Source organism: Actinoplanes sp. CA-030573 (assembly GCF_050951115.1).
In the GTDB taxonomy this organism is placed as follows: Bacteria; Actinomycetota; Actinomycetes; order Mycobacteriales; family Micromonosporaceae; genus Actinoplanes.
Genome location: NZ_CP192038.1, coordinates 2861740 through 3323112, shown reverse-complemented (window position 1 = coordinate 3323112; position 461373 = coordinate 2861740). Strand labels below are relative to the sequence as shown.

Below are 461373 nucleotides of genomic sequence, written 5' to 3'. Positions count from 1 at the left end.
CAAACGCCAGCGGTTCATGGAGTTGCGCGAGCGGGGTTGGAGTGTCCGGGCGGCTACCCGGGAGGTGGGGTGAGCCGCACGACAGGTGCCAACTGGTCTCGCGGCTACAAGACCTACCGCAACGGTGTCGTGGTTGGGTTTGTCGCGCCGCTGGATCGGTTGGCGGAGCGCCAGATCAGCGCTCGGTTCCTGTCGCAGGACGAGCGGATCGTGATCGCGGACCTGCGTCAGGCCGGTTGCACGATCCGACAGTTTGCCGACCAGCTGGGCGGGGCACCGTCGACCATCTCGAGGGAACTGCGCCGCAATACTCCCGGCGCTGCCTACCGTCCGTTCGAGGCGCACCGTCTGGCGACCATCCGCCGTGCCCGGCCTCATCGCCGCCGCATTGAGACCAGCCATGAGCTCCGCGACGTCATCTGCGAACTGCTCGAGCAGCGGTGGAGCCCGCAGCAGATCAGCCGTCACCTACGGCTGCGGTTCCCCGGCGAGCCGGGGATGTGGCTGTGCCATGACAGCATCTGCGAACTGCGCGAGCAGCGGTGGAGCCCGCAGCAGATCAGCCGTCACCTACGGCTGCGGTTCCCCGGCGAGCCGGGGATGTGGCTGTGCCATGACAGCATCTGCGAACTGCGCGAGCAGCGGTGGAGCCCGCAGCAGATCAGCCGTCACCTACGGCTGCGGTTCCCCGGCGAGCCGGGGATGTGGCTGTGCCATGACAGCATCTACAAAGCGATCTACCAGCCCGGATCCGGCTTGATGCGACCGACAAAGCTTGCGCCTCATCGGCGTTCGCCGCTGCGGACCGGCCGCGACCATCGCCGCGCGCATCAGCGCGTCGAGCGACGCCGGCCACGCTTCCAGCAACCGATGTGCACCAGCCACCAGCGGCCGTTCCAGCCCGAGGACCGGTCCCAAGCGGGCACTGGGAAGGAGATTCCATCGTCGGCAAAGACCAACGCTCCGCGATCGGCACGCTGGTCGAACGCACCACCCGACTCGTTCGGCTACTGCACCTGCCACTGCGCGACGGCGACGCACTGCACCAGGCGCTCATCGCCCGCCTGGCCGACCTGTCACCTGGACTGTTACGCTCCATCACCTGGGATCAGGGCACCGAGATGGCTCGACACAGATCAATCACCAAGTCGCTCGGCGCACCGGTCTACTTCTGCTGCTCCCACTCGCCCCGGCAGCGCGGATCCAACGAGAACGCCAACGGCCTGCTGCGCGACTACTTCCCCAAAGGCACCGACCTCAGCGCCCACTCACCCGAACACCTTGCCGCAGTCGAACACCAACTCAACCACCGCCCCCGCATGGTGCTCAACGACCAGGCGCCAGCAGACCTCTTCGCGACGCTGCTAGCCTCGAGCGACCCGTCCGTGTTGCAACGTCGACTAGAACCCGCCGCGCCCGCAGGGGGTCCAGATTCGGCCGCCGTTGACACGTCCATCGCGCAGGCCGTAGTAGACGTACGTGAGCAGCTTGCGGGCCACCGCGACGGTGGCGAGGTTGCGGCCCCGGCGTTCGGCGATGCGGGTGCGGGTGCGGGTGCGGGTCTGGTTGAGTTGGTCGGCGTAGCGGGCACCTTGGGCAGCTTCGGCCGCCGCCCACCGCACCGGCGTCGAGCCCTGTTCGGTGCTCGGGCCGCGCCGCACGACGGTATCGGACGCGTGGTGCTAAGGCGTCAGCCCGGCCCACGAGCTCAAATGCGCGGGGCTGGCCAAGCGGGTGACGTCGCCGAGCTCTGCGACGAAGATCGCCGCCAGCGTCGGTCCGACGCCGGGAACCTTTTGCACCGCCCGGAAGCCGGCGTGACCGTTAAGGCGGCGCGTAATGGTCCGGCGACCGAGGCTTTCAGCCCGCTACGCCAGGACACTGCTTTCAGCCCGCTGCACCAGGCCACCAGCTTCGCTCGGCGCCTGACCATCTGTCAGAGCTGCCGGACCGCGGGCGGAGCGATCCACCCTCCCGGCAAGCACCCATGCGCAGCAAATCCGCGAGATCAGCGGCGTCACGGACGTCGTTCTTCACCCGACGGTAGTCGAACCTTCCACCCCGAACGGATGCGCCCGGTGAACCTCGGCGCCGGATCCTGCAGCACGTCGACGGCCCAGTACTAGCCATACGTGGCCCCAGCACGATCTGCGGAGGCTCGCACGCCAGCGCGATCTGCGTTGCCAGAGCCATCCGGCCGTTGTCGATTCGGACCGTGCCCAGCCGATTCCCGGTCTCGTCCCTGCGCACGATCACCGACCGGCAACGACGCAGGTCGATACCACAATCTGCGGGCCGTCGTACTCTGCTGACACGCGGGGCCTCCTTCGTCGTTTGACATGAGCACCCCCGACCATCCCGCCGGGAGTTACGAGCAGCAAGGCCCTCTCCTCCATGCCATCAAGGGGGTCGGGGCCATTCGAGCCGGCGGTTAACCCGCCGACGAGGAACCGAAGGCCCGCTGCGCCGACGTCGCCGGTTTACGGCGCTCGCCCGGAGGCGCTTCATCACACGCGCTTCGCTCATCGAACACGCCAGCGATCGTTGTGTAAACGTTGGAGAGCTATTCGGGCGTGGCGGCAAAGTCCTCTACGCGTCGCCGGGCGGCGGGCCGCCCGCTGTCGAGGCAGCTGGCCACGGTGTCGATGACAGCCAGCGGATGACCTTTTCGGAGACGGCGAGCTCACGTTCGTAGGCTTGAGCCGGGCGATGCGCGGTGAGCCAGGCAGCGCTGCGTTCGACGATCCAGCGCTTTGGGTGCACAGCGAAGCCACGCTGCTCGGTGGCTGACATTGAACGGGCATGCAAAGCAGTCGCCCAGGGACCTGACCATCGCGATCCTATCCCTCGATGCGCGGCTGGAAGCAAGCACCAAAGCCGCCGCCGCACTCCACGACGAATCCGGCGGCATCTTGACCGAGATCGTCGTTATCGGCCCGATCACGGCCGACGCGGATGCCGGGGCGGTGGCGGCGATCCGAGGCTCCTCGGCATAACCGGCCGACCCCGCCGATTGACCACGCCGGCCGCCTACGCCAACTAAGTCGGCACCGCGCCCGTTGAGGCACCCAGCGCCAACGTCGACCAGGCGCGCCATTGGCTGTCACACAACGGCGATCGCCAACTCAACTCCGCATAGCATTGCCCAAGTCCGAAAACCTTGCCGCCGCGGCAGTCATTCCCCGGGCCCGCCGCCCTCGACTGTACGACACTGCACTCCACAACTTGGCGGACAGGCGCGCGCAACAGCCACCCGGCAATCACTTGCGCTGCTTCCGGAGGAAGCGTTCGCGTGATCTCGCTCAAGACGACTTGTTCCCATTCGCTAATCGATACCCTTCTGAGTAACAACGCCTCGATGAGTACCAACTCGCCGACAATTTCTTGTGCCCTGTCAAAGAAAGAGATCTCGTGCATCATCGCCATCAGCTGGGCTAGAGCCTGTTCGACCGACTCATAAGGACCAGCGTCACGATGCTCCGCCATCTCCCGACCGCCGTTGGCAGGTGTCATGGCCGTCAGCTTACGGACTCAACCGTCGCCCTAATGAGTGACATCGCGCTCAGTTTGTCGTTTGCCCCCGGTTTGATCCAGCGTCGCTACTGGCCAGACCCTTCCGTGCCCAAGAGTCGCCGCTATCGGTGTCAGGAGAACGCCCGCCGCGGGTCCCAGGTTGAGCCGACGCGCGGAGTAAATCGACTGTGACCAGCCGCTGCCGATCATTGACTGCACGGGTCATCCGGCTCACCGTCGACCGCCTGCCCAGCCGCGACGAGCCGGAGCCGTTCTGGCGGTGGTGGTCCAAGGTCGACGCCACGGCCGGCGATTTTGACGGGGGCTGGCAGACGTTCGAGCGCCGCTTCGACATCGCGCGCCGCTTCCGCCAATACATCCCGACGCTGGGTTGAACCGCTCCGCTCCGCGCTGCCCGAACCAGCCGCCGCGGACCGCGGGATGTGGAGTACTGGCGTCGCCCATATAGAGCGGCGTCGCGCCTCGCCCTGGCGCAGGACCACGCCACCCGAGACGCCTCATGGAGCCGGGCGCTCTACGAGCCGGTGATCCATCGGCCCGGGGAGGCGTATCGCTGCCCGCGTGCGACGGGGACTGCCGAACTTCCCATGCGACCAGTCCGTCGCCAGCGCAGCCACCGAAGCCCCTTCCACGCTGCCGGGACGCCAGCTCAGCTCCCGCCAAACGGCAAATCAATTGCCCGCCACGACATCGGACTCCCCTTGATCACCGGCACGACACCGGGGACCGGCTCGGCACCGAATGGGCACCAAACCTCGCATAGTTGCTTTAGCGACAAGGTAGGGCGGCGCCGACCTGTCCGAACTCAAGCAGTACTCGCACACGCGTTACCCCATGCTTGCGGCACGTTTGGCGCCGACGCAGCCGAGCAGACTACACTTCTCGATCACATCTTCGCCAACAGTAGAAGGATGGCTTACGCGGTCCCATGGTCGACTTGAAGCCCCGGTGTGACCAGGCGACAAGTGGCACGCGCTATCGCTGACTGTCACCGCCTACCTGTTCAACAAACCTTTGCCCGCGTACGGGCGGTGACACGTACCTAAACGTGAGTGAATGCGCTAGCCTCCCAAAGAGTTTCCCGTGGCGGTGCCGACGAACGTGCGCTCGTAAAGGATGGAGGACACCCATGACGGAGGAGAGCGAGATCGGCGTACGGCCCGACGGGCTACGCGACGTGGCGGATGTCCTGCTGGCCACTCACTACGCAATCCGGAGTATGGCCGAGCAGGTGGTAACAGCACATGTCACGGCCCAGCAATGCGGCGACGAGACAGCCGCCGCGGCGATCAACTCCTTTGTGACCCGGTGCGAGGCTGGGCTGTCCTTGCGTGCCACCCGGGTTCAACAGGTGGCGGAACAAATTCAGGCGTATGTCCTGGACGTCGTAGGAGCCGACGAACGGGTGGCCGACAATTACGCTGACATTATTGGACGGCTGCCAGGCGGACGCGTACGGATGAGGCCGTGAGCTCCCGTGATCCCGCCGGCGCGGCACTGCTGGCCGGCAGTGACCCGGCGGCCGTGGATGCAGTCGGCGTCAAGCTAGTCGATTGCAGTCTCGACTTCGCCGATACGACCGGCCGGGTGGCAGCCTCAGTCCCCGATGACGATATCTGGAAAGGGCCAACGAAGGACCAGCATGTGATCGGGACCGCGCAGCAGCTCGACCACATGGACGCCGAGCGACTCGCGATTTCCACGGCGGTGCAGGCCATCGAGGCTTACGCGGTGGTGCTCAAAGCCGAAAAGAAGCGAATCCTGCAGGCACGGAGCCTGTTCGACCAGGGCCGACAGGGACTTCAGCAGGCCAGCGTGAACCCGCCACCAGCCGCCGCACGCATAGCCTGGTCTCAGAAGGCCGCCCTCTGCATCAGCGCGTGCGAGCAGGCTGACAGGATCGCGCAGGCGTCCGTGGCGACGGTGCGGTCCGCCGCCGTCGAGCTGCACAGGAAACTGGATAAGGCCGCCGACGTCTTCGAGCGCGGGTTGGCGTTCTCCACTATCGTTACCTCACCGATCCGATTGCTCGGCGGGATGATCGGCGGCGGGCTGCGTCAAGGAGCTGAGATTGCGCACGGACTAGCATCTCTGACCGCGGAGGTGGCAACAGATCCCAGCGGGCTCGCCCAAGAGCTTGGCACCTACGTTGCCTTCGGGGCCACTCCGAGGGAGAGCATCGACAAATGGGGCGCAGCCATCGGCGGCGTCACTGGCTATACAGCTGTCGCCGAAGGCCTACGAAACGGCAACGCCGACGGGGTTACCGGCGGGCTGGGCGCGGCGTTGCTGGGCGGCTCGGTGTTCGACGTAGGGATGCGCGCTGTTCGGGCACTGCCGGATTGGTTGGGCATGCACGTACCTGATCCGGACATCTCGAGCCTCGGTCCCCGGGACGCCACTACCCAGGCAGCAGTGCCGGGCGGCGCCGAGCGAGTGCCGAGCCCGCCGCCCGAAAACCAGCTAGGTCCCCGACAGATGAGTCGGCAGGAGGCGTTGGACGCCTTCTATCACGAGTCAACGGAGTACCGGGCCCGACAAGATCACATGCACGGCGTCCTGGCGAAAACCAACCCTGGATACAGCCGTAACAACCTTGAAACCGACTGGAACTGCGTGAACGCGTGCGTAGCGTTTGACCTGAATATGCGACAAGACTTCAGCCTCGATGTGATTGCGAAGCGCGCCATGGACGATCCGCGGGATTCCATCATGTATCACGGCGATCTCCAGTCTATGCCGGCTACGGGACAACCCAGCGCTATAGAGCAGCTGTATGGTCGGCCGTTTCAGCCGGTCACCACCGATGAACTTTTCAAGGCATTAGAGGGCGGCGGTCCCGGCACTCGAGGCATCGTCTCCATCCGCACCATGACAGGCGGCGACGGCCACGTGTTCATGGGCGTTAACCTCGGTGACGAAAAGCTGGGCCCCGCAGTTGCCCTCGTAGACCCACAGACTGGCAGTCGATCGGCATTCGATCAACTGGACCACAACTTGAAGATCTATTTTCTGCGCACGGACGATGCTGAGATCCGGCCTAACGCTTTCGAATTCGTCACCCCGGCACCCCGGCCGAACGCGGCCCGCTAGATCCGCTACGGGCGAGATCTACTTTCCGGAGTCATACCTGTCGTTTAGTACGACAACCAATTGAACGTCGGCGGACCCGACTCTGACGTGTCCGATTTGCATAGTGCGGACAGGATTGGGTAGCGTTCCGAAATGATCACCTCCCATTGCGCACGGCTTACTAAAAACCACTGCCCCGGCATGCAGGAGAAGCGGGAGTCAATTGACTTTCCGACCTCCAATATTCGGCAATGAAGCACGACCACAAAGCGGTCGCACGGTTTGTTCGATGAACACCATGCCCCTCGCCGAGTCACGTAGACGTCCGCCAGCAAAATTCGTCCACCCGGACAGGCGCAACTTCAGTTGGAAAACTTCCGTCTATTACTAAAACTGCATTTTCCGGATCGCCGGTAGCGGTTTCGCGACCTATCGTAGTCTACTAGCGGGCATGGAACTTACTCCTGAGGAGAATGACCTGCTGGTCGGGGGACTTACCGCCTTGGGTAAGAGGAGCAAGCCAGGCGCTGGAGCGGGGGCGGCCTACGCGGCCCGGCGCATGCGAGCTGATATCTTCGAGACTACGTTGGAACTTCCGCTGTCGTTGCCAGCCGCTACCGAACTGATCGGCCGAACCTTGGCTTTCTTGGGTACGAAAACAGCCGATTCGCAGGTCCTGATGGGCGCTGGCGCGATCAAGCTGAACCCGGCCGTCGTTACGGTGACGGCATCGGAGCAGAATGGCTCGGTTCACGCCACCGTCCGCGGCGTGGCGAAGGAGGGCTTGATCCGTCAGCGAGCGGGCGAGAAGGCGGCCCGCCTAGTTGTTCAGCACCTGACAGCCGCCATTCGATGAGCACGGGCACCGATGGACCGGTTGAGCTGAGGGCAAAACGGCCACAAAGCGGTGTTCAGAAGGCCCCCGCAGACGGCAGAGGTCCACCGACCAGCTGCCGCGAGGCTGACGCGGCCAACGTGCCCGGGACCCAGTCGGCTGCCGTTCTGACCGCCGTCGGACGCCGCGGCCGGGCAGCTACCGGGCCGTTGAGGCCTGGCACGCCGCTCCCGAACCGCGCGGGGCATTGCGGTAACCGCTGGCGGAGGTGTGAGGACCGGCCGATGCCCTCGCTCGAGAGGTCCCGCCTAACCGTCCGGCCGATTGCCCCTACTTTTGCGAGCCGTCTGCCATCCCTCTCGGAGCAGCCCGCTCGTGCCGGCGAGTAACTGGTCCAGGTAGGATCCCGGCTGCCTGTCGTTGACCATGTCAATACAGGTTGCGCTGGGACGCTGCAAGCCGAGATTCTTGGGGGTGTCCAGTTTGAGTCAGACAGGTCGAAGCCGGCGAAGGTTTCCGCACAGCGCCGCTCCACCTTCTCGGGAACAAGCCCTCGGAAGGCGGGGATCGCCGCGCGGTGAAGCTTAGTCAACGGATCGAGATTTCCGAAGGCGTGCAGATGGATGCTCTCGCGGATTTCTCCCAGAACCCCAAGGTATTCGGCCCAGGCAATGTCCAGGTGGTAGAGGACGATGGGCCGCCCCGCGAAGCCATGCGGTCCCTGCCGTGCGCCTGCACTAGCCGGGCACGGTCGGCCGGACAGTCCTGTTCGATCATCCGGTCGGCCCGGAACCTCATCAGCAGATCCTCGCGCACTCGTCGAGTGCGGTCCGGTGCTGGTCCCAGCAGGTAGTAGTAAACGCCAGGAAGCAATGCTCGAATTTGTGGGTTCGCGTTGGGGGCGTCCCTTCCCGGCGAGTTCCAGCCAGCAATCGAGTGGAGCTCGCGGTAACGCGGGTGGGAGGGGGCGCCCGTGTTTGCCGTAGTCAGCCGGCAAGACCAGACGCCGGCGACCGTGGCCGAGCCGGTATCCGGGGGCTCGCTGATTGATGAGATCGTGCGGGACGGTGCCTGCCGGATGCTCGCCGCCGCGCACGAGGCCGAGGTCGCCGACTGCATCGCCGCACACGCCGGCGGGCTCGGCGACGATAGCCGCCGCCTCGTCGTGCGCCACGGGCTCACGCGGCCGCGGCTGGTGCCGACCAGCTCCGGCGGGGTCGAGGTCTCGGTGCCGCGGGTCAGCGACAAGCCCCTCGACGAGCAGACCGGCGAAAGCAATCGGTTCGCGTCGGCGATCCTGCCCGCCTGGTGCGTAAGTCGCCGCAGATGGAAATCCTCGGCTCGCGCAAGCGCTTCGAGTTGGCTCCGGTGATAGACGGGCGCCTCCGAGCTACGATCAGCGCTGGCATGCGCCGCGTTTGATTTGCGGAAACGGCGAGCGGGCATGAACCACTCAGATTTGATCGTCAAGTCCATGAACCATCACGATGACGTAGAGAGGTCATGCCCGCTGCGCCGCCCGGTCAGCGACCGCGGTCTGCGTGTCGCAGCATGCTGCTTAGCCCAGCTTCGAACAGCGAACAGTCACCGTTCCCGAATAATAATGGGTGGCCGCGCTCCCCGAAATGTTCGTGAAAACGATGTTGCAGTTGCTGTACCCTTGGGCGCGCCCGCTCGCTGTCGCATTTGCCGACGCGGCAGACTGCGCCAAGCTGTAGGTGCTTCCTGAGCCAGAGCTGACGAAGTCCTTGTAGACGATGTGCTGCGCGGGCGGGGTCGCAGCTGGGCCGTACTTGCTAGACCACTTTGCTGGGCCGTTGTTGGCCGCGTAGACCACAACGTTGCCGTCATCCTGAACGGCCAATTTCGCGTTGGGATTTCCCCAAGTTTGCGTATCGAACTTGGCGGAATTTGGGGCATAGACGACGAAGTTGCCATCCGGTTGCATGATGGCGAGGTTTGCTCCAGATCCCCAGGTTCCCGTTGACCATTCCGCCCCTCGCGGGCCGTAGAGGACGAGATTGCCATCGGTCTGCATGATGAGGTTGTAGGTTTTGCTGGGCGACTGCACCTGCTGGTTGGGGCTAAGTGATTCCCCCGGCAAAAGCCAGCCAACCTGGCTAACTGCGGCTGAGGCAGAGACGCCGGTGCCCGCGAGGACGCCCAGGCTGATCACCAGCCCGGAAAGTGCTGCGCCGATGCTTCTTACTCGCATACAGACTCCTCGATAAAAGGCGCTCGACTTTGATGAGCGCAAAAGCTAATCGACGTCCACTGCATGATCAAGGTTTCGGCATCCCCGCCAACAATTTATACTATTCCATTAGTAGTCGACCACCAAAAGGCAGACTAATTTTACGGTCGCTCCGACTCAGAGCAACAAAGGGAGAGTCGCGTCGCACAGGCGCATAGGCGAAGCGCCGGGCAGACCGAAGTCGGCGTCAGAGGCTTTATTCAGGGCCCAATCAATGCGTAAAATGCCGACGGCTGCGCATCGTGGCCCTCGGAATACCGAAAATTGATTTTTCGAGAAATGGCTCGGCGTCAAACAGCCGGTATTAAAAGCAGAATGCATCGTACCCCAGTCGCGGCATACGCCGATTTTGCAGTATCCGACCTTATCCTCGTTGCGCCATTCTCATCGGTCTTATCTTCGGTGAGCTGGAAGGTAGCTTCACCAACCCAGTCCGCCTTCAGCTGGGCCGGCTTAGACCTGATCGGCGGCACGCCGATCACCTGTATCGCCTCGGCGCAAGGCAGTTAGGTGCTGTCGACGCAAAGATGGGGCTAGGATCCCCCTTTAACAGACGGGAAAACGACGATTTGCCGACTGCGGGCTGAAGATGGATCTCTTGTGGGCGCGCAAGCTGTCGACTTTCGCCGCCACATCCATGATCATATCTGGTATTGCTCATGGCAGACGTGCCGAAAAATTGAAAGACACCGAAATGCCGTATTGGGAGATCGGTCCGGCCGGCGCAACGGTTCACTCGGCGGGCCGCTGACCGTACGTGGGGCCGGCTCAAGGCCGCAGTCATCGTCCTGGCCGATCTCGACGACGACATCGGCTTGAGCGCCGAGGTGGATGCCACCATCTTGCGAACTCATCAGGACGCTGCTGGAGCTGCCAAAGGGCCGACCATCCAGGAAACGCAGGCAGAAGGCATTGGCTACTCCCGTGGCGGGCTGACCACGAAGATTTACACCCTTGCCGACGGCCGCGGTCGACCCCTGGTTACACTCATCAGAGGGCCAGGCGGCCGACACCTTGGGTGCTCGGGACAATTCGGTCGAAGGCCTACTTGTCACTCCTTGACCGGTACCGGATCTCGTTACTGCGACAGCAGGGCTCGGACATGCCAGCGATCGCCTAGCAGCTCGGCCGAGCCCCATCGGCAATCAAATGGGAGCTGCGCCGCTACGTTATTCCCCACGCCGTCGACCGCACCGGCGACGTCAGACACGATCGACCGGTCCCCTCCGACCGGCGCTGCTGGGTAGAGCGGCTGAACCGTCTATCAATCTCGGGAATGAGTGCGGCAGGCGAACGCCGCAGCCGTTGAAATCCATCTTCTAGCACTCATAAGATGGTGCATCGATCTTCATTTGACAAACGGCCTTTCAGCAGTCCCATCGAGAGACTAGCGCTGAACCCGACGAACGATGCGCACGGAAGGGCGACAGTGCAAATCCCCCCACTTCCCGAAGGACTCGATCTTCTGGAACTTAAGCTCGGAGCCGTCGGTCGAAATTCCACCATATTTAGCGGCAAGGACAGCACTGACGGAGCCATTGTCGCACTGAAAGTCTTTAAAGAGAAGGCGAAGGACGAGCACAGAAGGGAAATTTTCGAACGCCACGCGGCCGCTCTCACCAGGCTAACACATCCCAACATAGCGAGGCTGCGCAGAAGCGGCTTTACATTAGACCATTATCCTTTTCACCTCTCCGAGATATCTAAGTCGAATAGCACCGAAGTGACTACTATATTGAGTTCCTGGACCGGCAACTACGCCGAGCTCGGAAGTCGCCTTGCGGCAGCACTGGCTCACGCCCACGATCTGAATGTAGTGCACGGCGCAGTAACCCCTGGAAATGTTCTTATCGCCCCGACTGGCCCCGTCCTCATTGATTTTCAGCCACCCCTGGCGTGCGGAATTAACAAGCATGGTCCCGATCTGGCCTTCGATCCGCCCGAATTCATGTGGGCAGTCCCCCCTTCGCCGGCGTCAGACATTTATCAGTTGTGCGCAACGCTCACGTGGCTCATCTCGCATCGCCCAGCCCGCACAGTCCAGCCAAATGTTTCACTGGCAGAGCTGCATGACGCCTACGTCGCGCCGCTCGAGGATTGGCCCGGAGTCGCGCCAAACATGGTGAAGATCCTCCAACTTGGCTTGAGCTTCGAACCGGCATCCAGGCCATCCATCGGTGACATCGCGGCGAAACTCTCCCAAACGGTCGACGCGACGGGCACGGCGGCCCATCGCCGACTCCTGATCGGTGGCCTCGAGCCTCTGGCCAAGCAACCGGGCGCCGAGGCGCCGATACGACGCGACGCTGCCACTGAACGCGCCGCGTCCGTTGACGGCAGTGGAGCCGTTGACGCAGTAGCCAACGTGCACAGCGGCGAACGACCGGATGCGGCTGCTGCCGAGCCTTCGGACCAGGGCCATGCTGTTGAGCTTGCCGCCGATCCGCCGCTTCGCGAGAACGGCCAGGCTATCCCGACCGAGGTCAGCGATGTCACTCGATCGGAATCGAGTGTCCAACCTCAAGCGCAGACTGCGCCGGCCACGCCGCAACGACCTAAGGGCAGCGTGGCCGCGAAGGACATTCTCAAGGGCGACGCTGCGGAAACAGCAATCCTCGGGCAGCCAGGACCGCAAGACATCAGCAGACGTCGCCGGATACGCCGGCTGGGGGTAGTCGCTGCAGTAGTCATGGCATTGTCGCTCCTGAGTCTAGTGCTCTGGCCCCCAACGCAGGACGCATCGCCTCGCTCCTCGGGCAGCGTTTCGCCCGCGACGCCCCCGCCGTCTTCCAACCGGGTCGATCCAGCGGTTGCCCCGCCGCGATCGCCGTCGACGCTGCCGGTTACCGCCCCAACATCCAGAACACCACAGTGGCGCCCTCGTCCACGGACTTCCGAAGCGGCTCGATCAGAACCGAGAAAGACGCAGGGCGAACGAAACTCGCTCGTAAAATCTACGCCACCTGCCCGGCTGCGGTGGGAAAGTGAACGCCTCCCGAGTCATCTCGTCGGCCGTCTCGACGGCGACGGGTGGTCCGCTACCGTAAAGGACGGACCAGGATTTCTCAGCTATGGTCCTTATACCACGAAGGTGACGGCGGGATCGCACGCCGGCTCCGTGGCGCTGGCTATCGACAACAACACGGCAGACGACGCTGTCGTGGCAACACTTGATGTCTTCGACTCTACCGCCGGGATGCGACTAGCCGTACGCCAAGTGCACCGCAACGACTTCACCCGGCCTAATCACTATCAAGTCTTCACCCTCCCCTTCAGCATTGCCAAAGGAACGGCGGGCCACATGCTCGAGATACGCACATGGACAAATTCCCTTGCCTACTTACGGCAGGACTGGCAGGGATTTAGCTGACCGAGGTACGAGAGTGGCAAGGCTTCCACCGAGCAACCTCATGCCCGCTGAAGTGGCAGCTGCCGCGGCTGCTTCAGCGGCGGCATATGTCTGCGTGGCTATCGACCCACGCGAATCGCCGGATGGGTGACATTCGAACACGGTAATCTGCGTACGGCCGCTGATCCTCGAGCCGAGTTGTAGCGACGAACGTCCCAGCCAGCGGTGTCAACTTCCTTCGACCGGCTGCCAGTCGGTGATCCGGTGTACGGACCGGGTTCGCCGCTCACTTCTTCGGTTTTCTGGGCAATGGAGTTCCTCGAGCAGGCGAACGGCGACCATCCACCGGGCGCCCATGCTGACGCCGATACGCCGTCAACCACCGAGAAGTCGACCTGCAGCTGATGCCACGAACGAGCTGACGGATCACGCACAAGATCGCGTCTGCTTCCCCGGCTAAGGACGCTTCGCGATCCTCATCCGGTGACCCGGTCAGCGGAAGCATCGGATTCACAATAGCCGCTCGACGGGCAGGTCCGAGGGTTACCGCCGCTCCCAGGCTGCCGAGCCGAGCCCACTTCGTTCCGAACATCAATAGCGAAAGGCCGTGCGACACCCCTCCCATTGCCTAGAAACATATGAATGTCAGCGGTCACCGGCTCCTTCCGCGTTCGCGATGCATAGTTGCGAGAAGCGCCACGAGAGGGACTGTGCCTCCAGATGTTCGATTCATGGCTCAATCGGAACTTTTTAAGTTCGAGGCAAGTGGACTCGGGGACGGTCGCCGGACCAGCTCGGAGTCTAAAAAGTGGCGTCGAGGCGACGGTGAAGATCGCCAAGCAACACCCGGCGCCCACCGCGGCGAAGCTGGCCGCCGCCTGTGGATCATTCCTCGAGCTGGCGGAAGCGCGTTTTGCCTGGTGCAAACGCGTCAACAACCGCTCTCACCGCGAGACCAGAGCCGTTCCCGCTGGCGGCCGAACGGACGCAGCTGTCGCTCGGGGCGGTGCGGTATTCGACTCCGTCCGGGCATGTCGGCAGCAAGGTGTGGTGCCGGGTCGTCGGCGCCGAGCTGGTGATCGTGGCCCGGACTGCGGCCGGGCTGTCGGAGATCGCCCGGCATGAGTTGTCGACCCCGGGCAACCCGCGGCTGCCCGACGCCCACTATCCGCATCATCCCGGCGGGAACCTGCCCCGGCCCGCCCGGCTGCGGCCGCGCACCGAGCAGGAGATCGCGTTCCTGGCGCTCGGTGAAGGGGCCCGCCGCTGGCTGATCGAGGCCGGCGCCACCGGCGCCACGAGGGTGCGGGCGAAGATGGCCAAGGCGATCGAGCTCGCCACTGTCCTCGAGCCGGGCGCGGTTGATGAGGCGCTTGGGCTGGCCGCGATCGCCGGCCGGTTCGCCGAGGATGACCTGGTCTGGATCCTTGAGCACGTCGAACAAGCCGGGGTTCCCGGTGACGTGGTCATCGCCGACCAGAACCATTCGGTGCAGCCCGGCACCGGGTCGTGGGACCGGTTCGGCCGATGAGCAGACCCGACCCTGCCGCGATCCCGGACGAGCTCGAGCGGCTGCTGCGCCGGATGCGGCTGCCCTATCTGCGCAAAGCCGCACCCGATGTCCTGGCCACCGCCCGGGCGCAACGCTGGGACCCCGCCGAAGTCGTCCGGGTCCTGCTCGCCGAGGAAGCCGTCGGCCGCGACCACGCCACCCGGCGGATGCGGCGCAAAACCGCGAACTTCCCGACCGGTAAGACCCTCGGATCCTGGCGGCCCGTGGAATCCTCGATCCCCGAACTCACCCAGAACGCGTTGACCACCCTCGAGTGGGTAGGGCGGCACGAAAATCTGGTCGTGTCCGGGCCGTCAGGCACCGGCAAATCGCATGTCGTCGAAGCCCTCGCCCACGCCGCGATCGAATCAGACCTGCGGGTCGCCTGGTTCACCCTGGAAATCCTCACCTAGACCCTCACCAAGAGCAAAGCCGACGGATCGGTCGCCCGCACCATCACCCGGATCTGCGGCTGCGACCTGATCGTCGTCGACGACATGGGCATGCTGCCCGCCGGACAGGACGCCGCCGAAGCGTTCCACCGGATCATCGACGCCGCCTAAGAACGCCGCTCGATCGCCGTGACCAGCAACATCCACCCCTCAGGCCTCGACACCATCACACCGAAAACCCTCGCGACCGCGACGGTCGATCGGCTCCTGAACCGCGCACACCTCGTCCTGACCAAAGGCGACAGCCACCACCTCGCCGAAGCCCTCGCCGGAAAAGGAGTGATCCCCTTGATCCAACCAACCATCCGAAAGACCAGTGTCCGCGGACCCGGAGAAACCGTGACCGCGGACCCGGCGGCCAACCGTCCGCCCACCCGGGACTCCAAGTGTCCGTTGACACCCGGGCTGTGCGGCATTGCGGGCAGGTCGACGATCTTGTTCGTAATGATCAGAAGCGTAGTCGGTCAGCGGACGATCTCCGGGTCTCGCGGATACCGGGGGTGAAATTTGTCCTGCATAGCGGCTTGAATCCGCCGCTGTTGTTTTAGCTGTGCGAGCTGCTTGCGATCGACGGGGCCACGATGGGGCATCGACCATACGGAGCCCCCGATCAGCGGACTTTGCCGGCGAAGGCCGCTGGAGCCAGACGCGACCGCGTTACACAGCACCGTCGCAGCAAGGCATTTGCGACGGCACGCAGAGCGAAGCCTGCGCTTGTTCGACAGCAGCCGAGAAATGTCGACGGGGTTTGACCGTCACGGCCCGGGCGAGCGCCTAATGCGTGTCATAGAGGTCCGTCACGCGGACGCGAGTGCGGCGGTTGGCCTAGATTATCGCAGAGATGGTTTACGTACGCCGCCCTTGGTAATCCGGTCGAATTGGGGTATCAGCGGGGGTCATCCGCAGGTTGACGACCCTGCGCAGGCCGACACATCGTTCACAGCTGCCGAAGCGAATACGATCCTCACACCGCTGACACCATGTGCTGATGGCGCGCAGTCGCCAGCCGAGAAGGACGCCGCCGTTAGCAGCAATGACTATTAGGACAATCGAAGCAAACGTCACGGCCCTCCTTTCCCTGCTTCCTTGTAATGATTTGAGGCCGGTCCCGTCGGCTTGACCTCAAGCGATAGGCCGATACGAAAGTGCCATTCCGATCGGCCGACGTCCGGGCTATTTGTCGCGCTTGCTCGGCTTCGACAGATCGTATGGCTTGCTGATCCGGCGTGCTGAAGTGTAGCGGTGCGCACGCCGGCAGAGGCGATAGTGTGTGAATTCGTATGAGTTTCAAGCGTCTTGCTAAAGTTGCATTATTGTCGAGCGAGTCGCAGTTTCTCGTGCTGTTATACGAGGCGCAGCCGCCGTGGTACGTTCGGTATCGAGACCGGATGTCAGTGCTGAGGCGTCAGAGTGCATCCGCGAGCGGCGGGTTTTGCCTCCTCCGGCAGGATGACGTGCAGGTTGCGGGGGCCGTGCACCCCCTCGACCCGGTTGAGCTCGATGTCGCTGGTGGCGGACGGCCCGCTGATCCAGGTGAGCGGGCGACGCGGGTCGAGCCGGGCGACGGCCTCGGGCACGGAGGCCACCACCTGGTCCGGGCGCAGCACGCAGATGTGCAGGTCGGGCAGGAGCGAGATGATCCGGCGCCCCTGGTCGGGCGAGGCGTCGAGCACGATGGTCCCGGTCTCGGCGACCGCCACCGCCGCCGCCGTCACGACGCCGTCGGCGGCCGCGATGCGGTCGGCCGGGAGCCCGTCGTCGACGAGGGCGTCCACCGAGGACGGCAGCCATTGCTCCGGCAGTCCCGGCGGCACGACCACGGTTCCGGCCGGCACGATCTTCTCGATCGCGGCGGCCACGTCGGCTGCGCGATGAACCACCGCCTTGTAGTCCTCGAGCCGCTCCACAAGAAGGTCCAAGTCGGCCGGGACCGAGCCGCGCCGATACTCGCGCGGGATCTCGAGCGGCGCGGAGCTGTGCACCAACGCGGCCCGAACCCGGTCGAGAATGACGTCCTTCGAGCTCATCGCCCTCGCCACCAATCGCGGAACGTCTCCTCCGGCGGCGCCGGCAGATCGCGGCTCGCCGACCACCCGTTCAGCGGCGGTGGCAACCCGCGGCCCTTGCGGCCCGCCAGCCGGGCCAGCTTGGCGGCGTGCTGGGCCTTCTCGTAGAGCCGGGGACGGTCCATCGTGTACGCCGCCGCTGCCATCACCGCCGCCTCCGACCGTGGGTGCGGCGCCTGGTCGCGCAGGTGGACGAGGATCGACGGGATGTCGATCTTCACCGGGCAGGCGTCGAAGCAGGCGCCGCACAGCGATGACGCGTACGGCAGCGTGGCGTTGTCGTCCACGCCGGTGAGCTGCGGCGACAGCACCGCTCCGATCGGGCCGGGATAGACCGACCCGTACGCGTGCCCGCCCGTCCGCTCGTAGACCGGGCACACGTTGAGGCAGGCCGAGCACCGGATGCAGTGCAGCGCCTGCCGGCCCACCTCGTCGGCCAGCACCGCGCTGCGCCCGTTGTCCAGCAGCACCAGGTGGAAGCTCTGCGGCCCGTCCCCCGGCGTCACCCCGTGCCACATCGAGGTGTACGGGTTCATCCGCTCCCCGGTCGACGCCCGCGGCAGCAGTTGCAGGAACACCTCGAGGTCCTGCCAGGCCGGCACCAGCTTCTCGATGCCCATCACGGTGATCAGCGTTTCCGGCAGGGTCAGGCACATCCGCCCGTTCCCCTCCGACTCCACCACCGCCAGCGTCCCGGTCTCGGCGATCGCGAAGTTGGCCCCCGAGACCGCCACCTTCGTCGACAGGAACGTCTCGCGGAGGTAGCGCCGGGCCGCCGCGGCCAGCACCGGCGGATCGTCGGTCAGCCCCGGGTCGACGTCCGGCATCGCGGACAGGAAGATCTCCCGGATCTCCGAGCGGTTCCGGTGGATCGCCGGCACCAGGATGTGGCTCGGCTTGTCGTTCCCGAGCTGCACGATGAGCTCGGCCAGGTCGGTCTCGACCGGCGCGATCCCGGCCGCCTCGAGCGCCTCGTTGAGCCCGATCTCCTGGGTCGCCATCGACTTGACCTTGATGACCCGCTTCTCGCCGGTCCGTCGCACCAGGTCGGTGACGATGGCGTTGGCCTCGTTGGCGTCGGCCGCCCAGTGCACGACCCCACCGGCGGCGGTCACCTTCTCCTCGAGCTGCTCCAACAGCAAGGGCAAGTTCGCCATCGTGTACGCCTTGAGCGCCGATCCCGCCGCCCGCAGCTCCTGCCAGTCCGGCAGTTCGGCGATGACCCGCCCCGACTTCCCGCGGATCGTCGTGGTGGCGTGCTGCAGGTTGCGCCGCAGCTGCGCGTTCGCGAGCGCCTCCCGAGCCGCCACCGGGAACGGCTCGTCCCCCCGCAGCTGTCCCACCCCACGCGGCGCCCGCGCCGGCATCCCCAGGAACGTCATGCCGCCGCCTCCATCCATGCCGGGCGCACGTGCGCCGAGCGGACCCGCGTCCTCCGGATCGTCATGCCGCCGCCTCCGTCGATGCCAGGATCTCGGCCAGATGGACGGTGCGGACGCCGGTGCGCAGCCGCGACAGCCCGCCGCCGATGTGCATGAGGCACGACGCGTCGCCGGCCGTGCACACATCCGCACCCGTGTCGAGCACGTGCCGCATCTTGTCCGCCAGCATCGCGGTCGACGTATCCGCATTTTTCACGCTGAAGGTTCCGCCGAACCCACAGCATTGCTCCGCCGCCGGCAGCTCCACCAGGTCGAGCCCCCGCACCTTCCGCAACAACCGCAGCGGCTTGTCCCCGACCCGGAGCACCCGCAGCGAGTGGCACGTCGGGTGATATGTCACCCGGTGCGGGAAATAGGCGCCAACGTCCTCGACCCCGAGCACGTCGACCAGCAATTCCGACAGCTCATAGGTCCGGGACGCCACCGCCTCGGCCCGCGACGCCAGCCGTGTGTCGCCGCCCGCGACCATCGCATGCTGGTGCCGCACCGATCCGACGCAGCTCCCGGACGGGGCGACCACCACGTCGAACTTCTCGAAGGTCCGGATATGTCGCCGGACGAGCGGCAAAGCATCCTTCTGGTACCCGGTGTTGATGTGCATCTGGCCGCAACAGGTCTGCTCCTCGGGGAACACGACCTCGTGACCGAGCCGCTCGAGCAGCAGCACGGTCGCCTTGGCCGCGGCCGGGAACAGGGTGTCGGCCAGGCAGGTCGCGAACAATGCGATCCGCATTCGCACACCTCCCTTCAGAAGCCGGCGGTCAGAGCCGTTCGGCGGCGGCGCGCCACGCCGCCGGATCGCCGCCCGGCTCGTACCCCACGATCTGCTGAGTCTGTCGCAAAACCGACTTCGTCGCGTCGCCACGACGCCGTCGACCGACGTCAGCTGCGTGCCTTCCCGACGCCGGTACGTCCGAGCAAGCGTCACCGCAGCGAGACGACGGCACGGCCACCGGCACCTCGCAAGTGATGGACGCCAACTGCAGGGCAACATCGCTGGGTAACCCGCGGATGATTTGCCACTGTCGCGGAGCGTGGCTACGGCCTTACAGCACCATTGCAGCAAGATGGCGGCGCAGACCGTCCGGGGCATAAGGCGACCTGAGCGTCATCACAAGTTGGGAATCAAACTGCTTCCGCTCGGACAACCAGATACCGGCTTCTTGGTGCCGCGGTGACGAGCCCGTGAGGCGCACCGCGCCTCACGGGCTGAAGGATCAAATGGTTGGAGCGTTGAACAGGTCCCACTGCTGGCTAGGTACCGTGTATTTCTTCGTGGCGGAATCGTATTGGACCTTGCAGGTGCTGATGGTCACCGTCGACTTGTCTTGCGTGCCGCCGGCCGTCAGGCACTTCCCCAATGCCTTCAGGGTTCTGGAGTTCGAGTCGTAGCTCCACTTCTGTGCAGCGGTGGAGTTACAGCTGAACAGCTGCACCGGGGTGCCGTCAGCGCTGATGCCTTGCTGGACGTCGAGACACTTGCCGAGCGAGCGCATGGTGCCGGCGCTGCGATTGAATGTCCATTGCTGGTTCGTTTTCCCGTGGCAGCCGTAGAGCAACACCTCATTGCCGTTCGCCGCGTTGGCTCCCGGAACGTCGACGCAGCGCGTACTTTCGACCCCTCGAATCGCTCCGGGGAGTTTGCCGAGGCCCTGTCCCACCTTCTTCATCTGCTGCAAAGCCACCTCGGAAAGCAGGCCGGTGTCGCGGTGATAGCCGACATCCCAGGTCATTGCGCCGCCTACCTCAGTGACCTGTTGTGAATATTTGACGATTTCTGCGTCGCTGTGTTTGAGACCAGCGTTGTAGGCAGCACCCCACCTGCTCTGCGACTCCGCGAGCAGGTGATAACGCAGGGACGTGCCCCGGTCATCGATGAATTCCTTGCGCATACTGAGCCGGCTCGCCCAAAGCGCGTCGGTTGTCTCACCTGGAAGAAAGTCCGACACTGGCTTGTCGCTTCTCGGCAGCGGTCCTCCCCCCGGGTTGAGGGCTACGAGCGCTGCCGGGTTCTTGATGCGGACAGCTGCCGCAACCGCCGTGTAATAGGCGCCGAGTGTCGGGTACGGGCAGGCCGTGGTGGGAGTTGCCGGGCAGTACACCGGGTCTGCACCGTTACCACCCGGAGCTAGGATTGATCTGGTAGTTCCTGCTTTGGCTCCGTCCACAAAGAAGCCGTCGACCTTGTCACCCCATCGGGTCGCCCACTCTTTAAGCACGTTGATCCAATTTTTCTGGTATGCGGGCGCAGTGGGTATTCCTCGTGTCTTGGGGTCACCTCCGAGATGGTCCCAGGCCCAGGGGTCCAGACTCGGCCCGTCGAGGTTGACATAGACGATGAATTTCAGACCATTGGCGTGCAACGCGGTGCCCATGTCGGCGATCAGGTCGCGCGTGCTCAGTCGACTAGGGTGCCCCGACGCCGCCACCAGCTTGTCGTAGGTGGTATTGGGCGAAGCCCAAAAGCCGTCATTCTGCCCGACGGCCAAAATGAAATAGCCTGCACCAACCGACTTGAGCTGGCCAACCACTCCTGCCACCTGGTAGGCGTTGACGCGCTGGTTCCAAGAGGCGGGGGTGGGAACGGGGTCTCCGCAGCTTGACGAGGTGGGGGTTGGCAAGTTGCCAGGGCAGCCCTGAGCCAGCCAGTGCTCCATCAGGCCGAAGTTGCCGCGCATCCAGCCGGTTCGTTCCGCGCCACCGTATGCTGCCTGCGCGGGGGATGCGGGTCCGGCGGCGAGGCAGATGCCGAGCAGAAGAACAACTGCTCCGGCCACTTTCGTTCGAAGACTTCTCACTTGACTCCCTTCCCTGTTTTATAAGATCGTGATCTGGTGAAGCGCTGTGGTGCCGGCAGCGCCTTTCGGCGTCAGGTCTTGCTGGCGCCAGCGGTCAATCCTTTGACGAAATACTTCTGGAAGATCAGGTAGAAGGCGAGAATCGGTACCGTAGCAAGGAACATGAGGGCGAAGACAGATCCGTAGTCCTGCTGATGCTCGCCGACCGCCCGGTAGATTCCGACCGTGACGGTTGTCCCGGCGGCCGGGCCCAAGATGATCAGTGGGTTGAGGAAGTCGTTCCAGATCCACACACCCAGGAAGATCAACACGCTCGCTGCCGCCGGTCGCAAAAGCGGGAAAACGATCTGCCAGAACACCCGCATGCGGCTGGCCCCGTCGATGACGGCCGCTTCCTCGATCGTTATCGGGATGGTTCTGACGAAGCCCGCGAAAACAAAGACGCCGAACGGGACGTAGTATCCGACGTTGACCAGCACCAGACCCACGACCGAGTTCATCTGCCCGATCGAACGCAGGACTTCGGTGATCGGCGCGATGATGACGGCAGGGGGAATCATCAGGCCGGCGAGCATGACGACGAGCATGATTTTGGCGGCGGCGCCCTTACTGCGGGCCAGCCAGTAGCCGCACATCGCTGACAGCACCGTCAGCACGACGATCGAGACTGCGGTGACTTCCACGCTGTTGACGAGGCCGTACCAGAACAGGTGATCGGGACGGTTGAGAACCTGCTTGATGTTGTCGAAGGTGGCAGGGAACGGCAGACCAGCCGGCTGCCCGATGATCTTGTCTCCGGGCTTGAAGACGTTGACGAGCACCAGGTAGAGGGGCAGGAAGAAGATGGCAGTGACGAAGGTTGCCACCACGGGCCGCAGCCACGCGGGAGCGTACCCGTTGCGGCTGGTCATGCGCTCAGCTCCCGGCGTTGCAGGACATTGAGAACCAGGATCGACGCGCATGCTACGACGACGAGCATGACGACGGCGACAGCCGAGGCGTAGCCGCTACGGTTTCCGGCCAGGCCGGTCTGGATGACGTCGAACGCGATGGTGCTGGTGGTCCCGTCTCCGGGTCCCCCGTTGGTGATCACCTGTACGTGGTCGTAGATCTTGAAGGTGCTGATCAGCAGCATGACGGTATTGATGGTCAGCGACGGGGCGAGCAGCGGCCAGGTGATGCTACAGAAGCGTTGCACCGGTCCGGCCCCGTCGACGGCAGCCGCTTCCTGCAGTTCCGAGGGCACGGCTTGCAGTCCGGCCAGGTAGACCACGACGCAGAAGCCGACCATCTGCCAGGTCACAATTCCGCTGAGCGTGTACAACGCGATCGACGGATCGGAGAGCCAACCGGGCGGGTGCTCGACCCCCAGGCGCCGCAGTGTCGCGTTGAGCAAGCCGTCGTCGGTCAAGATTGCTTGCCAGATCACACTGACCACGACACCGCTGAGGACAACGGGGACGAAATAGACGCTGCGCAGGGTGTTGTAGAGCCAGCCGCGGCGATCCAGCATGACCGCGACCGCGAGACCGATCGCGTTTGCGCCGACCGTGACGATTACGGTAATGACGAAGGTGTTGAGCAGAACGCGCCAGAAGGCCGAGTCCTGCACCAGTGTCGCGTAGTTGTGAAGGCCGACCCAGCGCGTCGGCGGATTCAGCAGATTCCGGTTGGTCAGGCTGTAGGCGGCGGCCATTCCGATCGGGATCAGCACAAAGCCCGCGTACAGGGCGAGAGACGGCAGCCCGAACGCACCGAAGTGGAGCAGTTTCGCGTCCCTGACCCTGCTGCCGGGTCTGCGGGCGGGCGGCGGTTTCCTTGCCCGATGGGTCGCGACGGGCGCGACCTTGGTTGCGGTCATACCAGACCGTCCTCGACGAGAACGACGGATGCGGCGGTCGCCGAGGCGTTCGCGGGCCGGCACGTTGTCACGGCTTGGCCTTAGCCCACTCGGCGTCCAGGAACTTCGCGAACGCCGGGGCGTCCTTCTTACCGGTCAGCAGATCCTGAACGCCGAGAGCCGCCTTGTCCGCGACGCCGGGAAGCAGCGCCGCGTCGCCGTTCTCCTGGGAGAAGGCCGTGGTCACCTTCCCGGACTTGAGCGCTTCGTCGTACACGGCGACGGTCGCCTTGTACACCGGCCCCATGTCGGTCGGCGGTTGGTACCCCTTGATCGCGATGATGGCGCCGTCACCCTTGACGATGGCGTCGAGGTTAGTCTTGTCCGACTGGAAAGCCAGCGCCCACTTCTTGGCCAGTTCGACATTCTTGGCTTTGGCGCTGACACTCAGTCCTCCACCGGTGTAGGCGGGCACGAGCAGGGACCCGTCGTCGGTGGGCCAGGCGAACACGCCGATGTCGAATCCGGGCTTCTTGCCGTCGGCGGCCGCGGTGAACCACGACCCCATCGGGTACATGGCACCCTTGCCGTCGAGAAAGGCCTTTTCGGTGTCGGGGTACGAGCGGCTCAGTCCCGCCTTGTCGATGTAGCCGTTGTTGGCCAGCGCGGCGACCTTGGCAACAGCCTTGACGAACGTGGGGTCGGTGAAGGTGACCTTGCCGGCGACCCGGTCGGCCAGCCAGGCCTCGTTGGTGTTGTAGACGTCGGTGGCGACGGTGGCGATAAGCGGGTACATGTCGGCCCAGGTGTCTTTGCCGCCACCGCCGAGAACGATCGGGTTGATCCCGGCGTTCTTGAGCTTGGCCCCGACGTCGAGGAATTCGCTGTAGGTCTTGGGCGGCGCCGTGATACCGGCCCTGGCGAACATGGTTTTGTTGTAGTACACCATCGGGATGGTCTGGGTGTTGTAAGGCAGCTGGTAGATCTTGCCGTTGACAGCGTTTGCCTGCGGAAAGACGTAGTCCTTGAGCTCATCGGGAGTGAAATCGGCGAGCTTTCCCGACTGCGCGAATCCCGCAACGGTGATCGCGGGCATGATGTCGGGCATCTGACCGGAAGAGTCCAGCTGCTTGACGTAGGCGGTGCGGTCGACGATCGGCGACACCAGCTTCTTGATCGTGATGCCGGGGACCTTGGCGGACGCACGCGCGATCGCGCCGTCCCAGTACGCCGCGTCGAGGTTCGGGGTCTCAAAGGTCAAAAAGGTCAACTCTACGGAGCTGTCGCCCGGGGAGGACTTGCCGGAGTCACCGCCCGCGGTGCATCCGGCGGTGGCTGCGGCGGCGACAGCACCGGCCGCGGCGAGAAAGGATCGACGATTCACGTGGTTCTCCTCAAGGTGTGTTGTCAGCGTGGCGCTGTTGAGATCTCGAAGATTCCGTACGAAAAGCCTTGCGCTCGGGTCTGTCCATCAATCACCTCAACACCGTTGACGGCCAGCGGCCGGACGGTTCGTATTTCCGGCAGAGGCGCCATGGCCGGCTTCTCCGCCCCGTTGATGACGACTAGGTGATCGGTGCCCCGGGTGTAGACAAAGGGATAGTCACGGTGCAGGACGTGCACGGGCGCGTGCGCTCCTAGCGCCGACTGATGGCGGCGCAAGGTGATGAGGTTGCGGACCTGATGCAACAACGAGGCATCGTCGGCCATGTCGGAAGCGACGGTCGGCCGATGCGGATCGGGGTCGATCGGCAGGTAGAGGTCTTCGGCGCGGCCGGACGAGAACCCTGCGTTGGGCCCATCATCCCATTGCATCGGCGTTCGGGAGCCCTGCCGGGCTTGGGTATCGAGTTGACTGCCTTCTTTGTCGGGCAGTCCGGGCACGTACCGCATACCGATTTCGTCGCCGTAGTAGATGACCGGCAGGGACGGCCAGGTTAGCTGGAGAGCGAAGGCGGCGGCCACCATCTCGCGCGTGCGGGGACCGCAGGTCAATCTTGAGAAATCGTGGTTAGCGGTCGGCAAGGCGGTGATACCGCGGCCGCGTCCCGCGGCCTCCGCCTCCTGCCAGGCGTCCAGGAACTCCCGTACCGTCCCGAGACCCTCAGGATCGAAATAGCAGGCTCGACCATCGCTCCACGGCCCGATGCTTCCGGCGTTGTTGTCCCACAACGACCGCAGCGCGGCCCCCTCGAAGTGCAAGAAGAAGTCGGAGTGAAACCCGGCGGGAATCGCGACCTGGGGCCTACCCCATTCCGCGAGCAGGGCGCAGTGCGGGTAGTGACGATCGATCCACTCCCGCATCTCCGCCCAGAGGCGGCTCGTCTGCGTCGCATCGGGGTCGTCCTTGACCAAGGAGTACGCCATGTCAACGCGGAAACCCGACACGCCGCGGTCGAACCAGAACCGCATGATGTCGCGCAACGCGGCCCGGTTGGCTCGAGGACCTTCCGCGTCAACGGGCTGACGCCACGGCTCGGCCGGGTTCGGCCGCGCGTAGCCGAAGTTCAGCGCCGGTTGGATTGGGTAGAAGTTGGCCCGATAGAAGCCTCCACGAGCGCCCAGGTTCGGTACCCATTCCCGCATTGGTGAAGGCACCTCCTGAGACCAAATGTATCGATCGTCGCCAGGCGTGTTGGCCGACTCCCGGAACCACGGATGGCGATGCGAGGTGTGCCCGGGCACCAGGTCGAGCAGAATCCGAATGCCTCGACGGCGCGCCGCGTCGATGAGTGTGTCCAAATCTTCGTTCGTTCCGTACCGGGGTGCGATGCGGAAGTAGTCGGTCACGTCGTAGCCGGCGTCGCCGAACTCTGAGGCGAAGCAGGGGCTCAGCCAGACTGCAGTGACGCCGAGCCACTGCAAATAGTCCAGACGTTCGGTGATGCCGACCAGATCGCCGACGCCGTCGCCGTTGGCATCAGCGAAGGTCTGGGGATAGATCTGGTACAGCACCGCCTCGGACAGCCAAGATAGTGCGGACGAGGTCTTCAACATAAGCGCGTGGTAGCCGATCGTTCGTAGGCCGCTTGCATGGCCCTGACCTGCAGAGGTGAGATCAACAGATCTTGCATTATTATCGCAGATGGATTTAATATTTCGAGGGGGTTAAGATGCTTGCACCCGCCCGGCACAGCGTCAAGACCCCGGAGATCACATGGATGCAACGGCACCCCGTGCCAGGCCCGCACTGCCGCTCACCCGTGCTTCAGCGGTGGCGGTTCTGCAAGTACTGCGACACGAGGCGGCCAACACCACCGCTGCGGCCACCGGTCTGACCCTGACCGAGATAACTCAACGGACAGGGATGTCTAGGCCCTCGTGCGAGGACGCCGTCTCCGAACTGGTCGAGCGCGAGTTGGTCACCGAGGTGACGGTGAACCCGGAGGTACCGCGGCCGGTCGGACGACCGGCCAAGCGCTTCCGATTTCGATCGGAGTACGGGTTTGTCCTCGGCGTGGACATCGGGATCCATAAGGTTTTGGCGCTATGTACCGATCTTGCAGGGGGCATCCTGGGAAGTCACCGCGTCGACGTGTCGGCAGATCACAGCAACCCCGAACGCTTAGACGCGACACGCACGGCACTCAAACGAGCCGCTCGTTCCGCCTCCGTTCGGCTCGAGGACGTACTTGCCATCGGCGTAGGGTCGACTGGCATGCTCGACCCCGCGACCGGAACGGTCATCCGCTCCCCTGCCCTGCGCCGGTGGGAGGGGGTGAACCTGAGGAAGGAACTGTCCGGTATCGGCCGCGGGACAGTACTGGTCGGCAACGATGCCAATGTGGGTGCACTAGCAGAACATTGGTGCGGAGTCGCCGGGGACACCGCGGACGTGGTGTACATCCTGGCCGGTCACCAGTTCTCAGTCGGCATCCTCATCGACGGACGAGTCCGCGAAGGCAGCCACGGCGCCGCCGGTGAGATAGGCGTTCTGCGGGCCGCGCGCTGGTACGAAGGACGCGACGCCCTCGCAGCGGGCAAGCCGGTCGACGACCCGGAGTTTATCGACGACCTGGCCACCGGCATCGCGGCCTCGTGCCTTGTCATCGACCCCGACAAGGTCGTCATCGGCGGCGGATTGTCCTACGCAGGCGACATCCTGATCAAACCACTCAAACAGCGCCTGGACGAGCTATGCCTGTTCCCGATACCGGTGCAGGCATCGTTCCTGGGCGAGCAGAACGTTGCTCTTGGCGCTGTCCGGCTGGCTCTCGACCATTTGGAGGAAGAGTACTTCGGTGCCCCGTGAAGGCCCAGAAGAACCCACGCCTCCCAGTTGCATCCGACGTCGCCCGCGGACCCGCCCATCGCCGCCGCTGACGCGCCCGATACGCATCTTTCGCGCGTCGCGGCTCGGTGCCGGTGCGGCGCGGCCGGTTCCCGGCAACACCCGTTCTCTGACCGACTTGACAATCAATGGGCGGTTGACCAATTCTTCGAGGATTGGTGCGGCGCATCGTTCGGGCCGGCTAGTCCGAGATTGCGGTTCGACCTGGGCTCGATCGCCGCCGCCTACTCTGGCCCAAGCCGCTGCACCTCACCCTCATATGCCTTTTGGGCACTCGCGGCGTCCGTGTCGCCTAGGCCAGCGTTCATCAAACGGTGTGGCTGACACTGAGCCCAGCAGCGAGGGCTCTGCAGTTTGGAGCTCACTGACGGTGCCTTGGTCGTGTTGCCGGCGGCGCGACAGCCGGCCAGCAACAGGATTGGCTGGTCCAAGGCTCCAGTCACCACTACGCAAGATGTGCTAAGGCTTTTAGGAACCGGGTACCGCCTATCAACGCTTCACCTAGCGGGCCACCAGCGTGGCCCGAATCCGGCCGGCGGCTACGGTCGCCCGGCCGAATGCCACGACCATTCGTACAGCCGTCGCCCTCCGGTCGCCTATGACAATGCGGGCTCGAACAGCGACCTCACCATTCGCTGCCAGTGAGGGCATTTTCGTGGCGCACGCCTGGCGTTGGACGCTGTACTGTCAATCTCCAAGACCCGCAGAGCGGATAAGCATGAGAATTCATCATTTGAATTGCGGTAGCATGAGGTTGCTGTCGGTCCAGTTGGTCTGCCACGTGCTGCTGCTGGAGACCGAACGTGGCCTGGTGCTCGTCGATTCTGGATACGGGCTGCACGACATAGTGACTCCGTCCAAACGTGTGGGACCCTCGAGACACATACTGAAACCGACGCTCGACGTCAAGGAAACAGCCGCCCGGCAGGTCGAGCACCTCGGATACCGGCGCAGCGACGTGCGGCACATCATCGTCACGCATTTCGACGTCGATCACATCGGCGGGATTGCCGACTTTCCCGAGGCTGCCATCCATGTAACGGTCGACGAGATCGATGCCGCCATGAGGGCGCCCACAGGCTTCGAACGACTACGTTACAGAGCGTCCCAGTGGTCTCATCGGCCGCGAATAGTCGAGCACCGTCGCGAGGGAGAAGCATGGCGAGGTTTCACCGCCGCGAACGTCATGGTGGACATCAGCCACGACATAGTCCTCATTCCCATGCCCGGCCACACGCGCGGACACGCCTGTGTGGCGATAAGGAACGGCGACAGGTGGCTGCTGCACGCTGGTGACGCCTTCTACCACCCCGCGAGCATCGAAGCACGCGGCGCTGACGTTCCCCGCGTGCTGCGCGTGATGGAAAGCCTATTGGCTTTCGACAAAAGGCAAGTTATCGACAACCACGCCAGGCTCCGCGATCTGCGCGCTCAACCCAATCCACCCTGGGACATCTTTTGCGCGCACGATGCAGACACGTTCGAAAAGCTGCGCCGCCAGTCGGCGGAGTAGCATCTCGACCATGGTTTAGACGATTCGCACAAGAACAGCGGCAGGCCGTTCGGATATCACGCCATCAAAGAGTTGGGCCCCGTCACTCCGGATGGCCGAAAAGTGTCCTTGATCCATCAGGGAAGGAAGTGACGGGAGGGTCTGCTCTCGCCCCTCAGAGATGGGTAAAAGCGTGATGGCGATGAGTGCTTGCCCGTCAGCACTGCAGAAGGGTTGCCCCATACATACATACGTGGGCGTCGCACGCGTAGCACAAGCCTTCTTTCCAACACCACGTGACCCATAGCCCGCAGAAGTGTCACCCGAGAAGGATGAACATTTAGGGTAAGGGAACTTGTCAAGATGCCGGACCGGGTATGACCCGATTTTGACCGACAGGACCTTCATACCGCTAGGGGCTTTGCGCCTGCCAGGTGAACGTCGCGCTCGCCGACTGATCTTGGAGATACTCGGGGGTGCCGGGGCGCACGGAGGTGGCGATGCGGTAGACCTTGAACCGATTCGCCCCTGATGCCGGTGGGGTGAAATTGCCGAAACCATTTGCCGCCGTGTCGAAGGTGGCGGCGAACGAAGCCAAGGTGCCGGTGAAGGTTGCTCCGCTGGCGCTGAATCCCGTGCAGTCGCCGTCGCCACCGGCATCACCCTCATCGACGCTAAACTGGACGTACTCGGCCAGCACGCCGCTTGCGGCAGCGAATAGCCGAACTCGGGCGCCGAGCGAGCCGGTGTAGGTGATCCGAATGCACGACGCCTGAGCCGCCGACCGCGGTGTCAACCCGACAAGCTGGAAAACGCTGGACGTGGTGTCACCGCTAAGTGTCACGGTTCCGGACGACCAACCGTTGGACATATTCTGTGTACTCGCGGTGAATGCGGCCCGGGCCGGCTCCCACAGTCGCAGCCCGCCGACTGCAAGCAGACCAACGAGCATAATCAACCGTGCACGGTTAGGGCGTCGAGCGAGGCGCCGGTGACGTCCGGGTTGAGCCTGGCGTGAAGTGTTGTTCACGCCCATCCGGGTGTCACCTTCTTCCAGCACAGGTCGCGGTAGTTGACTCGGCTGTCAAGATCGGCCAATACGCGTCGATCCTGAGCGCCGCGAAAGACTCGGCTCAACTCGCGGTGACGCGTCCTCGTCATGCCATCGGCTTCGCCCGATCGGCACCGTGGCACGACCCGGCAAGTGGCCGGATCGGCTCAGTCTTGCCGGCGTGGGGCCGATAAGGGCTGCAGGGGCACCGATCAAAAGAGTGCCCCACGAAGTGAGGACTTGATGGAGATCGCAGTGCCGGGCTCGGGATGGCCGTCTTCCCCTGGGGGCGATCGCGGGGCGCGGGTGGCGCGGCAGACCAGGCGGTCGTGGCGATGGGTAGCGTCGGTGGTCGTGGTGGTGCTGGCGGTGGTGGGGGTGCCGGTGGCGGCGGTCGCGGTGTTCACCGCGGCGGTGTCCCGGCCCGCGTCGGTGGGTACCGCCTTGTTTTTCGCGACCGGGCCGATCGTGGGGTGGGGGGCGAGCGGGGACGGGCAGACCGGTCTGGTAGCTGCTGCCCCGCAGACCACGCCGGTGCAGGTCGGGTCGGTGACGACCTGGACGCAAGTATCCGCCGGCTACAACCACACGTGCGGGATCCGGTCGGACGGGACGTGGTGGTGCTGGGGCAACAACGACAATGCTCAGCTGGCCGGCTATAACCAGGTCGAGCAAGCCACGCCGGTGCAGATGGACACGTCGAGGACCTGGTCGGCGGTGAGCTTAGGCTTCGAGTTCACGTGCGCGATCGCCACGGCCGGCACGTTGTGGTGCATCGGTAAGAACAGCCAGGGGCAGTTGGGCGTTGGCAACACCAACAATGCAGGCTTGATCGTCCAGGAGGCGACCGGGGCGAGCACGTGGGCGTCGCTCAGCGCTGGCGAATCGCACACCTGCGCGATACGCACCGACGGCACGCTGTGGTGCTGGGGCGACAACTGGGCCGGGCAGCTCGGGCTGGGTGACTACACCCAACGCACCAGCCCGACCCAGGTCGGGTCGGGCACCGGCTGGACCGCAGTCGGCGCGGGTTTCGGGCACACCTGCGCCGTGAACACCGGCAAACTGTACTGCTGGGGAGCCAACTACGACGGTCAGCTTGGGCTCAACACCACCACGAGCACCCTCACCCCGGCCCAGGTCGGCGCGGCGAACACCTGGACAGCCGTTGCCGCCGGCCTTACCCACACCTGCGCGCTGCGTACCGACCACACCCTGTGGTGCTGGGGAGGAAACGACGCCGGGCAACTGGGCTCGAACACTAACACCACCGCGCTGGCCCCGCAGCAGGAGGTCACCGCGGCCACGACATGGGCAACGGTCAGCACCTACGGCCAGACCACCTGCGCGCGGCGCACCGACAACACCCTGCAGTGTTGGGGCGCTAACGGCTACGGGCAGGTCGGTGAGGGCAACCGCTACAACCACTCCTACCCGGCGCCGGTCAGCGGTGCTTACACCAGTATCAGCGCCGGGCGGTACCATGTCTGCGCGATCACCACGACCGGCGCCCTCTACTGCTGGGGACGCAACACCTGGGGTCAGCTCGGCACCGGCGCGCCGACCAGCGTGACCACCCCCGGCCAGCTGGGCGCGGTGACCACCTGGACCGGGCCGGTCGCCGCCGGTCAGAGCCACTCCTGCGCGATCCGCACCGACTACACCCTGTGGTGCTGGGGCGACAACAGCTCGGGCCAGCTCGGCACCGGTGACTGGATCGAACACGCCAACCCCACCCAGGTCGGTACCGCCACCACCTGGCGGCGCGTGTACGCCGGCTCCCTACACACGTGCGCCATCCGCGCCGACGCCAGCCTGTGGTGCTGGGGCGACACCGGCAACGGCCGGCTCGGCACCTCCACCAGCAACTCAAACGTTCCGACCCAGGTCGGCACCGCCACCTGGTGGACCGTCGCCCTCGGCGGCCGTCACAGCTGCGGCATCCGCACCGACGGCACCCTCTGGTGATGGGGCGACAACAGCAACGGCCAACTGGGCACCGCCACCAACACCAGCAGCAGCACCCCGGTCCAGGTCGGCACTGCCACCACATGGCGGACAGTGTCCGCCGGCAGCGAATACACCTGCGCGCTACGCTCCAACGGCACCCTCTGGTGCTGGGGCGCGAACTGGGACGGCTGGCTCGGCCAAGGCAACTGGAACGACACCAACACCCCTCTGCAGGTCGGCACCACCACCACCTGGGCCACCGTCAGCACCGGCGGCTACCACACCTGCGCGACCCGCACCGACGGCACCCTCTGGTGCTGGGGCGCCAACTGGTCTCACCAAGCCGGCCAACCCGGCACCACCGGCGACCAAACCACCCCCACACAGGTCGGCACCAACAACACCTGGGCCACCGTCAGCGCCGGCGAGCAACACACCTGCGCCCGACGCACCGACGACACCATCTGGTGCTTCGGCCTCAACGCACACGGACAGACCGGGCAAGGCGACACCACCCCACGCGCCGGCCTCACCCAAGTCCCCGGCGGCACAGGCAAAGCCCTCAGCGTCGGCTACGCCGCCAACCACATCATGATCATCTCTTGACGAACGCTTCGAACATTGGCGTCGGGAGCACGCCCGGAAGAAATGATCCTTCGCGATCACGGGCACGTTGCCGAGGATTGTCGTGTGGCGATCGGGGCAGCGAAACACGGGATGCGCGGAAGCCGCTGATGCCGAAGGAGACCGTCCGTAGCAACCAGCGGCGCAATCGCCGGCAATGGCCGGCGGGTGCGGTCATCGGCGCCTCCGTAAGTTGGCGCCAGGTGATGCAGCGCTAGTGACAGATCCTCCCGACCGGTCTCGCCGCTGATCGTCTCGAGATGGCCGCTCTCAGTCAGGTATTAGTGCAGCTTGACCAGCGATTAGCCGGAGAACGGCCACCCCAGCAATAGGCGTTCTCTATTGGCGAACACCCCGGTCCAATCGCCGATCTGCTCATTGATTTTGTCCATTGGACTCTGCATTTCCGCTCCGGCGTGTCGAACGCACGCTCGTTGAAAACGTGGATCACGTCATGGACAAAGTCCTCGGTGGCTTTGAGTAGAGTGCGATGTCCGGCACCGGCTGACCCCGGCCGGGCATCGAGACAACCCATCGCCCCGCGCAGCCCTAGGTTCTGTCTCTTAGATCAAGTCTGTCGGGTACGGCTCGGAGCCAGTCGAGCATTTCGACGAGGTCGAGGGTGGCTTGAAAGTGGGCGCCGAGCTTGTCGTAACGGGTGGCCAGTCCGCGCCAGTGTTTGCGCCGGTTGAAGCCGCGTTCGACCTGGTTGCGCCGCTTGTAGGCGTGCGGGTCGAACGCGGGTGGCCGGCCGCCGTTGCGGCCCTTGCGCAGCCGGTTGGCGACCTGGTCACGCGGCTGCGGGATCGTGGTGGCGATGTGTTTGTCCCGCAAGGCCTTGCGGTTGGCCCGTGACGAGTACGCCCGGTCGCCGGTTAACGAGTTCGGACGCACACGCGGGCGCCCAGGTCCGGGTGTGGCCACCCGAACCTGGTTGAGCAGCGGGATCAGCTGCTGGGTGTCGGCGGCTTGCCCGGGCGTGATCAGCGATGCCAGCGACCGGCCCCGGCCGTCGGCCAGGGTGTGGATTTTCGTGGTCAGCCCGCCGCGGGAGCGTCCGATGCCTTCGCGTGCCTGCGTCGCGGCGACGTCGAGCCCCTTTTTGCGGCCCCGGCAGCATGCTGATGGGTGCGCACGATCGTGGCGTCGACCTGGGCGTCCCAGTCGATGTCGTCGTCGAGTTCGGCAAGCGTGACGACCTGGGCTTTCAACCGCGCCCAGGTGCCATCGGCCGCCCACCGGCGGAAACGTTGGTACGGCGTCTTCCACGGCCCGTACCGTTCGGGCAGGTCCCGCCAGGGTGAACCGGTGCGCTTGACCCAGCAGATCGCGTTGATCACCTGCCGGTGATCACGCCACCGCCGGCCCTGAACCGGCTGCGCCGGCAGCAACGGCGCCAGCACAGCCCATTCCTGGTTCGTCAAATCACCACGCGCCACACCCGATCCAACGATCGACGCCCATGATCGCCACGATGATCTAAGAGACAGAACCTAGCGGAGTTTTCGCCGTCCGAGTGATCTGCTAGAGCCGCTGGCTGTCACCATTGACAGCGCCCGCAGAAGCTCCTCCGGGCGTCGGTCCACACGGCACCACCTGCCACAACAACGATGGAGACAACCTGCTCGAGCGACCTCCGAATCCATGGATCATCCGGCCGGCGTTCAATGGCGAGGCACTAGATTTCGCCTAGCTCAAGGCTACCGGCGATGCCCTCACCAGGCACCGCAACCGCCGCTGATTCGTCGCCCGTTCTCGGCGCGGGGAGGGCCCACTGCGGACCGGTAATCCAGATGAAGCGCCCCGAGTTGGCGGAAGTAACGCTCCCTGCTTTTGTAAGCCGTGACAACCGGGTCTATCCGGCTAGCGGCGGCGTGGGCCCTCCTGCGCTCGATGGTCGTGAACGCTCGGCTGTTACTTTAACGGTTAAAGCCGCTATCACGATCTCTGATCAGTCCATTTGATCAAGCGGGCGCCAGCAGATGAGGGCGCAGGCGAGGCTGACGAGACCATCGTGGATGTCGAGGCGGCGTTCCCAGCGCACGGCGAGTCGGCGGAACTGGTGCAGCAGGGCGAACGTCTGTTCGACGACGTAGCGCAGCTTTCCCAGGCCTTTGATCCCGGGCGTTTTGGGCTTCGGGATGATCGGTTCGGTACCCCGCTCGCGGCAGGCATGGCGGAATGCTTCGCTGCTGTATCCCTTGTCGGCGAGCAGGACCTCGAAGCGGCGCTGTGGCCGTCCCGGACGGCCGGCGATCGCCGGGTAGCCGTCGAGCAGGTCGACGGCACGGCTGATGTCGGGCACGTTCGCGCCGCTGGTCAGGACATAGATCGGGGTGCCGTTACCGTCGCAGAGCAGGTGGTGTTTGGAGCCGGGCTTGGCGCGGTTGACCGGTGACGGGCCGGTTCCAGCGCCCCCTTTTTCGCGTCGATGTGGCTGCCGTCCATCGCCGCCCTGCTCCAGTCGATCCGGTTCGCCGCGTTCAACTTGGCGAGCAGGAGGTGGTGCACCTGGTCGAACACGCCTGCTTCGGTCCAGCGGTGCAGCCGCCGCCAGCAGGTCATCCCGAACCCGAAGCCGAGTTCCTGCGGCAGGTCTTCCCAGCCGATCCCGGTGTGCAGCACGAACAAGATGCCCTGCAAACACTGCCGGTCCGGGACCGGCCGCGGCCCCGGAGACCTGTCCGGCCACGGCGGCAGCAACGGCTCGATCACTCCCACAACCGGTCATCAACATCCCACGGCCTGCCCACGACCAGCGAAACGAGAACGATCTCTACCTCGCAGCGCTGATCACCATCGATTCAGCAGATCGTGTTAGGGGTTTTTAGTTGTAGAGAAAAATTTCAGGCAGGAATCGTCACGCTTCCCCACCAAGGCCTGGTGGTATCACACCTGGAACGGAAAACGGACGTTGACCCTGGGTCTTGCCTCGTACTGGTCGTGAGTTCTGCGACCGCACTTGAATTGAGTCGGCAATTGCGACTCTGGTCGCCTTCAACCGACTGTTACTTCGCGCCGTAGGGGTCCGTTGGCTGGTCGTTCCTGGCTCCAGCCCGTCCCCGGGCGACAGTACGGGACGCTTCTAGCCTGGGCTTTGTCGAGCGGGGTGGCCGTTACGTCGTCATGAACGATCGTCACGGCGCGGTCGGCCACCTCCGCGTCCGAGCCCGACCATAGTGTCTCGAGCCAGGGACCGGCGAAGACGCCGACCATGGTTGGCGTACCATCGGCGGCCGTGGCGTCCAGCCACTCGCTGACGCTGCCGGCGCCGGGTCCGTGGATGCGGTAGTAGCCGGACCGGTGCGCCGGCCAGAACTGCGCGGCGAAGCGAAGCACCACTTTCTCTACCCGCCCCGTACCGATGCGGCCCAGTGCGGCGCGGTGCTCCGCGGGCAGCGGCGGAGCGAAACCGATCGTGTCGAGCACCGTGATCGGCATCGCGACGATGACCGCGTCCGCCCCGCCGGTCGAGTCGCGGGAATGCAGCAGCACCCCGTGGTCGTGCACGCGGATCCGGTCGATCGGCTGCCGCAATCGCACCTCGACACCCTCGGCCAGATGCTCGACCAGTGGACGGTAGCTGCCGACGATTCACCGGTCGCCTTTGCTAACGCCGGGCTCGAAAACATGGCGACGCTGAGAGCCAGGACAGCGGCTTGCCCGCGTCCATCATGATCTCCGCGTCGACCAGACGCCGGATCGCGTCGGCCGGGCACGGCGCCGGATCGCGGACCCAGTTCTCGAAGACATCGGCGATGCTGGCGCCCTCCGCGGCCGGCCGGATTCGCAGCTCCCGCTCCATCCGCTCCGGATCGGGCGGCGGCGCGGCCGGCGGGCCGAGCGCAAACGGGTCGGCGAAGTCGGTCGCGACGGTGGTGAGCCCGAGCGGGGCCATCTTGGCCAGCGGATTCTCGTCGTACTGCTGTAGTCAGTTGGCGCCCAGGTCGAAGGTGAACCCGCCCACGTTGACGCCGCAGGTACGACTGCCGATGCGGCCGCGCGCCTCCCACTCGATCGCCTCGGCCCGGCGCTCGGCGAGCTCTCGGGCGGCGGTGAGCCCCGCCACCCCGGCGCCCACTACGGCGACCCGCGCATGTCCCAGGTCAGCCGTCCATCGCGCCGCGGCGACGCCCTGCTCCGCAAAGGATGCCGGTACTTGGGCGTCGAACGGTCGGCGACAGACCGCCACAGAGCAGCAAGACGGCTGGAGATGGAACATCGCGACGTCACCGACTTCGGGCAACATCCAAGCAGCGGTCCTGACCCGGACGCCGTGTATCGAATCGTGACCAAGGAAGACGGGTGAGCATCGAGCATTACTCGACCTATTCGGCGATCTGCTCCCGCTGTGTGAGCCGGTCGCCGGAGCTGTGTGCCAGGTTGAGGGGTGTATCGGAGGCGATGAAGCTCGAAACGACCTCGGTCTGCGCATCGAGAGCGGTTAACAGCGCGGCGAGCCGAAGACCCATTCGAGGCACCCGTTGCGTCTCGATCTTGGCCACACACGTTCGACTAACCGGGCCTCGAACCCTGGCCGGCCGCAGCTCCGCGACGAGATCTAGCACCGTTTAGTGCCGCACTTCGGGTCCAGCACTCGCTCCCGGGGCGGACAGGTTGAGGTTGAGCACCTCCGGGCAAGTCTCAAGCTTCGACTAGCACCGCCCACCCGGAGGTCGCAACCAACTTTAGAAATCACAGACCTGGTCACCGAGGTCCGTGGAAAACAAGCGCTTAAGGGGCGAAAAGAGCGCTCGGATCAATATAAATGAAGTAGCGTGTGAAGAACCGGCCGTCATGCTCTAGTACGTTAGAATACGGAATTGCGATGCGCCGCCCGTCCTCCTTTCGGACGTAGTTCGCCACCGCTTCATAGATGACCACGTTCTCGACTTCCCACGCTCGTTCGATTTCGTGACTTACGCCGCCGTCAAGCAGCTGGAAAAGACCGTCGACGCTACGAAGGACATGCTCTCTCCCCACCAGCTGTGGCTGGAATCCAAGGCGAAAGACGACGTCCTCCGCGAGAAATGATGCGAACAATTTCGCATCGCCAGCCGCGTCGGCACGGGTTGCCCCATCGACGAGGCGGCTGGCATCGGGGGAGAGTTGGCTCAAGATGGACTGGTTGGACACGAAATGGCTCTTTTCGCGACGAAGAGATGCGTGGCACAGCCGCGGGAGTTCTCCTCGCGGCTGAAAGATCAATATGCCAGCTCTCGGCTTCAGTAACTATAGATTCTGCGGATGGAAGATATAGAGAAGTGCTATTAGTTGGGCTTTAACACCCGCAAACACCTGCAATTCTCCGGTGGGAGTAACGGCAAACCCACACTCTTATCAAGCTTCCTGTGACGACGTTCCGGGACGGCTAATTGTCGGATGGTCAGGCGGTCATTGCGTTAACTCGAATAACCGCCTGACCCGGAGACCGGCATCAAAGGATGTCAACAGCACAGGCGGCCAGTCGGTTGCTGCAGACTCTGATGCCCGGGCGCCGAGTGACAGGGCGTATCCCACCGGCAAGCACTGCCACCTGAACTTCCCCGCGCAGCCGGCAGATAAGACACTCGGGAGAGATACGACTTGTCTGTCAGCCACCGTGGGACATGGCTCCGATCCCGGCAACGTCCCCGCACACGCTGACGATCGGCTCCAGCCAAACCCGGCGGCACGGCCTTCCAAACGCAAGGCCGTGCCGCCGGTCTGCCCCGCGTTGTATCCGAAGGCCACGGGTGCTGCAATACTGACATCCTCACAGCACCGCCGTCAGCGACATGTACGAATAATATTGAGAAGTTAAATGTCAGGCGATCATTGTTCTGGCCCCGAATGACCGCCTGGCTCCGCCGGCGCGACGTCCGACGAGGCGACGTGCCAGCTGGGCCCTTATGCCGAGAGCTACCAGCGGCGTCGGGGTGAAGGGGATATAGCGATGCTGCTTAAAGCTCCTAACACGATCTCTACGCAGTCCAGTTGATCAGTCGCCGCCAGCAGATTAGGGCGCAGGCGAGGCTGACCAGGCTGTCGTGGATGTCGAGGCGTCGTTCCCAGCGCACGGCCAGCCGGCGGAACTGGTGCAGCAGCGCGAAACTCTGTTCGACGACGTAGCGCAGCTTGCCCAGGCCCTTCACGCCAGTGCTCTTGCGCTTGGGGATGATCGGCTCGATGCCACGTCTGCGGCAGGCGTGCCGGAACGCTTCGCTGTCGTAGCCCTTGTCGGCCAGCAGCGTGTCGAACCGGCGCCGCGGCCGGCCAGGGCGTCCCGCGATCGCGGGTGCGCCGTCGAGCAGGTCGACGGCGCGGCTGATGTCGGGCACATTCGCGCCCGAGGTGAGCACGTAGATCGGGGTGCCGTTGCCGTCGCAGATCAGGTGGTGTTTGCTGCCGGGCTTGCCGCGGTTGACCGGCGACGGGCCTGTGCCGGCACCCCTTTTTCGCGTCGATGTGACTGCCATCGATCGCGGCGCGGGACCAGTCGATGCGGTTCGCGGCGTTCAGCCGGTCTAGCAGGATCTGGTGCAGCTGGTCGAACACGCCCGCGTCGGTCCACCGTTTCAGCCGCCGCCAGCAGGTCATCCCGGAGCCGAACCCGAGTTCCTGGGGCAGGTCCTCCCAGCCGATCCCGGTGTGCAGCACGAACAGGATGCCCTGCAGGGGCCCGGTTCTGCTGCCAGGAGTTGGGCACCGCGGGATCCCAGGTGCAGGAATAGGCCGTCGAACACAGTCCGGTGGGCGCCTGGATGGGGCTGAACGGGAAGGTGAACGACCCTGGCTTGCTCGGAGTGATCTCTTCGGTCTTCTGCGCCGTGTTGTCGTCGTTCCCGTCGGTGTAGACGTGGGCGACGTTCCCGGCTAGTGCCTTGACCAAGAACGTTTGAGGTGTTGAGATCAGGCCGCTCGTGTGGCGGGTTGGCCCCAGCGGCGTTGTCGTTCACTGCGGATGCGGGCGCGTTCCCGCCGTTGCGCGGCCAGGACGTCGGGGTGGCGCGCGTTCGCGCTGCGCCAGCGTAGGTATCGGTGCAGGTGAGCGATCAGCGCGGGGTGGTTGGGGTGGTTCGAGCCGGCGATCACGAAGGTGCGTAGCGGCCCGAACTGGGCCTCGATCGGGTTGGCCCAGGATGCGTAGGTCGGGGTGAAGCACAGCTCGACCTTGTTTCGCAGGGCCCAGGCGCGGATCTTGGTGCCCTTGTGCGCGGACAGGTTGTCCAGGATGACGTAGATCGGTGCCCCGTCCGGGCGTGCCCGGCGGATCGATTTGAGCGCGGCCAGGGTGTTCGCGGCGCTCTTTCGCCGGTGGACGACGCCCCAGAGCTGGTCATCACCGACCGAGTAGCAGCCGTGGAACTGCCGGACGCCGTGCAGCTTGTGATAGTTCGCGGGCAGCCGCCGTGGATGACCCTGGGGCGCCCAGCCGGCGCCTGCCTGCGGGCGGATGACGAGCGGCCCGAACTCGTCAAAGGCGAACACTCGCTGCGGAAAGTTGCTGGTGACGTAATCGATGCGGGCCAGTTTCGCGTCCCGCTGCGGGTCGTTCGACTCCTTCCACGTCTTGGTCCGCTGGAAGGTGATGCCGTGTTTGACCAGCAGTTGACGCAGCCGTTACCGCCCGACCTCGATCGGGCGGGAAGCCAGCGTGCTCAGATAGTCGGCGAGCTTGCGCACGCTCCACCGGGTGAACGGCCGCCCCCACGCTTCAGGGCGGGTATTGGCCGTCGCGACGATGAACTGCTCGTCATCGGGACTGATTCGGCGGGGACGGCCACCCGCCCACCGAGGGTCCGGACTGGCCATCCCCATCTCATTGAACCGATGGATGACCTGCCGGATCGTGTCCTCATCCGCCTGCACGAGACGGGCGATCGCCGGGACGGTGTTCCCACCGGCCGAGGCGAGCACGACCACGGCCCGCCGTAATCGGATCGGTGAACCCGTCCCTCGACGGGTGATACGCAGCAGCTGCTGACCTTCCTGGTCACTGAGCCGCCGCACGCGTACAGGATCTGCCACCAGCACAGCCTGACCGCCGCGACGCCGTCCGGCCGACAGGCCCGACGGCGTGTCATCCAACACCGTAAACGTTCGTGGTCACGGCACTAGTCGCGGTGAATTCTGCGGGAGCCATCCGGGCCCAGTCAGGTTGCGGACCTGTTGCTGGCCACCCTTGGGGCATTCGGCCGGTGTCCCAGGCGAGGTCGTTGTCGGCGTCAGTGAGGGATATCCCAAACATGACGCGGCCGTTCTTCGCGTCGACGATTTGCAAGAATAGTCGTTGACCGTCCGGGAAGCCCAGCGTCTGCCAGGCTAGGCGGGGACCGCCCACGGTCTGGAAGATGACCAGCAGCGCTCGGTCGCCGTTGCTAAAAGTGGTCGTCCTCGTGGCGCCCGTCGGTCGCGAGGCCGTGGCGGTGCGCGGGGAGACCTTGAGGTCGGCAGCGGCCCGGCGGCGGGCGAAGTCCGCGGAAATCGTGGGCGTGCCCAGTCGGGCGTCGGTGAGGCCGGCCACCGGCGAGCCGAATACGTTGATCAGCCGGCCGTCGCGCGCAACGTTGGCCTTCAGGCCGTTGCCGAACACGGGCACGCCTCGGACCGACTGCACGAAACTGAGGTGGTGGTACCCTCGATGTCGACGTATTCCTTCCGCAGGTGCAGGCCTTTGACGTCGGCGCTTGAAAGTCCAAAGGCCTGGCGGTGGGCAGTGACATAGCGCAGCGTGACCTTCGAGGCGGTGTCCGGGCTCGGTCCGGTGAGGAAGCCGTCCAGTCGGGCCACCGTACGCGGTGTCCGGGTCAATGGGTCGATGTCCAGAAGCCCTTGCGTGCCGAGTGCCTTGCGGAGCGCCTTCACCCCGGCGGACGGACGGGCGGAGAGACGGGCCGACCGGTCGGCCAGCGTCTTGCCGGTGCTGGCGTCGTCGCGGGAGTCAAAATAGTCGATGTTGTCGCCGAGGGCGTCGACATCAGGAGCGGATCGGGGGGGGGGACGGGGCGGCAGCAGGGGTTTGCGCCGAGGTCGGCGCAGCGTGGGTGCTGCCGGGAAACATGAACGCCACAGCGATGGTAAGGGCCGAGGCGGAGGCGGCCGCACGACGGTGCAGACCTGCGCTGCGGCGGGTACCGCTTGATTGCATGTGAACCTCTCCGGGATCCGGAAGATCGTCAAACGTTCCCGCAGCCTCGCTCGGCTGGCATCGATGAACAAGATTTCTTCGATGACGGTGACCATTCTTCGTCAACTCGCTTAAATACTCACTTCGATATAACGGAGCGTCACAGGGAGATGCCTGAGTGCGTCCGTTTGCCGCTAATCAAATTCAGCGCGGCGTCCAGGCTGGCAGTATGCCGGTGGAGTTCATGTATCACTGCTCGACGAAGCGGCGCCGTGCCTAGTCGTGTCTAACCCAGGCGGGGCCTGAAGAGTGAAATCGCTATACGGGCGCGGCGGCCGAGGGCCCACATCGGGACTCTATTGACGTACGGCATGACTGCCCGTTCGGGCGGGACAAACAAGATTCGCGTTCTTACGCAACAGATAGACTCCAGGGCGCGTCAGACTGCGGCAAAATCGGCGCTGAGTTCACTGATGTGACTGACTCGGGTTCGTCTCCCTTCCTCTTCCCCTCGACGCAGCCAATTGAACGACGACAGCGCAGCGATGCGCGTTGTCGCCGGCGTTTAGGGCGGCACCGGTCCTGCTCGACGAACCTCGAGTCCGGGCCGGTACTTCACCGCCCGCCGCAGGAATGCCTCGCCGACACCTTTAAGGGCTGCAGTGTGTCTGCGACCGCGGACATAGACAGTCAATACTGGTCGCGCAGTCGGTGGATCACCTATCTAGGTTTTCAATCAAACTACAGCCGATCGGAGGACTGCTCAGAGGGTGTGGCTGGGCATGATGACCTGATGTCAGCTAGCCACGCGGCTGCTTCCGCTCCCCTGCGGAGCGCCTCCGGTACTCTCTCGAACTGGTACTTGGTTGTCGGCTCGATCGCGGTGGCCATCTACTTTTGCCTGCCGATGCTCGGAGTAGGCGATGACGGCCAAACCTTCTATTATTTCGCAGTGAGCGCCGCGGCGACCGGCGCCGTGGCTGCTGGCGCCCGCAGAGCGAGCCCGTCACAGCGAGCACCATGGCTTCTGCTCGCTGCTGGGCAACTCTCATACACCGCGGGCGACCTTGCCTACTATGTGGCGCACACCGTCTATCACAGCGACATCTTCCCAGCCCCCGCGGATGCTTTCTACCTTCTGCAATATCCACTCATCTGCTGGTCTTTGGTGCTTCTTGTACGCCGTCGAACACCATCCTGGAATGCTTCAACACTGCTGGATGCAGCCATCCTTGCCATCGCGCTCGGCATGCTCTGGTGGATCTATTTGATCGAGCCGCTCGCCGCCGGTAACGACGGCTCCGAGTCATTTTTGAGCACTCTTGTCTCGGTGGCCTATCCGATGATGGATCTGATCGTCCTGGTAGTCGCTGTTCGTCTAGCGGTCGGTGCAGGTGCCAGCTCTGTCGCTTTCCGCCTTCTTCTTGCGAGTGTGGTCGCGATGCTTGTCGGCGACATGGTGTATGGGCTGCAGACGGCCAGTGATACTTACCGAGACGGCGGCATCCCGGACTTGCTGTGGCTCTGCGAATATGTCCTGCTGGGCGCTGCCGCGCTGCACCCCACGATGCGAACGCTGGATCAGCGCGCCAAAGTGGCCCTGCCGCCTGTTTCAAGCCGACGCCTGCTGGTGCTGTCTTCAGCCGCTTTGCTGCCGCTTGCACTCCTCTACCTCGATTACACCGATGAACACCGAACGACAGCGTTCGCCATCTTCATCTGCGGCGTCATCCTCTTCGCACTCATCATCACGAAAATGCGGATTCTGCTCCGTCTGCAAGGCGACGTGACACTCGTCGACGCGCTCACCGGATTCAAGGCCCGGGGAGTACTTCTGTCGCATCTCAATCTCGAGTGTGAGCGCGCCAAAAGCTGGCGTCAGGATCTAGGTATTGCCCTGGTTGAGATTGACCAGCACAAGTTGCTCGTACAGATATACGGGCAACCAGCCGGCGACGAAGTACTCATCGAGATTAGCCGCCGCTTGGCCAGTCTTTGCGGCAGCGCTGCCATTCTGGGGAAGATGGACGAAACCACCTTTGCGGCGGTCTTCCCGGGGTATGACCGAAGAAGGCTGGCATACGCGGGCGGTCGGATACAAGAGGCTGTGCAGGCGGAGAAGTTCGCAATCAACGATCATGACGCCGTCCGAGTGACCGTTTCGATCGGGATGGCGTCGCTCTTTCACGACGCCGGGGAACCTGGGACCCTGCTGCAGGGCGCGGAGCAAGCTCTGCACCGTGCCGTGAGGGCTGGCCGAAATCGCGTCTGCACCCCGCAGTCCCAGGTCGAGTACGCGCACACCGCCCAGTGAAGTGATCTCAGTAAGATTCGGGTAGGTGTTTGTATTCGAAATGGGTCAGGTCGAGCGCTGCGGCGACGATGTCGCCGATGCGGCGCGGGCTGATGGTGGCGTGTCGCAGCGTCTTCCGGCGTCCGATCAGGATGGTGAAGGCGGGTTCACCTTGCCAGTGCAGACCGCGCAGCAGCCGGCTGTAGGCGCGGTTGTCCGGGGGCGAGCCGGCTGCCGTCGGCGGGCTGCTTGACCGGGGTTTTGATGCCGTGGCCTGCGCTGTCGTCGGCCAAGGCGGGCAGGTCGAGCTCGGCCGCGGACCAGTTCAGCGCGGCGGTGGTACCCAACGCTCGGGCGCCGCTGATGTCGTGCACATGCCCGGGCAGCGCGCTCGAGGTCCAGATGGCGCGCGGGGGACGGGCTGGGATAGGTGGGCGTAGTCCGTCAGGGCGCATGACCGCTAGGATTTTTGCGCCGAAGTCGCGATGCTTTCCCGAGTACCAGGCGTCGATCATCTCGGCCTTGACCGAGACGGTGGTCCCGGTCAGCCGGTCGCAGTCGAACAGTTTACCGTCGAGGATGACGTGCGACCAGCCGTCGGCGGCGACCCGGCGCAGCGCGGTGTGCAGGTCCTGCGGCTAGGCGGTCAGGACGGCGATGCCTTCGTCGCGGTAGCGGTAGGCGGTGGGCCGGGAAACGCCGAAGCCGGCTGCCAACAGGCTCAGGTCCTCGGCCTTACGGAACCAGACGGCCCTGGTCGCTGGCATCCCGGTCTCCGCGCGCGACGTAGTGTCCCGCTTACGCGGCGAAGGACGGCGCGGACATCGACCTTCGGTGGAACTTGAGTCTTACGTCCGCCGAAACCGCTGCAACGCCAGCGGCCGTCGCACTCCGGTCAAGAACAAGATTCCGATTTGGTGGGCTTCCGACACCGCCGTACGGACCAATCTGATGGCGTATCACCGCACGAGGCGAGCATCATAAGTTCCTTCGCTCAAGGCCGCGCTCCGTGAAGTAACTCTATCGCTCGTGCCTGTATTCGCTTCCACACGGGCCGGGATGATCTTGCGTTCCTCATTCATGTTCAGGTGGATGGTTGTCGTCGAGTTCTTTCCCTGGCACCTGGCTGCTCATCACCGCGTCGATCCGACAGCTCAAGCGACTGGTCATCCCACACGGGATGTAACGGGCGCCTTCGGCGGGGTCGTGTTCACAGACGCGAGCATCAGCCGGCCCCGGGGACCGACAGCGCGATCCTTGCATTCGAACATGCCGGGCGGCGGGCCTCTCATGCCTGTCCCCCACCTCAAAGTGGCTAGCTTAACCACAGAGCCATTTCATTCTGTGTAGCGCGGTGGCTCTGCGTGGGCAGTAGTGCGGCTTGGTGAGGATTTTCCAGGTCTTGAGGGTGGCGGTCGCGCGTTCGCCCCGGGGGCGCGGATCTTCGCATGGGTGCGGTTGACCCCTTCCGCCGGCTGGACAGGTTCGGCCGCAAGCGGCGCCGCTTGAACGGCGTGCGCACGCTGGCGCGGGCGCCCTAGTCTCTTGTCGGCGAAGGTCATCACCTCCGGGCTGGTCACGGGTGTCGATGATTGCCGTGGGTGCGGGCGGCGGTCAGGTCGTGTGCCGAGCCCGGCAGGGCGGGTGAGGAGCAGCCGAGACGGCCGGCAGTGTCCGCGATGACCTGCACGTTGACACCGTGCCGCTTGTACTTGCCGGAACCGTGCCGCTTGTACTTGCCGGAGTAGCAGGCCCTACGTTTGTTTAGCTGACCTGAGCCCGCATTTCTTTAATCTTGAGCGAGTGGTCAGTTCTGACGGGTCGAGGCTGGGGTGGTGCGGATGTTCCGGTACATCGTCATCGGCGTGACGGCGCAGGAGCCGGCGATCTCGGCCATGGTGAACTGGCGGCTGTCGTACATGCGCTAGGCCTTGCCGATCAGGGGCTGGGGTCATCTTCGGATTACGGCCGCCGGTGCGGCCCCGGGCACGAGCGGCGACCAAGCCGGCGACGGTACGTTCTTTGATCAGCGCCGCTTCGTACTCGGCCATCAAGGCGAACATGCCGAAGACGAGTTTGCCGTGGGCGGTGGTGGTGTCGACGATGCCGTTGGTCAGCGACCGGACGCCGACGCCGCGGTCTGCGAGGGTGGCGATGCCCGGCGGCGGCCGACACCGGCAGGGTCTATCGGAAACGTTCGTTTGTTATAGGGCATCCGAGGCCGACTGGTGCGAACGTGCCGCTGTGGTGGCCGGGCGGTGTGGGACGGGTATGTGGTCGAGGGTGGTCAGGGCGGTGTCGACGGCGTCGGTGAGGGTGGTGCGGTCGGGTTGTACGACGCCGAGTACGCGTAGTCCCTGGATGGTCATGACGAAGAACCTGGCCAGAGCGCGGGGGTCGTGGTAGGTGTGCAGGTGTCCCTGCTGTTGGGCGGCGGCGAGGGCGTCGTGCAGGGCGTCCTCAATGGCGGTGACGGTGTCGCGTACGCGGGTGGCGACGTCGGTGTCGACCGGCAGGCGTTCCAGGGCGGCGCCGACGATGAGGCAGCAGCGGGTGCCGTTGGCGGCGACGGCGGCGTCGACCAGGGATAGCAGGGTGGCGCGCAGCAGTGGCCGGACGGGTTCGCCGGCGCGCAGTGCGTCGATCAGTGGTCGGGACAGTTGCTGTCGGTAGCGGTCCAGGGCGGCTAGGTAGAGGCCTTCCTTGCTGCCGAAGGCGGCGTACAGCGAGCCGCGTTGCACGCCGGTGGCCTCGACGAGGTCCTGGATGCTGGTGGCCTCGAAGCCGCGGCACCAGAACAGCTGCATCGCCTGCTCGACGGCGGCGTCGGTGTCGAACTCGCGGGTCCGGGCCATCCTCGCCTCCCTTGGTAGAGCGGGTGTCAGTTACGCCCCTCATCCTATCTTGACTGGCTGTTCAAGTTTCGGCTAGCGTCGGCCTCAATCTTGAACGATCAGACCAGAAAGGGATGGGTGGCATGGCACGCTTCACGGACAAAGTGGTTCTGATCACCGGGGGCAACAGCGGCATGGGCCGTGCGGTGGCCGAGCGCGTCGCCGCCGAAGGCGGCGCCGTGGTGCTCGGGGCGCGACGTAAGGACGAAGGGGAGCAGGCGGTCGCGGCGATCCGTGCCGCCGGCGGCACGGCGCTGTTCGTGCCCACCGACGTGACCGTCGAAGCCGAGGTCGCCGCGCTGGTAAGCGCGGCGGTCGACGAGTTCGGCCGCCTGGACGCGGCGTTCAACAACGCCGGTGGTGCCCGCGCGTTCGGTGCGGTTGCGTCGCTGGACACCGACGCCTGGCAGGCCGACGTCGCCCTCAACCTCGGCGGCGTCTTCTACGCCCTTAAGTACGAGGTCCCCGCGTTCTGGCCTCCGGCGGCGGCAGCATCGTCAACAACGCCAGCAACCTCGGGGTGGTCGGTATGCCCACCGTGGCGGCGTACGTCGCGGCCAAGCACGGCGTGGTCGGTTTGACCCGCTCGGCCGCCCTGGAGACCGCTCAGGCCGGTGTCCGGGTCAACGCTCTGGTCACCGGCGGTGTGGACACCCCGCTGTTTCGGTCCACGATGGGCGCCACCGCCGAAGGTGCCGCGCACATCGCCGGCCTGCACCCCGTCGGCCGCGTCGCCACCCCGCAGGAGATCGCCGGGTTCGTGGCGTACCTGCTCTCCGACGAGACCACCTTCATCGCCGGCGCGGCTCTGGCCATCGACGGCGGCTGGACCGCCCAGTAGAGGCCTCACATCGAGCGCCCACGGTAGGCGCCTTCACGTCGCCCGACCGCTTGCACCGCATTCCTGCGTCGTGCTCGATTCCCTACCCCGAGGAGACTGACATGTCCATCCTGCTCATCGGCGCCACCGGCCTGGTCGGCACCCGCCTCGCTGCCCAGCTGGCCGGCCGCGACGACGTACGCGCCCTGGCCCGCTCCGAGGCCACCGCCACCCGGCTGACCGACGCGGGCGTCACCGCAGTACGCGGCGACCTCGCCGATCCCGCCTCCCTGACCCAGGCGTTCGACGGCGTGCGCCGGCTGTTCCTGCTCACCCCCTACGGGCCGCAGCAGACCGCCCTGGAGCACGCCGCCCTCGACGCCGCCGAACGCGCAGGCGTCACCGGTGTGGTCTACCTGTCACTGATCGGCGCCGACCTGGACATCGCCTTCGCCCGTCCGCACCGGCAGGTCGAGGCACGCCTGGCCGCCTCACCGCTGGCCACCACCGTGCTGCGACCGGACTTCTTCGCCCAGAATCTGCACGGCCAGCTCGACCTGATCCGCCAAGCCAGCATCGTCTTCCCCGCCGGCGATACCGCTCTCGCCCCGATCGACGTCGAGGACATCGCCGCCGCCGCGGCGGCCGCGCTGACCGCACCGGCCCAGCCCACCGGTGCGTACACCCTCACCGGCCCGCAGCGGCTCACCTTCGCCGACATCGCGGCCCGCACCGGCGCCGCTCTGAACCGCACCGTCACCTACGTCGATGCTCCTCCGTCGGTGTGGCACCAGGGACTGCTCGACGCCGGCGTACCGCCGCTGTTCGCCGACGGCTATTCCGAAATGTTCGACGTCTACCGGCAGACCGGCGGCACCTACGTCACCCACGGCGTCCGACAACTGACCGGCACCGCGCCCCGCCCCCTCGAAGCGTTCCTCGACGCCGAACTTCTCCCCTCCATCAACCAGCAGCAGCCAGCCTGACCACCCCACGCCAACCAGCGTCCACCCACCTCAGCGGCACCCCGGGCGCTGCGATCTCGGCATTACTCGGCCGTACCGGACAGGACTGCGCCGAGTGGCGACATGCAGCGGCCGGGCCAGTAGTCAGCGCAACGACGCCAGGTCGTCGTCGTGGCTGTCACCGTCACGGCCGGGGTCACGGCGGTAGTCGATGCGCTTATCCAAGTCGAGCTCGAACGTGCCGTGCAGCGCCACGTTGGACCAGAACAGCGGGGTCAGCCCGCACAGGTCGTGCTCGGTCAGCCGGGCGGAGAAGGCCTCATCTTCGAGGACCCGGTCGACCAGGCGGGTAATGATCAGCACCAGCGCCGACTACAGCAGATGCAGGGCGAGCATGGAGATTTCCTGCGCTTCGCGGTCGGCGCCGGGCAGTTCAGCCTCGCGCCCGTAGTGGATGGCCACGTTCGCCGAGTTCTACTGCTCGACCACCTGCAGCCCTTCGTAGATCGCGCGGCGCAAGCCCGGGTCGGCGAGGTAGTCGGCTATGAACGCGGTCCTGACCGTACGGCCCAACTCCTCGATCGCCGCGAGGGTGGGGGGTTTCGGACCGCGGGAGTGGAAGCGGCGCAGGATCTGCTCGGCCTCGGCGGTGCCCAGCTGCAACGCCCGCGCGTACTTGATCATCTGGTCGTACTGCTGGGTGATCAGATCCCAATTGATCGCCCGGGTCAGCACCGGCTCCAGGCTCAGGTAGGTTGCGCCGTCGTGCGGGCGATACAGCCTCGCGGAGCCAATGTTCTTCAACCGCGGCAGCAGCCGGTAGCCCAGCAAATGGGTGAACGCGAACCCCACTTCCGGGGCGCCGTGCGTGTCGGTGTAGTTGGTCCGGATCTGCGAATCGGTGTCCGCGGCGTGCCGGATCAGGCCCTCCATCATCGCCGCAACCTCGCTGGAGAAACACTTCTTGAGCTGCGAATACACGCACACGCTCTTGCGTTCGACGTGCCAGTAGATCATCACTCCGAGCCCGCCGTAGCGGGCGGTTCTGCTCACCAGCCGCCGGATAAACCACCTCGCGGACCCGGCCGTCCGGGTGCGCCACCGACACCCCCGCCAGCTTCAACAACACGTTCTCCTTATCGGCGACCCGGCGGAACTCCGCAGCTGCGCCTTGTCGACGCGCCGCTCCGCCCTCGTATTGATCACCCGCACCAGGTCGACGAACGACTCGACGAGCGAATCGGTGACCTCGGTCAACCGGCACCAGCACAACACCGCCAACAGCGTCAGCATCACCCGCGGGCTATGGTCGCGGCGCAGCGTCGACGGGAACAACCCGAGGCACCGCTACCGCCACCGGACGATGCGCTGCTGGGCCACATCGGCGAAGAGATCGTCGGGCAGCCGAAGCGCCCAGATCTGCTGCAACTTGCTGATCTCCGCCACCCCGACGACGTCCACCTCGCCTGCGACCACCGCGGCCAGTTCCTCGTCTACGACGAAAACATGGAACCCGTGCATAGCGACACCGAACACACCGCCCGAGCCGCCATCCACGTCGCCGAGGACCGCGCCGGCTGGCCCGTCACTGACAGCCTTGACTAAGAAGAAGGCCCCGACCCTCTGCGCTTCCCCGACCTCTACGACGACCCCGACGATGAGGACGAGGAGCAAGACGACATAGAACCGCTGGACCTCACTGACGAACCCGCACACACAGACTGAACCGCGCCCCACAAGATCATCAACCGCGCTCAACGAGCGCAGCTGATCAATATCCGGCACCCATTACCAAGATAAATATCTGTGGTGCTGGGGCAGCTAAACAAGTGTAGGGCCGAGTAGCGCCTGGCGAGCGGTCTCCAGGTGTCGTCAGCGGGATACGGGCTGCTTGCGGTGGTGCTGATGCGTTCGGCGAGGTGGTTCAGGGTCCGGCTGGACGACGGGATCACGGCGGGGTAGGCAAGCATGGCGAGGCTCCCGGTCGGGGCACCGGATTTTAACCGATTTGCTGTCCTACTGGAGCCTCGTGTCCATCGATCACCGGGTCTACCACACCCGCCTGAGCTGCAAACTCAGCTTGGGAAAGGCTCACTGTGCCCCGCAGGCGACATCGCGCTCATTCCGCTCGGCCATCCAGCCACGGCTTCGCCCGCCCGCGCTGCGTTTTAACAGAGCAGACAATGAGCATCCGCAGGGCAATGCGAAGCCCTGCTGTCGTTCTCGTTGTTATGTGTCGTATTATTCAGCGGGCCGGCGGGCGTTGTTCCCGCAACCGCCCGCCGGCCGCTGCACCAGAGCTGCGCCCGGTGTTTCGGCCCCGGCACCGCGCTACATCGCGGCCACATATTCTGTGATCTACGTTGGTCGACTTTTGCAGCCATCCCGAGTCGACCCGCCCTGGTGGAAGACGGGGGCCCGCAACGTCAGGGGGCGAGTACTCCATCAGGCGAGCCCCCCGGACCTGCCGAGCCTGAGGTCTCTGCCTACTGCGAGGCGCTACGTCTGATGAATGTCGTAGAGGGCCGCCAAAGGGGAAATCGCCGCAGCGGCCCCCTGGCCTCACCAGCACGAGCGCCTCTGCTGATAAGGCCAGATGGCGACGCAAAAAATCAACTCTCCTCAACCGTTGGTGTTACGAACGCCGCGGCAGCCGACTCTGTTAGGTTACGCGACGTGGAATAGATAGGCTTAACTGGCTGGCGCAGTGTCAGCGGCGACGGTTTGAGCTGCTGCCCGAAACAACTCTGCCCAAGGCGAAACCGGCTTTGGCACGGGGAGTTGGTCTTAAGCTGCTGTCATGGGTTTGCTCGGACGAAAGACCATCGGCCTTGAGGCAACGCCTCGGCACAACCCGCGCGACATAGAGGCGCTCGACAAGTTCGTAGCCAATCTCGAAGGCGCGACTGACGAGCCGAGCACCTGGCGGATCTTCGCGTCAACCTACGTCGAGTTTTACGACATGGAGTACGGCGCCATCTGGATCGTCGAGAACGAGGTGCCCCGGCTGGAGTGCGAGTTGGGCCGGATCGGCTCCTCGCTAACTGGCACGGGCTTGGAGGCGGGCCTGGTCCAACGGGCGATCCGATCGCGCCAGCCGGTATACGCCGACGACAAGTATCGCGACAGCGACGCACGGCTCGCGGCCGCTCAGCGAGCCGGCGCGGTCGCCGCGGCGGCTCTGCCAATTTGCCCCCATGGCCAAGTCACCGCGGTCATGGAGCTGTACGGCCGCACAACGGTCGCCGTTGACGGCATGCTGGTCGCTAAGTGGGACGCGATCCTGCGCGTCGCAGAGCAGGCTCGGCAGGCTGCCCTCTCGACGTTCACCGCGCGGCAACTGGCCAACGATCGGCTGGCCGTCACCAACGTGGTCAGCGCCCTCGGGCACACCAACGACTCCGCCGTCGCGTTGAAGTCCGCCCTCGATGCCGTCCGTACCGCCTTCGGCTGGGCTTACGGCTCTTACTGGGAAGTTGACGAACGGGACAACGTCCTCAAGTTTAAGGTTGAGTCGGGCTCGGCCGGCGAGGAGTTTCGTAAGGTGACCTTGGCGGCGACCTTCGCGGAGGGGGTCGGCCTGTCAGGGCGGGCTTGGCGGCAACGCGACCTGGTCTTCGTCCGCAATATCGGCGACCTCGCCGACTGCGTACGGGCGCCGGCCGCCACCCGGGCCGGGGTCCGCTCCGGGGTATGCTTCCCGATCATTAGCTCGGACCGCATCGTCGGCACCATGGATTTCTTCACCACTGAGTTCATCGAGCTGAGCGAGTCGCGGGCGTCGTCGCTGCGCAATGTTCAGCAGCTGGTTTCCCAGCGGCTCGACATCGTCCGCAATGCCGAAATTTCTGCCCAGAACGCCCGGGCACTGCTTGCCACTGTCGAGCGGCTGCGCGCGGCCACGAACGACGCGAGCCGCGTGGCTGACGAGGCAGTCGGGCGGGCCTCAGACATGACCGGCGACGTGGCCTCTTTAGGCGAGGCCTCGAGCTCGATCGGCGACGTCATTAAGGTGATCACTTCGATCGCCGACCAGACCAACCTGCTGGCGCTCAACGCCACCATTGAGGCGGCCCGGGCCGGCGAGATCGGCAAGGGCTTCGCGGTCGTCGCCGGCGAAGTCAAGGAGCTAGCCCGGGAGACAGCCGAGGCAACCAAGCGGGTCTCCGAACAGATCGCTGCGCTGCAGGCCAGCGCCGAGTCGGTGGCCGGCGGGATCCGCACCACGAGCGAGACCATCGGGCAGATGGACGCGGTGCAAGCTCGCATCGGCGAGGTTCTGGCGGAGCAGGCCACGATGGCCCACGCGTTCGAGCGCTGATCCGGTTGGCACGCTTTGTTGTCCGTCGGAGCCGCGTTCCGACTGACCAGACCTCGTAACGGCAACCACTGCCACCAGGCGGTGTCCGTCGCTCTCGGCAACTGGCAAGCCTCCCGAGTACTGGCGCATTGACGATGCGTCGATACGCCACCCGCGCTGATGGCCTTCGGCATGGCGCCGTGGCCACGACGGTGCGCCGGCACCGACGACAGCCCGACGACCGACTTGCTCTTATTCGATGATGCACTGGCGTTCGGACTGCAGTGTCGGTGTGCGGTCTCAATGACGCCTATCCGAACGCCTCCACCACGGGTCTAGGCAGCTACGACCCACGGCGATTGTTTCGATCTCGATCAGCCAATGCTCAGCAGAGTCCCCCGATACGATTCTGGTCGCGGAGACGGCTGTTAAGATACCGACTCATGCGCCGCGCTGCGGACAACCCGGCTGTCGAGCGCGATGAGCCGGGCGGCGGCGCTGGCCTCTGCCCAGTAGTGCAATGAAAGTTATCTGAGTGCTGTCAATGGCCAATCAGTTCGGGCTCTGGCGCAAAGTTGGTGAATGAGACTCGACCCCGGGTGTCGAGGGTTGTCCGGTGTGGATGATCATGTTCATCGTGCGACGATTATGTTCTTGAGCTGTTGCTGCCTCATCTTCGGTCCCTGCGGATCACGCAGGTGCATTCCGAGGGCCGGTCGGTCAGGCTGGAAGCGGACGTTTCCGCTGGTGAGGCACGGTGCCGAGAGTGCGGATTCCGGTCGTCGCGGGTCCACAGTCGTTATCAGCGAACTTTGGCGGATCCGGCGATCGGCGGGCGGCAGACGCTGCTGAAAGTGCGTGTCCGCCGGCTTTTCTGCGACAACACCGGGTGTCAGCGGCGGCCGTTTGTGGAGCAGGTGTCCGGGCTGACCACGCCGTACGCCCGACGCACTCCGCTGCTGCGCGGCATGCTGGAGAAGATCGCTGTGGCGTTGGGAGGCCGGCCGGGTAACCGGACGAGTTGGTTGCTGGCGGCCGAGGTGTCCCGCACGACGCTGTTACGACTGATCCGGGGGCTGCCGGTGCCCGAGGCCGGCATGGTGTCGGTGGTCGGCGTGGACGACTTCGCGTTCCGCAAGGGCCGCGACTACGGCAGCATCATCATCGACATGCACACGGGTCGGCCGGTTGACCTGCTGCCCGACCATCACTCGGCCAGCTTCGCCGACTGGTTACGCGCTCACCCGGGCATACAGGTGATCTGCCGCGACCGGGCCAGCGGCTACGCCGAAGGCGATCCAGGTCGCTGACCGGTTCCACTTGCTCCAGAACCTCACTCAGGCGGTCGATCGAGTCGTGCGGCCGTCGCGCCAGCGTGACTCGCCAGCGACACACCGCGATCCATGCCCTGGCCATCACCGGTGTCGGCACCACCGCGATCAGCAGAGCGTTGAACCTCGACGCCAAGACGGTGCGCCGCTACCTGCCTGCGGAAACCTTCGACGAGTTACTCGCCGAGGCCCTGCCCCAGGAGAAGCAACTCGACGAACACGCTGGCTACCTCGCGAAACGCTGGGAACAGGGCTGCACCAACGCCGTCACGCTGACCAAGGAACTACGCGAGCGAGGCTATACCGGCAGCGCGCGCACCGTGCGCCGCCTGTTGCAGACCTGGCGCGACGGCACCATCAATCCGGCCGCGGTGATCGCTGTTGCTCCCAAGCCCCGCGAGGTGACCGGGTGGATCATCCGGCCGGCCGCCGAACGCACCGAACGGGAACAAGCCGACCTGGACCGCGTTCTGCTGCGCTGTGACAGCCTGCGCACCGTCGACCGGCTGGTCAGCGACTTCGCCGGCATGCTCCGCCAGCTCCGCGGGCGGCATCTCGACTCCTGGATCGCAAAGGACCAGGCTAGTGGCCTCACGCAGCTCGCCAGCTTTGCCGCAGGCCTGCTCAAGGACTACGACGCCGTCCGCAACGGGCTCACCTTGTCCTCGAGCAGCGGCGCCGTCGAAGGCAACCCCGCAGACGCTTCTCGCTTGGGAGACGCTCGACTCCGCCGACCTGCCCAACCCCGGGCCGGCGCCCGCGACGCAAGTCTTACCGACGACGCCCAAGCTCCCGCAGCAACCGCGCTGCGCGATACTCGGCGTCGCCTTGGCGCCGACTGGCCAAGTCGGCGCCTAGGATCGCTGGTAACGTTGGCGGCTCATACTCCCCCGCGCCGCCGGTAGGTGCCGGCGAACTTCAATCGTTGCCAGAACCGCGTCGACGGGTTAATCCGGCACTAGCCACTGGCCCGTCTCCAGCAGTAATTGGTGTAGGGCCCCGGCAAAGTCCTCAGATGATGCCTAGGAGTGCGAGCGGGCGTCTGCTGTCGCGGGCGTGATGGCGGGTGCCGGCGGCGATGTTGGTGATTCCGGCGGTGCGTAGCGCGCCGATGGCAGCGTTGCGCAGGGCGGCCATGACTTCGGGCCCGGTGCCGGTGCGGATCTGGCTGCGGTCTTCGTCGTAGGTGACGTCGCGGACCCAGTGGATTTTATTCTCGATGTGCCAGTGGCCGCGGATCCAAGCGGCCAGTTGTGCCGGTCGGGCCTGGTGCACTTGTAGGTCGGTGATGGCGTATACGGTCTCGGTGGTGAAGCGTTTCGGCTGGTCGAGGCGGTGTCGGCGGCGGGGAATCTGCAGCGCTTGAATGGCGTGCGGGAAGTCGATGCCGGTGGAGATGGTCAGGACCTTCAGCGTGCGGATCTCTCGGCGGCCGTGGCCGCGGTCGGTGTCGCGGGTGGCGTCCGGGACAGCCCGCCAGGGCAGAGCGGCGAGTTGGTTGTGCAGGTGGGGCTGATTGCCTTTGACGGTCAGGATCCAGTGCGCGCCGCGTTCGGCGAGGTAGGTGACGTGCTCGCGCTGGCAGTGCAGCGCGTCGGCGGTGATCACGGTGTCGCGCAGGTCGCCGATCTGATCGAGCAGCGGCTGGAACCGGGTGATCTCGTTGGTCTTGCCGTCCACGTCGGTGTCGGCAAGGACCACGCTGGTGACTTGGTCGCAAGCAGCCATCACATGCCGGGCGGCGGTGTCGGTGGTACGAGATCCGCGCAGCGACTTGCCGTCGACGGCGATCGCCCGCCGGGCCGACGAGGCGCCGGCCGTGGCCCGCACCCGCCCGGCGAGCCAGGCCCCGATCGCCGTGTCAGTAGCTGCGGGTCCATGGCCTGCAACAGTCGGCGGATCATCGCTTCGGACGGGCGTCGATCCGGGGCGATACCCAAGGCGAGGACGGTGGTGTCGGGGGCATCGGCAACCCATTCAGCGATCGCGGTGTACGAGCGATAGCCGGCCACCACGGCGCAGACCGCGGTGGTCACCACGACCGGCAGTCGCTGTCGGACGCCTCGCCGGGCCCGTGGGTCGGGCAGATTGGCGAGTGCTGCGGGCAGCCCATCGGCGGTTTCAGGCACCGTCAGAGCCGGTGCGTAGGACAAACAGGAGATCAGCGATGATGGCAGGGCGGGCATGGCTCACTTCAGATAGATCACCGTGGCGTAGAGAACCTTGATGATCTTCTGAATCGGTCATGCCCGTCTTGCTGCCACCAACACCGGCGCTTCCACTCCGAACTGCTCAAGTCGGACACCATCACGACTTTGCCGGGGTCCTGGTAATTGGTGCCGGAGATAAATCAGCAGGTGTTGATCATCGCTGCTTAAATCGACGTACCGTCGAACAGCAGCAGCTTGGTAATCACTAGGGCCTATCAGCCGGGAGAGATTGTGCGCCTAAATCGGTATGTGCAACTGTGGAAGCTGCCCGGAGTGCCGTGGGTCCTCGGCGCAGGAATGTGTGGACGCTTGGCGACCGGGATGACAGCCCTCTCCCTGCTGCTGTTCATTCGGAAGGTCACCGGTAGCTATACCTCTGCTGGTTTTGCTGTCGCCGCCGCGTCGGTGGGCACGGCGGCGGCAGCGCCGGTGTGGGGACGGCTCATCGACTCGCGCGGACCGTCGTGGGTGCTCAGCGGGACAGCGATCATGAACGCTGCCTTGACGGTTGCCCTGGTTGGTGTGAGCGGCAGCATAAAGATGAGTAGTAGTAGTAGTAGTAGTAGTAGTAGTAGTAGCGTTCTCATCGCCATGTCGGGATTTTTGGGCGCGACCCTACCCCCGCTGACTCCCTACTTGCGTAGCATGTGGCCCCGACTGACGCCGAGGACTGAGCTTCAGCACGCGGCCGCGGCTCTCGAATCAGCTTTGATCGAAGCGATTTTCATCATCGGTCCGGTCCTGACGGCATACTTGGCGGTCATCAGCCCGGCTATGGCCGTGCTCGTCCAAGGTGTCTTTGCGGCCGGCGGAGGTCTGGGCGTGGCAGTGGCACCCTTGACCAAGCGTCTTGCCGTGAAAGTCAGGGAGAAGGCGGAAACTGTTGAATCAGTCGACCGAGCGGCGGAGAGGGCGCAACCGGCTCTCTGTAACGCCGGATTCATGATCTTGCTCACCGCGATCGGTCTAGCAGCCGCATCTTTTGGAGTCATTGAGGTAGCCGTACCTGCTTTGGCCGCAGGCGCCGCAAGCAATCGAGCAGGGTTGCTCCTGGGGGTATGGGGGGCGTCCAGCATGCTCAGCGCTACACTGGTCGGCGCCTGGGTCATATCAAGAAGCCGCGCTCGTCAACTAGTCGTGGCCTTCGGTTTGCTCGCCTTGTTGAGTGCTCCGTTGGCGGTCGCGGATGCCGGCTTACGCGGTGCGCTACTGCTGACCCTTGCCGGCCTTGCTGTCGCGCCGGTGTTCACTTTTACCTATCAGGCTGCGGCGGACCTGTCCCCGCAAGGTCGTATTGCCGAGTCGCTCACCTGGATTGGCACGGCCATTTTCGTCGGCTCGGCCGCCGGCAGCGCCACCGCAGGGATCGTCGCCGAACACTCGTCCCCACAAACGGCGCTCCTGGCCGTCTTACCGATGACCATTTCGGCCGCCGCTGTCCTAAGACTCGGCTACCGACAATTGCTTCCGCTCTTGCTTACTGCCTAACCAGTTTTACCGCAGTAGCAGCGGTCACCGTTGCCCAGATGCTTCATCGGAAGCGCCTGGTCATTCGCAGCGACCAGGGGCGTAGTCGGGCAGGATCAAGGCGTCGTGGCCGTGGACGTTGAGATGTGCGAGCTGTCGACAGACGGCCGGGTTGAGTGAGACCATGACGATGCAGCGGGGGACTTTAGGCGCTGCTTCTGGCGAGCGCCCCGACGGCCGGTGCTCAGGCGCCCAAGTACAGCAGAGACATACGTTGACCTATCAAGCACGGCGGGCCGTTGCTGCAACTCGCCGACGCAGGCGTCGATCATATAGCCCTTCAGTGTGGAAGAACAGCTTAGCGCTGAGGTCACGCGACTCGCCGCGCAGCACGACCGAATGGTGACCGGCTTCGGCGACGACTCGGATTGCCTCGGCCGCTTGACCATGCTGAGGAGCCCACCAGCACCGAGAAAATGTCTCGACGCCGAAGCAGCCGGCGGCCGAAGTCAGCACTTCGCGGGAATGGGCGAGGGATCTCCGCAGCTCGTGCATGCGCGTCCTTCGCGGGCCCCGGCGAACTCGTTGGGGCGTCGTCACTTCCCTCGGCGTAGACGGCATGGCAATTAGGTCAGCGAGTGATCACCGCAACGTATGCTGCCAGTGCCGCTCTCGGGATACTCCCCTTGATCTCCGAAGGTTGAACCGCTCTCATGCCGGCCGTCAGGGCGCCGAAGGTAGATCGTACGATTGACCGGCCGGCCCGGGAACAAATGCCTAGCACGTGTCATTTATGCCGACGACGGGTGACAAGCGGGCCGCTATCCTACATCACCGTGAATCAATCCGATCCCCTGTCCACGCCAGCCGGTACGACGTCGCCGTCACTCGTCTCACATCCCCTCCCTTTAGCCGCGTCGCCGCCCACCGAGCGACAACCATCCTTCCCGAATACGGCTGCCCTACGACATGGGTTCCCGCAAGAAGAGGGGAAGCAGAGGCTTGCCGGCCAACGGATGACTTATGGTGACGCACCTAGTTCAGCGGCGCAACAATCGGGATATGCGCACTCGGTCGGGCCCTGGTACGGCCACGCGAGCCCGAATCAACGCTTTGACGGCTTCGCGATTGCCTCGTTTGTCCTCAGCTTGGTTGGCTGTGGACTGCTCGGCTTAGTGCTCGGTATCGTGGCGCTGGTGCGCATCGAGCGCAGCGGCGCAAAGGGAAGAGTATTGGCAATTGCGGCTCTGGCAGTTTCATCCATGTCCGTGGTCGTGGTGGCGACCGTCGCCACGATTGCGCTGATTGATAGTTCAGACGCCAATTCCGACATCGCCCGACAGGTGACTCCTCAGGCCTCGTCCAGTTCGTCCAGTCCGAGCGCCTCCTCCACTGTAGCCGGCAAGCCGACCGAGGTATCGACGTACAGCCTGAAGGTTGGTGACTGCATACTGAGTGCCCGGAAGCAGGACAAGGTCGTCTCTAGCCTGCCGGTTGTACCGTGCGCAGAACAACACGAGGCCGAGGTGTTCGCCATCTTCGATTTGAAATATTCGTCATATCCTGGCGAAGGAAAGATTTACGGAGTTGCCGAACGTGATTGCACCGAACGACTCGGAAAATGGTCCCGCTCGGCAGCCGACGATGCCCATCTGGAACTCTACGTCCTTTACCCGTCACGTGATACTTGGCAGCAAAACGACCGCGAGGTTACATGCATCGCCAACCGCCCCGGCAAAAAGAGTACCGGTTCACTCAAGGATTGAATAAGCAGGGAGTAATTCAGCATCTGACTGGCGCCTGTCCCAGTCAGTTGTCTGATCTAAGGTCGCAGAAACACCCACCAGAGAACAACAAAGCGTGGGAGTGCTCCGGCTTTAGTGTACTCGGGGATTTGAGTGATTCAGGCTAGCCTCGCGCCTTCAGTAAGGGCGGCCGGCGGCGGGGTAGGGAAAGCGAAAGTGCCTTCTGATCTGGGATGATTTGGCTTGTCTAGAGTCAAGATCGTCCCGCACGGAAGGCACTTTCAGAGTGCAGGGCACTCGAACGCGTCCGAAGATCATCGTTGCTGGTGGCGGTCGCGGTGTGGTCGGTCATGCCGGCGCTCGTTTGCTGACCGATCTCGCTGACAAGACCGGGTTGACCAGTGGCTTTGTTCAAGCGCTCGGGCTGGACCGGGTGCGGCGTCCGACGCATGAGCCGGGCCGCGTCGCGGTTGATCTGGCGGTGCTGTCGGCCGACGGTGGCGAGGCCATGGCGGATTTGGCGGTGCTGCGTCAGCAGAGTGGCCTGTTCGGGCGCGTGGCGTCGGATCCGACGGCGTGGCGGGTCCTCGACGCGATCGATGTCGCGGCGCTGACCCGCTTGCGGGCGGCTCGCGCCGCGGCGCGGGAGCTGGCCTGGATGCAGCTGCTCGAGACACGCCGGTCGTTGCCGGCGACCACGGTCCTCGGGCGGGCGCTGCCCGGGTTCGTGCTGGACATCGACGCAACGATTGTGCTGGCGCACTCGGAGAAGGAAGCGGCGGCGCCGACCTGGAAACACACGTTCGGGTTCCACCCGCTGCTGTGTTTCCTCGACGCTACCGGCGAGGCCCTGGCCGGACTTCTGCGTTCGGGTAACGCCGGAAGTAACACTGCCACCGATCACGTCACCGTTCTGGATCAAGCCCTTACGCAGATTCCCGAGCAGCACCGTTATGGCAGCCCGATCCTTGTCCGATCCGATTCGGCGGGCAGCAGCTACGAGTTCCTCGCTCACCTCCACAGCATGCGCGAGTATGGCGTTCACACGCAGTTCTCGGTCGGGGTCGCGATCACCACGCCGATCCGGGCTGCGATCACCGCCGCCGACGATTGGGTGGCGGCGCGCGACGGCGACGCCAGCCTGCGTGACGGCGCGGAACTGGTCGAGCTCACCGACTATCTCGACCCAGCCGTGCTGGCCTCGTTCCCGGCCGGCACCCGGCTGATCTGCCGCCGGGAACGCCCCCGCCCCGGCGCGCAACTGTCACTGTTCGACCAGGTCAACGGGATGTCCCACCAAGTCTTCGCGACCGACACACCGCACGGTGGTGCCTCGATTCAGTTCCTGGAGGTCCGGCACCGCTGCCATGCCCGGGTCGAGGACCGCATCCGCACCGGCAAAACGACCGGCTTCGGCCGGTTCCCGTCGCGGCAGTTCGCGATCAACACCGCCTGGCTGGAACTCGCCCTGACCGGCATCGACCTGCTCAGCTGGACCCAGCACCTGCTACTGGACGGCAGCCTGGCCAGCGCCGAGCCGAAGAAGCTGCGATACCGGCTGCTGCACGTCGCCGCGAAACTGAGCCGCACCGCCCGCACCACCACTATGCGCATCGCCGCCGACTGGCCCTGGACCGACGACCTCATCCGAGCCCTCGAACGCCTCGCCGCGCTCCCCGAACCCGTTACCTGACAATGAATCCGCCGCCTCAACGACCAGGACCCACGGAGAAAACCAGCCTCCGGCCGGGCGACACCGCCTGCCCAACCACCACCATCACCAGCCACGACCGCCACGACCGCAACCCCGAGCAAACAACGGCGCTTAACGAAAGACGGAGGCTAGTGCGCTGTCCATCAACCTTCGCCGGGTGTGAGGGGTCAGGCGGCTTTGGCCCGGGTCGGCCCCAGCGATGTTGGCGTTCGCTGCGGACGCGGGCGCGTTCGCGGCGTGAACCGCCCTGGGTTTGGTGGAGGATCCATTTCGTGAGGAGATGGAGTCATGGCACGACCGAGCAAGTATTCGTCGGATTTTCCGAGCCAGGGCACGGTGCCTGGTCGAGGAGGCCCGTGCGACACACGACACCGAGTGGGCGGCGATCACGTCGGTGGCGCAGAAGCTCGGCGTCAGTACTGAGACGCTGCGTAAGTGGGTCCGGCAGGCCGAGGTCGATAGCGGCCAGCGGTCGGGCACAACCTCGGATGAGTCAGCGGAGCTCAGGCGGCTACGCCGGGAGCACGCCGAGTTGAAACGGGCTAACGAGATCCTCAAAGCGGCGTCAGCGTTTTTCGCCGCGGAGCTCGACCGCCCCGTGCCGAGATGATCCGTTTCGTCGACACACACAAGGGATCGTTTCGGGGTTGGGCCTGACCCGATTCGACGGACAAGGTCGATGTGTTGATCTTCAAGCTACCTTGAGCTCAGGTAGCGGCCGGCATATGGGTGCTGTTCTCGTAGGCGGTGGGGCTTTGGTAGCCGAGGCGGGAGTGCCGGCGGCGGGTGTTGTACCAGCCCTCGATGTACTCGAATATCGCCTGCCGGGCAGCGGTGGGGGTGGGCCAGGCCTGCCGGTGGATGAGCTCGGTCTTGATGCTGGCGAGGAACGACTCGGCGACGGCGTTGTCCCAGCACTGGCCGCGCCGGCCGACCGACAACCGCACCCGTGCCGGTGGGCGAGGCGGGCGTGCTGAGCGCTGGTGTATTGACCGCCGCGATCGGAATGGAACACGAGTCCGTCGCCGGGCTGGCGGCGCGTCAGGGCGTCGGACAACGCGGCGTCGACCAGGTCGGTCTGGAGATTGTCGGCCACGGCCCAGCCCACCACGCGGCGCGACGCCAGGTCGATGACGGTGGCCAGATACAGCCAGCCTTCCCAGGTGTTGATGTAGGTGATATCGCCACACCAGCGGGTGTTGATCGCCGCCGGATCAACGGTGAAGTCGCGCCGGATCAGGTCGGGCCGTCGCGCCGCGTTCGGGTCGGGGATCGTGGTGGCTTGCCAGCGGCGGGGGCTCTTGCCGCGGATCCCGGCCGCTTGCATCCTGCGGGCGATGCGTTTGCGGCTGTGCCGTAGCCCGGCATCGGCGAGTTTAGCGTGGATCCGCGGCGCCCCGTAGGTGCCCTTCGACGCCGCGTGCACCTCGAGGATCTTCGCGGTCAGCTGCTCGTCGACCCGCTTCCCGGGCGCTCTTGGTGTTGCGGGCGTAGTAGCCGGACCGGGAGACCTCCAGCAGCTCACACGCGCGTTTGACGCTGTGCTTGCCGGCCCGCTCCGCCTCGATGAACGGGTACACGTTCACCGGGTCTCCCGTGCGAAGAAAGCCGTCGCTCGTTTCAAGATGTCGACGTCCTGCTGCAACCTGCGGTTCTCCGAACGTAGCCGGGCCAACTCGGCCCGCTCGTCGCTGGTCAACCCGTCGTACGGGTACCGGCGTCGAGCTCGGCCTGCTAGACCCACTGCCGCACCGCCGTCTCGGTCAGGTCGAAATCCCTGGCCACCTGCCCGACCGTGCGGTCACCACGCTGACACAAATCCACGATCTCGGCCTTGAACTCAGGCGTGAACGCCCGCCGCCGCCGCGATCGCTTCCTCCCCACGCTCTCCATGATGCTCGACATCCTCCCGGAGACCCCAGGTCCCCTGATCTTGGATGTCCGCCAAAACGGGGCAGGCCCAGGTCGAGCCGCTCATCAGCGTGCTGCGCGCGACTGATGCCGGGTTCCTGTCGGTGTCGGGCTACTACGCCGCCAAGACCCGGCCGCCTTCGGCCCGGCAGGTCGCGGATACGCGTGGTGCGACCAGATCCGAGCCGTGCATGAGGCCAACTACGGTGTCTACGGCGTGCGCAAGATGCGCGACGTGTTAGGCCGGGCCGGCGTCGAGATCGGCCGGGATCATCTGGCCCGGCTGATGCGGCAGCTGGGCTTGCAGGGGGTGCGCCGCGGCCGGCCGGAAGGCACCACCATCCCCGGCAACGCGGCCCGGCCGCAGGACCTGGTGTGAGCTTCCACCCGGGATGAAAATACCGGGTTATGCAGCGGTCGGCTGGTTCACGGTAGCTGCTTGGATCCGTCGTTCGTAGTCGGCTGGGCTGTGGTGCTCGAGTGCGAAGTGGCGGCGGCGGTGGTTGTAGAACGCGATCCAGCGGAACACGTCGCGGCGGCCGTCGGTTTCGGTGGTCGAGCGCTTGTGGTGGACGTGTAGCTCGCGTTTGAGGGTGGCGAAGAATGCTTCGGCGAGGGCGTTGTCGTAGCTGGTGCCGACGCGGCCCATCGAGCGGCGGATCCGGTGGCGGTGACAGGCTTGGGCGAACTCGCTGCTGGTGTATTGCCCGGATTGCATCCGGGTTGGGTGCCGCGGTCGGAGTGGAACACCACGCGGCCACCTGCCCGCCGCGGGCGTTGACAGCGACGTCGAGGGCGTCGGTGATCAGGGTGGTCCGCAGATGCGTGTTGATCGACCAGCCGATCAACCGGCGGGAGGCGATATCGATGACCGTGGCCAGATAGAGCCAGCCATCGGCGACGGGCAGGTACGTGATATCCCCGCACCAGCGCTGATCGAGGCGGGTGGCGGTGGAATCCCGACGGAGCAGGTCCGGCACGCTCGCCGCGGCCGGGTCCGGGGTCGTGGTGCGGACCCGGCGGCGGTGATGCGCGCCGATGATCCCGCGCCGACGCATGATCCGTTCGACGCGTTTGCGGTTGACCCGTAGCCCCTGCTCGCGCGGCTCGGCGGTGACCCGCGGCGACCCGTAGGCGCCGCCGGAGCGCTGATGAGCCTGGCGGATCTGCTCCGCGAGGGCGTCCTCAGCGGCGGCACGAGCCTGCCAAGCCGGGCCGGCGTTGACCCACCGGTAAAAGCCGGACGCCGAGATGGCCAGGAGCTGGCACAGCCGCTTGGTGCCGGTGCTCGGCGCGATGGGCGGAGATGAACGGGAAGCGGCTGGTCACCGATCCATCTCCTTGGCGAAATACGCGGCCGCCTTGCGCAGGATCAGTTTCTCCTGTTGCAACTGGGTGACCTGCGCCCGCAACCGGGCGATCTCCGCGTCCTTGTCGGCCGGCGACGCCGCAACCTGCTCGTCCGCCTCGGGCTGTCGGCGGCGCTTGTTCACCCAGTTCCGCAGCGTCTCGTTACCAACGTCGAGCTCGCGGGCGACGTCATTGACCGCCCGCCCTGACGACAGGGCCAGATCAACCGCATCCCGCTTGAACTCGGGTGTGAATTTCGGTGGACGCCCCAACGGGACACCCCTTCCTCTGGACATCGACGCCCAGTCTCAAGGTGTCCACACTCCCGGGGGAAGCTCAGTTAGGTGAAGCCGTGGGTGGTGGTGTTGTGAGGGTAGTCGGGGGCGTGGAGGTCTTCTAGTTCGGTGTGCAGGTGTTGGTGGAGCCTGGTGAGGAAGTTGGTGAGGCGAGGTTGGTTGATGGCGGCGAGTGTTTGGTTGTTGGGGTTTTGGGCGTGGGTTTGGGTGGCGTAGATGTCGATGTCGAGGCGCAGGGTGAGCAGCAGGCGCGAGTTCGAGTGTGTGGCAGAGGCGGGTAGGGCAATGACGGCGAGGCTGGCTGTTTCGGGTTCGGTGTGCTCGGGTTGGTCGGGTGTGGTGGTGATGAGTAGGTCACAGGTGATGCGGATGGTGGTGAGGTCGGGGTGTTGGGTGGCGAGCTGGTTGAGGGTGCGGGTGGCTGTGTGGATGGTTACGGGGTGGAGCAATAGGTCGCCTTGTTGGTGGGTGGTGGCTTCGAGCCAGGAGGGTTCAGCGAAGCCGGGTAGGCAGTGCAGCGCGGTTGTTACTGCGGTGGTGAGTCGGGTGGTGGTGGTGGTGGTGGGGATGCCGTGTGGGGCCGGCGGTCTGATCCAGAAGGACCAGAGCGCCAGCCCCGTCTCCTTTCGCCAGGTGCGGGTCAACCGGGTAGCGCCTTTCGTGTAAGGGTTGCCCGCCTCGTGGTGTGCGGGTGGTGTCAGTGGGTTCGTCGGGTGGTGCCGTCGGGGTTTCGGACGTATTGGAATGCGAGGTTGCCGTCGCGGTAGACCGAGACCCGGTCGACGAAGATGTTCTTGTTTTTGGCGAAGGCGGTTTCTATCTGTTTGGTGATTTGGGTGTTTGCGGCTTCGCTGATTTTAGCGGCGTCGCCTTCCAGTTGCAGTTCGGCGGCGCCGACCGCACGGCCGGGCACGTAGTCGCCGGAGTCTCTGACCTGTTGATTGACGTCGTAGGTCATCTGCATGATCCACGACTCGTTCAGAGCTTTCGTGCGGGTTTTCACGTCGATCAGTTCGCCGGTGGCGTCCGCGATGAAGTCGGGATTCTTTTTGTTGATCTCCACGCCGAGAGCGTTCGTCACCTTACCGGATTTCGGCTCGTAGATGGTGACATGCCGCTTTTCCTTGATATAGCGTTCCATGGCGTTGAGCTCGCCGAGTGCACCCTGGATGTCTTTAGCTGCTTGTGCTTGGGTCGCGGGCAGGGTGTTACCGGGGTCTTTGATGTAACCGCTTCGTAGGATCGCCTCAACCCGTGACGCGGGATCACAGGACGAGTTGTGCACCAGAACAGGAGTCCGGCCGGCGAGAACGAAGTAGTCATGCAGGTCGGTGACCGACAGGTTGTACACGCTGGTGTAGTGCCGGTCGGTGACGACGCCGCTCACCGTGGCCGTACCGGTCGGGGTGAGCAGTGTCTGACCGACCTGCAAATCCTCGGCGTCGGTCCAGGTACGAGTGTCAGCGGCGTAGAAAGGATGCCTGACGGTCGCAACCACCGCGGCGCCGGCGATCCTCAACCGGGTCAGGTCCTTGACGCCGCTGCCCCGGATCACGCCGGTCACGACCTCCGACTCGAGCCTACCGCTACCCGGGTCGGCGGCCAGCACACGATCACCGTCACGGACCGATTCGATCGCCCTGGTGCTGCCGTCAGCCATCAACACCCGGGTCCCGGCCACGAAACTGTTGGCCAGACAACGCGCGGTCAACGCTTTGAGCTCCACGGTGTCCGTGACGATCTGATCGCCCCACCGCACCCCCGGCGTTTCGTTGATCAATCCCGGCAACAATTCGTTGATCTTCGTGGTGCCCTTGAACGCCCCCTGGGCGAAGGTTTCCACACCTAGATCGGTGGCCAAGCCGACCACGGTGCCGCACAGCCAACGCACCGGGTTGGTCACCGCGCCCTGATAGTCGCCCGGGTTCGCGGCGAACGACTGTGCATCCCTGGCCGCCTGAGCAACCAGCTGACTCGCTGGCACGTACGTCAACTGGGTGGACACCATCCGACCCAGCACATCCGCCGCCTGAGCCTTGACCACATTGACGTAATCGGACACACCCGTTGCGCAGTCACCTATACCCTGCTGCAAGGCAGGCCTGTTCAACGTCCGTTCGGTGACGTTGTGGATTTGCGCGGTCTTGGCGGTGGTGCCGGTGTCGGGGACTGCGGCGGTACTGGAGAGGGTGCGGCCGAGGGTTTCGGCGTTGCTGTGGCGGCTGTAGAGGAACGCTTTGACGATGTCTTTACGGGCGTTCCATTGGGGGCTGCCGTAGCAGGACGGGACGGTTTGGCCGGAGTATTCGATGGTGCCGTCACCGGTGCCGGTAGGTGGCATCGCATTGGTGGTGACGGTGATGTTGCGGGCGAACACGGTGCCGGACGCGCAGGCCAGGGTGCCGGGGTCTTGCAGGATCGCCTGGCCGTCGGCGGTGATCCGGTAGCTGGGTCCGACGTAGGCTTTCGCGGTGTCGTCCCAGTCCCGCCAGGTCCGCACGATCGGGCCGGTGAGGCTGACGATACGGCTGCCGGTGAGGGTGTGGGTGAACCCGGAGACGCTGCCGTCGGCGTTGATCCCGGCCGTGACCGCGGTGACGGTTTTCGCGCTGGTCAGGTTGGACAGTTTGTGGGCGATTTTGAAGTTGTGTTTACCGGCGACCGCAGTGCTGGCCAGATCCGCGGTCCCGGTGGCCAGGGTGGTGTTCCCGGTTTTGAGGGTGACGGTCAACGCCTTGGCGGTGTTGTCGGCGTCCACCGCGTAGCCGTAACAGAACTCGCCATCGCAGCTGGTCAAGGCACCGGTGGCTGGTTTGTCGGCGGGAATGGTCGCGGTCAGCGTGACCGTTTTGCCGGTGCCGCCAGCCAGATTGACCCCGGCGATGGTAGCGGTCAACGTGCGGGTGGTGGCGGCGGCCGGGAACCGAATGGTGAACCCGTCACTACCGGTACTGCCTCCGGTAGCAGCTCGGGTCTGGTTCGCGGTCACTGCCGGCACCGTGCTCTGACCCAGCGTGAACCCGACCGTGACCTTCGAGGCCAGAACATCCGCGTCATGCGCCCAGCCGGTCACCATGTTCGCGGCAACCGAGGTGATCTTCCCGGCGGGCGCGGTGGTGTCGGGGTCGGGGTCGGGGGTGAAGGCGGTTCCGGGGGTGTCGATGCACAGTTGTTCGGTGTTGTGCCGGTATTCGTCGCTGCCGAGGATGCCGTTGAGGACGTCTTCGCGGGTTTGGCCGCTGTCGAGTAGTTGTACCCAGTAGGTGCCGGGGAGTTGGGGGTCGTTGCGGTGTAGGGCGGCTTTGAAGATGTCGGTGGCGAAGGCGGGGTTGTTGCGGTGCCGGTTTTGGTATTCGGTCGAGGTGAAGATGCCGCGGACGGTGGTGGCGGAGGCGTCGCGGCGGGCGCCGCCGTAGTCGACGTCCAGTAGCGGGGAGGTCCAGTTCGCGATTTCGGCGGGGCTGGGTTCGCGGCGCAGCGCCGCCCGGTAGAGGGCGGTGACGAACTGGTCGGTCGATTGCCAGCAGCTGACCCCGGCGACCGGGTCGTAGCCGGTACCGGCCCGGTCCAGACAGACCTGGGTGTTGTGCCCGGTGTATTCGCCGCTGGCCAGGATGTCGGTCAGCGCCTGATCCCGGCCGGCCGCCCGGATCCGTTTCACCCAGTATCCGGAGCCGTCGTCGATGCTGCGGTGCAGCGCGGCCTGGAAAACGTCCTGGGTGAACTGGCCGTCGGTGCGGCCCCGCGCCGCGTATTCGGCGCTGGTGAACAAGCTGCGGTAGAACGATCGGATCGCGTCGCTGCGGGCGGTGCCGTAGCCGGCGGTGTTGATCTGGTCGACGAACCCGGCTGCACCGCCCGGATCAGCTTTACGACCCAGCGCCGCCAGGTAGCCGGTCGCGACGATCTGCTCGGCTGACTGCCAGCAGGGCGGGTCTTGTTCGGGGGTGTAGGCGGGACCGGTTTTCCCGCGGCACAGCCGTCCGGCTTTGCCGGTGAACTCGTCGGAGGCCAGGAAGGCGTTGAGGACGTCTACCCGCTGGTTACCGGCGTGCAGCTGCTGCACCCAATACCAGGAGCCGTCCTGAACGTCGTCGTGCATCAGGCCACGGAACAGCGCCGCGGTGAACTGCCCATCGGTCAGACCGGTGCTGCGGGCCGTGAACTCGGCAGTGGTGAACATGTCCCGCACCAGCGCCTGGGCCGCCCCGAGCCGCTGCGGGCCGGCGGGGACACCGGTCAACCGGCCGGCCCACGCGTCGTAGTCGGCCTGCGTGCCGGCGCGGCCCAAAAGCCCCTGGTAGAGACCCTGAACGAACTGGCCGGCCGACTGCCAGCAATTGTTCTCGATCAACGTCAAATGGTCCTGAGGGTCGATCACCCCCGGCGTCGACTCGTCAGCTTCGCTGAACGACGGGTTCATCGTGATGGTGGAGGTTTTCGGGCCTACCACTTTCCCGGCGGTGTTACACAGCAACTGCGAGTACGTGTAGGTCCGCTCGCCGGTCCTTCTCATCCCGAAACCGACCGTGTTACCTTTCGGTACCGGACAGTTCCCCGCGTTCTCCAGGTTCGTCACCGTGCCATCGGTATGTACCTCGTAATCGACGCCGTCGTTGCGGTCCCACTGCCCGACGATCGGATCGTCCGGATCCACCGAACCCGGCGAGGACCGCCAGATCAGCGTGTAACTGTTCGCCCGCTGATTCCCGAAGTTGTCTTTCCATACCGTGTACAGCGAGTTCGACCCACCACCCGACACATTCAGATCGATGTCCTCGTCATGACATGAAAACTTCCCGCCGTTGACCGACTGAATGAAATAGATACGGCCTTTGAACTGGGCCCCGTTCGGACGGACCGCGTCGATACCCGACTTCTCATTACAGTAACTATTCGTGATGATCTGATCACCGGTCGCGTTCGTCCACCGGCCCCGATACCCCCCCTCCTCCTGCCGCACCAACAAATACGAACCCGTCTGCCGATCAGCCCACAACCCCGCAATCGCCTCAAACCCATCCGCCGCGAACGCCGGCACCCCCGACCGCGGCACCACCAACACCAGACCCACCATCAGCAAAGCCAGCAAACCGGCCAACCAACCCCGCCGACCACCACGACCCGAGACAAAACCCACAACACACCCCAGGAAAAGCGACAGAAAAAGACATGACCCGCCGCGTCGAAACGGCCGGGGACCACACAACACATCGGACATCCCACACCGCAACCCCGGAAAGTCGTAATCTTTCCGACGCCCACACAGCCGGAGATGCGACCGAATAATCACAGGACCAGGAACAAAAATCAAATAGCAAAAAATCATAAACAGGCGCCAGGGCATGACCCATGCCTAGAAGGCCATCTACCGCGCCTTCGACCGGACTGGTTCACCGCTCCTCTGTAAAGTAAGGGACTGTGCCGGGAGCGGTGTTTTCGGCCCGACACGCCGGGCTGAAGACCTGGCGGGATGGGCACCGTGAGTGATGACATCGAACGTTGTGAGTCCACGGAAGAAGACCGGCGATGATGCGCGGCAGCTGTCGCCCGAGCAGGCCGCTGCGGCCGCGATGGTGGCCGAGGCGAAGGCCCGCGGCCTGGAGTTGACCGGCCCGGACGGCCTGCTGAAATTGTTCACCAAGAACGTCCTCGAGACCGCGTTGAACGAGGAGATGACCGAACACCTCGGTCATGAGAAGAATCAGGCCGAGCCGGGTCGCGAGTCGACGAACGTCCGCAACGGCAGCCGGGGGAAGACGGTGATCTCGGACGCGGCCGGTGAAGTGCAGATCGAGGTGCCGCGGGATCGGGAAGGGACGTTCGAGCCGCAGATCGTGAAGAAACGGCAACGCCGCCTGACCGAGGTCGACGAAGTTGTCCTGTCGTTGTATGCGAAAGGAATGACGACCGGGGAGATCTCCGCGCATTTCGCGGAGATCTACGGGGCGTCGGTGTCGAAGGAAACGATTTCCCGGATCACCGACAAAGTCGTCGCTGAGATGACCGAATGGTCGACCAGGCCACTCGACAGCGTCTACGTCGCTGTGTTCATCGACGCTATCGTCGTGAAGGTTCGCGAGGGTCAGGTCGCCAACCGGCCCATCTACGCGGCCATCGGGGTCACCGTGGACGGCCGCAAGGACGCGGACGCCTGCATCTCGACCAGAAACGTGAACTCCCGGCCCTTCCACCACGAGTCCCGGATATAGGGCATCTGCCGCTCGACCCGCGGCTTGTCCTTGGGCTTGCGGGCCCGCGCCGGGTCGACCAGCACGCCGTAGTGCGCAGCGAGCTCGGCATAGACCCGGTTGAGTTTCGGGTCGTAAAGGTCGGGCTTGTCCACCCCGGTCTTCAAGTTGTCCGGGATCAGCCGGGCCGGACTACCGCCGAAGAACGCGAACGCCTCGACGTGACTGACCGTCCACGACGCCTGGTCCATGCTGATCACTGGCCGCACGAACATGTGCCGCGAGTGCGACAAGACCATGACGAACGCCCAGATCCGCTGCGAGCGTCCCGTGCGCGGATCCATCCACGAGCCCAGCAGGCCGTAGTCGATCTGCCCTTCCAGCCCCGGCTCAGGGTCGGCGCGCAACACCGTCACCTTGTCTCGCGCCGCGTCCTCGGCCAGGTTCGCCGTGACATACCGCTTGAACGAGGCCAGCGAGCCGGCAACCCCATGCTCGTCACGCAGCCGCTGGTGGATCGTCGCCTTGGTCGCCCCGGCCCGCAGCATCTCGACGATGTAGTCGTGATGCTTCGCGAACTCCGGCCAGGTCACCTGCCGCAACCGGGTATCGGTCAAATGCAGGAACCACTGGTTGACCAGCGGCGCCCAATCGTCCTGGCTCATCGGCGGCGTCCCGCCCGGCACGAAGCCCGCCGGGATCGCCGGCTCGACATACCGCCGGATTGGCTTGCGGTCCACTCCCAGCGAGCCCGCGACGTCGTACTGAGACCGGCCCGCGTACCAGTACGCCAGGATCTCGGTTATATCGACCACGTGGACGTCCTCCTCGCCATCCGCTCCCCCAAGGGCATACCGGCGGAAACATGATCTACGCGAGAAGAAAGTGATCTTGGCACTACGGCGAAACGCTCGCTATCCCCTTCACGAACACCACGAGCGGCCCGGTGTCCATGACGAGCGCACACCAGCGGAATTACGTGAGCGGAGCACGGCCCCATAGGGGCATTACCTGAGCGCTGACACGAGCGCCGGCACCCAATCCTCGGCGGCGGTGATCGCGGCCTTTCAGGTCGACGAGAGGCCGCCATCGCAGATCCTTCATATTGTCCAGATTAAGAAGGAGGATGCCTGCGATGGCTGCAGAACAATGTCTGAGCGTCGACGGGCTGCTGCGCGAGCATCTGGAATCGGCGAGTCATGATCTGCTGCGGGCGATGGTGAAAGCCTTCGCCGACCCGCTGTTGCCGGCTGAGGCCGACGCGTTGTCGGCGGCGGCTTGAGACTGACCCTCTGGCGGGGCTGGTCAACGGCGGGTGTTGCCGGTTCTGGCGATGACGTGTGGGCACTCGCGGGTGACGGACGCGGTGATGATCCCATCTCGCAAGGGGGGGCGACATCCTGGCCGGGATGTGGGAGATCATCGGCGGGTGGGGTACGTGTCCGCGCACGCTGGTCTGGGATCGGGAATCGGCGATCGGCGGGACCGGGAAGTTGACGGTCGAGGCGACCTCGTTCGCGGGGACGCTGGGCGTGGGCATCCGCCTGGCGCCGCCACGCGATCCGGAGTCCAAGGGCTTGGTCGAGCGGCGCAACGGCTATTTCGAGACGTCGTCCCTGCCGGGCCGCACCTTCACCTCGCCGTTCGAATTCAACATCCAGATCAGTGACTGGCTGACGACCAGGGCGAACGTCCGGCACCTGCGCGCGATCGGCGCTTCCCCGGCCCAGCGGTGGGACGCCGGCCGGGCCGGCATGGTCGGCCTGCCGCCGGTGGCGCCGGCGGTCGGGTTGACCCATCGGGTTCGGCTGGGCCGCGACTACTACGTGCGTGTCGATAGCAACGACTACAGCGTGGACCCCCGCGCGATCGGCCGGTTCGTCGACGTGTTCGCCGACCCGGCTCGGGTCGTGGCCTGCTGCGCCGGTCAGGTCGTCGCTGAGCACGCCCGGTTCTGGGGAACCCGGCAGACGATCACCGATCCCGCCCATCAGGACACCGCCCGGCTGCTGCGCGCCGAGCTGGCGCAACGCCGACGCGAGATCGACCGGACCAGAACCCACGCGGACGGCCATGTTGTGGCCATCCGCGCGCTGCCGGATTACGACGACCTGTTCGGCGTCGACTTCGACCCGCACCCCGTCGAGCAGCCACCCGCACCCACCACCGCTGAAGGGATTTCATGACCACTACACGCAGCAAGATCGAGGCGCAGAACCACACTGTGACCCGGCCTGACGGGTTGACGTCGAAACTGGCCTATCTGGCCCGAGTACTGAAACCCCCACGATCGGCCGGGTCTGGGAAGACCTGGCCGACCAAGCCAGGGGACGCAAACTGGTCTCACGAGGAATACCTCGCCGCCGTCCTCGAACGCCAGGTCGCCGACCGCGAATCGGCCCGCAACATGATGCGGGTCCGGATCGCGCACTTCCCGGCCATCAAAACCCTGGACGACTTCAACCTCGAACACCGCCCAGCCTGCGCAACGACGTGCTCGCCCATTTGGCCACCGCCACGTTCGTCCCCAAAGCCGACAACGTTGTGCTGCTGGGACCGCCCGGCATCGGCAAGACCCACCTCGCGATCGGGCTGGGCATCAAAGCCGCCCAGCCCGGCAACTCCGTGCTGTTCGACACCGCCACGAACTGGATCACCCGGCTCGCCCGAGCCCACCACGCCGGGCAGCTGGAAGCCGAACTGAAAAGGATCCGCCGCTACCGGCTGATCATCATCGATGAGGCGGGATACATCCCGTTCGACACCGACGCGGCGAACCTGTTCTTCCAACTGGTCGCGTCGCGCTACGAACAAGGCTCGATCCTGGTCACCTCGAACCTGCCGTTCGGCCGCTGGGGCGAAGTCTTCGGCGACGAAGTCGTCGCCGCCGCGATGATCGACCGGCTCGTGCACCACGCCGAAGTCCTCACCCTCGCCGGCGACTCGTACCGCACCCGCGCCCGCCGCGAACTACTCGCCAAGAACCGGGACAAATAGACCAAGCCGACCTGACGGGGGGTCAATCCCAATCCGTCCAGGAGGGGACGCTCCTATGACGCGTCAAGAGTTGACGGCAGGCGGGTTTTCGAGCTGTCGGTAAGCTGGCGGGTGACGTAGCGGCCCAAGCAGCGGCGGATTCCCGATCGGTTCTGCCTTCGCCGCGTCGGCGTTCGGCGTAGGCACGGGTCGCGGGGTCGAGGCGTAGCCGCGTTAGGACGACGGTGTAGATGGCTCGGTTCAGCTGCCGGTCGCCGGAACGGTTGAGGCGATAACGGACCGTCTTGCCCGACGAAGCAGGGATCTGCGCAGTGCCCGCGAGCATCGCAAATGCCGCGTCGTTGCGCAACGCCCGGCGTGCGACCAGGCGGCGAGGACGGTAGCCGCGACGATCGGGCCAACCCCGGTCAATGCCAACAGGTCCGGCCGCCATGCCGAGACGATCTTGCGAATTGCCTTCTCGTGTTCGGCGGCCTCCTCCTCGAGCGCATGGACGCGACGAGCAATGGCTTTAAGAGTCGACATCGCGGTGAACACATGCACGTCGCCGGCGTCGTGCGCGGCTCGCAGCCGCAGCGCGTACGTGATCACGGCGCGGGTAGACAGGCCACGGAATCAAGCCCGGACCTGCTCGGGGGCAGTAACCACGAGCGCGTGCAGCTGACTTTGGCCGTCGACGGCGGCATCGACCGCGGCCCGGCGGGCTGTGAGCAGCAGCTGCAGGGCCGCACGCTCGGCACCGGCGCGCGGCTCGGACGGCGTCGATCGGATCCGACTTGGCCCCTGCCTTGCGCGCGCGACGTTTCGGACGGTCGAGCTCGACAACAAGCTCGTCGCGCTGAGCGAGATGAAGGGCCAGGCCGGCACCGTAGCCTCCCGATCCCTCCATGACCCATGCCCGCAACGTCCCGTGCCGCTCGGCGATCTCGACCAGCGCCCGATAGCCAGCCGGGTCAGCCGTCACCGTCTTCTCGGCCAGGACGGCACCCGTGGCCGCGGACACGACGGCAGCGGTGTGGGTGTTTGTGCGTGTCAACGCCGATGACGACATCGACCTGCTCTGCCAGCATGGGCAACTGCATTCTCCTCTGATCCGGACGGACGTGGTTTCGGTCCGGTGGGAGATTCGGCAGGACTGTGACGCGACACGCCAGCCGACTGACGGTCAACCTCCTGATCAAACCAGTTACCCCCGGCCGGGCCGGCATCAAGGACAGCGAGCGGAAAAGTCCCCACTAAAGGCACCAGGCCAGTCAGCTTTTGAAGTAACGCCCGCCGTCTTGCTACCAGCCCATCACGGCCGATCTAAACCGGCCCCAGCAGTCTCACAGTCAGTTCTAATCCGCCGTTGACACGCGTTGTGCGGCGCAGGCTGCGGCCAGCGCAGCCCTCGGCGGTCGGACTCACGCAAAGGCTACCGGCCTCGGGAATGGGACACCCGGCCTACACCGTCGAGCTGGCGATTCCGACACTGCGGACCGGTAGCTACTTTCCGGAATGGTTGTCGACCCACCGCCACCACGCCGAATAAGCCCTGGTATTGGTAACGGCGACCAGCTACCTGCTCGGCGTCTCCATGCGGCGAGTCGAGAAGCTGGGGGTCTGTAAAACGAACGGTGTGACTCCTGATCAAGGAGTAGCACCTGATGACGGACCCAGCGATCACCGTGGATACTGCCGCGGTGCTGAAGAAGATCAAGCCAGCCGACGAGGGTGTGGACGCCGAGCTGGTCGGCCGGCTGGTCGAGCAGGCCCGCGCAGCGGGCCTGCAACTGACCGGTGAGGGCGGGCTGCTGCAGCAGCTGACCAAGCGCGTGGTGGAAGCCGCCCTGGACGGCGAGCTCGCCGATCACCTCGGCTATGACAAGGGCGACCCGGCCGGCAACAACGGCCAGAACTCCCGTAACGGCAGCCGCGGCAAGACGGTGCTGACCGAGGTCGGCCCGATCGACATCAAGGTCCCGCGTGATCGGGACGGCAGCTTCGAGCCGCAGATCGTCAAGAAACGCCAGCGCCGGCTGTCCGGGGTCGAGGACATGGTCATCTCGCTGTCGGCGAAGGGCCTGACCATCGGCGAAATTCAAGCTCACCTGGCCGAGGTCTACGGCGCGCAGGTGTCCCGGCAGACCATCTCCACGATTACCGACAAGGTTCTCGAGGCGATGGCCGAGTGGCAGAACCGGCCGCTGGACCCGGTCTATCCGGTGATCTTCCTGGACGCGATCCACGTGAAGATCCGCGACGGCAAGGTCGCCAACCGGCCCATCTACGTGGCCTTGGCCGTCACGGTCGAGGGCACTCGCGACATCCTCGGGTTGTGGGCCGGTGACGGCGGTGAGGGCGCCAAGTTCTGGCTGCAGGTGCTCACCGAGCTCAAGAACCGCGGTGTCGCCGACGCCTGCATGGTGGTCTGCGACGGGCTGAAAGGGCTGCCGGACGCGATCGGGCAGACCTGGCCCCTCGCCGTGGTGCAGACGTGCGTGATCCACCTGCTACGCAACTCGTTCCGTTACGCCGGCCGGCAGCACTACGACGCGCTCGCCAAAGCCCTGCGACCGGTCTACACTGCAGCAACCGAAGCCGCCGCCAAGGCCAGGTTCGGCGAGTTCACCGAGGCCTGGGGCGACCGCTACCCGGCGATCGTCCGGCTCTGGGAGAACGCCTGGGCCGAGTTCGTGCCGTTCGTCGCCTTCGATGTCGAGATCCGCCAGATCGTGTGTTCCACGAACGCGATCGAGAGCGTGAACGCCCGCATCCGCCGCGCCGTGCGGGCCCGCGGGCACTTCCCGAACGAACAAGCAGCACTCAAATGCGTCTATCTGGCGATTATGAGTGTGGACCCGAGCGGCACCGGACGGCGCCGGTGGGCGATCCGCTGGAAACCCGCCCTGAACGCCTTTGAGATGACCTTCGAAGGCCGCCTCAACCCGACCAACAACTAACCGGCGTTACACCGTTCGTTTGACAGGCCCGAAGCTGGTCGAGCAACTCGGCAACAGGCAGTAGTTCAAGAACCAGGTATCGGAGATGGCCCGCCATCTTGACGCCTAAGGGTAAGCGTCCCGCAACCGGCCCCTGGACGCCAGCCCCTGCACTTTCGTTTGGCGTGCACGCGTAGGTGTGCGGACAGGTTGTCCAGGACGACATAGATGGGTGCCCCGTCCGGGCGTACTCGGCGAATGGACTTCAGCGCGGCCAGAGTGTTCGCCGCACTCTTGCGCGGCCGGATGACGCCCCAGGAGCTGGTCGTCACCGACGTTGTAGCAGCCGTGGAACTGCCGGACGTCGTGCAGCTTTTGGTAGCTCACCGGCAGCGGGTGCGGGGCGGCCTGGAGGCGTCCAACAGGAACGGCCCGAGGGCGGATGGCCAGGGGTTCGACCTCGTCGAACGCGCACACCTGCCGCGGAAAGTTGCTGTTGATGTAGTCATTGCGGGGCACCTTGGCGTCCCGGTCTGGATCAGCGGACTCCTTCCAAGTCCTGGACCGCTGAAAGCTGATGCCGTGTTCGATCAGCAGCAGACGTAGCCGTTCCCGGCCCGATTAGGAACGGGCGGCCTGCGTGCTCAGACCCGGAAAGCACACGCTCCACAGCCGTAACCTCGGGCGGGAGTGGCTGGAGAGCGGTGTCTGACATGCCAAATTTTGGTATGCCAGTTCGCGTGGCTCCAGTTCACGCTCCCTGCTTTGGCAGAACCCGCGACGCCAGTCGCAGTTCGGCAAATCCCAGCAGAAGGGTATCGCCTACGACCCAAATAGGGCGACCAAGACCACCGTGGTGTCCGAAGGGGGCCCGGCTGCAACCTTGGCGTCGAGCCGGGTGTCAGTCGAGCGTGATTACCGGCAGTTGCGGCGCGCCGTCAGCCGCTGGCCGTTGCGAGCTGGTTAATCGAAGATCGGCCAGTTCGGGGCAGCGTTCCGCAACCGACCGTCGACGCCGGTCTTAGTTCGACATACGGACGATAGAGGTACGTCAACGCGGCCGCGCGATCAACTTTCATGGCTTGGTCGCTCTTACCGTCAACGCTCACAATGCAAGGTTACGGCGCATGCGGTGCCGCCGCCGCATGCTCAAGGATACGCGACCCGCCTGTTGCCAGGTCTGCGCGCCAAACCGGAAGACGTTGAAGTGCTAAAGGAGTGAGTTGGCCTGCCGATGAACCCGCTATCGAGTCGACCGGTACGAGGAGGGCCATGTGGCGGTCGTCATTCTAGATGCGGTGGGGTTAGTGGTGGCGGCAGACTGTAGCGCTGAGCGCTTGGTGGCCGTGGATGGGCAAGCGATTCGGCCTGGTGTGGCCTTCGTCGAGCTGGAGTCCGATGCGCGTTCATGGCTGGTCGCCCGGCGGGAGATCGCAGACGCCAAGGATGGGCAGCGCATTACGTTCGCTCACCTGGCTCCGCTTAACGTCCCGGAGCGGATCAACGCGCGAGACAACAGTAGCTCAAGTAGAGCTAACGACGGCGACTATCTGTTTGCGGTGTTGGAGTGCCTCGACACGGGAGTTATGGCTCTCGATGGAGAGCTATCACCTATCGTTGTGAACGCTGCTCTACGCAACCTGCACGGCTATCCGGCTGAGGCATGTGACGGTCATTGGCCCGGCAAGCCATTGGTCTACCACACTGACGGCTCCGAACTCGCTGATGAAGAACGCTTGATAGCGATGGTTTTGCGCGACGGCCAGGTCCGCGGGCTCAGGTAGGCGGTGCGCAACGAGCGAACGGGCGAGCTGCGACAAGTATCCGTCAACGCCACGGTGGTAAAGGCCAGTGACGGCTCGTTCAACGGAGTTGTACTAGCCGTCCAGGACGTTCACAACGCAGTCGAGGCGGAGCGAGAGCTCGCCCGCCAAGCGCGACTCGATCCACTCACCCAGATTCTCAACCGTCGAGGCCTCTCTGACGCAGTTGATCGGTGGTCTGATACCCGCGGGATTCCTCCGCAAGCTGTGCTGGTGTGCGACATCAACCATTTTAAGACTCTGAATGACACCTACGGTCATGCCGCTGGGGATTCGGCGCTTCGCATACTGGCGCGGGTCCTGTCCGAATGCGCTACGGAGCATAGAATCGCGGCACGCTTGGGCGGCGACGAGTTTGTCGTGGTGGGGTGGGACCATCTCGAGGGCCTGGAATCGGAAATCCACCACGCGTTGAGCAGTGAATTCTCCGCACTTCCTATATCAGAAGTCTCTGTCAGTTGCGGTTTGACGCTCAACAAATCCGGCGTGGCGCTGGAGCAGCTTATGAATCAGGCCGACCAGTTGATGTACGAACGGAGGGCGAACAAGAGGGGCCTTCGCGTGGCGTAGAGGACCGGGATGTCGAGTGGGTAGCAGAGCGACGCAGTGAAGCGGGGTACACCGCGGCCTTAACGTCAGGTGCGATTTCGGCGCGGCCAGTCGGGTGTGGTCGTCGATCGTCGCGTGGCTGTCTTCATAGCCAATTCGCCGTCCGGCCGGCGAAGACGGCGCCGTGGTCGCCATACAGCCCAGCGGCGAAACCGCTGATCGGCGGGAACGGGCTGTTAATGGCTTCGTTGATCCAGATCTCCGGCCGTGCGCCGCCGCGGTTGCGGACGAGCCGGATGAAGCAGTAGGCAAGCCGCGAGAGGGTGTCGAGGTCCGGGCATTGCGCTGTGGCCCGGACCAAGGAGGTGCGGCAATCGTCTGTGAGCCGGGAGTCCGGCCGCATGATTCAACCAGTGAGCTGCCGGGCGGACGGAACCGGTAGCGGCCTGGGAACGTTGTGGTCGCTGCGGACCTGGATCATTGTTGCAGTGTGCGCAGGGTTTCATGGTAGCCCTTCGCGCGGACGTATAACATGGCCGTTCGTGGGTGCTGGCGGCGTTGTGCTCGCGCAGGTGGGTCATGAACGGCTCGAGGGGGCTGCCCCGCGGGGGCGGATTCGCGACGATGAGCTCGTCGGCGGTTCGAGCGTGGTTGCATCTGCGGACCGTGTTGCGGGACGGGTTGAAGCTGCCGGGCGATGGCTTTGCGACTGGATCCTTGGCGGTCAGCCTGCGCACGGCGGCGTGGCGCTCGGGGGTATTGTCCGCCCGGCGTTCCAGAGGCGGCGCCGTCGCAGGGATGGGATCATAGTCGGGGTGGTCCCGGCCGGGTGCGGCTCGGCCTGGGTGTGCGGGCAGAGGCGGTGCTGGGCGACGACTGTGTGCACGGCCTCGCTGAGGTTGTGTAGCAGGTGCCAACGGTCGGCGATCTGTCTTCGTGTCCGGGCCCCGCGGGCGGTGCCGTCGGCGTAGGCGACGGCCCGGTCCCGGCAGACCACCTCGACGCCGGGATGCTATTCGAGCCACGCGGCGAGGGTATCGGCATCGCGGTCGGGTAGCATGTCTACCGGCCGGTGGGTGTGCATGTCCACCAGGATTGTGGCGTACCGGTGGCGCTGCGCTGGGCGCAGTCGTCGACGCCGAGCACCGACGGTGTGACCAGCGACGGCTTCTCGGGCAGGCGGCGGATGACCCGCAGCAGCGTTATCCGGCTCACCGGCACCGCCAGCCGACCGGCCAGCCTCGATCCCGGTCGTCCGCCCGGCACCACCACTACCGCCTTACCAGGTCCGCGGCCAGGACGGTCCGGGGGCCGTGCCGGTTCGTCACCGGCGAGATCTCCTCCACGAACGTACGACCAGCGCAATCCGGCCCCGCGCCGAAGAATCGCCGCACATTCAGGTCCAGGCGCACCTCCAGGCCGCCGATGCCAGCAATGGTCAGCCGGCGCACGAAGCGGCTGTGCACCCGGCCCGACACATATCCGCAGCCCGGACACGTCGCCTGCTCCGATCTGGTCACAGCTCCAACCCGCAGACGGATCCCAACCAAACCCACCCGCTGCAGCCGCAGCGAAGCCAGATGCGGCAGCAGCGCCGCAGCTCTACAAAGGACACCATAACGGATCGAGCTTAGTTGATCAGGGAAGCTGTGCCAGAGCCCGAATCTTCGCGATGTCGGCTCGATGCGACGCGTCTTCGTGGTGGCGGGTTGCGGTGTTTCGAGTTAAGCCAGGGTTCCATAGCATGTGCGCAGCGCGGGCCGCCTCGAACGACGACCCTCGGCTATTCGCCAGCAAGGCACGGCGGACACCGATCCGCCCTCGCATCTCGACAAGATCTGTGGTGCGATGCTATCCTCGCGACGCCATCAGCATCAATTATCGCGCTCTATAAGGTCGTAGGTACTCAATGGTCGAGCACGCTGCGTCGGACTCAAATGTCAAGCGCGATGCCTACGCGCGAGTGCTCGCCGCATATGTAGCGGTGACGGCACAGCAACCCACCGACTTAAGGGTGGTCGCCGACAGTCTCGATGAATTATACGAGAGGCTACGCCAAAATTCGGCTTCGGCCCTTCAGGCAGCAGAAGTGGCTCCTGGAAGGAATGCCGCCAAGACTGGGCTGGAAGGCACTGTAAGGCGCGCCAACGAGGCGTTTACTGTTCACCTTCACACCTTCACGTTGGCGCGCGAGAGCCTCCAGCGGGTTTATGGTGCGATCCAGGGAGCTCACGAGGATCTCAGATCTATTGAATCATGGTTTTATGACCAGCCAGCACACTACTCAGCGGACGTCGACAGGGCGGGAAGAGTCGCTGTTAGGAGCGCTGGCAAGCGACTCAGGCGAATGAAGGCGGAGATCGCCCGAGAGACCGCGTTCTCCGATGATGCAGCGGGAGCCGAAAAGAGTCTCATAATAGCGGCGGGCGGTCCACTAGAGCGTCCTGCTGAACTTCCCCCTGGACCATGGCCCGAACAGGTGCAGTTCACAAAGGAATCGTGGGGAACCAACCGGTCCGAGACCTTTTACCTCTTCGAGGAAGAATCCAAGTATATCCTAGAATACATGAAGCAAGAGGGTTATACCTGTTATACCACTGAGCCAATATTGAATGGACATCCGGCAATTCACTTGGGTAGGCGTATTGCCGGCTGGAAGTACACGGCTAGCATTCACTGCACGAGGGACTAGAGCCGATGAGCGACACTGAGTGCGATGCCATAGTAGTTGCCGTTGAAGAACAACGCGCGACAGCCATAAGGGGAATCGGACACTGGCAGGATAACCGGGAACACATCGGTAGACTTTTAAACTTGCAACTTGCAGAAGACGCTGTTCCCTTTGGAGGATACTTCGTCAGGGAATTCAATTCCTGGCTGCGAGCGGAGCATCGTGGCCTCCTGGTGCTGGCATCGCAAACGCTGAACACTCTGGCAGCCGTGCAGGAGGCCACGGACAGCTACTGCGAAAGGGACGCCGAGTACGCCTCACATTTTCGTGCCGCTGTTGCCGCCGTGAGTGCCCCACCGCACTATCGGTAACGGTTCGTACCGGTGCTGCAACCCGACCGTGTCGATCGCTGGCACTGGCCGCGGTAGGAGTCACACCCATCCGGCGCTGGCGGGGGCTGATGCGCAAGTGCTTGGCTATTCTAATCCACGGCTAGCAGGTTGAAACTCAGCAAGCTGGCCAGACCAACCCGATCATCGGCTGCTAGTGCGGGTCGCTGGACTTCGACCCGCACATGCATCTTGGTGCCGTCGTGCGTCGCTCAGTCGACCGTCGCTGCGACTTCGAGCATGCAGCATTGAGCCGCCGAAGTGAATACCATGCTCCGGCCCGCGACTCGCCATCTTGTCAGCACAGCTTAGTACTTCTAGCGAGAGAGCCGCTCGGTAAGCAAATTCTAGTTTCCCGCGCAGAAAGTGGATCGAGTCCGACGCGACCGCGCTCGGGCCGGTGCCTCCAACAAGTCGTATGGGCATCAACAAGCGTGGGCCCGATTGAGAAATCTCCCCGAGACCGCCGCCGACCGTGCCGCGGTCGGCGGCCTCACCCGATGTTGCCGTCACCCCCGGGCGGCGTTCCGCGAAGCAGCCATTCGCGGCAGATTCCCGTGGGTCAATGCCGTGTGCCGCGGTTTCGATGTGTTATGCGGAGCCGGCCGGCCGCTAGTCGATGCTGTACGCAAGGGTGACCGCGTGCAACGCAGCTGAGGCCGAGCCGTCGATGTACACCAGGTACCGCCGGCATCGAGGCGAAAAGTTTCCCGAGGCGTTCTGCCCGCAGTGCGAGCCCAATGCCCGATTAGCCGCGTTCGTGTCGAGGCCGACCTCCTCTGCGGCTCATCACTACACCGGCTGCTGTGCCGCTCGTCGAGGCGGTCTGTACATCATGAACGCGGCCGAGAGCGCGAGTGGCGGGCCGCCGCCCGGTACGCGAGAAATGAGGGACTCAGGACAATAATTTGGTCAGTGTATGGCATTTGGGGATACTTTCGCACGGTGAGCGGATAACAGACAGGGGGTATACTCCGAGAATGTAATCGACAAACTCTCAGCACAACCATCGTGTGGCTGAGTGCCGGCAGTCCCAGTTCGGATCAGCATGCCGACAGGGTCTGCTGCACCGATAGGTGACAGGACAAGTCACGCGGCCTGACTGGCCGGTGGGCTCATGATGGTCTCGTACTCGATAGGGGTCAACCGGGACAGGCTTCGTTGGCGTCGCCGGCGGTGGTAGGTCCGTTCGATCCAGGTCACGATCGCGGTCCTCAATGCTTGTCTGGTGGGCCAGGTCCCGCGATCGAGGACGTTGTTCTGTAGTAGGCCGAAGAAGGATTCCATGGCGGCGTTGTCGCCGGCGGCGCCGACGCGGCCCATTGATCCGATCATGTGGTGACGGTGCAGTTCGAGGACGAGTTTCCGGCTGCGAAACTGCGACCCGCGGTCGGTGTGCAGCACGCAACCGGCCACCTCACCGCGGCGGGCGACGGCGTTGCGCAGGGCATTGACCGCCAGCCTAGATTTCATCCGCGAGTCGATGGAGTAGCCGACGATCCGGTTCGACCACACGTCCTTGATCGCGCACAGGTAGAGCTTGCCCTCAAGCGTGCGGTGTTCGGTGATGTCGGCCAGCCATAGCTGGTTCGGCCCGTCGGCGGTGAAGTCACGTTTGACGAGGTCGTCATGCACGGGTGGGCCCGGCCTGCCACCTTTGCCGCGCCGCCGCTTGCGGCTGAACGCGCTCCACCAGCCCATACCGGAGCAGATCCTCCAGGCGGTGCGCTCGACCATCGGCTGCCCGGCGGCGCGGGCCTCGTCGGCCAGGAACCGGTAGCCGAACTCCGGGTCGTCACGGTGGGCGTCGAACAACGCGTCCGCCCGGTACGCCTCGGCCCGCTCGGCGTCGGTGACCGGGCGGGCAAGCCACCGGTAGTAGGGCTGTCGAGCAATGGTCAGCACCCGGCACGTCACCGCGACGGGGATCCCGTCGGCGGCCAGCTCGCTCACGAGCGGGTAGAGCCTTTTCCCGGCAGATTCGCCTGCGACAGATACGCCGCAGCCCGGCGCAGGACCTCGTTCTCCTGCTCGAGGAGCTTGATCCGCTTACGCGCTTCGCGCAGCTCAGCGGAATCACTGCGGCTCACGCCGGGCTCGGCGCCGGCGTCGATGTCAGCCTGACGCAGCCACTTGAACAACGTCATCGGGTGGACCCCGAAGTCCTTCGCGATCTGCTCCACCGTCACGCCAGGATCGCGGCCTTGAGCGATCCGCACGACGTCGTCGCGGAACTCGCGGGGGTAGGGCTTGGGCACAGCAACATCCTTCCAGCCCGCCGTCACGGCAAGCCATCTCAGATGTCACCTATTGGTGCAGCAGACCCACATAGTTGCGGCTTGATAGAGCTACAATCGCGTTATGGATGCGGACCTGCGCCTGCTGCAATATTTCGTAGCAGTCGCCGAAGAGTTGCACTTCGGGCGTGCCGCGCACCGACTGTACGTCTCCCAGCCTGCTCTCTCACAACAGATTCGAAAGCTCGAGTCCGATATCGGCGTTGCGCTGTTCGTCCGGGATCGGCGCTCGGTCGCCCTGACCGATGCAGGGTCCGCCCTATTGGAGCCTGCCCGCGCCACCCTCGCGGCCGGCGCGGCGTTCAGCATCGCGGCCACCCATCAGGCCCGTGCCCAACGAAGCGAGCTAGTAGTCGGTTTTCACACTCGCTGGCCAGACAACTTCCTACCGAGGGTGTTACGTGACTACCGTGACATGTGCCCTCACGTCGCGGTGCATCTACGTCAGTTCGACTTCGGCGATACCAGTGCCGGACTGCGCACCGGTGAAACCGATGTGGCACTCATTCATCTGCCAGTCAGCGGTGAGGAAGTGCGCTACGAGCCGCTTTGGAATGAGCGCCGCGTCATCATGCTCGCCGACGATCACCCGTTAGCCGGCCGGGACGAGGTGACGATCGCCGAAGTGCTCGCCCATGCAACGTCATGGGCGGTGCCGCCCGATGACGATCCGCTGTGGCGAGACTTCTGGAGCGCCGCACCGGAGCGGGCTGCCGCTGGTGGCGCTGGAGTCATCCAGATTCAGCCCATGAGCCAGGAAGCCCTCTTCCAGGTGATTGCCGGAGGCTCGGCGGTCGCCTTGACCTACGCCGCGATGGAGCAGGTCTACTCTCCGCCGGGTCTACGCTTCGTGCCCGTGGCCAACATCGCTCCTGCAGTGATGGCAGTGGCGTGGCGGGTCGGGGACTCCCGCCCCGACGTGGGCGCTTTCGTCACCGCGGTTTGTCGTACGTTCAGTCACCCGGGCGACGAGCCATGACCTCTTTCGGCGGTCTTCTTCCGCTTTGGAAGAGTCGAGGAACCGACAACGCGGTGTAGCTTGTGGTAACCGGGGGCAGGTGGCGCGGGTGCACCGTCGGCGCCCCGAACGAGTCTGCCCGTAGACGGATCGCCAGAGGACCGGACTCGTCGAACGCCAATACCCACTAGAGGACGATGCTGGTGACGTAGGGCGATGCCGGGCAGGTTCGCGCCGCACGGGGCGGTCCAAAACTCTCACCTTTGGTCCTTGCGAACGAGATTCGGTGCACTTCCGCAAAGGCGCGGCCGTTGGCGCCTGATCGCGAGCGGGCTGGCGACCTGCGCGCGGAGGTGATCGGCGAATTTGCCGATGTTCTCCCTTTGTTTCACCGTCGCCTCTGCGCGACAGGTGGGAGATGGCGGTCGCGAGGAAGAACGGCTCGCCATTGGACGAATCAGGCGGAGCGGCCGAGTGTCCACTCTTCGCCATGCGCGCCCCGTTCAACGTGATCCGTCAGTTCGAGTTGTTGTACGCCTAAACCAGAGGGACTATCGTTTGGCACCTGAGTCCCGCCAGCTGAAGACAGCAATCTTGGTCGCTACAACCGATCGGTAAACCGGTACCGAAGGGTGAGTCAGCAGCTCCTAACCTTGCTAGTCAGGAGCTGCTGATTCCCACATGCCGTCGAAATCTGCCACCGCTGCAGCCAGACGGCCACAACGTTGCCCGTCCGACGAACCGGGGGGCACGTCATCTAACGCCGCTAACGCCCGTCGTCGCGGGTGCCTGGGGCCAGGCAGTCGGCTGCTGACGACCCGACACCTGCGGTTTGATGCCAGCCGAGGCCAGCCATCCCGCGGAGCCCGTGTGCCCGATCGCCATCACGTCGCCGGCCCCGGATACGCCTGGAAACCTCCGGGATACTGGCTCCCACGCGGCTACGAGCAGCCCGGTGGCGGGCAGCAACCGTGGGGCGCGGCCCGTGGTCTGCATCAGCTCAACGACACCTGCGGTCCATGCGCGGTAGGGGCGATGCCGAGGTGCTGTTCCAGCGCCCGGCCGAGGTACGGCCGTGTCGTGGCACCTGTGGAGGAGTACATCGCCTTCCGTTCGAATATGAGGGAGGCAATGGTTCACCTGATCGATGGCTGGATCGCGGTGGTCATCCCAGTCGGCGGCTGATTTCACAGTACGCGCGTGCTGATCAGGGGGCGTTGCGGCTCCGCCGCCGGAAGATGTGCTGCGGCATGACCCTCGACGTGAAGGTGAGGGAGGATTCGCTCGAGTAGGGGCGGCATCCACCAGGCCCGCCGCCCGAGGGCGAACATCACCGCTGGGACCAGAACCATCCGCACAATGGTGGCATCGACGAGGATAGCAGTGGCCAAGCCAACTCCGATGATCTTGAGAAAGATCTCCGGGCTGGGCACGAACGCTGCAAAGACGACGACCATGATGGCGGCGGCCGCGGTGATGACGCGGGCCGTGGCAGCCAATCCCGACGTCACTGCTGGGCCCGGACGACCCGTGCGCAGATAGGACTCCCGCATCCGGCTGATGAGGAATACCTCGTAGTCCATCGACAAACCGAACAGGATGGCAAACATCAGCACCGGAATGAACGCGGGCAGCGGTGTGGGATTGTCGATGCCGAGCAAGTGCCCGGCCCAACCACCCTCGAGCACGTACGCAACCACGCCATACGCCGCGGCAACCGACAATAGATTCAGCATCGCTGCCTTCACCGCGATCACCAGGCTCCGGAACGCCACCAGAAGCAGCAGCATCGACAACAGAACGACGCCGCCAATGAGAAGGGGCAACCGACGGACGACATTCGCGGTGCCGTCGAGAGAGATTGCGGTAACTCCGCCGACATGAACGGTCGCGCCCTCGGCTGCGGCAGGGATGACGTGATCACGAAGGACGCGGACGAGGTCACCGGTCGCTGCATCCTGCGGACCGGTCACGGGTAGGACCGTGATGACGGCGGTGTCCCCCGCCTGGTTGAGCTGCGGGGGCAGGACCGCGGCGACGCCGGGAGTGGCCGTCACACCGGTCACCAGCGCATCCAGCTGGGTCACGCCGCGCCCAGGCGACACTTCAGCAACAAGCAGCAGCGGACCGTTCGCGCCGGCGCCGAACCCGGACTCGATCATGTTGTAGGCCGCTCGAGTAGACGTGCCAGCAGGGTCGTTACCGGCATCGGGGAAACCGAAGTGGACACCGGTCATCGGAAGCGCCAGTCCCACAAGCACGGCCACACCCACCGTGGCCGCGAGAAAACGGCGCCGCTCCACCAACGCGGCCCAGCGAGCGAATCCGCGGCCGGTGGTTCGCCCAGCGCTGAAGAGATTGCCGAAGCCGGGCAGGCGCAGACGCTCCACATGACGCCCGACATAACCCAGCAGGGCCGGAAAGAGCGTGACCGCCGCCACCATGACCACGAGCACCGCCGCGATCGTGACGACGGCGGCCCCGCGCATGAAGGACAGGCCCATCGCGAACAAGCCCAGCATGCTGATCACCACAGTGCTTCCCGCGACCACAACCGCACGCCCGGCCGTATCGACGGTAGCGACCGTGGCCCGTTCGGCGCTCAGCCCCTCCGCTCGCCACTCCCGGTAGCGAGTAATCATGAGAAGCACATAGTCGATGCCGATCCCGATGCCGATCATCGCCGCCAATGAGGTCGACCAGTCCGGCACCGGCATGGCAAGTGCTACCAGGGGGATGACAGACAGGCTAACCCCGAGTCCGGCCAAAGCGACCAGGATGGGGAGGCCAGCCGCGACCACCGAACCCAATGTGATCAGCAGGATTACGGCGGCGGCCACGATACCGATGATCTCCGAATTAAGCGGAGCTTCCTCCGCTGCACTCACCGCCTGGCCGCCCAGAGCCACGGTCATTCCGTCCACCGACCTGTTCTCGGCCACACTGAGCAACTGCCGGGTGTCGGAAACCGGCATGTCTGCCGCGTCGGTCACGTCGAGGCGCAGGTGCCCCAGCAGTACTGTGCCGTCCGCCGACACGAGACCTCGTGAAGAATAAGGGCTGGAGGCCTCGACGACGTGCGGCATCCGAGCCAGTTGAGAGAAAAGAGCGGCCACCTCGGCCCGCGTGTCGGGCCGCCGCGCCGCCACCGTGACCACGACGTCGATCTCCTCACCCGACCGGGCGGCAAAGCGTTGTTGGAGCAATTGCTGGGCCGCGCTGGAGTCAGACTTCGGTGCGGAATAGTCCGCCTCGAAATCACCGCCGACTGTCATCGCGAGCCCGGTCATCGCGATCAGCGCGACAAGCCAGCCGAGTAGCACAGCACCCCGTCGCCGGTACGCAAAGCCGGCGAGCCGCCCAAGCGGACCCACCTTGACGACCGGCTCCGAGTGGGGACGCCACGCCCGAGAACTTGGATCTTCGCCGCCGTGGGGCGGACGCTCAACAGTGATGGACATGCCAACTCCCTGTTTGTTCGGCATATAACCGGCTGCTTCACCGGTGTCCATCACGTTGCTGTATGCCATGCCGAGCCGTCCAAGTCATGATCGGCGCACCGTGATAACGAGCGTCTATCACACCTCGGAGCAGGAACCGTCGAAGCGCCCCAATCGGACAAGCTCGCTCACCGCTGCTCCCGCATTACGCGCCCTCGAGCGGCGCGCGCCGATCGAGTCACGGCGCCACAACAGCCACCGGAGCCTTGCGCACCGACCAGCTGGCTACTCACCCAACCCGGATCGGCTAAGCGACGACCACCACTGTCATCGCACGGACAACCGAAGTCATGTCGCGCACCTACAACTGAGTCGGCCGGGCCGCCATGATCTGCCGGCGCACAAAATCCGCCAGCCGCACCGCACTACTGTCGACTATCTGGTGCGTTCGGCCATACGACGGATTCCCGCATGGCCGAGCCGACGCATCAACCACGCAAAATGGTCCCGGCCGATGGATACATCCGCCCGGGTCAGCGCATCGCGCAGCTTGCAGATGCCAGAGACACTGTCATTGAACCCGTGCGCTGCACTTATCGGGCGGGCACACCGCCTCGTCCGCGACCTGACGAGTTGACGGCGGTCGGGACTTGGCGGCGTAGCGACCCGACACCGACAAGAACCCGGAGTAAGTCGCGCGCAACACGCTCATGAATGGGGCCTGTCAAACGAACGGTGTAACGCCGGTTAGTTGTGGGTCGGGTTGAGGCGGCCTTCGAAGGTCATCTCAAAGGCGTTCAGGGCGGGTTTCCAGCGGATCGCCCACCGGCGCCGTCCGGTGCCGCTCGGGTCCACACTCATAATCGCCAGATAGACGCATTTGAGTGCTGCTTGTTCGTTCGGGAAGTGCCCGCGGGCCCGCACGGCGCGGCGGATGCGGGCGTTCACGCTCTCGATCGCGTTCGTGGAACACACGATCTGGCGGATCTCGACATCGAAGGCGACGAACGGCACGAACTCGGCCCAGGCGTTCTCCCAGAGCCGGACGATCGCCGGGTAGCGGTCGCCCCAGGCCTCGGTGAACTCGCCGAACCTGGCCTTGGCGGCGGCTTCGGTTGCTGCAGTGTAGACCGGTCGCAGGGCTTTGGCGAGCGCGTCGTAGTGCTGCCGGCCGGCGTAACGGAACGAGTTGCGTAGCAGGTGGATCACGCACGTCTGCACCACGGCGAGGGGCCAGGTCTGCCCGATCGCGTCCGGCAGCCCTTTCAGCCCGTCGCAGACCACCATGCAGGCGTCGGCGACACCGCGGTTCTTGAGCTCGGTGAGCACCTGCAGCCAGAACTTGGCGCCCTCACCGCCGTCACCGGCCCACAACCCGAGGATGTCGCGAGTGCCCTCGACCGTGACGGCCAAGGCCACGTAGATGGGCCGGTTGGCGACCTTGCCGTCGCGGATCTTCACGTGGATCGCGTCCAGGAAGATCACCGGATAGACCGGGTCCAGCGGCCGGTTCTGCCACTCGGCCATCGCCTCGAGAACCTTGTCGGTAATCGTGGAGATGGTCTGCCGGGACACCTGCGCGCCGTAGACCTCGGCCAGGTGAGCTTGAATTTCGCCGATGGTCAGGCCCTTCGCCGACAGCGAGATGACCATGTCCTCGACCCCGGACAGCCGGCGCTGGCGTTTCTTGACGATCTGCGGCTCGAAGCTGCCGTCCCGATCACGCGGGACCTTGATGTCGATCGGGCCGACCTCGGTCAGCACCGTCTTGCCGCGGCTGCCGTTACGGGAGTTCTGGCCGTTGTTGCCGGCCGGGTCGCCCTTGTCATAGCCGAGGTGATCGGCGAGCTCGCCGTCCAGGGCGGCTTCCACCACGCGCTTGGTCAGCTGCTGCAGCAGCCCGCCCTCACCGGTCAGTTGCAGGCCCGCTGCGCGGGCCTGCTCGACCAGCCGGCCGACCAGCTCGGCGTCCACACCCTCGTCGGCTGGCTTGATCTTCTTCAGCACCGCGGCAGTATCCACGGTGATCGCTGGGTCCGTCATCAGGTGCTACTCCTTGATCAGGAGTCACACCGTTCGTTTTACAGACCCCATGGATGGCCCGATCGGCGAACGACCCCATGGCGCTCGTCGACGAAGCGGATGATCGCTACCCGTACCGTCGAGCTCCGCGGCGAAACGCCGACTTAGATTCGCCAATTGCGCAGCCTATAGCGAACTTGCCTGGAGGGGTGGAGGCCCATTGGATCGGGTCGCGGTTCCTATACTGGTCAGTGTTGACCGTGACATGCCGCCATGCGAGGGTCGGCGAGCGCGGCCGACCAGCCGCATCGTCGTCCTGTTTCCGGCTGGTGTGTCGGAGCCGGGCGTGCTGTCAGCGACCGGTGGGCGCCGGAGCCATAGGCGTTGTCGACAGTCAGCTTATCGAGACATTGCCGGGCAGCCTCGTCCCAGCGGGTCGGGAGACGCTGAGGCGTCAAGCAACGCCACCGGTCTTTGGTGTCTGCAGCGTGGTCCGCTGCGATCCGGTGACCAGACTGCGGCCGCATCCTTCGGCGAGCAGATGCGCTCTGGTGCTCAGGCCTCGCGCGAGCGCCCAATCCGTCGGGCCGCCCGCGACGCCACGTCGCGCCGTCCTCCGTTCGTCACCAGATCCCGTTCATCATCTGCCGATGGTCACGCTGCTGGCCACTGCGCTGCGCATTTATGCCGGGCGGCAACGGCTCCAGACGTTTCCCTTTCCGATCAGTTAGAGCAGCAGCCACGCCGCCAGAACGATCGACCACAGTTGCGCGCCACGATCCGTCAGATCAACCCTAGGGTCGCCCTCCGTCGAGGTTTGTCATCGGCCCGACCAGCACCTGTGGCGGTTCACTATAAGGTCCCTGATTGGTATTATGATGGAACGTGATACGACGGCAACTGAACCGGTAATGGAAGCGGGAGTGTTCATCCATGGCGAAGCAAGTCATTACCCTCTTGACGGACGATCTTGACGGCGGCGAAGCAGATCGCACCGTGGAGTTCGGGCTCGACGGGCTGAACTACACCATCGATCTGTCAGATAAGAACGCCGGCAAACTCCGTAAGGTTCTCGACCCGTACCTCGAGAAGGCAACCAGAATCGGCCGAGGACCGGCGGCTGGCCGCGGTATCACGTCCCGCACAGGGGCAGCCCAGCCCAGCAGGTCCAGCCGTGATCAGAACCAGGCGATCCGGGAATGGGCGAAGAATAACGGCCACGAGGTGTCTGACCGGGGTCGGATCCCCAGTTCTGTGGTCGAGGCATTTCACGCTGCTCGCTGACCTGCCAGCGGGATCTCCGTTAGGAGAGGCGGCACAACGAGACGCCGTTGCGGACTTCTCGGGGGAGAAATCGCGACGGCGTCTCAACTCTGTAGCGTCTTGCTAAAGGAGAGCGGATCAACGCCGACATGCGCCTGCAGCTGCGGTCCCCGCTAGCAGCTGCCCGTTCAAAAGGCCAAAATCGGGCGAAAAATTGCGCCGGCGTCAACCGGTAATGGACCCTGAGCTGAGTCGGCGGTACCGGGCGACGACATGCGTGGCCCCACTATACTGCGAGAAGATGCGCGGCCGACCGCGAGGACTGCCATGGCCGGGACGACGATGGCGCGACCTCAAGGCAGCGCTGGATCCGCTGGTCCTCGCACTCGACATCGGATCCACCGCCACCCGGGGCGGCGTGCACCACGCCTCGGGCCGGCCGGTTCACGGCCTGTGACACAAGGTGCCGCACTGCCTTCACGGTCGCGCGGGACGGCAGCTGATCCCGACCAGGTGACCCGCGCGGAGGTCGAGCTGGGACGCCGGGACGGAGCGGGATGAGCTGCGCCGCCTGTCCGGTTACTGGGCCGACGGCTTCGACTGGCCGGCGCAGGACGCCGCGATCAATGCGCTTCCCTCCGGCTACGCGGATCTCGGCGGGACGTCCGTGCACTACGCGCGCTTCGGCGGCGAGACCACGGATGCCGTGCCGATCGTGCTCAGCCACGGCTGGCAGAGCACCTTCCTGGAGGAGGTCGAGGTCGCCCGGCGACTCTCCCGTCCGTCCGACTACGGATCCGGCCCCGGCCCCGCGTTCACCGCCATCGTCCCCGCCTTGCCCGGCTTCCCGTCCACCCCCGAGCCTCACTCAGGCAAGCCTCGACTGGTTCACCGGCGCCGTCGCCGCCACCTTCCGGCCGTACTGGGAACACCGGACGTATCCGCCCGGCCCGATCCTGGTCACGGCGCCGACCGGGGTCGCCGTCTTCCCCGGCGACCTTGTCCAACCCCCGAGGAGCTGGGCCGCCCGCAACTACAACGTCATCGCTACCCCCGGATGCCGCGCGGTGGTCACTTCGCCGCTGGGGGGGCCCGACCTGCTGGCGGCCGACATCCGGGCGTTCGCCCGCAAGCTCCGGCCATCAGGGCGACCGTAGGTCGGCGACCAGGCGCCGGGCCAGGTCGAGGCCGGCGGCGGCCGGGCCGGCCGGGCCCAGGTGCGCCGCGTTGGTGTAGACGCCGTCGACCAGGACCGCCAGCTGGTGGCCGGCGGCGGCGCCACGCTCGGGGCCGGCGGCGGCCACGCTCAGCTCGACCAGCCGGCGGGCCAGCTCGTTGCGGTACCGGCGCGCCTCGACCCGCGCGGGATGATCGGGGTCCTGGAACTCGATGCTCGCGTTGTTGAACGCGCAGCCCCGGAAGCCGTCGCGCCGCACGTCGGTCTCGATCGCGTCCAGCACCGCGCGCAAGGCGGCCCGCGGGTCGGCGCCGGCGGCCTGGCCGTCGATCTCGGCCAGGATGCGGTCGGCCATCCGGCGCAGGTACGCCGCGACCAGCACGTCCTTGGTCGGGTAGAGCCGATACACGGTCGCCTTGCCCAGCCCCGTCTCGCGGACCAGCTCGTCCATGCCGACCTCGTGCACGCCGCGCGGGTAGAACAGCCGTTCCGCGGTGTCGAGAATCCGCCTGCTGCGCTCCTCGCGCGAAAGTCGCCGCCCCGAGGTTGCCGTTCCGGTGGTCACTCCCCTACCGTACCAACATGTGACGGAGCGGTCCGTTCCGTCGGTGAAGGAGGAGCGATGACGCCCTGGACGGAGACTCCGATCTGCCTCGTCACCGGCGCCGCGCACGGGCTCGGCATCGAGGTGGCGGTCGAGCTGGCGCGACGCGGCGGCACCGTGCTCATCGCCGGGCGTGACCCGGCGGCGGCCGCGCGGGCGGCCGCCGACCGCCGCGGCGACACGGATCTGCGCGCGCTGGAAACGCCGCTGGACATCACCGACGCCGCTCAGGTGGCCGCGGCCGCCGAGGCCGTGCGCGCCGCCCACGGCCGGCTGGATGTGCTGGTCAACAACGCTGCCGGCTACGTCGACTGGACGGAGACCGCCTCCGGCGCGGACCTGGAGAAGTCGCGTGCGGTGATGGACGTCAACCTCTACGGCACCTGGCGTGTGATCCAGGCGTTCCTGCCGCTGCTCCGCGCATCCGAGCATCCCCGCGTGGTCAACGTCGCCAGCGGCGCCGGCTCGCACGGCGACCCGGACTACGGGCTCACGGCGCGAGGTGGGACCGCCGCCTCGTACGGGATCAGCAAGGCCGCCCTGCTCGCTCTCACCGCGAGTCTCGCCGCCGAATGGGCGCAGACGCCCCTCGTCGTCAACGCCGTCGACCCGGATCTGACCGCCACCTGGCCGGGCGCCGAGTCGACCGGCGCGCGCCCGGCGGCGGAGAGCGCGCCCGGCGTCGTCTGGGCCGCCACCCTTCCCGACGACGGCCCGCGGGGCGGCTTCTTCCGCGACGCCCATCCCCATCCGTGGTGAACCGGGCCGCTGCCGGACCGCCCTGACGAGCGGTGCCGGGTGACCGGTGAGATCCTGGGCGGCGTGGTAGAGCAGCAACACCCGGCGGGCGACCCGGCCGAGGTCGCCCGGGCCTTCGAACACATGCCGGCCGTCCTCTGGGCGTTCGAAGGGCCGCGGCACCGGGTCGTGGCGGCCAACCGCGCGGCGCGGGCCAGCGTCGGGGACCGGCCCGGGATCATCGGCCGCCCGATCCGGGAGGTCATTCCCGAGATGGCCGGTCAGCAGATCTTCGAGATGATCGACGAGGTCTACGCGACCGGGAATCCGGTGTCCCACGCCGACCGCCGGGTGCTCGTCGACCGCAACGGCGACGGCAACCTCGAGGAAGACTTCTACACGTACACCTTCCTGCCCACCCACGACGACGAGGGCGGCGTGACCGGCATGGTCGTGCACATCGTCGAGACCACCCACTGGGTCCGGCAGCGGCAGGCCGTCGAGGCCCGGGCCGACGACTCCGAGCGCCGTTACCGGGAAGCCCGCGACGTGGTGCTGGCCCTGCAGCGCAGCCTGTTGCCGGCCGGCGTGCCGGTGCTGCCGGGGCTGCGGCTGGCCGCCCGCTACCTGGTGTCGGGGACGGAGGCCGCGGCCGGCGGCGACTGGTTCGACGCCGTCGTGCTGCCCGACGGCCAGGTCGCGCTGCTGGTCGGGGACGTCGTCGGGCACGGCGCCGAGGCCGCCGGGGTGATGGGCCAGCTTCGCGCGGTCGCGTTGGAGGCGCTGGTCTCCGGCGCCTCGGTCCTGGACATGCTCGGCCGGTTGGACACCCTCGCCGCATCGGTGGAAGCCGCTCAGGGGGCGACCGTCGGTGTCGTCGTTCTCGACCCGCACAGCGGCGGCCTCCAGTACGCGTCGCGCGCCCACCCACCACCGCTGGTCCTCGGCCCCGACGGCGCCGGCCGGTTCCTCGACGGCGCACCCACCGGGCCGCTGGCCTCCGACGGCAAGCCGGGCCTCCTGCACACCGACGGGCTGCGCCCCGGCGAGTTCGTGCTGCTCTACTCGGACGGGCTGATCGAGCGCGCCGGGCAGACGCTGGACAGCGGCCGGTCCGACCTGGCCCGGGTCGCCGCCGCAGTGCTGTCCGAGCCGGTCGCGCCGCACAGCACGGTGCCCGAGCTGATGGTGGACCGGCTGAGCGCGCTGCTGGTCGAGCGGTTCGGGTGGGCGGGCTACCGGGACGACGTCACCGTGCTCGTCGCCGAGCTGCCGGCCGACCCGCCGGAGCCGCCCGATCTGCGGTTGCCGACCCGGCCGGAGAGCCTGGCCGCGGTCCGCGCCGCGGTCGGTCACTGGTTGACCGCGCTCGGCGTCCCGCGGCCGGAGGCGGTCGCGGTGCAGCACGCCGTCGGCGAGGCCGCCGCCAACGCCATCGAGCACGCCTACCGCGGGGACCCGTCCGGAGAGCTCACGGTCACCGGCGCGCTCGACGGGCAGGGCCGGCTACGGCTGACCGTCACCGACCAAGGCCGCTGGCGACCCGCCCCCGCCTACCCGGGCGACCGCGGGCGCGGCCTCACGATGATGCGGGCCCTCGCCGACGACGTCGAGGTGAGCACCGGCGACCCCGGCACCCGGGTCACCCTCACCCACCGGGTCCGCCGGCCGGTCGAGGTCGGCATCGCCACGGTGCCGACCGTGCCCGCCGGCCCGGCGGCGTACCCGGACGAGGTGCCGTTCCGGATCGACCGCCGCGACGGTGACCGGCCGGTCCTCGAGGTGCACGGCGCCGTCGACCCGGCCACGGTCGACCGTCTGCAGCAGGCGGTCCGGGCCGCACGGCGGGGCGGCGTCGTCCCGGTGACCGTGGACCTCACCGGGGTCACGTTGCTCTCCAGCGTCGGCGTACGGCTGCTGCACCGGATGAGCGCCGGCGCGCCGGCCGCCGGCATGCAGCTGGTCGCGCCGCCGGGCAGCCCGGCGTTCCAGGTGCTCAGCCTGACCGGCCTCGATCATCTGCTGCCCTGACGCGGCCCGGCTAGGGTGGGCGGATGGAGTCGGTCTGGGACTATCCGCGTCCGCCGCGGGTGGAGCTCACCCGGTCGCGGGTGACGGTCGTGCACGCGGGCGTCGTGATCGCCGACAGCGATCGCTGCCGGCGGGTCCTGGAGACCTCGCATCCACCGGTCTACTACGTGCCCCGCGAGGACATCGCGGCCGGCGTGCTGGAACCGGCGACGGGCCGCTCATACTGCGAGTTCAAGGGCATGGCGAGCTACTGGGACGTCGTGGTCGGTGACGTCCGGGTGCCGCGAGCCGGCTGGTCCTACGAGCGGCCTTCCTCCGCGTACGGGGAGATCGCCGGCGCCGTGGCGTTCTATCCCAGCCGGGTCGACGAATGCCGGGTCGACGGTGAGCTGGTGCGGCCGCAGGAGGGTGACTTCTACGGCGGCTGGATCACCGACGGCATCGTGGGTCCGTTCAAGGGCGGCCCGGGCACGACCGGCTGGTGAGCGACGCCGTCACTCCGTCCCCGCGAGAGCGGTGATCGCCGTGGTGACGGCCAGATGGCTCAGCGCCTGCGGTGCGTTGCCCCAGAACGAGTGGTCCTCCGCGTCGATCATCTCGGTGTACAGCCCGACGTCGTTGGCCAGCGGCAGCAGCTCGCCCATCCGCTGCTCGGCCTCGGCCCGGCGGCCGAGGCTGGCCAGGGCGGTGACGGTCCAGAAGGCGCACGCGGTGAACGTCTTCTCCTCCTTGTCGGCGCCCGAGTAGCGGTAGATCAGCGGGCCGGCCGACAGCTCCTCGAGGACGGCGTCCACGGTGGCCCGCATGCGGTCACCGGCGTCGAATCCGCCACGCCGGGCGTGCAGGAGCACCGATGTGTCGAGGGCGCGGGTGCCCGGATACCAGGTGTACGCCCGCCGTTCCGCGTTCCAGCAGTGCTCGTGCACCCAGGCGGCGATCCGGTCACGCTCGCGCCGCCACCGGTCCGGTGTGCCCGGAATGTGCCCGTCGGCGGCCAGGTCGACCGCGTGGTCCAGCGCCTGCCAGCAGGCCATCTTGGAACTGGTGTAGTGCCGATACTCGGGCAGCTCCCACATCCCGGCGTCGGGCCGGTGCCAGATGTCGCACACCCGATCGGCGGCCGAGGCGAGAAAACGCGCGCTCTCCAGATCCAAGACGTTACCGGCGCCCACGTACGTGTGGACCAGGTCGAAGAGGTCGCCGTATACGCCCAGCTGGAGTTGTTCGGCGGCGGGGTTGCCGGACACCACCGGGCCGATCCCCCGCCAGCCGGGAACGTCGTGCCGGGCCACCCCGTCCGGTTGAGCGCCGTCGAGGCGGGCCAGCACCGGCAGCTTTGCGTGCCGGGCCCGGGCCGTGCGCAGAAGCCAGGACACGCTGGCGTGCACGTCCTCGAAGTCGCCGAACGCCAGCATGCAGTGCAGCGCATAGGTCGAGTCACGCAGCCAGGCGAACCGGTAGTCCCAGTTCTTGCCGCCGGCGGCACTCTCCGGCAACGAGGTCGTGGCCGCGGCGGCGATCGCGCCGGAGGGCCCGTACGCGAGCAGCTTGAGCGCCAGCATGCTGCGCAGGGCCTCGTCGCGCCACGGCCCGTCGTAGGTGAACTGCCCGCTCCACCGGCGCCACTGCCGCCGGGTGTGCTCGACGTTCTCCTCGCTGCGGCGGACCTCCGGCAGCCGCAGCGGCTCGCCCTGGCTGGACACGAGCGCGAGCACGTGCCGGCTCCCGGCCCCGGTGGTGAACCGGCCGGACGCCGCCCGGTCGTCGTACTCGACCGGGCCGGCCCCGGCGGTCCGCAGGGCCATGGTGACCGCGTCCATCCGCAGCACGGCGCCGTGGCCGGTGTCGTGCACCCACGGCGACACGGTGTCCAGCCCGGTCCCCGGCGCGACCCGCCACGCCATGTCGACGGTGCCGGTCACGCCCTCGACCAGGCGGACCAGCTCGCTCCACGGCAGCGGCCCGGTCACCCCGACCGTGAGCGCGTCGGTGACCCGTACCGTGCCGGTGGCCGTGGTGTACGTCGTGACCAGCACGTTAGTGCCGTGCTCGTACTCGCGCCGCACCCGGTGGGCGGAGCGGGGGCACAGCTCGAACGAGCCGCCGCCGGGGCCGTCGAGCAGCCGCGCGAAGACCGGCACCGAGTGCAGGTCGGGCAGCGGCAGCCAGTCGATCGAACCGTCGCCGGCGATCAGCGCGACCGTGCGGGTGTCCCCGATGGCCGCGTAGGAGCGCAGGTCGGCGTAGCCCGCGGCGTCACGGACGGCGAGATCCACGGTTGTCCTCCTCCGTAACGACGGGCTGATTCCCCGAGGCATCATCACGAAATCGCCGAATCGGCCATTGTTGATCACGGTAACGGATGCCCGGCACCGATCCGGCGGCCCCATGGCTTGGCTCGCGACATTGATGGCACTGTGTCTAAGCCGGCGTCTTGCTGTTCGGCGACCCCACGAGCGCGGGCAGGAGGAATATGACAAGAGGATTTACGCGCCGCAAGTCGGAAACCGCCCGGTTCGGAAGATGCCGCCGATGTCCGCCCGCCGGCAGCCGTGCTCGTTACGGGCCTCGCGGATCTGCGCAAGGCTAACACCGCGTAGTCAGTCGCCAGGCCGCACAGGAGCTTGAAGATGGTGCTCGCCACCCAGATGGCGACCGACACCCCTGCCAGGTCGGCCGAACAGCAGCTGGCAGCGAACCCGTCGTGGCAGATCAGCAGTTCCCGCAACTACGCCGGGCCGGGGCAGTGGCGGGTCCGCGGCCGTCCAAGCCAGCACCGGCCGTCCCGCCGCTCTCGCCGAGCCCAGCGCGCCCGCCCGCGACACCGGGCAACACATCCAACGGAACGGCTGCCGCGACCGCCTCCACCAACGGCTGTAGCACCTGAATCCGACACCACCCACCAGCTGTACCGGACGCCGTCACGTCGGCCGCCGCCCCGCCACAATTCTGACGTCGGAAACGTACCGCCGAGGCGAACCCTGGCGCAGCCCTAACCTCGTGTCAACAGTACAGCGTCACAAGGACGAGGGCCATGATCAGCAGGTTCCCTGTGGGCTTGCGGTCGTAGTGCCGAGCGCTGTTGGATCCACGACGCACGATGGTTCGCAGAGCGGCAAGGACGCCCGGGTACGAAGTGCCTCGGCCTCATACTGCTGGCCATGTCGGCTCCCCCGGCGGTGGTGCCGCACACTCCCCCCGGACGGAAGCTTACGGCTGGTCAGCCACGGGTGACGACAGTCTTGACAATCTTGTCGGCAAGCGTCTGCTTCTTGGCGTCCCAGAGCGGGAACAGAAATCCGATGTAGAAGATAACGGCGTCCACGAAGTGAGCAAGATCGCGCACGAAAGTCATCCGGGCGCCGATCGGCTGGCCGGTCCGCTCACCGATCAACCGGAGGCCGAGCGCCTTTTTACCCCAGCTCTGCCCGGTCCCTCCCTGCCGATACCATCGGTTGTAGCCGGTCACTATCAGGCCAAGAAGCGTGAAGACCCAGTACAGCGCGTTCAAGGTGGGCTGACCGTCAGCGTCGGTACCGCGGCCCAGCACAGTTCCGAGGACGGAGAACGGCACGACTACCAGCGCGTCGATGAGGTAGGCGCCAACACGCTGGATCCAGCTGGCGTAGGCCGCTCCGGACGGCGGCGTTGATATGGAGGACACCGTGGGCGGCGTAGCGCTGTACGACTGACCGCTGGAGGCGTCCATGTGGGGCGAGTACGACATAATAGATTATCCTCAATGTGATTCGGCCCTTCTGGGCCAATGCAGTTAAACGCAAAGCAGAACGGCCGCCGCTAACCGGCACTCGAATTGACGGCGACCGCGTTTCGCGACACGGCGGCTCCGACCACGCGCAGCCATCAAGGCGGCCCGTTTCGGCCCGCTCGACAAGCTTTCATCTGGGGCCAGCACGAGATAGTAGGTGCTAGCAGACGGCGCCGCGACCCTCCCCCATGGCGAAGATGGCCGCCTTATATTGTCGACACGTATGAATCGGGTGCCGCGGCTTGCGTGAGTCCTGGTTCTTTGCGGGGATTCGACACCCGAGCTGGGGTTGCATTTTCGGACGGAAGCTTTTCTTCACCGTCGCGTGCGCAAGACGCACAAGATCGAGTCGGCTGAACTCTGAATCTGCTTGTCCCTCACTGATTGCGCGACACGACCGAACGGCCCTCAGCGCGTCTGTGACGAATAACAGACGAATAACAGCTGCGGGCTGAACGCCTGGTCCGCTGCTGCCGCCCTTTGTCGTAGCCACGGGAGATCCGTGCCCGCGTCAAACGCACAACCGCACCTTCAAGGCGAGGCAAGCCTGCTCGAGCTAGGCCGCCGGCCGGTCCGCGCGACCAAGATGTGGTGCAGCGGGAACCCTCTGCACCACATCTCAGCCGATCGCTACTTACGATGGGAAGTCTCGATGAAATCCGCGCATAGAACGAGACCTGGAAGAAGGATTTCGGCCCCACAAATCCACCGAGATCGCCGGTCAGATGCCCAGCACCTGCCTCTGCATGTCACCAACGACTCACCGCTCCGCCTGTTTAAATCCTGTTCCGGCGCACCACACCGCTGGCGGTCGCCCGTCCCGATACCTGGTTCGGCCAGTACAACTTACAACCCGAGATCAATTGGATCGCCAGAGAAGATTTCCGTTTTGCGTAGAACACGCGCGGGGATAGATGGGCGCGCCGATCCTTCCGCCTCCGTCGATGCAGAGACCGGTGGCAACGTTCTGGAGTTGACTGTGTCCGCCCCCACTTAGCAGTCGCCAGAAGGTGTTCTGGTTGTTTGCATCGCAGTCTCGGCCGTAGATGTCACCACTGTTGCCGCCGCCATCGAGACACTTCCCGTTAGCGACATTCTGCAACTGGAATGTGGGTTGCCGGAACTTGTACCTCCACTGCTGATTAATATTCGAATTGTTGCAGTTTCCGAGATAGGAGTCGGGGTAGACTGGCGAACTTCCGCCGCCGCCGTCGATGCAGCCTCCCGGTACAGCATCATTGGCGAATACAGTGATGGTGGTCGCGTTAGGGTCGCGCTTCCAGATTACGTACGTGGTTCCGCGCTGGCCGAAGATCGTTGTGCACGCGCGGGACGAGCTGACGTATTCGTCCGGGCCGAGCGCAACCGGGCCCGTCAAGCAGTCGGTGGTTCGAGAATATACGTCAGCAGCTTGCGCTGGCGCTGTCGGCGTAAACACGGTGACGCCAATGATGAGAGCCAGACTTGCTCCAACCTTTTTGGCAAGGCTGGTCCACGCGCTTCTGTCCATTATCTTCCTAACGACAAGGTTGGTGAGGTCGTCATTCTGCATGATCCACACCGCCTTCGGTCCGATCTATTAGAACTGGATATCGGTGATCGTGCCGCATCCTTAAGATATGGCGCGCCCGCTAGCGCCTTGTCTCGAAACGTTGTTCCGCATCCCTGCGTCGCTGCGCCGCGCCGTTAACGATGCCTAAAGGCTTGCAAACTTAGACATCGTTAAGTGAGGATCGTTTGGCAACGCTAGCCCCGCGACGTGTATACCGCATGTATACCGCGCGTCGTCGTCCATCGGGAATATAAGAGATGCCGGATGACTCGGTGCCGTTGGAGGTCCGCAAACACCGCGGGGTCATCGCCGAGAACTACCACGACCTGCATAGCGTCGGCGCCATTTAGGCGGCCCGGGAGGGCACACTGGTTCCGGGCGCCACGACGGAAGCGCTGCTCCTCGTGATCTCCAGCCCGCCGAGCTCGCCATGTACAACGTGGCTGACCTCCTCACCCGCGCGCGGGCGGACCTGGAGTCGCGGGATGTCAAGGCGTGCGCGAGCAAACTCTTGTGGATTCGAAGCTTTCAACGGCTGCTCGTCCGGCTGGGCAGTGGCGGCTTGCACGTGAGCAGCAACTGGCCGGCCCGCGCCACGGTGGCCGGCACAGGAAACCCCGCGTCTGCCCAGTTCAAGGCTGCACTCGAGTCCTTCGATAACACCCTGGCTGACCTCGTCGCGGTGGGCTGGCCGCGCGCACCGCCATCTCCGAGGGGTCGCTCACCGACAGCACCTATGCCGTGCTGCGCTATGTGCGAGTCGCTAACCACGACACGCGAATTTGGACCACTAACCTCGCCCGTGCAGCCGACCCGCAGCCCTCCGAACGGCCTAAGGTCGTGCTCGCCTCGGCACAACTGCGGCAGGCGGTCAACGAGCACCATCTTGCCGCCGACACCTTCTTCACCCAATTCCGGGCCCTACACCAGATTCCTGAGCTCCTTGTTCGATAGATCAACGACCGACTGGAGTTAGCGACCCGGGCGGTGCGCCAGCGCGACCTCCCTCGGGCGATCCAGTTGCTCGACGGCGCGGCGATGCTATACCCCGCCATCGAGGCGTCGCTACCGGCGATGGTGGACAACCTCAGCACCTACGACTACCACCAGATCCGCGAGACCCTCTACGAGCAGTTCGGGCGCGAGATTGTGGGCCTTGAGGAGTCCGAATCCGAGGCCGCCGAGGTCGCCCGGCTGCGGCGGCACGTCGCCGACTTGCGCGTCTTAATCTTCGCCTGGCGAGACATGCACCTCCACCTACCGCGCAACAACCTCGGCGGGTCCGGGGACAAAGTCGCTAACCGGATCGCCCGACGCAGTCCGGACGGTGGGCAAGATGCGGGGCACCGCAGTGGCCGCCGACCCGGCGCGATCCTTGCCCATGCTCGGCGTCGCAGCGGCCAGCGGACCCCTGGACGGATACCTCGACGGGCCGACATCCTCAGATCAGCTGCTCATGTCACTTATCGGCGAGGTCACGCAGGCGAACTTCCATGACGTCCAGCAGCGCCTGAACTTCTTCTCGCAGCGGTCGGCGTTCTCGCGTCCGCCCCGACGTGAGGTCTGATCAGCGGCGAGAGACTGCCTAGAATGCCGCTTTATGGGGCGCGAGAGCCCGCCGACGGACCTGAGCCCCACCCATGCCGACCGATTGGGCGCGCCAATCCCACCGCAGCCGTGAGCTGGGGCTGGTCGGCAATGACCCCGGCACCGACGTCCGGGGCCGTGTCCCGGCGATCGTGGTCGCCCACGACGTGATCCCGGGCCGTTTCCTGCTGTCCGCCTGGGCGGTGACGCTTCGGTTACTCACGGTACGGCCCACGGTAACGGTCCTCGCCTGGGACATGTCCTGCGGCGGGCCGTCGCTCAACGGCGGCGCCGAACTGGACTATCGCTAGGTTCTGCGTGCCGAGCTGCCGGGCAACCTGTCGTTCGCCGATCTATTGCTGTCAGTGCGCCATCGGGTGGCCACGGTTGAGTAGCACCGCAGGCGGCTCAATGACGTGGTCTCCGCCCTGTTCGCCAAGCTGTCAGCGCCGATCGTTCCGTAGCCCAGGTGGGCTTGGAAGGGTTCTTCCGTGTGGCCGCCACCGGGGTGGAGGCCCCGAGCCGGCCGGGCGCGATTCCGGTGGACGCCCGGGTGGTCGTGACATCCCAGGATTGAGGCGGCCTCTTTGCCGACGTCGTGTACGCCATAGACGTGCTTGACGCCAGCATGGCCCGCCGAAAGCCTCATTACCGTCGCACCCTGACACCATCCCGCTGTCCACCCGATCGCTGAACCACCTCGCTGACCTGATCCGAACCCACCGCCGGCAGCGGCGATCCCAGCGGCGTCGCCTCAATCCCGGCCGGCAGGCGCTGCTGGCCTCTGGCCCACTTGCTCAGGGCGACACGTACACCCGCCTCGCCGCCGGCTTCCAGATCGGCGTGGCCACCACCGGGCGCTACATCGCTGAGACGATAACCGTTCTCGCTGCGACCGCGACGACCCGCGAGCAGCCATGAAAAGGATCGGCCCGCTGGCCTAGACGATTCTCGACGGCACCCTGATCCGATCGACCGGGTCCACCATCAAAACAGTAGTACTCAAGAAACACCGACGGCAGGGCATCAACTGCACGTCAAGACGGACGCCGCCGGCCCGCTGGTCTAGGCGTCGGCGACACTGCCCGGCACGACGCATGATCTGACCGCAGCCGCACCTACCGCATCATCGTCGCGCTGAGCGAGGCGCAGGTGGTGACCGTCGCCGACAATGCGTCTCAACGAGCCAATCGCATTATTCATACTCCCGTTCAAACGCCACCGGTACCGGCCCGAGCCTTCGGCCCGGCAGACAGCAGTGAACACAAGGTCCACGCCCGCTTCCCCGCGGCGAACGTGCCTTCACGACCCTCAAGGCGTGGAACTGCTAGCTCGGCCGCCTCAATCAAGCGAAGACCGCGCGCTCATGTCGACTCGCCGCCGGCCGCTGGTGAGGCCCATGAGCCTTAGAATCTTCAATGTCCGGTGAGATCATCTGGGCAACCCAGAGGGGCCGGGTGTGACTTGGCCCATGACGCCGTCCGGTGGCCTGATTGGTATGGCCGCCCGGCTCCTTCTGGGCACCCTGGTCGCTGATTGAGAGCCGCGAGTCGTCGCTATCTAAGGCTGTGCTGGTGGGGTGCTCCGTGGGAACCGTGATATCGCTGTGGGGAGGAACAATTGGAACGGGCCTGGATCGGGATCGACGTCGGCAAGGCAGTGCATCACGCGACGGACGTCGATGATCACGGACGAGTGATCTGGTCCCAGCGGGTGGTGAACGACCAGGCGGCGATCGAGAACCTGATCGCCAAGGGACGCGACGCAGGCCACGACGTGACCTGGGCGGTCGACCTGGCGGGCAGTCCGGCCGCTCTGGTCATCGCGCTGCTGCTGTCGGCCGGGCAGCGTCTGGTGTACGTGCCCGGCCGGACGGTGCACCGCATGTCGGGCGCCTTCCGCGGCGAGGGGAAGACCTACGCTAAAGGACGCTTGGATTATCGCCGAGACTGCTCGGATGCGTCCGGATCTGTCGGCGTTGACACTCAAGCCGGAATTGATCGCGGAGCTGGCCGTCCTTACTGCGCACCGGGCCGATCTGACCACTGATTGGACGCGTACCAACACGCGCCTGCGCGACTACCTGACCGGCATGTTTCCGGCCTTGGAGAAGGTGTTCAACTTCGCCAAGCGGGGCCCGCTGATCCTCCTGAGCCTTTATCAGACGCCCGAGGCGATCAGGCAAGCAGGACACGAGGAGATCACCGCTCGGCTCAAGGAGCGCCGCGCCCGGCGAGCCGCGCTGCTGGCTGACAAGGCGTGCGCGGCGGCCGCCGCGCAGACCGTCGAGCTGCCCGGGCAGAGAGCTACCGCTCGGTTGGTCCAGCAGATAGCCGATTACCAGCTGGACTTTCACCGTCGGATCCAGGAACTCGACACCGAGATCGCGGAACTGTTCGGTCAGCACCCACATGCGAAGATCATCTTGTGTATGCCCGGGATGGGTCCGCTACTCGGTGCCGAGTTTCTGGCGGCTGTTGGCGACGTGCGCAACTTTCGCGACGCGGATCATCTTGCCGCGTGCGCCGGGTTGGCGCCGGTGCCGCGGGAGTCCGGCCGCAGAGTCGGCATCAGGTGCCGGCCCAAGCACTACAGCCGCGCTCTGCGCCGGGTCTTCAACATGTCGGCCCTGACCAGCCTCAAGCTGGATGGCCCGAACCGCGTACTTCGACCGTAAGAGAGCCGAGGGCCGCAAGCCGCGGCAGGCCTTGATCGCTCTGGCCCGCACACGCGTCGACGTGTTGTGGGCGCTGCTGCGCGACGGCCGGTGCTTTCAAATGGCGGCGCCAGCACGTGCGGCCTGACCTCCCCGGCATTCCCCGCGGAGCGCGTCATCGCCTCGTAAGCCAGGTTGAGCTGTGACAGCGCTGCCTATTGCGTGCTGAGATCGCCGAGGGCGTCGGCGTCGTACGTGCTGGCGACATGGAACGTGACCTGACGCAGAGTCCACGCAGCGCCTCCTGCCCGGCCGAGGCGTTCGTCATCGGCGCTGCTCAACCATATCGACCAGATCTGCGCCAGCCCAGTGAGGCGGCTGCGGGCTTCGTCGAGGTCTTCGGTGATGAAGGGGGCCAGGTCGGCCTGCGTGGTGATCGCGGATTGGTGCCAATGGTCCGGCAGCGGTGCCTGACCGGCTAGCCGGGCGTCCAACTCAGCGAGGTGATCGATGAGGTGATCGGTGATCCGCCGGATCGCCTTGTGTGGGGTGTAGATCCGCCCGTCGAGGTGCCGCGGTTCTCCGCCCCAAGCGGTCCAGGTTCTGCGCCAGGCCCAGAGCGTGCGCCACAGACTGACGGATCATTTCGGCTGGATCTCTGCCGTCGGTGTCGCGAACGTCGTCGCTCACGGCGTGCTTCACCTCTCCCCGGTCAGCTGGTCGTGGCGGGCAGCGTTCGCACGGCGGCGACGACGGCGATGGGCCGCTCAATCTGCGGGAAGTGGCCGACGTCGTCGAGCACGGTCAGCGGGATGCCGGGCAGTAGATCGCGGACGTCGTCGAGAACAGCGATCCCGATCGCCGGGTCGAGGGCACCCCACACCACGGACAGGGGCACCGGGGTGGAAGCCAGGGCGGCGCGCCAGCGTTCCCGGTTGGCTACGCCGTCGGCAATGTAATGCACGAGCTGCGGTAGCCGTGCCGTGCCGGCATCTGAGGTCAGCGCAGTCCAGTGGGCGCGCAGCTCGTTGTCGGACGGGCGCCCGGCATCGGAGAACAGCGGCCGTAGGCTGGCGATGAACCGCTGCTCGGTCATGCCACGAGCTAGCACCGGGCCGAGTAGCGGGTTCGCCAGCAGCCGGGTGATCCGGGCCGGTGTGTAGTGGTCCTGGATCAGGGATCCGTTCATCAGTACCATGCCCCGCAGGCTGACGGGCACGGTCCCCTCGGCGGCCCGGGCGAGCAGTTCCCGAGCCACAGATGTGCCGACGTCATGGCCGACCACCGCGGTGTCATCGATACCGAGGTGGCTCCATACTTGTAACAAGACGTCAGCATGTTCCGCGGTGTGATAGCGGTGCCCGCGGGGCTTGTCCGAGGCACCGTACCCGGGCAGGTCCAGACTGATGACGGTGTAGTCTCGCGCCAGCAGCGGCTCCGTGCGGGCCCAGTCCCACGACGACGTCGGAAAGCCGTGCAACAGCGTCACAGCAGGTCCGTCTCCACGGACGCGGACGAATACCTGCGCCGGTGTCCGGCCGCCCGCCAGCGCGACCCGCACCTTACGGCCACCGGCCTGCCACTGCGTTAACGTCTCCACAAAATCCTCCTGGTGCACGATGGGCGTACCTTGCGCCTGGTCACTCCATCGCACACCTTCGAGTTCACTCGAAGTCAAGCTAAGATCCGGCCATGACGTTGAGCGTGGGTGAGCTCGCGAAGCGCTCCGGGGTGCCGGCCACGACGCTGCGCTACTACGACGCGATCGGGCTGCTCGTACCGCAGCGGCTGGCGAATGGCCATCGCCGCTACCCCCAAGCCGCTGTCGGGCGACTCGAGCTGGTCCGCGCCTGCCGGTCCCTCGGGCTCAGCTTGGAGGAGGTCGCCGCCGTGCTGGGTCCCGCCGCGGGCAGCGGGCGCCGGGAGGTGGCGGAGCGTAAGCTCTCGGAGCTGGACCGCACACTGGGTCACCTCACTGCAGTCCGTGCCGTCCTGGCGCACTTTGCCCAGTGCCGGCACACCGCACCCGACGACTGCGAGGCGGACGTGCGCACCGCGTTGTCCGCGTCGAACCGCCAAGTCTGACCCGGCGGGTCAGCACGTCGGACAACGTTGGCCCAGCCGAGTACGCGATCAACCGGACGGTGTCTTCGCCGGTGGTGCCGCTCGAATACCGCTGACGGAACACCGGCCGTTACCGTGAGGCCATCTGCCTCTCGCGGTGCCGACCTTGACTCCGTCATTGAGATGCCACTAGTCACCGACCGATGGCGCTGCCACGACGTCCGCTTCTTTGGCTCGCGTCGTTGGCGCTCCGAGGCTGGTGAACGCAGTGGTCGGGGTGCTCGCGGTGAGCATGCTGTTGACCGTGGCTGCCTGTGCCGCGGACTGGGTAAACGCGCTGCACGAACACTCCCTCGGCTTCGGGCAGTGGCTCGCTGTGGGCGCCACCGCATGGATTCCTCTCGCTGCGACCATGGTCCTGCGGTTGGTGAAGGAGACTAGTTGATCGCCACACCGGGGCCGATCAGCGCCACCAAATATTGCACGACGAACGACACGTCGGTGACCGCGGTCAAGCAGAGCAGGCACAGGAAGGTGGCGAGGATCGAAACCGCCGCGACGATCAACGGCACGGCGGCGAGCAACGAGCCGAACATCGCCAGCAGCACCAGCAGGACGCCGGCCGCTCCCGGCACCACTTTAAGGAGCACGCTGCGGCGTCCGCCGCCCGAGGTCTCTTCCAGCACGGTGGTGCCGGTGACGGCCAACGGACGGCCACCGACGTCGGTGTGTGACGCGGCCGCCTCGATCGCGGGCAGCGCCGCGGCGTAGGGCTCCGGCCCGGGCAGCACGCGCGGGTAGACCAGCGCGACAAGAACCCGGCCGTCCGGCGACGCGAGCTCACGGGCGCCGGCGGGGGTGAGCACGCCGCTGCCGGGCACGGCCGCGGTGACCGGCGCCACCTGGTGCTCGAACGCCGCGCGGGCGCCGTCACCGGGTGCTGCCGGGCGGGCGACCAGGACCACCGGATCGGGCGCGCCGCCGCCGCCCGTGACGGCGGTGATGCGCTGATTCGCCTCGTAGGCCGGCTGCCCGGGAAGGGCGAGCTCGTAACTCAACCGGTCGACCGTGCGCGGTGGCCAGCGCGCCGCCGGCCACCGCGATCACCAACCAGGCAACGACCACGAGCGCGCGATGCCGCAGCATCCAGCCCGTCCACCGGCGCATGGCATCGCCCAACCATAAGCGTCCTTATCGGCCGACTCTATAGTTCTCCCATGGGAGCTGTCGAGACGCCGCGTTCCGGGTGGGCCGGAGGCGACCCCGGCGCGGTGACCGGATGGACGCTGGTGCGGGCGCATCACGCCGCCGCCCGCCTCTTCATCGAGACCCTCGGCCAGGCGCATTTGACCCCCACCCAGTTCGGTGTACTCGTCCAGGTGGCGACCGAGCCGGGGCAAAGTCAGGCCGAGCTCGCCCGCCGGGTCCTGGTGACGCCGCAGAGCATCGAGGAACTGCTCGCCTCACTGGAACGGCTCGGGCATATCAGTCGCACTCACCGGCGGCGCGGCACGGCGACGACCGTGCAACTGACCCCGTCCGAGTGGGACGCCCTCGATCGCGCGACGCCGTTGGTGCAACGGCTAAACACCCCGGAGGCACTCGGCCTGACGCCCGACGAGAGCCGGAGGCTCAACGCCCTGCTGCACAAGGTCCTGGACGCGACCAGCCGGTGACCACGAACGGCTATGACGGCCAGCAGAATCCCGCCGATCGAGTCGACGAGACCGCACGCCAGGACTCGACGATGGAAAAGGTTCCGGCCCGTTGATCGATGCCGCCGCGGATCACGTAGTCAGTGGTGGGCGGGGTCGCGTCGACGGAAGGGAATCAATGAAGTCTGTGAAGGGCCGATGGCTCCGGCGACTGGCGTGCGCCGTGCTGGCGGCTACGGCGGTCGGTCTGTTCGATCCGGGCGCTGCCCTCGCCGAACCGGGCGTACCGGCGCCTCCCAACGAGTTGCTGTCGGACAGCGGCAAGGGCGCCGTCTCGGCCGCCGACCGGGACTTCGTCGTCAAGGTACGCCTCGCCGGGCTGTGGGAGATACCGGCCGGCGAGATGGCCCAGCAGAAGTCGAAAGACCCGCGCATTCAGAACATCGGACGGCAGATCGCCGCCCAGCACGTGGTCCTCGACAAGCTGGACCGCGAGGCCGCCAAGAAGCTGAACATCGAGATACCGAAGATTCCCAACTCGGATCAGCAGGGCTGGCTCGGCGAGATGCGAGACGCGCAGGGGAAGGAGTTCGACCAGATCTACATCGACCGCCTCCGCGCGGCGCACGGCAAGATCTTCCCGGCCATCGCCACCATCCGGGCCAGCACCCGCAACGACACCGTCCGTAAGCTGGCCCAGCGCGCGAACCAGTTCGTCATGACGCACATGACTCTGCTCGAGAGCAGCGGGATCGTCGACTTCGCCGCGCTACCGACCGCGCCCGCCCCGACCTCGGCCGCACCGTCGTCCTCCGCGCGGGCGACCACGGCGACCGCCGCCGAACGTCCGGCTCCGACGGGCCTCGCGGGCGGCGTGCTGGCCGCCGTCCTGATCGCCGGACTGGCCGCCGGCTTGTTCGCCACCTGGCGCGTCGTCGCCGCTCAGGGGCGGCGCCGCCGGCGGGAGACCCGAGCGCGATACGACTACTACGAGACGGGACGACAGCCGGACTACGCCGACAGTCGTAGAGCGCGCTAGAACGGGGCGCGATGGCACAGGACAAGCGGCCGGAAGAGGATGCTCGCCCGCCCGTGCCGCCTCCGTTCGGCAGCCGCAGCCCCGCGGCGATACCGTACCGGCGCCCACCGGCCACCGGCGCCGCCGGCCCGGCGCCGGTCGGTGCGACCGGGACGGCGCCGGCGGATCCGGTCCGGACGGCCACGCCGCCGGACCGGGCCGGGCACGCCGCGCGGCCGGCGGCCCGGCCGGTGTTGATGCTCGCCCTGCTGCTCACGGTGGTGACCGCGGGCGGGTCGGTGATCCTCGTCCGATCGGGCGAGGTCCGGCACTGGTCGGCGGGCGCCTCGCGGCCGAGTCCCCCGGCTGCGTCACCGGCCGGGCCGGCGAACAGGCCGCCGCCACGATCCGGCACCCGGCAGCCGTCCTCACCCCCGGCGCGGCGGACCGCCGCCCCGCCGCCGCCCGCGCGGTCGTCGGCGCCGCCGGCGGCCGGCTCGGCGGTCACCCTGCGGGTGCGCGGCAACGCGCGGGTTCTGCGCGTGCGAGCCACGAACCTCGGCTCACTGCTCGTGCGCGTGGTCCGGCTCGATCACGGCCGGGCCCGGGCGCGGCTCGTCGACGGGCGCACCGCGGATCTTCAGCTCTCGCCGGAGCGCGGCTCGGCGCCCACGGTGGAGGTGCTGGTCGACGCGTCCGTGCGGTGGAGCGTGCGCACCGAGGGGCGGATCGGCGAGACCGACATCGACGTGTCCCGCGGCGCGGTCGGCCGGATCGACGTGCGGGGCGGGCCGACGGTGCGCCTGGCGCTGCCGGAGCCGGTCGGCGTCATCGCGGTACGCATCGACGGCGCCGTGCGGCGATGCGAGGTACGGACGCCGGCGGACGCTCCGGCCCGGATATCCGTACGCCGGGGAAACCGCGTCGTCGTCGACGGGGAGGCGCAGGACGGCGGTCGTGGCCCCCGCACCCTGTCGTTCGGCGCGACCGCCGCATCCCCGATCGTCGACTTCCGGGCGGACGCCGTCGTCTCGCTCCTGTGGAGCCGCTCGGGCAACCCGTGAGCCACACGAGACGGCTTTTCGGCCGGCTTCACCTCCTGGGACAGCTCTCCTACTCGGACCGAACGTCTGACAGGTGCGATATGGCGGGCGAGGAGTCGGCCAGAATGTCCTCGATCAGCGGTTGAAGTTGGCCGCTGGAAGGTCCGGTCAGCGGAATCGGATGCCGGTAACGGCGGCAAATCTGCATTGGGGAATCTTGGACGTATGCTTCGGATCCGGTGCCCAGGCTCCGTGGCGGACGTGAAGGCGGTGACGGGGTGGCTATCAACGCGGGCGACCCCGTCGTGCGCCGGACGCGTGGGAAGTCGAAGGCCGCCAGCTGGCGGCGGCCCAAGCATGTCCCGACGGCGGTGATCCGCCTGGAGCTCAATCTGACCGACCGGCGGGTCCGCCGCCGCGTGGAGGCCATGTTCACGGCCGAGTTTCAGCTGCGGCGAGCGTTGCAGAAACAGGCACGTTCCCGGGTGGATGCGTATTGGCGGGCGCACCGGCTACGCTCCAGGGTCGATCCGAAGCAAGCGCGCAAGCGGTACGGTCTGTCGCGTAAGGCGTTCGAGGAAGCCGCAGCGGCACATGTCGACCGGTCGGGATGGCTTCGACGGCACCTGACGAAAGCCTTAGCCATGCACCTCGCGGACGAAGTATGGGAGACCGTCGACCGGCATCTGTTCCCCGACGCCTCCGGCCGCCGCCACGGCCGCCCGAAGACCGGCGGCTGGTTCGACTCAACCCGGATCCCGGGCCGAGCCCGATCCCATACCAAGCCCCGCGTGTGGGAGTCGTTCCGTCTCTCAGGCACCCTCGAATGGCATCGGGCGGCATTCCCGCCTCGGCATCCGGGGCCAGCACTCATGCAGCCGCAACGGATGCACGCGCCGGAACCGCCGGACGGCGACTGGTGGGACCACGACGGGCAACTGGTGGTCGTGTTCACCGGCTGCGGCGACGACCTGGTCCTGCCGGTCCGGTTGCCGGAAGGCGCCTCGGCCCAGGCCCGGCTCACCCATTTTCTTGGCCGGCCGCAGCTGTGGCACAAGATTGACCTTGTCCAGGTGCAGGACCCGCATGCCCCTGGTGGGTGGCGGGTCTACGCGCACCTGATGACCCTCGGCCCCGGCTGGACGAGCCCGCAGCACGCTTCCGAACGTGCAGCCGCACCGGCCGATCGGGTCGGTGGCGTTGACGGCAACGTCTCAAATCTGTCTGTCGTCTCCATGCCAGCCGACCCACAGGAACCGGCCGGTCTGACGAGCGGCCAGGTCACGATCTCCCCTCGGCAGCGCGCCGCCGCGGACCGGGCCGCGGTGACCGCCCGGCGGCGGCAACGCGCGTTGGACCGGTCGAGGCGCAACACCAACGCTGAGCAGTACCAGCCGTCGAAACGACAGCAACGCCGCGCTGACCGGCGCGCGGGCGCGGGCCTGCCGGCGAAGATGTTGCACACGCCGCGCGGTGCCCGGTTGGCCGGCTCCGCAGGACGGCCGAAACGCGCGTACCGACGCGACCAGCTCTCCGACACCTACCGGGCGATCCGCGTCCGGCACGCCGTCGCCGGCCGGTCGGCGTCGCAGGCGAAACACGCCCGTGCGGCTGAGGTGGCTCGGCGGATCGTCGCCGCCCATGGGCCGCATCTGGTGGTCGAGCACACCGACATACGCGGCTGGGCCCGCCTCTGGGGCCGCGGAATCCGGATGTTCTCACCGGGTATGTTGATCGCCGCCTTGAAGACCGAGTGCGCTGCTGCCGGCGACAGGCTGCTGAGGGCGGGAACCTGGCAGACAGCGTTGTCGCAGCAGTGCCCGTGCACGCACCGGGCCAAGAAACCACCGTCGCAGCGCACCCACCACTGCCCCCAGTGCGGGCTGACGGGCGATCGGGACCTGGTTGCGGCGGCGATGGCCGCATGCGTCCAGCTCACCGACTCGCACGACCCGTGCACCGCCTTCATTGCTGACGACGTACGGGTTGCCCTTGCGGCCCGGCTGAACGATCCAGGGCAGCGAGAGGCCCTGACCCGGTCAACCGCATCAACCCTAGCCGGCCCCAGTGGTCGTGCGGCGGTGACTGCGGCAGCCTCCCACCATAGGCGGGCGGCCTCTGCCGGGCGAAGGAACCGACCAGACGGGCACCCGCCGATGAACCCAACGCCACACCATGGCACCACGGTCACACGACGGAACCCACCGCAAGCAACCCCACCCAGGGTTGGGCCGGACCGTGAGAAGCAACCACCATTGCGACTCAACTCTTAGGCTACGGCGGTGCCCGAAGCCACGGCCGTGCGGCGGCTGACCAAGAGAACGCTCGTGACGGTCTCGCACGCCCTCGAGCAGGCGGCGCTCGCGGCCGCCGAGGACGGGCCCATGGTGGTCTTCGCGCTGTTCCAGCGCCTGCCGTACTTCGAGCGCGAACGCCGGATCTATGAGCGCATCGCGAGCCGGGCGGCGGCGACCGTGGTCGGTCTGGTCGGCGGCGAGGCGCCCGGCATGCCGGCCGACGCGTACCCGGTGCTGCTCGACGAGAAGGAGGAGCTGGCGCGGGAGTGGACGGTGGTGGTGCTGACGCCCCGGTTCGGTGCGGTGCTGGTGGCCCACGACCTCGAGCAGGTCGAGCCCGGCGCGGCCACTTTGGAGAGCGGCCGGCTGTTCGAGGCCCGCACCGGCCTGCGCCGCGACGATGCGCTGCACGAGGTGCTCCGGCTGCGCAACCAGCTGGCCGACCGCTTGCCGGCGGACGCGCTCTCGGCGGTGGACGCGGTGGTCGACCGGGTACGCGATCTGCCGGCCACGCCGGGCGAAAGCCGCGCCGACGCGGTCCTGCACCTGCTCACCGCGCGAGCCGAACGCGACCACACCCGGCTGCGGACCGGCGCGCACCGCGCCGCCGAGGCCCCGCCGCAGCCGCAGACCGGCGACACCGACCTGGCCGGCGAGCCCGGGATGCGCAGGTGGACGGGAGCCGATGGCGTCACCGCGTCGGGCGTGCTGCCGGTGGCGGTGCTGGCCGTCCGGGTCGCCCACGCCGAGAGCGGTCAGGACGGCCCGATCGGGCGTACGGGGACCCGGCAGCAGCAGGCCGCCGTGGAGCTGCTGCTGCGGCGGTTGCGGCCGGGCGACCGCGCGACCAAAGTGGGCGACAACGACTTCCTGCTGTTCCTGCCGAGCCTGCCGCTCGACGACGCGGTGGCCTTCGCGTACGGGCTGGCCGCCGACTTCGCCGAGACCCGCGGCTCTTTCCTCGCCGCGACATTGTCCGTCGCCCTGACCGTCACCCGGACCCGGCCGCTGCCGGTGGACCAGCTCCGGCAGGCCCTGGAGTGGGCGATCGCCCGGAACGCTCCGGTGGTCACCATCGAAAGCTAGCGGCCGTCGGCAGCGGCAATGGCGTCGGCGGCGATGGCGTCGACGTGACCCACCGGGCGCACGCGCACACCCTCCCGCAGGTCCCGCTCGATCGTCAGCACCGTCCCGTCGTGTCCGACGACCACGACGGCGTCCTGCCCTCGTGCGGCGATCCCGGCGACCCCCTGCGGCAGCGTGGCGAGCACCGTCGGAGCCACCGGCCGGGCGGCGGCGTCGCGCAGGCGCCAGCCGAGGACGTCGAGGTCGTAGGAGCAGGCGATGACCACGATTCCGTCTCCGCTGCCGAGTACGGCCAGGCTGCCGACGCGCTCCGGGAGCGTCAGTGTCACGGCTTCGGCGGCGAGGAGCCGGATGTGCCGGGCGGTGGCCGTGGCTATCCGCCCGTCCCGGGAGGCGGCAATCGCCGTCACGCCGGAGGTCGAGCGCCACCGCAGCCGGGGCGGCTCGTCGCGGGCCGGGCGGCAGGTCAGCGTCCGGTTGCCGGCCGCGACGAGGAGCTCGTCGCCGAGCGCGCCGAGCGCCTGCGCCGGCTCGCCGCCGGTCTCCAGCTCCCCGCTCGCGCGCAGGGTCCGCGGATCGAGGAGCACGGGAGCTTCGGTGTCGGTCGCGGCGATCAGGACCTCGCCGAGCCGGCAGAGGGCGTGAGCGGCCGCGGGCAGCGCCGACGTCGTGGTGCGGCCGGGGGCGCAGCGGATCAGCTCACCGGTGGCGGTGCCGCAATAGACGGCCTCGTCGTCGGCGGCCAGCGACAGGACGGGACCGGTCGCCCGGGTGACCGTGCGGGCCTGCTCGAGGTTTTTGCCGGCGACGGACAGCACCAGTCCCGAGGCGCAGCCGATGACGACGGTGTCGTCCCGGGCCAGGACGGCGGTCGGCCGGTGCCGGCCGTCCGGCGATGGCTCGTGGGGCCGGCCGGTGGAGAGCTCGAAGAGCCGGGGCCGCTCCCCAGGGAGCCCACCGCGACGGCGTCACCCCGGACCGCGAGGGAGGCCGGCCACATGGTGGCGTCGGTGTGACTCCATCGCTGGTTGCTGTCGGTGTCGAAGGCCTGCACCGAGCGGGTGTAGCTGCCGACGACCAGGATCGCCCCATCGGGCGACCACGCGACGGTGCGCAGTGCGGCCTGACCGGTCCGGACGGTCCGGACCGGCTCCAGGGTGGGTGAGCAGAGCTCGACGATGCCGTCCTCACGGGCCAGGGCAAGCGTGCTGCCGTCGGGTGACCAGGCGCAGGCCTGCACGCCCTTGGCCGGCCGGCGGCCGATCGACTGCAGGTCCCCGGTCGTCTCGCCGGCGGTGACGAGCCCGTCCCGCCGGACCACGGCCAGGCGGCCGTCGGCGCTGACCGCGAAGCGGGCGCAGTCGCGCAGCTCGCGGAGGCGTTCGCCGGTCGTCGCGTTCCACACCACGAGACGGCCGTCGTCGCCGTGGCCGAGCAGGTGCCGGCCGTCGGGGAGCCACTCGACGGCGATCAGCCCGCCACCGTGGCCGCGCAGGTTACGGTACCGCTGGACGGGCCGGTCCCCGACGATGCGCCATACCGTGGCGGTGCCGTCGCCACCGGCGGTGACCAGCAGATCCGCGGCCACCGGGTTCCAGGCGGCGCCGGTCACCGCGGCCGGGTGCGGCAGGACCGCGATGGCCGACGGCCGGGCGGGATGCTCGGTGTCCCAGACGACGGCCGTGGCGTCCCGGGAGCAGCTGACCAGCCGGCGAGCGCCGTCCCGGAGCGCGACGGCGGCGATCGGCCCGTGCCGGGTGGGCACCATCACCCTTCGTGGCGACGGAGGTGGACGACGACGCTCGCGTACTCGCCCGGTGGCAGCGGCAGCGGGAGCCCGTCGCCGGTCAGGACCGCGGCGGCGTGCGTGACGCCGGTGCTCAGGTCGCGGTACCGGTCGGTCGCCCGGAGGCCGCGCAGCCGTACCCGCGCCACCGGGGGCGCGAAGTCGGCCGCGGGTCGCCAGGCGATGACGACCAGGTCGTCGCCGTGGTGGTACTGCCAGGCGCGGTGCCCGGCGGCCGGCCGCAGCCGGTGCAGGGCGCCGTGCTGCACGACCGGCCGGATGGCGCGGTACGCGTCCACGAGCTCGGCCGCCTCCGCCATCTCGGCGTCGGTCCACGCCGCGAGGTTGCCGCCGATGCCGAGTACGCCGGCCATCGCAACGTGGAAGCGGAAGCGCAGGGGCACGCGGCGCCCGGTCAAGGGATTGGGGCTGTCAGTCACCCAGCACACCATGCCGCCGGGCGCGTAGAGCTGCGTGTGCCCGTGCTGGATCGCGAGCCGGTCCACCGCGTCGGTGTTGTCGCTGGTCCAGAACTGGTCGGTGCGGGCCATGACGCCGAGGTCGACCCGTCCGCCACCGCCGGCGCACGATTCGACCCGTAGCCGCGGGTGGGCCGCGCGCAGCCGGTCGAGCACCTCGTAGACACCGTGCGCCTGCCCGGTCCACGAGTGCGGCCGGCCCTCGGTGATCGGCCGGTTGCAGTCCCACTTCAGGAACGTGGCGCCGGTCTCGCGCACCAGACGGTCCAGCCAGCCCAGCGCCCATGCCCGCACGTCCGGCCGGGTGAGGTCGAGCACCAGCTGATCGCGCAGCTCGGTGGGCGCCGGGCCGGGCCGGTGCAGAATCCAGTCGGGGTGGGCGCGGTACAGGTCGCTGTCGGCGTTGACCATCTCCGGCTCCACCCAGAGCCCGAACTCCATGCCGAGGTGGCGCACCTTGGCGGCCAGCGGCGCCAGCCCGTGCGGGAACCGCTCGGGGTTCGGCGTCCAGTCGCCGAGGCCGGCCCGGTCGCTGGTGCGGGCGCCGAACCACCCGTCGTCGACCACGAACAGCTCGGCGCCCAGCCGGGCCGCCCGCTCGGCCAGCGCCAGCTGTCCCTGCTCGTCCACGGCGAAGGAGGTCGCCTCCCAGGAGTTGTAGAGGATCGGCCGCAGCTCGTCGCCGTGCGGCAGCACGTGCCGGCGCTGGTAGTCGTGCCAGGCGCGGCTGGCGGCGCCGAAGCCGCCGCTGGTGTACGCGCCGGCGAAGACCGGACTGACCACTGTCTCGCCGGGCCGCACCGTCGTGCTCAGCCCGCCGTGCCCGGAGCCGCCGAGCACGCTGCAGCGACCCTCGGGCGTCCGCGATGTGGTGATCCACCATGACCCGCTCGCGGCGAGCGCCATCGACCACACCGGCCCGGTGTCCTCGTCGGCCGCGCCGTCGTCGAGCATCACCCACGGGTTGGTGTGGTGCCCGGTCAGGCCCTGCCGGCTGGTCAGCACGGTCTCGGCGACGGCCAGCGGCGTACGGTGCACCTGCGCCTCGCGGGACCAGTGCCCGGCGACGTGGCTGAGCCGGTAGCTGTCGCGCGGGGGGACGCACCAGGCCGCGGCGGCGTGACTGTGCAGCACCACGTCGTCCGCGTCGCCGGTGTGCCGGACCACCGACCAGCGCTCGATCACGTCGCTGCCGGGCCGGCTGCGGTAGTGCAGGTCGACGGCGAGCGGCCCGCCCGGGTCGGCCAGGGTGACGACGAGCTCCCGGTCCGCGATGCGGTGGCCGGCGATGCGGAACCGCAGCGGGGTGGCCGGCTGCGGGTCGAGCAGGCCGAGCGCCGGCGGGCCGAAGCGGGCGCCGGTCTCGATCGGGAACTCCTCGGCGCCGTCGAGCCGGCCGGCGAAGGAGTCGTGGTGCGGTGCGGTCCAGGCCGGAACGCCGGCCAGCAGGTCGACCGCGATCGGTTCGCCCCAGTGGATCGGCAGGACCGTCCCGTTGTCGTGGTCGAGCCGCACCGCGTACGTGCTCGCCTCGGTCTGCAGGGCGACGGTCCGGCCGTCGGCGGAGACCTCGATCGAAGGCAATGTGTGCTCCAGGAATGCGCCGGCTCTTCCGCCGCCACGGAGGCCGCCGCGGGGCGGAAGAGCCGGCCGACTGTGGTTACTGGCTGACCGGGATCGACTGCGACTTCAGCGTCTGTACGGTTGCCGCCTGGCCGTCCTGCAGCGCCTTGACCAGGGTGCCCTGGCCGGAGACGGCGGCCTTGAAGCCGTCACTGACGTTGGCGTACGTCTGCGTCATCGTCGGTCCCCAGGTGAAGTCGGGCTTGACCTCGGTGGCGGCCTGGGCGAAGACGTCGTAGATCTTCTGCCCGCCGTAGAAGCCGACTCCCTCGCTCAACGCCGGCAGCTTCACCCCGGCGGTGGTGGCCGGGTACAGGTTGGCCTTCTTGTTCAGCAGGGTGAGCGCCTCCTCCGAGGTGTTCAGCCACAGCGCGAACTTCGCCGCCTCGTACGGGTGCTTGGAGCTCTTGAACACGGCGGTGGAGGACCCGCCCCAGTTGCCGGCCACCGCGTCGCCCGCGCTCCACTGCGGCATCGGAGCGACCGCCCACTTGCCGGTCGTCTTCGGCGCGCCGGTCGAGATCGAGTTGGCGCCCCAGACGGCCGACACCCAGGTCCACGCCTTGCTGCTGTTGTAGGCGTTGTTCCACTCCGAGGTCCACGGCGGCACGCTCGACACGAGCTTCTTGTCGATCAGGTTCTGCCAGTACTGGGCGACCTGGGTGGTCTTGTCGTCGGTGAGGCTGACCTTCCAGGTGCTGCCGTCGTTGGCGAACCACTGCGCGCCGTTCTGCCACGCCAGCCCGGCGAACTGGTTGATGTCGCTCTGCGAGAAGTTCGTGATGTAGCCGCCGGCCGCCTTCACCTTGACCGCGGCATCGGCGTACTCCTGCCAGGTCTTGGGCACGGCGATGCCGTGCTGCTTGAACAGATCGGCCCGGTAGAACAGGGCCATCGGGCCGGTGTCCTGTGGGATGCCGTAGGCGGCGCCCTTCTCGCCGAAGCTGACCTGGTTCCACGTCCAGTCGATGAACTGGCTCTGCGCCTGGGCGACGATGTCGCAGCCGCCGAGGTTGGTCAGCCCGTCCTGGACCCGGAAGCTGGGCAGCGCGTCGTACTCGATCTGGCCGAGGTCGGGGGCGTTGCCGGCCTTGAGCTGGTTGAAGAAGTTCTGGTACGTGCCGGCGTTGCCGCTCGGGCCGGTCTGCACCTTGACCTGGATGTCGGGGTTCTTGGCGTTCCAGACGTCCACCACGGACTGGATCTCGGGAACCCACGAGGTGAAGGTCAGGGTGACCGGGCCGCCGGCCGGGGCGCAGCTGCCGGCCGCCGCGGTACCGGACGTGCCGGACGAGTCGTCGCCACCGGAGGAGCAGGCGGCCAGGAAAAGGGTGGTGGTGAGGGCCAGAGCGGTCATCGGTCTGATCAGGCGCATGTTTCCTTCTTTCGGTACGTGGTGCCGGGGAGGGCAGTCACTTGAGCGCGCCGGTGCCGAGACCGCCGCGCCAGAATCGCTGCAGGAAAAGGAAGGCGAGGATCATCGGGACCAGCGAGACGAAGGCGCCGACGAGGACCAGGCCGCGCAGTTCGGGGCGCTGGTCGACCTGCGAGTTCCAGGTGTAGAGGCCGAGCGTGACCGGGAACAGCTTCTCGTTGCCGAGCATGATCAGCGGCAGGAGGAAGTTGTTCCAGACGGCGACGAAATGGAACAGGAACACGGTGACGAAAGCGGGCAGCATGAGCCGGGCCGAAACGGTGAAGAACGTACGGATCTCGCCCGAGCCGTCGATGCGCGCCGCCTCGAGCAGGTCTTCCGGCACGCTCGCCGTCGCATAGATGCGGGCGAGGTAGACGCCGAACGGGTTGACGATGCTGGGCAGGAACACCGACCAGAAGGTGTTCGCGGCGTGCACCTTGCTGAACATCAGGAACAGCGGCAGCGCCAGCGCGGTGGCCGGGACCAGCACGCCGCCGAGCACCACGTTGAACAGCAGCTCGCGGCCGGGGAAGCGGTACTTGGCCAGCGCGTACCCGCACATGCCGGCGACCAGCGTGCCGAGCGCGGCCGCGCCGACGGTGTACCCGATGCTGTTGACCACCCAGCGCAGGAAGATGCCGTCGCGGTAGGTCAGCAGCTCGCGGATGTTGCCGGCCGGCTGGAAGTTCTCGAACCACATCGGGCTGCCGCCGACGAACTGGCCCTGCTGCTTGGTGGCGCCGACGAACAGCCACCACAGCGGCGCGAGGAAGTAGACGGTGCAGATCGCCATGACGAGCAGAACGCCGAGCCTGGATACCAGCGGCGCCTGGACGCGCCCGGCCCGCGCGGGAGCCGGAGCCGGGGTCGGCGTGGACGTTGTCCGGGTCAGCACGCTCACTGTGCACCTCGCCGCTGGGTGAACTTCAGGAACGAGAACGACAGGACGAAGGTGGCCAGCGCCAGCACCACGGAGAAGGCGGCGGCGAGGTGGAAGTTCGGCACCGAGGAGACCGAGTAGACGGTCAGGTTGGGTGTGTACGTGCTGGAGACCGCCGAGCTGAAGCTGCGGAAGACCTGCGGCTCGGCCAGCAGCTGCAGCGTGCCGATGATGGAGAACACCGTGGTCAGCACGATCGCCGGCATGACCAGCGGGATCTTGATGGACCAGGCGATCCGCCACTGGCCGGCGCCGTCGATCCGGGCCGCCTCGTAGATGTCGGTCGGCACCGCGAGCAGCGCCGAATAGATGATCAGCATGTTGTAGCCGACGTAGACCCAGGTCACGACGTTGGCCATGGCCCACAGCACGAGGTCGGCCGACAGCAGGTCGAGATGCGCGGTCACCGCCGTGAACGGCGACAGGTTGGGCGAGTAGAGGTAGCCCCACATGATCGCGGCGACCACGCCCGGCACGGCGTACGGCAGGAAGAACGCCAGCCGGAAGAAGCGCTTGCCGCGCACCAGCCCGGAGTCCAGCAGCAGCGCCAGGATCAGGGCGACGCCCAGCATCACCGGAACCTGCACCACCCCGAAGAGCAGCACGCGGGCGACCGAATGCCAGAACGGCGAATCCTGGAACACCCGCTGGTACTGCACCAGCCCGCCGAAGACGTCGCGGGCCGGGCCGAAGGTGCCGGTGCGCCGGACGGTGTACAGCGACTGGACCACCGCGTATCCGATGGGCAACAGGTAGAAGACCGTGAACAGTGCGACGAAGGGGGTCAGGAAGAACAGCAGTGCCGGCCCGTACCGGCGCGTCTGGCTCATGGCGTGGGTTCCTCTCGCAGCACGCGTACGCCGCCGCCACGAACCCGCAGGCGGCCGGTGACCGGCTCGCCGGTCAGCAGGTCCTGTCCGTGGGCGGCGAGCTCCGCTTCGTGCGGGCCGTGGTTGATGACGAACAGGTAGCTACGCCGGCCGTCGCGGCGGCGTACCGCCTCGAGGGTTCCGTCGTTCTCCGGTGCGACGGGACGCACCCCCGCGCGGTCCGCGGCATCGCCGACGAGGCGTCGCATGCCGTCCGGCGTGAGCTGGGTAGCCACGTACCAGGCCAGGCCCGAGCCGTACCGGTTGCGGGTGACCGCGGGCCCACCGGCCAGCGGGCCGTCGGCGAAGCGCCGCACCACGTCCGCGCCGGCCGCGCGCAGCCGCTCGGTCCAGAGCCGGCCGTGGTCGCCATCGTCGAGTGCCACGGCCGCGTCCGGCAGCAGCGGCCGCAGCTCCTCCCCGACGATGCCGAGCACGTCGCGGAACGCCCCCGGATAGCCGCCCAGGCGGATGCGGTCGTGCTCGTCGGCGATGCCGCTGAAGAACGTCACCACGACGTGGCCGCCGCCCTCGACGTACCGCCGGACCGCCGCCGCCTGAGCGTCGGTCACCAGGTAGTGGCACGGGATCACGACCAGGCGGTACCGCGTCAGGTCGGCCTCCGGCGCGACCACGTCGGCGGTGATGCCCAGCTCGCGCAGCGCCCGGTACGAGTGATGCACCTGGTCCAGGTAGTGGACGGCCTCCGAGGGACGCCCGTCGCCCTCGGCCGCCCACCAGCTCTCCCAGCTGAACAGGACGGCGGTGTCCGCCTCGACCGTCGTGCCCGCGACCTCGCCGATCCGGTCGAGCACGGCCGACAGCTCCATCGCCTCCCGCCACGCGGTGGTGTCCGTGCCGGCGTGCGGCAGGAGCGCCGAGTGGAACTTCTCGGCTCCCTGGGCGGAGGCCCGCCACTGGAAGAAGCAGATCGCGTCGGCGCCCCGGGCCACGTGGGCGAGGGTGTTCCGAAGCAGCTCCCCAGGGTCCTTAGCGAGATTGTGCGGCTGCCAGTTCACGGCGCCGGCCGCCTGCTCCATGAGCATCCACGAACGACCCGAGGCCAGCCCGCGGGTGAGGTCCGCGGCGAAGGACAGCTCGGCGGCCGGGTCGGCGAGCCGGTGGTCCAGGTAGTGGTCGTTGGCGACGACGTCCAGGTGCGGCGCCCACGACCAGTAGTTCAGGTTGCGGATGTGCGCGGTGACCATCAGGTTGGTGGTGATCGGCACATCGGTGTACGCCCGCAGCACCGCCACCTCACTGCGGTACTGCTCGAGGACCTGGTCGGAGCTGAACCGCTGGAAGTCCAGCGCCTGCGCCGGGTTACGCAGCGACAGCACGGCGAGCGGTGGCCCGACCTCGGTCCAGTCGCCGTAACGCTGACTCCAGAACGCGGTGCCCCAGGCCTCGTTGAGCGCGGCGATGGTGCCGTACCGGTCCCGCAGCCACCCCCGGAAGGCCTCGGCCGAGGCCGGGCAGTAGCAGAGCGCGTTGTGGCAGCCCAGCTCGTTGGAGACGTGCCAGAGCGCGACGGCGGGATGCCGGCCGTACCGCTGCGCGATCTGCTCGACCAGCGCGAGCGACCGCTCCCGGAAGATCGGCGAGCTCGGGCAGTACGCCTGCCGTCCGCCCGGGTGGCGCGTCGTGCCGTCGGCGGCGACCGGCAACACCTCGGGATGCCGGGCGGTCAGCCACGGCGGCGGCGACGCGGTGGCGGTGCCGAGATTGATCCGGATCTCGTGCTGGTGAAGCAGCTCGATGACGCTGTCGAGCCGCTTGAAGTCGTACTCCCCGGGCCGCGGCTCGACCTCGGACCAGCCGAACACATTGATGGCGACCAGGTCGACGCCGAGGGACCGCATCAACGTGACGTCCTCGCGCCACACGTCCGGCGACCACTGCTCGGGGTTGTAGTCGCACCCGAGCGCGATACCGGGGATCGGCAAAGGCCTCATCCGAGTCGGCTCCCTTCGACCTGTGCACGTGCACAGGTTTCGCTGTGCGAACGTTGCGGTTACCGATCTGTGAACGTGCACACATTAGGTTGGTCCTGGCGGAGCGGTCAATAGCCGTGACTAAAGTGTTTCCCGTGACGACCCCTCGACGCTCGGCCCGCCGAGCCACCGTGCATGACGTGGCGGCGGCGGCCGGGGTCTCGCGGGGCACCGTGAGCCGCGTGATCAACGGCGGCTACGTCTCACCCCAGGCGCGCTCGGCCATCGAGGCGGCGATCAAGCGGGTCGGCTACGTGCCCAACACGGCGGCGCGCAACCTGGTGATGCAGCGGTCCCAGGCGGTCGGCTTCATCGTTCTCGAGCCGCACATGTTGTTCCTCGAGGACCCGAACATCGGCGGCCTGATGCTGGGGGCGAACCGCACGTTGTCGGCCGCGGACTATCAGATGGTCAATCTGGTGGTCGACTCCGACCGCGACACCGCGCGCATCACCCGATATCTGAGCAGCGGTTTCGTCGACGGCGCGATCATCGTGTCGGCGCGGGCGCACGACCCGATCATCAAGGTCATCGCGGACGTGGCGCTGCCGGCGGTCTTCATCGGCCACCCTTCCGATCTCTACGCGCAGATTCCGTTCGTGGGCATCGACAACGTCGCCTCCTCCCGCGCCATCACGGAGCGGTTGATGGCCACCGGCCGGCGGCGGATCGGCATGATCGCCGCGGCGGTGGACCGCGACTCCGGAGCCGACCGGCTGACCGGGTTCCGGGAGGCGCTGGGCTCCCGCTTCGACCCCGGCCTGGTGGCCGAGGTGCCGCTGTACGACTTCTCGCACGGCGCTGAAGGCATGAACCGGCTGCTCGAGCGGACGCCGGAGCTCGACGGTGTCTTCGCGGCATCGGACGCGGTCGCGGCCGGCGCCATCGAGGCGCTGCGCTCCGCCGGGCGGACCGTGCCCGGCGACGTCGGCGTGGTCGGCTTCGACGACAGCTCGTGGGCTACGCGCACCCGTCCGCATCTGTCGACGGTGCATCAGCCGGCGGCAGACATCGGAGCACGCAGCGCCGACATGGTGATGCGCCAGATCCGCGGCGAGGAGGTCGAGCGTGGCGGAGTCATGCTCCCGACGCCGATCGTCTGGCGAGCTTCCGCCTAAGCTCGCCTGTGAGCGCGCAACCGCGACTCGCGCGGTCCTCGCCGTCGGCACATGGTCGGACCGATCCGGCCGACGCGGAGGTCACGGTGAGTCTGGAACACACCGAATGGGGCTGCAGATGATCAACATGCAGGAGTTTGCCCGGCGGCTGAGCACACTCGGGGCCGACACGTTCACCAGCGACGACGTCGTGGACCTGGCCACCGCCGCCGATGTCCGCATAAGCGCCGACCTGGAGATCGACGCCGCCGTAGCGCAGCGCCTGCTCGATCAAATCTCGCCCCCGCTGCCAGTCACCGGTGCGCAGATCGCGGCGTCGCAATGGCCGCCATCCGTGTCGTCCCGGCCAGCCGCGCCCGCGGTGTCTTTTTCCAGCCCTGGTGCCGTCGACGGTCCGGCCGATCAGCAGCGGACCCGATCGGGCAGCTCGGGGCGGGCGCGTGGCGGCCGGCGATCCGGTCCTCGACAAACCGGCAGATGAGGTGCTGTCCGGCGATCCCGGCAGGTGGGGCTGCTGGCGACAATTGACGGCTCGCGGGGTGACCAATGCCGGACGCTTGACGTGTGCGGGTATTTGCCGCGTGCGGCTCGCAGCCGGTTGGCACCTGCAGCCGGACTGCGCTGTCGCCGGAGACGGCAGCGCTGATGATGCTGGGCCGCTGACGGCCAGCCGGCCAGCCGGAGGCTTCGCCGGCCGGCGGATGCGTTCGTGACCTCGGCCGGCCAGCGCACTCGTGGCCGCTGTCGGCCGTTGCCAGGTTCAGATCCGACGGGGCCGCTGCCTTTGACCAGCTGGTGACGCCCGTGTTCAGTCCGTCGCCTGGCCCTTTTCGCTGCGTTCGGGACGCTCATTCGCGCCGGCTGGCACGGCGACGAAGGTCCTCGTTGTCCGGGTCCACGGCCAGTGCGCGCTGCAGCAGGGCAGCTCGCTGACGCGGCTCAGCGGCGTCGATCAGGGCGATGTAGGCGTCGAGGGCGTCCCGGCGTGCCACCTCGCGCCACGTCAGCACCCACGGCCACTGGTGCCGTTCGGCGATGTCCCCCGCGTAGAGGCGGATGACGGTGCGGCACGCCTCACGGCGGTCCGTCGCCGTGCTGGCGTGACGGGCGGCGTGCACGGCGCGGCGCCACGGCTGCAGGTCGGTGCCGATGACGTCGGTGTTGAGATGATAATGATCGTCCGGGTGAAGAACGGGGTCGGCCCCAAGCAGCGGCCGGAGCTGTTTGCGGAGATCGGCGAGCGTGGTGTGCAGCCGTTGAGTGATGGTGGCCGGCGGGATGCCTGGCCAGCATGCGGTGATCAGGTCCGTGCGAGTGGCGCCGCGGTCGTGGACGCCAAGGTAGGCAAGGATCTGCAGCCCGGCCCGCCGGTGCAGACGGATAGGTGTGCCGGCTATGGCAAGGTCGCAGCCGCCGATCAGGCGCAGCTGGCCGGACGCGCCGGGTGACTCGACCGGCGGTGCGGATGGGGTATCGCTCTGATCAGCGGGCATGTTCGGGCCCATGTGGTGGGCCAGACCGGCGAGGGTGATCAGGTCCAGGGCGGCTTGCAGGTCCAGGACGCACAGGCGCCGGGGAGCGCTGATGCCGGTGCCGGTGGTGAGGCCATCGATGGCTACGTGCCAGGTGATGGTGGCGTGCGTCCCGGGTTGCAGGCTCAGGCTGGTCTCCCCCACGGCAGGCGGCTGATCATCGATGCGGGCACCGGCGATGGCGGTGTCCGGGTCGGCGCCGGGCAGGATGCGCGCGGCGTCGGCAGGCCTAAGGTGCAGCCGGCGGTGACCGGCGGTGACTGCAGACAGGGCGGCGACGGCGATCAGGCCTCGGGCGGCGGACTCTGCGCCCGGCCCGCTCAGCGTCACCACGCCGGCCGGGAGCGGGTTGAGCAGCGCGGCGGGTTCGGTGTGCTGCCCGGGAGCCGTCCGCGCGAGGATCGCCTGCACTGTTGCCGGCAGCGTCGGCAGGTCCTGGTCGCGCCCCGGCCGCGGTTGCGGCGGCGCAGGGTGGTAGTGCCGCCGACGGTGCAGCCAGATCAGGGAGGTAGTCGCAGCGACCGCGAGCGCCGCCGACGGGGGGATCCAGGTGCCGCCGGGCAGGTCGATACCGGTCGGTGAGCAGGCGGGATCGTCGGCCTGCTCTAGGTCGGCGGCCTGCGGCGCGGCCGGCGCGGCGGTGGCTTCGGCGGTGATGCCGGGCAAGGTGAGGGCGGCCATGCCGGCCAGCGATCCGGCGGTCACCTGGGCCGGGGTCGGCAGTGGCAGGCGCCGTACTCGGTGCCACCAGGCACGGACCCGCTGGCGAGCCCGGATCATCAGTAGGTAGACGACGAACAGCCAGCCGAGGACGGCGACGATGCCGCATCCGGCAAGGATCATCTCGGCGGTCAGCGGCGGCTGCATCCACGCCCGGATGTCTGCCCCGCTCGGCCGGCGCCACTGAAAGTGCGCCCAGCAGGCAGCGGCCAGCACCGGCGGGCCGGTGATCACGGCGAGGGCGATCCCCGCGACGGCCAGCCGGCGCATGGCGTTCACTGTCATCACCGCCGATTCAGGCCGGCAGCGGGTCGGCGTGGGCGCGCAGGAGCAGCGAGGCTCGCTGCGCCACCCAGTACGTAACGGCGACAGCGAACAGGACGGCGCAGATGCTGGGCCCGGACCGCGAGATGATCACAGTGAAGAAGCTCAGCACGAGTGCCAGCAGCACGCGGACACCGAGGTGGCGGGCCAGGGTACAGGCGATCGCCGCGCCCAGCAGCAGACCGCCACAGAAGCCGCACGGTCCGCTCCACCCAGCCGCCCAGGCGGGCAGACCGCCGTGCCACCAGAAGCTGAGGGCGGCGATGCCCATGCTCACGGCGACCACGGCGGTGACCGGAAACGCGAGGAAGGCGTCCCAGTCTGGCTGCGCGGCGGCCGACCGGCGCCAGGCGAGCACGGCGATCACCGCGGTGACGGTGGCGATGGGGACCACCGGCAGCAGGGTCCAGCGCAGCAGTGCCCCGATCGGATACGCGAAGTACACTGCGGCGGTGATGGCGTAGAGGGCGGCAACGGCGGGTCCGGCGGCGGCGGCCAGCAGCAGACCGGCGGTGATCTGGCCCTCCGGGGTGCCGCGCGAACGCAGGTCCGGCTGCTGGTGCAGCAGGGCGGCGATGACGGCGCTGGACTGCAGGAAGGTGATCGCGGCGAGCACCGCAGCGATAACAAGTTCACCCCAGCTGGCCAGCACATAGTAGCCGGGCCCCAGCCGGTCGGGGTGGCCGTTGTTGAACTCGGCGCTGAACACGAAATGCGCATACAGGATCAGGGAGAACAGGCCGGACAGACTGAGCGCCGCCAGGCGCCGTAACGGTGGCATCGCCGCCGCTACCGCATTGCGTCCGCGGGCTGCCGGGGCGTTCGAGTGCACCTCGATGGCCCCGAGCACGGCAGCCGACTCCGGCGGGCTCGCCAGACGGGCCTTGACGCCGAGCTTCGCGCTGAGCATCGCGGTAGTCTCGGGAAGGGCGGCGCTGGCGCCGATCAGGTGCACGGCGCCGACTTGCTCGACGCTGAGGTCAGCGTTGCCCACCACCTGCTTCGCCAGATCAGCGATGTGGTCCAGGACCGGATGGGCGACGCGGGCGAGCTCGGTGGCGTCGACCACCCGAGGCACGGAGGTACCGGGCAGCACGACGGTTACCGCCGGCTGATCGGCCAGGCTGCGCTTGGCGGCACGCAGCACCGCCAGCAGGGGCCACCGTTGCGCCGGCGGGACCGCGTCGAGCTCACCGGTGAGCACGACGGCGGCCAGCGCCGCATCGACCTGGTCACCGCCGGCTTTCGCGTCGGCGAGGGTGGCCACCACCTCCGGCCCGGAGGGCCCGGCGGCCACGACGGTCACCTCGCATCCCGCGCCGACGTCGACGACCAGCACCGGCCGTTCGATACTCCCCGGATCTGCCAGCAGCCGGGCGGCGGCGACCGGAGCCTCGATCAGCTGCGGTGCCGGCAGGCCGGCTCGGTGGGCCGCATGCCGCAGCCAGGTGCGCCGGCGGGGGCCCCAGCCGGCGGGCACCGCCATCCGGACGTCGGCCGGCGGCTGCCCCGCCTGCCCGGCGGCATGCTCCATGACGTGACGCAAGGTCGCCGCGACCAGATCGGCGACCTCCACCTGCCGGCCGCCGACGGTGATCTCGCCGGTGCCCAAGCGCAGCGGCGAGACGACGAACCCGTCAGGGTCGCGGCCAGCCATGGCCCACGCCTGGGCGCCGACCGTTATCCCCGCGCCGCTGACATGCACGGCGCTGGAGAGCGGGCCGCCGGGGAAGGTCAGCGTTCGCCAGGCCCCGTCGGCCTGCACAAGCACAGCACGGGTGTACGCGGCACCATAGGCGATCGCTATCCGGGGATGCATGGCGGCCAGTGGAGCAGAGCGCCCGCGATCCGTCACGACCCGCTGGACAACTTTCGTTCTGAGTAGACGACCGTTCCGCTCTGCGGTGTGTGAGTGGCTGTGAGTGATGTGTGAGCAGCTGTTTGCGGCGGCGTGGCGGTGACAGGCCTAGCGTCGGCAGCCTCGACACGCTCGCGGTACCGGCAGATCGAGCCGGAACGGACGGAGGCAGCACCAGATGATCAGATGGGTCGCGGCAGTCCGGGCCGGTGTTCTGCTCTGCTGCTGGCTGGCCGGCGGGCCAGTCGCGTTGACCTCGATCACCGGCAATCCCCTGCCGCGGCGGCTGCCCCCCGCCGACGCGGTGCAGGCTTGGATGGACGCGCCATTCGACCCCCGTTATGCGGCAGCGACCGCCCGCACCTTCGCATGGCTGCTGTGGGCAACGGTCACACTGGTCGTGCTGGCCGTGGCCGCGGCACGCGTCCGCCGATGGCGCTGGCGAGGTTTGCGGCAGTACTTGCCGGCACCGGCGCCAGGGCTGGCGGCCACGCTCGTCGGCGCCGCGACCGTCGCCGCCGCAGGAACGGCCGCAGCCGGGGCCGCCGCGCACGCCGCACCGGCCGATGCCGCCGCCACGGGGATTGACGCTCAGCGTCCCGTCAGCGGTGCCATACCGGACCAGAACGCGCACGATCGGGCCGAGCGCACCGTCGTGGTCCTGCCCGGCGACACGCTGTCCGCCATCGCTGCCCACCAGCTCGGTGACACCGCCCGCTGGCCGGAGATCTTCCAGCTCAACCGTCACCGGCACTTTGCTGGCGTGGGCGGCACACTAACCGACCCTGACCTGATTTACCCGGGGTGGCGGCTTACCCTACCCGCAGGTCCCGGCCATGCCCGGCCGGGCAACAACGCTCACGGCGCTGCACCCGCAGGCTCGACCGCGGCTGCACAGACCGGGACGCCGTCTGCCGGCGCACCGGCAGCGACCCCCGCAGCGTCAGCCGAATGCAGCGACAGCTCCGCACCGGTCCCGCAGCGCTCCCCCAGCGCTACCGCCGTCGGCTCCGCGCCGGCGGGGCATCGCTCGCCGCCCTCCGCTCGTCACGGCGACAACACCGGACCGCTCGGAGGCTGGCTGCCGCTACCGCTGACGGCAGCGTTGGCCGGCATCGGCGCCGCCGTGTGGCTGCGCCGACGGCAGCACACCGAGAGGGGAACGACCGACGCGGACGCCGCGCGGCGGCGACCCGTCATGCCAGAGGGTGAGCGGCGCATGCGTACGGCCCGACCGGCAACACCACCGCCGACCGCAGACCCTTCGGTGACCAGCCAGCCCGGCTTGGCTGCCGCGCGCGATGCCGGTGCCGGCGGTCGCGGCCTGATCGGGCCGGGAGCTTTTGACGCTGCACGGGCCGTGCTCGTGACCGCGCTGACGGCGCCCGACGATGACCCGAATCGCGCCCCCCTGATCGTCGTGCCCGCCCCGTGGCTGACCGCCGCCATAGGGGAGATCCCCACCGGCAGGAGGCTGCGGATGCAGATCACCGCCGACCTGCCGGAGGCGATCCGGGTGCTGGACACCGCGCTGCTCGAGCGGCACCGCGTCCTGCTCGACCACGACATCGCCGAGCTGGCCCAGCTGCGCGACACGGACCCGGACCACCCGGCGCTGCCGCCCATCCTGCTGCTCGCCGACGCACCGCCTGTGCACCTGCGCGACCAGCTGCAGCAGATACTGCTGCAGGGCAGCCCGGTAGGCATCACCGCCGTTCTGCTCGGTGACTGGCCCGCCCGTACCATCACCATCGACCGCGACGGCCACACTGCCGCCGGGCGGCTCGACGTTCTCGACATGACAGCCGCCCGGCAGCTGCTGGCCGCCACCGACGATCCAGCCGTCGCCGCGTTCGCGGATTCGCACGTCGCGGCAGCTGCCGGGACCGTGACCTCGGAGCCTTCCCACCGGCCCGTCCGGCTCGCCGGCAGCGCTCCCATCGCCCACCCGCCGCCTGCCGCCGCTCCTGCCGACGAACCCACACCGGTCGCGTCCAGCCCGGTGCCGGTCCATCTGTTCGGCCCGCCCACGATCTTCCAATACGACGGATCGGCAATCACCGGATTGCGGCATCACGCCAGGGAACTGCTGGTTTATCTGGCCGTTCACCGCGGCGGCGCCAACCTGCCCGACATCATGGAAGCGTTCTGGCCGAACGCGACCATGCGCCGCGCCGCCCAGCGGCTATCCACCGAAGTCGCTGACCTGCGCCGCCACCTCCGTCAGGCCGCCGACAACCGCAGCATCCAGCCGGTGGTCAACACCGGCGGTCGCTACCACCTCGACCCTGACCTGCTCGACATCGACCTCTGGCGGTTCATCGACATCCTCCGACGCCTGCAGCACGCCGACACCGCCGCTAGGCCGGCGCTGCTGCAGCAGGCCTGTGACAGCGGCACCGCCCCGCTCGCCGACGGCTACCGCTACGAGTGGGTCGATTCCGTCCGCGAACAGCTGCGCCGCGACCGCATCCGCGTGCGGGTAGAGCTGGCCCAGCTCGTCGGCCGCGACGACCCGGCCGCCGCGGCGGACCTGCTCGCGGCGGCCGCCGCCCTCGACCCGGCCGACGAGGAACTCGCCCAGCGCCTCATGCGTGCCCTCGCGGCAGCGAACTCCTCCGCTGCGGTGCCCGGTGTGCTGGAGCAGCTACGCGCCGCCCTGCACAACATCGATGAGCAGCCGTCGGAGGCGACCGTCACACTCGCAGCCCGGCTCGCCCCATCCGCCGACCACGGACGAACCCGATGATCACCACCGGCCGGCTGACCCAGCTGCGCTGGGGCGTTCGGGCCGTGCTGGCGCTGGGGGTGGCCGCCTCCGTCACCGCCAACGTCCTGCACGCCCGCACCAACCCGGTCAGCCAGGCGATCGCCGGCTGGCCACCGATCGCGCTGCTGCTCACCGTCGAGCTGATCTCAAGGATCCCCGTCTACCGGCGCAGCCTGGCCGCAGTCCGCATCGGCGCCACCGCCATCATCGCCGGCATCGCCGCCTGGGTGTCGTACTGGCACATGGCCGGCGTCGCCGCCCGCTACGGCGAAACCGGCGCCTCCGCCTACCTGCTGCCGCTGTCGGTGGACGGGCTGGTCGTCGTCGCCAGTGTCTGCCTCGTCGAGCTGGGCAGCCGAGCCGCCGCGTCCCCGATACCGGCACCGGATGCGCGCTCGGCTGATCGGGCCGCGGCGAGCGCACCGCCGACGAACGGCACAACGGCACACCGCACCTCTTCCAGCTCGCCGGCGGCGGCCTCCACACCGGCCTCGCCGCAGCGGTCGGCGACGACAAACCGACGCGGCGACGGTCGCCGCGTCGAGGCGCCCCGCACGCCGGCGGTGAGCGGTGACAGCACCGCCTACCACCCGACCAACGACGACGACGCGGCGATGTATCGGGCCTGGCTGCAGGCCGTCGCCGACGGCAGGCACCCTTCGGGCGCCGACCTGGCACGAGCGGTCGGGCGGGCCGACGACAATACAGGCGTCGGCCGTCGCGCGGCGCGCCGCTACCGAACCGCTCACGTGTCACCGCCGATCGGAGCGGTCGGCCCCAGCGGCCCCTTAGCCGTCGGCGCATCGGCGCCGCAACAACGGGCAGACCGCGGAGCGCCGGGTACCAACCGTCAGTCCGCCGATGTGCCCTTGGCTCTGGCCGCCGATGGATCGTAAAGCGCCCTTGGCACACGGCTGACTGATCCCGTGACGTGCGAACCTCACCATGAAGGCGCGGACCGATGACCCTCAGTACTGCCGGTCTCAGCCCCCTGCGCCCGTACTCGTTGATCTCCCAGCTTTGCCGTGCGCTCAGGCTCGCCCGGCCGATATCGGGCACAACGATGCTCGAGGCAGCGGTGGGGGAAGGCTCGCCGTCGCGGCAGCGCGACCTCTGGAGAATAACGACAGGGCATCCACAGGATCGCGGACAACCGCGAGAGAGCTTGTCACGCCAGGACCCTGCATCAGGATCCTGCATTAAGGCGTGGCCGGGCAGCGAACAACCGCAGTGTCGTCCGGCCGCTCCGGCGGTGCGGGTAGCGGCGCCGGGTACGGCGGTCACCGAGTCGGCACATGCCGCACCCGCGGTGATCCGAGCGTCCGTGAACCCAAACCACACTCAGCCGGCCGTATTGCTGCCACGCGAGGAGCCAGGGCGGGCCGAGGCTGCGCATGCCGCTGAGGCGCAGCCATCCATCGCTGGGCCGACCCACTGGACGTTGGCGTACCTTCGACGAGGTGGGACGCCTTGAACGGTTGCGGCGGACCGTCCGCGTGCATCCGACAGCCGCAGATGCCGTGCTGGCCGCGGTGTTGTTCGCGGCAAGTCTGCTGCCGATACATCCGCCAGAAACACAGGCGGCGGCGCCTCTGACGGTGGGCACTGTCTTGCTGTCCGGGGCCGGAGCCGGCGCGTTGGTCCTGCGGCGCCGCTACCCGCTGCCCGTTCTCGCAGTGGTGAGTGCCGCCGCGGCCGCCGCGCTGCTGACCCAGCAGTCACGCGGGTTCTTCGTGCTCACCGTCGGCGTCGCCGCGTACACGGTAGCGACCCGGACCCCGCGGCGGACGGCCGTCGCGGTGGGTACGGCCAGTGCCCTAGCTCTCGGGGTGTGTGCCGTGGTCGCGCTCGGCATCGGCTGGCTGGATCCGGCGATCGTGGTCCTGTTGCTGTGGTTCGGGCTGGCCGTGGCGGCCGGCAGCGCGGTGCGCACCCGGCGTGCGTACATCGCGGTGCTGGAGGAGCGGGCCGAGCGGGCGGAACGGACTCGTGAGCAGGAGGCTCGCCGCCGGGTCGCGGAGGAGCGTCTGCGCATCGCGCGTGAGCTGCACGACGTGGTGGCACACCAGATAGCGGTGATCAACGTGCAGGCCGGAGTGGCCGGCCACGTGCTGCGGGAGCGGCCGGGCGCCGCGGAAGACGCTCTGGGGCATGTCCGGGCCGCCGCCCGGACCGCGCTCGAGGAACTGGCCACGCTGCTGGGAGTGCTGCGCCGCGACGACGCGCCGGATCCACCCACCGAGCCGGCGCCGAGCCTTAGCCGGCTCGAGAGCCTCATCGACAGCTTCGCCGCCACCCAGCCGATCCGGTGGACGACCGCCGGGCAACCCCGGGCGTTGCCGGGCGCGGTCGACGTGGCGGCGTACCGGATCGTGCAGGAGTCCCTGACCAACGCCTGCCGGCACGCGAACGGCGCGGCGGTCACGGTTCGCCTGACCTACCACGAGGAAGGGGTGACCATCGAGGTGTACGACGACGGTCGCACGGCGTCCGCGACCCCGGCCGCGCCGGGGGCCGGCCTCGGCCTGATCGGCATGCGGGAACGTGCCGAGTCGGTAGGCGGAGCGTTCCACGCCGGCCCGCGGCCGGAAGGCGGCTTCGAGGTCCGCGCCGAACTACCCGCCCGCGCCACGGACACGAGGCCGCGATGACCGTACGCGTCCTGCTCGCCGATGACCAGACGCTGATCCGAGCCGGTTTCCGGGTGCTGATCGACTCGGCGCCGGACCTGACCGTGGTGGGCGAGGCGGCGACCGGCGGCGAGGCCGTCGACCGGGCCCGCGACACCGCCGCCGACGTCGTCCTGATGGACATCCGGATGCCGGACATGGACGGGCTGCAGGCCACCCGGCTGATCACCGCCGACCCGCAACTGGCGGGAACTCGGGTGCTGATCCTGACCACCTTCGAGGACGAGTACGTCTTCCAGGCGCTGAGGGCCGGCGCCAGCGGCTTCCTCGGCAAAGGCGTCGAGCCGGCCGAACTACTCGCCGCCATCCGGACCGTCGCCGCCGGGGACGCGCTGCTGTCCCCGAAAGCCGTACGCGGGTTGATCAGCCGCTTTCTCGCCGAGCCCGAGCCGGAGGCCCGCGCCACACCGCAAGTGCTGCAGGTGCTCACCGACCGCGAACGGGAGGTGCTCACCCTGGTGGCGGCCGGGTTGAGCAACGAGCAGATCGCCGCGCGGCTGGTGGTATCGCCGCTGACCGCCAAGACGCACGTGAACCGGGCGATGGCCAAGCTCGGCGCCCGCGATCGCGCGCAGCTGGTGGTGATCGCCTACCAGACCGGGCTGGTCCGGGCCGATCCGCCGGCGCAGTAGGCGCCCGGTCGGCGTACCACCGCTGCGGTACGCGCAGAAGTCCACGGCTGGTGGACGCCGCGGGCACGCTACGCGGGTGACCGTGGTAGCCATGATCGAAGTAGTCGAGCTGAGCAAACGCTACGGCGACAAGCACGCCGTCGATGCGCTGTCCTTCCAGGTCAAGCCGGGCGTGGTCACCGGTTTCCTGGGACCCAACGGCGCCGGGAAATCCACCACCATGCGAATGATCCTCGGGCTGGACGCCCCGACCGGCGGGCACGCCACCGTGAACGGCCGCCGGTACGCCGACCACTCGGATCCGATCCGCCAGATCGGTGCCCTGCTGGAGGCCCGGGCGGTGCACACCGGCCGCTCCGCCCGAAACCATCTGCTGGCCCAGGCCGCGACGCACGGCATCGGCACCCGCCGGGTGGACGAGGTGATCGACATGGTCGGGCTGCGCGACGTGGCCGGGAAACGGGCGGGTGGCTTCTCCCTGGGCATGGGACAGCGGCTCGGCATCGCCGCCGCGCTGATCGGCGACCCGGCGGTGGTCATGCTCGACGAACCGGTCAACGGCCTGGACCCCGACGGCATCCGCTGGATCCGCAACCTGCTCAAAGACCTCGCGGCACAAGGCCGTACGGTATTCGTCTCCTCCCATCTGATGAGCGAGATGGCGCAGACGGCGCAGCACCTCATCGTCGTCGGCCGCGGCCGCCTGCTCGCCGACGTCCCCCTCGCCGAGTTCACGCGCCGGGCGTCCCAGGCCACCGTCCGCGTCCGCTCACCGCAGGCCGCCGCCCTGCGCGAGCTGCTGGTCGGAGCCGGGGTGACGGTCACCAGCGGTGAACCCGGCCTGCTGGAGGTAACCGGCCTGAGCTCCGAGCAGATCGGCGACCGTGCCGCCGCCGCCCATCTCACCCTGTACGAGCTCAGCACCGCCGAAACGTCATTGGAGGAGGCGTTCATGTCCATGACCCGCGACACCGTCGAGTACAGCGGCAGCGCCACGAAAGCATCGCGATGACGTCGATCACGGCCGCGGGCATCCCCGCCGACGCTCGTGTGGGCCTCAGCCGGGTGATCCGCTCCGAGTGGATCAAATTCCGGTCGCTGCGGTCGTCGCTGATCATGCTGGCCGCGACGGTGACCGTGTTCGCCGGCCTCGGCCTCGGTTTCTCGGCGTTCCTCGCCGGCACCACCGTCGAGCCCGGCACGTCGGCGCCGCCCGGCGGCCCCTCGTCGCTGGATCCTCTCGGCGCGAGCCTCGGCGGCGTCAACCTGGCGCAACTGCTGATCGGCACCCTCGGCGTGCTGCTGATCGCCGGCGAGTACTCGACCGGCATGATCCGCTTTTCGCTCACCGCCGTGCCCCGCCGCTGGCCTGTCCTCGTCGGCAAGGTGGCCGTGCTGGCCGCTGTCACGCTGGCCGCCCTGGTACCGACGGTCCTGCTAACCTTCCTCGCCGGGCAGGCCGTCCTCGGCGACAAGGGCATCTCCCTCGCCGACGACGGCGTGTTGCGGGCGGTCCTCGGCACGGCCGGCTATCTCGCCGGCGTCGGCGTACTGGGCATGGCACTCGGTTTCCTGCTACGCAACATCGCCGCCGCGCTCACCACCGTGGTCGCCATCCTGCTGATCGCGCCCGGCGTCGTGTCGCTACTGCCCGACAACTGGTCCGACACGATCGCGCCCTATCTGCCGTCCAATGCCGGACAGGCATTCATGAACCTCGGCACCGACCCCGGCCTGCTCTCGCCAGCAGTAGGGGCGGCCGTCTTTGGGAGCTGGCTGGTCGTGCTGCTGGCTGCCGCGGCCAGCCAGCTCCAGCATCGCGAAGGTTAAGGAAGAAGCCGGCGGGGCCGCACCGACGTTGGGCGGCACCGGTGCGCCCCGTGGCTGGGCTTGGCGTCTGATTTTCCTCCGCCGGCTGCTTTTGAGAACCCCACGGTTCTATCGTCTTCCGCTAACCAATGCGGAATATGTCAGCTGGCGACGGCCGCTAACCCCGTCATTGAGGAAGAAAATGAGTGTACCTTCTCGCAGCTTTCGCGATATCGCCGATACTGTGCCCTCGCCGACCTTGCGGACGGACCAGTCGACCTCCGTCGGCAGCGCGACGGGTGTAGATTTGGTCCACCGCCACCGCAGCGCTTGTATATAGCGTGTTTTAGAAGCTGTTGGGTCGATAGGCTGCCACGACTACATGGGGACATCCCCGAAGACAGCAGTGCGCCAATGTGCGATTTCTGTGACTTTGTCACCATGCCGACCGCTGCCGACGGACTCGATGAGGGGTTGCGGTCAGCAATGATGCCGCTCCACCAAATGCGTAACGTTCCAGCCATCGGTCGACAGTCGGTAACGACGTTCGAGTCAGGGCAGCGATCTCTCTCCGTGGCAAACCTTTAGCTCTTAGCAGCACTATCGCTGCCCGCGTCTTCAATTCGGGCGGGGCGTCGACTCGTTCGAGGATTCCCTGCAACTCCGCCTCAGCTTCATCTGACAGCATCCGGTCAGCATCGGGGAACTGAACGCCTTGACGCAAGTGGACGCGGAAAAGACACGTTAGGAGCGTCGGTCAACGCCGTGCGGACATACCAGCCACCGCAGGCAAGACATGAGCAAGTTTCAGGTTGAGAGCTGATTTGTGCTGTCTTCACCCCGATAGACGCCCTCCTCCGGAATGCGCCATCGTCCCGCGTGCACGAGCAAATCGATGAGGCGGCATAACAGTGCCCCGACGCCACCCCTCAGATCGTCGAGACCCTGAAGCATGATGAGGCAACTCCAGCTCGGACTACTGTTCATCGACCAACAAGGACGCCCAGATGCCACCGCCGATCCTGCAACCACAAAACGGATAAGGCCGAAAGATGATACTTTCCGGCGATGAGCTTCGTTCCCCTTGCAGGTTTCGGCACTGCCGGTTCCACAAAGCCGTTGCGCGCCTCAAGCCAGAGCGGTACGGCGTTCACTGAGCCATCAGCCGTTCACACATGCTGGGATGCCGCCCGTTCCCCGCTCGGGGGCCAATATCATGCGCTTTCGAAGGGCGACAGTCGCGGCACGGCATCTATGCCGTAACGATAATATTGACGACCGTAAGATCGGAAGCTGACATCATCGAGGAGACCTACTGCTTCGATGCGTCGAAGGATGCTCAGTGCTTACACCAATATCTCAATTCCGGCAGGCGTGGGCCATTCTTTTAGTGGCAGCTCTGCTCATATTTTATCCGACGCTTGCCCGGGCAGATACGAACCCCAGCGTCGCCGACGAGTTCGACTATAATGACGCCTTTCTCGCCCCGGACCGAGACCATGCGATCGGGGACGCGTTTCGGCTGCACTTCATATCCACGGTCACGGTAAACGGAATCATCATGGCCTACTTCGTTAAAAACAAGGGTGAAAGTTTTGCCACCGGCCTAGCGACCTCAGCCGACGGCATCAACTGGACAGATCAGGGAATCGTCTTGGATAACGGCCCTGCCGGCAGCAACGACGACCGGATTGCCAGCTTCCCAGGCATTGCTTATGCCGATGGCATCTTCTACCTCGTCTACGAAGCTGCGGGTCACGATAATGCTGGCGACGTCGCGTTGGCCACCTCTACAGACGGGCGGAAATTCACCAAGATCGGACGCATCCTCGAGCACAACACTCACGGGTGGGAACGAGTGAACATCGGCACACCAAGCCTCGTTTTAGATAATGGAGTTTGGTACTTGTACTACCACGGGTTCGATGGTCACGACGTACGAGTGGGTTACGCAAGTGGCACCGATTTGACCAAACTCACTAAGTCCATTGCCAACCCCGTGCTTGACACCGGCCTCTCGGGCACTTGGGATGCCGGCACAGTCGGCAAGCGAGACATTATCAAGCAGGGCAATTCTTATTACATGGTATACGAAGGCAGCACCGACAAGCCCTTCGACACCGCGCGATGGTCAACAGGTTTAGCTGCAGCACCCAGCCCCGCCGGACCTTGGACGAAGTTTCAACAAAATCCAGTGTTGCCATCAAGCAACGGATTCGGTAACGACGGACCAGCATTCGTCAACGTCGGTGGCCAGACCTGGGTGTATTACCGATTCGGCGGAGGAACTCGCAGAGCGGCTTTCACGGCCGTCCCGCAACACGTATGGCAAACCGAAACATTGCCATATCACCTCATCGGACGGCCAGACGGGAGCGGCTGGTCCGCCAATGTCAACGACGGATCTGGCTTCCTCAGTTACGGACCTTATACATCAGACATTAGAGCCGGACAGCATGTCGGTGTAGTCTCCCTCGCGATTGACAACAACACTGCGGACAACTTGCCGGTCGCTACAATAGACGTCTACGACGCCACAGCGGCAACGGTCATCGCGCAACGCACCATACACAGACGTGAGTTTGTTGCGAACTCCAACTACGAAAAGTTCGGCATTCCCTTTACGCTGGAAGCCGACCAACAGGGGCATCTTCTGGAGATTCGCACTCAGATAGGTGGTTCCGCTTACCTCAACGAGGACTGGCAAGCATTCTCATAATCGAAGCTACCAGTGATGGCGGAATAAAGGTGTGAACAGCGTACGATTGCCGATAAGCTCGATTCTTTCAATTGCGCTGCCCGCCTAGCCTCGCCCCTTCGTTAGGGGTGTCCAAGGATTGGGCCGGAAACGAAGAAGTGCCTTCTGATCAGGGAAAATAGGACTTGCTGAGGGTCCGATATTCCTGTCACGGAAGGCACTTGCTGGGTGCAGGCTACCGCAACACGTCCGAAGATCATGGTGTCTGGGGACGGGCGGGGCGTGGTCGGTCATGCCGGTGCCCGTCTGCTCGCTGATCTCGCCGACGCGACGGGCCTGACCAGTGCGTTCAGTCAGGCGCTGGCAGACGTGCGGCAACGGCAGGGCGGTCACGACCCGGGCCGGATCGCGGTCGATCTCGCCGTCATGCTGGCCGACGGTGGTGAGGCCATCGCCGATCTGTCGGTGCTGCGAGACCAGCCGGGCCTGTTCGGTCCGGTCGCGTCCGACCCGACCGCCTGGCGGCTGTTGTCACAGCTCAACGAGGCAGCCCTCGCCGAGCTGCGGTCCCCCCGAGCCGACGCCCGCGAAGTCGCCTGGGCCCAGCACGCCGAGGTCCGCGGCGACCTCCCGCAACCAGCAGTGGCGGGCCGCCCGGTCGACGGCTTGGTCTTGGACATCGACGCCACCATCGTGATCTGCCACTCGGAGAAGGAGTCAGCGACCCGGACCTGGAAGAAAACGTTCGGCTTCCACCCGCTGCTGTGCTTTCTGGACAACACCGGCGAAGCCCTCGCCGTGCTGCTGCGCGAAGGCCGGGCCGGCTCCAACACCACCGCCGACCACATCACCGTGCTCGACCATGCCCTCGCCCAGATCCCCGACGCACACCGTTACGGCACCCCGATCCTGATCCGTTGCGATTCGGCTGGTTCCAGCCACGGCTTCCTCGCCCAAATCCGGGCCTTGCGCGAGCGGCACCTCGCGGCGGCCTCGGCCGACATCAGCGCGTGACAGAGTGCTTGTCATCAACCACTCCTTCGAGCACAGGCTGCAGAACGCCGGTGGCCTCGACCCCTCCTTCGCTGCGCCTACACCTCGACTACTAACTCCGAGATGAAGGCGTTGACGTTCGTCGACTTGATACGCCGTACCGCCGTACCGCCGTACCGCCGTACCGCCGTACCGCCGTACCGCCGTACCGCTGCACCGCCGCACCGCCGCACCGCGGAGGTGTGGGTCGATCCGTGGACACGGTCAACGCTTGCGGCCGACAGCGCAGAACATTGCGACCTCTCGAGCAGTTGGCCGCTGCCGAGATATGGCTTTCGGGCGCCAGTCGGAGACCGGCACGATTTGAGGCTCGAGCAGTTCCAAGCCGGTGAAAAACTCGCCGAACTCGCTCGCGGACCGGGCATATCCGTCGTTCTTGCCGACGGCGACCATCGTCCGATAGAGCGCGACCTGCCCCGGCGGGCTGTAGTCGAGCGTGAAGTGGGACGCCGCCAGGTAACTCCCGGATGGGAGCGCGTCGACCAGTCGTTTCACAACCGCACTCGCCTTTTCGTGGTCCGGCAGGAAATGTAGTACCGCGGCCAGAATCAGCGCGACTGGACGATCAAGATCTAGGGTCGCCCGCAGATCGGGGTGGTTGAGAATCCTCTCCGGATCTCGGAGGTCCTCTTCGATGTAGCACGAATGACCCTGCGCTGTGCTCGTCAGCAGCGCACGGGCGTGAGTCATCACCATGGGGTCGTTGTCGACATAGACGATCGCGCTGCGCGGGTTGAGCCGTTGAGCCACCTGGTGCGTGTTGTCGGCGGTAGGCAGGCCGCTACCGATGTCCAAGAACTGGTCGATGCCGGCTTCGCTGGTCAGAAAGCCGACTACTCGCTGCAAAAACGCCCGGTTCTCGTGCGTCGAGACCCGTACGGCTGGATGTGCCCTCTCGAGAAGGTCACCGGATTCGCGGTCGACAGCGAAGTTGTCCTTGCTGCCGAGCCAGTAGTTGTAGCGCCGAGCGGGGTGCGCGGTCGACGAGTCGAGATGGCTGTTGCGCGCCTGCCCCGGTCGCTGATCGGCTTCGCATACCTCGCCAGATCCCTCAGGGTTCACGATAGCGTCGAGGAGCTTGACGGCGATCGTGCCTTGCTCCGTGAGCGTCCAGAGAAGTCGCCGCCCGTCAGGACCTTTCCGCTGCTCGATCAGTCCGAGGGAGCGTAAGGAGCTCAGGCTAGCGCTGATCTGTCCGTCGCCCGGCGCATAGTTCAAGCCCGCGAGTGCGACCCGGATCTTGGCGTATCCCCTGGGCCCTGCCGCAAGGACGCGCAGGATCGGCCCGTACGATCTGTGTCTCACGATTTCAGTGATCATGTCCTGGCGTGAAAGGCCCATGCAAGATCCCCGTCTCAGTGGCGAACATACCTCCGAATCGAAGACCACATGGTAGCGGTATGTGCCGACAATTTGTCATCGATGAAACAATTCTCAACGCCTGCTTTGCCGACGAATGCCCCCTGGCTGCTCAGCCGCATGTTAATTGATCGTCGTAATGTTGACGGCTGAAGTCAGCGAGGCCGACTGGGCTCGAGGAGCCGTCTCGAGGCGGATGAGGGGTCGCGGGACGTTATGCGCAGTTTCTCTTGCGCAACGACTGTGGCGCGGCTTCAACAGCGCTCTGCCGTCGTGGTAGCGCTGAGCCTAGCCATGCTGTAAACCGGACGGCGCACGAGCAGGTTGGGATCCTTTCTGGCCGCCGGGGGTTCGGTGGCCGGGCCGGGCTCGACGTCGTGTCCACGGAGGTGCCGCCCTATTTGTCCCAGCCGGCACGTCGTCGGCCGCCGACACCACGAGGAAGTATCAATTCTTATGGAGCATGGGCCCGTCGGTTCTGCCGACGTCAAACAGACCCCAACACAAAACTTCAGCTTCGGGCGGCGCCTTCGGCGCGCTCGGATGCAACGCGGCTGGTCGCAGGCCAAGTTGGCGCATCGCTTGGTTGAAGTCGCGGTGCGCTACCAGGGGGCGGCAAGACCCGAGTCGCTCGTGAAGATGATCAGCAAGTGGGAGGGTGATCACTTGATTCCCGACCAGTACAACCGGCACTTGCTCGCTGAAGCGCTGGACGTGACAGTGGGTGATCTCGGAATTTCTCTCGACCCAGACTTCGTCATGCTTCCCGCGCAAAGGTGATGTAGTCGCGAATTTGCTTGTCGGACGGAAAGTGTATTCAACAACTCGAAACAATCGCCGCGGCGGCATGAATCGTGACAACGTGTGTGGATGGCTGACAACTATGATTAGAACTTGTGTTTGCGCACGCTTCCCTGCATGAAAACTAACCACCTCGTCGAGCCTTGGGCGAAGAACGGCATGCCACCCGCGTCGCGCACCAGCGCAGTCAAACTGGTCGCCGCTGCCCTGACCGCCGCCATCGTGCTGATCTTGCTCCTCGGAACGCCGGCGCAGGCCGTCAGTTACCGGCATTTCAAGACGCTTGGCGCCGGCCTCTGCCTGCGGGTCAACCCGGCGGACGGGTTCGATGTCCGCGCGAACTCTTGTAGCACCACGCCGACCACCAGGCGCGACTGGCAGGTCATCACCGCTGGCTCGTTGAACGGCCATCCGCTCTGGCGGCTGAGAAATAGGGCGACCGGAAAATGCCTGGTCCGTGGTGACAACGGCGCCGAGGGCTACATTTTCCACGGGGCCTGCTCCTTGACCATGGGCAACGACCGCTGGGAGGTATTCTTCGTCAGCTCGACGCAAGTCCTCCTTAAGTCCAACGGCGCTTGGATTCAGCGGGGAAGGCACGGCTGCCTGAAATACCTGGCCGTTGGTGGCTATGCCAACACCGACATTCGCCGCTGCGACCTCAATAGCTCACTTCAACGGTGGAACCCGTGACCAGCCTGCAGTGAGCGAGGGCCAGGCAGCGGGCGGGTCCGCGGCTGAAGCTAGTGCCCTGACCAAGAAGGTTTGAGATGTTGGGGTCAGGCTGCCCGGAGGGCGGGTTGGCCCCAGCGTCTTTGTCGTTGGCTGTGGGTGCGGGCGCGTTCAGGGGTGCGTAGCGGGAGGAACTGGGCCTCGGTCGGGTGGCCCACGGTGCATGCGTCGGGGTGAATATGGCTCGACCCTGTTCCGCAGGGCTCGGGCGCGGATCTTGGCGCCCTTGTGTACGGACAGGTTGTCCAGGATCAGGTAGATGGGGGCGCCGTCTGCCAACGACGGCTGAAAACTGGATCTGACCCACTTTCCGTGATCGAGATTGACCCGTTCAGGCGAGAAGGATTTGTTTGCTTAGCAGGTCGAGGTTGGCGCGGCCGTGCATCTGGCGCTTGATTATTTTGATGCGGTTGACGTGTCCTTCGACCACGCCCGAGTTGTAGGTCATGGTCAGCCCGTTGACGACCTGGTCGTGGTCGCGGCGCAGGCCGGCGGTAAGGGAGTGCAGGTCGGGTTGGTCGTCGGCTTCGACGGCGGTGATCCGGTCGTTGAGTCGCTGTCCTTGTTGGGCGGTCAGGATTTCGGCGAAAGCGGTGACGTGGTTGGTCAGGGCGTCGAGATGTGGGTAGGCGGCACGAGCTCGGGCGAGTTGGTCGCGGTCGTCGTGGGCGAGCCGGTCGGGGTGGGTGAGCAGCCAGCTGGTCAGCTGGCGGGTCTTCGGTGGCCGTGGTGGCGTCGGTGGCCGGCCGGCGGCTGCTCGGAGCGGCCGTAGGTAGGTGCGCATGGTGGTCGGGCTGCCGCGGTAGCCGCGCTCGCGCAGCTCGGCGCGTAACGTGGCGGCGTTGGTGACACCGGCGCCCAGGCGCGCGCGTGGGTAGGCGGCGTGGTCGTCGGGGACGCGTGGGCGTCCGGGGTGGGGGCTTGGCGAGGAGTTCGTCGATGCTGGTGGCGCGGGCGAACCGGCGCACGGTTGCGCGGGCCAGGCCGAGTTTGCGGGCGATCTCCCGGATGGTGGCTCCTTGCTCGAGCAGTTGGTGGATCTGCTGGTAGCGCTTGCGGGTGCGCGGTGACAGCAGGCGGTCGGGTCTGGAGTGCGACAGCGGTCGGTCTCGACCAGGATCCCGTCGATGTTCACGTAGTCGTGGCCGGCGGCTTTCGCGGCGAGCAGGGCGCCGTGCAGGCTCGGTGCTCGGGCGGCGAGCACGTCGATGCCCTCGTGCAGATGGTCGTAGCCGGTCGACGCGCTGATCGCATTGTCGCGCGCGAGTTGCCGCGTCCGAGTGCCGTCGAGCAGCCAGCGTAGGACCAGGATCGCCTGGTCACGGCAGGTCAGCGCGCGGGTTCCCGTCCGGGTGCCCCGGCGGGCTCGTTCCATGGTCAACAGCCCGGCCAGCACGTCCACGGTGTGTTCGCGTACCGGCAGGACAGCGGAATATGTGACACTCATCGTCGGCGCAGGACCCTTATGAAGTTGAGCTGTGAGAGGCCACCCTTCTATTGGGGTTCTGCGCCACTTCCACGCAGCGAGCGCCATCTGGCGCGTCACGGGCGTTCCGGACACCAGGTCGGCTACAGCCGGCGGTTGATCGGAATGGACCAATCAACGGCCACACGCAGAACGGCTGGCCGAGGAACCGCGGGACACGCCGGGCGATCATGCAGATCTAGTTTTGGATATGCTCACCAGTCGTGCTCGATGTTCCACCGCTTCGTATTGGGCGCGGCGCGTTGGACGCCTATCGATAAATGCGCAGATCACCTCGCGTGCCTAGTGGATGGCGCCCAAAGATGATAGGTATTCGGGTCCGGCTGGCCTTGCGCCGAATCGCGCGCCACGATCCGCGGCGCAACCGCACCGGTATTTCGCCGTCGGAGTGATCCGCGTTGCCGCCGTTAATCCTCGGCCACGGAAACATCACGCACGACGCTTGCGGGTCACGAAGCACCCGACACCACCGCCCGCCTAGGTTCTGTCCCGCGGATCATGGCGGTCGGGAACGGCGCGTAGCCAATCGAGCAGTTCGACCAGGTCGAGGGTGGCCTGATAGTTGATGCCGAGTTTGTCGAACCTGGTGGCCAGTCCGCGCCAGTGTTTGCGCCTGTTGAAGCCGCGTTCAACCTGGTTGCGGTCCCGGTAGGCGACCGGATCGAACGCGCGTGGGCGGCCACCGCGTGAGCCGCGACGTTTCCGGTTGGCGATCTGGTCGTTGGGTTCCGGGATCGTCGTGCGGATCCGCTTGCCGCGCAACGCCTGGCGGTTCGCTCGTGACGAGTACGCCTTGTCACCGGTCACGGATGCGGGCCGGGAACGGGGCCGCCCGATCCCACCGGGCCGGGCGACGCGGACCTGCTCGAGCAGTGGGATCAGCTGCCGGGTGTCGGCGGCCTGGCCGGGCGTGATCAGCGTGGCCAACGACCGGCCGCGGCCATCGGCCAGGGTGTGGATTTTGGTGGTCAGCCCGCCGCGGGACCGGCCGATACTCTCGCGTGCCCGCGTTTCGGCAACGGTCAGCCCCTTTTAGCGGCTCCCGCGGCGTGCTGGTGAGTGCGCACAATCGTGGCGTCGACCTGGGCGTTCCAGTCGATATCATCGTCGAGCCCGGCCAGCCCAATGACCTGAGCCTTCATACGAGCCCAGGTACCGTCGGCCGCCCACCGGGTGAAACGTTGATGTGCGGTCTTCCACGGCCCGTAACGCTCGGGCAGGTCACGCCACGGGGACCCGGTGCGCTTAACCCAGCAGATCGCGTTGATGACCTGCCGGTGATCACGCAACTGCCCACCCCGGACGGGCTGCGCCGGCAGCAACGGCTCCAGCACAGCCCACTCCTCGCTACTCAGATCACCACGCGCCACACCGATTAAACGACAGCCAGCCATGATCGCTACGCATGATCCGCGGGACAGAACCTAGTCGAACGCGCTGTCGTCCAAGGCTGGCGACAAGCTCTCGGCGCCCTCGCCCTGCACTACCCGGACCGCATCGGGCCTTACATCAACTGACCCACATTTAAGATCATTTACACAAGATCTTGACAGGCTCGCGGTGGAGTCGACGAGGGTGAGCAGCCGTTCCCGTAAGGTTCAGGAGCGCACTAACGCGATCGTACGGTGGTCGACGCAGTACCATTTCCCGGCCGTCGCTTCACGGCGCCAACAGAGACGCGTGATAAACGTCGAAGTCCTGGCGCACGTCTGGTCGACTCACCACGATAACCTGCACTCTACGGCGCCCACTCAGTCAGAATCGATGGTGAACTCGCCAGCTCGACCACGACGGCTAACGGCCGGTGCAGCTGGACGCCGGTCTTACTCCTGCGCCGTTTCGGGCACTGCGACCGGTCCACAACCCCACCGCCAGTGTCGCGGTCTCGGTCAACAACAAGCCGCAATTCTAACGCACGCGACACCCCTCTGCTGCCGTGAACCCTCTGAGCGCTGAACTTGTTTGTACCCTGAAGTTCCGCAGTTCCTCAACATTGGGCCGGCGCAGTCGATGTGTCGCGGTGACGCGGAAAAGGAGGCGGCTACATGGATCTAGAAGTGCAGACGCTGGACACCGAGCGGCTGTCGGCCGCACTGCTCGAGCTGGAAGACGCGGTCGAGTGGGATCCGTCGACCATGCTTGACCGCGCCGTGGTTCTCGAACGGCAGGCCCGCTTGCTCGGCGACGATCTGCTGGTCACCCGCGCCCGGCTCAGCCAGGCCAACCTGCTCATGCGCTCCGGCGATCTGGCCGGTGCCGCACGCCGCATGTGGCCGGTGCACCAGTGGGCCGTCAAGAACGGCGCCCGGCAGTTGACCGCCCGCAGCCATCTGGTGTGGGCGACGATCCACCGGCACCTCGGTGACGCGGCGCAGAGCCTCGAGCATGCGGTGCTCAGCGTCGAGCTGCTCGACGACAGCGCCACAGAACACATGCAGGTGTGGCATCGAACCAGGCTCGGCGATGCTCTGGCCTTCAGCGGCTCCATCGGGGCCGCCCGACACCGGTTCGAACAGGCCGTCCGGCTCGCGGTGACGCTCGATAAGCCGTTGCTGCTGCTGTTCGTGCTGAACAACTTCGCCTACGCGGAGTACAGTGCCGGCAATTACGAGCGGGCGGAGCAGATCACCGTACGTCTGCAGGAGCATGCAGCGGCGCACGACTACCAGCTCGACGCCAGTCTGCTCGATACTATCGGCGCCATCGAGATCGGCAACGGCCGGTACGCAGAAGCCGAGAAGACCATGTTGGCCTGCATAGCCTTGCACGGCAGCGACGGCCACGACGACGCCGACGAGCTGGCGGAGTATCTGCTCAACCTGGCCCGGGCCCAGTGCGGGCTCCAGGCGTATGACCGGGCGCAGGACAGCCTTGAAGAGTCGCGCAGGTTGTGTGTCGAGCGCGGGCTCCGCGGGGTGCTCGTGCGAGTGCATCAGGAACAGGCTGATCTGCACGCCGCCCGCGGCGAGTTCGCCGAGGCGTACGCCGCGCACAAGAGTTTCTTCACCGCCTACCACGGGCTGCATTCGCAGCAGCGCGAGGCGCAGGCCCGTACCCGGCACGCGATGTTCGAGACTGCTGAGGCCCGGCAGGAAGCCGAGCGGTTCCGCGAGCAGGCCCGCCGGGACCCGTTGACCGGACTGCGCAACCGGCGCTACATAGACGAGCAACTCCCAATGCTGATTGACAACGATTCCGAGCTCACCATCGCGCTCGTTGACCTCGACCACTTCAAGCGGATCAACGACCAACTCTCGCACGACGTCGGCGATCGGGTGCTGGTGGAAGTGGCCCGGCTGCTGGAGAGCGGACTGGCTGCGGTGTCGCCGGCTGGCTTCGTCGCCCGGATGGGCGGCGAGGAGTTCCTGATGGTGCTGCCCGACCTGACCGCCACCGCGGCCGCCGACCGCCTCGACATGATCCGCCGGACGATCGCCGTGCACGACTGGGCGACACTCACCCGTGGCCTGCCGATCACGCTCAGCATCGGCGTGGCCGGCGTGGCCGACGCCAGCGAACCGACCCAGCTAGGCCTGCTGTCCGCCGCCGACCGCAACCTGTACGCGGCCAAAAACGGCGGCCGGGACCGCGTGGTCTGGCCCCTCCGGCACCGCGACCAGGCCACGGCCGCCTGACCTCCCCTTCGCGGTTCATCACAGTTAGAGCAACTGTGGGCCTGCCCCGTTTTGACGGACATGATCATGCCCCGGTTCGCTGGACCGGAACGTAGAGAGACGGTGTCCGAGGGGTGGCGGTGTTTTCGAAGTCTATGGGGCTTTGCCAGCCGAGGGCTGAGTGGCGCCGGCGTCGGTTGTGGAAACCTTCGATGTACTCGAAGATCGCGTTGGCGAGTTCGACCCGGGTGCGCCAGCGTTGCCGGTCGAGCAGCTCGGTTTGCATGCGGCCCCAGAACGACTCGACCAGGGCGTTGTCGTAGGGGTCGCCGACGCTGCCCAGAGATGGAAGCAGGCCGGCCTTGCGGGCGCGTTCGGTGGAGGCCCAAGAGGTGAACTGGACTCCGTGGTCGCCGTGAATGATGCCGCCGGCGACGGCTCCGCGGCTGTCGATGGCCATGCCCAGCGCGTTGGTGGCCAGATCGACTCGTTGGCTTGAATCGATGGCCCAGCCGACGACCCGGCGTGAGTAGGCGTCGAGGACCACGCAGCAGTAGAGCTTGCCTTCGCGGGTGGGGTGTTCGGTGATATCGGTGACCCACAGCTGGTTCGGGCCGTCGCGGCGGAAGTCACGACGCACCAGATCGGTCACGGTCGGCAGGCGCTTGATGCGTAGCCCGCGGCGGGGCCTGGGCAGGCCGGTCAAGCCGGCTCGGCGCATGAGCAGACCGACCGTGTTGTGCCCGACGACCACGCCGTGGCCGTGGACCAGCTCGGCGTGCACGCGCGGAGCCCCATAGACGGCCCGGGACGCCTGATGGATGGTGCCGATCAGATCGGTCAACCAGGCGTGACGGATCTGCCGCGCTGACGGCGGCCGGGTCTTCCAGTCGTGGTAACCCGACCGGGAGACACCCAGAGCGTGGCAGGCCCGCCCGACTCGCACGCCATCAGCGTGCAGCTCGGCGACGAGCCGGTAGCGAACTTTTGGGGGCACCACCTCCTCAACAGCGGCGGCAGCCTTGCGCAGGATCTTCAGTTCCTCTTCCAGGTCACGGATCCGGCGTCTGGCCTCAGCAAGTTCCTTGCCCTCGGTTCCGCTGAGGCCGGGCTTGATGCCTCGATCGACAAGATCCTGCTGCTTCCACCGGTACAAGCACGACTCGGCGATCTGCAAGACGGCCGCAACGTCACGAACGGTGCGCCCCGACGCAAGCAGATCCAACGCCTTCCGGCGGAACTGAGGCGGATACGGCTTGGGCATGAGCGATCCTCTCGTTGAAAGAAGGATCACCGTCTCCCAACACGCCGGTCCGGGAATCCGGGGCATGATCACCTTGTCCGTCGAATCGGGTCAGGCCCACCGACACCCAGATCACTCCTCTGCAACGCCGAGCTCGCACAGCCGACCCAGACGAATTCTCCGCCGCGATCCGCCTGTCAAGCATGTCCCGCGTGTCAACGCCGCCCGAATATTGACCATCGTGTTCCGGTCGAATCGGGACCACCCTGTTAGTTAGTCGTTGGTCTTGCCGGCCGCGGGGACGCGGCCGAGGTCGCGGTCTTTGAGTCGGTAGCTGTCGCCTTTCATGGAGATCACGTCGGCGTGGTGGACGAGGCGGTCGATCATGGCTGCGGCGACGACGTCGTCGCCGAAGACTTCACCCCACCGGCCGAACGGCTTGTTCGACGTGACGATCAGCGACGCGCGTTCGTAGCGGGATGAGACCAGTTGGGAGAACAGGTTGGCGGCTTCCGGTTCGAACGGGATGTAGCCGACCTCGCGATGATCAGCAGCGGGATCCGGCCGAGTTTGACCAGCTCGGCCTGCAGAGTGCCGGCTTGGTGAGCGTCGGCCAGCCCGGACACCCATTGCGCGGCGGTGGCGAACGCGACCCGGTGCCCGGCCTGGCAGGCCCGAATGCCCAGCCCGATCGACAGATGCGTTTTCCCGGTCCCGGGCGGTCCGAGGAACACCACGTTCTCCCGGCCGGTGACGAAGTCGAGGGTGCCCGGATGGGCGATCTGATCGCGTTTCAGTGATCGCTTAGGTCGTAGTCGAACTCCTCGAGGCTCTTGCGGGCCGGGAACCGGGCGGCCCGGATGCGGCCTTCCCCGCCGTGGGACTCGCGGGCAGCGACCTCGCGTTGCAGACAGGCGGCCAGGAACTCTTCGTGCGTCCACGACTCGGCGCGGGCCCGCTCGGCGAGGCGTTCGACGGAGGCGGCCAAAGATGGGGCTTTCATCGCGCGAGCCAGAAACGCGATCTCCGAGGCGACTTTGCGGCTGGTGGTGGCTTTGGTGGCCATCAGGCCACCTCGCTGTCGAGGCCGAACAGCCGGTCGTAGTCGGACAGATTCCGGTGCTCGACCGCGGTCCGGACCGGGCTCGCCTTGGCGGTGAGGCGGTGCGCGGCCCGCAGCAGTGTGGCGGCGTCGCGGTGCAGCGGGTCGGTGATGCTCTGATGCGCTGCCCAGCAGCGGCCATGGGCGGCGACCGGCCGTCCGTCGCAGAACACCTCGACCCGGTCGGTGTCCGCGTGGATGTCGATGCGGCGACCGATCGCCGAGGGGTGCACCGAGTAGTCGTTGGCGTCCACGCGGACGTAATGGTCTCGCGGGAGCCGGGTCGACAGCCGCCAGCCGACCACCGGGGCGACCGGCGGCAACGTCACCATGGCCTGCCGGTCCGCGGCGATCCGGTCGACCGGGCGGGCCTGCAACCGGCGGTGGACCCGCTGGTTGGCCCGGTCCAGCCACTGCTCGAGCTGAGCGTTGAAATCGGCGGGCGAGGCAAACGAGCGGCCGGGCAGAAACGACGTCTCCAGATAGCCGTTGGCACGCTCGACCAGACCTTTGGCCTCCGGGTCGGCGGGCCGGCACTGGATCACCCGGATGCCGAGGCTACCGCGGAACGCGTTCATCGTCTCGGTCAGCTGCGGCCGGCCCGCCCGCCAGGACCCGACCGCTGCCTCGTTGTCCCAGACCAATGCCTTCGGCACCGCCCCCAGCCGCCTCAGCAGCGTCCAATGCCCGGCCAGCAGGTCCGGCGATTGCCGGGTCGGAATCATCGTCGCCGCCAGCCAGCGTGAGTAGCCGCAGACCATGACCAGCACCGGCGGCCGGCCGACCTGACCGAAGCCCAACGGCACGTCCGCGGGCGGGAACCACAGATCGCATTGCGCCAGCTCGCCCGGCAGATACTCGGTGCGCTGCGCTGGATCCGGCGGCCAGAACAGCGGCCGCAGCCGCTGCACCCGATCACAGAACACGGTCTTGCCCCGGGTCCACCCGACCCGCTCCATGATCACCGTGGTCGGCATCTCCGGGAACTCAGACAGCAACGCCCGGATCCGTGGTTCGACCGCGTCCACGATCGAACCCGCCGGCGCCCGGTGATACCGCGGCGGGCTGTCACTCGCCAGGGCCCTCTTCACCGTGTTCCGAGACATCTTCAACCGCCGGGCGATGGCCTGGATCGCCATCCCTTCCGACCGCCGCAGCCGCCGGATCTCCGCCCAGTCCTCCACGCTCAGCACCTCCCGATGCTTCAGGAGGTGGTCCCGATTGAGCCGGAACCACGTGGTCAGTTTTCAGCCGGAGCCGACACCGCGGACATTCGGTCAAGCATCTCCTTCGGCCGCACTCCGACACCGCCACGGGCCTGGCCACCACCGCGCAAAATTCCAAGGCCGACCGAAGCTGAGCACGCGGCAGGAGGGGCCTCCGCTGTTCCGCAGGGCACGGCCCACTCCCAACTCGTCGGCAGGTGACTCCGCCCGGCGGCACAGCCCTAACACACCGTTTCGTGCTGTGCCGCCGGTCACCCCGGCAGGTTCCCGCCGCCGGGAGTCACACGGTGTCGGACAGGTGAGGCGTGCGCACCATTCCGACTCTTGAACGAGCGCATAGGCCGCCGCGTCGCTTCAGGCCGCTATGCCCGGTGCGCCGGGCGGCACGGCACAACCCGCCAGTCGCGCCGTGCCGCCTGGCTTTCCGGTGCTGGCAGGAAGGCACCTGGGGCGACATGTTGCCTAGCCTGCTAGCCCCCGGTCTTGACGGCGGCGCTTTCCGGCCTCGTTGCCCGAAGCATCCCCGATCGGCGCGGAGCTTAGGCCCAGCGACACGGCTCGGCGGAGTTACCGTGCCGCCGGGACTCCCGCATTGGTGCAGGAGGCCTCACGGGAGTGATCTCCACGCTGCCAGCAACACGGTGCCACCGATACCCACAGCCTCGATTCATTACCATAAATGTTCAAACGTCAGGCGGTCAGGTGCTGATCCCTGAAGGTCCGCCTGACGTCCGGTGGCACGGCTTCTGACATGAGGCGAGTGCCACCTTCCTGCTTCGCCGAGAGCTAGCGGCGCCACTACGAAGCAGGCAGAGGTCATGCTGCCAAACCCTGACACACGTTCGGGCGGCGTTGCCCAACATCCCATTGCCGACTTCGTCTGTTGTGTCCGTGGCTGCGTTCCGCGACCTAACCGGCCCCGCCTGCAGCCCAGCCAACCATTCGATTTCGGGATAGACCTACCGTGACGCCAGGACGGACGGGAGCTGGTGCGCGGCGACGCATCGCCGCTAGCTTCGAGCTGCCCTGCTGTTGTGCCCGGCGGCACAGCCATATGCCCTGTCCGCCGGCATGGCTGATGACATTGTCAGGGCCCCCTTCGTCCCGCCGATCTCCACCCTCATCGGTCCCGCCTGACCCGCCAAGAGGAGGCCCCCGTCATCGCCGACCGCCCGGGGTAGTGGTCGAGACCCCACAGCAGCCGCCCGCCGGTCGGAGTACGACGCCAGCGCCCACGCCCGTAACGTGAACGCCCGCCGCGCCGGCCGTTGCTGCTTCGGCGCTCGTGCGCGGCCTGCTCGAAGGAAACACCGATGACCAGCCCTCAGCGCCCGGTTCCCACAGTGACCACCCGTCCTGTCGTGCACCACCGCGGGCAATCCACGCCGGCATAACCTTGACTGCGGCGACTGTGTCAAATTACGCAGATGCCGCCGCACCGGTTAAAGTCAAACTAGGCCGTGCGTCGAAGTGGCGTGTTCGTGATCTCTAGACGACTACGTCTCCAGTTAAGGGTTCGTCAGCGATGAGGAACCTTAAGATCGAAGACCTCGCGGCCACTTTCGCGGTGACGAGGCGGTGTGACTTACCCGACGCTCGGTGGGTGGCGCTGGAGCCGTTACCGTCTCCGCCGGGCCCTGGGCACCGCCCGGATGCGCCGCAAATCGCGTATGCAAGCCGGTCGGTGATTCGAGTTTCGCTGCGATAGCCGGGACGATGCACGCGTCGGCCACCTGGACCGTATTGCGCTTGGCCCAACTACTTGATAGATATCCGATGTATGAAGCTACCGGTAGCGCGAGCCGCCGGACAGGAGATGCCTGCCGTACTCGAGGATGCTGACCGACTCCGCGTCGGAGCGGGGACAGGGCTTGTATCGTCTTTTAGCTGTACGAAAAGTCCTTTTTCGGCTCCGGAGTAAGAGGACGAGCGATAAAGTTTTGTAATCGGAGAGGCCGCAGATGGTGGCTCCGCCGGTGCCGGAGAAGCCGTTTTCCGGTCAAAGCTTCCGCCATATTCATCAGATGTTTCAATTGACGTAGTGGCGCCGCGGCGGAGCATAGAGACGGACAAGGAAGTGGAGCTGGCCATCGTAGTCGGCCGAACTGCGCGCTACCTCGAGTCGACCGACGAGGCGATCGGCTGTATCGGTGGCTACTCGATCTCGAACGACGGGTCTAAGCGCGGGTGTCAAGCGGAGAGCGGTGGTCAGTGGGACAACAGCAAACCGTGCGAGACGTTCAACTCGCCCGGCCCGTAGCCGGTTACCCCGGACGAGATTACCGGCCCTCAAGCGCTGTCTACCCGGCTATGGGTGAACGGAATTCTCCGGCAGCAAAGCAATGCCGGGCACGTGGCCTTCGGCCTAGCCCCGATCACCCTCTGCCTCAGCCAGTTCATGGTCCTGCACCCCACCACGTGGTCAACACCGGCACCCCGGCGGGTGTCGCGTTGGGCATGCCCGATCCGGATCCATACCTGCGGAGCGGCGACGTGGTGGAGCTCGATATCAACGGCCTAGGCCGGCAACGACAGGAGGTAAAACCCTCATGACCACATCGAGAATCACAGCGGTCGAATGCCTCGATATTCGCTTCCCAACCTCCCGAGAGCTGCTGGGATCCGACGCCATGAATCCCGATCCGGACTACTCCGCGGCCTATGTGATTATCAGTACCGACGCGCCGGATCAAGCGACGGGACACGGGTTCGCCTTCACCATCGGTCGTGGCAACGAAGTGCAAACGGCAGCCATTTCCGCGCTGCGTCCCTATCTTGTTGGCCGGAGGCTCGAACCGGCGCTGGCAGACTTGGGCGCCGTCTGGCGCGACCTGGTACATGACTCTCAGCTGCGCTGGCTGGGTCCCGAAAAGGGCGTCATCCACATGGCTGTGTCCGCCGTGATCAACGCTCTGTGGGATCTCAAGGCCAAGCGAGCCGGGCTGCCACTGTGGCAGTTGCTCGCTCGCATGCCTCCCGAGGAACTGGTCAAGCTCATCGACTTCCGATACTTGACCGATGCCCTCACACCGGCGGAAGCGTTGGACATCCTCACCAAGAATGTGCCGACCCGTGGCGAACGTGAGCAGATCCTGATCGCTGAGGGATATCCCGCTTACACCACCACTCCCGGCTGGTTGGGGTACGACGACGACAAATTGCGACGACTGTGCCGCGCCGCGGTTGACGATGGCTTCGCTCAAATCAAACTCAAGGTCGGCGCCGACCTAGAGGACGACCTCCGCAGGCTCAGGATCGCGCGGGAGGTGTGCGGACCGTCCATCCGGATAGCGGTCGACGCCAACCAACGATGGGACATCTCCCAGGCGATCGCGTGGATTGAGGCGTTGGCGCCCTATGATCCTTGGTGGGTCGAGGAGCCAACCAGTCCCGACGATGTGCTCGGCCACGGCGCCATCGCCCGCGCGGTTGCCCCGATCGCCATCGCCACCGGCGAGCACGTGCAGAACCGCATCGTCTTCAAGCAGTTACTCCAACTAGACGCGCTGTCCTACCTGCAGTTGGATGCCGCACGTGTGGGCGGCGTGAACGAGAACATCGCCATCTTGCTGCTGGCGGCCAAATTCGGGGTGCCCGTCTGCCCGCACGCGGGCGGCGTAGGGCTTTGCGAACTGGTGCAACATTTGTCCATGTTCGACTTCGTTGCGGTCTCGGCGACAATGGAGAACCGGACGATCGAGTACGTCGACCACCTGCACGAACACTTTACCGATCCGGTCATCACCCGCGGTGGCCGCTATATGGCGCCCACCGCCCCCGGTTTCAGCGCCACTATCGCACCACACGTTCTCTCGGCCTACGCCTACCCACACGGCGCTGCGTGGAAGTCACATGAGTGAGCCCACCGGCCTGCGCGCCATCGTCACCGGAGGCGCGTCAGGCATCGGATTGGCCACCGCGACCGTGCTCGCCGACCGAGGAGCACAGGTCGCGTGTCTAGATCTCAGACCCAACGACGGTCATCCCCGGCCGCTCAACTTCTCCATGGACGTGGCGGACGATTCCGTTCGAACGGCCGTAAGCGCGGCAGTAGCGAGGCTGGGTGGCCTCGATGTGCTGGTCAACAGCGCGGGAATCGGCGCTCAAGGAACGGTGGAAGACAACACCGACCGGGATTGGCTGCACGTGCTCGACGTCAATGTCATCGGCATCGCACGCGTATGCAGGGCGGCAATGCCACACCTGCAAGCGTCGGCCAGCCCATCGATCGTTAACGTCTATTCGATTGCGGCGACAGCCGGACTACCAAATCGCGCACTCTACAGCGCCAGCAAGGGCTTGGTGCTGTCGCTGACACTCGCGATGGCCGCTGACCATATCGAGGCGGGTATCCGGGTCTACCGCGTTAATCCCGGCACGGTCGACACCCCTTGGGTGCGTCGCCTCCTGGAAAGGCGATCGATCCCGCCGCCGCGCTGGCGTCGCTGCAGCATCGGCAGCCGATCGGACGACTGGTCAGTGCGACGGAAGTCGCCGCCGCCATCGTGTACTTGGCCAGCCCGGCATCGTCGGCAACGACCGGCACCGCGCTGTCAGCCGACGGAGGGATGCAAGGCCTACCAACGCGGACGGCGACTGTTCGGCGCCGAGAGGAGAAGACGTGGTCGAAGTAGCGTTACACACCCGGCTACGCCCCGGGAAAGAGGCAGACTACGACCGGTTACACGCGGCCATCCCTGCCGATCTGGATACGGCGCTGCGAGAGGCCGGTGTTCACACCTGGCGGATTTGGCGTCACGGACTCGATCTTTTCCACCTGGTGATCGTCGATGACTACTCGTCCATGCGGGCAGCGTTGCGTAACCATCCAGCGAACGTGCGATGGCAGGCACAGATGACAGAGCTACTGGAAGTCGAGGACGACTACTCGGGCGCGATCTCCGAAGTCAAGCTAGTGTGGGAGCTCCCATGAAGCTGCGGCTCGAACCTTATGGACTTGGCTGCGCACCGTTGGGGAATCTGTACACCGCGATCAGCGACCAGGACGCGGCCGATACGGTTCACGCCGCCTGGACGGCCGGCTGGCGTTACTTTGACACCGCGCCGCACTACGGCCTCGGGCTGTCCGAGCGCCGGCTCGGCACGGCGCTGTCCGGCTATCCCCGCGACTCGTATACCTTGAGTACCAAGGTCGGCCGGCGGCTCGTACCGAGCCCGGACCACGCGCATCGCCAAGATTTGGAAGGCTTTGCCGTACCGGCGGCTTACCGCCGTGTCTGGGACTTCACCGCCGACGGCGTGCGCCGGTCCTTGGACGAGAGTCTTCGCCGGCTTGAGGTAGACAGGATCGATCTCGTCCTTCTGCACGACCCCGAGGGTCACGAGCGAGACGCTGTGGAGAAGGCCTACCCAGCCCTGTGTGAGCTGCGCGACCAAGGTGTCGTGAACGCTATCGGTGCCGGCTCCAAGAACAACGAAAGCCTCTCGTGGTTCGTCGACAACACCGATCTGGACGTGGTCATGGTAGCAGGTCGATACACCCTGCTCGATCAGGCGGCGGCGGACGACCTCTTCCCGCTGTGCGCCGCACGCGGCATCCGGGTGATCAACGCCGGTGTCTTCAATAGCGGCCTGCTCGCGCAGAGTCGTCCCCACGCCGGCCTGCCATTCGAGTATGCGGCGGCACCGGCCGCCATGGTTGAGCGGGCCGCGGCTATCGCCTCGCTGTGCACCCGCCATGGGACGACGCTGCCTGCGGCGGCACTCGCTTTCGCGGCCGCTCCCCCGCCCGTGACGACCGTCGTGGTCGGTTCGCAGACGGCCGAACAGGTCCGGCGAAACGCCGCACTCATGGCCGCTCCCCCACCTGCCGACTTGTGGACCGACCTCATCGACTGCGGACTACTGCGGCCAGGCCTGCCCGTTCCGAAAGCATCCGCATGATCATCGACACGCATCATCACCTTTGGGGCATCGTCCACAGCTATCAGTGGTTGGACGGCCCGGCGTTCGCGACCATCAGGCGCAGTTTCACGTCCGTCAGTCTGCTGGCCGCGCTGGCGGGCAACGGCGTGCAACACACCGTCCTCGTGAGAGCGGGCGGGGCGGTGCCGGGGAGGCCGCCGTCCTGCTGGCCTACGCCGAAGAGCTCCCTAAGATCGCGGGCGTGGTGGCTTGGGTCGATCCGACTGCCCCGGGCATCGTCGGGACTCTGGACCGGCTCAGGGACGATCGACTTGTCGGTGCACGAGCGCAGCCCCAGGCGGAACCGGATCCCGGATACCTTCGCCGCCATGCGGTGCGGAAATGGTTGCGGGTCATCGCGGCTCACGGTCTCTCGTTCAATCTCGTCATCCGTGAGGACCAGCTACCAGGAGCGTCGAACGGGTCTGGCAGCTGCCCGAGTTTCTTTCGTCCTGAACCATCTCGCCAAACCCGACATCCGCGCCCGCGCCTTTGGTCGATGGGCGGCTGAGATGGCCGAGCCGGCCGCCGCTCCCGATGTGACCGCCAAGTAGTCGCGTCTCGTGACACAGGCCCACTGGCAGCGCTGGACCATCGACGACCTCCGCCCCTACGTCGCGGAGGCTATTCGGCTATTCAGCTGTAACCGCCTGATAATTCGTTCTGATTGGCCGGCGTGCTTGGTATTGACCATCTATTCCCGGAGCCTCGCTGCGGTCACTCAAGCGCTACCACCATTGACCGCCGCACAACGGTCGGCGGTGTTCGCCGAGACGGCGGCCCGCATTTACCACCTCCCGCTCAAGGAGCCTACGATGGCAGTCACGGACGATGCAATCGAGAAGATCAAATCGATGATCGTCACCGGGGAGCTGCGTCCCGGCGACCGGCTACCCCGGGAGACCGACCTCGCGCGGCGACTCGGCCTGTCGCGCAACTCGCTACGGGAGGCCGTGAAGGCGCTCTCCCTCGTCCGGGTGCTGGACGTGCGCCAGGGCGACGGCACCTACGTCACCAGCCTCGCGCCCCAACTTCCGGTGACGGCTCTGGAGCTAATCGTCGACCTGCACCAGGACGAAACCGTTGTGGACCTCTTCGAGGTGCGGCGCATCCTGGAGCCGGCGGCTGCGGCACTGAGCGCCCAGCGGATGACCGAGGACGACATCGTTGCCTTGGGCCGCGTGCTCGCCGGCCTCGGCGAGGAGGCGTCCATCGACGAACTCGTCGCCCAGGATGTCGACTTTCACCACCGGATCGCAGTGGGACGGGGAACGAACTGCTGTGCTCTCTGATAGGCAGCCTTTCCGGGCGCACAACCCGAGCGCGGGTCTGGCGCGGTCTCACCCTAGCGGGCGCGGTGGAGAGGACGAATAAGCAACACCAGGCCATGTATGACGCGATCGCCGCACGCCAGCCGGATCTCGCCCGGTCATGGGCTATGGTCCACGTCGCCGGAGTGGAGCAGTGGCTTCGCGTCGCCTTCGAGGGCTCCTGAAATGTCGGCTCCGATGACGATGACGTGTAGGTTGGAGACGTCGACCACTGCGACGCGGTTGAGCGTGATGTCGCTGGTTGCGTACGGTCGGCCGATCCGAGTGCGCGGCCACTCTGGCCCGAAACCTGAAGTCCCATACAGCGGGTCCTACCCGGACGGTAGGGAGCCGTGGGGAGCGCGACGGTTTCGGGCCGGCCACTTTGCGGGGTTCGTCCTGGCATCGACGCGACGATCGTGCTGTCGCATTCGGAGAAGGAAGCGGCCGCGCCGACGTGGAAGCACACGTTCGGCTTCCATCCGCTGTTGTGTTTCCTCGATGCGACCGGGGAGGCCTTGTCCGGGCTGCTGCGTGCGGGCAACGCGGGGTCGAACACCGCGGCGGGTCACGTCACTGTTCTCGATCACGCGTTGCAGCAGATCCCGAGCAGCATCGTTACGGCAAGCCGATCCTTGTTCGCTGCGATTCGGTGGGCAGCAGCCACGCGTTCCTGGCCCATATCAGCCGTCTGCGCCGGCAGGGTCTGGACACTGAGTTCTCCGTCGGTGTCGCGATCGGCGAGCAGGTGCGCACGGCAATCACCGCCGCGACCGACTGGGTTCCCGCTCCGGACGGTGATGGCAGTCTGCGTGACCAGGCGCAGGTCACGGAGCTCACAGGCCTGATCGAGGCCGCCGCGCTGGCCGAGCCGAAGAAACTGCGCTACCGGCTGCTGCACGTCGCCGCGAAGATCAGCCGCACCGCCCGGACCACCACCCTGCCAATCGCCGAAGGCTGGCCCTGGACCGAACACCTCATCCGGACGTTCCACCGGCTCAGTGAACTACCGAACCCGTTACCTGAAACAAAATCCGCCGCACCGACGACCAGGACCCACGGAGCAACCCGGCCTACGGCCGGGCAACACCGCCTGCCCACAGCCCCATCACCAAGCCCGGACAACCATGATCACTGACCACACCGAACCACGCCGCCTAATGAAAGACGGAGGCTAGCAGCACTTGACGGCTACAGAAGCACCTCAGTCAGGCGGCTTCGGGACGAAGAGCGATACTTGGCGCCCTTCAAGCAGATCAGTTAAGGCGTCCCCTACGGCGAGGAAACTGGCGACAGGTACATCCGCATTCCACAAACCGGGCAGCCCCCACGCGTTCACTCCAGGGGTCGGCGGGTAGGCATTGCTGGCCGGGTTCGCCGTAGATCATGGTGCCGTGGGGGTCGGTGTAGCAGTGCGGATAGTCTGCGCCTTGTCGAAAGCACAGGCGGCGGTCGATTTCGTGGCCGGTGGCGTCCTGGCTGACCAGTTCGGCGTTGGCGGTGAGGGTGACGTCGTGGGAGACCTGTTAAGCCCCGGGCTTAATGGAGAGTTTGAACTTCCCCGAGTTTCGTAAAGTTTACCCCATCGTTTTAGCCCGGCTGCGCTCGGGCGCCCGCACCCGCAGCTACATCGAACCGCGGTCTCTGAGGGCAAGACCCGCTGCGAAGCCAGCCGCTGCCTGAAGGGCTACGTGGCAGGCGAGCTCTATCAGCTCATTTTGGGATCAGCCGGCCCCACCACTCAACCGTCGACCACTTGATATCCATAGGGGCATCAATCGCGACCACGTCTAGCGCGGCCCCCGTCGACATCGCCGCCATCGGCATCTGGCTCCACGACCCCACCGCCTTACCTACAAGATACGCTCGAGGCGTCGGCGCGCGGCATCCCGTCGCGCCGCTCCGCGGCGAGACGGAGCGTCAGGTGAGCCGCTGGAGCACTTCGGCACGCAAAGCGGGCTCCGGCAACGCACGGCGCGGCGGCGCCGGAAAATCTTGAAAAAGCTCCAGGCCTGGCTGTCGATCCGGCGGCAGGATGTTCGTCGTCGCTAATGACGGAGCCGGACAGGCCGGCCCGCGACCCAGTGCAGGAGGCAGCTCCATGGCCAAGTACGCGATCCTCATCTACGAGGACCCGGCCTTCTACGCCGACATCTCGCCCGAGGCGTGGCCTGCGATGGTCGACGCGCACAGCAAGTTCGTCGAGCAGGTCTTCGCGCTTGGTGGATCCCTCGCGGGCGGGGAGGCGCTCGCGCCCCCGACAACGGCCACCACGGTCAAGGGTAGCGGGACGGTGACGGACGGCCCGTTCGTCGAGACCAAGGAGACCCTCAACGGCTTCTACATCGTCGACGCGCGCGACCTCGACCACGCTGTCGAGATCGCCAAGCTGTGCCCGGCCCCGGCCCCCGGCGGCGGCGTCGAGGTCCGGCCGGTCGTGGACCCGACGACGAACCCGTTCTGATCGCTCCCCGCGACGAGCCGACCGCGTCCGCCATGCCGGCGGACGCGGTCGCTGCCGCGCTGGCGCAGGCCCACCGCTCCGAGTGGGCCTTCGTGCTGTCCGCCACGGTGCGCGTCGCCGGCGACCTGGACGTCGCGGAGGAGTGCGCCCAGGAGGCGTACGTCAGCGCGCTGCAGGCCTGGACCCGGGACGGCGTCCCGCAGCGGCCCGGCGCGTGGCTGACCACGGCCGCGCGGAACCAGGCGCTGGACCGATTGCGCCGCGAGGTCACCCTCCGGCGCAAGCTCCCGCTGCTCGTGGAGCCGGCGACCGTCGATCCGCACGACCCGGCCGACCCGGACCGGCCCGACGCCGCGGTGCCGGACGACCGGCTCCGGCTGGTGTTCACCTGCTGCCACCCCACGCTCGCCCCCGAGGCCCGCGTCGCCCTCACCCTGCGCCTCGTCTGCGGCGTTCCCACGCCCGACGTCGCCCGGGCCTTCCTGGTGTCCGAGTCGACGATGGCGGCACGGATCACCCGGGCCAAGAAGAAGATCTCCGAAGCGCGGATCCCCTACCGGGTCCCGGGCCGGGCAGAGCTGCCCGAGCGCCTGGACAGCGTGCTCACCGCCGTCCACCTGCTCTACAGCACCGGCCACACGGCCGGCGCGGGCGAGGCGCTCGTCCATGAGGAGCTCTGCGACCGGGCCCTGCACCTCGCGCGCACCCTCGCCGGGCTGCTCCCCGAGCAGGCCGAGACCCGCGGCCTGCTGGGCCTGCTGCTCCTCACCGACGCGCGCCGGTCCGCCCGGACCGCCGAGCAGGGGCGGCTGCTCCCGCTCGCCGACCAGGACCGGACGCGATGGGACCAGCGCGCGATCCTGGAGGGGCTCACGGCGACCGCCGGGGCGCTGGCGTCCGGCCCACCCGGGCGATTCACCCTGCAGGCGGCGATCGCCGGCGTGCACGCGATCGCGCCGTCCCTGGAGCAAACCGACTGGCCGCGCGTCGTGCACCTCTACGACCGGCTGCTGGCGGTGTGGAACACCCCGGTGGTCGCGCTCAACCGGGCCGCCGCCGTGGCGTTCGCCGACGGTCCGGCCGCCGCTCTGCCGCTCCTGGACGAGCTGGCGACCGATCCCCGGCTCGCCGACTACCCCTACCTTCCCGCCACCCGCGCCGACCTGCTGCGCCGCCTCGGCGACGCCACCGGCGCGGCGAGCGCCTACCGGCGCGCGATGGAACTCACGGCGAACGCCGCGGAGCGCGCCTTCCTGGAGCAACGCCTGGCCGAGGTCAGCCGCGCCGCCGGCGCCGAGCCCGCACCCGGCTGAGGACGACGGGCTCGGCGGTCACCGCTGCGAGGCCTCGCCCGGGGCCCCGCGTTGCTGCCCCTGGCCCGCATTCTCCCCCGCGTTCCGGTCTTCGCCCGAGGGCTCGAAGGTGCCATGCTGATCCGTCTCGCGGTGGCGCAGGCCCAGGCCCTCGTTGTCCTCTAACCCGGCCGGCGGCCTCCTCAGCCCCGTCGATGCGATCCTCGACGGCGTCCAGCCGCTCGTTCCCCGCGATCATCTGCGCCTCCAGGGGTGCGGCCCAACGTCGGCCATCTCAGATACAGGAGCCTGCGGGGCCACTGTTATCGGAGGCGATGCCAGGGGCCGACGGCCTGCCATCCGTCCTTCCCGGCGCACTGGCCGGCCACGGCCCCGAGGTCTTCCGCGGCTGCGGTGGGTGCCGAGCTCCGGGCCGCATGCTGATGCGCCCGCACGAAGGTCGAATCGACCGCGGCCGTCCACACCTGCCCGCCCGACCGGCCATCCGGCACGTCACTGCCGGTCAGCAACGCGTCCAGGATCCGCTCCCACGTCCCCTCCGCCGACCAGCGGCGATGCCGGTTGTAGACCGTCTGCCACGGGCCCAACCGGGCCGGAGATCGCGCCACGGTGTGCCCGTCCGCGTCCGGTGGAACACCCCCGTCGATCTCCAGCCGGTCATCGGTCCACCGGTGCCCCTGCCGCCGATGCGGCGGCATCTACGGCGCCAGCAACCCCCTGCTCGTCGGTCGGGTCGTACCGGCTCAGCCGCTGTCGTTCTGCGGCGAACATCCTTGATCGAGGGAGAGTCTCGTGCTTATCGAAGCCCTTCCCAGTCGTCGTCCGTGTGCGGGTCGATGGTGGTGTGGGGTAGGTTGATCAGGCCCAGCACGTGATGAGCGATGCGGCCGGCCGGGGCGTACAAACGCAGCGGGTAGGGGCGTCCCTGACCGCGGCGTTGGGGCCGGTACAGCTCGGCGATGGCGGCGCTGCCGAGGTGGGTGACCGCGGTAAGGTCGGCGGTCAGCTCGTGGGTGCCGCCAGGGTGAGCCGGTCGAGTTCGGCCCCCAGCTCGCCGACGGTGTCGGTGTGGAGCGGTCCGTGAATGGCGATACGGCTGGTCGGAGCGTGCGGCTGGTCGAGGATGATCGTCAGTTCGGCCAGCCTGTCGGCGGCGCCCGGACGGCCGTGACTGATCTGCTCGGCCGTCAGCAGCTGGGCGGGGCGAGACAGGCGCCGCCTCACGGGGGCCGTCGTGCCGTCATCGGATCGGTCGACGTCGAGGTGGTCGGCGAAGCCTGCGGTCATGGCCAGCCCGAAGCCGTGGTCGGCGCGGAACTGCTGGTCACCGGGGCGGGCGCGTTCGTGCCAGCGGCCGTTGTCGGCGACGCACAACCGGGCTTCGCCGTGGTTGCGCAGGTGGGCCGTGACGGTCACCGTGGCGTCGCCGCTGTCCGGCCGGGCATGCTCGTAGGCATTGGTCACCAGCTCGGTGACCGCGTGCGTCAGCGCAACCCGGTCGCGTCTGCCGGTCCCTTGGAGGGCCAGCCGGCCCTGGACGGCGGTGCGAGCCATCCTCGCCGTCACTGTTTCGACCGGGCCGCTCAGGTTCAGCGGCGGAGGCGGGAGGCGCCGTTGCGCGGCGAGCAGGGTGATTTAGCCGGTGTGCCCTGATTGGCGCACCAGCAGTTCCAGAGTCGGGGTGCTGGCCCGTTCGGCCGCGGACAACGCCGGGTCGAGTCCGCGTCTAGCAACGCTGTCGATGGCGACTTGGGACAGCTCGACGGTGGCTGCGGCCGGTCCACGGCCGGGGCGTTCGATGATGCCGTCGCTGTAAAGCAGCACCATATCGTTAGGCTCGAGTCGGTCGGTGCCCAGGCGGTAGTCGGCGCCGGTGCCCAGCGGGCCCGAACCGGACAGCGGCAGGTAGCGCGCGAAGTCGGCGTTGACCACCAGTGGGGGCGGGTGCCCGGCCGAGCACCAGGTCAGCGTGCCGTCGGTGGGGTCGAGGGCGGCCACGCAGACGGTCGCGGCGTGGGCCGCCGGAACGCGGTGGGCCAGCCGGTCGGCCGCGCGGATAGCGCCGAGGACGTCGCCGGTGTCGTCGAGCCGGTCCTGCAGTACGGTGCGCAACTGCCCCATCGTGGCGGGAGCGGCCACGCCGTGGCCCACCACGTCGCCGCGCTCGCACCGAGGGCAGCACCGGAAGCCCCGGGTCCGGGCGGCCGCGGACTGGATCGAGGGTGCGGTCGCCACCGGCCAGGTCACCCCGGAGGAGGGCCTGGCCCGCCTCCTGGCCGGCGAGTAGCCCAGCCATGGGAAGGGTGCCGGCGAACGTCTCCGGTGATTTGGTCCGGGTGGCGCTGATGGAGGCCCGGCCGGCCGGGCTGACCACCCGGCAGCTGGTGACCGCGACCGAGCTCAGCGCGTATCAGGTGCAGTCCGGGCTGCGGTTCCTGCGCGAGGTCCTGGCCGCCTGCTCGTACGCAGCGCATGACCACAATCGTGGGCGAGCAACGGGTCACCTATGACCGGAGCATCGTGCGCGAGGAGATCAACCGCCTCGCCCAGCTGCTGGACACCGTGATCATCCCGCACGTCCAGGACCATCCCGGCGATGAGTGGGCGCAGTTGGTGCTCGGCCAGCTCGTCGGGGTCAAGACCGCCCTCACGGTGCTGGCTCGTGACGGATGAACGCCACGATCACGGTCCTCCCTCCGGCGGCGCCGCTACCCGTCGGACACCACCGACACCGAGTGGGAGATCCTCGCCCCGCTGCTGCCGGTCCCGGCTTGCACCACCCCGACCGGTGGGCATCCCGAGGCGCACCCGCGCCAGGAGATCGTGGACGCGATCCGCTACGTGGTCGACAACGGATGCAAGTGGCGAGCCCTGCCGTCGGACTTCCCGCCTTGGAAGACCGTCTACGGGTTCTTCGCCCGCTGGGCCAAGAACGGCGTGCTCGAGTACGTCCGCGATCAGCTGCGCCGTCAGATCCGCGTCACCGCCGGCCGGTGCGCCCGCCCGGTCACCGCCATCATCGACTCGCAGAGCGTCAAGGCCGCGGAGACCGTCAGCCGGGACACGCGCGGATTCGACGGCGCGAAGCTGATCAACGGCCGCAAGCGGCACCTGATCGTGGACGCCAAGGGTCTGCTCATGACGGTCAAGGTGGCCGCGGCGGACGTCACCGACCGCGACGCCGCCCGGAAGATGCTGCCTGAGCTGCGCGAGCGGAACCCGGAGTTGACCCTGATGTGGGCCGACAACGGCTACACCGGCCTGGCGGACTGGGCCCGCAACGACCTTGATCTCACCTTCGAGGTGGTGAAAAAGCCACCGAATCAGGTCGGCTTCAAGGTGCTGCCGCGCCGCTGGACTGTGGAACGGTCACTTTCCTGGCTGATGCGCGCCCGCCGCAACGCCCGTGACTACCAACGCCTGCCCGAGCACTCCGAAGCCCACATCACCTGGGCGAACATCACCCTAATGAGCCGTCGGCTCGCTCGGGCTCAAGAGCAGCGTCAAACCGCTGAGCCGTCGTCGCTCGCGGCCTAAAAGTCCATCTCGTCCAGGTCCTCCCTGAATTGCTCGCCCATCTGGTTCGCCGTCACCACGTGCAGGCACAACCGGGCCAGCAACGGGCTCAGCCACGCGGCGCTCACGCAGCAGCACCCCCTACCCCGGAGATCCTGACCTGCGGGCGTTCGTTCACCCGTCACAGTGACGGCAATACGAACGCCGCCAGCCCGAACGATCATCCCGAAAATCACGCTACCTGCGGAAACAGGTTGAGAGACAGCCACTCAACTTGCCGTTTAACCAGTGCGGCGGGGTTTGGTGCCCTTCTGGTGGTGAGTCGGTCGCTGGTGTGCCTTCCAGTGACCAGGATGAGTCCTACGTCGTAGCGGGTGGCGGTGTGCCGGTTGCGGGAGCCGGGCGGTCGTCCGGGACCGGACTTGCTCGGTTTGGGCACACGCGCTGGCGAGGCGCTGGTCGTGCGCAAGTTCTGAAGCCCCCGCCGCACTCGGGCTGGGGTGAGCCGCTCCGCCGTGAGTGGGCGTTCCCACGGTCGGCGCAAGTCTTGGGCGAGGGGCCGGGCCAAGCGCAGCTGGGTATGCGCGGCCAGTATCAGCCACGTCCACCGGTCCGCCGCGGCCGGCTCGCGTAGCTTCGGCGCGGACCAGCCCAGCGTCTGCTTGAGCAGCCTGAACGTGTGCTCGATGTCGAAGCGGCGCAAGAACGCCTGCCAGCACCGGTCGACATCCGCCGGGGTGGCGTCGAGCTTGGACCACCACAACCAGAGCGGCTTCGGCTCACCCCGACTGGGCTGATGGTCGACGGTGAGCCGGATGACCGTGCCGGCGATGATTGGCAACGCCCCGTCGTGGTCGGCCCAGGCGGCGCGGCGGGTCAGTCGCGGGTGCAGCCGGTCCCAGCCCTGCGCCTTCACCTGCCCGTAACGACGGGTGTCGGTGACGGTGGCCGCCTGCTCGGCATTCCAGGTGGCGGGGTCGCCGAAGACGAACTCACCGCCGTGTTTAGCGGGCCGACCACCCAATGGCTGGTAGACCCGTGGCGGGGTCGGACGGCGCAGCACCCGGTCCGAGCGCATCCGGCCGAGAATCTCGATCGGCAGGTCGCGCAGCAGCCAGGCGATGCGCGGGGCTTCGTAGCCGGCGTCGAGCACGATGAGGATGTCGCTGTCGCCGGGCTGCCACTGCCCTGCGCCGGTGAGGCGGTCGACGAGTTGGCGGATCTGCGCGCAGGTGAGCGGGGTGAGATCAGCGCCCGGTGGCAGCCGGACCGCGTCCAGCAGCGCGGTCCATGAGGTGCGTCCAGTTTCCAGGGCGGCGATGAACGAGTACGGCCAGCCGGGGATCATGCGGTGTTCGTCCTTGCCGCGCCCGTAGGTGTGGCAGAACGAGCGATCCGGGCTGGTAGCGGCGTGGGGACGAAGCCACGGCGAGACGTCCACCGCGAGCACCAGGCGGCCGTCCGCGGCGCGTGGCAACGGCGTCTCGACCAGGCGCCGGCGCAGCGGCTCTACGTCAATGCGGCCGTGGTTGAGCGCGTCGTACAGGGCGCAGTGGCCACGCGGGTGCTCTGCAGCCAGAGACAGCCCGACCAGCGTCTCGACCGGCCCGTCGGTGCACAACAGTGCATCGGTCAACTCAAACAAGGCGTCCGCACGCCGCGGCAGGCATCCATACAACTGATCCCGGAACCCAGTCAGCACATCGAGAGACTCAGATAGCACAGCCATGCCTACGACAACGATCTTCAACGGGTGATGACGCGCCCTGGCCGCCGCGTAGGCTTAAGCCGCTGCCACTCAGTACCGGCAATCTACGAGGTGGCTCGGGGCCGGAGGGAGTGCACGAACCCGCGGCCGCCGAGGTAGAGGCCGCAATCGACATTTGCACAGAGCCCGCCAGCGTACACATGTGCCGCGTCGACCTCGGTCGGCGGCTCACCGGTCTGCAACGCTATCGGGGTGTGCCCGTGCACGATCCGGGCCGCTCGACCCGCGCCGAACGCGTCCAGCATCGCCCGCGCCCGGCCACCACCGTCCTCGCCTTGGAACGCGTTACGCGCCGCGAACCTCTCGAGCAACAGATCCCAGGCGGCCGGATCCGCGCCGTGCAGGACCGCGCGCAACGACGAGTTGACGGTACGAAGGTCACGGCCGTACTCCAGATACAACAGCGCGTCCGCATGCATCAGGAGTGAATCGCCCACCACCGCGAGAGCGGGCAGGTCGCTAAGCCACGCCGCCATCTCGGGCGTCAGCCGCTGCAGGTCAGCCTGCACACCGCCGTTGGCCTGCCAGTCCCCGACGAAGGTGCCGTCCGGCCCGGTCGACAGCCCGGGCGCATCCCCGAACCGCTGAGCGGCCAGCAGCAACGGCTCGTGGTTGCCGAGCACCGAGCGCACCGCGCCTCCCGAGCGTGCCGCCTGCTGCTGCAGACGCATCACCAGCTCGACCACTCCGATCCCGTCCGGGCCGCGATCGAAGAAGTCACCCAGAAACCAAAGAACGGCGTCAGCCGCCCGCCAATCCAGACTCCCGTCGACGAACCCGTGATCACGCAGAAGAGCAACCAGCTCGGCACGGTGACCGTGGACATCGCCGACCACGAAAACCGGGCGAGCGTCATCAACCGGCATCACCGCTGGCTCCTGGCTAAACACCCAACGGAGCCTACAACCAAACAATCCCCACGAGCTTCGGAACCAACACGCGACCAGCCCTCACCACCCGGCGCGCCCAAACGCACGCACCCGGCCCCGCGACGCCCGCCCGGCTCCCGCAACCGGCCCACCACCACCCCCTACGACATGGTCTTCATGCTGATCACTGACCATACCCACCAGCGACCGGCCCACCACAAGAAGGACACCAAACCCCGCCGCACTGGTTAACCGGCAAGCTCAACCTCAGCCATGGCCGCATCACGGCAATGCAGCGGCCAGCCAGCTACGCCGTCGTTTCGTTCGACGGGATTCGGCGGCGGGTGCGGCGGTGCAGAAGGCGGATTCGCCGGTCCAGCAGGATGAGGACGGCGAAGGCCACCAGCAGGGCGCCGGCGAGTTCAGCTCGTCCGACCCAAGGCGACTGCGCCGAGAAGTGATGGACCACTTGCCGCACCCGCCCGTCGGCGACCGGTGGGCCACCATTCGGCGGCGTGAAGGCCGCGCCAGGCGCGGTGCCGGCAGTGGTGTCCGGCCGAGCAGGCCTTCGGCGTTCGCCGTTGGCGGCCGGCTTGCCGGCGGCGACGCCGTCCGGACGGTGACCGGCCGCACCAGACTGGCCGCCCGCTCCCGCGACAGCCGCGCCGCTGACCGATGTGAGCTCGGCCAGGGAGAAGTCGTCGACGGTGTAGGTTCCTGACCCCGCGACGATAACCGCAGCGCTCACCGCCATCCCCGTGCGGGCCGGCATCGGGCCGACGTCCCAGGTCGCGAGCCGCCACGTCGGGGACGCCGCGATCTCTCTGGTGGATCCCAAGGCGCGATAACCGCCGCCGGGCTGCCGTAGAAAGGTTGCGGTCCGGAAGCTGCGGCTGGCCTTGTACCAGAGGCCGAGCCGATAGGAGGCGCCGCCCACGACAGTCGGTGCGCAGCTGCCCAGGTCCTGGGTGGTGGTGAGCCGGGTGGTGGTAGTCGGATCGGTGAGGGCGGCTCGCATCGCGACGCGCCCGGTGTGCGCGTCCGGCGCCAGCGTCCAAGCCGTTGCCGAGGAATCATCCGAGGAGCCGTAGCTGAAGCAGCGCGGCGGGGCGCCGGGCTTGCTGCCGGGCTCTTCGAGGGAACGATTGGCAAACGTCGGTGGTGAGGTCGGCGCGGGAGCGGTGACCGTCGGTCGCTGCTCGGCATGCAGCGCCTGCTGAACGGTGGCGTTGGTGATCAGGCCGGCGGTGTGCCGCAACGCCAGCCACCGAACGAACGCGGCGAACTCCTCGAGCCGTACGGCGTTGCTGCCACACGTGGTGGTGCAGAACCTGTGGAAGATCAACTGAAGCCATCCCCCGGACAGCATCACACGGTTCACCGCGTTCTCCAGGTCGGCCGCGGTGGTCTGCGGGCCGAAGCCTGAAAGTGCGCGGGTGGCAAAAGGATCGCTGGCCAGCAAACTTTCGTATGTCGGGCAGCCGGCACACCCGAGGCCACCGGTGGTGCGGGCGCTCGCGTAACCGCAGGCGCGAACCAGTTGCTGCGTTGCCGGCGTAAAATCGTTGAACGGATAGGCGAAGTCAGCGGCGTGAATCCCGGCGGCGATCAACTGGTTGCGGTCAGTGCAGATCTGTCGCTGCTGTTCGGCCTCGTCCTGCTGCGAGAGTCGCAGGTGGAAAACCGTGTGACCGCCGATCTCGTGGCCCCGCTGCTGCATCTGTAGCGCCTGACCCGTGGTCAGGTAACCGGGGAGGCCAAGGCGTCCGCTGTTGACGTAGAAAACCCCGCGCAGACCCTGACCTTCCAGCAACCGCGCCGCACCGGCGTGGTCACTGGTGCCGTCGTCGAACGCCAGGGTGATGGTCGGCACTAGCAGCCGGGCCAGCTGCGACTCGAGGCGCGGTCCACCTGGTGACCGCGATGCCGAGGCGGAAGGCTGAGCAGAGACCGGCGCCGCGACAACCGGCTGCGCCCGAGCCGGCGTCGGCTCATCGGCGTGGGCCGCGACCGGTTTCACCTGACCGCTGACGAGCGCGACGGCGGTGGCTATGAGCGCGGCGGTCGGACGATGTTTACGCACGTTGGCTCCGGGGCGGTCGAGATATGGCACGTAGTCGCTGGTCACAGCAGGGTCGCGGGTGGGCTGATACGGAAACCGCGAATGATGAAGTCGCAGTTGTCGCCGCGCAAGCCGACCTGGCCCGCGACCGAGTCACCCGGGGCGGTGTGGTCGACGGCCTGCAAGGCGGCGAAGCCGTCGATTCTGACGGTCACTCGTACCGCGGCCGACCCTCGGATCGTCGCCTCGACGTGCCGCCAGACCGATCGCGGCGCGGGCAGGGGCGCGGGGGCCATCGCGAGGGTGCGGTACGTCCCACCGTTGCTCGGCCCACCCGCCGTCTTGCGTTTGATCACCAACAGCCCATCCCGCCGGCTGACCGAAACGAAGTACGCGGATCGTTCGGACGTGTAGCGCAGCATGACGTGGACGCCGTCGAAGTCGCGGGCCGGAGTACGCGCCGTCGTCGTCAGGCCGTTGACGTGCAGGTCGAAGCGCACGCTCACGTCGGTGTAGCCGCTGCCGGCTCGGACGGCGCGCAGCACGGCCGAGTCGGTGCCGCGCGCCGACGAAGGACCCGGCGGCGACGCGTCCGGGGTACCGGACCACAGGTAGTCGCCGTGGCGGTACAGCGAGCCGCTGGTCACCGTCCAGTCCGGCGAGCCGATCGCATCGGGCGTCGCGGGATGCCGGAAGGCGTATTCGTTGCTGAGCAACGTCATCTCCCGCAGGTCCGGTCGCGGGATCACGCAGGAAATGCCGGCGCCGGCGAGAGCGGCCGCCACGGCCACGCAGATGGCGATGCGGTGCATCAAGACGTCGCGAGGTTCTGGATGCGGTTGAACAGCATCTCGTCGGTGGTCGACCCGTAGATCTCCAGGCGCGGCAGAATCCTCTTCTTCAGCCATGCTTCATCGGCGGTGGTGTCGCCCGCGAGGGTGAGGGTGGCCGCGTCGAAGCTGCCGGTGACCACGCGGGTCAAGGAGGTGAGTTGATCGGGCGGGAGCGGATACCGGGGCTGGAACGGGTAGGAGAACAGCCGGGGCTCGGCGAGACCGTGCGCGACGACGGTACGGCGCTGACGGTCGATACTGGCCTGGATGCGCCCGCCGTATGCGGCTGCGGTCTCCGGACGGTTCCGGTCGGTAAGCCAGCGGCGGCCGAGCAGGGCGCTCGCCGCTCGCCCGGGACCGATCTCCACGGTGTCCTTCGTGCCGGCCACACCGACCGACCATCGACCGGAGCCGGTCATGCGTCGAAGGACACGCCAGGACAACGTCGTCCCGCGCTGGGTTAGCACCGTAGCCGGGTCGACGAAGACGGTCGCTTGGAAGCCGTAAGCCTTCAGGATGGGATCGGCGTACGACCAGTCGCGCCAGCGTGCGCCGTCGAAGGTCAGCAGCACCGCGTGCGGCGGCAGCGCACCGCGACCGTTGACGACCTCTGCCACCTCCGCGGCGGACACCGACCGGTAGCCGGCCAGGCGCAGCATCCGCAGATGGGCGGCGAACGCGGTCGCGCTGACCGAGACGCGGCGCCCGCCGGACGGCGTTGTGGCCGCGACAGAGTCCACCAGGTCGTGGTAGCCCAGCACCACGAATGACCGGCCGCTGGTCGAGGCGGCGCGGAACCGGGCCTGAGCAGCCGGTGACAGAGCAGGCGGCGAGGGCGCCGGCTGTTGCTCGCCGAGCTGGACGCGCTCCTTGACGTACAGGTAGGTGGCGGTCGGTACACCCAGCGTGGCCAGGGTGACCGTAACGGCGGCCAGCCGGCGCAACGTGACGCGCATCTGTTTGCGGACCGTCACGGTAGCCACTCCATCGGCTGGCCGCGGGTGACGATCAGCAAGTAGAGGCCGACAGTGGCCAGTAATACGATCACCTGCACCGCGGTCCCCGGCAGAGAACCGTTACCTTTGGTCATCCGCGGGACCACACACTTCTGCGCAGAGTGAGAGCCGAATAGATCAACATCCAGGAGAGCACTGTCGCGGAGAGCAGACTCATCAGCGGCCGGTAGATCCAGCGACCGTCACCGCGGTTCTGGGAGCGGTAGGCCAGACCCCAGATAGCACCTTTGAGCAGCACCCCACCCAGATACAGGGCGGTGAGGAAGAATCGTCCGTGCAGCGGCAGCCAGATCAGATGCCGGAAGGCCAGCACCGGGCCGAGCAGCACCCACAGCGCGTGGCCGTAAAACAGCGTGGCGGCCAGCACGCCCCGTCGCCAGTAGAAGCTGCCGGTGAAGAACAGGTTGCGGATGAAGCTCTTCTTCCACCGGACCTGCTGCCGGGCCATCCGGCGGAAGGTGTCCGGCACCTCGGTCCACGCGCGAGCCGACGCCACGTAGGCGACAGCCCAACGGCGTTCGGGGTAGTCGACAGTCCGCACGAATCCCGAGTCGTAATACCGGCGTTTGAGCCGGCGACCGATCCACCGTTGTCCGAGGACGTAACCGGTCAATTGGCGGTCGGTCGCGAACCGGAACTCGGCGCCTAGGAACCGGTCGCCGGCCCACGCCGGCAGATAGTTGTAGATGGCCTCCCGGCGGAACGCTGCCAGCGGCCCCGATACGCACGTGACGGACCCGAACACCGACTCCGCCGCTTTCGAGACGCCGAACTGTCCGTCGTACCAGACATCCTGAATTCTGGTCAGCAGGTTCCGGTCGCCGTTGAGCGCGCGAGCGTGGCCACTGATGGCACCGATGCCAGGATGCGCTTGAAAGGCGAGCATGCATCGTTCGACGGCGTCCTCGGCCAGGACGCAGTCGGAGTCGGTGAACACGAAGAAGTCGCCTCGACTGTGCTCCGCCGCCCGCACCAGCGCCCGCTTCTTCCCGACGTTGGCGTCCAAGGTAATCAGCGTCAAGGGCAACTGTTGCGCCAGTTCGGCGAGCAGTTCACGGGTTCCGTCGTCGGACTGGTCGTCCACCACGATCAACTCGCAATTGGGGTACGTTTGCGCCAGTAACGAACGGACCGTACGTTCGATGATGTCCACATCATTGCGGACCGCGAGCAGGCAGCTGACCAGCGGGAACGCCGCAAGTTCTCCGGTGTCGCGGGACGGGTCCCGGTAATTGCCGAACGAAACGTACATCACCAAGATCGTGGAACCGAGCACACCCATGCCGTACGCGTTGACCATGGCTTGCGTGCCCAGGCTTGCGGCCTTCACGGCCAGGATGACGGTCAGCGGCAGCAACGCCACCACAGCCACCATGCGGCGGGTCGCCTGCCGGGGACGGGGCAAGTTCCGTAACGCCTGCGGGGGCTTGACCGAGGCCGGCAGGTCACGGTCATCGGCCAACTCCCCGAGGGTGAGCTGATGCGGCGCGACACGGGTGCGCTCAGTCATTGCCACACCGCTCCCGGCGGCTGACCGAAACCCGCTCTCCCGGACGGCTTAGTGCAGTGATCGTGACGTGCGCGGCGTAGCCGGCGGAGCACACCTCGATATCGAATCGGCCGTCAGATGCGGTACCGCGCACGACGGCACGCTCGACAGCGTGCGGCCCGGAGCCGATCACGGTCAGGTATCGCGCCGCGCGGACCGGTTCCGCGGTGAAGGCCAGCACGTGGTTGGCGGTGATGGTGCCGTACTCGCTGGAGTACCAGCCCTGCATGGGATTTATCTCTCCGAAATGATCCGTGACCTGGAGTCGAGCTGTAGTTGTCGCCTGCGTGATGCGCAGGGCGGGATTGTCGAACTCGTCGTAGATCGCGGCGGTGCCGTCCGTGATCAGCGGTCGGGCCCCGGGGAACAGATGCCAGAGCTGGTCGAACCGGTGCGGGCTGGTTGCGGTCAGGTCGTCGAGCACCAAGACCAGGTCGCGCCGCAGCAGCAGCACCGATCGCCGGTGCACGACGCCGCGGTAGACGGCGGCTGTCCCGGATTGATAGGCCCAGCCCTGTCCGGCGATCGTCCTACCCGCCACAATGGGGCCGCCGTCCTGGTCACGTCCGTCGACGGTGACGGTGTTGTGGGCGCGGATGCCGTGGAAATAGTCGAAGGCGGTGCCGCGGGTGTAGGTATAGAGTCCCGAGTCGGCCAGCAGCACCCTGCCGTGCGAGTAGTAGCTGAACGCGAGTGGCTCGTCGTGTGCGTGCATCGAGGTTGCGGCGCCGACGTCCAGCAGCAACTGGGAATTGTCCCGGTAGGCGCCCGGATCGTTGACCGGTGACCGAAGAATCGCCTGCCCCGACGCCGGAAAGATGACGGCCCGCTCCGCGATCGGTTTGCCGGCGGCGCCGGCGCTTAGCGCGTAAGCGAAACGGGGGAACCGGTCCGTCAACGGACCGTACAGCGCCACCGATCGGGACGGGGTGAGTTGCACGGACGAGCCCTCGAGCGGAACTTGACCGTCGGGCCAGAGCACCAGCGTCGCGTACCGGACCATCTGGTCGACACGCTCGGCGAGACCAGGCGGCAACGCAATGTGGTTGGCTGCCGCCCACCTCACCGTCTGGGTGAGGAACTCCAGTACATAGAAGTGATAGAACGGCGACTTCTCGTTCTCCACGCCGTCGGCGTCGATCGTGGAGGTCTGCAGGCTCTTGAGCCGCTGCCGGGCGGTGGCGGCCCACTGAGCGCTGTGCGGGCCCACGGGCATATTGACGCTGACCAGCAGCAGGGCAACGGCTTGGGTGACGCCGTGGTTGTACTGGCCCTGGAAGTTGACCGGCTGCTGAAGTTTGTCGGCGAGCCTCCCGATCGAGGCGAGCAGGGCAGAATCCAACGCCGGCGGCAGGGCGCCTCGGCGGCGTAGCTTGGCCCAGATGTTGACCAGCACCATCGCCCGGAACGCCATGGCATGCGGATCGTCCATGCCGAGCCGGCTGGAGCTCGGATGACGCTCGTCGTATCGCACGTAAGACTGGATTAACGCGACCAGCTTGTCCCGATAGGTGCTCTTCCCGGTGCGGTAGTAGGCCCACAACAAGCTGGTGGTGGGCCGCAGCGAGTAGAAGTCGAATCGCCAGTACTTCTCGTGGTACGGATCCTCGGTCCACGTCGGGCCGCCAGGGAGGCGGACCGGGTCGTAGCGGGGGACGTTCCAAACGTCGTGCAGCAGGGCGTCCGCGTCGGCGAGATCGCCTTCGTTGACCACGGCATAGGCGCTCTCCTTGCCGAACGGCAGCACGTCCGCGTCGGCGATTCGCGCGGGCGTGGGCAGCCGCATCGCCGTGGTCAGGTTGGCAGAGGGCTCGGACGTGCAGCTCGACAGATTGGCGCACAGAACCAGCAGAACGGCGGGGGACCATATCCCGCGCCGCCTGAATGTCATGGGACGTCCATCCGGACGCCGGGACACGAGTCCCATTCTGCCGGATGGCGCATTAGGCGATAGCTCAGCCGCACACCACAGGAACGACGCCCGAGCGTTAACGTTACGCGCGCGACTCCGTACGTGCTACACCCATCCGAGGGACACAGAATGCATTCTTAATGGTCCGCTAGGTCAGAGGGTCTTCACACTGAAACTGTTGAAAAGAAATCGCGCATTGTCGCCGCGGATGCCCACTGGCGCCGATCCGGTGATCGGCGCACAGCCCACCCCGGTGTCGACCGCGCTGACCAAGGGGCGGCCGGCTACCGTCAGGATGAGGGTGACGGACCCGCTGGGATTGTCCTGCACGCTGGCAGACACCGCCATCCACTGGCCGAGCACCACGGGATCCGCCGGCGTTTCCTTGCCCAGCGTGTAGTAGGTGCCGTCGTTGCTCGGGCCACCGGGGCACTTCTTCTTGAGGACGACCTTGCCGTCGCGGCGCGCCACACTCGCCGAGTAAAGGTAGTACTGCGATTGGTGACGAAGCCAGATGTGCACACCGTCGTAGGAGACCGCCGGCGTTCGGCTCGTCGAACTCATTGCCTGGACGGCAAGGTTGAACGATACAGAGACGTTGTGAAAATCGCTGCGCACCGTATTCAGGCGGAAGACCGACGAGTCGGTGAAGTTACTCGAGGTGGCATTCGGTCGGCCCGCGTCGACGCGGCCCGTGTCACCATTGCCGGCGGCCGCGAACAGCGAGCCGCTGGTCACCTGCCACACGGTGGAGCGGGCCGCATCCGTCCGAGTGGGATTGACCTGGGCGTACTCATTGGTGACCAGCATCGGTGCCTGCCCGAAGGTGGCGGTGAACGGCGCCGACCGAGCGGTCGGCTTGTCCAGCAGGGACGTGGCGTCGTCCAGCGAGACATCGTCCAGGACCAGACGGGCCGAGCCATCCACCGCGAATGACAACGCCAGCTGCGTCATGCCAGCCGGGACCGCCGGCGTCGTGGCATCGATCCGGGCCCACGGGGTCGACCCCGAGTACGGCGCGGCGGCGAACCACTTCGCCCACCCGCTGGTACTGCTGTACGCCCACACGCTGGCACGCACCGCCGACGTGGCCTGGTACCAGGCGCCCACCGTATAGGCATGCCCCGCCAGAACAGGCATCGCACAAGATTGGTCCCGGATCGACGCCCACTCGACCGGCGCAAGGTTAGCCTTGGCCCCCCGCAGTTGCGGCGCCGTGCCGCCGACCCGTCCAGCGACCATCGAAACCGTCGACGCAGCGCCCGCGGCTGCCCAGCACTCCACACGGCCGGCGCTCACGCGCTCGAACGAGCCGTTGACGGCGGGGCCGGCGCTGGCGACCCCTGGCGCAACCGCTAGCAAGCCGACGACACCAAGCGCTGTCAGCAGTTCGCTGAACCACCTGTTGAGCTGGCGCACTGACGCACCTCCGACACGAAGTCACCGCGGGGCGAGCCGCGGATGGGCTCGATGTCGAAGGATCGGGCGCCGACTGGCAGAGTTGAGTCAAGCAACCCAGCCGCAACCGGAACGCTGCGAGTACACCGACCGCGGAATAGTCGGCCGACCGTCGTGGCAACGCTGCCGCGGACGACACGGCAGGTCACGCCACACACGTCGATGCGCGGCTGCTGCACCCCGCGACCTCGGTCTGAGTGAGCGGGTAGCGTCCAGTGTAACCCCGCGGGGCCCGAGACGTTCGAGCAAGGGTCAGGGATCCGAAGGGAGGGCCGCCGCGGACGTCGGAGACAACGGTCGCGTGGTCGTTACGTAGCGTATTGACCGCACGGCCTTGGTCGCTGAAGGCGATGCCTATGGTCTCGGCATCACCGACAAGCTCCGCTTGCGGCCTACGGCGGCGTCCGCTGATCACAGCGTGAAGACGACCGCCGTGCGACACCGCGATCCAGGGTGTTTCTTGCCAGTCCACTGGACATGTTCGGCCATGCGCCACTCGAATGTCAGCAACGCGGGTCGAGCGGAGCGTGAACTATCGCGAGACGGTGGGAAAGTGCAGGGGTGTCGATAATTGCCATGGTCATCGTCAGCACAATTCAGGCCACCTTGTTGCCGGCTGTAGCGCTGCTGGGGATCGCTGCCCGCCGCCAACGCGAAATCGCCGACCGGCAAGCGGAGCACGGTGAGTCGGTATTCATCACCGACGAGGTGGACGTAGTCGCTGCCGACGCCGAGTTGGCAACCGCGGCAGCACGGCAAGCTGTGGACGAGGCCGACCAAACGCAGGATAGGGCCCTGCGGGCGTCCACGACACGCGACATTGCGCAGCAGCGTCACCGGCGGGTACTCAAAGATGTCGAAGCGGCCGGCCAGCTTCATCGGCTCGTGCAGCGCGCGGCTCGAACACGTCCTCGCCGCGGCGCGGCGAGGACGTGTTCGAGCCGCCGTTCGTACGCCAGCGGCCACCGCTGCGCCACCGCCCCCGGTTCGCCGTAGCCGGTCAGGCGCGTGCCATCTGGTCGTTCGATCGCCACGTACGGCAGCCGCAGGGACGACGCCACCGCCTGCACCAGCGAGTCCAGCACGTTGCCGTGCGGCACTTCGTTGAGCCGCCGACCCAGCTCCCGCACGGTCCGGTACGGGTCGCTGCGGTCGCCGTAGAATAGCCGGTCGACGAGCCGCCGCACCCGCCGGGCCAGCGGCGCGAAGCAGACCGCCACGACCGCTGCGGCCACCGGCGCGGCGATGCGGTCCGAGGCCACGCCGGCCAGCACGGCGGTCACTGCCACGTATGCGATGCCGAGCAGGGCGGCGATCACCGCGTACGCCAGTGAGCGCCGCAGGATCGTGTCGATCGCCCACAGTCGATACCGCAACACCGGTACGACCAGCGTCAGCACGAACACCGGGGCGTCCAGTGCAATGAGGAAGCCGAGCCGACCCGTGACCGCCACCGGGAACAGCGCCACGGCAACCAGCACGCCCGCCGCCCGCCACTTCAGCTGCTGGCGTTCCAGGCCGGCCGCCCCCAGGAAGCGCCACACCACGCCGAGCCCGGCCAGCAACCCGAGGGCGATCACCACCGGCGCGACCGCGAGCAGCGCGTCGGCGGCGGCACCGACCGGCGTGCCACCGGTGAGCGGGTGCTGCAGCGGCGGTACGCCCGGCACCACGCCGGTCAGCGAGCCCCCGAGGAAACCCCCCAGCACGACCGCGGCCGCGCCGGCGACGATGGCCGCCTCCAGCAGGGTGCCGGCGCTGGTCGCCGGCCGGCCGGTGGGAAAGCGCGCGTTCACCAGACCCTGCACCGCCACCGGCAGGAAGGCGAAGGTTAGCGGGGTAAGGCCCCACCGGGCCAGCGCGCCGCGGTCGCCGTGCGCCACCGCGTCCGCCGCCGGGTATGCCACGACGACCTGCACCGCGAGCAGCACGGCGACGCCCGCGAGGAGCCAGCCGAACGGCAGGTCTGGGCGGCGGTCCACCAGGACCGCGCCGGCAGCCCCGTGCGAGACGATCGTGACCAGCGGTTCCACCCAGGGTGGCAGCGCCGAGTCGGTGGCCGGGAGCCGATGATCGCCGGCCGCCCAGGCGATCAGGAACACGACGCCGAGCAACACGGCGCTGAGTGTCGCCGCCGCCCATCGGCTGGCGTCGGTTGTCGGTGCGGAGGCTCGTGTGGCGATGCGTCGAGCATGCCCAGGCGAACTAGCGCAGAGCAACGGCCGCCGTTCCGCCGGTAAAGGTGGGCGGATCAGAATCATCAGGCAATCGCAGTAGGCACCGACGGCCATTGTCGCCAACATATCTGCGCGCGAGAAAATGCCGCAATTGCCCGGCACGCAGAAATTTTGATAATCGGTCGAGACTCGAACCCGGTGGAACCGTCGGGACTTGAACCCGGTGGACCCGTCAGCGCTTGTTCCCGCGTTTCGGGCTGGGGCTTCAGGATGAGGTCGTGGCGACGAGGACGGCGGTGTTGTTGGACGCAGGGACGAGCCGGATCTCGGCGCCTAGCTCCGCGTTCTGGGCGGTGATCGGGTCGGCGAGTTCGGCGCTGGTGTAGAAGACCCATCGTTCGGCGTTGAGGTCGATGGTCTCTCCGTTGATGCTGACTGTCATCGGCTGCACGAGCAGCAGGGCGGCCTCGGGTGCTTCGGCGGGCGGGAGATGTTCGGGGGTGCCGAGGGTCATGGTGACCTCGGTCCAGGTGACCTCGACCTTCTCGCCGCGCAGGAGCCGGGCTGCGCGGAGGATGCCGTTCAGTTCATCGAGGTCGGCGGTGTCGACGTCCGGGGATGGTGATCGCGAACGTGCATTCCCTGGTCGGTGCGTACGCGCTGGACGCGGTCGACGACCTCGAACGCATCGCGTTCGAGCGGCACCTGCGGGAGTGCGAGGACTGCGGAAACGAGATCGCCGAGCTGCGCGAGGTGGCGGCACGTCTGGCCGACGGAGCCTGGTCTTCCCCGCCGCCCCGGTTACGCGAGTCCGTCATGACCGCCGTCGCCGACACCCGGCAGCCTCCGCCGGCCGAACCGCCCGCTCCGCCGGCCGGGGCACGACCGCCACGCCGGATGCGGCTGGTCGCGGCGGCCGCGCTGGTCGCGGCAGCCGGCACCTGCACCTGCACCTGCACCTGCACGGCGGTCTACGCGGTGCAGGATCAGCGAATCGGCCACCAGCGCCAGCTCGCCGAAGCCGCGCGGGCGAGCGAGTCCCGGGTCCACGCCGTCCTCGCCGCACCGGACCTCGTCGTGCGCGAACAGCGGCTCGCCACCGGCGGCCACGTCAAGGAGGCGAGTTCGCGGCTCACCGACGCCGGTGTAATCATGCTAGCCGCGACCGGCGCTCCACCGGCCGGCCGGGTATATCAGCTGTGGACGATCCGCGCCGGCACGCCGTCCCCAGCTGGCACGCTCGCCGCGGGCCAATCCGCCATCGTGCAGATAGTCGACGGTCTGCCGGGTGCCTCCGGCGTGGGCGTCACCGTCGAACCCGCCCCGCGTTCACCCACCCGCACGCTGCCGCTGGACGCCAAGGTCACCATGACCTGATATCGGTCGCATCGCTCGCCCTGGCTCGGCCAACTTCCGCCGGAGGAAGTAGGCGGCCGTCCCGGAAAGCACGGCGTCCATCAATTCGCTCCGTTCAGCATGCGGGAAGTCCGACGCGGTATAGCAGGACGCGGCCGATGGTCGGGTTCTCCATTGGCCGCGTCGTTGCTGTTGTTGCCCCTCAGGACTGGTTGACGCTCTGCATATTCGGCCACGCGATGTACGGGAATTCCGTCTCGAACGGGTGGTCGTTGGCGTCGACGCCGTCGCCGAGGGTGTCGACTGCCGCCGGCTGCCCGGACTGCAGGACGCCCTCGGCCGCCTGCACGGTGATGTCGAGGACGTCGTCGGTGAGCCGGCGGCCGTTCGGGAAACCGGCGAGGTCACCGCCGATCACACCGAGCCGGTTGGGCGAGCCGGTCGGCGGGACTCGCAGGTTGAGCCGCAGTTCCTCGGCCGGTTTGAACGCCGAGGCCTTGACGTCGCGGTTGAGCTTCTGCGAGTTGAGGTCGGCCTGGACCGGGCCGCAGGCCTTGCAGACGCCGGTCAGGAACACCTCGATGAGGTCGTTGCGGGGCTTGGCCGGTGCCGGGATGTGGTAGATCGCCGACATCAGCTTGGGCAGCTCGGGCGTACTCACGTAGGGCAGGAACTTCGCGTCGTCCTGCGGCTTGGTCGCGTTGAACTCGTTCTTCCTGCCCAACGGGATGACGGCCTCGTTGACCAGCGGGTTCCCGAGGCGGGACACCTGCTGCCAGGTAGCCGGCTTGCCGCTCATGCTGGCGCCGTAGCGCGAGGTGGTGCTCCAGATGCCGATCACCGGGTTGGCGGCATAGTTGCTGTGCAACGCCAGGTCGGTGCGCGGAACCTGCAGGGCGATGGTGTTGACGTTGTAGCCCTTCAGGGTGTCCTGGCCGACCTCGGACAGGTCGCCGCCGTAGAGCAGGTCGAAGACCCGCAGGTCGGCGAAGAACGGGTCGTCGGCCTGCCCGGCGAACGTCTTGGCCTTACCGCCCGCGAAGGTCATGATGGCCGAGCGGGCGAGGACGCTGTAGTTCGGCATCGACGCCTTGCCGGTGAACGACGGCGCGGTGGGCGCGTTCTTCAGCAGCGTCGCGGTTCCGGCCGCGGTGATGCGCTGCAGCGTGTACTTCTGCCGGACGTTCAGGTCGGTGTCGCTGATCGAGGTGACCGGTCCGGTGTTGTACAGGAACGTGTCGAGGTGCTGGCGTGTCGTGCTGAACGTCCAGCGGTAGATGATGTCCGCTTTGCCGTCGCCGTTGTTGTCGATGTTGATGTCGTGGGCGGTCTCGGTAGCGAACGGATAGAAGTTGGGGCCGCCGTTCGGCTCCTCGAACGGCTGCCAGTTGGCGATGATCGTCGCCGTGTTGGGGGCGTCCGGGCTGACGAACGCGTAGAGGTCGGTGTTGTCGAGTTTCGGGGTGTCCGCGATCAGCGGAGCCTCGCGGTGCGAGGACGCCACGCCCTGGACCGGAGCAAGGGCGTTCGCGCCCGCCGCAGTGACTGCGACGGCGGCGACGGCGAGTAGTCGCCGTCGTCGGGTAGCTGCGACATCAAGCTTCATGGTGCTCCCGTGTTTGAACGATTCGATGCCGCTCACCGCGGCTGACAAGACGTCGTCGACGATCAGGCCAAATCCGTGTTTATCAGGAAAGTCACAGCCGAAAAGTGTTTACCGTGTTTCCGGCGGATCTGAGCGATGTCGAGAGGGCTGCGCATGAGGCGACGGTGGGGCCATCCGGCCCTTGTGGTGGCGGGGGCGGCGGCCGCCGTGCTCGGGTGCGGTGTCCTTCTCGGGCCGCTGCGGTATCACGAGTCACCGGCGGCGACCGTCGTAACCCCGGCGTCGCCCCACAACGACCTCGACAACTACGTCCGGCGCACCGTCGCCCACCTCGATCGCGTCCCCGGCGACTGGAACGCCTGGGCGAGCCTGGGCATGGCCCACGTCCAACTGGCCCGGATCGGGTTCGACCCAGCGCACTACCCGCAGGCCCAGGCGGCGCTCTACCGATCGCTCGCCGAGCAGCCCCGCGGCAACGCCGCCGCCCTGACCGGGCTCGGCGCGCTCGCCGCGGCCCGGCACCAGTTTGGCGACGCCCTGCGATACGCCCGCCGGGCCGTGGCCGCCGACGCGTACTCGGCCGACGCGTACGGCGTTCTCACCGACGCCTACGTCGAGCTCGGCCGCTATCCCGAGGCGCGGGCGGCCGTCCAGCACATGATCGATCTGCGCCCCGACACCGGATCGTTCGGCCGAGCCTCGTACCTGTTCGAGCTGGCCGGCGACCTGGCCCGGGCGAAGGAGCTGATGCAGCGCGCGCTCGAGGTCGCCGCCGACCAAGGCGACACCGCGTTCGCGCTGCAGCATCTGGGCGAGCTGGCGTGGGGCGCCGGCGACCTCAAGACAGCCGAGGCGCGTTTCGCCGACGGCCTCGCCCGCCAGCCCGGCCAGCCGGCGCTGCTCGCCGACCGGGCGAAGGTGAAAGCGGCACGCGGTGATCTGCCCGGCGCTCTCGCCGACCTGCGCGCGGCGACGGCCACCCTGCCGACGGTCGACCACCTCGCCACCCTCTCCGACGTGCTCACCGCCTCGGGCGACCACGTCGGCGCCGCACGAACCGACGAGCTGGTACGGGTGAGTGACCGGTTGACCGACCTGACCGCACCGGCGGCAACCGACATCGACCTGATCCTGTTCTACGCCGACCACGGCGACCCGGCAAAAGCCGTCGCGAAGGGGCGGGCGCTGTTCGCCGTCCGGCCGTCGATCAGTGTCGAGACGGCCTATGCCTGGGCCCTGCACGCCGCCGGGGACGACCGCGCAGCGCTCGGCCACGCCGATCGAGGGCTACGACTGCACACCCGCGACGCCAAGGCCTACTACTACCGCGGCGTCATTCGCCTGGCCCTCGGCGACCGTACGGGCGGGCAGGCCGACCTGGCCGAGGCGCTGCGCATCAACCCGTACTTCTCGCTGCGCTACGCACCGATCGCCCGGGCGGAGCTCGCCCGGTGAACCCACTGCGAATCGGAGCGGCCCTGCTGGTGACGGGCATAGCGCTGCTTGCGACGGGAACGCCCGCTGAGGCGCACCCCCTCGGCAACTTCACCACCAACCAGTACGCCGGCCTGCGGGTCACCTCCGAGGGCGTCGACGTCGACTACGTGCTCGACCTCGCCGAGCTGCCGGCCTACCAGGCGAAGCACGATGAGATCGACACTGACGGCGACGGACGGGACAGCCGGCAAGAACTCGACGCCTACACCGCCGGGACGTGCCGCAGCGTCGTCGCCGCCACCACCGTCCGCTTCGACGGACAAGACGTCCCCGTCCGGGGCGGACCGTCCGGGCTCTCCTTCCCGCCCGGCGCCGGCGGCCTGACAACCCTCCGCTTGCAATGCGCCTTGCACGCCGACGGGACGATCCGCGACGGGACCGACATCGCCTTCGAGCAGAGCTACCTGGCCGACCGGATCGGCTGGCGCGAGATCACCGCGGTCGGCGACCGGTACACGTTGACCAGCTCGAGCGTGCCGGCCCGCAGCGTCAGCGCGCGACTCACCGCGTACCCCCCAGGCGCCCCGACCCAAGATGTACGCGCCGCCGCCCTGACCGTCCGGCACGGCGGCCCGCCCGCTCCGATGTTCGCCGGCGAGCAGAACCTCGCCGTGCAGGCCCGCGGCGTCGACCGTTTCACACGATGGTTCACCGAGCTGATCGGCCATCCCCAGCTCACCTGGGGCGTCGGCGTACTCGCCGTGCTGGTCGCCTTCGTGCTCGGCGGCGCGCACGCCGCCGCACCCGGGCACGGCAAGACCATCATGGCCGCCTACCTGGTCGGCGCCCGCGGACGAATCTCGCACGCGTTGACCGTCGCGGCGACGGTGGCGGCCACGCACACCGCCGGCGTGCTGGTACTGGGCGTCATCCTCGCGACCTCGCTGCAACTGGCCCCGGAACACCTCTACGAATGGCTGCGCCTGGCCAGCGGCGTTCTCGTCGCGCTGGTCGGAGCCCAGCTGCTGCGCCGAGCCTTGGCGAACGCCCGCCGGCGAGCCGCCGCCCCCGATTCCGGCGGCCTCCTGCATCCTGGCGACCACAACCATGCGCACGCCCACAGCGGCGCTCCCGGCCACGACCACGTTCACGCTCACGCTCACGCTCACGCCGACAATCATCGGCATTCCCACCGTCACGACCATGCCTCGGGGGAGGTCCATTCGCACGGCGGTGTACCGCACACCCATGCGCTGCCCCCGGCCGACGAACCCTTCCACATGCGCACCGTGCTGGCGATGGGCTTCGCCGGCGGTCTGTCACCGAGTCCCTCAGCGGTAGTCGTCCTGCTCGGCGCCGCCGCACTCGGCCGGGCCTGGTACGGAGTCCTGCTCGTGCTCACCTACGGAATCGGCCTCGCCACCGTCCTGACCGGCATCGGCCTCGCCCTCGCCCGCTGGGGCCATCACCTGCGCCGCGCCGGGTCCGGCCGGTTCGCCGGAGTCCTCACCCACCGGCTGCCGACCGCCACCGCCGCCGCGATCCTCATCGTCGGCGTCGGCATCGCCGCATACTCCGTCAACAACCTTTACCTGAACGCCCGATAGTCCCCGCCAAGGAGGTATCCGCCTGTGCTCAGTCACGCTACCTGAATTGTTGCGCCGGGCAGTCTGGCGTTTCCGAGAGCAGTCATTGATCGGATAGTGGCATCGAGCCGCGCTTACGCCGCGGTTGAGTCGCCCATTTTCGCCGCCTGCTGACCAGCTGCTGGGAAAGATCGGCCAGGCGGGTGACATCCACGTCAAAGCCGCTGGGCTGGCTCATACACCTACGGTAGCCTCCGTCTTTCATTAAGCGCCGTTGTTTGCTCGGGGTTGCGGTCGTGGCGGTCGTGGCTGGTGATGGTGGTGGTTGGGCAGGCGGTGTCGCCCGGCCGGAGGCTGGTTTTCTCCGTGGGTCCTGGTCGTTGAGGCGGCGGATTCATTGTCAGGTAACGGGTTCGGGGAGCGCGGCGAGGCGTTCGAGGGCTCGGATGAGGTCGTCGGTCCAGGGCCAGTCGGCGGCGATGCGCATAGTGGTGGTGCGGGCGGTGCGGCTCAGTTTCGCGGCGACGTGCAGCAGCCGGTATCGCAGCTTCTTCGGCTCGGCGCTGGCCAGGCTGCCGTCCAGTAGCAGGTGCTGGGTCCAGCTGAGCAGGTCGATGCCGGTCAGGGCGAGTTCCAGCCAGGCGGTGTTGATCGCGAACTGCCGCGACGGGAACCGGCCGAAGCCGGTCGTTTTGCCGGTGCGGATGCGGTCCTCGACCCGGGCATGGCAGCGGTGCCGGACCTCCAGGAACTGAATCGAGGCACCACCGTGCGGTGTGTCGGTCGCGAAGACTTGGTGGGACATCCCGTTGACCTGGTCGAACAGTGACAGTTGCGCGCCGGGGCGGGGGCGTTCCCGGCGGCAGATCAGCCGGGTGCCGGCCGGGAACGAGGCCAGCACGGCTGGGTCGAGATAGTCGGTGAGCTCGACCAGTTCCGCGCCGTCACGCAGGCTGGCGTCGCCGTCGCGCGCCGCCACCCAATCGTCGGCGGCGGTGATCGCAGCCCGGATCGGCGTGGTGATCGCGACCCCGACCGAGAACTGCGTGTGAACGCCATACTCGCGCATGCTGTGGAGGTGAGCGAGGAACTCGTAGCTGCTGCCCGCCGAATCGGATCGGACAAGGATCGGGCTGCCATAACGGTGCTGCTCGGGAATCTGCGTAAGGGCTTGATCCAGAACGGTGACGTGATCGGTGGCAGTGTTACTTCCGGCGTTACCCGAACGCAGAAGTCCGGCCAGGGCCTCGCCGGTAGCGTCGAGGAAACACAGCAGCGGGTGGAACCCGAACGTGTGTTTCCAGGTCGGCGCCGCCGCTTCCTTCTCCGAGTGCGCCAGCACAATCGTTGCGTCGATGTCCAGCACGAACCCGGGCAGCGCCCGCCCGAGGACCGTGGTCGCCGGCAACGACCGGCGTGTCTCGAGCAGCTGCATCCAGGCCAGCTCCCGCGCCGCGGCGCGAGCCGCCCGCAAGCGGGTCAGCGCCGCGACATCGATCGCGTCGAGGACCCGCCACGCCGTCGGATCCGACGCCACGCGCCCGAACAGGCCACTCTGCTGACGCAGCACCGCCAAATCCGCCATGGCCTCGCCACCGTCGGCCGACAGCACCGCCAGATCAACCGCGACGCGGCCCGGCTCATGCGTCGGACGCCGCACCCGGTCCAGCCCGAGCGCTTGAACAAAGCCACTGGTCAACCCGGTCTTGTCAGCGAGATCGGTCAGCAAACGAGCGCCGGCATGACCGACCACACCGCGACCGCCACCAGCAACGATGATCTTCGGACGCGTTCGAGTGCCCTGCACTCTGAAAGTGCCTTCCGTGCGGGACGATCTTGACTCTAGACAAGCCAAATCATCCCAGATCAGAAGGCACTTTCGCTTTCCCTACCCCGCCGCCGGCCGCCCTTACTGAAGGCGCGAGGCTAGCGATGAAGGACTTTCTAGCCGCCTTCGAGGGCTACTTCCCGTGGGCAGTGATCTTGATCCTTGGTCTTGTCTTCCGCGGTCTGCTGATTGGCGTCGTTAAAGCATTTGGTGCCAGAGTTGCCGCCGGTTCCGAAGTTGAAGTCAACGCTCCCGGTGGGTCAATAGGTCTAGGACCCTTGGTGGCCGACACCGAAGACGCAGTCAATGTGGCAGAGCGACAGGGCAGTTCCATTGAGGTTTTCGGAAATCCCGATCAAATTGAAGTTGCTATTCAAGGTACAAGGTGACGACTGGAAGAAGAGCACCAAGGCGCTGGCGGTTCCGGGTGGGTGCGTGTTGCAGATGACTACCGAACGGCGAGGCTGGACCACAGCCGAGGCGATCGAGTTTGTTCCAGACGTCACTGTCGTACCTGACAATGAGGAAGGTCGGTTCAGGCTCGATAAATGCTCCTAACACGATCTGCTTGATCGACATCGACGAGATCACCCCTACCTGGCGATGGTGAGGCTCGTTCTGCTCAGGCGTGAGCAAGGCGTGGATCGTTGATGACCAGTTGTGGGCGGCGATCGAGCCGTTGCTGCCGCCCTGGCCGGACAAGGCGCCGGGACCGCGGCCGGTCCCGGACCGGCACTGTCTGCAGGGCATCCTGTTCGTGCTGCACACCGGGATCGGCTGGGAGGACCTGCCCCAGGAACTCGGGTTCGGCTCCGGGATGACCTGCTGGCGGCGGCTGAAACGGTGGACCGACGCGGGCGTGTTCGACCAGCTGCACCAGATCCTGCTAGACCGGCTGAACGCCGCGAACCGCATCGACTGGTCCCGCGCCGCGATCGATGGCAGTCACATCGACGCGAAAAAGGGGTGCCGGAACAGGCCCGTCGCCGGTCATCCGCGGCAAGCCCGGCTCGAAGTACCATCTGACGCTTCTATAGGTGTGCCGGTTCCGGGAGAGATCGGTTTCGGTAGGTTTCGTCGCTGGTGATCGACGAGTGACTCATCGCAGATCTGGCCACGACGGTGTGCCATTCACCTGACTCGTCCTCGTGGGTTAACGGCGCCGACCCGGCCCACCTTGCTGGCTTGATCAGAAGCCTGTCCGCTGAGGGTCTGCAGCCCAGAGCGTGACTCATCACAGATATGCCGCCGGGTGATCGTCTCCCGGGCCGACGCCGTCCGAACGTCGCCCCGTGCAGAGGAGAGTCCGTGCCACCCATCCTGGCAGAACGTTTGGCCGACCGCATCGACGCGGTCATCGGTGTGGACACCCACACCGACACGCACACCGCTGCGGTACTCACACCGGTCGGGACCGTGGTCGCCGAGTTGACCGTGGCGGCCACCGCCGAGGGCGCTGCCACTTTGCTGGCATGGGCTGAACAGCAAACCAGTGGACGCGGATCAGGCCGACGGGCTTGGGCTCTGGACAGCGCCCGCTCACACGGTGTCGGGCTGCTACGCATCAGCCCTGGCCGGCCGCGGCGCCGGTTCGACACGCTGCTGGCCGACAAGGGCTACGACAGCGAAGCGTTCCGGCACGCCTGCCGCAGACGTGGCATCGAGCCGATCATCCCCAAGCGCAAGAGCACTGGCGTGAAGGGCCTGGGCAAGCTGCGCTACGTCGTCGAACAGAGTTTCGCGCTGCTGCACCAGTTCCGCCGGCTGGCCGTGCGCTGGGAACGACGCCTCGACATCCACGACAGCCTGGTCAGCCTCGCCTGCGCCCTAATTTGCTGGCGGCGACTGATCAACTGGACTGCGTAGAGATCGTGTTAGGAGCTTTAAGGCGTTGCCGTGATCTTTATAAGCTACTCATGGCAGGACAAGAGTGCCACTAATCGCATCGTCTCCTTGATGCGACAGTAACGTCAACGGTACTGAATCGAGGACGAGCGGCTAGATCTCGGTAAGGACCTGGATGATCAGATCATATCAGGACTGGCGGGTGCAAATTGCGTACTGCTGATTGCAAGCACTGCCAGCTTACAATCACGGTGGATTCTATTCGAGTTGGCCATTGCCTCAAAATTGAGCCGCCCGGTCTTGAGTTTGTCTCTAGCCTATTAACTTAGGACGCTCCGCTAGCGGGGGTGAGCGCACTACCATCGGCATGACCGTGCGTCGTAACGATGTGCTGTATGGCGGTGCCGGAGGCTTGGGTCGGACGTAGGTGTCAGTCGGGCTCGTGGCGGTGCTGGCGGATCCCCCAGTCGATGTCCTCCTTATCCCAGACCTTGCCCTGCGGCGAGATCGGCCACAGGTTCAGGGAACCTGGCGCGGCTGGTGAGCTGGTAGGTGCGTTGCCGGCTGACTCCGCCAAGACAAAGGCGGATCTCGTGGGCGCCAACACGATGGAGCCGTGTGTGGACGTCGAAGGCACCGACGCCCGCCGGTCCTACAAGGCGCACGTCTTCACAAACACTGGGCCGGGCGCTGCCGAGCCGATGTACTACTACCATCGGGAACTCGAGTAGGCGGGCGATGCCGCGGCTATCTATGTGTGAGATTCGGCCAGGCGGATGTGGGTGCCTGCTCGTCGATTATCCAGCTTCCGCAGCTGCGACTTCCGCTGGGGAGAAGTGGCGAAGGATAGCCGGCGAGTCCTGATGCGGAACGATGACCGCATCGAAGTGGTCGTCGTGCGGGATGGGGCTGGCGTCGAGGTCGTACTCGGCGGCCGCTACGTAGGTCTGCCGGATCCCGAGCTCAACGCGGATACCGTTGATCCACAGCTCCACGGGCTGGCGAAGCAGGACGGCAAACGGCTGGTCGGAGATTTCGAGTTCCTTACCGGGGTGCAGATGGGTGACGAGCTGGGTCCAGCGCACGGTCTTCTGTGCCCCGTCAAGTAGATCGGCGTCCTCGATGAGGCGGATGGCGTCGCTGTAGTCGAGCGAGCTCAGGTCGGGAATCTGGATCTGCGTCGTGACATGTTCCTGAATCCGCGCGAGGGCGCCGATGACCCTCGCCACCAGATGCTCGCCTTCGGTGTCGCTGGGGTCGCCCTCCAGGGGCATTCCTGGGTGTGTCACCGCGCCGAACGGCAAGGCGAATCGCAGAAGGTGCGGGTGGTGGAGGTTGGCCAGGACTCGGAGACCGGGGAGAACTCGAGCCGGGACACGGCCGGTGATGTCATGGCGAGCGAAGTTGACCCGGCCTGTGCCGGCTTCGTGGTCCAGGAAGACTTCCAGGCTGAATGCTCCACCGCGATCGCGGCCCTTGGTCCAGATGCCGCTGGCACCTCTGGTGGAAAGCTCCATGTCGATCATGGTTTCGCAGAGGACGGCGCCTGCGCCGTCGAGGATCTGCAGACGCCGATCAAGACCATGGTCGGTCGCGCTGGCAACGCGCATGCTGACTGACCCGCCGGTGAGGTCCTGGTCGAGGCCATCGGGAAAGCCCACGCTGCCGTGCAATACGGACCCTTCAGGAGCGTCGAACGGACGTCCGTAGCGTTCGGAGTCACGGATATCGCGCTCCAACTCGCTTCCCCGCTCAACGTGCAGGGTGAAGGTGACCGGGATGGGCCTCTCACTGACGAATTGGCGCGAGACGGCGTAGATCTTGATGATGACCCAGGAACTACCGATCTCGCGTTGGACTGCTCCAATGAGCCGGGGTTCCTCACCGATCTCCCGGGGTTCCGAGGTGACCTCGAAGTCGTACTGGAAATGGGGATCATGGGCATTCAGCGCGGTGTGAAGGGCGCTCAGCCCGGCCATCGCTTCGGCTGGCTGGTACGGAGCCTCCACCGAGGCGGACCGGACATCGTCGCGCTGCCGTAGCAGCGCGGTTAGCGATGCGATGCTGGCTTCAAGGCGTTCGCGGCCATCGCGCAGGTAGTAGTCGATGATTTTTGGGTGATCGGCGGCGAGGGTGTCAATGAAGTGCAGCCCGCGCCACTCGCATCGGAAGTTCGCCCCGGTTTGTGCCGCGATCTCGTCGAGCCAGCCGCGGTACTCGTTGGTGCGCAGCAGCGGCATGGTCGCGTACCAGTTGCGTACTCGGTAACTACCGTCGGCGGTGAAGGAAACCAGACGCCGTAGGGACTCCTTAATCTGCCCCTTCTGGCTGCTGTCAAGATGCTCGTGAAACCTCTTCACCTGATAGACGTCGATGTGCCGATCGTCGCTGTCGACCGGCACCAAGACATCGATCCCGCCGTCGCCTTGTGACGGCCGAATGAGTTGCGCGTCGGGGTTGCTGGCGCACAGCAGCATCCCGATGACATGTTCGATATCGTCGCCGTAACGGCCCCACTCGATCCGGCTCACTCGTTCCCCCAGGCCGTCAGCATTCCGCCGAGCCTATGTCAAAACGGGCACCGGGTCGATGTGCCGACGCGCGAAGCACTCGTCCGGACAGGCGTCCCGGCAGGCACCGCGTCCGCCGCGACAGTGCCCTCGGCGCGACCGCGCACCGCCGACGTCGTGCTCGTCGTTCGTTCTCTGTCGTATACGCATACGCGGGCACGCGATGTATCGATATCAGGCCATGGCAAGGTGGGGATCCGTCCGTGCATTGCTGTGTGCTCGCGTTGTGCTCGAATGTCGACCTACCCGGCGGGCTGCGCCGAATGACGCCGCTGGACTCAGGCGCTGGAACAACCGCCTGCCGGGCCAACCCTACGACAGCCTGGGATAGAACACCTCAGTCAACTACTCCCAGTGTGAAATTGGACCCGCAGGCACTACGATTTCTGAGGTAGCTGAACACCCTGATCTCCGAGCGGGCTACCTGTTGTCACCTGACGCACTCTCCTCGGCAAATTCGGGCGTCGGCGCGGAGCCACGCGGCTCCGCCGCGGGCCGTCGGTGCGGCGCAGTTACGAGTCGGGTGTCTTCGGCGACCACCTGTCGTAGGCCGTCTCCGATCCCCACGCCCCTCAGGCGCCAGCTCGGCAGAGCGGTATGGACGCTGGCACTGGCGGACAATTGCGGCGCGCCGCGTGGCAGATGATGACGCCCCTGACGAAACTCTCGGGCATCGGTCGTGACCAGCGTACCGGCCGCGAGGTGCTGCGGCCGGTACGCTTGGCCAGCACGCCGCCACCTATCAGCAGCACCGGGTTCGTCCTGGCTTTGCCCGGTCGATCCGGGGGCACAGCGGGTTGCGGACCAGCCCAGCCGCCGCAGCAGCCCGCGCATCGCGCCCGTTCAGCAGGTGCTGTGCATGGCGTCGCCGAGGTTGCGGACGCTGGCCTGGAAGTTGTTCAGGGCCGAGCGGATGGCGCACTTGTTGGTATCGCTGGGCGTTCTCTGCTAGGCCTGGATGCTGGCCTTGAGCAGGTCGGCTGGTTGCGGACCTGGTCGGCCTGGCCGGACCTCTGGCCGGGCGAGCGGACGGGACGACGCGGCGCCGTCCGCGACCGTCCCGGCCGATCGGCCCGCCGAGCCGACGGCGAACGCGCCGCCCGCACCCGCGCCGGGCGCCACCGGGCACCCGGGGGCACCGGTCGACATGCGCACCGTGGCGCACTTGATCACGGCGGCACGGGCGGCCCGCGCCACGCTCGCCGAGACGGGCCTGTCGCTGTCGCACGATCACCTTGCCGACGTCATGCGCGACGCCGGGCACGGGGTGTCCAATGAACGGGCCTCACTTCTGCTCAAGGTCCTCAAGGCAGAACAGGACTTGACCACGATCGGCCCCGCGACCGTCGAGAGTCGGCCGGGACGCCGGAACCTCTGTCGGAGGTGGTGGCCTAGCTGCACCTGCGAAAAGGCTCTTTCGCCAGGGCCATTGCACGCGTTCAGCACGAAGGGCACCTGTCCGAAGATCGGGTGCCCTTACGTGACCGGTTGGTCAGCCTCAATCAAACTCCCCATCTTTGGCTCCCTCGATGAAAGCCGCCCACTCGTCGGGCGTGAAGACCAACGCCGGCCCCGTAGGGTCTTTGCTGTCACGCACCGCAACGGCGTTGGTGAGCTGGGCGATTTCCACGCAGTTGCCGTTTGCGCCGCTACGGGTGCTCTTGCGCCACGTTGCTGCGTCCAATTCTGGAGCGTCACCTTTCCACCTCCTCACACTTAGTTTATGTCGATCAAGCCAGCGACGAACTTTCGCGAATCGGCCACGTTCAGGGCTGCCGCTCGCAGTTGGTCGAACATCTCGGTGTAGCGGCGAACGTCGGCCTCTTTCTCCAGGTACGGCGCGCCAGCCATGTTCTCGACGAAGACAAGTTCAGGATCAGCAGCGTCGGGGAAGTCCATCACGGAGAACGCCCCTTACATGCCCGGATGCGCGCCGACCTTGTACGGCAGCATCTGGAACGTGACGTGTGGCTGCCGAGTCATGTCGAGCAGGTGCCGTAGCTGATCGGTCATCACCTCTGCGCCGCCGACCTCACGGCGTAACGCTGCATCGTCAACGATGGCCCAGAGCTTGAGCGGGTCGTCCTTGGTGATGGACGCCTGCCGCTGAGCGCGAGTTTCGACGCGCTGTTGGATCTCCGCGTCGCTGGCGTAGGGAAGACCTGCCGTGACCACGGCACGGGTGTAGCCCTCGGTTTGGAGCAGGCCGGGCACGAACAACGACTCGTAGTTGCGGACGCTGCGCGCCTCGCTCTCGAAGCTGATGTAGGTCGTGTACTCCTCGGGGAGCTCTGACTCGCCCGCGCCTAACGCGGCCGTTCATCGACGGGCTCATCGCGGCCGGCCACGCGGTGGTGTTCCGCCAACCGGACCGGGACATCAGCCGGCACAGCAGCTGACCCTCGCCAGCCGGACATCTGATCAGCGATCACGCCATGAGAGTGGAGAGATCGCGATCGCAGCTTCAGCGATCCGGCGGCTCGTTTCAAGGTGAAGGTCTTTGCGCGCTGATTCGATCCAGCCGGCGGTACGTGTCACCCCAACATCGCGGTACTCGACGGCCTGTAGCATCATCTCGAGCTTATCTGCGTCCTTGGCGCACCGGGCTTCGAGAGTCTCGCGCACTTCGTACTCGTCCACGGCCCCGCGGACCAGCTCTCGCGACCGTTCGGGAAGCCTTTCTGTCTGGTCCGCAGTGATCCGGCGTGGATCGGGCTTGGTCAGGTAGGCGGTGGCAGTGTGTGGCAGGTCGCCAGTTCGCGTCTCTTGGCTGTCATGCCAAAGCGCGAGGAAGGCGGCTCGGGCAGGATCAGCTCCCTCCTCGGCCGCGATAAGTGCGGCGAGCTGCGCCGCGCGCATCGTGTGCTCAGCAACCGACTCAGGGTCCCGTACACCCGTGTGCCACCAGCCGGAGCGCCGGACGCGCTTCAGCAGTCCGAGTTCGTAGCCGAACCCAGCGAGCCCCTCTGCGTCCTTTGCCACGGTCGGACTCCTCTACCGGTCGGCGATGCGTATGGCGTACTGGAGCCCTGCGAGCTGCTCGCGTTCGACGCGGACCAGGGCGTTACTGGATCCGAGCTTATCGAGGACCTCGGCCAAGGCAGCACGAGTGGCAGGGCGGCCGCTCAGCAGCGATGGGCGTGAGGCTACGAGTGTGTGCATGGTCGACAAGTTCAGCGGCAGATGCGGTGATGTGGGATCTAGCCGTGGCAGCAAGTGCTGCAGCATACGGACACCAGTCCAGGACCGCATATCGGCATCCAACATGAAACGGTCGCTCGTCTGTTCGTCGCTGAGTTCGCCGATCCAGTACGCCCAGTAGTTCAAATTTGCTGTCTCCGCTGCTTGCCCCGTCATGTGGCCAACGAAGTCATAGAGGTGGGTACTGTCGCCGGCCAACGCCAGGGCAACCGATGCGGAGCGGGCCTCCAGCAGCTCCGTGATGTTTCCATCTTTCGGCCGACGGCCGCCCGCCCGTTTCCATTCAGTCCGCAGCCAGTCGACCGCCGCCGCCCTGCCGTCGAAACCGAGCAGGTACACAGCCTGTCGACGCAGCAGCGCCTCGTCGGCGTGCCTGGCACGCTCCGCCGCTGTGAGCAGATGGTCGAGGAAGCGCCTTCGTTCCTCCGCGGTCAGCGTGGGGTGCATCGGCATCGGACCGCGCCGGGCGGTACGGGGCGTGAACTCGGAAAGGTGCTGCGGTGCCTTTCCCACGATCGGCCAGAGGATCAGGTTGGTGATCGTCCACCGGTGAACGCTCGCGGCCAGCGGATGGCTGTCGGGACACACCCAGACATTGCCAGCAGCGATACCCGTCGCCAGCACGTGGTCCGCCTCGATCGCTTCACGGAGGTTGCGGCCTGTCGACGCCGGTGCCCCCATTCGAGACAGCCGACCACACAACCGGAGAAAGTCGCCGGCACTGACCGCCGAGAGCGGCCTGCGCCCGGACTCCCACCCCTGGATTGTGGTGATGTCGACGCCCAAGACCTCAGCGAGTTTCTCTTGCGTCATGCCTGCGGACTGACGGGCAAGCCTCAGTATGAAACCCGAAACCAGGCCAAACTTAGGCGCACTCTGACCGCCAGTCAGGGTATTCATCCCACGCGCCATGCGATCCCCTCTCCGCGCCTCGAATTCGCCTCGCCTACGCGTACTGGCGGTCAGTTCCGCACTTCCTTCACTCATCATACCGTCGCCTAATCAATGAGCCGAATCGCCGTTTACCAGGGGAAACGAGGGGTGTGTCATGGTTGGCCCGAATGTCGATCGCGTTCCTTTGCAAAGTTGAACGACGTTCGCTACTCGGTGCGGGGAGGGGAAATGGAAGCGCCTATCTGCTACGCGATATTGGCCGAGCAGCTTCTCATTGAGGCTCATGCCATACTCGACGAGCACGTGACCTCCAGCGGAACCGGCCGGTGCTTGGCGTGTGATTCTCCCGGCCCATGTTGGCGGCGTGAGGGCGCGGTGGCGATCTTCTCGCGGAGCTTGCGTCTGCCTGTTCGTCAGCCGGGCGCGAGCCACCTCGAGTTGATCAATTCTCGGTGCGTCCCGAGCCCGCTTCCGCTGGCGTGTTAGCGGTGTTCAGCGACGGCGGCGCACCCCGGGGATCTGGTGTACGTAGGCCGCAATGCCAGCATGCTGTTCGCCGGCCGTGCTGCGATCACGTTTCGAATGATCCCGGTGGATTCGCGTCCGACGTACGAGGGTTAGGCCCGGGTGTACGGTTACGCGCTGGATCAGTCCGGTCGTGCAGTCGATCTGTATTGGATCTTCGTGCGGGCCGCCAGTGTGGTCGCGGTGGACGTGCCGCCGGTGAGTCGGCCACGGTGGAACGCTGGCCCGTCGGCGTAGGCCTCGCAACGTGCGAGAAGCCGAAGACCTCCCGGATGAGCCCGTCGGCGGGGTTCGGCGAGGCAATGAATTCCCGTCACAGAACGTATGCGGTGGTGTGGTGGGTGCGGCTGGCCATCCCCCGATCCCGGTCGCACGCGCTAGGCCTTCCGAGGGTCGGCAATCTCGTCGACCGCATCCGTATCGCTCGGCCTCCGGCGGTGACCTGATGAACGGTTCGGTACCCAAGCCTTTTGACCCGACCGTGCCGGCGGCCTCTCGCCGGTACAACGCTTGGCTGGGCGGCAAGGACAACTTTGCATCTGATCGGGCCTCCGCCGACGAGATTGCACAGGCATTCCCGTCGATCAGAGCCGCTGTCGCGCAGAATCGGCTCTGTCGAGACCGGATGGTGCGCTATCTGGCCGCTGAGCGTGGGATCAGGCAGTTCCTCGACATCGGGTGCGGGCTGCCGCTCGGCCCCCACGTGCACGAGATCGCCCAAGAGATCGTCCCCCGTATGCGGATCGTCTACGTCGACAACGACCCGCTTGTAGCGGTCCATGCCCGGGCGCTGATGCTGGTGAGCCCGGAAGGTGAAGCCGCATTCCATGACGGGGATCTGTGTGAACCTCGATCGATTTTGGAAGCAGCCCGGGACACGCTCGACTTCAGCCAGCCCATAGGGCTGCTGCTGGCTGCCGTACTGCATTTCCTACCTGACACCGCCGAGGCGCTTGCCGCTGTGCGGGACCTGGTCGAGGCGCTGCCAGCAGGTAGCCATGTCGCGTTGACCCACGCGACCTACGACCCGCTACCCGACAGCCGGCGCGCGGCCTTGGATAAGTTTGGCACGCCCGATTCCACGGCCGGACCGTTCCAGCCGCGTACACGCGAGGAAGTAGCCGCCTTCGTCGACGGCCTGGACCTACTTCCACCAGGGTTGGTCTCGACTATCCGCTGGCGGCCCGAATTGCAGCCACCTGCCGACTCGCAGCTCAGCGAGGCCGATGTGATCTGCTATGCCGTCATCGCGGTCAAATGTTGACCACAACACAGACCGCGAGTCGCCGATCCACTCCCGGATGGAGTGAATCTGTCTGGCGGCGTAATCCGGCAGTTCCGCCGCGTGTATTACTTGTGCGCTGCCAAAACAGACGCCGGTCTGATCGCGTTCGGTGGAAAGTAGAGGCGCAGGACCGGCGGGGTGAAGGTGCACCTCCGGCGAGGTATCCAGCCGGGCGACACCGCTGCGGTCAACATCGATGATTCGAAGCTGGACGCCGACTCGCCGAGGCCGCCAGAGCAATCCGACGCCCCTCCCCCCGCCAGGCGCGTTCGTCAAAGCGCCGGCAACCTCCAACATCATCAACAAAGACGGTTTGAGGCGCGAGCGACACACCGACCTTGGGCTCGGCACGGCGGGCACGTCCACCCGCAAACGCCGGCCACCTTGCGTCGTCCGAACGGGGGTAAAGAGGAGGAGCGATGGAGGAACTCCCCCAGCCAATCGCGGTGCCGCTCGGATGGACCACCCTTTGCCGGTGGCGACACCCGCCGGGACGGTCCGTGACACCGGGCGGGTGCCGTGCGAGCGCCCAGGAGTTGTAGGTTCTCATCCGAGGTGTCGTTGGCCGGGCGCTGACCAGCCGCTTCACGGTGGTGTCTCATCGACTTGTCGCCGGGTTTGTCTCATCGATCTGTCGGTTTCTTCGTCGAGACGTGCCTTACCGGCTGCTATCCAATGCCACGGAGGTCGGTCTTCTGCCATTCGGCGCAGCCCCTCCGCTGCTTTGCCACTGGATTCGTCCGCGGGAGGTCGACGACCTGATCAGGAGCGACCCTCCGTGTTTGGAGAGCCGCCGTACGGATGCCACATTGCGAACGACTCAGCCGGCGGTACGTTGCAGGTAGAGCTTTGAGCAGGGCGACGTATCCGCGGTCATCGAGCAGCACCGGTGCGGAGGGTGCCGCCCTTGCCGTGATGCGCACGTGTCCGTCGTCCAAGCGCAGGTCCACGTCCTCGATGTGTAGGCCGCGGATTTCGCCAGCGCGGACGCCGCAGACGTAGATCGTCTCGAACAACATCCGGTCGCTCGGCCGGTCCAGGGGCAGGTCCTTGCGTGGTCGGCGGGGGGAGATCGCGGCGAGGACCTTCGCGACGTCTCCGCCGGCGGCCGGGCGGGGCAGCCGCTCGGGGACCTTGGCAGTGTCGATGCGGTCCATCGGGTTGGCGTCGAGCAGCTCGTGGCGGACTTACCAACGGTAGAACGACGCGACCGAGGCACGCTTGCATTTGCGGGTGGCCAGGGCCAGCCTGGCCGTCTCGGCCAGATAGGCGCGAACCGGTGCGGCGGTCAGCTCGCTGGGACCCGCGTCGTGGTGGGCGGCGAACGCGAGGAGGTCGGCGCGGTAGGCGCGGATCCGGCTTCTTGGAAAGAGAGTTGATCGCGGAGCCGGGGTTGGCTGATAACAAAGGTTCTCCCGCGACCAGCCGCGCGATCGCCGCCTCGGTGCCTGCCGGACACTCGCCCTGCCGACGTGAGGCAGGGTTCACCTGCACAAACTCAGGAAGGCCCAAGGGCTCAAGGGGCCCGTTGGCCTTTTCGGCCGTGCCAGTGTTCCACCCCCGGTGGAACGACGGGCACCAGGACCGACACAATTGGCGGCTGTGAACCCGCGGATGCGCAAAGTGATCATCGCGGTCGCGTTGGCCGGATGCGCCGTCACGCTGATGTGGATGTACGGAGCCGACAAGCTGGACTCGAACCTGGTCGACAAGGCGAACGTGGTGGGCGGCCTCGCCGGCATCGTCGCGCTGGTCTTGGGCGTGCTGGTGTTGTGGCCGAAGCTCCCCGCGCCGGTCAGCCCCGACGCCGCGCAACTGGACGCGGCGCTGTGGTATCTGGCGCGGCAGACCCTGTCGGCCTGGCAGAGGCAGGCCAAGGAGCGGCGGATCACCACCTCCACCCCGGCACTGGTGTCCTGGCAGTGGGCCGGCGCCGAGATCGCCACCCCCGCCGCAGCCCTGACCGCCCCCGACCAGCCGGCCCTGCTGACCGCCGGAGAGATCACCCGGCTCTGGCAGCTATACGACCAGCTCCCCGCCCCGGCCGGGATGGTCATATTGGGGCGGACCCGGCGCAGGCAAAACCACCGCGATGCTGCTACTGCTGCTCGACGTCCTGGCCCACCGTGACGGCGGGAATGGTGCGGGTGAGCCGGTACCGGTATGGCTGACCCCGGGCGGATGGAACCCCACTACCACAACGCTGACCGACTGGGCCGCGAGCACCCTCAATCGTGACTACCCCGGCCTGGCCGGACACGCCAGCCCTACCATCGCCCGCACCCTGCCGGAGGCCGGCCGGATCGCCCTCTTCCTCGACGGCCTCGATGAAATGCCCGACTCGCTGCGCGGGCCTGCCCTGCACGCCATCGACCAGGCCGCTGCCGGCCTGCCGGTCGTGCTGACCAGCCGCCCCGAAGAATACCGGCACGCCACCGGCCTGCACCGGCTGTGGAACGCCGCCGTCATCAACCTGCAACCGGTCACCCTCGCCGACGCCTGCACCTTCCTACTACACGAACAGATCGGCGAACGCGCCGCCGCCTGGCGGACGGTCACCGCCCACCTCAAAACCCATCCCGACAGCGTCGCCGCCCGCACCCTGCGCGACCGCCTCGCGCTGAACCTGGCCCGCGACACCTACACCCACACCACCGCCGACCCGCTCCACCTGCTCGACCACGACAGCCCCGGCGCCCTACGCCGGGACCTGTTCACCCGACTACTCGCCCGCGCCTTCCCCGACCCCACCGAACACGCCCACGCCATCTACTGGCTCACCTGGATCGCCCAACACCTGCGCGACACCCGCGACATCCGCTGGTGGGACATCCCCACCTGGACCACCCATACCCGACTCATGCGTGGGCTCGTGTTCGGGCTCGTGGGCGGCCTTGTGTTCGGGCTGGCGGGCGGGCTGGCGGGGGGCTCTTGTTCGGGCTCGTGGGCAGTGACGAGGGGGCTGAGCCGCGGACGAGCGTTTTGCAGCGGCCGTCCCCCGCCACACTCGTTGGCGGGCTCACGGTCGGGCTCACGGTCGGGCTCACGGTCGGGCTCACAGACGGGCCCGTGTTCGGGCTCGTCGGCGGGCTCGCAATTGGGCTCGTCGGCGGGCTCACGGGCGCGCTTCCAGCGATCATCGAGGAACGGAGCAAGCCGCTACCTACCATGCTTGCTGCAAGCCCAGAAGACACCTACCGTGCCGATCTTCGCCGCCAGCTCGTGTTCGGGCTCGCAGGCGGGCTCGCGGGTGGACTCGTGGTAGGGCTCGTGGGCGGCTAATGTTCGGGCTCGCGGTCGGGCTCGTGGGCGGGCTGATGGGCGGGCTCACGGTCGGGCTCGTGAGCTCAGGTGGCGGTCGACCTGGCCATCGCCGAGGTCCGGGCGGCGACCCGCGGGCGCCGGGTGCGGTTCATCACGCTGCTACAAGCCGCCGCGGACCGGCAGGTCCTGCGTCGGGCTGGGGCCGTCTACCAGTTCCGCCACGCCGCCCTGCAAGACTTCCTCCTCACCACACCTTCCGACGGCCGCGACGCCTCCCTACCGGGTTCGGAAACACCGTGGGACAGCCAGGCAATAAAGCGGGAGGTGCAGAAGCCTACTCAGGAGGCCGATGACCTCGTTCGGCGGATGTCCGTGGCAGTCAGACGATCCGGCGACGATTCCGTCCTTAAAGCGATGTTCGACCTGCTCGCGGCTGAGGTACCGATCGCAATCGCGTCTGTCGTGGACCGGGAGGTCGGACGGTCGGCGATGCTCCTACAGCAGATCAGTCATCAGCTCAACACGCCGCTGGGTCACATCGAGGCCATGGCGCTGCTCCTGCGAAACAGCGATGATTCGCAGAGCCTGGACTTCGCCGACGGCCTCATCGGTGCGGTGCGGATGTGCAAGGCGACATTGGGCGGATTCCGCCGTGCGAGCGGGATGGGTCTGCATGAGGTGCTCTGGGCGCCCTCGTCGTTGGCGAGCTTCGTACGGGAAAGCCTCGATGTCCTCAGAACGGAACATAAGAGAGACTGCATCGTCACGGTCGACCTACCGAACTCCTTTGACGGATACCACAACAGCTTCCTGGCCTGCGTTCTGATGCCCATCATGGAGAATGCCGTCGAACCGGTACCTGACGGCGGGAACATCATCGTGCGGGCCGAAGCCGGGATGCGGGATTTCTCGCTGCTGGTGTCGAACAGCGAGGCCGGCGATGTCGACCTCTCCGACAGCATCTTCCGTCCCCACTTCACCGGGAAGGACGGCCACACTGGCCTCGGTCTGTCGGCAGTGCAGGACCTGCTCGCCACATACACCGGTTCCGAGGTCAACTGTTACGCCCGTGACGGCATGACGACGTTCACGGTAACGCTTCCCGGAAGGATCACCGCGTGAATGCTGAGCTTCTCGTCGTCGACGACAACGCAAACTTCGCCCGCCAGCTCGCGGCACTCGTCCAGACCCGGACAGGACTGGCAACGCACCATACGCATGGGGACTTTCCCAAGATCGGTGTTTTCGGCTCTTCGGTTAGTAGGTCTCGGCGGCCGGCCAGCGGTCACCGAACGTGATGGCGAAGGCGTTCAGCACAGGCTTCCAGCGCATCGTCCATCGAGCCCGGCCAGCCCCGGTCGGGTCCAAGCTGCGGGTCACAAGGTACAGGCACTTCAACGCGGCCTGCTCGCTCGGGAAATGACCCCGGGCGCGGACAGCACGCCGATAACGCGCGTTCAACGATTCAATAGCATTCGTCGAGCAGATGACCCGGCGGGTCTCGACGTCGTAGTCGAGGAATGGAATGAACTCGTTCCACGCGTTACGCCACAACCGGATCATCGCCCGGTACTTCGTTCCCCATTTCTCTTCCAGGTCGTCCGGTGCGGCCGACGCGGCGTCCGCGTTGACGGCGGTGTAGATCGGCCGGATATCTCGTTTGATCGCGTCGGCGTCCGCTCGCGACGTCAGACGGAGAGTGTTCCGGATCAAATGAATGATGCATGTCTGAACCACGGCTTCCGGCCAGACGGCCTCGACCGTGTCCGGTAGCCCTTTCAGCCCGTCGCAGACGACGAAGAAAACATCCCGCACGCCACGGTTCTTTAGATCGATCAGGACGCTCATCCAGAACTTCGCGCCCTCGCCGCCAGAGCCGGCCCACAGCCCCAGGACGTCCTTGCGGCCGTCCACGGTGACCCCGATGGCCGCGTAGATGGGCCGGTTGGCGACCTGACCCTCGCGAACCTTCACGACGATAGCGTCGATGAACACAGCGACGTAGACGCTGTCGAGTGGCCTGGTCGACCATTCGGTCATCTCAGCGACGACTTTGTCGGTGATCCGGGAAATCGTTTCCTTCGACACCGACGCCCCGTAGATCTCCGCGAAATGCGCGGAGATCTCCCCGGTCGTCATTCCTTTCGCATACAACGACAGGACAACTTCGTCGACCTCGGTCAGGCGGCGTTGCCGTTTCTTCACGATCTGCGGCTCGAACGTCCCTTCCCGATCCCGCGGCACCTCGATCTGCACTTCACCGGCCGCGTCCGAGATCACCGTCTTCCCCCGGCTGCCGTTGCGGACGTTCGTCGACTCGCGACCCGGCTCGGCCTGATTCTTCTCATGACCGAGGTGTTCGGTCATCTCCTCGTTCAACGCGGTCTCGAGGACGTTCTTGGTGAACAATTTCAGCAGGCCGTCCGGGCCGGTCAACTCCAGGCCGCGGGCCTTCGCCTCGGCCACCATCGCGGCCGCAGCGGCCTGCTCGGGCGACAGCTGCCGCGCATCATCGCCGGTCTTCTTCCGTGGACTCACAACGTTCGATGTCATCACTCACGGTGCCCATCCCGCCAGGTCTTCAGCCCGGCGTGTCGGGCCGAAAACACCGCTCCCGGCACAGTCCCTACGCATGATCCGGACACCGCTATTGAGCTGGTAAGGACGATGAAGATTCGGGTAGTCGTCCTCGACCAGCGGATGCCCCTGCGCAACGGGACAGACCTGTTCTTGAGGCTGAGAGCTGTGAACCCAGGTGTTCGCGGCATCGTGTTCAGCGGAGAGGCCGAGACCGGCGAGGTGAGCGAGGCATACGACGTCGGCTACGCCAAGTATCTTCACAAGAGCGAGGTAGAGAGGCTACCTGAGATCATCCGTGAGCAGTGGCTGAAGCGTTCGTCTTCGAAACCGAACAGAACACCCGCAGCTGCGACCAGGTCTTCTTCCGGGGCCCGCGGCGGTACGGCTTCTTCGGCCCCCGAGTGGAGGCCGTTGTGAAGACCGTGACGACGCTCGACGCCAGCCATATCAAAGTGACGAGTGGTACGCCGTGGTCACTCTGACCCCGGGCGAGGAACGGCAATACACCTATACGGTGACGGCCAAGGAGACGCTGACGTTGGAAAGTCAAAGCCAACAGGCACTCAAGGCGACGCTGAACTTCGAAGCGAAGGTGGTGTCGGCGTTCAAGTCCGGCTTGGCGGAGACACTCACGCTCAACGAGCGCAGACTTGAACAACACGAACGTTCCACCACCCGCGAGATGAGTCAGAAATACTCGCTGGTGGCCGATGACCCGAACGATCCGAACGCGGTCATGACGCGGAGCATCGAGTGTTGCCCAACCTATCGCCGGCTGCTGATCCGGGTCGAAATTCGCTGCCCTTACTGCGCCGTGTCGACCGATCTTCCCATTCTCGCCTTCCAAGAGCTTCCCAAGCTCGCGACCCGGACGATCGATACCTTGCGTAATAGGGAGACGAGGGTTGTGGTTCAGGGAGCAGAACTACCAGCCCGACGCTGACGACGTCGTGAATACCCAGCACCGTCTCCCTTCCCGGCCCTTGTTGGCCGTTGGAGTCACCGTTTGTCGTCACGCGGAGACCGGGCCCGTGGACATCAACTAACTAGATAGTGCGGCGTCTCATCGGTCTGTCGGAACCGACAAGTGCACCGACAGAACGATGAGAAACCGAAAGATCTAATGAGAACCTACAGGAGTTCAGGCAACAATCCGGCGGATGATCGAGACCTGCTCCCGCCACACGACGAGCGTGCTGATTCTGACAACGTCGCCGGTGTGCGGGGCTTGAACGAGCAGGCCATCGCCGAGATACATGCCGACGTGGCGCGGTTGCTGCGGGGTACCCAGGCTGCCGGGGATGAACAACAGGTCGCCCGGCCGGATCTGCGCGAGGCCGGCGACGGCGATACCGGCGTGCATCTGGTCGGTGGTGACACGCGGGATGTTGATCCCGGCGGCGCGGTACGCCGCCTGCACGAGTGACGAGCAGTCGCAGTGGTGGACGGCGATTGCCCCGTGCGGGTCGGCGCAGTCGCCGCCGAACTGGTACGGGGTGCCGCGCTGGGCCAGCGCCCACGCGATCGCGACGGCGACCGTCGGCGGGATATCAGGTGCCAGCGTCCATCCCGCAGGTAGCGGTACCGTGCTGGTGTCGCGCGCTCCGTCGCCGCCGGCGTCGTCGCAGTCGCTCGGCAGGACGGACGGTCCCCGGGCAGTACCGTCGGCGCCGGCGGCGACCGCGTCGACGAGCATGGTGGCGTCGGACTCCCAGCGGGCGTAGGCGCCGGGGTGGGCGCTGCGCTGGACGGCTTGGGCGGCGTCGGTCAGCGGCAGCTGCTGCCAGCCGGTCACCGTCAGCAGGGTGGTGAAGAACCGCTGGCTGGCGTAGACGGGGTCGGCCAGTTGAGCCGGATGTCCCCAGCCTTGGCTGGGGCGCTGCTGGAACACACCGACCGAATCGTGGTCGCCGCCGGGCAGGTTGCGCAGCCGCGACTTTTGTAGCGCGGTGGCGACGGCGATCACCCAGCCCCGCTGCGGAACGTGCAGTTGGGCGCCGACGGCAACGATGGTGGCGACCATCGCTACCTGCTCGCGGTCGTAGCCGCCGACGGCCGGCCGGCCCGACCCGGCGGTGCCGGGTGTGCCGACGGCCAGGGGCAGGGCGCAGCCGGGGGTGCCGGCGAGCAGGGCTGTGCCGGCACTGCTCAGCATCAGGATGCCGGCGATGACGGTGACGGTCGCGGCGGCGGCTTTGCCGGTCATGGGTGGCCTCGCCGGTCGGATCCGAGCCGGCGAGGCCGGCCGGGTAGACGAAGCATGTGGTCCTCCGGAAACGAAAAAGGGGCGCGGTGCGCGCCTCGATAGGTGGCGGAAACAGGAAAGGGCGCGGTGTGCGCCGCCGGGCGGCGTGGCGGAGCGGTCGGTGGCGAGCGTCGGTGTGACGGCGCGGGGTTGCCCGGCATGGGTGATGCCCCCGACCGGCAGGCAGCCGGCGTGCGAAGCGGCACCGGGGCGGGCCGGGGACGACCGTCGTCAGATCTGCCCGCGGCGACCCATCCGGATCGGCGTCGCAGCGGATGACAGTGGCAGCGCACCCCGCCGGTGCCGCCGCCTCGGCGGTCCGGCACCGGCGGTCGTGTCACCGCCGCCGCGGCCGGCGGCGGTGTCGTCAGTCGTGCAGCAGCCGGGCCATCGTGCTCGGGGCGATGCCGACGGCGATCGCGTCGCGCAGCACGCCCGCGACCCGGTTGCCCGGGTCGGCTTGCAGGGCACGGTCGACGGCCATGCTGGCCAGGGCGCCATGCCCGGCCTGAACGGCGGTCAGGGCGAGCAGGTTCGCCACTGGGGTGACGAACGGCGGCTGGGCGCGACGGACCAGGTCGCTCCACATCTCAATCTGCCAGGGGGCGCCGGTGCTCTGGCGGGCGGCGATCGTCCACGCGGCGGGCCAGCCGAGCAGCGCACTCAGCAGGGCCGCGTCCTCGTCGGCGGCGGAACGCCCGGCACTGTAGGCGGCCTTGAGACGCTCGAGGCGCTGCCGGGTGGCCTTGAGCAGGGTGTGCCCGATGATCTCCAGTCCGGCGGGGTCGAACCCGTCGCCGCGGTGCTGGCCGGCCGCGTACTGCCGGATCCGGGCGACGGCGGTCACGGTGGCCGCGGCCATCCGCAGCTGGGCGGCGCCGGTGACCGGCGCGAGGGTGGCGGCAAGCGCGGCCCGGTCGGGCAGTACGGCCAGCCCGGCGACGATCGCGGCAGTGGCGGCGGCGTTGACGGCCGGATCGAACGGCACCCAAGGCCGCCGGCCGCCGGTAGTGGTGGTGTCCAGGTGCCGGTAGCGGCGGTCACCGACCTGCACGGTGTCGTGGAGCGTGATGCCGGTGTCGGCGAGCGTGCCGGGCAGAACGTCCAGCAGCCGCAGGATCCGGTCGAGGGTGCCGTACCCGGCGACGACGACCGCGGTGCAACCGTGGGCGGCCAGGGTGCCGGCGACCTGGGCGAGGGTGTCCTGCACGGCTGCAGGTGGCTGTTCGCCAAGCGCGAGGTCCACCCGTACGGCGGTGATCAGCCGGGCGGCGCGTTCGTCGAGGGCCGCGATGACCAGACTGTCGTCGGGGGCGAAGCCGAGCAGGAACGGGATCAGTGCCAGCAGATCGTCCAGGCCGGTGATGCGGGCTTCGGGGCGAGGGTCGGACACGGGATTCCTCCAGGAAAGGGTGAACCCGGCCGGGTCCGCGGCGCGGCGCTCCGCCCGGCGGCGGAGGCAGGCGGTAGCCGGCCCCTGCCGGGGCGATGCGCTTCAGAGTGGGTGCGCGGCGCGCCGAGTGGTGCGCCGCGGCGGGGTCAGAGGCTGTTCTCGAGGATGGCGGTGGTGGCCAGGTGTTCGGCTTCACGGATGTCGGCGGCCTCGACCACGGTGGACCACAGGCCGTCGGCGAAGACGTGTTCGTCGCCGCCGTAGATTTCGTGGTCGCCGGCCACGACGCCGGCGACGGCGGGTTTGTCGGCGAGCCAAACGCCGATGACGGTGAAGTGCATGGTGGATCTCCTCACGGTGGATGTGCTGGTGCCCGGCGGTATCGGGGCCGGGTTCAGGTGCCGGTGGCGCCGGGCTCGGCGGCCGGGCCGCCGGTGATGTCCGGGGTGAGGTCGGCCAGGATCTCCCGGCTGACCCGCAGCACCCTCTGGGCGCACTGCTCCACCAGGTTCAGGTCACCGCCGGCCCAGCCCAGCACGTAGGCGTCGGTGAACGCGGCGGTGTCCAGGCCCAGCGCCTGGCAGATGATGTGACTGACGCTTTCCGCCTCGGTTTCCCGGCGTCCGCGGTGCAGGTCACCGTCTGCGACCGGTTCGGACAGGTGCCCGCAGCGGATGTGCGCGAGCTCGTGCAGGGTGGTCTTGACCCGATGGGCCAGGCTCAGGTCGTCGCGGACCTGGGTCAGCATCAGGCTGCCGCCGAGGGTGACACCGTTCGCGTCGCCCAGGTAGGTGCTGCCGGGCGGGGCGAGCGCGAACCGGAAACCGGCGGCGGTGATCAGCGCGACGGTGTCGTCGTAGGCGCCGGTCGGGTCGTCGCCGGCCAGCAGCGGCGGCGCCGGGCCGGCGGCCTGCCGGCGCAGGTGCTGCACGGTGAGCACGTCGAACGGTTCACCGTCGGTCTCGCTCAGTTCGAAGGTGTTGGCCAGCCGGAACCCGACGACCCGCCGCCCGGGCCGGCCGGGTCGCGGTCGACGCCGCGGCCGGTCTTCTCGGCGGCGTCGGCCTGCTCGGCGGTGGGCCGGCGGGTGATCGGCGCCCACACCTTGAACGCCCGCTCCCCCGCGCGTACGTGCCGCCCGTGCCGGAACCAGCCGGTGCGCCGCCCGGCGTTGCCGTAGGGCAGGAAGTACTGGGCGGTGATGCCCCGTTCGTCGGCCTGCATCGTCAGCAGCAGCTGGTTGGCGAAGCTGTAGCGGGTGCCGAAGACGGCGACCTGCCCGAGCAGCGCCGCCCACTGCTGCGGGTCGGCGGCCAGCGCGGCGAGCCGCTGGTTGAAGTCGGCTTTGATGGCAGCGATCAGCGTGTCGTGCTGCCCGGTGGGTGGGGCCATGGTGGTCCTCCTGTCTCCGCCGATGTGGCGGCGGGGCAGGCTGGGACCGCGGCCCAGCCTGCCCGTCGGCACACGGAAGGGGTGGGGCTCGAGCCGGGTCGCAAGGCGACGCCGGCCGTAGTGGATTGCGAGGACTGCCGGTCGCCGCCGGTGCGGCCGGTGGTGTCGGGCGGCGCAGGTCGATCAGGTGCCGTCGCCGGGTGGTCGCGGGCGGCGCCCACCAGCCGGGAAGCAGCCAGATGGCGGGGGCCGGTGGCTGATCTGCCGGTGCCGCGTTCAGCCGGGTGTGGCCCGGCGGAACACCTCGGTGCGGTGCCGAGTGGCGCAGTAGATGCCGTAGACGTCGCGGGTGAACCAGTCGCGGGTGATCGCCCGCTGGTCGATGTAGCGTTCGGGGATGCCGGCCTGCTGCAGCGCCGCGGTCCAGCCGAGGGCGGCCATCCGGTGGCGGGTGTAGGCGAGTTCGTCGGCGAACGGGCCGAGGTAGCCGGCGGTGAAGGCGGCGGCGATGCGGGACGGGTCGGGGTCGGTGGTGGCCTGCATGTCCAGCCAGTCCCCGCAGACCGGCAGGCTGACCTGGTGGCGTTCGGCGATCTGGTGCAGGGCGCACAGCGCCGGCAGCGGCAGCCGGTGCCGCTCACGGCCGTAGCGGCCGTACCCGACCGCGGTGATGATCAGCAGCTGGTCGGGGTCGAGGCCGGTGGCGGCGATCGCGGCCCGGGTGCCGGCCAGGTCGGCGGTGACGGCGACCCAGTGGGTGACGGTCGGCTCGGTGCGGGCGGCAACCTGGATCGCGCCGGTCGCGGGCGGCCGGTCTACGCCGCCGGCGGCCTGCCCGGACCGGCCGTCACGCTCGCTGCGCCGGTCGGCCAGTTCCCGCAGCAGGTGCCGGGGCAGGTCGGCCAGGGCGGCCGCGGCGGCGCGCTGATGCCGCCGCTGCACCGCCGACAACGGGTAGTCGGGCCGGATGATCCGGGCGGCGGCGGTCAGCACCGCGATCACGGTATGGTCGCTGGCGACCAGGTATTCGGCGCTGTCGGCGGTGACGGTGCCGCGGGCGCGGGCGGCCACGTCGGCCAGCAGCCGGCTGCGCCACGGCTGCGGGGTGTTGAAGAGCTGGGCGGCGACGGTGCCGGGCGCGGCGTGCCGGGTGGGCAGCCCGAGCAGCCGGCCGGTGTCGGTCGGCTGCAGCAGCCGCATATCCGCCAGAGCTTCGGTGTTGGTGGCACGGGGCATGGTGGATCTCCGTTTCTCGCAAACGAGGAGCACGCAGCGCGGCCGCGCTCCGGCTCGTGCGGCGCCGGGCGCTGCGCAGCGCGAGGGCACGGCGGCGGCCGGCCGGCCGCTACGGGCCGGGGACGCCGACGGCCGGTGGCGCGGGTCAGTAACCCCAGCTGAAGACCGTGCCGGCCAGCCACGGCAGCGTGCTGGCGGTAACGGTCAGGTCGTAGAACGCGTCGCCGTCCGGGTGGCCGGCGCCGGTGAACGGGTAGAGGTGCTGCTCCGCCCACTGCTCGAGCAGCTCCTGCTCGGCGTCGGTGGCCGGCGGGTGCGCGATCGGGCAGGCCGGCACGACCGCGTCGGCGACGGTGGTCTCGACGCTCGGATACCGCTGGTAGGTGTTGACGATGTGCAGGCTGACGGTGATGGGCGCCGGGTCCGGTACCGCGTCACGAACGCGTGGCCCCATCATCGGCTGGCCTTCCCGTCGCCGTCGGTGGCCGGGGTGATGTCGCGGCCGATCGCGCTCAGCCGCTGGTGCAGGAGCCGCTGCCGGTTGCGGCCGGGACCTTCCACGCCGGGGTCGGCCAGGGCGGCGGTGATGGTGTGCAGGTCGGCGGGCGAGAGCAGAACCGGGATCAGTTGGTCGCCGGGCTGCGGTGTCCACAGCAGGCCGCCGTCGGCGATCGGGGCGCAGTCGCGGCGGCGCAGCAGCGGCCGGATGCCGTCCGGTGACGGCTGCGGGTCGCGGGCGGCATCGAAGACCAGGATGCGGTTGCCGCCGTGGCGTTTGGCGGTGGCCAGGGCGCTGTCGGCGCGGGAGCGGGCCTGCCCGGCGGTGGTGTCCGCGCCGGCGGCGGCGATGCCGGCGCTGATCCGCGGCTGGATGCGGTAGCCGCCGATGGTGGCCGGACCGGCCAGGGCGGCGCCGATCCGCTCGGCCAGTGCCGGCTCGACCCGGCCGGGCGCCAGCAGCGTGAATTCGTCGCCGCCCTGGCGGACCAGGGTGCCGCCGGGCGGCACCGCGCGGCGCAGCCGGTCGGCGACGACCTGCAGGTAGTGGTCGCCGGCGGCGTGGCCGAGGTTGCCGTTGACCATGTGCAGGCCGTTGATGTCGATCAGGGCGACGGTGACGGCGCTGCCGGAGCGGTCGGCGTGGGCGATGAGCTCGTCGGCCAGCGCCCGGTTCGGCAGGCCGGTCAGCGGGTCGGTGCGGGCTTGGGCGACGGCGTGCTGCAGCCGCTGCCGGTGCCAGAGCAGGACGGCGGCGACGGCGGCCAGCGCGGCCGCGGCGGTGGCGGCGCGGGCGGCGGCGGGGCTGGTGCCGAACGACGCGAGCATCGCGGTGTCGACGACGAGCAGGACACTGGCGGCCAGCGGCCACCACCGCGGTCGCACCGCGGGTAGCGAAGTAGGCATGGCGGATTCCTTTCCGTGTCAGGCGCAGAGCAACGACCTGTCGCCGGCACCGGCCCGGCCGGTGACCGGCCGGGCCGGTGAAGCGGCATCGCGCAGGGCGCGCTAAGCCCGGGGCGCGGCGGGCGCCCTGAGGGGTGGTGCGCGACCAGCGGGTCAGTGCAGCAACAGCAGGCTCAGCAGTGGTGTCTTGTCGCGCAGCAGCAGCGCCGCGCAGTGCAGCGCGATCAGCCCGGCGAGATGCGCGAGCGGGTGCATCGCGTGCTTAGCCAGACGGCGGTGCAGCGGCCGCGGCGGCTCGGGAGCTCGGTGTTTACCCATGACCGGTGCTCCCCTTCTTTTCGGTGCCGGGCGCGGGCGCGGCCACTGCCGGGCCGGCGACGCGGCGCGGTGGTCGAGGCATGCGGCGCCGACGGCAGCCGTCGGGCCGCGGTGACCGCCCGGGAGATCGCCGTCAACGGCGGCCCGGTCCCGAGCGGTGCACAGCTGGCGTCTGCCCCACCCGGCGAGCGCCCGGCAGCATCCGGCGCGGGACGGGGCCGGCGGCCGGCATCACCGGCTGGTGCCGGCCGGCACCGGCGGCCGGGCCGCAGCGCGGTGGCCGAGGCCGAGCCGGGCGCCGATGGCCGGGCCGCGCTGGACCGCGGCGACGGCGGCCGGCAGTTGCCGGCGTTGCCAGCCGGCCAGCGCGGTCGTCAGGTCGGCGCCGTAGCGCACATGCTGCAGCACGGCGGTGACCAGCGCGTCGGCCTGCTCCAGACCGTTGTTCGCGCCGCGGGCGGTGTGCGCGCGCGCCGGAGCCAGGGCATCGCCGAGCAGCACGGCGTGCCCGTCACCGACCGGCCACACCATGCGGGTTGGGGCGTCGATGTCGATGACCGCGAACGCGGCCCGATCGGCGGCGGCCTGCACGATGCGGGCGAACCGGGCCGGCAGCAGGTGCGCGGCGGCGGCGTCGACGCGGTCACGGGCGGCGGCGCTGACCTGACCGGCGTGGGCGAACAGCCGCCGCTGCCAGCTCGAGCCGAACCAGTCCTGGTATTGCCGGGCGCTGCCGTTGAGGTAGAAGGTCCAGTCCAGGCCGCCGGGGACCGGGCCGAGATTGAGCTGCACTCCGGGGCCCGGTTCCAGCCGCCAGAAGTCGGTGATCCCGGGCTCGACGCCGACGGTGGTGCCGCGGTGGCCGATGTAGCCGGCGTAGCGCAGCGTGCGGCCGGGGTCGAGCAGCCGGCGGCCGGTCGAGGCCCGGCCGTCGGCGAAGATCACCAGGTCGGCGCCGCTGCCGCAGCCGTCGGCGAAGCTCAGCCACGGCCGCCCGTCGCGGGTGTCCAGGCCGGTGATCCGGCGGCGGCTGTGGAGCATGCCGGTGGGTAGCCGGCGCAGCAGCGCCTCGTGCAGGCGGGTCCAGGTGGTGCATCGGCCCGGGTAGCAGCGGCGCACCGGTGTGCCGAGCATCCGCTGGTCGACGGGGGTCTGCCAGATCGTCTCGGACGGGGTGTGGATGTACTCCGGCTGGTCGATGCCGAGCCGGTCGAGGATGCCGAGGCTGGAGTGTTCCAGTGAGATCAGGCCGCCGCCGAGCGTGACGCCGGCGGGGGTGGCCTCGTAGACGGTGACGTGCTCGATGCCGGCCTGCAGCAGCAGCAGGGCGACGGCGGGGCCGGTCAGCGAGGCGCCGATGACGGCGACGCGCGGTTGCCGCGGTGCGGCGCCGGGACCGGTGATCGGGTGTGCAGCAGCCATGTCGGGTTCCTTTCCGGTGCGGAAAATGGAGTCCGGGCACGGCCGATCGGCCGTGCCCGGGTGTGCGGAGCTCGCACGGGATGGCCGGGCATCGGCCGGTAGTGGCGTGAGGGATGGCGTGGGTGGACGGGGTGACGGTCATCGGCGGTGTCGGCGCTGCGCAGACGGCGGCGCCGGACCGCCGCCGGTCAGCGCAGGGCGTCGACGATCTGCAGCACGGCGCTCAGCTGAGCGCGGGTCAGGCCGGCGCTGTCGGCGCCGCGCCGGCCGGCGATGACGACCGGGCCGGCCAGCGGCTCGGGCGGCCTGCCGCCGAGGTGGGTGACCACCGCGGTGGCGACCGGGTTGTGCGCTCGTCCCGCCAGGTATGCGCGTGGGGCGCACCAGACGCTCAGGTGGCGGTCGGTGACGGCGATGTGCAGCGGCTCGCCGCCGAGGGCGATGCGCAGCGCCTGGACGCGCTCGCTGCCGGTGCGGGCCGTGCGGTGGTGCGGGCGGCGGTCGCCGTCTGCGGTGATCCGGAGGAACGTGAAGGTGTCGGTCATGCGGGTTCCTTCCGCGGCCCGGACGGCCACGGCCGGACGGCCGGGCCGGTCCCGTGCCGGGCGAGACGGCTGTCGGTTGACGCTCCGGAGCACGCTCGGGTGCTTGCCTTTGACGCCGAGCGGCCGCTGGTGGAGACGCCTCGTCGGCGAACACCACCGGGTGGGCGGCGGGTCAGCGGAAGTGGGCGACCATCGCGTGCAGTGCGGTCAGTTGCGCGTCGGTGAGGCTGACGGTGTCGGGTCCGCGCCGGCCGGTGATGGCGACCGGTCCGACCAGCAGTTCGGGCAGCCGGCGGTCGAGTTCGGCGACCAGCCAGGTGGCGACCGGGTTGAGCGGCCGTCCGGTAAGGCGGCCCTCGTCGTCGCACCAGACGCTCAGGTGCGGGTCGGCGACGCTGATGTGCTCCAGCCAGCCACCGAGCGCGGCGCGTAGCGCGTCGGCGAGGTCGCTGTCGGTGCGGGCCGCCGCGCGGCGCACATGGCTGTCGCCGTCCTCGGTGATCAGCAGGAACGTGAAGGTGTTGGTCATGAATTTGCCTTTCGGGCCAGCGCGGACCGGCCGTCCGGCCGTGCCCGCGAGGAGCGGAATGAGCAGGCATTGCGGGCGGGTCGCGAAGGCGCTCAGGCAGCGGGCCTGCCGCGAGCCGCCGCCGTCGATCAGCTGTCGAAGGTGACCGGACCGGTGACGGCAAGCCGCAGCACCACGGCCCCGTCGCGGCGGCGCAGCCATGCCGCGGCGGCCTCGACGTCGACGGTCAGGCCGACGATCCCGTCGGCGGTCACCGCGGCCGCGATGCGCACACCGGCGACCTCGAGCGTGGCGCCCGACCGGTCGTTGCCGGCTGCTGGCGGTGACGCGGGCGGGCTCCCGGCCGGCCCGAGGGCGAATCGGGCCCGGTGGATCTGCCGGAACTGCTCGGCCCGCTGGCGCCAACCTGCCACCTCGGTGTCGGCCGTGCCGCGCCGCGCGGCGGCCTGTTCGGCACGGTCGGCGACCAGGTCGCACTGCTGCGCGGCGGCGGCGAGCACGGTGGACTGGTCGTATGCTCCCGCCGGTTCCGGTCGGGGCTGCCCGTCGGGGCCGCGCAGCCGGAACACCCGCAACTGCATGGCGCCCGACTCGTGCAGCTCGAGGCGGTACCGGAAGTCCAGGTCACCGACGTAGGTGTCGGCGGCGGCGATGCCGGTGACCTCCTCGCGCGGCAGGGTGCCCGGGTAGGTGTCGGCGTAGGCCAGCCAGCTCTGCACCGTGTACCGGTGCGAATACTGCTCGGCCCACAGCAGGAAGTCGGCCAGGTGCGGGATGAAGAACTCGGGACTGGCCCAGGCGGACCAGAACGAGCGGGCCGGGCCGTCGCGGCCGGAGATGGTGACAACAGCGCGTGCGCCCATGGATTCCTCCTTCACGGTGGCGGGCCGGCCCGGATGGGCCGGTCCGGGACAACAGGTGGCCGGCTTCCGAGCTGGCATCCGACGGCGGGGACCGCGCCAGGGATTGCGGCTGCGGTGGCGTCGGTGTGGCTGGCGCCCGCCGGGGTCGCGGACCGGTTGGCCGCCGGGTGCCGTCGGTGAGCGGCAGCCCTGCCGTCAGGCGGTGAGGTGGGCACCGCCGCTCTCGGCCGGGGCCGACAGCCCACGACGGCACGGCGGCGTCGAGATGATGCCGACGCTCGCGGCGTGCCACGGCAGGCGTGCCGTGACCGACAGCCTGCGGCGCTGATCAGCGCGGTGAACAGGTGCGGCGGCCGCACAGGCGAGATGGTGGTGGCGACGGGCAAAGCCGCTTCGGCAACGACCGCGGCCGACCGGTCAACCGGTGAGCGATGCGGTGTGGGGTGAAGCGGTCAAGCCCGCGGTGCGGGTGGTGCACGAGAAAGGCTTCTGAGGAAGAGGTGTCACCGTAGCCGGCCAACCCCACTGGTTGGCCTGAGCGTGACTAGTTGGGCTGATCGCGGCGGCGAACACCAGCTCGAGGCTCCCTACGCCGGTGCGGAGCCGGTGGCCCCGAGCAGATACAGCGGATCTTCCTGCGGCTGCGGTGGGCCGGGGTGGTAGGCCCCGCCGGGCTCGCCGAGGGCACCCGGCAGCTCGGCCAGCGGTTGCCTCTGATCGCGGCCGACGACAGTCCAGACCGGACCGGCGGGTCCCCCATGCTCGCGGGCGTAGTCGCGGGCGGCGGTCGCGACCAGGACACCGCTGGTGCCGCCGAGCGCCAGGTGCTGCTGCAGGTGCGTTTCGACGGTGCTGCTGGGTAGCCAGAACAGCACCGGCCAGTCGATGCCGCGCCGGACCAGCACCCGGTAGCCGGCGAGTTTGCCGGAGCGCCGGGTATGGCTTTCGGTGCCGGTGTCGTGCTCGAGGAAGAACCCCACCTGACGCGCGCCGTCCTGCCAGACGCCGTGACCGTCGGGTCGGGTGTTGTGGTTGACCGTGGCGAACGTGCGGGCAGCCGACCACCAGCGCAGCAGCCGGGTGCCGCCGTGGTGGCGGGCGTGGGCCAGCAGGTCGATGAAGAACTGGTTGACGCCGTCGGTGTGCAGCAGGTGCCCGAGCCGGGTTGCCGCCGCCGGGCGGGCGTCGCGTTCGTCGCGCAGCACGCGCGCCGAGGGTGGTGGCTGGCCGCGGTAGAGGGCGACGTAGCGGGCGGACAGCGGTCCCGGCACCCAGTGCAGGGGCAGGCGCCCGTGCACCGGGTGCACGGGCGCGAACCAGTCGAGAAAGCCGAGCCGGCGCAGCACGTCCAGCCGGTTGCGGCAGGTGCGCGGCGACCGGAACAGCACGGCCGTGATCTGGTCGGTGGTCAGGTGGTGGTGCTCGGCCAGCAGGTGGGCCAAGACGTAGTCGCGTGGCCGCAGCCGCCCGGCGATCGCGGCCAGGTCCAGCGCCGGGCGCGGGCCGCGGCCGGCCGGCGGGAGCGGGCGTCGGCGGCTGCCCTGCCCCACCGGGATATCCCCCAGGAGGATATTTCGGGGTGTGCGCGGATCGGTGCTCATGTGCTCCTACCAGGGCAGTGGGGTGCTCGCTGAGGCCGGCGGAGGCTCGGCCGCGAACCCGGGGCGGGACCCGGGCCCGCGCCTGGTTCCCGCCCCGCCGCGCCGCCTGCCCCGCCGGCGGCGACGGCACAGCTGACCCGGCCCGGGTTCACGACGCCGGGCCGGCGGGTGTGCCGGGTGTGCGGCGGCGGCCACGGCGGGCCAGCTGCTCGACGCCGGTCGGCGGGTCGGCGGCGGGGCGGGCCACCGCCCGGCGCAGCTGCGCGGCGGTGCCGGCGGCGGGTGTAGGTGGCCGGGTACGCAGGGTGAACGCGGCGGTTTCCCGGTTGGCGACCACCAGCCGGGCGGCGGCGGTGTAGGCGTCCAGGTGCGACAGGTCGTGCTCGTCGAGTTCCGGCAGGGTGTGCCGGGCCAGTTGGTGCGCGTCCTCCGGCGAGCAGTTGAAGAAGATCTTGCTGCGGGCGTTGGCGGACAACGCCAGTTGGGTTTCCCGCGGCAGTTGGCTGAGGTTCTGGTGGGCCAGCTTCAGCGACAGCCGGTAGCCGCGGGCCTCGGCCAGCATGTCGCCGACCGAGCCGGCCAGGTTCAGCACGTTGTGCGCCTCGTCGATGTACACCGACGCGTCGCGGCGTTGCTCGGCCGGGGTGCCGGCGCGGGCGGTGGCGGCCTGCCAGACGCTGGCGAACAGCAGGCTGCCCATTAGTTTCGCGGTCTCCTCCCCGATCTGCCCTTTCGGCAGCCGGGCTAGCAGGATCCCGCCGTCGAGCACCGCACCCATGTCGAAGCTGGAGCGGGCGCCACCGAGGGTGGCGCGCACGAAGTCGCGCAGCAGAAAGGCCCGCAGCCGGGCGAGCACCGGGCCGATCACCTGGGCCCGCAACGGTGGCGCGATCGATTCGTACCACTCCCAGAAACCGCGCAGCCCCTCCGGATCGTCGAGGTCGGCGGTGAAGGTGGCCCGAAACTGCTTGTCGTTCAGTAGCGGCGGCACCAGCATCAGCGTCGGGTGGGCGTGGCGCATCAGTGTCAGGCACGCCACCCGTAGCACGTCGTCGATCCGCGGCCCCCAATGCCGTTGGAAGATCTTGGCGAAGATGCTGACGATGTTGTCGACGACCAGGTCGTCGTCGTCACCGAGCAGCGGGTTGAGGGTGGCCCCGCCGGGCTGGTCGGGGTCGATGAGCACCAGCCGGCCGGCGGCGGTGGCGGGAAGCCGGTCGAGCACGTCCAGCACCAGGTCGCCTTTGGGGTCGATGACCACGACACCGCGCCCGGCATGGACGTCGTCGAGGATCAGATGCGTCATCAGGGTCGACTTGCCGGATCCGGTGGCGCCGAGCAGGTGCACGTGTTCGCGGGCGTCGGCGACGCGCAGGGCGACGCTGTGCCCGCCGGCTTCGGCCCGGCCGAGCACGAGGGTGTGGCGCCCGCCGGCCGGCACGGCGATCGGGGCGGGTACCGCTTTGGCGCGGGCCCGGTCCAGCCCGGGCACGGCGACGTCGGTCGGCAGCGCGCCGATGGCGGCCAGTTCGGGCGCTGAGAGCAGGAAACCGTGCCGCATCCGGCGGGCGGCGAGCACCCGGGCGGGGTGCCGCAGACGCCGGCGGCGCAGCCGGTTGCGGCCGGCGTAGACGCCGTAGGCGGCGGCGAGCGCGTCGGCGGTGATGCCCAGCCGCCGCTGCATCCGCCGGTGGTCGCGGGCCGTGGCGGTGCTGGTGACCGCGTAGCGGATGCTGACCTGCCATTGCGGGGTCAGCGCCTTGTCGATCGCGTCGCGGGCGTCGCGGTCGCGGATCGGGTCGGCCACGGCCCGCCCGGCCGGTCGGGGTCGGGGCGGCAGCAGCAGGTCGGTGACCAGGGTGAGCCCGGCGCGGATCCAGGCGGCCGGGTCGAGTAGTCCGGCGGCCGGCGGCTGCCCGGTGCGCAGCGCTGCCGCCTGCCGGCGCAGCCGGGTGGTCTGCCGGGCGGTGGCGGGCCGGGCGACGATCTGCAGGCAGGCCTGGTCGGTGGCGGCCAGGCCGCTGCCGGCGGCCACCAGCGCCCGGGCGGGGTCGCTGTCGTGGCGGATGGCCAGCGGGTACCAGGCGGGCAGGGCCGGCGTGAGCTGGCCGCCCGCCTCGTGCCCTGGCGTGCCGCCGCCGGGTGGGGTGAGCGGTGGGCCGGCGTCGGTGATGGTGGCGGTGGCGCCGGGCCAGGCGGCACGGATCGCGGCGGCGGCCGGTCCGGCGGCGACGGTGCCGGGCAGCCACAGGTGCAGGGTCAGTTGCCGTCCGCTCCACCGGTATTCCAGCGCCCCGTGCGGCCGGATCGGCCGGCGACCGGCGGTGAGCAGCTCGTGCAGGTTGGCCCAGCAGGCCGCGGCCCCGGCCGGGTCGACCTGCGGTGGCGGCAGGATGCGGATCTCGTGGGCGTGCGCGGTCAGCCGCCGCTGGGCGGCGCGGTAGGCCAGTGTCCGGGCCGCGGCGGCGGCGGCAACGGTCAGGGCGACCGCGGCGGCCAGCCCGGGCCGCGGCCACAGCACGTCGCCGACCTGGGTGAGCAGGTCGGCGACCGGGTTGCCGCTGGGCGGGGCCGGTATCGGGGCTTTCGGCCAGGCCGGTGACGGTGCGGGTGCAGGTGTCATGAGACTCCCGGAGGGGTGCAGTGGTGGCGGTTACCAGTCGGTGTCGTCGAGGTCGGCGGCGCTGGCGCACAACGGGTGCTCCTGCGCGGAGGCGACCACCTGGAAGCTGACGCGGTGGGAGCCGGACAGCAGCAGCGCCTCGCCGCGGCCGGCGGACAGCAGCAGCCGCGCCTCACCGGCGGTGAGCCCGAAGGTGTCGGCGATGACGCCGATGGCCTGCGTGCTCTGCCGCAGCAGGATCTGGGTGGCGGCGTTGTTGACCACGGCCTGCCCGAGCTCGGAACCGAGCAGGTCGCCGGCGTCCTGGGTGACCACGGCCAGCCCGGCCCGGCGTTTGCGGGCGGATTTGGCGAGCCGGTTGAGGAACCGGGCGCCTTCGCCGTCGCGCAGCAGCGTCCACGCCTCGTCGACGACCACCAGCCGCCGCCCGCCCGCGTGGATCGGCTGGTCGACATCCCGCCAGATCGCGTCCAGCGCCAGCAGCATGCCGGCGGCGCGCAGCTCGTCGGCCAGCTGCCGGGTGGACCAGACGACCAGGTGCCCGCGCGGCGGATGCGTGGTGGGCCCGTCGAACAGGTCCTTGGACGAGCCGTCGGTCCACGGCGCCAGCCGCGCAGCCAGGGTGCGGCCGCCGGGCTGCTCGGCGGTGCGCAGGGTGGCGGCCAGGTCGCGTAGCAGCGGCGCCGGCCGCGTCCAGGTGGCCGGGTCGTGGCTGATGCCGGCCTCGGCGTAGGTGGCGGTGATGGCCGTGTCGAGCGCCGCCCGTTCCTGGGGTGCGGGCTGCTGGCCGAGCAGGACCGCGGTCAGGGTGTGCAGGAACAGCGCCCGCCGGGTCAGCGCGTCGGGTCGGCGGTCGCCGGACGGGATCTCCAGCGGGTTGACCCGGATGCCGGGGGCGCCGAGCGGGACGGCGGCACCGCCGACCGCGGCGCATAGCGGCAGGTATTCGTCCTCCGGGTCGATGACCGACACCTGCACCCCGTCGTACAGCGAGCGCAGGGTCTCCAGTTTGACCAGGTACGACTTGCCGGCACCGGAGGCGGCCAGCACGACGCTGTTGTGGTTGTCGCAGGCCCACCGGTCCCACCAGACGACGCCGTTGCTGGCGGTGTTCACCCCGTACAGCAGCCCGCCGGTGGGGACGCCGGTGCCGGGCAGCGGGGCGGGCAGGTCGGCGCCGCCGAGCGGGAACGCGGCGGCCAGAGCGTCGGTGTCGAACACCCGCCGTAGCCGCAGGCTGTCCACCCCCAGCGGCAGGGTGGAGGTCCAGCCGGGCAGCTGTCGCCAGGTGACCGGCTGGGTGTCCAATAGCACCGACGCGGCGGTGGCCCGCACGTCAGCCACCGCCTCCTGCAGCTGCGGCAGGGTGGGGGCGTGCACGCACAGGTAGTGCCCGACCTTGAACAGCCGGGCCGCGCCGCGGGCCAGACGCTCGGCCAGTTCGGTGGCGTCGTCGGCGGCCGCGTCGACCGCGGGGTCACCGAGTCGCCCGTGGCCGGCGTCGGATCGCCGGCTGGCCTCGAACCGGGCCCGCTGCTGCCGCAGCCGGGTGGCGGCGGCCGCGGCAGGGATCGGTTCGATGTGCTGCACGACATCGACGCGGCCGGGCCAGGACAGCAGCGGCTCGAGCCAGGCGAGGCCGACCTCGCTGGGGTAGCCGGTGATGGCCAGGGTGGCGGTGTAGCCGTCGCCGACCTGCAGATGCGACGGCCCGTTCTCGATGGCGGCCGGTCCGAGCGTGCTGGCCACCCCGGCCGCTGCCGCCTCGGCGGCGGCCGGCTCGTGGCCGGCCGTCTCGGGGCCGGCCGGCGCGACGCTTGCCGGCCCGGTGCCGGTCGCCCGGCGCCCCCGCCCGATTCTGCTGGCGGCGATGTTGCGTCCACGGGCCGTCATGGGCGCTGCTCCCCGAGGTATCTGCCGGTGACCGGCCGGCCGGGTGCGGTCCGCGGCCAGGAGGCGTCGGTGCTCTGGTAGGGGTCCACGGCGGCGGTCAGCACCGCGGTCGCGCTCGACCCATCCAGCACCTGGGTGGCGACGCCGAGCCCGGCCAGGGTGGCGGCGGTGTGCGCGGCCCGCCGGGCCGCCTCCGCCGCGCCGCTGCGTCCGGCGCGGGCGGTGCAAGCGATGGTGACGGTGCGCCACAGCGGTTCGCGCTGGGCGGCGAGTTCGGCCAGGAAGCCGGCGTAGTCCAGGGCCGCGTCGCCCAGGGCCGGATGCGGCAGGGCGCCGGCGGCGGCGGCGATCCGCTGAGCGTGCCCGGTCAGCTCGACCCGCCGCGACGACACGACGATCTGCACCGGCCCGGTCAGCGAATGCAGCCATCGGGCGTAGCCAGCGACCAGGGCGACCTGTTCGGCGCCGGTGCGCAGGCCGACGTTGACGGTCGAGGCCGCAACGAGCACGGCGCTGCTGTCGCCGAGCTCGAGCAGCCCGTCGTCGCGGATCGCCTGCACGGGCAGCCGCAGCACCGACAGCGGCTGCTCGCCGGCTGCCGGCGGCGCCCACGCCGGTGCAGGCGCGATGCCCTCCGGCGCGGGCACCAGCCGGCGCGGCCGGCGGCGGTAGCGCAGCGCGGCCAGCAGCCACGCGTCGAGGCTCAGCCCGTCGCGGCGGCCCAGCGCCAGCGCCACGGCGGCACCGGCGAACGGGATGCCGCCGATCAGCGTGACCTGCAGCGGTAGCCGGCCGCCGGTGGCTTTGAGCAGGAGCCAGCCGAGCGCGGCCGCAGCGGCCAGAACGGCCACCTGCCGCGCCGTCAGACCCCACACGATCTTGTCGGGTGCCTCGATGTCGGCGGGCACCTGTGCCCGGACCTGCATGTCGTCCATGGGGACGTCTCCTTCAATCGTGGGATTCAGCCGGGCCGGCCGGGCCGCGGGCCTGGCCCGCGGGTGGGCGGCACCGGCGGCCGCAGGTGGGGCGTGGCCGTGGCGGGGGTGACGCCGCCGGGGGTAGACGGTCGCGGCGGGGTCGGTTGCGGCCCGCCGGTCGGGCTTCGCCATCCGGTGTCGGGGCCCGCGCCGGCGGCGGGCTGCTGCGGTGGGGACGGCGGCACCGGCCGCCGGGCCGGCCCGGCGGTGCCGGCCTGCCCCGGTGGCGGCAGCCGCCGGCTGCCGGGTCCGGCCGGGCCGGTCGGCCACGGCCGCGGCGCCCGCACACCGCCGCTGCCACCGTCGAACGGGTACCGCGGACCGGCGGCGGCGAGGCTGCGCCCAGCACCGGTGCGGCGGCGAGGAAGCGGTAGCCGGTGCGGCAGCTGCTGCACCAGCAGCATCCGGATGATCATCCCGGCCGGATTGCGGCCGGCGCTGCCGCGGGTGACGTAGCGGCGCATCAGCGCGGGAATCTTGACGACCACCCACAGCAGGCACAGCACCAGCAGCAGGTTGATCGTGCCGGTCGGGTCGTACGGGATTCCGAGGGCGGCCAGGTTGGCGTCCGGGGCCAGGAACACCGACAGCGCGGTGTGCAGCGCCAGCGCCTGCAGCACTGCGGTCGCCAGGGTGCCCAGCAGCGCCCGCCACCACAGCCGGGCGCACGCCTCGGTGTAGGGGGTGGCATGGCAAGCCAAAGCGAGGGGGCTGATCCCGACCAGCAGCACCAGCAGACCGATGCGCACCAGCCAGAGCAGGATCAGCATCCCGGTCAGCACGGCGATGAACACCCCGACGACCGTCGCCAGCAGCGCCGACGACGGATCGCTCAGCGCCTGCACCGTGATCGCCCGGACCTGGCCCAGTGAGCCGGTGGCGGTGATCGAGTCCCCGGTGAATGCGGTGGTCAGCGCGTTCGCCGCCCGGATGAGCCATTGGCACAGCGGAACGGCGAAGGTGGCACCGAGCCAGCCGATCACCAGCCGGGGCAGCAGCTCCGAGACCGTGTACCGGTTGTGCACGCTGCCGTGGGTCATCACGGTGATCCCGGCGGCGAGCACCGCTAGCACGAAGCAGGCGTTGACGATCCCCTGCGACCGGGCGGTGATCACGGCGACCTGCGGCAGCACGGTGACGTCCGGGCTGGTGAAGGCGGTGCCTTCCAGCAGCTTCCACAGCAGCTCGACGATGTCCAGCACGGCCGAGGCGAGCCAGCCGATCACGGCGTGCAGCAGCAGCCACCCGGGCACGGTCAGGCCACCAGGATGCTGTTGAGGATGGTGACGATCACCGGCGCCAGCAGCGCCAGCGCGTAGCCGATCATTGCCGAACGCAGCGCGCCCTTGGCCCGCTCGATTTCCGACGGGTCACCGCCGGCCATCAGATACCGGAACCCGCCGATGCACAGGAACAAGGTGGCGACGGCGCCGAGGATCCCGGTGATCCAGTAACGCAGATTGGTGACGACCGTGGCCAGGTCGTTGACGGCCGGCGGCGCGCTGGGCGCTGCCGCTGCCGGCCCGGCGCACAGCAGCACGAACAGCACGACCACGCCGAGCGCCGCGGCCGGCCGGATGATGATGCGCAACATCGTGGTGACACCTCCCGCCCCCGGTGGGGCGTGCGCGACGAGACGAGAACGCGTCGCCGCCGCGACGGCAGGCAGGCCGTCAGAGCCTGACTCCTTCAGGGCCTGGAGCGGATGGGTGTGAACACGGCCGTCTCGGCCGGCCCGCCACACCGCCGGGCGGCGACGCGGGAAGCTCACGCCGCACCCTGCGGCCGGGCTGCGGTATGGCTCCTTGGCCACCGACGGTCCCGGTGGGGTACCCCACCGTGCACTGGCCGCCGGCCGGTTACCCCACTGAACCCCACGGGCCGGCGTGGCACGCCGACGCCAGCGCATCCCGCCGCTGCCATGCCACCGGCGGGCGCTGCAGCGACGTGACACCCCGCCGTGCCGACCGGGCCGGTCACCCATTCGGTCATTCCGGGTCAGCCGATGGCCGAGGTTGCCGCCAGCGACACCCACTCCAGTTCGCCGGCGTGGATGGCGGCGGCCAGCCGGTGCTCGGCCTTGCGCCGCCAGGCCGACGCGACCTCCACGCTGACGCCCAGCCGTTCGGCGATCACCGGCAGCTCGATCCGGTCGAGGCGGGTCTCGGCGATCAGCAGACACTCCTCGGGACTGATGACCGCCTCCGACACCGCCCGCGCCAGCACCCAGTCGGGGTGATCCCACGGCTGCTGCGGCGGCATCGACCGGGTGACCCGGGCCTTCACCGCTTCCGCCTCGGCGCAGCGCGCCTGCGCCTGCCTCGCCGCGCGGGCGCCGGCGTCGATCAGCTTGCCGGCGATCCGGCCGTGCTCGAGATCGAGCGTGCCCAACCGGTGGACGAAACCCAGCAGCAGCTCGCCATCACGATCACTGGAGTCGCCGTGCCAGCCGATGCTTAGCCGGCCGGCGGCGCGGCGAAGCCCAGGCAGGGCCAGCCCAGCTGCAGCGATCACCCACGCCGGACCGTCGCGGCGCGCCCGCAGCACCAGTTCCCGCCACACCTGGTCGCGCACGGCTCGCGAGGTCGCGTCGTCCAGCAGCAGCAGCTTCAGCTCATCCAGCGGCAGATCACGGTCTGGCAGGCCGTCGACGTGGCGTCCGTCGAAGCTCAGCGGTGCGGGCGGACACACCAGCAGGTCGAAAGCGCGCTGGACGGCGTCCAGCGGAGTCGACGGCCATGGGGCGGCCGGCGGCGGGGCACTGCGGGTGCGAGCGGAACGGCGCGGGGCGCCGGGCGTCGTCGCGGACATAGGTGATCACTCCCGATCAGAGTCACAGGTGCGCCACCCGAGGAGGGGTCATGCGGGAACGGGCGGCGCCAAACGCCGACCATCCATGCACGCGCACCCCACGGGTTGGCGAACCAAGCGCGGCAGGCCTCAACCGGCCGCCCCCACTGATCGGGGGGCGGGTGGACCACACCCAGCCGTCACCGGCAACGCCCGCCCGCACCGCACACGCCGGTACCGCGCGCCGACAGCGGTGACGATGCGGCCGGTAGGCAATGCCCGGGCACCTATGTAACCTGCGACATCGCGACCGGTACCGGGTCACCGCCGTCGGCCACCAGTGGTGCCATAAGCTCACCGTGTCGCATGCCGGTAGCGGTGCGCCGGTCCGCGCCCGGTGACCAGCCGCCCACCCCGCAGGTACCGACGTCTTTGCGGTGGCTACACGCCGGGGATCTGGACCGTCGTGCCGACGAGGCTGTCCGCGACGGTTACGGTTGACCAACTCACCGGCGGGTGGGACGCACCGAACTCACCTGCCATCGGCATCCAGGACCCGGTGGAGTACCGGTTGGCCCACCGGTAGCCCGATGCTGCAGTGCTGCGCCGCCGGTAGGGCCGTGCGTAGGCGTGAACACCGTCCGCCCGGCGCACGAGCCGCACCGCATTATGACCGATGACGAACTGACCGGCAGCCCGCTGCGCACCACAGCGCTCATCGCCACCGGTGATCTGCACCTGTCCCCCAGTCTTCCGCCAGTACCAATCACTGTGTCGCATCTGACCGGAACCGACGCTCGAAACGGCCGGCTAACGCCGCAGCTGGCGGCACTACTGGTCGGCGCCTACTCCGCGCCCGGCGACACGATCGTGTCCGTCGGCGCCGATCCCGCCCTTGCCGGCGCCGCCGGGGCGGGCGGGCGCATCTACCTCAGTGTCCGCGACCCGCACCAGCTCAACCAGCTCGAGCATGTGGCCGGGAAGCTGGCTATGGTCGTCGTGTCCTGGCCACCGGCCGCGGATCCCGCGGCCGACGCCGACGGCGCCGCAGCCCTGTTCCTCAGCTGCCGGCGGCTGATGCGTCGCAACGGCTGCACCATCGTCGCGATCTCGCAGCTTCCCGCAGGCGACACCTACCGCCAGCACAGCGCCGTGCTGCTTCCGGCGGCCCAGCAGGCAGGCCTGGCCTGGCAGCAACACGTCGTCGCGTTCGCTGGCCGCGCCGCGCCGCGCGCCAACACCGATCCGGCCGAGCACGTGGCCGAACCGGTAGCGATACACGTCGACCTGCTGGTCTTCAGCGTGCGAGGCCACGGTGATTAGCGGCCCCACCGTGCTGGCCGCCGCAGACACCACAGCCGCCACGACGCCGCACAGTCGTGGCATCCCCTCGGAGAGCATGTCCGGCATCTGCATCACACGCGGCCTCGCAGCACAGCGTCACGGCCGGTTCGTCTCCGGATCCAGCGGCCACCCCGACCGGATGGCACCCGACATCGCCGCCGCCCTGATCCGCCGATACACCGCGCCCGGCGATCTCGTCTTCGATCCACTAGCCGGCACCGGCACCACCCTCGTCGAAGCCATCCACGCCGACCGCAACGCCGCAGGCATCGAGTACGAGCCGGGCTGGACCGCCCTCGCCCGGGCCAACCTGGCCCTGGCCAGCCGGTCAGGCGCCCCCGGACATGCGCGGATCGTCTGCGGTGATGCCACCCGCCTGCCACGCGGCCTGCCTGCGGGGGTCCGCGGCCAGGTGCGTCTGCTGCTGACATCACCACCGAGCCGACGCACCATGCCCGGTCACGACCCGACCGCAGGCGGACTTCAGTTCACCGGCCGGAACCCTCCACCGGCCGGGCACCCAAACCGGGGACGGTTGCCGTTGATCGACGGCCTCGCCGCAGTCATGGCCGGCTCGCTGCCCCTGTTGACACCCGACGGGATCGTCGTCATTACCGCTCGGTCGCGGGACGCAGAACAGCAACTCGACATGCCGGGCACCATCATCCGAGCCGGCCTCACCGCCGGGTTGACACTAATTAATTGGTATCGCACGTGCGATGGCCGCGTCCCACGAAGGCATCCGCAAACACACAGTTCCGACTATCGGCGAGCCGCAGGCTGCCGACCATCGACGGCAGCTCCGCAACGAACGATCCGCGACCACATCGCCGTTTTCATAAGGACAACCTTGCCCCCTGCGGGAACAACATAGGCTTTGTCGCCGCGCATGGAAGGGACTGTCAAGAAAACGGTGTAACTCGATCTTGTTAAGGGGTCAGTTCCGGCCTGCGGACAGGCGGCCTTCGAAGGCGAGATCGAAGGCGTTGAGGGCGGGTTTCCAGCGGATGGTCCAGCGGCGGCGTCCGGCGCCGGTCGGGTCGAGGGCCATCACGGCGAGGTAGACGCATTTGAGGGCGGCTTGCTCGTTCGGGAAGTGCCCGCGGGCCCGGACGGCCCGGCGGATGCGGGCATTCACGCTTTCGATGGCGTTGGTGGAGCAGACGACCTTGCGGATCTCGGCGTCGAACGCAAGGAACGGTACGAACTCGGCCCAGGCGTTCTCCCAGAGCCGGACGATGGCCGGGTATCGGTCGCCCCAGGCTTCGGCAAATTCGAGGAAGCGTTGCTCGGCGGCGGCCTCGATCGGTGCGGTGTAGACCGGTTTGAGCGCCTTGGCGATGGCGTCGTAGTGCTGGCGGCCCGCGTACTTGAACGTGTTGCGCAGCAGGTGCACCACGCAGACTCCCGCTGTCAATCCCAGGTGTTCAGGGGGTGTTCTGAGGAGTTTGTTTGAGGGCATGGCGACGGCCCGCGCGGCGGGGTTGCCGGCGGGTGAGGGCGGGGTCGCTCAAGCGGTCAGCGCAGTGTCTTCGGGGTGGTGGCGGGTGGGGTCGTAGGTGGTGCGGTCGGTCCAGCCGCGCCAGAGGATGCGGGTCCAGCGGGCGCCGAGGCCGCGCAACGCCCGGTATTTGCTGTGGCCGCGGGCGCGGGCGTCGTCGTAGACGGTCTTGGACCAGTCGTCTTCGCGGGTGGCGACGAAGGTTTACCAGTCGATGGCGTGACGCATGCGCCGGTTCGCGGCGTAGCGGAAGCGGACCTGGCGGGTGCGGCCCGAGGCGCGGGTGACCGGGGGGAGACCGGTGTCGGCCAGCAGCGCGGCGGCGGTGGGAGAGCGGCTGCGGTCCTCGCCCATCTCGGTGATCAGGGTGGCGGCCACGAAGGGTCCGATGCCGGGGAAGCTGCGCAGGATCGGTGCGTCGGGATGGGCGTCGAGCAGGTCGCTGATCCGTTTGTCGTAGGCGCGTAGCTGGGTGTTGAGCAGGCGCAGCTGGTCGACGAACAGCTCTGCGCTGAACGATTTACCGGCGATGGTGCTGTTGCCGGCGGTCAGCAGGTGCGGGCGCAGCCGGTCGACGAGAACCTGGGGGTGGGTGCGGCCGGAGTAGCCGTGTCGGCGGCAGAACGCGTCCATCCGGGCGGGGCCGACCCGGCTGGCCTGTGCCGGGGTGGGGTAGTCGGCGATAAAGGCGAGGCTGATGTCGCGGTCGAGAGTGCAGAACAGGTGCAGCGGCGCCGGGTGGTAGGTCTCCAGGATGGCGCGTAGCTGCGATTCACACGCCTGCTGGGCGTAGAGGACGCGTTGCCGGTCGCGGGTCACCGCGCGCAGCTCGGCCAGCAGCGGCGACGGCGCCGCCAGCGGCCGCCAGTGCCGGTGCTCATAGCGCAGCGTGTCGGCCAGCACGAACGCGTCCAAGGCGTCGGACTTGGCGGCGGACATGCGGTAACGCTCCCGTGCCCTGGCGGAGATCTTCGGTGAGACGCAGTAGACCACGACGTTGCGGGTGTGCAGGTGCTCGACGAGCAGTCCCTCGGCCCTTTCGATCGCCAGGCGCAGGCCACCGGCATACGCGCTCAGGAGCAGGTCGAGCTCGGCCAAGCCGGCGACATCATGCATGATCCGCCGCTGCAACAGCACCGTGCCGGTCGAGTCGATCAGACACAGCTGGTGGAACGATCCGCCCCAGTCCAGGCCCGCGAACACCTCGCCGGGCTGGGCGGCGTGGTTGATGTGAGACAACAGTGGCTCCCTCGAGAATCCAGGCCACCACGCAGTGGCCGGCCTCGGCGGAACCTCATCTCGGCGCTCGTGGCGCTGCTCCTGCTGGCAGATGCGAAGCCCGCCACCGCCCGGGCGGACAGGTCTGTATCTAGACCTCGAAGGTGACGCGTCTGCACAGGTCCTGCCCGGGACGGTGCGAGTGACCACCGAGATCGTCTCGGCCGAGCCATTGTGCATAGATGAGGTCTGCACCACGGTTTTGGGCCACACGGTGTTGATCGCGTCGGGCAGGCCGGTGAGGCCATCGCACACGGCCATCAGCACATCCTCGACACCACGATTCTTGAGCTCGGTGCACACGCTGAACCAGAACTTGGCGCCCTCGCCGCCGTCGCCGGCCCACAGTAAGAGGATGTCGCGGGTGCCCTCGGCGGTGACAGCCAGGGCAACGTAGATGGGCCGGTTGGCGACCTTCCCGTCGCGGATCTTGACGTTGATCGCGTCCAGGAACACCACGGGGTAGACCCGGTCCAGCGGCCGGTTCTGCCACTCGGCCATGCCGTCCATGACCTTATCGGTGATCGTGGAGATCGTCTGGCGGGAGACGTCGGCGCCGTAGACCTCGGCCAGGTGAGCGCTGATCTCCCCGGTGGTCAGGCCTTTCGCCGACAGCGACAGGACCATGTCCTCGACCCCGGTCAGCCGCCGTTGCCGCTTACGGACGATCTGCGGCTCGAACGAGCCGTCCCGATCCCGCCAAACGGTGATCTCGACCGGGCTGACGTCGGTGAGCACCGTCTTCGCCCTCGACCCGTTGCAGGAGTTTCCGCCGTCCTTGCCGGCTGGGTCGTGTTTCTCATAGCCGAGGTGATCGGTGATCTCGCCGTCCAGGGCGGCTTCGATCACCCGCTTGGTCAGCTGCTGTAGCAGACCACCTTTACCGGTCAGCTGCAGGCCCGCTGCGCGGGCCTGCTCAACCAGCCGGCCGACCAGCTCGGCGTCCACGCCCTCCGGCGTGACCGCCGGAGTCTTCTTCTTCACCACCGCGGAAGTATCCACGGCGTCCGTCATGACGGTCATCAGGTGCGTCTCCTTGATCAGGAGTTACACCAACTTGTTTGATCGGTGGCGGTGATCGCGGTCTGCAGCCATGATCATCGAGGCCGGGGCAGGGTTTGCTCGAGTTACACCTGCAGCCTGCGGGCTGGCTCCCGAACGGCATGCGTCCCGGCCACGGCCGCCGGCGAGAGTGGCTCAAGAGAGGTCTGCTAAGCCCGAAGTTGGTCTGCCCTCCTCGCCGGATCCAAGTACTTCTTCCGGCTCTCCTGAGGAGAACACGTGCCATTTGTCCCCGACCTGGCTTCTGGCCCTGTGGTCATCGCGATTGATCCGCACAAGGCATCCTGGACCGCTGTCGCGGTCGACACCCGGCTGCAGCCAGTGGCGTCGATCCGCGTCCCGGTCAACCGCGACGGCTACCGCCAACTGTGGCGCTTCGCCCGCCGCTGGCCCGAAGCAAGCTGGGCGATTGAAGGCGCCGCCGGCCTCGGCGCTCCGCTGACCACCCGCCTGGCCGCTGACGGCGTCCAGGCCGTCAACGTGCCGGCGAAGTTGGCCCGCAGAGTCCGTTCGCTGTCCACCGGCCACGGCCGCAAAACCGATGAGGCCGACGCCCTCTCGGTCGGCACCGCCGCGCTGACCGCCACCCGGCTGAACGCGACCGTGATCGACGAAGCCCTGGCGGCGCTGCGGGCCGTGACGGAGCACCGCGACGACTTGGTCCGCACCCGCACTCAGACCGTCAAGCGCGTACACGTCCTGCTGGCTCAACTCATCCCCTCCGGCCTGCCCCGTAAGCTGACCGCCGAGACCGCGGCCGCCGCATTGCGAACCATCCGGCCCCGCACACTGCTGGCCCGCACACTGCGGCGGCTGGCCGTCGAACTGCTGACCGACCTGCGCCGGCTCGACCGGCGCATCACCGAAGCAACCGCCACGCTCAGCGCCGCCGTCACAGCCAGCGGCACCACGCTGACCCAGCTGCACGGCGTCGGCGACGTCATGGCCGCGAAGATCCTCGCCCAAACCGGCTCGGTCAGCCGGTTCCGATCTGAGTCAGCGTTCGCCTCGTTCTGCGGCGTTGCACCGATAGAGGTGTCCTCCGGTGACGTCCAACGGCATCGCCTCTCGCGAGCCGGCGACCGCCAGCTCAACTACGCCCTGCACGTCATGGCCATGACCCAGACCCAGCGACCCACCTCAGGCCGGGACTATCAGCGCAAACGAGCCGCCAGGAAAACCCACAGGGAAGCCATGCGCTGCCTGAAACGACGGCTCGCCGACGTCATCTTCCGGACCATGCTCAAGGACACGGAGACCTCTCTGTTGCCGACACCTTGACAAAGAGAGGTGCCGTTCGTTCTACAGTCCCGGTCTCGAGCCGCCCGCGATCGAGGCCGAGCCGCAGCGTCCGCCGGTCACCTGGCCGGTGAAGATCCTCTGCCTGCCCGCCTTCGTCGCGATCTGGGGCGGCTGGGTCGAGATGGGACGGCTGACCGGCTTCGGCAAGGTCACCCTCCTTCCCGGCATCGCCGACCGTTTCCAGCTCAACACCGCGATCACGCTCCCGATCGGCGTAGAGACATACGCCGCCTACGCGCTGTTCGCGTGGCTGTCCGGCCGCGCCACCGGCGACGCCCGACGCTTCGCCAAGATCTCAGCGATCGCCTCACTCGCCGTCGGTGGCCTCGGCCAGATCGCCTACCACCTAATGGCCGCCGCCGGCTGGACCACGGCCCCTTGGCCGATCACCGTCGCCGTCGCCTGCATCCCGGTCGCCGTGTCGGCATGGGCGCCGCGCTCGCGCACCTGATGCACCAGCGCTGAACAGCAAAGGAGCACCCGTCATGTCCATGTTCAACAGCAAGCCCGACAAGGGCGTCACTGGCCACAGCGGTAACGCAAGCGGGCGCGGCTGGACCCTCACCGGCACCACCCGCCAGCTCAAATGCGCGATCCGCAATGAACGGACCAGCCCCCGCAAAGGCGATCTCGCCCATTGAGCGAGCAAGCGACCCCAGTAGCGCCGCCCGGCGGCACAGCCGCATGTCTGTCAGCCACGTGCTGTGCCGCCGGTTCCACCCTCGCGAGCCACACGAGAAGACCACCATATGGCACTGGTCGCCTGACGCGCGGCGGTTTCCGCTAACGGCGACCCCGTGCAACCCCGCCCGGCGGCACGGCCCGTAAACCGCATGCCTCTGTACCGTGCCGCCGGTCAACCCGACATGTTCCCCAGAACCTTCGGGAGGCGCACAGTATCGCCGACCAGCGACGGCATCGGCTACCACCAGCGAGGCCAAGCCACACCATCCGGTAATATCGCGGCAAGGGCGTTGACAGCAGCGCTGGCTAGAACCCCGGCGGCCCGACGCACCCCCGTTTGTACGCGGTGCCGCCGGGCCCCGGGTGCTGGCAGCGACGAGGGCAGTCCGCGAGATGTCTCACGTCGCCCAGCCCCCAGCGGATCGCCACGCCGATCCTTCGACGGCTACCGCCGGCGTAGCGGTTAGATCAAGGCCCGGCGGCACGGCCCGGAGGGCGACCATGCCACCGGTGGCTCCCGTTGGCTGTCCGACGGCCACCGGGAGATGTCATAGATCTTGCCAGTCGGCTCCCCCCTTGCCACGCCGAAACGGCAGGCACGGCGCGAAAAAGTTGGGGGTGTCGGGCGGTCATTGCGTGACCTCGAATAACCGCCCGACCGGTGACACTCCCCCGGTTGCAGGAAGGCGATAGTGCCACCGGCCTCCTTCCGGGCAGAGAGCTAGCGGCGTCCTGCTGGTGGTGAAGAAGGCAGCCCTCATGCTGCCAGGCGCCGACGCCCCGCACGCCCAAAACCCGCAAACACGCACCCGCGAGCTCGACTCGACCGCTTCCCCGCCCGGCGGCACAGCCCTACGCCTGCAAGCCACGCGCTGTGCCGCCGGTCTTCACTTATATCGGTCCCGCATGACCCAAAAGGAGAGACCCCCATCAGGCAAACACCCAAAACCGGGCGGCAGACCCGGTCAAGAACCAGACCGGCAAATCCGACCGCGCCGCACGCCGCGACACCGCCGTGGCCGCCTGTCGACGATCACTTGGTCCTCCCCGCAGGCGGCCAGTAGACGTCCCCGCTGGCGGCCACGGTCCCGGGCCTGTCAAACGAACGGTGTAACGCCGGTTAGTTGTGGGTCGGGTTGAGGCGGCCTTTGAAGGTCATCTCGAAGGCGTTCAGGGCGGGTTTCCAGCGGATCGCCCACCGGCGCCGTCCGGTGCCGCTCGGGTCCACACTCATGATCGCCAGATAGACGCATTTGAGTGCTGCTTGTTCGTTCGGGAAGTGCCCGCGGGCCCGCACGGCGCGGCGGATGCGGGCGTTCACGCTCTCGATCGCGTTCGTGGAACACACGATCTGGCGGATCTCGACATCGAAGGCGACGAACGGCACGAACTCGGCCCAGGCGTTCTCCCAGAGCCGGACGATCGCCGGGTAGCGGTCGCCCCAGGCCTCGGTGAACTCGCCGAACCTGGCCTTGGCGGCGGCTTCGGTTGCTGCGGTGTAGACCGGTCGCAGGGCTTTGGCGAGCGCGTCGTAGTGCTGCCGGCCGGCGTAACGGAACGAGTTGCGTAGCAGGTGGATCACGCACGTCTGCACCACGGCGAGGGGCCAGGTCTGCCCGATCGCGTCCGGCAGCCCTTTCAGCCCGTCGCAGACCACCATGCAGGCGTCGGCGACACCGCGGTTCTTGAGCTCGGTGAGCACCTGCAGCCAGAACTTGGCGCCCTCACCGCCGTCACCGGCCCACAACCCGAGGATGTCGCGAGTGCCCTCGACCGTGACGGCCAAGGCCACGTAGATGGGCCGGTTGGCGACCTTGCCGTCGCGGATCTTCACGTGGATCGCGTCCAGGAAGATCACCGGATAGACCGGGTCCAGCGGCCGGTTCTGCCACTCGGCCATCGCCTCGAGAACCTTGTCGGTAATCGTGGAGATGGTCTGCCGGGACACCTGCGCGCCGTAGACCTCGGCCAGGTGAGCTTGAATTTCGCCGATGGTCAGGCCCTTCGCCGACAGCGAGATGACCATGTCCTCGACCCCGGACAGCCGGCGCTGGCGTTTCTTGACGATCTGCGGCTCGAAGCTGCCGTCCCGATCACGCGGGACCTTGATGTCGATCGGGCCGACCTCGGTCAGCACCGTCTTGCCGCGGCTGCCGTTACGGGAGTTCTGGCCGTTGTTGCCGGCCGGGTCGCCCTTGTCATAGCCGAGGTGATCGGCGAGCTCGCCGTCCAGGGCGGCTTCCACCACGCGCTTGGTCAGCTGCTGCAGCAGCCCGCCCTCACCGGTCAGTTGCAGGCCCGCTGCGCGGGCCTGCTCGACCAGCCGGCCGACCAGCTCGGCGTCCACACCCTCGTCGGCTGGCTTGATCTTCTTCAGCACCGCGGCAGTATCCACGGTGATCGCTGGGTCCGTCATCAGGTGCTACTCCTTGATCAGGAGTCACACCGTTCGTTTTACAGACCCTTCGGTGGCCGTGGTGCGCCCGTGGCCGACCGACGGCGGCGCGCAGTGGCCGCAGGTAGGTGCGCAGGGTGGTGGCGCTGCCGCGGTAGCCGCGCTCGCGCAGCTCGGCGCACAGCGTGACGGCGTCGGTGAAGCCAATGGCCAGGCGCTCGCGCAGGTAGTCGGCGTGCTCGTCGAGGTCGCGTGGGCGTCCGGGGTGGGGCTTCGCTAGGAGTTCATCGACGCTGCTGACGCGGGCGAACCGGCGCACAGTTCCACGGGCCAGGCCGAGTTCTCGGGAGATCGCCCGAATGGTGGCACCTTGCTCGAGCAGCTCTTTAACCTGCTGGTAGCGCTGCCGGGTGCGCGGTGCCAGCAGGCCCCGCTTGGACCGGTAGGCGGGGGTTGACGGAGCGATCGGTGCTGAGGCTGCGACCGCCGTCGCGGGTTCGGCGGGTGCGACGATCAGGCAGCGCAGGTGCCGGGCAACCGTCATGTCAGCATGCCCGCCGAGGTTCTACCACAGATGCCACCGGTCGGCGACCTGCGCGGCGTTCGGTGCGCCGGTCCAGGCGCCTTCGGCATAGCTGCCGGCGCGGCCGATCACCCGTAGTGCGGGACGCGCGGCCAGCCAACACTGCAACGTCACCGCCCCGCGGTCGGCCAGCACGTCGATCGGCCGGTGGGTATCGACGTCGACCAGCACGGTCGCGTAACGGTGGCCCCGGCGCAACGCGAAATCATCCACGCCCTGAACCACTACCTCACCGGCAGCGGAATCCGGCAGCTCCCTGACCAAACACAGCATGCTGCTGAGGCTAGCCGCAAGACCCATCAGCACGGCCAGCCGGCCGCCGGCACGCCAGGCAAGGGCGAGCGCGATCAGCTCAAGCGATCTACGCATCAGCAGACTGCGACGCGCCCATTTGCTAATTAGCCCCGGAACCTGCTCGGCGAACGTCCGAGCCGGGCAGAAGTCTACGTCGCAGAAGAACCGGCGAACCCGCAACCGCAACTCCATCTGACAGCCCGCCACCGCGGCATCAGTCAAACGGCGCTCGTATCGGCTATGCACCCGGCCCGACCGGCGGCTACACCGCGGACACGCAGCCCGCCGAGCCGGCGCTCGCACCCGTAACCCGCAGCCCAGACGCCACCCGTTCGACCTTCTCAACAACCACAGCTGCCAGATGAGGCAGAACCACAGCAAAATCAGAAACCCGCACGGCGGCCGACAATACACAGTAGACTCTGGTGCGCTCAGGTCAGTCTTCGAACACGAAAAGTGAGTCAGATCCAACATTCGGGCGGCGTTGACATGTAGCCCAATCCTTCTTCGGCGGGACCAAGACGTCTCCGCCCCGCGGCCGCACCGCGTTCATCGACCGGATCACCTACGGCGGCAACCTACCGAAGCCAGCACGCGCTCCAGCTGCCTCGCCTATGTTCAGCTGAAGGATACGGCGCATTAGGCGAGCTAAACGGGGTTGGCCGAGGTTTGCTCGACGGTCGAGGCTTGGCGCAGGACGCGGCCGAGACCGCTCACCCGAGGCGACAGGAACGCCTTGGTGTTGGCGAACATGGTCATGATCGGGTGCCGGAAGAGGAACACCACGACCAGGTCGAGCACGGTCGACAGGCCGAGCGCGAAGGCGAAGCCCTGCACCGCGCCCACTGAGACGATGTAAAGGACAACGGCGGCCATGATGGTGATGGTGTTCGCCGAGATGATCGTCCGCCGGGCCCGGACCCACGCGCGGGGCACGGCCGAGCGCGGACTACGGCCCTCGTGGGTCTCGTCTTTCAGGCGTTCGAAGTAGATCACGAACGAGTCCGCCGCGACACCCAGGGACACGATGAAGCCCGCGATGCCGGCCAGCGTCAGCGTGAAGCCCACGGTGCGGCTCAGCAAGACCAGCGCACCGAAGGTCAACAGGCCGGACAGGATCAGGCTAAAGATAATCACCGAGCCCAGCAACCGGTAGTAGAAGAACGCGTAGATCGCTACCAGGCCCATGCCGATCGCGGCGGCGAGCAGACCCGCCTTAAGCTGCTGGATGCCCAGGGTCGCCGAGACCGTCTGCGCCGGGCCGGAGGTAAAGGTCACCGGCAGGGCGCCGAAGTTGAGCTGATCGGCCAGCTGTTTGGCAGTGGCGGCGGTGAACTGGCCGGTAATCTGCGACGTGCCGGTCAGTACGCCCTCGATCTGCGGGGCCGAGACGACCGTCTTGTCCAGCACCACCGCGACCGCGCAATGCTGGGAACCACGACTCAATACCTGGGCTGCCGCATAACACGGGTCGATCGAGGTGGCCTCGAACGCCTTGCGGGTCAGCGCGGCCCACTTCGTCGAGCCGTCGCCCTTGAAATCCAGAGCAACTGCCCACCCGATTTTAGGTCGAGCTGTGGGCTGGCCTTGGCGATGTCGTCACCGACCACGGTCGCCTTATCGAGTAGGAGCTTACCGCCCTGGTAGCAGGCGACGACCTCGGTGCGGACCTCGTCGATCGAGCCGTTCGGCCGGTTGTTGAGCTGCCCACAGCCGATCGTCGGGACATAGACCTGCATCTGCGGGCTGAGCGCGGCGACCTCCGCGCCACTCAGCGTGGCGAACGCCGCGTACGGCAGCCCGGCCTCGGGGTTGCTGCTCAGGTCGACCGGCGCGGTCAGCTCGCTCGCAGCAGCCCAGACGGCGGGGCCGACCTTCTTTTGCGCCGCGGCCCGCAGCTGCTCATCGTCGGCGGACGTCGGCGCGGCCGCGGGGACGCTCGCGGACGCAGCGGGGCCGCTGGGCGTAGCGCTGGGCGCCGGCGCCTTGACGGCCTCGCCAACGCCCTGGCCGCCGGCCGACGGACCGGCGCCGGCCGTCGGGGCACCGGAGGCCGATGCACTCGCTGGCGCACGGCTAGCTGTGATGTCCAGGCAGGTTGGTTAACCGGGTGATGGGTGTGGCTTTGCCGATGGCGGTGTGGGGTCGGTGGTGGTTGTAGTCGTGCAGGAATGAAGGTAGCGCTGCGCGGCGGGCTTTCTCGGAGGAGTAGAACTTCGCGAAGGCCCAGCCGTCGGCAAGGGTGCGGTGGAATCGTTCGATCTTCCCGTTGGTTTGAGGCCGGTACGGGCGGGTCTTTTTCACCGTGATGCCGAGCGCGGCGCAAGTGTCACGCCAGAGGTGGGACTTGTAGGCGGAGCCGTTGTCCGACAACACTCGGCGGACGGTGACACCACGCTGGGCGAACCAGGCGACCGCGTTGGCCAGGACAGCGGTGGCGGTGGCGGCGGTTTCGTCGTTGTGGATCTCGGCGTAGGCGACGCGGGAGTGGTCGTCGATGACGGTGTGCACGAACGCGGTGCCGATCAACGGATTGCGGTACTTGTTCTGGCGCTTGCCCGTGGTGCGGGCCCGGTTCTTGTCGCCTTGTTGCCGGCCGAGGTAGCGCCAGCCGCCGCCGTCGGGGACGTTGCCGAGTTTCTTGACGTCGACGTGGAGCAGATCTCCGGGCGCGCGGTGTTCGTAGCGGCGTATGGGCTCGCCGGTGATCCGGTCGAGGTGGCTGAGCCGGTTCATCCGGCAGCGCACCAGCACGGCGTGCACCGTCGAGGCGGCCAGGCCGAGTTCGTCGGCGATCGCGACCGGCCCCCAGCGTCGCCTGCGGCGTAGGTGCACAATCTTGCGGACCAGCGGGGCCGCGGTGCGGTTCGGCTGTGAACGCGGCCGTGACGAGCGGTCGGTCATGCCGGCCTCGCCGTGCTCGCGGTAACGCTGCGCCCATTTCGCCGCGGTACGCCAGGACACGTCATAGCGTTCCGCCGCCCGAGAGGGTGACCAGCCGAGGTCCACGATCAGACGCGCCAGCCGCAATCGCGCTCGCGGGGTCAACGCGGCATTAGCGTGGGACATGAAGGCCTCCAGTGCTGCTCAGTGGTGTCTCGACAACCCCACTGCACCGCCGGAGGCCTTCATCTGTTCACCAGATCAGCCCGCGATCCTCAGATCGAGTGGTCGCACTTCCTCGACCAACGTCCCCGGACATCACAGCTAGCTCCGCTAGGCGCCGAGGACGGGTTCAGTGCCGCCGCCGAGACGTCGGCGGCCACTGCGGTGACCAGCCGGAAACGCATCTGCGCCGCCTGCGACAGGTCCTTGAGCTGGTCATTGGCTTCACCGGCCAGTGAGACGACGATGTTCCGGTCGCCCTGGATGATCACCTCGGCCTCGGCTACGCCCAGCGCGTTGACCCGCTGCTCGATGATGCCGCGGGCCTGCCCCATGCTTTCCTTTGACGGCACCTGGCCGCCCTGCACCGAGGCGATGAAAGTGGCCTGGGTGCCGCCGACCAGGTCGAGCCCGAGCTTGGGGTGCAGCCGGTCGGTGATCCCGCCGTTCGCACCTCCGGCGAAGAAAACCATGAGATACAACACTACGAATGTCAGGGCGAGCGCGGCAAGCTGCCGACCGGGATGCATCTTTCCCTTCGGTGATCGTGCCACGAATCTCAATCCTCCTGAAATAGCCCGCGGACCAGAATCCGCAGGCGCGACGACAGTACTCCGCCGGGTGAGGATCACCAACACGCGAATCGGACGCGCAACCCGATCGCAATATCGTGACCAAGCCGAGGGAGTGCCGACCTAAACAAAAGCAGAGGAAGGCGTCGCACTGCCTCCGCTCTCACCCTGGGCGGGCAGACCGCACGCCGTCTCGACCGGGCCACCCCAGACCGGCAGAAGCGCGGACCAGAACTTCAGGCGGTCGCGGCACCAGTCGGATGGCGGGCGGCACAGCACAAAACCAGTGGTAGGGGCTGTGCTGCCGGTCGCGTCAAACACTGGCGAAGCAAGGCACGGCCGAGTGCCAGGGAACGGTCCCGGCGGTGCAAGTGATCGCTACGTTCACCACCGCGACGCCGGCCAACTGCTGGCGGATCGGGTAAGTGGCACTCTCCTGCAAATCGGATGCCGTGCCACCCGGAGTCAGCCGGTCAATAAGGGCATACGAAATGACGACCGGCCACTTAAACCTCTTTGATATCAATCCGTGCCGCGGCTATCGGCGGCCCCGCATTGATGGCAACGTAGCGGACAGCTTCCGTTGGCACACGGGAGTACCGGCGGTACGTCGCCCCCTACCGCTGGGCAAGACCAGGACCGATCCACGGTATTCCATAGCGAAATCGGGATCGGTGCCGTGGTCGAACTGGTGCTGGCAGGCGATTAGCGTGTCGCCATGGGCCTCGCCTGCCAGCATCGCGAGAACCCCGGCGGCACGGTGCAACGGAACGGTTTGCCGTGCCGCCGGGCGGACCCAGCGGGAACGTTCGCAAGTGCGGCGCCAGCCGACGCGTCGATTCGTCATTGGGGAAGGTAGGGACGCCGTCGTAGGCAGACCGGTGAAAAATCTCCCGGCGGCTGGGGAGTCGGCCGGGGTGGCCGGCGGCACAGTGCAAGACGAGGGGTTGAGGCTGTGCCGCCGGGCGGGTCACCAGCCGGAGGGTAGCCCCGCAAACCGGGGCCCGCGACATTGGCGGCATAGCACTAGCAGTGTTAGCAGCTTCGGTCGGCCTCGGTCTTTGCGCGATGGCGGCTTGCCGTCGGCGGATTGCGGCGTCGCAGAGGTCGTCCGGTGAGCTGAGCGCGCCCAGCGCTGCAGGTCGGCCATCAGAGCGTCGGTGTGCGCTCGGGACATGGCACTTACTGGATATCCCCGCTTCTCTCCGAGAATCCGAGCCGTCACTCTGGCAGTTAAGGCGCGCGTCATTCGCTGCGGCGCAACGCTTTCGCATACGCACGCCCGTCACCGTTTGGCGCTCCGGTCTACCGACGTGCGGGTCGTCGTCCGGCCGGCCCCGAGGCGTTGCCGGTAACGGTCGCCCGGGCATGCTGGCCGATCGGGTAGCCGCTGCGCGTCGTGGCCGCAGCCGTTCTGGAATCATCGCAGGAGGCGGAACGGCGGCCCACCAGCGACCACCCCACAAGTCTGATCGAGTCGAGCAAGCCGAAGGCACGTATAGCTCCGCCCCGACATCCAGCGCGCCCTCCTTGCAGAAGATTTGCTCGATCACTCTCGGCTGGCCGTGCTTGGCGCGCCCGACCGGCTCGTACTCTTCCCACGCGCCGCAGGTCCCCCTTCCGTCGGCCCTGCCCACATCGGCTAGGCGTCTCCCGAGCGCCCGCCGGCGACTTGATAGTCCCGGCCCTGCAGCCGGTGAAGGCGCAAACGTCAACGCCCCGGCGATGCTACGGACACAACGGGTCACAGCCACGCTGGGCAACGAGCGGGAACGGCCGTGCTGGCCTCCAGTCACAAGCATGGCGGTGTGACCACCGCCGAAAACGTGAGTGAAGGATGTTTCGCTGGTGAGTCACCCTCTCAGCACCCATAATGGGCCCCTCTCCTATCGTGTGCAGCGGTGAGGGAGACCGGCGGCACAGCGCTACTCGGGGTCGGGCTGTGCCGCCGGGCGTAGTGGGGGATGCTGGTGCATCCGGTGGGACATGGCAGCGCCCATGCTTAACACAGCGACTGGAATGCAGGCGACCAGCGCGGTAATTGGCCGGGGCGCCGAAAGCCGGTTCGGGCGTTCATCTGATAGGTGACCTATCTCCGCCCACCCACGGCGAGCGAGGCGATCGCGGCCCGTTTGGCGAAACGGCAAACGTCGCCGGTCACTCGGCGCCACCGCCACACCCACGGTGCGCACGCGGCACGGGTTTTGACACCGCTGGGCAGCGTAATCGCCGTGTCGATCCGGACGTAGGTGATGCCCATCAGCAGCGCGACGTCGCCGAAGCCGGTCTTCCGTACGACCTTTTACCCGCTCAGCCCACGCGACGAACACGCGCAAGCACAGAATCACCGCCGGCCAGGTCACCGGCGCCTTCGTCGAGTGGGGATGCTCGCCGAACGTGCCGGTGATCTGTTTGTCCAGGTCCTTGATCTCCCGGTCGAGGTCGAGCAGCTGAGCGGCGAGTCGGGCGCCCGCGGCGGAAGCTGCTCAACGGCGACAGCCGGGGCTGGCGCGCACAGCTCGCATAGCGCGTGAAAGTCGCACAGCTTAGTGCCGCGGCTCCGTGCCACGCGGCAGAGGCTCGGAGTCGCCCGCTGTCGCCGAGTCCGGGATGATCGGCGGGCCTCATCAGGGCCGATGCATAGCTCGTCCATCAGCCGGTTTGCGGGCGCGTAGCTCGCTGAGTTCGCCATAAGCTGACATAGTCTTGGGTTTGAGCGCCTCAACCGCGGGCGGGAGCGCCATGCGGCTGGTCCATTGGTGACACAGCACTGCGAGAGACCTCATCGCCGCAAGCTCAAGCGCAATCGACCGTGACCGGCGGTGCACCAATCGAGTCAGCTGGTCAACCCATCATGGGAATTATTTTGTGCCGGGCGTTTTGTCGAACGCGTGCCGCAGACGCGCCTCACTTGTGACCAGAGCAGCATCATGCAGCCGCCTGGCACCCGGATCGAGGACGACGGCGTGATAACCTTCCATGCCGTCGTCCAGAGCCACCGTTTAAGAGGTCAGAAGACTCTGCAGCCTGGCATTCGCAATGTCATAGGCTTGCTTGGCCGCAATGTATCGTTCCCTAGCAGCCGCTGCCTCAGGGCTGCTTTGGTCCTTGATCGCGGCTAGGGCCCGAACGGCCGCATCTACACGGCCAGCTGCGACGCTGACCTCTCTTTGTGCCCGAATCAAGTTGGCGGCCCGAGTAGCCGCGCCGATGCGTGCACTCGCAGCCGCATCTCTAGTGCGGGCGTCTGCCGCACCCCTGATCGCACTGGTGCCTACGTTACCGGAAGAAGCTTGCCCAGCGCGTATCGGTGTCGAAGTCTCCTGGGCTGAGGCTAGTCCACCAAAAATTGCCAACAGTGCAACCGTGGACAGCGAGATTGTCGTCAGGGTGACAACGCGACGCTTCCTGCTGTTTGAGTCGGACAAGGCGATCCCTTCTCAGTCGAACGATCTGCAAGAGCACGGGAGGAAACACCCGTTGGGGCGGGACTATCCGGAAACTATTGTCCTAAGAGCCGCCAGCGTCGGCAATATGCAACGTTCCGAGGACTGATTCATAGTTGCGATTAGCGTTGTGTTGGATCGATGGCGGTCTTGCGTTCTACGAACATGATCACCGAGCCGTGACAGGGGCCGCCCTCAGTCCACCTGCCACGTGCCGACAGCTGCCGGACGGTTCTCGTCTCGGCCGTAGCCGCGGGCGCCAGCGCGGCGGGTGTCGCCAAGCACCGGATGGGTTTCTCGTTGACGTCGGGCTGGGCGGAAAGGTCGAAGTCGCTGATCGACCAAGGTTTGAGCAGGCAGGAGAACGGAGCCAGTCGGCGAGTTTGCGGGCTTCAGGGAAATCGACTGTGATGTGCAGCAGCCGTTGCACGGCGACGGCCGTTCGATGCGGGCCGCGTTCGAAGATGCGCGGCAACTCCTAGGCGGCCTCGTTGAGTTCCAGGTAGGCCCGGTTAGCGCGTAGCTGCTGATAACGGCGCGCCTCGTCTACGGCCGGGTTGGGTCCCCCACGGGTTGTTCTCCGTCGAGTTGTCACCGTCCGGGACGGCCGGGGAACTCCTGAGCCTGGCTGCGGCGAAGGTGGACAGGTCGGTCATGACCTGGGCGGCGGGGTCGGTGGCCGCCATGCCACGCAGCGAGGAGGTCCCGGCCGCCGCTTCTACGGACGGCGGACGGCGGCCGACGGATCTTGTGTTCGCGGCGGTCAGCGGTGTTGAACTGCTCGAGCACCTTCTCCTCCACGGCGATGACGTGGCCGTCGTCGCGAAACGCGCGCCCGGCGCCGTCAAGCGGCGCGCTGGCCTCTGGGTGACGACCGCGCCGAAGGCGGACACCAGGCGCGGGACATCTGAGCCGAACCGGTGTCGGCCGGTAATCCTCGCCCCCGTCATGCCCGGCCAAACGGGGTAGAAATACCGCGGGACGGCACCAGGCCCTGCGCGGTACATTCGCACGCCTCCGCCCATCCGCGATGATCAATACCGGGATCGGACCAGAGAGCGGGGCAACCGAAGCGCCCAGAGTGGGAATCGCCGTCGGCGCAACTGGGGAATTCGATTCGCGCAGTCAGTTCCGACACCCCCGCGGCGAGATCGCGGCGGATCGCCGCGCAGGTCTCAATCTTCGACGTCCGCGGCATCGGCTGGTTTCCGTGTCGGAGAAGCAAATGCTCCCACCACCACCACCACTAGAAGTGTTGCCTACCCACAAATAGATCTGGCCCGGCAGATGCGCCAAGACCTGTGGTCCGGGCCCTTGATCGCCTAGTGGAGGCGACCCGCCGTGACCGTACGCTCCCCTGCCCACCAGCGCGTCTATCCGCTCACCGCGCCGGCCGACGATCGGCGCTTCTCCCTGGGCGTCGTCTTCAACGTGGCCAAGGTCCTTGAGGAGCACGGCTTCTCGCCGATCGCCTCGGGCGGCGACCTGGTTGCCCTGCAGCAGGCCGTCTACAGCCTCCTGTACCGCGGGCCGGACGACGGCGGCTTCGCCGAGCGGTTCCTCGCCGAGCAGCAAGCCGCGCGGCAGACCGGCCGCGTCCTCGAGGTCGCGGCCGGTCACGTGGTGCACGAGTGCTGCGGGAAGCTCGACGACGGGACACACAAGAGCTTCTGTGAGCACTACCGCCGGGCGGTGCATGGTGAAGCCCCGCCGGTTCCGGCGGACGCGGCCGTTTGGCCCGAGCTGCCCGAGCTGGTGCGAGGTCGAGCACGACATCGACTTCGACCGGGCCGAGGGCCTACGGCACCACTCGCGGTGGATCAGCGAGGAGGTCGAGCTGGTCGCCACCGATGACCTGATCGGCGGCACCCGCGGCGAGACCCGCATCAGCGTCGAGGGCGCCGGCACGACCGGCCGGTGGGCGCGCCAGCTGGCGCTGTCCGCCCTCGAGGCCGTCGACCGCTTCGGGGACGGTGGCCGATGAGGGAGAGCAAGCAGCGGCGCCCGCAGGTCGTGCAGGGTCCAGGCTTGGAGGTCGCCCTGATCGCCCGCTCCGACGTCGATCGCCAGCAGCTCGGCAGGGCGCTGGCGAACATCACCAGGCGGCGCTGGACACTGGTCTCGGTGATCGAGCCGGACGCGCGGATGCAGGCCCTTCAGCTGCTGCTCGGCGGCTCCGTCGATGCCTTCGTCGTGGTGCGCCGCGAGTATCTGCCGCGGATGTACGTGACCGCCGATATCGGCAAGCCGGGCGTCGTGCGCCCGACGGCCGAGGACCTGCGAACCATGCCGGTCGAGCCGTGGCGCAACGGCAGGGAGGTCAGCCACGAGCGTGTCGCCGGCCCCGTCAGACCGCCCGAGGAGATGGCGTTCGTCCCCGGCCAGCGACGTGCCCAGCTTCTGCACGACCGGCCGGCCTCGCGCCCGGCGCCGAGCTTGGAGGACGCCAAGTGAGCGCGCGACCGATCGACGGCGTCCCGGGACGCGGCACCCGGGCGGTGCTGATCTTCCCGCGGCCCAACCCCGAGGAGCCCGGCCACGGCAGCTCGAAGCTGCTGGCGGTCGCGCTCGAGCAGTTCTCACGGCTGGGCTGGCACCTGGTCGCCACGGTGGACCCGAGCAAGTACATGGACGCCGTGCGCCTGGTGTCGCAGGGCGTGGCCGCCAGAACGTGATCACGCGGCCTGGCGACTTCCCGATGGTGCGCCTCGTCTCCAACCTCGACCCGGGCGCGGGTCCGCGCACCGAGCCACTCCCGCGGCCCGGAAGGGCGGACAGCGGCCCTACGCGGCGTCCGCAGCCCGTGCAGGCCGCACTCGGCGTCCGCTGCCCGTGCAGGCCGTAGGCGAGCCGAATCCGCCGACGGAGCGCATACGGATGCTCGACCGGTCCGAACGCGGTCAGCGAACGCCCGAAACCCGTGAGCCAGACAAGGATTTCGCTCAGCCGACCGAGCCCGGGATTCCGCAGGCGCTTGCGCGAAATACGAACTCGGGCTCGGAATTCGGCACCCCGGTGCCGCGCCAGCGGGCGTCCGATCGACGTAGACGAGTCGCTGATCGAGCCGGGCGGCGCAGGCCGCATAGCCCGTTCCGGGGACCGCGCCGCCGAGGCGGCACAGAGTACCGTCGGGGTTGGCGTGACCGGTTCTTGCGGGCCGGTCCGCCACCCCTGACCGCAAGCAGGGTGGAGCACATGACCTCGGACCGCGAGACCCCGTTCTCCCGCAAGCTGCGCCGGCTGCGCGGCGAGCATGGCCTGTCTGTGTGGCAGCTCGCCGACTTCGTCCACCACGGCAAGACGTACATCAACGAGCTCGAGCGCGGCCTCAAGCGGCCCACCGAGGACACCGCCCGTCGCCTCGACGAGGCGCTGCGCGCCGATGGCGAGTTGTTGCGGCTCGCGACGCCCCAGCCGGCCGTGACGCCCGATGCTGCGGTTCTGCGTCGCCCGGCCGAGCCGGACGCCCGATGGACGAAGACGACCTCGAGCGGCTGCACGACACGGTCCGGCACTTGGTCGCCCTCGACACCCTGCACGGCTCCGAGGGCCTGTACTCGAGCGCAGCGCGAGCCTTCCGGACCTCGCAGCGTCGCCTGGCCCAGGCCGGCGCCGAGCCGGCCGTGCGCGCCGACATCCACTCCGCGCTCGCCGAGGTCGGCGAGGTGGCCGCCTGGCTCGCCTACGACAGCGACAAGCATCAGCTCAGCCGTGACGTGGCCACCGAGGCGATGCTGGTGGCGGACCTGGCCGGCGACACCTCGATGCGCCGCTTCCTCATGTCGCACCTGGCGATGCAGGCCGTGTTCCTCGGCCGGGCCGCCGAGGCGCTGGATCTGACCGGCCGGGTGATCTCGGAGGAGCCGCGGTCGAACCGGGTCATCGGGATGATGCGGGTGCGCCGCGCCCGGGCGCTCGGCGGTCGCGGGCAAATGCCGGAGGCGCTGCGCGAGCTGGCCCTGGCGCGCGAGGAACTGGCCGGCGGCGTCGGCCCGGAGGATCCCGCGTGGACGTGGTGGTGGCACGCCGCAGAGCTGGCCGTGCACGAGGGACGGATCCGGTCGGCGGGCGGCGATCTGCGAGGCGCGGTGGCCTCCTCCGAGCAGTCGGTGCTGTTCCTGCCCGCAGGCCAGGGCCGCGACCACGCGCTGTTCCGGGCCTGGCTGCTGTCGGACCTCGTCGACATCGGGGCGTGGCACGAGGCGGACCAGGCGGCGTGGCAGCTCATGGAGCGAGCGACGATCGTGAGCTCAGCGAGGGTGCCGCGCATCATCCGGCTCGCCGAACGCCGGGCCATCCGCTCTGGCGCGCCGACCTGGCTGGTCGACGCCATGCGGGAGGCAGCTGATGCCGCCGACCCGGCCGCCTGAGCCTGTCCGCCGAAATAGCGGACTGTCCGCCGGCCTGGCGGACACGGCAGCGGACACGTCGTTACTCCACATGCGGTGATTGCCCGACCACGATCGGGGATTGAACGGTGGCGAGGGACGCAACCTGCGATTCCGTGGCCCGTCGCCGTCTGGCCTGATTCTCCGATCCGGGAGGGCGACGATGCTGCGAAGGATTCCTGGCCTGCGGGCGCTGGTCCAGCGCCGGCGGATGGCCCGACTTGTCCGCGAGACCCCGCAACGCACGGCGGCCGAGCAGGCCGCGGCGATGCGCCGGCTGATCGAGCAGGCCCGCCGATGACTGGCTCGCAGTTCGACGTCGCGGTCGAGCGTGGTCAGCGGGTAGTGCTACCCGAGGACAACTACCTGTTCGGGCAGGGGACCCTGACGCTCGACGTGACCTCGGTCGGCGAGGTATCCGAATCCGGCGGCGTTCTCTGGGTGGAGCTGCGCGGCACTCAGCAGTTCCCCGGCGGCCCGGGCCCGCACCGCACGGTGTCGGCCCGGCTCACCGCGCTGCAGGAGGCGGCAAGGAGAGCCCGGCCGTGATCAACGATGCGGGCGACATCGAAGCACAACTCGCGGTCGAGCGGCGGATCAACCAGCACCCCGACGCCGCAACGAACGGCTGGCAGGTCTATGGCGCGTCAACCGATCGCTACGGCCGCGGTCGGCGAGTGCCGACCGGAAGCTATTGGGCGGCGTTCTGGGACCCGCGGGAGCCGCTGATCGTCGCGGCCGCGCTCGACGAGCTGGAGAAGCTGATACTCGCCCGCCGCGGCGAGATGGCCGCCGAGCGCCGGTGGGTCGAGGGCTCGGCCCTCGACCGCATCCTGCCGCCGGAAGGCTGACCGCCCCCATGGCGAAATCTCGACCTTCTGGGCGTCGCCGAGCTGGCCCAGCTGCTTGGCGCCGGGGAGCGGGCCCGGACAGTCTCCCGGCGCCGCGGCTTCCCCGCGGCACGCAAGTTGACCGCGGGCCGGGTGTGGTCCGGCGAGGACGTACGAGCGTGGATGGCGGGAACACTTCCCCCGCCATCCCTGACGAGCGTCACGGCAGCACCTTGGTGCCGTTGGTCATGACCAGCGTGCCGCCGACGTTCAGGCACGAGCCGATCGCGCCGACCACGTGCCGGCCGACCTCGACCGGGTTGGCGCCGACGCAGGCGTTGACGTGACGGTGATGTTAGCCTTGCTAAGGCTGACCGCCCCGCCTCGGCCGGCCGCGGCCTCACGCGTCATGTCCGGCTGCATGGAGCCCGCGAACCGGTCGATCGACGGGATGATCGTGCCGTCCTCGTCGGGCACGAACACCTCGGGTCGCTGCTCGCCGACGATGTAGGCCTAACCCTTGGTGACCGGGCCGCCGACCGCACGGAACGCCGCGTCGCTCAGCTGCCGGTTGACCTTGTTCAGCTTGGCGTCGCGCACGACGACGTTGACGCTGATCGTCCTGGAGTGCAGCTGGTCGAGGAGCCCCCGGACCCGCTTCGCCCGGGCTTCTGCCGCTTTTCGTGTCCACAATGATGTCGGTCTCGTGGCGAGTCGGGATGAGGCCCAGCTGGCGAGCCAGGTTCCGCGCCTCGCTCGCCGAGTAGCCGGCCTTAACCACCATCGCCTGAAACGCCGCCGAGTTGCGCTGGGGGATACCCAGCGACTTCACGCCTTCGCCGTTGACCTTGACCGCGGCGTCGTGCTCGCGGTTCATGGCGTCGGCCACGCTAAGTCGAGCCTGGCGGTTCTCGCGGCCCTTCTCCGAGTTGACGCTGTGTGTCTTGCCGTTCTCCTTGAGGGTCTTCGTCGCGGCCGCGGTGGCGCCGGCCAGGGGTCGGTCGTCGCCTCGTACAGCGAGCGGGCAGAGTCGGCGGCGTCGCGGCATTCCTTGTCAAGGTCGCGCAACGGCGGGACGGCGCGTTACGCGGCCTTGCCGTTCTCGGCGATCTTGACGGCCGAGCGGGCCGCCTCGTCGGCCACGCCGCCCGCAGCCACCTTATGGCTCTGGTGCACGCCGATCAGCTCGCCGAAGCTGGTCGAGACGTCGCTGATCTTGCCGGGCACAAAGCTGATCCACCCGTAGAGGTCGGTCAGCCCGCGGACGAGAATGCCGGTCGCCTCGATCAAGGCACCCATCACCCGGGCGGTGTTCTCCAGCGCGCTCGCGGCGTTCCCGGAGCCGCCGGAGATCGTGTCGTGGGCGTCGCCGACCGAGTGGCCGAGGATGTCGAAGCTGTGGCCGAACGCGACGATCACCGTCCGGCCCTTGGTCACCAGCGAGTCGACGCCGCCGAGGATGCCGTCGATCCCGTTCAGGGCGCCGCCGACCAGCGGCTCGAGGAACCCCGAGCTGGTCGCGAAGATGTGGCCGATCCGGCTGTTCATAAACCCGAACCGGCTGACGTAGTGGTCGATCGGGTCGGCGGCTCGAGTCAGGTAGCACTCAGGGCACCGGTAGACCCGCCGCTGGTCGCCCCGGGCCTGGCTGCCTCGGTAGGTGCAGATCATCGTGACCGCTTTCGTACAGCGGCCGCAGAGGTACAGGTTCGTGCCGAGGTGGGTTAGCGCTGCCATGATGGTTCGTGCGGCGCTCCCGCGCCATCAGGAGGCCGACGGCGGCGCGGTAGATCTCCTCGCCGACGATCGGCCGCCAGGTGGCTCTGCCGATGATCTAGCACTTGTGGGCTCGAAGCGCGGCGTTCCGCGGGTTCACGAGCATGGTGCGCACCGCGTTGTGCTTCCACGGCCCGCCCATGGTCGTGGTGTGGCCGGCGCGGTTGAGCTTGGCGGCGATCCCGGAGAGCGTGCCGCCGGCGAGCAGCAACGCATACGCCTTCTTGACGGCCGCAGCCTCGCGCCGGACCTGCTTGGCTCCGGTGGCGTCGAAGCCGAACGCCCGGCGTCCGCCCGGAGGGAGGCCTCGTTCGGCGCGCTGGAGGTTCTCGCGCTCCTGCCGCTCGGCCTTGATCTCGTTCTCGCCGGTGTCGAATTCTCCGACGATGCCCGCGATCATCCGGCCCATCGCGGTGGACATGTCGACCTCGGGGCCCTTGACCTGGACGAGCGAGATACGAGCCTTGCGCAGGATCTCGAAGCCCTGGGCGCGCTCGGTCCGGTTGCGCCAGAGGCGACCCTGGACCACACGTAGATACGCTCGAGTTCGCCCCGCTCGACGGCGGCCATCAGCCGGGCGTACTCGCGGCGATCGCCGGCCGTCTTGGCACTCTCGTTGTTATCGATGTAGGTCTCGAACAACGCATCGCCGCGACGCTCCAGCAGCGCCATGCAGTCCTCGCGCTACCGGTCGACGCCCAGCTCTTGTCCCGTCCGGTCAAGGCTGATTCTTAGGTAAACGGCCGCTCTCATAGGGGATTGGCGTGCGGCACTAGCGGCATCAGTAGTGCCACGTCGCGGACATCGAATTCATCCGATTGAGTGCCCGTGTCGTCCTCGCGGCAACCGAACGGCAGCGCGGCGCTTCCTCTTCGGCCCGGCCAGGGGCCTGTCGCTTCGCGTCACGTCCGAAAAGTGGGCAGGGCGAGGTCACGGGGGGCGTTGGCATGTCGCACCGGTCATGCCGTCTTCCGGGTAGCCGCCTCAAATTGCAGATTGGGGAAGCGGGTGACCGTTGATGCCCGGCTTTGCGACGAAGAGCGCTCCAGCCGCCTTGTCCGGATCGGTCATCTCGAACCGTGACGTGGTGATGTATAGGTCGGTGAGGTCGTTTCCGCCGAACGCGCACGCGGTGACGCGGGGGGTCGGTAGCGGCAGTACCTCGTCAAGTCGGCCGTCTGAGGTGTATCGGTGAACCGCTGCACCGTCCCACAGGGCCACCCATAGCCCGCCGTCCGCATCGATCGTTATGCCGTCCGGGGTGCCGAGCGCGGGATCAATGGCGACGACGGTGCGACGCTCGATGAATGTGCCGTCGTCCGGGTCCAGCGTGAACGCGTCGATGCTGTGCACGGCGCTGTCGACGTAGTAGACGGTCGTGCCGTCCCGGCTCCAGACGAGTCCGTTAGAGACGGTGACGCCGTCGAGAACCACTCGGGCGCTACCGTCGGGGTCAAGCCGATGGATGCGGCCGGCCCCGGGAGTGGCGTCGTATGCCATCGTGCCGCAGTGGAAGCGGCCCTGCGGGTCGCAGCCACCGTCGTTCATGCGGATGCGGCGGTGGTGCCACAGCGGCGTGAGTTCGTGAACTTCGTCGAGGTTCGCGTCAGCGGTGGCGAATCCCCGCTCGACTGCCATGACGACGCCGCCGGCAGCACGCGGGCGCCAGGCCGCGAGGACTGAGGACATGTGCCGGCGCTCAACGCTGCCGTTGACTGACAGGCTCAGGAGGTCTCCGGACAACATGTCGACCCAGCGCAGCGTGGCGTGGGCAGGATCCCAGCCGGGTCCCTCGCCGTGGTAGGCGATTGCGTCGGTGATCTGAACGACGTCGATCACGACTGCAGCTCGGCGAGGGTTCGGCGGACTACGTCGGGTTCGCTGCGAGACAGGTCGCCGCCGAGGCCGACCGCTCGTGCACCGGCCGCCAACCAGTCGGGCGCGCTGGTCAGTGTTACTCCGCCAGTCGGCACGCAGGGCAGGTCGGGCAGGGCGCTGAGCAGGTCACGCAGTACGGCTGGTCGCCATGCGGAGGCCGGGTAGATCTTCACCGCCGTGGCCCCGGCGTGCATCGCTTGCACCATTTCCGTCGCGGTGGCGCATCCGGGAATCGCGGCCAGCCCGGCGGCGCGGGCGGCGGCGACAACGCGCGGGTCGAAGACCGGCGACAGCACGAATTTGGCGCCGATCTCGGCCGCGCGATGCACTGACGCCACGTCCAGCACGGTGCCGGCGCCCAGGACGACATCGTTTCGAGCGGCGGTGTCCCCGATGAGTTCGGCGAGCACCTGCATCGCCTGAGGGGTGGTCAGGGACACCTCAAGCAGGCGAGCGCCCAACCGGAGAAGGCGGCGGGCGGACTGGCGGGCTTCGGACGCGTCGGTGGCGCGGACGATGGCCACGACACGGTGGGCCGCAAGGGCGGCCGCGACTGCGGCATCATCGGTCAACGTCGCCTCCGGCGGAGTGCAGAATCATTTCGGTCTCTCGGGCCGTCGGCAGGCCGTCCAGGTCGGTGGCGGTGCTGACCACCAGGGACGCCACGGCGGCGCCGGCTTTGAGCGCATCACGCAATGGTTGTCCGTGCAGCTGCGCCGACATGAATCCGGCGTCGAATGCGTCGCCGGCACCGACGGGGTCGATGGTGGGTACCGCCCGTGCCGGCACGTCGATCGTGATGCCGCCTTTGGTGATGGCGGTTGCTCCCCGAGCACCGCGTTTGACGACGACGGTGTGCGTGCGGTCGCTGAGAAGCTGTCCGGGTTCGGCGATGCCCAGCTGAGCCAGTTCGCTGTCGCCGACCAGTATGGTGTCGATGCGGTCGCGCAGGCGGCGCAGGTCGTCGCTCCATCGGGCGGCTGGTGCGAGCCGCAGTCGTACGTTGGGATCGTAGAGGACCGGCACCGCAGCACCTCCGGCGAGATTCAGCAGCCGATCGGTGAACGCGGCGGTCTGCGGTGTCAGTGCGGCGGTGATGCCGGAGACGAATACGGCGCTCGCGTGACGGACAACGTCGTCGTCGAGGTCTTCGGCCGAGAGCGCTGAGCCCGCGCTGCCGCGCCGGTGGTAGTTGACGGTAAGCGGCCGACCGGCGACGCAGTCGCGCACGATGAGCCCTGTGGGTCGTTCGGGGTCGGTGCGCAGGTGCGATACATCGACTCCCTCACCCCTCAAGGTGTCGCGGATCCAATCGCCGGCCGCATCGTCGCCGACCCGTCCGCAGAAAACGACGTTGTGGCCGAGCCGTGCCAGTGCAACGGCGACGTTGCTTTCCGCTCCGGCGACACCGCGGCGCAGGCGCTGGGCGCGGCGCAGCGGGGTTCCCGGCTCGGCGAGCAGGAGGCCGCACACCTCGCCGGCTGTCAACACGTATCCGTTGGTCATCCGGCAACCTGATGTGTGGCGATGAAGTCGGGGTCGATCGTGACACCGAGACCAATGCCGTCGGGCACTCCCACGGTGCCGTCGGGGTGCAGGGCGAGCCGGTCGGTCACCACTCCAGCGCTCAGAGTGCTTTGCGCGACGTTGAACTCGACCCAGCGCGCCTCGGGAAGGGTTGCCAGGTAGTGCAAGCTGTACGCGTGCAGAAGGTCGGTCAGCCAGGAGTGGGTGACGATCTCCCGTCCTGCGGTGGCTGCGTCGCTGGGCAGCGCGGCGGCTACGGTGAGTCCGCCACATCTGGACAGGTCCGGCTGCAGGACATCAACGGAACCCTCGCTGACCAGCCGGCGGAAGTCCCATATCGTCGCGTGTTGTTCACCGGCGGCTACCCGAAGCCACGGGAAGTCGCGTTTCGCGGCCGCGTACAAGTCCGGCTGCTCGGGATGGGCGAAGTCCTCGACCCAGTACGGCTGGACCTCCTGCAGCGTCGTCAACATCGCCCACGTCTGCGCCAGTGTACGGGCGCGGGGCCTGCCGTCGTCCTCGATGTACCAGCCGGGGTCGACCATGAGGGTTCGATCCGGGCCCAACGACTCAAGGATGGCGGCCAGGTTCTCCCGGTCGCGGCCGGTATCGACGCCGAAGCCTCCCCACCCGAACTTGACGCCGCGGAACCCCAGGTCCGCGTAGCGCCGTACGGCAGCCGCGTTGGCCTCAGGATCGGCTCGGAACAACGTCGACGCGTAGGCGGGCAGCCGGTCGCGCCGACGCCCGCCCAACACGTCTGCGAGCCCCTTGCCGGCTGCCTGCGCGCGGATCGCCCACAGGCAGTTGTCCACCGCGGAGATGCAGTGCATGGCCACGCCGCGGCGGCCGTAGTATGCGGTTGCCACATACAGCTCGTCCCAAATCTGTTCGACCTCCAGCGGATCGCGGCCGATGAGCTGTTCGCCGATCGTCCGGAACCCTAGAGCCCCCATACCCTGACCGCTGATCACCCGCGCGGCGACCGGGCCGAGGGTCTCGACATCGGACCAGGCTTCCAGGCCTTCGTCGGTGCGCACCCGGATCAGCAGCAGCCAGTCTCCCTGGTCCGTGGCCTCGTGGTCGCCGGCGTGCGCGCCGTAACACTCATCGCCACGCAGGAGCACGGGGGCCACTTCGGTGATCTTCATGAGGTGAACTCCTCGTGTACGGCTGGCAGCGCGCCCGGCAGGTCGTACGGCCAAGGGATACGCCGTTCAGCCAGGCAGGGGCGGAAGGCTTCGACATAGTCGGTCATCAGCCGGGCGCCCAGACGTTTCTCTTCGTCGGCCATCTCATCGGCGTAGTCGTGCCCGCGCATACGGCGCATGACGTCCATCTGACTGCGGTGCAGCCGGATAAGCTCCGTCTTGACCTCCCGGTGCCGCGCGGCGAGCTCCACGAAGTGGGTCGGTTCGAAGTCGTAACCTTCGCCGGGGTGCGTGTAATACAGGCGAGGGACGCTCGGCAGGGCGGGCGTGTGTGGCTCGATGGACGCGATCGTGGTGAACAGGGCGGCATCCGTGACCGCTGAGGCGGTGACGACGTGATCGCTGTTGTAGTCACGGACCCAGTGGGTGAATACCAGCTCGGCCCGCAATTCGCGCAACGTGACCACCAGTTCCCGGCGCAGGTCGGAGTCTTCGGCGAGGAAGCCGTCCTCTCGCTGCAGGCACCGGTAGGACGCGCCGAAGGCGTCGCCGACGGCGCGCATCTCTTCGTCGCGGATGGCGGCGGCAGTGTCGTGGTCGATTCCCGGATCGAAAGCCAGCCCCTTGTCGCCGCGCGTCACGCAGACAAAGGCGATGCTGTGGCCGGCTTCGCGCATCCGCAGAAGCGTGCCGAGACACCGCATCTCATCGTCCTGGTGAGCGAAAACGCAGACAACGTTCATGCCGACTCCTCCGGCAGACGTGCCAGCGATACATCCAACGCGCCGTCGACGGTCAGGAACGCTCCGGAGATGTAGCCGGCGCGAGCGGAGGACACGAACGCGACCGCGTCCGCGATGTCGTCGGGCGTCCCAAGGCGTCGCAGCGGCAGCTTGCCGCCGACCCGTATCAACAGTTCACGACCGTAGAGGGTCTCTTCACCGCCGGTGTGGATCCAGCCCGGTACCACCGCGTTGACCCGGATGCCGCGGCCGGCCCACTCGTGCGCCAAGGTCCGCACGACCTGTGCCAGTGCGCCGTGGGCGGCGTTGTAGCCCAGGCAGCCGGCGAAGGCCCGGCTAGCATGCAGCGACCCGATGACGGTGAGCGCACTGCCGTCCGCCAGGTGACCGGCTGTGAGTAACGTCTGGAACAAGGTGAATGCGGCGATGGGACCGACCCGCAGGCTCAGTTCGAGGCTGTCCGACGACAGCCGGTCGGCCGGTGTGTGCTCCTCGTAGGCCAAGGCGTGCACGACGGCGGTCACCACACCGGCAGCTGCGGCCTGGGCTGCCACCGTTTGCGCGAAGTCGGCCGCGCCGGCGTCGGCCCGGATGGCGCGAGCACGGTGCCCGTCGCCGGTAATGGCTGCGGCGGTGGTCTCCGCCCGGCCCAGATCGCGATCGACACACAGCACGAGATCGCCGGAGGCGGCCAACCGGCGGGCGCAGCAGGCGCCAATGTCACCGCCGGCTCCGGTGACCACGGCGAAACGGTTACTCACCGTCGACCACCTCGCGCAACAATGCCATGAGCCGTTCGATCTCCTCGCGGGTCTGGTCGTCGATGCCATCGGCCAGCGGGCCACGCATCGCTGCCGAGGTGAAAACGCCCTGCTTGACCAGAAGGTGTTTCTCGATGGCGATGAAGCTGTCCAGGCTTGTCTGCAGCGACACCATCAGCGCCAGCGGGCCGGCGATGCGGTAGGCTCGGGCATAGTCGTTGTCCTCCAGCGCCTTCCACAGCGCGGACAGTGCCCACACCAGGTCACCAGCGGGCATGGTGCCTACGACTCCGCGCCGGTAGCTATCGATGAGGTACAGCCCGCCCGTGCCTTCGAAGACACGCGCGCGGCCACCCGTCGCGTCCATCAGCCGGGTCAGCCGGGGGCCGATGGGTGGCGCCTCGGGCTTGAACATCACCCTGTCGCCCAGCTGTGCGTGCAGCCGTGCCTGCATGTCGATGCTGAGCGGGGTGCCGACATACCCGCTGGCGTCCTGGACGATCAGCGGTATGTCGACCTGGCCGGCGAGCGTGAGGAAGTATCGTTCCAGCTCATCATCGACGGCTCGGACCAATCCTGGCGGGGTGGCCATGATGGCGTCGGCACCGACGGCCTGAGCGTGGCGGGCGTGGCGAACGGCCACTTCCACCGACTCGGCGCCGACGCTGATGACGCTGGCGCCGCGTCCGTTCGCCAGCTTGCAGGTCAGTGCGGCGACCTCATCGCGCTCCTCGGAGGACAGCCGTAGCACCTCGCTGACCATCGCGAAGACCACCCCGTCGGCGCCGTTGGCGAACAGCCAGTCGAACTGCGCGCTCATCGCTTCATGATCGATGCGCCCGGCGCCGTCGAAGGGCGTTTGGAACACGGTCAGGACGCCCGCGACGGGGGGACGTTCGTCGAGGGAGCTGGAGCTGTCCTCGCCCCGCGGGGCGGGAACGGCCTGCCGGTCGATTCGAGTGTTCACAAGTCCCCCAGTTCGCTGGTTGAAGGTCATTTGACCGCTACCGTCGGACGGTCGATGCCCAGCAGGGACAACGCGTCCCTGCTGCAGATGTCGTCGACGTGGTTGTCACTGATATCGGCGATCCCCAGTGACCGGCACAGCGCGGCGGCGCGGCGCAAGCCGGCGACGGTCTGCTCGACCGTGGAGAACGGGAAGTCGCTGCCGAACAGCACCCTGTCGAGGACGCGGTATTCGGCCGCGGCGGCCAGCGCCTGCGCGAGCTGCCATGGCCGGGTGTCCATGGCGGAGACGTCGACATAGAAATGCTCGTGGCGGCGGATCACGCTGGCCGTCTCGGCCATCCACGGGTGCCCGAAGTGCGCGATCCACATGCGCAGCTTCGGGAATCGGCGCGCGACCAGGTCCAGTTGCACCGGGCGGGCGTACTCGGCGACGGCCGCCCGGGTGAACGTAGTGCCCTGATGCCAGATCACGGGCAGCTCGTAGTGGTTGGCCACCTCGAGCAGGTCCAGGCATTGTTTGCTGTGCGGGTGGAAGTGCTGGTAGGTGGGCCCCAGCTTCAGTCCCCGCAACCCCAGTTTCTCAACGGCGTCGGCGAGCCGATACGACGCGTCAGGGCGGGTCGGATTCACGCTGGCGAAGCCGATCAGCTGTGGCCGACCGGCCACCGCGGCGGCCACGTAGTCGTTGGGCACGACCACACCGACCGGTTCGGCGTCGAAGGCGAGTACGATAGAGGTGTCCGCGGCAGCCGCGGCTGCGGCGTGTTGCTCCACGGTGACATCCCAGGACACCCGGCCCCAAGCACGGATCTCGTCCTCGGCCAACGGGCCGCGGACGTGCGTTCCGTGCCGGCCGAGATGGGTATGCACGTCGACCCTGACCCGGCTCACCGCATACCTCCTGTCTCAGCGCCGATCCGGCGTGCCACTCTGGTCAGTGCAGCAGTCAACTCATCCAGGCGTTTGTCGATGCGCCCAGTCGGTCCGCTGACGCTCAGGGCGTGCGAATACCGGCCGTGCTCATCGCACAACGCCACTCCGACACATTTGAGGCCCACCTCGGACTCCTCGTCGTCGAGGGCGTAGCCCTGCCGGCGGACGGCGGCGAGGTCGGCAAGAATCTCCTCGGCATTCATCCGGGTGTGTTCGGTCCGGTGGACCGGCGGATGCCGGCGCAGCAGGTCGCGGACCTGACTGTCCGGCAGATGCGCGAGGATGGCTTTGCCCAGGCTGGAGACGAACCAGTCGTCGCGATCGCCGATGCTCGCTCCCCGTCGGAACGACCTGCCACTTTCCAGCGCCTCGATGACGACTACCTCGCCGCCCTGGTGCACCGCCAGATTGACGGTCTCGTCGAACTGTTCCAAGAGCTCCCGCATATAGGGCAGGACGCGGCCCCGCAGCGGACGCGCTTCGCGGGCTGCGTGCCCGATCGCGACCAGGCGAAGGCCGAGCGTGTACGCCCGGGTGTTCTCGTCGCGCTCAAGCCAGCCGTGTTTGACCAGCTGCCGCAGGTAGCGGGTGGCGGTCGATGGATCGATGCCGCAGGCGGCCGACACCTCCGACAAGGTTTGAGTAGGGGCCTGCAGGAAGGATTCGACCACGGCGATCAGGCGGTCGCTGGCTCTCACAGGTGGGGTGGCGCTCATGCACGAACTCCGGGGTAGTGGCAGGCGACCAAGGTCGCGGCTTCGGACGGGCGAGCCAGCGTCGGCTCCTCCGCGGCGCACCGGTCGCGCTCGCGTCCCACGGGGCAACGCGGCTGGAAGCGGCAGGCGTGCGGGGAAGCGATGACCGCGGCATCCTCCGACCATACGGTCCGGCCCGTGCGGGCCTGCTGCCGGACAGGATCAGCGACCGGCACGGCGTCGAGCAGCATGCGCGTGTAGGGGTGCTGCGGATCGGTGAAGAGGTTCTCACGATGCGCGGCCTCGACGATGCGTCCCCGATACATGACGCCGATCTCCTGCGACATGTATCGCACCACGCCCAGATCGTGGGAGATGAACAGGTAGGTGAGCCCGAGTTCCACCTGCAGCCGCGACAACAGGTTGAGGATCTGCGCCCGAACCGAGACGTCCAGTGCGCTGACCGCTTCGTCCAGGACGACGAACTCCGGGCGCAGCGCCAGCGCACGGGCGATGGCGACGCGCTGCGCTTGACCACCAGACAGCTCCCGCGGCCGCCGCCGGCCCATGGCGGCCGGCATCTGCACCAGATCGAGCAGTTCGGCGACACGCGCCGCCCTCTGCCGGGCGGTGCCCACTCCGTGCGCGCGAAGCGGCGCCGCAACGATGTCGGTTACGCATTCCCGCCGGTTCAGCGAGCCGTAGGGATCCTGGAAGACCACCTGCATACGGGACCGGAGCCGGCGCAGCTTCGCAGTGGACAACGCGGCGACGTCCTGGCCGTCGAAAAGGACCGTGCCCTGATCGGCCGGCTGCAGTCTGAGCACGCACCGTCCCAACGTGGACTTGCCGGATCCGGACTCACCGACTAGTCCGTAGGTCTGCCCGCGACGTACCGACAACGACACGTGGTCGACGGCGGTGAGGTGTCCGCCGCCTCGCGTGGGAAACGACTTGACGAGATCTTCGACGACCAGCAGTGGGGTCGCCTCGGGGACCTCAGACACGTCAGGCACCGGCCACCTCCTGCGCCAAACCGTCAGCCACGGGCTCATCCGCGCGGACGCAGCGCACCTGGCGGCCCCCGGCCCAGCTCAATTCGACCGGCTCAGCACACACGTCAATGGCCAGCGGACATCTGGTGCGGAAAGCGCATCCCGCATCGAGCTGATCCGGTAGCGGAGGGTTGCCGGCAATCGCCGGTATCACCGCCTCCAATCCAGTGGTCAGGTCGACGGTCGATGCGAGCAAGGCGCGCGTATACGGGTGACGAGGATTGCTGTACAGCTCATCAGTGGGCGCGTGTTCGACGATCTGCCCGGCGTACATCACAGCGATCTCGTCGCAGAACCCAGCCGCAAGGCCCAGGTCGTGGGTGATCAAGACGGAGGCCAGGCCTCGCTCATGACAGATCCGGTCGATGAGGTCCAAGACTCGCGCCTGCGTGGTGACATCCAGCGCGGTGGTCGGCTCGTCGCAAAGAAGAACGTCAGGTTCGCCGGCCAGCGCCATAGCAATCATGGCACGTTGCCGCATGCCCCCGGAAAATTCGTGCGGGTAGGCCGAAAGCCGGCCACCCGGATCAGGCACTCCCACGTCCGCCAGCAGATCGGCGGCGCGGCGTCGCGCATCAGCCATGCCGATCCGGGCGTGCAGCCGGACCGCCTCAACGATTTGGGCGCCGACGGTCATCAGCGGATTGAGCGAGGTACCCGGGTCCTGATAGATCATCGCGATGCGACGGCCGCGGACCTGGTCGAGTTCGCGGCGGCTCAACGCCAGCAGGTCGACCTCACCAAGCCGGGCACGGCCGCCGACCACTCGCACGGGCGGCCGGTGCAGACCCATCAACGCCAGTGCGGTCAGCGTCTTGCCCGACCCGGACTCGCCGACCACGCCGAGCCGGCGACTCGCACCAAGCGAGAAGCTGACGCCGCGCACCAGCGGCACGTCACCGACCGCGACACGCAGATCTTCCACCTCGAGAACAGGCGCGCTCATCGGACTCCTCGCCTCGTGGCACCGCCGAGACGATCGGCGGACAGGTTCAGCAGGAAAACGGTCACCACGATCGCCACGGCGGGCGCCGCCGCGTAGGTCGCAGAGTTGTAGAGGTACCCGTAGCCTTGCTGCAGCAGGACGCCCCATGACATATCCGGCGGCTGGACACCGAGGCCGACGAAACTCAGGCTTGCCTCCAGGATCATGGCACTGGCCGCGTTGATCACCGCTTGGCTGCTCAGCGCGGCGGTCGTGTTGGGCAGCACTTCCAGCAGCATCCGGCGCACCGGACCGGCCCCGTACGCCACAGCGGCTGCGTAGTAGTCCATGGACATCTCCTGCAGGACGACCGAGCGGGCCATCCGCGCGGACGTGGGAGCCAGTAGCAAGCCGGTGATGACGATCAGGGACGGCAGTGAGGCGCCGAACGCGGCCACACAGACCAGCGCGAACAGGATCTGGGGGACGGCCATGGCGATGTCCGCAGTCCGCATGAGCAGCTCGTCGACCCAGCCTCGGCGAGCCGCGGCGAGCGCGCCCCAGGCGGTACCGATCACGAAGGCGATGGCAACACTGCCGAACGCCACGGTCAGCGACAGCCGGCCGCCGGCCATCATGCGGACCAGCAAGTCACGGCCGATCTCGTCGGTGCCAAGCCAGTGCTGACCGCTGACGGGTGCGAAGGCGTTGGCCGGGTCGGTGGCGTTGGGGTCGATACCCAGCACGGCCGGTCCAGCGAAGCTGATGACAGCGATCGTCAGGACGGCGAGCAGGCTTGCGGGCACGGGGGGTACGCCCCGCTGGCGGCCGAGCAGTGACACGCCGCCCAGCGACACCGGCGGTGCCACCATCCACCGGCTAAGCACGAGTGCCTCGCAGACGCGGGTCGAGGCGCCAGATGAGCAGGTCGACAGCAAGCGAGACCAGGATGAATAGCGCGCTGATGAGCAGGACCACCGTCTGCAGGACGGCGTAGTCGCGCTGGAACGCCGACTCGACCGACAGCGACCCGAGGCCGGAGAAGCCGAACACATACTCCACGATTACACTTCCTCCGAGGGTGTATCCGACGATCAGGCCCAGCATGGTGAGGCTCGGCAATGCCGCATTACGCAACGCATGCCGGCCGATGACCTGTCGGTGCGGAACGCCTTTGCCTTCGGCCGTGCGGACGTAGGACGACGCCAGTGCGGTAATCAGTTCGGTGCGCAGATATCGCAGCACCAGAGGGGCTGCGGCCAACGCAAGCGCGACCGCGGGCATGACCATCGCCTTGAGGTTGGCGGCCGGGTTTTCGGTGAGCGGCACGTAGCCGCGGGAGGGCAACCAGCGCAGCGTCACACTGAACAGCAGGATGAGCAGGATTCCCGCCACGAACGGGGGCAGGGCCATGCCCACGGACGCGCCGGCGGTGATCAGCCGGTCGACCCAGCCACCAGGTTTGCGGGCGGCTACGACCGCGGCCGGAATCGCGCTCCCGACCGACAGAAGAACCGCCAGTAACGTCAATTCCAGCGTGGGCAGAATGCGGTCGGCGATAACGGCGGCGACGGTTCGCTGGTTGAAGTACGAGTCGCCGAAATCACCCCGCACCATGCCACAGATCCAGTCGATGTACTGGTTGAACAACGGGCGGTCCAGACCGGCTTCGGTCCTCAACCGGTCGAGCGCGGCCTGGTCGATGCCTTGGGCACCGCCCAGCCGGGCGATCACGGGATCGCCCGGCAGGGCCCGCAGGACCAGGAAAATTAGCAGCGACGCCCCGGCCAGCATGGTGATGCTGATCAGCACACGTCGGGCGACGAACGACACGTCGGTCCTCCTGGTCGAGATGTGGTCGGGAAACATGCTTCGGCAGGGCGAGGTCGTCAGCCGGCGAGGCCGGCCGTCTCCAGATGGATGTCACCCGCGGAGTCGACCCAGGCTCCTCGGACCTTCTTGTTCGTCGCGGTGGCCGTGACGAACTGCAGAGGCACGAAAATCGGGGCCTCCTTATTGACCAGCTCCTGCAGCTGGCCCCAGATTGCCTTGCGCGCGGTGTCGTCGGCCGTGGCCAACGCCTGGTTGTAGAGGTCATCGAACTGCTTGTTGTTCCAGTTGCACTCGCAGCGACCGGAAAGCGGGAACCGGAACTGGTTCTCAGCGCCGAAGGCGAACGACTGGAAGTTGGGTACGATTAGTCCGCCGAACTGCTTCCCGGCGGGGTAGAACTTCTCCGCCCAGGTCGCGATCTCGGTGTTCTCGATCTTCAGGTTGACACCGATATCCTTCAGGCTGGCCTGCAGGATCTGCCCCATCACCTTCCACTCGGGATACTGATTGGAAACGCCCCAATAGGTCAGTTCCTTGACGCCGGCCTCTTCAAACAGGGCCTTGGCCTTCTGCGGGTTGTAGGTGTAGTCGGTCAGATTGCCGGCGTAATTCGGGTCATTGGCGGGAAGCGGGTTGTTGGTGGTAGACACCACTCCTTGATCAAAGTAGGCAGCCTTCAAGATGGCCTTCTGATCGAACGCGTAGGCGAGCGCCTCACGAACCTTCGGATTGCTAAAGGGCGCGGTACGCGTGTCCACCTCGAGGCTGACGTACTGGCTGATCACCTTCGGCTTCAGGATGACGTTGCCCGCCTGCTCGAGGTTGCGGATGTCGGACAGCGGGACTGACCACAGGGCGTCGATGGCGCCCGAGCGCAAAGAGGTGACCGCCGCGGCGGCGTCGGCGGCTTTGACAAACTTGATGCCGTCGAGGGGGGGCGGCGTGCCGAAGTAGTCAGGGTTGCGTTCGAGCGTCAGGGTCTCGTTCGCCACGAACTCCTTGACCCGGAACGGTCCGGTCACCGCCGGCTTGGTGGCCATCGTGTCGAGGGCCGCCAGATCGATGATCTTGACTTGTTCGATCGACGAGGGGAACAGGGCGTTCGCAGTCTTGAGCGTGAACACAACGGTCGCCGGGCCGCTCGCCTCGACGTTGGTGATCGGTTCGACATTGTTCTTCAGCTGGGTGGCGGTCTTGTCGTCCTGGTAGTACCTGAAGGTCTTGACCACATCGTCGGCGGTCAAGGCCTTGCCGTTGGAGAACTTGACGCCCGGCCGCAGCTGGAACGTCCACACCTTAAGCGCGGCGTCGGACTTCCAGCTGGTTGCCAGGTCCGGCTCCAAGGCGTTGGACTCGCCGATCTTGACCAAACCGTTCCACAGCAAGGTGAACAGGTTCTGTTCGTAAGCGGTGCCCTTCAGCGCCGGGTTAATCTCCTTGACCGCCTGGGCGGCGGCGAGGGTCAGTACGCCGCCTTTGCCCGGCGCCGCCGACGCGGCGGGGCCCTGAGCCGGATCACTGTCATCCCCACACGCCACCAGACCGGCCGCGGTCACCAAAGCGACCGCGGCCAAGCAGAGCGTCCTTCTCATCGCTCAACTCCTTCAGTAAACGAGTTCCTGGTCGATTTCACTCAGCAAAACTTTATTGCGCTAGATGCAATCAGGACTGACTGTTGATCGTCAAGAGGCCAAACGTCTTGACTGCCCACCGCGCTCCCCGAGCACCGACCGTTCGGGGGTGAAGCCGGCTGCACTCCCTCCGGCCATCCGTGCCGGTGCCGATCAGCACCGACCCGGTCCGCCTTGGGCCAAAGGTTTGTGCGCCAGTGACTTTTTCGAACCTTAAATCACAAATACAGGGATTTTACCCTGGTAGCGGGTCGAGTTGGCCATGAAGATCGGCAACGCATCCGAGGGTGCGACCCGCACTGGCCGATCGCTGCAGACAGGAGCCGTTCGCGTCAAGACACCATCGGCGGTCACAAGCGATCCTCGGATCGACGACGGGCTGCTGGACGCCGGCAACACCGTCTGACCTGGACCTTGACATCTTTCGCCTCACAATAATTTCATCTGACGGCAATTAGTTTTACTCAGTGAAAACTGGAGATGCTACGACTCTTTCCTGAATCGGAGGACCCCGCAGTGGCCCTACACCATCCCCGATACCGCTTCGCCCGACCAGGCACCCGAGCCCTGTCGATCATGTTGATCGCCGCCGGCGCCACCACCGTCCCCGCGACGGCAGCCGCAGCTGCCGTGAGCGTCAGCGTCACCAGTTCAGGGACCTACTCGGGCGGGACATGGGGCGGCGCAGTCTGCAACGGCACGACCAACGACCGAGCGAAAATCCAGAGCTCGATCGATTACGTCGCAGCCAGCGGCGGTGGCACAGTCACCATTCCCGGTGGCACGGCAACGACTCCACGCGTTTGCCTGACCGGCGACCTGACGATCAAGAGCAACGTCACGCTCAACATCCAGACGAACGCCGTACTCAAGCAAAGTAACAACAGCGCTCACTACCTTCACGCCCCGAAGACGGGTCGGTTCTCGGGAGTCGTGCAGTACGACATTGCCGCCGACTCCAACTACCCGCTGATCGGCTCATTCGGAACGTCGAATGTGCGAATCGTGGGCGGCGGGAAGATTCAAATGGTGTATTCCGGCAACGACAACACAAGCTTCATCCTGCACAGCATCGGCTTCAACAAGGTGACGAATTTCGAGATCAGTAATATCGTCATCGACGGGGCCACGGCATACAACATCGCGATTCGCAATTCGGACGGCGGACTCCGCGCCGGCGCCAACTTCGGCAACATCAACAACGTCAGGGTCACGAACCCTCGAACGCAGAACAGCGACGGCGTCAGCGTCATGAACTCATCGAACCTCAAAATTCACGACAACAGCCTCACCACGCTGGACGACGGCATCTACGTCTGGGCTTCCTACCGCGACCCGCGCGGCGGAACATGGTGGGACAGCAACACCGCACGCCCTGTCCGCAATATCGAGATCTATAACAACGATGTCAACAACATCCGGAACGACGCAGGAACATTCGGCTTCGCGATCTTCGGCTGGACTTCTACCGCACCGGATGCATCGCAGACAGAGATCTCCAACATCAAAGTATACAACAACAAATTCCGGGCTCCGGACCCGATCGGCGCCATCCCGCAAGACATCTACCACAAAGACAATCTGAACCGTACGCCTACCAGAGACCTAACATTTGCAGGAAACCAACTCACCACCGTCACCGGCACCAACTACTTAGACCTGGGAGGCGTGCCTACCACCAACCTCGCCCGTGACGACACCGGTTACAACTTCGGCCAGCAGACCACTCTGGTGAACCGAGACTTCGATGGATCGGGAGCGCAGAACTCCACGCAGGTCAAAACGTCCTTCTGGTCGACTGAGGGCGACAGCGGGACAAGCAACACCAGCGTCGGGCAGCCCGGCGGCTACTACGGTTTCATCCGGGGAAACGCTTCCAGTACCTCGTATGCCGGCCTCTACCAAGGGGTATACCTGTCGCCCGGAACCTACACGTTCAGTGCGCGCGTTCAAACCAGCGGCGCCGCAGTGCGCATGTTTGCCATTCGCGCTTCCGACACCCAACAGGTTGGCTATAAAACAGTGACGAGTACGGCGTGGCAGACCGTATCGGTTCCGTTCTCTGTCACCACTACCGGCGTCTATCGGCTCGGCATCGACAGTTCGGCCCTTGGATCCTCGAGCAGCAACTACGGCCGCATCGACAGCACCGTCCTAACGAAGAACAGCTGACCCCCTTCTTTGGCGAGAGGAGCGCCGGACGCGCAGATTCTTGCGCGGCCGGCGCCTTGTGCCCTATGGACGAGCGCAGGCGGGTGAGGTGGCGGGGCAGGGTCCCGGCCCGGCCGTGCATCTGGCGCATGATGCGTCTGGTCCTGGTGTTGACGCCTTGGGTTCCGCCGTTGTGTTCGGGCGGGTTCCCCGCAGCATAGACGGCGTTACGGTCGAGCCCGATCCCGCAGGCAAAGTCGACAAACGCGGGAGATCGGCTTCTGACCGCAACGATCCATGCGGAGCAATGCTCGAAATCTGTGGATGAGTGTTGGGAGGCGTACCCTACCCTCCGGAGGAGTTCCAAGCCAGGATGGAGGGGAGCCCGTGCGCCAACGCGGGTGGGGAGGGTGCTCCCGTGTGTGGGGTAGTAAGCCCGGAAGACCGGACGCCAGCGATGGAAGCCGTGCTCGCCGCCCAAGACATCCGCGGGAGTACCGCCGCGGGTGCGTCGCTGGCGCAATGCCAGCAGAACGTCATGGCCGTGATTGCGAAGCTGAGCGACGCCACCGGGCGGCCGATGCAGACCTTCCATGTGCTCGACAGCGACTCGGCGGCCTTCGTCGCCGCGCTCGCCGCCGAGACTCGCCTCGACAGGTGGCAGACGTTCCCGCGAACCGGCCGCCCGTCCGCGGGCGCCCGGCGCAGAAGCGGTCGAAGCGCCGCTAAGGCTGGCAGAAAACTCAATAGCCCCCGCTCATCGACCGCTCGGCATCGGACCGGGCCCCGCCGCGGTGGCCAGAGTCCGGCCGTGTCGATGACCTTGCAGTACGCCTGGCGCCCCACTTGCACTACCGGGCCGCGGCCGGCGCGGGCGACGGCGGTCTCGTTGACGACCAAGACCCTCGTCCGGCCACCCGCCGCCCGGCAACCCCCGACCCCCTCGGCCTGTGGACAGACGGCAGATGCGGACAAACCTCCGCCCCAGCGCCGCGGTGTGCTGCGCGAGTTCGGCGCCAGCACTGCCCGCGCCCGGGCAGGTCCTGTGACAGGAGGTACAACTTGCACTTTCTAGCTCCGTCTAGCGCGTACTCGGATCAGAAGCGGTTACGCCCCCCCCCCCCCCCCCCCCCCCCGTGAGCATCCGCCGCACGCGGTTCCCGTCTCAGTCCTGGGGTGTCCAGGGGTCGGCGGGTAGGCATTGCTGGCCGGGTTCGCCGTAGATTATGGTGCCGTGGGGGTCGGTGTAGCAGTGCGGGAGCTGCCAGCCTTGGAAGTATGAGCGGCGGTCGATTTCGTGGCCGGCGGCGTCGTAGCTGACCAGTTCGGCGTTGGCGGTGACGGTGTCGTCGCGGGAGACCAGTCCGAACGCGCCGTTGTCGATGAGGGCCGTGGTGGTTTCGCCGTTGCCGTGTTCGAGGACCAGGCGGTTCACCCGGGGGCTGACCCGTCCGGTTATCGAAACCCAGCCGTGGTCTTCCTCCGAGGAGGTCCCGCCGAGGACCTGGATGGGTCCGGGTAGCCAGTCGCGATGCGGCCAGGCCTCTCCACCGACACCGGCCCCGTCCGGAGTAACACTGCATTCCATGTATCCGGTCGGGTTGAGAAACAGCACGCCCATGACTTCACCGCGCCGATAGGCCAGGGCGACGTCGGATGCTGAGACGGCCACGAACTTCGGCTGCGGCGCTCCGCCGGGTTGGTTGGGTTCCATGGATTTGAGGCAGGCGGACACCGCGTTGCGCAGCATCGGGTCCGACTGCGTGGTGCCCATCGCGACGACTTGGGTCGGGTCGGTTCGTCCCACCATGGCGACCACGGCGACCCCACCGATCACAGCGAGCACCGCCGTGGCCACGATCAGCAGCCGCCGCCGGTGCACCCGCGGGCGCGAGCCTCGGGCGGTGGCCAGCAGGTGTGTCCGGATGCGGGCGGCCCGAGCCGGCGGGAGGTCCCGCTCAGCGGGAGGCCGCTTGAGCAGATCATTCATCGAGATTCCTCCGCGAGGGTGAGTCCGGGCATGGTGGTGAGCCGGGCCCGGGCCCGGCTGACCCGGGATCGGATCGCGGCTTCGGTGACGCCGAGAACGGCGGCGGCCTGCGGGTAGCTGACGCCCGACCACACGCACAGCGCGAACGCTTCCCGTTCTGCGCGCGGCAGCCGCCGGGCGGCGGCCAAGACCCGCCTCATCGTGCGTTCGTCGTCTACCCGGCCGGCGACGTCATCGGCCGGATCCGGATCGTGACCGCCGGGTATGCGTCCCAGCAGCGCCTGCAGCCGACGGGCGGAACGCCACTCGGTGCGCACATGGTTACCGGCGACGACCAGCAGCCACGGCAACGCCGTCGCGTGAGTCAACTGTGCCGTGCCGCGCTTGCGCCACATGGTCAGAAACGTCGCCTGGGTGACGTCCTCTGCCACGCTCCACGAACCGCAGAGCCGGAACGCATGGTTGTAAACGGCGCGGGAGTGCCGGTCGAACAGCGTGCCGAAGGCAGCCTCGTCCCCCACAGCCACCGCGGCCCAAAGGTCCAAGTCAGTCGGCCCAGATTGCGTGATCACACCTTGTCATGGCCGGCAAGCCCGCCGCTGTTGCATCGAACCTTGCACACCTCACGATCATCGCAGGTCGACCCAATCCTAACGCCGAGCAAACCCCACAAGCGCGGCAGCCCGCACGCTGCCCGCGGGTCCAGCAGCCGGCCTGACTGCAGGGCAGCGGCCACCGCGGCCGGCCGCGGCAGCTCGGCGACGGTGCCCGGCGCGGCGAGCACCGCCCGTGCCTGGTCAGCGAGCAGCTGGTCGTGGCGCTCGCGTAGCACGAGCTCTCAGCTGCTTGCCGTCACCGTGCCCGTCGTCGACGGCGAGGACCTGTTCGGCCAGGGCCGGAGCTGTCGCGGTGAATGCGTCCACCTCGTAGGCGAGGCGCCGGTAGGCGGCCGCGGCGACCGGGTCACCGAGCCGCTCGGCCGGCACGACCCCGCGGTCGAGTTCGGCCAGCCGGGCCCTGCGGCGGGCGTTGTGGTCGGCCGCGAGGCGCGCTCGTACCAGTCGCTGGCGATTCTGGGTGGCGATGCGGTCGCCGAGCAGCTCGGCCGGGGTGCAGGTGGGCGGTTCGTCGTCCGGGTCGACCGGGGCGAGCCGCCGGTCTCGATGCGGGGCCGCGGCGTCTCGGTGCAGCCATACCCGCTCGGCGATCGCCGCCTGCGGGGCACGCACGTGGCCGCACGCAGCGATGACCAGACGTTCGGCCTCGCCCAGGTCTTGACCGGGCCGGCGTAGCCGCGGAATCGGTAGTCCAGGCCGCGGCCGCAGCGGGCCGCCGCGGCGGTTTTCGCCGCGGCCCGCACGAAGGTGGCCGCCCGCGCCGGCGTGGTGGTCAGCAGCAACGGCGGGCAGTGCGGCCACCGATCGGCCCACTCGCGGTCTTCGGCGTACGCCAGATACCGGCCGACCTTCTCCTACAGGTTGGCCTGGCTCATCGTGGCCAGGTCGACCTCGACGAACGCCTCCGTCTTCTCAACCGTGCTGCCGGCGGTTCCGACCACACGGCCAGGTCGGCGGACAGGATCGCGTCCGGCGACAACGTTACGTCGGCGCCCCGGTGCCGCCAGGTGTGCCAGCCGGCCCGGTCCGGCCACCAGATCGTCCCGGCCAGCCTGGCCGCCGGCACGTGCTCGAGCACGGCCAGCCACACCTCGGCGATCGCCGACGCTTGCGCGGCAACATGGCCGACGGGCGCTTGCCCTCGGCCGGGGCGCCCCGGCGACCAGCCGGACACCAAACGGGGTCAGCCACCACAATCGCAGCGACGAGCCGGAATCGCGGCCCGGCCGGGCGCACACCACCAGCCGGCCCTGCAACAGCCGATCGAGGCGGTAGGTGACCGTCCGCGCCGGCGCCGCGTTCAGCCGGGCCAACTGGCCGGAGGTCAGCACCGGCGCTGGTCGAGCAGCACCAGCAGCTCGTGAGAGGGGCCGCCGTCGATCTGCAGCCGGGTGACCAAGGACTGACGGGCCAATCTCTGTCACCCGCCTCACGCGCATGTGTGCACCACCGGCAGGAAGTGACTCTTGTCAGCCGCCCCGTTGCCACGCGATCCCGTCACCTCACGAAACCGGCCCTGAACTGCACTGGCAGACAGCTACACGGGCCTGGTCGGGTTGCCTTTCGCGGTCCACGGCAGACGGCAACCCCACCTAGTCTCCGACAGTACCGGTCACGGACTCTAATCCGGGCCGTAAACCGCGCCGAGCTCGTCGAGCTGCCAATGCGCCCGGGCCCGGCGACTGCGGCCGCCAGCCTGGCATCGTCAGTCACGGCCGCTTACGCAGCCGCCAACCCGCAGCGGGGTATTGCCACCCGCTCACCTGCGCCAACAAGCACACGGTTCTCGGTTTCACGACCTGATATGAGGCGGGGTAGCGAGGACAACACCAATACCCCGTCGGGCCAACACATTGCCCAACAAGGCGGTCATAGAGACGTTCACCCGAACCGGCCCCATGCCGCAAACACGACTGGCCCGCCAGACAGCACGCGGGTCACCGGCGACCATTACGCCGACGCGTGACATCCGACGGCTCCCGTCATGGTCACCGTCCGGCGCCGGAAAAGGCGGGAAGACATCTTGCAGGATCGCGCCGGCTCAGGGCCGGGTCGGGCGTTGCCAGCCGTGCCGGTCGATGTGCCACTGGCCGGCGTCAGGCCACAGCTAGTAGATGCCGTCGGCCACCGCGCAGGCCTCGGCAATCGTGTCGAAGTGCTGTTCATGTTCGTGGTCGCCTCAGGGCAGTTGCATCGCGAACAGGTAGCCGCGCCCGTCGGTTAGCTCGTCCAGCAGCACCTAGTTGTGATGTCCGGGGACGTTGGTCGAGGAAGTGCGACCACTCGATCTGAGGATCGCGGGCTGATCTGGTGAACAGATGAAGGCCTCCGGCGGTGCAGTGGGGTTGTCGAGACACCACTGAGCAGCACTGGAGGCCTTCATGTCCCACGCTAATGCCGCGTTGACCCCGCGAGCGCGATTGCGGCTGGCGCGTCTGATCGTGGACCTCGGCTGGTCACCCTCTCGGGCGGCGGAACGCTATGACGTGTCCTGGCGTACCGCGGCGAAATGGGCGCAGCGTTACCGCGAGCACGGCGAGGCCGGCATGACCGACCGCTCGTCACGGCCGCGTTCACAGCCGAACCGCACCGCGGCCCCGCTGGTCCGCAAGATTGTGCACCTACGCCGCAGGCGACGCTGGGGGCCGGTCGCGATCGCCGACGAACTCGGCCTGGCCGCCTCGACGGTGCACGCCGTGCTGGTGCGCTGCCGGATGAACCGGCTCAGCCACCTCGACCGGATCACCGGCGAGCCCATACGCCGCTACGAACACCGCGCGCCCGGAGATCTGCTCCACGTCGACGTCAAGAAACTCGGCAACGTCCCCGACGGCGGCGGCTGGCGCTACCTCGGCCGGCAACAAGGCGACAAGAACCGGGCCCGCACCACGGGCAAGCGCCAGAACAAGTACCGCAATCCGTTGATCGGCACCGCGTTCGTGCACACCGTCATCGACGACCACTCCCGCGTCGCCTACGCCGAGATCCACAACGACGAAACCGCCGCCACCGCCACCGCTGTCCTGGCCAACGCGGTCGCCTGGTTCGCCCAGCGTGGTGTCACCGTCCGCCGAGTGTTGTCGGACAACGGCTCCGCCTACAAGTCCCACCTCTGGCGTAACACTTGCGCCGCGCTCGGCATCACGGTGAAAAAGACCCGCCCGTACCGGCCTCAAACCAACGGGAAGATCGAACGATTCCACCGCACCCTTGCCGACGGCTGGGCCTTCGCGAAGTTCTACTCCTCCGAGAAAGCCCGCCGCGCAGCGCTACCTTCATTCCTGCACGACTACAACCACCACCGACCCCACACCGCCATCGGCAAAGCCACACCCATCACCCGGTTAACCAACCTGCCTGGACATCACACCTAGTACAGCGCCCGCTGATCGCCGCGCCGCTAGGTTCTGTCTCTTAGATCAACGTGGCGATCATGGATGTCGATCGTTGATGTGGTGTGGCCCGTGGGGATCTGACGAACCAGGAATGGGCTGTGCTGGCGCCGTTGCTGCCGGCCCAGCCGGTTCAGGGCCGGCGGTGGCGTGATCACCGGCAGGTGATCAACGCGATCTGCTGGGTCAAACGCACTGGCTCACCCTGGCGGGACCTGCCCGAACGGTACGGGCCGTGGAAGACGCCGTACCAACGTTTCCGCCGGTGGGCGGCCGATGGCACCTGGGCAAGGTTGAAAGCCCAGGTCGTCACCCTCGCTGAACTCGACGACGACATCGACTGGGACGCTCAGGTCGACGCGACGATCGTGCGTGCTCATCAGCATGCTGCCGGGGCGGCAAAAGGGGGCTGGGGTCGCCGAAGCCCAGGCACGCGAAGGCATCGGACGTTCCCGCGGCGGGCTGACCACGAAGATCCACACCCTGGCCGATGGCCGGGGCCGCTCATTGGTCTCGCTGATCACGCCCGGGCAATCCGCCGACACCCGGCAGCTGATCCCGTTGCTGGACCGGGTCCGGGTGGCGACACCTGGCCCCGGCCGGCCGCGAGTACGTCCGAACTCGTTAACCGGCGACCGGGCCTATTCGTCACGGGCCAACCGGCAAGCCTTGCGGGACAAACACATCACTGCGACGATCCCGCAGCCACGCGACCAGATCGCCAACCGGCTACGCAAAGGCCGCAACGGCGGCCGGCCACCCGCGTTCGACCCGCACGCCTACACGCGGCGCAACCAGGTCGAACGCGGCTTCAACCGACGCAAACACCGGCGCGGACTGGCCACCCGCTACGACAAGCTGGGCGCCCACTTCCCAGCCACCCTCGACCTCGTCGAAATGCTCGACTGGCTCCACGCCGTACCCGACGGCCTTGATTAAGAGACAGAACCTAGTGGTGACGAAGGTGGCGCTCTCGCGGATAGGGCCGCCGGCATACCCAGGTTCATGCACCACGATCGCACAATATTCGCACAAATGTTTCACACCCGCCTTTGAGGGGCGGGTGGCAGATCACGACCAGCCGCAACATGGCGGGTTGGTGCTGCGGTGCCGATCCAGGATGGGGGCCAGCTTCTGGAAGCGGCGGACCGGGTTGAAGCTGTGGTAGATGGTGGTCGACCAGCCATCGGCATGCGCATGTTCGCGGCTGGAGATGTCGTCCAGGACTATCCGCAAGCGTTGCAGCGTCACGCGTGCCTGGACCGGGTTGGTGGCCACCGCATCTGCCGGGTAGGCGGCGGCGAGTTCGTCGCCGATCTTCCGCAACCGGTTATCGATCTCGATCAGCTCAGAGCCGAGACGGACGTGCCGGCAGATCGGCAATCCCACTGCGGTAGAGACCATGACCCACTCCTCAAGCAGAAATTCGCCCGCCGATACCCCGGTCATCGGAACGCCGCCAGCCGGCCTGAGACAAAGGGCCGGTCTGACCGTTTCCGAGGCCCCTGATATTTCTCGCAGTTCCTGAGCGAGGCGCTGGTAGCACTGCGGCAACGGCCCGACAACAGAGCGCTGTGGGGTCAGCGGAGACATAGCGGCGACGTAGCTGTGCGACGGTCCTCGCATGGCGAAAACATAGCTGGCTGAGGCCCTGGCGGCAGCGGCCACCGCGCGCGCGCTGACGCCGCGCGAGCGGATCGCGTACGTGGTTTACCACTCGGAGTGGACGAGCTTGGAAGACGGCCGCGAGCAGGCGCTGCACTGCGCTGAGGTGATCATTTCCGTGCTGAGTGACATGCCCGAGCCGATGACCAACTGCTCTGCCAGCGCGGAAAGTCAGGGCTGACGACCGCACGGAACCATCACCGGCCTGGGCGCACCTGCCGAGCTGATTCGTGATTGAACCGTCGACGGGTTGCAAGCATCGGCCGACGAGCTACCGGAGCTAAGATCCGTGCAATGTGCATGACATTCCGGCCTTTTCGGCGGCCACCCGCAGGCCCTCGACTGGCTTACGGTTGTCTCGGGCAAACTATCCGTCCCGGGGAGTTGCCGACGATGCCATCGTCCTACGAGCACGCCCACCGCCAACCGGTCACCGTCGTCATCACCGAGGGCAACACCCTCACCATCCGACTGACCGAGAAGATCAACATCGCCGCCGCCCCCGGGCTGCGAGATCATCCCGGTGGTGACCCGCGCCGTCCCGAGCAGGACCTGTGCAGACGCGCAACCTTCGAGGTCCAGATGCAGACCCACCCGTCCGCCCGGGCGGTGGCGTGCTTCGCATCTGCCAGCGGGAGCAGCGCCATTGAGCGCCGAGATGAGGTTCCGACGAGGCCGGCCGCTGCGTGGTGACCTGAGCCCTCGAGGGAGCCAGCGACGGCGGGCTCGGTGAGGGTCTATCGAAAACGGTCGTTTGTGTGATGGTAGGGCGCTGGGTTGACTGAGAGTCTGCTCGCCATCTTGGTCAGGGGTTGCAGTGTCGGCACCATTGCGGGTCGGCGGTGAGCTGGGGGCGCGGCACGCGGTTGTAGTGTAGGCAGCGCGGGCAGCCGTGCTGGTCGGCGGCGGTCAGGTCGGTGGCGGTGCCGCAGGTGGCGCAGGGCAGGCGGGTTCTGTGCCGGTGCGGCCGTAGCCAGGGCAGTCGCAGGCGGAACAGGTGGTGGCGAGTCGGCGGCTCATGCGCTCGCCGGGGCGGCGTGGCACGTCACGGCGGGTGGGTTGTGGGGTGCCCGCAGGTCTGGTTCCCGCAGTGCCATGCCGTCGGTGGAGCGTTGCGCGGCCTGATGGATCGCGGCAGTCAGGGTGGCCGCGTCAGTGATGCCCTTGTGGATGTGGCAGACATTTTCGCCGGTGGGCGGGCGCACGATGACGGCCTGTTCGCCGAAACCGGCGCGCTCCAGGAAGGGTGCGGCCTCGTCGATGGTGGCGACCCGGACTGGCTGGGGCAGGGCGATTGGGACGCGTTCACCCTCGATGATTTCGATGCCTCGCCCGGTGTCGCGGAACCGTAGCAGTTCTTCGTGCACCCACCATGGGTATCCCGGGCAGCGGGCCGTAGCTAGCCTCTGGCCAGGGCGAGCGGTAGCCCGGTGACCTGCACTGCGAGGGTTCCTTGGCCCGGGCGGCGTCTAGTGGGCTGCCGTTGCGTGGCACCTCGCCGCTGAACGTGCCGAACTACGACCGCGTCGCGGTAGGCGTCCACGATCAACGGCCTACAGGTGCCTGCAGCACGGCGAGGATCTCGCCGATGCGGTGCTCGCGTTCCAGGGGGTGCCGTAGCGGCAGGTCGGGGTTCAAGTCGTAGCGGTTGCGTCGGCCTTCGCGGACGCTGGTCAGGTAGCCGGCCTCGATAAGGTCGGCGACTATGCGCTGCGCGGCGCGTTCGGTGATGCCGACGCGTTCGGCCAGGTCGCGGTGCCGGATGTCCGGCTCCCGTGCGACGCAGAGCAGCACGTGCGAGTGGTTGGTCAGAAACGTCCAGTCGGCCATGGCGCCCCATCCTAGCGCAAGGGCGATCCCATATACGTGACTAACAATACACGACTCTGTTAATACGAAATTCGAGTCGCGTATTGTACGTCGCATGAATACGTCGGGGAGATTTCTCGTGACGGCCGCGGCGCCCGTGGTCGTCGTGGCGCTGCTACTGCTGGAAGTACTCGTCGCCGTCCTCGCCGGGACACGTCGACCCCGCGTCGCAACGCAGGTGGGGTGGATGACGGCCACGGCTGGGTTCGCAGTGGCCGCTGCGGCGGCCGTACCGGTGTGGCTGCACGGCCCGGCCACTGGTGCCGGGCCGCTGGTGGCCGACCGGGTCACCGTCACGCTGCTGCTGCTGGTGTGTGGGGTCGGCGCCGTCGCGCAGGGCTTCGGCGGACGCTATCTGGCCGGCGACCCGCGGCAGACCCGGTTCGCCGCCAGCGCAGGGCTGCTGACCGCGGCATCCGCCGCCCTGGTTACCGCTGCCACCGTGGTGGTGCTCGCCATCACGTGGACGGTCTCCGGCGTTGCGCTGGTGCTGCTGCTGGCCACTTATCCGCACCTGCCCGCCGCCCGCGACAGCGCCCGCCGTGCGGCCCGCGCTCTGCTCGTCGGTGACGCCGCGCTATGGGTCGCGGTCGGCCTGGTCGTGTCTCGCGAGGGCGATGTGGACTTGCGTCAGCTCGGCGCCACCGTGGGCGACGACCCGCTTCTGCCGGTGATTGCCTGCCTGGTCGTGGTGGCTGCGCTGGCCCACTCGGCGCAGGTGCCGTTCCACCGGTGGCTGCCCGCGTCGCTGGCCGCCCCCACGCCGGTCTCCGCCCTGTTGCACGCCGGAGTGGTCAACGGCGGCGGGGTGTTGCTGGTACGGCTCGACCCACTGGTCGGCCGGTCTGCCGCCGCGCTGTGGCTGGCCGTGACCGCCGGCGCGCTCACCCTGGTGTATGGAACCGCCGTGATGCTCACCAAACCCGACATTAAAGGCGCCCTGGTCTGGTCGACTACCGCCCAGATGGGATTCATGATCCTCACCTGCGGTCTTAGGCTGCCCGCCGTGGCGCTGTTCCACCTCATCGGCCACGGCATGTACAAGGCCACCCTGTTCCTCGGCTCGGGATCGGCGGTGGACCACCACCGCCGCCAGGTCGCCGCACCGCCCGCTCCACCAGTAACCGCCCGCCGGGCCGCCGTCGCCACGTACGCCCTCCTCTGGCCGGCAGCCGTGCTGGCGGCGACCTCGGCGATTCACCCGGTGACCGGTCCGCTTACGGTGTTCGCCTGGGCCACGACCGCCGCGGCGATCTGGGGTCTGCTAAGGCACGCGCCGTCCTGGCGACCCGGCCTTGTCGCCGCTGTAGGTAGCGCCGTCGTGCTGCCCACGTACCTCATGCTCGCCGGCGCCGCCACCGCTGCCTGGGCCCCCGGCGGCGGGCACAGCGGCACCACCGCGGCCGCCGGAGTCATCGCCGTGGTGGTCGGAGCCTTGATAGCTGTGTACGCCGCCCGGCACACCCCCGCCGCCAGCACTCTCTACGCGTGGACGGTCAGCACCGCCCACGTCACCACCCGGACCGAGCGGGCGCGCCGCACGCGACCGGCCTGCACCGCCGAGATGCCTACCACCGTCGCCTGGGGAGTGCCGTCATGACCGACCCGAGCACGCGGGCCGCGTTCCGCGCCGCCGTCACCATTGCCGCCCGTATCCTGCCGATGCACTACTCCCTGAAGGCGTTCATCGCCGTCAACCCGCTCGGCGGACTGGAGGAACTGCCGTTCGCCCTCGCCGTTGAGACGGCCCAGCAGTGGTACGGCGCGGCGGGCACCCTGCCGGAGACGGCCTTCCGCGCCGCGCACGCCGCCGGCCGCATCACCGACGACGACCTACGCACCGCGCTCATCGTGGCATACCCTGCGCTGCTCGACTCGCCCGGCGCCGTCCTCGGGGATCGCTACCTGAGCGCCTTCGAGCTGCTGCGCACCGACCTGCTGCACGGTCCGGTACCGCCGCCGCCGGCACGCACCGCGCGAACCCGCGCCGAGGAACACGCCCCCGCGGTGGCCGACACCGTCGATACACAGACCGGCAAGTGGTGCGCCGCATTCACCGGCGGGCAGGCGAGCTGGCCCATGCCCGGCCGCGACCGCGGCCTCTACCCCGCCTGGCGTAACCTGGCTGTGCGGGATCCGTCGCTGCCCCGCCGGGCTCGAGCGCTGCTGCGCGACCTACCCATCACCGCCGAGGACGCGGCCCTGGCGGCGCTGCACCGCCTCGGCGTGCCCGACCACGAACAGGCCGACTACCTACGCGCGCACCTGACCCGGATGCCAGGCTGGGCGGCCTACGCCCGCTGGTGCGGCGAACGCGCCGGCGACCGACACACCGGCCTGAACCTGGTCGCCTACCTGGCGATGCGGCTGTCGTACGAGGCCGCGCTGCTCGACGGCGCGGACCGCGGCCAGCCGGCCCCGGCCCAGTCCATCGTGGGCTGGGCGTCGCCGCGGCGCCGGGCCGCATCGGTGGCGGCCGCGTTGGGGCTGGCCGCCACCGACGAGCAGCTCACCGCGGCCGCCGCCGTGCTCGGGGCGGTCCCATCGGCGTCGCGGTCAACGCTGTGGCTGGCCGCCTACGAGGAGCACTACCGCCGCGACCTGTTGAGCACTCTGTCCGGTGACGCGCCCGCACCGGCCGCTGCGGCGCCGGACGCGCAGGTGGTCTGCTGCATCGACGTGCGCTCCGAGGGCCTGCGCCGCCACCTGGAGGAGCGCGGCCGCTACGAGACGTTCGGCTTCGCCGGCTTCTTCGCGGTGGCGATGCGCTTCCCCGGAATCCCCGGCGGCGAGACGGAGACACTGTGCCCGGCGCTGGTCGAGCCCGTCCACGAGGTCGCCGAGGTCGCCGCCGACCGGGCTGCCGTCGACCGGCACGTGACCGGGCTGCGCGCACTAGCCCGCGGCGATGACGCATGGCACGCCGCCAAGGACCACACTGTCGCGCCGTTCGTGCTGGCCGAGACGGCAGGCTGGGCGGCCGGGCCACTTGCCGCGGTACGCACCGCCGCGCCCGCCACCGCGGCGGCTATCCGGCGGCGGCTACGCCGCGCCGTCGCCCCGCCCGCCCACACCGAAATCGACGTCGCCAGCGCGATCAGCCTGTCCGAACGGATCCTGTACGCCCAGGCCGCACTCATCACGATGGGATTGACGCGCTTCGCCCCGCTGGTGGTGTTCTGTGCGCACGGCAGCACCACCGAGAACAACCCGTACCGGGCCGCGCTGGACTGCGGCGCCTGCGGCGGGCACCGCGGCGGTCCCAACGCCCGCGCACTGGCCGCGATCCTCAACGACCCGCAGGTCCGAGACGCGCTGTCGGACGTGGGCATCAAGGTCCCGCCGAGCACGTGGTTCGCCGCCGCCGAGCACGACACCACCACCGACCGAATCCAGGTACTCGACCCGCATCTGGTGCCCGAAGCGCTGCACCCGGTGCTCTCAACGCTGACCGCGGACCTGGCAGCCGCCGGCACCCGGCTTGCCCAGGAACGCTGCGCCGGCCTGCCCGGCGCCCCCCCTCCACGCCGACACCCCCACAGCCCGCCGGCACGCCGCGCGCCGGGCCACCGACTGGGCCCAGACGTACCCAGAATGGGGCCTGGCAGGCAACGCAGCGTTCGTCGTCGGGCCGCGCCAGCTCACCGCAGGACACAACCTGCGCCGCCGGTCATTCCTGCACAGCTACGACCCGCACATAGACCCCGACGGCACCGCCCTGGAAACGATCCTGACCGCCCCGATGGTCGTGGCCCAATGGATCAACTGCCAGTACTACTTCTCATCCGTCGCACCGCAGGTGTTCGGCGCCGGCACTAAAACGGTGCACAACGCCGTCGGTGGTGTCGGGGTCCTCGCCGGACCCGCCGGCGACCTGCGCATCGGCCTGCCCTGGCAATCCGTCGGAGTCGGGACCGCACCCGTGCACGAGCCGATGCGCCTGCTCACCGTCGTGCAGGCGCCGCTGTCCCGGCTGGACACCGTGATAGCCCGCAATCCAGTACTGCGCCGGCTGTTCGGCAACGACTGGGTGGCCCTGGCCGCCCGCCAAAACCCCGGCGAGCCATGGCTTCGCTGGCGCCCTGACGGGTGGCAGCCCTGGTCCCTGTCCGCCGCCGATCTGCAGGAGGCATCGTGAACCGGACCGACCTGACCCGCATGACCAAAGTAGAAGTGATTATCGTCGGAGCCGACGCCCCCACCGTGCTCGACCTCATCCGCGACGCCGGCGACACCGGCTGGACCAGCGTGTCCGGCATCTCCGGACTCGGCCACCACGGCCATCACCAGGGCCGACTGCTATTCAACCAGCAAGCAACACTCGAAATGATCATCACGGTGGTGCCGGACGACAAAGTGGATGCCCTGCTGGCCGGGCTGCGCCCGCTGCTCGCCGCCACCTCCGGCGTCATGTTCGTCAGCGACACGTGGGTCAGCCGACCCACCTACTTCACATGAGCCAGGCGGCGGCCATGCCGCCTGCACACCCCGCGATCACTCGGTACCGGTTACTCCGACACCACAGCGGCGAATGGAGCCTACGACGCGACGGCGCCGAACACTGCCGGTGGAACGCTGCCTGGCCTCCGGCTGCCATCCTGCGGATCGTAGCGCTCGCCATCCAGGCGGAAACCCGACAGCCCACCGTGTGGCGCCGGATGACGTTCGCCGGCCGACCCGTCGTCTACCTACCTGTCGCGGCGCCAGCCCGGGACATCCAGACGGCCCGGTCCACCCGCACCGCGCCGCGCCGCCACTCCCGGGCGCCGTAGCCCAAGACGGACGGGCCACCGTGCGGGAGGGCGAGCTGCGGGCGCTGTTTGACCGGCTCGACGGCCGCCTGCGACACCGTTAAGCCGCGCCACCGGCCGCGAGTAGCCAGGGGCGCAACTCTCCGGTTGGCTCGGCGGCCCGCCTCTGCCCGATGGCGGTCCGCCGATGCGCTTCCTCGCCGATCGGCTCCAGCGCACGCACGCGTACCGGCACGCCGTAGACCACCGAGACGGCCCGGTGCTCGCCGTCGCTGTGCAACCGCGGGAAGTCGCCGATGCGGCCGCGCAGCGCCGTGCCCTCATCCGGGTCGGCGGTCGCGTCCCGGATCAGCGCGGCGGCGACCTCGTGCGGGTACGGCCCGATGACGCACTCGACGTTCCAGGTGCGGCCACCCTCGCCCGGCCACCAGTCCAGCACGACGCCCGACAACAACTGGGCGTCCCTAATCGCGGCCATGACGCGGCCGAGGACCTGGTAGAACGTCGTGCTCTGCGGCCGCCTAGCCGGGATACGGTCTCGATCTGCATGCCCGAACCCTGCCCGGGCAACGGACCTCGACGGGTGACGACATCCGCGACGCGCGCCGAAATCCCTCATACGAGGCCTTTAGTCGAAACTTCAGCCGGGGCACCGTCTCGGTCCCCCTCCCCGGGCAGAGACCGCCGCGAGCGTCGAACCGCATGCGGGGAGGTGTGGCTGCTCGATGAGGCCAGCGTGCTGCCCGGCGGAATGCTCGCCCTCGTCGTCTCCGGCCCGGCCTACAACGCCGCCCGGCCGCGGCGCCTGGTCGTCGAGGTCGTCACCGAGACCCTGCTGGCCGCCGGCGCCCTGCTCGCCCGGCTGCCCCGCCCGCCTGGGCCAGCTCGGCGTGGCCATCATCGGCGAGCCGATGACCGTACCCCTGGCCCGGTTCCCCCGCGCCGGCGGCGAACCTGTCGCTACCCTGACCGCCGACGAGATCGACCTCATCACCTACGCCATGCGCGCCCTGATCGGCCGCCGACCCTAGCTCCCCTCCCCCCGCGATCTTTCCTCAAACGAGCCGCTCGATCGTCGTGGCCCAGGATGCCGCGATGCTGGCCTCAACTCACCAGTAAGGTTATCCAGCCACAGGTCGGCGAACCGCACGAAGCCGTCGACCTGCAGCCGTTCAGCGAGGGAGTTCAGCGCAGGGTTTGAGGTGGCGCAGCTCGCCGCGAAGTACGGCCAAGCGGCGGCCGGCCTCGGCGACTCGGGCACCAGCGGCTCGACGACGCTGCTGCTTTACGCCGCTGGTCAGCGCGCCACCACCAAGGAAAGTGTCGACGCCGGACCAGCCGGCAGCCGATTCTAGAATCTTGCGGGCTTCGGCGAGGGCGTGCTCGGCAGCGCCGGCGGCGGCTTGCGCCTCGATCAGCTCCCCGACCTCGGCGGCGAGCTAGCGGCGCCGTCCGGCGATGTCGGCAAGCTGCGCAGCGGGACCTGTCCCGGCTGTCAGCAGCCGGTGCTCGCGGTCCGCCACTAAAGCCGCGTACGCCGTGGGTGCCTTCGCCGTAGCGGCCAGGCGCGCGTCGACCTCGGCGAGTTCGGCGCGCAGGGCGTCACGCTGGGTTTGGGCCTGGGTTACCCGGTGGCCTACCGCCTCCGCCTCGGTGCGCTCCACCAACAGCGACTCGTCCCGCTTCCCCCGCAGCTGAGCAGCCACTCTGGTCCAGGTGAGCGGCTCCAAGCGCGCCACGTCATCCTGCTCCTGCGCGTGCCGGCTCTTCAGCTCGCGCAGCTGGCGGACGAGGTCGGTGATCGTGGTAGCCAGCTGCGCCCGGTGCGGCAGGACCGCGTTGCGTTCGCGGAGCTGACCTGCTGCTACACAAACAGCGGATCCCAGCCGGTCTCGATCAAGTGGGTGACATACGAACGGCGCAGCGAGTGGAAGTCCAGCCCGGCGTCCAGGCCGAGGGCGTCGCGGTAGGCCGACAGCCGCGAGTTGACCTGGGCCAGTACGACCCGCGGTGCCCGTTCGGAGGGCCACAGCGCCGGGTCCAGGGCGTCAAGGAAACCCCTGGTCGTCGAACTGACGCCCGGGCCACCGACCAGTCCCGGCACCCACCGACCGGCTACATCACCGCCTACAACAACGGCGTACCGGAAAAGACCAGCCAGCGGTCCCTTCCCCTCTAACCCGCAGAGGGCTCAGCCGAGCGCGGTGACGGCCTCGTGCAGCTCGCGTCGGCCCGGCGTCGTGGGAAAGCGGACGGTCAGCACGGTGTTCCTTGCCGATGCGGCCGAGCCGGTGAACACGGCCGCGGTGGCGCCGCGCAGCCCGAGCGCAGCCGCCCGGTCCGGCTCCGGCTCCGGCTCCTTTGTGGCGAGCGCGGTGTTGGCAAGTTTGGCCAGCAGGTGCCCTGGTCGCGCCGTAGGTGCCCCTCTTGATCTTGGCTTCGAGGATGCGCGCGGCCGTCACGGCGTGTCCGCAGGCCCGGTAGCCGTCGGCGGACTGCTCCTCCAATACGTCTAGGCTGTATTGGTGCAGGTAGACCGGCGCGGCGGGGTCATGATCGGCGGGGTACTCCCCGCAGGAGGGTGCCGGCGTCGTCGATCTGGCGCTGGAAGCGGGTGGCGTCGCCCTCGAGCGCCCGGTCGCGAGCCTCTTGCTGGGCGGCCAGGGCGTGCAGCCGCGGGTTCGTCGCGCCGGGCCCCTTGCGGGCGCTGGCCGCCAGCTCGATCACCTCGCGGGCGTTGTTGTCGGGCAGCGCGATGTTCGGCGGTGCCGGCCCACCCGATCCGTGCCTCGCCGGTGCGCGGGGTGTGCAGGCCGACCTCTGCCGGTCGGGTGTCGCGCATCCCGCCCGGGCCGGTCACGGTCACCGGGTATGGGCTGACGATGGTGACCGGTCCGGCCGTGTCGTGCCCGGCGGGACCGGCGACCTCGGGCGCCAGCACGGACACCACGAGTTTCTGCTCGTCGTCGGCCAGCCACAGATGTTCCGGGTTGCGCCCACCCGGCCGGGCCATCGCCGTCATAACCATCGATGGTCACCTACGGGTACGACACCTTCACCATGCGCCGAAGCTCAGCTGATCTGCCAGCCGGACTTCCAGCAGGGGAACTCCGTGCTGAAGATGTCGAACGTCAGCTCCAGAGTGTGGGCGGCCGGGGCGAACATCGCTGTGTACTGCAGGTCGGCGGAGTTTAGCGTCCAACGCCGGTCGCGGCTGTCGCGGACGAACAGCAGCCGCCACTCGTCCGGAGCGGTCTCGATGAGGCGTTGCAGGCTGCGCCGGGACCGCTCGGGCAGTGCGAGATGACGGATCCGGCTGTGTCCGACGATCGCCATCGGGACGATGGTCCTACCGCGCCGGGCCGAATGTCAGTGCGTCGAAGCTCAACTGGGCCGGGCCGGCGCAACCGGGTCGCCTCATCGTGTCCCGGTACGTCCGCCATTGGGCGAGCAGCCGGTCTTGGCATCAGGTTGTCGAGGTAGGGGCAACGGGATCACGGTTTCCTAGTGGGTGTTGCGGCTCATTGGTTCGGGAGGTGCGCCGATAGGAATACCGGCGCTCGAGGTCCGACATCGGACTTGGTATGTCGGATGTCAGAGCGCTGGTTCGGCTTTCTCGTCCCGGTGATTTGCGCGGAAGGTGCGTTGCCGGGCAAGTGAAACGTCCACAGTTTCGGGAAGAGGAATGTATGAGCTCGATGGAGGCGCCGGTGACGGTCCGTAGGCGGTTCGCGTTCGCCGATTGGAGCGTGAACACCAAGATTTTGGCGGCGACTGGGCTGGCGGTAACGGTCGGTGTAGTGGTCGGTGTGATCGGTTTGAAAGGTTTGGCCGGAGCTAACCGGTCGGCTCAACTGATCTACGGCAGCAATGTGGCCAGCGTGGAAGCGTTGAGCGATCTACGCTCGTCGACAAACCGTGCCCGAGTGGATTTGGCGAACCAACTGATCAGTAGCAACGCGGCGAACGACCAGAAGTACGAGCAGGCTTTCCAGGACGACCTGGCCGCAGTCCAGACGGCGCTGGACGCCTACCGCACCAGTCATCCGGCCGGTGATCCGGCGGTGATCGCCGACGTCGACACCGCCTGGCAGACGTATGTTGAAATCGCCAAGGACAAGCAGCTGCCCGCTGGTGAGCGCAACGACTTCACCGCGTGGGAGAAGACCCGCGACACCGAGATCGCACCGTTGATGGCGCGGGTCAGCCAAGACCTGCAGGTATTAGACGCTGCGGAACGGGCCGACGCGGCCGGTAACGCCGCGTCGGCGCAGTCGCGCTACGACTCCAGTCGCACCACGATGCTGCTGCTGCTGACGGTGGGTAGTTTGCTGGCGGTCGGGCTCGGGGTGTGGGTGGCCCGCCGGATCGTGCGCTCTCTGACCAGCGTCCAGCAGGTGTGTGAAGGGTTAGCGGCCGGTGACCTGACCCGCGCCAGTGGGCTGTCCAGCCGTGATGAGCCGGGTCAGATGGGCCGGGCGTTGGATGCTGCACTGCAGCAGCTGCGCATGACGGTATCCACCATCGACGGGTCGGCGGCCTCGCTGGCGGGGGCGTCGGAGCAGATGTCGGGCACCGCGCAGCAGATCGCGGCGTCGGCGCAGCAGGCAGCTGTGCGGGCGCAGGCGGTGTCGGCGGCGGCCGATGAGGTGTCGCGCAGCGTCGAGACGGTGTCAGCGGGCAGCGAGCAGATGGGGGCGGCGATCCGGGAGATTAGCGTGAATGCGTCCGAAGCGGCCCGGGTGGCCGCGGAGGCGGTCACGGTGACCGCGGCGACTTCGGCCACGATGAACCAGCTGGGTGATTCCTCCGGCGAGATCGGTAACGTCATCAAGACGATCACCGCGATCGCTGAGCAGACAAACCTTTTGGCGTTGAACGCCACCATCGAGGCCGCCCGGGCCGGGGAGGCGGGTAAGGGCTTCGCGGTGGTGGCCTCCGAGGTCAAGGACCTTGCGCAGGAGACCGCCCGGGCTACCGAGGACATCTCCCGGCGGGTCCAGGCAATTCAGGCCGACACCACTGGCGCGGTCAAAGCGATCGAGCAGATCTCGGAGGTGATCGCCCGGATCAGTGATTTCCAGACCACCATTGCCTCCGCTGTGGAGGAGCAGACCGCGACCACGGCCGAGATGAACCGCAGCGTCGCCGAGGCCGCCGGCGGCACTAGCCAGATTTCGCAGAATATTGTTGGTGTCGCTGATGCTGCCCGGATCACCAGCGACGGCGTCCACCAGACTCAACAGGCCACCGCCGAACTAGCACGCATGTCCACCGAACTACGCGAGCTGGTCAGCCGATTCCGCCACTGACACCCACTGTTGCCGCAGCCCTGTTGCCGCTGCCCCTGTTGCCGCTGCCCCATTTGACGATCCGGTCTAGTAGGAGGTTGTTCGTGGCACCTGACAACGTGGCACCGTGGGCCCAGCCGATCGACGACGAGCAGGACGTCGTCAACGCCTTGCTTAGCAGCGCGGTCGGGGCCGGACACACCGTCGAGCGGCTCCACGCGCTGGCCGCCACCGATCCGCACATCGACCGGCAAGCAACCGACGACCTGATCCAGGCCATCGCCGCCATGACGAGCGCGCGCCGACGGCTGCTGCACTACGCCCAGCAGCTCAGCAATAACACCGATCCCTGACCAAACGCCGCCCGCCCCAGGCCCGCTGAAGCCCCGAGCGGGGCTGGACGTTTGCCATCGGTCCTAACAACGCCTGCTCCATCGCCGTCGCCCAGCCGGCTCGAGTTGATTGCCGAAGGCGCAAGATAAGAGCGGCTAACGCGATCTCGTGAATCGGTGTTGATCGTTGATGGGCGATGGCGTCGGGGTTCGTACGGCGGCACGTGAGTAAGCCGTGGATCGTTGACGACGCGCTGTGGATTCGAATCGAGCCGTTGCTGCCGCCGTGGCGGGACAGGGCTTCGGGACCACGGCCGGTACCGGACCGGTAGTGCCTGCAGGGCATCCTGTTCGTGCTGTACACCGGCATCGGGTGGGAAGACCTGCCCCAAGAGCTCGGGTTCGGCTCCGGGATGACCTGCTGGCGCAGGTTGAAACGCTGGTCCGACGCCGAGGTGTTCGACCGGCTGCACCGGCTGCTGCTGGCCGAGCTGAATGCGGCCGGGCGCATTGATTGGTCTAGGGCGGCGATGGACGGCAGTCACATCGATGCGAAAAGGGGGGCGCCGGCACAGGTCCATCGCCGGTCAACCGCGGCAAGCCGGGCAGCAAGCACCACCTGATCTGCGACGGCCTCGGCACCCCGCTCAAGGTGCTCATCACCACCGCGAACGTGCCCGACATCAGCAAAGCCGTCGAGTTGCTCGACGCTGTCCCACCCATCGCCGGGCGACCCGGCCGTCCGCGGCGGCGTTTCCCGGTGTTGCTGGCCGACAAAGGCTACGACAGCACGGGTTTCCGCGAGGCGTGCCGCCGGCGCGGGACCGAGCCGGTCATCCCGCGTCGCGGCGGCAAGAACATCAAAGGCCTCGGCCGGCTGCGCTACGTCGTCGAGCAGACCTTCGGTCTGCTGCACCAGTTTCCGGAGACTCGCTATCCGCTGGGAACGCCGCCTCGACATCCATGACGGCTTCGTCAGCCTCGCCTGCGCTCTCATCTGCTGGCGCGACTGATCAACTGGACCGTATAGAGATCGTGTTAGCGCTTCTTATGGATCGCGACGCCGACACTTCCCCGATGAGGCAACGGATGATCTCGCGTTCGCTGAGGCCTTCGGCGGTGCGGCGTTCGAGGTAGGCGCGGGTGGGTCGTGGTGGCGTATCCGGACGAGGGTCAGGATGTAGAGGGCGCTGTTGGCGGCGCAGTCACCGCTGCGGCTGAGACGGTGCCGGCCGGTGGTTCGACCGCTGCTGCGTGCGGGCAACGCGGGGTCGAACACCGCGGCGGGTCACGTCACTGTTCTCGATCACGCGTTGCAGCAGATCCCCGAGCAGCATCGTTACGGCAAGCCGATCCTTGTTCGCTGCGATTCGGCGGGCAGCAGCCACGCGTTCCTGGCCCATATCAGCCGTCTGCGCCGGCAGGGTCTGGACACTGAGTTCTCCGTCGGTGTCGCGATCGGCGAGCAGGCGCGCACGGCAATCACCGCCGCGACCGACTGGGTTCCCGCTCCGGACGGTGATGGCAGTCTGCGTGACCAGGCGGAGGTCACGGAGCTCACAGGCCTGATCGAGGCCGCCGCGCTGGCCGGCTTCCCAGCCGGCACGAGTTGATCTGCCGACGCAAGGCGCCGCACCCGGGCGCTCAGCTGTCGCTGTTCGACCAGGTCAACGGCATTCGGCACCAGGATTTCGCCACCGACACACCACAGCGCCGGCCTGTCGATCCAGTTCCTGAAGGTCCGCCACCGCGCTCACGCCCCGGTCGAGGACCGGATCCGCCGCGGCAAGAGCACCGGGTTCAGCCGGTTCCCGTCGCGGCGGTTCGCGATCAACCAGGCCGGTTGCAGCTGGCCTTGACCAGTGTCGACCTGCTCGCCTGGACCCAACACCTGCTGTTGGACGGACCTCTCGCCCTGGCCGAGCCGAAGAAACTGCGCTACCGGCTGCTGCACGTCGCCGCGAAGATCAGCCGCACCGCCCGGACCACCACCCTGCCAATCGCCGAAGGCTGGCCCTGGACCGAACTACCTCATCCGGACGTTCCACCGGCTCAGTGAACTACCGAACCCGTTACCTGAAACAAAATCCGCCGCACCGACGACCAGGACCCACGGCGCAACCCGGCCTACGGCCGGGCAACACCGCCTGCCCACAGCCCCATCACCAAGCCCGGACAACCATGATCACTGACCACACCGAACTACGCCGCCTAATGAAAGACGGAGGCCAGCTAAACGAGCTTGGCCGGCCCTACAGCCAGGACCGGCAAGAACGTACCATCGGTAATTGGTGAATACCGACACCGGTCAGGCTGAACCACAGGTCGGCTAGATCACAAGACCCTCTCTGGCGTTCGCCCGCCCGTCGGATCCGGTGTAGGGCACTCTGCCGCCTGGCCGTCATACGGCACTGGGAAAGCACAATAACGCCGACAGCCGCCGCTCCAACCAGCCATCCTCTTGAAGCCGCACTGCGGACACGTGAGCGCTGGTCCACCCGGGCCTGCCCAAATCCGAGGCCTCCTCACCTGGTCCTACGTCAATGCAGGGCCGCGCGAGGCCGTCTCCCGCACAGTGATATGCCGCCTCAGTGCTGGGCTGGTCTGCGACGTCTCCGCCTCACCCTGGCTGGTTTCGATCTCTATCAGCGTGGCGGCGTCGCAAAGCTCAAGAAAGTTCATCGGCTGGCCGGTGCAGTTGACCACAAGCAGCTGACAGCCGGACTGGCGCGCCCGAAAGGACAACTCAACCAGCACGGAGACCGCGGTAGCGCCGAGGAACTCGACATCAATCATGTCGATCTCCAGCGTATGGACACCATCGCGGTCCAGGGCCCCGAGGAGAGCGGCACGGAGCCGCGCGCTGCCGTCAGCGTCCAGACGAGGAAAGCGATAGACAAGTCGACCCGGCTGTTGTCTAGAGGATGTGGCGTCACCGGCCAGGCCTTCATCCACCGTCTTCTCCTCTTGAAAGGGCAGCAACCATCTGAGGCTAAATCGACGCAGTAATCGACGCAACATAGTCGCCCATTAGTTGAATTGTTCGGGTCGTCTGCGCCCTGCACCAGGTCGCAGCGCGCCCTCGAGCTCGGTCCGGTGCGCGTCCACGCCGTTCCGCCTCGACGCCGGGCGCAGCCGGCGGCCCGGTGAAGGTTAAGTCATTACTTGCCGCCCGTTGTCTATGTTCGTCGAGCTAAACACTTTGACCCACAGTGGCCGTCGAGACGGCTCAGATCGGCACACCGTCGGCCGATGACGAGGCCTATGAGGCACCCATCACAGGTCGACAGCGCTGCCGCGGCCTTTCCCCTGTCGGGCGTGGTCGGCGCTCTGGGGAGAGTGAGTGCAGTGGTCGGGGTGCTCGCGGTGAGCATGCTGTTGACCGTGGCTGCCTGTGCCGCGGACTGGTTAACCGCGCTGCACGAACACTCCCTCGGCTTCGGGCAGTGGCTCGCTGTGGGCGCCACCGCATGGATTCCTCTCGCTGCGACCATGGTCCTGCGGTTGGTGAAGGCCCATCGTGACCTGGCTGCCGCCGCGCGGGACGCGATCGACGCGTTCCAGGACACGGTGCACACGGCGCATGGCTGGGGTCTGACCGATCGACACCGACCATCGGAACATGTACGCCAGCGAGGGCGTCCGCACGCTGCCAGGTTACGCTCCCGAGCAGATCGTGGGCCGCAACGCCGTCGATCTGCTGGTCCTGGACGAGGACCGGCCGGCGATCATGGCCGGCATCGAGGCCAGCTACGCCACAACAGCTGGCGGAACTGGCAGACGCGAGTCCGGCACCGCGACAGGACCGTCCGGTACGTGCGCAGCAGCGCCACCCCCGTCTACGGCAAGGGCGGCCGCCTGCTCGCCTACCGCGGATTCACCGCCGACGTCACCGCCGAGGTGACCGCAGCCTGCGCCCAGCAGCACCGCCAGATCGAACAGAACGCAGCGCGGGCCCGGATCGAGCAGACGCTGGCCGACCCCGACAGTGTGCACATCGTCCTGCAGCCGATCGCCGACGTCGCAACACAGCGGATCGTCGGCGCCTGCAGACGCTGTCCCGCTTCGCCGGCCCGTCAAGCCGCACACCGGACGTCTGATTCGACGAAGCGCAGCACGCCGGGCTGGGATGCGACCTGAAACTGCACACCATCCAGCTGGCATTTGCCCAGATCCACCGCCTGGCCGACGATGTCTACCTCTCGCTCAACGCCTCACCTCAGACGATCATAGACGAGCGCTACGGTGCCATGGTGCGCGGGCTCGGCGCCAACGCGTACCGGATCGTCATCGAGGTGACCGAGCACTCAGCGGTCAACGACAACGAAACCTTGGCCTTGGCCGTCCAACGGCTGCGGCAGACCGGCGTACGTTCGCAGCCGACGACGCGGACGCCGGCTACGCCTCGATACAGCACATCCTGCGGCTACGACCCGACATCATCAAGCTCCACCGCGGCATCGTGGCCGACATCGACCACGACACGGCACGCCGGGCCCTAGTCACCGCCATAGCCGGCTTCGCCTCGTCGCTCACCATGATCGTGGTGACCGAAGGCGACGAAACGCCGGCGAGCTCGCCGTCCCCACCGAAGCCGGAGTGCGGTACGCCCAGGGCTACTTCCTGGCCCGCCCCGGCACCGACCCGGCGCCACCGCTGCCCTCGCTCGCGACCTCCGGAGAAGCGCCCTGACCCAACCAGCCAGCTTCCGGCTCGACGAACCCGGGAGCGTCAGCGAGCGGACACGGCAGAGCCCAGCTACGCTCGCCCAGCAGCACCACCAGAACCGGCGCGAGCAGGGCACGAACGACGAGGGCATCAACGACGATGCCCAACGCCAGCGCGGTAGCCAGAATCTCGACCTCGACCGCCGGAACGGTGGCGAGCGCGACGAACGCCAGGAACAGGATGAGGGCGCCGGAGGCGACCAGCCGCCCCGTCCGGGAGATGCCGTCGATCACCGCCCGCGGCGTCAAGCCGTGCTCGTCGTAGGCCTCCCGGATCCGCGAGAGGATGAACGCCTTGCATTGAGCCTATTCCAAGCTGATCTTGCAGCTCAGGGCGGGTGTGGTAGACCCGGTGATCGATGGACGCGAGCTTCAGGTAGGACAGCAAATCGAACAAAACCCGGTGCCCCGACCGGGAGGCGCGCTATGCTGTCCTACCCCGCCGTGATCCCGTTGCCAGCCGGACCCTGAACCACCTCGCCTAACGCATCCGCAGCCACCGCAAGCAGCTCGGATCCCGCTGGGGACGCCTGGAGCCCGGTCGCCAGGCGCTACTCGCCCTGGCCCACCTACGCAACGACGACACCTACGCGCGCCTCGCGGCCGGCTTCCAGATCGAGACCGCCACCGCCTGGCGCTACGATCAAGAAGCGATAGCCCTGCTCAGCGCGGCCGCCGACGACCCGGACACCGCCATGGCGCGCATCCGGCTGCTGGCATACGCGATCCTGGGCGGCACGCTGGTCCCGATCGACCGCGTCACCGACCAGAAGCCCTACTACTCCGGCAAGTACAAGCGGCACGGTGTAAACGTGCAGGTCATCGCGGACGCTGCCGGCCGCCTCGTCTGAGCGTCACCCCGCCCTGCCGGGCTTGGTACACGACTTGACCGCCGCCCGCACCCACGGCATCATCGACGCCCTGACTAGCGCGGAGGTGATGACCTTCGCCGACAAGGGAACCAGGGCGCCCGCGGCAGCGTGCGCACGCCGTTCAAGCAGCGACGCTTCCGGCCGAAGCTGTCCAGCCGGCAGAAGCGGTCAACGTCGGCTCCGGCCGGCCAATCGGCGATCAGCCAGGCCGCGGGCAGGTCCTGGCCTACATGGGCCGAGCGGATGGGTGGACCAGCCGGGCGGATCCGCTGGAACACGAACCTCGAGCCCATCGGGACTGGCCGGCCGTTGCGACGACGGGAGCCGTCGCGCCAGGTCACTAGACGTGCCTTGTGCGGTCCAGCGGTGAGAATGAGGTCGCGGATCGACGGGGCGCTCTGCCGGTAGGTCTTCTTCGGATACGGGCCGTCACCGCAGTACGGCACCGTCGTGCGCTCAACATCGAGGGGGTAGGCGGTCACGGTGTGCGCGACTTGGAGCCCGGCGGCGGCGATCAGCGACATCCACGGCCGCGTTCGACGAGGCAGGGTCCTAGCCGGCCGGAAGGACCAACCGCCAGTCCACCGGGCACGACGCGGTCTCGGTGACCAGACTGACCGACACCGCGACCTGGCAGTTGGTGACCTTGCCCGCGGTGCCGGTGTATTGACGGGCCACGCCGGGCGAGGCTTTGCCGTACTTAAGTAGGCCGGTGTCATCGATCGCCCAGGCCGGGCCGTCCAACGCCGCGGTGATGCGCTGGGCGATTTGCCGGCGCACCGGCGCCACCCACCACGGACTGTTCGTAACGAAGTGATTCAAAGCCTGCTCATGCGGGCCATGCAACCGGGCCGCCATCGGCTGGACCGACTTACGCCGCACATCCAGCATCAACGCACGCAGATAATCCCAAGCCCGATCCCGCCAGAGCACGAACCGCAAAGACCCGAACACATCCCGAACGAACTCGCCCAGCTCATCACCCAGACGCTGCACCGCAATGGTGTCCATACCCACGACACCAACATCAAGATCTGTCTGTCACCATCACCCACCCGAACGGCGACAAAGCACTACTAGCCCTGCTCAGATGGCGCGGGTCGCAGCTTCTAAACCAGGTTTCCACCGGGTGTCGGTCAGATCAAAGATATAGCAACGGCGCGATTGCAATAGCAGCACCTCTGCCTGACCATTAACCTATGGCCTATACCAAATTTTTAGGCTCAATTGACGTAACTGCTAGCAATTTACGCCACCAATTTAAGTTGTATAAGCGAGTCTGTATTCATGTCGTACTGATATAACCGCACCTTAGAAACGATGCCATACTGAGGTCCAAATGCGCAGCGCCCAGCGGAGACGAGAGGTGGCTAAAAATGGCAAGAACAAGACTGCGGCTGCTGTTGGCGTGTTTTGTCGCCGCAGTGGCCGCCCTCAGCGAGGCAGGGCCCGTAGCGGTCGCCCAGGCTGCGACCTGTCCTACCGGTCGGGGATTCTTACCGCCAGGAAAGTCACTAACAACGAACCAGTTTGTCGATTCCTGTAACGGAAGGTACCGCCTATTGCTACAAAGTGACGGAAATATTGTCTTCTTCCAAATTGGTGGACCGCTTTTATGGGCTAGCTATACACAGGATGATCCGGAGATCGCTATTCTTACAATGCAAAACGATGGCAACTTGGTGGCAAGGAAGAGTAGCGGAGCGCCACGATGGGCAAGCGGAACGTGGGGCCACCCTAACGCCGTCCTAGCTATTCAGGACGATGGCAACCTGGTGATATACGACCAGGCGACGTACATCTGGGTCCGAGAGTCAGGTTACACATATTCGGAGTGTGTTGATCTTTCGCCGGGTGAGGACAATTCGAATTTCGGCAGGACCAATATTTCCTACACTAATCCTGGAGTCTTCCAGAGCTTTAACGGCCGGAAAGTGATGATTAATGTCGCTGGATCTGTCGACTGCAATCTGCGGGGTCAGCGGTTTGTTAGGGTGGAAGCACGGCTGTGGAACGGGACCGGTTCGGTCAGCTCCTGGCTCCAGCGACAAGACTCATACGGTAATATCATTACCATCCCCGAAACGGTGAACTCAGTTTCGCCCAGTGGGTTCATTAACCCTGCCTACTCGCGAATCAAGAACGTCCCTGGCCAGCGTGTTCGAGGATGTGGCCGCTTCGTCTTTGCGGGCGCAGACCGGACAGTGTGTGGGACCTGGCAAGATGTCCCAAACTAAGGTTAAAGAATGATCAACTAAACGTGCAATGGATCATAACGAAGCGACTCTTGACCGCGCCCCAAGCGCCCGGGCCAACCCTTTTCGCCTATGCTCGGGCAACGCCGCAACATCGGCGCCTACAAAACGCGGCCCAACTGTGTCGTCTTGTAACGTTGGCCGAGCACGTTTCGGGCAGGCTGTGTCTCTCGCTGTTGTATGTGAGGTGGTGCCGGACTTCCCGGCGCCCGGAAGTATTCGTCAGGGCGCTGTCGAGGGCCGAAAACAAGAGGCTGCACAAGATCACCCGCACTCTGAAACACCCGCTGAAGTTGCGCCGGGCGAGTGTGGTGTTGATGTCCGGCAGGGCCAGCCGGTCGCAGACATCGCCTCCTTGCTGAAGGCCGCCGAGGACTACGTCCGCGATGTAGTTCACGCGTTCAACGGGCGGGGGTTCGACGGCTTGGACCCAAACTGGAGAAGGGGCACACCGGAACAAGATCAGTGAGCCGGTCTGCGACTGGATCTACGTGGTCGCCCGGTGTGACCCCCGCTTCCATCGCCAGACGTTCTCCGGCTGTTCCCTATCGAAGCTGCGCGACTACCTGCTTAAGGCCGGCCGGCTGGGGGCGATCAGCATCGAGACCATCCGGCGGATCCTGCACGAACGCGGTGTCACCTGACAAACATCGAGACGTGCAAGGCCATCAACGACCTCGAGTTGCCCGCGAACATGTGCCGCATCCTGGACCTTTATGACCACCCTTGGCCGGCGGCCGGGTGATCTGTGTCGACGAGTGCAGTCCGCTGAACCTGCAACCGTGGCCGGGTAAAGCGCAGAAGCCGCAAGGTCGCCCGGTCCGGCTGCGGGCGACCTACCACCGTGACCACGTCGTCCGGCACATGATCGCCAGCCTCGACCTGGCCGCCGGAAGAATCCGCTACCGGATTTGCCAGGGTGCGTACGTGCTCAACCTTGTCGGCGGGCACTTGCGTCATCGCCGATGCGGTCAGCCATCCGCCGCACGCTAAGCCCCGTCGATGCCAACGACGAAACTTTGGCCGAAGGGCTGGTTGAGCAAGTCACGACGACGCTCGACGCACAAATCGTGACCGACCCAGCACCGCCGCCGCGCCGAAGACACTCCAGTGGCTGGCCGAAGCCGCGCGAGCTGGCCACCGCCGAACTGCGGCAACAGCCGAGCCCTCATTTCCGCAGTTGCCATTGCGATCGGCCGCAGCCGAGCGGGGCCGCTCGCGCCCAGGGTCCGCCAGACGGTCTGCCGGGCGCCCGGGCCAAGCTGGCGTGGATGACGTTGACGGCGTGTGGTCTCCCTACGACGTACGGGTGATGTCCGAGGCTATCCCAGTGGCCAACACGGCCAGCAGACGGTCGTCAAGATACTCGTCTACCGGCCGCGCGGGCGGCCGTTTGGTCGGCCGAGTTGCTGTGCTGTCGGCGGCTGCAAGCCACGGTCACTGCCGTGCAGCCATAGCCTCCGCCAGGACAAAAGTGGCCCGGCAGACGTCGACCTCAGTCAGCTGCAGCGGAACCCCCGGCTCGACCAGCCGTGCCGCTTCCGCGCCCCCCGCGTAAAATGGCGCGAAGCCCAGCTCCCGGATGATCGTCGACGCGGTGCGACGAGCGTCCGGCATATCTGTGCAGACGAACTCGGCCAGAAGCGGGTCGTGACCGCGCCGCAGGCTCAGCACCGTGGTGGGCAGCGTATTTAACGCCTTTGCCCAGTGCGCGTCCGGTGCCCAGTCGATGAGCTGCTCGAACCCGCTGCGGCCGCCCGGAGCTGGCGCCGGCGGGTTCGTCGCGTTGATTACGATCTTGCCGATCAGCGTGCTGCCGGCAAGGTCGATCGCCTCCTGTGCCGACTCCCAGTTCGGCGCGAACAGCACCACGTCGGCGAAAGACACCGCCGCCGCAACAGGCATAGCGGCGCCACGGCCACCGAGGTGATCGACTATTTGGCCCAGCCGATCGGGATGCCGCGCCGTGACAGTTATATCGTGCCCACTCTCCACGCACCACTCGGCGAGAGTCGCGCCGAGCTGCCACGCTCCGATGACGCCGATATGCATGCCTTCGCAGTGCCTGGCCGTCGCTATGTCCGGGCCAGAAACGGCGAATCCGGCCAGCCAGCCCGGGCCGGAAACGGCAACCGCCCTGCTCCGCAACGCGGAAGACGGTTTTCCAAGACAAGGCGCAGCACTCTGATAGCCGCCACTCTCGCTGCGACCGTCCCTGGCGCAGAAGACTGTCGGCGGCGCGTGAAACCTGACCCGCCCGCCCAAGAGGGGGTCCAGATTCGGCCGCCGTTGACGGCGCCATCGAACCCGACGCCTTCTAGATGCCGCGCCAATGTCCGCGACTGCGACAACTGTTCCCGAAACGCTCAGCCACTTCACCGGGACGAACATCAAATCGGGTAATGCGCCCCATCATCACAGGCACATCCACGGGCCGGAGCACCTAAGTTGATCGCCACCCGCACAGCTGAACTTCCGGAAAATGCGCGGACTGCTGTCGACGCTCGCGTAATTCCCCAGGGCCGCGATCACGCTATGGGACTGTGCCGGGAGCGGTGTTTTCGGCCCGACACGCCGGGCTGAAGACCTGGCGGGATGGGCACCGTGAGTGATGACATCGAACGTTGTGAGTCCACGGAAGAAGACCGGCGATGATGCGCGGCAGCTGTCGCCCGAGCAGGCCGCTGCGGCCGCGATGGTGGCCGAGGCGAAGGCCCGCGGCCTGGAGTTGACCGGCCCGGACGGCCTGCTGAAATTGTTCACCAAGAACGTCCTCGAGACCGCGTTGAACGAGGAGATGACCGAACACCTCGGTCATGAGAAGAATCAGGCCGAGCCGGGTCGCGAGTCGACGAACGTCCGCAACGGCAGCCGGGGGAAGACGGTGATCTCGGACGCGGCCGGTGAAGTGCAGATCGAGGTGCCGCGGGATCGGGAAGGGACGTTCGAGCCGCAGATCGTGAAGAAACGGCAACGCCGCCTGACCGAGGTCGACGAAGTTGTCCTGTCGTTGTATGCGAAAGGAATGACGACCGGGGAGATCTCCGCGCATTTCGCGGAGATCTACGGGGCGTCGGTGTCGAAGGAAACGATTTCCCGGATCACCGACAAAGTCGTCGCTGAGATGACCGAATGGTCGACCAGGCCACTCGACAGCGTCTACGTCGCTGTGTTCATCGACGCTATCGTCGTGAAGGTTCGCGAGGGTCAGGTCGCCAACCGGCCCATCTACGCGGCCATCGGGGTCACCGTGGACGGCCGCAAGGACGTCCTGGGGCTGTGGGCCGGCTCTGGCGGCGAGGGCGCGAAGTTCTGGATGAGCGTCCTGATCGATCTAAAGAACCGTGGCGTGCGGGATGTTTTCTTCGTCGTCTGCGACGGGCTGAAAGGGCTACCGGACACGGTCGAGGCCGTCTGGCCGGAAGCCGTGGTTCAGACATGCATCATTCATTTGATCCGGAACACTCTCCGTCTGACGTCGCGAGCGGACGCCGACGCGATCAAACGAGATATCCGGCCGATCTACACCGCCGTCAACGCGGACGCCGCGTCGGCCGCACCGGACGACCTGGAAGAGAAATGGGGAACGAAGTACCGGGCGATGATCCGGTTGTGGCGTAACGCGTGGAACGAGTTCATTCCATTCCTCGACTACGACGTCGAGACCCGCCGGGTCATCTGCTCGACGAATGCTATTGAATCGTTGAACGCGCGTTATCGGCGTGCTGTCCGCGCCCGGGGTCATTTCCCGAGCGAGCAGGCCGCGTTGAGTGCCTGTACCTTGTGACCCGCAGCTTGGACCCGACCGGGGCCGGCCGGGCTCGATGGACGATGCGCTGGAAGCCTGTGCTGAACGCCTTCGCCATCACGTTCGGTGACCGCTGGCCGGCCGCCGAAACCTACTAACCGAAGAGCCGAAAACACCGATCTTGGGAAAGTCCCCACGCTATTCCTCTGGTAGTGGGCCTGGGTGATGTTCTACCCGGCTGCCTCCTTCGGTGGTGCGGCGGGGCGGTTGGGACGCTTGTTCGGCCGGTAGCTGGGCCCGTTCATGAAGACCTGGTGGCTAGTGTTGATGAGGGTGTTGGATTCCTCGAACCGTGCCCGGCGAACCCGGCGGGTCATGGCGACGGCTTCGCGGCGGGTGATCTCGTCGTTGCAGAGGACTTGGAGGAACTCGATTTGGCCGAGCTGCCCGGCGCGGGCCTGGGCCAGCCGGGCGTCGAGGGTTTCCAGCATCCCGGACAGCTTCAGCGCCCGAAGGGATTGGTGCAGTGCCGCGTCGATGATCACGCCGAGGCCTCCTTGTCGTGGTCGGCGCCGGCCGCGTCGGTGGGGTGTTCGTCGTGGTCATGGGGATCGGGTTCGTGATCGCCGGTTGCCGTGGCCACCAGCGACAGGTGGCCGCCGTTGGGCATGGCCACGACGTTCGCGAACAGACGCGAAGGTCCGTGCAGGAACGCCGCGGCGCCTGCGTCGCCGGTCGACGGGGGCGGCGGGTCGGCTTCCAGGCCGGCGGCGAGGATGCCTTTGACGGTGCGGTAGCTGGGATCGCCGACCGCGATCGCTTTGGCGCAGGCTGCCTCGAGCCGGTCCGGGCTGTGCTTGTCAGCCAGCCCGAGAACCCCCTGTGCGGCCCGCAGCCGGAACATTGCGTTGACCTCGAGCAGCTCGCCGATCAGGGCGGTGCAGGACGGGCCGATCTTGGCGGCGCGGCGTCGACACCAGACCGGCGTTTTCATCTGGAAGGCGATTTTCTCCGGCGGGTAGTGCCCAGCGACGGTCTGCTTGCCGGCCGGTTTGCGGCCGTGGGTGGCGATCAGCTGCCCGTCGTGGAAGATCTGCACCATCAGGATGGTGGCGCGGGCGTCGACCTTCTGCCCGATGAACTGCCACGGCACTGAATACAAGCTCTTGCCGACCTTGACGTGGATATCCGGGCCGACGGTCGCGGTCGACCAGGTCGACAACACGAACGGCTGCTTCGGTAATGGCTGCAGCGTCTCGGCCTCGACCGCCTCGAAGACGACCAGCGGAGCTGCCCCGTGCAACGGCCGGCAGGACCGCCGCCCGGCCACCTCCCTGCACCAGGCGACCGCAGCGGCCTGCATCTGCTGCAGGGACGTGAACTCCCGGCCGCGCCAGAACGAGTCCCGGACATAGGGCATCGGCCGTTCCACCCGGGCCTTATCCCGCGGCTTGACCGCCCGGGCCGGGTCCACCAGCACGTCGTAGTGCGCGGCGAGCTCGGCATACGAGCGGTTGATTTTCGGGTCGTAGAGGTCAGGCTTGGTCACCCCGGTGCGCAGGTTGTCCGGGATCAGCCTCGCCGGCGTGCCGCCGAAATAGGCGAATGCCTCGACGTGGGCCTCGGTCCAGGCCCGCTGATCCATCGTGAAGACCGGCCGCACGAAATGTGCCGGGATGCGGCCAGGACCATCACGAACGCCCAGACCCGGCGCCGGCGGCCGCCGACCGGGTCCGTCCAATACCTAAGGTGCCCATAGCCGATCTGCGCTTTTGAACCCCGCTCGGGCTCCTCGCGCAACACCACCTCGGCCCGGCGCACGTCCTCGGGCAGATTCGCCCGCAAATACCGGCGAAACGACGCCACACTGCACTGGACACCGTGCTCGTCGCGCAGCCGCCGCCAGATCGTCGACATCCGGACTACCCCGAGCATCGACTTGATGTAGTCGTGGCGCTTGGCGATCTCCGGCCACGTCGTCTGCCGCAGCCGGGTATCCGCGAGCTCCGGGAACCAGCGCCGCGGCAGCTTCTCCCAATCCGCTGCTGCCATCGGCGGCCCGCTCGGCGTCAACCCAGCTGCGAGCGCGGGCGCCACATACTTGCGCACCGTCTTGCGGTCCAGGCCCAGACTGGCCGCGATCTCGCTGTTCGAGCGACCCGCGCACCAGTGGAACAAAACCTCGGTCACGTCGACCACGTTGAACGTTCTCCTCGCCATCGGCTCCCTCGCCTTCGCAAACGAGAGAGGACCTTTCATGATCGCGAGGACCCAGCCAGCACCGACCCGTACGTCATCCCCATGAGGAATTACGTGATCGGCACCCTGGGAAATTACGTGATCGAGAAACGCTCAGACCTGGGGATTTTTATAATTGCCGACACTGCGACAGCGTATCCCCCGCGGGATCCGCGCGCGCCTGCTCGTCTGGCGAATTCGAGACAAGTCGGTGCAGCCAGGAGCCCAGGACGCTGTCGATCGCGTAGCGGCCAGCGGCCCGATCAGTTCGCGTCCTGCCCGAGCATCATCCTCGTTCCCTGCTGTCCACCCGTCTGCCTGTCCGCTGGGCCAGCGGCCAGATCATGCGAACTGTCCGTACCGGTAACCTACAGCACGGTCATGATCTCGATGGCGGCGGCGTGGGCGCTGGTACGGAACACGCAGTGAGCGCCCAGAACCTGGCCATCGGGGTCAATGAGCAGCACCCCGGCGTTGCTGGCGAAGCCGTTACGGGTGGCCCAAAGGGCTGTGATGCTGCACCGGGTCGGTGGTGGCGTCGGGCACAATGTAGGGCTGGCCGGTAGGCACCATGCGGGCGCAGAACGACCACTCGACAGCGGTTCCTCCGACTTCGGCGAGCTGGCGCAGCACGTCAGGACGGGTGTGGTTGCGATGGGTCCGCACGTCGGGATGCCCGCTGCCCCCGCCCAGCAGGGCCCGCCAGAGCCGGCCCCGGCACCTAAGCGTTCGGCTCCGCGCCGGCGGTTCCAAACCGCGGCACGCGCGAAAAGGTGAAGCTCTGAACCCGCTCGCGAAGCCAAGAGATTCATTAGCAAGAATGAAGCGCGACAAATTCGTCCGAAGTCCTGGCGTCAGGGACGCTGATGCAAATCCCAGCGGGTGCGTACATCGGGCAGCGGTTGAGTACTTGACGGCCCCTGAGCTCCCATCGCGGGCAAGGCCGGGACTACCGTCGCAGCATTCCCTGCCGCTATGCCGGTCAGAATTACAGCACCCTCAGCCGCAGGCCCAACGATATCCTCGACTGCCTCCCGTAGCGCCTGGCCAAGCGGGTGGGTATTATCCCCCACTAACAGCTCAAAGGCGACCGTGAAGACTATGGTGGCTCCCTCATCGCACTCCTGCATCACCGTCACAAGCTACGGGGCCGTTGCATGCCCACGCTGCAATTTGGCGCAGCGGCCGTGCGATCGCCGGTCAGCGCGACGTGCCGCGGGTCGACCATCGGTGCCGCGCCGGCCAGGCCGGTCAGGGCGGCCGGGCCGCTGCCGGTGAGCAGGGCCAGATCGAGGTCGGCGGTCTCGCCGGTCTCCGAGGCGTGCGGGTCCAGGCAGTCGGGGTGGCCGTCGGCCATCCACAGTCCCACGGTGCCGAAGGCGCGGCGGAGGTGGGTGAAGCCGCCGAGAAGCAGGCTGCAGTCGCCGCCGACGACCAGCGGGCGCAGTCCGGTGTGCTCGCGCATGCCCGCATCGAGCGAGCCCGCCAGCGCCTGCGCCGCGGCGATGGTGTCGGCCAGCGCCAGCACCCCGGTCTCCTCGTCCCGCCGGCGATCGGCGATCCGGGTCGCCGCGTCACCGAGGTCGGCGCCGACGCGATCGCGCAGGCCCGCCGCTCGCAGCGCGGCCGGCGCTGAGGCCTCGCCCCGGGCCGAGCCGGAGCAGTCCCAGGGAGCGCCGAGAAGGAACCACTCGCAGACGGCCACCAGCCGAATGCGGCCGCGTCAAGCTATCTGCGCCCCGTCCTCGATCATGACAACCGGTAGCAACCGCGACGCCTCGAGTTGTGGTGCGCTCGACGCAGGTGTCGGCCGGATCGGCAAGCTGCACCTGGCCTGATCGGCCAATTTCCGGCTCGTTGATCAGCCGGTCACGGGAAGGCAGTTCGCCCATTTCAGCCATCAGCTCAACACGGCCCCGGGCTCGATCGCCTTGACCGCCGCCGGGAGAGCCTTTGACGCTGACACTCCGAATATTCCTGCGCCATATCAAGACGCATTGGCGTTGCCGGGCAGCAACACTTCTTTTGCGATCAGCCCAAAACGGGCGCACATCTTGGAACAGCAATAACTTAGCCTCGTGCAAGCATGTCCATTCGCGTCGATAGGGTACGCGCCGCGTAGGGCCGTAGTCGCAACAGCGACAAGATGGTGGCTCTCACAGGTATCTCCTTGATTCATGGTCAAAAGAAGGCCTAAGCGACGGCAGTATAGACGCAAAGTCGCCGGTTCCGACATACCGGCAGCGACCTGACTAGCAGTAGATCCCATCAGAAGTACGTCAGCAGGTGCCTGCCGTAGGCAGGGCCCGGGCGCGACCGGCTCACGGCCTCCGCCGCGCGGGCAGACCGACTAACCGGCCGACCGGCAGTGCAGCCGACCGGCGGGCGGCGGGGTGCAGTCCGGCGGGGATGCCGACGAAGATTTCTATTGTCAAGAGCCGTTCGCTTTCCCAGGCGAAGACGGCGCCCGACGTTGTGCCGTGCGCCTGCCGAAGATAACCAGTGTCGCCCGAAAGTGTCGATCTCAAGAAATGGCATCCAGGACAGGGCAGCCGAGCGCCGATGGCAACACCTTTGCTTGACCTCGAGGAGAGCAAGCCTCAATCGACGTCCCGAGCTTGCTGCGTCGTAAGTAAGCAACGCGGCCAGTTAATCAGGGACGGCCGCCGGCCGGTAGCTGTCGACGGCATCTCAGCCAATACCGAACTCGGGGGCAAGGGCGGACTTCTGCTCACCGGTCACGCCGCGTTCGCGGAGCTGCGCAGTCACCTGCTTGACGACGAGCGCGGGTTTGCGCCTGGTGGACACACACGCCGTGGTGCACGCATTGTGTTCCAGTACACCTGTTAGCGAGCAGCTGGCCCTGGTGGCCGAAGTCCACCCTGTTTCTCTCGGTGCTGTGGCCAGGGTCAAAAGAGCGCGCGGGAAAGGGTCAGACCGGCGCAGTTCTCAGGCGGGGTCGTGTTGAACCGATGGGCAGGCGACATCGCACCGCTGCTCCGGGACACAGGTATCCGCACCGCCCGGCCCGGGGTGACGAACCAGTTGAATCCTTCAGGAGTGGTCGTGGTCTTCACCGCAACGGGTTTGCCGATCTGCCGGCACGTCTACCTCGGCAGCGAACTGACCGAGATCGACACCCGGTTGCGGGTGATCGGCGACGAACTGACCGCCGCCTACCCACCCGACCCGGCGCTGGCCGCCTATCCGGCCCAGGCCCGCCAAACGCTGCGACACGTACGGGTGATCCTGGATGCCATCGCCAGCCGGGAACACGCGCACGGCGCGGGCTGGTCCACCACCGTCTACCACAGCGTCAACCCGGCCCGCCGCGCCGAGAAGCTGACCCCCATCGTGCAGCGCCACCAGTCGACCAACCCGCCATGCTGCGGCTGGTAAACCGGCTCTGCGGACGACCAGACCCGTAGGCAACGAGGGGCCTGGCTGGTGAACAGGATGAAGTCCCCGCTGTAGCGGGTGGTGGTGTGCTGATTCGCGTGAGCCGGGGGTCGTCCGGGGCCGGGCTTGCCCGGGTTGGGTGCACGCGCTGGCGAGGCCAAGGTTGAACGCAGATTCCAAACCGCGTGTCGGCAGTCGAGCAGCGCGACGAGACGTCGACCGCATAGACAAGCGGAGGTCTGCCGCCTCACTGGCAGCGGCTTCTCAGCCTCGCATCGGCGCAGTGACTCCACGTTGACGCACCAGTGGTTGAGCGAATCTTACAGGGCGCCGTAGCCATGCCAGCTCTCCGCGGCAAGGGAGAGCCCGACCAGCGTCTCGACCGGCCAAGAAGTTGGCGGACTCCGAACGCGCCGATGACGGCCCGGGGGAAGGTCTTGTTCCTCGCGAGCATGCGCTGGTCTGTCGCGACCTCTGGAACGGGCTAGGACAGTCGGGCGGTTGATGATCAACGAAGTAATGCTGACGGGGCCACTGCTTGGTCTCGGCGGCCCCGTCAGCTTTCGCGGCATTAGATGTCCAGATCGGGAAGCTGGCGCTGCCGCTGGTGGTGATGTTCAGCGAGATGTTGTTGAAGTCTCCGTCGTGCCAGCCGTCGTCCCAGTTGTCGTAGTCCCAATTGCCGTTCCAGTCGCCGGTGGCGACTTCAAGGGCCCACGCGGTGCGGAAGTGACCGATCGACACGCGGATGCAATCGTAGTCGTCCCACCGCTCGTGCCACTGGCCGAGCCGGCCGACACGCTCACAGCGCGTCCGGGTCCGGAAGTAGCCCACCACGTCCTCGTCATCGTCATCGTCATCGTCCCAGTAGCTTGCGGCTTGCACCGCCGTGCGAGTCAGCATCGGCTGGGTTGAGGCCAGGGCGGCCTGCACCGCGCCGGTCCCCTCAGCCAAAACAGTTTCAAGGACCGCATGATCCCTCCCAATGAGAACGGGTAGCTCTGATCGGATCATCGCACCTCACTTAGGTAGGAGGCCTTCGGATTAGTACACCGGTTCGGGTAGTGCGCGCGCGGACGGTCCCTGACCAACCGAAGGGCTTCATATTTGACGCTCAGCCGCGACCTTGACCCATGTCCCTTCGGCTGAGAGCCCCCGCGCGTGATCAGGCCAGTGCCGGCCTAGAACTGCGCACTGCGCACTGCGCACTGCGCACTGCGCAGGATATTCCGTGGCTCATCGCTTAGCAGGCATGTGTCTCCAGCGACAATTGAACACAGCCCGCGTGCTCGCCGTGGCTCAAGATGTCCGTTCCTTAGTGGGGCCAACCCGCTGGTGAAGACGCGATCCGACCCTCAACCTTAAGGGTGAATCTAGAGAATGCCCGACATGTTTGCCTTGCATCAACGTGCAGGACGATACGGCGGGTTGCATGGTGGAGTGGTGGACTGGCGTGACGTGCCCGAGTTTGATACCTCTGGCCAGTTGGTGACCGCGGTTGTCGACGATCGATCGTCGTTCATCGAACTGGCCGTTGCCGGCGTCTGGGATCGGGAGTTGAGGCTGCGCGCCGATCTGATGATCGGTAAGTGTCTGGCTAGTCATCCGGCTGCAATCGTGGTAGATCTGCTGTTCTTAGACGATCCGGACCAGGCAAGCGTGCCGATGTGGTTGAGCTTGCAGGTGCGCGGTGCCCGGATGATGCCTGCGGTGCCGATCGCGGTGTGTGCGCGCGACGGGTCACCAATGGCCGACGGGTTAGCGTGGCGGGGCGGCCGGTTTGGCCCGCCGCTGTTCGCCGACCCGGCACAGGCCCGGAAGGCCCTAACGAGTGGGCTACCGATGACCGATCAAGTCCGGCGATGGTTGCCCCCGAAGCCACAATCCGCGACGTCGGCGCGCCGGCTGGTCGTAGCAGCCTGTGAGCAATGGCGGTTGGCCGCGGCGGTGGCGACGCGGGCTCAGCTGGTAGTTTCGCAGTTGGTGGTCAACGCGGTGGAGCATGCCGGAACGCCAATCGAGGTAGTGGTGACCCGGATCGGTTCCCGGCGCCGCGGCGGAGTTTTGCGGCCGGCTGCCGGGGTGCACGTGGCCGTGTACGATCTTGACCCAAGGTTGCCGCCAGGGTGGCGGGACAACCTGCAGGAGTCGCCGCCGCCAAGACGGCGCGGTCAGGGTTTAGATGTTATCGCCGCGGACTTCTCGGGTGTGCTGCCGACCCGGCAGGGCAAGATGATCTGGGCTATTCTGCGTAACACCCGCTGAGCAAAGCCTTTTTCAATGGGCCCGAGGCTCCAAGCCTCAGCAGATATGCCGGCCGCGGGTGGCCGCAGACCACCCGGGCCACTCTCGCCGGACTGCTGCGGGAGCTCGGTGAGCTGGGCTGCGCTGGCAGCCGGACGGACCGACCCGAATAGGTTGTCCCTTCAGGATTAGCTGCCGGTTCTACCATGCTTGAACGCGCATGCCGGCCCGGCTGGAGGGCCTCATCAGTGAGCCATTTTCATCCGGTGTAGCGCGGTGACTTTACGTGGTGCAGGACGAGGGTGGCCTGCACGATCGCGGTGGCTTTACGCGGGCAGCAGCGCAGCTTGGCGACCATGTTGCAGGTTTCGAGCGTGGCGATCGCGCGCTCGCCGCGGGCGCGGATCTTCGCGTGGGCGCGGTTGACCGCTTCTGCCGGCTGGACAGCTTCGGCCGGAAGCGTCGCTGCTTGAACGGCGTGCGCACGCTGCCGCGGGCGCCCTGGTTCCCTTGTCGGCGAAGGTCATCACCTCCGCGCTAGTCAGGGCGTCGATGATGCCGTGGGTGCGGGCGGCGGTCAAGTCGTGTACCAAGCCCGGCAGGGCGGGGTGACGCTCAGACGAGGCGGCCGGCAGCGTCCGCGATGACCTGCACGTTTACACCGTGCCGCTTGTACTTGCCGGAGTAGTAGGGCTTCTGGTCGGTGACGCGGTCGATCGGGACCAGCGTGCCGCCCAGGATCGCGTATGCCAGCAGCCGGATGCGCGCCATGGCGGTGTCCGGGTCGTCGGCGGCCGCGCTGAGCAGGGCTATCGCTTCTTGATCGTAGCGCCAGGCGGTGGCGGTCTCGATCTGGAAGCCGGCCGCGAGGCGCGCGTAGGTGTCGTCGTTGCGTAGGTGGGCCAGGGCGAGTAGCGCCTGGCGACCGGGCTCCAGGCGTCCCCAGCGGGATCCGAGCTGCTTGCGGTGGCTGCGGATGCGTTAGGCGAGGTGGTTCAGGGTCCGGCTGGCAACGGGATCACGGCGGGGTAGGACAGCATAGCGCGCCTCCCGGTCGGGGCACCGGGTTTTGTTCGATTTGCTGTCCTACCTGAAGCTCGCGTCCATCGATCACCGGGTCTACCACACCCGCCCTGAGCTGCAAGATCAGCTTGAAAATTGGCTCAGTCGACTAATAGCGGCGGTCCGCGATTAGCGGCTCCGGCGCGGACGGGGCGTCCTGGACTCGTTCAAACTAGCGTCCAGTGCCGGTTGCCGGTGCACGCGTAAGACGAGATGAGCGGTGACGGCGGCATGAACCTCGGCAAGCCGGCCGTCCGCATCCGCGAGACCGCCACTTCCTCGCCACAACCAAGACCGGCGGCGAGCGGGCGGTGTGTCAGATGCAACTCGGCGAGCCACCCAACGGCCGTCGCTGGCTTTTCGCGGTGGCGCTGCACTGGGGCAGCGGCCACTCACGCGCGAAGGACTTCGACACGCGCCGAGACCCGCAACGTTACTGACGGCATCTAACAACTATGGCACTGCAATGCCCCGAACCCCACCCCGCTGGGTACCAGCACTGCGAGCGACCCGCACCACCGCCAGCGCCACGGCATCGGTCAACAACGACCCGCCGTTCTGAAGCGAAAATGCGCTTCGGTCGACCGGAGAAGGAGCTGATGGAGGCCGGCGACCTCGAGGGCATGTTCGACTTCAACGTCGTGGACTATCACAAACGCCTGCCGTACAGCGTGGTCGGCCAGAAGCCGCAGGCGAAAGACCCCCTCGGCCAGCTGACCCGCGTTCCGTAGCACGCTCGGCACGGCCGGCCCCAGGGACTGTCAAGAAAACGGTGTAACTCGATCTTGTTAAGGGGTCAGTTCCGGCCTGCGGACAGGCGGCCTTCGAAGGCGAGATCGAAGGCGTTGAGGGCGGGTTTCCAGCGGATGGTCCAGCGGCGGCGTCCGGCGCCGGTCGGGTCGAGGGCCATCACGGCGAGGTAGACGCATTTGAGGGCGGCTTGCTCGTTCGGGAAGTGCCCGCGGGCCCGGACGGCCCGGCGGATGCGGGCATTCACGCTTTCGATGGCGTTGGTGGAGCAGACGACCTTGCGGATCTCAGCGTCGAACGCAAGGAACGGTACGAACTCGGCCCAGGCGTTCTCCCAGAGCCGGACGATGGCCGGGTATCTGTCGCCCCAGGCTTCGGCGAACTCGAGGAAGCGTTGCTCGGCGGCGGCCTCGGTCGGTGCGGTGTAGACCGGCTTGAGCGCCTTGGCGATCGCGTCGTAGTGCTGGCGACCGGCGTACTTGAACGAGTTACGCAGCAGGTGCACCACGCAGGTCTGGACCACGGTCTTCGGCCAGACCGTGTTGATCGCGTCGGGCAGGCCGGTGAGGCCATCGCACACGGCCATCAGCACATCCTCGACACCACGATTCTTGAGCTCGGTGCACACGCTGAACCAGAACTTGGCGCCCTCGCCGCCGTCGCCGGCCCACAGTAAGAGGATGTCGCGGGTGCCCTCGGCGGTGACAGCCAGGGCAACGTAGATGGGCCGGTTGGCGACCTTCCCGTCGCGGATCTTGACGTTGATCGCGTCCAGGAACACCACGGGGTAGACCCGGTCCAGCGGCCGGTTCTGCCACTCGGCCATGCCGTCCATGACCTTATCGGTGATCGTGGAGATCGTCTGGCGGGAGACGTCGGCGCCGTAGACCTCGGCCAGGTGAGCGCTGATCTCCCCGGTGGTCAGGCCTTTCGCCGACAGCGACAGGACCATGTCCTCGACCCCGGTCAGCCGCCGTTGCCGCTTACGGACGATCTGCGGCTCGAACGAGCCGTCCCGATCCCGCCAAACGGTGATCTCGACCGGGCTGACGTCGGTGAGCACCGTCTTCGCCCTCGACCCGTTGCAGGAGTTTCCGCCGTCCTTGCCGGCTGGGTCGTGTTTCTCATAGCCGAGGTGATCGGTGATCTCGCCGTCCAGCGCGGCTTCGATCACCCGCTTGGTCAGCTGCTGCAGCAAACCGCCTTCACCGGTCAGCTGCAGGCCCGCTGCGCGGGCCTGCTCAACCAGCCGGCCGACCAGCTCGGCGTCCACGCCCTCCGGCGTGACCGCCGGAGTCTTCTTCTTCGCCACCGCGGAAGTATCCACGGCGTCCGTCATGACGGTCATCAGGTGCGTCTCCATGATCAGGAGTTACACCGTTCGTTTTACAGTCCCCGGCCCCAATCAGCTCCGCCGCGATGCCTTATCGGCGCCGGCCAGATGTGCTCACAAGATCTAGCAGCGGTAGCGGGCGATGAGCTGGTGCAGGTTGTCGGCCATGGTGGTCACGGTGGTCGTGGCTTGCTGGCTGTGGTCGATCTGCTCGGTGGTGGCGTTGGCGGTGTCGGTGACCGTGGTGACGGTGTGTGCGATGCGGGCGCTGCCGGCGACGGCGAGGTCGACGTTACGGACCATCTCGGCGGTGGTGGCGGCCTGTTGTTCGACCGCGGAGGCGATGGTGAGCTGGTATTCGTTGACGCGGTCGATGACATCGCTGATTGCGGCAATAGCGGCGATCGCGCTGGCGGTGTCGGTTTGGATGGTGCCAACGCGAGCGGTGATGTCGCTCGTGGCGCGGGCGGTTTCCTGAGCGAGGTCCTTGACTTCGGAAGCCACTACGGCGAAGCCTTTGCCGGCTTCGCCGGCGCGGGCGGCTTCGATGGTGGCGTTTAGAGCCAGCAGGTTGGTCTGGTCGGCGATACCGGTGATTAGGGCGACGACCTGACTGATTTTTGCTGATGAGGCGTCGAGACTGGTGACAGTGGTGGTGGCGTTGGTGACAGCGGTGACAGCTTCGGCGGCGGCGTTAGTGGCATTGGTGGCGTTAGTGGCTATTTCGGCGATCGCGGCGTTCATCTGTTCCGCGCCGGCCGACAGCGTCAGGACATTGCTGGACACCTGATGGGCGGCGGTGGCGGCTTCGGTCGCCTGATGGCTGCTGTGAGCGGCTTGCTGGGCGATACGGCCGGTAGCGCCGCTGAGCTCGCCGGCGGCGGAGCGCAGGTCGTCAGCAGCGCGACGCACGGTGGTAACGGTGTCAGCCATACCGGCCAGGAACCGGTTGAACAGCTGCGCGATACGGGTCAGTTCGTCGCGGCCGGTCTCGTCGAGCCGGCCGGTGAGGTCCCCATCGCCGTCCGCGATGTCAGCCAGGCGGCTCTGCAGTGCAGACAAAGGCCGCGAGATCGAGATCATCAGCAACGGCACCAGCATCGCAGTCACCGCCAGCGCGGCGATACCAGCGCTGAGCATGGCCGTGCGGGCGTCGGCAGCAGTGCGAGCGGCCTGCACGGCCGCGGCATCGGCGCGCTCGGCCGCGCTCTGGGCGACCTTGCTGACGGCTAAGGCCACAGCCTGGAAATGGACGATCTCCTCACCGAGCACCTTCTGGTGCGCGGCTTTAACCGCGGCGGGGCTGCCGGACTGGTAGGCCTTCCAAATGTCGACGTCTACGGCCATGAACTGATCCACGGCCGCGGATGCGGCGACGACCTGTTGCCGGTCGGTGCTGCTCAGCGCCCTGTCCCCGGCTAGTGTGGTGAGCCCTGCCTTCAGCGCCGCGACGGATTTCTCAAACGCCTTGCGCGAGGCTGGATCGCCGGTGTTCAAGGCCGCGTCGAGCGCGTACGCGGTCTGCCAGCCGTTCCAGTCCGCCGACAGGTACTGCACCTGCAACGCATCACGCTGAGTGATCCGCGCGTCGTCCATCGCGGCGACCGCATCTCGCATACGCGGAAACCCGGCCAGCCCTACCACCAGCAATGCCAGCATCGTAAGGGCTAGCACCGCGGACACGGCACCGAGCCTCACACGGATGGACAACCGTCGCATCAAGATCCTCCTTCATGGCGCCTCATGTTGGGCCGTGGCCGATCCTGCAACAGCTCGACGGTGGTGGCCTTAGCCCGTGCTGTTGTTGCGGCGGGCCGTCATCGCCTCTTCGATCTGCGCGGTGGGATGCCTACACGCCGAACCAGGCCGGTGATGACGTTCTGCTGGTCGGCGCCCGGTTGTGAACTCGGCCGTGGCGGCGTGCGCCCTCGACAAGGCGCGGGGGTATGCGCGGCCAGCGTGGTCATCAAGCCGACGGCGCCAGCTTTGCACACGGCCAAGGTGATGCCGAAGCGCTCCTGCCGGCTAGCGATCCATGAACGCCGCCGCAGCCCGTCGCCGATATGTCACGCTACACAATGCGTTATTAGCCCCTGCACGGCCAGCTAATCACCGACTGCGGTCACCGTCGAGGGACCAGACCAGGCTTGCCCGCAACCGCGAGCAACGGCAACCGCTTGAAGCGCCAGCCAAATGGTGCAGCCCCACCAGCCAGCCTCAAACAGCCCGTCTAGCGCAACCCGGCCGGGCGCCCGCCGGTAGCCTATCGTCTCGCCATCGTGATGACGGCGAAAAGCCGGAGCGGACTAGAGCGGCTCCCCCTTCCTGTACCGCGCTCGCGCATCTGCACAACTGTGCCGTGATGAGAAATCCCGTACCGCACCACTTCACAGAGTGTTCCACTTCCACGATTCCGGGACGGTCTGATCGGCGATCCCCGCCTCTGTCGGTTCCCGAGGTCGACTGCAAGGCAGGAAGCCGTTCTTCCTTGGCCGGGTGCAAGCGGTTACAGACCGTTGGTCTGAGCAGACTCGCGGGCAAGGTCGGTCATGGCTCCCGGGGTCGGAGGCCCGCGCCGCGCTGAGCTCTATCTAGGCCGCGACCGTGGCGCACCCGACCCTCGCCACCCTCGCCCGGGTATTGGCCGGGGCCTCTGAACTGCCACGCGCCCGCCAGCAGACGACCGGACACCGATCCGGTCGGCACGGCCACCACCTCGGCCACCATCAGCACAGGCCAATTCCACACCTGCGCCGCGGGCACCGACGGCACCCGCTGGTGCTGGGGCGCCAACTGGTACTAGCAGTCCGGCCAAACCGGCACCACCGACGACCAGATACGCCGACACAGGTCGGCACCAACAAGCAGCTGGGCCACCGTCACCGCCGGCGAACAACACCTGCGCCCGACGGACGACACCATCTGGTGCTTCAGCGCCAACACGCACGGACAGACCGGACAAGGCGACACCACCACCCGCACCGGCCTCACCCAAGTCCCCGGCCGCACCGGTAAAGCCCTCAGCGACGGCTACGCCGCTAACCACATCATGATCATCTCCCGACCAACCCTCTGCAAACGACGTCAGCACGAAACGCCGAACACCGTGAAAAGCATCTCCAAGGCTCCCTAAGAATCGCCCACCGCGACCATGAAACGGTTGCCGAGCTGAGGCGGGCCCATGATGGCCCGAGTGGCCAAAGATGGGCTGCACGGAAACCGCTTGCCAACCGTAAAGGTAAATGTAGTTCCGGCACGAAGCTTGTGATTCCGTCCATCCTGCGGCGTGTCGGCTGCTCGGTCAGGACGACCCGGGGACCAATGAACGTCGAAGTTCACAGGACCTAACGTGTGCCTTTTGATCACCTCCAATCGACAGGAATTGCAGGCTTAGGGCCGGTGACGCGACCGACCTCAACAACACTTCGCAACGGTGGCGTAGCGTATGCTTCGCGTATGAGCATCGATAACCGTCCCGCGGTGGAACGCATTCAGCCTCCCAAGGCGCCGTACCGGGTCGTCAACGCCGTAATGAGATGGCTTCTGAGGTCGCCGCGACGGTCCCGGCAGGTCGGTCGGCACCTGCTTCTGCTGCACGTCACGGGCCGCAGGACCGGCCGCCGCCTCGACCTGCCGGTGGCCTATCGCGAGGCCGGCGACGGGCGGCTGATGGTTCTCACCAACTCAGGCTGGCGGGTCAACCTGCGCGGCGGATCTCAGGTCGCGGTCACGATGCGCGGCACCCGGCGTCCCGCGCGGGCGGAGCTCGTCGAGGACCCCGAGACGGTGGCCACGGTGTACCGGCGGCTGATCGACGAGGTCGGGTACCGCACGGCCGGCCGCCGGATGGGAATCCGGATCAACGTGCCGCGGACCCCGACCGTCGCCGAGCTCGCCGAGGCGGCCCGCCGCGACGGTCTCGCCGTCATCTACCTTCACCTGGAGCGCAGATGAACGCCCGGCCGATCCTGGTCACCGGCGCCACGGGCAATGTGGGCGGCGCCGCGGCCCGGGCCCTGCTGAGCGCCGGGCGGCCGGTACGTGTCGCCGGCACCGATGTGGACCGGCTGCGCGCCCTGTTCCCTCACGCCGAAGCCGTCATGCTGGATCTCCGGCGTCCGGAGACCTTCGCCCCGGCCGTGACCGGCGCGGGCGGGCTGGTGCTGGTCCGTCCGCCGGCGATCAGCCGGGTCGGCCCCACCCTCAACGCCCTGCTCGACGCGGCCGCCCACCACGACGCCGGCCACGTCGTCTTCTGCTCGGTCACCGGCGCCGACACCAACCGCGTTGTACCCCACCACCGGGTCGAGACGCACCTGCGCCGCTCTCGCCTGTCCTGGACGATTCTGCGGCCCGGCTTCTTCGCGCAGAACCTGGCCGATGCCTACCGGCCGGACATCCGCGACGACGACCGGATCTATCTGCCCGCCGGGCAGGGCCGCGCCGCGTTCGTCGACACGCGCGATCTCGGCGACGTGACCGCCGTGGTGTACGACGACCCCGATGCGCACCGCGGCGCCGCGTACACCTTGACCGGAGCGCACGCGCTCGGCTTCGACGAGGTGGCCCGGCTGCTCACCGACGTGCTCGGCCGGACCATCCGCTACCAGCCGGCCGGCGTCGCCGGCTATCTGCGGCACCTGCGACACCGGCACCTGCCGATGGTGCAGTGCCTGGTGCAGACGGTGCTGCACACCGGACTGCGCCGCGGCCAGGCGGAGCGGGTCGATCCGACGCTCGGTCGCCTGCTGGGACGCGCACCCACCCCGCTGGCCGCCTACATTCGCGACTACCGCCACCTGTGGGCTTCGCGGTGAAGCCGGGCGCACCGGCCGGCCGCGTCGATCCGCGGATCGCGCGCAGTCGCGCCTCCGTGCTACGCAGCACCGTCGAACTGCTCTACGAGCGGGGCATCGCAGCCACCACGATCGAAGCCGTGGCGGACCGGTCCGGGGTGGCCAAGACCACCATCTACCGGCAGTGGAAGGGGCAGCCGGAGCTGGTGCTCGACGCCTTCGGCAGCCTGCTGCGGGCCCCGGCCGATCCGGCGACCGGCTCGCTGCGGGATGACCTCGTGGATCTGCTATCCGGCTTCGCCACCGCGCTGTCGCACGGCCCAGCCACCCGCCTGATGTTCGCCCTCATCGACGCGGCCGAACGCGATGCCGCGTTCGCCGCCCTGCACCGCCAGGAGGCCGCGGCCCGGCACGCGGTCATCCTCCAGGTCATCGACCGGGGCATCCGGCGCGGGGAGCTGCCGGCCGGCACGGACGCCGCCGAGGTCCTCGACCTGGTCGCCGGCCCCGTCTTCCACCGGCGAGCGGTCTCCGCCGGCACCGTCGACGCCGCCTTCGCCGAACGTGTGGTCGACCGGGTCCTGGCCGCCTACCAGATTGGATAGGCTTCTCCGTGGGCATGGGACAGCGGCTCGGCATCGCCGCCGCGCTGATCGGCGACCCGGCGGTGGTCATGCTCGACGAACCGGTCAACGGCCTGGACCCCGACGGCATCCGCTGGATCCGCAACCTGCTCAAAGACCTCGCGGCACAAGGCCGTACGGTATTCGTCTCCTCCCATCTGATGAGCGAGATGGCGCAGACGGCGGAGCACCTCATCGTCGTCGGCCGCGGCCGTCTGCTCGCCGACGTCCCCCTCGCCGAGTTCACGCGCCGGGCGTCCCAGGCCACCGTCCGCGTCCGCTCACCGCAGGCCGCCGCCCTGCGCGAGCTGCTGGTCGGAGCCGGGGTGACGGTCACCAGCGGTGAACCCGGCCTGCTGGAGGTAACCGGCCTGAGCTCCGCGCAGATCGGCGACCGTGCCGCCGCCGCCCATCTCACCCTGCACGAGCTCAGCACCGCCGAAACGTCATTGGAGGAGGCGTTCATGTCCATGACCCGCGACACCGTCGAGTACAGCGGCAGCGCCACGAAAGCATCGCCATGACATCGATCACCGCCGCCGCTTCTCACTCACCGCCGTGCCCCGCCGCTGGCCGGTGCTGGCCGGCAAGGTCGCCGTGCTGGCCGCTGTCACGCTGGCCGCCCTGGTACCGACGGTCCTGCTAACCTTCCTCGCCGGGCAGGCCGTCCTCGGCGACAAGGGCATCTCCCTCGCCGACGACGGCGTGTTGCGGGCGGTCCTCGGCACGGCCGGCTATCTCGCCGGCGTCGGCGTACTGGGCATGGCACTCGGTTTCCTGCTACGCAACATCGCCGCCGCGCTCACCACCGTGGTCGCCATCCTGCTGATCGTGCCCGGCGTCGTGTCGCTACTGCCCGACAACTGGTCCGACACGATCGCGCCCTATCTGCCGTCCAATGCCGGACAGGCGCTCATGAACCTCGGCACCGACCTCCGCCTGCTCTCACCGACGGCCGGGGCAACCGTCGTCCTAGGCTGGTTGCTCATTCTCCTGAGCCATGCTGCCATCCAGCTGCGCCACCGCGACGCCTGAGCAGACGGCGGGCTGACCAGACGCCTTGCCGCACCGGTGCGTCCGGTGTACTGGGCTCGGCGCCGGAAGTTCATCCGTCGACTGCCTGCAGAGCCCTCACGGCCCCCATATCGTCTGGCGGTGGACAACGCGGAAGATATCCGGCTGGCGGCGGTCATTGACGGGGTCACCAACGCAGAGCAGAAAAATCCTCCTAGATTCCCGACGTCACCGACGCCGTGCACCGTTCCTTGCACCGGCTTCGTGACGGCTTAGACCGGGCCCATCGCGGACAGTGTGGCGTAGTGGGCGACGCCCGGTGGGCGTACTACGTCGACGAACTCGACCGCGGCCTGAGCGAGCTGGAAACCGGAGACGGCTCGCGCCGCTGCGGGCCGCGCACCGGTCGATGACGCCGCAGACATGATCACCGCACACGCCTCTGCCCTGGAACTGGCCGGATGGCGACAAAGGTTCAGCATCGCCGGCGATACCACCAGATCCATGGACCCTCGCGGCCGCAGGCTTAGCGGTTTCCCAGCACCGGGACGACACGGACGCCGTGAGCGCGGCGGTGGACAAGGTGCGTAAGGCCGCGCGGGGAGGGTCCGCAACCACCTGACGCGTCCCGCCGCGCCTGCGGACGGTCCGCCGTCGACCGGCGCTCAACCCGGGTGCCGGCGTGCCGATCGCTCCGGTGTGAGAGAAGTTCCGTGGTGGCAGTCGCCTCTGCTGATGCGGACGGGCGAGTTCGTACTGCGGCGACGATTTTGGCTGGCCGGGTTGCTGGCCGCCCTGGCCGGGCTGACCAGCCGGCAGACCCCGCTGGACGTGCAGGCCTTCGCCGATCTGGGGCGGCTGGTTCTGGCCGGGCGGCTCGACGAGGCCTACACCGGCACATTCAACCAGGCCGGACCGCTGCAGTTGCTGATCAGCCGGCTGGTGTTGATCGGCGGGCACGCCAGCATCCCGTCCGCGCTGGTGCGCGTGGCGTTCGACCTGGCGCTGACGCTGGGTGCGATGGCCGCCTGCCGCGGCCGGCCGGTGCGGCAGATCGTGGTCGCCGTGCTGGCCCTGCTCTGGTTGCTGGGCCCGACGCCGTGGAGCGGCCATCCCGCCGAGGTGACGATCGCGCTGCTCTGGGCGTACGCCATCGGGTTGCACCGCAAGGAGCGGCCACTGGCCGCGGCGGTCGCGCTGGGCGTCTCCGTCATGATCGCCCCGATCGGTGTGCTGGGTTTCCCGTGCCTGCTCGCGGTCACCGGCCCGCTGCGGGCGATCCGCACCTCGCTGGTGGCCGCCGGGGTCGCGGTCGCGGGCTACCTGCCGTTCGTGCTGAGCGGGCAGTTCGGGATGCTCGGGCATGTCTGGCCGGTTTCCGAGCGGACGCTGCCCTGGCTGCTCGGCATGCACGAGGTGACCTGGGCGACCCGGCTCGGGCAGGCGGTACTGGTGGCCGGCGGGTGCGCCCTGGTCGCGTACCTGCTGCGGGGCCGGCTGGTGGCGTTCGCCGCGGCGCCGTTGGCCGCCGCCGCGCTGCGGATAATCACCGACCCGCAGATCTTCGACTACTACTGGCTGCCGGTGTCGGTCAGCGCGGTGCTGCTGATCGCGCTGCTGCCGGACGACTTCCCGATGTGGCGTCAGGTGCTGCTGGTCGTGATCGGCTACGTGACCGTGATGGCGGCGACCACCGATCAGGCCGGCCTCGGCGCGTTCGTGTGCCTGGCCGGGTATCTGCTGGCCGCGGTGCCGGTCGAGCGCCTGCTCGATGGAAAGAGGCTCATTGTTCGGGGCAAGCCGGCATATCTGGCGCCGTCTTTATGCCGACCGCTGCCGGCTGACTCGATGAGGTGCCGCCGTCAGTAATGATGCTGCTCCACCAAATGCATAGCGTGCCAGCCATCGGTCGACGGTCGGTAACGACGTTTTCGTCGAGGCAGCGATCTCTTTCCGTTGCAATCCCTTGGCTCTCAACAGCACTATCGTCGCCCGCGTCTTCAATTCGGCTGGGGCATCGGCTCGCTCGAGGATCGCCCGCAACTCGGCCTCGGCTTCGTCTGACAGCATCCGGTCAGCATCGGCGAAGGGATCACCTCGGCGCAAGTGGACGAGGACGGGAGACGCTGATCGCCGGACGAGCCGCCGGGCCCGAGACGTGAGCCATTCTCACTTTTGACAGTAGATTGCCTACGCCTCTAGCCTGGCGCCTGTCCTTGACAAAGTCATGTCGCCATTTTGCTGATGTGCACGTGCACATCAGTATTCTGCTAGCGATTGCGGCCCTTTAGTTTTTCGCGCCCTACAAGGGTTGCACGAGGTGCAGCTCTGACGTTGGGGGTGCCGTGGTTCGGTGCCAGAACAGCATTCCCCCGAATGTTCGAAGCACCGAACCCGGTCCCGCGGCGATCGTGCCGGCGTCGAGCAGAAAACCCCCTTTTCCTGAGCGCCCCGATCCACTCGGCCGGGGTCGGCGTCGCCGGTCACGGTCCACCCGAAGCCCGCGGCCGCGGCCAGCGGGTCGCATGGCGCAGGTGCGTCCACGAGCGCAATCCGCACCGAACAACCTGTGTGAAGGACGTAGCTTCCGTGTTGCACCCAAGGGCCGGGCGATGGCTGCTGGCGGCCACCGCTGTGCTGCAGGCCTGCGCCCCACCGGTGATCGGATTCGACAGCGACGCCGCGGATCCGCCGATCGTGCCGCCGGGGACCGTTCTTCGCCGTCTGGGGCGTCGTGGTGTCGGCTGCTTGATCGTCGCGGCGTGGGGCCTGCCGGCCCAGCGCGCCACGGTCGCGCCGTACCGGGACATCCAGGTGCCGCTCGCGCTGGTCCAGGTGGGCTTCGTCCTGTGGCTGCTCGCCGCGGGCTCGCCCGCGCGCTGGCTGACCGTGCCGATCTTCGCGGGCATGCTCACTGGGTTGGGCGTCTGCCTGCGGCAGGTGGTGACGGCCATCGACGCGGAGGCGACCGACCGCATCACCGGCCGGCTGCTCGGCATTGTTCTTGGCGTGGACGCCGGCTGGTCCACCGCCGCCGTGTGGATCAATACGGCCACCCTGCTGCCGAGCGGCACCTTCACCGGCACACCGGGGTTGGTGGTGCAGTGCGGGTTCGTGGTCGCCGCATCGGGTACCGCGGCCGTCGGGGCGCACCTCCTGCGCGGGCAAGCGTCGTACGCCCTTACGGCCGGATGGGCGCTGATCGGCGTCGCCGTCAGTGCCGTCATGGCCGGCCTCGAGGCGCTGGCCGCCATCGCGGGACTTGTGCTGGTCGGTGCCATCGTCCTGGTGCGCCGGCGGTCCGGCCCGGCGCATCGTCCCGTCTAGCGGCGGCCGCCATTCGCCGAGCAGGAGCACTGCACCGCGACCGGTTCGAGCCCCGGCGCTCGTGCGGCAAGCGCGATCAGGGCACCTCGCAAGTCAGCGTCACCCACGCCGTCGGCGGCACCGATGCGAATGCGCCCGGCTCGGCCGGTCGAAGTGCGGCTCGCGGCGCGCATTCATGCGAAAACAGCGCGGCGGCTCACCAGGACTCCAGGTGAAGGACCTCGGTCAGTGGCTGCCGCGGCGCCGGCCGGAAGGACGTTCCGGTGTAGTAGGCGGTCGGAATGAGAACGCCTTGATGAACAGACGGCGGTATCCCCAGCAGTTCGGAGATCTCCCGCTCGTACCGCAGGTGCAGGGTCGTCCACGCCGTTCCGAGACCGCGGGTGCGAGCCGCAAGCATGTAGCTCCACGCCGCGGGCAGCAGCGAACCCCAAAGACCGGCCTGATTGCCCTTGGGCAGTTCCTCGGCACCGGTATCGAGGCAACCGATGACGTGAACGGGCACCTCGGCGAGGTGCTCCCCGAGGTAGGCGACGCTGTCGCCGACACGGTTCTGGACCCGGGCGCGCGCGGCATCGGCGGAGAACAGCTTGCCGGCGGCTCCCGCGGAGGCGCTGTACGAAGCGACGGCGGCACGGTAGTGGTCGCCGATGACGGCCCGCTTGGCGGGATCGGTCACCACCATCCAATGCCATCCCTGACGGTTGGACCCGCTCGGCGCCTGAAGCGCAGTTTCGAGGTACTCGAGAACAACGGGCAGGGGAACCGGCCGCTTGAGGTCCAACCGTTTCCGGACGGATCGGGTGGTGGTCAGCAACTGCTCCGGAGTCAGGTCGCTCATCCGGCGATTATGCCGGTACGCCCGCCGGTCGAGGCAGCACGCGGACAGCGCCGGACGGTCAGCGAGCGGCCGATGCTCCCCCGCAGAAGACGTCGACAACGATTTCCGTCGCACCCTCCCCCAGGCCGTCGCGCAGGGCAAGCGTGAGGATCTGGAAGTAGCTTTCGACGTGCCAGTCGAGAGGGATGTCGTCGCGCAGGCGATGCTCGGTCACGCCGAGCCGCATGAGCTCGGTGGCCGCGGCGACGATCTGCGTCAGCGGGGGTGAGTCGGGCACTCGTCCCCCGGCCGCGACGGTGATCAGGCTCCACGCGCGATGTCCGCCGACGAGAGCGGCGCGGGTCATGCGCTCCAGCGCGGCGTCGAACGGCGGTTCGGTGGGCCGCGCCTGTTCCAGCAAGGCGTGGACCACCTCGAGCGCGCGGTCCACGAGCGCCGCCACGATGTGGTTGCGGGTCGGAAAATGCCGGTAGACGGTGGTCCGGCCGCGGCCCGTGGCGATGATGATGTCCTCGAAGCTGGCGGCCGGGTTCATTCGCAGCACCTCGTCGGCCGCGCCGAGGATGGCTTCCCGGTTGCGTTCGGCGTCTGCGCGGCGGCGCGCGGGCGGATCCGGCACCGGATGCACGGGTAGCCCGATCAGGCGAGGCTGTCGGCGGTCCTCCAGACCGCGGCACCGGCAGCCAGAAGCGCAGTCGCGGACAGCAGGAGCTTTCCGGCGCGCGGAAGCGCCACGAACCATGCATGCACCTTCCCGCTGAGCCGGCGCAGCGCGTCGTCGGCTCGAGACGCCCACGCGAATCGGCTGGCGAGCAGCCGCAACGCGACGTATGCAAGGGGAAGCCCGGCTTCGGGAAGGACGATGAGCAACGGCGCCGCCAGCACACCGAGCACGAGGCCCGCCAGCGGCCGCCACCGCGGCCGCGGCCGCGCCGCCTTCGTCCCGCGCCCGGTGGGCGGGGTGGGCACTGGAGTGCCAGTCACGCGCGCCTCCCATAAGTGGTACTCAACCGTACCACTTCGGCGCCGTGGGTGATCGGCCCACGAGACCGGTGCGCTGCGAGTATGTATGTGTGGATCCTCAGGAACGCGTGAGATTGTCGGCGGAGATCTTCGGAGTGCTGGCTCGTACGGTTCATCGGACGGCGCAGGAAGCCTCCGCGATCCTGCGGGCGGAAGGACTCAACCCGGCACAGTTTCAGCTGTTGCTGGCGGTCCGCGCCAACCCTGACGAATTCCAGCAGGTGGTCGGGCAGCGGCTGGGCGTGACGGCCGCGGCAGTGTCCATGCTGGTGACGAAACTGCAGAACGCGGGACTGCTCGGTCGGGTGCCCGAGGGTGCCGCGAACCGGTTGCGGCTGACCCACGCCGGGCGCGAGCTCGTCGATCGGCTGGCGCCCCAGCAGGACGCCTTCATGGCCCAGCGCTTCGCGGCGCTCGACGACGCCGAGTTGGCCGAGCTCCACCGGCTGGCCAGCCGGGCCTTCGAGGGCTTGCCAGCACCTTCCTGACGGCGTTACCGTGGCGCAATGTTAAGCGCTGAAGTTACCAGCGTCCTACGCCGGCGGGCCGCTCTGGCAACCGCACCGGCAGTGCTCGGGGCATTGCTGTGTTACCAGATCGCCCACGCCACCGGCGAGCAGCTGGAGGTCGGCGTTCGAGGCGCCGACCGACCCGTTCCGTGGCAGGCCGTCGTGCTGGCAACCCTCGTCGGGGCGGTGGCGGGATGGGGTCTGGCCCGGCTGTCGCTGGGCACAGGGCGTCCGCGCCGCACCTTTCTCCTCCTGACCGCGGCGGGCCTGGTGATCAGCGCCGCGCCACCGGCACAGGCGGCCACCTCTTCGAGCACCGCCGTCTGGCTGCTGGTCATGCACGCCGCGGTGGCGGCGGCCATCATTCCGGCTCTGGCCGCCACCCTGCCGGCCACCGCCGGGCCGCGGGCCGGCGACTTGATGCCAACGCAGTAGGTCCAGTCACGCCGCCGGCTGGGGCTCGATGGCGGTGGCGCGGGACACGGATTCCCAACTGCGCAGCTCGTTACGGACGGTGTCCAGATGCCCGAGGATGCCGTCGACGGCGTCGTCGCCCAATGGCAGGCGCAACGGTGTCGTGTCGGCGGCCAGCGCGGCCAGGATGGCGGCGGCGGCCTTCGCGGGGTCGCCGGGCTGGGAGCCGTCGATGCCTTTGATCATGCGGCGGGTCGGGCCGACCGTGTCGGCGTACGCGGCCAGCTCGGCGCTTTCGACCAGCCCGCCGCCGGAGAACCCGGTGCGGAAAGCGCCCGGCTCGACGATCATCACGCGGATACCCAGCGGTCCGACCTCGGCGGCGAGCGCCTCGGAGTAGCCCTCGAGGGCGAACTTGGTGGCGCAGTACGCGGAGAAGCCCGGGTAGGCCACCTGCCCGCCGAACGACGAGATCTGCACGATCGCCCCGGCGCCGCGCTCGCGCATGCCGGGCAGCACCGCGCGCACCAGGGCGGCGGGGCCGTGCACATGCAGATCGAACAACGATCGCAACTCCGCGTCGGTGGTCTCCTCGGCGGCGCCGACCTGGCCGCGCCCGGCGTTGTTGACCAGCACGTCGATGCGCCCGTACCGGGACTGCACGTCCGCGACCACGGCGGCGCAGGCAGCAAGGTCAGTGACGTCCAGCCGTACGGCGTCGAGCTGGTCGGGGTGGGCGGCGACCAGGTCGCCGAGCGCCTCGGTGCGCCGGGCGGTGGCGACGACGACATCGCCGGCGGCGATCGCCGCCTCGGTGAGCGCGCGGCCGAAACCGCTGCTCGCGCCGGTGATCAACCAGACTCGGCTGCTCGTGGTCATGACGGTCGGCTCCTTCCCCGGCGTGGCCGGTTTCCGTTGTGCTGACCCACTCAGGCTCGGTGATCCGTTGACTTGCTGTCCAAGACCTACGGTGATAGCCACTGGTTATGGACGTGCACCTGCGGGACTTGCGTTACTTCGTGACCGTGGCTGAGCATCTGCACTTCACCCGGGCGGCGGAGGCGCTGTTCATCAGCCAGCCGGCGTTGTCCAAGCAGATCCGCACCCTGGAGACCCAGCTGCGCGCGCCGCTGTTCGACCGGGACCGCCAGCAGGTGAGCCTGACCACCGCCGGGCGGGCACTGCTCCCCCACGCACGGGCCGTCCTGGACGCCTGGCTGACCGCCGAAACCGATCTCGCTGCCGCCGCGGCACAACAGGCGGCCACCCTGACCGTCGGCATGAGCACCGGTCTGAGCCGGGGCCTGCTGCCCGCGGTCCGGGCCCGCCTGGCCGACGCCGCACCGCAGGCGCGCCTGCAGATCCGGCAGGTGCCGTGGGACGACCCGACCGGCGGCGTCAGCACGAACGGCCCCGGGCGCACCGACGCCGCGTTCGTCTGGCTGCCCGTACCGCAACCCGAGCGTTTCGCCTGGCTGAGCGTGGCCACCGAGGCGCGGCTGCTCGCCCTGCCCGCCGCTCATCGGCTGGTTCACCGCGACGTCGTGGACATCAGCGACCTGCTCGACGAGCCGTTCCTCGCCCTGCCCGCCGACAGCGGCGACCTGCGGGACCACTGGCTCGCGGTGGACGCCCGTCAGGGACACCCCGTCACTATCGGTGCCGAGATCAGCAACACCGAGGAGACCGTCGAGGCGCTGACCGCGGGACTCGGGATCTGCCTTGTCGCGGCCGGTAACACCCCCCTGATCGCCCGCGACGGCATCGTCGTGCGGCCGGTCACCGGCGTGGCGCCCAGCGAACTGGTCCTGCTGTGGCGCCGCGGGGACGACCGGCCGCTGCTGCGGCACCTGTGCAACGCCGTGCGGCACGCGGCCGCCTCGCGCTGAACACGAACGCGCTGCTGGCGCCACTTCGCTACGGTTGCGTAGCGTAATGTCGGCATATGAACATCGACAACCGCCCCGCGGTGGAACGCGTCCGACTGCCGGTGGCCTATCGCGAGGCCGGCGACCGGCGGCTGATGGCCCGCCGCGACGGTCTCGCCGTCATCTACCTTCACCTGGAGCGCAGATGAACGCCCGGCCGATCCTGGTCACCGGCGCCACGGGCAATGTGGGCGGCGCCGCGGCCCGGGCCCTGCTGAGCGCCGGGCGGCCGGTACGTGTCGCCGGCACCGATGTGGACCGGCTGCGCGCCCTGTTCCCTCACGCCGAAGCCGTCATGCTGGATCTCCGGCGTCCGGAGACCTTCGCCCCGGCCGTGACCGGCGCGGGCGGGCTGGTGCTGGTCCGGTGGTGTACGAGGACCCCGATGCGCACCGCGGCGCCGCGTACACCTTGACCGGAGCGCACGCGCTCGGCTTCGACGAGGTGGCCCGGCTGCTCACCGACGTGCTCGGCCGGACCATCCGCTACCAGCCGGCCGGCGTCGCCGGCTATCTGCGGCACCTGCGACACCGGCACCTGCCGATGGTGCAGTGCCTGGTGCAGACGGTGCTGCACACCGGACTGCGCCGCGGCCAGGCGGAGCGGGTCGATCCGACGCTCGGTCGCCTGCTGGGACGCGCACCCACCCCGCTGGCCGCCTACATTCGCGACTACCGCCACCTGTGGGCTTCGCGGTGAAGCCGGGCGCACCGGCCGGCCGCGTCGATCCGCGGATCGCGCGCAGTCGCGCCTCCGTGCTACGCAGCACCGTCGAACTGCTCTACGAGCGGGGCATCGCAGCCACCACGATCGAAGCCGTGGCGGACCGGTCCGGGGTGGCCAAGACCACCATCTACCGGCAGTGGAAGGGGCAGCCGGAGCTGGTGCTCGACGCCTTCGGCAGCCTGCTGCGGGCCCCGGCCGATCCGGCGACCGGCTCGCTGCGGGATGACCTCGTGGATCTGCTATCCGGCTTCGCCACCGCGCTGTCGCACGGCCCAGCCACCCGCCTGATGTTCGCCCTCATCGACGCGGCCGAACGCGATGCCGCGTTCGCCGCCCTGCACCGCCAGGAGGCCGCGGCCCGGCACGCGGTCATCCTCCAGGTCATCGACCGGGGCATCCGGCGCGGGGAGCTGCCGGCCGGCACGGACGCCGCCGAGGTCCTCGACCTGGTCGCCGGCCCCGTCTTCCACCGGCGAGCGGTCTCCGCCGGCACCGTCGACGCCGCCTTCGCCGAACGTGTGGTCGACCGGGTCCTGGCCGCCTACCGGACCGGATAGGCGGTGGCCCGCGCGGCCGGAATGGCGGTATGGTGCTGGGCACACGGTTCGCCCTCACGAATGGTGAGGAGCATCGTGTCCATACGCTTCATGCTGGCCGTCGTGGCCGGCGTCGCCGTCGTCATCCCGGCGGCGCCCGCGCCGGCCGGCGCCCATCCCCTTCCCGCCCGCGGCGGGAGTCTCGTGCTCGTCGGTGGTGGACTGTCCGACGACAACGCCGCCGTCTACGACGACATCGTCCGGCTCGCCGGTGGGTCCGGGCGGGCCCGGATCGGCATCGTCACCGCGGCGTCGCCGGTTCCGTCCGAGGACCCGGACGCCGGAACTCCGGACTGCAACAACAGCGTCTGCAATGGCGACTACTACGTCGCACTGCTGCGCCGCTACGGCGCCGAGGCGGAGTGGATCCCGATCGATCGCGACCACCCCGGCGCGGCCGAGGACCCCGCGGTGGTGGCGCAAATCCGGCAGTTGACCGGCTTCTTCTTCGGCGGCGGTGACCAGTACCGGTACGTGACCACCATGCAGCGTCCCGGCGGCGCGGACTCGGCGGCGCTGGCCGCGATCCGGGCCCGGCTGCGCTCCGGGGCCGTGGTGGCCGGTACCAGCGCCGGCGCGCAGATCCAGGCCGGCGCCGACATGCTGACCGGCGGGGAGTCGTACGAGGGACTGCGCGACGGCAGCGCCCCGGGCTACTTCGACGATGCCACCCGGCTGGGATATCTGCCGCACGGCGGGTTCGGGTTCTTCCGGGCCGGTCTGCTCGACACGCACTTCTCCACCCGTGGCCGGTTGGGCCGTTCCGTGCGGCTGGCCGTGGACACCGGGCACGACCGGGTGTTCGGGCTCGACCAGGACACCGCGCTCGAGGTCACCGGCGTCGGCGGCGGGCACGAGTCGCTGCGGGTGATCGGCCGTGCCGCCATCCACGTGCTCGACCTGCGGCGGGCGACGGTCCCCGGCGGCGCTCACCCATGGGCGGTGCGCGGCGTGCGCTGGACCCGGCTGGTCGACGGCGACCGCTACGACGCCGCCCGGTGGCGGGCCGTTCCGGCCGGGTCGCGGTCCCGCGGAACCACGACCGGATGTCCCGCTCCGGTCACCGACGTGTTCGGCGCCCACGTGCTCGCCGGTCTCGCCCTCGATCTGGCCGGCCGAGCGGGCTGCCGGGTCGCCTCCGGGCAGACCGCCGAGCAGGAGCCGGCGTTCGCCGTCGAGCTGCGCCGCGACCGCTGGTTCACGGCGTACCGGGCCGGCGACGCGGTCACCTACACCGGCCTGCGGGTCGACATTCACGGCGTGTGACGCCGCCGCCGGTCCCCGCACGAACGCGCGGGGACCGGCGGTTCAGCGCGCCGCGACCGCGTCGATGAGCCCGGCCAGCAGGGCGATCCTCGGCACCACCGACGTCAGGTCGAGCCATTCCGTCTCGCTGTGGTCGCCGCCGCCGACCGGGCCGAGCCCGTCCAGCACCGGTATCCCCGCCGCCGCCAGCAGGTTCGCGTCGGCGCAGCCGCCGGTCGCCGCCGCGCCCACCGGCACGCCGAGCTCCGCGCCCGCCTGACCGGCCAGCTTGACCAGTTCGTCGGTGCCGGGTGAGCCGGACCAGGGCGGCGTCGGCGCGATCACCGCCACCGCGGCCGACACCCCCGGCACGTCGGTACGATGCGCGGCCGCGGTGATGGCGGCGAGCGCCTCGTCGAAGTAGCCGGGATCGTCGGCGCGCAGGTCGACCAGCAGCCGCGCCTCGTCGGCCACCACGTTGGCCCGCTCGCCGGCGCGCAGCACCCCCACGTTGACCGTCACCGACGGCCAGCGGCCGTTGAGCTCCTGCAGACCGATCGTCAGCCGGGCGGCGGCCAGGGCGGCGTTCGCGCCCCGCTCGGGCTCGATGCCGGCGTGGGCCGAGCGCCCGCGCAGGGTCACCTCGATGTCGGCCACGCCCTTGCGGGCGCGCACCAGATCACCGTTCTCCCGCGCGCACTCCAGGCACAGGGCCACATCGGCGTCGCGGGCGAGCCGTTCCAGCAGCGGCCGGCTGCCCACCGAGCCGATCTCCTCGTCCGGGGTGGCCAGCAGCACCACCTCGCCGAAGCCGGTGCGGCCGGTCGCCAGCAGCGTCTCGACCGCGGCGAGCCCGGCGAGCACGCCGCCCTTGTCGTCGCACACCCCGGGTCCGTACGCCCGGTCACCGCCGACGCGGAACGGCCGCCGCGCCGCCGTTCCCGCTGGAAACACCGTGTCGAGGTGACCGGCGAGCAGGATGCGCCGCGTGCCGGTGCCGCCGATCCGGGCGAGCACGGCGTCGCCGAGGGCCGCGCCGGCCGCGTCGTGCACGGCGATCCGCTCGGTCGTCAGGCCGGCCGCGGCGGTCCAGGTGGTCAGCAGGCCGGCGACCCGGTGCAGCCCGGGCACCTCGCGCGAGCCGGAGTCCACGCCGACCAGCTGGGCGAGCCGGTCGAGGTAGACCTCCCGGCGCCGGCCGGCCGCGTCGTGCAACCTCACAGGACCTTCGACAGGAACGCGCGGGTGCGGTCGTGCTGCGGGTCGCCGAGGACCGCGGCCGGTGTGCCGCTCTCGGCCACCACGCCGGCGTCGAGGAATGCCACCCGGTCGGCGACCTCGCGGGCGAAACCCATCTCGTGCGTGACCACGATCATCGTCATGCCGTCGGCGGCCAGGCCGCGCATCACGTCCAGCACCTCGCCGACCAGCTCGGGGTCGAGCGCCGAGGTCGGCTCGTCGAACAGCATGAGCGTCGGCCGCATGGCCAGGGCCCGGGCGATGGCCACCCGTTGCTGCTGACCGCCGGACAGTTGCGCCGGGTACGCGCCCGCTTTGCCACCCAGCCCGACGCGCTCCAGCAACGCGGCCGCGCGCTCGCGAGCCCGGGCCGGCGGTTCACGCAGCACCCGTACCGGCGCCTCGATGATGTTCTGCAGGGCGGTGAGGTGCGGGAAGAGATTGAAGCGCTGGAACACCATGCCGATACGGCGTCGCCGGTGGGCGACCTCACGCGGGCGCAGCTCGTACAGCCGGTCGCCGTCGCGGCGGTAGCCGACCAGCTCGCCGTCGACGGTGAGCGCGCCGCCGTCGATGCGTTCCAGATGGTTGATGCAGCGCAGGAAGGTCGACTTGCCCGACCCGGACGGGCCAAGAAGGCAGCAAACCTCGCCGGGCGCGACGCTCAGATCCACCCCGCGCAGCACCTCGTGGCCGCCGAAGTGCTTGCGTACGCCTTCGGCGTGCACCATCGCGGTGCTCATCGGACCTCCTCCCGCGGCCCGCGCGTGCCGCGCCCGAACCGCCGTTCGACGAAGTACTGCCCCACCGACAGCAGGCTCACCAGCGCCAGGTACCAGAGCGCGGCGACGGTCAGCAGCGGGATCACCTTGTAGTTGCCGCCGTACACGCCCTGCACGACGGTCATCAGGTCGCGCCCGGCGATCACCGAGACCAACGCGGTGGACTTGAGCATCGTGATGGTCTCGTTTCCCATCGGCGGCACGATGACCCGCATCGCCTGCGGCAGAACAATGCGGCGCAGGGTCTGCGCCGGGGTCATGCCCAGCGCGTGGGCGGCCTCGGTCTGTCCGGAGTCGACAGCCAGCAGTCCGCCGCGCACGATCTCCGCCGCGTACGCCATCTCGTTGAGCGACAGTGCCAGCACGGCGGCGGTGGTGCCGGAGATGACCACGCTGGTCGGCTGATCGACGAGCGTGCCGACCAGCGGCAGCCCGATGGTGATCCGCGGGAACAGCGCGCCGAGGAAGCCCCAGAAGATGATCTGCACGAGCAGCGGGGTGCCGCGGAAGAACCAGATGAAGCACCAGGCGGCGCCGCGCAGGACCGGGTTGGCCGACAGCCGCAGCACCGCCAGCACGATCGCGCCGGCGGTGCCGAGCACCATCGCCACGGCGGTGAGCAGCAGCGTGACCCCGACGCCGCGCAGGACGTAGTCCTTGAACAGGTAGGAGGCGATCGTGCCGGGTTCGAGGTTCGGGCTGCGCCACAGCGCATGCAGGAAAAGGGCGACGACGGCGATCAACAGCCCGGCGGTCACCCACCGGCCGTAGTGCCGCACGGGAATCGCCCGTACGCTGGTGATGTCCATGGGTTTCCTTAACCCGGCAGGCAACCGCCGGGCGCCGGCCACGGTCCGCCCTCACTGTGGAATCGTGGCGCCGGCGTCCGGCGGCTGCGGTCCGCGCCGGTGGCTAGTCGATGGCCCGGTCGACCGTGATGGTCTTGAGCCCGATCGGCTCCTGCTTGTACCGGGCGAGAATCTTGGTATAGCTACCGTCGTCGATCAGCGCCTGCAGCGCGCCGCGGTAGGCCTCGGCCAGCTCCTTGTCGGCCTTGCGGAAGCCGAACCCGTTCGGGCTCGCCTGCCAGCCGTTGGGCTGAGCGGGGTCGTCGACCAGCTCGGCCTTGCCGGTCAGGCCGGACGCGATGTCGACGAGGTTCACCTTGGTGGCGGCGACCACGTCGGCGTTGCCGGCCAGCAGCGCCTGCACCGCCTGCGGGTTCTCCGGGTACTCCTGGATCGCGACGGCGTTGCCGCCGCAGCTCTGCTTGCTGTAGTCGGCCAGGTGCTTGGCCTGGTTGCTGGCCTTCTGCGCGGCCACCTTCCGGCCGCACAGGTCGGCGACGGTCCGTACGCCGAGCGGGTTGCCGGTGCGCACGAGGAACCCGGTGCCCGACGCGGTGTAGTCGACGAAGGTGGCGACCGCCTGGCGCTCCTTCTTGTCGGTGATGCCGCCGGCGATGGCGTCGTACTTGGCCGCCTGCAGGCCGGCACCAGGCCGTCGAAGGGTTGCTGAGAGAACGTCGCGGTCAGGCCGAGCTTCGCGCTGGCGGCGGTGAACAGGTCGTAGTCGAGGCCCTTGAAGGCGTCGGTTCTGCCCTCCGCCGCGAAGTCGATGAACGGCTGGTACGGCGCGTTGGTCGCGACACTCAGCGCGCCCTTCTTCCGCACGTCGCCCGGCACGGTGCCGGCGAGCTTCGGATCGGTGCTGATCGTTCCGGCGCCGTCGACGGTAACCGTGACGGTCTTGGCCGGCGCCGCCGCGGCGCCGCTATCGGTGTCGGAGCCGCATCCTGCGGCCAGGAGCAGAGTCATGGCCACGGCCGGCGCCACTGATGTGAGGCGCATATGCACCCTTCCCGGGATCACGTCATGTGTCCCGATGAATGTAACGTGCGTTACGGCCGTTGTGAAGTTTCAGTTTTCTGTAATGAGTCAGAGGTACGGGCGGCCGGTCTCCTCGACCATCGCGAGACGGCGCCCCGCGATCGGCCCGAGCTCGTCGATCACGCCGGCGACCAGCGTCTCCAGCACCGCCAGGGCCGGCACGAAGCTGTCGTACAGCGACGGCGAGTCGACCCGGCTCGGCAGCACCACGTCGGCCAGGCCGGCGATCGGCGACAGCCACCGGTCGGTGCACAGCAGCAGCCGGGCGCCGCGGCCGGTGACCGTACGGGCCAGCTCGAGCGTCGGCTCCTCGTAGCGGCGGAAGTCGAACAGCACGAACACGTCCTTGCGTCCGACGTCGACCAACGCGTCGACGCGTTCGACCGGGCCGGTGGGCAGCAACCGGCTCGTGCCGCGCAGCTGCATGAGATGGAAGACCAGATACTGCGCCAGCAGCGAGGAGAACCGGCCCCCGGCCGCGGTCACCCGCAGCTGCCGGTCGGCGAGCAGGCGCACCGCCCGGCGCAGCTCGTCCTCGGGCAGGTCGGCCAGCGTCCCGGCGACCGCGGCGGGCAGGACCTCGGCGGCCCGGGTCAGCGGGCCGGCGGCGCCGTCGGGCGTCGGCACGTACGCCGCGAGCGGCGAGGTCTCCCGCTCCGCCAGCTCGTCACGCAGCGCGCGCTGGAACTCGGGGAAGCCGCCGAAGCCGAGCCGGGAGAGGAAGCGCAGGACGGTCGGCGCGCTGACCCCGGCCCGCTCGGCCAGGCTCGCGACCGTGTCCAGGCCGGCCGCCGGGTAGGCGGCCAGCAGCGCGCGACCGACCTTGCGCTCCCCCGCGCTGCACTCACCGAGCCGGGCCCGGATCACGCCCGCCACGCCGATCCGTTCCGTCATGCGGCCAGCCTAGACGGCGCCGCCCGCCGGTCAGCGCCTGGTCACCGTGCACGTGTAGGCGGCGGTTCCGGACCCGCTGTACGCCTCCAGCTCGGCGAACACCGTACCCGCGGACCCGCCGTTGGTGTAGGTGAGCGACTCGTCCGCGCCGGCGCCGTCGTTGACCGAGCGCGCGAGCGTGCTGCCGGTCGGGCCGAGCAGGTACAGATCACCGTCGTACGCGTCCGGTACGGCACAGGACACCGTGAGCGTGGCGCCCGCCGCCAGGCTCTCGCGGAAGTAGTCACGGTCGCCGCTCACCCCGAGGCTCCCGGTCACGGTGAGCGGATGCGCCAGGGCGCCGATGTCGTTCGCGGCGGACCGGGAGTCGTTCGGCTCGGCCTCGGTGAACGTGGCGCCGCCGCCCCCGCCGCAGTCGGTCACCACCGGGCCGTCGTAGAGGTCGCCGCTGGGCACGCCGGCGGTGACGCTGCGCAGGTAGTAGCCGCACGACGGCCGGTGCGCGAAGTCGAACGACGAGCCGGGCGTGAGCTTCCAGATCTTGAAGTTGCTGAAGGTGAGCGACTGACCGGCCCGCGCCCGCTCCGGGACGTGGTCGCCGAGCACCACGTAGGCGTTCTGCCCGAAGAGCGTGCCCACGCCGGCGCGGTCCAGGTACAGCGAGCCGCCCTGCTCGATGCCCACGCCCCATGCCCTGCCGCCCGAGGTGCGGCCGTCCTGCAGGGCCCGGGCGACGAAGGCGAGCGTGCGGCCCATCCGATCCCGGGTGACGAAGTGCGAGTCGTTGATCGTGTCCTGGTAGTTCGGCCAGCGGAACAGGCCGTAGGTGAAGGTCATGTCCGGGCCGTACGGGTCGGCCAAGGCGGTCGCCGAGGTGGCGCTGCCGCCGCACGCGTCGTAGACGATGTCGCTGTTGACGTGCAAACCGGCGCTGCCGCCACCGGCACCGCCTCCCTTGGCGACGACCGAGGCGACCGAGGCCGCGAGCGCGGTGCCCTTCCAGGCGACGTACCGGCACTGGTCGCCGCCGGCGAAGTACACGAACTCCGCCCGCCGGATGTCGGTGTTCACCTGCGGATCGTCGCCGTCGGCGGCCCGCGTCAACACGTCGGTGGTGCACGAGTTGACGCCCGGCAGCGTCATGACGACATCGCATTCCGGGGTGCCGGTGCCGGAACCGGCCAGCACCACCACGTCCAGCGCGCCGGTGCCGCCGCGGATCGCGTCCACGGCGCGGCTCATCGTGGCCGTCACCACGGCGCCCGACCCGTTCATCGTGAACGCCGGCCCCGACCAGGAGGCCCGGGTGACATCACTCGCGCTGCCGGCCCGGGTGCGGGTGACCCCGGCGTAGGCCGGAGCGGCGGCCAACGGTACGGACAGGACTGTCGCCGCCGCCGCGGCCATCAACATTCGTACGGTACGCATGGACCACCCCGTCCATCGCCGGCACGCCACCGGGCTGAAACAGAAGTTACAACTTAGATCGATGGACGTAAAGACGTAACGTCTCGTACGCGAGTGCGGCTACTCAGGTTTCCGTGAGTAGACTAGGTCGACTCCGCCGAGGCAGAGGTAAATGGCGGCAGCCGGGCCGGAGGGCATGTGGGGCGCCTCGGCCCGGTAGACCGATTCGACGACCTCGTTGGTCCACTTGATCACGTAGAACGGGTCGAGGCAGATCCGTGCCTGCGGGATCTGTTCGCGGGTGACGGGCAGGTAGACGCTGCTGCCGTCGAGGCTGATGGCCTCGACCGCGGCCGCCCGTTCGGGGCCGAGTGCGGCGAAGAAGGCCTCGAAGGCGGCCTTCGATCGTTCTTTACCGACCCAGACCACGTTTCCGGGTGTCATGGTCGGCCACGATGGTCAAGAATTTGTGGCCGCGCTTGTAGGAGATCTCGTCCACGCCGATGCGGTAGAGATGGTCGAGTCGGGTGTCGCCGATGTGGTCGGCCACGACCCGGGTGACGATTCCGTCGACCGCTTCCCACCAGCAGCGCAGCAGCCGGGCGATGTTCCTACTATGCGCTGGGCCAGCCAGGCGGCGACATTCTCGAACTCGGTGGTGTGCCGCGCGTTCGGCCTCGCCCACGGCACTTGCGCGGTGCGTACCCGGGAGCAGGTGCGGCAGTCGATGCGATGGATGTCGGCCTCGAGCCAGACCTGACACGCGCCGAAGTCCAGATGCCGCCACCGCCGCGACGTGTCATGGCGGGCCAGCGACGACGCTCCGCACGGGCAGATCAGACGCCGTCGGGGCCGGCGTAGCCGGATCACTAGCCCCTGGTCGGTGAAGGCCGCCGACTGCACTGTCGCCCCAGTCAGGCGAAGGATCCGGTTGAATGCTGTGGTCAGCCGCACGAGTTGATCAACGAGTGGCCCCCAACCTGAGCCCACCCGAGACCAGCGTCGCGCCCCGATAACCAGCTGCGGTTGCTTCGCCGACCGCCGGGTCGCCTTACTGGATCCCTGTGAGCCTCGGTGATGACATGATCAGTAACGCGATGTGCGGATGGGTAATAGGTGCGTAGCTAAATGATGGCGGAACCTGAGGGGATCACCGTGCCGCCTCGGCCGCAGTGGGTGCTCACACCGTTAGACGGCGTCGGGCCGTTACGGTTCGGTATGACGCTGCCCGAGGCCGCTACCACTCTGACTGATGCACGCGAGCTTCGCCGGTTCCAGCCGATCCCTATTTCCCTCGGATCCTCGGCATCGAGTTAGGCGTCCGGCCAGGCGAACCCGCCCTGTACGAGTACTTCGACTCGACTGGCCGACTCTTCTGCATCGCGTCCGATGCCCTCCGCGGACCCCTGATCACGCTCAACGGCACCATGCTGACCGGCAGCGACCCAGGCGCGTGGTATCGACAGCTCAGCACGATGTCCGAGTCCATGAGCGGCGCCGTCAGCTTCGGGCCTGCCGGCAACCCCGGCATCGAAACCCTCGGCCTGGTCTTGCGGGTACAGGTCACGGCTGAAGGACTGCTGAGCCGGCCCGTCATGGTCGGCCGCGACTGGGCCGAAAACTGCGTCCATGACAACGAAAGCGCCATTCCCACCTGCAAGTTCGTAGGACACACATGGCCGACCGAGAGAGCAGACGACCGATACAAGATGTGGCCTCCAGGCGGAAGCACGCCAAACTGGGCCGGCAGATGGACGCCACCCTTCTAGGACGTACAGCTGGCTGGCGAGCTCAGCGACGCGTCGGTCGCGGTGACAGCGACGACCGTCAGGGTCGGAACCACAGCGTCCGTGATGGGAACCTACGAGTAGCTCAAGTACCCACACAAACCCGAGTAGTCGCACGCGAGTTCTACGGCCCGACTTCCGTGGGCACCCGCCGCCGCTCCCCCACCCGCACGGCCGGCACCGGCTGCAGGATGCGCCGCCGGTCGTCGCTCAGCGAGTCCAGGAACGACGGTTCGTAGTGGTAGCCGTATCGGCTGGCGCCCCAGACCGGGCCGTAGCGGTAGATGACGACCCGCCGCTCGCCGGCGTTGGTCCGGCTCGAGCCGCCATGCATGAGCCCGTCACAGAACAGCAACGCATCGCCCCGGCGCAGGTGCACCTCGACCGCGCCCGGCAGCCGGTCCATCCGGTCGCCGCCGTCGTAGTCGCCGGCCAGCGGGTGCGGCAGGTTCGACTTGTGCGAGCCCGGCACCACCATGGTGGCGCCGTCGCCGGGGCCGATGTCGGTGACGGCCAGGATGATGTTCACCTGACCGCACCGGAAACGGCCGTGACGATAGCCGTACGCGTTGCGCACAGCCGCCCGGTACCCGCCGGAGTGCACCGGATGATGGCCGCCGGAGGCGCGGATCGACGCGATCGTCTCGTCGATGTAGACCCCGCCGAGGTAGGTGTCCTCCTCCCCGGCGTAGTGCCGGACCAGGTCGATCCAGCTCGGGTGGTCGATCAGCTCGGCGAACGGACCGCCCACCGCGACCGCCTGGTGCAGCTCGTAGCCGGTCTCCGGGGTGTAGTCGTGCCGTTGGGCGCCGCGATACCACCCGCCGCGGGGCAGATCGCGCGGGAAGGCGCCGAACTCCCGGTCGAGCCGGTCGAGCAGGTCGGTGGAGACGGCCTGCTCGAGGACCAGGTAGCCGTTGAGGTCGAAGAGGAAGTCGGCCAGGTCACGCGAATCGGTCATGTGCCCAGCATGTCGGCGCGAAACCCGGCCCGGAGCCGGCCGCGGACAGGAAAATGGTGCGTATCCTCAAGCAGTGCCGCTTCCCTCGACCGTCGTGCACCGGCTCGGCCGGCACGCGTTCAACGCGGCCACCGGCACCATGACCAGGCCGCACCTGCATCCGGAGATCGAGTTCAATCTCCTGCTGTCCGGATCGGCGGGGTACGAGACACCGGGCGGCACGGTGCCCCTGCCGCCGGGCCGCCTGCTGGTCTTCTGGGGTGGCCATCCCCATCGGCTGGTCGGCGCCGGGCCGCTGGAGATGCTCGGGGTGACCATGCCGTTGAGCGACACGGCCGGTCAGGCCGTGCTGTCCGGACCGACGCGGGCCCTGCTGTCCGGACGATGGCTCACCGGCGAGCAGGCCGACGGGCCGGGCGACGCGCTGCTGCTGCGCCGGTGGCGCGACGACCTGCGACGGCGGCCGACGGCCGACATCTGCCTGCTGGAGATGCAGGCCCGCCTCGCCCGGCTGGGCGCGGCCGACGCGAGCCCGGCCACCGGGAGCCCGCATTCCGACGCGGGCGAACGGCTTCTGCTGATGGTGGCCCGGCACTTTGCCGAGCCGATATCGGTCGCTGACCTGGCGGGCCGGGCCGGTGTCCATCCCACGTACGCGGCGAAGGTCTTCACCGAGACCTTCGGCATGCCGATGTGGCGGTACGTCGAGCAGTTGCGGATAGCCCAGGCGCAACACCTGCTGCGCACCACCGACTGGCCGGTCGACCGGATCGCCCACGAATGCGGTTACCGATCCCGGTCCGGCTTCTACCGTGCCTTCACCGGGCTGCTCGGCAGTTCACCAGCGCACTATCGGCGAACGAGGTGAGTTACGTGCAACCACTGATGACCGCGGTCACCGCCCAACCGCAGTGCCCAGGTTCTCACCCGCGACCTGAGCCACCCGGCAGGGCAGTGACGCGGTGCGGGCGGTGTGCGAGCAGACGCTGACCGATCTGGCCGGCACGCGTACCGAGTTCCGCGACGGCGCCCTGGCCGCGATCACGTCGTACTACGCCGAGGTCCCGAGCACCTGACGCGCGTCGGGCTCGGCCGCCGGGCGAGCCGGTGAGGCCGCCTCGGCCGGCCGGTCGCCGCGGTGGAGCGACTTGACGGCGTACATGGCGCTGTCCGCCTCGTGCAGCAGATGGTCGGGATCGAACGGCGCCTGCGCGACGTGCACACCGATGCTGGCACCGACGCGGACGCTCGTGCCACAGCGCAGGAAGATCGGCTCTGATATGGCCGCTTGCAAGCGCGCGGCCAGCAGGTGGATGTGCTCTTCGGGTGGCGTCGCGGGCGCCAGCACCGCGAACTCGTCACCGCCGAGCCGGCCGACGGTGCAGTCGCTGGGCACGCGGGCGGTCAGCCGGGCTGCGACGTGGGTCAGCACCTCGTCGCCGGCCGCGTGACCATGGTGGTCGTTGACCGCCTTGAAGCCGTCCAGGTCGATGAACAGCGCCGCGGTCGCCGCGGGGCGGGACGCTGCCGAGCGGGCCTGAAGCTCGCGCATGAAGCCGGCCCGGTTGGCCAGGCCGGTGAGGGCGTCGTACGACGCCTGCCGGTGCAGTTCGGTGCGCTGCTCGATGGCGGATGACGAGAGCGCGGTCTGCTGCATCAACAGCTGCGAGCTGCGTACGGTGTCCTGCGACAGCCGGTTCGCCGACGCCAGGACGAGTACCCGCAGGCTGTCGTCGTCGCCGGTAGGGACCAGATGCCACCAGCGAGCGTGCGGGGCGAGGGCGGCCAGGCCCGGGCCCGGGTCGCGCAGCAGCACCGGTTCCCGGCAGCCGGAACCGAGCGCGGCGATCACGTCGTCGAGCGGGACCCACCCCGCGCCCGGCTCGTCCACCTCCCGCACCACCGCGAAAGCGCCGTCCCGCTTGTCGAGCACGAACGTGTCGGCCGGCTCGCCGAGCAGCAGCCGGCGTTGACCTTGCCAGCCGATCGCCGCCATGGTGGTGACATCGTGGGCGCCCAGGAGGCGGGTCGCGGTCTGCGCCAGAACGGCCTGCCGGGCGGCGGCCGCGTCGCGCGCCCGCACCGACACGAAGAGGAAGCGCATGGTGACCGCCGACATGAGGATCGCCGGCAACGGCAGCAACAACGCCGACTTGGCGGTGGTGTCCAGCCGGCCGGTGCCGTCGGCAAGGATCAACGCAGCCGCGTAGACGCCGACGTAGGCGGCGGTCCGAACAGCGGCCCACCAGTGGCCGCCGTACAGCGACCGGAACATCACGGCGCTGAAGACCAGCGAGACGGTCATGGTCGCATCGGGCAGTGCGAGCGACGCCGCGAGGATGGCCACCGCGACGGCGGCCTCGTCGAGGACACCGGTGCGACCGCGGCGATAGGTCCACCCGTGCGCGCCCACCAGCACGCCCAGGGCCACGATCGGCGCCATCACCGTACTGCCGGCCGGCGCGGCGGCGCCGATGGCCGCGAGCACTGCCGCCGCGTTCACCAGGTTCAACGCCAGAAAGGCCAGACGCGACTTGTCGAGCAGCCCCGCAACGCCAGACACGCCCCGGCGCAGCCGCGCCGCCATCCGACCCAGATTCACACGCCGTACGGTCGACCGGCCGGCGCCGGATCTGAGCTCTCCGGGGAAGGTTTCCCCCTCCTCACCCGGTGGCCGGACGATCGGTGACCTTGATGGCGATCGGCGTGTCGCCGCGTAGCAGGTGCAGCACCGGGGTGGTGCCGGCCGTGCGCAGGGCGGCGGTCAGGGCGGCCTCGCTGCGGGTCGGCCGATCGTCGACGGCCACCAGCAGGTCGCCGCGGGCGACGCCGGCCTCGGCGGCCGGGGTGCCGGCGAGCACGTCGGTGACCAGCAGGCCGGGCGGGTCGGTCAGGCCGACGGCGGCGCGGCGGGCGCGGGCGCGGGGAGCCGGTTCCAGCGCCATGCCCAGCGGCAGCCCGGTGCGCACCGCGCCGTGCTCGAGCGAGGCGAGCAGGCGGCGCAGCAGGCCGGCGAGCACGTCACGCTCGTCGTCGTCGAGGGCCGACAGCAGCCGGTCCTCGTTGCCCAGGTGCACCGGCGCGAGCTCGTCGAACAGCCGGCTGCCCTCGTCGGTCAGGCGTACCAGCGTCAGTCGCGCGTCGGCATCGTCGTGTTCCCGGACGACCACACCGCGCCGGACCAGCTTGTCGATGCGGACGCTGACCGTGCCCGAGGTCAGCCCGAGCTGCGTCATCAGGCGGGCCTGCGGCATCCGGTACGGCCGGCCGGCCCGGCGCAGCGTCACGATCACCTGGAAGTCGGCGGGGCTCAGGTCGTAACGCCGGAAGACGCTGCTCAGCTCGGCGTCGAGGTGGCTGCGCAGCCGGGCGAGCCGGGTGATGATGCCGACCGGACGCACGTCGAGGTCGGGCCGCTCGGCCGCCCACCCGTCGAGGATGTCGTCGACGGAGTCGCGCTCGCAATCGGTCTCGGTCACGCCGGCAGTCTACCGAGATTCCGCTGGAGGCGAACGCTTGAATTCAAGCATTGGGCTAAAGTGACCTCACCCGACACTGTGGAGGAGACGCCATGAGCACCACCGGGACCACGCCGTCCGTCATCGGCGGCGACAGCCACCACATGCGCACCGACCAGGTGCGCAGCCGTCGCCGGCACGCCGTCATCGTGGTCGCCAACCCGGCCACCAACCAGCACGGCTGGCCGGTCGGATTCTGGGCCGCCGAGTTGACCCACCCCTACTACGAGCTGACCGAGCGCGGCATCGACGTGACCATCGCCAGCCCGGACGGCGGCCCGGTCGAGGTCGACGCCCTGTCCGACCCGCGCGATGCGAGCCGCTGGTCGGCCGAGGACCTCATCTCGATGGGATTTCTCAGCACCCCGGAGCTGGTCGCCAAGCTGCGGAACACCCCGGCGATCGCGGCGCTCGATCTGTCCGGCGTGGACGCGCTGCTGGTCGCCGGCGGCCAGTCGCCGATGTTCACCTACCGGGGACACGAGGGGCTGGCCACCGCGATCCGGACGATGTACGAGGCGGAGAAGCCGGTCGCCGCCTACTGCCACGGCGTCGCCGCCCTGGTCGACCTGCGCCTGTCCGACGGACGCCACCTGGTCGACGGGCTGACCGTGACCGGCTTCAGCGACGTCGAGGAGGACTACGGCAACGCCGCCGCCGGCGTGGAGATCATGCCCTGGCGGCTGGAGCCGGCGCTGCGCGAGCGCGGCGCCAACTACATCTCGGCCGGCCTGTTCAAGCCCTTCGCCGTCCGCGACGGGCGGCTGGTGACCGGTCAGCAGCAGTACTCCGGCCGCCGGGTCGCCCAGGTCGTCATCGACATGCTCGGCGTCTGAAAGGACCTCTTCGTGGATCTTCTAGTCATCGGCGCCGGCCCGGTCGGGCGTGCGCTCGCCGGCGGGTGGTCGGCCGCCGGGCATGCCGTCACCCTGGCGGTACGCGACCCGGCCGCGGCCCGGCACGACACCTATCGCGCCACGCACCGGCTGGTCGCCGCCCGCTCCCTGCCGTCCGCCGATATCACCGTCCTGGCCGTCCCGGGTGACCAACTTCCCGCGGTGCTCGAAGCGAACGGCCGGCAGCTGGACGGGCGTCTGCTGACGGACGCCACCAACACGATGGGCGCGGCGCGGCTGCACCAGCTGCCGCTGCTGACGCGGCGGCTGCCGGCCGCCCGGGTCTACCGCGCCTTCACCACCACCGGCTGGGAGAACTTCGCTCCCGAGGTGGCGGGCGAGCGCCCCGACCTGTTCTACGCCGGACCGGACACACCGGACCGTCAGGTGATCGAGACGCTCATCGCCGACATCGGACCGCGCCCGCTGTGGGCCGGCGCCGGTCCCGATGCGGCCGACCGGCTGGACGCGCTGGCCCAGCTGTGGTTCGCGCTGGCTCTGCGCCGTGGACTGGGCCGGCACCTGGCCCTGAGAGTTCTCGCCGGCGTCGCCGAGCCCACACCGGTGGCCGCGGTCGCGCCCCGCGCGGTGACCATCGTCGGGCGCGGCCGGATCGGCCGGGCCCTCGGCGACGCCTGGACCGGCGCCGGGCACCACGTCACGTACGCGGTACGGGGCGCGGTGAATGACACGCCATCGCCGGACGGGAGCACGGTCCGTAACGTCGCCGCCGCCCTGGCCGCCAGCGACATCGTCGTCCTCGCCGTGCCCGGCGCGGCCGTCGCGACCCTGCTGCGTGAGCACGGCGAGACGCTGCGCGGCCGGCTGCTGATCGACGCCACGAACGGCGCTGCCGGTGATACGGCCGCAGCGGCCGCGACCGTGCGGGCGCGGTACGCCCGCGCCTTCAACACGCTGGGCGTGGAGAACCTGCGCAGCCCTCGCATCACCGGCACCCCCGCCGACATGATCTTCACCGCGCCCGATCCCGACCGCCGCATCGTCGCCGAACTGATCACCGCCGCCGGACTGCGTCCGGTGTGGCTTCCCGCCGGCAGCGAACCGATCGTCAACGGGCTGCTGCCGGTCTGGATCGCCCTCGCCGCGACGCACGGCCGCCACCTGGCATGGCGGGTCCTGACCGACAATCCGGAGCTGTGAACCGCGCCGGAACGGACGACAGAGCGGGGGCGTGATCGGCGTAGTACTGTGTGGAGCTCTGTGACGGGAGACACACACATGCGGCTCCGTGGCTGGGTCCTGGTGCTGGTGAGCACCGTCGTGCTGACCTCGCTCGGCGTGGCCGGCATCCTGGTGAACCGGTCGGCGTTGCAGGCGGCCGACGACGTTCATCGCAGCGATGCCCGGGCCTTGGGCGTGAACAACGCCACACTGGCCAGTCAGCTGCAGCTGCTGTCGGCCAAGGAACTGCGCGACGCCGCCAACTCGGCCGGGTTCCGCCTGCTCCCGGGCGACGTCGGCGACCGGCAACGGCTGCGCCGCCTCGCCGCCCGATCGGACTTCTTCTCGTACGGCACCGCGCTGGTCGACCTCTCGGGCAAGCTGCTGGTCGCCTCCCGGGACTCCGGGCTGCCGGCGGTGGACGACCCGCGCCTGCAGGTCCTGCGCACGTCGCTGCTGCGCGGTGAGCCGGGATTCTCCCCGGTGATCACGCAGGGATCGGTAGCACTGACCGCGGTGGCGGTTCCGGTGCCGGCCGGCGGGACGCCCCGCGGTGTCCTCATCGGGTTCGCCGACCAGCGGCGTGGCCAACTGCAGACGTACGTGCAGAAGCTCGCCGCGCCGGGCGAGGTGATCGCGGTCGTCGACAGCGCCGGGGCGGTGGCCGCCTCGACCGACCCCGCGTCGATCGGCGCCCCCGCCGATCCCGCGGTGACCGACGGCCTGCGCCGGCTGCCGCCGGACAACTTCCTCGACTACCGCTCGGGCGGGACGGCGATGACCGCCGTGGTGGTCGGCGGCATTCCCGGCGGCTGGTTCTACGTGCGTACGCAGAGCCAGGAGTCCTTCGCGGGTGCGGTGTCGCGGCGCAACCGGACGACCACCTTCGCCCTGCTGGCCATGCTGCTGATCGGCGTCGGCGGCGTGTTCCTGCTGGGCTACCGGGTGCAGGCCCAGCGCCGCCGCTCCGACCAGCGCTTCCGTGCCCTGGTGCAGCACGCTCCGGATGTGGTCGCCGTGCTCGACCGGCACGCCCGCGTGACCTATGCCAGCCCGAGCACCGCCGGTCTGCTCGGGGCCGCCGAGGCGGACGTCATCGGCGCGAGCGTCTTCGCCTTCGTCCATCCCGAGGACCGCGGCCGTCTGCAGGACCGCTTCCGGGCCCTGGTGGAGCAGCCCGGCGCCGTCATCCGCGAACAATGCCGGATCTGGGCCGGCCGGCACAGCGTGCGGTGGATGGAGCTGACCGCCACCAACCAGCTCGGCAATCCGGCCCTCGACGGCATCGTGGTCAACGCCCGCGATGTCACCGAGAGCCGGGTCCTGCAGGAGACGCTCACGCACGAGGCCTTGCACGACTCCCTGACCGGGCTGGCGAACCGCCGGCACATGCACGAGTCCCTCGAGACGCTGCTGCGCCAGTACGCCGTCGCGGTGCTGTTCATCGATCTCGACGGGTTCAAACCGATCCACGACACCTTCGGCCACGAGACCGGCGACGAGGTACTGCGGCTGACCGCCCGCCGGCTGAGCGCGGAGGCTCGTCCGTACGACGTGGTCGCCCGCATCGGCGGAGACGAGTTCGTGGTGCTGATGCCGGGCGTCGTGCGCTGGGCCGAGGCGCAGACTGCCGCCAACCGGATCCGCCGGGCGGTCGCCGCGCCGATCCCGGCGGGCGGCCAGACGCTGACCGTGTCGGCGAGCATCGGGGTGCACGTGGCCACGCCGGCCGACAACCCGGACCACGTCCTGCGCGCGGCGGATCACGCGATGTATGCGGTCAAGCACGCCGACGCGCGTACGGGATGACCGCGTCGTTCCACCCGGCGAGGGGCAGGCATCCACGGTTACGATCTGCCCATGCCCAGGCGTTTCGAGTCCGTGAGCGGCCGGCATGGCTAGCGGCCCCGCGCTCGTCACCGCCGAGGACCCCGCACGCTTGCGCGCACTGGCCGACACCGGGCTCGGCGCCCGGCCCGACGCGACGTTCGATCGGTACGCCGCGATGGTGTGCGCCGCCCTGGACGTGCCGGTCGGCCTGGTGTCCCTGGTCGCCGCGCACGAGGAGGTGGTGCCGGGTGCGGCCGGGCTGGACCACCCGTACGCCCTCGAACGCCGCATCCCGCTGAGCCACTCCCTCGGGCACCGGGTGGTCGCCGCCGGGGAACCGGTCGTCGTGGGCCGGGCGAGCGACGACGACCGGGTCCGCACGCATCCGGCGCTGGACGCCTTCGGCATCGGCAGCTACGCCGGTGTCCCGCTGACCGACGCCGACGGCCGGGTCCTGGGCTCGCTGGCCGCCGCCGACCACCGGCCGCGCGAGTGGAGCGACGGCGACCTGGCGCTGCTCACGGACCTCGCCGCCGCCTGCTCCGACAGTCTCCGGCTGCGCATCGCCACCCGGCATGCCGCGGCCGGCTACGACCGCAGCCAGCTGTTGTTGCACGCCAGCATCGGCCTGAGCCGGACCCGCACGGTGACCGACGTGGTCGACGAGGCCAACCGGATGGTCAAGGGCAGTTTCGACCCGGTCGACATCGGCGTGGTGCTGCTCGACGACCACGGCGGCCTGCGCGTGTCCCGCACCGACATGCTGCCGGCCGACGTCACGCAGCGGTGGATCACGTTCTCGGCCAGTGACCCGGTGCCGGCCGCGGAGGCGGTGCGGACCGGGCGGCTCGTCGCGTTCGGCGACCCGGACGCGATCGCCGCCGGGTTTCCGTCCGGCGCCGCCGACCTGCGCCGTCTCGGCTGGCAGGCGATCGCGTGCGCGCCGATCCCCGGCCCGCGACGACCGCTCGGCGTGCTCACCTTCGCGTGGGACCACCCGCACGACATCGACGCCGGGGAGCAGGCGATCATCGCGGCCCTCGCCGACTACGTGGGTCAGGCGCTACGGCGCGCGGACGCGCTCGACCAGCAGAGCACCGCGGCCGCGACCCTGCAGAAGGCGCTGCTGACCCGGCTGCCGGCCGTGGATCGCCTGCGGCTGACCGCCCGCTACCTGCCGGCCCACCACGGCGATCACGTCGGAGGCGACTGGTACGACGCGGTGACGCTGCCCGGCGGGCGGCTGGCCATCGTCATGGGCGACGTCACCGGGCACAGCCTGGAAGCGGCGGCGGCCATGAGCGAGCTGCGGAGCATGCTGCGCGGCTTCCTCACCGACCCGGTCGACGAGCCGTCCGCGCTGCTGCACCGCCTCGAGCACGCCAACCGGGTGCTGCACGCCGACACCATCGCCTCGGCCATCGTCGCGTTCCTCGATCCGGCGCCGGCCGGCGCGTACCGGCTGCGCTGGTCCAACGCCGGCCACCCACCACCGCTGGTGATCAGTCCGGCCGGCACGGTGGAGGACCTGAACGGCGCCGATCCCCTGCTCGGCGCCGTCCGGCGAGCCACGCGAGCCGACCGCACCCGGCTGCTGCCGGCCGGAAGCACCCTCGTGCTGTACACCGACGGGCTCGTCGAGACCCGCACCGAGCCCTTCGACCTCGGCGTCGCCCGGCTGCACGAGCTGATCGGCCGGCACCCCGGCGCCACCGCCGACGATCTCGCCGACCTGCTGGCCGGGCACGCCGAGACGCGCGGTCACGAGGACGACGTGGCGCTGCTCATCGTGGGCACGACCGGGAGCTAGCCACGCTCCCGCGCGTACGCGTCGAGGCCGATCTGCACCACCCGCAGCAACCCCGGCCGGTCCGCGGCGACCAGGCCGTCGTCCGTCCGCCGGGTCAGTCCCAGCTCGGTCATCTGCTCGGCGCAGCGATCGACCCGGGCGGACCGTCGCAGGTCCCCGCCCGTCACCCGGCCACGGAACTCCGCGACGTCGATCCGGCCGTGCTCGGCGAGCTCGTACGCCAGCCGCCGGCCGATCGACCGCAGCGCCCCGGGCGTGAATCCGTGGGCGCTGAGGTGCCAGGCGAGGCCGCCGGGGCAGCGATAGACCGCGACGATCCCGCCGTACGTGCGCTGATCGGTCTCCGCCGCGGCCAGCGCCGACCGCTCGTCGCGGAAGCGCCGCTTGCCGCAACCGCAGTTGTACCGCCGGGCCGGCATGCCCGTCCTAGCGGACCAGCCGGCGCAGTGCGAGCCGCGCGAGGGGAAGATAGAGCAGCACGGCCGGCGCGAACCCGCGCAGCATGAGACCGGTCCGGGTCCCGCCGGGCACGGCTTCGACGGTGTGCCGCAGGTACAGCCGCACTCCGGCCACCGATGCCGACCACGACCAGCTGCGGACCGGGCCGGTCGCGTCGATCTCCAGCACCCGGAAGCCGACCCGCACGCCGGCCGGGCCGACCACGACACCGCTGGTCCGCGCGTGCAGCGTCGCGGCCGGGTAGGACACCGCCCGGATCTGCGGCGACCATTCCGGCCAGCGGCGCGGGCGCACGTAGCGGTCCCACACGTCGTCGGCGGCCCGGGGGCCGCACACGGTCAGGACGCGATCTACGGCCATCTTCTTCTGATACCCGGAGAACGGCAGGGGGAACCGCGTCCGCTGCGAACGCGGCTGAATCGGTTCAGGCCGCCTTGCCGGCGCGGGACCGGATGCCGGGAGCGTGCCGGCCGGGATGTCCGTCGAACAGCGAGCAGTCCTTGTCGTCGCGGGACTCGAACGGGACCGTCCGGCCCGACGGGCACCAGGTGTACGCATTGATCTCGGACGCGCTCAGCGTCCACTGAACCCACCACATAGTGGCCTCCACCTGCTGCCCGAGGGCAGCGTGCGACCCCTCATGGCCTAGTTCCAGCTCGCAGCGCAGCTCCGACTGCACGCTCGGCGCCTCCGTGGGCAGACCGTCCAAGAAGGCCAGTTGCGCGGTGTCGAGGGTGATACGGGCGGGACAGATCGCCAGTTCTTCCACATGAATCGACATGCATCCATGCTTCCCCCCGACGCCGCTTCACACACCCCCTACTTAACCGGTTTTTTTGAATGTCACCAATCGTCGGCCCGCGGCGCGTACTGCGGGAGGAGGCTGCGCAGCAGCGCGGCGAGCACGTCGGGATTCACCGGCTTCTGCAGGTAAGGGGCGTCCGGCTGCACCAGGCCCATGGTGAGCGCGATGTGCCGCGGGATACCGGTCACGAAGACGACCTTCACGGACGGGCACCGGGCCGCCACGTCCCGAGCGAGCGCGCCGCCCGCGTCACCCGGAAGCGACAGGTCCGCCACGAGCACGTCGACGTCGCCGTTCAGCTCCCGGCAGATCGACAGGGCCCCGTCCCGGTCGGCGGCGGCGAACACCCGGAAGCCCCGGACGTCCAACATGTGCGCCACGGTGTCCCGGATGTCCTCGTCGTCGTCGACCACCAGGACAACCGGCTGATACAAGCGCGCCAAACTCGACATCTCGCCCCTTGCGCCACGATAGCGAGCCGCTCATGACCTGAGTGGCCGAATGCCGAGAGTCGCCCGCAGGACGCTCGGCCGCGGGATCACGCGCGGGCCGGCTCGACGGAGTTCTTGCCCGAGCACTTCGCGGCATACATCGCCTCGTCCACCCGATTCACCAGCGTCGAGGGGCTGTCGTCGGCGCCCGATGCCAGGGCGATGCCGACGCTCGCCCGAACCGCCACCGTCCGGCCGTCAGCCAGCCGGCACGGTTCGCCCACCAACTCGACCATGCGGGCGGCCGCGGCGGCGATGTCGTCGGGATGAGGCCGGTCGAGCAGGACCGCGAACTCGTCACCACCCAGACGGGCCACGACGTCGGCCTGCGTCAAACTCGAGCGCATCCGGGCCGCGGCCTCCACGAGAACGGCGTCGCCGGCGGCGTGACCGTACGAGTCGTTGACCGGCTTGAAGTCGTCGAGATCGATGAGCAGGACGGCGGTCCGGCCGGTGTTCTGACGCAACCGGTCCGCGAGCCGGTCGAGGAACATGGCCCGGTTGGCCAGGCCGGTGAGGCTGTCGGTGAAGGCCATCTCGTGCAGCCGCGCCGCCAGGGCGTCCCGTTCCCGCAACAGCCGGGCGTTGTCGACGAACGCGGTGAGCTGCCGCGCGACCACCATGCCGGTGCTGGCGATGACACCGGCGAGCGCGACCCAGGCTCGCAGGTTCAGCCCGCTGACCGCCAGCGTGACGACCAACAGGCCGATCGTGGCTCCCAGCGCGGCATACGGAAGCATGCTGAACGGACGGCGGCGTGACGCGACGTCCGCGGTGCGGCCGACCGGGCTCGACCGGTAATGCGACCACGCCGCGGTCATCAGCAGGGCATGCGAGCAGACCGTCATCGTGAAGATCACGCCCGGACGCCCGGCACGCACCAGCTCCGGACCGAGAGCACGGGCGACGGCTTCCACCCCCGCGGCGACCGGTCCCATGACACCGACAGGCCAGCGGAAAGGAGCCGTACCGCTGAGGAACAGCCGGCCTACGGCGAAGGCCGCCGACATGGCCACCACGGGACCGGCGACCACCGTGGCGAGGTCGCGCCCGCTGACCGTGCCGTCGCCGCCGGCGCTGGCGATGGTCCAGTAGAGGCCATACGCTCCGGCCGCGGTGATCACCGTCGCCATGTCGAGGAGGTAACAGAGCCGTTCCCGTGCGGACCGATGGGGAATCGGATAGGTCAGCACCACCACCGTCAGAACCGTGCCACCCACCGCGAGGGCGGCGGTCCGCACGGCGCCGGTGCCGGTCTGCGCGCTCACCGCGAACGGCGCGGTGGCGGCGGTGATCAGCTGCCCCAGCTCGCCCAGACCGAAGACGGCTCCCGCGACGGAGAATGCCGTCCAGAACCGGCGGGAAGTGTCGGTCGGATCGATTCGCCGGCTGGCCCGGTACGCGAAGTACCCCATCATCGACGCGAAGGTTCCCACGACGAACCAGCAGCTCCAGACCTGGAGCCGCAAGTTGTTGTGCGTCGTCAGGTACCAGCCGGACAACGCCGCCGTCAGGACGGCCGAGGCACCGGGCACCACGGCGCCGTAGCGACCGGGGCTCATGCGCCGGCGCCGCGGCTGCCGGGAAGCGATCTTCTCTGCACCATGCCCCGTCTCTCGGGATGTCACACTGCGGCCCCGGCTCCGTCGTCGGTGGCGACCGACACGTGCCGTCACGGGTGCTATCGGCGGGTCGCCGCCGCGGTTGAGCTGATCGGCGGGCATTAGGCTCTTCTGACCATGGACCTCACGTCGCCGCCGGGATCGGGCCGTACCGCGTTGCAGGAGACGCTGGTGGCCGCGGCCCGCGAGCTGGCCGTGGCGCGTGGCTGGGGCAACGTCCGGATGCTCGACGTCGCGAAGGCGGCCGGCGTCAGCCGCCAGACGGTCTACAACGAGTTCGGCGACCGGGCGGGCCTCGCCGCGGCGCTCGCCCTCAGCGAGATCCGCCAGTTCACCGACGCGGTGCGGGCCGAGCTGTTCGCCGACGGGCGCGACGCGCGGGCGGCGAGCCTCGCCACGATCCTGCGGGTGCTGACCGAGGCGGCCGCCGACCCGCTGATCCGGCAGATCCTCACCAGCGCCGGCGGCGGCGAGGAGGACCTGCTGCCGTACCTGACGACGCGCTCGGAGATCGTGCTGGCGACGGTGGGCGAGGTGGTACGGGAGTGGATCGCCGACCGCCGGCCGGAGGTCGACGACGATGTCGCCGCGCTGGCCGCCGAGTCGATCATTCGACTGACCGTCAGCCACCTCGTCCTGCCCGCCGCCTCCCCGGAATCGTCGGCCGACGCCCTCGCGGAGGTGTTCGTCCGGCTCCTTCACTGACCCCACTTGACACGAAGGCCCTCTGTGTAAAGTATCGATGCATGGAGCTCGCTGCCCTGCCCTGGCGCGACACGAAGCGCCCCCTTTGGCCCCTTGCCCTGGTCGTTCCGGTGCTGCCGTTCGCGTCCGTGCTGCTCGCGACGCTCTCCGGTTCGCCCTGGTCCTGGTGGCTGACACCGCTGGTCATCTTCGGCGTCATCCCGCTCATCGACGTGCTGATCGGCGACGACCGTGCCAACCCGCCCGAGGAGGCGGTCCCGGCCCTGCAGGCGTCGCCGTACTACCGCTGGATCACCTACCTGTTCCTGCCCGCCCAGTTCGCCGCGCTCGTGCTCACCTGCCTGGCCTGGGCCCGCGGACCGGGCATCGTCGGCGGCATCGGCCTGGCGCTGACCGCCGGGCTGGTCAACGGCGTCGCCATCAACACCGCGCACGAGCTCGGCCACAAGCGCGAGACGGCGGAGCGGTGGCTTTCCAAGATCGCGCTGGCGCCGACCGCGTACGGGCACTTCTTCGTCGAGCACAACCGTGGGCACCACGTCCGGGTCGCCACCCCCGAGGACCCGGCCAGCTCGCGCCTGGGCGAGACGTACTGGCGATTCTGGCCGCGTACCGTGCTCGGCAGCCTGCGCTCCGCCTGGCATCTGGAGACCTCGAAGCACCGGCTGCGCGGCCGCAGCCCGTGGACGTGGCGCAACGACATCCTCAACGCGTGGGCCATGACCGTGGTGCTTTGGGCCGCGCTCGTCGTCGCCATCGGCCCGGTCACGCTCCCGTTCCTGGTGATCCAGGCGGTGATCGGCTTCTCGGTGCTGGAGGCGGTCAACTATCTCGAGCACTACGGGCTGCGCCGCCAGCGCATCCACGGCGGCCGCTACGAGAAGGTCGACCCGCGGCACAGCTGGAACAGCGACCGGCTCACCACCAACGTGTTCCTCTTCCAGCTGCAGCGGCACAGCGACCACCACGCCAATCCGCTGCGCCGCTACCAGACGCTGCGCAGCTTCGACGTCTCCCCGCAGCTGCCGGCCGGCTACGCCAGCATGCTGCTGCTGGCCCTGGTCCCGCCATGGTGGCGGCGGGTGATGGACCCGCGGGTCATCGCCCACTACGGCGGCGACGCGACGCTGGCCAACGCCGTCCCGGGCTATCGCGCCCGGACGAGCGCTCAGTAGGCAGTCGCCGCCCGCACGCGTCCGGCCCGCCAGCCGGGCGCGGGAGCCGGTGCGCATCAAAGGTGGCCCCCCGATGCGCACCGGCCCTCCGCGGTGTCAGGAGACCCGGCTGCCCCGTTTCGCGGCGTACATCCGCAGGTCGGCCTCGTGCATCAGGGCCTCGACGCTCAGCGTCGAGCCGGCCGGGCGGACGGCATACCCGACGCTCGCCCCGACCCGCACCACGTCGCCGCCGATCGCGACCGGCTCCCCCACCGCGTCCCGGATGCGCCGGGCGGCCGCCTCGCAGGTGGCCGCGTCCGCGCCGGGCAGCAGCACGACGAACTCGTCCCCGCCGAGCCGGCCGGCCAGTTCGCCGTCGCGCAGGGTACCGCCCAGCCGCTGGGCCACCCGCTGCAGCAGCACGTCGCCCGCGGCATGTCCCAGGGTGTCGTTGACCTGCTTGAACCCGTCGAGGTCGACCAGCGCCAGGGCCAGGGCTGCGCCGTCGTGCCGAGCCGCGTGGGCGGCCAGCGACGCGCGGTTCGGCAGCCCGGTGAGGTTGTCGTGGTTGACCTGGTGGTCCAGCGCCCGCCGGACATGCTGCAGATCGCTGATCTGCCGGGCGAGCGCACTGGACTGAGTGCCGGCAACCAGCGCCACCAGCAGCGCCACCCCGCAGGGATAGACCAGGTCGGCCGCGGCGAACCCGGTGTCCGCGCTCAGGACCGTCGCACAGTACGCCGCCGAGATCACGGCCCACACCGCAAGCGCGCCGGGCAGCCGGTGGCGCAGGGCCGCGACGGCGACCGGCACGACCAGCGCCGCCCAGGCACTGTCGTCACCGTGACCGGCCAGCAGGCAGACGATCCCCACCACCACGGCCGTGTCGAGCGCCACCTGACCGGCGCTGATCGGGCCGTACCAGCGGGACGCGGGACGCCGGAAGCCGGCCCAGGAGAGCGCGACGGCGAGGGCCATCACCACCACACCCACGAAACAAACGGGCATCAGCCGCGACGGCAGCACATCGGCGGCGGGAAACGCCCAACCGGCCAGATACAGCACGGTGCCGACCAGACTCAGTCCGCGCGTGATCAGCGCGCAGAGCTCGATCGCGCGGCGCCGGCGCACCACCGACGGGTCCACCGGCATGGCGTCGGCGTGAGTCGGTCTGCTCCTCGGGTAGCGCGGCACGCTGCCCTGATCGACCAGCCGGCCGCCGTCTTGAGCCAAGGGACAAATCGGGTCTCTAGGCTGAGGGGATGAAGGTCTTGTCCATCCAGTCGGTGGTCGCCCACGGCCATGTCGGCAACTCCGCGGCCGTGTTCCCGCTGCAGCGGATCGGTGTCGAGGTCGTGCCGATCCCCACCGTGAACTTCTCCAACCACACCGGGTACGGCGCCTGGCGGGGGCCGCTCATCCCGCCGCCGGACGTGGCCGAGATCCTGCTCGGGGTGGAGGAGCGCGGCGTCTTCCCGCAGATCGACGCCGTGCTGTCCGGCTATCAGGGTGGAGCGGGCATCGCCGACGTCATCATCGACGCCGTCCGCCGGGTGAAGGCGGCCAACCCGGCGGCGGTGTACGCGTGCGACCCGGTGATGGGCAACGCCAAGTCCGGGTGCTTCGTGGCGCCCGAGATTCCGGTGCTGCTGCGCGACCGGGTCGTGCCGGTGGCCGACATCATCACGCCCAACCAGTTCGAGCTGGGCTTCCTGACCGGCACCGAGCCGGCGAGCCTCGAGTCGACCCTCGCCTCGGCCGACCTCGCCCGTGCCATGGGGCCTTCGACCGTGCTGGTCACGAGCGTGGAGCGACCCGACCGCGAGGACGACGTGATCGAGATGCTGGCCGTGGACGACGCCGGCGCGTGGCTGGTGAGCACCCCGTACCTGCCGTTCAAGGCCAACGGCTCGGGCGACGTCACGGCGGCGCTGTTCACCGCCCACTACGTCGGGACCGGGGACGCGGCGGTGTCGCTGGAGCGCACGGTCTCCAGCGTCTTCGACCTGCTCGAGACCACGTACCGGTCCGGCGAGCGCGAGCTCCGGCTGGTGCAGGCCCAGGAGTTCTACGCCGCGCCGCGCATGCAGTTCCGGGCCAAGCAGGTGCGCTGAGGCGGTCGGCGGCGTCCCGTTCGGCGCGAGATCAGCCGTGCCGGACGCCGCCGGTGCGCAGCGCGGGGCCGAGGTCGCTGACCCGGGCGTCCCGGCCGAACCGGGTGTCGAGCGGCGCCAGCCCGTACTGCCGCTCGATCGTGCGCAGGATCGAGGTGGTGTCGTACGGGGTGTGGTCCACCCCGGACCGGCGCAGCGACGGGGAGATCAGCAGGGCGGGGATGCGGGTGCCGGGACCGTACTCGTCGGACACCCCGGGCGTGGCGTGCCGGCCCTGGCCGGGCGGCACGACGTGGTCCCACTGGCCGCCGAACTCGTCGTAGGTCACCACGATCAGGGTTTTGGCCGCCTGCGGGCCGGTCACCACCGCGGTGATCAGGTCGACCAGGTGCCGCTCACCGTTGTCGGTGCTCGCGTAGCCGGGGTGCTCGTTCTCGGCCCCGTACGGCTTGACGAAGCTGACCGCCGGAAGCGTGCCCTGCCGGGCGGCCGCGAAGAAGCGGGTCTCGTCCTGCAGGTGGTCACGGGGGTGCTCGCCGGTGCGCGGGTCGACGTAGCCGGGCGCGTACCGGGCGAAGTAGTTGAACGGCTGGTGGTGGTACTGGAACAGCGGGCCGGGATGGCCGGCGGCAGCGTCGTCCCAGCCGCCGGCGTACCAGGCCCAGCTGATGTTCCGGCCGGACAGCTCGTCGCCGATGGTGCGGCGGTAGTCCGGGGCCGCCGGGTCGACGTTGTTGACCAGCGGCAGCGTGTTGGCGCCGCCCGCGCTGGGCGGATTGGCCGGCTGGACGGTGTTGACCGCGTAGTCGCCGCACGCGAAGCCGCTCCGGCCGGGGCACGTCTGGGTGAGCGGGCCGTCGTTGAGCCCCGGGTCGCTGGTGTGCAGCGGGTACGGCCGGACGCCGGTGCCGCTCGCCGGCGGGTTGGGGTTCGGAAAGCCCTCGGCGTCGACCACGGAGTGCGCGGTCGTGGGCGCGTCCCGCCACGGCGGCGCCTGGGCGGCCACCAGGTACTGGTGGTTGAGGAACGAGCCGCCGAACGCGGCCTGGAAGAACCGGTCGGCGACCACGTAGTGCCGGGCCCCGGCCGCGTGCAGGAACTGGTAGACGGGCAGCTGGCGGGTGTCGTAGTAGCCCTGGGTGAGGCCGGCCGCGTCGCTGCCGGTGCTGTACCGGTCCATCCGGCCGCCGTCCAGCTGGTACTGCTCCTGGTAGAAGCGGTGCACCAGGTCGCGGGTGCAGCCGCCGGGCGTGCCGCCGGGGCAGGTCGGGCTCTCCGGCGTGATGTAGTCGTTGATCGAGAACGGCCGGTTGCGGAAGTGGCTGGCGTAGCCGAACCCGTTGGTCGCCGTGTCGGTGCCGCAGGCGGCGTCCAGCGGCGGCGTGGCCAGGCTCGGATCGTTCTGGTAGAGGCACCGGTAGGGGGTGCCGTCCTGCCGGACCTGCACGGCGCGGCGCGCGTAACCGGGCGCGCCCCGCCCGTCGACCCGCTGGTCGCCGACCCGTCCCCAGCCGCCGTACAGGTTGTCGAAGCTGTGGTTCTCCTGGTAGATCACGACCAGGTGGGTGAAGGGGCCGAGCGGGCCCGGTCGCGGATGGGCCGGGGCGGGCGCGGCGGCCAGGCCGAGGACCAGTACGAGCACACCGAAGACCACGCCGACCCGCCGCATCGTTCAACCTCCTGCTCGACTCACCGCAACGTATCGCAACGGCAAGATCGCGCAGGGTGTCGCTCGTGGCATCTTCCATCGATAGTGATGAGCCGGGCAGGTCACCGGCCGGCATCACCGTCGATCAGCACGCGCAGCTTCTCCAGCGCCTTGGCCAGCAGCCGGGAGACGTGCATCTGGGAGATGCCGATCTGCTCGGCGATCTCGGTCTGCGTGCGGTTGCCGTAGAAGCGCAGCGACAGGATCGTCTGCTCGCGCTCGGAGAGGCTGGCCATCGCCGGGCCGAGCGCGATCCGCAGCTCGGCCAGCTCGAACTCGTGGTCGTCGGATCCCAGGGTGTCGCCGAGCTCCTGGCCGCCCTCGTCCCCGAGCGGGGTGGACAGGCTGGTGGCGCTGTACGCCCGGGCCCCTTCCAGCCCTTCGAGCACGTCCTCCTCGCCGACGCCGAGGTGCTCGGCGATGTCGGCGACGGTCGGCGCCCGGCCGAGGCGGTGGCTCAGCGTGTTGTTCGCCGCGGTGATGGACATGCGCAGCTCTTGCAGCCGCCGGGGGACGCGGATGGCCCACGCCCGGTCCCGGAAGTGCCGCTTGATCTCGCCCAGGATGGTCGGGACGGCGAACGCGGCGAAGTCGACGCCGTGATCCACGTCGTACCGGTCGACCGCCTTGATCAGCCCGACCACGGCAACCTGTATGAGGTCGTCGGCGGGCTCCCCGCGCCCGAGATAACGGCGCGCCAGGTGCTGCGCCAGGGGAAGCCACGCCTCGATCACCCGGCCGCGAAGATCTTCACGGTCCCGATCGGCGGCATCCATGCCGGCCAGCGCCTGCATCAGCGCGCCCGCCCGTTCGGTGTTCAAGTTGACGTTGCCACGGCGTACGGAAATCGCCGAAACCTGCATCAAGGCTCTCCCCTGACAGTGCGGTCCCCGCCGCCGTAGCCAACATAGCCGTTCGGGCGTGCAAGTGCTAGCCGAAAGTATGAGGTGTCGCAGATCAGGCCCCGAGATCGCGGACCGTCCCGCCGGCGAACCAGCGCTGGTGCAGCCGGCGCAGGGGTGCCGGCGCCCACCAGTTCCACTCGCCGAGCAGGCTCATCACGGCCGGCAGGAGCAGGCCGCGCACGACGGTGACGTCGAGCAGCAGCGCGACCGCCATCGCGAAGCCGACCTCCTTGACCGCGATCAGGTCGCCGAGCAGGAAGCCGAGGAAGACCACGCCGATGCACAGCGCGGCCGCGGTGACGACCGGGCCGGACTTCTCGATGCCGGCCCGGACGGCGTCGTCGCCGGACCCCGGGCGGCGGCCCGGACCGCGCCGGTCCCACTCCTCTTTGACCCGGGCGAGCAGGAACACCTCGTAGTCCATCGAGAGCCCGAACACGAACACGAACAGCAGGACGGGCGTGGTCACGTCGATCGCGCCCCACGAGTCGAAGCCCAGCAGGGCGTCGCCCACGCCCCACTGGAACACGACGACCAGGACACCGAGCGTGGCGAGCAGGGTGAGCGCGTTCAACAGCACCGCCTTGACCGGCATGACCAGCGAGCCGGTCAACACGAACAGCAGCACCGCCGTCGTCAGCAGGATGACCAGCACCGCGACCGGGAACCGGGCGGCCACCGAGCCCCGGTAGTCGACCAGCTCAGCCGCGGCCCCGCCGACGAGCACCGGGAACGGCGGCTTCAGCGCACGAATCGCTCGTACGACGTCGCGGGAGGTCCGGTCCGCGGTCGCGCCCGACGGTGTCACGTCGATCACCGCCGCGGCGCCGGTGATGTCCGGGCGCGGCTCCACCCGCAGCACGCCGTCCAGTGCGTTGATCGCGTTGAGAAAGTCACGCATCGAGGCCGGGTCGGCGTCGGCGACCACGACGATGGGGTCGGCCTGGCCGCCGCTGAAGTCCCGCCGCACCGACTCCTGCAGCTTGCGGGCCTCGGCCGCGGCGGGCAGCGCGCGGGCGTCGGAGTTCTCCAGGTTGACCGCGAGCACGAACGGCAGCGCCAGCACGAGCAGGCCGGCCGTGACGGCGACCGCGACCGGCTTCGGCCGGTGCTGGGCGAACGCGGCGAGACGTCCCAGCAGACCGGGGCCGGACCGGCGGGCGCGGGCGGCCGGAATCCGCCGGTGGGCCACCGCGATCAGCGCCGGCACCGCGGTCAGGCCGGCCAGCGTGGCCAGCAGCACCGCGACCGCGCCGCCCAGCGCCATCGCGCCCAGCAGCGGCTCGGCGAACGCGAACAGGCCGGCCATCGCGGCGCCGACGGCGAGCCCGGAGATCAGCACGGTACGGCCGGCAGTGGCGGCGGTGCGGGCGACCAGCTCGGCGACCGGGGCGCCGGGATCGGCCGCGCGCTCCTCGCGGAACCGGGCGATCACCAGCAGCGCGTAGTCGACGGCGAGACCGATGCCGAGCAGGGTGACCACGTTGACGGTGAACTCGCTGACCGGGGTCAGCGCGGTGAGCCCGAACAGGCCGAGCAGGGTCACCGACACGGTGGCCACCGCCGCGGCGAGCGGGATCAGGCCGGCCACGAAGCCGCCGAGGACCAGGGTCAGCACCGCCAGCAGGACGACGATGGCGACGGTCTCGCCCCGGGCGGCGTCCGCGACGGCCTGGTCGGCGAACGCCCGCTCGGCCAGCTTCTCGCCGCCGACCAGCACCTCGGGCGCGTCGATGCGGTGCAGCGCGGCGGCGACCGCGTCCTCGACCCGCTCCCGGCGGTCGTCCGGGAGGCCGCGGTCGAGCTCGACCCGGATCAGCGAACTGCGGTTGTCGGCGCCGATCCGGCCGCCCGGAGCGCTGTACAGGTCGTCGACCGCCGCGACGCCGTCGATGTCGCGGATCTCGCCGGTGACGGCCGTGATGTCGCGGACCAGCGCCTGGTCGTACACGTCGCGCCCACCGACCACGGCGACGACGACCGGGCCCTCGGGCCGCAGGACGTCGATCCGCCGCTCGGCGCGCTGCGACTCGGCCTCCGGCCGGAGGCTGCCGGTGGTGGCGAGCCGGTCGAAGACCTGACCGCCGAGCACCAGGCCGGCGGTGGTCAGGATCAGCCAGGCGCCGAGCACCGGCCACCGCCGGCGGGCACACCACCGGCCGAGTGCTGCCACGATCATCGAGGCATGCAAACACGTCCACGAACGCGGCGCCAGGCGCATCCTCCGGACGGACGGCCAGTTCTGGCCGGTCGGCGGGCGATCGCGTCTCCCGGCCGACACATCGGAAAGCGAGAGTCCTCTTAGGATCCGTGGATGGTGCGGCGTGTGCTGAGTGGGTTGGTCGCGATGGCGGCCGTGGTGACGATGACGTCGTTCGCCGGCGCGCGGCCGGCGGCCGCGGTCGCGCTGCCGAGCGGCTTCCAGGAACAGGTCGTCTTCAGCGGCCTCAGCTCACCGACGAACCTGGAGTTCTCCCCGGACGGCCGCGTCTTCGTCGCCGAGAAGGGCGGCCGGATCAAGGTGTTCGACGATCTGGCCGACCCGACCCCGACCGTGTTCGCCGACCTGTCGGTCAACGTGCACAACCAATGGGACCGGGGTCTGCTCGGCATGGCCCTGGCCCCCAACTTCCCCGCCGACCCGTACGTCTACGTGCTGTACACCTACGACGCCCCGCCCGGGCGTACCGCCCCGGTCTGGAACGACGTGTGCGCCAACGCCAACGACGGGACGTGCGTGGTCACCGGCCGGCTCTCCCGGCTGCGGGCCGACGGCGACACGATGACCGGCTCCGAGCAGGTGCTGCTGACCGACTGGTGCCAGCAGTTCCCGAGCCACTCGATCGGCGACCTCGCCTTCGGCGCCGACGGGATGCTCTACGTCTCGGCCGGCGACGGCGCGAGCTTCAACGCGGTCGACTACGGCCAGTTCCCGGCCGGGGCGCCGACCAATCCGTGCGCCGACCCGCCGAACGAGGGCGGGGCGCTGCGGTCACAGGACATCCGCACGACCGGCGACGAGACCGCGCTCAACGGCTCGCTGCTGCGGCTCGACCCGGCCACCGGCGCCGCCGCGCCCGGCAACCCGAACGCCGGCTCGGCCGACCCCGACACCCGCCGGATCGTGGCCGCGGGACTGCGCAACCCGTTCCGGATCACCATGCGGCCCGGCACCGACGAGGCCTGGATCTCCGACACCGGGTGGAACACCTGGGAGGAGGTCGACCGGGTGGTCAGCCCGACCGCCGCCACCACCAACTTCGGCTGGCCCTGCTACGAGGGCAACGCCCGGCAGTCCGGGTACGACAGCGCCAACCTGCCCGTCTGCGAGGACTTCTACGCGGCGCCGGCCGGGGCGCACACCGCGCCGTTCGTCGCCTGGAACCACGCGAGCAAGCTGGTCGCCGGCGAGGCGTGCCCGACCGGCAGCTCGTCCTCGACCGGCGTCGCGTTCTACCCGGTCGCCGGCGGACCGTACCCGGCCGCGTACAACGGCGCGGTCTTCTTCGCCGACTACTCGCGCCGCTGCATCTGGGCGTCGCTGCCGTCCACGCCGGGCGGGCTGCCCGACCCGGCCAACCTGCAGACCTTCGTCTCCGACGCGGCGGGCCCGGTCGACCTCGAGGTCGGGCCCGGCGGCGAGCTCTACTACGCCGACCTCGGCGGCACGATCCGGCCCGGCGCCGCTGACGGTGACGTTCAACGCCACCGGCTCCACCGACCCCGACCCGGCCGACCAGGGTCGCCTGCGCTACGCCTGGGACTTCACCGACGACGGGGTGACCGACTCGACCTCGCCGACGGCGACGTTCACGTACGGCACGGCCGGCTCGTACACCGCGCGGCTGACCGTGACCGACACGCTGAACGCGACCGCCACCAGCACGATCGCCGTCACGCCCGGCAACGAGGCGCCGACCGCGGTGATCGACACGCCGGTCCTGAACACGACCTGGAAGGTCGGCGACACCCTGGCCTTCTCCGGCCACGCCACCGATCCGCAGGAGGGCAACCTGCCCGCGTCGCGCCTCGACTGGGACCTGGTCATGCACCACTGCTCGGCCCCGGACACCTGCCACGAGCACGACATCCGCACCTGGACCGGGGTGGCGTCCGGGTCGTTCCAGGCGCCCGACCACGATTATCCGTCCTATCTGGAGCTCAAGCTCAGGGCCACTGACCAGCAGGGCCTGACCCACACCGTGTCGCGCCGGCTGGACCCGCAGACGGTCGACCTGACCTTCACCACCGTGCCGTCCGGGCTCCAGCTCACCGTCGGCTCGGCGTCGGGCACCACACCGTTCTCCCGTACCGTCATCCAAGGCTCGGCCAACTCGGTGTCGGCGCCGTCGCCGCAGGGCTCCTCGACGTTCGCGTCCTGGTCCGACGGCGGGGCACCGACCCACGTCATCACCGCGCCCACGGCCGCGACCACCTACACCGCGACGTACCAGGCCGCGGCACCGCAGCGGATCGGCTACACCCAGGTCGGCGCGTCGACCGACTCCGGCGACATGAACTACATGAACGGCTCGCGGTTCGTCACCGGCTCCGGCCCGGCGACGGTGACGTCCATGTCGGTGTACGCCAAGGCGGTGAAGGCGGCGCCGAACAACCAGTTCCAGATGGCCATCTACGCCGACGCCAACGGCTCGCCCGGCGCCCGGGTCGCCACCAGCACCGCCGGCACCCTGACCGCCAACTCCTGGAACACCAGGCCGATCAGCGCCACCCTCGCCCCCAACACCGCCTACTGGCTGATGTACAACACCAACGGCGACAACAACCTCAGCTACGACACCGGCACCGCCAACCAGGGCGCCTGGAGCGCACCCACCCCGTACGGCACCTGGCCCGCCACCTTCGGCACCGCCAACCGCTGGACCACCAAGTTCTCCATCTACGCGACCCTCGGCGCCGACACCGTGGCCCCGGCGGTGACCTCCACGACCCCGGCCGGCGGCGCGACCGGGGTGGCCCTGACCGCACCGATCACGGTGCGGTTCAGCGAGGGCATGGCGGCCGGCACCATCACGGCGGCGAACCTGGAGCTGCGCGGTCCGGGCGGGGCGCTCGTCGGCCGTACCGTCGCCTATGACGCGACCGGCCAGGCCGCGGTGATCACGCCGTCCGCCGCGCTGGCCGCCTCCACCACCTATACGGTGACGGTCCGGACGGGCGTCACCGATGCGGCCGGCAACGCGCTCGCGGCCGACCACCAGTTCTCCTTCACCACCACCGACCCGAGCGCCCCGCGGCTGGGATACGACCAGGTGGGCGGCACGCTGGACGCCGGCGACGCCAACTACATGAACGGCTCGCGGTTCGTCACCGGCGCGACCGCGCTCACGGTCGGCCAGATGTCGGTCTACCTCCGGTCGGTGCAGGCCGCGCCGAACAACCAGTTCCAGGTCGCCATCTACGCCGACGCCAACGGCTCGCCCGGCGCCCGGGTCGCCACCAGCACCGCCGGCACCCTGACCGCCAACTCCTGGAACACCAGGCCGATCAGCGCCACCCTCGCCCCCAACACCGCCTACTGGCTGATGTACAACACCAACGGCGACAACAACCTCAGCTACGACACCGGCACCGCCAACCAGGGCGCCTGGAGCGCACCCACCCCGTACGGCACCTGGCCCGCCACCTTCGGCACCGCCAACCGCTGGACCGCCAAGTACTCGATCTACGTCTCATGACCCCTCGCCTTGATCAAGATCCCGGCACGGACCGGAGGCCCGGCAACTAAGCTCGAGCGGTGCAGCAGAGAACGGCGCGGACGGCGGGCGCGGCGGTGGCCGCGCTCGTGGCGCTGGCCGCGGTCGCGGTGGCCGCCCGGCCGGACCTCAACGGCGATGTGCGTTACGCCCTCGGCGGCATCGAGACCGCCGGCAAGGGCGGCGTGAGCATCTGGGACATCTTCGTCTCCCGGCCGCTGGCCTACAAGCTGCTGATGGCCGCGCTCGACCAGGGCCACCTGCTGCTCGGCGCGGGCGCCGCGTCGAACAAGGCCAACCTGCTGATCCGCATCGAGACGTACGTCGTGGTCCTCGCCGTGGTCGCGCTGCTGTTCGTGGGCGTGCGGCGGGTCGCCGGGCGGACGGCGGCGGCCGGGATCGCGACCGCCACCGGCCTGGCCCTGCTCATCGCGCCGCCCTGGCACTTCCTCGAGCCGGACTGGGTCGCCGCGCTCGCCGCGGTGCTGACGGTCGGCGCCGCCTGTGCGCCGCGGCCGCCGTGGCTCGGCGGGCTGCTGGCCGGCCCGGCGGCGATGCTGGTCGTGGCGGTCAAGGCGTCCACCTTCCCGATCGCGCTGATCGCGCTGCTCGTCATCGTCCTGTTCGACCGGCGCCGGGCTGCGTGGGCGGCGCTGTCGACGGTCGTCTCGGTCGGGCTCTGGTACCTGCTGACCAAGCACTTCCAGCCGTGGGAGTGGACCTGGCTGAGCGACCTGGCCAACCTCGTGCACAGCAAACCGCAGGGCATCCACCTCGACGACCTGCGCATGCTGCGCTTCGCGGTCGGCGATCTGGCGGTGCTCAGCCCGGTCGTGGCGGTGGCGCCGGCCGCGGCGGTGGCGCTCATCCGCCGCGAGGAGGGACGTCGGCGATGGCTGGGCGCGGCGGTCGCGGTGGCCGGGGGCGCGTTGTCGCTGGCTCCCGCGTACGGGCAGGGGGAGTTCTTCAACTACCACTTCGCCTCCACCCTGGTCCTCGCGGCCGGGGTCGGTGGCGCCGCCTTCGCGCTCTGCCCGGGGTTCCGGCTGCCGCTCGCCGCCGCCACGGTGCTGATCACGGTCGTCAGCCTCGTGCTCATGCGACAGCCCGCCTCCTGGCGCCTGGAGCACGCCGGGCCGGTCGTCTGGGCGTACGAGATCGGCGCCGTTGCCCTTGCCGTCGCGGCCTGGTTCCTCGCCGGCCGGACGACGATGTCGCTGCCCTGGTTCGCCGGTGTGCTGGTGCTGTGCTTCGCGCTGCTGCCGCCGGTGGTGCCGGGTAACCCGTACACGTTCGCCACCTACGACCACAACGTCCACAACGGCCCGTCGGGCGATGCGCGACTGGTCGCTTTCGGCCGGCGGCTCGGCTCCGGCACCCCGGTGCTATATCTGACGTACGGCACGGTCAACCACGGCATGGGCAATCCGACCAGCTGCCGGTACCCGTCGCCGCTGTGGTTGCAGCGCGCGGCCGGCACACCGCGGATGCGGACCCGTCCCAGCTACGCCGACAACCTGCGGTGCCTGACCGAGGACCGCGACGCCAAGTACCTGATCGTGCAGACCGGCTGGTTCAGCCTCGAGCGGTCGGCACCCGAGGTGCGGGCGCTGATCGACGAGCGGTTCGACTGCTCCCCCGCGGCCCGGATCCCGGCCCCGCCGCCGCTGCGTGTCTGCCCGGCCCGGTGACGCACGAGGACCCCGGCGGATCGCCGGGGTCCGATGGTGCGTTCACCCGCGTGATGCCGGAGGGCCGCGCTGCCGCCGGTCGTGCCGCCGGGCCGGGGTGTTGCCTCGGAACGTCCGTCCGCGCTGGACACCGCGGCGAGCCGGCGGTCCGGCCCCGGGCGGGGGACGCCGCGGCGGCGCCGGTGGCGGCGAGTCCGGCGGCGTCTGCCAGGAGGCGGCGATCAGGGCGTCGAACTCGGCCCGGAGCAGGCCCTCGTCCTGGCAGACCAGGTCGATGAACGCGTCCCGCACGGCCGCGCCGGCCGGGGCGCCGGTGACCTCGCAGTTCATGACGGCTCCGCAGGCGTGTCCCCCGCCGCGCCGGGCGGGTCGACGGATCGGGATCAGGCGTCGATGGCGGACTGTGAGCCGGAGTTGACGGCGACGCTCACCTTGCGCGGCTTCGCCTTCTCCAGCACCGGGATGCGCAGGACCAGCACACCGTTGTCGTAGCCGGCCTGGACCTGCTCGCTGTCGAGGACATCGGACAGGATCAACTGGCGCGAGAACACGCCGAGCGGCCGCTCCGACGCCTGCATCTGCGCGTTGTTCCCCAGATCGAGCGGCCGCCGCTCGGCCTTGACGGTCAGCACGTTGCGCTCGATGTCGACCTCGATGCTCTCCGGCGTCACGCCGGGCAGGTCGAACGCCACGATGAACTCGTCGTCGGTGCTGTAGGCGTCCAACGGCATCCCGACCGGCCGGGACCAGGTGCCCGGCTGGGAGTCACCCAGCAGCTGCCGGGTCCAGCGGTCGAGCTCGCGGAACGGGTCAGTGCGCACCAGCATCGCTCCCACCTCCGAATCTGCTGAACAACCTGGGTGCCAAAGCGCACACCTCTGGTTATAGCATGTCGTCGTTAAGGCGACAAGTAGAACGTCATTCAAAAGACGACGGAGTTCGGCGTGAGTGTTTCCGACGACGATCCGATGCAGGCCGCGCTCGCGCTGGTCCTGGCCGCGACCGGCGACGAGCCCCCGGGCCCGCCGGCCCAGGCGGCGCTGACCGCGCTGGTCGCGCTGCGCCGGCTGCGTGCCCACCTCGACGCCTGTGAGCCGCAGCTGATCGCCGCGGCCCGGGCCGCCGGGGCCAGCTGGGCCACGCTCGCCCCGGCGATGGGGCTCACCAGCCGCCAGGCGGCCGAGCGTCGCTACCTGCGGGTCCGGCGCACCGCGCAGGACGACGCCGCCACCACCGCCGACCAGCGCGTCATCGCCGAGCGGGACCGCCGCGCCGGGACCCGGGCGGTCACCGACTGGGCCCGCGACAACGGCGCCGACCTGCGGCAGCTCGCCGGCCAGGTCACCGCCCTGACCGACCTCGGGCCGCACGCCCAGGCGAGCCTCGACCGGCTGCACCACGCCCTCGGCGGCAGCGACCCGGCCGCCCTGCTCCCGCTGCTCGGCGACGCCCGCGAATACCTCACGCCGGACCACGCCACGCTGGCGGAACGGATCGCCGGCGTCACCGACGGCGCCGACCGGATCCGCAGCACCACCCAGCGCCGGCGCGAGCACCGGCGCCGAAAACCGCGCTGACTGCGGCTCACTCAGCAGGTAAAGGTCGGCCTCGGCTTTACCAAGCGGCTGTCGTACGTCACCCAGCTGACCGCAACCCGATGTCCAGTTAGCCGGAGAGACTGGTCCGATCGATAGCCCCACTGTCGAGCATCAGGGCCGGCTGCGGGCCGCCTCCCGGGGAGGGACACCACCGTCACGTCAGACGGTTGTAGCCGTGGGCGATGTCCAACTCGCACGTCGTCGTTACCGTCACGGTGGCTGTCTTCGGACCCATTTCGAAGCTCAGGGCGGTTAGCAGTGACCGGGCGAAAAGTTCGCCGGGGTCACATGGCGGGACAGGTCCGCGTCGCGGCTCGACGCTCTTGCATCGCGGGGTTCGCAATGCCACCGGTGCCATCCTAATTCAGCCTCGAGAAGGAGCTAAAGTACCGGCACCCCGGCCGCGCGGGCGGTCGGTGTTGACACGGGCTAGCGATAGCGGAGATCAAGATGGTGCACTTTCACCGCGCGAGTTCACACCCTCCCGCGGCACGCCTGCAAGCCGTCATCGAGGTGCCGCCCGCGAGCACGGCGTCACGGGCATGGTGGACCTCACAGCGAGCTCCTGGTTCGCTCCTTGTGCTCGACGGCGGGTGCGCCGACGACGACATGCCCGTCGTCGTTGCGGCACTGGCTGAGGCTCAGTCGGTGCGAGTGCGCGCGAGTCTTGCGAAGACCGTCAAGGCTCTCACCACTCGCTCCCGGCAAGGCCTTAGGGTCTCCGGTGGCCTGGTCTTGCATGGTGCGCAGGCGGGGCAGAGTCTCCCGCCGGGATGTTGCGTCGGGTTGGAGCGATGGACTGACTGGATCGGGCTGCTCCATGGTGACACTCCTTGGCTAGGTCACGACTCCGATGACTGCATCGATGTCATCGATGGCGAGGTTCGGGTGTGGCTGTCTTGTACTCGACCGGACGAAAACTCCTCGGCCGACATCAACGTTCCCCTGCCGAAGGTTCCGGAGCTCCTGGGAGTCGTCCGCGCGGAATTGTCGGATTTTCTCGGCGCCTTCGCAGCCTGGACAGCGCGGCAACAGCTGGGCCGAGACGCTGCGGCACTCATCGAGGCCTTCGACCGAAGCTTCCACGTCAGCGAACCCCTCGCAGGCCTGGAGGCGCAAGGAAGCCCGCGCCCGGGGACGAAACCGGTCGCGCCGCGCCAGAGTCGCAACGTCTCGCCAACCCCGCTCAACCAGCTACGCAGCGTGCCCGCAGATGCTTCGCGCCCTATTGACCGCAGCCCGCGCTCGAACGGTCTCCAAGATTTCACCGCGTCGGACAGCGGGACCTGTCGCCACCGCCCCCGCAATCGGCCTCACAAGCCGTTCACCAGGCGGTTACCGTGACGGCAAACCGAACGCCGCGTGACCAACCGGCCAACACTGAAATCCGTTTTACCGCAAAACTCGATGTAAGACGATCACTCACCGGTTACCGATGTTCGCTCAGCTACAATCCGTGACCAAGTACGACGACTTGCTTCGCACACGCGTCCAAACCGTCAACCGCCTACGTACTGACGTCGACGACGGCCGGCTGAGGACCATGACACTGTGCTGTCATGACGGAGGTCGCGGCCTATTCGCGGAACAGCTCTCACGGCTCGCTCTGGCGCCACGCCGATCCGTTGACGCGCCCTGTCGGAACGCGTTCGCCGACGGGGAGAGCAGGCTTAAGCCCGGTCAGGCCGCCGAGGAAGCAACGCCTATTTGGCAATTACGTTGATCATCAAATGAACGGTCAGCTGTAGATAGTTTACGACCGGGACTGGCGACGAGGGACTTATGCTGGACGTAATGCATCATGATCGGGTCGTCGTCGACACTCTCGACCGGAACTGGGCGGATCCAGTGGCCGAGGCGACCTCCGGCGAGCGGCGGACCGCTACCGTGACCGTGCGGGTTTCGGCAATCTGATGGACGAAGCGGAGTCCCTGGCTTGGCGTTGTCTTTGGTGACGAACCTTGGTACCGGAACTCCGCTTCGCACATTCCGTCGAGGATCCCTTGCCTGCCGCATCAGCTCCTCAACTGAACGACATTATGTCTAGTAGCCCTTCGTCGCCTGATGGTAGGCGAGATGGCCTCCTGCGTTAGGATGGTAGATGCCTTCCGGTTTGACATCAGCGTTAACCACATTCGCGATCCATTCGTCACCGCCATCACATAACCGGTGACCCTCGAAGTATCCGCTGGTCGCGACGTAGACGACATCGGCGCTGTATTGGGATTTGAATCGAGTGACGGCGTCAGCGATGGCGTTGTCAAGTTGACGGATCGTCTCATTCACACGCGACCGGTCAGAGGAGCTCAGCCCACCCGAGCACTTGACCGATGCATTGAAAGGCAAGGGATATCCTGTGATCACGATTTTTGCATGTCCTGAGGTAGCGTCGAATATTGCTTTGTACGTATTGTCCAGGGCGCCGGGGAGCGTGCGCGCTATGCGTGTACGCGCTACGTTGTTTGCCGCGGTGCAATCACCCAGCGGCAGCCTGCAGGCCTTCGCGATCGAGCCGAATCCGACGTCGTTGCCACCAATCGAAAGGGTGACCCGGTCTACTTTTGGAGTGAGGCTCTTAACCTGATCCAGAATGACGTCGTCGGTGATTGCTCCGGAGCAGGCCACGTTTGTGAATCTGATGCGGCCACGCCATGGATTAGTGGGGTCGCGGAAGAACAGCTCTCCCCACGAATTTTTCGATCGGAAACATGGACGTTCTGGCTCCTTATAATCGCCCGCTCCGGGCCCGGCAGCATAAGAATCGCCCATGTGAGCGTAATCCAGGCCGGTGTTGGCCGCCTTGGTCGACTTGAGGAGGGTTTTGGCACCAGTCGGCTTGCCGTTCGGGTCGACGTCCAAAGCATAAAGTTGAACGCGCCTATCCGTGGAGAGATTTGCTAGGCTATTCAGGTCGACAAGGTAGCCATGCTTGCCACCGACATATCCGGGCTGGCCCGTGGCGGTACCACTGGCGGGGAACGTGCCGACAACGGCATCATCGACAACGATCTGTACGTCCACAGCCGAATCAGTGTCCGGATCCCATGCCCATCCGCTGCTAACGCCGTTGGTGATCGCCAGTGCGCCCTCAGCCGGATTGTTCGCGTCGCTGACCCCTCGATAAGCGGGCCCCGACACCTCAGCGCAAAGCAGTCGTGCATGGTCCTGAAATTCCTTCGTGCCCGACATTCTGGAAAGCGTGGTTTCCCTCTTATCTGACGCGGAAGTGACCAGTCTCAGAACCCAACCTTTCAGTTCATCCTGGCTGCCCGGGCGATGGTTCAAGGCTTGCATGAAATCACGGACGACCTGGAAGTTCGAGCGTTTCAAGCTTACGTACTCAGAACTAGTGAACGCTTCCTGCGCAATTTTAGCTGCTACGGTGGCACGCGCCGCGCCGGCGGACGCACCCTTCAGTCGGGCAACAAGCTCTTTTCGCTCTACTTGGCTCGGCACCCTGTGCCTTGACACCTGCCACAACGTGCTCAGGTATTGATCGATCGATTACCAGCACCCAGGGACGGAAGTTTTTATAACTACTGATCCAGCCGGATCACCGGCGAGGTTTGTCCCCTCAATTCGCACTGCGAGTGTCCGGTTCTTGTCAGACTCCGGTAGGTTGACTGTAAAGCCGTCGGAGCCGTTGCTGCCGCTCGATGCAGCGCGGGAACTGTTCGCAATAGTGGTCGGTAAAGCCATGCTAGTAGAATCGGCGTTCGTCAACGTGCTGTAAATTACGGACTTCGCTTCAGGAGAGTCTCCGTCGTGCGCCCAGCCGGTCACAACATTGGTGGTGACGGTGGTGACGGCGCCGATTGGTTGGGTGGTGTCGGGGTCGGGGTCGGGGGTGAAGGCGGTTCCGGGGGTGTCGATGCACAGTTGTTCGGTGTTGTGCCGGTATTCGTCGCTGCCGAGGATGCCGTTGAGGACGTCTTCGCGGGTTTGGCCGCTGTCGAGTAGTTGGACCCAGTAGGTGCCGGGGAGTTGGGGGTCGTTGCGGTGTAGGGCGGCTTTGAAGATGTCGGTGGCGAAGGCGGGGTTGTTGCGGTGCCGGTTTTGGTATTCGGTCGAGGTGAAGATGCCGCGGACGGTGGTGGCGGAGGCGTCGCGGCGGGCGCCGCCGTAGTCGACGTCCAGTAGCGGGGAGGTCCAGTTCGCGATTTCGGCGGGGCTGGGTTCGCGGCGCAGCGCCGCCCGGTAGAGGGCGGTGACGAACTGGTCGGTCGATTGCCAGCAGCTGACCCCGGCGACCGGGTCGTAGCCGGTACCGGCCCGGTCCAGACAGACCTGGGTGTTGAGGCGGGTGTAGCCGTCGTTGGCCAGGATGTCGGTCAGCGCCTGATCCCGGCCGGCCGCCCGGATCCGTTCACCCAGTATCCGGAGCCGTCGTCGATGCTGCGGTGCAGCGCGGCCTGGAAAACGTCCTGGGTGAACTGGCCGTCGGTGCGGCCCCGCGCCGCGTATTCGGCGCTGGTGAACAAGCTGCGGTAGAACGATCGGATCGCGTCGCTGCGGGCGGTGCCGTAGCCGGCGGTGTTGATCTGGTCGACGAACCCGGCTGCACCGCCCGGATCAGCTTTACGACCCAGCGCCGCCAGGTAGCCGGTCGCGACGATCTGCTCGGCTGACTGCCAGCAGGGCGGGTCTTGTTCGGGGGTGTAGGCGGGACCGGTTTTCCCGCGGCACAGCCGTCCGGCTTTGCCGGTGAACTCGTCGGAGGCCAGGAAGGCGTTGAGGACGTCTACCCGCTGGTTACCGGCGTGCAGCTGCTGCACCCAATACCAGGAGCCGTCCTGAACGTCGTCGTGCATCAGGCCACGGAACAGCGCCGCGGTGAACTGCCCATCGGTCAGACCGGTGCTGCGGGCCGTGAACTCGGCAGTGGTGAACATGTCCCGCACCAGCGCCTGGGCCGCCCCGAGCCGCTGCGGGCCGGCGGGGACACCGGTCAACCGGCCGGCCCACGCGTCGTAGTCGGCCTGCGTGCCGGCGCGGCCCAAAAGCCCCTGGTAGAGACCCTGAACGAACTGGCCGGCCGACTGCCAGCAATTGTTCTCGATCAACGTCAAATGGTCCTGAGGGTCGATCACCCCCGGCGTCGACTCGTCAGCTTCGCTGAACGACGGGTTCATCGTGATGGTGGAGGTTTTCGGGCCTACCACTTTCCCGGCGGTGTTACACAGCAACTGCGAGTACGTGTAGGTCCGCTCGCCGGTCCTTCTCATCCCGAAACCGACCGTGTTACCTTTCGGTACCGGACAGTTCCCCGCGTTCTCCAGGTTCGTCACCGTGCCATCGGTATGTACCTCGTAATCGACGCCGTCGTTGCGGTCCCACTGCCCGACGATCGGATCGTCCGGATCCACCGAACCCGGCGAGGACCGCCAGATCAGCGTGTAACTGTTCGCCCGCTGATTCCCGAAGTTGTCTTTCCATACCGTGTACAGCGAGTTCGACCCACCACCCGACACATTCAGATCGATGTCCTCGTCATGACATGAAAACTTCCCGCCGTTGACCGACTGAATGAAATAGATACGGCCTTTGAACTGGGCCCCGTTCGGACGGACCGCGTCGATACCCGACTTCTCATTACAGTAACTATTCGTGATGATCTGATCACCGGTCGCGTTCGTCCACCGGCCCCGATACCCCCCCTCCTCCTGCCGCACCAACAAATACGAACCCGTCTGCCGATCAGCCCACAACCCCGCAATCGCCTCAAACCCATCCGCCGCGAACGCCGACAGGGAAAGTCTGCCCGCGACGTTGTGGTCGGCCATGTCGGTCAAGCGCTGACCCTTCGGCGGCTCGCCATGCTCATTCAGCAACAACGCCAAAGTCGGGGCAGCGACAAAAATGGCGACAACTGCACCTGACACTATCGCCATCAGCGACGCTAACACTATTCTGCTATGCTTCGAGAATGTTCGACGGTGCACAGCACCTGCACGGCGCCAGCCGATCCTTGACATCAGTACTCCACGATAAATATGGAGGCGTCAAACACGCCGCCCCGAAAATGTCCCTTGAACCGGCGCCCGCGCCCGCCTTTCAACGACGAGAAGCCCGCGGCAACACCGGACACTGCCGGCAGCAGGATGACATCATTCGACCAAGCCGAACAGACGCCGAACAGACCAAATGGCCGATCCATAGCAAAGACGAAAGAAGCTGTCCGCCCGCTACACCGGATCCGTATCAAGAACGGTAAAGCTGAGGTTTGGGTTAGAAGCTCCGACGGCCGTCCGGCGGTCACCAGTTGTGACGGCAAAGGCTCGGCCGGCTACGGTCGTACGCTCCGCCCGCGTCCGCATCGACGAGCAGCTGCGCGAGGTGCTGGGCCCGACGGGTTCGATGCCACCATGGCCGCGCTGCGTACGGCACTGGACGCCCTCGGCGTCGGCGAGCGTGTCGGCCGGCGGGCCGCGCTGCGGCCGGACGCGATGTTCGATCGCTGGGCCGGTTCTTGTCACACCCGTTTGCCATCCTCGCCGTCATGACGGGGCGTCGGGTAGCGGTGGTAATCCGGGCCAGCCGCGGCGTGGGCATGGTAATCGCGCGGTGGCTCGGCGCGGCCGGTTTCTGGTGTACGTGACGGGCCGCTCGACCGGCGACCGGATGACCTTCCCGGTGCTCGACGTCTACCGGCTCAGGACCGCCACCGGTCACGCCACCCTCGTGACCGAGCCGCCATCCCGGGACCGGTTCACCGCCGCGCGGCTGCCGCGGCACTGGTTCGTGGCGCTCGACGCGGCCGGGCGTGCTCGGCTGGGTGGCTTGCGACAGGACGGCGCTGACCAGCGTCGCGATGCTCAGCACGGTCAGCGGCAGCGCCGTATCCGACCGACGCGTCTACCCCGGCGTGGTCGAGCACTGCGTCTATGTGCACCCCGCTGCCCGCCCATCATCGCCTGACCGCCATCTTGACCGCCGGAGCGACCACGATGCTGGCCAAGCCCGGTGTCCTGTTCGCCTGCATGCACAGCGACGCCGGCCGGTACGGCAGCGACCACCACAGCGCGAACCGAATGGCGCGGTGGAATTCGGGCCCAGCGCGCGCACAACAGCACGGGCACCAGGACGGCCGCCGCCGCGCTGCCAATGACGCCACCAGCAACTAGAACCGCCCGCGGTCGCCAACGCCGACCGCGGCGTGGAGGCGCGGGCGGTGGCGAGTCGTGGTGGTCCATCGCGGTGTGCCGCCCGCAGACGAGGCCTTATGCCTGTCAGCATTCACGGCGCCCACGACCCGCCGGCGGATCAGCAACGCTCGAGCTCGCCGAACGTGGCCACCATGGTGAAGAAGTCTTCGGCCTCGCGGTCGCGTAATAACTACCGGCCAGAGACCGCTGAGGATCTGGATGCCAGCGGCGATCAGCTAGTCGTCGCTGTCACCGATCGTGAAGCGCTGCACCCATCGCTGTAGAAGCGGTCCTAGCTGTGATGTCCAGGCAGGTTGGTTAACCGGGTGATGGGTGTGGCTTTGCCGATGGCGGTGTGGGGTCGGTGGTGGTTGTAGTCGTGCAGGAATGAAGGTAGCGCTGCGCGGCGGGCTTTCTCGGAGGAGTAGAACTTCGCGAAGGCCCAGCCGTCGGCAAGGGTGCGGTGGAATCGTTCGATCTTCCCGTTGGTTTGAGGCCGGTACGGGCGGGTCTTTTTCACCGTGATGCCGAGCGCGGCGCAAGTGTCACGCCAGAGGTGGGACTTGTAGGCGGAGCCGTTGTCCGACAACACTCGGCGGACGGTGACACCACGCTGGGCGAACCAGGCGACCGCGTTGGCCAGGACAGCGGTGGCGGTGGCGGCGGTTTCGTCGTTGTGGATCTCGGCGTAGGCGACGCGGGAGTGGTCGTCGATGACGGTGTGCACGAACGCGGTGCCGATCAACGGATTGCGGTACTTGTTCTGGCGCTTGCCCGTGGTGCGGGCCCGGTTCTTGTCGCCTTGTTGCCGGCCGAGGTAGCGCCAGCCGCCGCCGTCGGGGACGTTGCCGAGTTTCTTGACGTCGACGTGGAGCAGATCTCCGGGCGCGCGGTGTTCGTAGCGGCGTATGGGCTCGCCGGTGATCCGGTCGAGGTGGCTGAGCCGGTTCATCCGGCAGCGCACCAGCACGGCGTGCACCGTCGAGGCGGCCAGGCCGAGTTCGTCGGCGATCGCGACCGGCCCCCAGCGTCGCCTGCGGCGTAGGTGCACAATCTTGCGGACCAGCGGGGCCGCGGTGCGGTTCGGCTGTGAACGCGGCCGTGACGAGCGGTCGGTCATGCCGGCCTCGCCGTGCTCGCGGTAACGCTGCGCCCATTTCGCCGCGGTACGCCAGGACACGTCATAGCGTTCCGCCGCCCGAGAGGGTGACCAGCCGAGGTCCACGATCAGACGCGCCAGCCGCAATCGCGCTCGCGGGGTCAACGCGGCATTAGCGTGGGACATGAAGGCCTCCAGTGCTGCTCAGTGGTGTCTCGACAACCCCACTGCACCGCCGGAGGCCTTCATCTGTTCACCAGATCAGCCCGCGATCCTCAGATCGAGTGGTCGCACTTCCTCGACCAACGTCCCCGGACATCACATCTAGGACCGCCTGTCGTTGCACAAGACTCCCGCGATACGAGCGGCGATTGCCGCCCGGTCCTGGCTGCGCGTCTACGCACTACCGGCCTACGCCCCGGAACTGAACCCAGTCGAGAAAGTCTGGTCGACGATGAAGGCCAGCCTGAGCAATCTCGCCGTGCGCACCGCCACGAGCTCACCGCCGCGGTGAAGAACCGCCTCAACCGCATGCAATACCGCATCGGCCTGATCGACGGCTACTTCACCGGAACAGGTCTACCTCTACCAGCACCACCCTGACCCTCACCCCAAAGGTGTCTAGCACTGGTAAGACCGGCCATGCAGCGTGCATACCGTCCGTACGTCGATCTTGGCTCGATCGGGCGGGGTGGCCTGGGCCGGGCCGGCCCCCACCGTTATGGCGGCTCCGAAGCCCAGGCCCAAAATCGCGAGGGAACGAGTAAAGCGGTTCATGATTCCTCCCAGTGAGAACGAGTTGCGGTGATCCGATCATGCGACTCATCCTGGTATGGGGCTTTCGCATTAGTACACTCGTTCGGGTAGCGGGTCCGGCAGCGCCGTGTGAATCAGTACGGCGCGATGCAGGGTGCAGTGGTGGACTTGCACGGATCTCCCTTTCCGCAGCCCCGACCCGGGGCGGCGCGCCGTGTCAGCGGTGGGGACGGCGGCGTTCCGGTGCGGCGTGTGGGCACAGATGACCCAGTTCTTGCTCGACCTCATCGAAGGACCAGCCTGTCCCGCGGGCTCGGTCGGTCAGCGTGTGCAATGCACGGTATGCAGAAGCGGCTGTTTCGTCGTTGCCGCGGTAGCCGTATGCCATTTCGTAGGCCACGACAGCGGCCGCTCGTAACTGGTCGGCTACCAGCGCTGTTGAGGCATCTCGCCCGGCACCGATGAGGGCCGGCCGTGACGGGCAAGGTATGTGCATGCGCCGCAGCTGCAGGGTGCGGCGCAGGCGTTTCACCAGCTGCAGCATGGCGGGTTGCCCGATTGGTGGCGCTGCACGATCGGGGCTAGCTTCTCGGCGCGGCGGGCCGGGTTGACGCTGTGGTAGACGGTGGTGGACCAGCCATCGCGGTGCGCGTGTTCCCGGCTGGCGATCGCGTCGAGAACGGTCCGCAAGTGGCGCAGCGTCGTGCGTGCCTGCGCCGGGTACGCGGCCAGTGCCAGCTCAGGCGGGTAGGCGGCGGCGAGTTCATCGCCGATCTCCCGCAACCGGGCGTCGATCTCGGTCAGTCCGGCACCGAGGTAGACATGCCGGCAGATCGGCAAACCCGTTGCGGTAACAATCACGGCCACTCCTGCGAGAATCAGCTGTTCATCACCGCGCGTGTGCCCCTTCTCCGGGGCAGCGGTGCGATGTCGCCTGTTCATCGGTTCGCTGCTGCCCGGACTGAGAACTGTGCTGGTCTGACTCTTTTCCGCGTGTCCTGTGACGCTATCCAAAGCAGCAGATGAGCACCGGTGCCGGTTTGGCCCGGTAGGGGCTGCGCGCTTCTTTTACCAAAAGGCTCTTCTTGGATTTGAGGCGTTTCTTTGACCCGGAAAAGCGCTAAAGTGTCCGGCTTTAGCACGTTCCTGCGACTTGCAAATACCAAAGTGATCAACTTCACTTTGACGTTGTAGCCGCTGTCCCATTTCCTTAAGATCAAACTCGCAAAATAGAAGTTCTCTGCATAGGACATTGAATGAAAGTTTTCCGAGTATTAACTGCCGCCTTGTTGGGCTTTTTGGCGGTTCTAAGTCTGGTGTCGCCAGCGTCGGCCGCACCCAGGCCGGACGCAACCTCGGTGCCTAGTGAGCTTTCACCGGACAATCCCAACATCCCATATAGATACTCGAAGTTTGTTCCTTTAAAGATCGCTTCGGCGTATGGAAATAGCATCGGATCAGCGTCGGCTCTTCCCAGCGGCTGCGGGCTGTACGTGACGCTGACTCGCTCGGGCAACAATTTGCATTCGTCGGTTCTTACCAAGTGCATTAACACCAACTTCGCGTTGGTACGCACGAACTCGAACCTTTCGCGTAGCCGTTGGTACGGCTGGCAAAGCGTGAAGACGGGCGAAAGGAGAGCCGACAACGCCTCCAGCGTCGCGCTTGACACTGACTACAACTGCGGGGGTACGGGCAAGCATGACTTCAAGCTTGTGGGCAGCGGCTACCTCGTCGCGTATATCGGTAGCACCTACACTGCTTCCGCTTACGACCGGATCGATGGCGTGAGCTGCGGGTAGTTACTCCAGTAAAGGGCCCCTTCATGCTTGGGCTGGCACACTCGGACGCGATCTGGGAGTGCCAGCCGTCGGCGCGCCCATGGCGCGGTGGAACCCTTCATGAAATACTGAAATTGTGCAAATCTATGAATTGCAGGACGCCTCGATTACCACTGAAGTCGCCGACGGAAACGTCCTAAAAATGAGGGTCAAATCAGCTTCTCATGAAGGTGAGATCGACCTCACCAGGATTCCCCCGGACCTCCCCATGGCGATAAATATGCCGGTCAAGGGTGGCATGCTGTTCCTTTTTGTTGGAGGCACGGGGGTGACGGCCGATGTGATGCGGGGGTCCACCGTTGCAGCATCAAGCCTGCTTCTGGATAACCCCCTGGCAAACTTTTCGTGGTCGGTACTAGTGGTTCGTGACAGCATTTTTCGCAGGGTCGATCGCGTGTTATTCAAGTCAGGCGAAAACGTCCTTACAGAAGAGCCCGTGATTTCGAGGCCGGCACGACAATATTCCCTTTGGCCATTTCGCAAACGCCGCGCCGACCACCGGCACGCGCTTTACCGCTAACGCCGTCGGCGTCTACCTCGCACTAGATGTTGAGGTGTGCGTTCGCAACCTTGGCCTGTGCTGCGTACTGCGGCAGCTCGACGACCTCGATGCCCGCCGCGGTGAGAAGCGCAACGCCCTCACAGGTCACGAACAGATCCGGCTCTCGCCACGCGATGACCACACGCGGAATTCCTGCCGCAATGATCAGGCTGGTGCAGGTGGCATGCGGGCGGCTGTTTCGCTTGGTGCAGGGCTCGAGCGTGCTGTAAAGCGTGGCGCTCGTCAGTCGGGTATCCCCGGCACTCTTGAGCAGTGCCGATTCCTCGGCATGGACGTGCGGGTCGTCATCTCGGGAGTAGCCACTAGCGATCTGGTGACCGTCGGCCGCGACGATCACAGCTCCTACCGCATAGGCGGTGGCCGAGTTGGGGCTGCGGTACGCCAGGTCGATGGCGTACCGCATCCACCTGTCGTCGTCCATGATTCCCCGTTCACACCGGTGCCGGCTTGGCCCGGTACCGGATGAAAACGATATCCCCGATCGCCCTGACCTCTTCAAGGTTCATGCGATGGGTCACGTCCTGGGGGAACTGGCCTGAGCCCACGAAGCGCGGCGCGGTGGAGTCGCCGACGAAGAACGGCGCCATGGCGAGGTGGATCTCGTCGGCGAGGTTCTGGGTGAGGAACTGGGTGTGAATGGTGCCGCCGCCTTCGACCATGAGCCGGCGAATGCCACGTTCGCCCAGGTCGTCGAGCACGGTGGGCAGGTCGACCGGGTCGCCGCCGTCGATGACGGTGGCCAGGCCCTCCAGCTCGGTGCGGGTCTTGTCGACTGCCGGCGTCGCGCAGTAGACGAGCTTCTCCCCGCCGGTGTGGAAGAACTTGTAGTCGGCGTCCAGGCCGCTCCCGGTGATGGTGACCTTGGCGGGATAGGGCGGCAGACCACGGGTCACCCGCTCGGCCCGGCGCTGCTCCGAGTTCACCAACAGGCGCGGGTTGTCGCGACGGATGGTGGCCGCCCCGATCAGGATGGCGTCGGACTCCGCCCGTACCTGGTCGACACGGTCGAAATCCTCGGCGTTGCTGAGCAACAGGCGCTGCGGGGTCGAGTCGTCAAGATATCCGTCGACGGACATGGCCCAGCTGAGCAGGACGTAAGGACGAGTCACCGGTCAGTTCTCCTCTTCCGCGGTCACACCAGGATTGGTGCGATGCTGCGCCGCACGTAGGTCGTCCAGGAATGCCGCCGCCGTGGGCAGCCGCCGCCACGCATGCAGGGCGCCCGCCAAGGGCCGCAGCTCGGCCAGAATCCGCCCGGAGCCGGTACGTCGGGCGATTGCCCCCGGCCAGGCTGAGCATCCGTCGTCCATGCGCGCTTGGGTCGGGATTCCCCGACCTGCGCGGTTGTTGGGTAGACGCTCGGCTCTTGCCAGCAGAGAGTGCCCGACTGATCCCTACGAGCGGGGTGCGGACTTCGCGTTTCATCGAGCTGTGCCGTCTACCCCGCGGAATAGGCGGTCTTGAGCCCGACGTGACGGCAACCCGGCACCGCAGCAGACCATCCCTCTTCCACGCAGGGTGACTACCTACAGTACGCGCGCGGATAGACAGCGCGGCGAAAGACTCACCGAGCGCGCTTTGTCTGCGGCAGATCCGTACGGCCCTCCGCGGCCGCGGGGCTGCGGGCGGGCCCGGCTGTGCGTGGATCGGGCTATCACGCGAGGAGACCGAGCGCCACGGCGGCAGCGACGGCGGCGGTGCGGTCGCGCACGCCCAGCTTGGCGAACACGTTGTTCAGGTGGGTCTTGACGGTCGGCACGGAGACGCCGAGCCGGGCAGCGATCTGCGCGTTGCGGTGTCCTTCGGCGACGAGCCGAAGGACCTCGACCTCGCGGCTGCTGAGTGCTGCCCGTGGCTCACGGTCCGGGCCTTGGGCTGTGGTGAGGAGCGCCCGTTGCGCCGAACCGGGCAGGACCGGGTGCCCGGCGTGGACGAAGCGGATCGCGTCCGCGACCTCCTGAGGGGTGGAGTCCTTGCCGACGACCCCGAGGGCGCCGGCGTGCAGGGCCGGCATGACGGACGCGTCGTGCAAGTAGGTCGTCAGGACCAGGACCGCGGCGTGGGGGTGTGCGGCTCGCAGGCGTCGGGTCGTCTCCGCCCCGTCCCACCCGGGCATCCGCAGGTCGACCAGGACGACGTCCGGTGCGGTGGCCGCCACGACCGTGAGGGCTTGGGATCCGTCTGCCGCGGTCCCGACAACCTCGATTCCGGGCAGCCGGTCCAGCAGCAGCGCGAATGCCTCACGGACCAGGGTCTGGTCGTCGACCAGGACCACGCGCAGTGGTGCGGTTGCAGGTCGGCCGCCGGCGTCACCAGTTGTCATGCTCATGCCGCCCGGATGCTACCGGTGGGGACGGTCAACTCCACGCGCCATCCCTTCCCGGGGCGGCCGTCGGCAGGCAAGGGACCGGCAGACAGCTGTCCACCGGCCAGGGCGGCCCGCTCGCGCAGGCCCTGCAGCCCGGTCCCGGCACCAGGTGGCAGGTCCGACGTCGCCACGGCCTGCCTGAGCTGTGACTCCACCACCAGTCGCAGCCGGGCGCCGCAGTCGACGAGTTGGATCCGCACGTCTGAGCCCGGGGCGTGCCGTGCGGCGTTCGTGAGGGCTTCACGGAGCGCCGCGAGGACGGCGACCCATGCCGCCCCGGCCAGCGGCGGCAACCGCGAAGGCAGGTCGAGCGCGGCGGGACGCCCGGTCACGGCCTCCCAGCTCGCGACCGTGTCCCGCACCAACGCCAGGTCAGGTACGGTCCCGGCGAGCACGCAGACGACGTCGCGCGCCTCGGCCAGGGCGCGACCGGTGAGCTCAACGCTGTGCCGTACCCGGGCGCCGGCCGCATCGAGGTCGCCGTCTTCGAGGGCCGCCTCAGCGGTGCGCAGCACCAGCAACTGCCCGGTGAGCAGGTGCGTGAGCCCGTCGTGCAGGTCCCTAGCGATCCGCTCGCGCTCCGCGGCCGCCGCCGCCTGCTCAGCGGCGCCGCGCAGGGCCCGCTCCGCGTCGAGCAACTGCTCCGCCCTGCGCCGATCCTGCAGGAGGCGTCGCGCGAGGAGCACGACGAGCAGCACACACGCGGCGGCCAGCGGGCGGGCAGCCTCGGCCCCGCCGGCGACGGCGGCAAGGATCCATAGCAGGACGCCGACCGCCACCGCTGCCACGAACGCCGGCCGCCGCAGCGGCAGCAGTGCGGCAACGGCGGCGAGCCCGCAACCGGCAAGCTCGATGGAGTGGCTCACCGACGAAGTGTGTCCTGCAGGATCCGGGCGACGCGCACCGGTCCGCCGTCCGGCGCCTCCCGCGCGTCGCGGGTATCCCGTGGCTGAGCCACGCGCGCGCCGCTGCCGGGCACGGGGCAGGTCTTCGGCCGGCGCAGTAGCCACACACCACGCGCCGTACCCAACAGCCACACACCGGTGACGACAGCGCCCGCGAGCACCACATGGTCACGCAGCAGGGCACCGGCGGCCGTGCCGCCCAGCACCGCGGTCAACGCCGCGAGCGTCAACGGCAAGTGGCAGGGACAGGCGGCAAACGATCCGATCATCCATGCCACGCCACGACGCCCGCCGTCGCGAGCGGTACTCACGAACGCCGCCGGCGCATCACCAGAACGGTGACGCCTGCAGCCAGAACGGCCGCGGCACCGAGACAATAAAGGATCATAATGGTCTCCTACGAGGGGGTCGGGTCGATACGTCAAGACTGGCCTCCCGCGCCCCTGCACCACCATCATCCGCCGGATGGCCGCCGGCGATCACTCCTCCACCCCCGGGTGGAGGACCATGCCATCCGGGGATGAGACCGGCCGCTCCACGGCTCTCACGCATTGCTGCCCCCACCGGGAGGGTCGACAAAGTCCGACTCTGCGTGACCTGGGTAGTAGCCCTGATCAGGTGCGCGCTCATCGGAAGATCCGTGCACTGCTCGAGCTCGCCTTCCATCCGCGCTGCCGTGACGCAGGGTGATCGGCCATAGATGTTCCGCTGGAAGGCGAGTGACTCCTGCCTGGGTCACTTGAGCATGCTCGCCCGGGCGATCTTTCCCAAGCTCTTGACTGTGTCCACATAAAGTCGGTGATCGGGTTCGGCCTGACCAGGCTGTTGGGCTTCGACCTGCTGCCGAGGATCAAGCGGATCAACCACCTGCGCCTGTATCCGGCGAGCGCCGGCTGGCGCGAGGCCTACCCGGAGCTGGCGCCGGCGATGGTGAACCGGGCGATCGACTGGGACCTGATCGCCAACGCCCACTCGCCCATCCGGAACTGGATCCGGGTGTGCTCGCGCATCAGCTTGCGGCACTCGGTCACGATCTCGTCGTACCGGGCCTGCGTCACGTTCCCGATCATGGCTGGCATCAGGCACCGCCTAAGGGGCCGCCCGCAGCGCGGCGAAGAACTCGCCGTCAGCAACTACGGTCGATACCAGTCAGGCTGAGCTGCAGGTCAGCAAGGTCGCATTCCCCTGTAAGCGGTCATTCGTCCGAACGACCCGCTGTGGGTGACCTGCTGCGCCACGCCCTGGTCCGGCACTGCGGCGAGCAGTACAACGTCGACAGAGGCCGATCCAGACCGGCCACCCACTCGGCGCCGCACTGCGGACACGCCACCCGATGGTCCTGCCTCGCTGCGGTGATCCGGGCCCGGCTGCGTCGGACCGTACGCCAATGCCGGGCCCGGCACGCCGGCGAGCAGAACACCATCGACATCCGAGCCGCCGCAGGCAACCGGTCACCGCAGACCGGGCACCGCCGCGGCGGCTTCTGCGCCGGGCTACTGGCGCCGGTCGGCTGCGGGACCAGCGACAGCCAGCCCCGGGCACCGCTCTTCGCCCCGCTCATCCCGCGAGCGTAGAACCGACCCTAAATCGATCTTGGAGTAGCGAGACAGGCTCTTACGGTGCTGGCTCGTGACGGATGAACACCACGATCACGGTCCTGCCCCGGCGGCGCCGCTACCCGTCGGACACCACCGACACCGAGTGGGAGATCCTCGCCCCGCTGCTGCCGGTCCCGGCTTGCACCACCCCGACCGGTGGGCATCCCGAGGCGCACCCGCGCCAGGAGATCGTGGACGCGATCCGCTACGTGGTCGACAACGGATGCAAGTGGCGAGCCCTGCCGTCGGACTTCCCGCCTTGGAAGACCGTCTACGGGTTCTTCGCCCGCTGGGCCAAGAACGGCGTGCTCGAGTACGTCCGCTATCAGCTGCGCCGGCAGATCCGCGTCACCGCCGGCCGGTGCGCCCGCCCGGTCACCGCCATCATCGACTCGCAGAGCGTCAAGGCCGCGGAGACCGTCAGCCGGGACACGCGCGGATTCGACGGCGCGAAGCTGATCAACGGCCGCAAGCGGCACCTGATCGTGGACATCCAGGGCCTGCTCATGACGGTCAAGGTGGCCGCGGCGGACGTCACCGACCGCGACGCCGCCCGGAAGATGCTGCCTGAGCTGCGCGAGCGGAACCCGGAGTACCTGATGTGGGCCGACAACGGCTACACCGGCCTGGCGGACTGGGCCCGCAACGACCTTGATCTCACCTTCGAGGTGGTGAAAAAGCCACCGAATCAGGTCGGCTTCAAGGTGCTGCCGCGCCGCTGGACTGTGGAACGGTCACTCTCCTGGCTGATGCGCGCTGAGCCGTCGTCGCTCGCGGCCTAAAAGTCCATCTCGTCCAGGTCCTCGCTGAATTGCTCGCCCATCTGGTTCGCCGTCACCACGTGCAGGCACAACCGGGCCAGCAACGGGCTCGGCCACGCGCGTAGCTCACGCAGCAGCACCCCCTACCCCGGAGATCCTGACCTGCGGGCGTTCGTTCACCCGTCACAGTGACGGCAATACGAACGCCGCCAGCCCGAACGATCATCCCGAAAATCACGCTACCTGCGGAAACAGGTTGAGAGACAGCCACTAACCAGCAACGACGTGATGACCTTCACCGACAAGGCCAATCAAGGCGCCCGCGGCAGCATCCGCACCCCGTTCACACGCCACCGCTACCAGCCGAAACTGTCCCGCCGCCAGAAAGCCGTCAACCACGCCCGCACCCGCGCCCGCGGCGAACGCGCCAACACCCACCCACAAGACCTGGAAAGTCCTCGTCAACATGCCCGCGAAGCTGGCACGCTGGGCCCGGTTACTGTCCAGCGGCCACGGCCGCAGAACCAATGAGGCAGACGCACTCTCGGTCGGCATCGCCGCATTGACCGCTATCTTTCGGAACAACACCGTCATCGACGAAGCTCCCGCTGCCCTGCCGGCAGCGACCGAGCACCGCGACGACTTGAGTTGCACCCGCGCCCAGACCGTCAACCGCCTGCACGTTTGCTGGCCCAGCTCATCCCGTCCGGTCTGCCGCGCAAACTGACCCTGAGGCCTCGGCTGCCGCGCTACGCGCCATCCGGCCCCGCACGCTGCTGGTCGGTAATGCGGCCGGCCCCGGTCAGCCCTCTTGCTGTTTGCGCAGGGCAGCGGCGGTCTCGCCGCGTTGCCGTCCGGCCGCCTGGTCGGCGTCGTTCATGGCCTTGCCCTTCCGGTGGTCCACGATCTCGCTGGCGTCCTGCCGGGCTTCCTTCATGGCGCGAAACTGATCGAGGCGCTGCTGCATCTCAGGCGACGCCTTGAGTTCCCGGGCGGGCCCCTCGAGCCCCTGCAGCGACGGCTCCTCGGGACGGTTGGGGTTGTCCGGCATGTCGATCTCCTAGCGGACTAGCGCGCGGCGCGGCGGAATGGAGTGCCTCGAGTCAACCAAGCGATGCGTTGCGTTGGGAAGATACGTACGTCCTGTATGCCCTACTTGTAGTCCATCGAGGAGATCTCCGAACCGATCTGCGAGACGGCGTCAATCCGGTAGACGTATGCCGAAACCGTGCATGGTCGGGGCGGCAACGCAGAGCAACGCCAGCAGCGCCGAAGCCAGCACGCTCATGACCGCCGCCTGCCGAGCGCCCGAATCGCGCAACGTTCCCGCCGCCACGACGCCGGCGCCCCACGGCAGCGACCACCACAGCGCGAACTGGCCGGCGGCGGCGAAACTCGTGTAGTTCCAGTGGGCGCACAACAGAACCGGCACCAGGACGGCGACCACCGGGCCGCCGATAACGCTCGCGGCGACCTGCGCCGTCCGCGGTCGCTGCGGCCGGCCGCGACCGGCGCGGTACAGCAGCACGCTGACCACCACCGCCACAGCCGCCACCGCGCCCATGAAGACGGCCACCGTGGAACCGGCGGCCGCGCGGTGCCGGCTCGCTCCGTCCGCCCCGGCGAAGTTCCACCAGTCCCGGTGTGCGACCACCGCGATCCCGGCCACCTGCGATGCCGCCAGCGCGGCCACCACCGCCGAAACCCGGGCCGCGGCCACCTGGCAAGCGCCGGCCATCCCGGCAACAGCGATCACCGCGATCAACAGCGGCAACATCGGCGGGTACGGCGTGAGCTGCGCCGGCCCGAGCCGGGTGCCGTCGCCGGCTGCCGGGTAATCGCTCCAGCTCGCCGGCGCCGCGAGAAGCGCCGCGACCACGCCGGCCAGCAGGGCGAGCACACCGCCCCACACCCGGGCCGCCGATGCCGGCCGCACCGCGCGCGGCGACAGTCCCAGACGAAGATCCACGACGAGACCAACGACCCGCCCGGCGTACGAGACGTGGCGTAGGGCCGGCCGCTTACCGGCGTCCGGTCCTATCGCTGCCCCTCGGGACGGCCGGTGCGCGGGGCCTGTCGAGTTGATCGTGCATGGGGCCGGCCGCATGCTGTGCCGATGGCATCAACGACAACGGCCCGGCGCGGCGAGGCTCGATTGCCCTCCGCTCTGGTGGTGGCCGTGGCGATCGGCCTCTACGCGCTGCTGCCCGAGCAACTGGTGCTCGGCCCCCGGCTGGTCATCCCCGTCCTCGAGCTGGTGCTTCTCGGCGCGCTCGTCGCGGTGAACCCCCACCGGATGACGCGCGACAACCGGTGGGTGCGGGCCGCCGCTCTGACCTTGGTCGGGTTGATTGCGGTCGCGAACACCGCCGCGCTGGTGCTGCTGGTACGGCAGTTGGTCACGACCGGCCACTCCCACGCCGTGGAGCTGCTGATCGCGGCCGGGCAGGTCTGGCTGACCAACGTGATCGCGTTCGGGCTGGCGTACTGGGAGCTCGACCGCGGCGGACCGGTCGCCCGGACCCACCTGCCCCGGGGCCAACTCGCGAGGGCCGACTTCCGTTTCCCGCAGGACGAGGACCACGACACCATCGACGAAGTCCGGGCCGGCTCGAGCAAGGTCAGCGACTGGGTACCCGCCATCGTCGACTACCTGTACGTGTCCCTGAGCAACTCATCCGCCTTCAGCCCCACCGACACCATGCCACTGACCACCCGCGCGAAGATCCTCATGGGCATCGAAGCCACCTCGGCCCTGGCCATATCCGTGCTGGTGATCGCGAAAGGAGTCGGCAGCCTCAACTAGCGCCGGTGACCGCGATCGCTGCCGCGGCTGGTCGTGCCGATGGCCGGGTCCGAGCTGGTCTCCGTCCTTCCGGGGGAGAAGATGTCAACGTGGCGGGATGGATCAATCCGGACCAGGTGGCCGCGCACGTCGCCCGGAGCGTGCTCGGCGGCGCGACCGCGCCGGAGCCGCTGGCCGCGGGGGCGTGGTCCACGGCGTACGCGTTGACGGTCGCCGGCCGGCCGATGGTGCTGCGGGTCAGCCGGCACGGCGGGGACTTCGCGAAGGACGAGGCCGTCGGCGCGGTCGTGGGCGACCGGCTGCCGGTGCCGGCGGTGGTAGCCCGGGGCGAGAGCGGCGGGTGGGCGTACGCCGTCTCGGAGCGGTTGACCGGCACGCCGCTCGATGATCTCGAGGCCGCCGCGCTGGACGCCGTGCTGCCCGACCTGTTCGACGTCATGGACGCGATCGGCCGCATCGAGGTCGGCGGTCGCGGCTACGGCATCTGGGACCAGTCCCGGACGGCGCCCTACCGCTCCTGGCCCGAATACCTGCTCTCGGTCGAGCACGACACGCCGCGGGTGCCCGGCTGGCGGGCCGCCCTGGCCGCCTCGGACGTCGGTCTGGAACCGTTCGACCGGGGCCTGGCCACGCTGCGCCGGCTGGCGCCCGGGCTGCCGGACGAGCGCCGCATGATCCACGACGACCTGCTCCAGCGGAACGTGCTGACCGCCGGCGACCGGATCTCCGGCGTCCTGGACTGGGGCAGCGCCTGCTTCGGCGACCCGCTCTACGACGCCGCCTGGCTGCTCTACTGCTGGGGCTGGTACCCGCAGTGGGCGGCGGTCGACATCGAGGCGGCGATCGGGCGGCGCTGGAACCCGGACCCGGCGGCGCTGCGCGCGTATCGGATCCACATCGGTTTGGGCTCGATCGGCTACTGCGCCTCTCGCGACCGCTGGGACGACGTGGCGCTCAACGCCGAGTGGCTGCTCGCGCTGGCGTGACGGCGTCAACCTCCCACCGCGCGACATCCGCCGGTCTCAGGTCGGCCCGCACGCGCCGGTGGCGGACCGGGTGGCGCCAGCGGCCGTTCTCGAAGGCCTGATCGACCTCGACCTCGGCGACCACGTCCGGGCGCACCGGCACGTACGGCAACGGCTCGGCCCGGTCGAACCGGCCCAGCCACGCCGCCGGCAACGGCTGCGGCCACGGATGCCGGCCGCCCGGCGCGACCGCTTTCGCGTGCTGCGCGATCTCCTGCCGCTGCGGCGCGGTGAGCGGCGTGGTGGACCCGACGTAGCGCAGCCGGCCGTGCCGGTCGCGCCGCCCGAGCAGCAGCGCCGTGGGGTGGCCGAGGTCGCCGGCCACCCCGCCGACGATCGCCTCGACGGTGTCCCTGACCTTGTACTTCCACCAGCCCGTACGCCGGTACCGGCCGGCCCGGTCCTTGACCACGAGCCCCTCGCATCCCAGCGGCACGTACGCGTCCAGCCACAGCAGGGCCTCGTCACGGTCGCCGGTCTGCGGGCACACCGGCAGCGCCGCCGGCGCGCCCGCCAGCAGCTCCTCCAGCCGCGGGCGGCGCTGTGCCAGCGGCAGGTCACGCAGGTCGCCGGATTCGTCATGGAGCAGGTCGAACGCCACGAACGTCGCCGGCCGCGCGGCCACCTCCCGGCGCAGGCCGCGGCCCGCCGTCACCCGCCGGTGCAACGCCGCGAACGAGGTGCGCCCGGCCCGCTGGTCGAAGAAGATCAGCTCACCGTCGAGGACGGTGCCGGCCGGCAGCTCCGACAGGTGCGCCACCACGTCGGGAAAGTACGGCGCCAGCGGCTTCGACGAGCGGGACTGCAGGAACACGCCGCCGGCCCGGACGAACGCGGCCGCCCGCCATCCGTCCCACTTCGGCTCGTAGGCGCACCCGCCCCGGCACATCCGCGGCAGCGGCAACTCCGGCACGCCGGCGGCGCGCATCAGCTCGACTGGTGGTCGCAGCACATCGCCCCCGCTCGCCCACGACGAGCCGACGGTAAGCACCACCGAATCGCCCGCATGCCGGAACGCGGAGATCACCCCCGAACGAGGCCGTCCCCTTGCGGGAAACCGCAACCGCCTGTCCATCACCGGATTCCGATGTTTGGATCTGCGTGCCTCACGGGGCTGATCGACTATCGATGGGGGAATCCTTGAAACGAATGTCCAGGCGGTTGGCGGCGGCCGTCGTCGCCGCGTCCACCATGGCTCTCGCGCTGTTCGTGAACCCGGCGCCGGCGCTGGCCACCAGCGCGTGGGGGTGCAACTACCCGTACGCGTGCGTCTACTCGGGACCGATGGACGCCAGCGGGATCGTCGGGCGCTTCCGGGATGTGACGAGCGACTGGCAGCGGCTCGCGAACCCGAGGTTCGGCGACCTGTCGATCGTCAACACGCGTAACGACGATGTCGTCTACTTCCTGTATGCGCACGTGGGCTGGCCCCAGCAGACCGGCTGCGTCCTGCCGAACCAGAACATCGGGTGGTACGGAACGCTCTATGCCATCCGGATCGACTCGGACAACTTCTGCCAGGGTCTCAACCCGGCCTGAGCGCGCGACCGCGGGAGGGCACACCCCGGCCCGGGGTGTGCCCTCCCGGCGTGGCGGATGTGGTATCCCGGACCCATGCCGGAGGCGACCGTGATCGGCGCCGGCGTCGGCGGCCTGGCCGCGGCGCTGGCCCTGCAGCAGCGAGGCTGGGAGGTGCGGCTGTTCGAGCGCGCGGCCGCCCTGGAGAACGCCGGCGCCGGGTTGGCCGTGCAGCCCAACGCGCTGCGAGTGCTCGCCCGGCTCGGGGTGGCCGGCCGGCTGCGCGAGATGGCCGCGCTGCAGGGCGCCGCCGGGATCCGGAAGCCCTCGTGCCGCTCGGCGACGGCCGCCTCTACTGCTATGCCACCGCTCCGGCGCCGGCCGGCGGTTCCGCGCCGGACGAGAAGGCGTTGCTGCTGCGGTTGTTCGGCGGCTGGCACGCGCGGATCCCCGGGTCGCCCGGCTGGCCGGCCTGGCCGGCCCGGCGCCACCGCCCTGCGCGACGCGGCGATGTCGCTGGCCGGCCGGCTCGGGCCCGGCCTGGTGCTCAAGCAGACCGATCCGGTCCTGCGCTGGGAGCCGCCGGACCATTAAGAACGGGCAGCGCCTCGTTGCGCTGCCCGTCCTCCCCCGTTGCGATCAAAGACAGGAGGCGCAGACGCCCGGCGGCTCGTCCGGGTCCGGCACCGGGATGTTGCTGACCAGCGGCTTGCTCACCCGCGGGTCGGTCGGGCTGATCGGCACGAGGCGATAGCGGTCCGGCTGCGGCTTGGTGACGCGCCAGCATTCGTCGTGTACGCCGTAGAGCGCCCCGGCGCGCTCGCGGATGCCCGAGGTGACGCACAGCGCGACGGTGTTCTCGTTGACCTGGGCGGCCTTCTCCAGCGGGTTCTGCGCCATGTCCCACACCGGCATGACGATGCCCCGGTCCGGCCAGTACCGGACGACCCGCAGGTAGGGCTGCGAGTACTCGTCGCACGACCCGGCGTCGACCGCCATCCACACGTCGAAGCCGTTGACGTTGAGATCCGACGGCCCGGCGAACGTGTCGGAGACCGAGAGGAAATGACAATCCGGCTCGTACGGGTAAAGCGGCATGGTCGGCCCGCTGATCGGGGTGTCCCAGGTGTTGGTGCGCTCCCCGCGGGGCCGGGTGATGAACGGCGAGACCAGGCAGTCGGACGTGCAGGTCGGCCCGGTCGCCGGCGCGCCGGTCGGATAGGTGCTCAGCGGCGCGGTGACCAGCGCGTCGGTCAGCGGCACCGAGGGGAAGCTGGTGACCAGATGGTCGTCGCCGGAGCGCTGGGGCCGCACGCACACCGCGTTGCGGGCCCGCACCTCGGCACCCTGCTGGGTCAGCCCGGTGCTGACGCAGAGGGCGGCGACGTCCGGCTCGATCCGGCCGAACCGGGAGAACGCCGTGGTGCCCGACGACGAGGCCAGCCAGGGCGTGCTCATCGAGGCGACGGTGACCCCGTCGCGTACGTGATATTGGGTGATCGCCAGCGCCGCGGCGCCGCTGCCCGCGCGGCACGGCCGCGACCGGCCGCGCAAGGTCGCGTCGAACCACGGTTGCCAGAAGACGGAGTCCGGGCGGTACACCCCGCGGGCGCTGTCCAGGGTGACCGTGGCACAGCCCTGCGGGTACGGCCAGAGGGGCGTGGCGGCGGCGACCGGAGTCGTGACCGCCACGGACGAGAGGGTCAGCGCCGTCAGCACGGCGGCGAGAAGACGTTTGATCATGAGGCCTGGTCCTGGTCGAAGGAACTGTCGGCGCCGGACGCACCCAGCAGGTGCGGCGGGCGGGCGGCACGCATGGCCCCGAGGGCGAGGCCGAGCTGGAACCTGTTCTCCACACCGAGCCGGTCCATGAGCCGGCGCAGGATGTTGGTGACCGACCGGGCGCTGATCCGCAGGCACGCGGCGGTCGTCGTGTCGGTGTGGCCGAGCGCGAGCAGATCCACGATCGCCTGCTCGCGGGCGGTCAGCAGGATCGGCATCACGGCGCCGACGCTCGGGTCGCGGCCCTGCTGCCAGTGCTTCTCGAAGAGCTCGGTGAGCGCCTGCACCACGTGCGGATGGCTGACCTCGAGGTAGCCGCGCTCGATCCGCTCCGGGTCGGCCGGCAGCAGCGCCACCGCCCGGTCCAGGACGATCAGCTTGAACGGCACCTCGAGCGACTCCCGCACCTGGTAGGCGGGGTGGTACGGCTCCGGCGGGGTCAGCGCGTCGCAGTCGGCCGGCGGCACCCCGAGCACCCGCATGCGGGTGGCCTGGGCGATCAGCCGGCGGTCGAAGGCGGCCCCGGTCCGCGCCGACTCGGCGTCGAAGGCCTGTTCCGGGTTGATCGTGAGAGTCTCGCGCCGCCCGGGCAGCAGCTCGCCGTACCGCACCCGGGCCAGTTCCCGGCTCGGCAGGTACCGCAGCTGGTCGGTGAGCAGCCCGCCGAACGCCGGCGTCGACAGCGGCAGCGCGAGCGACCCCAGCCGCGCCCGCAGGCCGGCGACGACCCAGCGGTGCGACTCGGCCACGGCACGCTGGTCGACCAGGCGCATCCGGCGGCGGCGCAGCGAGGCGATCACCAGGTCGGGGGCGAGAGCGGACCATTGACGCGTACGGCGTGGATCGCTCTCGTCGCAGCCCACCGCGACCGCGCCGGAGACCTCGAGCTCGGCCAGCGCGTCGGCGATGCGCCGCGCCGGCATCGACAGCTCCACGCCGAGCGCGCGCCGCGTGTGCGGCCCGAACGTGACAAGCGTGCGGTAGACCAGATCGGCGTCGGGCGACGCGCCCCACCGCACCAGCGACGGCACCGCCGTGCCGATTCGCAGCGCCGCAATCGTCATGATCGGAGATCCCCCGGTCTCGCCTCGGCGCCGTCCCGCGCCGCTCCTTCCCGGAGCAGTCCCAAAGCCAACCCGAGCTGGAAGCGATTGTCGACCCCGAGACGATCCATCAGGGCGCGCAGCAGGTACGTCACCGACCGCGGGCTGATACCGAGGTGCTCGGCCGCCTCCTGGTCGGTGTGTCCCTGCGAGAGGAGCGAGACGAGCTCCCGTTCGCGCTCCGAGAGGATGATCCTCGGCAACCTTTCCTCCACCATGGACAGCCTCCGGGTCGTTGTGGTGCGACCGCACTCAATCACACCGTCCGGGCGCCGGCCCAGGCAAACAACCGGCAATCGGGCGGGATTGCGGTATCCCGCAAGATCGGCATGAGACCCGTACCACTCCCCTAAAGTTTGTGGCGCGAGAGCCGATGGGGGCTTCGTGAGGTGGGCCCCCGACCCGGACCGGCCCGCCGCCGAGGGCGGCGGGCACCTCCGCGATGCCGGTTTCACGCTGGTGGAGCTCATGGTCGCCCTGTCCGTCACGGCGCTCGTCGGCACCTTCGCGCTCTCCGCCCAGCTGGCCAACAGCCGGGCCACCCGCACCGAGGCCAACCGGCAGGTCGCCGCCCAGGTGCTGGCCCGCGAGCTCGACAAGGCCCGGGGGCTCGGCGGCACGGTGGCGGCGACCGACCTGGCCGGCACCGACACCCAGCAGGTCAACGCGCTCGAGCTGCAGGTGACCCGTACCGTCGACACCTGTTTTCAGATCGTCGGCGCCGGCGGCACGACCAGCTGCACCACGGCCGCGGCCCAGCCCGCCGGCTCGGCCGAGATGGAACACGTGACGATCACCGTGGCGTGGCAGGAGGGCGCGCAGACCTTCTCGCAGAGCGGCGACATCCTGATCAACGCCGACCCGGTGTTCCCGTCGTGACCCGCGACATCGACGACCCCCGCGAGGCCGGCGTCACCCTGATCGAGACCGTGGTCGTGATGACCATCCTGTCGTTCCTCACCGCGATCGTCACCACCGGCATCGTCGGCGTGCTCCGGCAGCAGCGGGCCTCGGTCGCCTTCACCGACGCGCAGACCCAGGCCGCCCGGGCGCTGCAACGGCTGGACGCCGAGATCCGCTACGCCGGCGACATCCGGCTGCTCTCCGGCGCGACCGCCAAGCCGATGCTGCCCGACCCGTCCGTGGTCTGGGTCGCGGTCGATCCGGACAGCAGCACCAGCACGCTGCGCTGCGTCGCGATCTCGCTGAAGAACGGCGCCCTGCAGCGGCGGCAGTGGGCGACCAGCCCGGCCGGCGGCGCGATCGCCGCGGCCGCCCCGCTCACCCTCGTGCCCGGGGTCTCGGCGGTCAGCGGGCAGCCGCCGTTCGTGGTCGACGACGGTCTCAAGACCATCACCGGCGACGGCGACCCGGTCATCGTGCGCGGCGCCGAGTCCGTCGACGTCAACCTGCAGGTCTCGTCGTCCGGCTCGGCCGGGCGCGCGCTGCTGCAGCACTTCACGGCGTTGAACTCGCTCCAGGGCGGCTATTCGGTGAGCGGACAGTGTTTCTGAGACAGGAGAGCTTCGTGAGGCGTTGGGCGGCCCGGTGGCACCGGACGGACCAGAGCGGTTCGATGCCGCTCGCCATCCTGCTCACGCTGGTGGTGACGACGGCCAGCACGGTGGCCCTGCCGGTCGTGATCAGCCAGGTGACCAGCACGCGGATCACCGTGCGCAGCGGCGACGCGCTGCAGGCGGCCCAGGACGGCCTGGAGGCGGCGGTGGCCGCCGTGCGCGTCGCGGTCGCCGACAACTCGTACGCCGAGCTGCCCTGCGGGCCGATCACCCGGGCCGCCACCGTGGCGACCGGCGCCGGCTACTCGGCGAGCCTCACCTACTACGGCGGCGACCCCAGCACCGCCACCAGCACCGGCATCACCTGCGCCAACGTGACCGCCTCGAAGCCGTCCTTCGTCCGGATCACGTCGACCGGCACCCCGCGCACCTCGACGAAGGGCGAGGGCCGACGGACCCTGCGCGGTGACCTGGAGATCCGGTTCGCGGTCGTCACCACCGCACCGGCCACCACCGTCGCCCCCACGACCACGACCGCGACGATCAGCCTCGCCCCGACCCCGAGCGCGACCTGGGGCCCGCAGTACGACGACCTGGTCAACCCCCGCCCGATCCTGGCCTACACCACGACCCGCGACGACAAGAAGTGCCTCGACCCGGGCTCCGCCAAGCCGGCCGCCGGCACCGTGGTGACCCTGCAGACCTGCACCGCCGACAACGTGCAGGACAACAACTTCCAGCAGAACTGGTACTACCAGTCGAACCTGACCCTCTCCACCGTCTCCGGCATCCTCAGCGGCAACCCGATGTGCCTCGACGCGGGCCTCGTGCCGGCGCCGGGCGCCAAGGTCACGATGCAGCCGTGCGTCACCCCGATCGTGCCGCCCAACCAGCGCTGGTACTACAACAACTACGGCAACTACGAGCTGGCCGCGGCCACCGGCACCGGTTACAAGCTGAGCGGCATGTGCCTCAACGTGCAGACCGCGGGCAGCGTCGGATCGCCGATCGTGCTCGGGACCGGCGCCAAGTGCCGCAGCGCGACGCCGAACTCCACCCAGACGTTCAGCACCTACACCAAGATCGGCCCGGGCGAGGCGGGCAGCAGGACGAACGACTGCACCAAGGACGCGGGCTATCCGTGCATCGAGACCCAGCTGGTCAACAACGGCATGCCGTCGCGCTGCATCGACCAGTACACGACCTTCATGGCCAACCTGGAGTGCGCGCAGGACCCGGACCTGGACAACGTCAAGTGGACCCAGCTCTACCGGCTGCCCCAGTGGGCCGACGGCACGACCGGAGTGAACGGGCCGATCGTCGCGGTCGACGCGAAGAAGCAGACATACTGCCTGACCACGGCGACGACCTGGCCGACGCTCACCACCTGCAACCCGAAGAGCCCGACCGCGGCCCAGAAGTGGACGATCTACCGGCGTACCGGCAACGACTTCACGCAATATCGCATCATCGACGCGAACGGGAAGTGCCTGACCCACCCGAACGGCACGTCGAGCACGGGCACCAGCGCCCAGTTCTACTGGAACCAGGCCTCGTACCACTGGAAGCTGATCGTCGACACCTGCGTCAACACCAACACCTCGAACACCGCCGACGTCTTCAACCAGGCCTCGGTGCTGCGCCGGCAGAAGTGGAACGCGCCGATGCTGCTCTCCAACAAGACGCCGACCGCGACCACCGCACCGGCGACCGTCGCCCCGACCACCGCGGCGCCGACGGTGACCACGCAGCCGCCGGCCACGCCGTCGCCGACCCCGTCGCCGAGCTCGTCGGCGGTGGACGCCACGCCCCTGGACGGCACGACGCTCCCGCTGAGGAACGTCGTCGAGATCAAACCGACCCCGTAGGCCGGGGCCCCGCCGCGCTCGGCGCGCCGACCGGTCTCGTCCACGCGGCCCGCGCGCCGGGCCGCGGTCACGGTCGCGGCTCGACCGACACCGTGCCGACCTCGGAGCGCACCTCGATGCGGTGCGCCGAGGCGGGGTCGTGGGTCACGTGCACGGTGCCGCCGCCGACTCCGGCGCGGACGTCGACGGCGTAGGTCTCGGTGCGCGGGACCCGCAGCTCGACGGCGCCCATGCCGGTGGTGGCGCGGACCAGTCCCGGCGCCTCGGCGAACTCCAGCGACGTCGCGCCGGCCTCGGTCCGTACGGTCACCTCGTCGCTGGTCAGAGCCCGGCCCTCGACCGCGCCGGCCTGGGTGCTGACGTGCATCGTCCCGGCCAGGCCGTCGACGTCGACCGCGCCCGCCTGCGCGGTGATCTCCACCGACGTCGGGGCCGGCACCCGGATGCGGTAGCGGACCTCGCAGCGGGCGTCGTCGTCGGCGCAGCCGGACTCGGTGAGCCGCAAGGTGGCCCCGTCCACCCGATGTGCCGTGGCCGGCTTGCCCTTGGCGTAGCGGTACTCCTCGGTGACGGTCACCGGACCGTTCCCGGTGGTGATCCGGACACCGGCGGCGCGCGCGCCGATTTCCAGCGCGGTGACCGGCTCGTCGATCTGGTAGTCGACCTTCTCGCTGGTGGTGGCGCCGCCCGCGCAGGCGGCGGGCAGCAGGAGGCCGAGGGCGGTCAGCGTCGCCACGATGCGTTTCGGCATGGGACTCACCTGTCTCGTCTCGGGAGGTGGTGGATACGCGTCCCACGCTCGCAGCCGGTGACGGTGGCGGTAAGGCGGCGCCCTGGCCGATCGGGGGGCCGGTTTTCTGGCGTACGGGCGGCGGGGTCCCGTACACCAGAAAACCGGCCGCCGGGTTCGCCAGCGGACCGGCTTACCGGGTGCGGCCGGCGCTGCCAGCGTGAGGGATGTCGGATCAACCGCCTGCCTCGCGAGGAGCGTCGTCATGAAGACCCGGGTCATCCAGGACGTACCGCAACACCGTGACACCAGGACAAGGACCCGGACGGGGCTCGCCGGCTGGATTGCACGGCACCGGCTGACCAGCTTCTTCGTGCTCGCGTACGTGCTCGCCTGGTGGTCCTGGCCGCTGTATCGGATGGACGTGTGGCCGCGGCAGGCGTTCAACGCCGTCGGGGCGCTGCTGGCCGCGCTGATCGTCATCGCCGTCGCGGACGGCCGGCCGGGTTTCCGCGACCTCGGCCGGCGGATGATCCGGTGGCGGGTGCCCTGGTACTTCTACGCCTTCGCGCTGCTGCTGCCGGTGATGCTGCGCTTCGGGGTGTCGGCGCTCAACCCCGCGCCCGACCCCGAGTGGGCCGGGCTCGCCTGGGGCAGTTTCGCGCTGACGTTCCTGGTGCGCCTGGTCAACCCGCTGGACGGGCCGATGGCCGAGGAGCCGGCGTGGCGCGGTTTCGCGGTGCCCCGCCTGCAGGGCGACCTGTCCCCGCTGGCCTCCGCCGCCGTACTCGGCATGCTGGTCGCCCTGTGGCATCTGCCGCTGCTCGGCGACATCGGCCCGGCCGGGTTGATCGCCACGTTCGTCATCACCTTCGTGTACGTCTGGCTGTTCAACCGCACCGGCGGGAGCGTGCTGCTGGTGCTGCTGTTCCACAATGCGCAGGGCTTCCTGACGATGACCGACCTCGGCTACCGCGGCGCGGACCTGTCCCGCCAGGAGTGGTACGAATGCGCGGCGTGGGCGGTGGTCGCGCTGGTCCTGATCGTCGCCGACCGCGACGCTTGGAGCCGGCCGAGATGAGGCGTGTGGTCCACTCGACGTCGGCGCCGCGCGCGAGGACGGGCCACCGGCCCGATCGGCAGGTGGCCCGCTTCGACGGCCTCAGCGCGGAGCGTCGAGCAGCGCCCTCAGCCGCACGGTGTCGTTCGTTGTCCAGCCCGGGGGTGCGGCCAGCGCCGCCCAGCCGTCGGCGACGCCGGAGCCGTAGACGTGACCGTGCCCGGCCGGGACGTCGATCGCGATGACCTGGTCGACCGCGGTCTGCCAGAACGTCACCAGCGGGTACCAGTGCATGTCCGGTGACACGTCGGGGCCGCGGGGATCGTCGAGCCACTGCGGACGCTCGAACAACAGGGCGGGAGTCCACCAGACGATCGGGTCGGAGGAGTTCTGCAGGTACACCACGGCGGGCGGGGTGCCCCGCCTGGTCCGCAGGTCGGCCGGCTGCCGGGCGAACTCCACCGCCCGGGCCGGGTAGGACGCCGAGAAGGCCGGGTTCCAGACCGGGCTGCCGGCGTCGCGGCCGGCTACCAGACTCTGCCGGATCGGGTTGGCGAACGGCGGTCCCACCAGCAGGACACCGTCGGCGCCGCTGGTCAGGCCGGCCGGATCGGCGAACGCGGTCTCGGTGCCGAACGAGCCGAGGCTCTCGCCGAACAGCAGCAGCTCCGGCCGGTTCGCCGCCGGCATCGCCGCCCAGCGGGCGTGCACGGCGCCGATCAGGGCGGCCGCCGACTCCGACACCTTCGACCGGTCGGCCAGGAACGAGATCCAGCTCGGCAGGTACGAGTACTGCATGGACACCAGGGCGGTGTCGCCGCCGTACATGTACTCCAGTGAGTCGGTCACGTTGCGGTCCACCCAGCCGGTCCCGGTCGGCGTGACGACGCCGACCACGGCCCGGTCGAAGGCCCCGGTGCGGTCCATCTCCTGGACCACCAGGCGGGCGCGCGCCCCGGCCGACGCCGCCGAGTCGAGGCCGGCGTAGAGGCGGATCGGCTCCCGCGCCGGCCGGCCGGCGAACGCGGTCAGCTGGGCCACGGTCGGGCCGGTGCCGACGAACTCGCGGCCCTGCCGGCCGAGCGTGCGCCACGGCGCGGCCGACGCGGGACTGCCCGAGCGCAGCGCCGAGCCGGGCATGTGGACGCCCTCCGGCGTGCCGCCGTTGGTCAGCGATGCGGTCCGGTCGGCCACCGTGAGCAGGTTGTCGAGCAGGAACCCGTTGACGAACCCGATGCTGAGGTACGCGACGACGGTGAACCCGGCCGCGTAGGCGATCGGCCTCGGCACCCACCGGCCGAGCAGCCGGGCGAGCAGCCGGGCGCCCAGCCGCAGCAGCCGCGCGATCAGCAGCAGGGCGGCGAACGTCAGCGCGCCGACGGCCACGATCCGCACGATGTCGTACGTCGCCATCCGCTCCATGTCGAGCCGTGCCCGCAGCTCCTGCTGCCATTTCGTGCCCAGCGCCAGCATCAGCAGGCCGGCGATCGGGGCCGCGATCAGCAGCACCCGCCAGGCGATCCGGGTTGCTCGCGGGTAGGTACGCCGCCACACCAGGCGGACCAGCGCGCCCAGGCCGGCGCCCACGCCGTACCCGATGGCGGCGGTCAGCCCGCTCACGATGCCCTGCAGATACCAGGCCCGGGGCAGCAGCGACGGGGTGAGCGAGGCGCAGGAGAACAGCACGGCGGCCACCGATCCGGCGAGGCCGAGCGGGGCCCGCACCACCCGGCCGGTGCGGCTCGGGCGGCGCGGGGGCGCCGGCGGCGGGACGGTGCCGGCGATGGTGGTCATCGTCATCGCCCGCAGAAGGCCCGGACGAGCAGGGCGTTGTACGCGGCGCCCGCGGCCGGGCTCAGGGACGGCCCGTCCTTGTTGACCATCAGGACGGTCTCGTCGCCGGTGTCGGCGCTGATCCAGGTGTAGACGAGGTAGCCGGGCGCGTCGCCGCTGTGTCCCCAGGCCACACCGCACGGCGTCCACCGCTGGACGCCCAGGCCGGACCGGCTGGGCAGGTCGCTGTCGGTCACCGGGATCGTCGTCTTCAGCTGGAGCATCAGGGCCGGTCCCAGCAGCCGGCCGCCGAACAACGCGCGGTAGAAGGCCGCGGAGTCGTCGACCGTCGAGGTCAGCCCGCCCGCCGCCCACGAGAACGGATACAGGCCGGTGACGTCGAGGTCGCCGGTCGGGCCCGGGATCGTGGTGTAGCCGTGCGCGTGCCGTCCACCGATCGCCGAGGTGGTCGGCAGCTCGGTCCCGCGCAGGCCGAGCGGGCGCAGGATCCGGCTCCGCAGCTCGTGGTCGAAGCTGTGCCCGGTGACGGCCTCCACCACGTACGCGGCCAGGATGAAGTTGGTGTCGGAGTACTCGAAGCGGGCGCCGGCCGGGAACGACGGCTCGTGCTCGAAGGCGATCTCCAGCAGTTGCGCCGGCAGCCACACGTGCCCGAGATCGCCGGCCAGGTACGGCTCGAGCACGCGGGGGTCGTTGTTGAAGTTGAACAGTCCGCTGTTGTTCTGCAGCAGATGCCGGACGGTCACCCCGTGGCCGTAGCCGTGCGGTATCACCCCGGGCAGCAGGCGGTCGACCGGATCGTCGAGGCCGAGCCGATGCTCCTGCACCAGTTGCAGCACCAGGACCGCGGTGTAGGACTTCATCTGGCTGGCCGCCCGGAACCGGTCGGCCGGGCGCATCGGCTCGGGGGCCGTGACCTCCGCGTATCCGGCGGCCAGCCGGACGGTGCGGCCGTGGTGGCGGTCGAGCAGGATCGCGCCGGGCGTGCCGGCCGCGACCAGGTCGTCGAGCGCGGACCGGAGCCCGGCGTCGTGCCCGCCCGCGGCGGCGGGGCCCGCTGAACCGGCGGCGGGGCCCGCTGAACCGGCGGCGGGGGCGGCGAAACCGGCCGCGAGCGTCACCGCCAGGGCGGCGGCCGTGAACATGGTGCGGGTGGCGACTGCGGACATGGGAACCTCCTTGGAGTTTTCCTCACGCTCGCAGCCCGGGACGGCGGCGGTAAGGCGGTGCGCTGGCCGATCGGATGGCCGGTTTTCTGGTGTCCAAGGTGCCCGGTGGGGGCGTAGCGTCGACGCCGACGCCGGGGGTGACCCATGCTCCGCCCGACCAACGCGACACTGACCGTCCTCGGCGCCGTGCTCGCCACGGCGCTGGGCGGCATCCTGCTGCTCGGGGTCCGAGGCGAGGTCGAACCGGTCCACCTGCTGACGATCTGCTGGCTGGTCCTGGCGTACTCGGTGAGCGGCCTGGTCGCCTGGCGGTGCCGTCCCCGCAACCGGTTCGGCCCGCTGATGGTGCTCACCGGCTTCGCCGCCCTGGCCGGCAGCCTGATCTGGGCGCCCGAGGACACCGTGCTGCACACCGTCGGCCAGGCGCTCGACGTGGTGCCGCTGGTGCTGATCGTGCACGTCTTCGTGACCTACCCGACCGGCCGGCTGCACGGCCGGGCCGAGAAACTGATCATCGGTACCGGGTACGCGGCGGCCCTCGGTGGCCAGCTGGCGGCGATGGCGCTGGGCGGTCTCGCCCCGCACCGGATCACGGTCGCCGACCGCCCGGAGGCCGCGCTGCTGGTGTACCGCGTCGAGCTCGTGGTGGTCAGCGCGGTCGCGCTGGCCGGCGTCGGCCTGCTCACCGTCCGCCGGCGCGGTCACGGCCGCCCGCTGCGCCGCTCGCTCACGCTGCTGGTCGACTCGTTCGCGGTGGGCCTGGTGACGATCGCCGTGCTGCTGGTGGTCGGGGTGTTCGGCGGCCCGGCGTTCCCGGTGGTCCAGCGGATCAGCCTGTTCCTGCTCGGCGTCGCCCCGGTCGCGTTCCTGGCCGGGCTGCTGGAGGCCCGGCTGGCCCGCACCGCGGTCGGCGAGCTGGTGGTGGCTTTGCGCGGCGACCCGGCCGACCTGCGCACCCCGCTGGCGGCGGCACTGCGCGACCCGTCGCTGTCGCTGCTGTACTGGCTGCCGCCGTTCGGCACCTGGGCCGACCAGGACGGCCGCGCGGTCGACCTGCCGGCCGATCCCGAGCGGGTCACCGTGATCGACGAGGACGGCGAGCCGATGGCCGCGCTGGTGCACGATCCGGCGCTGCGGGACGAGCCGGCGCTGCTCGACGCGGTCACCGCCGCGGCCGCGATCGCCCTGCGCAGCGGCCGGTTGCAGGCGCAGCTGCGGGCCAACGTGGAGGAGCTGCGCGGATCGCGGGCCCGGGTGCTGGAGGCCGGTCAGCGCGAACGGCAGCGGCTGGAACGCGACCTGCACGACGGGGCCCAGCAGCGGCTGGTCGCGTTGTCGCTGAACCTGGGCGTGCTGCAGAGCCGGCTGGGCGAGGATCCGGAGGCGAGGGCGCTGCTGGCCGAGGCCCGCTCGGAGATCGCGGTGTCGCTGGCCGAGCTGCGTGACCTGGCCCGCGGCCTGCATCCGGCGGTGGTGAGCGCGCACGGGCTGGCGGTGGCGGTCGAGTCGCTGGTGGCCCGGGCGCCGGTCCCGGTGCGGCTGCGGGTCGACCTGGACGGCCGGGTGCGCGAGGCGGTCGAGGTGGCCGCGTACTTCGTGGTGTGCGAGAGCCTCGCCAACGTCGGCAAGCACGCCCGGGCGTCGGCGGCCACGGTCGAGGTCACCCGGGCCGGCGACCAGATCGTGGTCGAGGTCGTCGACGACGGCGTCGGCGGCGCCGACACCGAGCGCGGCACCGGCCTGCGCGGGCTGGCCGACCGGGTCGAGGCGCTCGGCGGCCGGCTGCGGGTGTGGACGCCGCGCGGTGGCGGCACCCGGGTGCGGGCGGAGCTGCCATGCGGGTAGCGCTCGCCGAGGACAGCGTGCTGCTGCGGGAGGGCCTGGCCCGGTTGCTGACCGACGCCGGGTTCGAGGTGATCGCCCGCTGCGGGGACGCCGACCAGTTGCGGTCGCACCTCAAGGCCGACCGGGCCGACGTGGTGGTGCTCGACATCCGGCTGCCGCCGACCCACACCGACGAGGGCCTGCGGGCCGCGATCGAGCTGCGCGCCGCGTACCCGGAGATGGGTGTTCTGGTGTTGTCGCAGTACGTCGAGCTGGGGCTGGCGATGAAGCTGCTGGCCGACTCGGCGGACGGCGTCGGTTACCTGCTCAAGGACCGGATCAGCGACGTGCCGGAGTTTCTCGGCGCGGTCCGGCGGGTGGCGGCCGGCGGCTCGGCCATCGACCCGATCATCGTCTCCACCCTGCTGTCGCGCCGCCGCCGCGACGACCCGCTCGAACGGCTGACGCCGCGCGAGCGGGAGGTCCTGGAGCTGATGGCGGCGGGCAACTCCAACCAGGGCATCGCCGACCGGCTGGTGATCACGCTGCGGGCGGTGGAGAAGTACGTGTCCAGCATATTCGGCAAGCTGGGGCTGCCGGCGACCGGCAGCGAGAGCCGGCGGGTGCTCGCGGTGCTGCTGTTCCTGCGCGGCTGACCGGCAGGGCGGTCAGTCGCCCGGGGCCCGCAGGACGACCTTCCGGCGCCGGAAGACGAACGCGAGCACGATGCCGGCCGCCATCACCGCACCGCCGATGGCGGCGATCAGGGCGATCGGGGTGCCGGTGATCGGCAGGCCGCCGCCGCTGCCGCCCGAGCCTGGGTCGCCGGCGGAACCGCCGCCGGAACCGCCGGCCGCGGCGAACACGATGCGGGCCGTGTTGTCGGCCTTGTCGGTCTCGGTCGAGCCGACGCAGCAGGACTGGGCGAGGATCGTGCCGTCGCTGCCCGGCGTCGACTTGATCTTCAGCTTCAGCGTCTGGCCGATCCGGCCGAAGCCGGAGGCGACCGACGGGAACTCGCTCTCGAAGCTGCAGCGCAGTCGCGCCGACTCCGGCTTCTGCTCGTGCTCGGTGCCGTCGGTCCAGCACCACTCGGCGGGCAGCAGCACGGTGCCGGCCGGCGCGGTGATCAGCACCGACGGGCCACCGCCGTCGGACGGGCCCTGGTTGACGATCTCGTACTTCAGGTCGGCGGTCTGGCCCACCGTTCCGGTGACCGGCTGAGCGCTGACCCGCACGTCCAGCTGGTTGGGCTTGCTCCACCAGCGGAACTCGGCCCAGTTGTCGGACTCGTCGATCTCGCCCAGGGTCGCCTTCGCCTTGGCCGGCACCGACTTCGACGCCTTGGCCTTCTCTCCCAGCCGCTTCACCGCGGCCGCGAACGACGAGCCGGCCCCGGCCGCCTTCCGGGCGCCCTCGGCGAGCCGGGACTCGCCGGCGAGCTGGGCCGACAGGTGGCCGTAGTTCTCGTCGGGGCCGGGCATGTTCTTGCCGAACGTCACGGTGAACACCGACTCGCCGGTCGACGGGTCGAACAGCAGCAGGTCCTCGCCCGGCTCGAGGGCCGGCAGCGGGCAGACGACGTGGCCCGGCCCGTAGACGTAGTCACCGCCGGGGGCGTGCGGGTAGTAGCTCTCGTACGTGCAATCGCTGTACCGCTCGACGACGGTGGCGGAGGTCTGAAGGTCCAGCGTGATCGTGGCGCCGACCGCGGCGGTGTCGCCCTCGTTGCCGACCGCGGCGAGCAACGGCACCTCGTCGCCGGGCCCGACCGGATCGCCGGCGGTGTTCAGGTCGTCGGCGACCACGGCCAGGTCGGGACCGGAGGCGATCACGGTGACCGGGAAAGTCGTGCTGTCGTCGCCCGGGTTCGCGTCGTCCTCGGCGCCGTCGATCGACACCGTGACCTCGCCGGCCGGGCCGATCGGGGCGCCGGCGCGGCTGGCCAGGTCGAGGGCGTAGAGGTGCTGGGTGACCAGCGGGTCGATCCGCCCGATCCGGCAGGTGACCGTGGCCGCCTCGAGCGCGCACTGGTCGTTCGACTCGGGGACGGCGGCGGTCACCGCCTCGCTGAGCTTGCTCACGTCGAGCGTGAGGGTGACGGCCGTGGCCGGGACCTCGCCGTTGTTGTACAGGTAGACGCCGACCGTGGTGCCGCTGTTGTCGATCTCCGCGACCGGGTCGCGATCGAACGACACCGACAGGTCGGGAAGAGGATCGGCAGCGTGGGCGGCGGTCGGCGCGCCCAGCAACGCGCTGGTCGCCACCACGGCAATCCCGGTCCCGACACGCGCCCAGGCGGCGAAGGTGCGCTTCATCTAGATCTCCGTCGAAGAGGTGAGGGACCGGACTATAGCGATGATCGACTTCCGTCGCTGCCCCGCCGGTCCAGTGGGGGTCGGTAGTTCGCCCCATGTCGCCGCCACCGCCGCAGCCCTACCGTTGCCGTACGTAACCATGGAGAGCCGGGGGGCGACCTTCATGATCGACTATCACGGTGACCACATCGGGCTTGACGTCTTTCTGACCACGTTGGCCGCAACCGCCTTCCCGGACGCCGCCACCGCCGGAGCCCGGGACCGGGCGGTCGCCGCGGCCTCGGGCGAGGACGGGGCGTCGTTGCTCGGCGCGTTCGTGCATCAGCTGCTCGCCCATGCCGCCGCCGACGGCGCCGAGCTCGACCTGCTGCACCGGGCGGCCGACCTGTGGCAGCGTGGCACCGGCCTCTGCGATCGGCTCGGCGGCCTGCGGGCCGACCTCGAGTCGGCACTCGAGCAGCCGGCCGACCCGGGGTCCGCCGCGAAGTTCAACGCGGCGGCGGTCGGCATCCAGGAGTTCGGGAACACGCTCAACGCCATGCGCTTGGAGATCGACGCGTTGCGTACGGACGTCGGGAAGTTCCCGCACCTGCCGCCGCATCCCCGCCAGCGTGACGAGCGCGTCGAGGAATGGAACTGGAGCGACCTGACGCTGGGCCGGCGGACCGACGCGTTCGTCCGCAACCTGTTCCGGATCGCGAACGACGAGACGACGCTGGCGTTCGCGGTCGGCGCGACGGCCGCCTACGGCGCCAACGTGGCCGGCTCCGCCTATCTCGGCCACGCGGTCGGTGGTCCGCGGCGCAGCCACCGCCACCGCGACCGGATCGCCCGCAACGCCACCGGAAGCTGGCTGGCGCTGCACCACCCGGCCGCGCGCACGCCCGGGCAGATGCGGGCGCGCGTGACCTTCGGGCCGGCCGGCGCACCGGCACTCCCGCCCGCCCTCGCGTCGCTGGTGGCGGACACGCTCGCCGCCACCTTCGACCCGGCCCGTACGCCGCCCGCGCCCGACCTGGATCTGGGCTACCGCCGGCTGCTCGACCACCTCGACCTGCTGGACGGCTTCGCCCTGCCGGCGGTTCCGTCGCCGCCCGGCCAGCTCTGGCTGGCCAGTCTCTACGGCGACCCGCAGAACCCACCGCCCAGCCTGGTCCCGCAGGACGTCGACGTGGTCGGGCAGGACGGCGGCGGGGTGGCCGTGACCTACGGGCCCTCGGAACCCGGCTCGAGCACGCCGAACAAGTCCGACAGCAACAGCGGCTCCACGGTCTGCGGGATCATCGCCCTGGTCCTGATCGTGCTCGACCTGGCGCAGGCCTTCGTGCAGTGCATCGTGCAATGGGCGAACAAGGAACCATGCACGTTCTGGCAGAACATGCTGCTCGAGAAGCTGTGGGAGAAGGACCCGCCGGACCCCCGCGACCCCAACGGCCCGTCCGACCCGAACGTCACCGCCCAGCAGCTGACCGCCATGGCCGACTCGCCGCAGGTGGCCCAGCTGGTCGGCCTGCTGTACGACCTGCACAGCCGGACCTGGGAGGCGATCGACCGGGCGTACGTCTTCCTGGCCGTCAGCGGCCTGATCTATCCCGGCCACCTCGTCGGCAACCCCGTCTACGCCCAGTTCACCGCGCTGCCCCCGCTCACCGCCTGGCCGCACCGCGAGGAGCCCGATCCGGTGGCCTCGTATCACCGGTTCCCCACCGCGCCGCTGGAGAACCCGGCAACCACGCCGTCGTGGTTCCCGGCCGGGTCCACGCCCGACGTGTTCCTGAGCATGAACACCGATCTGAGCGCGCCACGCCTGTCGCTGAACCTGTGGCGGCAGATCGCCCGGGGTGAGCAGGACAGCCAGAACCACGACCTGGACGCGGACCGCGGCGCCGCCGCCCCGTGCTGGGCCGCCGCCGGTTCGGTGCAGGACGACCCGGTCGGGGTCGTCATCCTCGGTTACGACGACTTCTAGGAGCCGGTGCCATGCATCCCGACGAGCCCGACGACCACCCGTCCGACATCCGGCCCTACCTGTGCATCCCGTACTGGACCACGCCGCTGACGCCCGGCGGCAAATGGGACGACGGCGACCGCAAAGCACTGCCGCCGCAGGTCGTCTCGTACGCCTGCGAGTCGATCCGCACCACCGCCTACCAGCCCGGGAAGCCGATCGAGATCAGCGTCGACGTCCGCAACTCGGGCGGCGGCAACGGCGCCGCGGTCGCCACCGTCGTCGTCTACTGGGCCGATCCGAGCGTCGGCTTCACCAAGCCGACCTTCCTCACCGCCACCGGCGTCGCGGTGCCGGTCACCCGCACGACGCCGGGCCTGACCACCACCGCTCCCCCGATGAAGGCCACCATCCCGGCGACCGCGCCGAACCACGTCTGCCTGCTGGTCTGCGTCTCGCACCCGCAGGACCGGGCCGGCCTCGCCTGCGACCCGATCCACGATCGGCACTGGGCGCAGCGCAACCTGATGGCCGTGCCGGCGGCGCCGGGCGCGCCGGCGATCGTGCCGTTCGCCGCCGGCAATCCCTACGCCGAGGAGCGCATCTACCGGCTCGCGTTCGGCCCGGTCGACGAGTGGCGGCAACGGCAGGTCGCGGAGGCTTCCGGCATCGAGCCGAGCGACATCCGGGCGCAGGTGCGGCTGCTCGACGAGGACGGCGCCGCCGTCTCCGAGCCCGGCGAGCGGACCGAGGTGCGGCTGCGGCTCGGCCCCTTGGAGCAGCGCCGCTTCCAGGCCTTGTTCGAGCTGCCCGCCGACCTGCCGCCCGGACGCGGCGCCGCGGTGGAGGCCGCCCTTGACGACGGGCAGGACCAGGGTCCGGCCGGATCGCTCGGCGTGGTCCTGGTCCCGCCCGAATAGCACCGGCTGCCCGTGCGGTTATTCGGTGCGCAGGGCCACGGCGGTCCGGGTCCGGGCCGCCCAGCCGGCCGGGAGCAGGGCGCCGCCGGCGGCGATGACCAGGCCGGCCAGCGCCAGGACGGCCAGCAGGCTGGGGGCGTACACGCTGATGGTGGATGGTGGAAGGCGAATGCCGGCGCCGTGTGCCATCGCCGGTACCGCCCACCGATGCAGCAACCAGCCCGCGGGGACGCCGGCCAGCCCACCGACCAGGCCGGGGATGCCGACCGAGGCGACCACCATCGCGGCGGTCTGCTTCGGCGTCATGCCCATCGACTTGTGTACGCCGATGTCGTGCACCCGGTCGCGCGAGTCCAGCACCACCGCGTTGAGCACGCCGAGCCCGGCCACGGCGACGAGCAGCCCGGTGAGCAGGGCGGTCAGCGAGTCGAGCACGATCAGCGTGCCGTCCGGTCCCTCGGTGCGGGTGGCCTCGGCGTGGACGTTCCTGCTCTGCAGCGCCTCGATGTAGGCGGCACGGTCGGTGCCGGGCTCGAGCTTGACGTACCACTCGAGGATCGGCTTCCGGCCGGGGAGGCTCGCCACGTCGGTGTAGAGGTGGTTGTTGGCGCTGCCGTCGAAGACCTCGCCGACCAGGGTGAGCGGCCCGTGGCCGGCGCCGGTGACGGTGTCGCCGAGGTGCTTGCCGGTGGCGGTCAGGAACCCGGTCGAGACGGCCGCCTCCCCCGGGCCGGTGTACCAGCGGCCGGCGAGCATCTCGTACCCGGCCCAGCGGGCGTCGCCGCTGGTGACCGTGCCCCGCGCCGGCTCGCGCAGCCCGTCGACGGCGATGTCGGCGGGTCCGCGGCCGTAGTACTGCCCCGTTCCGGCCGTGGCGGCGATCGCCGCGCGGGGGTCGGAGCCGTCCGGGGCGGGAGCGACGAGCACGTCGGCCGAGGCGTCGGGTCGCTGGTCGGCCTGCTGCACGTGGCGCAGCGAGATGGCCAGGCCGATCGCGAACGTCGCCGCCGCCGTGCCGAGCCCGACCGTCAGCAGCATGGCCAGCAGGCGGGCCGGCCGGGTGAACGGCTGGGCCAGCCCGAGGCTGAACGGCCGCGGCAGCCGGGTGCGGGCGGCGAACCGGGCGGCGACCCGGCCGCGGCCGCTGTGCGGGGTGCGGCCGACGGCGAGCGCGTCGACCGTGCGCAAGCGGGCCGCCCGCCACGCGGCCGGCGCCGCCGTCGCGGCGATGACCAGCGCCGCGGCCACGATCGCGGCGGCGTCGACCCAGGGGGTGACCGACATCGGGACGGTGCCGAACAGGTCGGCCACGTCGGCGGTCAGCGGCACCGCGAGCAGGTTGCCGGCGACGACGCCGAGGACCGCGCCGATCAGGCCGGGAATCAGCGCCTGGGCCAGGCAGGCCCGCACCACCTGGGCCGGGGTCAGCCCGAGCGCCTTCATGACGCCGATGCGGCGGGTGGCCGAGGCCACCGTGCCGGCGGCGACGTTGCCGATGACCAGGGCGGCCAGGGCGAGGCCGATCAGCCCGAACGCGCTCAGCAGGGGCACGTAGAGCTGGGTCCGGTGGGCGGCATCGCGGCGCACGTCGAGCCACGACTGCGCCGGTACGCCCGGGCCCAGCGCCGTCTTGTGGGCGGCCATCGCCGACTCGGTGCCGGCATCGGCGTACCGGTAGAGCATCTGCCACCCGGTGTGCCCGAGCGCGGCCGCCTGCTGCGGTGTCACCCAGCCCTGCGCGGTCTGGCTGATCGACCGCGCCTCGCCGACGACCTTCAGCGTGGACCCGTCGGTCAGCGTCAGCGTGGTGCCGGCCGGGATCATCAGGTTGGTACGGGCGACCACGATCTCGCCCGTGGCCCGGGCCCAGCGCCCGGCCAGCAGCGTGACCTTGTCGATCGGGTCGCCGCCCGGGTCGGCCCGCCCGACGACCTTCAGCGGCGGGACGGGCGGGGTGTGCGGGTCCTCCTTGACCACGGCCGTGGCCACCGGGAACGGGCCGATCGCCGACCCGGCCGTCGACGCGGTGGCGGCGGCCTGTTCCCTGGTCGTCCTCGCCGAGTCGAAGACCGCGGTCAGGTGCGCGCCGTTCTGGCCGGCGAACGCGTTGGCGAACGGCGCCGAGGACGCGGCCAGCAGCAGGCCGGCCAGCACGGTGGCGGTGACGGCCATCGCCGTCGCCGCGACGATGACGATCGTGGAGACGCGGCGCCGCTGCGCCCCGCGCACCACGGTCCGGATGGCACTCACGCCGCCACCTGCCCGTCGACCAGGCGCACGGTGCGGGTGGCGACGGCGCCGGCCAGGGCCTCGTCGTGGGTGACCAGGACGATCGTCTGGCCGTCGGCGTGCAGGTCGACCAGCAGCTTGCGGACCTCGGCGCCGGAGGCGGTGTCGAGCGCGCCGGTCGGCTCGTCGGCGAGCAGCAACGGCGGCCGGTTCATCAGCGCCCGGGCGACCGCGACCCGCTGCCGCTCCCCACCGGAGAGGCGGCCGGGATAGGCGTCCGCGTGCCGGTCGATGCCGAGCGTCTCGAGCAGCTCACGGGCACGCCGGCGGGAACCGGCGGACCGGCCCGCGATCTGCGCCGGCAGCAGCACGTTGTCGGTGACGGTCAGGTCGTCGAGCAGGTTGAAGAACTGGAAGACCAGCCCGATGGTGGCGCGGCGGTAGCGGGCGGCGCCGGCCTCGCTCAGCGTGTCCACCCGGGTCCCGCCGACCGTGACCGTGCCTTCGGTCGGCCGGTCGAGGCCGGCGATCAGGTTGAGCAGGGTCGACTTGCCGCTGCCCGACGGTCCGAGCAGCGCCAGGCACTCGCCCTCGGCGACGTGCAGGCTGAGGTGGTCGAGGGCGGCCTGGTCGCCCTCGTAGCGGCGGCTCACATCTACGACGTCAATCATGGTGGGGACGCTAGGGACGCCGGCGTACGCCGGGCGTCGGCCGGGAGAGGGCATTGCCCCGGCGGCGTCATCCTTGCGGCGTAGTCGAGCGATGGATGCGTACGCTTCACCTCGCCGGACACAATGGGCCGGTGAACCGCTTGCTGTCGTTGCCTCCGGTCGCGTGGGCGCTGCGCCCGTCCGGCCCCCGGCCGCGGCTGACCCGGCGCAACTGGGCCTTCGACGTCCTGCTCGTGGCGGTGTTCATCGTGGCGGCGCTGAGCGGCACCGGCATCACCGGGCACCTGTTCGAGACCACCAGCGACGGGGCGGTCGTCCCCGTGTACCCCGATCTGCCCACGCCCCCGGTCGCGCCGGCCGTGCCGGTGCCGCTGCACGAGTCGTACCCGCTCAATCCGCAGGGTCCGGGCTGGATCGCGGTGGCCGCCATCCTGCCGCTGCTGATGCGCCGCCGGTACCCGCTGGCGACCCTCATGGTCATCCTCGGGATCACGGTGCTGTCGCTGCACGGCGAGTCCCCGGGCACCGACATCCTGCGGGTCTCCTTCTACGCCTGCGTGATCGCCGGGTACAGCGCCGCCGCGTACAGCCCGTACCGGATCCTGGCCCTGGCCGCGCTGCCGGTCGCGGCGCTGCTCTACAGCTCGTTCCCCGATCTGGCGGTGCCGATCGTCCCGGTGGCCTCGGTGCCGTTCCTGGTGCTGCTGCCGATCGGGCTGGCCGTCAACGGCATGCGCACCTGGCGCCAGCACGCCGACCGGCTGCGCCGCGAGCGGGCCGAGGCGCTGCGCGAGGCCACCCGCCAGGAACGCGCGCGCATCGCGAGCGACCTGCACGACATCGTGACCCACAACGTGTCGATGATGGTCATCCAGGCCGGCGCCGCCCGGAAGGTCCTCGACAGCGCGCCGGAGGCGGCCCGCGACGCCCTGCTGGCGGTCGAGGAAGGGGGCCGCGCGGCGCTGGGCGAGCTGCGCGGGGTGATGGGTCTGCTCGGCGCGGCGGATGACGACGAGGACACCCTCACCCCGCAGCCCGGCCTGGCCCAGCTGCCGCCGCTGATCGACCGGGTCCGCGACGCCGGGGTCGACGTCACCGTCACCACCAGCGGCGACCGGCAACCGCTGCCGGCCGGGCTCGAGCTCGCCGCCTACCGCGTGGTGCAGGAGGCGCTCACCAACACGGTCAAGCACGCCTCGGGCGCCCGCGCCACGGTCGACGTCGCGTACGCGCCGGACGAGCTGCGCATCACCGTCACCGACACCGGCGGCCGGCCGACCCCGGAGTCGGCCACCTCGACCGGCCGGGGCCTGGCCGGCCTGCGCGAGCGGCTGGCGGTCTACGGCGGAACGCTGCAGGCCGCGGCCCGGCTCACCGGCGGCTACCGGGTCCAGGCTCAGCTTCCGCTGGAGACCCGGTGACCGAGCCGCTGCGGGTGGTGATCGCCGACGACCAGGCGCTCGTACGCGCCGGATTCCGCATGATCCTCACGGCCGACGGGATCGACGTCGTCGCCGAGGCCGAGACCGGCGCCGAGGCGGTCGACGCGGTCCGCCGCACCGGACCGGACGTGGTGCTGATGGACATCCGCATGCCGGCCATGGACGGCATCGAGGCCGCCCGCCGCATCCTGGCCGGCGACGAGCCGCCGCGCGTCATCATGCTGACCACGTTCGACCTCGACAACTACGTCTACGCGGCACTCGGCCTGGGCGCCAGCGGCTTCCTGCTCAAGGACGTCACCCCCGAGTACCTGGTCGCCGCCGTCCGCATCGTGCGCGACGGCGACGCCCTGCTCGCCCCGAGCATCACCCGCCGCCTGGTCGAGCGCTTCACCACGCCGGAGCCACGCGAGTCGCCCCTGCACCGCGACCTGGCCACGCTCACACCCCGGGAGCGCGAGGTGCTGACGCTGGTGGCGCAGGGCCTGAGCAACGTGGAGATCGCCGGCCGCCTCTTCCTCTCCGAGGCGACGGTGAAGACCCACGTCGCCCGGATCCTGGCCAAGCTCGGTCTGCGCGACCGCGTCCAGGCCGTGGTCGTCGCCTACGAGACCCGCCTGGTCACGCCCTCCTGACCGCCGCCCGCGGCGTCCCTCGTCCAGGGGACGCGGTGTAACACGGCGCCGGCCGGTGGCGCTTCCCCGACGGAGTCATCGGCTCGGCGGAAGGATGCGGCATGTCGGACAACGTCGTGGGCGGGCGCTATCACCTCCAGCGGCCCCTGGGGCGCGGAGCGACCGCCACCGTGTGGCAGGCCTGCGACACCCGGCTGGAGCGCGACGCGGCGGTGAAGATCCTCAACGCGCGGTCGCGGGCCGACCCGGCGGCACTGGAGCGGCTGCGCCGCGAGGCCCGGTCGGTGGCTCGGCTGGCGCACGACAACATCGTCGGCATGTACGACGTGGACACCACCGGCGACGCCGCATACCTGGTCATGGAGCTGGTCGAGGGCCGCAGCCTGACCGAGATGCTGGCCCGGCGGACGCGCCTGCCGGCCGGGGAGGCGGTGTCGATCGCCGCCCAGATCTGTGACGCGCTGGACGCCGCGCACGCGGCCGGCGTCGTTCATCGCGACATCAAGCCGTCCAACGTCCTGGTCGACGCGGCGGGCGTGGTGAAGGTCTGCGACTTCGGCGTCGCCCTGCTCGACCGGTGCGCCGGCGAGGCGGCGCTGACCGGCGCCGACGCCGTGGTCGGCACCTGTCAGTACATGGCGCCCGAACAGGCCGCCGGCGACCCGGTCGACGGCCGCGCCGACCTCTACGCGGTGGGCTGTGTGCTGTACGCGATGCTGGCCGGCGCGCCGCCGTTCGCCGCGGACCACCCGATCGACGTACTCGACCTGCACCTGCACGAGCCGCCGGTGCCGTTGGGCGCACACCGCGGCGGCCTGCCGCCCGAGCTGCTCCGGCTGGTGGCGGAGTTGCTGGCCAAGCAGCCCGCCGACCGGCCGGCGACGGCCGGGTCCGTCGCGGCCCGGTTGCGGGCGATACCGCTGTCCGATCGCGCCGATCCGGGGGCCGCGCCCGGCGAGGCGCCGGTCGCCGCGCCCACCTTGGCACTTCCGCGGGTGACCTCCGCCGCCCGGCCGTCACCGTGGCGCCGGCGGCCGTCCGACCGGACCGTGGCCCTGGCGGCGGGCGCGGCCCTCGTCGTGGTCGCGGCGACGGTGGTGTCGGTGACCCTGGCCGGCGGTGCGGAGCGGCCGGCGTCGGTGGCCGGCCGGCCACCGACGCCCTCGGCGACGGCTCCGGCGGCAACCCCGGAGGCCACAACACTGGCCGAGCCGGGCTCCGGGCCGGCGGAAGGGCCTTCCGGGCCGGCCGGCACCGGGCCGGCCGGCACCGGGCCGGCGCCGCGGGCCGTCACCGTCACCGACCGGCTCGCCGCCCTGGCCCTGCTGATCCAGCGGCGGGCGGACGACGGCACGGTACGGCCGAAGGCCGCCAAGTCGCTGCTGCGCGACCTGAGGGCCGTCGCCCGGGAGGCCGGCGCCGGCCGGATCGACGAGGCGAGGGACCGATTCGAGGAGTTCCGGGAGCGGGCGGGCGAGCTTCGCGAGGACGGTGAGCTCGGCGGCGCCGCCCTGCCCGGCCTCGACGAGATCGCGGCGGCTCTTCGGGCCGGGTGAACCGGCCGCCCGGCCGCCGGCCGGTCACTCGCTCCGGGCGAGCAGGATCTCGCCGAGAGCCGTGAACAGCTCGGCGTCGAGGTCGAGGGCCTGCAGGTGGGAGAGGCGGACCGCGAGCGGGCGAGCGGCGGTGGCGATCTCCAGCACCCGGCTCTTGATCTCGTACTCGATCGGGGCGCGGTCGAGCAGGCGGAACAGCAACGCGTCCACGTCGTTGGCGCGCAGGCGCGGGCGGGCGCCGACGGCGACCCGCAGCGTCGCCGCGGCCGGCACGCCGGGCACGGTGATCGAGGTCCGGGTCGCCGCGCGGTGCACCTCGGCCCCGACCACCGCGCCGTCGACCGAGGCGATCGGGTCGACGCCGGTGAGCGCCACGAACGTGACGGTGAAGGTGCGGGCGATCCGGGACGACGCCACCAGCTCGCCGCGCTCCTGGTCGAAGCTCAGCGACGCCGAGCCGAGCTCGAACGATCCGTCGGCGCCCACGACGACCAGCACCTCGAGGTGGGCGGGGTCGACCGGGTCGTTGCCGGGCACGGCCGCGCCGTCCAGCGGCACGATCGCCCCGGCGGCGCCGAGCACGGGGATGGTGGTCAGGTCCCGGTGCAGGTAGAGGGTACGGCCGCCGTCGTACACGAGGTCGGTGAGCACGTCGGCCCACACGCCGTCCGGCAGCCACGCCCGCACCCGGCCGAGACCGGTCCGTGGCGAGGCCGGGGCGGTGATCGCGGCGACCACCAGCTCGCTGCCGAACTGGTACTGGTCCGGCACCCCGTACGCCTGGTTCTCCTCCGGCTCCCGGTAGTACATCGGCAGGACCAGCGGCAGGTCCGACCGGTTGTTCATGGCGTCGAGGTACGGCACGAGCCGGTGCCGCAGCCGCAGGAACGCCGTCATCACGTCGCGCACCGGAGCGGGGAAGGACGCCGGGTCCTTGTCGATGAACCGGTTGCTGCCCGCGTGCAGCCGCATGATCGGCGAGAACACCCCGAACTGCACCCAGCGCGTGGCGAGCTCGTCGTCGCGTACGCCGAAGAAGTGCCCGCCGATGTCGTGACTCCACCAGCCGTACCCGATATTGGCCGCGGTCGCCGTGAAATACGGCTGGAAAGCCAGCGACGCCCAGCTGATGACGGCGTCGCCGGAGAAGCCGACCGGATAGCGGTGACTGCCCGGTCCCGCGTACCGGGAGAAGGTGATCTCGCCGTTGTCCAGGTAGTGGAAGTGGTTGAGCATCCACAGCGGGTCGATGCCGGTGATGCGCGAATGCGGACCGGATTGCCAGTCGAGCCACCAGAAATCGACCCCGTCGGCCTCCAGGCCGCGATGCAGCACCTCCAGGTAGGCGGTGAGGAAGGCCCGGTCGGTGACGTCGAAGGCGATCGGCTCGCCGGACGACGGATCGCGCCCGAGCGCGGCCGCCATCGCCGGATAGGCGTCCTCGAACGAGCGCACCCCGTCCGCCGGATGCACGTTCAGCGTGACCCGCAGCCCGCGCTCGTGCACCTGCTTCAGGAAGGTCGCCGGCGCGGGGAACAGCTCGCGGTTCCAGGTGTAGCCCGTCCACCCGCTGCCGTGCCCGGGGTCGACGTCGACCAGGTGCCAGTCCATGTCGATGACGCCGACCGAGAACGGGATGCCGTCCGCGCGGAACCGGTCGAGCAGGGCCAGGTAGGACTCCGCGCTGTACCGGTGATAGCGGCTCCACCAGTTGCCCAGGGCCCAGCGCGGCACCAACGGCTGCGGCCCGGACACCGCGTAGAGCGCCCGCAGCGCCTCGGTGTAGTCGTGACCGTAGGCGAACACGTACAGGTCGGTGCGGTCGACGTTGTCGGCGCTGACCCAGCCGTCGCCGTCGAACAGGAAGGACCCGGAGTCGTCGATCACCGCGAAGCCGGTACGCGAGACCACGCCCGGTTCGAGCGGGACCGCGCCGTCGGCGTTGTCGAGGGTGCGCGCGGTGCCGCCGAGGTCCTCCGGCGCCTGCTCGTAGCGCCACACCGAGTGGTACGAGCTGACGCCGCCCCCGACGGCGAGGCTCAGGCCGCTGGTGGTGAACGGGCCGCGGTCGTACGTGAGCCGGAAGCGCGACGTCACCACCTCGAGATGGCCGCCGGCGTCGAGCACCCGAAACTCGGGCACCGGGAGATGGCGGTTGACGGCGAAGGTGGACGCGCGGTCCTCGAAGACGCCGTCCTCGGAGTACTCCAGGCGGACCAGGCCTTCGGTGAGCACCGTGATCCGGTAGCGGTCGCCCTGGACGGTGGATGCGGGATCGGCTGCCGGACGCATCACCCCATTAGACCTCCCCGCGCGACACGGCGCGCGGCGGAGCCCCTCACGGCAGCACCTCACCGAGAGCGGCGGCGACCGTCGGCGTCAACCGCCGGGCGTGCGCGGTGTAGAGCTCGGGGAGCGAGAAGACCTGACTGCCGACATGGACGAAGCCGTACGTGTCGACGAGGGCCACCGGTTCACCGGCGCGCAGGACAGCCCAGTAGGGCAGGTAGGACCGGCGATACGACTCGTGAGTGCGGTTCGTCTCGGCTCGTGCGGCCGCGACCGGGAACGGCACGAGGAACGCCTTGATGTGGTGGGCGCCCGAGATGGTCTCCTGCCAGACGCCGCGGATCTGCCACTCGCGTTTGTCGTCGAGCGTGATCGCCATCAGCAGCGCCAGCGTCCGGTACGCGAGCACCGCCGGGGTCGAGGGCGGTGTCATCGGCGGCGGCTCGAGGCCGACGGCGTACTCGAGATCGGTGAGCTTCTCGCCGTCCGGCGCCGCCGCGAGGAGCTCGTCGAGCGTCGGCCACGGCCGGTCCGCCGCGATGACGAGATCGCCGTCCCGGTCGATGAGCAGGAAGCGGGCGTCGTCGTCCGGCTTGAACAGGGCGATGCCGTGCTGGGTCTCGGCCACCTGGAGCCCGGGGTGCCGGCGCAGGAGCATCGAGACCAGCGACCACATCTGCCGCCGGACGCACCTCACGGCAGCACCGCGGCGAAGGCGGCCGCGACCGTCGGCGTGAGGCGGCGGTTGTGGGCCTGGTAGAGCGACGGCAGGTGCAGCGCCTGCTCACCGACGTAGGCGAAGCCGTCGGTGTCGAGGACGGCGACCGCTTCCCCGTTGCTGGTGACGCCCCAGTACCGGTAGTACGGATCCCCCAGCAGGTCGTCCGGCCGCCGTTGCCGGGCCCGCTCGGCCGCGATCGGGAACCGGTCGACGAACCAGCGGCGGCCGCCACCGTCCATGCCGCTCGAGTCGACCCGTTCGCTGCGGACGTCCCACCGCCGCTTGTCGTTGACCGTGAGGGCCAGCACCTGCGCGGCCACCCGGAAGGCCAGGGCCGTGGGCGTCGTCACCGGCGCGCTGCCCGCCGAGCGCAGCCCGGCGCCCTGCTCGACCAGGGCGATGATCTCGGCCGGGTTCTCGTGGTCGAACAGGGACTCGAACGACATCCCGGCCGGCCGGCCCTCGCCGCCGACGTGGATGCTGCCGGCCCGATTGATGTCTATCAGCGTCGCGTGGTCGCGCATGAGGGTCAGGCAGTCGTAGGTGCCGCCGCCCGGATGGGTCTCGACCAGGGTGATCCCGGGATGACGGCGGACGATCTCGCCGGCGAGCCACCAGGATTGGCTCAGGACAAATCGCTCGGCCGGCACAGGCTCGATCGTAGGGTGCCGCCATCGCCGCCCGGCCGGCCGCGGGTCCGGTCAGCCGGCCGCGGGTCCGGTCAGCCGGCCGCGCGTTCGGTCAGTCGGCCGCGCGTTCGGTCAGCCGGCCGTGGATCCGGTCAGCCGGCCGCGCGTTCGGTCAGTCGGCCGCGGGCGGGGTCACCCGGCCGCTCGCACGTCGGCGGCCGGCGCGGCCGGCGCGGCCGGTCGCGCCGGAGGCGGTGCCGCCGCTTCGCCGTCGAGGAGCGTCGCCTCGGCGTCGTCGACGAACGCCAGGTCGGCCTCGACGTGCCGGATCGCGGCGGCCAGCAGCAGCGCGACCACCCGGTCGTCGTTCTCCCGGCGCAGCGCGTCGAGGTTGCGCAGCTCGCGGAGCAGATGGGCGCGCTGGGCGCTGAGCGCGCGCCGGACCGTGCCCGGGTCGCCGGAGCGGGCCGCGGCCGTGATCTTGAGGAAGAAGTCGTCGCGGAACCCGCCGCTGCGCGGGCTGGGCGCGCCGAGCCACTCCTCGAGCTCGGCGCGGCCGGCGTCGGTGATCGAGTAGACGACCCGGTCGGGCTTGACCTGCTGGGCGTGCCGCTCGGCGCTGACCAGCTCGTCGCGGAGCAGGCGGTCGAGGATCTGGTAGAGGTGGCCGATGTTGAGCGGGCCCCACTGCGGGCCGACCGCCGCCTCGAAGGCGCTCTTCAGCTCGTAGCCGTAGCTCGGCCCGTCGGCGAGCAGGGAGAGCACCGCGTGCTGGATCGGCATGGGCTGATCGTACCCATTGCATTGTCACAATGTATGCGGCACTGTGTGACCGTGTTGCGCTTCATCTGGGCCCACGTGCGCGGGCGTCCGTCCCGCGCCGTCACGCTGCTGCTGGGCATCCTCATCGCCACCACCGGCTTCACCGTGCTGACCGGGACCACCCGGGCGGCCCGGCTGCAGGTCACCAGCACGGTCCAGGGCAACAGCCGCGCCGCGTACGACATCCTGGTCCGCCCGCAGGGCGCCCGCACCCCGCTGGAGGACGCGTCCTCGCTGGTCCGCCCCAACTACCTGTCCGGCATCTTCGGCGGCATCACCGCCGCGCAGTACGCCCGGATCGGCGCGGTGCCCGGGGTCGAGGTGGCGGCCCCGATCGCGATGGCCGGCTACGTCAAATGCTGCTGCACGCGCGCCTCGACCTCACCGGCGCCGTCGACCGCACGGCCGACCGGCAGGTGGTGCGGCTCGACCGCACGTTCCTGGCCGACCGCGGCCTGAGCCGCGCCACCGGCCGCCCGATGTACGTCTACGTGACCAAGCATCCGGTGTCGTGGCCGGTCATCGAGGGCTACGGCGACGACGAGGCGCACTTCACCGGGGGCGAGGTGCGCCGCGGCAAGGACCTGCGCGGCGGCCAGATCGCCGTGCTGGAGCAGGGCAAGCCGATCTGCACGGAGCTCGACCCGGCCCTGCGGTCGACGCTGACCACCGATCGCGACCGCGCCGACATGCAGGTCGTGCGGCTGCTCCCCGACGGTCGTTTCCAGAGCGACGACGGCCTGGGCGGCACCACCGCCGACGGCCGGCTGGTGCTCACCGTCTCCACGCACATCCCGATGCTGCTGGCGGCCGTCGACCCGGCGGCCGAGGACAAGCTGGTCGGGCTGCGCGGCGCGGTCGACGCCGGGCGCTATCTCACCCCGCACGAGGGCACGGCGCCGATCGAGTTCGGGCGGGCGGTGCCGGCGGTGGCGGCCGGGCGGGCGTACGCCGACCAGACCCTCGACGTGGCCCTGTCCCGCGCCCGGCTCACCGGCCCGCCGCCCGCGGCCGCCCCGGAGACGCTCGCCGCCAATCTCGACGCGCTGCCGGCCACGCCCGCCGGTCACACCTCGGGCAATGCCCCCGAGAGCTACCGCAACGCGCTGTCCGCCCTGCTCACCGCGTCCGGCGGGCTCGAGATGGAGCACCTGGTGCAGACCGGGCCGGTCACCTACGACCGGGGCCCCGGCGGGACGCTGGTGGCCCGGACCGTGCCGGCCGACCCGGCCGCGTACCAGCTCTCCGCCACCGGGCTGACCGTGCCGTGGCAGATCGACGACACCTCGTTCCGGCCCTTGACCCCGGTGACGCGCGGCGGGCGCGGCGACACCTCCGACGTGCTGCGCGTGGTCGGCACCTTCGACCCCGAGCGGATGACCGGGTTCAGCGCGCTGACGGAGGTGCCGCTGGAGACGTACGAGCCGCCCGGGTCGGCCGGAGCCGATGCGCGCAGCCGGGACCTGCTCGGTGACCGGTCCCTGCTGCCCGACGGCAACCCGGGCGGCTACCTCGCCTCGCCGCCGCTGCTGCTGACCACGGTGGAGGCCCTGAGCGACACGCTGAGCCGCACCGATGCCCGCCGCGCCGCCGCCGCGCCGATCAGTGCCGTCCAGGTGCGGGTCGCCGACGCCGCCGGCTTCTCCCCCACGTCCCGCGAGCGGGTCCGGGTGGTCGCGCAGGAGATCGCCGCCCGCACCGGCCTCGACGTCGACGTCACGTACGGCGCGTCGCCGGCGCCGCAACAGGTCCGGGTGGCGGCCGGCAAGTACGGGCGGCCCGAGCTGCTGCTCGCCGAGGGCTGGTCGAAGAAGGGCGCGGCCACGGCGATCGTCCAGGCGGTCGACCGCAAGAGTGCCGTGCTGTTCGTGCTGGTCCTGCTCGTCTGCGCGCTGTTCCTGGTCAACGCGGTGACCGCCGGGGTTCGCGACCGTCGCACCGAGCTGGCCGTCCTGGTCGCGCTCGGCTGGCCGGCCCGCCGGATAGCGGGCGCGGTTCTCGGCGAGATCGCCCTGATCGGGCTCGTCGCCGGGCTGCTGTCGCCGGCCCTGACCTGGCCGCTCGGCGCGGCGCTGCACGTCGGCGCCGGTCCCGGTCGGGCGCTGCTGGCGGTGCCGGTGGCGGTCGGGCTGGCACTGCTGGCCGGCAGCGTGCCGGCGGCCCGGGCGGCGCGGCTGCGCCCGGCGGAGACGTTGCGCCCGGCGGTGCGGGCGCCGCGGCGGGCGCGGGCGGGCCGGACGGTGACGGCGATGGGCCTGGCCAACCTGACCCGTACGCCCGGACGCACTGATCATGCCCCGGTTCGCTGGACCGGAACGTAGAGAGACGGTGTCCGAGGCGTGGCGGTGTTTTCGAAGTCTATGGGGCTTTGCCAGCCGAGGGCTGAGTGGCGCCGGCGTCGGTTGTGGAAACCTTCGATGTACTCGAAGATCGCGTTGGCGAGTTCGACCCGGGTGCGCCAGCGTTGCCGGTCGAGCAGCTCGGTTTGCATGCGGCCCCAGAACGACTCGACCAGGGCGTTGTCGTAGGGGTCGCCGACGCTGCCCAGAGATGGAAGCAGGCCGGCCTTGCGGGCGCGTTCGGTGAAGGCCCAAGAGGTGAACCAATTCTGCACTGCGGCCGTCAGGCAAGTAGACCAGCATCACGTATCGCGTGGTGCGTTCGACGAGGGTGCCGATAGCCGAGGCGCCGTCTTTTCCGATGATCAGATCACCTTCCCAATGACCCGGTACGGCTCGGTCTTCCGCTTCGGCCGGACGGTCGCTAATCATGATCATTGGATCGGTGAACCGTGAGCTGCGCTGCTGGGCCTGCCTACGCGGTTTGCGCCGTACCCGGCCGGTGCGCAGCGCCCGGTGGACCTCGCGGCGTAGCTCGCCCCGGGCCTGCAGATACAGGGCTTGATAGATCGTTTCGGGGACCACGTGCAGCTCCGGCCGCTGAGGGAAGACGTCGGGCAGAGCCTGACAGATCTGCACAAGACTCCACCGCCGGTCGAGCCGGTCCTGAATAACTTCCCGCAATTCCGGATACTGCGCAATCTTCGCGGTTTTCGGTCTCGGCCGGCGTGCATCGGCACGCGCCTGTGCGGCATGAGGACGATAGACACCACTTTCCGGGTGCCTGTTGCGTTCGATCTCCCGACTGATGGTTGAAGGGCTGCGCCCGAGTTCAGCCGCGATTGACCGCACCGTCGCTTTCTCTCTCGTCCGGTCAGCGATGTAGATGCGCTCCTCCACGCAGATAAACCGCGAGGACGCCTGCGGCACCGCGGGAGGGATGGGCCGCGCCGGGCCCTTCCGATTGGACGGCGTGTATCAGTTGCGCCATCGCCTGCCGCTGCGGGGATCGATCCCGACGATCCGGCAGGCTTGGTTGTTGCTGAATCCCTGCTGCACGAGCTGGAAGTATGCGGTTCGTTCGGCGACGAGCCTCTTCGCCCCCTGCGGTTTCCGGCTCTCCCGGATCTTGAAGTCCATCGCGTCCCCTGGAGCTGGGGTGTTGCGACGTTCGCTGGAATCCAAGGGGGCAGCGCGGCGGGCCATTTCTGAGGTGTAGAGCTTGGCGAAGGCCCAGCCGTCGGCGAGGGTTCGGTGGAAGCGTTCGATTTTGCCGTTGGTCTGTGGCCGGTAGGGGCGGGTCTTCTTCACGGTGATGTTCAGGTCAGCGCCGGTCGTGGTCCAGAGCCGGGATTTGTAGGCGGAGCCGTTGTCGGACAGGACGCGTCGGGTAGTGACGCCGCGGTCGGCGTACCAGGCGACCGCGCTTTGGAGCACGCCAACGGCAGTGATCGCGGTTTCGTCGTCGTGGATTTCGGCGTAGGCGACCCGAGAGTGGTCGTCGATGACGGTATGCACGAACGCGGTGCCGATTATCAGGTTGTGGTGCCGGTTGCGGTGTTTGCCGGTGGTGGCGGCGCGATTCTTCTTGCCTTGGACGCGGCCGAGGTAGCGGTGGCCGCCGCCGTCCGGGATGTTGCCGAGTTTCTTGACGTCGACGTGCAGCAGGTCGCCGGGTTGGTCGTGTTCGTAGCGGCGGATCGGCTCGCCGGTGCCGCGGCCGAGGTGAGACAGCCGGTTGAGCCGGCGTCGGCGCAGGACTGCGTGCACCGTCGAGGCGGCGATGCCGACCTGCTCAGCGATCGGAACTGGGCCGAGGCGTCGTTTGTGTCGCAGGTGGACGATCTTGCGCACGATCGGCGCGGGGGTGGCGGTCGGCTGCCGGTGCGGGCGTGAGGACCGGTCGGTCATGCCGGCTTCGCCTTCGGCGCGGTAACGAGCGGCCCACTTGGCGGCGGTGCGCCAGGACACGTCGTAGCGTTCAGCTGCTCGTGCGGGTGACCAGCCGTCGTCCACGATCAGACGCGCCAGCCGCAATCGCGCTCGCGGGGTCAACGCGGCGTTAGCGTGGGACATGAAGGCCTCCAGTGCTGCTCAGTGGTGTCTCGACAACCCCACTGCACAGCCGGAGGCCTTCATCTGTTCACGAGATTGAACCAGCATCCTCAGATCGAGTGGTCGCACTTCCTCGACCAACGTCCCCGGACATCACACCTAGGTCACGACATCAAGCTTCACAGGACTCCTCAGCGCCGGCGGCCGGCGCGGTAGCCGCAACACGAAGTACAACCAATTGACCGCAATTGAGGTCTGGACGGCCACAAACTGGCAGTAAACGCTATCGTCGGTTGCACGGCTTTCGCTGTCCGCGGATACTGGTCGCGCAGGGGCTCGCGCGGAGCGGCCCGGCCGACCGCGCTACCTCATCGTCCTGGGCGGCGGCCCGCCGGAGACGCATCAGGCCGCCAGATCGCGGAGGCGCCGCATCAATCGCTCCTCCTCGTCGGCGGCCTCGTGCACGATCTTCGCTGCGCTTTCTAGGCACTGCTGCTGCGAGGACTTTCCCGCCTCGTGCACCAGGGCGGCCACCTCGGTCCACTTCTCGGACACCTGCTGATACGCCGCCGAGAGCTCCCGGAACTCGCCGACGCCGGTAAGGCCGGCGGTCTCGTTCAGGAACTCGGCCCACATCGTGCGGAACAGGCCGCCGCCGGTGCCGGCGTCCTGCATGATCGTCGCGATCTCGGGCAGGTTCTCGGCCGGTGACTCCAGGTCGTCGAGCCACTCGGTCATCAGAGCGGCGACCTTATGCATGCCTTTCACGCCGAAGTTCGAGATCGGCGGGTCGAGGAGGTTGTCCGCTGACATCCGGATGCCGTTGCGGGCTGCGGCGGCCAGGTCGGGCAGATCGCCTTTCGGGCGGCCGAGGGTGAAGGCGCGGTTGCGCGAGCTCATCGGGCCGCGCGAGTTGCGGGCGGTCGCCAGGGACTCGTCCGTCGCCCACTGCAGGCCGAGCGGCTGGGTCTCGACCAGGGCAAACCGTTCGTCGTCGCGGCCGACGCAGGCCACGTAGTGGGCCGCGAAGCGAAAGTCGTCGGTGGAGTAGTCGAGGAAGTAGCGGTCGAGCTTGAGCCCGACGACGGTGCCTTCGTCGAGGTCGGCCAGCAACTGCTCCCGCGCCCGCTTCGCCGAGGAAGTCTCGTGGACGGAGAGTCGCAGTTTCAGCGCGGTCGCCAGGTTGCCGGTCAGCGCGTCGGGCTTGATGCGGCCGCCGAGGAACGGCGTCGGCATTTGCTTTGTCCGCCAGTAGATGAACGAGAGGCCGCCGGCGATGCCGAAGACCAGCGACTCGGACAGGTCGATGTCGCGCTGCCGCAGCAGATTCACGAGGGTGGTCGACTCGCAATGTCGGCCGACGAACGGATCCGCCACCAAAAGCGACACTTGTTCACGTCTCCCTTCCTTTGCGTAGATTCTAGCGTGACCCACCAGAGAGCCGTGCCAGGGCCTTCACCCACCCAGACCGCGCGACACCAGGAAGTTGCCGAGGAACAGATGGTCCATCTCGGTCTTCAGGAAGCAGGCGAGCGCATCCGCGGGCGAGCACACGATGGGTTCACCAGCGACGTTGAACGAGGTGTTGATCAGGCACGGGATGCCGGTCAGCTCAGTGAATCGGCGCAGCAGCTCGGCGAGCAGCGGATTGCTCCGCTCGGTGACGGTCTGGATCCGCGACGTGCCGTCGACGTGGCAAGCGCCCTGGATCCGTTCCCGATACTCCGGGCGCACCGGAACCACGAACGTCATGTAGGGCGAGGACTTCTTCTTGCCGAGCTCGAAGACCTCGTCGGCCCGGTGTTCAAGGATCACCGGGGCGAACGGCCGGAACTGCTCGCGATGCTTGATCCGCTCGTTGATGATGTCCTTGATGTCGGGGAACTTGGGGTTGGCCAGGATGCTACGGTTGCCCAGGGCCCGCGGCCCGTACTCGAGGCGGCCCTGGAACCAGCCGATGACGCACCGCTGCTGCATGAGGGTCGCGGCCTCGCCGGGCACTTCCGCGGGGTCCAGCTCCCGCCAGGTCACCCGGTCGGCGTACTGCCGCAGCGCGGCCTGGATCTCAGCGCCGTCGTAGCTGGGGCCCAGGTACGGCGACGGGCCGACCCGCGGCGGGGTGCCCGCCTGCTGGCTCGCGTAGAAGGCGGCGCCGATGGCGACGCCCACGTCGCTGGCGCCGAAGCTGACGTCCAGCTCGGCGAACCGCGACCGATCCAGCAGCTTGCTGTTGTTGACGCAGTTCAGTGCGAGTCCACCCTCGAAGACCAGGCGCGGAAGGTCGCTGCGTGCCTCGAGCGTGCGGATCTGGCCGGCGGTCGCGGTCTCGAGCATGTGCTGGGCCGCGCACGCCACCCGGACCCGGTAGTCGAATTCCTCTCGGCACTGCGGGTCGCCGCCGAAGATGCGATCGAAGAGTTCGTAGTAGGCGGGCACCATGTTGGCCGGATAGGGGATCTTGTAGGTGCCGTCCGGACACAGCTCCAGCACGTGCGTTAGAAACGGGTTCGGCTCCGGCGGCCGGCCGTACCCGGCCAGCCCCATCACTTTGTACTCGTCGTTGTTGGGCACAAAGCCGAGGTAGCGGGTCACCACCGAGAACAGCATCGCCAGCGAATGTCGGGAGTCTATGGTGACGTCGTCGAAGATCTTCACCTCGCCCTCGCGGACCTCTCCCATGATCGACGACAGCCACTCGGCCCGGCCGTCGCTGATCAGGAAGGCCGCGTTCCCGCCGCCCGACAGGTGGTAGCCGGTCGACAGGTGCGCGATGTGGTGCGGTACCTGCACCAGCTTCTCCGGGCTCAGCCGGTGGCCGGTGTGCTTGAGGAAGTCGCTGTGGATCGCCTCGTCGCTGAACATCGCCGCGTGGGTCTCGGCCAGACGCTGCAGTCGGCCGAACTTCTGCTCGACGGTCGCGGCGTGGTCGTCGGTAATCTCGGCGATCATCTTGTTCAGCACGTCCGGCGAGAACTGCCAGGAGAACGCGAACAGGTCGACGTCGTCGAAGGACAGGCCGGCCGACTTCAGGCACCAGCGCATGGCGTTCACCGGGAACTTCGACGTCTTCTTCTCCCGGTTGAGCCGTTCCTCCTCGACGGCGGCGACCAGGTCGCCGTTGACCATCAGCGCGGCCGACGAGTCGTGGCCGTACAGCAGGTGACGATCGATGCCGGTGGCGCGAAAGAGGCGCGCGAAGATGTCCGCGGACCTGCCGAACCCGTTGTAGCCCAGAACGATCATGAAAGAGCTCCTTTCGCTATGGCCAGATCGTGAGGTAGTCGGAGATCACGGCCGACCGCCGGAAGCTCAGGTCCAGCACCGCGCCGGTCAGGTCGGCGCCGCTGAGATCCGCGCCCTCGAGATTGGCGCCAACCAGCCGGCAGTCGTTGAGCTCGGCCAGGATCAGGTACGCCTCGCACAGGTCGGCGCCCTCCAGGTCGGCTCCGCGCAGGTCGGCCGACATCAGGTACGACTCGGTCAGCACGGCGCCGGTCAGGTCCGCGCCGGCGAGCTCGGCGCCGCGCAGGTCGGCGCCGCGCAGGTCGGCCTTGCGCAGGTCGGGCCGGAAGGGGCCCAGGGATCGGCGTCGGCGGGCGTGCTCGTTCCAGCGTGCCGGTCCCTGCAGCAGTACGGACTCGTCCTCGGTGGGCATCTCTCGTCCTCGCGCCTACACGGTGCTGAGCGCGGTGAGCGCCCGCTTCTCGATGTCCATCGCGGAGCGGGCCGTGTCGGCTACCGCGTCCACGAGCGGTTTGAGGTCGTCACGTGCGGCCGCGGTCGCCACGGCCAGCAGCGCGGTTCCCAGGTTCGACCAGAGCGTGCCGCTTTCCCGGAACAGCTCGGCCGCGGTGGCGTAGCGCGCGTCGCCGGTGCTGTCGGCCATCGTCGCGAGGAAGCGGCCGATCATCGGACGGAACAGTCCGCCGCCGGTGCCGAACAACTCGATCTGCCGGCCGAGGTGCAGCAGCTGACGCGCCAGCGCGTCAGTCCGCACCACGCGGCCGGTCAGGTCCACGTCCTCGACCTCGCCCCGCTTGGACTGCGGCCACGTGGGCGCGGTGGCGGCCAGCAGCTTCAGCCCGGGGATGCCGAGGTTCCGGCTGCCCGGCTTGAGAACCTCACGGCACAGGGTCCGTACGGCCACCGGGCCGACCAGCGGCAGCTGCGGTGTCCGCCGGGGCGCGCCGAACACGTACACCTTCCAGTCCGGGTTCAGCGGCGGCGATCTGCGGCTGGACCGGGCCGCCTGCAGGTCGGCATCGCGCACCGTCACCGGATCGTCGAACGCCGGGTCGGACACCTCGAACGTCTCCGGCCCGGCGCCCGCGACCACGTTGACGAAGTAGCCGCCGAACGACGAGCGCCCGTCCAGACCCCAGTACGGCAGCAGGCCGAGGTCGACCCGGGTCAGGACGGCCGGCGCCGACTCGAGCAGGGCGGTCAGCCCGGCGCCGGACCGCGGGGTGTGCGCGGCCACGTCGACGCCCATCAGCCGAGCCGCCCGCAGCGGCAGGACGGCCTGCTTGCCGACCGCGATGTCGGGCGCGTTGCCGGTGGCCGGGAAGAACGCGAAGCCGAAGCCGCCGTCCAGCCCGAACACGACCTCCTCGGCGACCTGGTATCCGCCGGCGGCGAGGATGGCGCACTGGCAGGCCGACTCGCAGTGGATGCCCCGAATATGGCGGTAGCGGCCGGTTCCGTTCATCGCGTCGCTCCCTGACCCAGCGCCATCAAGGACCGCCGCAGCTGCGGCTCCATCTTCTCCACCGCGTACCGGAAGGTGTCGCGGCTCATCTCGGTGTGCCAGGTCCGCAGGAAGCCCGCCACCTCGGCGGGATGCACCTCGGCGGTGACCTTGAGCAGCCATCCGCAGCCCTTCTGCACGTATACCTCGTCGTCGCGCATCAGCCGGACGCAGTTGTCGAAGACGTGCGCGGTCGGCAGCTCGAACACCGAGCGGCCGACCTGGCGGCGGACGAACTTCACCACCGCCACGTTCGCGGCGCGCCGGGCCCACGGCGAGGCGGACTCGACCCAGCGCCGCGTCTGCGGGATCTGGCCGAGGTGCCCGAGGAAGAAGGGGTACAGCAGCTTCAGGCACAGGTCGTCGCACTGGGCCCAGTTCGACACGTACGTCTCCAGCCAGTGCTCGCAGCGATCCAGCAGCTCGTCGCCGAGGCCGGTCCGCGCGACCTTGTGGATGACCGCGAAGCCGAGCAGCACTTCCTCGTGGTGCTCGGCGCGGGCCAGTACCTCCTCGGCCAGCAGCAGCCGCACGGCCGGCGGGACGTCGCGCCGGTCACGGAAGTAGTCGTACGCGATCGCGGTGACCGCGGCGTTGCTCACCCCGAGGGCCCGGACCTCGTGCGGGAAGTACCGCTGCATTCCCGCCGCGAAGTCCGGGTCGGCGCGGGTCGCAAGTGTCTTGAGCAGTTCGCCGGCGGCGGCCGCCACCTCCATCACACCGAGCCGATCGCGAGCTTGAGCGGCTGGGTGGTTACCGGCTTGGGCGCGCGTTCCAGTCGGGGCTTGCTCTGCATCACATACTCGTACTCCTGCTGCATCTCCACCACGGCGCGCATGGTCTCCCTCGAGCGGTCGGTCAGATTTTGCCCGCCAAGGCCCCACCACAGGTACCAGTTCTTGTGGCTGAGGTAGGCGTTGCGGACGAAGTCGAGCGTCTGCCGGTCGGCGAGGATGGCCGGCTCGACGTAGAAAGCGGGCACGAAGGTGCCCTGTCCCTCCTGGAGGATCCCGGCCTTAACCGCCTGCCGCTGCAGCTTGGTGCCGCTGAGGATCCGGATGCCGAGGTTGGCGTAGATCTGAGCGGGATTGAGGAACCGCTCGGTGAAGCGGATCGACTCCCGCAGCGCCTGCGGGGTCTCCCCTGGGCCGCCGAGGAAGATGCAGTGGGTGTGCTCGATCGGGCTGGCCGTGAACAGCCGGTCGATCTCGAGCACCCGGGCCATGTCGAAGCCCTTCTGCAGGTCGGTCAGGGCCTCGTCGGTGAGCGCGTCGGTGCCGAGGTCGACCCGGATGCAGCCGGCCGCGTGCAGCAGCTTCACGAATTCCGGCGTGACCGCGTTCGGCGTCAGCTGGCAGTACCAAGGGACGTCGAGCTTGGCCTTGATCATCTGCTCGCAGACCTCGGCGGCGTACTCCATCGGGTAGTTGAAGGTCGCGTCGACGATCTCGAACTCCCGCACCGCCGGGTTCTCCCGCATCGCCCGCTGGATCTCGGCGACCACCTCGGCCGGCTCCTTGAACCGGTCGCCCTTGCCCTCGGTCTTGCGGATGATGCAGTACGAGCAGAACAGCTTGCAGCCGCGCTTGGTCTGCAGCGTCTCGATCGCCGGCTGGTGGTCGCGGGTGAGGTCGGAGGCCGCCGAGACGCCCTCCTCGAAGTAGCGCGGATCGTAGACGCTGCGATCCGGCTCCAGCGCGCCGAGGTCGAACCCGGAGTTCGACTGGTTCTGGCAGAACTTGCCGTTCTCGTCGAGGTAGCACAGCCCCGAGATGGCTTCCAGCCGGCCGCCGAACTGCAGGTAGTCCAGCAGCTGGACGACGCCGACCTCGCCCTCGCCGGCAATGCCGTAGTCGGGCTGGGCGTACTCGAAGAACGACAGGGGCTCGACCGAGAAGCCGGACCCGCCGAGGATGACCTTGGCGCTGGTGTACTTCCGGACGCACTGGACGATCTTCTCGGTCATCGGCCCGAAGAAAACCGGGTCGATGAAGGTCAGGTTGTCCAGGTTGCGCACGGCGATGCCGACCACGTCGTACCTGCCGGTGGTAAGCCGTTCCCGGACCGCCTTGAGCTCCCGCGACTCCCAGAGCAGGTCGAGGACGTCGACGTCATGGCCGGCGTGTTTGAGCGCGGCGCTGATGTAGGCCAAGCCGATCGGTAGCGCCGGCCGGGGCACACGGATCTTGTTGGTGGAGATGAGCAGCACTCGCATGCGATTTCACTCTCGTTCGGGCTGCCAGTAGGTGGCCGGCTGCAGGTCGCCTCGCAGCGTGGCTTTCGTCCGGTAGCGGCGCATCCGGTCGAGGTCGACCTCGACGACGCCGACGCCGGGCTCCTTGCCGAGGTCAACCATCCGCTCGTCACCGTCCACGAAGTCGAACCGCTCGGCCTCGAGGAACAGCGGGTCGGCCAGGATCTGGCTGCGTCCCATGTAGCCGAATCCGGCGTAGAGGTTGGTGCCGATGCCCGAGGCGAAGGCGAGGATGCACTCGGCGTCGACGGCGCGGACGGGCAGGCGCATGTTGGCGACGTACGCGAACATCTCCGGGACCAGCGCCGAGCACACGATGACGTCGACGCCGCGGCGGTAGTACTCCCGGGCGACCTCGGGAAAGTTGACGTCGTAGCCCTGCATCAGGGCGATCCGCCCGAACGCGACGTCGAAGACCGGGTACTCCGAGCCGCCGGAGAGGTAGCGGCTCTCCAGCTCGTGGCAGTGCACGCGCCGGTACTGGCCAAGCAGGGTCCCGGCCGGCCCGGCCAGCACCGAGGTGCTGTAGTACTGGCCGTCGTCGCCCCGCTCGAGCAGGCCGGCCACGATGTGCACGCCGGCCGCCTTCGCCTGCTCGCAGAGGAACTCGGTCTCCGGGCCCGGGATCGATACCGATACGTCCGCGACTTCGAGGATATTGCCGGAGGTGGAGAACGCCTCGGGGAGGCAGATCAGGTCGGCTTTCTGCTCAACCGCCTCGTGGATGTAGTGCTCGGCCCGGCGCAGGTTCTGCGCCGGCTTGCCGAGCTTCGACTCCATCTGCACGACGGCGATCGTGGTGCCCGGCATCAGCCGCTCACCGGCTCGAGCGGACGCGAGGAGATCACCAGGCCGAGGTCCTCCTCGACCACCTGCCAGTCCGCGAGGCCGGCTTCCCGGAGCAGCTCGGCCGCCTCGTCGCGGGTGTACGCCGCCTGCAGCGACCGCATGAACTCGTCGCCGCCCTCCTTGACGAACTGCAGGATGAAGGTGATGTGTCCCTCCTCGGCGTGGCGGTTCATGTCCTCGATGATCACCACGCCGTCGGGCTTGCAGATGCGGGCGCACTCGCGCAGCGTCTCGACCGGCCGGCGCCAGCGGTGCAGCGAGGAGAACGAGAAGACGATGTCCGCCGAGTCGTCCGGGAACGGCAGCCGGGTGAGCTTGGCCATCTCGAACTCGACGTCGCCGGCGGTGTTCGCCCAGACCGCCAGCGTCAGGTTGTCCTCGGCGACGTCGACCAGGTTCTGATTTTCCTCCACGCCGGACACGGCCAGGTCCGGCAGCTTGCCGGCGACGTGCAGCGACAGCAGGCCGGTGTTGAAGCCGACCTCGACCAGGTCGGTCATCCCGTCGCGGACGTTGGCCATGATCCGGTCGGTCGGCCGCTTGTAGGCCATCAGCGCGGACCGGCGCATGCCGAGGTCGTACAGGCGCACCTTGTCGATGTCGTCGTGCGGCGCGGGCTGCGGCACCCGATCGGCGAGGTTGAGCAGACGAGTCTCAGTGGTGGTCATGGCTGACCTCCTCGGCCTTGGGGCGGGAAATGATCTGCAGCGGGATCGACTGCTGCGAGATGAAGTTCGAGATGTCGGCGCCCAGGTGCTGGGGGTAGCGCCGGTACTCGGGCGAGTAGAACGCCTTGGAGATGTTGTCGAGGTAGTACCAGCCCTTCGGACCGGTCACCTCGATGCCCTCGTCGTTCGCGGTGATCAGCCCCTTCTCAATCAGGTCGTCGATCTCGGCACGGAACATCTCCAGGAAGTCGACGCCGTGGATGCGCCGAAAACGCTCGCGGTTGACCCGGCCGGCCTTGACCCCGAGGACCATCGAGCGGCGGATCGCCTCGGCCTTGGTGATGTGCTTGCCCATCGAGATCGGCAGCCGGCCCTCCATCACGGTCTGAATGTAGCGGCCGATGTCGGGCTCGTTGAAGTACCAGTGGTCGCGCAGGTGGCCGGTCGCGGTGGGGCCTAGCGGGATGATCGGCACGTCCTCGCTCCACGATGTCTCGCCGTACTTGGGCTGGAAGCCAGGCTTGGCGAAGCAGTCGCCGTAGTAGCCGAGGAAGCCGGCCTTGGTGAGCTTCTCCGCGGCGAACAAAAACATCTCGTCGACGACTGCCTTCTCCGGCACCGGCGGCAGCTTGCGACGCTTGGTGGAGATCTGCGCGAACTCCATGTACGTGTAGAAGGAGATGCAGGTGACGCCGAGCTCGATGGCAACGTCGAGGCTGTGCTCCCAGCTCTGCATCGTCTGTCCGTTGATGCCGTGCATCAGGTCGATGTTGATGTTCTCGAAGCCGGTCCGGCGCAGCAGCCGGATGCTCTCCTTGAGCATCTCCGGATCGTTCGGGCGGCCGATGTCGCGCAGCTCGTCCGGCACGAAGGTCTGCACGCCGAGGCTGATGCGCCGGATGCCGTGCTCGAGCAGGACGGTGGCCTTGCGCTCGGTGATGTCGACCGGGGTCGTCTCGATCGAGAAGTCAGCGCTCTCGTCGACGTTCAGGCTCCCGAACAGGTGGTTGAACAGCTCGTCCAGCTGCGGGGCGGTGAGCGCGGTCGGGGTGCCGCCGCCGATGTAGCCCAGCGTGATCACGTGGTCCTGGATATATGGCCGGTTGGCGTAGTTGGTGATCTCGGCCTTGAGCGCTTCGAGGTAGGTACGGGTCAGGTCCCGGTCGGTCTGGTGCTTGATGTACGGGCAGCTGAAGCAGAGCCGGTTGCAGAACGGGATGTGCACGTACACGCCCATGGGCTTGCGGGCGAATACCTCCTCCTCGTTCACCGGCACATGCTTGGTCGGGTATTGGCGTACCCACTCGCTGTCGCGCTCCGGGAACTCCTTCCAGAACGGCATGCTGGTGGTGGTCGTGGAGATGCTCATGCGATGTCCTCCAGTTCGACGTGCTCGACAAGGGAACGGACGACGTCCGCCAGGGTGGGTTCGAAGTAGGACGCGGAGCGCAATGGGAGCCCTGCGGCATGGGCGCGCGAGACCAGCTCGGCCAGCGTGCTGTGATGATCGCCGTCGGACAGGTCGAGCTTCACACCGTTGTCGACGTGGTGGACGGACCGGATCAGGCCGCAGCTCATCGCCTGCCGGCCGGCCCAGAAGTGCAGCTGGGCCAGGTACTCGTCGGTGAAGGCCTCCAGGATCAGGCTGGACCGCTCGCCCCGGCGGGTGACGGCGTCCAGCGAGGCGTCCTTGACCTGCCGGCCCTGGTGCAGGACGACGACCGAGTCGGCCAGCGCCTCCAGCTCGTCGCGGTGGTGGCTGGCGAACAGCACGCCGACGCCGTCCTTCTTCAGTCCGCGCAGCATCTCTAGCAGCGTCTCGCGGGCGGCCGGGTCGAGCCCGGTGGTGGGCTCGTCGAGGATCAGCAGGTCGGGCCGGTGCGCGACCGCGCAGATCACGTGCAGCTTGCGCTGGCTGCCGCCGGAGAGGTTGCGGACGTACTGGTGGCGGTACTGCTCGAGGTCGGCGAGCGCGATCAGCTCCTCGTACCGGCCGGGGTCGGCGCGCCGGAGCTTGAGCTGATGCTTAACGTACGTCTCGACGCTGACCCCGTCCGGCAGGTCCTTGGCCTGCTGGACGTATCCGATGTGCCGGCTCGCCTGCCCCCAGCGGCGTGCCGGGGTGCCGCAGATGCGCACCTCGCCTCCGGCCGGGCGCAGCAGACCGGCGACGAGCCGGATCAGCGTGGTCTTACCGGCGCCGTTGGTGCCGATGACCGCCACGCCCTCACCGGCGTGCACGGAGAAGTCGACCGCGCGCACGGCGAAACCGGGGCTGACCCGGTAGTCGAGGCGGGAGACCGACAGCACCGGCGTTCCGGCGCCCGTCGTGGTGTCAGCCATGGCCGATCCTCCTGCGGAATGTCCATGAGGCGATGCCGACGGCCAGGAACGAGTAGGCCACCGCGAGGGCCAGCGCCGACCCGGAGGCCGTGACCTCGGGCGAGGTGGCGGCCCGGAAGATCTCGACGTGCACCGCGAGCGGCAGCTTGGCGAAGACATCCCCGAGCGTGCCGAGGTTGCCGAGCGGGAAGAAGATCCCGGCGAAGTACATGAGCGGGATGACGATGATGTTCACAACCGCCGGGAAGGAGATCTCGTTGGTGTACGTCGCGACGAGGATGCCCAGCCCGGCGAACGCCGTGCAGGCGGTGAAGAAGCCGAGCACCAACAGCGGCACCGAGACGATCCGGGCGTCGAAGACCCCGACGCCGAGCACGATCACGAGCACGAACTGGAACAGGCACTTGAGCACCACGCCGACCAGCCGGGCCAGCAGGAACCCCGAGTACGACAGGGGCGACAGGATCAGGTCCTCGATCGTCCGCCGGTTGCGGTCGATGATGACCGTGTACCCGATGGTGTAGGTGCAGCTGAACATGATGCCGGCGCCGATGATGCCGGGGAACACGAAGCCGAAGTAGTTGGCGGCCGAGGGAGCCGGGCTCACCATCTGATCGGTGGCCAGCCCGAAGGCCAACACCATCGACACCGACGTCAGCAGCGTCGAGACCGCGAACAGGCGGTTGTCGAAGAACTGCCGCATGTCGATGGCCACGAGCCCGAGCACGTCGCCGAGCCAGCCGGAGTCCGGCTGCGTCCGCAGAGTCCTCATCGGCCCCGTCCATCGTGGCTGACGGTCCACGTCGACCGCAGGTCGTCGTGGAAGGGCAGATCGGCGCGGATCTTGCGGCGCTGCCGCCAGTGCACCTCGGCGTCGATCACGGCCTCGCGCAAGCCCGGTCCGGCCTCGGCGAGGATGTCCGCGTCGGGCTCCTGGCGGGTGTCCTGCACCAGGCCGTCGACGATCATGCTGCGGCCGAGGTACGTCATGTTGGCGAACCGGTTCTCGCCGACCCCGCTGGCGAAGACCAGCACGCACTCGTTGTCGGCGGCCCGGGCCCGGCAGATCGAGCGCACCGGATGCGAGAACGCCCCGAAGAGGTTGGCCACGCAGACGATCAGGTCGGCGTCCTGCGCCACGTACGCACGGCTCGCCTCGGGGAAGCGCAGATCGTAGCTCACCAGCAGGCCGATCCGGCCGACCGGGGTGTCGACGACCTCGCCGGGCACGCCGGTCGACACGTAGTCGGACTCGCCCGCCCACACGCAGCAGCGGCGGTACCAGCCCAGCGCGTCGCCGCCGGGCCCGACGAGCACCGCGGCGTCGTAGACGTCGCGACCCTCCGACAACAGCACGCCCGCGGCGATGTGCATCCCGAGCGTACGGGCCTGCTCGGCCAGGAACTGCACGACCGGCCCGTCGTCGGCGGTCGCGTCGGCGCGCAGCGTCGGGAAGTTGAGGCCGGTGGCGAACGTCGCCGGCAGGCAGGCCAGGTCGGCGCGGCGTTCCCGCGCCTCGGACAGCATCTTGGCCGCCCGCGCGAAGTTCTCCTCACGCTGTCCGGGCTCGATCCGCATCTGTACGGCGGCGAGCCGGGTGCCGGGGCCACGGAAGAGGCTCATCGCAGCACCACCTCCACGCCGGCGGCGACCTCGCGGCGGGCACGTTCCAGCGCCGGCAGGAACGCGTCGACCACCTCGCGCGTCACGTGCCGGTTGACGACCAGCCGCAACGTCTCACCGAACCGCTTGGAGGTGGAAACGATCCAACCGTCGGACTCCAGCCGCTGCGAGATGCGGGTCGCACCGGGCATCTTGACCACCACGATGTTCAGCTGCGGTTCGGCGAGCAGCTCGTGTCCGGCCGCGCGCAGCCCGTCGGCGAGGTACCCAGTCACCTCGAAGTTGGTGCGGGTGATGTCCCGGAAGCCGTCCCGGCCGAGGTGCTCGAGGACCGCGAAGGTCGCCACCGCGGCGGCACCCGGGCGGGTGCCGAGCAGGGTGTGGTGCGCCGGCGTGTCGACGAAGAACGAGTCGAAGGCGAACTGCCCGGCGTCCTGCGCGCCGCGGAACAGGATCGCGCCGGCCGGCACCGGGGCCAGCCCGTACTTGTGCGGGTCGATGGTGATCGAGTCGACGCCGTCGACGGAAAAGTCGAACTGGGGCAGGTCGTGGCCGAGCTCGCGGGCGAACGGGATGATGAATCCGCCGGTGGCCGCGTCGACGTGCAGGTGCACGTCCCGCCCGGACACCGCCGGCCCGATCTCGTCGACCGCGTCGACCACGCCGAACTCGCTGCTGCCGGCGGTCGCGATTACCGCGACGGTGTGCTCGGTGATGCGCCGGGCCACCTCGCCGGCCGGCAGGTGCAGCGCGTCGTCGACCGGCACGACCACCGGGGTCAGGCCGAGCAGGCCGAAAATCTTGGTGAAGGAGTAGTGCACGGTGCTGCTGACCACGACCTCCGGCCGGTGGGTCAGCCGCCCCTTGCCCCGCGCCGACTCGCGGGCCACCAGCATTGCGATCAGGTTCGCCTCGGTGCCCCCGGACACCAGGTTGCCCGAGCCGCCGGGATTGGCCACCAGGTCGAGCAGCAGCTGGACGACCCGGCGTTCGATCCGCTTGGTGCCACGGAAGATGCGCACGTCACCGAGATTGGTGTGCGACGCGCTGGACGCCATCTCCACACCCAGCGGGTGCGGCTCGGTGCAGATCGAGTTGAGCACCCGCGTCCAGGGCACGTCGTCGGCCAGTTCGGCGGCGATCCGTCGTCGGACGTCGGGGGCGGGTACGCCGTCGGTTCGCATGTCAGCCCACCTGCGCCGTGAGGTCCGCGTACAGCTCGGTACGCCGGGCCCACAGCCCGAACCAGAGGGTCTGCTGGAAGCGAAGATCGGGTTCGCGCAGATGCCGGACCTTCGCGACGTCCCACGGCGCCTCGATCACGCCCTCGGCCGTGCCCGCCTCGGCGACGAAGCCCTCGGGCATCGCCACCGCACTGCCGCCGCCGGAGCTCTCGCTCAGCGCCGAGGCGAAGGCGACCGCGACGGTGTTGAGGGTCGCGATGCCCCACACCGCCGATCGCTGCGCCGCCTGCTGCACGCCGTCGAGAGCGCCGGCCACCAGTAGCAGCTCCGCGCCGGCCAGGCACTCCACCCGCGGCGGCTCGACCAGCCAGAAGTCCGGGCCGAGAAGCACGCCGACGTGGCCGAAGGGCGTCTCGACCACCGGGAAGTCGGTGCCGGCGCCGGTCGTCCCGTTGGCCAGAACCGGCCGTTCCACCTGGGCGCACACCGCGCCGTCCGGGTCCAGCAGCCGCACCACCTGGGCCGGGCCGGCGCCGGGCCGGTCCTCCACCCACGAGCCGGTCAGCACGTAGGTGCCGTGCCGGCGCGCCAGCGCCGCCAGGCGGTCCCGACACTGCTCGCGCAGAGCCGGCGCGAAAGGGGCGCGGTCGACATCGGTGGCAGCGAAGACGTTCTCCGGGAGCACGACGAACGAGGCGTCATCGGTGACCCACCCGTCTAGGTCGTCGAGCACCGCGGCGACGGTCGCCTCTGCGCTGTCCCGGCGGGCGTGCTGAGCTACAAAGATGGTCACTGACGGGTCCCTTCACTGGCGTTGGTCGCGGCAACAGGGCGGCCCCGGTTCGGGCCGCCGGGTCCGCTCAGGCTCGCCCGCAGCTCGGCGGCCAGGTCCCGGTTCGCCCCCACGTACGGCCCGAGCAACGGCCGGTACGCCTCCGGGCGGCGCAGCCGCTGCCAGCGCCGGCCGTCCCCAGGCGCGGGCTCCTCGATGTCGACCACCAGGACCTCGGGCTTGTCGCTGCCGGCCTGGGCGATGACGCCCTCGGGCGTGGCCACCAGACTGGTCCCGGCGAAGTGGATCTCCACGAGCCGGTCGCCGCGCTTGCCGCGCACGACGCCGACCGAGCTCGCATAGACGATGTTGACGTCGTTGAGGTACGCGGCAGTGCGCAGCGCGTTAACCATCAGCGGCTGGTTCTGCCCGAGCGTCCCGCCCGGCACGAAGATGGTCCGGGCTCCGGCCAGAGCTAGCATCCGGATCACCTCGGGGATCCAGAAGTCGGAGCAAACCGCGATGCCGATCTGCCCGAACTCGGTAGTCGTGACGCCGAGCGAGTCGGCCTGCCGGCACACCACCATCTCGTTGCCGAACGCGTGCGCCTTGATCGACTGCCCGGCGATGGCACCTTGCCGGCCGATCAGCAGGGACGTGTTGCGATACATGCCGTCCTGCAGGTCCTCGACGATCGAGCCGAGCAGGATGTGCGTATCGAGCTTGCGGGCCAGAGTCTGGAAGCCGTCGACGACCGGGCCGGGGATCGGCGTGTCGGTCCGTCCCTTCAGACCGTCCTGACCGGGCATGTACCACGGGGGGCCGAGCAGGAACTCGGGGAAGCAGACGAGGTCGATGTCGCCGTCCCGGCAGATGTCCTCGATCACCTGGTACGCGTTGCGCAGGCCTTCCTCATGATCGTCGACCCATTGCGTCTGTACTACCGCTACCCTCATACGTCTCGTCTCCTCGTGCCGGTCATGATGTGGCGGTACTCCAGTCGTTCACGTCGACGATCGCGATCTCGGCGTCGACGCCGTACGCGTCGCGAATCCGGTCCCGGATCGATCGCTGCACCGCGCCGTCGCGCACCGGTTCCGCTCCGGCGACCGCGCAGGTCACATGGAAGACGCCGGCGCGGACGTCGCAGGCGAAGTGCGGCGCGAGGCCGCGCTCGGCGAAGACGATCCGCTCCACGTCCACGGCCGAGACCGGGCCGCCCGGTCCGGTGACCGCGGCGGTCAGGCTGCCCAGCGGCACCAGCACCGGACCGGCGGCGCCGCAGGCACACCGGCGGCCGTCCGGGTCGAGCTCGACCAGCTCGCCGGTAGGCACCCCGTCGAGCAACAGCTCGCCGCGCGGACCGTCGTGAACCTCGGCACGCAGCCAGTGGTCGCACACGTGCAGGGTGCCGTGCTCGCAGGCCACCGCCACCGTGGGCGTCGACGGCGTGCCGTAGAGGGCGGAGGTGGCCGCCGTCCAGGCCGCGCCGATGCGGTCGAGGCGCTCGGTGGAGCAGGCCTCCCCGACCGCGATGATCGAACGGATCGTCGAGTCCGCGGGCCGCCGTCCCTGCGCTACCGCGAGCCCGGTCAGCTCGGCCGCGAAGCTCGGCGGGCACACCAGGGCGGTGGCCCCATAGTGCTCGATCAACTGCAGCAGCCGCGGCATCGGGCAGATGGTCCGGCTGGTCCCGACGCTGATCACGGACGCGCCGACCATCTCGATCACGCGGTCCACCTCGGCGCCGATGAACGACAGCTCGTACGGGGTGGCCGAGACCACCACGTCGTCGGAGGTGAGCAGCCGATCAAGCGCCAGCGTCAGGTCGATCTGGTTGCGGATCCACTCGTCGCGGCTGAGCACGACCGGCTCGGTCCCGCCAGCCGGACCGGGGCGTTCGCCGTAGCGGGCGCGGACCGGGCCGGCGCCGGCCGGGTCCGCCGGTTCGCCGGCGAGCAAGTGCAGGAACTGCTCGTAGTGGGTGGTGATCGGCGCGGTCAACTCAGCGCACCCCCGCTTCGAGGCTGAACCGGCGCCACCCGTACGCGCCGAGCGCGCTGTCCCCGCGGCCGTCGCGCAGCAGCGGCCGCCGATCGGCGCCGGCATCCATGTCGACGGTCACCACGGTCGCGAGCACGAACTGGTGATCGCCGATCTGGTAGGTGGACTTCAGGCTGCAGTCGAGGGTGCCGACGGCGCCGGCGAGCCGGGGGCAGCCGTTGGCCGACGGGGTCCACGCGAGGGCCTCGAAGCGGCAGTCCGGGCGGCCCTGGGAGAGCGCGTCGGCCACGTCCTTCTGGTCCTCGCCGAGGATGTTGACGCAGAACCGGCCGGTGTCGGCGATGGCCAGCCAGCTCGTGCTGCGCGAGCGCACCAGGAAGCCGATCAAAGCCAGCTCGTCGGAGACCACGGTCAGCGAGCCGATCACCAGGCCGTACGGCGTCGGGTCGTTCTGCTCGGCGTTCCGGGCGGTGCCGGCCACCACCGTGACCGCCAGGGGCAGCAGCTCGCCGAGCACGCCGAGGTCGGGCGCCACGCCGATGGGCGGCCCGGCGGCCGGCTCGGTCCCGGGCGCGGTCGAGTCCGGCTCGTCGCGCAGCCGGCGGACGAACTGGCCGGTCACGCTGTCCGGGTTGGCGGCGAGGGCGGCCGGCGTGCCGCTGTGGACAACCCGGCCACCGTCGTGACCGGCGCCCGGCCCAAGGTCGATCACCCAATCCGCGATCGCGATCACCTTCACGTTGTGCTCGATGACCACGATGGTGTTGCCGGTGGACAGCAGCCGCTCGAACAGCGCCAGCAGGTGGCGGATGTCGGCCGCGTGCAGACCACGGGTCGGCTCGTCGAAGATGAACAGCGTCCGGCTGCGCCGCTGCTTGAGCAGTTCGCCGGCCAAGTTGAGCCGTTGCGCCTCACCGCCGGAGAGCGTGGTGGTCGAGCAGCCCAGCTGCAGGTAGCCCAGGCCGAACTCGTCGAGCACGCCGAGCGCCTGGACGACCTTGGGGTAGCCTGCGGCGTCGAACCAGCCGAGCGCGTCCTCGACGGTCATCGAGAGCACGTCGTAGATGTTCCTGCCGTTGAGCCGTACCTCCAGGACGTGGTCCTGGAACCGGCGGCCGTCGCATTCGGGGCAGACGACGAACTCACTCTTGAACAACGTCATCTCGATCTCGGCGAGGCCCAGTCCCTTGCAGGCCTCGCACCGGCCACCGGCCACGTTGGGGCTGAACTCGCCCCGGCCCAGGCCCCGCTCGAGGGCGTCGGCGCTGCCGGCGAAGGCGTCGCGGATGTGGTCGCTGATGCCGATGTAAGTGACCAGCGTGCTGCGGCTCGATCGGCCGATCGGGCGCTGCTCCACGTAGATGACGTCGTCGAGGGCGTTGGCGCCCTCGACACCGGCGCCCCCGGCCGCGGTCCCGGCCGACCGCCGCGCGATCACCCGGGACACCGCGTCGTGGATGCCGGCCACCAGCGAGCTCTTGCCCGCGCCCGACACCCCGGAGACGCAGGTGAGGCCGCCGAGCGGGAACCGGGCGGTCTGGTCCACGACGTTGTTGCGGGTGATGCCGCCGATCTCGAGCCAGCGCGCGCCGGTGAGATCGACGGCGGTCCGAGACGGCGCCTCGGAGAGCATCGCGGCGGCCGTCGGCGAATCCCCGGCGCGCAGCAGGTCAGCGAACCGGCCCTCGAAGACGATCTCGCCGCCGCGCGACCCCGCGCCCGGGCCGAGCTCGACGATCCAGTCTGCGGCACGGATCACCGACTCGTCGTGCTCGATGACGATGACGGTGTTGCCGAGGTCGCGTAGCCGCCGCAGCGACGTGAGGATCTTGCCGGTGTCGGCCTCGTGCAGGCCCGCCGTCGGCTCGTCCAGCACGTACATGACCCCGGTCAGGTCGCTGGCCAAATGCTGGGCCAACAGCAGCCGCTGCAGCTCGCCGCCGGACAGCGTGGTGACCGGCCGCCGCAGCTGCAGGTGCCCGAGGCCGACCTCGTCGATGTTCGCGCTCTGCTTGACGATCGCCGCCGCGAGCTCGCGGACCTGCGGAGGCATGTCGCCGGAGGCGAGCGCCTGGCGCAGCCGGGCGATCGACCGCGACAGTTCGTCGCTCTGGAAGTCGTGGAAGGTGTGACCGGCCACGGTAGCCCTGAGCGACTCGGGACGCAGCCGGCCGCCGCCGCACGCCGAGCACACCTCCCGCCCGAGGTAGTTGGTGAAGGCGTTGCGGCGGGCGGCCGACGAGGCGTTCTTGTACGCACGCTCGAGGAAGTCGAGGATGCCCTCGAACCGGAAGTCGTTGGTGACCTTGCGGATCTTCAGTGTGTAGATGGTGTCCGAGCCGTGCAGCACCCGCTCGGTCTGCTCCGGGCTCAGCTTCTCGAACGGCAGGTCGAGGTCGAGCCCGATGTCGGCGGCCATGGCCTCGAAGGCCTTGCGCACGTTGGGAACGGCGAACGTGCCCGGGTCGGCGCCGTCCCAAATCTCAGTGAGCGTCTTCGAGCGGTCCGGGATGATCTTGTCGAGGGCGAAGCCGACGATCTCGCCGACGCCGTCACAGCCCAAGCACTTACCCTCCTTGCGGTTGGGGCTGAAGTGCTTGGCCGAGTGCGGCTCGGCGAAACAGCCGCAGGTGTCGCAGAACAGGTCCGCGCCGGTCGGGCCGAGGCACACCGGGCAGACCGGCCGGGAGCCGGCGCCGAACAGCAGCCGGTACAGCCCATCGAGGCCGGTGAGGGTGCCCACGGTGCTACGCGGGTTGGAGTAGCCCCCGTCGCGCTGGCGCAGCGCGACCGGCGGCTGAGTGCCGGCGATCCGGTCGAACTGGTAGTCGCCGTCGCCCATGTCGAGCGACTTGCTGGACAGCGCGCCCAGGTACAGGGTCTTCGAGTGCTCGAAGAGGGTGTCAATAATCAGCGACGACTTGCCGGAGCCGGACACGCCGGCGGCGACGACGAGCCGGCCCTTGGGCAGCGACACGTCGACGGACTTCAGGTTGTGGGTGGTGACGCCTTCAAGGCGAATGCTGTGCAGGCTCATTGGACGTCGTCCCGCCCTTCGGCCAGCTTCCGGGCCTGGCTCTCGCACCGCCGCAGGTCGGGGTAGCGGGCGTAGAGCATCGAGCGGACCCGGGCAGGGTCGCCGCGGTTCCACGTCTCGTAAAGCTCCTGGCGCATCCCGAACCGGTCGACCACGAGGTCGGCCGCGAGCCGGAAAAGCCGCGCCTTGTCGTCGACGGTCATTTCCCGCCCGCACATGTAGGCGTCCAGCACCGCACGCAGCTCCGGCGCGCGCAGGTCGGCGTCCGACGGCTGGACGATCAGGCCGGAGGCCGCGATCTGCCGGATGATCGCCGAGGCCCGGGTCGAGAAGCCGCCGGCGACGGCGTCGAGCGCGGCCGTCGAGCCCGGTGCGAGCAGTCCGGACGCGGTGGGCCGGGACTCGGCGTCGATCGCGGCGAGGCCAAGCCGGACGATCTCCACGTACGAGGTCAGCTCGCCGAGGAGGCTGGTGACCTCGCGGAACTTGTCGACGCCGATCGCCTGCGCCAGCAGCGAGGCGACACCCAGCATGGTGCGCAGCCGATGATAGTAGCGAATCTGGCCGGTGTAGAGCGACCACTTGTTCAGCTCGCCGAAGCCGCGCATCGCCACGGCCGAGTCGTCGAGCAGGAACACCCGGTTCATCGGGATGAACACGTCGTCGAACACCAGCATGGCGTCCTGCTCGTCGTAACGCGCGGACAGCCCGGCGGAGCCGTCGGCGTACGACTCCCGGCACAGCACGCGCAGGCCCGGCGTGGCCAGCGGCGCGGCGAACCAGCAAACGAAGCTGGGGTCCTCGCGCAGGTAGTTGGCCGGCGAGAGGTAGATGAGGACCTCGTGGGCGTACGGGGCGAGGGTGGCGATCTGCTTCGCGCCGCGCACCACGATGCCGTCGGCGCCGCGACGCACCACGCGCAGTCCCAGCTCGGGCCGATAGGCCGGGGTCGAGGACCGGTCGATCTGCGGGTCGCCCAGGCCGTGGGTGAGCGTAAGGTCGTTCTCCCGGCAGTAGTGGTAGTAGCGCTCGGCGTTGCGCCCGAACTCCGGGTCCACCTCGGCCAGCTGGAACCGGAAGTCGTACAAGCCGACCACGACGTTGGACATGAAGTCGGGCACGCGGGACAGCTGGCCGTACGAGGCCTCCACCCACCGGTGCGAGTTGACCCACTTGCGGCCCAGGTCCTGCTGGTCGGCCGGCGCCAGGTAGGACAGGCTGACCGACCGCCCGGAGACTTCCGAGCGGTGCAGCATCTCGTCCGCCCGGTCGGGCCGGTGCTGGGCGTCGTAGAGGCCGGCCAGCGTGGACAACATGGGCCGAAACCGCGGGTCGCCGGCCACGTCGACCCGGCGGCCGCCGCACCACACCTCCCGCTCGTCCTTGATGCTGGCCACGTAGCCGGCTCCGTGCCAGGCGCCGCCGGAGCTGCCGGGCAGGAGTGCGATGTCGTCGATGGGCATGACGCGATCAGATGCCCTGGTCTCGGCGGTGGTCACCGTCAGCGCTCCTACGGGTTCCGCTCAGCCGCGCCCGAACGGAACGGCTGATAGCTCTGCTCTTGGACCTGGGGGAAGTACTCGCGTGTCGCCTCGCCCACCACCCGCATCAGCTCGGCGTCGAGCGAGCTGGGGTCGGTGATGAGCTTGGCCAGCGGCGAGTCCGGCACGGCGTTGGCCAGGCTGGTACGGCGGGCTCGGTGGATCGCCGCCAGTGAGTGCTGGGCGTTCGCCGCGTCGCGCATTTTGTAGACCGCCTGGGGCCCGTCCGGCACGCCGATCATCGACTTGGTGCCGCCGCTGCCCAGGCAGTTGCGCGGCATGTGCAGGTGCTCGTGGCGCCACTGCTGGTGCGCGGAGTGCAGCTGGAACGCCTCGTCGACCACGGTGTGCCGAAGCCAGGCAGCAGGGTCGTCGTGGCGCCGGGCGTCGATGTCCCGGACGGCCTCCTCCAGCGACGACGTCCCGAACGAGCGCAGCCACGCCTCCAGGTCGTTCCACATGTGCTTGAACAGATCCCGGAACATGTGCTGCTTGATCGCGAGCGAGTGCGTACCGCTCGCCGGGCCCAGGTTGGTCCGGAACTCGTGGTACTCGCCGGTGGCCAGATGCTCGGCCATCACCCGCTGCGCCTCGACCACCGGGTCGAGCAGCCGCCGGCAGACCACGAGGTGCTGCGCCGCCCAGCTCAGCGCCGACCCGCGGATCGCCCGGATGGCGACCTCCAGGTGGTCGTTCGCCTCGGCGCAGAGGATCTCCGGGACCTGGTGTAGGGCGACGAACTCGCCGTGCAGGGTGGCCGGGTTCAGTTCGGTCGCGGCGACCGCCCGGGCCAGCGTCTCGGCCGAGATCAGCTCGTCGGCGCCGCGGCACACCCCGACCGGCACACCGGTCAGGTCGCTTTCCCACTTGGTGGCGTCGTGGCAGGTGAGCCGGATGCCGTGCAGCACCCGGTAGAGCGAGTCGTCGATGCTCCTGGTGGCGATGGTGGAGCGGGTCACCTCGGGTGCGCCGCTTAACAGCGACGCCTTCGCCGCGTCCTCCAGCCCCCGGAGAGCGTCGACGTAGGCCGCGTAGCCGGCGGTCTCCGCGATGCTCAGGGTCCCTCCCCCGGCCGCCGCGCCGGAGCCGAAGCGGCTGCGGACGTCGAGCATCACCGTGCCCAGTCGGCGCAGCAGCCGATGGAACCCGACCGCCCACTGGATGTACCGGGACGCGGCCGCAATGTCGGCGGCCAGCACGCACGCCTGGGTCCGGGTGGCCAGCCGCGACAGGTTGAGCAGGCACACCTCGGCGGCCTGGAAGACCGAGCACACCAGAGAGTCGTACGTGCCCGCCGGCACCCCGCGGGCGGCACGCGCCTCGCCGAGCAGGTCGATACGGTGCAGCTCGTCGTAGCTCTTGGCCACCGGTCCCAGGTCGGTCATCCGCCGCCCGTCGACGGCGGCGCCGGCTCGTACCGGATGGTCCACGCTGGACATAACGCCATCACTCCTCAGTAGGCTGGGCGAGATACCGGATCGATTCGGTCGGGCACGAGTCGAACGCGTCGAGCACCCGCTCCAGCTCGTCGGGCGTCTCGGGTTGTTTGCAGACGTAGTGGACGTCGTTGTCGAGATCTGCGTCGAAGTTCTCCGGTGCCAGGTCGTTGCAGAGCCGGCAGTCGATGCAGGTGTCGTCGATCTCGAATCGGCCGTCGATCGGAAGCCGCGTGGGCAGCGGCAGCTGGGTTCTCACCGCCGGTCCTCTCTTCCCCGGTAGGCGCTGAACGTGCGCATCGTCGGTTTCGCCGAGGTGCGCAGCGCCGTCTCGAACCGATCGGTGTCGAGGCGGCAGAAGGTCACGTCTGTGCCGAGCCGGTCCCGGACGCCGCCCACGATCGACGCGCGGGTCGCGTCGTCGTACAGGCAGGACGGCGGCAGGGCGATCTCCAGCGCGTCCCCAGCGACGTCGAAGGCGAAGTAGTACGGCGCGGTGGTCATCGCGCCCAGGACGATGTCCTCGATCTCCAGCTGAGAGGTCCACCGGTCCCCGACCCGTATGCGGTCGCCGATGCGGCCGCGGTGCCGCAACCGACGGAACACCGAGCCGCAGCCGCAGGGCGCCGCCTCGATCTGGCAGACGTCGCCGGTCCGGTATCGCAGCAGCGGCATGGCCCGGCTCGCCAGCGTCGTCACGGCCAGCTCGCCGACCGCGCCGTCGGGCAGCCGTTCCCCCGACGCCGGGTCGACCACCTCGAAGAACGTCCGTGTCTCGACCAGGTGCAGTTCGCGCTCCGGGCAGAACAAGGCCAGCGTGTTGGTCTCGGTCATGCCGAACATGGAGTACGCGACGGCGTTCCACTGTTCGGCCAGGCGCCGCTTTTTAGCCGGCGACGCGCCCTCCCCCGCCATCAGGATCTTCGAGACGGCGAGATCGCGGCGCGGGTCGATGCCGCGGCGGCGGGCGATCTCGCCGAGGAACAGCGCCCGCGTGCCCGAGCACACTAGGGTGGTGGCGCCCGAGCGCAGCAGCGCCTCGACCATCCGGTCGGGGGTGCAGGCCGGCGAGGCGGCGCCGAGCGGCACGATCGTGCACCCGAGGACCTCGATGGCCCGGTCGAGATCCTGGCCGACACCGGCCAGCTCGTACGGGACCGCGATGGCTGCGACGTCCCGCTCGTCGAGCACGGCGGCGAGCAGCGTAGCGACGGTGAGGTTGTTCTCGAGCCAGTCGGCCATCGTGAAGAAGGCCGCGATCGGGCGCCCGTTGCCGGTGCCAGAGCTCTCATCGAACCGGATCACGTCGCGGCGCGGAACGGCCAACATGCCGAGGGGGTACGCCGCGGCGAGGTGCTCGCGGGTGGTGAAAGGTATCGCCTCGAAGGCGTGCGCCCGGCCTTGGGCGGCCGCCGCGGCGACACCAGCCGGGACAAAGCCGGCGTAGAACGGCGAGTTGCGGTACGCGTGCTGCACGGTGGCGGCCAGCGCCTCGGCCACACAGGCGTCGAGTGCCGGCCGGTCCAGGGACGTCACCGCGGCCACCTTGCGCGCGATGTCGACCCGGGAGACCAGGGTGTCGTGCAGCCGGCGGCGGGAGTCCGACACGGTGGGGCGGGCGAGGGTGGTCATCGCGACGCCTCCGCCAGCCGGGCCATCGCGGCGCGCTCGTCGGCCGCGAGCGCGCCGACGATCGACGCCGCCTCGGCGAGCGCCTCTCGGGCGCCGTCCTCGTCGGCGTCGCGCAGCAGATTTGCCACATCGGTCCAGCGCTGGGAGATGCGGCGGTAGCCGACGGCGAGCTCGTCGTAGGCGGTGATGCCGGTGAGCTCCGCCGCCTCCTCGAGGAACTGCGCCCACAGCGTGCGGAAGAGCCCGCCGCCGGTGCCGCCCTCCTCCATGCTGGTGCCGACCATGACCATCGCCTCGGCGGGATGCTCCAGTCGGTCCCACCAGTCGCGCATCAGCAAGCCGGTCTTGGCGATGCCCTTGAACCCCATGTTGGTGATCGGCGGGCTCAGAAACTCCTGCGCGGTGGCCAGGATGGAGGCCTGGCACGCCTTCCCAAGAATGGACTCGTCGTACCCGCTCGGATCGACCCGCACCGACAGGCTGCGAGAGCACATCGGCCCCCGCGCCGACCGGGCCCGGGCCAGGCTCTCCCGCGAGGTCGCCTGCACGCCGAGCGAGCGAGTCTCGACTACGACGAACTTGTCGTCCTCGTAGCCGATGCAGGCCAGATAGTGGGCGGCGAAGTGGTGGTTCTCGTGCGCGTACTCGAGGTAGTAGCGGTCCAGCTTGAGCCCGACGACGTCGCCCTCGTCCAAGGCCTGCACCAGAGCGGCCTCGGCCCGGGCCGGCGACGAGGTCTCCTGCGACCGCAGCTCGATCGCCAGAGCGCCGGCCACGTTGCGCATGAGCTGGTCGGGCTTGACCCGTCCGGCGAGAAAGGGGCTGGGCATCTGCTTGGCGTGCCAGTACAGGAACGACAGTCCCTGGCCGAGTCCGAAGATCATCGGCTCGCTCAGCTCGACGTCGTGGTTGCGCAGCATGTTCAGCAGCGCCGTCGATTCGCAGTGCTCGCCGGAGTAGGGGGAGATGTCAATGACCGCCATCGCCGTGCCCCGTCTTGTCGCGCGGCGCCTCGTAGACGATCTCGAGCACCGACCGGCTGGCGTTGTTGCGCAGGTGCCCGTAGGTGTGCCCGAGCTCGTCGCCCTCGGTGTAGGCGATGTTCTCCAGGTCGTCGACGTCGCGGTCGAGGACCTCCAGCACGTAGCGGACGTCGGCGGGAGTGTGCACGTCGATGGCGACGTGCGACATGAGACGGCCCTTCTCCCCGGCCGGGCGATCGGCCCACGGCCCGAACCGGCGGCAGGCGAACATCTCGATGGTCGGCCCGTCCGACAGCACGATGGAGTTCCACCATCCCGGTGTGCCGTACTGCCGGGGCGAGATGTACGACGGTCCCATCTCGACGGTCGCGATCCGGCCGGACAGCCGTAGCTCGTCCAGGAAGGCATGCCAGCCGAACACCTCGTCGTCACTGTCGTAGTCGCCCATGTAGATGCCGACGTGGTTGACCCCGGCGAACTTCTCCACGACGTGGTCGGGGGCGTAGCCGCACCAGTCGGTGAGGTACTGCCCGCAGTCCAGCTGCTGCCACGAGGCGGATGTCGCGAGGATCTCGTCCCACGCCGGGGCGAAGCCGGAGCGGCCGGGAAAGCGCCCGTCACGAGTGGCGGTGATCGCCGGCGAACCTCCCGCGAGTGAAATCACGACGCTTCCTTCCTGCCGGTGATGACGATGCCCATCTGCACTTCGGTCACGACGGCGGTCTCGAGCGCGGTGCCTTGCAACAGCGCCACGATCTCGCTGGTGAGGTACGACGACTGGATCGAGGTCCGGAACCCGGGGCGCATGTCGGCCGCGATGTTGGCCTTCATGAACTGGAACGTCGTGCGGTCCACGTCCCGGCGCAGGTCGGAGACGCAGTACCGGCCGCCCGGACGCAGCACCCGGTGCATCTCGGACAGGGCGCGAGCCGGGTCCTCCCACTCGTGCAGGGAGGACGCGCTGATGACGTGGTCGAAGTGGTCGTCGGGGAACGGCAGCGCCAGCACGGTGCCGCACTCGAAGGCGCACCGGCCCGCGACGCCGTACCCGGCCGCGTTGATACCGGCCCGCCGCAGCATCGCCGGGGAGATGTCGAGGCCGACCAGCCGGGCCGAGGTGTCGGCCTGCCGGATCCATTCCAGGCCCAGGTAGCCCGGGCCGCAGCCGAGCTCCAGCACCTGTCCGGCGGTGATGCCGGCCGCCAGGATGTCGTCGATCTTGTCCTGGAGCCAGCCGTTGTCGCGGATGTGCCGTTGCATTTGGTCGTACTTGACGGCCAGCTCGTCGCCCTGCAGTCCCTCGTCGGTCTCCGGCACGCGGGCGGCGACGTTGCCGCGCGCGCTAGCCACGGCCGGCCACTGGGCGCCGGATTCCCACTGCTACGCCTCTCATCGTCGCGCTCCCCATGTGCACGTCGGCACGGTCGTTGGTCGTCAGGAGATTGACCGAGGACCTCAGCGCCGCTTCGGCTGAGGACTCGTCCGGGTACCACCAGCCGGCGTCGGCGAACACCACGTCGGGCGCGACGGCGTCGGAGATCTTGACCGTCATCCGCACCCCGCGCCCGCCGGTCCGCGCGTAGATCTCCACGTCGTCGCCGTCGGCCAGCCCTTCCCGCCGCGCGGTCTCCGGGTGGACGGTCAACCGGGCCGTCGCCTGGCCGCGCGAGGTGGTCGGCAGCTGGTGGAACTCGGTGTTGTAGAACTGGCGCGGGTGGGCGCTGGTCATCAGATACGGCAGCTCCGGGCGCGGCTCGGCCGGGAACCGGAAGGTCGGGAACGGCTCGTAGCCCATCGCGCGCAACCCGTTGTTCACTAGGTTCACCCGGCCCGATCGGGTACGGAACCCGCCGTCGCGGTACTTGTGGTACCGCTTCTCGTTGCGGATGTAGCCGATCTCCTTGAACTGCTTCCAGGTCAGGTCGATGCCGGCGAGCTTGGCGTCGAGGGCGGCCTCCAGCGACGGGAAGAAGTGTTGGCTCAGGCCCAGCCGTTCGGCGAGCTCGAGGATGATCTCCTCGTCGGAGCGGCAGCCGTCGACGGTGGCGACCTTCTGCCGGGCGGCGATGTAGGAGTTGAACTCGACGATCTGGTCGCGCTCCAGCCAGCTCGAGGTGGGCAGCACCACGTCGGCGTACCGGGCGGTCGGCGTCAGGAACAGGTCGCACACGACGACCAGGTCGAGCTTGGCGAGCGAGGCGCGGACCAGCTCGGTGTTCTCGTGCGAGGCCAGGATGTTGCTGCCGAAGATCACCAGCGACGTGATCGGGTACGGCGAGCCGCTCACCACGGCATCGTGCAGGTCACCGGGCGCGACCCAGCCGGTCATCGATAGGATCCGGTGCTTGTCGCCGCCGATCCGCTTCTCGGCCTGCTCCTGGAGGAGCAGCTCGGTGCGGGGGAAGGCGCGCCGGCCTTCGATCGGCATTGGGTCCCAGATCAGGTCGCCGCCGGGGGCGTCGATGTTGCCGCAGATCGCGGCGAGGATCGCGATCGCCCGGTGGGTGTCGAAGGAGTTCTCGTTCTGCGACAGCCCGGTGCCCGCCTCGATGCAGGCTCGTGCGGCCTGGGCGTACGCGCGAGTCGCCTCGTGGATGAGCCCGCCGTCGAGCCCCGTGATCTCAGCTACCCGGTCCACGGCGTACGGCCGGACATGCGCGGCGAGCTCGTCGAAACCGTGGGTGTGCTCGGCGACGAAGTCGTGGTCGTACCAGCCCTCGTCGATGACGATCTTGATCATGCCGAGGGCGAGGGCGCCGTCGGTGCCGGGCCGGATGGCGAGGTGCAGGGCCGAGCGGGAGGCGGTCTGCGTCCGGCGAGGATCAACGGTGATGACACGGCTGCCCCGCTCCATGGCGCGCAGCAGCTTCACCCCGATCACGCCGTCGGAGTGGGTGTTCGGTTTGTTGCTGCCCCAGAGCAGGACCACCTCGGGGTCACCCTCGTAGTCGCAGAAGGTGAACCCGCCGTACGTCAGGATCGACGCCATCACGCGGGGGTAGAAGCACACGTGCGCCGGCCCGACAACGTTCGGCGTGCCGATCGCGTTGGCCAGCCGGAAGACCCACTCCTGGTAGTTGCGGTCAGTTCCCTGCCCGAGGACGACCGATTCGGGGCCGTGCCGGTCGATGGTGGCGGTGAGGCCGCTGGCGACCCGGTCGAGGGCGGCCTCCCAACTGATCGGCTCGAACGCGCCCGAGCCGCGGGGGCCGGTCCGCACCAGCGGGGTGGTCAGCCTTTCCGGACTGCGCAGCAGGTCGAGTGACGCCTTGCCCTTGACGCAGAAGTAGCCCTCGCTGGTCGGGCTGTCCGGATCGCCGTGGATGTCGGCCGGGACACCGTCGACCAGCTCCACGACGGCGCCACATCCGCCGTGACACATCCGGCAGATGGATTTCACCTGGGTGGTCGTCAAGCCGGCTCACCGACCCGCTTAGTGGCCACGGTGAGCAGCCGTTCGAAGGCGGACCGCTCGGCGTCGGCGATTGCGGTCAGCCGGGCCTCGACGTCGGCGAGCCGGCCGTGGCGATCGACCGCGGCGGGGTACGACATGAGCAGCTCTATCGCCTTGTCCCACTGCCGCTCGACGTCGGCGAAGTCGTCGACGGCCTCGTCGAGCGTGGCGTCACCGGACCGCCTCCGCGCTTCCGTGAGGAACTCGCGGTAGAGCCTGCGGAAGTTCGCTCCCCCGGTGCCGGCGAAGCGCCAGAACCGGCCGACGCCGGCGACGAGCTCGTCCGGGACGTCCTTCCAATCGGCGATCTCGGTAGCGGCCCGCCGCAGCGCGCCGAGACCGGAGCGCTGCCCGCGGTCGCCGACCATCCGCTGTGCGGTTGATCGCACGGCGCTCCAGATCTGCTCACGCAGCACCGCGTCAAGGTCGTCGGTCAGCCGACGCGGCAGCCGCTCCACGTACAGCTGCAGGTTGGGTGACGGCAGGAAGCCCTCGCCGGAGTCCCGGGCCCTCCGCAATGAGTCCTCCGGCAGCGTCTGCGCTCCGCCCTGCTGGTCGGTGTCGACGACATGGGCGAAAGAGCCGTCGAGCCCGTAGAGTGCAATGTAGTGCGAAGCGAAGTGGCTGCGCGACGAGAAGTAGTCCAGGTAGAAGATGTCCACCGACACGCCGACCACGTGGCCCCCCTCGAGCAGCTCCGCCGCCGCGGCTCGCGCCGCCTCGGGGTCGGACGCCCGCGATTCACGCAGGTCCACACCGAGCGCCGAGCAGGCGTTGCGGGAGAGCAGAGCCGGTCCGATCCGGCCGGTCAGCATGGGCGTGCCGCGGCCGGGGCCGGGGGCGTCCCAGTACTGGAAGTCGATGCCTTGGCCAAGGCCGAACAGCATCGGTTCGGAGATGTCGGCGCCGGCGTGATGCAACATGTTGCGGAGAGTCGTCGTCTCGCAGTGGACACCGGGCTGCGGTCGAAATGATGCCAAGCGCATGTGGCTTCCCATCGCCGGGTGGTGCTATGCCTCGAGCAGTACTTCGTGGTAGCCCTGGAGATCGAGGAAACCCGAGCCGCTGGCCAGGATGACGATCACCGGGGTGAGCCGCTCCGCGTCGGACTTGGCCACGACCTCGAGGGCCGCTGCGACGGCGTGGCTACCTTCGGGCGCGAGCAGCAGGCCCTCGGTCTGCAGCAGCAGTCGGCCGGCCTCGAGAGCCGTCCGCTGGTCGAAGGCGACCGCGTCCAGCACGCCCTCGTGACGCAGCAGGCTGACCAGGGCGGAACTGTGGTGGTTGCGCAGGCCGCCGACGTGGTTGGGTGGCGGGATGAAGCTCTCACCCATGGTGTAGCCGAGCACCTCGGGCGTGAACCCGCCGAGGTCGGTGCGCCCGTAGGCGTAGGTGCCCTGGGTTAGCCGAGGCGCCGCGGTGGACTCGGCGGCCAGGAAGCGCAGGTCCGCTCCCTCGGCCTTGGCCCGCAGGTGCGGGCCGATCAGGCCGCAGAGGTTGCTGCCGCCACCCGAGCAGGCGATGAGGTGGTCACCGCGGCCCGCCACGCCGAGCTCCTCGCCGTGCGCCTTGAGCTGGGCCGCGACCTCCAGCCCCAGCAGCGTCTGATGCAGATAGACGTGCGGCATGCCGCTACCGGCCAAGTAGGCGGCGGACGGGTTGCTCAGGGCGCGCTCGAAGGCATCGCTGATCGCGGTGCCGAGACTGCCGGGATGACCCGGGTTCTCGGCCAGTATCTTGCGGCCGATGGCCGTCTCGCCCGACGGAGAAGACCGCACCCGGGCTCCGAGCAGCTCCATGTAATGCCGGCGGTAGGGCTTCTGCTCGAGCGAGCACCGGACCATGAAGATCTCGGCACGCAGGCCGAACATCCGCGCCGCCAGCGCGACGCTCATGCCCCACTGGCCGGCCCCGGTCTCGGTGACCAGCGTGGTGCGTCCCTCCTCGGCCGCGTAGTACGCCTGCGCGATCGCCGTGTTCAGCTTGAAGCTGCCGGTGGGCAGCACGTCCTCCCGCTTGAGGTAGATCCGCGCGCCAGTGCCGAGGTGCCTCTCCAGCCGGCGGGCGCGGTGCAGCGGCGTCGGGCGACCGCACTCGCGCAGCCGCTCGGCGACCGGTCCGGGCATCGGGACCCATTGCTCCGTGGCGCCGTTCTGCTCGATCAGGGCCCGCGGCCGTACCCGCGCCGCGATCTCCGCCGCGGATGGGCTCCCGGAATCGCGAATGGGCGGCACGGGACCGGGCAGATCACCCAGGAAATTGTACCAACGCGTGGGCATTCCTAGAGATGGGACAACATTGCGAGAAGCGTTTCTGGATACCGTCGATCGGTCTTGCCCAACCGAGCTTGAGCTGTACGAAGACACGTTCCCCCCGGCTTCGACTCAAACACGGGCAGGCGAACGCTCTCATCGCGATCAATATATTGATCTTGCCTAACATCGGCACGCATCGATGATTGGTTCGGCTGCCGTGATGGGGCCACCGTACAAGAACAATCGAGCGGCGCGCAACCGTGAACCTTGAGTCGGCAATTTCCCACTGAGCTGTGTGGACAGTCTATAGCGGACCGATTCCATCAACATTCCCCTAATCCGCGCGACCGGGAGAAATCACCCGCAAACAGCCATCCCCCCACCTATTTGAATTTCGAACTTTAAAGATCAATAACTGTCACCGTACGGCTCCGACCAGGCAATTCCGGGTTTGCTTCGCGAACGAATGACCGCCGGCGAGGCATTGGCCTCCGCCGACCGGCACTTCGGCCGGTCCGCGCGCCCTATGCTCCAGCTCAAGCCCACCGCATCCGGCCGCCAGGAGACGACATGCCGCCGCGTGCCACCGTCACCCCGATTGCCCTCGCCGTTCTAGCACTACTCCAGGAAGGACCGATGCACCCCTACCGCATGCTTCACGAGCTGCGAATACGGGGGCAAATGGCGAGCGTGCGCCGGTCCGCCGGCTCGATCTACCACGCCGTGACAACACTCGAACGCCGGGGACTCGTCGCCACCGAGGGGACACACCGGACCGGACGCCGGCCGGAACACACCGCATACGTCAGCACTGAACATGGCCGGCAGGAGCTGCGGCGCTCCCTTGCCGCCATGCTTCGGGGCGCCGGCACGGACCCGTCGACGCTCGCCACTGCATTGATATGGATAGACATGTTGGACGCGTCTGAGGCCGCCGACGCGCTCCGCGAAAGAGTAGCCCACCTGCAGAAAGCCCTGACCACGGCGACGAGCGGAGACGCCGCGTCGGCCGCGGCGGCGTACCGCGCTCACATGTTGCGAGCCGAGCGGGACTGGCTCGTTGAGCTGGTTAGACGGCTCGAGCAGCGACCGCTCCGCAAGGACTCCGAGCGGTGTCATGAACCAGACCTTGCGGATTTGTATTCTAGTACTAGAGTACTGCCGTGGAGCTGACGCAGTCCGAGCTGGTCGTGCTCGGGCTCATCATCGAACAACCGCAGCACGGCTACGACCTGGAAAAGATCATCGAAGTCCGTGGTATCCGCCAGTGGACGGAGATTGGCTTCTCGTCCATCTACTACTTGCTGTCCAAACTCGAGAAGCGCGGCCTCATACACGCTTCGGAGGCATCGGGAGCCGCCACGTCTCGGCGTGTATTCCACGCGACGAAACGGGGACGGGAAACCGCCGCGCGGTGCACACTCGCCCTTATCCAAGAACTTCTTCCTGTGGCACACCCACTTCTTGTCGGTGTGTCGAACCTGGCGTTGATCTCGGAATCGGACTACCGAAAGGCCATACGTGAGCGACTCGCTCAGATCGACGCCCGTATCGCCGCCGTCAAACACGCCGAGTGGACTCAGGCGCCTCTCGGAATGCCGGCACGCGAGGTCTTTTCATATTCGCTGAGTCTCCTCGAAGCGGAAAGGTCGTGGCTCGCCGCGCGAGCCCAGGTGCCCGATGACGGACAAGGTTGACTTCAAGAAAGAAATCGAAGCCTATCGCGCCCGGAAGGGTCAGTTCCAGCTCGTCGACGTCCCCGAGCTCCAATATCTGATGATCGACGGCCACGGCGATCCCAACACATCCGCGTTCGGCGAGGCGACGGCTGCGCTCTATCCGCTGGCGTACAAGCTGAAGTTCGCCAGCAAGCTGACGCTCGGCCGCGATTACGTCGTCATGCCCCTGGAGGGCCTCTGGTGGGCAGACGACATGAGCGCCTTCCTCAAGTCACGCGAGGCGTGGTACTGGACGCTTATGATCATGGTCCCCGACTGGATCGACCAGGACTTGATCGATGACGCCGTCAAACAGGTCGCTTCCCAAGGTGATTCGGCACGACGGCTGCACGACGTTCGCCTCGAGTCGCTGTCCGAGGGCCGGTGCGTCCAGGTGCTACACGTCGGTTCCTACGACGACGAAGGCGAAGTGCTGGCGCGCATGCACGACGAGTTCATTCCCGGTAACGGCCTGACCATGGTCGGCAAACATCACGAAATCTACCTCAGTGATGCCCGCAGGGTGCCGGCCGACAAGCTCCGCACGATCCTCCGGCAGCCGGTCCAGGCTGCCGATCGCTAAGCCGCGGAGGAAGGCGCATGGAAGACCTCCAGGCCGTGCAGCACATCCTCGATCTGACCGTACACACAGCCGCGAGCTACGGCATCAGTGAGCACGAGGTACGTGGCTACATTGACCGGCATAGCGGAATGCATTGGATGCAGCGTTCCGGGTCCCAAGTCTTCGACATCGAGGTGACACTGCTGATGGTCGCCCGGCTGCACCAGCAGGGCTGCCACGACACCGGCTGCACGCTCTGCGGACATCTGCGCAGCGGCCTGATCGCCACGCTAGCGACGCTGCGCGAGGCCCAGAACGCCGAGCTGGAACGCCGGCTCGGCATCCAGCTCGGCGCATCCGGCGAGGCCGCCTGAGAACGCCACGGTCCGGCGCTCAGCGCCCGAGTCGCCCTGGGCGCTGAGACCGCCGAGGTAACTCAGGAGTCGAGTTCGACGGCCTCGGCCAGCTCGTCCTTGCTCATCCCGGAGCGGCCCGGCACGTCCTGCTGCCGGGCACGCTCGTAGAGCTCGTCGCGGGTGAGGTCCTCGGCCGGCGTGCCGGTCTCCCCGGTCGTCGCGGCGGCGAACCGGCGGCCCATCTCCTCGCGTTCCTCGGCGGTGCTGTGCTTCTCGAGCAGGGGAAGAAGCTCTTCCTCCTCTTCCTGCACGTGGTGGCGCAGCTCGCCGGTAATGGCAGCCAGGGTGCCGTCGTAACCGGCGTCGCCCGGTTCGCCGCGCAGCAGGTTCTGCAGCATCTCCTCGATCTGGTGGTGCTCGGCGACGCCGTCCTGCACCTCGTCGCCCGCGTCGGTGGCCTTGGCCCGGATGGCCGGGTAGACGAAGTCCTCCTCCGCCTGCGAGTGCGGAATCAGCAGCTGCGCGACCTGCTTGAGCAGCGCGGCGGTGTCGGTGCCGTCCTCGGCCGCCTGGTCGAGCAGCTCGTCCACCTGACGGTGCTGCGCCTTGATCACCTGCACGATGTCCGCCATGACCATCCTTCTCTCGATCGGAGCCAGCTCACTACCCCGTTCGAGGCCCTCGTACTCCCGGCGTCACCGGTCGAGGCGGGCGGCGAGGCCGCCGAGCTCCTCGTTCGCGATGAAGACCGAGCGGGCAACAATGGAGCCGCCGGGTCAGTTGGGCCCGGTCCGCCCGAAGGGAGTGGTCCCGTCCGGTGACGGCCGGAGCCGGCGGCCCTCCTCGGAGGTCGCCTCCGGATCGCCCGCCGCGGGGCCGTGGCCGTACTCCTCCTCGGCGCCGGCGTCCTCGCCGGTCAGATCGTCCACCTGCCCGTCCTGCGAGTTCGACGCCATGGCCCGGGTCAGCTCGGACAACGGCAGCGAGCTCTCGTCGCGCCAGACACCTTCGGTTTCATCGCTCATGACCTGCCGACTACCCACCCCGGAGCGATCCATCCGCGCCCGCGGCGCGAGATCGGGAGCCGGGTCCGGTCAGGCCGCGACCGTGGCCCACGGCGACGGCGGCACCCGGAACAGGTCGGCGGCCCCCGGCGCCATGGTCAGCGCGACCAGGGTGGCGGCTATCCGGTCGAGCGGCATGACGAGGTCGACGCACCCGGTGGCGAGCGCGGCCGACGGCATGTCACCGGCCACCGCGGTGGCCGGCTCCTGCACGACCGACCGCCCGCCGGCCCGTTTGAGGGCACGCACGCCGGCGGCGCCGTCGTCGAGCCGGCCGGTCAGGACCACGCCGAGCGCGCGCGGACCGTGCCGCTGGGCCACGCTGGCCATGAGGGGGTCGGCGAGGCGGTGACTCGCCGAGGGCACGAGATCCAGCAGGCCGTCCACGCCGATGGTGCCACTGTGCCGGGCGGGCACGACGAGGATGCCGGAGTCGCCGACCCGCTGCCCGCCGCGGGCGAGCGTGACCGGCAGGGCGGCACGCCGGCCGAGGGCGGTGGCCAGGAACGTGTCGATGGTGGGCGGGCGGTGCTGGACGACCAGCACCGTGGCCGGGAAGTCGGCCGGCAGGGCGGCGCAGACCTCACCGACGGCGGCCGGCCCGCCGTACGACGCGGCGATCACCACCACGTCGAATGCCCGCGATCCGCTGCTGTGTACGCCGCCTGACATAGCCCAAGTGTAGGCATCTGTACGGTACCTGGCATATAGCGACGCGAGCGGGGTACGCGCCCGTTCCCGCCGACGGAGGTCGTCCGATGATCGATGAGGAGCGCGCCGGCAACGGTCGCAGCGGCAACTTCGTCCTGTCCGCGATCCCGGAGGCCGAATGGGAGCGGATGCGCGACCGGATGCACCGGGTCGAGCTGGACGTGAAGCAGTCGGTGTACGAGACCGGCAAGCCCATCCACGACGTGTACTTCCCGCTGACCTGCGTGCTTTCGATGATCTCCACGATCGACGACGAGGTCGCCGTCGAGGTGGCCACGATCGGCCGCGAGGGCATGGCCGGCCTGCCGGCGTTCCTCGGGGTCGCCGCCAGTCCCAACGTGGTGGTCAGTCAGGTGCCGGGGGCCGCGCTCCGGATGACCGTGGAGGATCTGCGGGAGGTGCTGGTCGGTGACGGCTCCCTGCATCGGCAGTTGCACCGCTACATCCAGGCCACCATGGTCCAGCTGTCGCAGAACGTCGCCTGCAACCGCCTGCACAGCACGGAGGAACGAGCCGCCCGGTGGCTGCTGATGACCGCCGACCGGGTGGATGACCACCGGTTCCCGCTCACCCAGGAGTTCCTGGCCCAGATGCTCGGGGTACGCCGGGCCACGGTGTCGCTGACCGCCGGGCTCCTGCAGGCCGCCGGCCTGATCGGCTACCGCCGGGGCGCCATCACGATCACCGACCGGCCCGGGCTCGAGGACGTCGCCTGCGACTGCTATCGCATCGTCCGCGATGAGTTCGACCGGCTCTCCGTGTGGGGGTGAGGGGCCCGGCCGGGATGCCCGCTCCCGCGGACCCAGGAATGGCCGAGCGGGGGCCTGGGTAAAGCCGCTCACCGCTGCGGTATTTTCGCGGTAATCGTTGATGTCGGCGGGGACGGAAGCGAGGCGGTGAAGTGGTAGATGAGTACCCTGACGGCGCACTTCGACCTGCCGCTGGACGAGTCGGCGCCGGGCTGGGCCCGTGGCGTGGTCTCGTCGGTGCTGGGCGGGTGGGGGCTGCGCGACCCCGAGTGGGGCGACACGGCGATGGCGGTTGTCAGTGAGCTGGTGACCAACGCGGTCCGCCACGGCGGCGGGCAGATCGTCCTCGAGGTGGAGGCGCACGGCGCCCAGGTGACCGTCTCGGTCGCGGACGGCTCCTCGGTGGTGCCCGCGCCCCGATCGCCGGACGGCACCGGCGGCCTCGGTCTGCGGATCATCGAGGCGATGACCCTCCGGTGGTACGTGCTGTCGCACGAAGGAGGGAAGAAGGTACGCGCCGAGCTCCGGCCGTGTCCGGGCGCGGGTGTGCAAGCCGGCGGCAGCGGTCGAGGGGGCGAGGCATGAACATCACCAGCCATCGGGACGGCGACGGCGTGGTCCGCCTCGCCATGACCGGCGACCTTGACATGGCCACCACCGGCCTGCTGCAGCGACGCGTCGCGACCACGCTCGAGAAGGATCGTCCGAAGCGGCTGGTGATCGACGTAGCCGGCGTCACCTTCTGCGACTCGTCCGGCATCCACGCCTTCCTGCTGGCGCGTGAGGCGGCGAACCGGCAGGGCGTGGCCTTCCTGCTCGCCAACCCGTCCGGCATCACCCGGCGGACACTGGAGATCACGGGACTGCTCGAGCGGCTCACCACGCCTTAGTTCAGGAACTCCTGCACCTTGGTCTTGGCGCCCTCCCGGATGATCCCCCAGCGGCTGCTGTCGCCCTTGAGCAGCGCACCGGCCGCGTCCTTCATCTGCTCGAAGGTGGAGTGCGGCGGGATCGGCGGCACGTCCGGGTCGGTGTACACGTCGAGCACGGTCGGCCGGTCCGCGGCCAGGGCCCGCTGCCAGGCGGCCGCGACCTGATCCGGCTTGTCGACCTTGACGCCGTACAGGCCCAGACTCGTCGCGAACCCCGCGTAGTCGACGTCGGGCAGCGTCTGTGAGGGCAGGAACGACGGTGCGCCGCCCATCGCCCGCATCTCCCAGGTGACCTGGTTGAGGTCGTTGTTGTGCAGCACCGCGACGATCAGGCGGGGATCGGCCCACTGCTGCCAGTAGTGCTTGATGGTGATCAGCTCGGCGAGCCCGTTCATCTGCATGGCACCGTCGCCGGCGAAGACGATCACCGGGCGGTCGGGAAGGCCGAACTTCGCACCGATCCCGTACGGCACGCCGGGTCCCATGGTGGCCAGGGTGCCGGACAGCGAGCCCCGCATGTGGCCGCGGAAGCGCAGGTGACGGGCGTACCAGTTGGCCGAGGAGCCGGAGTCGGCGGTGACGATGGCGTTGTCCGGGAGCAGCGGCGACAGCTCGTGGAACAGCCGCATCGGGTTGATCGGCTCGGCGTCGACCAGGGCCTCGGCCTCCATCACCTGCCACCAGCGTGCGACGTTGTGCTCGATCGTCTCCCGCCACGAGCGGTCCTCCTTACGGCGCAGGTGGGGGATCAGCGCGCGCAGCGTCGCGCCGGCGTCGCCGACGAGATTGACGTCGTACGGGTACCGCATGCCGATGTACTTGGCGTCGATGTCGATCTGCACCGACCGCGCCTGGCCGAACTCGGGCATGAACTGGGTGTACGGGAAGTTCGAGCCGACCGTCAGCAGCGTGTCGCAGTCCCGCATCATCTCGTAGCTGGGCCGGGTGCCGAGCAGCCCGATCGAGCCGGTCACGTACGGCAGCTCGTCGGAGAGCACGTCCTTGCCCAGCAGCGCCTTCGCCACTCCCGCGCCCAGCAGGTCGGCGACCTGCTCGAGCTCGGCCCGGGCGTTGCGGGCGCCGGTGCCGGCCAGGATGGCGACCTTCCCGCCGGCGTTGAGGATCTCGGCGGCGCGGGCGATCGCCCCGTCGTCGGGGGCCACGGTCGGCCAGTCGACGCCGAGGCTGGAGGGCACCATCTTGAACTCGTGCCCCGGCGCCGAGTACTCCAGCTCCTGGACGTCGGACGGGATGATGACCGCGGTCGGCGCCCGCTCGGCGAGCGCGATGCGGATGGCCCGGTCCAGCACGTTCGGCAGCTGCTCGGGCACGGTGACCATGTGCACGTAGTCGCCGGCGACGTCCTTGAACAGGCTGAGCAGGTCGACCTCCTGCTGGTAGGAGCCACCGATCGCGGTACGGGCGGTCTGTCCCACGATCGCCACCACCGGCACGTGGTCGAGCTTCGCGTCGTACAGGCCGTTGAGCAGGTGGATCCCACCCGGCCCGGAGGTCGCCATGCAGACGCCGATCCGGCCGGTGAACTTGGCGTAGCCGACCGCCTCGAAGGCCGCCATCTCCTCGTGCCGGGCCTGCACGAACGTGGGCCGGTCGCCGGCCCGTCCCCAGGCGGCGAGGATGCCGTTGATGCCGTCACCGGGATAGGCGAAGACCTTCTCCACGCCCCACTCACGCAGTCGTCCGAGCAGGTGGTCGGCAACGGTGGGCTTGCTCATCGGGTGCTCCTTCGGATCCGGGACCGGATGGGCAGCGCTTGCCCGGCTTCGGCACCCTCAAACAGCGTCCCGCTGCTTTCATGACTGTCTTGGCCGGATTGCCCGCTCAGATGTTGGAGCCGTCCGGCGGCAGCCCGGCCGGCGGACGCGAGGAGCCGCCGGCGCCCGACGTGTCCGCCTCGCGGTCGGCGGCGGCGAGACCGGCCAGATAGAGCGCCGCGATGAAGTGGTCGGGCGTCGGCGCCGCCCGGAACCAGCCCAGGGCCCGGATCGGCCGAGGACCGGGCATCCCCCTGCATGGATGCCCGGCCCCCGGGGCCTGCGCCGCCCGGCGGCGGCCGTCATCGGCCGGTCAGGAGCGGATCCACTGCTGGTTGCTGCCGCCGTTGCACGTCCACAGCTCGACCGCCGCGCCGTTGGTGGTCGCCGCGCCGGTCACGTCGAGGCAGAGGCCGGACTGCACGCCGGTGATGGTGCCGTCCGGGTTGACCCGCCATTGCTGGTTGGCCGCGCCGGTGCAGGACCAGATCCGGATCCGGGCCCCGGCCGCGGTGCCCGGCGCGTCGAGGCACTTGTTCCCGTACACGCTGAGCTGGTTGCCCGACGTCAGCGTCCAGCGCTGGTTGGCGCCGCCGTTGCAGTCCCAGATCTGCACCACGGCCCCGTCGGCCTGGCTCTGCCCGTTGACGTCCAGGCACCGGTTGGAGCCGGCGCCGCGGATCTCCCCGGTGGGGCCGGTGCCACCGCCGAGCGGGGTGATGGACAGGTTGTCGAACTGCGCCGTCACGCCCTGGCCGGTGGCGTAGCCGACCTGCCCGGCCACCCACGCGGAGTCCGGCACGCTGCCCAGCGTGGCGCCGTCGAGGGTGGCGGTCAGGGTGCTGCCGTTCAGCGTCAGCGCCAGCTGGTGCCAGCGGCCGGTGCCCAGGGCGGTCGTGGTGCCGGAGGCCAGGGTCCGCTGGGTGCCGCTGGTGTTGTTGCTGCGGATCGACCAGGCTCCGTTGTCGGCCACCCGCAGGTAGTACGCGTTGAGGTTCTGCGGCCCCTCATGGTTGTAGTTGGTGGCCCGGCCGATGAGCTGGGCGTAGCCGGCCTTCTCCAGCATGACGTCGGTGGAGACCGTGTAGTTGCGCCAGGTCAGGTCGCCGAGCAGCGTGAACGGCTCGGCGTGGCCGGAGGTCCAGAAGATCGGCGTCTGCTCCGACATCTGGCGTACGCATTGACCGGTCCGCCCGCCACCGCAGGCCACCGTCTCGAACGAGCCCTGGTGGTCCATGAGGTACTTGGCTTCCCGGCCGGCCGGGTAACCGTCGAAGGTGTCGGCGTACGGCAGGGCCAGGTTGCCCTGCGCCGGGCTGCTCGCGCTCCCCTTGCCCTGACCGGTGGTGGTCGTGACGCTGTAGACGTACCCGGGCTGGACCGTCAGCGAGAACGACCCGTTGACCGGCGTGATGTCGCTGCGCCGGACGAAGTAGTCGGCGGCGTTGCTCGACCGGACGTTCGTCGACCACACGTGCACCGTTCCGGTCGACAGTCCACCGGTGACGTTGAAGGTCAGGTCCTGGGCCGAGGTGGCGTCCATCGTCTCGATGATCGTGCTGTAGTCGCTGTTGTTCGGCGACTTCAGCGAGACATAGCTGCCGTTGCTCTTGCTGCCGTTGAGATAGCCGGAGGCGCCGTCCAGGTAGCGCCAGCCGGGGGCGGTGAACTGGGTGGTCTGGGCCATGACCCAGGTGCTCTTGCCGATCGAGTAGTAGCCCGACCACGGTTGCGGCGCCACCGCCACGCCCGTGGTCCCCCACGGGACGTTCGGGGTGATCGCGGCGATGACCGGCCAGTTGAGGTACGCGGTCATCTTGCCGTCGATGTAGTCGCGGTTGATGCCGCGGGCCAGTGCCGGCGCGCCGGCGTTGTAGTCGTCGGAGCCGTTCTCGCTGGCCCACAGCGTCTTGCCGGAGCTCACCGCATTCGCCGAACTGGGGCAGTCGGTCTGCGCGCTGCGGTAACCGCACACGTAGTGGCTGCCGAAGACCGAAATGGCATTGCCGAACGCGCTGTCGCGCTGGGCGTCGTCGGCGACGCCCCAGCCGAACTCATCCGACGCGACGATCTTCACGTTGGGGTAGCCGCGGGAGTTCAGCGCCGAGCGCAGGTTCTTGTACCAGGTCAGATCCCGGCCGCGCTCGTTCCAGCCGCCGAGGTAGTCGATGGTCAACCCGTGGGCGGTGGCGCAGCCCAGCCACGCGATCAGGTAGTCGATCGAGTCGCTGGACCAGAAGTTGCCGTTGCCGATCCAGCCCGGTGCGCCCCAGGACAGCCCGACGAGCTTGATGTTGGGGTTG

General features: G+C 68.5%; 403 protein-coding genes and 48 pseudogenes (1 of these 451 only partly in view). 192 read left to right on the top strand and 259 right to left on the bottom strand.

Translation table 11 applies throughout. The features are described 5' to 3' along the window. Positions 1-69 precede the first annotated feature (69 nt). A pseudogene (locus ACQP2F_RS15490) lies at positions 70-249 on the top strand (hypothetical protein); the annotation flags it as partial. 623 nt (positions 250-872) lie between these two features. After that, positions 873-1259 (top strand): annotated as a pseudogene (locus ACQP2F_RS15485) (IS30 family transposase); the annotation flags it as partial. A gap of 141 nt (positions 1260-1400) precedes the next feature. On the opposite strand, the gene ACQP2F_RS15480 reads toward ACQP2F_RS15485, so the two are convergent. Then, a complete protein-coding gene (locus tag ACQP2F_RS15480; protein ID WP_433304581.1) occupies positions 1401-1661 on the bottom strand; it encodes a hypothetical protein in 261 nt (86 codons plus the stop codon). Positions 1662-1682: 21 nt separating this feature from the next. After that, positions 1683-1802: a transposase gene (locus ACQP2F_RS15475; RefSeq protein ID WP_433304578.1), complete on the bottom strand. Its 120-nt coding sequence runs from the start codon at positions 1800-1802 to the stop codon at positions 1683-1685. Between the two features lie 990 nt (positions 1803-2792). Between ACQP2F_RS15475 and ACQP2F_RS15470 the strand changes: the two genes are divergently transcribed. Next, entirely contained in the window at positions 2793-2996 is a 204-nt protein-coding gene (locus tag ACQP2F_RS15470; RefSeq protein WP_433304576.1) for a hypothetical protein, read from the top strand. A gap of 43 nt (positions 2997-3039) precedes the next feature. Here ACQP2F_RS15470 and ACQP2F_RS15465 read toward each other — a convergent pair whose 3' ends face one another. Continuing rightward, the gene (locus ACQP2F_RS15465) at positions 3040-3513 is read right to left on the bottom strand and encodes a hypothetical protein (protein ID WP_433304574.1); all 474 of its coding nucleotides are present in this window, start codon (positions 3511-3513) and stop codon (positions 3040-3042) included. A gap of 209 nt (positions 3514-3722) precedes the next feature. Between ACQP2F_RS15465 and ACQP2F_RS15460 the strand changes: the two genes are divergently transcribed. The 5 genes and pseudogenes from ACQP2F_RS15460 to ACQP2F_RS15440 form a co-directional block, all read left to right on the top strand. After that, positions 3723-3908, top strand: a complete 186-nt coding sequence (locus tag ACQP2F_RS15460; protein WP_433304572.1) for a hypothetical protein — start codon at positions 3723-3725, stop codon at positions 3906-3908. 755 nt (positions 3909-4663) lie between these two features. After that, positions 4664-5005 carry a hypothetical protein gene (locus ACQP2F_RS15455; protein WP_433304570.1) on the top strand — a complete coding sequence of 114 codons (342 nt, stop codon included), beginning with the start codon at positions 4664-4666 and terminating at the stop codon, positions 5003-5005. Beyond that, entirely contained in the window at positions 5002-6627 is a 1626-nt protein-coding gene (locus ACQP2F_RS15450; protein ID WP_433304567.1) for a toxin glutamine deamidase domain-containing protein, read from the top strand. Before ACQP2F_RS15455 ends, ACQP2F_RS15450 begins: the two co-directional genes overlap by 4 nt. 565 nt (positions 6628-7192) lie before the next feature. After that, positions 7193-7462, top strand: a complete 270-nt coding sequence (locus ACQP2F_RS15445; RefSeq protein ID WP_433304565.1) for a hypothetical protein — start codon at positions 7193-7195, stop codon at positions 7460-7462. Positions 7463-8456: 994 nt separating this feature from the next. Continuing rightward, positions 8457-8770 (top strand): annotated as a pseudogene (locus ACQP2F_RS15440) (IS256 family transposase); the annotation flags it as partial. Between the two features lie 229 nt (positions 8771-8999). On the opposite strand, the gene ACQP2F_RS15435 reads toward ACQP2F_RS15440, so the two are convergent. After that, complete coding sequence (locus ACQP2F_RS15435) at positions 9000-9656, bottom strand: hypothetical protein (RefSeq protein ID WP_433304563.1); 657 nt, start codon at positions 9654-9656, stop codon at positions 9000-9002. Positions 9657-11124: 1468 nt separating this feature from the next. Between ACQP2F_RS15435 and ACQP2F_RS15430 the strand changes: the two genes are divergently transcribed. From ACQP2F_RS15430 to ACQP2F_RS15420, 3 genes and pseudogenes are all read left to right on the top strand, one after another. Continuing rightward, positions 11125-13065, top strand: a complete 1941-nt coding sequence (locus ACQP2F_RS15430; RefSeq protein ID WP_433304561.1) for a serine/threonine protein kinase — start codon at positions 11125-11127, stop codon at positions 13063-13065. 985 nt (positions 13066-14050) lie between these two features. Further along, positions 14051-14575, top strand: a complete 525-nt coding sequence (locus ACQP2F_RS15425; RefSeq protein WP_433304559.1) for a hypothetical protein — start codon at positions 14051-14053, stop codon at positions 14573-14575. Then, positions 14572-15159 (top strand): annotated as a pseudogene (locus ACQP2F_RS15420) (ATP-binding protein). The gene ACQP2F_RS15425 and the pseudogene ACQP2F_RS15420 overlap by 4 nt, the downstream one beginning before the upstream one ends. Before the next feature lie 1280 nt (positions 15160-16439). Here ACQP2F_RS15420 and ACQP2F_RS15415 read toward each other — a convergent pair. From ACQP2F_RS15415 to ACQP2F_RS15380, 8 genes are all read right to left on the bottom strand, one after another. Beyond that, positions 16440-17075 carry a LutC/YkgG family protein gene (locus ACQP2F_RS15415; RefSeq protein ID WP_433304557.1) on the bottom strand — a complete coding sequence of 212 codons (636 nt, stop codon included), beginning with the start codon at positions 17073-17075 and terminating at the stop codon, positions 16440-16442. Continuing rightward, positions 17072-18496: a lactate utilization protein B gene (locus tag ACQP2F_RS15410; RefSeq protein WP_433304555.1), complete on the bottom strand. Its 1425-nt coding sequence runs from the start codon at positions 18494-18496 to the stop codon at positions 17072-17074. The genes ACQP2F_RS15415 and ACQP2F_RS15410 overlap by 4 nt, the downstream gene beginning before the upstream one ends. A gap of 61 nt (positions 18497-18557) precedes the next feature. Further along, positions 18558-19289, bottom strand: coding sequence for a (Fe-S)-binding protein (locus ACQP2F_RS15405; RefSeq protein WP_433304553.1), 732 nt, complete (start codon positions 19287-19289; stop codon positions 18558-18560). A 484-nt stretch (positions 19290-19773) separates the two neighbouring features. Continuing rightward, positions 19774-21354: a ricin-type beta-trefoil lectin domain protein gene (locus ACQP2F_RS15400; protein WP_433304551.1), complete on the bottom strand. Its 1581-nt coding sequence runs from the start codon at positions 21352-21354 to the stop codon at positions 19774-19776. Between the two features lie 71 nt (positions 21355-21425). After that, positions 21426-22265, bottom strand: a complete 840-nt coding sequence (locus ACQP2F_RS15395) for a carbohydrate ABC transporter permease (protein WP_433304549.1) — start codon at positions 22263-22265, stop codon at positions 21426-21428. Then, the gene (locus tag ACQP2F_RS15390) at positions 22262-23215 is read right to left on the bottom strand and encodes a carbohydrate ABC transporter permease (RefSeq protein WP_433304547.1); all 954 of its coding nucleotides are present in this window, start codon (positions 23213-23215) and stop codon (positions 22262-22264) included. The genes ACQP2F_RS15395 and ACQP2F_RS15390 overlap by 4 nt, the downstream gene beginning before the upstream one ends. Positions 23216-23282: 67 nt before the next feature. Then, the gene (locus tag ACQP2F_RS15385; protein WP_433304545.1) at positions 23283-24578 is read right to left on the bottom strand and encodes an ABC transporter substrate-binding protein; all 1296 of its coding nucleotides are present in this window, start codon (positions 24576-24578) and stop codon (positions 23283-23285) included. Between the two features lie 23 nt (positions 24579-24601). Continuing rightward, positions 24602-26191, bottom strand: coding sequence for an alpha-amylase family glycosyl hydrolase (locus tag ACQP2F_RS15380; RefSeq protein WP_433304543.1), 1590 nt, complete (start codon positions 26189-26191; stop codon positions 24602-24604). Between the two features lie 217 nt (positions 26192-26408). On the opposite strand from ACQP2F_RS15380, the gene ACQP2F_RS15375 reads away from it, so the two are divergent. Together ACQP2F_RS15375 and ACQP2F_RS15370 are read left to right on the top strand one after the other, a co-directional pair. After that, positions 26409-27446 (top strand): ROK family protein, encoded by a 1038-nt coding sequence (locus ACQP2F_RS15375; protein ID WP_433304540.1) that lies wholly within the window; start codon positions 26409-26411, stop codon positions 27444-27446. A gap of 757 nt (positions 27447-28203) precedes the next feature. Further along, complete coding sequence (locus tag ACQP2F_RS15370) at positions 28204-28998, top strand: MBL fold metallo-hydrolase (RefSeq protein WP_433304538.1); 795 nt, start codon at positions 28204-28206, stop codon at positions 28996-28998. A gap of 391 nt (positions 28999-29389) precedes the next feature. Here the strand turns inward: ACQP2F_RS15370 and ACQP2F_RS15365 are convergent, their stop codons facing one another. Next, positions 29390-30013 (bottom strand): hypothetical protein, encoded by a 624-nt coding sequence (locus ACQP2F_RS15365; RefSeq protein WP_433304536.1) that lies wholly within the window; start codon positions 30011-30013, stop codon positions 29390-29392. Positions 30014-30382: 369 nt separating this feature from the next. Between ACQP2F_RS15365 and ACQP2F_RS15360 the strand changes: the two genes are divergently transcribed. Beyond that, on the top strand, positions 30383-31996 hold the full coding sequence (locus tag ACQP2F_RS15360) for an RCC1 domain-containing protein (RefSeq protein ID WP_433304534.1): 1614 nt from the start codon (positions 30383-30385) through the stop codon (positions 31994-31996). 93 nt (positions 31997-32089) lie between these two features. Continuing rightward, the gene (locus ACQP2F_RS15355; RefSeq protein ID WP_433304532.1) at positions 32090-32584 is read left to right on the top strand and encodes an RCC1 domain-containing protein; all 495 of its coding nucleotides are present in this window, start codon (positions 32090-32092) and stop codon (positions 32582-32584) included. 567 nt (positions 32585-33151) lie between these two features. Here ACQP2F_RS15355 and ACQP2F_RS15350 read toward each other — a convergent pair. The 11 genes and pseudogenes from ACQP2F_RS15350 to ACQP2F_RS15300 all read right to left on the bottom strand — a co-directional run bounded on the left by ACQP2F_RS15350 (position 33152) and on the right by ACQP2F_RS15300 (position 41827). Next, positions 33152-34041 (bottom strand): annotated as a pseudogene (locus ACQP2F_RS15350) (IS5 family transposase). Positions 34042-34553: 512 nt separating this feature from the next. Continuing rightward, a pseudogene (locus ACQP2F_RS15345) lies at positions 34554-35355 on the bottom strand (IS5 family transposase). A gap of 244 nt (positions 35356-35599) precedes the next feature. Continuing rightward, a complete protein-coding gene (locus ACQP2F_RS15340; protein WP_433304530.1) occupies positions 35600-36145 on the bottom strand; it encodes an FAD-dependent oxidoreductase in 546 nt (181 codons plus the stop codon). A 67-nt stretch (positions 36146-36212) separates the two neighbouring features. Next, entirely contained in the window at positions 36213-36500 is a 288-nt protein-coding gene (locus tag ACQP2F_RS15335; protein ID WP_433304528.1) for a hypothetical protein, read from the bottom strand. Between the two features lie 33 nt (positions 36501-36533). Beyond that, a complete protein-coding gene (locus ACQP2F_RS15330) occupies positions 36534-36683 on the bottom strand; it encodes an NAD(P)-binding protein (protein WP_433304527.1) in 150 nt (49 codons plus the stop codon). A gap of 247 nt (positions 36684-36930) precedes the next feature. Next, positions 36931-37107: a hypothetical protein gene (locus ACQP2F_RS15325; RefSeq protein ID WP_433304525.1), complete on the bottom strand. Its 177-nt coding sequence runs from the start codon at positions 37105-37107 to the stop codon at positions 36931-36933. A 229-nt stretch (positions 37108-37336) separates the two neighbouring features. Then, on the bottom strand, positions 37337-37738 hold the full coding sequence (locus ACQP2F_RS15320) for a nuclear transport factor 2 family protein (RefSeq protein ID WP_433304523.1): 402 nt from the start codon (positions 37736-37738) through the stop codon (positions 37337-37339). Positions 37739-38565: 827 nt separating this feature from the next. Further along, a protein-coding gene (locus ACQP2F_RS15315; RefSeq protein WP_433307501.1) for an IS5 family transposase occupies positions 38566-39313 on the bottom strand; the annotation gives its coding sequence in 2 pieces (ribosomal slippage) (positions 38566-39040 and positions 39039-39313; 750 coding nt in all). A gap of 180 nt (positions 39314-39493) precedes the next feature. Next, a pseudogene (locus ACQP2F_RS15310) lies at positions 39494-40612 on the bottom strand (IS630 family transposase). 52 nt (positions 40613-40664) lie between these two features. Continuing rightward, positions 40665-41177: a hypothetical protein gene (locus ACQP2F_RS15305; RefSeq protein ID WP_433304521.1), complete on the bottom strand. Its 513-nt coding sequence runs from the start codon at positions 41175-41177 to the stop codon at positions 40665-40667. Beyond that, positions 41159-41827 carry a hypothetical protein gene (locus ACQP2F_RS15300; protein ID WP_433304519.1) on the bottom strand — a complete coding sequence of 223 codons (669 nt, stop codon included), beginning with the start codon at positions 41825-41827 and terminating at the stop codon, positions 41159-41161. Before ACQP2F_RS15300 ends, ACQP2F_RS15305 begins: the two co-directional genes overlap by 19 nt. 767 nt (positions 41828-42594) lie before the next feature. Here ACQP2F_RS15300 and ACQP2F_RS15295 point away from each other — a divergent pair. Then, a complete protein-coding gene (locus ACQP2F_RS15295; RefSeq protein ID WP_433304517.1) occupies positions 42595-44025 on the top strand; it encodes a GGDEF domain-containing protein in 1431 nt (476 codons plus the stop codon). Positions 44026-44171: 146 nt separating this feature from the next. Here ACQP2F_RS15295 and ACQP2F_RS15290 read toward each other — a convergent pair whose 3' ends face one another. The 5 genes and pseudogenes from ACQP2F_RS15290 to ACQP2F_RS15270 all read right to left on the bottom strand — a co-directional run bounded on the left by ACQP2F_RS15290 (position 44172) and on the right by ACQP2F_RS15270 (position 46859). Beyond that, entirely contained in the window at positions 44172-44519 is a 348-nt protein-coding gene (locus ACQP2F_RS15290; RefSeq protein ID WP_433304515.1) for a hypothetical protein, read from the bottom strand. Positions 44520-44642: 123 nt separating this feature from the next. Continuing rightward, complete coding sequence (locus ACQP2F_RS15285; RefSeq protein WP_433304513.1) at positions 44643-44771, bottom strand: hypothetical protein; 129 nt, start codon at positions 44769-44771, stop codon at positions 44643-44645. 553 nt (positions 44772-45324) lie between these two features. Beyond that, positions 45325-45736, bottom strand: a pseudogene (locus ACQP2F_RS15280) (transposase family protein); the annotation flags it as partial. A 304-nt stretch (positions 45737-46040) separates the two neighbouring features. Then, positions 46041-46109, bottom strand: a pseudogene (locus ACQP2F_RS15275) (hypothetical protein); the annotation flags it as partial. Between the two features lie 99 nt (positions 46110-46208). Further along, complete coding sequence (locus ACQP2F_RS15270) at positions 46209-46859, bottom strand: TetR/AcrR family transcriptional regulator (protein WP_433304511.1); 651 nt, start codon at positions 46857-46859, stop codon at positions 46209-46211. Between the two features lie 122 nt (positions 46860-46981). On the opposite strand from ACQP2F_RS15270, the gene ACQP2F_RS15265 reads away from it, so the two are divergent. The 3 genes from ACQP2F_RS15265 to ACQP2F_RS15255 all read left to right on the top strand — a co-directional run bounded on the left by ACQP2F_RS15265 (position 46982) and on the right by ACQP2F_RS15255 (position 48704). Next, positions 46982-47479, top strand: a complete 498-nt coding sequence (locus ACQP2F_RS15265) for an SDR family NAD(P)-dependent oxidoreductase (protein ID WP_433304509.1) — start codon at positions 46982-46984, stop codon at positions 47477-47479. After that, positions 47428-47739: an SDR family oxidoreductase gene (locus ACQP2F_RS15260; RefSeq protein ID WP_433304507.1), complete on the top strand. Its 312-nt coding sequence runs from the start codon at positions 47428-47430 to the stop codon at positions 47737-47739. Before ACQP2F_RS15265 ends, ACQP2F_RS15260 begins: the two co-directional genes overlap by 52 nt. A 101-nt stretch (positions 47740-47840) precedes the next feature. Next, the gene (locus ACQP2F_RS15255) at positions 47841-48704 is read left to right on the top strand and encodes an NmrA family NAD(P)-binding protein (protein ID WP_433304505.1); all 864 of its coding nucleotides are present in this window, start codon (positions 47841-47843) and stop codon (positions 48702-48704) included. A 123-nt stretch (positions 48705-48827) separates the two neighbouring features. Here the strand turns inward: ACQP2F_RS15255 and ACQP2F_RS15250 are convergent, their stop codons facing one another. The 5 genes and pseudogenes from ACQP2F_RS15250 to ACQP2F_RS15230 all read right to left on the bottom strand — a co-directional run. Further along, a complete protein-coding gene (locus tag ACQP2F_RS15250) occupies positions 48828-49046 on the bottom strand; it encodes a hypothetical protein (protein WP_433304503.1) in 219 nt (72 codons plus the stop codon). Between the two features lie 111 nt (positions 49047-49157). Continuing rightward, entirely contained in the window at positions 49158-49736 is a 579-nt protein-coding gene (locus tag ACQP2F_RS15245; protein ID WP_433304501.1) for a Tn3 family transposase, read from the bottom strand. A gap of 66 nt (positions 49737-49802) precedes the next feature. Then, positions 49803-49976 (bottom strand): hypothetical protein, encoded by a 174-nt coding sequence (locus ACQP2F_RS15240; protein WP_433304500.1) that lies wholly within the window; start codon positions 49974-49976, stop codon positions 49803-49805. A gap of 54 nt (positions 49977-50030) precedes the next feature. Next, positions 50031-50468 carry a hypothetical protein gene (locus tag ACQP2F_RS15235; RefSeq protein ID WP_433304498.1) on the bottom strand — a complete coding sequence of 146 codons (438 nt, stop codon included), beginning with the start codon at positions 50466-50468 and terminating at the stop codon, positions 50031-50033. A gap of 90 nt (positions 50469-50558) precedes the next feature. Further along, positions 50559-50653, bottom strand: a pseudogene (locus ACQP2F_RS15230) (IS5/IS1182 family transposase); the annotation flags it as partial. A gap of 830 nt (positions 50654-51483) precedes the next feature. On the opposite strand from ACQP2F_RS15230, the gene ACQP2F_RS15225 reads away from it, so the two are divergent. The 3 genes from ACQP2F_RS15225 (at position 51484) to ACQP2F_RS15215 (ending at position 54798) form a co-directional block, all read left to right on the top strand. After that, positions 51484-53004, top strand: a complete 1521-nt coding sequence (locus tag ACQP2F_RS15225; protein ID WP_433304496.1) for a methyl-accepting chemotaxis protein — start codon at positions 51484-51486, stop codon at positions 53002-53004. Between the two features lie 791 nt (positions 53005-53795). Continuing rightward, a complete protein-coding gene (locus ACQP2F_RS15220; RefSeq protein WP_433304495.1) occupies positions 53796-54293 on the top strand; it encodes a hypothetical protein in 498 nt (165 codons plus the stop codon). A gap of 10 nt (positions 54294-54303) precedes the next feature. Next, complete coding sequence (locus ACQP2F_RS15215) at positions 54304-54798, top strand: hypothetical protein (RefSeq protein ID WP_433304493.1); 495 nt, start codon at positions 54304-54306, stop codon at positions 54796-54798. Between the two features lie 527 nt (positions 54799-55325). Here the strand turns inward: ACQP2F_RS15215 and ACQP2F_RS15210 are convergent. Continuing rightward, positions 55326-56144 carry an ISAs1 family transposase gene (locus tag ACQP2F_RS15210; protein WP_433304490.1) on the bottom strand — a complete coding sequence of 273 codons (819 nt, stop codon included), beginning with the start codon at positions 56142-56144 and terminating at the stop codon, positions 55326-55328. Continuing rightward, a complete protein-coding gene (locus tag ACQP2F_RS15205) occupies positions 56042-56500 on the bottom strand; it encodes a transposase family protein (protein WP_433304488.1) in 459 nt (152 codons plus the stop codon). Before ACQP2F_RS15205 ends, ACQP2F_RS15210 begins: the two co-directional genes overlap by 103 nt. 333 nt (positions 56501-56833) lie before the next feature. Between ACQP2F_RS15205 and ACQP2F_RS15200 the strand changes: the two genes are divergently transcribed. From ACQP2F_RS15200 to ACQP2F_RS15185, 4 genes and pseudogenes are all read left to right on the top strand, one after another. After that, positions 56834-58012, top strand: a complete 1179-nt coding sequence (locus ACQP2F_RS15200) for an MFS transporter (protein WP_433304486.1) — start codon at positions 56834-56836, stop codon at positions 58010-58012. Between the two features lie 995 nt (positions 58013-59007). Continuing rightward, positions 59008-59757 carry a septum formation family protein gene (locus tag ACQP2F_RS15195; protein WP_433304484.1) on the top strand — a complete coding sequence of 250 codons (750 nt, stop codon included), beginning with the start codon at positions 59008-59010 and terminating at the stop codon, positions 59755-59757. A 265-nt stretch (positions 59758-60022) separates the two neighbouring features. Continuing rightward, positions 60023-61429, top strand: a complete 1407-nt coding sequence (locus tag ACQP2F_RS15190) for an IS1380 family transposase (protein ID WP_433304311.1) — start codon at positions 60023-60025, stop codon at positions 61427-61429. Between the two features lie 301 nt (positions 61430-61730). Next, positions 61731-62048 (top strand): annotated as a pseudogene (locus ACQP2F_RS15185) (transposase); the annotation flags it as partial. 109 nt (positions 62049-62157) lie between these two features. On the opposite strand, the gene ACQP2F_RS15180 reads toward ACQP2F_RS15185, so the two are convergent. From ACQP2F_RS15180 to ACQP2F_RS15170, 3 genes and pseudogenes are all read right to left on the bottom strand, one after another. Then, positions 62158-62397, bottom strand: coding sequence for an integrase core domain-containing protein (locus tag ACQP2F_RS15180; RefSeq protein ID WP_433304482.1), 240 nt, complete (start codon positions 62395-62397; stop codon positions 62158-62160). Between the two features lie 53 nt (positions 62398-62450). Next, positions 62451-62876: pseudogene (locus ACQP2F_RS15175) on the bottom strand (DDE-type integrase/transposase/recombinase); the annotation flags it as partial. 308 nt (positions 62877-63184) lie between these two features. Beyond that, a complete protein-coding gene (locus tag ACQP2F_RS15170) occupies positions 63185-63334 on the bottom strand; it encodes a transposase (protein ID WP_433304480.1) in 150 nt (49 codons plus the stop codon). Between the two features lie 214 nt (positions 63335-63548). On the opposite strand from ACQP2F_RS15170, the gene ACQP2F_RS15165 reads away from it, so the two are divergent. Next, positions 63549-63740 (top strand): IS3 family transposase, encoded by a 192-nt coding sequence (locus tag ACQP2F_RS15165; RefSeq protein ID WP_433304478.1) that lies wholly within the window; start codon positions 63549-63551, stop codon positions 63738-63740. A 27-nt stretch (positions 63741-63767) separates the two neighbouring features. Here the strand turns inward: ACQP2F_RS15165 and ACQP2F_RS15160 are convergent. From ACQP2F_RS15160 to ACQP2F_RS15150, 3 genes and pseudogenes are all read right to left on the bottom strand, one after another. Beyond that, positions 63768-65007 (bottom strand): annotated as a pseudogene (locus tag ACQP2F_RS15160) (IS3 family transposase). Between the two features lie 44 nt (positions 65008-65051). Beyond that, positions 65052-65651 carry a hypothetical protein gene (locus ACQP2F_RS15155; RefSeq protein WP_433304476.1) on the bottom strand — a complete coding sequence of 200 codons (600 nt, stop codon included), beginning with the start codon at positions 65649-65651 and terminating at the stop codon, positions 65052-65054. 53 nt (positions 65652-65704) lie between these two features. Continuing rightward, positions 65705-70099 carry a DUF4214 domain-containing protein gene (locus tag ACQP2F_RS15150; RefSeq protein ID WP_433304474.1) on the bottom strand — a complete coding sequence of 1465 codons (4395 nt, stop codon included), beginning with the start codon at positions 70097-70099 and terminating at the stop codon, positions 65705-65707. A 397-nt stretch (positions 70100-70496) separates the two neighbouring features. Between ACQP2F_RS15150 and ACQP2F_RS15145 the strand changes: the two are divergent. Then, positions 70497-71153, top strand: a pseudogene (locus ACQP2F_RS15145) (IS256 family transposase); the annotation flags it as partial. On the opposite strand, the gene istA (ACQP2F_RS15140) reads toward ACQP2F_RS15145, so the two are convergent. Continuing rightward, positions 71114-71938 carry an IS21 family transposase gene (gene istA, locus ACQP2F_RS15140; RefSeq protein WP_433307499.1) on the bottom strand — a complete coding sequence of 275 codons (825 nt, stop codon included), beginning with the start codon at positions 71936-71938 and terminating at the stop codon, positions 71114-71116. The pseudogene ACQP2F_RS15145 and the gene istA (ACQP2F_RS15140) overlap by 40 nt on opposite strands. 395 nt (positions 71939-72333) lie before the next feature. Here istA (ACQP2F_RS15140) and ACQP2F_RS15135 point away from each other — a divergent pair. From ACQP2F_RS15135 to istB (ACQP2F_RS15125), 3 genes and pseudogenes are all read left to right on the top strand, one after another. Next, a pseudogene (locus ACQP2F_RS15135) lies at positions 72334-72474 on the top strand (IS256 family transposase); the annotation flags it as partial. A 21-nt stretch (positions 72475-72495) separates the two neighbouring features. After that, a pseudogene (locus tag ACQP2F_RS15130) lies at positions 72496-73384 on the top strand (Mu transposase domain-containing protein); the annotation flags it as partial. A gap of 307 nt (positions 73385-73691) precedes the next feature. Next, on the top strand, positions 73692-74195 hold the full coding sequence (gene istB / locus ACQP2F_RS15125; RefSeq protein ID WP_433304472.1) for an IS21-like element helper ATPase IstB: 504 nt from the start codon (positions 73692-73694) through the stop codon (positions 74193-74195). A gap of 22 nt (positions 74196-74217) precedes the next feature. Here the strand turns inward: istB (ACQP2F_RS15125) and ACQP2F_RS15120 are convergent, their stop codons facing one another. From ACQP2F_RS15120 to ACQP2F_RS15110, 3 genes are read right to left on the bottom strand one after another with little or no spacing between them, the layout of a single operon-like run. Then, positions 74218-74520 carry a transposase gene (locus ACQP2F_RS15120; RefSeq protein ID WP_433307497.1) on the bottom strand — a complete coding sequence of 101 codons (303 nt, stop codon included), beginning with the start codon at positions 74518-74520 and terminating at the stop codon, positions 74218-74220. Continuing rightward, on the bottom strand, positions 74436-74786 hold the full coding sequence (locus ACQP2F_RS15115) for a hypothetical protein (protein WP_433307973.1): 351 nt from the start codon (positions 74784-74786) through the stop codon (positions 74436-74438). Before ACQP2F_RS15115 ends, ACQP2F_RS15120 begins: the two co-directional genes overlap by 85 nt. Continuing rightward, positions 74707-75246 (bottom strand): IS110 family transposase, encoded by a 540-nt coding sequence (locus ACQP2F_RS15110; protein WP_433304470.1) that lies wholly within the window; start codon positions 75244-75246, stop codon positions 74707-74709. The genes ACQP2F_RS15115 and ACQP2F_RS15110 overlap by 80 nt, the downstream gene beginning before the upstream one ends. Positions 75247-75550: 304 nt before the next feature. Here ACQP2F_RS15110 and ACQP2F_RS15105 point away from each other — a divergent pair. The 5 genes and pseudogenes from ACQP2F_RS15105 to ACQP2F_RS15085 form a co-directional block, all read left to right on the top strand. Then, positions 75551-75792 (top strand): annotated as a pseudogene (locus ACQP2F_RS15105) (transposase); the annotation flags it as partial. Between the two features lie 49 nt (positions 75793-75841). Continuing rightward, positions 75842-77137, top strand: a complete 1296-nt coding sequence (locus tag ACQP2F_RS15100; RefSeq protein WP_433304468.1) for an IS256 family transposase — start codon at positions 75842-75844, stop codon at positions 77135-77137. Between the two features lie 237 nt (positions 77138-77374). Continuing rightward, positions 77375-77722 carry a hypothetical protein gene (locus tag ACQP2F_RS15095; protein ID WP_433304466.1) on the top strand — a complete coding sequence of 116 codons (348 nt, stop codon included), beginning with the start codon at positions 77375-77377 and terminating at the stop codon, positions 77720-77722. Between the two features lie 668 nt (positions 77723-78390). Next, positions 78391-78900 carry a hypothetical protein gene (locus tag ACQP2F_RS15090; RefSeq protein WP_433304464.1) on the top strand — a complete coding sequence of 170 codons (510 nt, stop codon included), beginning with the start codon at positions 78391-78393 and terminating at the stop codon, positions 78898-78900. Positions 78901-78903: 3 nt separating this feature from the next. Next, positions 78904-79509: a GGDEF domain-containing protein gene (locus ACQP2F_RS15085; protein WP_433304462.1), complete on the top strand. Its 606-nt coding sequence runs from the start codon at positions 78904-78906 to the stop codon at positions 79507-79509. 124 nt (positions 79510-79633) lie between these two features. Here the strand turns inward: ACQP2F_RS15085 and ACQP2F_RS15080 are convergent, their stop codons facing one another. The 3 genes from ACQP2F_RS15080 to ACQP2F_RS15070 all read right to left on the bottom strand — a co-directional run bounded on the left by ACQP2F_RS15080 (position 79634) and on the right by ACQP2F_RS15070 (position 81008). Beyond that, positions 79634-79891, bottom strand: a complete 258-nt coding sequence (locus tag ACQP2F_RS15080; RefSeq protein ID WP_433304460.1) for a hypothetical protein — start codon at positions 79889-79891, stop codon at positions 79634-79636. Positions 79892-80550: 659 nt separating this feature from the next. Then, positions 80551-80703, bottom strand: a complete 153-nt coding sequence (locus tag ACQP2F_RS15075; protein WP_433304459.1) for a hypothetical protein — start codon at positions 80701-80703, stop codon at positions 80551-80553. A 56-nt stretch (positions 80704-80759) separates the two neighbouring features. After that, a complete protein-coding gene (locus tag ACQP2F_RS15070) occupies positions 80760-81008 on the bottom strand; it encodes a transposase family protein (protein WP_433304457.1) in 249 nt (82 codons plus the stop codon). 389 nt (positions 81009-81397) lie between these two features. Between ACQP2F_RS15070 and ACQP2F_RS15065 the strand changes: the two genes are divergently transcribed. Beyond that, positions 81398-82180 carry a hypothetical protein gene (locus ACQP2F_RS15065; RefSeq protein ID WP_433304455.1) on the top strand — a complete coding sequence of 261 codons (783 nt, stop codon included), beginning with the start codon at positions 81398-81400 and terminating at the stop codon, positions 82178-82180. A 1457-nt stretch (positions 82181-83637) separates the two neighbouring features. Here the strand turns inward: ACQP2F_RS15065 and ACQP2F_RS15060 are convergent. Further along, a protein-coding gene (locus ACQP2F_RS15060; protein ID WP_433294327.1) for an IS3 family transposase occupies positions 83638-84806 on the bottom strand; the annotation gives its coding sequence in 2 pieces (ribosomal slippage) (positions 83638-84519 and positions 84522-84806; 1167 coding nt in all). Positions 84807-84909: 103 nt separating this feature from the next. Between ACQP2F_RS15060 and ACQP2F_RS15055 the strand changes: the two genes are divergently transcribed. Then, complete coding sequence (locus ACQP2F_RS15055) at positions 84910-85824, top strand: LysR substrate-binding domain-containing protein (protein WP_433304454.1); 915 nt, start codon at positions 84910-84912, stop codon at positions 85822-85824. 1166 nt (positions 85825-86990) lie between these two features. Here the strand turns inward: ACQP2F_RS15055 and ACQP2F_RS15050 are convergent. Together ACQP2F_RS15050 and ACQP2F_RS15045 are read right to left on the bottom strand one after the other, a co-directional pair. Then, complete coding sequence (locus tag ACQP2F_RS15050; RefSeq protein WP_433304452.1) at positions 86991-89333, bottom strand: MMPL family transporter; 2343 nt, start codon at positions 89331-89333, stop codon at positions 86991-86993. A 657-nt stretch (positions 89334-89990) separates the two neighbouring features. Next, positions 89991-91286, bottom strand: coding sequence for an IS256 family transposase (locus tag ACQP2F_RS15045; RefSeq protein ID WP_433304450.1), 1296 nt, complete (start codon positions 91284-91286; stop codon positions 89991-89993). Between the two features lie 912 nt (positions 91287-92198). Between ACQP2F_RS15045 and ACQP2F_RS15040 the strand changes: the two genes are divergently transcribed. Both ACQP2F_RS15040 and ACQP2F_RS15035 read left to right on the top strand, forming a co-directional pair. After that, complete coding sequence (locus ACQP2F_RS15040; protein ID WP_433304448.1) at positions 92199-92549, top strand: histone-like nucleoid-structuring protein Lsr2; 351 nt, start codon at positions 92199-92201, stop codon at positions 92547-92549. Positions 92550-93090: 541 nt separating this feature from the next. Next, a pseudogene (locus ACQP2F_RS15035) lies at positions 93091-93219 on the top strand (epoxide hydrolase N-terminal domain-containing protein); the annotation flags it as partial. Positions 93220-93670: 451 nt separating this feature from the next. Here ACQP2F_RS15035 and ACQP2F_RS15030 read toward each other — a convergent pair. After that, on the bottom strand, positions 93671-94270 hold the full coding sequence (locus ACQP2F_RS15030; RefSeq protein ID WP_433304446.1) for a TetR/AcrR family transcriptional regulator: 600 nt from the start codon (positions 94268-94270) through the stop codon (positions 93671-93673). A gap of 57 nt (positions 94271-94327) precedes the next feature. On the opposite strand from ACQP2F_RS15030, the gene ACQP2F_RS15025 reads away from it, so the two are divergent. The 3 genes from ACQP2F_RS15025 to ACQP2F_RS15015 are packed head-to-tail and all read left to right on the top strand — an operon-like array spanning position 94328 to position 97563. Next, positions 94328-95068, top strand: coding sequence for an SDR family NAD(P)-dependent oxidoreductase (locus ACQP2F_RS15025; RefSeq protein ID WP_433304444.1), 741 nt, complete (start codon positions 94328-94330; stop codon positions 95066-95068). A gap of 39 nt (positions 95069-95107) precedes the next feature. Next, on the top strand, positions 95108-97078 hold the full coding sequence (locus tag ACQP2F_RS15020) for a SpoIIE family protein phosphatase (protein WP_433304442.1): 1971 nt from the start codon (positions 95108-95110) through the stop codon (positions 97076-97078). 23 nt (positions 97079-97101) lie between these two features. After that, entirely contained in the window at positions 97102-97563 is a 462-nt protein-coding gene (locus ACQP2F_RS15015) for a DUF427 domain-containing protein (RefSeq protein WP_433304440.1), read from the top strand. Between the two features lie 9 nt (positions 97564-97572). On the opposite strand, the gene ACQP2F_RS15010 is transcribed toward ACQP2F_RS15015, so the two are convergent. From ACQP2F_RS15010 to ACQP2F_RS15000, 3 genes are all read right to left on the bottom strand, one after another. Continuing rightward, positions 97573-99354: a glycoside hydrolase family 15 protein gene (locus ACQP2F_RS15010; protein ID WP_433304438.1), complete on the bottom strand. Its 1782-nt coding sequence runs from the start codon at positions 99352-99354 to the stop codon at positions 97573-97575. A 944-nt stretch (positions 99355-100298) separates the two neighbouring features. Continuing rightward, entirely contained in the window at positions 100299-100787 is a 489-nt protein-coding gene (locus ACQP2F_RS15005; RefSeq protein ID WP_433304436.1) for an RDD family protein, read from the bottom strand. Between the two features lie 919 nt (positions 100788-101706). Continuing rightward, the gene (locus ACQP2F_RS15000) at positions 101707-102399 is read right to left on the bottom strand and encodes an RICIN domain-containing protein (protein WP_433304434.1); all 693 of its coding nucleotides are present in this window, start codon (positions 102397-102399) and stop codon (positions 101707-101709) included. Positions 102400-103386: 987 nt separating this feature from the next. On the opposite strand from ACQP2F_RS15000, the gene ACQP2F_RS14995 reads away from it, so the two are divergent. From ACQP2F_RS14995 to ACQP2F_RS14985, 3 genes and pseudogenes are all read left to right on the top strand, one after another. Next, entirely contained in the window at positions 103387-103896 is a 510-nt protein-coding gene (locus ACQP2F_RS14995) for a hypothetical protein (protein ID WP_433304432.1), read from the top strand. A gap of 143 nt (positions 103897-104039) precedes the next feature. Continuing rightward, a complete protein-coding gene (locus ACQP2F_RS14990; protein WP_433304430.1) occupies positions 104040-104297 on the top strand; it encodes a hypothetical protein in 258 nt (85 codons plus the stop codon). 1309 nt (positions 104298-105606) lie between these two features. Next, positions 105607-106790: pseudogene (locus ACQP2F_RS14985) on the top strand (IS110 family transposase). 67 nt (positions 106791-106857) lie between these two features. On the opposite strand, the gene ACQP2F_RS14980 reads toward ACQP2F_RS14985, so the two are convergent. Continuing rightward, positions 106858-107136: a hypothetical protein gene (locus ACQP2F_RS14980; RefSeq protein ID WP_433304428.1), complete on the bottom strand. Its 279-nt coding sequence runs from the start codon at positions 107134-107136 to the stop codon at positions 106858-106860. 218 nt (positions 107137-107354) lie between these two features. Beyond that, positions 107355-108260 carry an alpha/beta fold hydrolase gene (locus ACQP2F_RS14975; protein WP_433304426.1) on the bottom strand — a complete coding sequence of 302 codons (906 nt, stop codon included), beginning with the start codon at positions 108258-108260 and terminating at the stop codon, positions 107355-107357. A gap of 74 nt (positions 108261-108334) precedes the next feature. Between ACQP2F_RS14975 and ACQP2F_RS14970 the strand changes: the two genes are divergently transcribed. Further along, positions 108335-108727, top strand: coding sequence for a MerR family transcriptional regulator (locus ACQP2F_RS14970; protein WP_433304424.1), 393 nt, complete (start codon positions 108335-108337; stop codon positions 108725-108727). A gap of 416 nt (positions 108728-109143) precedes the next feature. Here ACQP2F_RS14970 and ACQP2F_RS14965 read toward each other — a convergent pair whose 3' ends face one another. Continuing rightward, entirely contained in the window at positions 109144-109764 is a 621-nt protein-coding gene (locus ACQP2F_RS14965; RefSeq protein WP_433304422.1) for an MMPL family transporter, read from the bottom strand. Positions 109765-109923: 159 nt separating this feature from the next. Between ACQP2F_RS14965 and ACQP2F_RS14960 the strand changes: the two genes are divergently transcribed. From ACQP2F_RS14960 to ACQP2F_RS14940, 5 genes are all read left to right on the top strand, one after another. After that, complete coding sequence (locus ACQP2F_RS14960; RefSeq protein WP_433304420.1) at positions 109924-110382, top strand: MarR family winged helix-turn-helix transcriptional regulator; 459 nt, start codon at positions 109924-109926, stop codon at positions 110380-110382. 157 nt (positions 110383-110539) lie between these two features. Then, complete coding sequence (locus ACQP2F_RS14955; protein WP_433304418.1) at positions 110540-111400, top strand: DUF4142 domain-containing protein; 861 nt, start codon at positions 110540-110542, stop codon at positions 111398-111400. Between the two features lie 11 nt (positions 111401-111411). After that, the gene (locus tag ACQP2F_RS14950; protein WP_433304416.1) at positions 111412-112443 is read left to right on the top strand and encodes a hypothetical protein; all 1032 of its coding nucleotides are present in this window, start codon (positions 111412-111414) and stop codon (positions 112441-112443) included. A 257-nt stretch (positions 112444-112700) separates the two neighbouring features. After that, positions 112701-114695, top strand: a complete 1995-nt coding sequence (locus tag ACQP2F_RS14945; RefSeq protein WP_433304414.1) for a zinc ribbon domain-containing protein — start codon at positions 112701-112703, stop codon at positions 114693-114695. A gap of 9 nt (positions 114696-114704) precedes the next feature. Further along, entirely contained in the window at positions 114705-115805 is a 1101-nt protein-coding gene (locus tag ACQP2F_RS14940) for a DICT sensory domain-containing protein (RefSeq protein ID WP_433304412.1), read from the top strand. Positions 115806-116499: 694 nt separating this feature from the next. Here the strand turns inward: ACQP2F_RS14940 and ACQP2F_RS14935 are convergent. From ACQP2F_RS14935 to ACQP2F_RS14910, 6 genes are all read right to left on the bottom strand, one after another. After that, a complete protein-coding gene (locus tag ACQP2F_RS14935) occupies positions 116500-117570 on the bottom strand; it encodes a WD40 repeat domain-containing protein (protein ID WP_433304410.1) in 1071 nt (356 codons plus the stop codon). Between the two features lie 2 nt (positions 117571-117572). After that, positions 117573-119654 (bottom strand): alpha-galactosidase, encoded by a 2082-nt coding sequence (locus ACQP2F_RS14930; RefSeq protein ID WP_433304408.1) that lies wholly within the window; start codon positions 119652-119654, stop codon positions 117573-117575. Between the two features lie 76 nt (positions 119655-119730). After that, positions 119731-121068 (bottom strand): ABC transporter substrate-binding protein, encoded by a 1338-nt coding sequence (locus ACQP2F_RS14925; protein WP_433304406.1) that lies wholly within the window; start codon positions 121066-121068, stop codon positions 119731-119733. A 37-nt stretch (positions 121069-121105) separates the two neighbouring features. Then, the gene (locus ACQP2F_RS14920) at positions 121106-122005 is read right to left on the bottom strand and encodes a carbohydrate ABC transporter permease (protein ID WP_433304404.1); all 900 of its coding nucleotides are present in this window, start codon (positions 122003-122005) and stop codon (positions 121106-121108) included. Positions 122006-122007: 2 nt separating this feature from the next. Then, a complete protein-coding gene (locus ACQP2F_RS14915) occupies positions 122008-122880 on the bottom strand; it encodes a carbohydrate ABC transporter permease (protein ID WP_433304402.1) in 873 nt (290 codons plus the stop codon). Then, entirely contained in the window at positions 122877-124874 is a 1998-nt protein-coding gene (locus tag ACQP2F_RS14910) for a beta-galactosidase (RefSeq protein ID WP_433304400.1), read from the bottom strand. The genes ACQP2F_RS14915 and ACQP2F_RS14910 overlap by 4 nt, the downstream gene beginning before the upstream one ends. 134 nt (positions 124875-125008) lie before the next feature. On the opposite strand from ACQP2F_RS14910, the gene ACQP2F_RS14905 reads away from it, so the two are divergent. Together ACQP2F_RS14905 and ACQP2F_RS14900 are read left to right on the top strand one after the other, a co-directional pair. Then, positions 125009-126031 (top strand): LacI family DNA-binding transcriptional regulator, encoded by a 1023-nt coding sequence (locus ACQP2F_RS14905; protein WP_433304398.1) that lies wholly within the window; start codon positions 125009-125011, stop codon positions 126029-126031. Between the two features lie 118 nt (positions 126032-126149). Beyond that, on the top strand, positions 126150-126512 hold the full coding sequence (locus ACQP2F_RS14900; protein WP_433304396.1) for a hypothetical protein: 363 nt from the start codon (positions 126150-126152) through the stop codon (positions 126510-126512). Between the two features lie 367 nt (positions 126513-126879). Here the strand turns inward: ACQP2F_RS14900 and ACQP2F_RS14895 are convergent, their stop codons facing one another. Together ACQP2F_RS14895 and ACQP2F_RS14890 are read right to left on the bottom strand one after the other, a co-directional pair. Beyond that, on the bottom strand, positions 126880-128517 hold the full coding sequence (locus tag ACQP2F_RS14895; protein WP_433304394.1) for an AfsR/SARP family transcriptional regulator: 1638 nt from the start codon (positions 128515-128517) through the stop codon (positions 126880-126882). Between the two features lie 61 nt (positions 128518-128578). Beyond that, positions 128579-130378, bottom strand: coding sequence for an Hsp70 family protein (locus ACQP2F_RS14890; protein ID WP_433304392.1), 1800 nt, complete (start codon positions 130376-130378; stop codon positions 128579-128581). A gap of 265 nt (positions 130379-130643) precedes the next feature. Between ACQP2F_RS14890 and ACQP2F_RS14885 the strand changes: the two genes are divergently transcribed. From ACQP2F_RS14885 to ACQP2F_RS14860, 6 genes are all read left to right on the top strand, one after another. Continuing rightward, on the top strand, positions 130644-133214 hold the full coding sequence (locus ACQP2F_RS14885) for a BTAD domain-containing putative transcriptional regulator (RefSeq protein WP_433304391.1): 2571 nt from the start codon (positions 130644-130646) through the stop codon (positions 133212-133214). Further along, positions 133211-134131 carry a DUF2637 domain-containing protein gene (locus ACQP2F_RS14880; RefSeq protein WP_433304389.1) on the top strand — a complete coding sequence of 307 codons (921 nt, stop codon included), beginning with the start codon at positions 133211-133213 and terminating at the stop codon, positions 134129-134131. Before ACQP2F_RS14885 ends, ACQP2F_RS14880 begins: the two co-directional genes overlap by 4 nt. A 498-nt stretch (positions 134132-134629) precedes the next feature. Beyond that, the gene (locus ACQP2F_RS14875) at positions 134630-135886 is read left to right on the top strand and encodes a sensor histidine kinase (protein WP_433304387.1); all 1257 of its coding nucleotides are present in this window, start codon (positions 134630-134632) and stop codon (positions 135884-135886) included. Continuing rightward, a complete protein-coding gene (locus ACQP2F_RS14870) occupies positions 135883-136557 on the top strand; it encodes a response regulator (protein ID WP_433304385.1) in 675 nt (224 codons plus the stop codon). Before ACQP2F_RS14875 ends, ACQP2F_RS14870 begins: the two co-directional genes overlap by 4 nt. Before the next feature lie 91 nt (positions 136558-136648). Further along, positions 136649-137569, top strand: coding sequence for an ATP-binding cassette domain-containing protein (locus tag ACQP2F_RS14865; protein ID WP_433304383.1), 921 nt, complete (start codon positions 136649-136651; stop codon positions 137567-137569). Continuing rightward, positions 137566-138387: an ABC transporter permease gene (locus ACQP2F_RS14860; RefSeq protein WP_433304381.1), complete on the top strand. Its 822-nt coding sequence runs from the start codon at positions 137566-137568 to the stop codon at positions 138385-138387. The genes ACQP2F_RS14865 and ACQP2F_RS14860 overlap by 4 nt, the downstream gene beginning before the upstream one ends. A gap of 415 nt (positions 138388-138802) precedes the next feature. Here the strand turns inward: ACQP2F_RS14860 and ACQP2F_RS14855 are convergent, their stop codons facing one another. Further along, positions 138803-139054, bottom strand: coding sequence for a helix-turn-helix domain-containing protein (locus ACQP2F_RS14855; RefSeq protein WP_433304379.1), 252 nt, complete (start codon positions 139052-139054; stop codon positions 138803-138805). A 654-nt stretch (positions 139055-139708) separates the two neighbouring features. Between ACQP2F_RS14855 and ACQP2F_RS14850 the strand changes: the two genes are divergently transcribed. Both ACQP2F_RS14850 and ACQP2F_RS14845 read left to right on the top strand, forming a co-directional pair. After that, a complete protein-coding gene (locus ACQP2F_RS14850; protein WP_433304377.1) occupies positions 139709-141085 on the top strand; it encodes a hypothetical protein in 1377 nt (458 codons plus the stop codon). Between the two features lie 237 nt (positions 141086-141322). Further along, a pseudogene (locus ACQP2F_RS14845) lies at positions 141323-142048 on the top strand (transposase); the annotation flags it as partial. A gap of 273 nt (positions 142049-142321) precedes the next feature. Here ACQP2F_RS14845 and ACQP2F_RS14840 read toward each other — a convergent pair. Continuing rightward, on the bottom strand, positions 142322-143458 hold the full coding sequence (locus ACQP2F_RS14840) for an SAM-dependent methyltransferase (protein WP_433304376.1): 1137 nt from the start codon (positions 143456-143458) through the stop codon (positions 142322-142324). Positions 143459-144019: 561 nt separating this feature from the next. On the opposite strand from ACQP2F_RS14840, the gene ACQP2F_RS14835 reads away from it, so the two are divergent. Together ACQP2F_RS14835 and ACQP2F_RS14830 are read left to right on the top strand one after the other, a co-directional pair. Then, positions 144020-144256, top strand: coding sequence for a hypothetical protein (locus ACQP2F_RS14835; RefSeq protein WP_433304374.1), 237 nt, complete (start codon positions 144020-144022; stop codon positions 144254-144256). A gap of 138 nt (positions 144257-144394) precedes the next feature. Then, complete coding sequence (locus ACQP2F_RS14830; RefSeq protein ID WP_433304373.1) at positions 144395-144970, top strand: hypothetical protein; 576 nt, start codon at positions 144395-144397, stop codon at positions 144968-144970. Positions 144971-145340: 370 nt separating this feature from the next. On the opposite strand, the gene ACQP2F_RS14825 is transcribed toward ACQP2F_RS14830, so the two are convergent. From ACQP2F_RS14825 to ACQP2F_RS14815, 3 genes and pseudogenes are all read right to left on the bottom strand, one after another. Beyond that, on the bottom strand, positions 145341-145793 hold the full coding sequence (locus tag ACQP2F_RS14825; RefSeq protein ID WP_433307495.1) for a transposase: 453 nt from the start codon (positions 145791-145793) through the stop codon (positions 145341-145343). A 291-nt stretch (positions 145794-146084) separates the two neighbouring features. Beyond that, positions 146085-146456: pseudogene (locus tag ACQP2F_RS14820) on the bottom strand (IS5/IS1182 family transposase); the annotation flags it as partial. A 516-nt stretch (positions 146457-146972) separates the two neighbouring features. After that, a protein-coding gene (locus ACQP2F_RS14815; RefSeq protein ID WP_433304372.1) for an IS5 family transposase occupies positions 146973-147865 on the bottom strand; the annotation gives its coding sequence in 2 pieces (ribosomal slippage) (positions 146973-147523 and positions 147523-147865; 894 coding nt in all). A gap of 687 nt (positions 147866-148552) precedes the next feature. Here ACQP2F_RS14815 and ACQP2F_RS14810 point away from each other — a divergent pair. Then, a complete protein-coding gene (locus tag ACQP2F_RS14810; protein WP_433304370.1) occupies positions 148553-150130 on the top strand; it encodes a diguanylate cyclase in 1578 nt (525 codons plus the stop codon). Between the two features lie 64 nt (positions 150131-150194). Here ACQP2F_RS14810 and ACQP2F_RS14805 read toward each other — a convergent pair whose 3' ends face one another. The 3 genes and pseudogenes from ACQP2F_RS14805 to istA (ACQP2F_RS14795) form a co-directional block, all read right to left on the bottom strand. Continuing rightward, entirely contained in the window at positions 150195-151373 is a 1179-nt protein-coding gene (locus tag ACQP2F_RS14805; protein WP_433304369.1) for an IS3 family transposase, read from the bottom strand. 252 nt (positions 151374-151625) lie between these two features. Continuing rightward, positions 151626-152418, bottom strand: a pseudogene (gene istB, locus ACQP2F_RS14800) (IS21-like element helper ATPase IstB). Beyond that, positions 152418-153647, bottom strand: coding sequence for an IS21 family transposase (istA, locus tag ACQP2F_RS14795; RefSeq protein WP_433304367.1), 1230 nt, complete (start codon positions 153645-153647; stop codon positions 152418-152420). The pseudogene istB (ACQP2F_RS14800) and the gene istA (ACQP2F_RS14795) overlap by 1 nt, the downstream one beginning before the upstream one ends. Positions 153648-155721: 2074 nt before the next feature. On the opposite strand from istA (ACQP2F_RS14795), the gene ACQP2F_RS14790 reads away from it, so the two are divergent. The 7 genes and pseudogenes from ACQP2F_RS14790 to ACQP2F_RS14760 all read left to right on the top strand — a co-directional run bounded on the left by ACQP2F_RS14790 (position 155722) and on the right by ACQP2F_RS14760 (position 159584). After that, positions 155722-155940, top strand: coding sequence for a fumarylacetoacetate hydrolase family protein (locus ACQP2F_RS14790; protein ID WP_433304365.1), 219 nt, complete (start codon positions 155722-155724; stop codon positions 155938-155940). A gap of 50 nt (positions 155941-155990) precedes the next feature. Continuing rightward, positions 155991-156233, top strand: a complete 243-nt coding sequence (locus tag ACQP2F_RS14785) for a fumarylacetoacetate hydrolase family protein (protein WP_433304364.1) — start codon at positions 155991-155993, stop codon at positions 156231-156233. Then, the gene (locus ACQP2F_RS14780; protein ID WP_433304363.1) at positions 156230-157540 is read left to right on the top strand and encodes an enolase C-terminal domain-like protein; all 1311 of its coding nucleotides are present in this window, start codon (positions 156230-156232) and stop codon (positions 157538-157540) included. Before ACQP2F_RS14785 ends, ACQP2F_RS14780 begins: the two co-directional genes overlap by 4 nt. Further along, positions 157533-158030, top strand: a pseudogene (locus ACQP2F_RS14775) (SDR family NAD(P)-dependent oxidoreductase); the annotation flags it as partial. The gene ACQP2F_RS14780 and the pseudogene ACQP2F_RS14775, both read left to right, overlap by 8 nt. A gap of 41 nt (positions 158031-158071) precedes the next feature. Further along, positions 158072-158314, top strand: a complete 243-nt coding sequence (locus ACQP2F_RS14770; protein WP_433304362.1) for an SDR family oxidoreductase — start codon at positions 158072-158074, stop codon at positions 158312-158314. Further along, complete coding sequence (locus ACQP2F_RS14765) at positions 158302-158613, top strand: L-rhamnose mutarotase (RefSeq protein WP_433304361.1); 312 nt, start codon at positions 158302-158304, stop codon at positions 158611-158613. Before ACQP2F_RS14770 ends, ACQP2F_RS14765 begins: the two co-directional genes overlap by 13 nt. After that, on the top strand, positions 158610-159584 hold the full coding sequence (locus ACQP2F_RS14760; protein ID WP_433304359.1) for an aldo/keto reductase: 975 nt from the start codon (positions 158610-158612) through the stop codon (positions 159582-159584). The genes ACQP2F_RS14765 and ACQP2F_RS14760 overlap by 4 nt, the downstream gene beginning before the upstream one ends. A gap of 43 nt (positions 159585-159627) precedes the next feature. Here ACQP2F_RS14760 and ACQP2F_RS14755 read toward each other — a convergent pair whose 3' ends face one another. After that, positions 159628-159972, bottom strand: coding sequence for a hypothetical protein (locus ACQP2F_RS14755; RefSeq protein WP_433304356.1), 345 nt, complete (start codon positions 159970-159972; stop codon positions 159628-159630). 196 nt (positions 159973-160168) lie between these two features. Between ACQP2F_RS14755 and ACQP2F_RS14750 the strand changes: the two are divergent. From ACQP2F_RS14750 to ACQP2F_RS14725, 6 genes and pseudogenes are all read left to right on the top strand, one after another. After that, positions 160169-160342, top strand: a pseudogene (locus ACQP2F_RS14750) (amidohydrolase family protein); the annotation flags it as partial. Between the two features lie 78 nt (positions 160343-160420). Beyond that, the gene (locus tag ACQP2F_RS14745) at positions 160421-160897 is read left to right on the top strand and encodes a FadR/GntR family transcriptional regulator (protein WP_433307493.1); all 477 of its coding nucleotides are present in this window, start codon (positions 160421-160423) and stop codon (positions 160895-160897) included. Continuing rightward, positions 160882-161100 carry an FCD domain-containing protein gene (locus ACQP2F_RS14740; RefSeq protein ID WP_433307491.1) on the top strand — a complete coding sequence of 73 codons (219 nt, stop codon included), beginning with the start codon at positions 160882-160884 and terminating at the stop codon, positions 161098-161100. The genes ACQP2F_RS14745 and ACQP2F_RS14740 overlap by 16 nt, the downstream gene beginning before the upstream one ends. Before the next feature lie 162 nt (positions 161101-161262). Continuing rightward, positions 161263-162053: pseudogene (locus tag ACQP2F_RS14735) on the top strand (transposase); the annotation flags it as partial. A gap of 963 nt (positions 162054-163016) precedes the next feature. Continuing rightward, entirely contained in the window at positions 163017-163379 is a 363-nt protein-coding gene (locus ACQP2F_RS14730; RefSeq protein ID WP_433304354.1) for a YciI family protein, read from the top strand. 32 nt (positions 163380-163411) lie between these two features. Beyond that, positions 163412-164692, top strand: coding sequence for an RNA polymerase sigma factor (locus ACQP2F_RS14725; RefSeq protein ID WP_433304352.1), 1281 nt, complete (start codon positions 163412-163414; stop codon positions 164690-164692). A gap of 302 nt (positions 164693-164994) precedes the next feature. Here ACQP2F_RS14725 and ACQP2F_RS14720 read toward each other — a convergent pair whose 3' ends face one another. The 3 genes from ACQP2F_RS14720 to ACQP2F_RS14710 form a co-directional block, all read right to left on the bottom strand. Beyond that, positions 164995-165390, bottom strand: a complete 396-nt coding sequence (locus tag ACQP2F_RS14720; RefSeq protein ID WP_433304351.1) for a transposase — start codon at positions 165388-165390, stop codon at positions 164995-164997. Positions 165391-165694: 304 nt separating this feature from the next. Next, positions 165695-166246, bottom strand: coding sequence for an ATP-binding protein (locus ACQP2F_RS14715; protein ID WP_433304349.1), 552 nt, complete (start codon positions 166244-166246; stop codon positions 165695-165697). Between the two features lie 81 nt (positions 166247-166327). Further along, positions 166328-166804, bottom strand: a complete 477-nt coding sequence (locus tag ACQP2F_RS14710; protein WP_433304347.1) for a PP2C family protein-serine/threonine phosphatase — start codon at positions 166802-166804, stop codon at positions 166328-166330. Between the two features lie 10 nt (positions 166805-166814). Here ACQP2F_RS14710 and ACQP2F_RS14705 point away from each other — a divergent pair, with 10 nt between their 5' ends. The 4 genes from ACQP2F_RS14705 to ACQP2F_RS14690 all read left to right on the top strand — a co-directional run bounded on the left by ACQP2F_RS14705 (position 166815) and on the right by ACQP2F_RS14690 (position 168229). Continuing rightward, positions 166815-166979 carry a DUF6192 family protein gene (locus tag ACQP2F_RS14705; RefSeq protein WP_433304345.1) on the top strand — a complete coding sequence of 55 codons (165 nt, stop codon included), beginning with the start codon at positions 166815-166817 and terminating at the stop codon, positions 166977-166979. Positions 166980-166986: 7 nt separating this feature from the next. Then, a complete protein-coding gene (locus tag ACQP2F_RS14700; RefSeq protein WP_433304343.1) occupies positions 166987-167202 on the top strand; it encodes a hypothetical protein in 216 nt (71 codons plus the stop codon). Next, a complete protein-coding gene (locus tag ACQP2F_RS14695) occupies positions 167177-167365 on the top strand; it encodes a hypothetical protein (RefSeq protein ID WP_433304342.1) in 189 nt (62 codons plus the stop codon). The genes ACQP2F_RS14700 and ACQP2F_RS14695 overlap by 26 nt, the downstream gene beginning before the upstream one ends. 69 nt (positions 167366-167434) lie before the next feature. Then, positions 167435-168229 (top strand): IS5 family transposase, encoded by a 795-nt coding sequence (locus ACQP2F_RS14690; protein ID WP_433307490.1) that lies wholly within the window; start codon positions 167435-167437, stop codon positions 168227-168229. 211 nt (positions 168230-168440) lie between these two features. Here the strand turns inward: ACQP2F_RS14690 and ACQP2F_RS14685 are convergent, their stop codons facing one another. The 11 genes from ACQP2F_RS14685 to ACQP2F_RS14635 all read right to left on the bottom strand — a co-directional run bounded on the left by ACQP2F_RS14685 (position 168441) and on the right by ACQP2F_RS14635 (position 182366). Next, positions 168441-169958 (bottom strand): NF041680 family putative transposase, encoded by a 1518-nt coding sequence (locus ACQP2F_RS14685; RefSeq protein WP_433304340.1) that lies wholly within the window; start codon positions 169956-169958, stop codon positions 168441-168443. Positions 169959-170020: 62 nt separating this feature from the next. Continuing rightward, positions 170021-170842 (bottom strand): metallophosphoesterase, encoded by an 822-nt coding sequence (locus ACQP2F_RS14680; RefSeq protein ID WP_433304339.1) that lies wholly within the window; start codon positions 170840-170842, stop codon positions 170021-170023. A 310-nt stretch (positions 170843-171152) separates the two neighbouring features. Further along, on the bottom strand, positions 171153-172973 hold the full coding sequence (locus tag ACQP2F_RS14675) for a polysaccharide deacetylase family protein (protein WP_433304337.1): 1821 nt from the start codon (positions 172971-172973) through the stop codon (positions 171153-171155). Next, positions 172970-173719, bottom strand: coding sequence for a hypothetical protein (locus ACQP2F_RS14670; protein WP_433304335.1), 750 nt, complete (start codon positions 173717-173719; stop codon positions 172970-172972). Before ACQP2F_RS14670 ends, ACQP2F_RS14675 begins: the two co-directional genes overlap by 4 nt. Then, the gene (locus ACQP2F_RS14665; RefSeq protein WP_433304333.1) at positions 173719-174714 is read right to left on the bottom strand and encodes a polysaccharide deacetylase family protein; all 996 of its coding nucleotides are present in this window, start codon (positions 174712-174714) and stop codon (positions 173719-173721) included. Before ACQP2F_RS14665 ends, ACQP2F_RS14670 begins: the two co-directional genes overlap by 1 nt. Positions 174715-174826: 112 nt before the next feature. Continuing rightward, positions 174827-176266, bottom strand: coding sequence for a glycosyltransferase family 2 protein (locus tag ACQP2F_RS14660; RefSeq protein WP_433304331.1), 1440 nt, complete (start codon positions 176264-176266; stop codon positions 174827-174829). After that, positions 176259-178196, bottom strand: a complete 1938-nt coding sequence (locus tag ACQP2F_RS14655) for a heparinase II/III domain-containing protein (protein ID WP_433304329.1) — start codon at positions 178194-178196, stop codon at positions 176259-176261. Before ACQP2F_RS14655 ends, ACQP2F_RS14660 begins: the two co-directional genes overlap by 8 nt. 174 nt (positions 178197-178370) lie before the next feature. Continuing rightward, on the bottom strand, positions 178371-179636 hold the full coding sequence (locus ACQP2F_RS14650) for a hypothetical protein (RefSeq protein ID WP_433304327.1): 1266 nt from the start codon (positions 179634-179636) through the stop codon (positions 178371-178373). Positions 179637-180086: 450 nt separating this feature from the next. After that, on the bottom strand, positions 180087-180554 hold the full coding sequence (locus ACQP2F_RS14645) for a hypothetical protein (protein WP_433304325.1): 468 nt from the start codon (positions 180552-180554) through the stop codon (positions 180087-180089). Further along, positions 180551-181792, bottom strand: coding sequence for a hypothetical protein (locus ACQP2F_RS14640; RefSeq protein ID WP_433304323.1), 1242 nt, complete (start codon positions 181790-181792; stop codon positions 180551-180553). Before ACQP2F_RS14640 ends, ACQP2F_RS14645 begins: the two co-directional genes overlap by 4 nt. 325 nt (positions 181793-182117) lie before the next feature. Next, positions 182118-182366 carry a hypothetical protein gene (locus ACQP2F_RS14635; protein ID WP_433304321.1) on the bottom strand — a complete coding sequence of 83 codons (249 nt, stop codon included), beginning with the start codon at positions 182364-182366 and terminating at the stop codon, positions 182118-182120. A 104-nt stretch (positions 182367-182470) separates the two neighbouring features. Here ACQP2F_RS14635 and ACQP2F_RS14630 point away from each other — a divergent pair, with 104 nt between their 5' ends. Then, a complete protein-coding gene (locus ACQP2F_RS14630; RefSeq protein ID WP_433304319.1) occupies positions 182471-183229 on the top strand; it encodes an anti-sigma factor domain-containing protein in 759 nt (252 codons plus the stop codon). A gap of 181 nt (positions 183230-183410) precedes the next feature. On the opposite strand, the gene ACQP2F_RS14625 is transcribed toward ACQP2F_RS14630, so the two are convergent. Then, complete coding sequence (locus ACQP2F_RS14625) at positions 183411-184712, bottom strand: DUF4331 domain-containing protein (RefSeq protein ID WP_433304317.1); 1302 nt, start codon at positions 184710-184712, stop codon at positions 183411-183413. Positions 184713-184967: 255 nt separating this feature from the next. Between ACQP2F_RS14625 and ACQP2F_RS14620 the strand changes: the two genes are divergently transcribed. Further along, positions 184968-186269, top strand: coding sequence for a tetratricopeptide repeat protein (locus ACQP2F_RS14620; protein WP_433304315.1), 1302 nt, complete (start codon positions 184968-184970; stop codon positions 186267-186269). Further along, a complete protein-coding gene (locus ACQP2F_RS14615) occupies positions 186266-187858 on the top strand; it encodes a nickel/cobalt transporter (RefSeq protein ID WP_433304313.1) in 1593 nt (530 codons plus the stop codon). The genes ACQP2F_RS14620 and ACQP2F_RS14615 overlap by 4 nt, the downstream gene beginning before the upstream one ends. Before the next feature lie 379 nt (positions 187859-188237). On the opposite strand, the gene ACQP2F_RS14610 is transcribed toward ACQP2F_RS14615, so the two are convergent. Continuing rightward, positions 188238-189644 carry an IS1380 family transposase gene (locus ACQP2F_RS14610; protein ID WP_433304311.1) on the bottom strand — a complete coding sequence of 469 codons (1407 nt, stop codon included), beginning with the start codon at positions 189642-189644 and terminating at the stop codon, positions 188238-188240. Between the two features lie 125 nt (positions 189645-189769). On the opposite strand from ACQP2F_RS14610, the gene ACQP2F_RS14605 reads away from it, so the two are divergent. The 3 genes and pseudogenes from ACQP2F_RS14605 to ACQP2F_RS14595 all read left to right on the top strand — a co-directional run bounded on the left by ACQP2F_RS14605 (position 189770) and on the right by ACQP2F_RS14595 (position 191531). Beyond that, entirely contained in the window at positions 189770-190054 is a 285-nt protein-coding gene (locus tag ACQP2F_RS14605) for a hypothetical protein (RefSeq protein ID WP_433304309.1), read from the top strand. Between the two features lie 254 nt (positions 190055-190308). After that, positions 190309-190690 (top strand): annotated as a pseudogene (locus ACQP2F_RS14600) (transposase); the annotation flags it as partial. A 283-nt stretch (positions 190691-190973) separates the two neighbouring features. Further along, positions 190974-191531 (top strand): transposase, encoded by a 558-nt coding sequence (locus ACQP2F_RS14595; protein WP_433304307.1) that lies wholly within the window; start codon positions 190974-190976, stop codon positions 191529-191531. Positions 191532-192307: 776 nt separating this feature from the next. On the opposite strand, the gene ACQP2F_RS14590 is transcribed toward ACQP2F_RS14595, so the two are convergent. The 5 genes and pseudogenes from ACQP2F_RS14590 to ACQP2F_RS14570 all read right to left on the bottom strand — a co-directional run bounded on the left by ACQP2F_RS14590 (position 192308) and on the right by ACQP2F_RS14570 (position 198094). After that, entirely contained in the window at positions 192308-194041 is a 1734-nt protein-coding gene (locus ACQP2F_RS14590) for a hypothetical protein (RefSeq protein ID WP_433304305.1), read from the bottom strand. A 1537-nt stretch (positions 194042-195578) separates the two neighbouring features. Then, positions 195579-195764: a DUF397 domain-containing protein gene (locus ACQP2F_RS14585; RefSeq protein ID WP_433304303.1), complete on the bottom strand. Its 186-nt coding sequence runs from the start codon at positions 195762-195764 to the stop codon at positions 195579-195581. A 32-nt stretch (positions 195765-195796) separates the two neighbouring features. Next, positions 195797-196294: pseudogene (locus ACQP2F_RS14580) on the bottom strand (DUF5753 domain-containing protein). 207 nt (positions 196295-196501) lie between these two features. Further along, complete coding sequence (locus ACQP2F_RS14575; protein ID WP_433304301.1) at positions 196502-197062, bottom strand: HD domain-containing protein; 561 nt, start codon at positions 197060-197062, stop codon at positions 196502-196504. Positions 197063-197074: 12 nt separating this feature from the next. Next, positions 197075-198094 carry a helix-turn-helix domain-containing protein gene (locus ACQP2F_RS14570; protein WP_433304299.1) on the bottom strand — a complete coding sequence of 340 codons (1020 nt, stop codon included), beginning with the start codon at positions 198092-198094 and terminating at the stop codon, positions 197075-197077. Positions 198095-199145: 1051 nt separating this feature from the next. On the opposite strand from ACQP2F_RS14570, the gene ACQP2F_RS14565 reads away from it, so the two are divergent. Then, positions 199146-199964: an SAM-dependent methyltransferase gene (locus ACQP2F_RS14565; protein WP_433304297.1), complete on the top strand. Its 819-nt coding sequence runs from the start codon at positions 199146-199148 to the stop codon at positions 199962-199964. 689 nt (positions 199965-200653) lie between these two features. Here the strand turns inward: ACQP2F_RS14565 and ACQP2F_RS14560 are convergent. Then, positions 200654-201142, bottom strand: coding sequence for a hypothetical protein (locus ACQP2F_RS14560; RefSeq protein ID WP_433304295.1), 489 nt, complete (start codon positions 201140-201142; stop codon positions 200654-200656). Positions 201143-201599: 457 nt separating this feature from the next. Here ACQP2F_RS14560 and ACQP2F_RS14555 point away from each other — a divergent pair, with 457 nt between their 5' ends. From ACQP2F_RS14555 to ACQP2F_RS14545, 3 genes are all read left to right on the top strand, one after another. After that, complete coding sequence (locus tag ACQP2F_RS14555; RefSeq protein WP_433304293.1) at positions 201600-202115, top strand: hypothetical protein; 516 nt, start codon at positions 201600-201602, stop codon at positions 202113-202115. Beyond that, positions 202078-203250 (top strand): hypothetical protein, encoded by a 1173-nt coding sequence (locus ACQP2F_RS14550; protein WP_433304291.1) that lies wholly within the window; start codon positions 202078-202080, stop codon positions 203248-203250. Before ACQP2F_RS14555 ends, ACQP2F_RS14550 begins: the two co-directional genes overlap by 38 nt. Positions 203251-203336: 86 nt before the next feature. Further along, positions 203337-204371, top strand: coding sequence for a sensor histidine kinase (locus ACQP2F_RS14545; RefSeq protein WP_433304290.1), 1035 nt, complete (start codon positions 203337-203339; stop codon positions 204369-204371). A gap of 135 nt (positions 204372-204506) precedes the next feature. Here ACQP2F_RS14545 and ACQP2F_RS14540 read toward each other — a convergent pair whose 3' ends face one another. Next, entirely contained in the window at positions 204507-205802 is a 1296-nt protein-coding gene (locus tag ACQP2F_RS14540; protein WP_433304288.1) for an IS256 family transposase, read from the bottom strand. 114 nt (positions 205803-205916) lie between these two features. On the opposite strand from ACQP2F_RS14540, the gene ACQP2F_RS14535 reads away from it, so the two are divergent. Continuing rightward, positions 205917-206246 carry a response regulator gene (locus tag ACQP2F_RS14535; protein WP_433304286.1) on the top strand — a complete coding sequence of 110 codons (330 nt, stop codon included), beginning with the start codon at positions 205917-205919 and terminating at the stop codon, positions 206244-206246. 52 nt (positions 206247-206298) lie between these two features. Then, positions 206299-206772: a hypothetical protein gene (locus ACQP2F_RS14530; RefSeq protein WP_433304284.1), complete on the top strand. Its 474-nt coding sequence runs from the start codon at positions 206299-206301 to the stop codon at positions 206770-206772. Positions 206773-206970: 198 nt separating this feature from the next. On the opposite strand, the gene ACQP2F_RS14525 is transcribed toward ACQP2F_RS14530, so the two are convergent. From ACQP2F_RS14525 to ACQP2F_RS14430, 20 genes are all read right to left on the bottom strand, one after another. After that, a complete protein-coding gene (locus ACQP2F_RS14525; RefSeq protein WP_433304282.1) occupies positions 206971-208035 on the bottom strand; it encodes a C40 family peptidase in 1065 nt (354 codons plus the stop codon). Between the two features lie 406 nt (positions 208036-208441). Beyond that, positions 208442-209467: a DUF4192 domain-containing protein gene (locus tag ACQP2F_RS14520; RefSeq protein WP_433304281.1), complete on the bottom strand. Its 1026-nt coding sequence runs from the start codon at positions 209465-209467 to the stop codon at positions 208442-208444. Positions 209468-209613: 146 nt separating this feature from the next. Next, positions 209614-209808 carry a hypothetical protein gene (locus tag ACQP2F_RS14515; protein WP_433304279.1) on the bottom strand — a complete coding sequence of 65 codons (195 nt, stop codon included), beginning with the start codon at positions 209806-209808 and terminating at the stop codon, positions 209614-209616. A 53-nt stretch (positions 209809-209861) separates the two neighbouring features. After that, positions 209862-210407, bottom strand: coding sequence for a hypothetical protein (locus tag ACQP2F_RS14510; RefSeq protein ID WP_433304277.1), 546 nt, complete (start codon positions 210405-210407; stop codon positions 209862-209864). Positions 210408-210433: 26 nt separating this feature from the next. Beyond that, positions 210434-210859, bottom strand: coding sequence for an ArdC family protein (locus ACQP2F_RS14505; protein ID WP_433304275.1), 426 nt, complete (start codon positions 210857-210859; stop codon positions 210434-210436). Positions 210860-211135: 276 nt separating this feature from the next. Further along, complete coding sequence (locus tag ACQP2F_RS14500) at positions 211136-212095, bottom strand: hypothetical protein (protein ID WP_433304274.1); 960 nt, start codon at positions 212093-212095, stop codon at positions 211136-211138. A 145-nt stretch (positions 212096-212240) separates the two neighbouring features. After that, positions 212241-212552 (bottom strand): hypothetical protein, encoded by a 312-nt coding sequence (locus ACQP2F_RS14495; RefSeq protein ID WP_433304272.1) that lies wholly within the window; start codon positions 212550-212552, stop codon positions 212241-212243. Beyond that, positions 212549-213499, bottom strand: a complete 951-nt coding sequence (locus tag ACQP2F_RS14490) for a diguanylate cyclase domain-containing protein (protein WP_433304270.1) — start codon at positions 213497-213499, stop codon at positions 212549-212551. The genes ACQP2F_RS14495 and ACQP2F_RS14490 overlap by 4 nt, the downstream gene beginning before the upstream one ends. 153 nt (positions 213500-213652) lie before the next feature. Beyond that, a complete protein-coding gene (locus tag ACQP2F_RS14485; RefSeq protein WP_433304268.1) occupies positions 213653-213817 on the bottom strand; it encodes a hypothetical protein in 165 nt (54 codons plus the stop codon). A 231-nt stretch (positions 213818-214048) separates the two neighbouring features. Continuing rightward, positions 214049-215239, bottom strand: coding sequence for a monooxygenase (locus ACQP2F_RS14480; RefSeq protein WP_433304267.1), 1191 nt, complete (start codon positions 215237-215239; stop codon positions 214049-214051). A gap of 188 nt (positions 215240-215427) precedes the next feature. Next, a complete protein-coding gene (locus ACQP2F_RS14475; protein ID WP_433304265.1) occupies positions 215428-215784 on the bottom strand; it encodes a hypothetical protein in 357 nt (118 codons plus the stop codon). A 172-nt stretch (positions 215785-215956) separates the two neighbouring features. Further along, positions 215957-216313, bottom strand: a complete 357-nt coding sequence (locus ACQP2F_RS14470) for a DUF3846 domain-containing protein (protein WP_433304264.1) — start codon at positions 216311-216313, stop codon at positions 215957-215959. Between the two features lie 128 nt (positions 216314-216441). Then, a complete protein-coding gene (locus tag ACQP2F_RS14465; RefSeq protein WP_433304262.1) occupies positions 216442-217176 on the bottom strand; it encodes a hypothetical protein in 735 nt (244 codons plus the stop codon). A 587-nt stretch (positions 217177-217763) separates the two neighbouring features. Next, complete coding sequence (locus ACQP2F_RS14460) at positions 217764-218726, bottom strand: replication-relaxation family protein (RefSeq protein ID WP_433304260.1); 963 nt, start codon at positions 218724-218726, stop codon at positions 217764-217766. A 199-nt stretch (positions 218727-218925) separates the two neighbouring features. Beyond that, positions 218926-221400 carry a type IV secretory system conjugative DNA transfer family protein gene (locus ACQP2F_RS14455; protein WP_433304258.1) on the bottom strand — a complete coding sequence of 825 codons (2475 nt, stop codon included), beginning with the start codon at positions 221398-221400 and terminating at the stop codon, positions 218926-218928. A gap of 30 nt (positions 221401-221430) precedes the next feature. Further along, positions 221431-223293, bottom strand: a complete 1863-nt coding sequence (locus ACQP2F_RS14450; RefSeq protein WP_433304256.1) for a VirB4 family type IV secretion system protein — start codon at positions 223291-223293, stop codon at positions 221431-221433. Continuing rightward, positions 223290-224228, bottom strand: coding sequence for a PrgI family mobile element protein (locus ACQP2F_RS14445; RefSeq protein ID WP_433304254.1), 939 nt, complete (start codon positions 224226-224228; stop codon positions 223290-223292). The genes ACQP2F_RS14450 and ACQP2F_RS14445 overlap by 4 nt, the downstream gene beginning before the upstream one ends. A 26-nt stretch (positions 224229-224254) precedes the next feature. Beyond that, positions 224255-225523, bottom strand: a complete 1269-nt coding sequence (locus ACQP2F_RS14440) for a conjugal transfer protein TrbL family protein (RefSeq protein ID WP_433304251.1) — start codon at positions 225521-225523, stop codon at positions 224255-224257. A 2-nt stretch (positions 225524-225525) separates the two neighbouring features. Next, complete coding sequence (locus tag ACQP2F_RS14435) at positions 225526-225864, bottom strand: pilin (protein WP_433304249.1); 339 nt, start codon at positions 225862-225864, stop codon at positions 225526-225528. A 404-nt stretch (positions 225865-226268) separates the two neighbouring features. Beyond that, the gene (locus ACQP2F_RS14430; RefSeq protein ID WP_433304248.1) at positions 226269-227081 is read right to left on the bottom strand and encodes a hypothetical protein; all 813 of its coding nucleotides are present in this window, start codon (positions 227079-227081) and stop codon (positions 226269-226271) included. Between the two features lie 609 nt (positions 227082-227690). On the opposite strand from ACQP2F_RS14430, the gene ACQP2F_RS14425 reads away from it, so the two are divergent. Further along, the gene (locus ACQP2F_RS14425; RefSeq protein ID WP_433304245.1) at positions 227691-228383 is read left to right on the top strand and encodes a hypothetical protein; all 693 of its coding nucleotides are present in this window, start codon (positions 227691-227693) and stop codon (positions 228381-228383) included. 10 nt (positions 228384-228393) lie between these two features. Then, positions 228394-229278: a DNA methyltransferase gene (locus tag ACQP2F_RS14420; RefSeq protein WP_433304243.1), complete on the top strand. Its 885-nt coding sequence runs from the start codon at positions 228394-228396 to the stop codon at positions 229276-229278. Positions 229279-229341: 63 nt separating this feature from the next. On the opposite strand, the pseudogene ACQP2F_RS14415 reads toward ACQP2F_RS14420, so the two are convergent. From ACQP2F_RS14415 to ACQP2F_RS14405, 3 genes and pseudogenes are all read right to left on the bottom strand, one after another. Next, a pseudogene (locus tag ACQP2F_RS14415) lies at positions 229342-229806 on the bottom strand (transposase); the annotation flags it as partial. Between the two features lie 303 nt (positions 229807-230109). Next, on the bottom strand, positions 230110-231363 hold the full coding sequence (locus ACQP2F_RS14410; protein ID WP_433307488.1) for an IS110 family transposase: 1254 nt from the start codon (positions 231361-231363) through the stop codon (positions 230110-230112). Then, positions 231358-232206: pseudogene (locus ACQP2F_RS14405) on the bottom strand (IS256 family transposase); the annotation flags it as partial. The pseudogene ACQP2F_RS14405 and the gene ACQP2F_RS14410, both read right to left, overlap by 6 nt. Positions 232207-232464: 258 nt before the next feature. On the opposite strand from ACQP2F_RS14405, the gene ACQP2F_RS14400 reads away from it, so the two are divergent. The 3 genes and pseudogenes from ACQP2F_RS14400 (at position 232465) to ACQP2F_RS14390 (ending at position 234188) form a co-directional block, all read left to right on the top strand. Beyond that, positions 232465-233526 (top strand): IS110 family transposase, encoded by a 1062-nt coding sequence (locus tag ACQP2F_RS14400; protein ID WP_433304241.1) that lies wholly within the window; start codon positions 232465-232467, stop codon positions 233524-233526. Between the two features lie 61 nt (positions 233527-233587). Beyond that, positions 233588-234012, top strand: a pseudogene (locus ACQP2F_RS14395) (ABC transporter permease); the annotation flags it as partial. Between the two features lie 20 nt (positions 234013-234032). Further along, positions 234033-234188: a hypothetical protein gene (locus ACQP2F_RS14390; protein WP_433304239.1), complete on the top strand. Its 156-nt coding sequence runs from the start codon at positions 234033-234035 to the stop codon at positions 234186-234188. A 1163-nt stretch (positions 234189-235351) separates the two neighbouring features. Here the strand turns inward: ACQP2F_RS14390 and ACQP2F_RS14385 are convergent. Further along, the gene (locus ACQP2F_RS14385; protein ID WP_433304237.1) at positions 235352-236647 is read right to left on the bottom strand and encodes an IS256 family transposase; all 1296 of its coding nucleotides are present in this window, start codon (positions 236645-236647) and stop codon (positions 235352-235354) included. 52 nt (positions 236648-236699) lie between these two features. Between ACQP2F_RS14385 and ACQP2F_RS14380 the strand changes: the two genes are divergently transcribed. Further along, positions 236700-236906 (top strand): hypothetical protein, encoded by a 207-nt coding sequence (locus tag ACQP2F_RS14380; RefSeq protein WP_433307971.1) that lies wholly within the window; start codon positions 236700-236702, stop codon positions 236904-236906. A 75-nt stretch (positions 236907-236981) separates the two neighbouring features. Here the strand turns inward: ACQP2F_RS14380 and ACQP2F_RS14375 are convergent. The 5 genes and pseudogenes from ACQP2F_RS14375 to ACQP2F_RS14355 all read right to left on the bottom strand — a co-directional run. Next, positions 236982-237170: pseudogene (locus ACQP2F_RS14375) on the bottom strand (hypothetical protein); the annotation flags it as partial. Between the two features lie 21 nt (positions 237171-237191). Further along, positions 237192-237977, bottom strand: coding sequence for a transposase family protein (locus ACQP2F_RS14370; RefSeq protein WP_433304236.1), 786 nt, complete (start codon positions 237975-237977; stop codon positions 237192-237194). Between the two features lie 174 nt (positions 237978-238151). After that, positions 238152-239569, bottom strand: a pseudogene (gene secD, locus ACQP2F_RS14365) (protein translocase subunit SecD); the annotation flags it as partial. 10 nt (positions 239570-239579) lie between these two features. Then, on the bottom strand, positions 239580-240572 hold the full coding sequence (locus tag ACQP2F_RS14360) for an IS481 family transposase (RefSeq protein WP_433304021.1): 993 nt from the start codon (positions 240570-240572) through the stop codon (positions 239580-239582). 146 nt (positions 240573-240718) lie between these two features. Beyond that, positions 240719-241138, bottom strand: a pseudogene (locus ACQP2F_RS14355) (protein translocase subunit SecD); the annotation flags it as partial. A 3408-nt stretch (positions 241139-244546) separates the two neighbouring features. On the opposite strand from ACQP2F_RS14355, the gene ACQP2F_RS14350 reads away from it, so the two are divergent. The 9 genes and pseudogenes from ACQP2F_RS14350 (at position 244547) to ACQP2F_RS14310 (ending at position 249865) form a co-directional block, all read left to right on the top strand. Next, positions 244547-244735, top strand: a complete 189-nt coding sequence (locus ACQP2F_RS14350; protein ID WP_433304234.1) for a hypothetical protein — start codon at positions 244547-244549, stop codon at positions 244733-244735. A 1563-nt stretch (positions 244736-246298) separates the two neighbouring features. Next, positions 246299-246610 carry a hypothetical protein gene (locus tag ACQP2F_RS14345; protein ID WP_433304232.1) on the top strand — a complete coding sequence of 104 codons (312 nt, stop codon included), beginning with the start codon at positions 246299-246301 and terminating at the stop codon, positions 246608-246610. Between the two features lie 44 nt (positions 246611-246654). Next, a complete protein-coding gene (locus ACQP2F_RS14340; RefSeq protein WP_433304231.1) occupies positions 246655-247080 on the top strand; it encodes a hypothetical protein in 426 nt (141 codons plus the stop codon). Further along, a complete protein-coding gene (locus ACQP2F_RS14335; RefSeq protein WP_433304229.1) occupies positions 247077-247301 on the top strand; it encodes a hypothetical protein in 225 nt (74 codons plus the stop codon). The genes ACQP2F_RS14340 and ACQP2F_RS14335 overlap by 4 nt, the downstream gene beginning before the upstream one ends. 202 nt (positions 247302-247503) lie before the next feature. Beyond that, positions 247504-247965 (top strand): annotated as a pseudogene (locus tag ACQP2F_RS14330) (helix-turn-helix domain-containing protein); the annotation flags it as partial. Positions 247966-248096: 131 nt separating this feature from the next. Then, positions 248097-248996: a hypothetical protein gene (locus ACQP2F_RS14325; RefSeq protein ID WP_433307968.1), complete on the top strand. Its 900-nt coding sequence runs from the start codon at positions 248097-248099 to the stop codon at positions 248994-248996. A 181-nt stretch (positions 248997-249177) separates the two neighbouring features. Next, positions 249178-249315 carry a hypothetical protein gene (locus ACQP2F_RS14320; protein ID WP_433304227.1) on the top strand — a complete coding sequence of 46 codons (138 nt, stop codon included), beginning with the start codon at positions 249178-249180 and terminating at the stop codon, positions 249313-249315. Continuing rightward, on the top strand, positions 249312-249563 hold the full coding sequence (locus ACQP2F_RS14315; protein WP_433304225.1) for a hypothetical protein: 252 nt from the start codon (positions 249312-249314) through the stop codon (positions 249561-249563). Before ACQP2F_RS14320 ends, ACQP2F_RS14315 begins: the two co-directional genes overlap by 4 nt. Continuing rightward, positions 249560-249865 carry a hypothetical protein gene (locus tag ACQP2F_RS14310; protein WP_433304223.1) on the top strand — a complete coding sequence of 102 codons (306 nt, stop codon included), beginning with the start codon at positions 249560-249562 and terminating at the stop codon, positions 249863-249865. The genes ACQP2F_RS14315 and ACQP2F_RS14310 overlap by 4 nt, the downstream gene beginning before the upstream one ends. Positions 249866-250357: 492 nt before the next feature. On the opposite strand, the gene ACQP2F_RS14305 is transcribed toward ACQP2F_RS14310, so the two are convergent. From ACQP2F_RS14305 to ACQP2F_RS14225, 17 genes are all read right to left on the bottom strand, one after another. Then, complete coding sequence (locus tag ACQP2F_RS14305) at positions 250358-250537, bottom strand: hypothetical protein (RefSeq protein WP_433304221.1); 180 nt, start codon at positions 250535-250537, stop codon at positions 250358-250360. 390 nt (positions 250538-250927) lie between these two features. Then, the gene (locus ACQP2F_RS14300) at positions 250928-251581 is read right to left on the bottom strand and encodes a hypothetical protein (protein ID WP_433304220.1); all 654 of its coding nucleotides are present in this window, start codon (positions 251579-251581) and stop codon (positions 250928-250930) included. Between the two features lie 97 nt (positions 251582-251678). Beyond that, positions 251679-252149: a recombinase family protein gene (locus ACQP2F_RS14295; protein WP_433304218.1), complete on the bottom strand. Its 471-nt coding sequence runs from the start codon at positions 252147-252149 to the stop codon at positions 251679-251681. 455 nt (positions 252150-252604) lie between these two features. Continuing rightward, the gene (locus ACQP2F_RS14290) at positions 252605-253459 is read right to left on the bottom strand and encodes an SMP-30/gluconolactonase/LRE family protein (protein WP_433304216.1); all 855 of its coding nucleotides are present in this window, start codon (positions 253457-253459) and stop codon (positions 252605-252607) included. Continuing rightward, the gene (locus tag ACQP2F_RS14285; RefSeq protein ID WP_433304214.1) at positions 253456-254070 is read right to left on the bottom strand and encodes a bifunctional 4-hydroxy-2-oxoglutarate aldolase/2-dehydro-3-deoxy-phosphogluconate aldolase; all 615 of its coding nucleotides are present in this window, start codon (positions 254068-254070) and stop codon (positions 253456-253458) included. The genes ACQP2F_RS14290 and ACQP2F_RS14285 overlap by 4 nt, the downstream gene beginning before the upstream one ends. Beyond that, complete coding sequence (locus ACQP2F_RS14280; RefSeq protein WP_433304211.1) at positions 254060-255004, bottom strand: sugar kinase; 945 nt, start codon at positions 255002-255004, stop codon at positions 254060-254062. The genes ACQP2F_RS14285 and ACQP2F_RS14280 overlap by 11 nt, the downstream gene beginning before the upstream one ends. Further along, on the bottom strand, positions 255001-256176 hold the full coding sequence (locus tag ACQP2F_RS14275; protein WP_433304210.1) for a mandelate racemase/muconate lactonizing enzyme family protein: 1176 nt from the start codon (positions 256174-256176) through the stop codon (positions 255001-255003). Before ACQP2F_RS14275 ends, ACQP2F_RS14280 begins: the two co-directional genes overlap by 4 nt. After that, positions 256173-256919 (bottom strand): PIG-L deacetylase family protein, encoded by a 747-nt coding sequence (locus ACQP2F_RS14270; protein WP_433304208.1) that lies wholly within the window; start codon positions 256917-256919, stop codon positions 256173-256175. The genes ACQP2F_RS14275 and ACQP2F_RS14270 overlap by 4 nt, the downstream gene beginning before the upstream one ends. Beyond that, positions 256916-257680: an SDR family NAD(P)-dependent oxidoreductase gene (locus ACQP2F_RS14265; RefSeq protein WP_433304206.1), complete on the bottom strand. Its 765-nt coding sequence runs from the start codon at positions 257678-257680 to the stop codon at positions 256916-256918. The genes ACQP2F_RS14270 and ACQP2F_RS14265 overlap by 4 nt, the downstream gene beginning before the upstream one ends. Next, the gene (locus tag ACQP2F_RS14260; protein WP_433304204.1) at positions 257673-258677 is read right to left on the bottom strand and encodes a dihydrodipicolinate synthase family protein; all 1005 of its coding nucleotides are present in this window, start codon (positions 258675-258677) and stop codon (positions 257673-257675) included. The genes ACQP2F_RS14265 and ACQP2F_RS14260 overlap by 8 nt, the downstream gene beginning before the upstream one ends. Continuing rightward, positions 258674-259540, bottom strand: coding sequence for an amidohydrolase family protein (locus tag ACQP2F_RS14255; protein WP_433304203.1), 867 nt, complete (start codon positions 259538-259540; stop codon positions 258674-258676). Before ACQP2F_RS14255 ends, ACQP2F_RS14260 begins: the two co-directional genes overlap by 4 nt. After that, the gene (locus ACQP2F_RS14250) at positions 259537-260298 is read right to left on the bottom strand and encodes an IclR family transcriptional regulator (protein WP_433304201.1); all 762 of its coding nucleotides are present in this window, start codon (positions 260296-260298) and stop codon (positions 259537-259539) included. Before ACQP2F_RS14250 ends, ACQP2F_RS14255 begins: the two co-directional genes overlap by 4 nt. Continuing rightward, positions 260295-261293 carry an ABC transporter ATP-binding protein gene (locus tag ACQP2F_RS14245; protein ID WP_433304199.1) on the bottom strand — a complete coding sequence of 333 codons (999 nt, stop codon included), beginning with the start codon at positions 261291-261293 and terminating at the stop codon, positions 260295-260297. Before ACQP2F_RS14245 ends, ACQP2F_RS14250 begins: the two co-directional genes overlap by 4 nt. Next, positions 261286-262278 (bottom strand): ABC transporter ATP-binding protein, encoded by a 993-nt coding sequence (locus tag ACQP2F_RS14240; RefSeq protein WP_433304197.1) that lies wholly within the window; start codon positions 262276-262278, stop codon positions 261286-261288. Before ACQP2F_RS14240 ends, ACQP2F_RS14245 begins: the two co-directional genes overlap by 8 nt. Then, positions 262275-263126 (bottom strand): ABC transporter permease, encoded by an 852-nt coding sequence (locus ACQP2F_RS14235; RefSeq protein ID WP_433304195.1) that lies wholly within the window; start codon positions 263124-263126, stop codon positions 262275-262277. Before ACQP2F_RS14235 ends, ACQP2F_RS14240 begins: the two co-directional genes overlap by 4 nt. A gap of 10 nt (positions 263127-263136) precedes the next feature. After that, a complete protein-coding gene (locus tag ACQP2F_RS14230; RefSeq protein WP_433304193.1) occupies positions 263137-264090 on the bottom strand; it encodes an ABC transporter permease in 954 nt (317 codons plus the stop codon). A gap of 56 nt (positions 264091-264146) precedes the next feature. Then, positions 264147-265682, bottom strand: a complete 1536-nt coding sequence (locus ACQP2F_RS14225) for an ABC transporter substrate-binding protein (protein WP_433304191.1) — start codon at positions 265680-265682, stop codon at positions 264147-264149. 301 nt (positions 265683-265983) lie between these two features. On the opposite strand from ACQP2F_RS14225, the gene ACQP2F_RS14220 reads away from it, so the two are divergent. Continuing rightward, a complete protein-coding gene (locus tag ACQP2F_RS14220) occupies positions 265984-266127 on the top strand; it encodes a hypothetical protein (protein WP_433304190.1) in 144 nt (47 codons plus the stop codon). A gap of 170 nt (positions 266128-266297) precedes the next feature. Continuing rightward, positions 266298-267893, top strand: coding sequence for a hypothetical protein (locus ACQP2F_RS14215; RefSeq protein WP_433304188.1), 1596 nt, complete (start codon positions 266298-266300; stop codon positions 267891-267893). A 1144-nt stretch (positions 267894-269037) separates the two neighbouring features. On the opposite strand, the gene ACQP2F_RS14210 is transcribed toward ACQP2F_RS14215, so the two are convergent. The 4 genes from ACQP2F_RS14210 to ACQP2F_RS14195 all read right to left on the bottom strand — a co-directional run bounded on the left by ACQP2F_RS14210 (position 269038) and on the right by ACQP2F_RS14195 (position 271810). Further along, a complete protein-coding gene (locus tag ACQP2F_RS14210) occupies positions 269038-269862 on the bottom strand; it encodes a hypothetical protein (RefSeq protein WP_433304186.1) in 825 nt (274 codons plus the stop codon). Then, positions 269859-270389 (bottom strand): RNA polymerase sigma factor, encoded by a 531-nt coding sequence (locus ACQP2F_RS14205; RefSeq protein ID WP_433304184.1) that lies wholly within the window; start codon positions 270387-270389, stop codon positions 269859-269861. Before ACQP2F_RS14205 ends, ACQP2F_RS14210 begins: the two co-directional genes overlap by 4 nt. A 270-nt stretch (positions 270390-270659) precedes the next feature. Further along, a complete protein-coding gene (locus tag ACQP2F_RS14200) occupies positions 270660-271091 on the bottom strand; it encodes a hypothetical protein (protein WP_433304182.1) in 432 nt (143 codons plus the stop codon). Between the two features lie 242 nt (positions 271092-271333). Beyond that, on the bottom strand, positions 271334-271810 hold the full coding sequence (locus tag ACQP2F_RS14195; RefSeq protein WP_433304180.1) for a replication-relaxation family protein: 477 nt from the start codon (positions 271808-271810) through the stop codon (positions 271334-271336). A 1050-nt stretch (positions 271811-272860) separates the two neighbouring features. Between ACQP2F_RS14195 and ACQP2F_RS14190 the strand changes: the two genes are divergently transcribed. Both ACQP2F_RS14190 and ACQP2F_RS14185 read left to right on the top strand, forming a co-directional pair. Continuing rightward, entirely contained in the window at positions 272861-273853 is a 993-nt protein-coding gene (locus ACQP2F_RS14190; protein ID WP_433304179.1) for an IS481 family transposase, read from the top strand. Between the two features lie 83 nt (positions 273854-273936). After that, a protein-coding gene (locus tag ACQP2F_RS14185) for an IS5 family transposase (RefSeq protein WP_433304177.1) occupies positions 273937-274810 on the top strand; the annotation gives its coding sequence in 2 pieces (ribosomal slippage) (positions 273937-274277 and positions 274276-274810; 876 coding nt in all). A gap of 132 nt (positions 274811-274942) precedes the next feature. Here the strand turns inward: ACQP2F_RS14185 and ACQP2F_RS14180 are convergent. Next, positions 274943-275320 (bottom strand): hypothetical protein, encoded by a 378-nt coding sequence (locus ACQP2F_RS14180; protein WP_433304175.1) that lies wholly within the window; start codon positions 275318-275320, stop codon positions 274943-274945. A 609-nt stretch (positions 275321-275929) separates the two neighbouring features. Here ACQP2F_RS14180 and ACQP2F_RS14175 point away from each other — a divergent pair. After that, positions 275930-276229 (top strand): hypothetical protein, encoded by a 300-nt coding sequence (locus ACQP2F_RS14175; RefSeq protein WP_433304173.1) that lies wholly within the window; start codon positions 275930-275932, stop codon positions 276227-276229. 323 nt (positions 276230-276552) lie between these two features. Here ACQP2F_RS14175 and ACQP2F_RS14170 read toward each other — a convergent pair whose 3' ends face one another. Both ACQP2F_RS14170 and ACQP2F_RS14165 read right to left on the bottom strand, forming a co-directional pair. Continuing rightward, complete coding sequence (locus tag ACQP2F_RS14170) at positions 276553-276903, bottom strand: DUF6671 family protein (protein WP_433304172.1); 351 nt, start codon at positions 276901-276903, stop codon at positions 276553-276555. 178 nt (positions 276904-277081) lie between these two features. Further along, a complete protein-coding gene (locus ACQP2F_RS14165; RefSeq protein ID WP_433304170.1) occupies positions 277082-277366 on the bottom strand; it encodes a helix-turn-helix transcriptional regulator in 285 nt (94 codons plus the stop codon). A 226-nt stretch (positions 277367-277592) separates the two neighbouring features. On the opposite strand from ACQP2F_RS14165, the gene ACQP2F_RS14160 reads away from it, so the two are divergent. The 4 genes and pseudogenes from ACQP2F_RS14160 to ACQP2F_RS14145 all read left to right on the top strand — a co-directional run bounded on the left by ACQP2F_RS14160 (position 277593) and on the right by ACQP2F_RS14145 (position 281863). After that, complete coding sequence (locus ACQP2F_RS14160; protein WP_433304168.1) at positions 277593-279005, top strand: proton-conducting transporter transmembrane domain-containing protein; 1413 nt, start codon at positions 277593-277595, stop codon at positions 279003-279005. Then, positions 279002-280885 (top strand): annotated as a pseudogene (locus ACQP2F_RS14155) (putative inorganic carbon transporter subunit DabA); the annotation flags it as partial. The gene ACQP2F_RS14160 and the pseudogene ACQP2F_RS14155, both read left to right, overlap by 4 nt. Position 280886: 1 nt before the next feature. Continuing rightward, positions 280887-281543, top strand: a complete 657-nt coding sequence (locus tag ACQP2F_RS14150) for a putative inorganic carbon transporter subunit DabA (RefSeq protein ID WP_433304167.1) — start codon at positions 280887-280889, stop codon at positions 281541-281543. After that, positions 281540-281863 (top strand): DUF190 domain-containing protein, encoded by a 324-nt coding sequence (locus ACQP2F_RS14145; RefSeq protein WP_433304165.1) that lies wholly within the window; start codon positions 281540-281542, stop codon positions 281861-281863. The genes ACQP2F_RS14150 and ACQP2F_RS14145 overlap by 4 nt, the downstream gene beginning before the upstream one ends. A 393-nt stretch (positions 281864-282256) precedes the next feature. On the opposite strand, the gene ACQP2F_RS14140 is transcribed toward ACQP2F_RS14145, so the two are convergent. Next, positions 282257-282634 carry a hypothetical protein gene (locus ACQP2F_RS14140; RefSeq protein ID WP_433304163.1) on the bottom strand — a complete coding sequence of 126 codons (378 nt, stop codon included), beginning with the start codon at positions 282632-282634 and terminating at the stop codon, positions 282257-282259. A 724-nt stretch (positions 282635-283358) separates the two neighbouring features. Here ACQP2F_RS14140 and ACQP2F_RS14135 point away from each other — a divergent pair. After that, the gene (locus tag ACQP2F_RS14135) at positions 283359-283511 is read left to right on the top strand and encodes a hypothetical protein (RefSeq protein WP_433304161.1); all 153 of its coding nucleotides are present in this window, start codon (positions 283359-283361) and stop codon (positions 283509-283511) included. An 84-nt stretch (positions 283512-283595) separates the two neighbouring features. Here ACQP2F_RS14135 and ACQP2F_RS14130 read toward each other — a convergent pair whose 3' ends face one another. From ACQP2F_RS14130 to ACQP2F_RS14115, 4 genes are all read right to left on the bottom strand, one after another. Further along, positions 283596-283895: a hypothetical protein gene (locus ACQP2F_RS14130; RefSeq protein ID WP_433304159.1), complete on the bottom strand. Its 300-nt coding sequence runs from the start codon at positions 283893-283895 to the stop codon at positions 283596-283598. 125 nt (positions 283896-284020) lie between these two features. Continuing rightward, positions 284021-284260, bottom strand: coding sequence for a hypothetical protein (locus ACQP2F_RS14125; RefSeq protein WP_433304157.1), 240 nt, complete (start codon positions 284258-284260; stop codon positions 284021-284023). 446 nt (positions 284261-284706) lie between these two features. Continuing rightward, complete coding sequence (locus ACQP2F_RS14120; protein ID WP_433304155.1) at positions 284707-284883, bottom strand: hypothetical protein; 177 nt, start codon at positions 284881-284883, stop codon at positions 284707-284709. Positions 284884-285228: 345 nt separating this feature from the next. After that, positions 285229-285492, bottom strand: coding sequence for a hypothetical protein (locus ACQP2F_RS14115; RefSeq protein WP_433304153.1), 264 nt, complete (start codon positions 285490-285492; stop codon positions 285229-285231). A 353-nt stretch (positions 285493-285845) separates the two neighbouring features. Here ACQP2F_RS14115 and ACQP2F_RS14110 point away from each other — a divergent pair, with 353 nt between their 5' ends. The 3 genes and pseudogenes from ACQP2F_RS14110 (at position 285846) to ACQP2F_RS14100 (ending at position 288792) form a co-directional block, all read left to right on the top strand. Then, on the top strand, positions 285846-287468 hold the full coding sequence (locus ACQP2F_RS14110) for a methyl-accepting chemotaxis protein (RefSeq protein ID WP_433304151.1): 1623 nt from the start codon (positions 285846-285848) through the stop codon (positions 287466-287468). A gap of 83 nt (positions 287469-287551) precedes the next feature. Further along, positions 287552-287800: a hypothetical protein gene (locus ACQP2F_RS14105; RefSeq protein ID WP_433304149.1), complete on the top strand. Its 249-nt coding sequence runs from the start codon at positions 287552-287554 to the stop codon at positions 287798-287800. A gap of 176 nt (positions 287801-287976) precedes the next feature. Beyond that, positions 287977-288792: pseudogene (locus tag ACQP2F_RS14100) on the top strand (IS5 family transposase). A 35-nt stretch (positions 288793-288827) separates the two neighbouring features. Here the strand turns inward: ACQP2F_RS14100 and ACQP2F_RS14095 are convergent. After that, positions 288828-289058 carry a transposase gene (locus ACQP2F_RS14095; RefSeq protein ID WP_433304147.1) on the bottom strand — a complete coding sequence of 77 codons (231 nt, stop codon included), beginning with the start codon at positions 289056-289058 and terminating at the stop codon, positions 288828-288830. On the opposite strand from ACQP2F_RS14095, the pseudogene ACQP2F_RS14090 reads away from it, so the two are divergent. Beyond that, positions 289027-289851: pseudogene (locus tag ACQP2F_RS14090) on the top strand (transposase); the annotation flags it as partial. The gene ACQP2F_RS14095 and the pseudogene ACQP2F_RS14090 overlap by 32 nt on opposite strands. Before the next feature lie 463 nt (positions 289852-290314). Here ACQP2F_RS14090 and ACQP2F_RS14085 read toward each other — a convergent pair. Continuing rightward, positions 290315-290761 carry an STAS domain-containing protein gene (locus tag ACQP2F_RS14085; protein ID WP_433304145.1) on the bottom strand — a complete coding sequence of 149 codons (447 nt, stop codon included), beginning with the start codon at positions 290759-290761 and terminating at the stop codon, positions 290315-290317. Between the two features lie 834 nt (positions 290762-291595). On the opposite strand from ACQP2F_RS14085, the gene ACQP2F_RS14080 reads away from it, so the two are divergent. After that, a complete protein-coding gene (locus ACQP2F_RS14080; RefSeq protein ID WP_433304143.1) occupies positions 291596-291919 on the top strand; it encodes a hypothetical protein in 324 nt (107 codons plus the stop codon). Further along, positions 291909-292292 (top strand): annotated as a pseudogene (locus ACQP2F_RS14075) (EAL domain-containing protein); the annotation flags it as partial. The gene ACQP2F_RS14080 and the pseudogene ACQP2F_RS14075, both read left to right, overlap by 11 nt. A 103-nt stretch (positions 292293-292395) precedes the next feature. On the opposite strand, the gene ACQP2F_RS14070 reads toward ACQP2F_RS14075, so the two are convergent. Next, positions 292396-292740: an MMPL family transporter gene (locus tag ACQP2F_RS14070; protein ID WP_433304141.1), complete on the bottom strand. Its 345-nt coding sequence runs from the start codon at positions 292738-292740 to the stop codon at positions 292396-292398. A 192-nt stretch (positions 292741-292932) separates the two neighbouring features. On the opposite strand from ACQP2F_RS14070, the pseudogene ACQP2F_RS14065 reads away from it, so the two are divergent. Further along, positions 292933-293612, top strand: a pseudogene (locus ACQP2F_RS14065) (transposase family protein); the annotation flags it as partial. 327 nt (positions 293613-293939) lie between these two features. Here the strand turns inward: ACQP2F_RS14065 and ACQP2F_RS14060 are convergent. Beyond that, positions 293940-294389, bottom strand: a pseudogene (locus tag ACQP2F_RS14060) (IS701 family transposase); the annotation flags it as partial. Between the two features lie 1254 nt (positions 294390-295643). Between ACQP2F_RS14060 and ACQP2F_RS14055 the strand changes: the two are divergent. After that, on the top strand, positions 295644-296102 hold the full coding sequence (locus ACQP2F_RS14055; protein ID WP_433304139.1) for a helix-turn-helix domain-containing protein: 459 nt from the start codon (positions 295644-295646) through the stop codon (positions 296100-296102). Between the two features lie 968 nt (positions 296103-297070). Here ACQP2F_RS14055 and ACQP2F_RS14050 read toward each other — a convergent pair. Further along, on the bottom strand, positions 297071-297685 hold the full coding sequence (locus ACQP2F_RS14050) for an NADPH-dependent F420 reductase (protein WP_433304137.1): 615 nt from the start codon (positions 297683-297685) through the stop codon (positions 297071-297073). A gap of 559 nt (positions 297686-298244) precedes the next feature. Here ACQP2F_RS14050 and ACQP2F_RS14045 point away from each other — a divergent pair. Continuing rightward, positions 298245-299539: pseudogene (locus ACQP2F_RS14045) on the top strand (IS256 family transposase). A 72-nt stretch (positions 299540-299611) separates the two neighbouring features. Here ACQP2F_RS14045 and ACQP2F_RS14040 read toward each other — a convergent pair. From ACQP2F_RS14040 to ACQP2F_RS14030, 3 genes and pseudogenes are all read right to left on the bottom strand, one after another. Next, positions 299612-299926: a hypothetical protein gene (locus ACQP2F_RS14040; RefSeq protein ID WP_433304135.1), complete on the bottom strand. Its 315-nt coding sequence runs from the start codon at positions 299924-299926 to the stop codon at positions 299612-299614. Positions 299927-300072: 146 nt separating this feature from the next. Beyond that, positions 300073-301580 (bottom strand): annotated as a pseudogene (gene istA, locus ACQP2F_RS14035) (IS21 family transposase); the annotation flags it as partial. A gap of 1174 nt (positions 301581-302754) precedes the next feature. Further along, complete coding sequence (locus tag ACQP2F_RS14030) at positions 302755-303324, bottom strand: arginase family protein (protein ID WP_433304133.1); 570 nt, start codon at positions 303322-303324, stop codon at positions 302755-302757. Positions 303325-304685: 1361 nt separating this feature from the next. On the opposite strand from ACQP2F_RS14030, the gene ACQP2F_RS14025 reads away from it, so the two are divergent. Further along, positions 304686-305018, top strand: coding sequence for a hypothetical protein (locus ACQP2F_RS14025; RefSeq protein ID WP_433304131.1), 333 nt, complete (start codon positions 304686-304688; stop codon positions 305016-305018). 264 nt (positions 305019-305282) lie between these two features. Here ACQP2F_RS14025 and ACQP2F_RS14020 read toward each other — a convergent pair whose 3' ends face one another. After that, the gene (locus ACQP2F_RS14020) at positions 305283-305951 is read right to left on the bottom strand and encodes a hypothetical protein (RefSeq protein WP_433304129.1); all 669 of its coding nucleotides are present in this window, start codon (positions 305949-305951) and stop codon (positions 305283-305285) included. A gap of 456 nt (positions 305952-306407) precedes the next feature. Between ACQP2F_RS14020 and ACQP2F_RS14015 the strand changes: the two genes are divergently transcribed. After that, entirely contained in the window at positions 306408-307283 is an 876-nt protein-coding gene (locus tag ACQP2F_RS14015) for an ATP-binding protein (RefSeq protein ID WP_433304127.1), read from the top strand. Between the two features lie 238 nt (positions 307284-307521). On the opposite strand, the pseudogene ACQP2F_RS14010 reads toward ACQP2F_RS14015, so the two are convergent. Further along, a pseudogene (locus tag ACQP2F_RS14010) lies at positions 307522-308302 on the bottom strand (transposase family protein). A gap of 591 nt (positions 308303-308893) precedes the next feature. Here ACQP2F_RS14010 and ACQP2F_RS14005 point away from each other — a divergent pair. Continuing rightward, entirely contained in the window at positions 308894-309055 is a 162-nt protein-coding gene (locus tag ACQP2F_RS14005) for a hypothetical protein (protein WP_433304125.1), read from the top strand. Between the two features lie 65 nt (positions 309056-309120). On the opposite strand, the gene ACQP2F_RS14000 is transcribed toward ACQP2F_RS14005, so the two are convergent. Beyond that, on the bottom strand, positions 309121-310422 hold the full coding sequence (locus tag ACQP2F_RS14000) for an IS256 family transposase (RefSeq protein WP_433307487.1): 1302 nt from the start codon (positions 310420-310422) through the stop codon (positions 309121-309123). Between the two features lie 108 nt (positions 310423-310530). Further along, positions 310531-312126: a methyl-accepting chemotaxis protein gene (locus ACQP2F_RS13995; RefSeq protein ID WP_433304123.1), complete on the bottom strand. Its 1596-nt coding sequence runs from the start codon at positions 312124-312126 to the stop codon at positions 310531-310533. Between the two features lie 1737 nt (positions 312127-313863). Here ACQP2F_RS13995 and ACQP2F_RS13990 point away from each other — a divergent pair. The 6 genes from ACQP2F_RS13990 to ACQP2F_RS13965 all read left to right on the top strand — a co-directional run bounded on the left by ACQP2F_RS13990 (position 313864) and on the right by ACQP2F_RS13965 (position 318709). Then, positions 313864-314361, top strand: a complete 498-nt coding sequence (locus ACQP2F_RS13990) for a nitroreductase/quinone reductase family protein (protein WP_433304121.1) — start codon at positions 313864-313866, stop codon at positions 314359-314361. Next, positions 314358-315224: an NmrA family NAD(P)-binding protein gene (locus ACQP2F_RS13985; RefSeq protein ID WP_433304119.1), complete on the top strand. Its 867-nt coding sequence runs from the start codon at positions 314358-314360 to the stop codon at positions 315222-315224. Before ACQP2F_RS13990 ends, ACQP2F_RS13985 begins: the two co-directional genes overlap by 4 nt. 56 nt (positions 315225-315280) lie before the next feature. Further along, positions 315281-315808 (top strand): TetR/AcrR family transcriptional regulator, encoded by a 528-nt coding sequence (locus tag ACQP2F_RS13980; RefSeq protein WP_433304117.1) that lies wholly within the window; start codon positions 315281-315283, stop codon positions 315806-315808. A gap of 14 nt (positions 315809-315822) precedes the next feature. After that, on the top strand, positions 315823-316350 hold the full coding sequence (locus ACQP2F_RS13975; RefSeq protein WP_433307485.1) for an AAA family ATPase: 528 nt from the start codon (positions 315823-315825) through the stop codon (positions 316348-316350). 34 nt (positions 316351-316384) lie between these two features. After that, entirely contained in the window at positions 316385-316861 is a 477-nt protein-coding gene (locus ACQP2F_RS13970) for an ABC transporter permease subunit (protein WP_433304115.1), read from the top strand. 714 nt (positions 316862-317575) lie between these two features. Further along, positions 317576-318709: a hypothetical protein gene (locus ACQP2F_RS13965; protein ID WP_433304114.1), complete on the top strand. Its 1134-nt coding sequence runs from the start codon at positions 317576-317578 to the stop codon at positions 318707-318709. On the opposite strand, the gene ACQP2F_RS13960 is transcribed toward ACQP2F_RS13965, so the two are convergent. Next, positions 318662-318910, bottom strand: coding sequence for a helix-turn-helix domain-containing protein (locus ACQP2F_RS13960; RefSeq protein WP_433304112.1), 249 nt, complete (start codon positions 318908-318910; stop codon positions 318662-318664). The genes ACQP2F_RS13965 and ACQP2F_RS13960 overlap by 48 nt on opposite strands. 519 nt (positions 318911-319429) lie before the next feature. Between ACQP2F_RS13960 and ACQP2F_RS13955 the strand changes: the two genes are divergently transcribed. Continuing rightward, complete coding sequence (locus ACQP2F_RS13955) at positions 319430-320167, top strand: hypothetical protein (protein WP_433304110.1); 738 nt, start codon at positions 319430-319432, stop codon at positions 320165-320167. 196 nt (positions 320168-320363) lie between these two features. Here the strand turns inward: ACQP2F_RS13955 and ACQP2F_RS13950 are convergent, their stop codons facing one another. The 3 genes from ACQP2F_RS13950 to ACQP2F_RS13940 are packed head-to-tail and all read right to left on the bottom strand — an operon-like array spanning position 320364 to position 321992. Then, positions 320364-321008 carry a nitroreductase family protein gene (locus ACQP2F_RS13950; RefSeq protein ID WP_433304108.1) on the bottom strand — a complete coding sequence of 215 codons (645 nt, stop codon included), beginning with the start codon at positions 321006-321008 and terminating at the stop codon, positions 320364-320366. Positions 321009-321066: 58 nt separating this feature from the next. After that, positions 321067-321636, bottom strand: coding sequence for a TetR/AcrR family transcriptional regulator (locus tag ACQP2F_RS13945; protein ID WP_433304106.1), 570 nt, complete (start codon positions 321634-321636; stop codon positions 321067-321069). Positions 321637-321647: 11 nt separating this feature from the next. Next, positions 321648-321992 (bottom strand): hypothetical protein, encoded by a 345-nt coding sequence (locus ACQP2F_RS13940; RefSeq protein WP_433304104.1) that lies wholly within the window; start codon positions 321990-321992, stop codon positions 321648-321650. Between the two features lie 113 nt (positions 321993-322105). Between ACQP2F_RS13940 and ACQP2F_RS13935 the strand changes: the two genes are divergently transcribed. Next, the gene (locus ACQP2F_RS13935; protein ID WP_433304102.1) at positions 322106-322519 is read left to right on the top strand and encodes a MarR family winged helix-turn-helix transcriptional regulator; all 414 of its coding nucleotides are present in this window, start codon (positions 322106-322108) and stop codon (positions 322517-322519) included. Positions 322520-322600: 81 nt separating this feature from the next. Beyond that, complete coding sequence (locus ACQP2F_RS13930; protein ID WP_433304100.1) at positions 322601-322975, top strand: DUF6069 family protein; 375 nt, start codon at positions 322601-322603, stop codon at positions 322973-322975. 6 nt (positions 322976-322981) lie between these two features. Here ACQP2F_RS13930 and ACQP2F_RS13925 read toward each other — a convergent pair whose 3' ends face one another. Next, positions 322982-323833, bottom strand: a complete 852-nt coding sequence (locus ACQP2F_RS13925) for an oxidoreductase (RefSeq protein ID WP_433304098.1) — start codon at positions 323831-323833, stop codon at positions 322982-322984. 107 nt (positions 323834-323940) lie between these two features. Between ACQP2F_RS13925 and ACQP2F_RS13920 the strand changes: the two genes are divergently transcribed. The 6 genes from ACQP2F_RS13920 to ACQP2F_RS13895 all read left to right on the top strand — a co-directional run bounded on the left by ACQP2F_RS13920 (position 323941) and on the right by ACQP2F_RS13895 (position 327470). Beyond that, on the top strand, positions 323941-324843 hold the full coding sequence (locus ACQP2F_RS13920; protein WP_433304096.1) for a LysR family transcriptional regulator: 903 nt from the start codon (positions 323941-323943) through the stop codon (positions 324841-324843). 56 nt (positions 324844-324899) lie between these two features. Continuing rightward, on the top strand, positions 324900-325031 hold the full coding sequence (locus tag ACQP2F_RS13915) for a hypothetical protein (protein ID WP_433304094.1): 132 nt from the start codon (positions 324900-324902) through the stop codon (positions 325029-325031). Next, a complete protein-coding gene (locus tag ACQP2F_RS13910) occupies positions 325028-325297 on the top strand; it encodes an SDR family oxidoreductase (protein WP_433304092.1) in 270 nt (89 codons plus the stop codon). The genes ACQP2F_RS13915 and ACQP2F_RS13910 overlap by 4 nt, the downstream gene beginning before the upstream one ends. Continuing rightward, positions 325249-325581 carry a hypothetical protein gene (locus ACQP2F_RS13905; RefSeq protein WP_433304090.1) on the top strand — a complete coding sequence of 111 codons (333 nt, stop codon included), beginning with the start codon at positions 325249-325251 and terminating at the stop codon, positions 325579-325581. Before ACQP2F_RS13910 ends, ACQP2F_RS13905 begins: the two co-directional genes overlap by 49 nt. Positions 325582-325637: 56 nt before the next feature. Further along, entirely contained in the window at positions 325638-326165 is a 528-nt protein-coding gene (locus ACQP2F_RS13900) for a TetR/AcrR family transcriptional regulator (RefSeq protein WP_433304088.1), read from the top strand. A 75-nt stretch (positions 326166-326240) separates the two neighbouring features. After that, on the top strand, positions 326241-327470 hold the full coding sequence (locus ACQP2F_RS13895) for a cyanophycinase (protein ID WP_433304086.1): 1230 nt from the start codon (positions 326241-326243) through the stop codon (positions 327468-327470). Between the two features lie 42 nt (positions 327471-327512). Here the strand turns inward: ACQP2F_RS13895 and ACQP2F_RS13890 are convergent, their stop codons facing one another. The 7 genes from ACQP2F_RS13890 to ACQP2F_RS13860 form a co-directional block, all read right to left on the bottom strand. Then, a complete protein-coding gene (locus ACQP2F_RS13890; protein ID WP_433304084.1) occupies positions 327513-328670 on the bottom strand; it encodes a M20 family metallopeptidase in 1158 nt (385 codons plus the stop codon). Beyond that, positions 328667-329431 (bottom strand): amino acid ABC transporter ATP-binding protein, encoded by a 765-nt coding sequence (locus ACQP2F_RS13885; RefSeq protein ID WP_433304082.1) that lies wholly within the window; start codon positions 329429-329431, stop codon positions 328667-328669. Before ACQP2F_RS13885 ends, ACQP2F_RS13890 begins: the two co-directional genes overlap by 4 nt. Continuing rightward, a complete protein-coding gene (locus ACQP2F_RS13880; RefSeq protein ID WP_433304080.1) occupies positions 329428-330279 on the bottom strand; it encodes an amino acid ABC transporter permease in 852 nt (283 codons plus the stop codon). The genes ACQP2F_RS13885 and ACQP2F_RS13880 overlap by 4 nt, the downstream gene beginning before the upstream one ends. 103 nt (positions 330280-330382) lie before the next feature. Continuing rightward, a complete protein-coding gene (locus ACQP2F_RS13875; RefSeq protein WP_433307483.1) occupies positions 330383-330922 on the bottom strand; it encodes a transporter substrate-binding domain-containing protein in 540 nt (179 codons plus the stop codon). A 485-nt stretch (positions 330923-331407) separates the two neighbouring features. After that, positions 331408-332253, bottom strand: coding sequence for a MurR/RpiR family transcriptional regulator (locus ACQP2F_RS13870; RefSeq protein ID WP_433304078.1), 846 nt, complete (start codon positions 332251-332253; stop codon positions 331408-331410). A gap of 30 nt (positions 332254-332283) precedes the next feature. Continuing rightward, positions 332284-333681, bottom strand: a complete 1398-nt coding sequence (locus tag ACQP2F_RS13865) for a hypothetical protein (RefSeq protein ID WP_433304076.1) — start codon at positions 333679-333681, stop codon at positions 332284-332286. Positions 333682-333780: 99 nt separating this feature from the next. Beyond that, positions 333781-334104 (bottom strand): transposase, encoded by a 324-nt coding sequence (locus ACQP2F_RS13860; RefSeq protein ID WP_433304075.1) that lies wholly within the window; start codon positions 334102-334104, stop codon positions 333781-333783. Between ACQP2F_RS13860 and ACQP2F_RS13855 the strand changes: the two genes are divergently transcribed. Then, positions 334103-334420 carry a hypothetical protein gene (locus ACQP2F_RS13855; RefSeq protein WP_433304073.1) on the top strand — a complete coding sequence of 106 codons (318 nt, stop codon included), beginning with the start codon at positions 334103-334105 and terminating at the stop codon, positions 334418-334420. The genes ACQP2F_RS13860 and ACQP2F_RS13855 overlap by 2 nt on opposite strands. A gap of 1151 nt (positions 334421-335571) precedes the next feature. Here ACQP2F_RS13855 and ACQP2F_RS13850 read toward each other — a convergent pair. Further along, entirely contained in the window at positions 335572-336408 is an 837-nt protein-coding gene (locus ACQP2F_RS13850; RefSeq protein WP_433304071.1) for a phytanoyl-CoA dioxygenase family protein, read from the bottom strand. A gap of 73 nt (positions 336409-336481) precedes the next feature. On the opposite strand from ACQP2F_RS13850, the gene ACQP2F_RS13845 reads away from it, so the two are divergent. Beyond that, entirely contained in the window at positions 336482-337276 is a 795-nt protein-coding gene (locus ACQP2F_RS13845; protein ID WP_433304069.1) for an AraC family transcriptional regulator, read from the top strand. A 183-nt stretch (positions 337277-337459) separates the two neighbouring features. On the opposite strand, the gene ACQP2F_RS13840 is transcribed toward ACQP2F_RS13845, so the two are convergent. Next, complete coding sequence (locus ACQP2F_RS13840) at positions 337460-339010, bottom strand: diguanylate cyclase domain-containing protein (RefSeq protein WP_433304068.1); 1551 nt, start codon at positions 339008-339010, stop codon at positions 337460-337462. A 61-nt stretch (positions 339011-339071) separates the two neighbouring features. Then, entirely contained in the window at positions 339072-339887 is an 816-nt protein-coding gene (locus ACQP2F_RS13835; protein WP_433304066.1) for a PDZ domain-containing protein, read from the bottom strand. A 92-nt stretch (positions 339888-339979) separates the two neighbouring features. On the opposite strand from ACQP2F_RS13835, the gene ACQP2F_RS13830 reads away from it, so the two are divergent. From ACQP2F_RS13830 to ACQP2F_RS13815, 4 genes are all read left to right on the top strand, one after another. Beyond that, entirely contained in the window at positions 339980-340762 is a 783-nt protein-coding gene (locus ACQP2F_RS13830) for a type 1 glutamine amidotransferase domain-containing protein (protein WP_433304065.1), read from the top strand. Between the two features lie 12 nt (positions 340763-340774). Next, complete coding sequence (locus ACQP2F_RS13825) at positions 340775-341983, top strand: NADPH-dependent F420 reductase (RefSeq protein WP_433304063.1); 1209 nt, start codon at positions 340775-340777, stop codon at positions 341981-341983. A 78-nt stretch (positions 341984-342061) separates the two neighbouring features. Further along, positions 342062-343813 carry a diguanylate cyclase domain-containing protein gene (locus tag ACQP2F_RS13820; protein ID WP_433304061.1) on the top strand — a complete coding sequence of 584 codons (1752 nt, stop codon included), beginning with the start codon at positions 342062-342064 and terminating at the stop codon, positions 343811-343813. A gap of 85 nt (positions 343814-343898) precedes the next feature. Then, entirely contained in the window at positions 343899-345644 is a 1746-nt protein-coding gene (locus ACQP2F_RS13815; RefSeq protein WP_433304059.1) for a GAF domain-containing SpoIIE family protein phosphatase, read from the top strand. Here ACQP2F_RS13815 and ACQP2F_RS13810 read toward each other — a convergent pair. The 5 genes from ACQP2F_RS13810 to ACQP2F_RS13790 all read right to left on the bottom strand — a co-directional run bounded on the left by ACQP2F_RS13810 (position 345641) and on the right by ACQP2F_RS13790 (position 348961). Then, a complete protein-coding gene (locus ACQP2F_RS13810; protein ID WP_433304057.1) occupies positions 345641-346063 on the bottom strand; it encodes a hypothetical protein in 423 nt (140 codons plus the stop codon). The genes ACQP2F_RS13815 and ACQP2F_RS13810 overlap by 4 nt on opposite strands. Before the next feature lie 7 nt (positions 346064-346070). Further along, on the bottom strand, positions 346071-346463 hold the full coding sequence (locus tag ACQP2F_RS13805) for an SRPBCC family protein (RefSeq protein WP_433304056.1): 393 nt from the start codon (positions 346461-346463) through the stop codon (positions 346071-346073). Between the two features lie 64 nt (positions 346464-346527). Further along, entirely contained in the window at positions 346528-346884 is a 357-nt protein-coding gene (locus ACQP2F_RS13800; RefSeq protein WP_433304054.1) for a hypothetical protein, read from the bottom strand. Between the two features lie 62 nt (positions 346885-346946). Then, positions 346947-347342 (bottom strand): response regulator, encoded by a 396-nt coding sequence (locus ACQP2F_RS13795; protein WP_433304052.1) that lies wholly within the window; start codon positions 347340-347342, stop codon positions 346947-346949. A 104-nt stretch (positions 347343-347446) separates the two neighbouring features. Beyond that, positions 347447-348961 carry a diguanylate cyclase domain-containing protein gene (locus ACQP2F_RS13790; RefSeq protein ID WP_433304050.1) on the bottom strand — a complete coding sequence of 505 codons (1515 nt, stop codon included), beginning with the start codon at positions 348959-348961 and terminating at the stop codon, positions 347447-347449. A gap of 177 nt (positions 348962-349138) precedes the next feature. Here ACQP2F_RS13790 and ACQP2F_RS13785 point away from each other — a divergent pair, with 177 nt between their 5' ends. Beyond that, on the top strand, positions 349139-349726 hold the full coding sequence (locus ACQP2F_RS13785) for a TetR family transcriptional regulator (RefSeq protein ID WP_433304048.1): 588 nt from the start codon (positions 349139-349141) through the stop codon (positions 349724-349726). 41 nt (positions 349727-349767) lie between these two features. Next, positions 349768-350901: an alkane 1-monooxygenase gene (locus tag ACQP2F_RS13780; protein WP_433304047.1), complete on the top strand. Its 1134-nt coding sequence runs from the start codon at positions 349768-349770 to the stop codon at positions 350899-350901. A 96-nt stretch (positions 350902-350997) separates the two neighbouring features. On the opposite strand, the gene ACQP2F_RS13775 is transcribed toward ACQP2F_RS13780, so the two are convergent. After that, positions 350998-352116, bottom strand: coding sequence for a diguanylate cyclase domain-containing protein (locus ACQP2F_RS13775; protein WP_433304045.1), 1119 nt, complete (start codon positions 352114-352116; stop codon positions 350998-351000). Positions 352117-352145: 29 nt separating this feature from the next. Here ACQP2F_RS13775 and pdxY point away from each other — a divergent pair, with 29 nt between their 5' ends. Beyond that, the gene (pdxY, locus tag ACQP2F_RS13770) at positions 352146-352997 is read left to right on the top strand and encodes a pyridoxal kinase PdxY (protein WP_433304043.1); all 852 of its coding nucleotides are present in this window, start codon (positions 352146-352148) and stop codon (positions 352995-352997) included. Positions 352998-353028: 31 nt separating this feature from the next. Here the strand turns inward: pdxY and acpA are convergent, their stop codons facing one another. The 3 genes from acpA to ACQP2F_RS13755 all read right to left on the bottom strand — a co-directional run bounded on the left by acpA (position 353029) and on the right by ACQP2F_RS13755 (position 357789). Beyond that, positions 353029-354666, bottom strand: coding sequence for an acid phosphatase (acpA, locus tag ACQP2F_RS13765; protein ID WP_433304041.1), 1638 nt, complete (start codon positions 354664-354666; stop codon positions 353029-353031). A 101-nt stretch (positions 354667-354767) separates the two neighbouring features. Beyond that, the gene (locus ACQP2F_RS13760; RefSeq protein WP_433304040.1) at positions 354768-355568 is read right to left on the bottom strand and encodes an RNA polymerase sigma factor SigF; all 801 of its coding nucleotides are present in this window, start codon (positions 355566-355568) and stop codon (positions 354768-354770) included. Positions 355569-355662: 94 nt separating this feature from the next. Further along, positions 355663-357789 carry an MMPL family transporter gene (locus tag ACQP2F_RS13755; RefSeq protein WP_433304038.1) on the bottom strand — a complete coding sequence of 709 codons (2127 nt, stop codon included), beginning with the start codon at positions 357787-357789 and terminating at the stop codon, positions 355663-355665. Between the two features lie 135 nt (positions 357790-357924). Here ACQP2F_RS13755 and ACQP2F_RS13750 point away from each other — a divergent pair. From ACQP2F_RS13750 to ACQP2F_RS13740, 3 genes and pseudogenes are all read left to right on the top strand, one after another. Continuing rightward, positions 357925-358854, top strand: a pseudogene (locus ACQP2F_RS13750) (PQQ-dependent sugar dehydrogenase); the annotation flags it as partial. Between the two features lie 448 nt (positions 358855-359302). Further along, positions 359303-361309 (top strand): Ig-like domain-containing protein, encoded by a 2007-nt coding sequence (locus ACQP2F_RS13745; RefSeq protein WP_433304037.1) that lies wholly within the window; start codon positions 359303-359305, stop codon positions 361307-361309. A gap of 59 nt (positions 361310-361368) precedes the next feature. Next, complete coding sequence (locus ACQP2F_RS13740) at positions 361369-363018, top strand: hypothetical protein (RefSeq protein ID WP_433304035.1); 1650 nt, start codon at positions 361369-361371, stop codon at positions 363016-363018. Between the two features lie 42 nt (positions 363019-363060). Here ACQP2F_RS13740 and ACQP2F_RS13735 read toward each other — a convergent pair whose 3' ends face one another. Together ACQP2F_RS13735 and ACQP2F_RS13730 are read right to left on the bottom strand one after the other, a co-directional pair. Further along, on the bottom strand, positions 363061-363348 hold the full coding sequence (locus tag ACQP2F_RS13735) for a hypothetical protein (RefSeq protein WP_433304033.1): 288 nt from the start codon (positions 363346-363348) through the stop codon (positions 363061-363063). A gap of 53 nt (positions 363349-363401) precedes the next feature. Further along, entirely contained in the window at positions 363402-363845 is a 444-nt protein-coding gene (locus ACQP2F_RS13730; protein ID WP_433304032.1) for an Hsp20/alpha crystallin family protein, read from the bottom strand. 117 nt (positions 363846-363962) lie between these two features. Between ACQP2F_RS13730 and ACQP2F_RS13725 the strand changes: the two genes are divergently transcribed. Beyond that, positions 363963-364595 carry a hypothetical protein gene (locus ACQP2F_RS13725; RefSeq protein WP_433304031.1) on the top strand — a complete coding sequence of 211 codons (633 nt, stop codon included), beginning with the start codon at positions 363963-363965 and terminating at the stop codon, positions 364593-364595. 2064 nt (positions 364596-366659) lie between these two features. Here ACQP2F_RS13725 and ACQP2F_RS13720 read toward each other — a convergent pair. The 4 genes from ACQP2F_RS13720 to ACQP2F_RS13705 form a co-directional block, all read right to left on the bottom strand. Then, positions 366660-367946 (bottom strand): SGNH/GDSL hydrolase family protein, encoded by a 1287-nt coding sequence (locus ACQP2F_RS13720; protein WP_433304029.1) that lies wholly within the window; start codon positions 367944-367946, stop codon positions 366660-366662. Positions 367947-368120: 174 nt separating this feature from the next. Then, on the bottom strand, positions 368121-368636 hold the full coding sequence (locus ACQP2F_RS13715) for a DUF4214 domain-containing protein (protein ID WP_433307481.1): 516 nt from the start codon (positions 368634-368636) through the stop codon (positions 368121-368123). 311 nt (positions 368637-368947) lie between these two features. After that, the gene (locus tag ACQP2F_RS13710) at positions 368948-370399 is read right to left on the bottom strand and encodes a DUF4214 domain-containing protein (RefSeq protein WP_433307479.1); all 1452 of its coding nucleotides are present in this window, start codon (positions 370397-370399) and stop codon (positions 368948-368950) included. A 191-nt stretch (positions 370400-370590) separates the two neighbouring features. Continuing rightward, positions 370591-370773 (bottom strand): hypothetical protein, encoded by a 183-nt coding sequence (locus ACQP2F_RS13705; protein ID WP_433304027.1) that lies wholly within the window; start codon positions 370771-370773, stop codon positions 370591-370593. A gap of 208 nt (positions 370774-370981) precedes the next feature. On the opposite strand from ACQP2F_RS13705, the gene ACQP2F_RS13700 reads away from it, so the two are divergent. Then, the gene (locus tag ACQP2F_RS13700; RefSeq protein ID WP_433304025.1) at positions 370982-371119 is read left to right on the top strand and encodes a hypothetical protein; all 138 of its coding nucleotides are present in this window, start codon (positions 370982-370984) and stop codon (positions 371117-371119) included. 719 nt (positions 371120-371838) lie between these two features. Further along, complete coding sequence (locus ACQP2F_RS13695; protein WP_433304023.1) at positions 371839-372045, top strand: hypothetical protein; 207 nt, start codon at positions 371839-371841, stop codon at positions 372043-372045. 8 nt (positions 372046-372053) lie between these two features. Here the strand turns inward: ACQP2F_RS13695 and ACQP2F_RS13690 are convergent, their stop codons facing one another. Next, positions 372054-373046, bottom strand: coding sequence for an IS481 family transposase (locus tag ACQP2F_RS13690; protein ID WP_433304021.1), 993 nt, complete (start codon positions 373044-373046; stop codon positions 372054-372056). 154 nt (positions 373047-373200) lie between these two features. Here ACQP2F_RS13690 and ACQP2F_RS13685 point away from each other — a divergent pair, with 154 nt between their 5' ends. After that, entirely contained in the window at positions 373201-373374 is a 174-nt protein-coding gene (locus ACQP2F_RS13685) for a transposase (RefSeq protein ID WP_433304019.1), read from the top strand. A gap of 770 nt (positions 373375-374144) precedes the next feature. Here the strand turns inward: ACQP2F_RS13685 and ACQP2F_RS13680 are convergent. After that, complete coding sequence (locus ACQP2F_RS13680) at positions 374145-374558, bottom strand: hypothetical protein (protein WP_433304018.1); 414 nt, start codon at positions 374556-374558, stop codon at positions 374145-374147. Between the two features lie 314 nt (positions 374559-374872). On the opposite strand from ACQP2F_RS13680, the gene ACQP2F_RS13675 reads away from it, so the two are divergent. Next, entirely contained in the window at positions 374873-375418 is a 546-nt protein-coding gene (locus tag ACQP2F_RS13675; RefSeq protein WP_433304016.1) for a hypothetical protein, read from the top strand. A gap of 115 nt (positions 375419-375533) precedes the next feature. Continuing rightward, positions 375534-375977 (top strand): hypothetical protein, encoded by a 444-nt coding sequence (locus ACQP2F_RS13670; RefSeq protein WP_433304014.1) that lies wholly within the window; start codon positions 375534-375536, stop codon positions 375975-375977. 22 nt (positions 375978-375999) lie between these two features. On the opposite strand, the gene ACQP2F_RS13665 is transcribed toward ACQP2F_RS13670, so the two are convergent. From ACQP2F_RS13665 to ACQP2F_RS13645, 5 genes are all read right to left on the bottom strand, one after another. After that, on the bottom strand, positions 376000-376440 hold the full coding sequence (locus tag ACQP2F_RS13665; RefSeq protein ID WP_433304013.1) for a deaminase: 441 nt from the start codon (positions 376438-376440) through the stop codon (positions 376000-376002). A gap of 10 nt (positions 376441-376450) precedes the next feature. Beyond that, the gene (locus ACQP2F_RS13660; RefSeq protein WP_433307478.1) at positions 376451-377095 is read right to left on the bottom strand and encodes a RibD family protein; all 645 of its coding nucleotides are present in this window, start codon (positions 377093-377095) and stop codon (positions 376451-376453) included. Between the two features lie 578 nt (positions 377096-377673). Next, complete coding sequence (locus tag ACQP2F_RS13655; RefSeq protein ID WP_433304011.1) at positions 377674-378348, bottom strand: response regulator transcription factor; 675 nt, start codon at positions 378346-378348, stop codon at positions 377674-377676. Next, positions 378345-379253 carry a sensor histidine kinase gene (locus tag ACQP2F_RS13650; protein WP_433304008.1) on the bottom strand — a complete coding sequence of 303 codons (909 nt, stop codon included), beginning with the start codon at positions 379251-379253 and terminating at the stop codon, positions 378345-378347. The genes ACQP2F_RS13655 and ACQP2F_RS13650 overlap by 4 nt, the downstream gene beginning before the upstream one ends. Beyond that, entirely contained in the window at positions 379250-379561 is a 312-nt protein-coding gene (locus ACQP2F_RS13645) for a hypothetical protein (RefSeq protein WP_433307477.1), read from the bottom strand. Before ACQP2F_RS13645 ends, ACQP2F_RS13650 begins: the two co-directional genes overlap by 4 nt. Before the next feature lie 517 nt (positions 379562-380078). On the opposite strand from ACQP2F_RS13645, the pseudogene ACQP2F_RS13640 reads away from it, so the two are divergent. From ACQP2F_RS13640 to ACQP2F_RS13630, 3 genes and pseudogenes are all read left to right on the top strand, one after another. Further along, positions 380079-380259, top strand: a pseudogene (locus ACQP2F_RS13640) (Tn3 family transposase); the annotation flags it as partial. 250 nt (positions 380260-380509) lie between these two features. Further along, positions 380510-380866: a hypothetical protein gene (locus ACQP2F_RS13635; RefSeq protein WP_433304006.1), complete on the top strand. Its 357-nt coding sequence runs from the start codon at positions 380510-380512 to the stop codon at positions 380864-380866. Between the two features lie 62 nt (positions 380867-380928). Then, positions 380929-381672, top strand: coding sequence for an IS5 family transposase (locus tag ACQP2F_RS13630; protein ID WP_433304005.1), 744 nt, complete (start codon positions 380929-380931; stop codon positions 381670-381672). On the opposite strand, the gene ACQP2F_RS13625 is transcribed toward ACQP2F_RS13630, so the two are convergent. Next, entirely contained in the window at positions 381669-381791 is a 123-nt protein-coding gene (locus ACQP2F_RS13625) for a hypothetical protein (RefSeq protein ID WP_433304003.1), read from the bottom strand. The genes ACQP2F_RS13630 and ACQP2F_RS13625 overlap by 4 nt on opposite strands. Positions 381792-381921: 130 nt before the next feature. Between ACQP2F_RS13625 and ACQP2F_RS13620 the strand changes: the two are divergent. Next, positions 381922-382111, top strand: a pseudogene (locus ACQP2F_RS13620) (IS5/IS1182 family transposase); the annotation flags it as partial. 342 nt (positions 382112-382453) lie between these two features. On the opposite strand, the gene ACQP2F_RS13615 reads toward ACQP2F_RS13620, so the two are convergent. Together ACQP2F_RS13615 and ACQP2F_RS13610 are read right to left on the bottom strand one after the other, a co-directional pair. Further along, on the bottom strand, positions 382454-382702 hold the full coding sequence (locus ACQP2F_RS13615; protein ID WP_433304002.1) for a hypothetical protein: 249 nt from the start codon (positions 382700-382702) through the stop codon (positions 382454-382456). Positions 382703-382852: 150 nt separating this feature from the next. Next, the gene (locus tag ACQP2F_RS13610; protein ID WP_433304000.1) at positions 382853-383620 is read right to left on the bottom strand and encodes a hypothetical protein; all 768 of its coding nucleotides are present in this window, start codon (positions 383618-383620) and stop codon (positions 382853-382855) included. Positions 383621-383767: 147 nt separating this feature from the next. Between ACQP2F_RS13610 and ACQP2F_RS13605 the strand changes: the two genes are divergently transcribed. Then, positions 383768-384457 (top strand): hypothetical protein, encoded by a 690-nt coding sequence (locus ACQP2F_RS13605; RefSeq protein WP_433303998.1) that lies wholly within the window; start codon positions 383768-383770, stop codon positions 384455-384457. An 89-nt stretch (positions 384458-384546) separates the two neighbouring features. Then, positions 384547-385443, top strand: coding sequence for a phosphotransferase family protein (locus tag ACQP2F_RS13600; protein ID WP_433303996.1), 897 nt, complete (start codon positions 384547-384549; stop codon positions 385441-385443). Here ACQP2F_RS13600 and ACQP2F_RS13595 read toward each other — a convergent pair. After that, positions 385412-386434 carry an ATP-dependent DNA ligase gene (locus tag ACQP2F_RS13595; protein ID WP_433303995.1) on the bottom strand — a complete coding sequence of 341 codons (1023 nt, stop codon included), beginning with the start codon at positions 386432-386434 and terminating at the stop codon, positions 385412-385414. The genes ACQP2F_RS13600 and ACQP2F_RS13595 overlap by 32 nt on opposite strands. Positions 386435-386631: 197 nt before the next feature. Here ACQP2F_RS13595 and ACQP2F_RS13590 point away from each other — a divergent pair, with 197 nt between their 5' ends. Beyond that, entirely contained in the window at positions 386632-387021 is a 390-nt protein-coding gene (locus tag ACQP2F_RS13590; protein WP_433303993.1) for a hypothetical protein, read from the top strand. 75 nt (positions 387022-387096) lie between these two features. Beyond that, complete coding sequence (locus tag ACQP2F_RS13585; RefSeq protein WP_433303992.1) at positions 387097-387594, top strand: FAD-dependent oxidoreductase; 498 nt, start codon at positions 387097-387099, stop codon at positions 387592-387594. A 45-nt stretch (positions 387595-387639) separates the two neighbouring features. Here ACQP2F_RS13585 and ACQP2F_RS13580 read toward each other — a convergent pair whose 3' ends face one another. Genes ACQP2F_RS13580 through ACQP2F_RS13570 form a run of 3 tightly spaced genes read right to left on the bottom strand, consistent with a single transcriptional unit; the run spans position 387640 to position 390088 of the window. Further along, complete coding sequence (locus tag ACQP2F_RS13580; protein ID WP_433303990.1) at positions 387640-388743, bottom strand: hypothetical protein; 1104 nt, start codon at positions 388741-388743, stop codon at positions 387640-387642. Further along, the gene (locus ACQP2F_RS13575; RefSeq protein WP_433303987.1) at positions 388740-389846 is read right to left on the bottom strand and encodes a LuxR C-terminal-related transcriptional regulator; all 1107 of its coding nucleotides are present in this window, start codon (positions 389844-389846) and stop codon (positions 388740-388742) included. The genes ACQP2F_RS13580 and ACQP2F_RS13575 overlap by 4 nt, the downstream gene beginning before the upstream one ends. Then, positions 389843-390088, bottom strand: a complete 246-nt coding sequence (locus ACQP2F_RS13570) for a helix-turn-helix domain-containing protein (protein ID WP_433303985.1) — start codon at positions 390086-390088, stop codon at positions 389843-389845. The genes ACQP2F_RS13575 and ACQP2F_RS13570 overlap by 4 nt, the downstream gene beginning before the upstream one ends. Positions 390089-390269: 181 nt before the next feature. Here ACQP2F_RS13570 and ACQP2F_RS13565 point away from each other — a divergent pair, with 181 nt between their 5' ends. From ACQP2F_RS13565 to ACQP2F_RS13555, 3 genes are read left to right on the top strand one after another with little or no spacing between them, the layout of a single operon-like run. Further along, positions 390270-390764, top strand: coding sequence for a PilW family protein (locus tag ACQP2F_RS13565; protein WP_433303982.1), 495 nt, complete (start codon positions 390270-390272; stop codon positions 390762-390764). Beyond that, positions 390761-391399, top strand: coding sequence for a PulJ/GspJ family protein (locus ACQP2F_RS13560; protein WP_433303980.1), 639 nt, complete (start codon positions 390761-390763; stop codon positions 391397-391399). Before ACQP2F_RS13565 ends, ACQP2F_RS13560 begins: the two co-directional genes overlap by 4 nt. 14 nt (positions 391400-391413) lie before the next feature. After that, positions 391414-393270: a ricin-type beta-trefoil lectin domain protein gene (locus ACQP2F_RS13555; RefSeq protein WP_433303978.1), complete on the top strand. Its 1857-nt coding sequence runs from the start codon at positions 391414-391416 to the stop codon at positions 393268-393270. Positions 393271-393337: 67 nt separating this feature from the next. Here the strand turns inward: ACQP2F_RS13555 and ACQP2F_RS13550 are convergent, their stop codons facing one another. Then, positions 393338-394021, bottom strand: a complete 684-nt coding sequence (locus ACQP2F_RS13550) for a hypothetical protein (protein ID WP_433303976.1) — start codon at positions 394019-394021, stop codon at positions 393338-393340. A gap of 244 nt (positions 394022-394265) precedes the next feature. Here ACQP2F_RS13550 and ACQP2F_RS13545 point away from each other — a divergent pair, with 244 nt between their 5' ends. Then, positions 394266-395081 (top strand): CPBP family intramembrane glutamic endopeptidase, encoded by an 816-nt coding sequence (locus ACQP2F_RS13545; protein WP_433303974.1) that lies wholly within the window; start codon positions 394266-394268, stop codon positions 395079-395081. A gap of 81 nt (positions 395082-395162) precedes the next feature. Here ACQP2F_RS13545 and ACQP2F_RS13540 read toward each other — a convergent pair whose 3' ends face one another. Together ACQP2F_RS13540 and ACQP2F_RS13535 are read right to left on the bottom strand one after the other, a co-directional pair. After that, entirely contained in the window at positions 395163-396860 is a 1698-nt protein-coding gene (locus ACQP2F_RS13540; protein WP_433303973.1) for an alpha/beta hydrolase, read from the bottom strand. After that, a complete protein-coding gene (locus ACQP2F_RS13535; protein WP_433303971.1) occupies positions 396857-398023 on the bottom strand; it encodes a serine hydrolase domain-containing protein in 1167 nt (388 codons plus the stop codon). The genes ACQP2F_RS13540 and ACQP2F_RS13535 overlap by 4 nt, the downstream gene beginning before the upstream one ends. 144 nt (positions 398024-398167) lie before the next feature. On the opposite strand from ACQP2F_RS13535, the gene ACQP2F_RS13530 reads away from it, so the two are divergent. Together ACQP2F_RS13530 and ACQP2F_RS13525 are read left to right on the top strand one after the other, a co-directional pair. Continuing rightward, positions 398168-399868, top strand: coding sequence for a histidine kinase (locus ACQP2F_RS13530; RefSeq protein WP_433303969.1), 1701 nt, complete (start codon positions 398168-398170; stop codon positions 399866-399868). Next, entirely contained in the window at positions 399859-400503 is a 645-nt protein-coding gene (locus tag ACQP2F_RS13525; protein WP_433303967.1) for a response regulator, read from the top strand. Before ACQP2F_RS13530 ends, ACQP2F_RS13525 begins: the two co-directional genes overlap by 10 nt. 12 nt (positions 400504-400515) lie before the next feature. Here ACQP2F_RS13525 and ACQP2F_RS13520 read toward each other — a convergent pair whose 3' ends face one another. Further along, positions 400516-402165, bottom strand: a complete 1650-nt coding sequence (locus tag ACQP2F_RS13520) for a peptidase (protein ID WP_433303964.1) — start codon at positions 402163-402165, stop codon at positions 400516-400518. A 163-nt stretch (positions 402166-402328) separates the two neighbouring features. Here ACQP2F_RS13520 and ACQP2F_RS13515 point away from each other — a divergent pair, with 163 nt between their 5' ends. Together ACQP2F_RS13515 and ACQP2F_RS13510 are read left to right on the top strand one after the other, a co-directional pair. Then, positions 402329-404134 (top strand): hypothetical protein, encoded by a 1806-nt coding sequence (locus ACQP2F_RS13515; RefSeq protein WP_433303963.1) that lies wholly within the window; start codon positions 402329-402331, stop codon positions 404132-404134. Between the two features lie 11 nt (positions 404135-404145). Continuing rightward, positions 404146-405033 carry a hypothetical protein gene (locus tag ACQP2F_RS13510; protein WP_433303961.1) on the top strand — a complete coding sequence of 296 codons (888 nt, stop codon included), beginning with the start codon at positions 404146-404148 and terminating at the stop codon, positions 405031-405033. An 18-nt stretch (positions 405034-405051) separates the two neighbouring features. Here ACQP2F_RS13510 and ACQP2F_RS13505 read toward each other — a convergent pair whose 3' ends face one another. Both ACQP2F_RS13505 and ACQP2F_RS13500 read right to left on the bottom strand, forming a co-directional pair. Then, on the bottom strand, positions 405052-407283 hold the full coding sequence (locus ACQP2F_RS13505; RefSeq protein ID WP_433303959.1) for an ABC transporter permease: 2232 nt from the start codon (positions 407281-407283) through the stop codon (positions 405052-405054). Then, a complete protein-coding gene (locus ACQP2F_RS13500) occupies positions 407280-407933 on the bottom strand; it encodes an ABC transporter ATP-binding protein (protein WP_433303957.1) in 654 nt (217 codons plus the stop codon). Before ACQP2F_RS13500 ends, ACQP2F_RS13505 begins: the two co-directional genes overlap by 4 nt. 131 nt (positions 407934-408064) lie before the next feature. On the opposite strand from ACQP2F_RS13500, the gene ACQP2F_RS13495 reads away from it, so the two are divergent. The 3 genes from ACQP2F_RS13495 to ACQP2F_RS13485 all read left to right on the top strand — a co-directional run bounded on the left by ACQP2F_RS13495 (position 408065) and on the right by ACQP2F_RS13485 (position 411566). After that, positions 408065-409354, top strand: a complete 1290-nt coding sequence (locus tag ACQP2F_RS13495) for a sensor histidine kinase (RefSeq protein WP_433303955.1) — start codon at positions 408065-408067, stop codon at positions 409352-409354. Continuing rightward, the gene (locus ACQP2F_RS13490; RefSeq protein WP_433303953.1) at positions 409351-410010 is read left to right on the top strand and encodes a response regulator; all 660 of its coding nucleotides are present in this window, start codon (positions 409351-409353) and stop codon (positions 410008-410010) included. Before ACQP2F_RS13495 ends, ACQP2F_RS13490 begins: the two co-directional genes overlap by 4 nt. Before the next feature lie 101 nt (positions 410011-410111). Beyond that, complete coding sequence (locus tag ACQP2F_RS13485; RefSeq protein WP_433303951.1) at positions 410112-411566, top strand: protein kinase domain-containing protein; 1455 nt, start codon at positions 410112-410114, stop codon at positions 411564-411566. Between the two features lie 24 nt (positions 411567-411590). Here ACQP2F_RS13485 and ACQP2F_RS13480 read toward each other — a convergent pair whose 3' ends face one another. The 4 genes from ACQP2F_RS13480 to ACQP2F_RS13465 form a co-directional block, all read right to left on the bottom strand. Further along, positions 411591-413858 (bottom strand): TIM-barrel domain-containing protein, encoded by a 2268-nt coding sequence (locus ACQP2F_RS13480; RefSeq protein ID WP_433303949.1) that lies wholly within the window; start codon positions 413856-413858, stop codon positions 411591-411593. 46 nt (positions 413859-413904) lie between these two features. Then, the gene (locus tag ACQP2F_RS13475; protein ID WP_433303947.1) at positions 413905-414552 is read right to left on the bottom strand and encodes a hypothetical protein; all 648 of its coding nucleotides are present in this window, start codon (positions 414550-414552) and stop codon (positions 413905-413907) included. After that, positions 414549-415226, bottom strand: coding sequence for a hypothetical protein (locus ACQP2F_RS13470; RefSeq protein ID WP_433303945.1), 678 nt, complete (start codon positions 415224-415226; stop codon positions 414549-414551). Before ACQP2F_RS13470 ends, ACQP2F_RS13475 begins: the two co-directional genes overlap by 4 nt. Before the next feature lie 171 nt (positions 415227-415397). Beyond that, positions 415398-415988 carry a PadR family transcriptional regulator gene (locus tag ACQP2F_RS13465; RefSeq protein ID WP_433303944.1) on the bottom strand — a complete coding sequence of 197 codons (591 nt, stop codon included), beginning with the start codon at positions 415986-415988 and terminating at the stop codon, positions 415398-415400. Between the two features lie 51 nt (positions 415989-416039). Here ACQP2F_RS13465 and ACQP2F_RS13460 point away from each other — a divergent pair, with 51 nt between their 5' ends. Both ACQP2F_RS13460 and ACQP2F_RS13455 read left to right on the top strand, forming a co-directional pair. Next, the gene (locus ACQP2F_RS13460; RefSeq protein WP_433303942.1) at positions 416040-416486 is read left to right on the top strand and encodes a hypothetical protein; all 447 of its coding nucleotides are present in this window, start codon (positions 416040-416042) and stop codon (positions 416484-416486) included. Further along, positions 416384-418348 (top strand): FtsX-like permease family protein, encoded by a 1965-nt coding sequence (locus ACQP2F_RS13455; protein ID WP_433303940.1) that lies wholly within the window; start codon positions 416384-416386, stop codon positions 418346-418348. Before ACQP2F_RS13460 ends, ACQP2F_RS13455 begins: the two co-directional genes overlap by 103 nt. On the opposite strand, the pseudogene ACQP2F_RS13450 reads toward ACQP2F_RS13455, so the two are convergent. The 30 genes and pseudogenes from ACQP2F_RS13450 to ACQP2F_RS13305 all read right to left on the bottom strand — a co-directional run. Then, positions 418318-418629: pseudogene (locus tag ACQP2F_RS13450) on the bottom strand (transposase); the annotation flags it as partial. The gene ACQP2F_RS13455 and the pseudogene ACQP2F_RS13450 overlap by 31 nt on opposite strands. Positions 418630-418693: 64 nt before the next feature. Beyond that, positions 418694-419218 (bottom strand): annotated as a pseudogene (locus tag ACQP2F_RS13445) (IS30 family transposase); the annotation flags it as partial. A gap of 126 nt (positions 419219-419344) precedes the next feature. Continuing rightward, on the bottom strand, positions 419345-420442 hold the full coding sequence (locus tag ACQP2F_RS13440) for an IS481 family transposase (RefSeq protein WP_433303938.1): 1098 nt from the start codon (positions 420440-420442) through the stop codon (positions 419345-419347). Between the two features lie 381 nt (positions 420443-420823). Further along, positions 420824-421810 carry a BtrH N-terminal domain-containing protein gene (locus tag ACQP2F_RS13435; protein WP_433303936.1) on the bottom strand — a complete coding sequence of 329 codons (987 nt, stop codon included), beginning with the start codon at positions 421808-421810 and terminating at the stop codon, positions 420824-420826. 66 nt (positions 421811-421876) lie between these two features. Continuing rightward, positions 421877-423664 (bottom strand): carbamoyltransferase family protein, encoded by a 1788-nt coding sequence (locus ACQP2F_RS13430; protein ID WP_433303934.1) that lies wholly within the window; start codon positions 423662-423664, stop codon positions 421877-421879. 16 nt (positions 423665-423680) lie between these two features. Further along, positions 423681-424076 (bottom strand): pentapeptide repeat-containing protein, encoded by a 396-nt coding sequence (locus ACQP2F_RS13425; RefSeq protein ID WP_433303932.1) that lies wholly within the window; start codon positions 424074-424076, stop codon positions 423681-423683. A 15-nt stretch (positions 424077-424091) separates the two neighbouring features. Then, positions 424092-425129 (bottom strand): DUF4872 domain-containing protein, encoded by a 1038-nt coding sequence (locus ACQP2F_RS13420; protein ID WP_433303930.1) that lies wholly within the window; start codon positions 425127-425129, stop codon positions 424092-424094. After that, on the bottom strand, positions 425126-425884 hold the full coding sequence (locus tag ACQP2F_RS13415; RefSeq protein ID WP_433303929.1) for a DNA alkylation repair protein: 759 nt from the start codon (positions 425882-425884) through the stop codon (positions 425126-425128). The genes ACQP2F_RS13420 and ACQP2F_RS13415 overlap by 4 nt, the downstream gene beginning before the upstream one ends. Next, positions 425884-427383 (bottom strand): B12-binding domain-containing radical SAM protein, encoded by a 1500-nt coding sequence (locus ACQP2F_RS13410; protein ID WP_433303927.1) that lies wholly within the window; start codon positions 427381-427383, stop codon positions 425884-425886. The genes ACQP2F_RS13415 and ACQP2F_RS13410 overlap by 1 nt, the downstream gene beginning before the upstream one ends. A 6-nt stretch (positions 427384-427389) precedes the next feature. After that, the gene (locus tag ACQP2F_RS13405; RefSeq protein ID WP_433303925.1) at positions 427390-428232 is read right to left on the bottom strand and encodes a carbon-nitrogen hydrolase family protein; all 843 of its coding nucleotides are present in this window, start codon (positions 428230-428232) and stop codon (positions 427390-427392) included. After that, complete coding sequence (locus tag ACQP2F_RS13400) at positions 428232-428939, bottom strand: class I SAM-dependent methyltransferase (RefSeq protein ID WP_433303923.1); 708 nt, start codon at positions 428937-428939, stop codon at positions 428232-428234. The genes ACQP2F_RS13405 and ACQP2F_RS13400 overlap by 1 nt, the downstream gene beginning before the upstream one ends. Beyond that, a complete protein-coding gene (locus ACQP2F_RS13395; protein ID WP_433303921.1) occupies positions 428926-430308 on the bottom strand; it encodes a coproporphyrinogen-III oxidase family protein in 1383 nt (460 codons plus the stop codon). Before ACQP2F_RS13395 ends, ACQP2F_RS13400 begins: the two co-directional genes overlap by 14 nt. Then, positions 430305-431282, bottom strand: coding sequence for an ABC transporter ATP-binding protein (locus ACQP2F_RS13390; RefSeq protein WP_433303919.1), 978 nt, complete (start codon positions 431280-431282; stop codon positions 430305-430307). Before ACQP2F_RS13390 ends, ACQP2F_RS13395 begins: the two co-directional genes overlap by 4 nt. Further along, a complete protein-coding gene (locus tag ACQP2F_RS13385) occupies positions 431275-432054 on the bottom strand; it encodes an ABC transporter permease (protein WP_433303917.1) in 780 nt (259 codons plus the stop codon). Before ACQP2F_RS13385 ends, ACQP2F_RS13390 begins: the two co-directional genes overlap by 8 nt. Further along, complete coding sequence (locus tag ACQP2F_RS13380) at positions 432051-432905, bottom strand: carbon-nitrogen hydrolase family protein (RefSeq protein WP_433303915.1); 855 nt, start codon at positions 432903-432905, stop codon at positions 432051-432053. The genes ACQP2F_RS13385 and ACQP2F_RS13380 overlap by 4 nt, the downstream gene beginning before the upstream one ends. Further along, positions 432902-434089, bottom strand: a complete 1188-nt coding sequence (mfnA, locus tag ACQP2F_RS13375) for a tyrosine decarboxylase MfnA (RefSeq protein ID WP_433303913.1) — start codon at positions 434087-434089, stop codon at positions 432902-432904. Before mfnA ends, ACQP2F_RS13380 begins: the two co-directional genes overlap by 4 nt. Before the next feature lies 1 nt (position 434090). Further along, a complete protein-coding gene (locus ACQP2F_RS13370; RefSeq protein WP_433303911.1) occupies positions 434091-434882 on the bottom strand; it encodes a carbon-nitrogen hydrolase family protein in 792 nt (263 codons plus the stop codon). After that, complete coding sequence (locus ACQP2F_RS13365; RefSeq protein WP_433303909.1) at positions 434879-435817, bottom strand: carbon-nitrogen hydrolase family protein; 939 nt, start codon at positions 435815-435817, stop codon at positions 434879-434881. The genes ACQP2F_RS13370 and ACQP2F_RS13365 overlap by 4 nt, the downstream gene beginning before the upstream one ends. Positions 435818-435839: 22 nt before the next feature. Then, the gene (locus ACQP2F_RS13360; protein WP_433303907.1) at positions 435840-436865 is read right to left on the bottom strand and encodes a hypothetical protein; all 1026 of its coding nucleotides are present in this window, start codon (positions 436863-436865) and stop codon (positions 435840-435842) included. 1 nt (position 436866) lies between these two features. Next, positions 436867-439902, bottom strand: a complete 3036-nt coding sequence (locus tag ACQP2F_RS13355) for a flavin reductase (protein WP_433303905.1) — start codon at positions 439900-439902, stop codon at positions 436867-436869. Beyond that, complete coding sequence (locus ACQP2F_RS13350; protein WP_433303904.1) at positions 439899-441365, bottom strand: 4-hydroxyphenylacetate 3-hydroxylase N-terminal domain-containing protein; 1467 nt, start codon at positions 441363-441365, stop codon at positions 439899-439901. Before ACQP2F_RS13350 ends, ACQP2F_RS13355 begins: the two co-directional genes overlap by 4 nt. 47 nt (positions 441366-441412) lie before the next feature. Next, positions 441413-442882 carry a hypothetical protein gene (locus ACQP2F_RS13345; protein WP_433303902.1) on the bottom strand — a complete coding sequence of 490 codons (1470 nt, stop codon included), beginning with the start codon at positions 442880-442882 and terminating at the stop codon, positions 441413-441415. A gap of 7 nt (positions 442883-442889) precedes the next feature. Beyond that, the gene (locus ACQP2F_RS13340) at positions 442890-443138 is read right to left on the bottom strand and encodes a ferredoxin (RefSeq protein ID WP_433303900.1); all 249 of its coding nucleotides are present in this window, start codon (positions 443136-443138) and stop codon (positions 442890-442892) included. Beyond that, positions 443135-444511 carry a phenylacetate--CoA ligase family protein gene (locus ACQP2F_RS13335; RefSeq protein ID WP_433303899.1) on the bottom strand — a complete coding sequence of 459 codons (1377 nt, stop codon included), beginning with the start codon at positions 444509-444511 and terminating at the stop codon, positions 443135-443137. The genes ACQP2F_RS13340 and ACQP2F_RS13335 overlap by 4 nt, the downstream gene beginning before the upstream one ends. After that, positions 444508-445494, bottom strand: coding sequence for a BtrH N-terminal domain-containing protein (locus ACQP2F_RS13330; RefSeq protein WP_433303897.1), 987 nt, complete (start codon positions 445492-445494; stop codon positions 444508-444510). Before ACQP2F_RS13330 ends, ACQP2F_RS13335 begins: the two co-directional genes overlap by 4 nt. After that, a complete protein-coding gene (locus tag ACQP2F_RS13325) occupies positions 445481-446158 on the bottom strand; it encodes a hypothetical protein (protein ID WP_433303895.1) in 678 nt (225 codons plus the stop codon). The genes ACQP2F_RS13330 and ACQP2F_RS13325 overlap by 14 nt, the downstream gene beginning before the upstream one ends. Next, positions 446155-446844: a class I SAM-dependent methyltransferase gene (locus ACQP2F_RS13320; protein WP_433303893.1), complete on the bottom strand. Its 690-nt coding sequence runs from the start codon at positions 446842-446844 to the stop codon at positions 446155-446157. Before ACQP2F_RS13320 ends, ACQP2F_RS13325 begins: the two co-directional genes overlap by 4 nt. After that, a complete protein-coding gene (locus tag ACQP2F_RS13315; RefSeq protein ID WP_433303891.1) occupies positions 446837-448849 on the bottom strand; it encodes a molybdopterin-containing oxidoreductase family protein in 2013 nt (670 codons plus the stop codon). The genes ACQP2F_RS13320 and ACQP2F_RS13315 overlap by 8 nt, the downstream gene beginning before the upstream one ends. 56 nt (positions 448850-448905) lie before the next feature. Beyond that, positions 448906-449871, bottom strand: coding sequence for a BtrH N-terminal domain-containing protein (locus tag ACQP2F_RS13310; RefSeq protein WP_433303889.1), 966 nt, complete (start codon positions 449869-449871; stop codon positions 448906-448908). Between the two features lie 87 nt (positions 449872-449958). Then, positions 449959-451227 (bottom strand): TrpB-like pyridoxal phosphate-dependent enzyme, encoded by a 1269-nt coding sequence (locus ACQP2F_RS13305; protein WP_433303887.1) that lies wholly within the window; start codon positions 451225-451227, stop codon positions 449959-449961. Positions 451228-451773: 546 nt separating this feature from the next. Here ACQP2F_RS13305 and ACQP2F_RS13300 point away from each other — a divergent pair. From ACQP2F_RS13300 to ACQP2F_RS13285, 4 genes are read left to right on the top strand one after another with little or no spacing between them, the layout of a single operon-like run. Further along, entirely contained in the window at positions 451774-452376 is a 603-nt protein-coding gene (locus ACQP2F_RS13300) for a PadR family transcriptional regulator (RefSeq protein ID WP_433303885.1), read from the top strand. Continuing rightward, positions 452367-452900, top strand: a complete 534-nt coding sequence (locus ACQP2F_RS13295) for a PadR family transcriptional regulator (RefSeq protein ID WP_433303883.1) — start codon at positions 452367-452369, stop codon at positions 452898-452900. The genes ACQP2F_RS13300 and ACQP2F_RS13295 overlap by 10 nt, the downstream gene beginning before the upstream one ends. Continuing rightward, positions 452884-453504, top strand: coding sequence for a GyrI-like domain-containing protein (locus ACQP2F_RS13290; RefSeq protein ID WP_433303881.1), 621 nt, complete (start codon positions 452884-452886; stop codon positions 453502-453504). Before ACQP2F_RS13295 ends, ACQP2F_RS13290 begins: the two co-directional genes overlap by 17 nt. A 17-nt stretch (positions 453505-453521) precedes the next feature. After that, positions 453522-453857: a hypothetical protein gene (locus tag ACQP2F_RS13285; protein WP_433303880.1), complete on the top strand. Its 336-nt coding sequence runs from the start codon at positions 453522-453524 to the stop codon at positions 453855-453857. 62 nt (positions 453858-453919) lie between these two features. Here the strand turns inward: ACQP2F_RS13285 and ACQP2F_RS13280 are convergent, their stop codons facing one another. From ACQP2F_RS13280 to ACQP2F_RS13270, 3 genes are all read right to left on the bottom strand, one after another. Then, complete coding sequence (locus ACQP2F_RS13280; protein ID WP_433303878.1) at positions 453920-454471, bottom strand: hemerythrin domain-containing protein; 552 nt, start codon at positions 454469-454471, stop codon at positions 453920-453922. 144 nt (positions 454472-454615) lie between these two features. Beyond that, positions 454616-454864 carry a hypothetical protein gene (locus tag ACQP2F_RS13275; RefSeq protein WP_433303876.1) on the bottom strand — a complete coding sequence of 83 codons (249 nt, stop codon included), beginning with the start codon at positions 454862-454864 and terminating at the stop codon, positions 454616-454618. Between the two features lie 69 nt (positions 454865-454933). After that, on the bottom strand, positions 454934-455575 hold the full coding sequence (locus ACQP2F_RS13270) for a chemotaxis protein CheB (protein ID WP_433303874.1): 642 nt from the start codon (positions 455573-455575) through the stop codon (positions 454934-454936). Positions 455576-455661: 86 nt separating this feature from the next. On the opposite strand from ACQP2F_RS13270, the gene ACQP2F_RS13265 reads away from it, so the two are divergent. From ACQP2F_RS13265 to ACQP2F_RS13255, 3 genes are all read left to right on the top strand, one after another. Continuing rightward, positions 455662-456384 (top strand): Crp/Fnr family transcriptional regulator, encoded by a 723-nt coding sequence (locus tag ACQP2F_RS13265; RefSeq protein ID WP_433303871.1) that lies wholly within the window; start codon positions 455662-455664, stop codon positions 456382-456384. A gap of 138 nt (positions 456385-456522) precedes the next feature. Then, positions 456523-456948: an ATP-binding protein gene (locus ACQP2F_RS13260; protein WP_433303870.1), complete on the top strand. Its 426-nt coding sequence runs from the start codon at positions 456523-456525 to the stop codon at positions 456946-456948. After that, the gene (locus ACQP2F_RS13255) at positions 456945-457253 is read left to right on the top strand and encodes an STAS domain-containing protein (RefSeq protein ID WP_433303868.1); all 309 of its coding nucleotides are present in this window, start codon (positions 456945-456947) and stop codon (positions 457251-457253) included. Before ACQP2F_RS13260 ends, ACQP2F_RS13255 begins: the two co-directional genes overlap by 4 nt. Here the strand turns inward: ACQP2F_RS13255 and ACQP2F_RS13250 are convergent. The 3 genes from ACQP2F_RS13250 to ACQP2F_RS13240 form a co-directional block, all read right to left on the bottom strand. Continuing rightward, a complete protein-coding gene (locus ACQP2F_RS13250) occupies positions 457250-459031 on the bottom strand; it encodes a thiamine pyrophosphate-requiring protein (RefSeq protein ID WP_433303866.1) in 1782 nt (593 codons plus the stop codon). The two genes, ACQP2F_RS13255 and ACQP2F_RS13250, sit on opposite strands and share 4 nt — an antisense overlap. A gap of 106 nt (positions 459032-459137) precedes the next feature. Next, positions 459138-459320 carry a hypothetical protein gene (locus tag ACQP2F_RS13245; RefSeq protein WP_433303865.1) on the bottom strand — a complete coding sequence of 61 codons (183 nt, stop codon included), beginning with the start codon at positions 459318-459320 and terminating at the stop codon, positions 459138-459140. A 63-nt stretch (positions 459321-459383) separates the two neighbouring features. Further along, on the bottom strand, positions 459384-461373 hold the 3' portion of the coding sequence (locus ACQP2F_RS13240) for a ricin-type beta-trefoil lectin domain protein (protein WP_433303864.1). It continues 428 nt past the right edge of the window; the window shows 1990 of its 2418 coding nt (coding positions 429-2418); its start codon lies off the right edge, out of view; the stop codon is at positions 459384-459386.

Excerpts from the sequence above, each read along its gene's own strand:
- ACQP2F_RS13605 (WP_433303998.1), top strand. The coding sequence starts at position 383,768 with ATGGCATCAACGACAACGGCCCGGCGCGGCGAGGCTCGATTGCCCTCC.
- ACQP2F_RS14955 (WP_433304418.1), top strand. The coding sequence starts at position 110,540 with ATGAAGTCTGTGAAGGGCCGATGGCTCCGGCGACTGGCGTGCGCCGTG.
- ACQP2F_RS15465 (WP_433304574.1), bottom strand. The coding sequence starts at position 3,513 with ATGACACCTGCCAACGGCGGTCGGGAGATGGCGGAGCATCGTGACGCT.
- ACQP2F_RS14180 (WP_433304175.1), bottom strand. The coding sequence starts at position 275,320 with ATGACCGGGGTATCGGCGGGCGAATTTCTGCTTGAGGAGTGGGTCATG.
- ACQP2F_RS14450 (WP_433304256.1), bottom strand. The coding sequence starts at position 223,293 with ATGACGGCCCGTGGACGCAACATCGCCGCCAGCAGAATCGGGCGGGGG.
- ACQP2F_RS13440 (WP_433303938.1), bottom strand. The coding sequence starts at position 420,442 with ATGTCCCACGCTAACGCCGCGTTGACCCCGCGAGCGCGATTGCGGCTG.
- ACQP2F_RS13350 (WP_433303904.1), bottom strand. The coding sequence starts at position 441,365 with ATGCCCATCGACGACATCGCACTCCTGCCCGGCAGCTCCGGCGGCGCC.
- ACQP2F_RS13805 (WP_433304056.1), bottom strand. The coding sequence starts at position 346,463 with ATGGCCGTAGATCGCGTCCTGACCGTGTGCGGCCCCCGGGCCGCCGAC.
- ACQP2F_RS13590 (WP_433303993.1), top strand. The coding sequence starts at position 386,632 with ATGTCCAGGCGGTTGGCGGCGGCCGTCGTCGCCGCGTCCACCATGGCT.
- ACQP2F_RS14495 (WP_433304272.1), bottom strand. The coding sequence starts at position 212,552 with ATGATGGGGCCACGCGTTCGTGACGCGGTACCGGACCCGGCGCCCATC.
- ACQP2F_RS13415 (WP_433303929.1), bottom strand. The coding sequence starts at position 425,884 with ATGGAGGTGGCGGCCGCCGCCGGCGAACTGCTCAAGACACTTGCGACC.
- ACQP2F_RS13880 (WP_433304080.1), bottom strand. The coding sequence starts at position 330,279 with ATGGACATCACCAGCGTACGGGCGATTCCCGTGCGGCACTACGGCCGG.
- ACQP2F_RS13305 (WP_433303887.1), bottom strand. The coding sequence starts at position 451,227 with ATGCCCACGCGTTGGTACAATTTCCTGGGTGATCTGCCCGGTCCCGTG.
- ACQP2F_RS13430 (WP_433303934.1), bottom strand. The coding sequence starts at position 423,664 with ATGATCGTTCTGGGCTACAACGGGTTCGGCAGGTCCGCGGACATCTTC.
- ACQP2F_RS13345 (WP_433303902.1), bottom strand. The coding sequence starts at position 442,882 with ATGTCCAGCGTGGACCATCCGGTACGAGCCGGCGCCGCCGTCGACGGG.
- ACQP2F_RS15120 (WP_433307497.1), bottom strand. The coding sequence starts at position 74,520 with ATGCTCGCGGGCACTGCGCAGATCCCTGCTTCGTCGGGCAAGACGGTC.
- ACQP2F_RS15270 (WP_433304511.1), bottom strand. The coding sequence starts at position 46,859 with ATGGCCCGGACCCGCGAGTTCGACACCGACGCCGCCGTCGAGCAGGCG.
- ACQP2F_RS14360 (WP_433304021.1), bottom strand. The coding sequence starts at position 240,572 with ATGTCCCACGCTAATGCCGCGTTGACCCCGCGAGCGCGATTGCGGCTG.
- ACQP2F_RS14720 (WP_433304351.1), bottom strand. The coding sequence starts at position 165,390 with ATGCCGCCGCATCGGCGGCAGGGGCACCGGTGGACCGATGACCGGCTG.
- ACQP2F_RS13855 (WP_433304073.1), top strand. The coding sequence starts at position 334,103 with ATGGTCGGCCACGATGGTCAAGAATTTGTGGCCGCGCTTGTAGGAGAT.
- ACQP2F_RS13735 (WP_433304033.1), bottom strand. The coding sequence starts at position 363,348 with ATGAACTGCGAGGTCACCGGCGCCCCGGCCGGCGCGGCCGTGCGGGAC.
- ACQP2F_RS14885 (WP_433304391.1), top strand. The coding sequence starts at position 130,644 with ATGATCAGATGGGTCGCGGCAGTCCGGGCCGGTGTTCTGCTCTGCTGC.
- ACQP2F_RS14500 (WP_433304274.1), bottom strand. The coding sequence starts at position 212,095 with ATGCCCCGTGCCACCAACACCGAAGCTCTGGCGGATATGCGGCTGCTG.
- ACQP2F_RS14220 (WP_433304190.1), top strand. The coding sequence starts at position 265,984 with ATGAAGATCGGCAACGCATCCGAGGGTGCGACCCGCACTGGCCGATCG.
- ACQP2F_RS13785 (WP_433304048.1), top strand. The coding sequence starts at position 349,139 with ATGGACCTCACGTCGCCGCCGGGATCGGGCCGTACCGCGTTGCAGGAG.
- ACQP2F_RS15005 (WP_433304436.1), bottom strand. The coding sequence starts at position 100,787 with ATGGACGCCTCCAGCGGTCAGTCGTACAGCGCTACGCCGCCCACGGTG.
- ACQP2F_RS14050 (WP_433304137.1), bottom strand. The coding sequence starts at position 297,685 with ATGCATATCGGCGTCATCGGAGCGTGGCAGCTCGGCGCGACTCTCGCC.
- ACQP2F_RS13965 (WP_433304114.1), top strand. The coding sequence starts at position 317,576 with ATGCGGACGGGCGAGTTCGTACTGCGGCGACGATTTTGGCTGGCCGGG.
- ACQP2F_RS13275 (WP_433303876.1), bottom strand. The coding sequence starts at position 454,864 with ATGAGCGATGAAACCGAAGGTGTCTGGCGCGACGAGAGCTCGCTGCCG.
- ACQP2F_RS14990 (WP_433304430.1), top strand. The coding sequence starts at position 104,040 with ATGCCGACCGATTGGGCGCGCCAATCCCACCGCAGCCGTGAGCTGGGG.
- ACQP2F_RS15365 (WP_433304536.1), bottom strand. The coding sequence starts at position 30,013 with ATGGGCGTGAACAACACTTCACGCCAGGCTCAACCCGGACGTCACCGG.
- ACQP2F_RS14475 (WP_433304265.1), bottom strand. The coding sequence starts at position 215,784 with ATGACCGACACCTTCACGTTCCTCCGGATCACCGCAGACGGCGACCGC.
- ACQP2F_RS13300 (WP_433303885.1), top strand. The coding sequence starts at position 451,774 with ATGCCGCCGCGTGCCACCGTCACCCCGATTGCCCTCGCCGTTCTAGCA.
- ACQP2F_RS13660 (WP_433307478.1), bottom strand. The coding sequence starts at position 377,095 with ATGTCCGTCGACGGATATCTTGACGACTCGACCCCGCAGCGCCTGTTG.
- ACQP2F_RS13260 (WP_433303870.1), top strand. The coding sequence starts at position 456,523 with ATGAGTACCCTGACGGCGCACTTCGACCTGCCGCTGGACGAGTCGGCG.
- ACQP2F_RS13820 (WP_433304061.1), top strand. The coding sequence starts at position 342,062 with ATGCGGCTCCGTGGCTGGGTCCTGGTGCTGGTGAGCACCGTCGTGCTG.
- ACQP2F_RS15025 (WP_433304444.1), top strand. The coding sequence starts at position 94,328 with ATGACGCCCTGGACGGAGACTCCGATCTGCCTCGTCACCGGCGCCGCG.
- ACQP2F_RS13550 (WP_433303976.1), bottom strand. The coding sequence starts at position 394,021 with ATGCCGAAACGCATCGTGGCGACGCTGACCGCCCTCGGCCTCCTGCTG.
- ACQP2F_RS13530 (WP_433303969.1), top strand. The coding sequence starts at position 398,168 with ATGCTCCGCCCGACCAACGCGACACTGACCGTCCTCGGCGCCGTGCTC.
- ACQP2F_RS14165 (WP_433304170.1), bottom strand. The coding sequence starts at position 277,366 with ATGGCCGACTGGACGTTTCTGACCAACCACTCGCACGTGCTGCTCTGC.
- ACQP2F_RS13580 (WP_433303990.1), bottom strand. The coding sequence starts at position 388,743 with ATGATCAAACGTCTTCTCGCCGCCGTGCTGACGGCGCTGACCCTCTCG.
- ACQP2F_RS15415 (WP_433304557.1), bottom strand. The coding sequence starts at position 17,075 with ATGAGCTCGAAGGACGTCATTCTCGACCGGGTTCGGGCCGCGTTGGTG.
- ACQP2F_RS14785 (WP_433304364.1), top strand. The coding sequence starts at position 155,991 with ATGGGTGAACGGAATTCTCCGGCAGCAAAGCAATGCCGGGCACGTGGC.
- ACQP2F_RS13485 (WP_433303951.1), top strand. The coding sequence starts at position 410,112 with ATGTCGGACAACGTCGTGGGCGGGCGCTATCACCTCCAGCGGCCCCTG.
- ACQP2F_RS14560 (WP_433304295.1), bottom strand. The coding sequence starts at position 201,142 with ATGGACCGCATCGACACTGCCAAGGTCCCCGAGCGGCTGCCCCGCCCG.
- ACQP2F_RS13480 (WP_433303949.1), bottom strand. The coding sequence starts at position 413,858 with ATGCGTCCGGCAGCCGATCCCGCATCCACCGTCCAGGGCGACCGCTAC.
- ACQP2F_RS13960 (WP_433304112.1), bottom strand. The coding sequence starts at position 318,910 with ATGCTGTCAGACGAAGCCGAGGCCGAGTTGCGGGCGATCCTCGAGCGA.
- ACQP2F_RS14870 (WP_433304385.1), top strand. The coding sequence starts at position 135,883 with ATGACCGTACGCGTCCTGCTCGCCGATGACCAGACGCTGATCCGAGCC.
- ACQP2F_RS13510 (WP_433303961.1), top strand. The coding sequence starts at position 404,146 with ATGCATCCCGACGAGCCCGACGACCACCCGTCCGACATCCGGCCCTAC.
- ACQP2F_RS14435 (WP_433304249.1), bottom strand. The coding sequence starts at position 225,864 with ATGTTGCGCATCATCATCCGGCCGGCCGCGGCGCTCGGCGTGGTCGTG.
- ACQP2F_RS14110 (WP_433304151.1), top strand. The coding sequence starts at position 285,846 with ATGAGCTCGATGGAGGCGCCGGTGACGGTCCGTAGGCGGTTCGCGTTC.
- ACQP2F_RS14390 (WP_433304239.1), top strand. The coding sequence starts at position 234,033 with ATGTCCATGTTCAACAGCAAGCCCGACAAGGGCGTCACTGGCCACAGC.
- ACQP2F_RS13535 (WP_433303971.1), bottom strand. The coding sequence starts at position 398,023 with ATGTCCGCAGTCGCCACCCGCACCATGTTCACGGCCGCCGCCCTGGCG.
- ACQP2F_RS14005 (WP_433304125.1), top strand. The coding sequence starts at position 308,894 with ATGCGCTTCGGTCGACCGGAGAAGGAGCTGATGGAGGCCGGCGACCTC.
- ACQP2F_RS14055 (WP_433304139.1), top strand. The coding sequence starts at position 295,644 with ATGGATCATAACGAAGCGACTCTTGACCGCGCCCCAAGCGCCCGGGCC.
- ACQP2F_RS14115 (WP_433304153.1), bottom strand. The coding sequence starts at position 285,492 with ATGGCGATCGTCGGACACAGCCGGATCCGTCATCTCGCACTGCCCGAG.
- ACQP2F_RS15265 (WP_433304509.1), top strand. The coding sequence starts at position 46,982 with ATGGCACGCTTCACGGACAAAGTGGTTCTGATCACCGGGGGCAACAGC.
- ACQP2F_RS14225 (WP_433304191.1), bottom strand. The coding sequence starts at position 265,682 with ATGAGAAGGACGCTCTGCTTGGCCGCGGTCGCTTTGGTGACCGCGGCC.
- ACQP2F_RS13850 (WP_433304071.1), bottom strand. The coding sequence starts at position 336,408 with ATGACCGATTCGCGTGACCTGGCCGACTTCCTCTTCGACCTCAACGGC.
- ACQP2F_RS13265 (WP_433303871.1), top strand. The coding sequence starts at position 455,662 with ATGATCGATGAGGAGCGCGCCGGCAACGGTCGCAGCGGCAACTTCGTC.
- ACQP2F_RS13865 (WP_433304076.1), bottom strand. The coding sequence starts at position 333,681 with ATGCGTACCGTACGAATGTTGATGGCCGCGGCGGCGGCGACAGTCCTG.
- ACQP2F_RS14525 (WP_433304282.1), bottom strand. The coding sequence starts at position 208,035 with ATGACCGGCAAAGCCGCCGCCGCGACCGTCACCGTCATCGCCGGCATC.
- ACQP2F_RS15380 (WP_433304543.1), bottom strand. The coding sequence starts at position 26,191 with ATGTTGAAGACCTCGTCCGCACTATCTTGGCTGTCCGAGGCGGTGCTG.
- ACQP2F_RS15300 (WP_433304519.1), bottom strand. The coding sequence starts at position 41,827 with ATGGTCACCGTCATCGAAGAAATCTTGTTCATCGATGCCAGCCGAGCG.
- ACQP2F_RS13405 (WP_433303925.1), bottom strand. The coding sequence starts at position 428,232 with ATGCCGGGCACCACGATCGCCGTCGTGCAGATGGAGTCGAAGCTCGGC.
- ACQP2F_RS13290 (WP_433303881.1), top strand. The coding sequence starts at position 452,884 with ATGACGGACAAGGTTGACTTCAAGAAAGAAATCGAAGCCTATCGCGCC.
- ACQP2F_RS14760 (WP_433304359.1), top strand. The coding sequence starts at position 158,610 with ATGAAGCTGCGGCTCGAACCTTATGGACTTGGCTGCGCACCGTTGGGG.
- ACQP2F_RS13780 (WP_433304047.1), top strand. The coding sequence starts at position 349,768 with ATGGAGCTCGCTGCCCTGCCCTGGCGCGACACGAAGCGCCCCCTTTGG.
- ACQP2F_RS14715 (WP_433304349.1), bottom strand. The coding sequence starts at position 166,246 with ATGGCTCGCACCGCCGTCCAGGGCCGGCTGGCCCTCCAAGGGACCGGC.
- ACQP2F_RS15000 (WP_433304434.1), bottom strand. The coding sequence starts at position 102,399 with ATGCAGAATGACGACCTCACCAACCTTGTCGTTAGGAAGATAATGGAC.
- ACQP2F_RS14875 (WP_433304387.1), top strand. The coding sequence starts at position 134,630 with ATGCCGCTGAGGCGCAGCCATCCATCGCTGGGCCGACCCACTGGACGT.
- ACQP2F_RS15370 (WP_433304538.1), top strand. The coding sequence starts at position 28,204 with ATGAGAATTCATCATTTGAATTGCGGTAGCATGAGGTTGCTGTCGGTC.
- ACQP2F_RS14970 (WP_433304424.1), top strand. The coding sequence starts at position 108,335 with ATGACGTTGAGCGTGGGTGAGCTCGCGAAGCGCTCCGGGGTGCCGGCC.
- ACQP2F_RS13830 (WP_433304065.1), top strand. The coding sequence starts at position 339,980 with ATGAGCACCACCGGGACCACGCCGTCCGTCATCGGCGGCGACAGCCAC.
- ACQP2F_RS13310 (WP_433303889.1), bottom strand. The coding sequence starts at position 449,871 with ATGTTGCATCACGCCGGCGCCGACATCTCCGAACCGATGCTGTTCGGC.
- ACQP2F_RS13525 (WP_433303967.1), top strand. The coding sequence starts at position 399,859 with ATGCGGGTAGCGCTCGCCGAGGACAGCGTGCTGCTGCGGGAGGGCCTG.
- ACQP2F_RS14240 (WP_433304197.1), bottom strand. The coding sequence starts at position 262,278 with ATGAGCGCGCCTGTTCTCGAGGTGGAAGATCTGCGTGTCGCGGTCGGT.
- ACQP2F_RS14470 (WP_433304264.1), bottom strand. The coding sequence starts at position 216,313 with ATGACCAACACCTTCACGTTCCTGCTGATCACCGAGGACGGCGACAGC.
- ACQP2F_RS14490 (WP_433304270.1), bottom strand. The coding sequence starts at position 213,499 with ATGCCTACTTCGCTACCCGCGGTGCGACCGCGGTGGTGGCCGCTGGCC.
- ACQP2F_RS13395 (WP_433303921.1), bottom strand. The coding sequence starts at position 430,308 with ATGAGCATCTCCACGACCACCACCAGCATGCCGTTCTGGAAGGAGTTC.
- ACQP2F_RS15255 (WP_433304505.1), top strand. The coding sequence starts at position 47,841 with ATGTCCATCCTGCTCATCGGCGCCACCGGCCTGGTCGGCACCCGCCTC.
- ACQP2F_RS13255 (WP_433303868.1), top strand. The coding sequence starts at position 456,945 with ATGAACATCACCAGCCATCGGGACGGCGACGGCGTGGTCCGCCTCGCC.
- ACQP2F_RS14700 (WP_433304343.1), top strand. The coding sequence starts at position 166,987 with ATGGGAAGGGTGCCGGCGAACGTCTCCGGTGATTTGGTCCGGGTGGCG.
- ACQP2F_RS14000 (WP_433307487.1), bottom strand. The coding sequence starts at position 310,422 with ATGACCGTCATGACGGACGCCGTGGATACTTCCGCGGTGGCGAAGAAG.
- ACQP2F_RS15290 (WP_433304515.1), bottom strand. The coding sequence starts at position 44,519 with ATGATCGACGCCTGGTACTCGGGAAAGCATCGCGACTTCGGCGCAAAA.
- ACQP2F_RS15040 (WP_433304448.1), top strand. The coding sequence starts at position 92,199 with ATGGCGAAGCAAGTCATTACCCTCTTGACGGACGATCTTGACGGCGGC.
- ACQP2F_RS13420 (WP_433303930.1), bottom strand. The coding sequence starts at position 425,129 with ATGAACGGAACCGGCCGCTACCGCCATATTCGGGGCATCCACTGCGAG.
- ACQP2F_RS15205 (WP_433304488.1), bottom strand. The coding sequence starts at position 56,500 with ATGCCCGCCCTGCCATCATCGCTGATCTCCTGTTTGTCCTACGCACCG.
- ACQP2F_RS13615 (WP_433304002.1), bottom strand. The coding sequence starts at position 382,702 with ATGCCGGACAACCCCAACCGTCCCGAGGAGCCGTCGCTGCAGGGGCTC.
- ACQP2F_RS14250 (WP_433304201.1), bottom strand. The coding sequence starts at position 260,298 with ATGAGCGCCACCCCACCTGTGAGAGCCAGCGACCGCCTGATCGCCGTG.
- ACQP2F_RS14865 (WP_433304383.1), top strand. The coding sequence starts at position 136,649 with ATGATCGAAGTAGTCGAGCTGAGCAAACGCTACGGCGACAAGCACGCC.
- ACQP2F_RS15225 (WP_433304496.1), top strand. The coding sequence starts at position 51,484 with ATGGGTTTGCTCGGACGAAAGACCATCGGCCTTGAGGCAACGCCTCGG.
- ACQP2F_RS14745 (WP_433307493.1), top strand. The coding sequence starts at position 160,421 with ATGGCAGTCACGGACGATGCAATCGAGAAGATCAAATCGATGATCGTC.
- ACQP2F_RS15240 (WP_433304500.1), bottom strand. The coding sequence starts at position 49,976 with ATGCTGACGCTGTTGGCGGTGTTGTGCTGGTGCCGGTTGACCGAGGTC.
- ACQP2F_RS14830 (WP_433304373.1), top strand. The coding sequence starts at position 144,395 with ATGAAAACTAACCACCTCGTCGAGCCTTGGGCGAAGAACGGCATGCCA.
- ACQP2F_RS13910 (WP_433304092.1), top strand. The coding sequence starts at position 325,028 with ATGAACGCCCGGCCGATCCTGGTCACCGGCGCCACGGGCAATGTGGGC.
- ACQP2F_RS14555 (WP_433304293.1), top strand. The coding sequence starts at position 201,600 with ATGCGCAAAGTGATCATCGCGGTCGCGTTGGCCGGATGCGCCGTCACG.
- ACQP2F_RS13465 (WP_433303944.1), bottom strand. The coding sequence starts at position 415,988 with ATGCCGATCCAGCACGCGGTGCTCTCCCTGCTCGCCGACGGGCCGAGC.
- ACQP2F_RS14570 (WP_433304299.1), bottom strand. The coding sequence starts at position 198,094 with ATGACGCAAGAGAAACTCGCTGAGGTCTTGGGCGTCGACATCACCACA.
- ACQP2F_RS14670 (WP_433304335.1), bottom strand. The coding sequence starts at position 173,719 with ATGCACCGCATCGCCATCTGCGTGGCCGTGGCGGCCGCTCTCGCCGGC.
- ACQP2F_RS14950 (WP_433304416.1), top strand. The coding sequence starts at position 111,412 with ATGGCACAGGACAAGCGGCCGGAAGAGGATGCTCGCCCGCCCGTGCCG.
- ACQP2F_RS14605 (WP_433304309.1), top strand. The coding sequence starts at position 189,770 with ATGAAGGACTTTCTAGCCGCCTTCGAGGGCTACTTCCCGTGGGCAGTG.
- ACQP2F_RS14210 (WP_433304186.1), bottom strand. The coding sequence starts at position 269,862 with ATGAATGATCTGCTCAAGCGGCCTCCCGCTGAGCGGGACCTCCCGCCG.
- ACQP2F_RS14270 (WP_433304208.1), bottom strand. The coding sequence starts at position 256,919 with ATGAACGTTGTCTGCGTTTTCGCTCACCAGGACGATGAGATGCGGTGT.
- ACQP2F_RS13285 (WP_433303880.1), top strand. The coding sequence starts at position 453,522 with ATGGAAGACCTCCAGGCCGTGCAGCACATCCTCGATCTGACCGTACAC.
- ACQP2F_RS13870 (WP_433304078.1), bottom strand. The coding sequence starts at position 332,253 with ATGACGGAACGGATCGGCGTGGCGGGCGTGATCCGGGCCCGGCTCGGT.
- ACQP2F_RS13705 (WP_433304027.1), bottom strand. The coding sequence starts at position 370,773 with ATGGATCGGCCATTTGGTCTGTTCGGCGTCTGTTCGGCTTGGTCGAAT.
- ACQP2F_RS14015 (WP_433304127.1), top strand. The coding sequence starts at position 306,408 with ATGTTTGCCTTGCATCAACGTGCAGGACGATACGGCGGGTTGCATGGT.
- ACQP2F_RS15455 (WP_433304570.1), top strand. The coding sequence starts at position 4,664 with ATGACGGAGGAGAGCGAGATCGGCGTACGGCCCGACGGGCTACGCGAC.
- ACQP2F_RS14645 (WP_433304325.1), bottom strand. The coding sequence starts at position 180,554 with ATGAAGCTGGCCGGCCGCTTCGACATCTTTGAGTACCCGCCGGTGACG.
- ACQP2F_RS14915 (WP_433304402.1), bottom strand. The coding sequence starts at position 122,880 with ATGAGCCAGACGCGCCGGTACGGGCCGGCACTGCTGTTCTTCCTGACC.
- ACQP2F_RS13920 (WP_433304096.1), top strand. The coding sequence starts at position 323,941 with ATGGACGTGCACCTGCGGGACTTGCGTTACTTCGTGACCGTGGCTGAG.
- ACQP2F_RS14910 (WP_433304400.1), bottom strand. The coding sequence starts at position 124,874 with ATGAGGCCTTTGCCGATCCCCGGTATCGCGCTCGGGTGCGACTACAAC.
- ACQP2F_RS14325 (WP_433307968.1), top strand. The coding sequence starts at position 248,097 with ATGGACGAAGACGACCTCGAGCGGCTGCACGACACGGTCCGGCACTTG.
- ACQP2F_RS15080 (WP_433304460.1), bottom strand. The coding sequence starts at position 79,891 with ATGCGGCCGGACTCCCGGCTCACAGACGATTGCCGCACCTCCTTGGTC.
- ACQP2F_RS14410 (WP_433307488.1), bottom strand. The coding sequence starts at position 231,363 with ATGCACAATGGCTCGGCCGAGACGATCTCGGTGGTCACTCGCACCGTC.
- ACQP2F_RS14630 (WP_433304319.1), top strand. The coding sequence starts at position 182,471 with ATGGTGATCGCGAACGTGCATTCCCTGGTCGGTGCGTACGCGCTGGAC.
- ACQP2F_RS13885 (WP_433304082.1), bottom strand. The coding sequence starts at position 329,431 with ATGAGCACCGCGATGGTGCACGCCGAAGGCGTACGCAAGCACTTCGGC.
- ACQP2F_RS15405 (WP_433304553.1), bottom strand. The coding sequence starts at position 19,289 with ATGCGGATCGCATTGTTCGCGACCTGCCTGGCCGACACCCTGTTCCCG.
- mfnA (WP_433303913.1), bottom strand. The coding sequence starts at position 434,089 with ATGCGAACCGACGGCGTACCCGCCCCCGACGTCCGACGACGGATCGCC.
- ACQP2F_RS13655 (WP_433304011.1), bottom strand. The coding sequence starts at position 378,348 with ATGAGCATGACAACTGGTGACGCCGGCGGCCGACCTGCAACCGCACCA.
- ACQP2F_RS13270 (WP_433303874.1), bottom strand. The coding sequence starts at position 455,575 with ATGTCAGGCGGCGTACACAGCAGCGGATCGCGGGCATTCGACGTGGTG.
- ACQP2F_RS13540 (WP_433303973.1), bottom strand. The coding sequence starts at position 396,860 with ATGACGATGACCACCATCGCCGGCACCGTCCCGCCGCCGGCGCCCCCG.
- ACQP2F_RS14540 (WP_433304288.1), bottom strand. The coding sequence starts at position 205,802 with ATGACATCGAACGTTGTGAGTCCACGGAAGAAGACCGGCGATGATGCG.
- ACQP2F_RS15435 (WP_433304563.1), bottom strand. The coding sequence starts at position 9,656 with ATGCGAGTAAGAAGCATCGGCGCAGCACTTTCCGGGCTGGTGATCAGC.
- ACQP2F_RS13425 (WP_433303932.1), bottom strand. The coding sequence starts at position 424,076 with ATGCCCACCGAGGACGAGTCCGTACTGCTGCAGGGACCGGCACGCTGG.
- ACQP2F_RS14455 (WP_433304258.1), bottom strand. The coding sequence starts at position 221,400 with ATGACACCTGCACCCGCACCGTCACCGGCCTGGCCGAAAGCCCCGATA.
- ACQP2F_RS14840 (WP_433304376.1), bottom strand. The coding sequence starts at position 143,458 with ATGGGCCTTTCACGCCAGGACATGATCACTGAAATCGTGAGACACAGA.
- ACQP2F_RS13810 (WP_433304057.1), bottom strand. The coding sequence starts at position 346,063 with ATGCCGGCCCGGCGGTACAACTGCGGTTGCGGCAAGCGGCGCTTCCGC.
- ACQP2F_RS13645 (WP_433307477.1), bottom strand. The coding sequence starts at position 379,561 with ATGATCGGATCGTTTGCCGCCTGTCCCTGCCACTTGCCGTTGACGCTC.
- ACQP2F_RS13950 (WP_433304108.1), bottom strand. The coding sequence starts at position 321,008 with ATGAGCGACCTGACTCCGGAGCAGTTGCTGACCACCACCCGATCCGTC.
- ACQP2F_RS13245 (WP_433303865.1), bottom strand. The coding sequence starts at position 459,320 with ATGCCCGGTCCTCGGCCGATCCGGGCCCTGGGCTGGTTCCGGGCGGCG.
- ACQP2F_RS13455 (WP_433303940.1), top strand. The coding sequence starts at position 416,384 with ATGCTGCTGCACGCGCGCCTCGACCTCACCGGCGCCGTCGACCGCACG.
- ACQP2F_RS15095 (WP_433304466.1), top strand. The coding sequence starts at position 77,375 with ATGGACTTCAGCGCGGCCAGAGTGTTCGCCGCACTCTTGCGCGGCCGG.
- ACQP2F_RS14535 (WP_433304286.1), top strand. The coding sequence starts at position 205,917 with ATGAAGATTCGGGTAGTCGTCCTCGACCAGCGGATGCCCCTGCGCAAC.
- ACQP2F_RS14260 (WP_433304204.1), bottom strand. The coding sequence starts at position 258,677 with ATGACCTTCAACCAGCGAACTGGGGGACTTGTGAACACTCGAATCGAC.
- ACQP2F_RS13335 (WP_433303899.1), bottom strand. The coding sequence starts at position 444,511 with ATGACCACCCTCGCCCGCCCCACCGTGTCGGACTCCCGCCGCCGGCTG.
- ACQP2F_RS14550 (WP_433304291.1), top strand. The coding sequence starts at position 202,078 with ATGCTGCTACTGCTGCTCGACGTCCTGGCCCACCGTGACGGCGGGAAT.
- ACQP2F_RS14565 (WP_433304297.1), top strand. The coding sequence starts at position 199,146 with ATGAACGGTTCGGTACCCAAGCCTTTTGACCCGACCGTGCCGGCGGCC.
- pdxY (WP_433304043.1), top strand. The coding sequence starts at position 352,146 with ATGAAGGTCTTGTCCATCCAGTCGGTGGTCGCCCACGGCCATGTCGGC.
- ACQP2F_RS13665 (WP_433304013.1), bottom strand. The coding sequence starts at position 376,440 with ATGGACGACGACAGGTGGATGCGGTACGCCATCGACCTGGCGTACCGC.
- ACQP2F_RS13515 (WP_433303963.1), top strand. The coding sequence starts at position 402,329 with ATGATCGACTATCACGGTGACCACATCGGGCTTGACGTCTTTCTGACC.
- ACQP2F_RS14660 (WP_433304331.1), bottom strand. The coding sequence starts at position 176,266 with ATGACTGAGCGCACCCGTGTCGCGCCGCATCAGCTCACCCTCGGGGAG.
- ACQP2F_RS14485 (WP_433304268.1), bottom strand. The coding sequence starts at position 213,817 with ATGGGTAAACACCGAGCTCCCGAGCCGCCGCGGCCGCTGCACCGCCGT.
- ACQP2F_RS15110 (WP_433304470.1), bottom strand. The coding sequence starts at position 75,246 with ATGTCGTCATCGGCGTTGACACGCACAAACACCCACACCGCTGCCGTC.
- ACQP2F_RS14900 (WP_433304396.1), top strand. The coding sequence starts at position 126,150 with ATGATCAACATGCAGGAGTTTGCCCGGCGGCTGAGCACACTCGGGGCC.
- ACQP2F_RS13500 (WP_433303957.1), bottom strand. The coding sequence starts at position 407,933 with ATGATTGACGTCGTAGATGTGAGCCGCCGCTACGAGGGCGACCAGGCC.
- ACQP2F_RS14725 (WP_433304352.1), top strand. The coding sequence starts at position 163,412 with ATGCCGGCGGACGCGGTCGCTGCCGCGCTGGCGCAGGCCCACCGCTCC.
- ACQP2F_RS14315 (WP_433304225.1), top strand. The coding sequence starts at position 249,312 with ATGACTGGCTCGCAGTTCGACGTCGCGGTCGAGCGTGGTCAGCGGGTA.
- ACQP2F_RS14680 (WP_433304339.1), bottom strand. The coding sequence starts at position 170,842 with ATGCCGGTTGATGACGCTCGCCCGGTTTTCGTGGTCGGCGATGTCCAC.
- ACQP2F_RS13585 (WP_433303992.1), top strand. The coding sequence starts at position 387,097 with ATGCCGGAGGCGACCGTGATCGGCGCCGGCGTCGGCGGCCTGGCCGCG.
- ACQP2F_RS13800 (WP_433304054.1), bottom strand. The coding sequence starts at position 346,884 with ATGTCGATTCATGTGGAAGAACTGGCGATCTGTCCCGCCCGTATCACC.
- ACQP2F_RS14160 (WP_433304168.1), top strand. The coding sequence starts at position 277,593 with ATGACGGCCACGGCTGGGTTCGCAGTGGCCGCTGCGGCGGCCGTACCG.
- ACQP2F_RS13410 (WP_433303927.1), bottom strand. The coding sequence starts at position 427,383 with ATGCGAGTGCTGCTCATCTCCACCAACAAGATCCGTGTGCCCCGGCCG.
- ACQP2F_RS14190 (WP_433304179.1), top strand. The coding sequence starts at position 272,861 with ATGTCCCACGCTAATGCCGCGTTGACCCCGCGAGCGCGATTGCGGCTG.
- ACQP2F_RS15335 (WP_433304528.1), bottom strand. The coding sequence starts at position 36,500 with ATGGCCCCGCTCGGGCTCACCACCGTCGCGACCGACTTCGCCGACCCG.
- ACQP2F_RS13390 (WP_433303919.1), bottom strand. The coding sequence starts at position 431,282 with ATGGCTGACACCACGACGGGCGCCGGAACGCCGGTGCTGTCGGTCTCC.
- ACQP2F_RS13280 (WP_433303878.1), bottom strand. The coding sequence starts at position 454,471 with ATGGCGGACATCGTGCAGGTGATCAAGGCGCAGCACCGTCAGGTGGAC.
- ACQP2F_RS13790 (WP_433304050.1), bottom strand. The coding sequence starts at position 348,961 with ATGAGCCCCGGTCGCTACGGCGCCGTGGTGCCCGGTGCCTCGGCCGTC.
- acpA (WP_433304041.1), bottom strand. The coding sequence starts at position 354,666 with ATGCGGCGGGTCGGCGTGGTCTTCGGTGTGCTCGTACTGGTCCTCGGC.
- ACQP2F_RS14805 (WP_433304369.1), bottom strand. The coding sequence starts at position 151,373 with ATGCCCAAGCCGTATCCGCCTCAGTTCCGCCGGAAGGCGTTGGATCTG.
- ACQP2F_RS13380 (WP_433303915.1), bottom strand. The coding sequence starts at position 432,905 with ATGAGCCTCTTCCGTGGCCCCGGCACCCGGCTCGCCGCCGTACAGATG.
- ACQP2F_RS14215 (WP_433304188.1), top strand. The coding sequence starts at position 266,298 with ATGTTGATCGCCGCCGGCGCCACCACCGTCCCCGCGACGGCAGCCGCA.
- ACQP2F_RS15055 (WP_433304454.1), top strand. The coding sequence starts at position 84,910 with ATGGATGCGGACCTGCGCCTGCTGCAATATTTCGTAGCAGTCGCCGAA.
- ACQP2F_RS13710 (WP_433307479.1), bottom strand. The coding sequence starts at position 370,399 with ATGGCCGACCACAACGTCGCGGGCAGACTTTCCCTGTCGGCGTTCGCG.
- ACQP2F_RS13815 (WP_433304059.1), top strand. The coding sequence starts at position 343,899 with ATGGCTAGCGGCCCCGCGCTCGTCACCGCCGAGGACCCCGCACGCTTG.
- ACQP2F_RS14835 (WP_433304374.1), top strand. The coding sequence starts at position 144,020 with ATGCAACGCGGCTGGTCGCAGGCCAAGTTGGCGCATCGCTTGGTTGAA.
- ACQP2F_RS14860 (WP_433304381.1), top strand. The coding sequence starts at position 137,566 with ATGACGTCGATCACGGCCGCGGGCATCCCCGCCGACGCTCGTGTGGGC.
- ACQP2F_RS13760 (WP_433304040.1), bottom strand. The coding sequence starts at position 355,568 with ATGCAGGTTTCGGCGATTTCCGTACGCCGTGGCAACGTCAACTTGAAC.
- ACQP2F_RS14620 (WP_433304315.1), top strand. The coding sequence starts at position 184,968 with ATGAGGCGACGGTGGGGCCATCCGGCCCTTGTGGTGGCGGGGGCGGCG.
- ACQP2F_RS14445 (WP_433304254.1), bottom strand. The coding sequence starts at position 224,228 with ATGGACGACATGCAGGTCCGGGCACAGGTGCCCGCCGACATCGAGGCA.
- ACQP2F_RS13680 (WP_433304018.1), bottom strand. The coding sequence starts at position 374,558 with ATGAACAGGCGACATCGCACCGCTGCCCCGGAGAAGGGGCACACGCGC.
- ACQP2F_RS13355 (WP_433303905.1), bottom strand. The coding sequence starts at position 439,902 with ATGAGCCTGCACAGCATTCGCCTTGAAGGCGTCACCACCCACAACCTG.
- ACQP2F_RS13675 (WP_433304016.1), top strand. The coding sequence starts at position 374,873 with ATGAAAGTTTTCCGAGTATTAACTGCCGCCTTGTTGGGCTTTTTGGCG.
- ACQP2F_RS14320 (WP_433304227.1), top strand. The coding sequence starts at position 249,178 with ATGCTGCGAAGGATTCCTGGCCTGCGGGCGCTGGTCCAGCGCCGGCGG.
- ACQP2F_RS15100 (WP_433304468.1), top strand. The coding sequence starts at position 75,842 with ATGACGGACCCAGCGATCACCGTGGATACTGCCGCGGTGCTGAAGAAG.
- ACQP2F_RS13700 (WP_433304025.1), top strand. The coding sequence starts at position 370,982 with ATGGCCGCGCTGCGTACGGCACTGGACGCCCTCGGCGTCGGCGAGCGT.
- ACQP2F_RS14300 (WP_433304220.1), bottom strand. The coding sequence starts at position 251,581 with ATGGCAGCGCTAACCCACCTCGGCACGAACCTGTACCTCTGCGGCCGC.
- ACQP2F_RS13975 (WP_433307485.1), top strand. The coding sequence starts at position 315,823 with ATGGGACAGCGGCTCGGCATCGCCGCCGCGCTGATCGGCGACCCGGCG.
- ACQP2F_RS15390 (WP_433304547.1), bottom strand. The coding sequence starts at position 23,215 with ATGACCGCAACCAAGGTCGCGCCCGTCGCGACCCATCGGGCAAGGAAA.
- ACQP2F_RS14275 (WP_433304210.1), bottom strand. The coding sequence starts at position 256,176 with ATGAAGATCACCGAAGTGGCCCCCGTGCTCCTGCGTGGCGATGAGTGT.
- ACQP2F_RS14430 (WP_433304248.1), bottom strand. The coding sequence starts at position 227,081 with ATGTCCGCGACGACGCCCGGCGCCCCGCGCCGTTCCGCTCGCACCCGC.
- ACQP2F_RS14925 (WP_433304406.1), bottom strand. The coding sequence starts at position 121,068 with ATGCGCCTGATCAGACCGATGACCGCTCTGGCCCTCACCACCACCCTT.
- ACQP2F_RS14655 (WP_433304329.1), bottom strand. The coding sequence starts at position 178,196 with ATGACATTCAGGCGGCGCGGGATATGGTCCCCCGCCGTTCTGCTGGTT.
- ACQP2F_RS15050 (WP_433304452.1), bottom strand. The coding sequence starts at position 89,333 with ATGGCATACAGCAACGTGATGGACACCGGTGAAGCAGCCGGTTATATG.
- ACQP2F_RS13330 (WP_433303897.1), bottom strand. The coding sequence starts at position 445,494 with ATGGCGGTCATTGACATCTCCCCCTACTCCGGCGAGCACTGCGAATCG.
- ACQP2F_RS15285 (WP_433304513.1), bottom strand. The coding sequence starts at position 44,771 with ATGCCAGCGACCAGGGCCGTCTGGTTCCGTAAGGCCGAGGACCTGAGC.
- ACQP2F_RS14515 (WP_433304279.1), bottom strand. The coding sequence starts at position 209,808 with ATGCACTTCACCGTCATCGGCGTTTGGCTCGCCGACAAACCCGCCGTC.
- ACQP2F_RS15260 (WP_433304507.1), top strand. The coding sequence starts at position 47,428 with ATGCCCACCGTGGCGGCGTACGTCGCGGCCAAGCACGGCGTGGTCGGT.
- ACQP2F_RS13995 (WP_433304123.1), bottom strand. The coding sequence starts at position 312,126 with ATGCGACGGTTGTCCATCCGTGTGAGGCTCGGTGCCGTGTCCGCGGTG.
- ACQP2F_RS14855 (WP_433304379.1), bottom strand. The coding sequence starts at position 139,054 with ATGCTGTCAGATGAAGCTGAGGCGGAGTTGCAGGGAATCCTCGAACGA.
- ACQP2F_RS13250 (WP_433303866.1), bottom strand. The coding sequence starts at position 459,031 with ATGAGCAAGCCCACCGTTGCCGACCACCTGCTCGGACGACTGCGTGAG.
- ACQP2F_RS14730 (WP_433304354.1), top strand. The coding sequence starts at position 163,017 with ATGGCCAAGTACGCGATCCTCATCTACGAGGACCCGGCCTTCTACGCC.
- ACQP2F_RS13990 (WP_433304121.1), top strand. The coding sequence starts at position 313,864 with ATGAGCATCGATAACCGTCCCGCGGTGGAACGCATTCAGCCTCCCAAG.
- ACQP2F_RS15395 (WP_433304549.1), bottom strand. The coding sequence starts at position 22,265 with ATGACCAGCCGCAACGGGTACGCTCCCGCGTGGCTGCGGCCCGTGGTG.
- ACQP2F_RS13755 (WP_433304038.1), bottom strand. The coding sequence starts at position 357,789 with ATGATCGTGGCAGCACTCGGCCGGTGGTGTGCCCGCCGGCGGTGGCCG.
- ACQP2F_RS14370 (WP_433304236.1), bottom strand. The coding sequence starts at position 237,977 with ATGTTGGATCTGACTCACTTTTCGTGTTCGAAGACTGACCTGAGCGCA.
- ACQP2F_RS13690 (WP_433304021.1), bottom strand. The coding sequence starts at position 373,046 with ATGTCCCACGCTAATGCCGCGTTGACCCCGCGAGCGCGATTGCGGCTG.
- ACQP2F_RS15195 (WP_433304484.1), top strand. The coding sequence starts at position 59,008 with ATGACTTATGGTGACGCACCTAGTTCAGCGGCGCAACAATCGGGATAT.
- ACQP2F_RS14880 (WP_433304389.1), top strand. The coding sequence starts at position 133,211 with ATGATCACCACCGGCCGGCTGACCCAGCTGCGCTGGGGCGTTCGGGCC.
- ACQP2F_RS15065 (WP_433304455.1), top strand. The coding sequence starts at position 81,398 with ATGGTCGAGCACGCTGCGTCGGACTCAAATGTCAAGCGCGATGCCTAC.
- ACQP2F_RS13860 (WP_433304075.1), bottom strand. The coding sequence starts at position 334,104 with ATGACACCCGGAAACGTGGTCTGGGTCGGTAAAGAACGATCGAAGGCC.
- ACQP2F_RS14780 (WP_433304363.1), top strand. The coding sequence starts at position 156,230 with ATGACCACATCGAGAATCACAGCGGTCGAATGCCTCGATATTCGCTTC.
- ACQP2F_RS13695 (WP_433304023.1), top strand. The coding sequence starts at position 371,839 with ATGCCTGTCAGCATTCACGGCGCCCACGACCCGCCGGCGGATCAGCAA.
- ACQP2F_RS14140 (WP_433304163.1), bottom strand. The coding sequence starts at position 282,634 with ATGGCCGCGATTAGGGACGCCCAGTTGTTGTCGGGCGTCGTGCTGGAC.
- ACQP2F_RS15410 (WP_433304555.1), bottom strand. The coding sequence starts at position 18,496 with ATGACGTTCCTGGGGATGCCGGCGCGGGCGCCGCGTGGGGTGGGACAG.
- ACQP2F_RS13520 (WP_433303964.1), bottom strand. The coding sequence starts at position 402,165 with ATGAAGCGCACCTTCGCCGCCTGGGCGCGTGTCGGGACCGGGATTGCC.
- ACQP2F_RS13630 (WP_433304005.1), top strand. The coding sequence starts at position 380,929 with ATGAACACCACGATCACGGTCCTGCCCCGGCGGCGCCGCTACCCGTCG.
- ACQP2F_RS14635 (WP_433304321.1), bottom strand. The coding sequence starts at position 182,366 with ATGACCCTCGGCACCCCCGAACATCTCCCGCCCGCCGAAGCACCCGAG.
- ACQP2F_RS14480 (WP_433304267.1), bottom strand. The coding sequence starts at position 215,239 with ATGGCTGCTGCACACCCGATCACCGGTCCCGGCGCCGCACCGCGGCAA.
- ACQP2F_RS14505 (WP_433304275.1), bottom strand. The coding sequence starts at position 210,859 with ATGGCCCCACCCACCGGGCAGCACGACACGCTGATCGCTGCCATCAAA.
- ACQP2F_RS13400 (WP_433303923.1), bottom strand. The coding sequence starts at position 428,939 with ATGACCACCACTGAGACTCGTCTGCTCAACCTCGCCGATCGGGTGCCG.
- ACQP2F_RS14960 (WP_433304420.1), top strand. The coding sequence starts at position 109,924 with ATGGGAGCTGTCGAGACGCCGCGTTCCGGGTGGGCCGGAGGCGACCCC.
- ACQP2F_RS14280 (WP_433304211.1), bottom strand. The coding sequence starts at position 255,004 with ATGACCAACGGATACGTGTTGACAGCCGGCGAGGTGTGCGGCCTCCTG.
- ACQP2F_RS14385 (WP_433304237.1), bottom strand. The coding sequence starts at position 236,647 with ATGACGGACCCAGCGATCACCGTGGATACTGCCGCGGTGCTGAAGAAG.
- ACQP2F_RS13925 (WP_433304098.1), bottom strand. The coding sequence starts at position 323,833 with ATGACCACGAGCAGCCGAGTCTGGTTGATCACCGGCGCGAGCAGCGGT.
- ACQP2F_RS15045 (WP_433304450.1), bottom strand. The coding sequence starts at position 91,286 with ATGACGGACCCAGCGATCACCGTGGATACTGCCGCGGTGCTGAAGAAG.
- ACQP2F_RS13985 (WP_433304119.1), top strand. The coding sequence starts at position 314,358 with ATGAACGCCCGGCCGATCCTGGTCACCGGCGCCACGGGCAATGTGGGC.
- ACQP2F_RS13575 (WP_433303987.1), bottom strand. The coding sequence starts at position 389,846 with ATGACGATTGCGGCGCTGCGAATCGGCACGGCGGTGCCGTCGCTGGTG.
- ACQP2F_RS14465 (WP_433304262.1), bottom strand. The coding sequence starts at position 217,176 with ATGGGCGCACGCGCTGTTGTCACCATCTCCGGCCGCGACGGCCCGGCC.
- ACQP2F_RS13385 (WP_433303917.1), bottom strand. The coding sequence starts at position 432,054 with ATGAGGACTCTGCGGACGCAGCCGGACTCCGGCTGGCTCGGCGACGTG.
- ACQP2F_RS14175 (WP_433304173.1), top strand. The coding sequence starts at position 275,930 with ATGCCATCGTCCTACGAGCACGCCCACCGCCAACCGGTCACCGTCGTC.
- ACQP2F_RS14825 (WP_433307495.1), bottom strand. The coding sequence starts at position 145,793 with ATGCGCACCTACCTACGGCCGCTCCGAGCAGCCGCCGGCCGGCCACCG.
- ACQP2F_RS13365 (WP_433303909.1), bottom strand. The coding sequence starts at position 435,817 with ATGAGGGTAGCGGTAGTACAGACGCAATGGGTCGACGATCATGAGGAA.
- ACQP2F_RS13915 (WP_433304094.1), top strand. The coding sequence starts at position 324,900 with ATGAACATCGACAACCGCCCCGCGGTGGAACGCGTCCGACTGCCGGTG.
- ACQP2F_RS13730 (WP_433304032.1), bottom strand. The coding sequence starts at position 363,845 with ATGCTGGTGCGCACTGACCCGTTCCGCGAGCTCGACCGCTGGACCCGG.
- ACQP2F_RS15015 (WP_433304440.1), top strand. The coding sequence starts at position 97,102 with ATGGAGTCGGTCTGGGACTATCCGCGTCCGCCGCGGGTGGAGCTCACC.
- ACQP2F_RS13545 (WP_433303974.1), top strand. The coding sequence starts at position 394,266 with ATGAAGACCCGGGTCATCCAGGACGTACCGCAACACCGTGACACCAGG.